The following is a 461373-nucleotide window of genomic DNA, read 5'->3' on the forward strand; positions in this document are numbered from 1 at the left end:
GCCATTTTATTTTTCTGGGGAGGATACACATGATACGTAACTTAACACAAAAAGATGCCGCAGCGTATCATCAATTACGGCTGCAGGCTTTGCAGGAAGCACCGGAGGCTTTTGCGGCAACTTATCAGCAGGAAAAAGATTATACGGAAGAACAAATTCAAAAGCGACTCGCCGACAAAAATCAGAAAATGTTGCTGGGCTTTTTCCATAATCAAACTTTAGTTGGCATGGTGGGCTGCTATCAAGAAAAGGGTTTGAAGTTAGCTCATAAAGGTGTAATTTTCGGCATGTATCTGCTGCCAGAATTTCATAAAAAAGGCTTTAGCCAACAATTATTGCAGCAATTGCTTACTGAAATCCCGCAAGCTTTTCCAATGATTGAACAAGTGAGTCTTTGTGTGAATGCTGAAAATTTTGTGGCCGTTCACCTGTATCAAAAACTAGGTTTCAAAGAATACGGCCATGAAGAAAACGCATTAAAGTGGGACAATCGTTATTACGATGAAATATTAATGTCAAAGCTGATTGGAGGGGAAAAAGATGGTTAAAAAAATTGCACTGCTCGCTGATGTCCACGGAAATTTGACCGCCTTTAAAGCCGTGCTAGCAGACTGTCAAGAAAAAGCGGTGGAGGACTATTGGTTTCTTGGGGATTTATTGTTGCCAGGTCCAACTGGCCAGCAGATTTTTGCGGAGCTAAAAAAATTAAATTTGTCGATAACAGTCAGAGGCAACTGGGATGATTGTCTGCTAGAGGTACTGGATAAAAAGATTGATTTAGCTGACCCAACCGACGTTTACATTGGCATGCTGACGAAATTTGTTTACCAAGGCTTGTCTTTGGAAAATATTGACTGGCTGCGAAATTTACCCTTACATCAGTCGACGACAGTGGAAGGAATTAATTTTGGAATCAGTCATAATCTACCGGCAGAAAACTGGGGCAGTAGCTTGTCGACAGTTGGCAAACAAGCTGAGTATGACCGACTTTTTGAAGGGGATTTAGAAGAGTTAGATGTTGCTATTTATGCCCACGTGCACCACCAAACATTGCGCTACAGTAGCCAAGACCAATTGATTTTAAACCCCGGCTCTATCGGGCAAGCCTTTAGTTCTTGGTCCAAATTTCGTTCTGATGGCCAAGCCTATTACACAATTTTGCAAGTGGAACAAGAGAAAATTGTTGACATTGATTTTAAAAGAGTTGCCTATGATGTTTCAAAGGAAATTGCTTTAGGGAAGCAATTGCAAATGCCATTTTATCCACAATATAAAGAATTAATCAGCAAACGAATCAATCATACCCATGATAAAGAACTACTGGAAAAAATTATTCAAGAAAATAATTACCGACAAGAACTACAAGATTTTTTAAATGAATTGTAATTCTTGCGGGGATGTAACATCTTGCTGATTACCAGTTGCGATGAAAATTTTTAGTGGTTGAAGATAAAAATTTAGTTTGTAGGAAGGATGTAGCAGATTTCAGGATGCTTTTTTCTCTTTAGCAGCTTGTAATTTCTGCTGTTCCCGTAAAAGTTTTGCTAAGGCGTCACGATCCCATAAATGAACGTTTAATTTGGCTGCTAATTCGCTAGCAGATTTCGTAAAATAATTATTGGTGATAACAATCCCTTGGTCTAAGCCGTAATAACCTAAGCCGGCATGGACCTCTTGGACGGCTTTATTGCCAACTTTTTTCTTCCAGCGTTTACACTGAAATCCATAAGAAACACCATCCTTTTGAGCTAGCAGGTCGATGCCTTGATCGCCGCCCCTGCTGGTTTCTTTGATTTTTAGGTAACCAACTTTAGTCAATAAAAATTTTGTGTATTGTTCAAATTCAATCCCCGACAGTTCATCAATAGTCGCCAGCTCCGCTCGAGCAAAACGGTGCTTTTGACTGAAGACCGGATATAAATTCAACAATAACCACAACAAAAGACAAAACAGCAACCCATACAAATAACGCTGATCTTTTTGTAGGAAAAAAATCAGGCCACAATAAACCGCTATTGCCCCAAAAAAATTGCCTAATTTTTTCATGACAAGCCCTCCAGTTCACTTTTAAGTACATTTCTACTACTATGTTATAATTTAACTAGATTTCTTTTTATAAAATACGCAAAAATACTGCTGAAATCATTGAAAATACGAAGGGAGGAAGGCAAGTGTTTACCTATATTTTTTTAAGTCTGGTGATTTTCGGTTTTTTAATTCTGGCAATTCAACTGTTTCGTGGTAAATGGCTGCGCTTAATTGCTGGCAATACCTTTGGCGACTTGCCGAAAGAAGCCGCCATTAGAGCTGGGCGAGTAGTTGGGTGGCTGTTAGTTGGGCTGATTATTTTATTTGGTTTAATCATAGCGGACACATTTTTTCATATCTTTGGAGCATTGATTAAACTTATTTTGCTTGTTATCACAATTACGTCCTTCTATCTGATTTTTAAATATTTGCGCCATTGGGTTAAGACGGGAAAATAAATGTTGGCAAACAAGTTAGCATCAGTGCTTTTCGAAAGTGGGCTAAGGTGCTTATCTAGTTGTTTGTTACTTTCAGCAAACATTTTTGAAAAACAATTTTATTTCTAAAAACTAATTTTAGAAGTTCGAAGGAAAACTTGATTATAGATTTCAATCTATAAATGGACTCTAAGAACATTTTTAAAGAGAGGTAACCTGAAATGAAAAAGCTTATCTTGATTGGTGGCCCAATGGGGATTGGGAAAAGTACCGTAACTGCTGCATTAAACGAAGAGTTAGAAAACTCAGTGATGTTAGATGGTGACTGGTGCTGGCAAATGCATCCGTGGCAATTTACAGAAGAGAATAAAAAAATGGTTTTGAAAAACATTCAATTTTTGCTGCAATCCTTTATTGATAATTCAAACTTCGAATTTATTATTTTTTGCTGGGTGATGGATCACCAAGAAATAATTGAGGATGTTTTAGCGGGATTGAAGCTATCCGATACGGAAGTATTTTCTATCTCACTTGTTGCGAGCCCGCAAAAGTGGCAGTCTTATGAGGTAATTAAGGAAGGCTGGTCAGATGATGTCAAAATTTCTGCCGCAATCAGCAACAAGCGTTATTTATATCGCATGTTTTCCAATGATTTATTTGCTGAAAAGTTAGCAGAGTTTCATTTTGTTGAAATTGTTTACCAAATTGGTATTCCATGTTCTCAGCCAATTTCGTGCCTGCAGATTAAAGGTTCTGAATGGGCTTACATGAAATTATCCTATCTAGAAGGGGAGACTTTATCAGAAGTTCTCTCAGATTTGCCGGTATTAGAGCAATATCAATTAGGCCAAACTGCAGGGAAATTTCTTAAAAGGCTTCATGAACAACCTCTTGAAGAAAAAATTTTAGCAGAGGATTGTCTAAAGCAAGTTATTGCAAAAAAACGCCGCCAGTTGGACCGCTATTTGCAGGCTGATTATCATTTAGATAATCAAGATGCGATGATTAATTTCATACATGAAAATCTTGATTCTATAATGCAGCAACCAATAACTTATCAACATGGCGATTATCATCCTAGTAATTTAGTTTTGCAGCCGGACAATACTTTAGCGGTGATTGATTTTAATCGCTGGGATATCGGTGATCCTTTTGAGGAATTTGTCAGAGTTGAAGCTTTTACCGTCGAAGATTCAACAGCTTTTGCGTGGGGCCAAATTTCTGGTTATTTTAATGGCAATGTTCCGGAAAGCTTTTGGCTATTGTTCAAAGTTTATGCTTATCATACGGCGTTATTTAGTATCATTTGGTCAGAATCTTTTGGTAAAACTGCTGTTAATGATGCCATCCAACGTTATCACCGAATTGCTGATGACTACGCAAATCAAAATCATAATCAACCTAGATGGCTTGCCGAAATCAAACAACAGCTTAGTATGTTAGAAAGTGAATAGATTTAAGTTTTGCATCCTAAATAGTAAAAAGAACAGAAAAAATATTAGGTTATGTATAGATAGTGGATTCGTAAAAGAACTAGTAGGTGGGTTGAAATGTATCGGATTTCAATCTGCTTTTTTGTATTTAAAACAAAGTCAACTTTGTATAATATATATTATGTAAACTAAAATATAAATTTTTAAACTGTTCGACATATATCCACATAAATCTACTCGTTTTAACCTCTCCTCCGCCTGCAAAATCAAAGTATAAAATGCAGATTCCGTAAATCTGTTGTTCTATTGTTAAAATATTAAAACGAATCAAAATTACGAAGAAAAGTAATTGAAAGTTTTTTTATCAGTTTTGGTTTACGTTTCACCAGTCTAGCGCTAGCGCCGTGAATTACATCAATATTACTTGCTTTGAAATAATTGATATCCAAAATTTGGTCATAACTATTAAACTTTATTTTCATTTACCTAGTCAGCTTAAAATCACAAAAGGAAAATCTCCATCACTTAACTACCACTTAACCACAATGATTATAGCTTTAGATTTTTTATTAGCATTACTGACATTATTAAAAAAAACTTCCTCACTTAAACTCCTAACCAGCATTCTTTTTCTTAACTCTGGTACACTGTTACTACCATTATTTTAGGAGGTTTTCTTTTGGATTTATTTGAAACCATGATTCAACATACATCAGTTCGAGATTTTACTCAGCAGGATATCCCGCAGCCATTAAAGGAGCAATTGGCTGCTGCTGCTCAGAGTGTCTCTTCCTCAAATTTTTTACAGGCCTATTCTATTATTGAAATTCGTAATCCTGAAAAATTGCGTGCTATAGAGAGTTATAGTCGTAACCCGGGATTTATTTCACAGGCTGGGATCTTTTATGTATTTGTTGCAGATTTGCAGCGGCATGCCAGAATTTTGCAGGCGCAGCAGAAAGATATCACCCATTTAAAAACGATGGAACCACTGCTTGTGTCCATAATTGATACGACTTTGGCAGCTCAAGGCATGGCGACCTTTGCTGAAAGTCAAGGTCTGGGCATTTGTTTTATCGGCGGTGTTCGCAATCAGATTTTTGAGGTAGCGAATCTTTTACAGCTACCACCGCTGACTGTCCCCTTATTTGGTTTGGTAATTGGTTATCCAAAAAATAAAAATCAAGTGAAGCGACGACTGCCAAAAACACTTGCTGCACCAATTGACCGCTATCATTTTGATATGAAGGAAATTACAGACTATGATTTAGCCATGGAAAACTATTACACTCAGCGAAGTAGCAATCAGCAGCAAACTAGCTGGAGCCAAAAAGTCACTGATTATTTTTCCACTGCCAAACGACCACAGTTGAAGGATTTTTTAAAACATCAAGGTTTTTCCGAAATAAAATAGAAGCAGTAACACTAGATTAAACAGAGAAAATTTTTCCGAACAATAGCCGACATGCACCCAAAATATTGAGAATTTGCGATGAGGAACTCCTGGGCCGCAGTCGTAAACGCACTTTCTGTCTCGATAACCCACTGGACCACAGAGACAAATACAATATTATTTGGAAATTTATCTGTTCACATGACTACTGTCACATTCATTTCTATATTTTGTCTATCATAAAGATAGATTTGACTTGAAAATCATACTCTCTGCTCAACAAAATAATCGATAATTCTTCGATAACCGCTAAGCTGGCCAGCAGTAAAAATGCCAGCAATAAAAAGTTGCTGCTGGTTTCGATTTTTAAATAGTGCTCCAGATAACCGTCCAGATAATCGTAGAATGGAACAAAAAAGAGACAAATCCATGCCCAGCGATTTAAAAACGTGGGCATCACGAGAATAAATCGTTGAAATTTATCATAGGCAATAACGATTGCCACCACTTTAAAAAACAAAATACCTGCTAACCAAACAAGTTCCCATGAAAGCAATGTTTGCTGAGGTCCCAATCTGATTAACGCAATAAATAAAAAGGCTAAGTCGCCGATTAAATCAGCATGAAAACCAGCTTCATCTGCAATCCCTGCTGATTTGGCGATACGGCCGTCGAGAATATCACTGAGACCACAGTACAAATAAATTGCCAAGAATTCCCAAGATTCTGTCCCAAAGAAAATTAAGAAGGGTGCTGCTATAATTCGCGAAAAACTAAATAAATTGGCTAAGACCCTCATCCTATCACCCTCCCCTTACACGCCTTTATCATAACATAAATTTTTTAGAAAGTTGATAGCTTGAAAGGGTTTCTCTCTCTGTTAATTTATGTCATAATAAAAAAGAAAGCGGATAAAATAACGTATCAAGCTGAAATCAAGGAGATGATTATATGAAAGTAAAACTATTGGGTGTCACCCTTTTAAGCGGATTAATATTAGCTGGCTGTGGCGGTAGTGATTCTACTAGCAGCACAGCTAGCTCTACTACAACGACAATTGAAAGCAGCTCAGTGACGGAGGATAGCAGTATGACTAGCATGGTTGACACAACTGAACATTTAGAAAGTGTGATTGTTTCCAATGAAAATAATGTTTTAGTCGTTGCACGAGTCGGTCAAGGCACCGATATGTATCGACTTGAAGTTGATTTGGACAAGGTGAAAATGGAAAATGGTAATGAACCAGCGACGAGCGAATTGATTGCCGGTTTAGTGGTTAACATCACTTATAGCGGAATCATCGGCTTTAGCTACCCAGCCTTTATTCCAAATTACAGCGAAATTTTAGTCACAGAAGAAACTGACCAAGCGACTTTGGATGCCGCTTTAGAGGCGCAAAGAAGTCTGATGGCGACTGACTCCAGTATTACAGAAGAATAGTAAAAAAATTAGGAGAAACCTGTAGCAATAGCCAGAGGTTTCTCCTGATTTTTTATAGTTTGAATGTTTCAGCTAAATCATTTTCCTGCTTGCTTAAAAGATATTTCTCAGGAATTTTCGGTAATTCCTGTAAAAAATCTTCAGACAAGTGAAATTCATTTTTAAGCAGCTGGGAAAATGTCATTGTCAATGCCATTAATTGCAGCAGTGAAGTATAAATCGCTTCAGAGCCATCAGAATAATAGGTTGCCAGTAGTGCTGCCCGCTCGTTTTCATCGAGTAAAGGCAAAATTTGTGTTTGCTGTTTGCCATAACTGCGTTCAAATCCATAAGTCAAGGCCGTTTGCCAGGTCATCAGTCGAATCACTTCATCCCGGGTGATTCGTAAATAAAATTGAGCCAGCAGCAATTCTCCCCGCAAAGTTGCCTTCAAGACACTGAGGGATTGCCACCAAAATTCCTTAATAGAAGCTATCACGGCTTTTTGAGTGGGATAGGTCAGCCAATAATCTTGATCTGTTGAGACAATTTGCTCAGTCAGCCCCTCTTTATCGGCAATAATTTGAGTCAAGGAATCTTCCTTTAAATACTCCGGCAACAGTTTCAAGGAACGAAACTGAAAATCAATTCGGACCCCATTGGTATATTGAACTAAAAAAATATAGCCTTGGTCTTTTGGAAACCAAGGCGGCGATAAATCGTCATCCTCAGGTTCTGTCATAATTAAAACCTCACCAAAGATTTGTAAAAAATCTTGCTGAAGTCGATATTTTTTAACTTGATCGGTAAAGAACACCACATCGTAGTCTTTAAATTTATCATCAGCGATTTGCGGGTTTACCCGCGAGCCATTCATGGCAATGACTCGCAAATCTGTATTTTCCACAAAAAATTTTTTTAATAAACGCATCGTTTGATCCATCGAAGACTCCTTTTTAATAGCAACACTGTTGACAAAGACTCTTTTTAAAATAGCAAACCAGCTGCCTCATTGGAACATAGTAAATGCGGTGAGGTATCTACTTCTTTTCCTCAATCGCTTGAAACATTTTTAATTATTTTCGGTTCCTGTTAAATCCATTAACATAAAATATTTTGTAGTGCCGGCGAATGGCATATCGGCGACTTCGGCGATAATTGCAAAACCATAATCCAAATAAAAATCCCTAGCCTGAAAATCCTGCGTATTAATTGTGATAAAGCGGCAGTCATTTGTTAAGGCAAAGTCTTTGGCTTGATTTAATAGCTGAGTCCCTAAACCTTGCTGGCGCACTGATGGTTTAGTCGCCAATAAGCTGATATGCAGAGTGTTTAGCCATTTGTGACCGCTGATTCCACCAAGATAGCTGCCTTCAGAAAATGCAGCAAAAGAAAATTCAACAGCTTTACCGATAGGCCCATCACTATTTTCTAGTTGATGTTCGTTCAAAAGTGCCGTCAGTTCTTGATTATTTTTTGGCAGTGAGTAATCAATTATCTCCATCTAGTTACTCCTTTGTCTGATTTTTTAATGCTTCAAACTGGTGATGCACTTCAGGAAAACTTTTCTTTAAACTGATGAGCCGGCCAGTTTCCTTGGATAAAAAGCAATGCTGACTGGCGCCCGTCGTATAAAGTTTGCCACTGGCATCTTTGATTTCATAAGTAATTGTCAGGCGGGTTCCCGTATAAGCTTCTACGGTTGAATAAATCAAGACTTGGTCATCAAAATGAACCATCTCTTTATACTGGCAATCTACGGCAAGCACTGGGATGATAATTCCCAGCTCTTCGATTTTTTGATAAGAGATTTGATTTTTTGCGAGAAAATCTAAACGAGTTTCTTCAAACCAGCGAATATAATTGGAGTGATGGATAATTCCCATCTGATCGGTTTCATAATATTGAGCTCTTCTTAGATATGGGCTGTTGTCTGTCATGGTCTCCCCTTTTCTTTAATGTAAAATGCCAAAATCAGTCAGCGGGCGGTAACGGAAATGGACCACGCCGATAATTTCCTCTGCTGAAATCAGGCCAAAGGTCCGGCTGTCCTCAGAATTATTGCGATTATCCCCTAAGACGAGATACATCTCATCAGGAATTGTTGCAGGCATGGCTTCACCGGCTAAACTCGGGGTAATTTCCAAAATATCCTGCAGGTCAAAATTCCAAAAAGGACTACTGTAATTGTCCTCAGGCTCCAGATGGTCCTCTGGAGTGACCTCTCCATTAATATACAACACCCCGTCATCAAAAGCCACATCATCTCCGGGCACTCCAATCACCCGTTTGACGTATTCCTCAGCCGGCTGTCCCGGCGGATTAAAGGCGACAATATCAAAGCGATCGACCTTTTCATAATTAAAAATTAAAACCCGATCGCCATCAGTCAACGTCGGGTTCATGGAATCACCATCAACAACTCCTTGGGAAACGAAAAAGCCGAAAAAAATAACTAGAAAAAACAAAACAGCCGCTAGAATAATTAGCAAAATTGACCGCTTTGTTAAAGGGACTTTTTTATTCAGCTGTTCCACCAATTCCTGACTTTTCATCTTTTCACCACCATCAAAACTTTTCTTGTAACACCGTAGCACGCTAAAAATTCTTTGTCAAAAAACCTTTTAATTAAACAAATTGGTAAAGAAGTCTTTAACTGAGGTCCATAAATTTTGGAAAAAGCCTTCGTTAGCCTTCAAGGCATCTGTTAATCCGCCAAACTGGTCGCCTAATTGGCTGAGGGTGTCTTTAAAGCTGTCGGAAATTTTTTGCAGCTGATCTAAAGATTCCTGTGATAAGACGCCATCAGTATCCAAATACTTTTGCGCCAAGGCAATTAATTGATTGATGCTGTCTTGAGAAATATATTGCGATAAATCATTGTCCTTTAATGCTTGGTTGACGACATTTTCAACATCTTCAGCGGTGACATTGTCCCCTTGCGCTTCTTTGAGGGCGGCCAATTCTGTTTTAATATCAACTAAAGCTTGGTTCAATTGTGTTTGATAAGCTTCATCGGCGGCTGATTGTTCTTCAGAAGATAACGTGCTGTCTTGAGATGCCTCGCTAGTAATTTCATCTGCAATATCTGTGGTTGTCGTTAATTCTTCTTGCGCCAGTTGCGCGCGGTCAGGATCAATCGTCACGCCATGGGCTTCAAAGGCTTTATAAACACCCGTTAAGGCACTTTCGCCGGTGACTTGCACAACGCTAGCCACTTCAATTGAGGTATCGGTGATGCCAGCAGTCACCAATGGATTCATATATTGCTCGGCCGTAATTAACGTAATATTAGCAGGCGTGACAATATCCACTTGAATACCGCTGCCGCTTGCTTCTTTGGTTACAACAACGGAACTTAACATAGCGGAATCATCACCAGAGCCGGAGCCAAGATAATTAATTAAATCTTGAGCGGTTGCTACCTCCGTATCGACATCTGTTGCAGTAATATTTAATAAACTCATGGTTTCATTTAATTGCGCGGCCGTTAATCCGGCGCCGGCGACAAACATCGGTTTATCCCAGGTTGTTTCTTCACTAGTAGTTGAACTGCTAGTGGCTAAAGCAGCTGTGGGAATTGTTAAAAGACTGCTGAATAGTAAAGCAGTGCTTGTAAGTAAGCCAATTTTTGAAATTTTCATGGTAGACTCCTTTCGTTTCTTTAATTCTAGCCTATTCGTAAAGGCAATCAGTCAAAAAAATGTTATCTTAAGCCATTATTTAAAATGCTTGATTTTTCTTAAAGTTCTAAGCAACAAAAAAAGCTCTAGGATAAAGTGTAACAGATTTTATCCCAGAACTCCCTTTACATGTCTTTAGTTAAAAAGTGAATGGCGCCTTGATCATCCCTTGAGAGAATTGTTTTCTCCTTTAAATAAGTAAAAGTTAATTCAGGGATGCTAACATCTTGGAGCATTTTTTCGTAGCCTTCAAAAATATTGCGAATATAGGCTTTATAAGCCACTTTTTTCTTTAATCTTTTTTTCATGGGACACCTTCCTCATGTCATATCTTACCAATTTATCAAAGGCTCCTCAAGAGTCAAATTAGAAAAAATTAAAGAGGCTGAAGAAAAGTAAAAAGACGGCTAACAGGCAGAAATTTAACAGAGAAAAATTTCGCAAAAGCTGCCCCTTCTCCCCTGATGCATAAAGGGAGAACACTTTAAAGCCGATTAAATTAGCTAAGGAAGCGACTAAAGTCCCAAGCCCACCGATGTTGACCCCTAAGAGTAATGCTTGACTTTGTTCAGTGAAGGGAGCTAACAGCAAAGCTGCCGGCACATTGCTAATCAGCTGACTAATTAAGCTGGAGCCCACCAGCACTGACAAGAAATTCCCCATGATGTTTTGGATAAAACTAACAAAGGTTGGAATTTCCGCTAGATTGCCGACGATTAAAAAAAAGAACACAAATGTCGCCAAGAGCCGATAATCGACTTCTTTTAGGGCTCTTAGATCAGCTAAGACAACTAATAAAATGCTGACAACAACTGCTATTGTCAGCGGCACAATATGCAGAATTGCTAAAATCATTAGCAGTAGGCCAATGAGTGCCAAAGATAATTGCTTGGTCGAAAATTTTTTCAGCTGCGGACTGTTGACCTCTAAAGGATTTTTATTGATAAAACGTGTGATAACTAGGAGGCTGACGGCTGACAATAGGAAAAATGGCAGCATCCAGATTTCGAATTGGCCAAAAGGCACCTCGTAATATCCGTATAAATATAAATTTTGCGGATTGCCAAAGGGCAGACTGCTGCTCCCTAAATTTGCGGCAATAATAATCAGTGTCGTTCCAAGAATTTTACTTTTAAAGGCTTTATTGTGGCCGATAATTTTTAAAAACACCGGCAATAAAGTTAAAATCGCAATATCATTGGTGAGAATCATTGATGAAAAAAAAGCTAAAAAAGTCAGATTGGTGACTAAGGATCGTTCGTCCTTGGATAATTGAATCAGCTTGGCGGCAAAAAAATCCAGCACTCCAAGTCTTTCAAGGACCTTGATAACTGCCATCAGACCAAGTAAAGTCAAAATCACATCGCCATCAACGAATGACAAAGCAAAGCGCCCTGCCCCGCAGGCGATAATTGCTAAAATAAATGAAAGGCTAAACAGCAAATCACTTCTAAAAAAATTGATAAAAGTTTTCATTTTTCCACTCCCAAGATGATTATAGCATTGTCTAGGCTTTTTTCAGTCTAAAAAGTGGCTGGATTTGCCAACTTTTGTGTATACTGAGAATAATCTAGAACTTGAGAAGGCGGAGCGTATGAAAAATCTTTGTTATATCTTTGTGGGCCCCAGTGGTTCCGGTAAAACAAGCTTAGCTGAAGCGGTGTTTAGTCAGCAGCAAAAAGTGATTTCCCACACCACCAGAGCGCCTCGCCCCGGGGAAATTTCTGGGCGGGATTATTTCTTTGTGACGCCGAGAATTTTTGAACAAATGATTGCTGAGGAAGCCTTTGCAGAATTTGACCGCTATAATGGCAATTATTACGGGGTTTCCTTAAAAGCGATTCAAGAAAAATTGCTGCAGGATGACTGTTTTGATGTGCTGACTTTGCCGGGATTTATCAACCTTTATCAGCGCTTTGGCCAGCAGATTATTCCTGTGCGTCTAAATATTTCAAAGGAAGAAACGGAAAAACGGATGTTACAACGGGGGGAAGACGAACAAAGTATCACTAAGCGCTTGGCCCTCTTTCAAACAGAGGTCAAAGCTAATCAAAGCTTAGATCGCTATCCTCTCTTGATTGAAATTGATGCCAATCAAAGTTTAACAGCGATGACCCGTGAATTTAGGCAAAAGAGAAAAGCATAACTAAAAAGCCCACTAACTTTTTAAGAAGATGAGCTGTCTGGAAATGTTAAAATTTCTAAGGACAGCTTTTAACTTCAGTGTTAGTGGGCTTTTTTTATTGTGTAAGTAGCTTAATAAGCTCTAGCAATCCAGACTGTGTGTTTAGCTGGTTTGCCACTGATTAAGTCAACAGTTTTTTCAACAGGTGGATTAAAGGGAATATTTCTGGTCGTAAAACCAGTTTCCTCTTTAATTTTTGCTTCGGTTTCCTCGCTACCATCCCAACCGACTAAAACAAAGCCCGGTACTTTGTCTTCGGCTTGTGATTTTTCGATATGGGCCTTTAAATCTGCTAAGGTTTCGATTTCCAAATGTTCATTTTCTTTATTGCGCAATTGAGCCTTTTCTAATAGACGAGGCGTCATCAATTCCAGTTGCGCTTCAACGTAGCCCTCTAAGTCCGCAAAGTCAACAGCTTCCTTATCAGCTAAATCCCGCACCTTAACCATCGCATGATTATTTTCTAAATCCCTTGGTCCGCATTCAATCCGCACACAAGCGCCTTTTAATTCCCATTCATTAAATTTATAGCCAGGAGAATTGTCTGTGTCGTCTAGGCGAACACGATAGCCTTTATTTTTAAGGCTGGCAAAAATTTCCGACAATTTATCTAAAATCGCTGGATTTTTCTTCCACGGGCCGACTGGCATTAATACAATTTGTGTTGGCGCCACAGTTGGTGGGAAGACTAGGCCGTTTTCATCTCCATGGGTCATAATTAAGGAGCCAATCAAGCGAGTGGAAGCTCCCCAAGAAGTTGTGTGAACATGGGTGTGTTGATTTTCCTTTGTCAAATACGTGATATCAAAGGCGTTAGCGAATTTTGTCCCTAAATAATGGCTAGTTCCCGCCTGCACAGCTTTGCCGTCTTGCATCATCGCTTCAATTGAATAGGTATCGACTGCGCCAGCAAAACGTTCGGAAGGAGTTTTTTGTCCTTTGTAGACCGGAATGGCCAAGAATTCTTCGCATAGGCGAGCATATTCTTCTAAGACACTCATGGTTCTGATGCGGGCATCTTCTTCATTGGCATGGGCAGTGTGGCCCTCCTGCCATAAAAATTCTGAAGTTCTCAAAAATGGTAAAGTTTTCTTTTCCCAGCGGAAGACATTCGCCCATTGATTAATTTCATAGGGCAGATCCCGATAAGAATTAATCCAATCGGAAAAGGCTGAACCAATCATTGTTTCAGATGTTGGTCTCAAGGCCAAGGGTTCTTCTAATTTTTCATTGCCGACTTCTGTGACCCACGGCAATTCTGGGGCGAAGCCTTCAATGTGATCCGCCTCCTTCATAAAGAAGCTTTGGGGAATGAGCATTGGAAAATAAGCATTGCGAATCCCTTCTGAACGTAAAAATTTGTTGAACTCCTCTTGAATGTGTTCCCACAATTCATAGCCATCTGGCCGGAAAATCATCGAGCCTTTGACCGGCGAATAAGACATTAATTCCGCCTTTAAAATCGTCTGGATGTACCATTCTGTAAAATCATTTGTCTGTTTTGCCATGTTGTTCCTCCTGATAAAATTGTAAGTTAGTTGCGCTTGCGGCCGGCTACAAATTTCAGCAAATAAAAAAAGCATCTCATCCCTTATGAAAAAGGACGAAATGCTTGGATTTCGCGGTACCACCTTTATTGACTGTCTGACAGTCCAGCTCGCTGAAGGATAAGGTCTTCACACCGATTGTTGGCAATCAATTTTCTGGCAGGTTCATAAAAAAAGCGGTTATCTGACTTGCAGCCGAGGTCAGACTCTCTAAGAACATTTTTTTATTACTATTCCAATTTCTTTTCTATGGTAGTCAAAATCCGCAAAAAAAGCAAGTCTTTCTTTGTCTTTAATCTAAAATAATTTGATAAGCCCGCCGTTCACCATTAGGCATGGGGAATTCAATTTCCCCTTGGTAGGTGAAGCCAGCTCCTAAAATCACTTTTTGCATAATCTGATTCATCTCATGGGTATCAATCCGCAAATCACGACAGCCAATGGTGGCAGCCACCGTCACTAATAATTGCATAAACAATTTAGCATAGCCCTGCCCTCTTAGCTCTTGGTTGAAGGCCACTCTGTGCACCGACAAATAATTTTCGGCAGAATTTTCCTGCCAGCTGCCGGCTGAAATTGCTGTGTAAACTGGATCAACCCCTGAAACTAAAGCCGCCACTCCCGCAATGACGCCTTCGACTAACATAACATAGCTTTCTTTTTTTTCAATATCCGCTTGAATTTTCTCCCGTGTTGGACCATAGCCGTTTTGCCATTGAGGCGACCCCTGAGCCTGTAAATAACGTTTGCCATCTTCAATGATTTTTTCGATTTGGTCCAAATCCAAAATCGTTGCTTTTCTGACGTATACCTTCATATAATTCCCACCTTCTGTCAACAGTTTACCAAAAATCTTTTTTCCCGCCTACTCTTTCTGGTGATTTCTGTTTTGAATTTCAAAAATCGATAAAAGCGCCACTGGCAAATATAAAAAGAAAAGATTAAGCCGTTGCCAAACGCCTTCATAGGTCACAGGAATTTGATTAATCAATGGTAGATCTTTAGAACCAGATACGATTGAAAGAATCATTGATAAGAAAAAGACTATCAATAAATTGCGGGAGCGCTTCGGATGACTCCTGCGAAAATAAATACTCAACAGCAACGGCACCACCATAAAGCCAACAATCCCGGCTCCAGAAGCAAGGTTGTGCACGAGCATTTCTAAGGTTAACGGCCCCGTCTCAGCCGAATAAGTAAAGACACCGGTAAATATACAATCGCCAATTGCAAAAAAAGCAATCGCTAACGATAACAGCAGGGCTAAAAGTGGTGTTTTTCTACGATACCGCTGCCAGACTGCCGGAATACCTAAGAGCATTAAGCAACCAGAAATAATCGACCAAAGATTAAAGGCTAACCGGACTGGACTATCATCACTGCCCAAAGCACTGACATACATAGTCAGCGGATTAAAGCCTTGATAAAATAAATTTAAAACATAGGGCGTTAAAAAATCACTTATAACGCCAAGCAATAAGATAAAAAAACCATTTTTCTGCAACCAATTCATCTGACGACACCTCTTTTATTTCGAAAATTATTATAGCACGAAACAATTTTCCAATATAATAAAGTGAATTTCAAAAAAAGCTAATTGACAACCATTCTCAATTGACCGTATACTAATCTGAAAGAAAGGTGGATTTCAATGATTATTAAGACGGTTACTTTTGAAGTGGTGCCTGAAGGCAAGGCCCATTTTCAAGAAAAAATAAAAAAAGATTTGGCTTCATTAAAAACAGCAGCAGGCTGCCTATCAAGTGAAGCGTGGTTGCAGGAAAATAAGAAAAGCGTTGTCTTTCAACTGGTTTCAAAATGGCAGAACAAAAAGGATTTTCAAAACTGGCTGAAGCGCCCTGAACATTTGGCTGAGCATCGGGAGGCCCATCTTGCTAAAGAACAAGCACCTAAAATAGTTTTGCAAAAGACAATGTCAGAATTTGTCACGCTTGCTGATTAGTTTACTAAGTTTAAGGCAGTCTCCCCTTAGTGTCGCTGATTCAAAATGTTGAGGTCAGTAGCTGAGGTTAAAAAAGAGATTATCCTTCCAGTGAGAATTTTTTCTTGACGCAGGTCGAATGTTCCGCTAAGATTAAAAAAGCAAAAAAATCGTACAGATAACATGGGCTCGCCCATGTCGAGAGAGAGGCGGTTTCTATGAAAATAGAAACCCCTCTCTTTTTTTGTGAGAAGAAATATGAGGTGTAGTAATGCAACAGAAAAAAATCCACTTAGTTTTAGCCGTCTTGGCAACCGGAATCATGTCTTTTTCCGGTGTGTTAATCGAAACTGCTATGAATGTCACCTTTCCAACTTTGATTATGGAATTTCAAGTGACTACGGCGATGGTCCAATGGGTGACGACAATTTATTTATTAATCATTTCGATTATGGTACCCTTAGCCAATTATCTCTTGAAAAAATTTACGTTAAGACAGCTCTTTTTAGCTGCTAATTTATTTTTCTTAGTCGGTCTTTTAACGGACTTTTTGGCACCAAATTTTTCCATTTTACTGGTGGGACGTGTCCTCCAAGGGATTAGCACCGGTATCGCCTTGCCATTGATGTTCAATATTATTTTAACCTATACACCGCTAAAAAATCGCGGAGCCATGATGGGCTTAGGGACCATGACGACCTCAATTGCCCCAGCGATTGGCCCAACCTATGGCGGAATTTTAACCTCCGCTTTGTCGTGGCATTATATCTTTCTTTTTCTGATTCCTTTGATGCTAATTTCTTTAGCCTTGGGTCTTTACGCCATTCCGAAAATGGCGGTCCACAGCTCTGCAAAATTGGACTGGCAAAGTCTATTAGCCTTAGGAATCTTTTTTAGTGGAGCTTTAATCTTTTTAAGCTACCTCAGCAGTTGGTTAGGTTGGATTGCTTTAGCCATTGCGGTAGTCGGACTAATTGTGTATCTACAGCGAGCAAAAAATGTGGCGGAACCGTTAGTCAATTTGGCAGTCTTAAAAAAAGCCAGCTTCAGCACCTTTCTTTTTGGCTTTTTAGTTTGCCAATTTTTACTATTGGGAATTTCTTTCATCTTGCCGAATTTTTTACAAGTTGTTTTAGGCCAAGATGCCTTTATCGCCGGCTTAGTGATGCTACCGGGGGCAACTGTCGGAGCTTTGTTGGCGCCATTTTCTGGACGCCTATTAGATAATATCGGTGCCAAAAAACCGATTATCATTGGCTTCAGTCTTTCTGCTATTGGGTGGTTAGCCTTAGCACTTTTATTGAAAAATCCAATTTTGTGGGGCTTTGTCGCCGCCCATGTCACTTATATGATTGGTAGCGGTCTTTGCTATAGTAATCTGATGACCACAGGTATGAATAGTCTTTCAGAAAAAGACTATGGCGATGGCAATACTTTATTTAATACACTGCAGCAATTTTCTGGCGCAGTCTCCACGGCAATTGTCGCAAGTATTATTGATTTAGCTCAAGCAAGCCAAACTGATTACCAACAAGGAACAATCCTTGGTTCGCAAATTGCGATTTACTTTTTATTAGCATTATTACTCGTTGCTTTACTTTTCTGTGTCCGCTACTTTTACGGAAAAAAAGCTAGATCCGCCCAATAATTTCAGAAGAAAAAAACCACTTAAACGGTTTAGACGGCTTTTATCAAAGTTTCTAATCAGAATCTTGATAAAGGTCTTCGCTGTTTAAGTGTTTTTATTTTACCTATTGAGGAGACGACATAAGTTGCAAAAGAATATCGGCCTTTGCTAAATTTTCTTTGATTAAATTTTGGTGGAAAATCTGCGGATTTCCCTGAAACAATTTTTCAAGATTAGCCAAGAAAAGTGCGGTAAAATCAAGATAATAAATCCCCGCTTTTGAATAATAAGGTCTTGCTGACATTAATTCAGCCAAAGACTTTTGTAATTCAGGCGGGAGCTGCAATAATTGAAGCAAAGTTTTCTCAGCGTATTTACACCGCAGCAGCTCCTCAAACAATAGTTCTTCGGTAAAGTGTTCTCTAATATACGTTATTTCTGAAAAATCCAGAGCTTCTTCAAAGCGGCTCTTCGGTAAAAACTCCGCGTGATAAACTTCTTTAAGATTTAGCAATTGGCTAAATAGATTACTATTCCCAAGCGAAACCTCCGTTAAGCGAAACAGCTCTTTTTTGATAGCTGCTTCTAATAGCTGGGATGCCGGTGTCTCAATAACAACCCTACAGATAAACTGATTCTTCGAATCCCGTATCAAATAATCCAATAAACTAGTTATGAAAGTGTCAGCTAATTGCCCAATTGACTTTTCTGGTTGGTCAAAAATTTTGCGAAAGCGCCACTCTTCATCGTATCCAATTGATTTTTTCAAGTCCTCTGGAAAGTTTTCCTGAATTGTGATGCTGTCTTCTGTGGCAGTTGCCTGAACAGTCGGCATTAGTACTTCAGGAATCAATAAAATATGATAAATAAAAAAATCATTTTTTTGCAGTAAAACAGTGAACTCTGTCGTTTTATTCTCCATATTTTGCCTCCTAAGTAGTTTGGTATCAACCAACCACCTGAAAGTTTTGGCAGACTAGCAATAATTCTGGGGTAAACTCAAGGTCAAACTCCCGTAGCGCTTGTCGGAAAAAAGCTTCGTGGGCATCATACCAATAACGATAGCTTAAATCTCCTTCCCCTTCTGAGCGGGCAAATTCTTCAGAGACTTGATTCATCGGCAAAATTTCCACTTTGGTGGTCTGGATAATAGCTAATGGTAAATTACGGCCATCAAGAATAATCTCATATTGGCCGACTTGAGGAATTTCCTCCCCTTCAAGCTTATATAAAGGAAAAGCTGAGCAGGTTCCAGACTTTATTCCCTTAACCACCAGATGGCCTAATTCATCAGCCATTTCTGGACTGCCATCGCCAAACATCCAGGCCTCTGGCAATTCAGTGGCTAAATCATGTTTTGCAGCAAAATGCTGCCAGTAGGTTTCAATTTTTGTCATAGTATGTTTCCTCTCTTGCACGTTTCTATTCTTCTTATTAGGATAGCAGAAGTTTGCAGGGCTGTCAGAGAATAATTCAAAGGATTCTCCGATTATTCCTTATAAATTAATCGGATGTGATTTTATCAAAGAAGTGGCATCGTAACTCAAAAAAACTCCTGATACAGTTTTTGTATCAGAAGTTGATTTTTTCTAATTTTTAACGAATCCCTAAAGCAATCCGAGCATAGCGACTCATTTTATCCGTTGTCCAAGCAGGATACCAAACGAGTTTGACTTCAACATTGGCCACCTCTGGCACTTCCTTCATCGCTTCATGAATTTGTTCCGTTAGAATATCCGCCAAAGGACAGCCCATGGTGGTCAAAGTCATTTTAATGACTGTTTCGCCATCTGGTTCAAATTCAATTTCATATACTAAACCAAGGTTGACAATATCAATGCCTAACTCGGGATCGATTACGGTTTCCAAAGCGGTTAAAATCCGCTCTTTAATGGCTTCGATTTCTGTTGGGGACCATTCTTGATTTTGTTCAGTCACTGGAACCACTCCTTTAATTATTTTGTTTGGCGTAATCACGCTGCCTTACAAATTATTTCTTTTATTTTACTCTTTTTTTTAGTAAGTGTAAACGAGTTGTTATTATTTGATAGGGACATCCAGCGCAATTAAATCTTCATAGGTCTCCCGGCGAACAACTAAAGTCGCTGCACCATTCTCAACAAAGACCACAGCTGGTTTAAGATTGCGGTTATAATTACTCGCCATCGAGTAACCATAGGCACCGGTGCTAGTTAAGGCAACTAAATCTCCCGGAATTAATCGCGGCATTTCAATATTGCGGATGAGGATGTCACCGGATTCGCAATATTTGCCGACCAAACGGATTTTTTCAGGATTGTCCCCCGCTCTGTTTGCTAGATGAGCATCATATTCAGCTTCATACAAGGCCGGGCGGATGTTATCCCCCATCCCGCCATCAACAGACACATAATTGCGAATGCCGGGAATTTCTTTTTGCGAGCCCACAGTATATAACGTGGTCCCGGCTTCTGCGACAATGCTCCGTCCGGGTTCAATTTGAATTTCTGGCAATGGATAACTGATTTTTTTCCAGTGTTCTTGAATTTTTGCAGCAATAATTTTGACAAATTCCGCCGGTGGTAATGGATCATCTGATGATGTATAGCGAATGCCAAAACCGCCGCCGACATTTAAAATTTTGGCTTCAAATTGATAAGCTTTCGCCCAAGCAGCCAGAAGCTCAATCATTTTATCGGCCGCTAAACTAAAGCCCGTCGTATCAAAAATTTGCGAACCAATATGGCAATGAACACCAGCAACCTCAAAGGCATCATCATTTAACAACATTTGTAATGCCTGTTCCGCCTGACCGCTGGCAACATCAAAGCCAAATTTTGAATCCTCTTGGCCAGTTAAAATATATTCATGGGTTTCAGCTTCAATCCCCGGAGATACTCGGAAAAGCACTTTTTGTTTTTTCCCAGTTTCATGTAAAATACTGCTGAGTAATTCAATTTCATAAAAATTGTCGATAATGATAGTACCAATTCCTGCTGCAACAGCTTCTCTCAGCTCGACAGCTGTTTTATTATTGCCGTGAAATTCAATTTCACTCGCCGGAAAGCCTCCCTTTAAAGCGGTGAATAATTCGCCGCCGGAAACCACATCGCAGGACAAGGACTCTTCTTTTAATAGATCATAAATTGCCAAGCAGCTGAAGGCTTTACTGGCATAAATCACTTTATTTTTTAACTTCATCTCTTCGAAGGTTTGCTTAAAGCCTCGGGCCATTTGCCGAATATGAGCCACATCATAGACAAAGAGCGGGCTGCCATATTCTTTGACCAGCTCAGTTGTATCCACCCCGCCGATTTCTAAATGATTGTCTTGATTAAATTTTGCTGTCCCGAATAACATACACATACCTCCAAAGAATTCATATGTAGCATGATAGCATAATCAGTAGAAAAATCACGCTTTTTTTGCTTTTTTCAGAAAATAATCGAAAAAAACTCTGTCGCAACTATTTTGAGACAGAGTTTACTACTATTATTAGCGTTTGCTATTGTGTTTTTTTAAATTAGGAAAATTGCCTGTTGTCTGAAAATATTTTTGCTCATCTTCATTGGCAAACTGGCCTAACACCGCTTGTGTCGGCATGACGTTGACAAAAGCTCCTTCGTCAACGGCCGTTAAAATTTGCTCCAGTTGGTACAATTCATAGCGGGTAATCACCATCATAATCGTGGTGCTGTCGGTTTTTGAAAAGCCGCCCTTCGATGGAAAAAGCGTCATCCCGCGGAATAATTGCCGGCTAATTTCGTCAGCAACCTCATCAGCCTTCTGTGTAACAATCATAACTGTCAATTTTTGATGACTAGTGTGAATCACGTCAACAACTTGGCTCATACAAAAAATTGAAATAATCGTATACAGAGCACTCTCCCAGTCAAAAATTAGCCCTGCCATCAAAACAATCACGCCATTTAACAAAAACATATATTTGCCGACGGTTTTGCCCGTCGTTTTTGATAAGACTAACGAAAGAATATCCATCCCGCCACTGGTAAAACCCATTTTCAGGGAATAACCAGCGCCAATCCCTAAAAGCACCCCGCCGACAATCCCGTTCATCATAATATTATCGGTAATTTCCCCTAGCGGAGTAATCATTGTAAACAGAGAGACCGAAATCACATTGGCAAAGCTATAAATTACATTTTCTTTCCCTAATTTTACAAATCCTAAAATAAATAAAGGCACATTCAAAAGGAAAATAAACAGTCCAGTGCTGACATGGATTTGAAAGTTTTGCCACAGCACGCTGGTGATAATTTGGGCAACCCCGTTCATCCCGGCCGATAAAATATGACCCGGAATTAAAAAGAAATTTAAGGCCAAACCACCGGTCAGCCCGCAGAGGATAATTACTAAAATCTTTTTTATAAACTCCCGTTGTTGAATTTTCACACAACTGCCCTCATTTCTTAAGCTATTTCAAAATCGCTAGTGCTAGAATAGCTAGAAATTAGTCTAAAAGCAAGATATGCCGTGATTTAATGAGAACAATTTTATTTTTGAAAATTTGTCTGATTCAGGAAACTTTGATACCATAGATAAAAAGCAATTGGAGGGATTTTCATGGCAAAAGATGCAAGCTTTGATGTAGTTAGCGAAGTAAATTTGGAAGAAGTGAAAAATGCGATTCAAATCGCTTTAAAAGAAATCACCAACCGTTTTGATTTCAAAGGGGCCAAAGTTGAGATCAAATTGGAGGGGGAAAAAGTTGTCGTTGTCGCCGATGATGATTTTAAAATGGAGCAAATCAAAGATGTTTTATTCAGTAAACTTATCAAACGAGAAGTACCGGTAAAAAATATCCATTTTTCTGATAGTGAACACGCCTTAGGTGGAACCGTTCGCCAATCAGCGGATCTTATCACCGGCATTGATAAAGACAATGCCAAGAAAATCAACACGGCCATCAAAAATAGCAAAATCAAAGTAAAATCACAAATTCAAGACGATCAGATTCGCGTCACCGGCAAAAGTCGCGATGATTTACAAAAAATCATTACCCTATTAAGAGATTTGGACCTGCCGATTGAATTACAATTTACCAATTTTCGTTAACAAACAGTAGACGAGGCTGTGACATTAGTTAAGACAGAACTGATTTTTCCGAACAATATCTGCCAAGCACCATCAAGTATTGAGGATTTGCGACGAGGACCTACTTTACCAAAGTCGCAAATACAATATAATTCGGGATTCCATCTGTTAACAAGACTAATGTCACGGCCTCGTCTTTTTACTAAAGTTAGCAGCTGTCCCTAGCGTAATCCAAGAAAAATATCTATAATGAAACAAGAAGAACCAAAGGAGGCTATTTCGTGGAAATTTTACAAATAAAAACCGGTATCGCAGAAGAAAATTGTTATCTGGTATCAAACGAAGAAAACTTATTAATCATCGATCCAGGTGAAGATGCGCTAGTCATCTCAGAAGAAATAAAAAAATTGCAACGCAAACCCATAGCGATTTTATTGACCCACACCCATTATGATCACATTGGTGCCGTGGAGGACCTGCGGGCACTTTATCACATCCCAGTCTATGTCAGCCCATTAGAGCAGGCTTGGCTCAGTGATCCCCTCTTGAATTTATCTGGCTTGGGCCGCCACGATGATATGGATAATATTATCGTTCAGCCAGCAGAATATGAATTTGATTTAAAGGAATACATTCTTAGCGGCATGCGCTTTGAAGTTGTGGCGACACCGGGGCATTCGATCGGCAGCGTCAGCTTTATCTTCGATGACTTTGCGGTTGTCGGCGACGCTTTATTCCGTGGCAGTATCGGCCGTACCGATTTACCCACTGGCAATTTGGAGCAATTATTAAATAGTATCAAAACCCAATTGTTCACCCTGCCCGGCGAAATGCCTGCCTTCCCCGGACACGGCGAAGCGACCACAATCGAGCGGGAACGCAAAACCAATCCTTTTTTTAATAACTAATTGAAGTTGAGCTAGGATGCTAGTCCCACTTTTCTCGAGTTGTTAAACGTAAATCAACAAAACAAATAGCTCCCACTTATCAAGTCAAAAGAACCTAGTGGGATGGTATACGGAATGAGAATCAACCTAAATTTTTTTAAAAAAATTTAGTACCTTAATACGAATGAGGAGACTTTACCATGACAAAAACAGTTTTATATGTTGTGCGCCACGGAAAAACAATGTTCAATGCTTTAACCCGTGTTCAAGGCTGGTGTGATACGCCTTTGACTAAAGAAGGCCAGCAAGGAATTCACTTTGCGGCTCTGGGTTTAAGAGAAGTTCCCTTTGCAGAAGCTTATTCTTCTGATAGCGGCCGGGCAATTGAGACATCCAGAATTCTTTTAGGCGAGCATCTTGATGGCCGCCAAATCCCCTACACTACTGATCCGCGGATTCGTGAATGGTGCTTTGGTTCCCTTGAAGGTGCTTATGATGCAGAAATGTGGGGCATTATTCCCCGCGTTTTAAATATCAATCCCGATACGCCTATGAATCAAATGGACTTTAAAGAAGTTGCCGATGCAGTTTTCCAAGCGGACACAGCAAACTGGGCTGAAACTTACGAACAGTTACGCCATCGGGTTTGGACTGGCTTTGAAGACATCGCTTATAAGCGGGAAAAGGCTGGTGGTGGCAACGTCTTGATAGTCTCCCACGGTTTGACGATTGCCTTTTTATTGAGTCTGATTGATAATCAACAACCAATGGGCGCCGGCATTGAGAATGGCTCGGTCACCAAACTCAGCTACGAAAATGGTAAATTTTCGATTGAGGGGATTAATGATATCAGCCATATTGAAGCGGGCAAAAAGATTTCCCATGAGTTATTACAATAATAATGGTTATAAACTGCTGCAGACCTTCGTAAATGAGCTGTGAAAACTGTCTCATTAAGAAAACCTGCTAGCAGTTTTTTTATTTTTTCTAATAGCATTGGTTTTTTTCAAGATTATCGGTATACTAGAAAAGGTATTTCAGTTATTTGATTCGCTTAATTATAATTACCCTGATGAAAGGAATGAAAAAATGGTTTTATTTGTAAATATTATTAAAGCAGTCTTCTTTGGGATTGTTGAAGGCATCACCGAATGGCTGCCGATAAGTAGTACCGGTCATTTAATTTTGCTGGACGAATTTATAAAAATGGATTTGTCGGCTGAATTTATGAACATGTTTAATGTGGTTATTCAGCTGGGAGCGATTATGGCCGTCGTTGTCCTTTATTTCGATAAGTTAAATCCTTTTTCCCAAACTAAAACAGAAATTGAAAAAAAAGATACGTGGAGCTTGTGGAGTAAAGTCGTCATTGCTTTTATCCCCTCTGGTATTATCGGACTGCTGATTAATGATTTTTTAGAAGCTCATCTCCAAAACTTTGTTAGTGTGGCTATCGTCCTGATTATTTATGGGATTGCCTTTATTATTGTCGAAAGAATTAATAAAACTAAACAGCCGAAATGTACGGATTTGAATCGCTTCACCTATAAAGCAGCTTTAATTGTCGGATTTTTCCAAGTCCTGTCACTTGTTCCCGGAACTTCTCGTTCTGGCGCTACCATTTTAGGTGGTATTATGATTGGGGCTTCCCGCTTTGTGGCAACGGAATTCTCCTTCTTCCTAGGAATTCCGACAATGTTCGCTGCCAGCGGCTACAAAATTTTGAAATTTATTACAGCCGGCAATAGTTTCTCCATCGGCGAAATTGTCGTCTTGTTAGTCGGTACAGCTGTTTCTTATTTCGTTTCTATTATCGCCATTCGCTTCTTGATGAACTACATCAAACGCAATGACTTCACAGTGTTTGGCTGGTATCGAATCGTGCTCGGAATTATCGTACTCGGTTATTGGTTATTTACAAGTGTTCTATAAACAAATCACCTTGCCTCTTCTTTTTAGAAGAGGTTTTTTTGTGCCTTAAATGATAATAATTATCGTTATGATTTTTCGAAAAAACAGTTAATAAAAGATTTAATCTTTAAGTGATAATTACTTTCATTCTCAATTACTATATTTTATTATCAATTAGACTTTTTATATGATATGCTTTATGTGTAAAGAGGAAATTGAAAAATTTATTGCATAAGGAGGAAAATCATCATGGGAAAAGCAGAAAAGCAAGCCGTGTTCTCAACAATCAGCTGCTTAGTTTTTATGGTGTTGGGATTTATTTTAGAAAAGTTACAAATCGGCAGTTATCCATTGTTTTTTGCTGTGGCGATTTTTTCTGGAGGTTGGAAACAAACCACTGAAGGCATTAGTGAAATCATTCATGAGAGAACCTTGAATGTTGATTTATTAATGGCGCTAGCTGCAATCGGAGCCTGCATCATCGGCAATTGGTTTGAAGGTGCGATGCTGACCTTTATCTTTTGTCTTAGCGCCGCTTTAGAGGAGTATACAACCAATAAAAGCAAAAAAGAAATTACGGCCTTAATGCAATTGAAACCAACGAAGGCTTTAAAATTGTTGGCAAACGGCCGCACTCAAGAAGTGGAAGTCTCAGAGTTAAATTTGTCTGATCAAGTGGTAGTACCTAAGGGCGCAGCTATTCCAATTGACGGTGACATTATTCAAGGTCGAACAACGATTGACGAAGCAGCCATTAGTGGTGAGTCTGTTCCGGTTGAAAAGAGTATTGGAGCAGAGGTTTTTGGCGGCACCACCAACACCGGAAACGCCTTTACCATGAGCGTTTCAAAAACTAGCGAAGATACTTTGTTTGCAAAAATTATTCGGTTAGTCGAGGATGCCCAAAATACACCAACGCAAACCGCTTCCTTCATTGAAAAAATTGAAAATATTTATGTTAAAGCTGTGTTAGTTCTGGTTCCCCTATCAATTATCTTAAGTCATTTTTTATTAGGCTGGAGCTTCCAAGAAAGTTTTTATCGAGGAATGGTACTGCTAGTCGTCGCCTCCCCTTGTGCTTTGGTTGCGGCGGCAACACCAGCAACTCTGGCGGCCATTTCTAATGGCGCCAGAAACGGTGTGCTCTTTAAAGGCGGCACCTATCTAGAAAATCTAGCCCAATTAAAAGCAATTGCCTTCGATAAAACAGGAACCTTAACCAGGGGGAAGCCAACCGTTACTGACAGCCTGTTTTTAGGGGATAAAAAAACTGCCATTGATGTGCTAGTTGCCTTGGAATCTAAAACAACCCACCCACTGGCCGAAGCAATTGTTGACCACTTTATCATTGACCTGCCTGAAGAGTTAAAACAAGTTGATGTGACAGAGATTGCTGGCTTTGGTGTTCAAGCTGAAATCGAAGGCCAGTTATGGAAAATCGGTAAGCATGCCTTTGATCCAAAAAGCACGCAAGTCTCAGCAGAAGTATTAGATAAGATTACTTATTTTCAAGATTCCGGAAAAACAGTTATTTACTTAGCCAAAGAAGATCAACTACAAGCTGTCATCGCCCTCTTTGATGTGGCTAAAGCCGAAGCTCGTCAAGTCGTTCAGTATTTTAATCAACAAGGTGTTCACACCACGATGATGACAGGTGATCATCAAGGTACTGCCAAGGTTATCGCTAAGGAAATCGGGATTCAAAAGTATTACGCAGATTGTCTGCCGGAAGATAAAACCAATTTAATAGCTGCTGAAAAAGAAAACTATCAAGTCAACGCCATGGTCGGCGATGGCATTAATGATGCCCCTGCGCTTGCAACCGCCTCGATCGGAATTGCTATGGGAGAAGGAACCGATATTGCGATGGATGTGGCCGATGTTGTCTTAATCAAAAATGATTTAAGTAAATTACAAATGAGCCACCAGCTGTCAAAAAAATTGCAGCGAATCGTAAAACAAAATATTGTGTTCTCTTTAATAGTCATTTTGTTGTTGGTTCTGTCAAACTTTTTCCAAATTATTAGTCTACCCCTTGGTGTCGTCGGTCATGAAGGCAGCACAATTTTAGTTATTCTAAACGGACTGCGCCTGTTACGGACGATTAAAACACCCGACTATCAGGACAATCAACCTAAAAATATGCAAGATTGTCAAAATTGTGAGCTCTATAAACTAGAAAAATGTGCAAATTTCCACTGTTAAGGAAAAAAACTTGTCACATGTATTGCAAAGACATCAGCCTTTAGGTATAATGATTACTGTTGATTATGCCACGTGCATAAGATCCTACTTATCGGAGGTGAAAAAATGCCAAACATTGAATCTGCAATCAAACGTGTTCGTACAAGCGAAATCGCTGGTGCGAAAAATTCATCTCAAAAAAGCGCAATGCGCACTGCAATCAAGAAATTTGAAGATGCAGTTGCTGCTGGAGCTGACAACGTAGATGCACTATATAAAGATGCTGTTACAGCAATCGACAAGGCTGAGACTAAAGGATTAATCCATAAGAACAAAGCTGGTCGTGACAAATCTCGTTTAAGCAAACAATTAGCTAAATAAGGTTTAAAAAAAAGCAATCAATTAAAATTGATTGCTTTTTTGCTACCCTCAGCTATTCAAAAATGATTAACGTTACTTAAAAAAATCTGAATTATTTTTTTTCGGGCAACAATCATTATCCACTCTCCATAGCTAAATCATTTTTCTATTAGTTTTCAATTTTTTTCTTTCATTATCAGCCGCAAGCACAAGCTCCTTTAAAACTTCTGTGAAGGTCCAAGATTCATTAAAGGGATGCAGATATTCAAATAGTTCGCCACCATTCGCTAGAAAATATTGGCGATTCTCTTCTTCAATTTCCTCTAAGGTTTCCAAGCAGTCCGCCACAAATCCCGGGGTCACCACCAGCACTCTTTTAATCCCTTTTTTCGGCAGTGCCATCAATGTTTCGCTAGTTGCTGGTGTCAGCCATTTGGCAGGACCAAATTTTGATTGATAGGTTAATTGGTAGGGAATGTTTTTTACCAATTCCATGACTGCCTCAGTCGTCTTTTGGCATTGCCGTGCATACGGGTCGCCTTTTTGGATGACGGAAACTGGCACGCCGTGATAGGAAAATAACAGCAGGTCGTAGTCAGTCCGACTTAATTCACCTTGAATATTCGCTGCTAATAAAGAAATATATAAGGGGTTGTCATGGAAGTCTTTAATTTTATTTAATTGATTAACATCCAATCCCTCAATCGTCGCCAATTGATCATAAATTGGCGCTACCGTTGTATTAGAATACTGCGGGTACAGTGGCAAGATAGTAATATCAGAACAATTGTTCTGCAGCTCGACAATTTCTTGGGTAATTGACGGCTGGCCATAGGTCATTGCGTAGCTCACCTGATAATCCGGCAAAAGCTGCTGTAAATTGTCAGCCTGAGCTTTGGTGTAAATTGCCAAAGGAGAGCCTTCTGGTCGCCAAATTTTTTGATAGAGCTTTGCTGACTTTTCTGGGCGAACCTTTAGAATAATGCCATGTAAAATTGGCAGCCAAATAAATCTTGGATAGTCTATCACCCGCTTGTCGCTTAAAAACTGCGCCAGATATTGTTTAACCGCTGGCGCCTCCGGTACTTCTGGTGTTCCTAAATTTACCAACAACACACCTTTTTTCATCTTTTGTCCCTTCACTCCTAAAAAATCGTTTGGATAGTCGCTTCTTTAAGTTCAATCAAAAATCATTTTTTATAGCAACTAAACTTCAATTTACATGGTATCTAACTGACTTTTTTCGCAGTATTTAAGACGAATAATTGAAACAGGATTTCCTTGTCCCCCTGCCCTGTTTTAAATCGGTAGTCATTTTCCACCAATTGATCAAAGATAGTTTCCAAAGTCTCTAATTGAAACCTTCGCACTTCCTGCATGGCCAATTTCACTCGATAAGGATGAATCGCCAATGTGCTGGCAATATTTCCCTGCTGATAGCCGATGCCGACTAAAATTTTGGTTTGCAGATACAAACGAACCTGACTAATCAAAATGCTATTAATCTTGATTGTTTCTTCTCCCTGCAGCAATAAATCATCGTAAAGTCGCAGTGCCGCCTCTGCTTTTCCCTGCAAAACAAAATTGGTCATATCAAAGATATTATGCTCCAAAGTTTTAGGAATTAAATCTTGGATAATTTCTCGAGTGATTTCACCATTGGCACCAACATTAGTAACTAATTTTTGAAATTCCCCCATGATTTTAGATAAACTTAAATCAGTTAGACGCAATATCAGCTCCAAATTTTCTGAACTGATTGAAATCTGTTCTGTGGCGAACAGCTCCTGCAGCTGTTTTTTCAATTCCCCTTCAGTCGGCGGTTTAGTCTCAATTAAAGTGGCTGCTTTTTTTAATGTCTTAGTGACTTTTTTGCGTTCATCAAGCTTTTCATAAGGAGCAAATATCACCAGCACCGTTGATTCCACCGGTTGTTGTAAATAAGCAATAAACTCGGCCAAGTTTTCCTGTTCTTTTTGATTTTTGGCCCCTGTTAAAAAATCAGGATTCTCAACAAAAACTAAGCGGTTATCGCCAAAAAAAGGCATGCTCTCTACTTCATTCATGACCTCAGCCAGCGTGTCTTCCCTTAAATCAAAGGCTGCAAAGTTTAAATCTGCTTCATCTGCCACTTGGGTCTTCGTTAAAAACGCCTGCCGCACTTCATCCTGCAAATATTTTTCAGTTCCTAAAATTAGATAAACCTGCTCCAGCTTTTCATTTATGGCCTTGATACCTTGTTGTGCATTCACATTAGTTCACTTCCTCATGTGTTATCCTATCATGACGACACAGGTTTGACTAGCTGTTAAATACCTTGACTTTATTCCTGTTGCACAACTGTTTGAATATCCTCCATTTTAAAGTTTCTCCCTGAAAAATAAATCATGCCATCGAGGTCGGTACGTAAGACCTGACTGTCTGTAAGAGTTGTTAAAACCTCGGGATGTGGATGCCCAAATCGATTATCTTTACCACAGCAAATAATTGCTAATGTTGGCTCTAGCTGATCAATAAATTCTGAAGTGGTTGAGGTGCGACTACCATGATGACCGACTTTTAAAATATCAGTAGACAAATTTGGATAATTTTTCAAAAGCTCCTGCTCTCCCTCAGCCTCAAGGTCACCTGTTAAAAGTAGCGAATGCTCCTGCAACTTCGTCCATAAAACTAATGAATCATTGTTTTCTCCTAAGACATTTTTTAAGGGATCCAGTATCTGAAATTTGAAATAATCGCCAATAGCGTCGCCAGCTTTAACCAACTTCAATTTCCCGTTTTGTTCTTTGAAGCTTTTTAAAAAATCATGAAGTTTTTCATTATTTTGAACACCATCCGCTAAATAAAGTTCATCTACAGAGAATTTTTTTAAAAGATTTGTCGTTTCGCCCATGTGATCTTCATCAGCGTGGGTAATAATCAATTTATCGATGGTTTTCACACCTCGTGATTGGAGAAACGGGATTAAATTGTATTCTGAGGGGCTTTGGTTATGGCGCTCTTGCCAGCTTTCACGAGAAAAATCCAGCCGCCCTCCCGTATCAATTAGAATCGTCTCCTGCAGAAAAGGTGCTTCAAAGTAAATGGCATCTCCCTGACCGACATCAACAAACGCAAAAAAATAATCGGTTCTGAAATAATGTTTGTAAGTGGGTAAAAGTAATACTAGCAAAATTGGAATAACAATTTGCCAATTAGCTTTTTTAATTGCAATTATGAAAAACAGACTGCATATCAACAAGAATAAAAGTGTTAGCGAGCTGATGTTACTCAAACTTAGCGAAAAACCAGAGAATGTTTTTAAAAAACTTTCTATAATGAAGAGTAAAAACTCCAAAAGTCCCTGAAAAAGCTCAAAAACTAAAAAATCTTTTAAAAGACTAAATGGCAAACAGAATAAAAACACTGGAAACAAGATAGTTTTAAATAGCGGAAAGAAAAGAATACTAAAAAAGGCTCCTAAAATCGGAATTTGATAGAAGCTTGCTGCAAAAATTGGGATTAGACAGGCTTGCAGAATCAAGTTTCTCTTTAACGGAGCATAGGCTTTGAATTCAATTTGGTTAAGCTCCAATAATAGAAAACTCAACGCAAATGAAATAATTCCGGATAGTGAAAGAAAGGCTAACGGACGTAGAATTAAAACAAGAAAAAGTGTGATACTAAATGAATCCATTTTTGACAATTGCCAATTAAACAACTGTTTCAATCTTTGCAGTAAGAAGGCGATCCCACCTCTCAAAACAGGAATACCGGCACTACAAAGGATTATAACTGTAAAGCCTACGATACATAAAGGAAAAATCGAGGCTTCTAAGGTCAAGTGGCAACGGCGCATAACCCAATAAAAAAGATTTAAGATTATGACAATATGGATACCCGACATACTGATTAATTGCGCCAAACCAACACCAGAATAAACCTCCCTCAATTCCTGAAAGCTTTGCTGCCGATAACCTAAAATCAATGGTTCTAGATAGCTCCGGATTTTTTCTGAGAAGGTTTCTTGAACATATATTATCAATTGCCGTCGTATTTTACTTAAACTAACAGAATTATTTTCTCCCTTGATTTGGTAGGCCTCTATCGTTAAAATACCCGCCTGCCCCATCGTCTTTAAATAATCTTGGTAATTAAAGCCACCTAAATTGCGCTGACCATCAGCCTTACTGAGTTCTCCTTCAACAGTTAAAACACTACTTTGAGCGTGTTGTTGCCATTGTTCTTTTTCAGCTTCACTTTTAACCAACAGCCTTGTCAGATACTTTTTCTTAGTTGAGAGATCCTGACTAGTAAAAGTTATTAAATCCCCATTTACTTTGATGCTATCTGGTTGAATTTGGACTACAAAATAATTTGTTGCTAACTCTTTTTTTGACAAATGAGTTTTACTCAAAGCGTTAGTTGTCAAACTGCACAAAAAAAAGCTGCAAACAATCGCAAGAAGCCATAACTTCCTGCTGCGTTTACAGCATAAATGTATCAATAAATAACTAGTGACTACAGCTAGCCAAAGACTTGGCGCAATTAGAAGACCAGCTAAAGCAGCCGAAAAAATCACAGGAAACAGCCAATAATTTGTCAGCTTATTCCCCAAAGAAATCCTCCTCAACCCCTAAACGGATTTTTGAAAAGTATTTCTTGTCCAGTTGAACTTGATTGACCTCTGCTCCAACTTGTCGAATAAGTTCCAGAGCATAGGGATCATTGTGATAATCATGGTGATAATGAATTTTCTTAATGCCAGCCTGTAAAATGGCCTTTGTGCAAGGCAAGCAAGGAAAATGTGTGACATAAATTTCAGCACCCTCAGTGGCAATGCCGAATTTGGCACATTGTAAAAGAGCATTCATCTCAGCGTGAATCGTTCTCAAGCAGTGCCCTTCCACCATATAACAACCTTCATCAATGCAATGGACATCTCCTGAAACCGAGCCATTATAACCTCCGGCAATAATCCGTTTATCACGAACTAATGTTGCGCCGACTTCAAGGCGCTTACAGGTACTGCGCAAAGCTAACAGAATTGCCTGGGCCATAAAATATTGGTCCCAGGGTATTCTCTGTTCCTGTGATTTATTTACAGATTCATTTTCTTGTGTCATAAAATTCCTCTTTTCAAGTAGTAATTGAATAACAATTTATTACCATTATCCTATCAAATTTTCAATTGTTTGAACATCCCTTTTACAAATTCATCTTAGGAAGTTTCTCCGTTGTTTAGTTTTCAAGGAACAGACTGTTAAGGGCTACTGAAGTTGGCTGGCTATTTATAAATACGCAATTTTGTTAGAATTTCAAAAAAAGAGGCTGTGACATTAGTCTTTTTAACAGATGAAATCCCGAACTATATTATATTTGCTCCTGCGGTCCAGTAGGTCCTCGTCGCAAATCAGCAATATTCAGTGTCTTTACTAAATATTGTTCGTAAAGTTCGGCTCTGTTTTAACTAATGTCACAGCCTCTTGCAGATTTATTTTTCAAAGTGAATGTCGAGCTTTTAGAAGTCTCGTAATCAAAGTTCCCACTATCACAAAGAAACCCAAAAGGACAACTGCTATGAATCCAACAATCAACACTGGAAATGCCCAAGAGCTTTGAAAAAAGTTCTCTAGAGGGTCGATTAGAAATGTTTTTGCAAAGGTTGGGATAGCTTCAAACTGAAGGCTTTGCAAAGCTTGACGAATCTCAGGTAAACCGAAATTAGGGCCTAATTCATAGGACCACGGACCAGCGCTCTGATTTCCTAAAGCAAAAAAGCCCATCGCAAAATTACCTAAACTAAAATAACCAATAGCTAAATTACCAAAAGCTAGAAGTGCCAAAGCAAAGTTACCAAAAGAAACTATACCAGCTGCGAAATTACCTAAAGCAAAGAGTCCGACAGCTGCGACTCCACCTGCGACAATTCCAATTGAGGCAATCCCGAAAGAAAAAATACCGCAGCTTAAAAGACCAACTGAAAAAATCCCTTTTGAAATTAGACCAGCGCTAAAAATGCCTTTTGCAGTAGGAAGATACTGGCTGCGCTTCTTAAAGTCCAACTGGCGATTAACAAACAGCAAACGATATCGCAACAATTCCCCTAGATTGGGAATCACCAGATGTAATAGAGGCAACCCCCAAAGTAAAATGGAACTGCGGTATTCGTAGTAAAAATTTGGTTCCCGCTCTTCTAATAAATCATCGACTGATAAATTTAGTAAGTCAGCCACGCTTTTCAACGTATCAATATCTGGCTTGCCTGCTCCCCTTTCCCACTTGGAAATAGTTTTATCCGATACAAATAATCTATCGGCTAATTGCTTTTGGGTTAGTTGTTGCTCCAGTCGATAGCTGCGTAATTTTTCACCTAAGAAATTTTCCATATTTTCCGCCTCATACACCGTCATTTTTTTATTTCAAGCATAGCATTTTTTTAGGAAATAGAAAGAAAATTTAGCGGTTTTGTTCTCTACTCTGAGTAGAATACCGATGTAGCGGGCTTTATCTAAAAAGTAGAAGCAGCTATATCAGACAGTAATAAAGTCCTTGAGCTTTTCTAAAGTTTTTTCACCGATACCAGAAACCTTCGTCAAGTCGGCAATCTCGGCAAAGCTACCGTTAGCTTGCCGATAATTAATAATATCCTGAGCCTTTTTTTCGCCAATCCCTGAGAGAGTTTGCAATTCAGCTAAATCGGCTGTATTGATGTTTACCTTGTCAGCTTCACCAGATTGCCCATTCTTATTATCAAGTGATTGAAATGTGTGAATAGTCTCTTCGCCGACCTTAGGAACATAGATTACCTGCTGATCCGTCAGTTTAAGAGCAAAGTTCAGCTGGCTCTGGTCGGCCTCTGCCGTAAAGCCTCCCGCAAGCTCAATCGCTTCAATCAGTCGACTTTCTGGAGCAATTTGATAGAGTCCCGGAGTAAGAACTGCCCCTTTCACATCAATATAAATGGGGCTGCTAGAGGACTCTGCGGTACTACTCTCTTTTTCAATAAGCTGAGAAAAATCGGTCTCGTAGCTAAGCTCTTCCCGTTGATTTCGAAAAATCAAAAAGCCGCCAATCGCTGCCAAGCTTAAAAACAAAAAAATATACAGTCTAAACTCTTTGATTTTCTCCCAAATTGCTGCCATTTTTTTCCTCTGCTTTCTTTTCAAAATTTTAGCAACACTAAAAAATTATTTTCCTATATCGTTGCTCTTTAACAATAAATACGCAAAATTTTAAAATCCTGACAGAATTTCAACAACTGCAACGTATAATAAAGTGAATAAGCTAAAAAGGAGGTGAGCTGTATGTCAGATGAAGAAATTATCAATGGTTTATTGCGAGAAGATTTTACTGCTCTCGACCAATTAATTGATCGCTATGGCCGGCTCATTCTTTGGAGCATCCATAACATTTTGAATCAGCCAGAAGAGTTTTTCTATCAAAAGGAAGCTGAAAATGAGACCTTTTTCAAGATTTGGCAAAATATTGCGGCTTACAATCCAGGAAAATCACAGTTTTCAACCTGGTTAGTTCAGATAAGTAAAAATGTTGCATTGGACATCAAAAGAAAATTGGTGCGCCTAAGAAAAGTTGAACCGATTTTGTCCGTGGAAGACTTAACTTTACTTTACGATGAAGGAGCGCCTTTACTAAAGGAAAATTTTCTCGATCTAATTGCTTGTTTGACTGCTGAAGACCAATTGATTTTTCTGCAGCGCTATTTTTATCAAGAGGCGCCGGCTGACATTGCAGCAAGCCTAGATTTGAGTATTGAGACTATTTACAATCGTCTTTCACGGGGACGCAAACGATTAAAGGAGGTCCTACACAATGAAACTAACCTATCGTAAACTGATGCAGGATGTAGGTGCGAACCAACTAAATGAAACAGCTAGTAGCTCTCTAGAGGGATTAAAAAAACGAACAAAACAGTACATCTTTTTGCAAAAAGTTCTCAGTCTTGTGGAGGAACTTTTAGCGCCAGATGAAACGATTCAGGCTTATTTGCCGCTAGGAAATGATCGAAACTCTGTGGTTGCTAGTAGCGGTTGGGCTGGTCTCGCATATGCCAGAAAAGATATCAGTAAAGAATATGTTGCCATATTTCATGATACCCGTGGCAATCGCTTGTTAATTTTCACAAATCAGCGGCTGATTTTTTTAACGATTATTGATTTTTTAGAAGAAGATAGTTATTTTAGCCATCCCTATGCCGACATCAAACAAATAAAATTAGCACCTTATGAGCTGCGTTATTTTGATTGGCAGAAGAAACCAAAGCGGCAAAAAATGATGTATTATATTTTGGACTTTCAAGCTGGCCAGCAAATTTTCCAAGAAATATTAAGCGAAGAAGATGCTCAAGTTTTTCAAGACAATCTGCAAAAAATTCCTTTATTAAACTTAGTTACTGTCTCCAAAAAAGTTCAGTGGGAAACCCTTTTCGACTATTTTTTTAGTAATACTAGTTTGGCCTACAAAATAGTATTCGCGGTCTTTACCATTGGTCCCTTCTTTCTATTGGTTCTCCTCATCATCCTTTTATTACAGGGGGCACTTGGTGATTCAGGTCCATATGCTGAATTTTTTAGAAATTTACATCCCTAAGTGCTGAATACTTTTATTATGTAAACTAATATATTTAAATAAAAAAATTCTAAAAAAAGCTGCTACTCAGCCTCTTGCTCGCACAAGGTGTTGAGTAGCAGTTTAGTTTAATCTGTTAGTCCATTTAAATAATCCAGAGCATCTTGGACAGTTGTTACTGGTACGATTTTCATATCGGTACCAATTTTTTCAGCAGCGGCTACGGCATCTTCATAATCCTCGCCATCTGTTGGGGCAAAGAAAACAGCGGCACCACTTTGGCTCGCACTGACAACTTTTTTATCAATACCACCAATTTGACCTACATTGCCTTCACTGTCAATCGTGCCAGTACCAGCAATTTGTTGGCCGTGGCGTAAATCCCCTTCTGTCAATTGATCATAGATTTCTAAAGTAAACATCAGGCCGGCTGAAGGTCCGCCGATTGAGCCTGTGTCAATTTCAACAGTCGTATCTGATTCTAATTCAGTATCTTCAACAAGCGTGATGCCGATGCCGGCAGTCTCTGTACCATCTTCTGCTGACAAAGTAATCAATTTCTCGGTGGCAGTCCGCTCCTCGCCATCGTGGTAATAAGTGATGGTTAAATCGTCTCCGATATTTTTGGCCTTTACATAGGCCATAAAATCCTCTTGACTTGTAAAAGTCTGACCATCAGCTTGGGTAATCGTGTCGCCAACTGCCAAGTCTCCATAAAAATTCGAGCTATCCTGCACGCTCATCACATAAATTCCTTTATAGGCAAACATGTAGTCGACTCCCGCTAAATTGAAAGCTTCTTGGATGGCGCTATTTTTTGCCGCCGTCATTAAGTATTGCTGCATTTGATTGTATTCTTCTGAGCTGGCATCCCCGCGCATTTCTTGAACCGATTCCACGTCTGCAAACTCATTAAATTGAGCCCACAGCAAGAGAACCGGTGTCGCACGCCGATAAGCGACGGAGGTTAATGAAAATGAGCCCTCTTCCGTGTCTTCTTCGCCATTTATGGTAATCATTGATTTCAAATCAATGGTTGAACCCGGTGACTGAACATAATATGGCAGCGGCAAGCCCACAAAAGCTAAAGCTAATAAAAATAAAAGGACGAATGAGCCAATTTTGACTTGCTTTTTTTTAAAAAAATTCTTTAATGCGTTGTTCTTTTCTTTCATGCTTCTTCATTTCGCTTTCTTTGAATTGCTTGATTGATGACTGGCGGCAAGTATTTTTCAACATTTCCACCAAATTGGAGCACTTCTTTTAACATACTGGAACTGATATGGGCATATTCTTCTGATGACAGTAAAATAACTGTCTCTAATTCAGCAGAGAGATGTTTATTAATTGCGGCAATGTCCCGCTCATATTCATAATCTTTGACGCTGCGGATACCCCGCAACAAGAAATTTGCCCCTAATTCTTTAGCTGAATCAACCGTTAGTTGACGACTTTGAGCGATTACGCGGACATTTTGAAAGTCCGCTAAGGCTGCACTAGTTAACAGAAGCTTTTCTTCAGGGGTAAAAAAACTTTTTTTAGTCGTATTGACAAAAACTCCGACAATCACTTCATCAAAAATCAAGGCACCTCGGCGGATGGTATCCACATGACCATTTGTTAGAGGGTCAAAACTACCGGGAAACAATGCAATTTTTTTCATTCTTCAACCTCTTTTCTAAAAATAGTCACTGCGGTAATCCCATAGGTTTGGCGGCGATGTTCCCTAAGGCTGGCAACTGGTTCTAAATCAACTGTTTTATCTGTCTCGCAGACAATCAGACCATCTGTCGCTAGTAAATTATTTTCAACTATGTAGGTCATCTGCTGGGCAATTTTTTGCTTAGCATAAGGTGGATCTAGTAAAATTAAATCAAAAACCAAATTATCGGCTTTAAATTCAGCTAAGGCTTGATCAGCATCCCGCTTGATAACTTGAAATTTTTGCGGTTCTTTGGTGATGGCGATATTTTCGCGAATAATCTTAAGGGCTTGAAAATTTTTATCAACTAAATAAGCTATGTCCATGCCTCGAGAAATGGCCTCAATCCCCAATCCGCCACTGCCGGCATACAGATCCAAAACTTGACCACCATCAAAATAAGGCCCAATCATATTGAAAATGGATTCCTTAACTTTATCTGTTGTGGGGCGAGTGTTGTCGCCGCTTAAAGCCTTTAAGCGCCGCCCCCGATACTCTCCTGCTACTACCCGCATCTTAACCTCCTGCAAACTTACTTCAATATCTTAACATGAAAAAGGATGAAAAACACCTGAGATACTCAAGTCCTTTCATCCCCGTTTTATACGCCTTCTGCCAGGCGTATTTCTGTACTTAACTCTTCCACTTCAAAGCCTTCATCATCATCCATTTGATAGGCGGCTCTAGTACCAATTTTTTCAGCAAAATTCATTTCCACATCCGGCCGATAAGATGGCTCGACACTGCGGACGAAATGCAATTTTTCAATGCGTTCTTTGATATCTGCTACATCTTCTTCGTTGACATAAAGTAAGACATATTTCATTCTTCTCGATAGATAATGAACTAAGCCAAAACGTTTGAGATTTTTTAATTGTTTAAAGCTGTAAACCCAGACAATTAAGCCCCGCCGTTTTTGAACTTCAAATTTCGGTTCAACTATTTCGCTTGTTTCATGTGTCTCATGTTCAACTGGCATGACAATTCCCCCCACAACCTGCGTGACTGCCACCTTCAAAGAAGGGATTACCGGCATCCACTTTAATATTTTTTGAAATATGACTGGCCACCGCCAAACAAATCTCGTCTAAAGCTCCTTGAAAAGCAGTTTCGGCTTCTCGAAAATCTGCGACCTCTGGATTTAAATCTAGAGCCCGCTTGCTCTTTCTAAGCGCGCGATTTTTTTCGCGATAATCGGGCGCATATATTCCATAATCGGCAATTTTATCAAAAGCATTTTTCTTCTGCTGAAAATCCAGCAATAACGCTTGAGTGTCTTGATTGGCCAACTGCTTTTTGTTTTGTAGAAAAGTATCATATAGGGGACTCTCTAAAAGTTCAGCGACAAGCTTGTCGCATTGATCTTCTAAAGCGAATAATTCTTCATTAATAATCACTGCTATCACTAACCTTCGTCTCGATTTGTTGCTGTAATAAGACTACCATATCTTCTTGATTAAATGCAATCGCTAATGATTCATCTTCACCGATAAAATGATTGTGAAGATAAGGATCACTATACCAATTGAGGATGCTAAAGGTTACATCCGGAACTGGCTTCGCTGCCAATAACCACTGTTCGGAAGTAATGCTAGTTTCTAAAAAGTCGTTTTGATTCAGTAGCTGTTGTTGCAGATAGGGAACTCCTGGCTGTAATTCCTGCCATTCCCGCAATGCAGTATCCTCTAATAAAGTTTCGGGCTGCAGTTTTAGCTGTGCTGCCAATTGGCTCGTCTGGTCATATAGCAAGCCGTCTGTTTGATAGCTGCTCAATTTTTCTAAATTTCGTAGATAATTTACTAGACTAATTCCCCGGCCACTGTTGGCGGTATCGATTGCCGCCCATTGCTCATCAGCGAGTTCAGCCGTTTGATAGCCGGTAAGTGGTTCGCTATTCCATTGGTAAGGCATAACTTGCAAAAACATTTCTTGATTGAGATAAGCCATCCCGTACAGTTGACCGTTTTGCTGACCAAAAAATAAAATGGCGAAGGTATCATTATCAAAGGCTACTAGCGGCCGATAATTCATATCTTCTTCTGAAAGCTCTACGGACACTGGTTGTTCATTGTAATCAAAATCAAAATTTGAAAATAAAGTCGTTACTGAGGTTAAATCAGTTAAATCCATCCCAAAATGAAAAGGCGCAATCCGGTCGCTGGAATCTCCGGCAACTTTAATGGCCATCACCGTTTCGTTTTTAATATTGGCTTCTATGAAAATATTTCTTATTGGGTCTTCATATGTAGCAATGCTATAACCAAAACCTGTGTCCTGCGTGGCAATCGGTGCTCCAAATTCTTCATTTAAACGGCTAATCCCTTGATTGACATAAATAGCAAATCCCTCAGTTGGAATCGTTTCATAACTAAGGGATTGGTTGTAGGTTAAAGTATCGGCTGCTTCGTCTGTTGGACTAGCTAAGTCAGGTGGGAAAAAGACGGGTTCCAGATAAAAAGCAATCAAGACTACGACAAAAATTGCTAGAAATCCTAAAAACTTTTTCATCCTTTTCCCCCTTCATTTTAACTATTTTTCTGTTATTTCAATCAATAAATCACCGGAAGCAATCGCTTCACCATTTGCTACATAAATATGTTTGACTTCGCCGTCAAAGCGGGCTTCAATGGCCGTTTCCATCTTCATGGCCTCTGTAACCATCAAAGTATCACCCTTTTGAACGTGGTCCCCTTTTTTAACGAGGACCTCCAAGACAGAGCCCGACATAGTGGCACCGATTTGTTCTTTGTTAGTCGGTTCAGCTTTGCGCTTCGTTTGAACAGAGCTGACGATTGAACGGTCTTTGATGACAATTTCCCGGCGCTGCCCGTTTAAATTAAAGAAGAGCGTCCGATTGCCTTCGATGTCTGGTTCGCCGATTTCATCTAGACGAATAATCAAGGTCTTCCCTTGCTCGATAGTGACCGGTACGGATTCTCCTAAACGCATGCCGTGGAAGAAGGTTGGCGTATCTAAAAGCGTTACATCGCCAAAATTACTATAAGAAGTTTGATAATCCAAAAAGACTTGCGGATACATCAAGTAACTTAAAATCTCTTCTTGATTCGGTTCAAAACCGATTTTTTCCTGTAATTCCTTTTTCACCTGCTCAAAGGAAACAGGTTCAGCTAATTCTCCTGGACGTTGGGTGAAGGCTGGTCGGCCTTTCAAAATAATCCGTTGTAGCTTTTCAGGGAACCCACCAGTTGGCTGACCTAAAGCCCCTTGGAAAAAGGTGACCACAGAATCTGGGAAGCTAAGCTCTTCCCCTTTTTCATAAATATCGGCTTCACTCAACTGATTTTGGACCATGAATAATGCCATATCGCCGACGACTTTTGAAGAAGGCGTCACTTTGACAATATCGCCAAACATCAAGTTTACTGTATGATACATTTCCTTGATTTCATCCCACTTAGCACCAAGGCCAACTGCTTTAGCCTGTTGCTGTAGATTGGAATATTGTCCACCAGGCATTTCATGGAGATAAACCTCTGTTTGTGGAGCATTTAAACCATTTTCAAATGGTGCATAATACTGGCGCACATCCTCCCAATAATGATTTAATTTTTGGGTGTTTTGAATGTTGATTTCTGGTGCACGCTCACCGTAAGCTAAAGCGTAATAAAGACTGCTCATGCTCGGCTGACTCGTAGCCCCGCTCATGGAGCTCATAGCCACGTCAACAATATCTACTCCAGCATTAACGGCTTCAGCATAAGTCATAATGCCGTTTCCGCTTGTGTCATGAGTATGAAGATGGATTGGCACATCAACAGTTGCTTTCAGCTCGCTAATTAAGCGATAAGCGGCTTGTGGTTTTAATAAGCCTGCCATATCCTTAATCGCAATCATATGCGCTCCCATACCTTGTAAATTCTTAGCCATTTCTTTATAGTATGCAACATTGTATTTTGCTCTTTGAGGGTCTAATAAATCGCCTGTATAGCAAATGGCGGCCTCGGCAATTTTACCGGTGTCCCGAACGGCTTGAATACTTTTTTCCATTTGCGGCAGCCAGTTTAAGCTGTCAAAAATCCGGAAAACATCAATTCCCTGTTTGGCTGCTTCGTTGATAAATTCGACCAGCACATTATCTGGATAATTTGAGTAGCCAACAGCATTTGAACCTCTAAAGAGCATTTGCAGCAAAGTATTCGGCATTAATTTACGGATAATCCGTAGCCGCTCCCATGGATTTTCATTTAAGAAACGATAAGCGACATCAAAGGTTGCTCCGCCCCACATTTCACTTGAAAATAATTCTGGCAAAGCCTGTTCAGTCAGGTTGCTGATTTCTTTAAAGTCCTGCGTTCTGACCCGAGTTGCCAATAAGCTTTGATGGGCATCTCTAAAGGTGGTGTCCGTCAATAATAAATTTGGCTGCTCCTTGACCCAAGCAACAACTGCTTCGGCCCCTTGCTGATCTAAAATATTTTTGGCGGTTTGATAGTCTTCTTTTAAGACTAAATCCGTTGGAATCCGCGGTTGATCAAAATATTTTTTAGTAGTTTTTTCAATTCCTGGAAACCCATTGATGGTAATTTCACCAATATACTTCATAGTCTTATTGCCCCGGTCTCTCAATCGAGGAAACTGGAATAATTCCGGCGAATTGTCAATAAAAGTTGTTTTTGCATCACCGCTTCTAAAAGTTGGATGCATAATCACTTTTTGCAAGAAAGGAATATTGGTTTTGACACCACGAATGCGAAACTCAACTAAACAGCGGCGCATTTTTTGAATGGCGTCTTCTAAAGAATGCCCGTGGGTACAAACTTTTACCAATAAAGAATCAAAGAAAGGTGTCACAATAGCGCCAGAATAAGCATTGCCGACATCTAAACGCACGCCAAAGCCACCTGGTGAACGATAGGTATCAATTTTTCCAGTATCCGGCATAAAGTTATTCAAGGGATCTTCTGTGGTAATCCGGCACTGAATCGCTGCCCCTTTAATTTTTATCTCGTCTTGTTGCGGTAACCCAATTTCAGTATGCAAATCTTTGCCTTGAGCAATTTGCAGTTGACTGGTGACAATATCAATATCCGTAATCATCTCGGTAATGGTATGTTCTACTTGGACCCGTGGATTGACTTCAATAAAATAGAAGTGATCACCTTCAACTAAAAATTCCACGGTACCGGCATTGACATAGCCGACATGTTTCATTAACTGAACGGCGGCATCACAAATCGCTGTTCTTTGAGTTGGCCTTAAAGATACACAGGGAGCTACCTCGACAACTTTTTGATGGCGACGTTGAACAGAACAATCCCGTTCAAATAAGTGCAGCACATTCCCGTGTGTGTCCCCTAAAATTTGAACTTCAATATGTTTGGGATTGCCGATATACTTTTCGACATAAACTTCATCGCTGCCAAAAGCCGCCTTTGCTTCACTTTTCGCCCGCTCGTAGCCTTCTTTGGCGCCCTTTTCGTCAAGGGCCACCCGCATACCACGACCGCCGCCGCCTAATGCAGCTTTAATCATAATTGGATAACCGTGGGTGTTGGCAAAGTCCAGCACTTCAGAAATATCAGCCACCGGACCATCCGTTCCTGGAATGGATGCAATTCCGGCTGCAATCGCTGCTTCTTTGGCTTTAATTTTATCGCCAAAAATATCCAACTGATGCAGCGTCGGGCCGACAAATGTTAGCCCTTCTTCTTGACAACGTCTGGCGAAGTCAATATTTTCCGATAACAATCCATATCCCGGATGGATGGCATCTGCCCCACTCATTTTAGCAATGCGAATAATATCTTCAATATCCAAGTAGGCATCAATCGGTTTGCGGCCAACGCCCACCAAATAGGCTTCATCGGCTTTAAAACGATGAACCGAGTATTCATCCTCTGCTGCGTAGATTCCCACCGTTTGAATTTGTAATTCCGTACAGGCCCGAAAAACACGAATCGCAATTTCACCACGGTTTGCAACAAGAACTTTTTTCATCAGATCACTCCTTCAAAATTATAACAATCTTCATTTTATTTCACAGCAATTGCTTGCTGCTGGATGTCTTCCATAAAGCGTTGGCGTTTTTCATCTGCACTAATATTTAAGGCGATGCCAACACAAATTGACAGACATAATAAACTCGATCCCCCTTGACTAATAAAAGGGAAAGTAATCCCTGTCAGTGGAATGATACCACTGATACCGCCAAGGTTAATAAAAATTTGAATGATAAACAAGCTGGCAATTCCGATACACATCAAGGAGTTAAAGGAACTGCGGGCACGAATCCCTACTAATAAAATCCGAGCAATCATAAAAATAAGCAATCCCAAGACTAATAGAGCAACGATTAAACCTAATTCCTCCATTAAAATGGCAAAGATATAGTCAGTTTGGGCCGCACTTAAGAAGCCTCTTTTTTGAATACTATTTCCTAAACCTAAACCAAAAAGTCCACCATTAAACATCGCATAGTAGCCATTGGTTAATTGATGGCCATTATTTAACTCATCGACAAAGGGATTTGTAAAAATCGCAAAACGATCATAGACATATTGGAAACGCTGAGGAATAATGTTTTCCCCGAAATGCAAAATAAATTGGATAACCCCCACACTAGCAAGAATGCCACCGAGGCCGATAATAATCGAATACCAATAATTTATTCCGCTGGCTAAAACCATAATCATCATCAGTAATACGATGATGGCGGTATTTCCTAAGTCTGGTTGAATAACAATCAGCAAAGTTAAAGCACCCAGCATTAAAAGTGGTCGGTTAATCGATTGCTTGAAGTCTTTTTGAATCATCTCTTGTCTTCTGGACAAGACAAAAGCTAAATACCAAATGACAACTACTTTAAAATACTCCGCCGGTTGAATCGTTCCCAAACCACCAGGGATGGTAATCCAACCACGGGCGCCGTTTACCGGATCCATAAACAATACTAAAACTAATAGAAAAACCATCACGGCAATCGCCAAAATAATCATCCGCTGATTTTTCAAGACATCAATTTTTAAGCGATAAATAAAGAAAATCGCAATTAAACTGAGAATCCAAAAAGCCAACTGTTTAAGAGCTTCTGAAGCACTTGCGGCACTTTCTGCCGAAGTCGAAATTGAAGTGGTACTGTAAACCATTAATAATCCTAAAACACATAGAATAATATAAGGAATCAAGATACCATAATCTAAAAAATGGCGCTTTTTAATCTTAGACAAGTATTAACCCTCCTTACCTAAGTCAACCTTGTCTTGGGTTTCCTCATACACTTCATTATATAATTGATTCAATTCGCGTTCTAAATCGCTCATTAGCTGATTGCCCCGCTCCCGGTTCACAATTCCTAAACGAATCGCATACGTCACTTGCCGGGAAAAGCCGTACATCTGGGTATCAACGACTTCCTCGAAGGCTTTGCACTGGGCAATACATAAACTATTTTTCTGATTGCGAATTAACATTTTAATCCGTTCGGCATCTTCTAATAACAGCTCAACAGCGTAATCTGAAGAAATATTTTCCATCAGCTTCGACCTCCTATCTTAATAACACATTATAGCACAACAACTGTGAAAATAATTGTATCTTTTCTATGGTTTTGTTGAGAAAAACCTATAGAGACAGTCTTTCAACGTTTCGTTAAATTTTTAAAAAGAAATTTATTTCGTGAAACATCGGCATTTTGTGAAACTTATTGCGGCTCATTTTCCAGAACAAAAAAACTAAATAGTGTTATAGCAATCTTTTGGAAATCTTTTTTTCCACAGTTCGCCTTTGAAGCGTTTGCATTTTTGCGCAAAAAAAGACTGTGATACAAGTCTTTTACAGATAACTCTCCGAATAGTGTAAGTTTGCATCTGTGGTCCAATAGACCTCATCACAAACTTACCTTACATCATGGCACTTGCCACGTTTATTCGGAATCATTATTCTGTACGAACTTACATCACAATCTCATTAGGCTAAACTATTGAGCAACTTTTTTCTTTTTAGAAGCTTTTTCCCGTTCATTTTTGTTTAAGATATGTTTTCTTAAACGGATGCTTTCAGGTGTCACTTCACAATATTCATCATCATTTAGAAATTCTAATGATTCTTCTAGGGTTAAAATTTTCGGACGTTTAATGACAGAAGTTTGGTCTTTGTTGGCAGAACGCACGTTAGTCATTTGTTTTGCTTTAGTGATGTTAACTGTTAAGTCATTGTCACGGGCATTTTCGCCGACAATCATGCCTTCATAAACTTCAGTACCTGGTTCAACAAAAACGGTTCCCCGTTCTTCAATACTCATAATTGAGTAAGTTGTCGCCTTACCTTGGTCAATTGAAACCAACGCACCTTGATGACGGCCGCCGATTTGCGCTTGAATCATCGGTAAATACTGGTCAAAGGTGTGGTGCATAATACCATAACCACGAGTCATTGATAAAAATTCAGTTGTGAAACCAAGTAAGCCACGAGCTGGTGCCAAGAAAATAATTCTAACTTGACCATTGCCAGTGTGAATCATATCTTGCATTTCGCCCTTACGCAGGCCAAGGGATTCAATCACAGAACCCATGTATTCTTCAGGTGTATCAATTTGGACCCGTTCAAATGGTTCACATTTGACACCGTCAATTTCTCTTTCAATAACTTGCGGACGAGAAACTTGTAATTCATAGCCTTCACGACGCATATTTTCAATTAAGATAGACAGATGCAATTCACCACGGCCGGAAACGATCCATTGATCTGGGCCAGTTGGTTCTACTCTTAGAGAAACGTCGGTTTGCAATTGGGCCATCAAACGTTCTTCAATTTTACGAGCAGTTACGAACTTACCTTCGCGACCGGCAAATGGTGAGTTGTTCACCAAGAAAGTCATTTGCAAAGTTGGTTCGTCGATGTGTAAAATCGGTAGGCCATCTTGATGGTCAATCGGTGTTACTGTTTCACCAACGAAGATGTCTTCCATCCCAGAAATTGCAATCAAGTCGCCGGCCTTGGCTTCTTGAATTTCTAAACGCTGTAAACCGAAGAAACCAAATAATTTAGTTACCCGGAATTTTTTGACTGTGCCGTCTAATTTAAGTAAAGCAACTTGGTCGCCAACTTTAATTTGACCACGGAAGACGCGGCCAATACCGATACGGCCAACGTAGTCGTTGTAATCCAATAGAGAAACTTGGAATTGCAATGGTTCATCGCTATTGTCAACTGGCGCAGGAATATGTTCGATAATCGTATCAAAGACTGGTGCCATGCTGGCTTCTTGGTCTTCTGGATTATCTGACAAGCTAGAAGTACCGTTGATTGCTGAAGCGTAAATCACTGGGAAATCCAATTGATCGTCGTCAGCGCCTAATTCGATGAATAGTTCTAATACTTCATCGACAACGTGTTCTGGTCGTGCAGAAGGTTTGTCAATTTTATTTACAACAACAATCGGTGTTAAATGCTGTTCCAAAGCTTTTTTCAAAACAAAGCGGGTTTGTGGCATTGTTCCTTCATAAGCATCAACAACTAATAACACACCGTCAACCATTTTCATGATCCGTTCCACTTCACCACCGAAATCGGCGTGTCCAGGAGTGTCCATGATATTGATACGGGTACCGTTGTAATCAACAGCTGTATTTTTGGCAAGAATGGTAATTCCCCGCTCTTTTTCTAAAGCGTTGGAATCCATTGCACGTTCTTGTAATTGGGTATGGGAATCTAACGTTTGGGATTGTTTCAATAGTTCGTCAACCAATGTCGTTTTACCATGGTCAACGTGGGCAATAATCGCAACATTGCGGATATCATTTCTTAAATTCAATTTTTTTGTCCCCTTTTAATTATAAAACTTGACTCGACTGCTTATTATACCAGAAAGAAACTATGAAATATAGTAGAAAGTTTCCGAAAACTTCCATAAAATCATTTTTACAGATTTTTTAAGCTTTTTTCTCTGCCATCAAATTAAAAATATCGTCATAACAAGCCGGCGTCGCAATAATAAACGGTTCCCGCTGAGAAAATTTGACAGGATTTCCATTGGCGTTAGAATATTTAAAGCCAAAGACTGAGAGCAATACAATCCCGGCAGCATAATCCCACGGAGAGAGATTGGATACATAGGAATGGTGGGTGCCCTTTAGCATGGCAATCATTTCCATTCCGGCACAGCCGCTGACTCTGACTCCCATGCTAGCCTCGCCGATGTCATAAGCATTAAAGCGATTATGAGCGTACATATAGGCGTTCATTCCGACTAAACCTTCCGACAGTTTCAAATCAGTTACTTTTTCTATTTGACGTTCATTGCAATAGACACCGACTGACGGGCCGCCCCAGTACAATTCACCCCTCATGACGTCATAAATAAAACCTAATTGACCGACGCCTTCTTCAAAAATGGCTAACATAATGCAAAAATTTTCTTTTTCCAAGACAAAATTTAAGGTGCCATCAATCGGATCAATCACATAGACGCGCCCTGTGGCAATTGATTGGTCAGAATAACCTTCTTCTTCGGCTAAAAAAGTCGCTGAAGAATCTACAGCCGCTATTTTATCAATTAAAAAGCGTTGCGTCGCCTTGTCCATATTGGTCACTAAATCTTTGCGATCACTTTTTTCTTCAATTGTTAATTCAGCGGTCAAAGAAGCCTTAATCGTAGCGCCAGCCTCTTTTATCCAGGCAGAGATTTCTTTTACAGATGGTATCATTTAACGAGTTCCCTTCATTCTTAAAATTTTTTGCGGATTTTGTTTGGCGGCTTGAACCGTTCGATATAGGGAATAGCCAGACTCACCTTCAAATTCGCGGCCTAATTTTTTTTCTTCACCGATGCTGGGAACAACCTGCTTAAATTTTTGATACTTCATTAAAAAGAGTTTATTTTCAATGCCTTTTTCATACGCCAATTCAACAGCCTGCCATAACTCAATCACTGTGACCATTTCCGCAGTCTGCCAATCTAAATCTAGAGGGTATTGATAGTCCTCCATAGAGCACCTCGTTTCGTAAAATTCTTTTTGTAAAATAAAATGTGGAGAAAATGAGCAAATTCATTGACCTCTCATAATGCCTGCGCTATACTCAGAAAATAGAATTTTCAGAAAATTCTCAAAGTCGTTTTTAATTAAGGAGTAGGAATTATGGAGACAGAAACAAAACTAACAATAAAAGATTATGTGTACAAGGTTTCATTAGGAATTTCTAATGCTGTGTTGGTTGCTTTAGGGATTGGTTTATTATTTGATACAATCGGCGATTTTACAGGAATTGTCGCCTTTAATAATATTGGTACGATTGCACAACTATTATTAGCACCAGCCTTTGGTGCGGGCATTGCTTTTCAATTGGGCACCAATACATTAGTTGTCTTTAGTTCAATGATTGCCGCAACTGTCGGCAGCAATGCGGTTTTATTTTCTCAAGCAAGTACAGATGCTGTTGCTGTGACCGGGCAAGTTGCCACACAGGCGGCTGGTTTTGGAATTTTTACAACCGGTCAGCCCATCAGTGCAGTGCTAGCTGGACTAATTGCCGCCCTTGTCGGAAAATGGTTAACTGGCAAAACGCCTTTAGATATGGTTCTTGTGCCCTTCGGTAGTCTTTTTGTCGGCGGCTTAGCTGGTGTTGGTTTGGCTTACGTCACCACACCGTTAATGTTAGCGTTGAGTCAGTTTATGGCCAACTCCATCACTATTTCACCGATTATTGGTTCCATCGTCATTTCAGTGGCTTGGAGCGCTCTTTTGATGACACCGGCTTCTTCGGCTGCTTTAGCGATTGCCCTACAGTTGGATCCGACCTCATCAGCTGCGGCCTTAATCGGTTGTACGGCTCAATTTGTTGGCTTTACCGTCATGTCCTTTAGAGAAAATAAAGTTGGCGCCAACATTGCGCAAGGCTTGATTACTCCGAAAGTTCAATTTGCGAATTTGACGAAAAATCCGCAGCTGGTGATTCCGCCATTTATTTCAGCAGCGATTTGTGCGCCAATCGCCACAGTTGTTTTGAATCTGCGGGTTGGCTATCAATTGGCTGGCTTAGGCTTGAATTCATTGATTGCACCATTGAATCTTTTGGCTAATGACACAACTGGTTTTATCGTTTATATCGCAGTCGGTGTCTTTCTATCCGGTGCTATCACCTATGTCGTTTATCGCTTGATGAAAGCAGCTGGTAAAGTTCAGACCGGTGCTTTAACGATTGAAATGCAATAATTCAAACTTAGATATATAGTCGCTTCTTAGCTACCCTCAGCTGAGCAGCGGTTTTTTTTAATTACTATTATTTGAGTTACTGTGATTATTTTCTTCAGATTTTACGTAATCTAAAGCTACTACAAAGCAGATAATCAATTCTTCTAACTCTTCTTTAAGAATGGTCACTTCATAGGAGTCGCCCCAACTGACCCATTTTTTATTGACCGTTGCCACTTCGGTCCCTTCTTGCATCATACTGAAGTTCATATTCCAAAGATCCCCTTGGATGGTTAAATTTTCGCCAGTAATGTCATACTTGGCCTTTAAAAAACTTAGTTTCTTTTCAATCACGACTTCTTTTGAGCCAACAGTGACAAAAAACTTCGGCAGCAGACTCACGACTTTTTTAGTAATGACGCCGATTTCTTTTCCTTGAGTGTCGGTGATGCGAAACTCTTTGGGAATTTTCATAAAGCTACCTTTGACAAAGTAGCGATCATTAGCAGCTTCATCTTTAACAGTAAACTGTTCGCCAAGGCTGAAAAATTTTTGTTTGATGTATAATTTTTTCATAGAGTCTCCTCATTTCGCTTTTTCTGGAACCTTCTCTTCTATATTAATAGAAGAGATTTCTTTCAACAAGAAAAAAGCTGTGGTTTTGACAGAAAATAAAGGTTTCATGGTACACTCTTTTTATAGGGGGGATTTACATGAAAGTAAATAAAAATCGTAAAGTGTTAATAGGCTCGATAATTATTTTAGTGGCGATTGCAGCACTGATTTTATTTTTAGTATTTGGGACCGCTGGCGGTAAGCGTTGGCAGAAAAATCTCGAATCGAGTCTTAATGACGGGTTAAACCGAGAAATCTTAGTCTATAACGCTGACGGCTCAGTGATTTATTCTGAGACGGGTAAATTTGATATTAGCTATGGTGACGGTCGTTTAGAATATATCGATGCAGATACGGGATTGAAAACTAATATTTATATCGGCTACAATGCAACTGTGATTGTCAATGAATTAGAATAAGTGCAAAATAAAAAACCGGGTATGGCGACCCGGTTTTTTTGTGTGACAAAATGCTATTAAATATGAATTGGTAAACCTAATGCCAACTCAGAAGCATCCATAGTAATTTCACCCAATGATGGATGAGGATGGATTGTAAGAGCGATATCTTCAGCGTTCATCCCTGATTCAACGGCTAACGCCAATTCAGAAATCATATCGCTGGCACCAACGCCGGCAATTTGCGCGCCGATGACAACATTGCCATCAACAGTTGTGACAAGACGCAGGAAACCTTCCATTTTGTTTAATGAAATGGCCCGACCGTTTCCAGCAAATGGGAATTTAAAGCCTTTTGCTTCGATACCAGCCGCTTTTGCATCAGCAACAGTCATTCCGACTGAAGCTAATTCTGGATCGGTAAAGGCAACTGCTGGCATTGCTTTATAATCAACAGCCACTTTTTTACCAGAAATTGCTTCAGCAGCAATTTTTGCTTCATATGAAGCTTTATGAGCCAATGCAGCACCAGGTACGATATCGCCAATGGCAAAGATATTCGAAATGTTGGTGCGACCTTGGTTATCAACTTTGATTAAGCCGCGTTCGCCGACTTCAACGCCAGCTTGTTCCAAACCTAAATCGTCAGTGTTTGGACGACGACCAACTGTAACCATGACATAGTCAGCAGTTACGGATTCTTCTTTGCCGTCAACTTCATATTTAACTGTAACGCTGTCGCCATTGTCAACGGCTTCTTTAGCCATTGCAGAAGTAACAACTGTAACGCCTTTTTTCTTAAAGTCGTCAGTCACAAGTTTAACCATATCTTTTTCATAGGTTGGTAAAATTGAAGGAGTTCCTTCAATAATCGTTACTTCAGCTCCAAGGTTTGCATAAGCACCACCAAGTTCAGCACCGATAACGCCGCCACCGATAATCACGAATTTTTTAGGAACTTCAGGCAAGTTTAAACCGCCTGTTGAATCTAAGACGCGACCGCCAAATTTAAAGCCAGGAATTTCAATTGGACGAGAGCCTGTTGCGACAATCGCATTGTTAAATTCATAAGTTTGAGCTGAATCTGGGTGAATTACCCGTAAAGTATGATCATCAACGAAGAAGGCTTCCCCCATCAAAATTTCAACTTTATGTTTCTTTAATAACATACCAACACCAGAAGTTAATGTGTTGACAACTTTATTCTGTTTCCAGTCTTGTGTTTGTGCAAAGTCTAGCTTAACGCCTTCTGCAGAAACACCGAAAATATTTGAGTCTAAAGAATCTTGGTAATGGTGACCAGCGGCAATCAAGGCTTTTGAAGGAATACAGCCGACGTTTAAACAAACGCCGCCGATAAATTCTCTCTCCACAATTGCAACTTTTTGTCCCATTTCAGCAGCCCGGATAGCGGCAACATATCCGCCAGGGCCTGATCCGATGACAACTGTATCTAATTCAATGGCAAAATCTCCTACTACCATTTTTTAATCATCCTTCCATCAATAATAGTTCTGGGTCAGCTAATAAACGTAAGATATTGTTCAAGGCTTTTTGAGCAGTCGCACCATCAACGATTCGGTGGTCAAAACTCAATGATAATTTCATCATGCGGCCTACAACAATTTCGCCATCTGCATTGACAACTGGAGTTTGCGCAATCGTACCGACTCCTAAGATAGCTACTTCTGGGTAATTGATAACTGGTGTAAACCAGCCGCCACCAACAGAACCAACGTTACTAATTGTAATTGAACCATCACGCATGTCAGGTCCAGTTAACTTGCCATCATGAGCTAGTTGAGCTTTTTCGCTGATTTCATCTGCAATTTGGAACATGCTCTTATTGTCAGCATTTTTAATATTTGGCACATATAAGCCATTATCTGTATCAGTTGCGATACCGATATTGTAGTAATGTTTGTAAACAATTTCTTGTTTTGCGTCATCAATTGATGCATTCAAGATTGGGAATTTTTTAGCTGTTGCAACTAAAGCTTTGACAACATATGGCAAGAAGGTTAATTTTGTGCCGTTTTCTAAAGCAACATCTTTAAATTTCTTACGGTGATCCCACAATTTAGATACTTCAATTTCACCAAACATTGTAACGTGAGGTGCAGTGTGTTTAGAAGTTACCATTGCTTTAGCAATTGCTTTACGAGTTGGTGTTAAGCCAACACGTTCTTCTAAATCACCTTGAGTTGAAGTGAAGGCTTGTGGTTTCGCTGCTGGAGCACTAGCAGTTGTTGCTTCTGCTTGAGCAGGAGCTTCAGTAGCTGCTGGAGCTTGCGCTTGACCGCCACCAGAAATAAATGCTTGCACGTCTTCTTTTGTAATGCGACCGCCTTTACCACTTGCAGAAACTAATGAAATATCGACATTGTTTTCTCTTGCAAATTGACGAACAGATGGCATTGCCAAAATTTGTTTGTTTGGATCAGAAACTGCCACTACGCCATTGCTGCTTGGCGCAGCCGTTTGAGCTGTTTCAGCTTTGGCAGCCGGTGCCGCTGGTGTACTTGGAGCAGCAGATGGTGCAGAATTATGTCCCGGTGCATCGATTTCAACTAAGACGTCACCAACATTGGCTACAGTACCTTCTGGAACAACAATATTTTTAACCGTTCCAGTTACAGGAGAAGGAATTTCTTCGACTGATTTATCATTTTGAACTTCTAATAAAGTATCGTCTTCATTAATTGTGTCACCAGCTTTGACGAACCATTTAACGATTTCGCCTTCCGCAATTCCTTCACCAATATCTGGTAATTTGAATTGGTAAACGCCGCCGTCAGCAGCCGGTGCTGCTGCAACAGGTTCTGCAGCAGGGCTAGCAGGTGTTTGCGATTCAGCCGCAACGCCACTGTCGCCTTCATTGCCTTCAAAGCCAGGTGCGTTGATTTCGACTAAAACGTCACCGACATTGGCTACCGTGCCTTCAGGAACGATAATATTTTTAACTGTTCCGGTTACAGGAGAAGGAATTTCTTCTACTGATTTATCATTTTGTACTTCTAATAAAGTATCATCTTCATTGATTGTATCGCCGGGTTTAACGAACCATTTGACGATTTCGCCTTCAGCAATCCCTTCACCAATGTCAGGTAATTTAAATTGAAAAGCCATTTTTTATTTCTTCCCTTCTGTCTGATTAAAAGTTTGCGATTTCTTTGACTTTATCTTCGATATCTTTTGCGTTTGGCAACCAGATATTTTCAGCTTGACCGAATGGGAAGATAGTATCAGGAGCAGATACCCGACCAATTGGTGCTTCCAATGAAAGAATCGCTCTTTCAGAAATTTCAGAAACAACTTGAGCAGCTACACCAGCTTGTTTTTGCGCTTCTTGAACGACAACCACCCGATTTGTTTTTTCAACTGATTTGATGATTGTTTCAACGTCTAGCGGTGCGACTGTTCTTAAATCAATAATTTCAACGCTGATATTTTCTTTTGCCAAGTTATCCGCTGCTTTGACTGCTTCACGAACCATTGCTCCATAAGTGACAACTGTGATATCAGTTCCTTCACGGGTAACGGCTGCTTTGTCTAAAGGCACTTCGTAAGCTTCATCCGGCACTTCCTCACGGAAAGAACGATACAGTTTCATGTGTTCCAAATAAACAACTGGATCATTGCTGCGGATGGCAGAGATTAATAATCCTTTGGCATCATAAGGATTTGATGGAATAACTACCCGGATACCAGGAGATTGTGCAATCAAACCTTCTAAGTTATCTGAGTGCAATTCAGGTGTATGCACTCCACCACCAAATGGCGCACGGATTGTTATTGGTAATTGACGAGTACCGCCCATACGATAACGGGTGCGGGCCATTTGACCAACAATTTCATCCATTACTTCAAATACGAAACCGAAGAATTGAATTTCAGGAACTGGACGGTAACCTGTTAGCGCTAAACCAAAAGCTAAACCACCGATACCAGATTCAGCTAGTGGTGTATCGAAAACTTTATCTTCACCAAATTTAGCTTGTAAACCTTCTGTTGCCCGGAAAACACCGCCGTTTTTACCAACGTCTTCACCGAAGACTAAAACTTCTGAATCATTTTCCAGTTCAGCAGCTAGGGCATCTGTAATAGCTTGAATCATTGTTTTTTGTGCCATGATTATTTCGACTCCTTCGCTTCGTAAATTGCAATTTGTTCTTTAATGCTTTGTGGTTGAACTTCAAACATATTTTTTAAGAAATCAGAAACTTTTTGCTTCGGTGCTTTATCAGCTTCAGCAATCGCATCTTTAATTTCTTCTTTTGTTTTTTCAATAATTTCTTCTTCTTTGGCTTCGCTCCACAAACCTTTTTCAGTTAAGTAGTTACGGAAACGAATCAAAGGATCTTTTTGTTGCCATTCATCATCCATTTCTTTAGAACGGTAACGGGTTGGATCATCACCTGATAAAGTGTGTGGACCATAACGATAAGTTAAGGTTTCAATTAAGACAGGACCATTTCCAGCTGAAGCCCATTCACGAGCGGCTTTAGTTACAGCATATACTGCCAATGGATCCATACCGTCAACTTGAATACCAGGAATCCCAGCAGCAGCAGCTTTTTGTGCTAATGTTTCAGCTGCAGTTTGCACTTCCCGTGGTGTTGAGATTGCAAAACCATTATTTTGAATAAAGAAGACAGCGTTACCGTGGAAACTTCCGGCAAAGTTAATGCCTTCGTAGAAATCACCTTGAGAAGAACCACCATCACCTGTATAAGTGAAGACAACATTTTTACTACCGCGTTTTTTCAAGCCTAAAGCTACGCCGGCTGCTTGTACATATTGTGCACCAATAATGATTTGTGGTGGCATTGCTGTCAATGTTTCAGGATATAAGTTACCAGCTACATGGCCCCGAGACCATAAGAAAGCTTGGCTTAAAGGTAAACCGTGTTGAATTAATTGAGGGACATCACGATAGCCTGGGAATAAATAATCTTCTCTTTCCATTGCAAAATTACTTGCAAGTTGGCTGGCTTCTTGACCAGCTGTTGGAGCGTAGAAACCTAGGCGACCTTGACGGTTTAATGCGGTTGAACGTTGGTCTAGAACCCGCGCCCACACCATTTGACTCATCAACTCCACTAATTCATCATCAGATAAATCTGGAACTGCTGCTTCGTTGACGATTTTCCCTTCTTTATCCAAAATTTGGAAAGTTGGAAAATCTGCATTGACTTCTTTGAGCAATTTTTTAAAATCAATAGCTGTTTGCTTCTTTGCCATTTTGTCACACATTCCTCTCTGTAATAAAAAATCCTAAACCGCGAATGAAACAGCACAAGAATCTGTACTATTTATTTTCGCTTTCGATATAAAACTACCATCTTTAGAAAATAAACACAAGCAATAAGCTTCTTTTTTGCGATTTTTTTCACTTTTAAAAAGCCTTTTAAATTAAGACTTAAAAGTGAATTATTTCACATTGTAACCCTTTTCGTCTTTTGGCAGGCGCCTTTCCTTAAAAAAATTAAACACTGTGTGGTACAAAAATAATACAGTTTCAATCGGTGTATTCTTTTTAAAGTTGTCAAATCAAGGAAAAGCTTCTGTATTACTTTTATTTGATAACAGTTTGTAAGTGTTCTCTTATCATTAAAAGAAATAATTTTCTCCGCAAAAAAAAGCTGTGACACAAGTAAACTCAGAAATAATTTTACCAAAAGAATATTTAATAGAAACTACAAGATATTCTTCGGTCATTATTTCAAAAACTTGTCTCACAGCGTTAAATTTTTAAAGCCACTCTTTGGTCAAGCGGATGTAAATTCTTTTGGCAAACTCAACGGTAATCAGATAGGCAATAATAATGCCGATAAACCAAGGCCAGTAGCTGGCTGGTAATGGGCTAAATTCGAAAATTTCGCGAATCGGTGCGATTAAAATAATACCTAAGCCAATTAAAATACCGATAGCACTGCTGATTAGAACTTGCGGTGCCGCCATGCTTTGAATAAACGGCACTTTTTTTGTACGGACCATTTGTACAACTAAGGTTTGGCTGACTAAGCCCACCATAAACCAACCGGCTTGGAAGATACCTTGTGTCGCCAAGGAATTAGCGCCAAAGACATTCCACATAATCAAGAAGGTCAAAATATCAAAAATCGAGCTGACCGGACCGATACAGACGGTGAATTTTAGCAAACCATCAATTTGCCAACGAACGGGTTTTGCCAATTCTTCTTCATCAACATTATCCCAAGGTATGGTCAATTGGGTCATATCGTAAATTAAATTTTGAACTAATAATTGAATGGAGAGCATTGGTAGAAATGGTAGAAAGGCACTGGCAACTAAAATTGAAAAGACGTTTCCAAAGTTTGAGCTAATAGTAATTTTAATGTATTTCATCATATTGCTGAATACTTTGCGGCCTTCAATCACGCCGGCCTCCAGCACATTCAAACTTTTTTCTAACAGAATAATTGAACTGGCATCTTTCGTTATATCGGCGGCGGTATCCACTGAGATACCGACATCGGCTTTTCTTAAAGCCGGTGCATCGTTGATGCCATCCCCCATAAAGCCAACAGTGTGACCATTGCTTTGCAGATTTTCAATGATGCGAGATTTTTGCATTGGGTTTAATTTAGCAAATAAGTTCGCAGATTCAACGATTGTTTTCATTTCTTCATCACTGGCTTCATCAATTTGTGAGCCGAGGACCACAGTGCCGACTTCGATGCCAACATCCCGGCAGACTTTTTTTGCAACAATGTCATTGTCACCAGTTAAAACTTTAACGTTGACGCCGTGTTCATGTAAAGACTTGATCGCAGTAATTGCTGATTCTTTAGCGGGATCTAAAAAGCCCATGAACCCAATCAAGGTCATGTCGGCTTCGTCGCCGACGTTATAAATGGCATCAGTATGGGCATCTCGTCGAATAGCAACGGTAATTACCCGCATGCCTTGTTCATTCATTTCACGATTTAATTGGCGCATCGTCGCTTTACGTTCTTCAGTTAAAGGTAGTCTTTCACCATCAATTTCGACAAAGCTGCAAATGCCCTCCATCTCTTCAACGGCCCCTTTAGTAATCATAATTTGATGATCATCAGCCTTTACGACAACTGTTAAACGGCGCCGGGAAAAATCAAAGGGAATTTCATCAATTTTTACGACATCGTGATAAGGCAATTGGCGTTTGCCGTCTTCAAAATAATTAATCACGGCAATGTCCATTAAGTTTTTCCAACCTGTTTGATAATGGGAATTTAAAAAGGCTAAGTTTAAGACTTGATCATTTGGCTGGCCGGTCGGGTCTAAATGTTGGACCAAGACTACCCGATCTTCGGTAATTGTGCCAGTCTTATCAGTACACAGCACATCCATGCTGCCGAGATTTTGCATTGAAGCCAGCTCTTTAACAATCACTTGATGTTTGGACAAGCTTAAAGCACCTTTGGCTAAGTTGCTGGTGACAATCATCGGCAGCATTTCAGGTGTCAGTCCAACGGCCACAGCAATCGCAAAGAAGAAGGCATCGCCCCAGTTGCCTTTGGTCAACCCGTTAATCAAAAAGACAATTGGGAATAAAATCATGACCATTCGTAACAGTAATTTCGAAATTTTGGTTAGGCCGACATCAAAACTAGTTTTGCCCCGTTGGGAAGTCGCACTTTTGGCAATATCACCGAAGAAAGTATTTTGGCCAGTTTTTAAAATAATGGCTTTACCTTGACCACTGAGGACATCGGTTCCCATGAAGACTAAGTCTTGCATATCCAACGCTGAAAGCTCATCGGTTTCTGTGAGCTTGGCATCGACAAATTTTTCCACCGGCATGGATTCTCCGGTTAGAGACGATTGATTGACAAATAAATCTTTAGTCCAAATTAAGACTGCATCGGCGGGAATCATATCGCCGGTGGCTAAAGTAATTAAATCCCCTGGCACTATTTCATCCATTGGAATTTCTCTGGTGCTGCTGTCTCTAGTAACGGCTGAAGTATTTTCAATTAATTCTTTTAACTCTTGGCTGGCTTTTTGAGAACGATATTCCTGAATAAAGGTAATAATGACACTGGCTAAAATCATAATCCCCATCACCACTGCTGCTTCAATATCGCCAGTGGCTAAAGAGACAATTGCTAATAAGACTAACACGAAAACAAAGGGATCATTAAAAGCTTTTAAAAATAAAAGCACAGCTGGTACTGGTTTTTGCGCAGAAACGACATTGGCGCCGTATTCTTCTAATCTTTCTTTGGCATCTGCTTCAGTCAAGCCGTTGATGGACGTTCTTAATTCCATCATTAGTTCCCGTTCTGAAAGCAGGGCTAATTTTTTTAGTTCTTGGTCCTTGGTTTGTTTTAAATTACTTTTTCTAATCATGTTCTTTCCTCCTATTGCACTGGAGGAAAGTCCTCCAAATGCAGAATATTGTACGGCCTCTGTCCTTCAGGGTGATCCATAACGCCTCAATCCTTTCTGTCATTTTTTAATTAAATTAATTTATAGGAGGTTTTTTAGACAAAAAGAAACCCACACTCAACGAGAGCATGGGAAAAATTTGATTTCATGACCATCGTTGAGCTTTAGCACTATAGGGCGTAATTAATCAAGATTGATTACAGCTACTTTAGACTCGCCTTCACGACGAAGTCTTGTTTTACCAACTAAGAGTCTCTCGATTCTTTCGCGGCAGCAGCATATGTCCATATAGGAGCCTCACCTAACAATTATTTAATTTTGTTTACATGTTGATTTTATGCCGTAAAAATAAGAAAGTCAACCCAAAAAGCCGTTAATCATTTAATAAGCGATGTTTTTTAAAATACTCATCGACCTTTTGATTTGCGGCCGCTTCGTAATAATCTTTAAATTTGACTGTCCACAGTTTGGTTTCTCTGGCTTCGGCAAATTTTTCCATCGTCTGGTCATACTCTGCTAAAACCGGATAGTCATAATCTTTAAAGCTATCGTAAAAAACGACGGCCTCTTCTGGTAGTCTTGGCTTGACCTTCATGGCAACGTTCGGTTTGCCAATACTTAAGCCGCATAGAGGAAACATCTGCTCTGGCAAATGCAGCAACTCGGCTAGCTCTTCAATATTTTTGCGGACGGAACCCACTGGAACACAGCCTAAGCCTAGTGCTTCGGTGGCGACAATTGCACTTTGGAGCGCCATCGCCGCATCAGTCGTTGCCACTAAGATGTGATCTAAGCTTTCACCAACGGTCGAAGCCGTATGATAATGTTCGCTAATCATTTTAGCCCGATGCAAATCGCCGACAAATAATAAAAAGACTGAACTATTTAGCATATGGGGATTTCCCGGGTTCCATTCAACTAATTGCTCACGAATTTTTTTATCTTGGATAACTAAAATGCTGTAGGCTTGACCATTCATCCAGTTCGCACTTTGACGAGCGGCCGTTAAAATCGTCTGTAAATCCTCTTGGGGCAATTGATAATCGGCATCGAAATCCCGATAAGTCCGATGGTTTAATAAAATATCAAGGGTGTCACTCATAATATCATCTCCATTCTTAATAAGTTTAGCACAAGTTTTAGCTTTTTTTCAGCGTATCGGTGATTTCAGAAAAAATCAAAAAAAATTTGCGGTAATCCTTTTCTTCTAACCGACTAAAATTAATGCGTAGAGCATTTTTTTCATTGGAGAAAAGAAAACTCGGAGCAATTAGCAGCCCTTTATCTAAAAAAAGCTGCCAATTTTTTTTAGCTATATCCCCTCTTTGCCAGGTCAGCCAGACGTAAAACCCACCTTTAATCTCACTAATTCGCCAGTCTTTTTCAAAGGGGGCTACTAGCTTCAGAAAAGTTGCGGCTCGTTTAGCTAAGGCATCTACTAATAGCTGTCGCTGATTTAAAAAAGTCTGATCACTTAAAGCAGCTGTGGCAAGGACTTGCGGAAAAATACTGACGGTAGAATCCATCACCTGCCTAGCTTCAATTAAGGGCGCCATAAGGGAATGGGGAGCTAAAAGCCAACCGATTTTAGTTGAGGCGCCTAATATTTTTGAAAGTGAACCCAGATAGATGACTTGCTGCGGGGCAAGTGATTTTAATAAAGGAATTTTCTTGGTGAAATTAATCTCACCAAAGACATTGTCTTCCACAACAGGAATTTGATATCTGCCACAAAGCTCTAAAACTTCTTGACGACGCTTCAAAGACATCACAATACCAGTAGGATTTTGGTAGGTCGGATTTAAAATCAGCATTTTAATTTTTTTTGTGACAATTAATTGCTTTAACTCGTTTAGTTTAATGCCCTCTCGGTCCAAGCCAACGCCAAAAAGCGAAATTCCGGCAGCCTGAAAAATTGGCAGGCCATAAAGAAATGAAGGATTTTCAATTGCCACGCTATCTCCGGGTGCCAATAACACTTGCAGCAATAAAAACAACCCTTGTTGAGCCCCAGAAGTAATTAATATATCCTCAAGGGAAACCTCTAATTGATGGTCTTTTTGCAATTCTTCTTGAATAGCTTTTTGCAACGGCAAATACCCCGCTGCTGATAGTTGAGTCTCTTCAGCTAAAAAATCCTCCCAACGAAAACTCGGCAGCTGGAAATTCGGAATCAGTTGATGAGGCAGTTCCCCGGTAAATAAATCTAGTACCTCCGAGTCTGCTAATCGCTTTTTTAAATTCAGCAAAAAAGGATGCTGGCGATTATAAGCCGTTTGTTGTAAAATTCCCTGCCAATTTGTGCGGGGCAAGGCTTGGCGTCCCCAATTTCCTTCATTTACCCTCGTGCCGCTACCCTGTTTACGTATCAGCCAGCCTAAACTGGCCAATTCATCCAGCGCATGGACGACTGTCGTGCGATTGACAGCAAATAATTTTGCCAGCTCCCGTTCAGTCGGAATTTTTTCGCCGGCTTCCAGTTCGCCCTTTTGAATGCTTTCAATAATTAAATCCATAATTTGTAGATAAATCGGTCCCGTTGATTTTTGTAAGCGCCATTCCATAGCTTTACCTTCTTTTTTGTAATTGGATGACCTCAAAATAAACCAATTGGCTGTTTCTGTCAAATCAGCCTTCCCTTATACTAAGTTACATTAAAAGAAAATTTGAATGGAGGAGGAAATTGATTAAAAAAGTGTTGACCGTGGCCGGCTCTGATTCGACTGGCGGAGCAGGCATTCAAGCGGATTTAAAAACATTTCAAGAATACGGCACTTTTGGTTTTTCAGCGATTACAAGTGTGATGACAATGGACCCAGATCAAAATTGGTCCCATGAAGTCACCAGCTTTTCACCAGAGCTAGTGGCTAAACAGCTAAAAAGTATTTTTACCGGCGGACAGCTAGCAGCCATGAAAACTGGTTTATTGGGAGATGTCGGGACAATTGAGGTTGTCAAAGATTATCTTGAAAAATATCAGATGCCAAATGTTGTGATTGACCCTGTCATTGCTAGTAAAGGCACGCAGGATTTATTTCAAAGTGAAAATGTGGTGGCGATTAAAAAAAACCTCTTACCTTTAGCAACAATTACCACGCCGAATTTAGTGGAGGCGGCCATCTTGGCAGAAATGCCGCCGTTAGAAAATTTAGCTGAAATGAAAATTGCGGCAGAAAAAATTTATCAGCTGGGTCCTAAGAATGTCATCGTTAAAGGTGGCCATCGTCTCGGCGGAGAAAAATCGCTGGATGTGTTCTTTGACGGCCGTAATTTTGAAATTTTGGAAAATCCTCTGTTTAAAACAGATTTCAATCATGGCGCTGGCTGTACTTTTGCTGCCGCAATTACGGCGGGCTTAGCCAAGGAGCTTTCTGTCTTTGAAGCTGTCGTCTTAGCCAAAGACTTTGTGGCGGCCGCTATTCAAGAAGGCTTAGAAATTAATCAGTATTTAGGTCATGTCTGGCATGGTGCCTATAATCAAGCCCAAAACCGGGTGACTTCTAAAAATAATCAACCATCAATTAAATAAAGGAGTAAATTATGATAAAAAATTCACGTTTAAGAAGTATTATTTTAGTGGCGCTGTTTGCTGCGTTGACCGTTATCGGCACTAATATTCGGATTCCGATGCCGACAGGCGCCTTTGTCCATCTGGGTAATGCCGTTTTATTATTGGCAGTGCTTTTAATCGGCTATAAAAGAGGTGCGTTAGCTGGTGGTTTAGGTTTTTTCATTTTTGATATTCTCAGTGGCTATGCAACTGAGGCGCCTTATTTTCTTTTGGAAAGTTTTATCGTCGGTGGAGCAGCAGCCTTAGCAATTCTATTTTTCAAAAAGAATTTGACGAATGTCTGGCAAGTAATGGGTGTGGGTGTCGTCACCGGGATTGCCAAGCTAATCATGACGCAGCTGAAAAATACTGTTACCTTTTTAATTGCCGGATCTTCTTTGCCGGTTGCCTTCACCAGTGCTGCCACCAAACTCCCAGCCTCACTAATCAATGTGATTATGACAATTGTGATTGTTTCGTTAGTTTATTTTCCCTTGAAAAAAATTATGGGGACAGTCTTAGGGTCATCTGATCGACCTGCCCATGATTCTAAATAAAAAAATTACTGGATAGTTGTAAAAGCCCTGTCAACATTAGATTTTTAGTCTAATGTTGACAGGGCTCTTTATTATCTAAAAGTAAATTGCAAATTTTAACCGTGGCGGCGATTGCGGCCGGACATCCACACCTCTTTTGTGAGGTAGCGGACCCGTTCCATAATCCGTTTGGCTTTAATTGGTTCCTCGTCGCCTTTTTGCGAGACGCTGAGGTGTTCTTCAAACTCCGTTAAGTTAAAGTTGGAGGAAAAGAAAGTTGGCAATTGCTCCTGCATCCGATGCTGCAAAATGACACCAAAAACTTCATCACGAATCCAAGGGCTCATCGAATCGGCTCCCACATCATCCAGCATTAAAATCGGCGCTCTTTTTACAGCGTCTAATTTTGGCCCAACAGAATCATTGCCGATTGCCTGTTTCATCTCTACTGTAAAGGTCGGAAAGTGAACTAGCGTTGTTTCAAATCCTCTGACGGCTAACTCATGAGCTATTGCACCTAATAAATAGGTTTTGCCAACACCAAAGTCGCCCACCAGATACAAGCCTTTATGAAAATCTTTAGGTGTAGCGACAAACTCATTGATAAAGGTCATCGCTTCAATTAGTGCAGCACTTCTTTCGGTGTCACGATCAAAGTTGGCGATGGAGGCATCTTGAATATCTTTTGGCATATCCACTGCCCGCACGCGACTGCGGATTTCTTCCTCCCGCTTACGGGCCATCAAGGCTTCCGTTGGCACATAAGTCACATCGATAAAATGAAAATTCATCGCCAGCTGCGGCTCGTAGCCTGGGGCAATCATTGTGGGATCATTTAATTGGTATTTGCGTTTTTCTTGAACAAATTCATAGAGTTTTGCGTAACTTTTTTCGATATCAGCATCGGTCAGCTGATCACGATGCTCTGCGATAAAGGCTGCGACATCTGGATCTTGTAAAACTTTTTGAACCATTTCCGCTAATTTGTCCTGGTAATTTCCTTTGCGAATAATCTGTGACAATTCTTTTCCCATATCCTCCATGGCTAGTCACCTTCCTTCAAAAAGTCTTTCAGCATTTCATCTAATTCCGCTTGGCGCTCTGGGGCAATTTGCGCCTCAGGTAAGGTTTTTTGATTCATCCACTCTGGCACTTTTTCCCTGCGCACTTTGCGATTAGTATTGCGATAATTTTTAGTTTGTTTTGGCTTATTATTCAAATCCCGGGCATGTTTTAAAGCCGCTTCCGGCGTTTTAATGCCGCTTTGGGCCCATTCATTGGCAATCGAATTGACATAGGTGCCGTTTAAAACCGGCGCATTTTTGGCGACCAATACGTAATGAATTAAAATATTGACGACAGCGGCCGGTAAACCGGAGCGATCCACTAAATTTTTAACAATCCAAACCTCAGGATCGCCGATAAAACCGCCTTTGGCTTCCTTCAAAGCTTGAAAATAGGTCATCGGCGGATAGAGTTCTGCCTCTTTGATTAATTCGATATCTTGTGGTGAAAAGCCCTCTGCTTTGAGAGTATTTTCCCGGCGAATTTTCTGGTCTGCCTCACTTAGCTTGGTTTGCGGCTCAGTTGATGGAGTATCATCAGTAGTTTTTTTTGTGACAGGCATTGTTTGGGCTGCTTGACGGACAGCCTTATGAAAATCTTTTAAGGAAATTTTTTGTTCCGTTAAGTTAGAAGTTCTGGCTAACAGTTCACTAAGCTCGATTTCTTCATAGCCATACATCACATGATGGACAAAAATATCTTGTCTTTCTTCAGCCGTTAAAGAAGTGGTCACACCCAAACGGGCTAAGTTGGCTTCGATTAACTGCCAATCCAAATCCTCACCCTGATCAATTCCCGGTGGATTCTCCAGTGAAAAATCAGCGGCGCTTTCTTCAAGCCTGCCAAAGTTTTCTGCGAAACGGCCTTCATTGAAGGAAAAAATTTGTTTGAATTTTTTAGTGACTTCCTGAAAACCTGAGATATCCAAAGTTTTTGGCTTGAAGCGCTGCAGGAGGCGCTCGTATTTTGTCTCACTGACATATTCCTTTAACAGAAAATGCAAGAGACTATCTTGTAGAAAAGCTTCTGGTGCTAAAGGTTCCTGCAACTCATAAAGATACTTGCGACCCAATTGAGCATCTTCTTGGTAATAGCTTTTTAATAAGCCAATCGCTTCTAATTTTTGGCGGTCTTCAAAAAATAATTGTAAACCAACATTTAAATCAGTCAGTAAATCGGCATGGATGGCAATCTCACTTAGACCATACTGCCATTTGATTTCCCCTAAAAAGGAGAAGTACAAAGCTAAGGCTGAGGCACCGATAATCGGTTGATACAATTGCACAAGGGTTTCCTGACTGCGATCGCCTAGGGGCAATTGTTTGCCAACTTGAAATAAATATTTTGGTAAGACTTCATCCCAAGCATTTTCCACGGCAACCCCTCCTTACTCTTCACCATTTTTGGCTTTGTCGACGATTTCTTGTAATTCCTTCAAAAATACCGACATATCTTTAAACTGCCGATAGACACTGGCAAAACGGATATAGGCGATTTCATCTAGATTGACTAAATTTTCCATCACATATTCGCCGATTAAATTGGTCGAGACTTCATTTTCACCAAGCGAACGAACCCGATTTTCAACATCATCGACAACCTGTTCCATCTGTTCCATCGCAACTGGGCGCTTTTCGGCAGAGCGAATCAAGCCCCGCAAGATTTTATCACGATTAAATTCTTCTCGAGAACCGTTTTTCTTCACCACTAGTAAAGGTGTTGCTTCAATCCGTTCAAAGGTAGTAAAACGAAAGCCACAGTTTTCACATTCACGGCGCCGGCGAATCGTGCGGCCATCATCTGTTTGACGGCTGTCTATAACCCGTGAATTATTATGTTGGCATTTTGGACAACGCATCCGATTTCCTCCTCAAATTGAGTTTGAAAAATGCTCAAGCAAACTAGCTCTGCAAAAAATTCAATCAGATTTTTTTTGCATCAAAATTTGCTTTTGCTGATTTCAATCCCTCAATAATATAACAATCATTTCTTTCTTGTCTATTATTATAACATGATTGAATCAGCGGATAAAGTCGTTGTTTTTTAGCCAATCGATAACTTGTTTTTCCGTTTCAGCGGGTGTACCTTGATTATCAAAAATAATATCCGCTCGCTCTTTTTTTTCGGCAATTGACATCTGGGCATGGATTCTAGTTTCGGCGGTTGCCAAATCAAAACCGTCTCTGAGCATTAGTCGCTGCACTTGGAGTTCTTCTGGTAAATAAACTACCGCCACCGCATCCATATAATGTTCGTAATTGCCTTCGTATAATAACGGCACATCGACAATCACCAATGGGCTGCTTAGCTTTCCAGCAGCAATTTCCGCTAAAATTTGTTTGCGGATAAAGGGATTTAAAATTTCGTTTAACCGCCGGCGCCGCTGGTCATCGGCAAAGACAATTCTACCTAAGGCTTTGCGATTAAGGCTGTGGTCGGCATTTAAAATTTCTGTACCAAATTCTGCAACAACTTCCTGAAGCCCTTCGGTTTGCGGCTCCACGACTTTTCTAGCGACTACATCCCCATCAACAATCGGAAAATCAAACCGGCGAAAAATATTGACCACCGTACTTTTTCCGGTAGCGATGCCGCCCGTGATTCCTAAAACAAAGCTCATTTTCTGCCCCTCACTTTCAAAACTTGGCAATGGGGGCAAAAGTGCGTGCCCCTTTGAGCGACTTTAATTTTGACAATCGGCGTTTGACAACGAGGACAAGGCTGACCAGTTTGCCCGTAAACATTTAATGACAATTGAAATTTTCCGGCTTCTCCTAATGCATTGAGATAAGAACGAATCGTAGTGCCGCCAGCTGCCACCGCTCGACCTAAAACATCAATGATGGCTAAGCGCAAAATTTCAATTTCTTTTTTCTTCAAGGTGTTGGCCGGCTGCTCTGGATGAATCTGTGCTTCCCAAAGCGCTTCGTCCACGTAAATATTGCCTAAGCCAGTAACCAATTTTTGATCCAGCAGCAGCGGTTTGATTGCTTTGCTGGATTTTTTTAACCCGGTTGTAAAATCAGCTAAGGTAAATAAATCCGGTAAAGGCTCTGGCCCCAACTGCATAATACCTTTATAAGTATTACTTTGATCCTTGGCTACTAGGGTCATACGACCAAACTTACGAACATCATGATAGTGCAGCTGGCTGCCGTCTGTAAAATGAAAAACAACATGGGTGTGTTTTGTCAGCGGTGCTTCAGCTGGGGAAAATTCGTACTTGCCTTCCATTCTTAAATGGGAAATCAAATCCCAATGGTCCAATTTGAAAATTAAAAATTTACCTCGTCGCTGCACGTCGTGGATTGTCTCATTGGCTAATTCAGCTGCAAAAATCGGCACCTCGGGATTTTCAATAATCCGTGGCCAAAAAATTTCGACCCGCTGAATGGTCTTGTCCTTGACTAACTGAACCAAACCTTTTCTGACGGTTTCAACCTCTGGTAATTCCGGCATCCTCTGCACCTTCTCCATTTAAAATAAAAACTATTTTGCTTCGTACCAAGTCTTGCCCCAGTTGCTATCGGCTAAAAGTGGTACTGACAATTCGACTGCGTTTTCCATCACGTTGCGGACCAATTTATCTAATTTGTCCAATTCCTCTTCAGGAACTTCAAAGACCAATTCATCATGCACTTGTAAAAGCATGGTCGCCTTTAAGTCTGCCTGTTGCAATTCTTTTGCCAGCTGGACCATCGCAATTTTTAAAATATCGGCAGCACTACCTTGAATCGGCGTGTTGATGGCAGTCCGCTCGGCAAAGGAGCGCAAATTATAATTGCGGGAATTAATGTCTGCCAAATAACGGCGGCGATGATATAAAGTTTCGACATAGCCCTTGTCTTTGGCTTCTCTGACAATTTCTTCCATGTATTTTTTAACTCCTGGGTAACGGTCAAAATACGTATCAATATATTGTTGGGCTTCTTTACGGGAAATTCCTAGATTTTGCGATAAACCATAATCGGAAATGCCATAAACAATGCCAAAGTTGACCGCCTTGGCTTGGCGACGCATGTTAGCTGTCACCTCTTCTGGTTTTTCAATCCCAAAGACCCGCATCGCGGTACTCGTATGAATATCTTGCCCCTCCACAAAAGCCGCCTTCAAATGCTCGTCGTTTGAAATATGGGCCAAGACCCGCAGCTCAATTTGCGAATAATCGGAAGAATAAATTAGCCAATTTTTTTCACTCGGAACAAAGGCTTGACGAATCTTGCGGCCTTCTTCTAGACGAATCGGGATATTTTGCAAATTCGGATCCACTGAACTCAAACGACCGGTTTGGGTCAAGGTTTGAATGTAGCGGGTGTGCACTTTGCCGTCAGTAGCGATTACTTTTAGCAGGCCTTCCACATAAGTCGATTGAATCTTGGCAATCTGACGATAGGTCAAAATATCATCAACGATGGGCGCTTGTTCCCGCAACTGTTCTAAAACATCGACCGCCGTGGAATAGCCGGTTTTGGTTTTCTTAATGACCGGCAAGCCCATTTTTTCAAAGAGAATCACACCTAATTGCTTCGGCGAATTCAAATTAAATTCTTCGCCGGCTTCCGCAAAGATTTTTTCTTCGATTTCTTTTAAACGTTGACTAAATTCGACCCGCATTTCCTGCAGGCGGCTAGCATCAACAGTGATGCCGGTCATTTCCATTTCGGCTAAAATTTTTGATAAGGGCAATTCCATTTCCGTAAAGAGCTGCCACTGATTTTTTTCTGTTAGCTCCTCTGTCAGCTTAGGCGTTAAAAAGTGAATGGCACCAATCTTGCGGGCCAGATGAGCGAAAAAGACTTCATCATCTGCTGGCAGTCCTTTTTTAGCGCCTTTGCCATAAACGGCGTCGTCTGATTCAATTTCTGTGTAGCCATAGTGATGGGCGACACCCTCAATATCATTGCTGTTGTCATTTGTATCTAACAAGTAGGCCGCTAGTAACACATCAAAATCCAAGCCTTGAGCTCGAGCAGCCATGCGGGTCAGTGAGACATAGGTCCGTTTGGCGTCATAAACAAATTTCAACTGATTTTCATCTGTTAACCACTTTAAAAAATGCTCATTTTCATAAAGTGCTGGATTGTTAGTCACATAAACTTTCTTCTTGGTGCCCCAAGCAACACCGACAATGTCAGCGGTGTGATAATTATCCGTCAGCATTTCAACGTATAAGGCCTGTTCTGAGGTAAACATCTCAGCAGAAAATTCATCGACCACTTCAAATAGAACATCTTCTAAATCCTTCGCCTCTTCAGGAACATCTAGCTTGGTCAAAAATTGTTTGAAGTCCATTTCCTTAAAGAAGGGCACTAATTTTTCTAAGTCTTTGCCTTGATAGACTGTTTCATCAAGGGTAACCGTCACTGGTGCATCGACATCAATCGTCGCCAGTTTTTTTGAAAGCAGGGCCTGTTCTTTATCATGAATGAGATTTTCTTTCATTTTACTCGGCTTTAGTTCATCGATGTGCTGATAAATGCCTTCGACTGTTCCAAATTGATTCAGCAATTTGATTGCGGTCTTCTCGCCAACTTTAGTCACACCAGGAATATTGTCTGAGGCATCGCCGGCTAATCCCTTCATGTCAATAATCTGCTGAGGCGTCAATCCATCATATTTTTCAGCGATATGTTCTGGCGTGTAGGATTCGATTTCACTGACACCTTTGACTGTCACCTCCACACGAATATCATCGGTGGCTAGTTGTGTTAAATCTCGGTCACCGGAAACAATGACCACTTCAAATTCCTCCTTCGGCGCTTGAGTTGCCAAAGTGCCGATAATATCATCCGCTTCATAATTAGGCAGTTCATAATATTTAGCACCAAGACCAGTCAGCATTTCTCGAATATAAGGCAGCTGCTCTTTAAATTCACCTGGCGTTTTGGCCCGCCCCGCTTTGTACTCGCCATACATTTCTGTTCTAAAGGTGGTCTTGCCTGCATCAAAGGCGACTAAAACATGGGTCGGTTGTTCTTTGGTCATAATATTGTCAAACATATTATGGAAGGCATAGATGGCATTTGTATGTAAGCCGTTTTTATTTACGAAACGATCAAGTGAATTATGCAGAGCAAAAAAAGCGCGAAATGCGACACTGTTGCCATCCACTAATAATAATTTTTTCTTTGTCATTTGGTGAACTCCGTTTCTGATAAGTTATTTCAAGCTTGACTGAAAGTGCTAGCCATATTCTTCACTATTTTAACAAAGATTCTCAGGCAATGGGAATAAATTGACTGGAAATAGCCATTTTTAAAAGAAAAGCTGGGCTTCATTTTTTTCTTGACGTAAAAAGAGCCTAAGAAAGTTTCGTTTTAACAAAACTTTCCCAGACTCTTACTGCTAGTTTATTTTTGGTTTTCCATCATTTTGAAGTTAGACCAAGGTTTTAAGAAGTCTAATAAGAATAATTCATCCTCGGCAATCCGACCGACAACATTGACGCGGCCATCATTTTTCATGGCTTTTAAGGCAATTTGGGTTTCCCCTTTGTATTGACCATAGCCGACATTGTCGATTAAGACATCGCCTTTTTCCATATCACGGGTATTGTGAGCCGGAAATTCTTTGTCTTTGTAATACACCCGCGTCATCGTTGAACGCAAAATATATGCTGAGCGATCACCACGATAGCTGTGAAGATTATCAAACAAGCAAATCCGTTCGTTTTCAGTGATATCGTCATAGACATCCACTTTAATCGTTGGGTAAGGTGCAAAGAAAGCTTCATTCATCGCCTTTAATTCTGCTTCTGAGGCATAAGCATTTCCGACTAAAATATCATCGATTAAACCAGTTAAAACTAAATGTTTCACCTGTGTCGCAATTTCCAATTCACGATGGTCTTCTAAAGAGCACAGGCCGTCTTGGGTTGGCCAAGGTCCAAATGTTGCAGCATGGGAATTAACAAAAGCCATTGTATTTAAATTGTACTTGCGGAATTTTTCAGAGCAATATACAAAATGTTCATAGCTCAATCCTGAATAGCGATGCGGATAAAAATTATGGGAGCCTAATAAATTATCGGTATTAGGTGAATAACTCATAATATTGTCAACGTAATTTGTACCAGAACTCATATTGATTTCAATTTTAATTCCATAAGGATTTCTTGTCATGCGAGCTTCTTCGGCACCGGTAAACCCGACATCCAGACGAACGCCGTATGCCCCCATTTTATGGAAGAAAGATAAGTCATCGTAAGAAATGCCTAATTGTTCAAATAAACTTGGGTTGATGTCCACCATCACTTCCATACCCAAAGAATTTGCATAAGTGACCACTTCAGTAAAATCAGCCAAAACTTTTTCTTGGTCATCATTGATTTGTAAGAGACTTGTAAAAACCCGTTTAAAGCCATATTTATGCGCTAAATCTAAATACGCTTTATCCTTTTCAAATGTTGAACGCTCTGGATAAATTGAAATACCTAATTTTCCCATTCCTGTTGCCTCCTAGTAAAAGATACTTTATTATAGCATTGGAAATTTAATTGGTCTACACCTTTGGTAAGGCTTTAAAAATTTTTCTGGAAAAAAATTAGATGTTTGTTATCATATTACTTGTAGAAAGAAAGGATTGAAAGAATGAAAAAGCAAACAGTAATGAAATTTGGGTTAGTCGCAGCCCTGACTCTATTTTTAGGCGCCTGCGGTTCAACAAATGAAAGCAGCAGTAGCTCCAGCACGTCAGAGACCACTGCCAGCTCCTCTGCCACAACCAGTAGCTCAAGCAGCACAGCCGCTAGCAGCAGTCAAGCTGTTGACTTGGACTCTTTGGAGTTGCCGCAATTGACAACTGAAATTGCTGCCAATGAAGATGTTGTGGACATGGTGACCTCCATGGGAACAATCAAAATGAAACTTTTTCCTGATTTAGCACCGAAGGCCGTGGAAAACTTTATGACTCTGGCAAAAGATGGATATTATGATGGCATTATTTTCCATCGAGTTATCAATGATTTCATGATTCAAGCTGGTGACCCAACCGGCACTGGTTCCGGCGGTGAAAGTATTTGGGGCGAAGGCTTTGGCGTTGAAAAATCAAATCAACTTTATAATATTCGCGGAGCTTTGGCGATGGCCAATACCGGCGCTGCTAACAGTAACGGCAGCCAATTCTTTATTGTCCAAAATAGTGATGATGTCACGAAAGGGTTATCTTCTTCCTCTAAGCCAGCGGCAATTTTTGAAGCCTATAAAAACGGTGGCTATCCGTATGGAGATGGTAAATATACTGTTTTTGGTCAAGTAATTGAAGGCATGGATGTTGTCGATGCCATCGCGGCTTTAGATGACGGTTCTGATAATGGCACGAAAACGGATGTGACGATTGAGCGAATTGATATTATTCAAGAAGCAGAATAAACAAAAAAGATTACTTTTCAAAATTTCGAAAAGTAATCTTTTTTTCTTGGTAAAAATTTAAGGAATTATTTTTGCTGGGCTTCTTGACCAACGATAAAGGTAAATTGGCACTCCGCAACTTTTTTGCCATCCACATAGGCATTAGCATCGGCGGTTCCGACTTGCCCTTTGACTTTCGTGATAATAAATTCTAATTTTAAAACATTTCCTGGAACTACTTTCTGGCGGAATTTGGCCTTATCAATGCCACCGATATAAGCCGTTTTACCGATAAATTCCTCGGTTTTTAAAATTAAAACAGAGCCAGCTTGTGCCAAGGCTTCTAAAATTAAAACGCCTGGCATTACCGGATTTCCCGGGAAATGACCATTAAAAAATTCTTCGTTAATCGTAACATTTTTAGTAGCTAAAATGCGTTTGCCGGGTTCAAGTTCGTCAACGTAATCAATATAGTAAATGGGATAGCGATTGGGAATAATTTCCATCACTTCTACAGCAGTTAATACAGGTGTCAAAATTATCGACCTCTTTCTGAATTTCATTGTGGTATTTAGTTTTATTAAATACTTTGATATTCAAAGTATCATAGAATAGTTGATTTCGCAATAATTTTTTAAATTTCAAAAAAATAGTTTGACAATCAAAACATTTTATCTAATAATAGTTATTCGTAGAGGAAACCTATTTTGAACTTATTCTTTTTTTATTTCTACAATTATCTATTATTTTTCTTGGTTGAAAAAGCCAAAAGTTTTCTAAATGAAATGAAGGAGCGCAATTAAAATGACATTTTTAAAAGGAAAAAAAATCTTGGTGATGGGAGTTGCCAACAAAAGAAGTATCGCATGGGGTGCGGCTAGTGCGATGATTGCCCAAGGTGCTGAAATTATTTATACGTATCAAAATGAACGCATGAAAAAGCCTTTGGAACGCTTAGTCGGTGAAGAGCCTTTATTAGTGGAATGTGATGTGGCCAGCGATGAGAGCATTGATCAAGCCTTTACGGAAATTGAAAACAAAGTCGGCAAAATTGACGGAATTTTACACGCAATTGCCTTTGCCAAAAAAGAAGAACTTTCTGGAGATGTCACTGATATCAGTCGTGACGGCTACGCACTAGCTCAAGACATCAGCAGCTTTTCTCTAATTGCCGTGACGAAACGGGCACTGCCTTTATTAAATGAAAACAGCGGGATTGTCAGCTTGTCTTATTTAGGGGCTGTTCGGGCGATTCCTAATTACAATATGATGGGCATCGCTAAAGCGGCTTTAGAAGCTGGTATTCGCTATTTAGCGGCCGAGTTAGCACCAAAAGGCGTACGGGTTAACGGCGTTTCCGCCGGGGCCATTAAAACTTTAGCTGTGACTGGCGTTAAAGATTATCAAAAATTGATTCAGTTATCTGAAGATCGCACTCCTGATAAAGTTGGTGTGACGATTGAAGAAGTCGGCAATGCCTGTGCCTTTTTAATCAGCCCCTTAGCTTCTGGTTGTATTGGCGACATTGTTTATGTTGATAAAGGTGTTCATTTAACGTAAAACATTAAATCCCTCATTTTTGAGGGATTTTTTTATATCGTTTTTCTGAACTTAGATAGGCGAATGTTTGATTCTTACCCGAATTAAAACTAGTTCGTAATAAAAAAACTGTGCCCTTACCTTTTAATTGAAGGAATACTATCAAAGGCAAAAAATTTTCAATCAAGTTTAGCCTTTTACATTTATTGATTCAAATAATTAAAACTATCCTACATCACGGGAATTTTTGTAAATTTTTCAACTCTACTTATTATCTCCCCACTTCCTCAGCCTTTAATTTAAAATCAGACCAAAAAGTAACCTCAGCAGCTTTGCTTTTCCCCTTCTGAGAAGGCTCTTTTGAACTTGTGAAGTGTAGTTCAAGAAAATCAATAAAATTTTCTTCGATGCTAATTTCACCACCTGCTACTTGAATGACTGGCAGATTTTCTTCTGAACTCTCTGGTAAATAAAAAGTGCTGTAAAAAGGCAAGAGTTTTGGCGCTTTTTCCAACTCTTGATAAAGGATTTGCTGTTGTTCTAATAAAGTTTCAGGCTGACTCCCCCACGCTCGCTGATTCCAAATAATTTCATCTGGATAATTGGCAATGAGTCTTCTAGTGAGTAGTTCTGGGCGGGCAATCAGTTCCTCGACAATTTCACGATTCTCCCGACTAGTATCCTGCCACTGAATAAATCCCGCTTGTCTTGGCACTCCCAGCTGATAAAAGTCCTTTAAAACCTCCGGAAAGCTGATGTGATATGTTTTTTCTAATTCTGCTAAGATTAAATCAGATAGCCCATCAGAGAAAACGATTTCATTGTTTCGCATACCTTTAACAATTTTTTTCATATCTGCTCCTTAAGATGGCTCAATTAATCCTTGTTCCTGAGAATAATTTAAGTAATGCTTTACTTTGGCCATTTTATTTTGTTTGATAGCGGTGATTTCCGACTCATTTAGTTGCGGCAAAACTGCCAAATCCTGTAATTTCTCAACCATTGCGGCCAATTGATAAAATTCTGTTAGGATTTCACTGGCATTTGTTTGTGAGCCTCGAGCTGGATGCGTATCCTGATAACCAAAGCGTAGCGCTTTTGCCAAAGCCTGTTGGACCTCAGCTGCCTCCTCCATGGCGACAACAGCGTAATATTCTTTTTCTTTCATACAATTTCTCCTTATGGCTACTCAAATCTTTTGTATAACAGCAATTTAAACTCCTGCTAGCATTTTTTTAACAATACCTAATTCAATGATACTTTAATGATCTGAAATTACAATAGTCGTTAGCTAAACCTTTGCCGTAAATTGAAAAATCCTTAAAAGTCAGCGTGTTGAGCCTGACTTTAAGGATTCTTTTTCATAAAAAATTTTTTAGATTATACTTCGACGGTATAAATCCAACCTTCAGGCGCTTTGACTTCGCCAAATTGAATACCGGTTAACTCTTCGTATAATTTTTTAGTCACTGGTCCGACTTCGCTTTCACTATAAAACACGTGGAAGTCCTCACCATTTTGAATTCCGCCGATGGGTGAAATCACGGCGGCTGTTCCACAGGCACCGGCTTCAGCAAATTCTTGTAAATTATCAACAAAAACGTCCCGCTCTTCGGCCTTCAATCCTAAATGATTTTCAGCTAAATACAACAGTGAATATTTTGTGATACTTGGTAAAATTGAAGGAGAAACTGGTGTCACAAAGGTGTTGTCTTTGGTAATTCCAAAGAAGTTTGCCGAACCAACCTCTTCAACTTTAGTATGAGTAGCTGGATCTAAATAAATACAATCGGAGAATTTCTTCGCATGGGCTTCTTCTCCAGGCATTAAACTAGAGGCGTAATTTCCGCCGACCTTAGCAGCGCCAGTGCCGTGGGGAGCCGCTCGATCGTAATCTGAAACATAAAAGTTTGTCGGAGTCAGTCCGCCTTTAAAATACGGACCAACCGGCATGCAAAAGACGGTAAAAATATATTCAGGAGCAGGTTTTACACCGATGGTATCACCGACACCAATTAATAAAGGCCGTAGATATAAGGTTCCGCCACTTTCAAAAGGTGGCACGTATTCGGCATTGGCTTTAACGACATCTTTGACAGCATTAATAAATTTGTCTACGGGAATTTCCGGCATCAATAAGCGGCGAGCACTTCTTTGAATTCGTTTAGCATTTTCGTCCGGACGAAATAAATTAATTCCGCCATCTTTTCGGCGATAGGCTTTCAAGCCTTCAAAACATTGTTGACCGTAATGCAAAGCTGTCGATGACTCACTAATATGCAGCGTATTGTCTTCTGTTAAATGGCCTTCGTCCCAGCTGCCGTCTTTCCATGTTGAAATATAGCGAAAAGGCGTCTTAATATAATCAAAGCCTAAGTTGTTCCAATCGATGTTTACCATACACATAACCTCTTTTTCTAAAAACTGTATTATCATATTAACATTCGAGGAAAACTTTGTCATCATATTTTCATTTTTCTTTTTTTATTTGTGAGACTATTTACATATCCGGCCTTTTTGAGTATGCTTACAATGGAAAAAAACGCGGAGGTGAACCAATGTCGTTTCAAGAAATGCTCTTTACCTTTTTAGGTGGTTTAGGAATTTTTCTTTTTGGAATTAAATATATGGGAGATGGTCTGCAAAAGGCCGCCGGTGACCGGTTAAAGGAAGTGTTAAATCGTTTCACCTCGACGCCATTGCGGGCTGTCTTAGCGGGAATTATTGTAACCGGTTTAATTCAAAGCAGCTCCGGAACTACTGTTTTAACTGTCGGGCTAGTTAGCGCCGGCTTTATGAGTTTAAAACAAGCGATTGGTGTCATTATGGGAGCCAATGTCGGCACAACGGTGACCGCTTTTATCATCGGCTTCAACTTGAGCGCCTATTCGCTGCCAATCATTGGGATTGGCGCCTTGCTTTTATTCTTTACCAAGCGCGAAGTGTTACATAATGCTGGTCAAATTTTATTTGGCTTCGGCTGTTTATTTTTTGGCTTGACATTGATGGGGGATGCGATGGAACCCTTGAAGGATTTGCCACAATTTGAAGAATTAATGATTAATGTTTCTCACCATCCAATCTTAGGCGTCGGCATTGGAACACTGCTGACCATGATTTTGCAAAGCTCCAGTGCGACAATTGGAATTTTGCAACAACTATATACGCAAAACAGTTTGAGTTTACAGGCAGCCTTGCCAATTTTATTTGGCGATAATATCGGCACGACTATCACGGCAATCTTAGCAGCGATTGGAACCAGCATCGCTGCAAAACGAACAGCAGCTTCTCACGTAATTTTCAATTTAGTTGGGGCAATTATTTTTACTTTATTGCTGGGACCTTTTACTAGTATCTTGATTAGAATTACAGATATTTTTGGTCTAAACCCTGCCATGCAGATTGCTGTTGCCCATGGGATGTTTAATCTGGCCAATCTATGTTTGCAAATTTGGTTTATTAATCAAATTGCCACCCTTGTCCAAAAAATTATCCCCGGCAAAGAAAAAAATCTCGATATTCACCCGATTCAATTAGCAGAAAATTTAATTTATACGGCACCGAGCCTTGCCATTGAGCAGGCTCGCATTGAATTACAAAATATGGGGGACTATGTCTTAGCCGCCTTTCAAGCTGCTGAGACCTACTACCAACAGCAAAATCCTGAACAGCAACAGGATTTACTTCAATATGAGGATGCCATCAACCATTTAGATACTGAGCTGACTCTCTATTTGGCAAAGCTAGCCACAGTTGAATTGACAATTAAAGAAAGTCACGATCAGACGATGCTCTTAGAAATTGCTAAGGACATGGAACGGGTTGGCGATCACAGCAAAAATATTATTGAGCTGCTGGAAGATGCGGCAACGATTGAGAAGAAGCAGCGAAATAAAGATAAACGTCAGAAAAAAACTGACCTGCGCAATGATTTAATTTTACAAGACCAAGATATCTTCACCCTCTTTGCAACTGTCAAAAAAAATCTATCCTCTGCACTGAGTCTTTTACACGAAGACGACGAGCAGCTGGCCCATGAAATGATGGACCGGGAAGAACAAGTTAACTTGATGGTGGAAGAATTACGGGCTAAATACATTCAATTGATGACCACCGGCCAAGGCCGACCGTCTGACGGCGTCTTATTTATCGACATCAGTTCTAATTTAGAACGCTGCAGTGATTTGTCCGTTCATATTGCAAAATATGCCTTAGACAAGCGTTATTAAGTTAATAAAGGGTAAAGGAAAAGAAAACTTGCAGAAAACAAGTTTTCTTTTTGACTTTTTACTGCTAAACTTGGGTTTGTCGAATAAAAAAGGAGGTCCTTATGACTTGGAACAACTTGTGCTAGCTACTGCAACAACAGAATCTTCCTCCGTTGATATTGCCCAAGAGGCCACGCAAAAATTAAATGCGCTGCAACGCTTTTGGAATTCCATCGATTGGGATCAGATTACGTTAACGATTATTGAGAAAACCTTGTATATTCTTTTTATTATCGTCTTATTTTTACTTTTGGCAAAAATTGGTCGGGCAGTGATTAATCATTTGTATAAAGGTTACGCTAAAAAAGCGAGCCTCAGCGAAAGCCGCTTAAAAACCATCCATACGCTGTTAGGAAATACGTATTCATATATTTTAGTCTTTTTCTTCCTCTATTCCCTGCTGTCGACAATTGGCATTCCTGTGGGCTCCCTTTTGGCTGGTGCCGGGATTGCCGGTGTGGCGATTGGACTGGGTGCTCAGGGCTTTATGAATGATATTATCACCGGCTTTTTTATTATTTTAGAAAAGCAGATGGATGTTGGCAATTATATTAAATTGACGAATTTGAGTATCGAAGGCACCGTCACGAATATCGGAATTCGCAGTATTCAGGTCAAATCAATTGACGGCACGCTGCATTTTATTCCTAACCGAAACATTACCACCATCAGCAACCTTTCCCGCTCCAACATGCTGGTTCAAGTCGATGTGCGGATTAAACAAGATGAAGATTTAGACCAAATCAATTTGATTATTGAAAAAGTTAATCAAGAGCTGGCTAATAAATATCATGATGATATTCAAAATGGCCCCTCTATTTTTGGTTTAGTTGATTTAGGCAATGGCAATTTTGCGATTCGAACCACCATGTATGTGTTGAATGGCTTACAGGCCATTATCAAAGAAGATTTTTTAACAACCTATGTCAAAGAATTAACCGATGCTGGTTTTACAATTCCCAGCACCCCTATCGTAACAGTTTAAACCACAAAAAAAGCTGTGAATGTTTTAAACAAAGCCTGCTGAGTAAATTTTTTTAGCAAGCTTTTGTTTTTAAACATCACAGCTTTTTTATTTATCCAATGATTTCAAAAAGCGACTGACCCGGTCAACAGCAAAGCTTAAGGCTGACTCCTGCGGTTGAAATTTTGGATGATGTAAACCAAATTCAGAATCCACTCCTAGCCAAAACATCGTGCCAGGAATTTTATCTAACAGATAACCAAAATCTTCTCCCGTCATCGCTGGTTGCATAATTTTCAACTCAACATCGGCTTGAGCTTCCATAAACTCAATAAAATGTTCCGTTTCCTTTTGATGATTCACAACCGGCAAATAGCCTTTTTGATCCAAAATGACTTCGACTTCACACTGGAAGGAGGCGGCAATGCCGACGCCGATTTCCTGCATTCGCCGTTGCGTTAATTCATTCATTTCTTGGGTTAACGTGCGAATTGTACCGGCCGCTTGTGCTTGACCGGCAATCACATTGCGGGCGGTACCAGCATAAAAGGTACCAAAGGTAACAACAGCGCCTTGAATTGGATCTACGCTGCGACTGACCACAGTCTGAGCCTGTTGAATATACTCCATGCCGGCAATTATCATATCGTTGGCTTGATGAGGAAAAGCAGCGTGCCCGCCCTTACCTGTTAAATTGACTTCGACTTCACAGGTGCCGGCAAACAATGTCCCCACACGAGTGCCGATGGTTCCCACCGGCAGTTCTGGCGAAACATGGAGGGCATAAATTTCATCTGGCATAAAGCCATCATCAAAAGCGCCACCCTCATACATAATCATACCGCCAGCTTCGTTTTCTTCTGCTGGTTGAAACAACAACAGATAATTATTTTTCGGTTGTGTCTCGCTTAAGGCCCGCAAAAGACCTAAAGCGATTGTCATGTGAAAATCATGGCCACAGGCGTGCATTTGTCCGGGATGAGTTGATTGAAAGTCTGAGAGAACTTCTTCGGTAATCGGCAGACCATCAATGTCAGTTCGCCAGCCGATTGTTTTGGTCGGCGCAGTTCCGTTAATTTTAACGAGAATTCCCGTCTGCCATTCCTTGACTTCGATAAAATCTTTCATATTTGCCTGAATCATCTGCATTAAAAATTCGTGGGTTTTAACTTCCTCTAAGCCAATTTCTGGAATTTGGTGGAGGCTGCGGCGTAAAGCAATCAATTCATCTTGGGTATAAGTTGCTGCCATGTTTTATCCTTCTTTCAAAAAAATCTGAAAGGCCTTTAGTCGTCGGCCATTTCAGATTTATCTTTGTTAAATAAATTATAGTTTGCGTAATTCTTCCATCATGTTTGTCTTGCCTTTAGTTTTCTCATCAATGTCTTTAATTTTGCGGGCTGGAATTCCAGCGACAACTGTGTTTGGTGCAACATCGTCAACCACAATAGCGCCAGCGGCTACAACAGCTCCTGCACCGACTCGAATGCCTTCTAAAATAACGGCATTAGCACCAACTAAAACATTGTCTTCAATTACAACTGGATCAGCTGAAGGTGGTTCAATGACCCCAGCTAAGACAGCTCCCGCTCCGATGTGGCAATTTTTGCCGACAGTTGCGCGACCGCCAAGAATCGCTCCCATATCAATCATTGTTCCTGCACCGATGACAGCACCGATATTAATAACAGCCCCCATCATGATCACCGCATTGTCGCCGATTTCCACTTGATCGCGAATAAAGGCACCTGGTTCAATCCGAGCATTAATTTCTTTTAAATCCAATAAAGGAATGGCTGAATTGCGGGCATCATTTTCCACAACAAAGTCATCAATGGCATCTGCATGTTCATCTAAAAACGGTTTAATATCTGACCATTCACCAAATAATGTTCCCATTTTACAGCTGGCAAAAGCTTGAATCGTTTCGGGAAATTCCAGCTCCTTCAAACGGCCTTTCAAGGTAACTTTTACTGGTGTTTTTTTCTTCGCATCACCAATATATTTTATAATTTCATAAGCGTCCAACTAAACATCCTCCTCTTGATTGATACTGTTCTAGCATATCAAACTCGCCGCTAAAAGCCAATTTATTTCGTAGCTGCGCCTTAAATTACTTTGGTCGCAGTTTCTTCTGTCCGAGGAACCAAAACATTGCGTTTTTCCATCAAATGCAGCGTCCGATTGACGGCTTTTAAAATTTCTTTTCGGGTGATAATCCCCTTGAAAATTCGTTCTTCATCCACCACCGGTAAAAAAGAGGCGTCTACTAATAAATGCAGCACATCCTCTAAATCCCAATTTTCTTGGACGACGGGAACGCCAACCTCCATCACATCCGCCACCGTGCATTGCTCAAGTGTTTCCACGTTGATGGCATTTAGGTCTAACATTTTTTCAACAATGTCAGATAAGCTGACTAAGCCGACAAAGCGATCACCTTTGCCCAAAACCGGAATTTTGCTGTATTTCACCTGTGAGAGGACTAATAAAGCGTGGGTTAAGGGGTTCATATACATCACATTTGCGACATTCTCGGCTGGAATCATAAAATCCTCTTGACCCTCTAGCATTAAATCTTTTACAGTTGCTCCAATCATTTTGCTGCTCCCTTCAAATCTATCACGTTGACTTTACCGTAAAAATATGAATTAAACGTTAATAATCTGCAATTATTTTTTAAAAACAAAGTGTAAATCCGGTACCATTTGATGATTGCGGCGATAATATTGGACTTCATCTTGAGTCGGCGTGCTTTTAATAATCGCATAGGACTGAATTTGAATCGGTCCTCGGGGTTGTGAGATACTACCAGGATTTAAAAATAAAATGCCTTGATGTTTCTCACAGCCAATTTGATGGGTGTGACCAAACAGAGCAATCGTCGCCTGATTTTCTTGAGCTTCATAGGTTAAATGATTCAAGCCAAAGCGGACATTGCTTAAATGTCCGTGGGTCATGTAGACACGGTCAGCGCCGGTATCGACTAACCGGCGGTCCGGAAATTCCGGATCAAAGTCACAATTTCCCTTGACTACATAGAAAGTTTGCCATAATTCATCATTCGGGGCTAACTCGGAGTCGCCGCAATGAAAAAAATAGTCGACTTTACCTGCATATTGATTTTTTAAATCTACTAAAACATCACGATCGCCGTGGTTGTCGCTGACTACTAAATATTTCATAACCTCTCCTTGTCACACATTAATAATTATTCCGTTTCCTCTAACCAATTTTGCCAGATTTTTGCCAATTTGGCTACCGCTTGTCCCCGATGACTGACTTGATTTTTTTGTTCATCAGATAATTCTGCTGCCGTTTTATCGTATTCCGGCAGATAAAATAAAGGATCGTAACCAAAGCCGTTTTCTCCTCGAGGAATTCGTCCGATTACCCCGGGCCACTCTGCTTCAACGACTAAACTTTTTTTATAGGGCGCTGCGAAAACCAGCGTACAATGAAATTGAGCCGTCCGTTTTTCATCTGGAACTTCGGTTAATTCATGCAATAATTTGGCGTTGTTTCCTGCATCGGTTGCCTGCAGTCCAGAAAAACGAGCCGAATAAATGCCGGGCATTCCATCAAGAGCATCCACCTTTAAGCCGGAATCATCGGCTAACACGGGTTGTTGCAAAATCTGGGCAATCGTTTCCGCCTTTAAGCGGGCATTTTCTTCAAAAGTTTGCCCGGTTTCAGCGACATCTGGCAGCTCAGGATAATCCAATAAAGTTTTGATTTGATAGCCAGCTTGACTAAATAAATTTGCAAATTCCTTGGCCTTGCCGGAATTCCTGGTAGCAATCACAATCGTTTTATCAACTGCGGCTCCTTGATGGTCAGTAAAGAGAGCTTCCTTTTGCAAAGTAATTAATTCTTGAATCGCTTGCTTTCCGTAAAAAAGCATGGTATTCAAATCCTCACCGGAAAAAGTTGCTTCTTCACCGGTCCCTTGAATCTCAACAAATTCACCGGCTTCGGTCATCACCAGATTCATATCGACTTTAGCAGCAGAGTCCTCTATGTAATCTAAATCGGTCACACAGCTGCCGTCTGGCAAAATACCGACACTGACAGCTGCCAGATGTTCCTTGATGGGATTTTCTTTTAACTCACCTCTAACAATTAATTTTGTAATTGCCAAAGACAAAGCAATGAAAGCCCCAGTGATGCTGGCTGTCCGAGTTCCCCCGTCAGCTTGCACCACATCACAGTCAACAACAATGCTGCGCTCACCAAGCTTTTCTAAATCGACCACCGCCCGTAAAGAACGAGCAATCAAACGTTGGATTTCCATCGTTCGTCCGCTGAGTTTGCCTTTATTGGCTTCCCGCCGATTTCTTGTGTTGGTGGCTCTCGGTAACATTGAGTATTCAGCAGTTACCCAACCGCTGCCCGCCCCTTTTAAAAAGGGTGGCACCTTTTCTTCCACAGTAGCTGAGCAAATCACTTCGGTATCGCCAAAGGAAATAACTACTGAACCTTCTGGATGTTTGTAGACATTGGTTTTAATTTGTACTGGGCGCAGTTGATTCACTGCTCTACCGTCATGGCGCATGAGGTTCCTCCTAAAAATTATTTGCTATTTAATTTTGCATGTTGCGCTTTTTCCTGATAATTTGTCAACCAGCCTTGAGCAATTGCATCAAATAATTGCGGAGAACTAGTCGTATAAAATTCTTTTGTCGGCTGGGGGTTTTCTGGTCCGTTGGCGATGTCAAAATAATCTAATAGCATGCTGACCTCCCCGACAGTTTCCGCACCTGAGTCTATCAGATGCACGCCGCTGCCCATAACATTTTGAATAACTGGCCGCAACAACGGATAGTGAGTACAGCCTAAAATTAAGGTGTCTAGCCTTTTTTTTTGAAGCGGCATGAGGGTTTCTGAGACAATTTTTTTGGCAACGGAAGAGGCATATTCATTACTCTCCACAATTGGCACAAACTTGGGGCAAGCCAAACTTTCTACAAAAACCTGTGGGGATTTATTTTTTAATGCCCGCTTATAAGAATCACTTTTGATTGTGCCCTGCGTGCCGATAATTCCGATTCGTTGACTGCTGGTGGATTTTAGCGCTGCCCTTGTTCCCGGCAAAATTACCCCCACCACAGGAATTGAAAGCTGGGCCTTGATTTCTTCTAAGGCAACGGCAGTCGCAGTATTGCAGGCAATCACCAGCATTTTGATATCCTTCTGCAATAAAAAATTGGTCATCTCCCAAGTAAACTGAATAACTTGTTCTGCGGGTCTCGGACCATAAGGACAGCGGGCCGTGTCCCCTAAATAAATAATATTTTCATAAGGCAATTGCTTCATGGCCTCTTTAGCGACCGTCAAGCCGCCAACACCAGAGTCAATGAAGCCGATTGGTTTTGGATTTAACAAAAGAATCCATCCCTTTACTAGTTAAAATTAAAACAATACAATATATTCTCGCTTTTTTAGACAACTTTTTCAAGTTTTTTTCCTCTCCCTTAGGAAAGTTTAATAAGCCTTCTATGCATTCCCTTTTTCTAGCAAACAAATTTCTTCTATAATAAACAGAGTACAAATTTTTTTAAAAAATATTTTCCGCAAAAAAGCAGCCTGTCAAATGACAAGCTGCTGAAAACTTTTTTTAATAACTGTATTTGCGTCGTTCTAAATAATTTGACAATAAAGAAAGGGCGTAACAGATAATAAAGTATAAAACCGTTAAGGCTACATACATCGGCAAAACATAGCTGGAATCCTGCCCGTAAATAATTCGAGCATTGTGGGTTACTTCCGGCAGTGAAATAATGATTGCCAAGGAAGTATCTTTAATTAAAGAAATCAGCTGACTAACGATTGCTGGCACCATTGATTTAATCGCCTGAGGCAAAATAATCTGCCACATCGTCTGCGGATAAGTTAAGCCAGTAGAAAGACCGGCTTCCATTTGCCCTTTTGGTACCGCATTTAAACCAGCCCGGAAAATCTCTGAGAGCATTGCAGATTCAAAAATAGTCAATGCCGCAACCGCTGACCAAAAAATATCAAATTGAATGCCGATTTGCGGTAAAGCAAAATACGTAAAGAAGATAATTAATAGCAACGGTAAATTCCGAATCACATCGATGATGACCCCTAATATTTTAGATAGAAAGGGAATCTCAGCAAAACGTAAAATGCCGGTGATACCGCCAATCAGCAAGCTCAGTACCATAGAAATCAGAGAGACTTCGACTGTAACTAATAGGCCGTCCAATAAAAAGCGAATATTAATCCATGAAAATGCTTCAAAAAATGCCATGTGGTCTCCCCCTTTCTAGCCGGTCACTGCCCAGCGTCTTTCTAAATATTTCATCAAATAAGATAGCGGCAAGGTAATTACCAAGTAAAAAATACCAACGATGATATAAGTGTTAAAGGTATCAAAGGTCGCACTGGCTACTAAGTCCCCTTGATACATGATATCTAAGCCAGCTACCATTGCTAAAATAGATGAATTTTTTACTAGATTGATAAACTGATTGCCTAATGGTGGGACAACAATTTTAAAGGCTTGCGGCATGACGATATAGCGCATCGTCTGCACGTAAGTCAAACCAGATGACAAGCCCGCCTCCATTTGTCCGGTTGGTACAGTTTGAATCCCTGAACGAATAGTTTCGGCGATAAAAGCCGAGGTATAAAGAGTCAGCCCGATTGTACCGGCTGTAAATCCATCTACTGTGAACCAATATAACGGCACCACCACGTAAAAGAACATGGCAATAATTAACAAGGGAATATTTCTAAAAAATTCCACGTAGGCTTTGGCTAAGCCTTTGACTAAACGGTTGTTGGAAAGTTGTAAAATCGCCATCAACGTTCCGATAATTAAGCTGAAAATCAAGGCAAGAATACTGGATAATAAGGTGTATTTAAACCCTTCAAAAAAGCTTGAACTATATGTTTGAAAAAGCTCTAACATATTTTACCTCCTCTACAGATTGCTGAATTTTAAAACTCGCTGGCCAACTGATTAACTAGCGACACTACCATCCTCATTATCAGGGAACCATTTTGAATAAATTTCTTCATAAGTTCCATCGGCGACCATATCAGCTAAAGCATCATCAACGGCATTTAGAAAATCCTCTTGCCCTTTGTTGATGGCAATCCCATAAGGCTCATCGGTAAAAGTTCCACCAACTAGTTGATAATCAGGATTTTCTTGAGCCAAGCCGAGTAAAATTGCATTATCAGTGGTCATGGCATCCCCTTGACCAGCCTGCAGCGCTGTAAAACATTCTGAATAATTTTCCAGCTCTAAAACATTGGCTTCAGGAGCAGCTTCCCGAATGTTGTCAGCGGAAGTTGAACCTTTTACTACTAGAACCGTCGTATCAGAATTGAGATCGGCGATACTTGAGATGCTGCTGCCATTTTTGACTAATAAAGATTGACCAGCGCTAAAATACACATCAGAAAAATCAACCTGCTGCCGGCGTTCTTCAGTAATGGTCATCGTGGCAATAATCGCATCGATATTCCCGTTTTTTAATAATGGAATCCGCGTTTTGGAGGTTACTTCGACAAAAGTTGCTTGCCCATCATCGCCGAGAATTTCTTTGGTCAAGGCTTTTGCGATATCAATATCAAAGCCTTCCACCTGATTGTCAGCAATATTATAAAGTCCAAATAAATTGGTATCGTATTTGACACCCCAAACAATTTCATTGTCACTTTCAGCAGCCGATAAGATATTCTGGTTGGCCACAGAGCTTGCGCCACAGCCACTTAAAAATAAGGCTAAGCCAGCAAGCAGACCTAAAGGCAGCCATTTTTTTATTTTTTTCATACAATACCTCCTAATGATTGATTACTTTACTGATGAACTGTTTTGCCCGTTCGTCTTTAGGATTTGCAAAGAAATCTTCCACATCGCGACTTTCTTCTAAAACTTGTCCGTCCGCCATAAAAATAACCCGGTCCGCCACTTCTTTGGCGAAGCCCATTTCATGGGTGACGACAATCATCGACATCCCTTCGCCGTCTTTAGCTAATTTTTTCATAACGTTCAAAACGTCACCAATCATTTCCGGATCTAATGCTGAGGTTGGTTCATCAAACAAAAGCATTTCTGGGTTCATCGCTAAACCACGGGCAATAGCTACCCGCTGCTGTTGACCACCAGAAAGCATGGAAGGATAAGAATCTTTTTTATCCAGCATATCTACCCGCTTCAAGAATTTTTCAGCTGTTTTTTCAGCTGTCGCCTGATCTTGTTTTAAAACCTTCATCGGTGCCAAAGTGATGTTTTCCAAAACCGTCTTGTTTGGATACAAATTGAAATGCTGAAAGACCATTCCAATATTTTTACGAATTTCGGTTAGCTTGACGGACTTGTCATGAAGATTGACATCGTTAATTAAAAGCTCGCCTTCTGAAATCATTTCCAAGCCATTGATACAACGCAACATGGTACTTTTACCAGAGCCGGATGGTCCAATGACAACCACAACTTCACCTTTTTCAAAACTTAAATTAATATTTTTCAACGCGTGAAACTTCCCATAATATTTCTCAACGTTCTTAAATTCAATCATGGCCATGCGATTCGCTCCTTTGTTTAGTTTGTTGTTAAAAAATCTAACATGAAAATATGTGCAGGTTTTATTATAAACTAATGAGAAAGGAATTGTAAAGTACTTAAAACATGAAAAATTGAATTTTTTTTCAAAAATCGCCACATTTTCAGAAAAAAATTCGATATTATTTCATACTTTTTACCCCAGTGACTTGATAATCTTGTAGTTTAGCAAAAAAAAAGGTACTATAAAGGGGAAACTTTTTAACGAATTAAATGAGGTGCACGATGACAAACATTATTTTAACCGGCGACCGCCCCACTGGTCGTTTACATTTAGGCCATTATGTTGGTTCTTTAAAAACCCGAGTTGAGATGCAGGCTGATCCGATGAATAAATTATTCATTATGGTGGCGGATATGCAGGCCTTGACGGATAATGCCAAAAATCCAGAGAAAATTCGGACCAATTTAACCGAGGTCGCCTTGGATTATTTAGCAGTTGGCTTAGATCCAAGCAAAACAACTATTTTTGTCCAATCACAAATTCCTGAACTTTCGGAATTAACCATGTATTATTTAAATTTGGTGAGCGTTGGCCGTGTGCGGCGCAACCCGACTGTTAAAGCGGAAATTGAACAAAAAAAATTCGGCGAAAGTGTTCCGGCAGGCTTCTTTATTTATCCGGTATCACAGGCAGCGGATATCACAGCTTTTAAAGCAAATCTAGTGCCTGTTGGTGAAGATCAAAAACCGATGCTGGAACAAACGCAAGAGATTGTTCACAGCTTTAACAATACTTATGGTGAAGTCCTAGTTGAACCTAAAGCTGTGCTGCCGCCAAAAAATATGGGCCGCCTACCGGGCATTGACGGCAACGGCAAGATGAGCAAATCTTTAGGCAATGGGATTTACTTAGCCGATACAGCAGATGTTGTCCAAAAGAAAGTGATGAGCATGTATACTGACCCTAACCATATTCATGTGGAAGATCCTGGACAAGTAGAAGGCAACATGGTCTTTACCTACTTAGATGTTTTTGGTCAAGACAAAGAAAAAATTGCAGAATTGAAAGAACATTACCGTCGTGGCGGTTTAGGAGATGTCAAAATCAAACGCTATTTGATCGACGTTTTAGAAGCAGAGCTAGCGCCGATTCGCACTCGCCGAGAAGAATATGCAAAAGACTTAGGTGAGGTTTTAAATATTTTACAGGCGGGCAGCCAGTCTGCTGAAAAAGTTGCCGCAGCGACCTTATCTGAAGTGAAAAAAGCGATGGGCATTGCCTATTTCTAAAAAAATATTTTGAGGTGCCAGTATTTAATCAAACGTTAAATACTGGCACCTCGATTTTTTTTTTTTTCCAAATGTTCACCGGTGTTGCGATAGAAATCAAAAATGCTTTTACCATAGATATAAGGAATAAAGGCGCCACTTTCTAAGAGTGTCAGATACTCGGCTTCATCAACCCAACGGGCAGCTATGACTTCAGATTCTTGTAAAACAAGTGCTTCAAGGGGGATATCTTTAGTAATAAAATAAATCTCATCCCAACCTTCGTGAAAGGCAAACGTCATTCGGCTAGCTACATTTTTAAGCTGGACAGTAATTCCCAGCTCTTCAAATAATTCCCGTTCAGCCGCTTGATAAATTTCTTCGCCAAAGTCAACTGCCCCGCTAGCTGTGAAATCCCAATAATTTGGCCAAGCAAATTTATTTTCTTCACGCTTTTGAATTAGCAATTGTCCCGCCGAATTAAAAACCAAGACTGTCACCACAAAACGATATTCCTCTTTCGCCATCGGGGTATCCCGTAGATGGTATTTTTCCATTGTTTGCTTTTGGGCATTGTAAACAGACATTTTTTCCGGCATACTAAAACTCCCTTACTTAAAATTTTTACTACAAGAAAGGATACCGAAAAAATGACGGACTATCAACTAACTGATTATCAAGCGGCCAAAAAATCGCTAACCTCGACCCTTCATAAAATTGAGCAAGCGGTGCTTTCTTTAGAGGAAAAGCAACGAGCTGGAAAAAATCTTAAAGCGCAGATTACGTTGTCAAAAGAGCGCATAAAAGCTTTAAAGCTAGCCCTTTTCTTGATTGAAAAAGAATTAGCCGAGAGCCAAAAAAATCTGTGAGTGTCAGAATTTCTAACACTCACAGATTTCTTTTTAGCGAATTTCGACTGCAAATTGGTCGATTAAGTTTTTAGTGATTTTTTCCATAGCTGCATTAATTTCTTCGTCGGTTAACGTCGCTTCGTGATTGACAAAGGTCAAGCTGTAGGCCAACGACTTCTTGCCGGCTTCAATATTCGCTCCTTGGTAGACATCGAATAGGTCAACATTTTTTAAGAAGCGACCGCCAAATTCACCAATCGTTGCGACAATATCGCCACTAGCAACTGTCTCGGGAACCAACAGTGCAATATCGCGACTAACGGAAGGATATTTTGAGACTTCTTGATAAACTAATGGTGCCTTTTCAACAGCCAATAGAGCCTGCAAATCAAGTTCTGCAACATAAGTTTCTTTAATATCATAAGCCTTAGCGATTGCTGGATGGACTTGGCCGATAAACCCGACAACTTGATTATCCAAGACAATCTCGGCTGTTCTGCCGGGATGCATTTCCTTAATGGCAGTCGTTTGGACAAAAGAAATTTGTTCAGCTAAACCTAGCTCCTCTAAAAGCGTTTCAACAATCCCCTTCAACAGATAAAAATCAACTTTTTGGCCCGCAGTTTGCCAGTCTTTATCCGTCCAATTTCCGCTGATTGCCAGACCCAGATGTTTTACTTCTTGAGGTAAATCTTTTAATGGATCATGTTCTTGGAAGAAGACACGGCCAATTTCATACAGCGCAACATTACTATTTTTGCGGGCGCTGTTATACGCCACATCATCCAGTAAGCCGCTAATTAAATTTTGCCGCAGAACTGAGCGCTCTTCACTCATCGGCCAGTCTAAACGGGTTAATTTCGTTGGCTGAACCGTAAATTCAACTGATTTTTCTGCCGTTGTTAAAGCGTAACTGATGGCTTCACTCAGACCACTGCCTTCTAAAATGCCACGAATTTGGCGAGTCACCCGCTGTTCAGCAGTCAGACTGCCGGCAACTGTTTCTCCACTCGGCAAGGTGGATGGTAAGTTGTCGTAGCCATAAATTCTGGCAACTTCTTCAATGATATCCGCTTCAATGGTAATGTCCCAGCGTCTTGGCGGAATGGTAATTGAGTAATCCCCTTCAACTACTTCATAGCCAAAACCTAAAGCTGTTAAAATTTCATTGACCTGCTCTTCGGTTAAATCGGTTCCTAAAGACCGATTGATTTTAGCTAAAGTAATACCGACTAAAGCATCCTCTGGAATAATTTCGGAACCTTCTACGGCACCAGCTAAAACTTGACCGCCGGCTAATTTAGCAATCATTGCGGCTGCCACATCACAGGCCTCTGCAATCGTTGCTTGATTAATCCCTTTTTCAAAACGAGTGGAAGATTCGCTGCGCAAATTAAATTGCTGAGACGTTTTGCGAATGGAGACACTATCAAACATGGCAGCTTCTAGAGCAACCGTCGTAGTCGCTTGATCAATTTCTGAATCTAAGCCCCCCATTACGCCAGCTAAGGCAACAGGTTTTGAGCCATTGGTAATGACAATATTTTCTGGTGTTAAACTTCTTTCAACGTCGTCTAAAGTAGTTAATTTTTCTGCTGGTTCTGCTCGACGCACTAAAATTTCTTGGCTGCCCAATTTATTGTAGTCAAAGGCATGGAGCGGTTGGCCAAATAATAAAAGAATATAATTGGTGATATCCACGACATTATTAATTGGTCGAATCCCTTCGTTCATCAAACGATTTTGTAACCATTGAGGACTTGGGGCAATTTTGACATTTTCAATTACGCGAATCTGATACGCAGGTGCATCTGCTGTATCTGCCACGGTAACTTTAATTTTATCGCTGGCTTTTTCGGCCACTTCGACTAAAACTTCATCATTAAAGACTGGCGTTTGACGATAGATGGCGCCAACTTCATAGGCAACACCACGAATGCTTAGAGCATCTGCTCGGTTAGGTGTAATCGATAAATCAATGATTGCATCATCCATCTCTAAGTAAGAAAAGACTTCAGTACCTACAACAGCATCTTGCGGTAAATAATAAATGCCATCAGCGAATTCTTTAGGAATGACGCTGTCTGAATAGCCCAGCTCCTGTAAAGAACAAATCATGCCGTTAGAAACTTGGCCCCGCATCTTGCCCTTTTTAATTTTGACATTGCCGGCAATCCGAGAGTTTGGTAAAGCCACGATGACTTTGATGCCGACTTTAACATTCGGTGCCCCACAGACAATCTGCGATAATTCTGCTTCACCAATATCGACTTGGCAGATTGAAAGATGATCTGAATCAGGATGTGGAATACATTCTTTAACCTCACCGACGACAATTTTCTTCAAGCCCTCAGCCGGCAGTTCCACACCTTCTACTTCAATGCCGGTTAATGACATTTGCGTTTCTAAATCCTTTGCGGAAATATTGCTTAAATCCAAATATTCCCCTAACCATTTATATGAAACTAACATTTAGTCTATTCCCCCTTGAATTGTTCTAAGAAACGTAAGTCGTTTTGATAAAAATAGCGAATATCGTTGACGCCATAGCGCAGCATCGCAACCCGATCTGGTCCTAAGCCGAAGGCAAAACCAGAATAAACTTCTGGGTCAATGCCGGACATTTGCAGTACATCGGGATGGACCATGCCGGCCCCTAAAATTTCAATCCAGCCGGTATATTTGCAGACATTACAGCCAGCCCCGCCACATTTGAAACAAGAAACATCTGTTTCAACAGAAGGTTCGGTAAAGGGAAAATAACTTGGTCGCAGGCGAATTTTGCGATCGGCACCGAACATTTTTTTCATCACCACTTCAAGGGTGCCTTTTAAGTCCCCCATCGTAATGTTTTTGTCGACAACCAAGCCTTCAATTTGGTGGAATTGATGACTGTGGGTGGCATCATCGGTATCACGGCGAAAAACTTTTCCCGGCGAAATCATCCGCAGAGCGCCTTTTGAAAAATCATGTTTTTCCATCGTTCGTGCTTGGACAGGCGAAGTGTGGGTCCGAATTAAAATTTCATCAGAAATATAAAAAGTATCCTGCATGTCCCGAGCGGGATGATTTTTCGGTAGATTCATCCGCTCAAAATTATAATGGTCGCTCTCCACTTCAAAGCCTTCTACCACTTGATAGCCCATGCCGACGAAAATATCTTCAATCTCTTCCATCGTTTGCGTCAAGATATGTCGAGTACCTTGTTTGACTTGCGCTCCTGGCAAGGTGACATCCAAAGTTTCCTTTGCCAACGCTTCATTTAAAGCATCAGCTTCTAAAGCAGTTTTGCGAGCTTCAATTGCTGCGGTAATTTCATCTCGAATAACGTTGGCAAAACTACCAATTTTCGGACGATCTTCAGCGGATAAGTCCTTCATCCCTCTTAAGACCTCAGTAATCGGGCCTTTTTTTCCTAAGATTTCTACCCGAATCTGGTTTAAACTGTTTAAATCAGTTACGGCTGCAACCTTCGCCAATGTTTCATTCCGCAACGTTTCTAAAGTTGCTTGGGTTTTTGCTAATGACATGTTTCTCCTCCTATTTTTAAGTGGCAAAAATAAAAAACACGAGAATCCATTCCAACTAAGGAACGAGCTCTCGTGTTACCATCCTAATTCACAAAAAAATCTTTGCGCACTCAATTTTTTTAACGGTCTGACCGGTCTAAAAGACAAACTCCGGAAGTGAACTTCATTTTTCGACAACTCAACCTGCTTACAGTCAGTGACAGGTTTTCCCTTTTCAGCGTCAGCCAAACTACTCTTTTCCATCAACGTTTTTATTTATTCAATTGACAACAGTGTACTAAACTTAATCGAGAAAATCAACTGCATTCTGCATCAGTCAGCCATTTATCCCCCCATTGGTGGATTTGTGTCATGGCCAAACGCAAGTCTGCGCCTTTTTTCGTCAATAAATACTCGCTGCGATTATTTTCTTTACAGGAAACTTCTCGGGTAACGATGCCTTCACGTTCCAGCTCTTTCAAGCGTTCAACTAAAAGACGATCGCTGACTTGAGGAATTTTGCCGGCAATGTCAACAAATCTTTGCGGCCCATTATCTAATAAGACTTCGATAATTAAACCGTTCCACTTTTTGCCAAGAATTGAAAAAGTTTTTTCAAACTTGGGACAGATTGCGTAATTAGAAATTTGTACTTGCTCCATTCTTATCACCTCGTTAAGTGATTATAGCACATTACTTACATTTTGTAAGTGAGAATGCCTAGCCCTTTGCTTCGATGTCAATCACTTTACCAGATTCTAACAAAATAAGAAAGATTTTACTCACCGGCAGCTTCTCCGCTTGACTTAAAGCCTGTTGATACAAGCGCAATTGTCCTTGGTGTCGTTGGACAACTTTTTGAAGTTCTACAGCATCGTCAGGATTTTTTAAATGATCCGTTTTGAAATCATAAAGATAAATTTCATTTTCCAAAGTGATGTAGCCATCAATAATACCATGAATCAAGACTTGATCAGCTTCCGTCGGATAATCTGCAAAAATATCATCGGCTTTTTTCAACATTGAAAAAGGTTGCTCTCTTTTGACTTTATCAGAATGGGCCAATAAAAATTGGCCAAAGTCTTGCTCGAAAAAGTCCAGAATCGCTGGAACTTTAATTTTTTTCGCATCGGCTGCTTCAAAATTATTGGCTGCTACCAAGCGCTCAATCAAAGCTTCAACGGTTTCGACTGTTGGCTTTTGGTCAAGGGGTAACAGCTGCAATACGCGGTGAGTCGCTGTTCCAATAACTGCGGCCGTCGGTTCTGCCTCAGTTGCTAAAAAATTCGGTACAGCCAAATCATCCGCAACGTAGCGATGACGCTTCATCGCCTTTTCCTGACTACTCTCCCACAAAAGTTTTTCAGAACCGGTGTTGTCAGGATCGTCAAAGACTCGTTTTATTTCAGAAACAGATTGGTAGCTGGTAGTTTCAGTAGCTTCTTTAAAAGGATAGCTGAAATTTAAAATTTTCTCTGCTCGATCAACAAATTCCTGTGTCGCAGGCTGTTGACTGACAGAAATCTCGATATCAGCCGCTTGTTTTTCTAACTGCTGATAGCTGTGTTGTAAATCATTTTCTGTGTACCAATGAATGCTAAAGCGACTAGGATGCTTCGCTAATGCGGGTAAAATCGCTTCTTGCTGGGTGAAATTTTTAATATCTGGATGGCGAATTAAAGACCAACCTAACCAGTCCATAAAACTGCGGGAGGTTTGCATCCTTAAAGTTGTGGGTAAAACCAAGCCGTCATCGGCTGATTTTTCCGCCATCTGCCACGTCTTCAGCAATTCTTCTTGATTTTTGTAAGAGGCAACTAAAAAAAGTTTCTGCTCCGCGCGAGTTAAGGCAACATATAGTTTGCGCAATTCTTCTGAGAGTAACTTGCGAGTTTTCAATTGGCGAATGCCATTATAAGGCAGCGTTTGTTTACGCACACGGGAAATCTTGTCGAGATATTTGATGCCAATGCCGGATTTTTCATCAAAGATATAATTGGCTTGCGTGTCCGCCATATTAAAGCGTTTTGACATATCCATCAAAAATACAATTGGAAATTCTAAGCCTTTACTCGCATGAATGGTCATGACTCGTACAGCATTGCCGCTACCTTTGGCAATCGGTTCTGCTAAATCTTTATCCTTCTCCTGCATCTTTTCTATAAAGCGAATAAATTGATACAGACCACGATAACTGCTGTTTTCATAATCCTTTGCCCGCTCTGCTAAAGCTAATAAATTAGCATAGCGTTGATCACCAGCTGGCAAGCCTAAAACATATTCTGGATAGGCTGTCTCTTGGTAAACCTGCCAAATCAGTTGGGCAATATTGCGGCGGCGCACTAGATTGCGCCAGCGATTCAGCTGGTCGAGAAATTCTGTCACCTTTTGTAATAAGGGACCTGTTGTGCTATATGACAAAACTGCTTCGTAAAAGCTGCCATTTTTATTAGCAATCCGAATTTCCGCTAGCTCCCGCTCGTTTAAACCGACCATCGGCGAACGAAGAATTGCCGCTAATGGAATATCTTGATAAGGATTGTCGATAATTTGCAGCAGCGAAATCATCGTGCGGACCTCTGTCGCTTGGAAATAATTTTCCGCATCGTTGACTTCAACAGGAATGCCCAAGCGTTTGAAAGTATCCATAATCGCAATATTATTTTTCTTTGTTGGTGTTAACAAGACAATGTCGCGATATTCTGCTGGTCGTTCTGCTTTAGCATCTTTGTCGTAAAGTAAAAATTGATTGTCAATCAGCTCACGAATTTTTAAGCCCGTCATTAACAGCTCGCCATCAGTCTTATCCTCCAACAGCAGTTCATTGATTGCACTGCTGTCGCCAATCAACTGGTCAATAACTTCTGCTTCGTCACTATTTTCCTTCACTTTTTCATACAGTAGCAGCTCCGGTTGAAAAACATCTTTTTGCGGGAACTGCCCAAAGCCGGCGACCAATTTAGCTGCTTCATCATAAGCAATCTGCCCCACCTGTTTGTCCATCAGCTGTTCAAAAATTAAATTGGTAAAATCGATGACTTCCTTGCGGGAGCGAAAATTATCCGGTAGCACAATTAGGCGACCATCAGAGTTTTCGGCTTCTTTAAACTGTTCAAATTTACCAATAAATAAAGTCGGATCAGCCAAGCGGAAAGAATAAATCGATTGTTTGACGTCTCCCACCATAAATAAATTTCCCGGCTGATTTTTGGGATTGGTCAAGCGGCGAATAATCGCTTCCTGTAGGCCGTTAGTATCTTGATATTCGTCCACTAAAACCTCTGAAAATTTGTGGCGATAATATTCTTGGGCCTCTTTGATGCCTTTAGTATTTTCAGTTTGCAAAATTTGCAGGGTCAAATGTTCTAAATCATTGAAATCTAAGACACCCTTTTGTCGTTTTGCCAGAGCATAACTCTCCATAAATGCTTGTCCGACACCAATTAATTCTTGGATTAAAGGACGGGCTAAACCAATTAAGCGATTAATTTCAGCCGGTAAATAAGGGAGAAAATCTTCTCTAATTGCCGCTAATCTTTTCTTGGCAGCATTACGGGCTTCTCTAATCTCTGTGACCGTTGCTTTTAATTCTGCGTCTCTGATTGATGGAAAGCGCAAAGCTAAATCAGGATGGTCAAATAAGGCATAGGCAGCTTCAAAATCTTGCGCTTTTAAAGCTGTCAAAATTGCTTGGCAAATTGCTTGGCTGCCAAGCATCACAGGAATGATATTTGCCAATCCTTCTGTGGCTTCAGCGGCTAGCTTCAATTGCTCAAAAAGCTCTGCCTCCGCTGCAACCATTTCCATCATCAAGGGCAGCATTTCCTCGGAGAATAATTTAGATTTTTTTAAGCCCTCTTCTTCCGGATAATTATCTAAAAGTTTTGACAGCCAAGCCTCCGGGTCGGGATTGGCTCTGGCAAATTCATATAACCGATAAACTAAATCAGTCAGACCATCATCACTGCGGTCATTGGAAAAATTAGCGGTCAGCTCATAAAAAGCAGCCGGTACCCCCTCAGTATCGTCATAAAATTTTTCCCGTAGTGCTTCCCAGACATCTTCTTTTAACAACAGCGTTTCAGTCTGATCTGTCAACATTCGAAAGACTGGATCTAAATCAATCAAATAATAAAAACGACGAATCACCGTCAAACAAAAGGCGTGTAAAGTCGAGATATTAGCGGCTGGTAATTTGACTAATTGTTCTGTCAACATTTGTCGTTCTGTCACCGAAATTTCCGGTAGATTTATTGTTTTCCGCAACTCTTTTTGAATCCGTTCCTTCATCTCACGAGCAGCAGCCTCGGTAAAGGTCACAATCAACAATTCATCAATCTTGACGCCTGTTTTCAGCTTTTCAATCACCCGTTCAACTAAAATGCGGGTTTTACCAGAACCCGCTGAGGCTGAGACTAGAATATTGGTGCCACTGTCGTAAATGGCATCCCATTGCGGCTGGGTGAACATCACGTCGGTTGGTTTTTCTGGAATATTACTCATGCTCTTCACCCCCAATGCGTTTTAAAACTTCTTCTTTTGATAATTTTTCTAAACGATGGTAATCGTTCCCCTTCATTAGCACGTCGAAATTGCAAACACTTCTAAACGGACAAAAATTACAGGCCAAAGGATTTTTATTAATGTAGGCTGGATTTAAGGCAATTTCTCCTGATAAAATCCGATTGCCGGCGGTTTTCATATTGTCTTCGTTGTGCTTGCGTAATAAATTCAGCTCGTCTTCGGTGTAAAATTTATTTTGTGAACGGCCAGGGCTATATAAATCTTTGGCATTTTTACTCACTGGAAAGACGTTAGAAGTTTCCGATCTTTCTAAATCTGGAGCCATCTGCTCTAACACTTCAGGATCGTTAACAAACAGGCCATCATACTTAAAGGCTGTCATCGTTTCTTTGGCAATATCCTGATCGTTTTTCAATTCAGGATTTCTGACGTGGAGATAATAAGCTCCCGCCGGTTTAACATCTTCCTTACCAACTAGTTTTACTGCATTCATCAAAGCTACATCTAGATAAGTCAATAATTGCATCGTTAATCCGTAATAGGCTTTCCAAATTTCAAAGCTGTGCTTACTGGATTTATAATCAATCACACTGAGAAATGTTTGCTGACTTTCTGGAGAAGTCGCTACATCAATCCGGTCAATAATCCCGCGGACTGCTAGTTTGCCCTGATGATTTAGTTGGACTTCTTTACCGGCAATGCCTTCTTTTCCGAGATTGCTGCCAAAAAGTAATTCCGTTTGCATCGGCGATAATCCGGTGGCTTGACTCTGCCGCTTCAAAGCCCAGCTGACCTTATGAATTGTTTGTTTCAATTGGTAGCGAATATATTTCATCCGGTTGCTTTCATTTAAAATGGTAAAGCGGGCTTCCCCTAACACCTTGATTAAGACTTGCTCCGTTAAATTTTGTACCTCTTCGTCGCTGATAGTCGCAAGGCTAACTTGCATTTGAATGACTTCTTGTAAGAAACGGTCCAATGCATCGTGGAAAAAATCGCCGGTGGCTGCCGGAGACAAACCGTAAATGTCCCGCTCTTTTAATGCCAAACCATAGGTAGCAAAATATTTATATTCGCAGTTGAAAAAGTTTTCTAAACGGGACACGGAAACTTTTAACTGATTGCCATAAATGGCTTCGACTAACTCAGCAGACAAAGGTACGACCTGATTTGCATAGTCCAAACTTTTAAAAGTTTTTTCAGTGGTGGCGGCTAATGCTGAGCGCTGCAGTAAATTTTTCAGCACCTGCCATTTTTGTGGCAGGAGAGCCTTTTTATCTTCTGTAAAGTTTGCATCGATCGACAAGCGTTGCAAATAAGTTAAATCCCCCAGCAAACTGCGATACGTTCCCAGATGTTTATCAGCCGCTGCCTCCAAAGAAATGCCCTGTGCCAGCTCAAAATCCAAGCCGAAATAATTAGCAATATTTCCCACATAGGGCGAAACCTGCAAATTTTTGTCGGTATCTTGGTTACCAGCATAGCTTAAATACAATTCCTCTGTTGCTGAAAGAAAAACTAAGTAAGCAGCAAAAGGCTCCCGATTCATTCCCTGAGTGGTCGCATCAAATAAATATTTTTGTTGGGCATCCTCAGCAAATAAATGATTAATAAACACTTTATCCTCTGAGCTTAACAGGCCGGTCATTTCAATTTTTTGCGGAAACACTTGATTGTTCAACCCAACTGCAAAGGTGATTTTTGCCTGATTAGGTCGAGCCAATTCTAAATTATTGATGCGCACTTGATCTAGGGCGCTGGGGATCATACCGTAATTCGCATTTTCCATGCCAGCTTCTAAAATCTCTTGAAAGACTTCCCATTCAAAGACCTCAGTCCCATAAATCGAGACATATTCTTCTAAGAGATGAACCAGTGTATTCCAGGTCTGCTCATGATTTCTGGCAGCCTCTAAATTCCCTTGATTAATTTCTTCGCTGCGCCAATCTAAAAGGCGCTGCTTAACACCGCTTGTTGCCAAAAAATTAAACAGTTGAGCGGCTGCTTCTTGGCCGGTCTGGCTATTTTCTAAATTAGCAAAAAATTCAAGGAGCTGTTGGCGAAGAAAATTGCGGACAAAATTGGCTTTTTGTTCCTCTGGTTTAATGTCTTCTTCTTGGCCTTCCTCAAAATCATAGGCGTACAGGTGCCAATCCTGTTCATTTTTCCAGCTATAGCCTTGAAAATTATAGGCCAGCGCAATATTTTCTGTTATATCTACCAGATCACGAAAACGATTGGCATGACTAAAATTGCCGTTGCCAAAAGGAATTTCTTCTGGGACTAATAATTCAGTTCGTAAAAGTCGCATGATGTCATTCAAACGGAAATCATAAGTTTTGATCGCAAACAGCGCTGATAAAAATTCGACTAAAGGATGCTGCTCCATTTTGACGGACTCGTCCAAATAAACTGGCAGCGATAATTCTTTAAAGACTTCGGCAATTAAATTGCCATAGCGGTCTTGATCACGGACTAAAACTTGAATATCTTGGTAGCGATAGCCCTCTTCTACCACTTTTTGGCGAATTTTGCGGCCAATCCAGCTAATCTCTTCCTTTAAATTTTCTCCCCGCATTAAATGCAATGCTGAAACTGATTGAGGAGCTGGCGGAATTACTTGATTACTTTGGCTAGTTTCCCAAAATTTTTGCAGTGCCACTAAATCAGGATGAACCTGACTTTCGGCTGCAAAGAGATCATTGCTAATCGGCACAGCTTTTTTTCTAGCGAGTTGATAAAGCTGAAAATAAAGTTCGCTAGTATCATAAAACAAATCAATCTTATCCACTGGCTGATCGTAGCTCTTTTTATCTAACAATAAGCTTACAGTCACCGATGCTTTTTCCATCAATAAAGTAATCAGCTTGATTTCCTTCGCTGAAAAGTGCGAAAAGCCGGTAATCAGAAAATGGACTTGACTCAAATCGACTTCCTGCAAATACTCAACCAATTGATCTAACAAGTCACCTTTAACTAATTGCGTCTGCCAAATGGTTTCTTCAAAGGCCGCCATTATTAGACTTAAATCCTGCAATTTTAACTGCTGATCGGCGGTCTGGTCATCTGATTGAGCAGCTTTTTTTAAATCTGCAGAGGTTAAATTTCCCTGCAGTAATTCTCGATATAAGGTATAAAGCTGACTGATAAACCCAGTTTTATTGATTTCACCACGAAAAACCGTTAACTCCTGTTCATAGGTTGCTAAAATTTTTCGGAAAATCATGCCGCTGCTGGACTCGCTCAGATAACTTTGAACAAAATCCGGTGACTGCTGTAGGTAATACCAAGCCAAACGCTGTAGACTAAAGACTTGTAAATTTATAGCTGAAAAATCCTGTTCTTGATCGGCAAATTTTTGTAAAATTTCCCGCTCTTGTTCGAATTTATTAAAGTTAGGCACCAGAAAAAAAACTTGCTGTTGGGCAGTTAGTAATTCTTTGGCTTCTGAAATCAAAGTTTCCCGATGATTTCGACTGCCGGTCCCTAAGATAAATTTTAGACTCATAACATCCTCCTTCAAACTGTTATTACCACATAAAAGGTTGTTGATTCACTGTATAGTATAACAAAAAAATTCAGCAGGTGGGCTATTCTAATGCCCTCACGCTGCTGAATTTATCTTTATTTTAAATGCTGCCAAAGCGGTCAAAGGGCCAAAAAACATATTTGACATTGCCGATAATTTGATCTTCATCAATAAAGCCAATAATCCGGCTATCCTTTGATATGCGACGATTATCTCCAAGAACAAATAGTTTTCCTTCTGGAACTGTCGTGACACCAGTAAACTGTGAAACTGGTGGATTGCCATGATAGCCTTGAGCCAAAGTTTCAAAAGTGAAATCCCAAGTGAGAACTTCTCCTTCAGATAGTTCTGATTTATACTCATCCAAATAAGGTTCATCAATGGCTTCGCCGTTAATATGAAGCACATCACCGGACATCGAAACCGTATCACCGGGTAGACCAATCACCCGTTTAATATAATTAGTATCCGCTTCAGTCGGTGCTGGAAACGTCACGATATCAAAACGTTGAATTTCACCAAATTTCAGGGCAATCACGCGTTCGTTATTTTCTAACGTTGGATCCATCGAATCCCCTTTAACAATCACTGGTGAAAAAACGTAGGTGCGTACAATCACGAGCACCACCACTAAAACAATTAGATACAAAATAAACTTTAAAAACTCAATCAACTTCACAGAAATTTACCGCCCTTCATCCACTTTATTTTAGCATACAATTTCAACTGGAACACTTATTTGCCTTTTCCATTGCTAAATCTAGCAATTTCTTAAATTGTTTTTAGCGGCACTATAGTCTGCTAATTATTTTCAAGGGCTTGTAATGCTTTGACCGGCAGCTCTTCAGCAGTCACTTCTTCATAAGTTTCCACGTAAGCCCCTTTATTGGAAATTTTTAAATAACGTTCTTGAATTAGTTCATGGTCTGCGGTAAATTCAATTTGTCGCTCTTTGCCGTTTTCATCAACAGCAGACTGACGATAGCTAGCTGTGCCGTAGCCGTTCACACTATCAGCGGCTTTGGTTTTGACATAGACAGCCCCTTCTTGAACTAATGGATTAAAGCGGTCAATGACAGCGGCAACTTCGCCTGAAGAATTGGCGGTAAAAAAGAATAGGCCTCCTAAGCCAATGATTATGATTACTGCAAAGCCCATCAAAATTTTTATGATTTTCAAAATTACACGTCCTTTCTAGAGAAATAGTAACAAAGTTTCTCAAGAAATCCGTCCGCCTGTGAAAGGAGATTTTTTTCAGCCTTTAGCAGTAGACCACTTCGGCTAAATCTTAGATTTTTCTTTTATTCAAAGTTTTTTCTTTCTATTTTAATAAGTTATCCTTATAATCAAGATAAAGGAAAAATAAGAGTAGGTTGATGGACTATGCAAAAAATTTCACGATTACCTGATAATATCAATGAAATTCCTGTGGTATTTTTGAAAAATCCATCGGGAAAAGTTTTAGAAAAAATTTCAATCAATGAGTTAAAAGAACGGGTCTCCCCCCTTGTCAGTGAAGACTACCGAATCAAACTCTATCGGAATGCCTTAGAACATTATGCGGACCAAAATTTTGAGAATGCTGAATTACTGCTCCTGCATTTAATTGAAACTTCTGAAGGCTTTCACTATGAGTATTATGAACGACTAGCTTCTGTATATGAAGCTCAAGAAGCCACTGAATTACAGATAGAAGTCCTGACCTTCGCCCAAGAAAAAATTACGGAGTTTAACGGGCAAGAAGCCCTGCTGCGGCGAGTTACTAGACGCTTAGTCAAAGCGCAAAAGCATCAAGAAAAGAAATTAAAACGGCAATCACAAAATTAAAATTAAACACAAGCTATCTTGATAAATACTAAACGTGCCAACTGCTGGAAAAGCTTTCAGCAGTTGGCACGTTTTACGTTTGTTAGATTGGTAGGCGTTTTTTTATTCTGTAAATTGAGACAGAAGTTTATAAAAATAAATAACTTGACTAGTTTAAGTTAATCCAAGACCGCTTTTAAATCAGAAGCTAAATCTTGGCTGCCTTCAATGCCGATTGATAATCGCAATAAATCAGCAGTTAAACCATAGGCCTCCCTCAGTTCTCTAGGAACATCGGCATGGGTTTGCGTTGTCGGATAGGTAATCAAACTTTCGACTCCCCCTAAGCTTTCTGCAAAGGTGAAGAGTTGCAAATTTGCCAAAATCTCAGGAACTAATGCGGCCTCAGTAACGCGAATCGAAATCATGCTTCCAACTCCAGGATAGATGACTTCTTTGATTTTACTAAATTGCGGCAATAGCTTCACCAGCCCTTTAGCAGTTTCCTCCTGCTTTTCAAAGCGCAACGCTAAAGTTTTCAAACTTCTGACAAATAGCCAGCTATCAAATGGTGATAACGTTGGCCCTGTTGTATTGGCGAGCCAAGCCAGTTTCTCGCCAATTTTTTGATCTTTAGCAACGACCACGCCAGCCAATAAATCATTATGCCCGGATAAAAATTTCGTGCCAGAGTGAATCACAATATCTGCTCCCAAGTCTAAAGGTTTTTGTCGCAATGGTGTTAAAAAAGTGTTGTCGACAATTAAAAGGGCTTGATTAGCTTTGGCGATGCCAGCAATCTTTTTGATATCTAAGACTTGCATTAAAGGATTAGTCGGCGTCTCGATAAAAATTCCAGCAATGTCAGCAGAAACTAGCGCAGCAAGCTCCTCTTCATTATTAAAATACTCAAAGCTAGCAATCCCTTGTTGCGTTAGCATCTCAAAAAAGCGGAAGCTACCACCGTATAAATCACGACAGACGAGAAAACGGCTGCCTTGTGGAAAATATTGAAAGGCTAATTGCAAAGCACTCATCCCAGAACTAGTAGCGACTGCGACACTGCCATTTTCTAATTTTGCTAAAGCTTCTTCTAAAACCCAACGTGTTGGATTTTTAGTGCGAGTATAATCATAACCGGTACTTTGTCCTAATTTTGGATGCTCATACGTTGTTGATAGATGAATGGGCAAACTGATGGCGCCGGTGCTTTGATCTTGATGATTGCCGATTTGAGCTAAAAAAGTATTGATATCTGTCATAGAATTGCCTCCAGTAATTTTATCATTAGTTTAATATTAGATTAAAATGAAATAATGATTAAATTATAGACAGGCACAATTTTTCTGTCAACTTAAAAAAGGTTGGAATTTATCTTTGTGGGAATAAATTTTTGGGTTAGTCTAAGAGAATCTGTCGTCGGTGTTGTCGACCGGTGATATTTTCAATTTCATCTTTTTTGTCTCTTTAGGTTAATTAGTTTTTGAGACAGATTGCATGTGAGCGTCTTTAGTCGAGTAACTCTTCATCGTGAGCATAAGATTTTCAATGATTCTCAAAAAAAATATTCATAGAATTCAAATCTGTATTAACTCATCTCGGGGCCTTTTCTAGTTGCTTTTGCTCTTTTTTTTGTGATACCTTTAATAAAAGGAGCGAATTACCGTGAAGGGACACTTAAAACAATTATTACATTTTAATAAACCACAGGGCAATCGGGCTCGCCTATTTGGTGCCTGCCTAGCGATGCTGACGATTTTATTAATCAGTTATCTGTTCGCTACACCGACGATTGCCAGCTTTGGCTCATTGGGCATTTTTACTTTTCTTTATTATGATAATTTAAAATTAACGGATTTAATTAAAAGGCTCTTACTGGTGGGTGCTTACCTACTGCTTTGCTTACTGGCTGGAATACTGGGAACCCATGCTGTTTGGACAACGCCGATGTTGATGGCCGCTATTGCCTTTGTCGGCCGCTTTTGTTTTCGCTTATATGGTTTTGCTAAACCCGGTGTGTTTTTCGGTGTGATGGTGGCCGGCACCGGCAGCAGTACCCGCATTGCTGTTGAAAATTTACCGACTGTGATTGCTTATTTTTGTTGCGGCATTTTTATCTCATTGATTTTTGCTTTGATAGTTCATAGGATGGAAAAAATTCCGGCGATTGCCTTACCCAAAAAAAGCTTGCGCAAACGCTTGGATGCAGACCCGACAGCCATGATTGATGCATTATTTTATACTGGCATTATTTTCTTTGCGGCTTATCTCAGTCAAGGACTAAATCTGCACAATCCTTACTGGATGGTCGTCTCTGCTGCGGCCATTTTACAGGCCAATGATTTAGCCAATATGATGCAACGAAATTTGCAGCGGATTTTAGGGACAGTAATCGGTTTGGGAATTGCGGCCATATTATTAAATATTCACTTTTCTTATCTGGAAATGGTGATTGTCATCACGCTGCTCTTTTTTGCGGTGGAATATTTTATTCCCCGCAATTACGGAGTTGCTAATTTTTTCACCACACCCCTTTCTCTTCTCTTGGCAAAATTAGCGACGGACCAATATGTGATTTCCATTTTGCAATATCGTTTTATTGGAATTTTCTTAGGTAGTATTTTAGGAGTAGTGGCTGCTTGGGTCATGCATACCGGCTTGAAATTTTATCAACGCACATTACATTTTTAAAAAAATGTTTTCCGTTAGTGAAGCAGTTTTTAAATTTGTAAAATATGATTTTGCCTAATAGATTCTGCTCTTTTCTAGTCATGCTATTTTTGTTTAAAATTTTCTATCACAATGTGGCAGTCCAATTTTTTTCATGGCCTGCATTTCGACAATTTTTTTAAACAAACGAAATGACCATAGTCCGAAAACTTTTTGTGAACAACCAAATCCTTCATTTAGTTATTCATTCACGCGTTTTTGGTTATGATAATTTTGTGAAATGTAGTACATGTGTGTCATAAAATCAAGAAATAAATTCTCTTTTTTTTCGTTGCCGTTTAACTTTTTTGAAAATCCCCAACATTGATAGTCCGGCTCTTTCGTACTAAATTAAAGGTGGGGTGAAGACCATGAAATCAGTAAAAGAATTTCGAACAGACAATGAACTTGTGCTTTTTTTGGAGAACCAGAACACGATTATTTTTGTTACCGATAAGGATTATAAAACTTATACTTATTTATTATATGCTGATGCGGAACATTTTTTCTTGAAACTAAAACGTGCCCTTTGTAAACCACAATTGCTTGCCTGAAGGAAAAGCCTGAGAATCCAGTTTTCAACTTAGTTCATACTAAGCTGCTAAACTTGGAAACCTCAGGCTTTTTTCTATAATTTATTTGATATCTTCTACTTTTTTTCTCACTGCTAAAACCTTTTCAATCCACTACACTTTTCGTTCAACTAAGCGGTAATAGACTTTTGAAGTCTGCCAATAAACGAATAAGTAGCAAATCGCAAAAACGATGACCGACAAAATTGTTACAATGGTGATCAGCTGACCGTTAGTTAAGCCAAAGAGGATTAGTAATTTACGAATAATAGGCAGAGCAAAAGCTAAGTGAATGACCGCTAATGAAAGGGGCAGTAAAAAGACCATCAACACTTGGCTAGAAATCGTTTGTCTGACCTCTTTGCGGCTCATACCGACTTTTTGCATAATTTCAAACCGGCTAGTATCCTCATAGCCTTCAGAAATTTGCTTATAATAGATAATCAGAGCTGTCGCCAACGTGAAACTCAATCCGAAAATAATACCGATAAATAAAAAGCCACCGGTAAAGCCATTGGTCTCTTCACGATCGACCTCGATTGAAGTTGCCGAAGCATAATTCATGGAAGGATTCGGCAGCAAATCTTGATTGGCTGCTTGATTGAGTTGCTCTTGATAAGCAAAGACAGCAGTGGCAAAATTTTTCAAATTTGCCTGACTCCCTTCAAGGTTCATCATGACTTCGCTGTCATAAGTAAGCGGCTGATAGCTACTATGAGTGCCTAAATTCAAATCTGCATAAATTTTTTTAACAACACTCTGGTCTTTTACAAAAAAGAAAAAGGTGTCAACAAAACTGGGATTTTTAGGAAACATCGGTAAATCTTCCAGTCGCTCTTGAATGTCATAAGATTGTTCCCCAAAGTAAATGGACTGGCCCTCATAATCGCCAGAAATTGGATAAAAGACTAATTGGTTGTCTTTTAAGTTAATCGTCTTTCCAGTAAGCTGTTGATAATCAGCCGCTGTTAAAAATTCAACCCCAATCACACCATCAAACTCCTGCATATCATCTACCGGCACAAAATTATTTCCCTCTTCCTTCAAAAAAGAAATATTAGGACTATCCAGTTCCACCATCTCAGTAACCGTCACTTGATTTTCTGCAGCCAAGGCGTTTAAGTTTGCTGCTAAGTCGTGATTAACTGTCTGCGTTGTCAGACTAATATCACTAGGATTACGAGTTTCTAGGACATTTTCTTTGCCAAAAAAAAGTCCCGCAGTCGAAGACACCGTCACTAAGACCATCGTCGATAAAATACAAATACTCGCCAAGCCAGCGCCATTTTGCTTCATGCGATAAATCATCCCAGAAATATTAATAAAAGGCTTTGGTTGATAATAGAGCTGGGGCCGTTTTCGCAAAGCTTTTAAGACGGTAATACTGCCGGTCATCATCACCAGATAAGTGCCGATAATCACTAAGACAATCGCGACGAAAAAATAAGGCAAGGCGGCAACCGGTGATTCAATCAAAACGGAAATCAGATAACCAGCGGCAATCGCAGCAAAGCCAATGATCGTCAATAGCCAATGAGCTTTCGGTTCTTTTTCACCCGTATCGCTACCGTGAAGCAATTCAATCGGCTTGGTCCGCCATAATTGAAAATAATTATGCAGCAACAACAGTAAAAAAATACCGGCAAAAACAGCAATCACAAATAGTAGCGTCTGAAGGCTTAGCTGAAAAACAAAATCCTCGCCAAATCCGGTCATTTTCTTCATGACTAAAAATAAAAATTTTGCCAAAATACTACCTAAGCCAATGCCAACAACTAAAGAAATCACTAAACTAAGGAGACTTTCAATCAACAGCATCCAGCCTAATGATTTTTTGTCCATTCCTAAAATATTATATAAACCAAGTTCTTTTTGGCGCCGCTTAATTAAAAAACTGTTGGTATAAAAAGAAAAAATGACAGAAAAAACTAGAATAACGATAACTCCGAAGCTAAACATAGAGTGAACTGTCATTGCTTGCGGTAGATTTTGCATGCCTGGATTGTTCACCATCACCTGCATCAACAGATTTAAAAAAACTAAAAACATCATTGAGCCTAAAAAGGGCAGATAGGTCGTCCGATTTTTTTTCAAATTAGACCAGGCTAGTTTTAAGTAAAACATGATTAGACCCCCTTTGTTAAAAGAACGGTGGTCGTATCCGAAATTTCACTTAAAAACTCTTCCTGTGTTTTTGCACCCCGATACAGCTGATGAAAAATTTCACCGTCTTTAATAAATAAAACCCGTTTGGCGTGGCTAGCGGCAATCCCACTATGGGTCACCATCAAAATCGTTTGGCCTTGCCCGTTAATCTGGTTAAATAGTTGTAGCAATGCATCTGCCGAACGAGAATCTAATGCCCCAGTCGGTTCATCTGCCAACACCAAATCGGGACGGGTAATCAAAGCTCTGGCAACGGCAACCCGTTGCTTTTGACCGCCGGAAATTTCATAGGGATATTTTGTTAATAAATCAGAAATCCCCAAGGCATCGGTCAAAGCTGGCAAACGCTTTTCCATTTCCTTAACCGAGACACGAGATAAAACCAGTGGCAGAAAAATATTGTCTTTGATATTAAAGGTGTCTAGTAAATTAAAATCTTGAAAGACAAAGCCCAGATGCTCTCGCCTAAACTTGGCCAGTTGCCCCTCAGGAATCTCCCCCAAATTTTTACTTTCTAATAGCACTTCTCCGCTGGTTGCTTTATCTAAAGTCGCTAAAATATTCAAAAGCGTGCTCTTGCCGGAACCGGATTCCCCCATGATTGCGATATACTCTCCAGCATCAACACCAAAACTAACATTTTTCAAGGCTTCCACTTGGTAGTTGCTGAGGCGGCTGCGGTAAACTTTTTTTAGATTTTTGACCTGTAATAGTTCCATTTTTTTCTCCACCTTTGCTTTTTTACACGCTGAGTTTAACTAAATTATAAGTACCCAAATTCGTTTTGCAGCAACTTGCTAGTAGCTGCCCTCTAAGTTTTTAACTCAGCTGTTGATACCTTTAGTTTAAGAGAAAAAAAGTAGAAAAAACAGTTACAGTCCTGACCAGTAAGGCTACAATTTTGTCACATTAGTCGGCCGTTCAGTAATTTTTTTGTTGAGATAAGTCAATGGTGACGGTTGTCCCTTCACCGATTTTTGAAGTCACGGATAACTCAATCCCTAGATAACGGGCAATTTCTTGGCTCATAAAAAGCCCTAGTCCGCTAGCTTTTTGCGTTTGCCGTCCATTAAAGCCTGTATACCCCCGCTCGAAAATCCGCGGCAAATCTTCTGCTCGCATACCTCTACCGGTGTCGCTGACACGTAATACTTGAAGGTTATCAGCTGTTGCTTCAATTGTAATACTGCCGCTAGTAGTATATTTTATCCCGTTAAAAATAATTTGCTCTAGAATAAAGGTCAGCCACTTTTTGTCAGAGATAACTTTGCCTTCCAGATTGATTAAATGTACCTCTAAATCTTTATGAATGAAAAAAGGAGCATATTTTTTTACAATTTGATTGATTAAAGGCTTAATGGTGATTTCTTCAAATAAAAAATCATTTTGGATATTTTGCAGACGAAGATACTGCAACATCATATCCAGATATTGCTGAATTTTAAAAATTTCTTCCTTCATATCTTTTTTCAAAGGCTGTTCTAAAGTTTGTACCATTAAATCTAAGGCTGCTAAAGGTGTTTTTATTTGATGAGTCCACAGACCATAATAATCATGAAGCTCAGTTTGCTGTTGCAGCTGTTGTTGTTGCAGTTGCTGAATTTCTTTGGTCAAGTTTAAAATGATTTTTTCATAATCTTCCTCGATTAAACTATTTTTTTGCTGCAACTCATCAAGCTTAGCCATACCTCCGCTTTGCAACAGGTTTTGCAAATGTTGATGCTTATAGGACAGCTTCACCCCACGGACAATCAAAAAAACAACTAATAAAGGCAAGGTAAACAGTAACGCATCCTGATAAACTACTGTGGGAATATCATATAGAAAAAACGTCACAGCAAATAAGAGTGCTATGGCAATATATAAAACTATAATGCCACTGTTTTCTTTTAAAAAAGCCTTGAGAAACTGCCATTTTTTCTGAAACTTATTCATCTGACTTCACCAAAGTATAACCAACCCCTTTAACAGTATGGATTAGATGGGGAAAACCAGCCGTCTGAATTTTTTTCCGTAGTCGAGTGATGTTGACTGTCAATGTGTTTTGACTGATAAACTCTTCACTTTCCCAGAGCTTTTCCATAATGATTTCTCTGGTCACGGTTTTTTCCGGTGTCGCAAATAGCAAAGCCAAAATTTTGGTCTCTGTTGGCGTCAGCTTGACCAGTTGTTTTTGAAACGTCAGCTCCCCTTCTAATAAATTCAGCTGCACCTCATCATAAGCTAGCAACTGGCTTGGCTGATCATTAAAAGTGTAAGCCCGTCTTAAAATAGCATGAATTTTAGCCACTAATACATCCAAATCCACCGGCTTGGCGATAAAATCATCGCCTCCCATGTTCATAGCCATCAAAATATTCATTTTGTCATTGGCAGAGGAAAGAAAAATAACGGGAACATTGGATTGCTTGCGGATTTCTTGGCACCAATGATAGCCACTAAAATAGGGCAAGGAAATGTCGAGTAGAACTAAATCCGGCTGGAATGTGGAAAATTCCTGTAGGACTTGTTGAAAATCATTGACGCCAGCCGTCTGAAACTGCCACTTGGCTAATTCTGATTGGATAATGCTGCTGATTTTTTCATCATCTTCGACAATAAAAATTTTATTATGTTCCATAAAAAGTCACCTGTTTTTTCTTTTTATTATCACAGAAGTCCTGCCAAAGTGCAAAACGGCCTTTAGTCAAATCAAATTTTTTAAAGCTCAATTATTTTGTCGGCGACTGCTTCGACAAATCGGCTATCGTGTTCGATTAAAATCATCGTCGGTTGAATCGATTTTAACAGGCCTAAAATCTGATCTTGATTAAAGACATCGAGGTAATTCAATGGCTCGTCCCAGATAAATAAGTTGGCGGTTTGCGATAAAGATTTCGCTAGCTCGACTTTTTTCCGTTGGCCCATACTCATCTCCTGAATGTCATTGTCAAAAACATTGCGCTCCATTCCGAGTTTCCGCAAATTATTTAAAAATTGCGGATAATCTAACCCTTCTGCTGCTGCAAAATCAATCAGCTTGCCTTGGTTATTTTCGTAGTTTTGCCGTACTCGACTGATGAGCAACCCTTGAGGTAGAAAAATTTCACCCCGTTGCTCACCAGTAAACTCAGCTAAAATGGCTGCCAACAGTGAGCTCTTGCCGCTGCCGTTTGCGCCGGTCACCGCCAAGCATTCACCCCTTAATAATTCCACATTTAATGGTTGAAACAATGGCTGACCTTGATAACTTAAGACTAAATTTTCCAGCTGTAAAATGCGCCGATGATAGCTGGGCAGATAACTCATTTTCAAGCCATCGATGGTTTCAATATTTTTTAAGAGCTGGGATTTTTCGCTAATCTGACTTTCTACCCGTTGTAAAATGGCTTTCGAGCGCTTCATCATCCTTGCTGCATCGGCACCAATTGCCCCGGGAGACTTGCGGCGATATTCTGTATCGATAAAGCCCTTTGATTTATTCAGTTTATCTTTTTCGCGGTTGCGGGACCATTCGGCTTTTTCAATGGCCGTTTGCTGCAGCCGACCGATTTCTTTTTTTAATTTGATATTTTGCGCCCGTTCATAGGCATCTTGGCGGGCTTTTTGGTCTTCGTACACACTAAAATTCCCCTGATAAAGCACCAATTGATTTTTTTCAATTGCTAAAATATGATTGACCGTCTCATCTAAAAAATCTCGGTCGTGACTGACCAAAATATAGCCTTGCTTTTTCTTTTGTAAATATTGCGCTACCTGTTGTCGGCCGACAATGTCCAAGTGATTCGTCGGCTCATCAATCAAAGGAAAATACCCTTCTTCAATAAACATCAAGGCTAACAAGACCTTCGTTTGTTCACCTCCGGATAACGTTTCAAAAGGTCGCCACAGGACTTCTGGATCGCAGGCTAATAAATTTAATTCCCGTTCCAGCTGCCACAGTTCAAAATTCTTTAAATTACTTAAAGCGTAAAAAGTTAGCTCTGACCAATCCAAAACTTTTTTAGGAAAATAGTCAAAGGCCAGACTGTGACTAATTTTTCCTTGAAAGGGCAACTGTCCCTGCAAAAGTTTTAGCAACGTCGTCTTCCCCCGACCATTGCGACCTACCAAGCCTAATTTCCATTGAGCATCAATCACCAATTGCGCCTGATCGAATAAAAGTGTGCCTAAGCGGTCATAGCCAAAGCTTAAATTTTCAATCCTAATGGTTGTCATTTTGTGTCACATCCTTACTTCACGAAAAACGTGCTGGCAGGATTTTTTCACCGTTTTTTTACGACAAAAAACCCGGTCATTTTCAAAAACCGGGTTTAAAATCAAATTATTGGAAAATGCAAATAAGCTGCTAAATAGATTAGGAGTATTGTGAATTTTCTCAATTGATTTCTTTCACCAGTTTTCGAAAATCTGCACACTGCTCCCTCGGAAAAATCCTTGGTACAGTCTGAATGCAGCTTCTACTTATTTGGCGAAATTAATCATCAAGATTCCTCACTTTCCTTTAACTACTTTAAAAATAGCATGGTCTAAAAAACAAGTCAAGCCTTCGTTGCGTTTCCAAAAAACCGCTTACTCTTATTTAAAATTCTAGCTGACTTTCTAGTTTAACTGGAACTTGGATTTCTGTTAACCATTCTTCAGTAGAATTTTTATTCCAAATGCCGTCAATATAGTTTTCTCGCGGTAGACCATCAATTTCTAAGCCGTGAGTATCAATGTAATGAAAAATAGCAGCGTAGGCTTGAGGTAAATTTTCGTAAGGTCCGTGATGCATAGTGCAAATAGCTCGGGGAACTTCTGCTACCCGTTTAAATTTTAATTCACCGAAGTCCTCTTTCATCTCGGTGACAGCTTCGCAAATTTCGTAATCAATATCGGTGTCTCGATATTCCTGATCGTGATACAAATTAAAGCAATACTCGGGAATCCGGCACTCACAACCGGCTGCCTCCATCATCTGCCCCATTTCTGGCACCACCGTCATCAGTTGATCGTAGTTGGCGACAATTCGGCGTATAGAAGCTACAATAACTTCCGGTAAAACTTTTTCCACCATGTGATAGGTTTGCCGATAGTCCTGCTGCATATAAGTTTCAATTAAAGAAAGCATCTTGGTTTTTTCAGCGATGTCCTGCAAAAGCTGCGCCTTTTTTCGTTGCAAAAGCGTCTCTTGGGTAGTTCCTTTTCCTAAAGATTGAATATCTTCAATCGAGAAACCGATTTTTCGCAGAGCCAGTAATTGATGAAGCTCCCCCACCTGCCCGCTGCTGTAATAGCGATAGCCATTGTCAGGGTCAATAAAACGAGGTTTCAATAAGCCGACATCGTCATAATAGCGCAGCGCCTTAATTGTCACTTGATTCATTTTAGAAAACATCCCGATGCGATAAAGTTTTTCTTCCTCTAATAATTCACATTTTTTTTCCATGCGGTTCACTCCCAGCGAAATATTTTTAAGGAAATCAATGCTGCTGCTATTCCCAAGATTAGCAAGTAACCGATGATTAGTGGCTGATTAACGAGCGCCTGATTTAAGGTAATACTTTTTAAAAGTTGAATGCCTTGGGTTAAGGGCAAAATTGCGGCTACCTTTTGAATAGCGTTGGGAAATAGTTCAAAAGGAATCACGGCACCAGATAAAAAGAGCATTGGAAAATAAACAAAGGTGCAGACGACATTGGCAATTTTTAAATTCTTGCAGATACTAGCAATTAAAAAACCGAGACTATACATGCTGAACATTACTAAAAAGTAACCACCAATTAAAGCTCCCCAGCTGCCGGCCATCTGATAGCCGAGAAAAAGATAAGCGACAAGGGTCACCAGAACTGCTGAGATAATTGCCGTGACTGCCGCTACAATAAATTGAGCCAAAATAAAAACTAATGGGGATACCGGTGTGACAAAAAAATGTTTTAAAATTTTTTTATCTCGATAGTCACAGATGGTCAACGGAATGCCCATAAAAGCCGTAGCGCAAATCCCCACTGCTAATAAAGAAGCAAAACTGCTGTCTAAAAAAGTATAATCCGCCCCATTCGCTGATGTATTGCCAGCAATGACTGCAATTAATAATAGCACACAAATCGGCATCCCAATGCCAAAAATTATGCCATCTAAGGTTCTGGTTGCTAATTTTCCTTGAATTTTTGTTAGCGTCAATAAACTCGTCATGTTACTTTCCCCCCATAAAATAAAGATAAGCTTCTTCTAGATGATCACAGCCAGCCTGTTGTAAAATATCAGCGACTGTTCCGCTAATTACAGGGCGACCGTTTTTTATCATGAGTAAGTGGTCGCACAACAACTCAGCTTCCTCCATGTAATGCGTCGTCAAAATAATTGTCAGTCCCTGCTCCTTTAAACTAAGCAGCGTTTTCCAGACTTCTCGGCGGGCCTCGGTATCTAAGCCCGTAGTTAATTCGTCGAGAAAAATTACCTCAGGATTAGGGATTAGTGCTAAGAGAATCGACAATTTTTGTCGCTGACCACCGGATAAATCAGCGACCTTTTGACGGGAAAAATCTTGGAGACCAAAAAGTTTCAGCAGCTCATGATAGTCCTTTGGCTGTTGATACAAGGCCGTCATTTCCTGACACAATTCCTCCACCCGAATCATATCTTGGTAATTTGAAGATTGCAGCTGGACGCCAATCTTTTGAAAAACCTTTTTGCGATGCTGTCGTGGCTCAACTCCAAAGACAGTCCCTTGACCACTGTCAACTGGACGAATTCCCAGCAGACATTCAATTGTCGTTGATTTTCCGGCTCCATTTGGTCCAAGTAAGCCAAAGATTTCTCCCCGATTAACAGTAAAACTCAAATTGTCTACAACTTTTTTCCCTTGATAACTCTTAGTGATACTTGTTGCCTTTACAAGTTCCTTCATTTACAAATCGCCCCTCTCACTATTGAGAATAAATCCTCCTCTAAGTGGAGAGTCAACTGTAAAAAGTAATTTTCATAAATTTTAAAGTCCCTAGGATTTCTGTTTTGGGCTTGCTATACTAGCATTAAGATAATTAATAAATTCTATCTAGGAGATACAGATGAATATCCAAGAAATTAAATTGCAGCAGCTGTCGACACTATTGTACGGACGCCCTGCTGATAAAGTCGTTTTATACCTGCACGGACAAGCTGGAAATAAAGAAGAAGCAGCAATAGCAGCCGAAATTTTTGCAGCAAAGGGCTGGCAGACCTTTGCTATTGATTTACCAAAACATGGTCAACGTAAAGATGAGGCTACTGAACTCCTGCCTTGGGAGGTTGTGCCAGAGTTAAATATGGTTGCTGATTATCTATCAGAAAAGTGGCAGCAAGTAGCCTTATATGCCAACAGTATTAGCGCTTGGTTTAGTCTGATGGCCTTTAGTGAGAAAATTTTTACTCAAGCTTTTTTCGTGTCGCCAGTGCTTGATATGAAACAGTTAATTTATCAGATGATGACTTGGGCGCAAGTGACGGCAGATGAACTGCAGGAGAAAAAAGAAATTCAGACTGATTTTGGACAAACCCTTTCTTGGCAATATCTTCAATATGCTAAAGAACAGCCTGTCAGCAACTGGCCAACTCCAACAAAAATTTTATACGGGGAAAAGGACCATCTGACACCTCTAGCAACTGTGCAAACTTTCGTTGAACATAATAACAGCCAGCTAACAATCATGCCGGCAGCGGAACATTGGTTTCACACACCGGACCAGATGGCTTTTTTAAAAGATTGGCTAAGTAAGAGTATTGAAAATTAAAAAAAAGTCCAGAGCTTGATGCACTGCTCTGGACCTTATTTACATTTTTTCAATTGGATAACGCAAAATAGTTTTTCTTTTTTCTGGAGGAGTTTTACGGGCATCATTTAAATAAATTTCCCGATGAACATGGCCTTTTCGCTGATAACCGGCTTCTTTAAGATATTCAGTCATCACTGCAAAAGTCTCAGCTTCTTTTTCAAAGGCTCCCAGATGCAACATCTGCACCGCCTCTTGGTCAGCTATTTCGATAAACCTCACAGCTCTTAGTAAAGGCAGTTTTTTCTTTTGGCTGACCGCTGCCAAAACTTCTTTGTAAAAAGCTTGTGTGATAGCTGCCGGCTGCTGGATCATAATCGTATAAATAAAGCTATCCTTGTCTAAAAAATCAGTTTCATTGCTTGAATCCCATAAACCCTCTAGGGGAAAGACTGTAAAATCTGTCAGTTGTTCAGTCAATTGATTTTCTGAATTGACTTGAAACCTTTTTTTATAGGTCATTTTTATTCCATAGGCAAGTGCGTATAAAGCAGCCACTCGTTCGGCAAAGTCAGCTTGATTTGGATCACCAACGCCGTCAATTGCAATAAATCTTTGTGGGGGTACTGTTAAAATTTGCGGCTTTTGCTTGGCTCCATAAAATGCTTTTTCAGCTTTACGCCATTCATATTTCATCTTGTTTGCCTCCCTTTCTCTTATTACATCTAGTTTAACAAACAAAACCTGTCAGCTGATGTCAGGTTTGATATAAATTTTGCATAGCTGTTATTCTTTGTTGCAGCTCTTTACAAATATCATCAGGAGCTAACACTTTAACTGAGGCGCCAAAGGATAAGATAAAACGATAAAAATCTTCGGTAATAGGAAAGGCTTCTTCAACCAACAAACCCTCAGCATTTTCTGCGAATTTTTCAAAATTTTCAGTGACCCGCTGTTGCAATTTTTTGTCAAATTGCAAGGTCACAACTCTTTTAGGCAATTGAAAATCAGCATTGTCCTGCAAGACTTTTTCGGGAGTCTTTCTGTCAAAGTGCTCAGCTAAGCTTTGCAAATTTTTTATTCTTAACAGTTTGAAAAGCCGTTCCCCTTGGCTTTGCCGACAAAAACCATAGAGATACCAGTCATGGTGTTTAAAAATTAATTTTAAAGGCTCGACTAAACGTTCTGCTGCCGGCTTTTCAATGCCGGCATAAAGAAAACTCACTCGTTGCTGATTAATAATCGCCTGCTGCAACGTTTCAAAGCTCTGCTGGTTTCTTTTCGACCAATCGGAAAAATCAATTTCCAGCCAGTTCAGCTGTTTTTTTTTAAACAGCCCCGCCAACTTTGTCAGTAAGGGCTGTTGGTCAACACTGCCTAACACGGTCAACCCTTCTAAAGCGGCTAACAGTTGTTGCTGTTCCTCATTTGAAAGGAGAGTTTTTTCTAGGGTGAAATTTTTATCGAGGAAAATACCATCGCCTTGTCCCTGTTGAGTATAAACGGGAATCCCAGCACTACTCAAGTGGTCGATGTTTCGATAAATGGTTCTTAAGGAGACTTCAAATTTTTCAGCCAGCTCAGGGGCTGTTACCTGTCCTTTGGCAATCAATTCATAGACTATTTCAAATAGACGTTGTTCCATAATGCCTCCCTATTTCACCCTTTGACAGGGGAATTTTTTTATCATACACTGTAATTACCAAATACAAGTAGGTGAAGTTATCCGGCAAACTGGCAATCAGGTTTTCATTGGTTGAAGTTTGACTGGAAGGGGTAAATAAAATCAAATTTGAACAGGTTTTTCTTTTAGCTGAGCGCCAGCTTTTTTGAGATGCCTGAATTTGATTTTATTTTACTCAAAAACTGCCAAAGACCCAAGCAGGCTGCAGAGTAAAATCTGCAGCCTTTTTGCGTTTTAAACACCTACAAAAAGGAGCTTGATACAAATGAATTTACCACAAAACTTATTTGAACGACCCGCCGTTTATCAAAAAACGGCGGCAGCTTTTTGGGAGGATGAGTACATCTCGTCTCAGATGTTGCAAAATCACCTGAATCCTGAGACTGAAGGGGCCAGCCGTAAATTAACTTTTATTGAAGAGTCGGTTGCCTTTATTTGTCAGACACTGCCCCCTGCTGATTATCCCAAGCTTTTGGACTTGGGTTGCGGTCCAGGAATTTACAGCGAGCTCTTGGCAAAGGCCGGCTATCAAGTAACTGGTGTTGATTTTTCTAAACGCTCAATTGCATATGCCAAACAAGCGGCAATCAAGCAGCAGCTTGCGATTGATTATCAGCAGCAAAATTATTTATCTTTAAATTTGCCAGAGAAATATGATTTAATTATTATGATTTATTGTGACTTTGGCGCCCTTTCCACAATGGACCGCAAGCGAGTCTTACAAAAAATGCTGGACCATTTAAAACTTGGAGGCAAAACTTTATTCGACGTCTTCTCCTTAAATAAGTTTCAACAAATTCGTGAAGCTAAAGACTGGCATTACGTTTTAGAAAATGGCTTTTGGTCCGCTGAGCCTTATCTTGAGCTTCAGCAAACGTTAATTTATCCGCAAAATATCACCTTGGAACAAAGCTTTATTCTGCAGGAGAATCAGCTAACGCCTTATAACATTTGGACTACTTTTTTTGATCAGCATTCTCTAGCCAATGAATGGGCCCAATATCCTGTTAAAATCTGTGACTGGTTCAGCGACGTTGCTGGTCACCGAGATTTCGATCAGCAGGACACCTTAGCAGTTTTGCTGGAAAAAACAGCGGACTAAACTTAATCCGTTGATGCTAAACTAGATTTTGTAATTCGATTTTAAAAGTAATTGAATCCTTTGTTCTATTTAAGCTTCAGACTTTCACCATTACTTTAGGTTGAACCCGCAGATGAATCAATTGCAACACATCAGTGAAACTAGCTTGCTGATCAATTTTTAACATTAACCATTTTTGACCGTTGCCTAGCTTGGCAGCAGCAAAAACTTTTTGCGTTTCTTCCGACAGCAGCGGCAGTGAAGTTTCCGCTGCTGTCATTTCTTTTTGACCAATCACCACTAAAGCAATGAAATATCCTGGCATGGGGTATAAGGTACAAAGTGATTTACCACTTTTTTTGTATTATACATTCCAGCCTGCTTGCAGGCAACAAGCGCTATACGCAAATTTGGGTTTTACCTGATAGCTTGCTGATAAGTAGTTAGTAAATTTCAGACACAAGCGATTGTCGATAAACCTGCAAATTTCTTGAAACGTCGGCGGCTGCCCTTTCGGGTATTCCTCTTGCCAATTTGTCATCAAACTACTTCCTATTTATTTCTGACAGCCACTACAATAATAAATGGTTCCCCCTAGATAACTTTCTTTACTGACTTGATGGCCGCAGCGGGGACAGGGACTCTTCCAAGTTTTACTAGATAAAATTGTCTGATAGCCACCCTTTTGGCCATAAAAATCTTTTTCTGTATCCCGGCCTCCCCCAGCCACAATCCCTTTTAAAACAGTTTTCATTCCTGTAAATAAATCAGTGAACTCTGCATCATTCAAAGTCGCCAGTTTTCTTTTCGGCAAAAGCTGTGCCGAAAAAAAGATATCATGGAGGCTGCCGTTGCCTAAGCCGGGAATACGTTGCTCAGTCCCCATAAAAGCCTTTAAACTGAGGGTCGGCTTGGCCGACTTTCGCAGCTCTTCAAAATATTCTTCATTAAATTCAGTTGCAAGAGGATTGGGCTTTTCTTGCGCCACCTGAAAATATTCGTTGCCAACTAGCTCAGCTGTTTGGAGCATCATCGCACCATACATGCTGACAGAACAAGCCAAAACCCAATCATCTGAAAAGGTTAAAGCAAATTGATATTTTTTCGGCAATTTTTGTGTCGGCGCCAACCAGTAAAAATTCAACCCCTCACTAAAACTCAAAGCACATTTGTGTAATGCGAGTACCACAAAATTTCCGTAGACATTGACCTCTTGAATCGTTTGATTTAGTAGCCACTCCTCGTAAACTTCCTCCGTTGCCGAAAAAAAGGCAAAACGATGGGGTGAATTACCGAAAGAAACCTGCGCAATTTTTTTGCCAATTAACTCTTTGGCCATCTGTTTTCCTAAAACCTGAGCTTCACCAATATCAATCATCTTATCTCTCCTTTTGTTTTCGCTAATCACGTCAGAAAATCAACTGGTAATCTTCTGGAAAAGCGCCTTCATTTTAATAATGGAAAATTTCAAAACGAATACCATCTGGCGATTCAAAAAATAGCGCATAATAGCCACGGGCAATTCGCTCATTGTATTCCTTAGGTCGACCATGTAATATCTTGACCTCCAAGGACTGAATCGTTTCAAAAAATTCATCGACAGCCCTTCTTGATTCCGCTTCAAAGGCCAGGTGCTGCACTGCTCCTGGCTTGCGGGAGTTAACTGAGTCAGCTGCAAATTCTGCTTTAGGCGAGCAAATGCCAAAGTCCAACGCATCATCTAAATATTCCACCACTAACATGTCACTGTGCTCGAGATAACCCTTATATTTTTTGCTGACATCAAAGCCCAAAAGGGAAAATAATTGATCCTAAAAGGATTCAACCTTTTCCACATCTGGCACCGTGATTTGCAAATGATCAAAGCGAAATTTCATTTGCCCGCTCCTTTCTTTTCTTGAAATCTTTGTTGGACACCGAGGAAAAACGTATCATAAGCATAAATTAAGCTGCTTTCGACAGAAGAGGGATGCACAAAACTCTGATGGCTATCTAAGTCAGCATACCCTTGAGCAAGGCTGCGGACAGTCCGAATAATATGGGAGGCCTCTAGCTCACTGGCTCCCAACTCCTGACAAATTTGATAAATTTTGTTGATGGCCTCTTGAAAAACAGGTTGTCCTTGGGTATCTGCCATCAAAGCCGACCATTCGATGGCTTGATACAGTTTCGGCTGTTCTTTAGCAAAATGAACATAGGTTAAAGCCATCGCCTTTAATAGGTCAACGCCATCAAAATTTTCGGCTGAGGTCAACAGTTGATTCTTAATAATTTTTTGAATCTCCAGTTTGACGGCATTTTTTAAGCTCTCCAAATTTTCGAGATGCTTGTAAATTGCCGGTGTACTCACCTTTAACCGTTGGGCCACTTCTTTTAAGGTCAGATTGTCCAATCCGACTTCGGCGGTTAAAGCCAGTCCTGTTTGAACAATTAAATCTCGATTAATCAAATGCTTCGGCATGCCAGTCACCCCTTTTTTTGAAATATATTTATAGCCAGTCAGCTTTTTTAAGTAAAAGGCGTTCCTCGTGGAATTCTTGGTCAGCAATGAAATAGCTGAAGGTTTCTTTTTCTTTAAAGCCCGCCTGCAAGTACAGCTTTTTAGCGATGGGATTGTCTACTTCAACGCTAGTGTAAATTTGAGCTGCATCAACTTCTGTAAAAAAGTAATTTAAAAAAGTGTCAGGGCTTTTTTTCCATAGCCCTGAGCTTGAAATTGTTCGCCAATCATTAAGCGGCTCATCGACCAGTCATTCAGTTCCAAATCAAAATCATAGAGGACGAAGCCTACCATCTCCTGCTGATTATAAATGGCTAGTGGATACATTTTCGGTTCGTAGGCGGCTTGAGCTAACGAGACGCTATTAGCTGCTACAAAACCAGTTTGTGATTGAGCGACTTTTAAATTTAGACATTCTTGGTAATTTTCTCGAGTAATTTTGGCTAATCTTAATGTCATTTGCTGCTCCTTTTGTAAGTTTCGTATTGATAATTGCTTGCTTATTGTTTTGATAATTTGCGGTATTCTTCTTCTAATAATCCATAAACAAAAGTATCCTGCCAAAGTGGTAGGCCAGCTGCATCTTTAAAAAAGGCGACATTTTTTCGCAGTAGACCTTCTCTGTAGAAGTGACAACGCTCTAGAAGTTGCCATGAACGTTCATTTTTGGGATTACAATGGGCGACCACTCGATGGGCACTCTTTTCATAAAATGCCCAATCTAAAATCTTTTTAACTGCCTCAGTCGCCAGGCCTTGTTTTTGGTACGTTCGATTGAAGACATAGCCGAGTGTAAAAATCTGCGCTTCAGTCTCTGCCAAATAAAGATTGCCAATCATTTTCTGATTCGCCTTGAGGCAGACTGCCCAAAAGTTTTCATCGAGACTTCTTTGTGCTGCCGTTTCTTGAGCGGCTTGATAGCTAAAGGGCAGATATGGTTCAAACTCCACCACCTGTGGGCCAGCTAAATATTCATATAAATCATCTGCATCACTTGTTCTAAATTTCCTTATCATTAATCGCTTAGTTTGCATTTTTTCCTCCGTTAAATTGCTAACCATTGAATAAAAGCCGTTTTATCTTCTAAATTATAGCCGGCTTTTTGGTAAAACCTCAAAGTGGCTTCCTCTTTTGCACCAGTCATTAACATTATTTTGTAGCAACGTTGTTCTTGAGCTAAATTTTTGGCAGCAGTTAAAAGCTGACTGCCATATCCCTGTGAGCGAAAGGCTTTTTTTGTCACAACATTTTCAATTAACGCATACGGCCTTTGCTGGCGTGTCAAATTGGGAATGACACTCACAACACAAGAGGCAATCATTTTTTCGGCAATAGTTCCCACCAACACATGTTGATTTGCATCAGCCAACATCTGTTGCCAAACTCCTTCAACCGCTGTAATTTCCGGTAGACTTTCTTCGTGCAAGTCTAAATATAATTCCAAAAGTTCGGCTAAATCAGCCGAAACTGCTTCTCTGATTATCATAGATGCTGCTCCATTTCCCGAAACTGTCAACTAAAAATGCATGACTGCTTCATAATTTTGTCGTCGTTCTTCTTTAATGGCTGTGATTTTTTCGACAATCTCAGCATCTCCTGAATGATAGCGACGGTGAATTTCTGCTGAAACAGTCAATAAATTTTTTTGATGGTCTGTCCCCTTTTCTGAGACAAAAAATAAATGATGGACGGCCAAATTACCATTACTGGCAGGGATTCTCTGCTGATGACGATTGTATTGGGCCAAATCTTCATGGCTGACTTGGCAAAAAAAATTATCGCGACAAGCAATTTGATAAGGTAAGCTAGCCATACTTCGTTGACTGAAAGTCGCCTTAGAATAATTTCTCGAACAGCTATCTTTGCAAAACGACTTGCGGCCTTTGGGTAAAGGTCCGCCACACCATTTACACAGTGTCTGGTCTATTCGTAAATCACAAGGCGTAAATTTGAGACTCTCACCAAATTGTCTTTCATACTCAGCTAAACTGAGCCAACGTCGCTGATAACCTTCTTCTAGCTGCCGCAACTGGCTGCCCTGACCCAAAAAATTGGCCTTTTTGGGAAATGCTTGCGGTAAATTTTTTAACGCCGCTCTTTCCGCTGCTTTCGCCTGTTGAGCTTGCGTTAAAACTGTCAGCATTTCGTTTTGATACTCGTAAACTTTTCGGCATGAAAAACACAGACAAAAACTGACAGCAGCTGAATCAGCATATAAAATTTCTAACTTTCGATTGCAGCGGGGACAGTTGACTCCCGGCATTTTTAGGCGTTTATAGGTCATGAAAACTCCTTATCTAGATGTAAAAGCTGGCTTTACATAAAATTTTTTTCAAGCTATCCTTAAAGGAGACCTTAAGGAGGCTTTGCCATGAAAATTGATTTGACAGCTGAAGAACGCCAGCTATTGTGGCAGCAGCTGACCCCGATACAACAACAGACTCTTACCGATTTCAAAAAATATCAGCTGCAGTCTTTATTTCTAACCAAAAATTTTTTAGCTGATCAAGAATGGCAATTCTTTGATTTCAAAGAAAATCCCAGCTATCCCTTCGGCGAGTCCAATCGCCTTTACTGTCGCTGTGGTCGGGAATTAAAATATCAATTCATTTTAAAGTCTCAGACAAGCGGCGAATTACTGAATTTAGGAGCGACTCATTTTGCCCAGCACCTTAGTGTTGAACCACAGATTGCCCGCCAAATTCAACAGGGTCTGCTGCAATTAGATCGTGGTGTCGATATTATTTTGCAAAGTAAAGCACAAGGCCTGCGGTTTCCTAAACGCCATTATAATTTATTTAAAAATCATGGCTTGATTAAACAAGCTCCGGCACAATTTGCCCTTCGACTGGCGGCTTTTAAGACCGCCGACCTGCCCTTATACGATGAAGATATTCAAGAATTAATTGGCTATTTGAAAAAAGCTGGCTTGGCCTTACCAAAATTGGTAAACAATCAAGCAACCCTCGTCAGTTCTGGCAAAAATCATTTTAGAGAATTGATTTTTCTCCTGCAAAAACTTGAGATTGGTGAAGCGATTGAGACTCACTTATTGCTTGAGACATTGCCGATTACTCAGCAAGAATTAGTGCGTTGGTTAGGCTTTTTGACTGGCGGTACCTTCCCTGTTCAATTAAAGCAAGTTGCAGACACATGGTACCGGATTGCTTAATTAAAATTCTCCGTAACTTTTACGATGGGAATCAACATCTGTGTTAAATAATTTTCTGGCGGCTGTTTTTCATCATTTAAATAATGATAATAAATTCCTCCATTCGCTTGATAGCCATTTTTAGGAATCCATTCACTCAAAGCCATCATCGTCGGATCCTGCTTTTCGTATTCTCCTAAATCAATGGTCGTTGCCACTAAACCTGCTGGTAAAACGGTACAGTTTAGTGGTTTTTTAGTCGCAATCCGACGAGGAATCACCATGCCAACCTCGACATCTAATTGAGCTAAATCAATGTTATGAAAGCAGGTTACTAAGCCACTGCTAGGAGCTAAATTTTCTTTTTCTAAGGCTTCGTCAATTTTTGGTAATGTTTCCCCAATCAACCCACTGTATTCAGCAAAAAAATCAATTGTCTGCCGGTGGCTCAAAAAAATTAATTCTGGCAATTCCTTGACATAAATTTTTGAAATTTGATTCATTTGACCACACTCCTGATAGAAAATTATATTTTAAAATAGTTTGCTAAAGTAAAAGTGGCTCATTGCATTTTGCTGAAAAAGACTTTATCCTTGAATTGAGGTAACTAAAATGATGTCAAGGAGGTCATTTCAATGGCGAATGAAGATAAAAAGGACTTTAATGCCATGCTCCACAAAGAAAACGATATGCCAAAAATCCAAATTGTCACCGATCCAAAAGTGATTGCCCGTTATGGCGGCGAAAAAATGTTTTTTGCACCAGCCCCCACCTATGATGCGATTATGAAAAAAATTCCTGAAGGTAAGCTGACAACAGTCAGTGAGATACGGACTTATTTGGCAGAAAAAAATCAAGCAGATTTTACGGAACCAATGACAGCCGGGATTTTTGTTTCCATTTTTCCTGGGCGAGCGAGCAGCGGACCACCGATAAAACACCCTATTGGCGTACTCTTAAAACTAATGGCGAATTGAATCCGAAGTACCCCGGTGGCATTGAGGAACAGAAAAAATTATTAACGGCAGAAGGCCATCGAATTATCCAAAAAGGTCGGAAAAATTTCCGCTATTATGTTGAAAATTATCAAACTGCCTTGATTGAGTTATCTGAGCTGCTCTAATTTTTTAAAATAAAAGCGATTTATTTCACTTGTTTTATAGTATAATTTTAGTTAATCGAATTAACTTTGTCAATTGAAGTTCGCTGAAGGAGCATTTCAAATGTTTATTTTTGTTGGTTGTGCAGGCGGCGGCAGCTCTAGTTTATTCTGCCAAAAAATTGCCCAACATGTGAATGAAGAAGATCAAAACTTAACGGCAGTCGCCCTCGACGCTTTTACTGCCCTGGCAAAATACAAAGCATACGGGGATAAATATGATTTAATTTTTGTTTATGGAGGAATCAATGCCCTCAGTGCTTCTAGCGCCTTTGAGTTTGGTCAACTTTTTGATGTAGTATTTGTGGCGCCACAAGTCCGTTATCTGACCAAAGAAAAAATACGGTTACTAGCTGATTACCCAACTGTGGTGCAAGATATTCCCCCAAAAATTTTTGGTATGATGGATGGGCAACAAGCTTACGCTGATTTATTAGATCAATTAATTGAACTTGATTATCAGCGGGGCTATCAATCGGCTATCCACAGTGCTTCAAAGGCTGCCGATAAAAACATGGAGATTTTAGTGATTAACGGCAATGCTGACGGCAGACTTTTCACTCAGTTCTTTGAATATTTAGGCGAATTGGGGATTCGACCGATTGCCGAAAAATTCAGTCTTGAAGGCTTGTTCGATTTTCAACCACAGACTGATTTTGATATTCGCTTTTTATTTGGTAATAGCGAGACTCTGAATAAAGCGGATATGCCGAAGATTTCCCGGCGCATAGACAGCGTCATCCTGCCCCGCTCCCTGCAATTTCCCTTCACGGAAGAAAAGGCTTGGTTAAAGGATTATCAGATTCCTTACCTGTTAGTCAGCCAACAAGATTTTTATCGAAATGAATTTACCCAAATCAATCAGCTTTTCTTAACGATGCTGATCCAAGCTGCCTTTAAGACAGAATTTACGAGTGAGCTGCGGGTTGATTATTTAGAAACGGAAAAATTAAAAAAGCGCAAAACATTTTTAGGCATTTTTTCTTGGGAATAAAAATGAAATAAAAAAACAAAGCGACCGCTGGGAAATTTAATCTCAGCGGCTGCTTTGTTTTAATTAGGTATTTTTGATTTATTCATTTGATTTTAAAGCGCCAATCATATCAATTTTTTTCAGACGCTGATGGGTAATCAGCATCACTACCGCAGAGAAGAAAATTGTGAGTCCTGCAGAAAAAAGATAACCAATCGCTGGCACCAGCAAAGGAAAGCTAATACTTGGTGAAGCTGCCATGGTAATAATAAACCAAGTGAGGACATTTCCCACCACAAAGCCCAGCAAAATTCCCAAGCCAGTAAAAATGATCGACTCTCGAACGATATACATTGTCACCTCTTGATCATAAAAGCCTAATACTTTAATGGTGGCCAATTCCCTTTCCCGTTCAGAAACATTAATATTCGTCAGATTAAATAAAACAACTAAAGCCAGTGTTCCAGAAAGCACAATAAAAATAATCACCACAGGTTGCAGATTGGTACTAGAATAGGCCTGCTTTTCTAATTGCTGACTCATAAAAGTGGTGGTCAATACTTGGTCAGTCCCTTTTAATTCTGCCGCCAAATCATCTTGGCTAGACTTTGACATTTCTGTAGTCTGAATTAAAAAGGAATTAGCCTGATGACTCTGGTCAGTTAGTTGCTCTAAATAATTCTGTAATAACAAGACATTGTTCCCTAAATAGTTCTCAACGATGCAGCTAATTTTAAGAGTCATCTGATTGCCGTTTGCATCTTGAAAAACTAAGTCATCGCCAGCTTTCACTTCATAGGCTTTGGCTAAGCCTTCTGAAATAATAGCGCCATCTCCCACTAATTCAGTGGAAGAATCACTGCTTGTTGACTGTAAAGTAAAATTGGCACGCGCTTTAGCAGATGTTTCAAAAGCATAAAGAGAGGCGCTTTGATCAGCTACTCCGTCTGCCTTAAATGTTACTTGACTTGCATAAACCGGCGTTTCTTTAGTAACCGCCGCAGTCGAGTCTAAAACATCTAACGTTTGACTGGCTTCATCTGCCGATATCCCACTATCAAGAGTCACAATGCCTTGAAAATGATTTAGTTGATTAAATTGCACAGTGCCGACATTTTCAATCGAGTCTCTTAAGCCAAAGCCCGCCAGCATTAAACCACAGCAGCCAGCAATCCCCGCAATTGTTAAAATCATGCGGGCCTTATATCTAAACAAATTCCGATAAGTAACTTTTTGATTGAAGCTTAACCGGCGCCAAACTGGTTTAATATATTCTAATAAAATTCGCTTACCGGGTTTCGGTGCTTTAGGCATAAGTAATGCTGTTGGTTTTTCCCGTAAATCCTTCATTAAAATATAAATCGTTGCTAGGACCGTTGCTATAAAACTTCCGCCAATTGCAATTAAAATGGGCACCAGCCAAAAAGTTATCGTGTAATCGGTAAAAACATAAGACGCTCCGAGCATATTAAAAACAAGCGCCGGCAGAGAAAATGTCCCGACAAAAATCCCCAGCACAGTGCCCACGACAGCCGTCAACAGGGCGTACAAAATATATTTCATAGAAATTTCTATATTGGTATAACCAACGGCTTTCAAGGTCCCAATAATTTTTCGATCTTCTTCCACCATACGCGTGATGGTCGTAAAGGTAATCAAGGCGCCGATTAAAAAGAAAAATACCGGAAAAACATTGCCAATGGCATCAATTCGATCAGATAAGCTGGTCACCTCTTCAAAGCCGGGATTAGAGGTTCGTTCGTTAATCAAATAATTGGGCGTCGACAGATTTTCTAAATCTGTTTTCGCTTGATCAATTTCGGCTTGAGCCTCGTCAATGGTTTGCTGATTTTCCGTCAGCGTCGTTTGTTGAGTGCTTAATTCAGTTTCTGCAGTAGTAATTTGTGCTAAAGCTGCTTCGTAACTACTCTGGCTTTGTAAACTGGCAGTCGCTATCAACTGACTCTTTTGATTTTCCAATTGTTGCTTCGCCTCATCCAGTTGCGTTTGACCGGCAGTCAGCTCGCTTTGGCTTTGATCAAGACTTGCTTGGTTTGCGGCAATTTCATCATTGCCGCTTGCAATAAGTTCCCCTCGTCTTTCACTTTTTCGGCTAGCAAATTTTGTTTCCAGCTGATTTAATTTGGTTGTTAGCTGCTCTTGATAGTCGTCAGAAAAAATATCCAATTCCGCCAATGAATCAAAACGCAAATACATGATGGAATAGGTATCACCAGCAGAAAAGGCGTCTTGACTAAGATAGGCATACCCATCAAGAGTGCCGTCGCCCACATTTGATGAACCAAATTCATTTTCGCTGACATAAATTGGCGATTCGACAAAGCCAACAACTTTAAACTCCGTATCCTCTAATTGATTGTTTTGAATCATCAATGTCGAACCCAGAGGATAAATCTCAGCTAAACTTTCATTGAGAACAAGCTCATTAGGTGCTTTAGGTAGCTGGCCTTCGACTAAGGACAAGTTATTTTGACTGCTATTCTCATCATAGGAAAAGACTTGTAAATCAATATTCTCATCTTCATCATCATAGGCAAAACTATAACCAAGTTCGGCGGTTGCACCGGTTTCTTCGGCGATAGCTTGATCCTCTTCAGTTAAGCCAGCTGTTCCGATGATTTGTACATCAGAAATATTTTTTTGACTGACAAATTCATCAACTGTCTGCTCCAAATCAGGTCCAACTGATTTAATGCCGACAAAGAGTAATACCGCCATAAAGATGATTAAAATAATTGCAACAAAGCGGCCAATGGTATCACGAATATCTCTAAAGAGACTGCGCAAATATAATTTATTCTTCAAACAAGGCACCTACCATTCAATTTTTGCGATCGAAGTTGGAGCTGAATTATGCTCAACTGAGCGAACCTTCGCATCATTAATTCGAATCACCCGATCGGCAATCGGGGCGATCGCACTATTATGGGTAATTAAAACAACTGTTCTCCCTTGTATTCGACTGACATCCTGCAGTAACTGCAAAACCTGCTTGCCAGTTTCAAAATCCAAGGCCCCAGTCGGCTCGTCACAAAGTAAAATTTTGGGATTTTTAGCTAACGCTCGGGCAATCGCCACCCTTTGTTGTTCACCGCCAGATAGCTGAGCTGGAAAATTATTCATTCTTTCCCCTAACCCTACTTGTCGCAAAGTCTCTTCAACATCGAGGGCATTCGGCGAAATTTCTGACGCCAATTCAACATTTTCTTTAGCCGTCAAATTAGGTACTAAATTATAAAATTGAAACACAAAGCCGACTTCAGTCCGACGATAGGCTGTCAATTTTCGATTGGAAAAATTGGCGATGTCGACCCCCGCTATTTTGATTTCACCTTTTGTCGGCGTGTCCATACCGCCTAAAATATTTAAGACGGTTGATTTTCCAGCCCCGCTAGGACCCAGAATCACCGCTAGTTCCCCTTCTTCAACTGAAAAGCTAAGATCATTATTGGCGACGATGGTTGTATCTCCCATCTGATATTCTTTAAACTCGTGATTCACTTCAATGAAACTCATTTCTTCACCTCGTCATTTTTCAAACACAGTGTTGCTTTCATTACACTTTGTAAGTATAATTGTTTAAACATTGAGGTCAATAGGCAATTTGAAAGCACTTGTCATTAAATAGACACTTTTTAGAAAAATGTTGAAGGGAATGAGCTACTTGGCAGGCACTAAAAATAATCGCCGGACACTTTATACTAAAAAAGTCATTCGGGAAGCTTTTCTAGAACTCCTAAGCCAACAGGAATTATCAAAGATTACCGTCACTGAAATTACGGAAAAAGCAGAAATTAATCGGGGCACTTTTTACAAGTATTACCAAGACCCGTTAGATTTATTCCGAACAATCGAGGAAGAGCTGACCGCTGAAATTTTACCCTTAATTCAATTACGCTCCTCAGATGATTTAGCCATCTGGTTAGAACGCTTTATCAGCGTCTTAAATCAAAATAAAGTTTTATCCCTGGCTCTCTTAAAAAGCAGCAATACTACTTTTTTTGTCACAACTATTTTCTCAGAAGTTCATGATTTAGCAATTTCACAGTTCAGCCAAATGTTCGATGAAACAAATCCTGAAATTTTGGAGCTCTTCTTTACCTATTTTGCCAAAGGCACAATCGGCATGATTGTGGAATGGATGCAATTGGAATCTGATATTTCCGTTGAAGAAATCAGTATCGCTCTATCGAAAGTGTTAATTTCTCAAACGAGAAGTTGACGTAGCTATAAAAACCGCCCAGCATTTTAAATTGGACGGTTTTTATTTTTTTGAAGTCTCTGCGCTTCAAAAATTTTTAAAGGCGCCATTTAAAGTTCTATTTCTTCGGATTATCATCCTCAGCAATTTTCTTTGAAACCAAACTCGGTTAATACTGATAATCTCAGTATCCTCCGAAAAAAAGATAAAACAGCAAAAAATTAATACTATTTCTATCAACTATCAAAGCGGGAAAACTCACCTGCCAATTGATGATTCGTTTCTGGCTATAGAAATCCATCCAGAAAATTTTTTAGCCTTTTGAATTAGAAAAAACTTTACATTAAGATTATCACTATCGTATAATGACTATATAATACAAATTTAGTCATTATGGTTTGGAGAAGAACATGCCACGAAGTTTAACTGATCAAGAAAAAAAAATACAACGAAATTTATTGCTAAAACACGGAAAGGATTTAATCACTCGCTATGGACTTAGTCGCGTGAGCGTTGATGATATTGTAAAAGATGCCGGCGTTGCTAAAGGCAGCTTTTATAATTATTTTTCTTCAAAGGATGATTTCATCTATAGTCTAATTTTCCAGCTTCACGAAGAAGGATTTGCTCAAATTAAAGATGTCCTCAAAAAAATTGCCCACCTGCCCTCCAGTGAAAAGCGCCAACAAATTAAAGTGTTTTTTTTGAAACTTCTAAAAAATCCTCAACAGCGTTTTTTCATTGAAGAACACAATGAAGTTCAGCAATTTTTATTGCGCTATTCAAAGGCAGATTTAGCTGCGTTGGAAAAATTGGAACAAGAAAATTATCAACAAATTTTTGATAGCCTGAATTTACAAGGAAAACAAATCGAAATTTTGCAAAATGCGATTCATATCCTCTTCTTCGGTGTCAGTCATGAAGAAATCTTGATCGACGGATACATTGACTCGACTGTTGAAATTTTGCTAGATGGCCTATTATCCTATCTGGAGGTGTAACGAATGAGTTTATTTTCACTGAAAAATGTCACCAAAGTTTACGGCGAGGGGGACGCCGCTGTAGTGGCGCTAAATAATATTTCTTTAGAAATACCTCAAAACAAATTTGTTGTAATTCTTGGAGAAAGCGGCTCTGGAAAATCGACTTTATTGAATATGATCGGCTGCATGGATCAGCCAACAACTGGAGAAATTATTTGTCAGGAAAAAAAACTCACTGATTTGACTAAAGGTCAAATGACCGATTTTCGCAAGGATAAAATTGGCTTTGTGTTTCAAAGCTATAATCTATTGCCTGATTTAAATGCCTTAGAAAACGTTGAATTTTCAACAGAAATTGTCCATTTGAAAACTGAATATGCCAAAGAAGCAATTGCTTCGGTTGGCTTAGCTACACGAGCCACACATTTTCCAGCGCAATTATCCGGCGGTGAACAGCAGCGCATCTCCATTGCGCGAGCCTTATCAAAAAAACCGGAAATATTGCTCTGCGATGAGCCTACTGGAGCACTTGATTTTGAAACCGGCATCAAAATTTTGGAGGTTCTCAAAAATATCCAAGCAGAAAATAATAGCTCAATCATTTTGATAACTCACAGTAAAGAAATTGCCAAAATTGCAGACATCGTCATCCGTATGCGCAGCGGACAAATAATTGAGTATTTAGAAAACCCCTACCCATTAATGCCAAGCGAGGTGGAATGGTAATGAAAACTTCGAATCGTTTTATTTTTCGAAAAATGAAAAATAATCGCGGCCAAATGCTGGGAATGGGCTTACTGATTTTTGTCGCTGTGCTCTTTTTTTTAACTATTCTCTCCTTCAAAAATTCATTTCAGCTCTCCGCAGAAAATTATTTTAGCCAAAATCATTATGCTCCGATCACTGTGACCGGTTCATTTACTGAAGATGATGTCACTCGGCTGAGTAGCACAGCAGAAATTTCCAAAGTCGAGCCCCGGAGCATCTACGAAATCAAAGAAGCTGACTTTACCTATCGTTTCATCAAAATCACTTCTGCGCTTAATCAATTGACAGTAGTAGCTGGCAAGTTACCCAATGATAGTCAGGAAATCATTGTTTTAAGTCAATTTGCCCGAGCAAACCAACTGACTGTCGGGGAAAAATTAAAAATCAATGATCAAGAATTTACCATTTCCGGTATTGCCAGTTCGCCGGAGTATGTTTATTATGTACAAAATGCCCGCACAATGTTTGCCGATGCCACCCAGTTTGGCGTGATTTTTATCAATCAGCTCCCCATTTCCTACAATCAATTGCTAATTGAGCCAACGGGAAAAATAACCGAAAAAAATCTCGCAGAAATACTTAGCTTCGATTCATATACAACAGCTGAAAATCAGATTAATTACCAGATGTACGAGGGTGATTTGGGGCAGTTTGAAACGTTTGCGGTTATTTTTCCTTTAATTTTTTGGTTGATATCCTTCAGTATTATTTTTATCCTTTTGAGGCGTACCATCCTCAAAGAGCATAAACAAATTAGCATTATGAAAGCCTTGGGCCACAGTAATACCACGATTTTGAAAATCTATTTGTTTCAATTTGGCCTATTGGGGTTTTTCGCAGCTTTCCTTGGCTGCTTAGGCTCAATCCCTCTATCCCAGTGGCTGCTTTCCATGATAAAAATTATGATGGAGCTCCCTAATCTGACATTACACAGTTATCCTTCTTTGTGGCTATTTGCCTGTGCTGTTTCAATTGTTGGTTGTTTACTCGCCGGCTTGTTGGCAATTTTCTCAGTCCTCAAGGAATTGCCGGCAGCATCCATGCGGCCGCGGCTGCCAAAAATGACGAAACATAGTCTGTTTGAGCGAACTGCCTTTTTTTGGCAAAAATTGTCCTTTAACTCACGTTATGCATTTAAAAGTAGTATTCGCAATAAAGGCCGTTTTTTAGTTATGGTGATCGGCATCAGCGCTTCGACTGCCTTACTTGTTTTTTCGCTGGGATTTAATGATTCGCTTCATCAAGTGACGCGTCAATATTTTTCTGATTTCGCCTCCTATGATTTAGTCGTGGAAAGTGAAATAACACCACTACAGCAAAATCTTTTGAGTCAGTACCCAACTATTTCTGCCGAGACGCGGGCGTTGCAATTGCCGGTCAAAGTCAAAGGTGAAGATTATTCATTGACAATCACGGAAATTGATTCCCAGTTGCTTAATTTAAACTCCACTGCCTTAGAACACGGTATTATCCTCCCAGAATACTACGCTGAAAAATGGCACGTTGCTGTAGGAGATTTGATTAGCATCGATGATGAAAAAGTCAAAGTATCAGAAATTATTCCCCTTGGCATGGGGCTTAGCATCTTTACGTCTTATAATTATGCTCAAAAGGTTTTTCCTGATTTACCACGGGCTTACAATCTAACCTATGTTAAAACAGATCAGTTAGCTCAATTAAAAGTTGCTTTACTCCGTGATAACCTAATGTTTTCGACGGCGGAGGACGATATTACTTCCTTTGATAATCTCTTGGAAAATTTACAAATTCTTATTTGGCTGCTTATCGCTTGTGGAGTCATTTTAGGGATTACAGTCGTTGCCTGTATGAATTTGATGAATCTTACTATCCGTGAATTTGAATATATGTTTATGAATATCATGGGCTATTCAAAAAGAAAAATTCTGATAGCGATTTTTAAAGAAGGCTTTGTGCAGCTTGCTTTAGCAATCCCCCTTGGTTTTGCTGCAGGCTATTTTTTACTAGTAGCGATTAAAGGTGAGTTTTCCCAAAACACCTTTGCGTTATATCCATTCATTACGCCAACCAGCTTTATTATTAGCGGCGTAGTTATTTTTCTGGTCAGTAATTTGCGGTTAATTATGGCCAATCGGTTTATCAAGCGCTTAGACATTGTTGAAGGGCTAAAAATTCAAGATGATTAAACCTAAATCAAACAGCAGCTGAACGAAAAATACTTCGCTCAGCTGCCTTTTTATTGTTCCCATCTTTTTATGTTCTTATTTCTTTATGAAATATTGTAACTACTTTTTTTTGCCGTTAAACCCTGAGTTAGCAAAGTGAAAAAATCAAAAATAACCTTTTGCTCGCTTTTCTTTTTACAAATACTACATTAACTGGATGCGGGACACACTGCGAATTTTTAAATAAAGATAACAAGCTGTACCTAATAAAAGTAGTAAATAACAGGCACTCAATAACAGGCTACTGTGAAACAAATAGATGATGCCAATCACTGGAATAAAAAAGACTAAGCCTAGAAAAGTGGCAAAATATAATCCTTTGCGGGGAGTTTTAGCAGCTAGACTTAATATTGCCATCGCAAAAATCATCACCAAACTAGTTGCTAAGCCAACACCAGATAATAAAATCAGTTGAGTTATGCTGTAGAAAATAAAGCCCTGCCCTAAACTCCAAGCAATCAGATTTGCACAAAGAATTGTTATTACAGCAGAAATAAGTAACATAATCCCCGAAATAAGCAAAGGTAAAAGAGCTTTGCCGAATAGTAAAGCTGTCGTTGAAAGCGGTGTGGCTAAAATAGCCTCCCCTGTCTTATAGACCTTTTCCCCACCCACCGCATAGGCAATTAGATTTGTTGGAATTCGTGGAATCATTGCGATTGTTAGTAAAATTGAATAATTTAAATCCAATTGTCCTAACAAAAGCCAAGCAGTCAGATAGATTCCCGCAGGGCATAATGAAAGAATAGTAAAATTAAAAGTCAAGCGTTTCAAAGTTTTGAAGTAGTGATATTCGTGGGCAAAGACCGTCATGTAGGCTGATTTTTTTTGTTCTGAATGATCACGGTTTGTTTGAGCTTTATCATGGACATCAATCTCAATTAGCTTCATACGACTCATATGAAATATTTTTCTTAACGTGACAAAGAGAATAAGCCCAGTCAAAATAAAATAAGCCGCAATAATAACAACTAATCCTACAAGAGGAAGTGTTTCTAACATTAGTGTACTTAAAACAATCACTACCAGTAGTGAGCAAAAATAAGTAATGATGGCTGGTTTTTTCCCAGCCTCACTAACTGTTGCCGAGGTTCCTGAACAAAGAACGCCATAAAAGGCTGTGATCCAAATGACCATAATCGCTGATAGTAAATAAATCAGCCAATCTGTAGCTGAAAATTCTTGCGGTGTCTGAGTAACTAGTCTGGTGAAAAAAATTGCCAAAATAAGGAAACCACTATAAACAAGTCCACAACCTAGATTAAATAGGCTTTTACCTACTATTAAATGGGTCGTTTCCAATGGTGTACTCAGTAAGGACTCCAGAGTTTTATTTTCTCTTTCACCTGCGATACTCTCAGCGGTCCACTGTTTCTGTAGTGTCGTGGTCATAAACGTGACGAGGGTCAATTGTGCAGTAATACTTTTTATAAAAAGCGGCAATACAATACCTAAACCTAAAATTGTAACCCCATAAAAAACCAACATTCCCTTATCTTGGAAAAACAATTTTCGTTGGGTTCTGACCACATTTTTAATGGCACTCATTTTATGCCACCGCCTTCTAAGGTTAAGTAAAGTTTCTCTAGGCTAAATTGGCCGTTTTCTTGATAGAGCTTTTCTTGGGCTAAAGAATCAATATCACTAGAGAAAACATTTTTACCGTGACGGAAAATAATTATTTGGTCGCACATTTTTTGAACTTCATCTAAATTATGCGTGGTCATCACAATCGTAGCACCACTCTCTTTTGCCAAAATCATCAGCATTTCCCGCAATTCCTGAGTCATTACAGGGTCTAACCCGTTCGTAGGTTCATCCAAAAGCAAGAGTCGCGGTTGGTGCAGCATAGCCCGAATCAGTGCAACTTTCTTTTTCATTCCTCGAGAAAAGCCTTTCACTTGAGAATCCATCACTTGGTACAGGTCAAATTTTTTCAATAGCTCTTCAATTCTTTGTTCTGCAACTGCTCTAGGTAATCCATAAATATCTGCAAAATAAATTAAGTTATCATAGACACTCAGCGGTTCATATAAACCGTCATCTTCTGATAACACACCGCAAATTTTACGAACTGCTTGACCATTTTGAATTGGATCTAATCCAAAAACAGAAATAGCTCCTTGGTCTGCCGCCAACAACCCAATTAATAAGCGCAGAGTCGTTGTCTTACCAGCACCATTATGTCCCAGAAAAGCAACAATTTTTCCCTCTTCAATCGAAAAATCCAAGCCATTGACTGCATGGACTTCTCCAAAAGATTTATACACATTTTCTACCCGAATCAACTTTTCTTTTTCCATTTAATCTCCCCGTTCTATAACATTGGATGATGCCATTTCCATACTCGCGTGAGTATGAAGATAAAAAAATCGTTATCAACCAAAGCAAATTGGTAGTGATAGGAATGTAATAGCCTGTTTGAGTCCATAAAATTCGTCGTTAGTTGCTTCGAATAATTAAATATATCTGTTTTTCCAAAGTAGATTGGTAATTTTTTTTAGAAATTTTACTAATTGCCACAAAATATGTAGTTAACTTTGAAAAACTTCATTCCTTGAGTCAATACTCGACACATCAATTTCATTTGAATTTATTAAATCAAACGGAAATAATACCCCTTTCATCCCTATAATTTCTGATAAATAGTCTGCCATAAATGCAGCAAAATAAGCTGTCATTTCATAATCAGAATGGAGCTTCATCACAATTTCATGGGAATAGTTGTAAGATTTCCCTTCCACTGTCCCTCTCACTTTCAGATAGATTGTTTCATCTGAACTTTGATTATCCAAATTCAAGTTGAATTTTCTAAAGATTTTAATCAATGACTCTGTAAGATTATTCTTAATCACAAAATTTATTGCTAAATTGAAAAACGAATTATTCCAAGATGTATAGTAGGAAAGCTTGTTAATAGAAAGTTTTTTTTGGAGTAATTGTGCTTCGTCATGATTAATTTCTCTTAATTTATAATTTTTACCATCAAAATTCTCTTGAGATATATTTGTAAATCCTCTTTCTCCACTAGATAATGGTCTGGAAATAATTTTTAGCATATCATGAATACCCGTTAATCCAACATTAGCATTCTTATTTTGAAGCAAGAATAGTTCAATCTTATTAATTTCCGCATATTCTTCTATTAAAGATTTAACTAAAATACCACTTAATCCTGGATAAAATCCCGCCATACAAACAAGAGCAGTATTAGGTTCTGGAATATCGTTTTTTAACTTTTCGGAAAAGTTTTTGAAAGCTGTAACGTCGACACAGGGAACATTTTGGTTATTACAAATCTGCTGAATTAACGTACCTTGTTGGATAACTGCTACTACGACACTATCTAAATCGGGAGTAATTTCATCAGTAATACTATCTTTATCTTCTATATTAATTATCTTGATATTTTTTTTGTCAATTCCAAGTCTATCGGCAGTTTTGGTTGCCCTATCCGTTTTATAATCACTAATATGTAGCTCAATGGAATCCTGAAAAAATTTTTGAATTGCTTCACAAATTTTGTATCCTAAACTTCCTGAAGCACCGATAACTAAAACTCTTTTTTTTTTGATTTTTGTATCCTCCTCTTTTCTATTTTTTAAAAATAATTTCGTCGGTGTTTATTCGTATGCCATCCTCTACATAGCCACGTATCCAAATTTCTTTTTTTATTAAGTAATCATATTGATAATCAAAAGAGCTATTTGAAACATTAAAAAAAATTGTAACTCCGTCCGACTGACTATTGTAATCCCTCAAGCTTTTAGTAATAACAACTTTTTCTCTGGGTACACCCATTTTTTCAATCATTGGATAAAATTTTTGTACAGCAATATATTTTTTAAATGGAAACTGGTAAAGATAAAAACTAAATGCAATCATTATTATTCCTAAAATAGCGATAATAAAAGTCTTTTGTCTGATTTTGATGACAGCCACCTCCTAGGAAAAAGTTTAATTACTTTTTATGATAAAGTAGTGTCTCTGTAAAGTCTACTAAACCCTGAGTTAATCTACTCACGACTTAGACTTTCTTTAGCAGTTTCGGGATAATTAAATTACACCAAAGAATCTAGCGTAAATTTTATTTCACTAAATATTGTTATCTAGAAAACAAGTTATGTCAGCTATTTGCTATTTAGACCAATGAATCAAGCGTCTTTTTCACAAGCAAACACCCGCCAAACGTTGGTCTGGCGGGCTGCTTGGTCTAATGGTCCTTATGTGAACTAAAGGTTAAATAACTATCTGATATTCCTTACCTCAGGAAAATTATACTCTTCTCCAGGAGTAACTTCTTTTAATTCGTAATCATGTCTCGGTATGATACCATGTCCTTTGGTATTTTCTGATAGCTCTTCAGAAGAGCTTGGTTTTCCTGAAAGTGAACTGTTGGTTACTTGTGGTTGATTTGAGCATCCTGATAAAAAGAAATTATTCCCAATAATACCCCAAAGCTAAATTTTATTTTCATGGTTATTGCTCCCTTTTTATTGAATTATACCATTCATAAAATTAATTGTTTCCTTTTTTAACCCTGTTTTCTATTTATTTTAAAAATTTACTTGGTATGAGGAGATTTAAGTAAATTACTATTATTGCTATATAAGGTAATTAAGTCCAAGAAGAAAATTACTAGATAAGAATGCATGGGCTTAATAGTCAAATTATCCTTTTTGACTAAAGTTGTTATAGATATATCAAGCATTAAAATAGAGCTCATGGTAAGTTTAATTTGTAAATAAGAGCAGCAATGAATAAATTTAAGGAGTTAACCAAATGAACCAGTTAAATCAGATTGTAGAATACTTGGAAGAGCATCTAACAGAAAATATATCCGTTAAGCAAGTTGCCCATGAAATTGGTGTAAATGAGTATCATCTAAAACGTATTTTTAGTTTTTTCTTTGGAATTACTTAATTGAGTATCATAAATTACGGAGATTAACGTTGGCAAATCAAGATTTACTTCAAGGTAAATCAGTTACAGAAACTGCTTTTAAGTATGGTTATCAAAGCTTGGAAGGATTTTCCAGGGCCTTCAAGGAATATACATCTATTACACCTTCGGAAATTTATTCAACACAGCTCCAAAAAACTTTTTTACCCTTTAGGACAGAAGTTACAATTCAAGGAGGACTTTTTATGGAATTTAAAATTATCGAAAAACCATCTTTTTATTTAGCAGGGGTGACAAAGCGCGTCCCTATTCAGTTTGAGGGAGAAAACAACTCAATTATTGAGTTAGTTCAGTCAATTACAGAAAAGCAAAAAGAACATATGAATCAATTGAAAGATTTTTATCCAAATCAAGTAATTAATGCATCTTTTCAGTTTGATGACGGGAGATTGGAAGAAAAGGGAGAATTAACCCACTTAATTGGTGTGGTTACCTCTAAGGAAAAATCCTTTTCTGATTTGCAGTACTTACAGGTTCCAAGTCACGTATGGGCAATCTTTCCTAGCTGTGGGCCATTCCCAGAAACGCTTCAAAATACTTGGGGAAAGATTTACTCTGACTGGTTACCACAATCTGGTTATCAATTGACAAAAGCACCTGAAATCTCTTTTATTGATTACTCTACACCAGCCAATAATCGCTATAGTGAAATTTGGATAGCAGTAAGTAAGCAAAAAGGAAAGTAGCCAATAGTTATTTCCTAGCAAAATGTCCATTTGAACTTTTTAAGGGACATTTTTTTACTTGATATAACACGATTTATGTGAACCTAAAAAAATCCATCTCATAAACTATCGTTTTTGATACATCCGGATAATCAAAAATCTACTAAGAATTTTCTTAATGGACAATAATTTTTCTGAGTAGACTAAATCTGTCGTTAGTGGAAACAAATAATTTCCTTTAGGTTCGACGAATTACACAATAAAGAATTTGTGATTTCTTTTTGATTTAGGCAATGTATATCTCGCTTATGTTTGATAAGTTGATATCTTTTAACTATTCCTAAAACCTAGTTGAACCAGACGAGGCAACACGAGTAGAGTAATTAGTATGATTAATTGAAGTACCACTGACATTTTCACAAACATCATTAATACTCCCGAACAAAAATAAAGAACCGCTGATGTTCTAGTTACTGATATGGATAGCTTTTTTTTACTTTTTATCCACTGGTTTGGAAACATAAAATTTCTTTTCGAAATTAAAATAGACAAACTCATGGCTATTAAAAATATCCCAATTATTCTTGTAGATCCGAAAGTAAATAATTTACTCCTCAATGATAAGTTGAGAATGTTTAGCATGACTAAATTGGTAAGAATGGGCATTGTTAGAAGATGTACTAAATGGAAAAACAAGTTAGATTCGCTAGCATTTTTATACTTAGTTTCATAGTCTAATATCTGAACCACCATGCAAAATACAATAATTCCGAAAGTTGCTAGATACTTGTTCAAATATATATCTGGGGTGCCATTGGTCACATGAACAGCCATTTGGTCAGGCAAATCGAAAAAAAAGTAAACAATTGGGATTAATGGTAGACCACACAATATCAATGAAAAGACTAATCTATTTTTCATTCTGCATACTCCTCACTTAGCTCCTTAGTTATATTAGGATTGGATATGTTACTTTGATCCGGCCAACTTACTAGCATCTGTCCTCAAACTAAATTTCGATTTGGAATTTACTTCAAGAGCCCCACTTTTCTTTGACATGGTTTTCCAAAAATCCTTGTACTATTATTCAAAACCTTAAATTTGCACCAATTCAACGTGACTAAGGTTATTTGCTATATCAGCCACTACCTTTCTTAACATTCGCAAGATGTTTAGGTAATTTAATTATACTATATAACATAGTTATACATTTTGAAAAAGTGGTTCTTAAAAATAAAATATAGTGAGAAAATATAGATATAATTTTTTACTCGGAATAATGTGAGATAGATTGGCTATGAATCCACCAAATCGTAAGTTAATTCACTCACGAAATCGATTGAACTTGGCAATTTCGTTTAATAAAAATACACTAAAACAACAAATGTAAAATTTATTTCACAATGAAGCTATCTATCGTATAACTTCACTATTTTCAGCCAGTCCCCTCTAAACAACTCACCCTAATTGCCTTTACACTCCATTATTCCCTTTCCATTTTACAAAAAGGCAAGGAGATTTCTACTGACCGCTCCCAGCTTTACTCGAAATAAAAAAAGCAAGCTCGTTTGATAAGCTTGCTCCCGTTGACTACAGAAAACTAATCTTTATTTATCAAATTTTTTTGATCCAAAATAAATTACTTTCCAAATTCTCTGAATAAAAATAATGTGCCTACCACAGCCAATCTTAACGTCGGCAAACGGTAGGCAAATCTTATGCAAACTAATTAAATTCAATTTGTATGTTCAAACAAATACCTATTTCTTCGGATTATCATCCTCATCCATTTTCAGTACAGCCATGAAGGCTTCCTGTGGGACTTCGACAGAGCCAATTTGTTTCATCCGCTTTTTACCTTCTTTTTGTTTCTCTAAAAGCTTGCGTTTACGGGAAACGTCCCCGCCGTAACATTTGGCTAAGACATTTTTCCGCAGGGCTTTGATATCAGACCGAGCGACAATTTTTTGGCCGATGGCCGCTTGAATTGGTACCTCAAATTGCTGACGCGGAATCAGTTTCTTTAATTTTTCGACAATTGCTTTGCCCCGTTCATAGGCAAATTCTCGATGGACGATAAAGCTTAACGCATCAACTTTTTCTGTATTTAATAAAATATCCATCTTGACTAGTTTGCTAGGACGATAGCCAGCCATTTCGTAATCTAATGAGGCATAGCCTTTGGTGCTGGATTTTAATTTATCAAAGAAATCAAAGACAATTTCTGAGAGTGGAATTTCGTAGACAACATTTACGCGATAATCGTCTAAGTAGTCCATCGTCACAAACTCCCCCCGTTTTCTTTGGGACAATTCCATCACCGCACCGACATAATCATTCGGGACCATGATTTGGGCTTTGACATAAGGTTCTTCCACGCTGTCGATGGTCACCGGTTCTGGAAATTCTGCGGGATTATCAACAACGACTGTTGAGCCATCAGTCTTTTTCACATGATAAATTACGGATGGTGCCGTCGTAATTAATTCTAAATTAAATTCCCGCTCCAATCTTTCTTGTACAACATCCATATGAAGCAAGCCTAAAAATCCACAGCGGAAGCCAAAGCCGAGCGCTTGAGAGGTTTCTGGTTCAAATTGTAGAGCTGCATCATTTAGTTGTAATTTTTCGAGGGCTTCCCGTAAATCATTGTAGCGGGAAGTGTCAATTGGATAAAGACCACAATAAACCATCGGATTCATTTTACGATAGCCAGGCAAGGCTTCTTTGGCCGGGTTGCTGGCCAAAGTCACGGTATCCCCCACACGAGTATCCTGAACGGTTTTAATGCTAGCGGTGATGTAACCTACATCTCCCACCATTAGAAAATCTCGATTAACAGCTTTTGGTGAGAACACGCCAACTTCAGTCACTTCAAAAGTTTTGCCGTTACTCATCAATTGGATTCTATCACCGGGTTTGACCACTCCATCTGTAATGCGGACGTTTAAGACAACGCCGCGATAGGCATCATAAACCGAATCAAAAATTAAAGCCTTTAAAGGCGCTTCCAAATCACCAGCAGGTTCTGGCACTAATTGGACGACTTGTTCTAAAATTTCTTCAATACCGATGCCGGCTTTAGCGCTGGCTAAAACGGCTTCGCTGGCATCGATGCCAATCACATCTTCAATTTCTTTGCGTACCCGTTCTGGATCGGCTGCCGGTAAATCAATTTTATTGATGACTGGTAAAATTTCTAAATCATTATCCAAGGCTAGATACACATTGGCTAATGTTTGAGCTTCAATCCCTTGAGCTGCGTCAACTACTAAGACGGCGCCTTCGCAGGCTGCTAAGCTGCGGGAAACTTCATAAGTAAAATCGACATGTCCGGGAGTGTCGATTAAATGAAAAATATAGGTTTCGCCGTCTTCTGCTGTGTAATTTAATTCGACGGCATTTAATTTAATCGTGATGCCCCGCTCTCTTTCCAAATCCATGGAATCCAATAGCTGGTCTTGCATTTCCCGAGAAGATACGGTGTGGGTTTTTTCTAAGATTCGATCCGCTAACGTTGATTTCCCGTGATCGATATGGGCAATAATCGAAAAATTGCGGATTTTTTTCTGCCGTTCTTTCATTTCATTTATATTCATGTGTTTTCCTACTTTCCTAACAATCAGCACTTACGATTATAACAACGGAAGTCCTACTTGAAAAGAGTTTTTAACATTTCTTGGGGAATAATCGCTATAAAATCCCCATAAAAAAACTGACACTAGTCAAATTAGTGTCAGTAGATAGATTAAGCTTCGGTAATCGCAATCGCCTGTGAACCAAATTGTTCCCATGAAGCAACAAAGTCAGTCAAGCTGGTTTGATAGTTTTCATTGCCGTAAGGGTCATTCAAATAAACATATTCTTCATCATAACCAATTAGAACCACACAATGCTCACTCATAGAAATTTCAACGGGGCCATTGACGGTTTCCCATGTTTCCAAATCATTAGTAGCGGCATAATTCGTCGTGGTGATGGCCCAGACTGGGCTGCCCGTCGACAAAAAGTATTGAACTTTAGAAAAATCACTACCTGTAAAATCAATAGCGGTTAAATCTTCCGTCAAATAATTTTGGGCCAGATTGAAAATTGGCTCGTGATAAACAAAATAGCCCGCTCCGATATCGCCGGTAATATCGCCGACAAAGCCTTCATTAGGATCACCATAATAACCCTCTTCATCTTGATAGGCAACTGACGGCAGCGCATCAGCTAGTTCATTTTTAGATACCTCAATATTATAATAATTCAACATCATTGCTAACGAGGTGACCTCGCAACCATTTCGCAGACGGGGCGAATCCAGTTGATTTATCAATGGGACATTTTCGATAGCGGCGCTAGTCAAAATTTCTGCCGTTTGCGTCTCGGTTAATTCTGCTGTCCCAGAAGTAATTTCAATTATTTCCTCTGTCGATGATGTTGTAGATGTTGTGGTGGTATCTGCCATTGCCTCTTCTTCAAGGGGATCAGTGGCGGTTAGATTGGCTACAATGATAACCACAGCGATAAATCCAATAACAGCTGCGAATCCCAATAAATATTTTTTATTCACTCAACTACCCCATTCTTTTTATTATGTATAAGTATAAATTATTTTCCTTAAAACAAACTTAATATTCATAAAATGTAAAAAAAATGTAATAAACGACATTTAAAACACATCATCGCCAAAAAAGACAAGGCTGTAAAGTTTTGCTATACTTAATCCATTAGAAATGGAGTTGAAAATATGGCGGAACAAGATTTTCGCGAAAATTTAGTTTTGAAGCCGGTTGGTGAAGAGCATGTTGCTCAATTCAATGAGTTATTGAGTTATGTCTTTCAATTTACGGAATCTGATTTAGAAGAGAGCGGTTTTTCCAATAAACGGGAGCTGATTAAATCAAAACAGCCGATTTTAGAATTATCAGAGGTGTTTGGCTGGTTTTATCAAGATAAATTAATTTCACAAATTGCAATTTATCCCTGTGAAGTAAATATTCATGGAACCTTATATCAAATGGGTGGAGTAACAGGTGTCGGCACATACCCTGAATATGCCAATCATGGCTTGATGCAAGATTTAATCCGCATTGCACTAGGAAACATGCGCAAAGAAAAACAATGGATTTCCTATTTATATCCCTATAGCATTCCTTATTATCGCCGCAAGGGCTGGGAAATTATGTCGGACAAATTAAGTTTTAAAATTAAAGATGTCCAGCTACCAAAAGCTGTTGAGGTTCCCGGTATGGTGGAGCGCAAAGAGGTTTATGACCCAGATGTTTTCACTGTCTATGCCCGCTTTGCCAGACAAAATCATGGCGCCTTGATTCGCAGTGAGTTTCACTGGGAAGAATACTGGCGTTTTGAAAATGAAGAGGAACGAACGGCCGCCGTTTATTATGGCGCCAATCAAGAACCTCTAGGTGTTTTATTTTATTGGATTGCCGAAGATGTTTTTCATATTAAAGAAATGTTTTATTTGAACTTAGAAGCCCGCAACGGCCTCTGGAATTTTATCAGCGCCCATTTTTCGATGGTCGACTGGGTCTTGGGGGATATTTATAAAAATGAACCACTGGCTTTTCTTCTGGATGACAGTCAAATTAAAGAAACGATTGAACCTTATTTCATGGCCCGCATTGTCGATGTGAAGGAATTTTTACAGATGTATCCCTTTGATAGTACCGGCAAACCGTTTCATTTTGTTGTGAGCGATCCTGTGGCGGATTGGAATACAGGCATTTTTGGTCTGATTTGGGATGAAAATGATCAGGTGACTGTGACCGACGAAGCGATTGGCAAGCCAGTTGTTCTTGACATCCAAACCTTGACTTGCCTGATGATGAATTATCGCCGGGCCAGTTATCTTTCTCGAATTGAACGACTTAGCACAGATAAAGAAACCCTGCACACCTTAGAACGGATTTTACCAGATACGGAAGCTTACTTCAGCGACTATTTTTAAACATACTGGGTTCTGTGACTACTTTTAGATGGAGGAATTATTAATGAAGATTTACTTTGCAGCCCCATTATTTGCTCAAAGTGATTTACTTTATAATCAAAAACTTGTTGAAAAAATTCGGCAGCAACAACCGGATGCCACTATTTATCTGCCGCAGGAAAATACGGCAATTAATGATAAATCGGCTTATGCCGACAGCAAAATGATTGCTTTAGCTGATACTGAAAAAGTTTTAGAAAGTGATTTGATGATTGCGCTATTAGATGGTATCACGATCGATGCCGGAGTTGCTTCAGAAATCGGTGTCGCCTATGGAAAAAATATTCCGATTTTAGGCTTATATACCGATACCCGTCAGCAAGGCAGCGACAACCAGCAAAAAATTCAAGCGCTGCAGACTGTCGCTGAAAATCAGTTTCACTATACAAATCTCTACACAATTGGTTTAATAAAATTAAATGGTCAAGTGGTTAATTCTGAAGCAGCGCTTTTACAAGCTCTGCAAGAATACTGCTAGAAAGGTTGTCCCATGTCAAAAAAAATGAAACAAGCACAATTGGCGTTAACTGTTTTTGGATTGTTTGTCGTCGCTTATAATATCTTTGAGTTGATTACTAATAAGTATTCTACGAGTCAAGGCATCATCTTTGTCATTGAATCACTTGCGGGCATTGTCTTAATTTATCTGCCGAATATCGCCCGTAAATTATTAAAAATCGAAATTCCAGCGGCTATCGTCCTGTTTTACTGGTTTTTCTTAACCATTTCCGTTTTTATCGGCACTGGCTTACACGTTATTTCTTTAATTTTCTTCTGGGATAAGGTGCTCCATGCCGTCAGTCCTATGCTTTTAACAGTATTGGGGTATGGCTTAATCGCAGCCTTTTTAAAAGATGCGGATATTTCTAAAACCAGTCCCTGGCTCTTTATTATTATGGGCTTTGCCTTTGCTGGACTCTGTGGCGTTTTCTGGGAATTTTGGGAATTTCTCTGCGATCAATTTTTCAATATGAACCTGCAGCGTTATAATGCCTCCAGTGGTACACCATTTATCGGGCGGGAAGCCTTGATGGATACAATGGGCGATTTGTTTACCAATACTTTGGGCGCTTTGGCGTTAACCATTTTTGCCGGAGTAAAAAGTCACAATCATCCAGAATATTTTGAGCAATTTAAAATTAAAAAATTGCCTTAACTGTAAATCTAGAATGAACTTACTGCCAATCAGTTGATACTCTTCCCTCTGCGCTATACTAGAAATAACTTTAAAAGATATCAGGTCGTTTTTAAATAGAGGTGATTCATATGAAAAGACTTTTATCCGGCTTTGCTACTTTTCTATTTTATCTACTAATTGTTGTCGTTATTTTAGGTCTCGCATTTTTTATTTTTAGACCTAAGCTTTAAGCTTAATGTGAAACCGCCGCTAGTAATCAAGCGGCGGTTTTTTATGTTACCGTGACATACTATTTTCTCCCTTGCAAATCAAGAATCCATCGGTGACAATAGACTAGAAATAATTGGCTTTTCAGACACACCAAAAAATTTTAAGGAGTTTTTTTATGAAACTAGAAATTTTACGGACGCCCCTTTCAGTTATTCAAGTAGCTGATTTTAATGGACTTGATCTTAGTATCAGCCCACTTTTTATTGCAAATACTGAAGACGAGCGTTCTATCGTGTTACCGACTAAAAAAGTTCCAGCTATCACAGTGAATCGAGAAGATGGTTGGCGGGCGTTAAAAATCGTCGGTGTTTTAGATTTTAGTTTAGTGGGTATCTTGGCAAAAATCGCTAGCCTTTTGGCAGAGCAGAAAATCAGCATCTTTGCCGTTTCTACTTACAATACCGACTATATTCTCATTAAAGAAGACAAGTTAGCCAAGACTATCTCGATATTAGGTGATGCCGGTTATACAATTAGTGAATAGCAATTAATTTTTTTATGGCTGACGACTTTACCGCTAAAGCTAAATTTTCACAATTTAGCTTACTTTTGCAAAAATATCTGAAATTTCTCCTCTTCAAAGATTTTTTTATGGAAAACTTCATGTTATGATGAAGTCAGTTTGGTAATTTTATTAGAGGAGGAAATCATTTGCAGAAATTTTTTCAAAAACAATTGGTCCAAGACACATTATTTGTCACAGTGGGGGCCTTCGTCTTAGCCTTGTCGATTAATTCTATTTTACTGCCTAATCGGATTGTCGCTGGTGGCGCTAATGGAATTAGTGTGGTTTTAAATCATCTTTTCAACTGGAATCCCGCAATTATTTTATATGCTATTAATATTCCCCTTTTATTTTTATGCTTTATCCTATTAGGTAAAGAAACGGGATTGAAGACGATTTATGGCAGCTTACTCTATCCTTTTTTTGTTGGCATCACTAGTAATGTCCCCGTTTTGACCACCAATATTTTTTTAGCAGCCCTTTTTGGTGGCATTATCACGGGTATTGGTCTAGGCTTAGTCTTCCGCGGTAACGCTTCGACTGGTGGAACGGCAATTATCTCGCAGATTGTGCATAAATATTTAAAAGTCTCGCTGGGAATTGCGATTCTTTTTGTAGATGGCTTGGTGATTTTATCCGCATTTTTAGCATTTAGTACTGATGTCGTTTTATTCTCGTTGATTGCCCTTTTTATTATCGGCCGGGTTGTCGATGGCATCCAAATTGGCTTGGTTCGCTCAAAAAATATTTTGATTATTTCCCAAAAACATCAAGAAATTCGCAGAGTTATTACAAATGAATTAGATTTAGGGGTTACCTTAATACCAATTGAAGGCGGCTATAGCCAGCAACCGGGAAAATTACTGATGACTGTTATTCGTGAAAAGGATTTTCCAAAAGTCAAAGAACGCATCCTTTCAATTGATGACCACTCATTCTTTATCACCTTAAGTGCCAGTGAAGTCCACGGACGCGGCTTTAGTTTGAAAAAAGTGGCCGAGGATTATGGCGTTGAAGTGAATCAGTTGTAGGCAAATTGCATAAGTACTATCAGACAAGTCGGGAAATTTTTTCCGACTTTTTTTCAATACATTCTTTAGTAGTATGGAAACCCACTTTACAAATTATAGTACTATAAAAAGTTCTCAAGTTTATTTTAAATTCCCGCAACTACTATTAAGTAGGATTTTAATCTGTAATCGTCTTTGATAAACTAATTTTATCTTCACTAAAAAGTAATCACTTAAATAAGGATGCAGATTATGAATAAAAAAATGATTCAAGGTACATTTTGGCTATCAGCTGCTAATATAATCACTAAAGTTTTAGGTATCGTCTATTTGATTCCTTGGCTAGCTTTCATGGGTAGTATCCAAGAACAGCAGACAGCTCAGGCTTTGTATAATGTGGCCTATCTACCTTATGCATTATTTTTAACTTTAGGAACTGCTGGTTTTCCAAGCGGTATTGCCAAAAAGATTGCTGAACTAAATCAGCAAGCATCCAGCCTTAAAGTCCGTGATTTATTTCGTAATTCTCTAGCAGTTATGGAAATGATTGGGATTTTTTCGGCAGTTTTAATGTTCATTTTCGCACCAGTCTTGAGTTTCATCAGTCCTGTAGCGAATCAGGCTGCAGGAACTGACGCTATCAGAAGCTTATGCTTATCATTAATCTTAATACCTATGCTGAGTGCTTTACGGGGATATTTTCAAGGAATGAATTTAATCTTTGAGTTTGGTGTCTCACAGGTGATTGAACAATTTGTACGAGTAGTTGTAATTATTTGTGGAACGTATTTTTTACGAGTTGTTTTAGGACAAAGCGTTTTAGCTGCAGTTATTATCAGCACCCTCGCTTCAGCTGTAGGAGGCATTTTCGCGATTTTGTATCTTTTATTTGTTGGCAGAAGGAAAGAATTGTTTATTCTCCGAGATTTTTTTGTTTCTCCGTTAAACGCTTTAAAAAATCAGCGGGGAATTTCCCTAGAAATAATTAAGGGCGCACTCCCCTTCGTTTATGTCGGCTCTTTCATTTCAATTTTGCAATTAATTGATCAAGTTTCCCTGAAGCCAATCCTTAGATTACTTGAACCGGCCCTTTCTGTTGAAGCTGTTCAAACTCTTTTTACAATTAGTTCAGCAAATCCGAATAAGTTGACCCCAATTTTATTATCGCTAGTTTCCTCAATAACCGTGACTAGCCTTCCACTCTTGAGTATCTTACAAGAAAAGGCAGCCGTTCAAAAAGAAATGTCCAATACACTTAAAATGGGCGTAACTATTTTTCTTCCAGCAGCATGTGGAATGATGTTATTAGCGCCTCAGCTAAATACTTTGTTTTTTGGTTACAGTGAAGCAGGTAGTTCATACCTCTTTTGGTCAGTCGTCGCAACTTTTTTATTGTGCCTCTTTTCTATTTTGCTTGCTACCTTGCAAGCACTTAATTTCCATCGTCAAGCAATGAAGTATGTTAGCCTTGCGATACTTTTAAAATGTTTGCTACAATTACCAACCATTTATTTGTTTGCTGGATATGGTTTAGCTTTTTCAACAATTTTTAGTGTTCTAATCCTGTTTGTATTTGTTTACCGTTACATCGCTAAACAATTTGAAATAAGACTCTTCTCATATGAGGTGGTTTATTATCGTAAAGTTTTACGAGCAACAATCTTAATGACAATAAGTTGTTTAGTATCGCTTTATCTGCTGAATCAAATATTTACTAAAGACAATATGCTGGAATCATTCATAATCATCGGCATAATAGGTCTGGTTGGCGGAATTATATATTTACTCTTAGTCTTTAGAAAACGAATTACTTTAACTTTTAGAAATAAATTGAACAGATAATAGGTTTTATCAGAATAACACTCGCTATTCTGAAAAAAAAAGCTGATCCCAACAGATCAGCTTTTTTTAGATTCCTCTTTTAACCGAAATAAACTTTCGACTGGCACTTCAAAAATTTTAGCAATTTCCAAAGCCAGTTCTAAAGATGGATTGTACTTATTTTTCTCTAAATGGACGATAGTTTCTCTTCTAACTCCGACTTGTTCAGCCAAATCTTTTTGAGTCAGCCCCCGCTCTTCACGATATTCCTTTAATTTCGTTTCAATTTTTCCCATTGGATAAGCCTACATTTTCAAAAGTGAGAAAGGACAATGCATGGAAAGCTAACATAGCAGCTACAACAAACGACATAATACCAGCCGTTAATTGAATATGAAGAGAAAGTGCTAATAGGCTCACACCTAATAAGACGAAAAATGAAATTGCTGTAATAATAGTCAGATTACTGGCTTTTGATAGATTGTAGCGGGCTCGTTCATCCATTTTCTCGGAATTCATCAGAGATATCCAAAGAATAATTGCTGAAATTATGACTAGCATCACTCCCATAACAAGATATTTTAAATAAATTGGATTGGTGTTTGGTGTGCTTAATGAGACACCAATGCTATAAAACAACATTGCTGCTAAAAACTCGATTGAATAAATTTTACTAGTTAAACGTATTTTCTTTTTCATTTATTAGTCCAACTTCCATGTGATATATTTGTAACATGTTATAAATATATCACTTGAAATTTTTCTTGTCAAACTCTAAAAATTCTAGCTTGGATATAATTTTAAACTATCTAAGAATGCTCCACTATCTTTTTTTTCTGACAATAAAAAAACTGCTATCAAATTTAACCAACTTGATAACAGTTTTAATAGTTTATAAAATAATTTTTTTCACTTGAGGATTCATGACCGCTGTTCCAGTTATTTCAATAAAAGTTTTGCCTGCTTCTTTTGTCGCTGTTGCCAATAATTGGCCGGGCCGCTTCAAATAACGTCCCTGCTGAATTGAAATTGTCAACGAATTTTTTTCTGGATAGAGATATCTTTGACTATAGGCTGCCATCACCCCTGAGGCCGTACCAGTCACCGGATCTTCAATGGTTTTAGAATACGGCGAAGAAAAATGCCGAGCGCTAAATAATCCCTGTTCCTGATTTAAAATAGTAAATGGATGAATCGAGCTGCGGGGAATTTCCTTTAAAACTTCTGGAAAACGTAACGTTTGCGGCACCATTTTTGCTAAGACGGCCTCACTTTTCACAGGAACTAGCAAAGTCCAAGAACCAGTATTGCCATATTCAATCGGCAAATCCTCTAGCAAATCTTCTTCTTTAATGTTTAAGATGTTGCACAATTCTTTTTTTGATGAGAGAAAAGGTGTTTGCTTCGGTTGGCTTTGGGCCATCGTCAAAGCATCAGCATCTATTTTGATTTCGATTGGACCGACTTCAGTTTTAAGGAGCGCCTGCTCTTGAATCAAACCAGCATCTAAAAGGTATCTCACACCGCCAATTGTAGCATGACCGCATAAAGGCGTCTCATGCCCTGGTGTAAAATAGCGAAACTCAGCGGTACATTCTTCACTGGGCAAAATAAAAACCGTCTCATTAAAGCCCATTTCGGCTGCGATTTTTTGCATCTGATCCGTTATTAGATTGTCTGCCACAGGAACAATTCCGGCTGGGTTTCCCTGATTCACTTTTGTGGTAAAGACATCCGCTTGATACACTGAAATTTCCATTTGATTAAGCCACCTATTTTTATTTTCAGACAAACAAAAGCTGCAACTAAAGTGTCCCATAAAATAAGTAACAGCCTGCCAGCAGTTTAATAAATCGCTGGCATTCCTTTGCTCATTTTGGTTTTACTTTTTGTCACAGACTCTGTTCACACTGTCTATTTAATTTAATTCTTCTACTAACTCATAGTCTTCGGGATTTTTAAGGGCGTGAAAATCTTCCTTAAAAAAGAGGACATATTGGTTATTGCGCTTGTCTTTAGCAATGACCAGTGGTTCTTTATCACGACCACTATCTTTTTCAATTTGAGCAGCGATATACAAGGCTTTTAAATCCACATCAGAGGTTAGCGCATTACCTTGGTTAAAGAAAATTCTTTCTTCCATTTGAAATCCCTCCTTTTATATATTTATTTTAGCATTAAAAGAAGGCGACTTCCAATAAAGGCCGTTGAATCTTTTGTGATTTTTACGGGACTTTTTTGTCCGCCATATACTCTTCTAACTTTTCCATGGCTGTTGCGACTTTTTCTGCTGTGATCGTCCCTTTCATCATATGAATCGTCTCGTCAGGCAAAACCGCCCGCTCAGCCACTGCTGTTATTTCTTCAGTAGTTAAGGTCATTTCCATAGCGGCTAAAGATTTCGGCAAATGCAGTTCCGTATAAAAAGGAAGCAATTCTTCAAGCTCCTGCCATTTGTCTTCCATTACCAGCTGCACTAGAACGCCATAAGCCACTTTATTGCCGTGAAGTTGTTGGTGGCTTTGAGGTAAGATGGTCAGGGCGTCATGAATTGAATGAGCCCCGGCCGTGCGACCATATTCATCGCCAAAGCCCCCCACCATGCCGGCTAATAAAATATTCGTTTCGACAACATTTAAGAAGGCCTGATTTAGTTCATTTTTTTCCATCGCCGCTAAGGCCGCTTGACTGTCTCTTAGTAAAACAACTTGGCATTGCTTAGCGGCAAATTCTGCTACGATTATTTCAATCGGTTTATCTTCAATCTGTTCAATGATGGAAATGCCCTCATACCACTTAGCTAAGGTGTCACCAATTCCCGCCACCATCAATTCAATTGGTGATTCTAAAATTACCCGGGGTTCAATTAAAACTAAGGCGTTACTAACGGGAAAAATATCATAACGATCCATTGAGCCGTCTTCATTATAGACCACACTTAAAGCTGCATAGGCGGCACAGGTTGCGGCTAAGGTCGGCAGACAAAAAACGGGAACCTGTGCTCTAATGGAGGCCAGTTTGCCAGTGTCTAAAACTTTGCCACCGCCGATTGCCACCACCACTTCAAAATGTTCCTTTTTGATCATGTCCACAAATACTTGGGCAAGGGCGTCCGTACACTCACCGCCATAATATTCATAATGAACTGAAAAATCAGTCAGGTCGGGCAAAAAATTTTGAACAGCCTGCCAAGATTTTTTACCGTGAAGGACTAAAACTTTTTTTAACTGGCGCCGTTCTAAATGCGCCGAAAGCTGCTGCCACGCTCCTTCATGACATTCATATTCCTGTGGAGCGCCTCTGACAATAAGTGGTTGATTCATATTCTTCTCCTTGTTTACTGAAATAAAATAAATCTTTATTAGTTTTGAACGAAACAAAAAAAGCGCCTTTAAAAAGGTTTTTCCAAAAAAAATTTCTGAAAAGTCCTTTTTGCCCTTTGACTTTAACAGATTTTATGATATTATAATTCACAGAAAAACACAAATGAATTTTTATGCAATTATTATTCATTTTATTTTGTAAAAGGGAGCGATTATTGAATGAAAAAATGGAAAAATTGGCTGTTTTCACTGATTGCCTTGCTAGCAGTTGCCGGTTCATTTTTACCAGCAGCAGTCCAGGCAACTTCAACTTCTGGATCAGATACCTCAGTTGCCACAACTGCTGATACGGATGCAGCATATGAAAAGGTGATTTCTAGCGGCAAATTAATTGTCGGCTTGTCAGCTGACTATGCGCCTTATGAATTTCACGCAACTGTCGATGGTAAAGATACCATCGTGGGCTTTGATATTTCAATTGCTCAGCATATTGCGGATAGTTTAGGTGTTGAGCTAGAAATTCAAGAGCTAGGTTTTGATGCTCTTTTAGGAGCACTAACGACAAATAAGATTGACATGATTATCTCCGGCATGTCTCCAACACCGGAACGGGAAGAACAAGTTGATTTTTCTGATCCTTATATGACGGTGACTCAAAAAGTGGTTGTGAGAGCTGCTGACAAAGATAACTATACTTCCACTGCCGACTTTGATGGCGTTCCGGTTGGCGTGCAAAAGCAAACGACGCAAGAAGAATTGGCACAAACGGAATTGACTGGCTCTGTTTTAACTTCATTACAAAAAGTGCCAGATTTAATCACCAACTTAACCACTGGTAAAGTTGATGCGGTTGTTTTAGAAGGACCAGTTGCTGATGCTTACGTGCAACAAAATACAACATTGACAATCGCCGATGATGTAACCTTCGTTAACGGTACCAAACAAACCGCTGTAGCTGTCAATAAAAATTCACCACAATTTTTAGCGGCTATCAATGACTCTATTAGTGAAATTACTAACTCTGATTTATTAGCTGAATATCAAGAAGAAGCCAATGAATTGATGTTTCAAGATGACACCAGCTTCTTTGAAAAATACATGCCTTACTTTATTTCCGGGACTGGTTATACTTTACTATTAGCCTTTGTTGGTGTGTTATTCGGGGCTGTCTTAGGTAGCGTCTTTGCTTTGATGAAACTTTCGAAATATAAAATTTTGCGGGCTTTAGCGATTATCTACATTGAATATGTTAGAGGGACACCGCTATTGGTGCAAATTTTTATCGTTTATTTCGGAACCACGATGTTAAATCTCAATGTTTCCAATCTAGTGGCTGGCTGTATCGCCCTATCATTAAATAGTGCCGCTTATGTTGCAGAAATTATTCGGGCTGGGATTGGCGCTGTCAACAAAGGCCAAATGGAAGCCGCTCGTTCACTAGGAATGAATCAAACACAGGCGATGCGCTACATCGTCTTCCCGCAGGCAATTAAAAATATCTTGCCGGCATTGGGAAATGAATTTGTCACTGTTATTAAAGAATCTTCTGTCGTATCGGTAATTGGTGTGGCGGAATTAATGTTCCAAACTGGCGTGGTTCAAGGAGCCAGCTTCCGGGCCTTCATGCCTTACGTGATTGTTTCCTTAATTTACTTCGTCTTAACCTTCGCCTTGTCTCGTTTATTAGGTGTTGCTGAAAGGAGAATGAAAACTAGTGATTAATATAACTGACTTACACAAAACCTTTGGTGACAATGAAGTCTTAAAGGGCATTGATTTAAATGTTGAAGCTGGTGAAGTGGTCGTGATTATTGGCCCTTCCGGTAGCGGAAAATCCACCTTCCTGCGGTGCATGAATTTATTAGAAATGCCAACCAAAGGTAAGATTGAATTTGAAGGTCAAAATATCTTAGAAAAAGGCGTCAACATTGATGCCCTTCGCCAAAAAATGGGGATGGTCTTTCAAAGCTTTAACCTCTTTCCCCATAAAACTGTTTTAGAGAATTTGACGATTAGTCCAATTAAAGTTAAAAAAGAAGATGCTGAAGCGGCTAAGAAAACGGCGCTGGCTTTACTTGAACGGGTTGGCTTAAGTGATAAAGCTGAAGTCTATCCCTCTAGCTTATCCGGTGGACAACAACAACGGGTGGCCATCGCCCGTGCTTTAGCGATGAATCCAGATGTGATGCTTTTTGATGAGCCGACTTCGGCCCTTGATCCAGAAATGGTCGGTGAAGTATTATCCGTTATGCAAAGTCTGGCTAATGACGGTATGACCATGGTGGTCGTTACTCATGAAATGGGCTTTGCCCGCCAAGTAGCTGACCGGGTAATCTTTATGGATGCCGGCATTATTCAAGAGGAAGGCACCCCAGAAGAAGTCTTTGGCAATCCGCAAAATCCCCGGACCCAAGATTTTCTGGCAAAAGTCCTCTAAGTCATTTTAGCTAAACTAAAAGTGTCCGTGACACAAGTTACTACAGAATTAATTCCGAACAATATTGAAAGAGACAGTAAATATTGTGTAATTGTCATAAGGATTCAGTAGGTGGCTGGCTAAAGTGCAGAAACATTCTGTTAGCTAGTCCACTGAATTCCAAAAACAATTTGATTCGGATGAAACTTTTGTTAAAGGCTTGTGTCACAGCCACTTTTATTTTTTATCGTGAAGGGAAATTGAAAATGAAAACATCAAAAATCGCCAAAAGATTTCATGCTCCAAAGGAAAATATTTTAATGGAGATTGGTGCTCTAGCCAGTCATACAGACAACTTAATTAATCTTTCCATCGGTGATCCCGATTTAATCACTGATGAGAAAATTATTGATGCAGCCATGACTGCCGCTAAAGCGGGTCACACAAAATACACGGCCTCAGAAGGCAGCCAAGAATTATTGGCTGCTATTCAAAAATTTTACCAGACGCAATATGGCTTAGCTTTTGAGTTGAATCAGATTTGGGCAACAGTGGGCGCTCTTCATGGCATCTATCTAGCTTTTCAAGCTATCCTTGATCCCGGTGATGAAGTAATCATCCATGAACCCTACTTCTCTCCTTACAAAGATCAAGTCATCTTTGCTGGTGGTGTCCCAGTTTTTGTACCAACCTATGAAAAAGATGACTTCCAATTAGATGTTAGCTTGTTAGAGGCTGCTATCACACCAAAAACCAAAGCGATTTTATTGAACTCGCCGAATAATCCAACTGGGGCAGTTTTTTCAAAGGAAGCTTTTCAGGCGATAGCCGACCTAGCCATTAAACATGATCTTTTGATTTTATCCGATGAAGTCTATGAAGCCTTCACCTATTACGAAGATTTTATGCCGATGGCCAGCTTTGCCCCGGAAAACACAATTACTTTTGGCAGTTTTTCTAAAGCTTTTGCCATGACGGGTTGGCGTTTGGGTTATATGATTGGCCCCGCTGATATTAATGAAGTTGCCAAAATGATTAACGAAAGCGTAGCCTACTCTGCCCCGACTCTTTCTCAACGGGCAGGCATTTACGGATTAGAGCATTACGCTGAATTAGTTCCGCAAGTTACCAATGTTTTTCAAGAACGCTTAGAATATATTGAAAAACGCGTTGCTGAAAATCCTTTTTTATCTCTGCGACCGATTAAAGGCTCCATCTATGCTTATATCAATATCGCAAAAACTGGTTTGGATTCTGTCGCCTTCACGGAAAAACTTTTAAAAGAAACCAAAGTTTTAGTCATTCCCGGTAAGGCCTTCGGGGAAACTACCGGCGATCAACACGTTCGCCTAGCCGCTACGCAAAATTTAGAAGTTTTGCGGGAGGCCTTTGACCGAATCGATCAGTTAACCTTTTAAAAAAACTCAAGTTCATTTTTCCTTTCAAAAGTTGCTGCTACAAAAAGCTTCCTGAAAAGAAAAGTGACTTGAGTTTTTTTATTTAGTCTTTGAGTAAATATTGTTTGAAGAATAGTTCTGCATAAGGTTGCGCCTCTGTTAAGTAGCCTTTAGCATGAGCCGAGCCGATAATGAATTTAGTCATGACAGGCACGCCAACTTCTGCTAAGACGGCTTCTAAGAGCCAGACGCCTTCATTTGGTACCAATTCATTCAATGAGTTGGCAATAAACATTGGACCAGCTGTTGCAGAAACACGATTAAGCGGCGACATATCTTTAATTTTTTCCGCTTGATTACCGGCATAATTTAAAACAAACCATTTATAAAAACGATCATCGCCACCGTCTTGGTCGATTAAGTTACTAGCAAGATTGGGATTGTTAACTTGCGCCGCTTTTGGTTGTGGTGTCACGTCTTGATGAGCAGCTAGCCAATCTTCTATTTGGATAATCCCTGATAAAGAAACAGCCGGCAAACCAAATGCCAAGGATAATTCAATTGCCAAATTACCACCAGCGGAAGAACCATACACGCCAATCTTATCCTTTTCTAAATAATCACTTTTCTTTAACCAATGATAAACATTTTTCACATCATCTAAGGCCGTGGGATATAAAAATTCCGGAGCAAGCCGATAATTCGGCACTAACACGAGATACCCTTTGGCCGCCCAAATTTGCGCCCAATCTTGATCCTTCGCTTTATCTCCTTGGAACCAGCCCCCACCGTGAATATCAATCAGCGCGGCTCCATTGCTTTTATCTGGTTGGTAAATATCCATCTTCAATTGATTTTTTTCATCATAAATAACGTCTGTCAAAATTTTCATGTCCTTCACCTCTCTTAAAATTATACTCCCAATCAAAAAAAGACCGTAGCAATCCGTTTCAAAGCGGAAGAAAAAAGTGAAAACAGGTATAATAAAAGAAAAATCAGAAATTGGAGGAATGATTATGCCAATGCTTTATGGAAAAGACGATCGTGAAGAGGCGGATTTTTTAGAGCCGATTTTTGCAGAAGCCGCAGAAAATCATGATTTGCCTAAATATAAATTAGCCGACACGGGTTTGGATTCTCAGGCGGCCTATCGTTTAGTCAAAGATGAATTATTAGACGAGGGTAATTCCCGCTTAAATTTGGCGACTTTTTGTCAAACTTATATGGAAACAGAAGCGGTTGCTTTGATGAGTGAAACGCTAGATAAAAACTTAATTGATAAATCAGAATATCCCCGCACTGCTGAATTGGAAAATCGCTGTGTCAATATGATTGCCGAACTTTGGCAGGTCAATCAAAGTGAAAAATTTATCGGGACCTCTACGATTGGTTCATCAGAAGCTTGTATGTTAGCGGGCATGGCATTAAAATTTCGCTGGCGCAAAGAAGCCGCCGAAAACGGCTTGGATATTTATCAAAAACGGCCGAATCTAGTGATTTCTGCTGGCTATCAAGTCTGCTGGGAAAAATTTTGTGTCTATTGGGACATTGAGCTGCGGGCGGTACCGATTGATTCGCAACATTTGTCCTTGAATATGGAGACTGTGATGAATTATGTCGATGATTACACCATCGGCATTGTCGGCATCATGGGTATAACCTACACCGGTCAATATGATGACTTAAAGACTTTAGACAATCTCGTTGAAACATACAATCAAGAACATCACAGAACACTTTCCATCCATGTCGATGCTGCCTCTGGCGGATTTTATGCCCCATTTGTTGAAAAAGATTTGGTTTGGGATTTCCGTTTAAAAAATGTCGTTTCCATCAACGCTTCTGGTCACAAATATGGGTTAGTTTATCCAGGTGTTGGCTGGGTCCTATGGCGGGATCAACAATATCTGCCGGAGGAATTAATTTTTAAAGTCAGCTATCTCGGTGGCGAAATTCCCACGATGTCGATTAATTTTTCCCATAGCGCATCGCAGGTTATCGGACAATATTATAATTTTGTCCGCTTAGGTTTTGCTGGCTACCAAGAAATTCAACAACACACCCATGACGTCGCCATCTTTTTAAGTAAAGAAATCAGCCAATTAGCCGATTTTAAAATTATCAACGATGGCAGCCAATTACCATTAGTTTGTTATAACTTGAAATCAGATGATGCCCGAGAATGGACGCTTTACGATTTATCCGATCGCCTATTAATGAAGGGCTGGCAGGTGCCGACCTATCCTCTGCCAAAAGGGCTAGATCAAACAGTGATTCAACGAATTGTCGTGCGGGCCGATTTTGGCATGAATATGGCCCATGAATTTATGCAGGACTTTAAAGATGCCATCGCTGATTTGAAAAAGGCTCATTTAGTTTTTCACGAAAAAACTGAAATTAAAAAACAAGGCTTCACCCATTAAACAAAAAACGCATCCGAGAAGGCAGTTAATCACTGCCTCTTCAGATGCGTTTTCGTTTTTGTGATTATCAATTTTATTAAGCTGCTATTTTAATTAAGCTTAAGCTTCCACAACTTCTTCTACCACTGCTTCGTTTTCAAAAACCAGTTGATCGGCTAGTAAGCTAATCGTCACTTTAGTTTTTGGTAGGACACGACCGGCAATAATTTCTTTTGCCAAAGGTGTTTCCACTTCTTTTGTAATAAAGCGGCGTAAAGGTCGCGCACCAAAAGCCGGCTCATAGGCGTTGTCAGCAATCCAAGTTTTAGCTTCATCAGAAATGGTTAAGTAAATTTCTTGATGTTCTAAGCGGCGGGCCAATTGTTCAACAATTTTCACAACAATCCCCTTCACATTATCTAAACTTAGTGGTGTGAATAAAATAGTGTCGTCAATCCGATTTAAAAATTCGGGTTTGAAGTGTCCCTTCAGCATGGTCATCACCGCATCCTCGACAGTTTCTGGAATGCTGCCGTCTTCGGTCACACCTTCTAATAACAGCTGCGAACCGATATTACTGGTCATAATCATCACTGTATTTTTAAAATCGACTACGCGGCCTTTTGAATCGGTTAAGCGGCCGTCGTCTAAGACTTGCAGTAAAATATTAAAGACATCTGGATGAGCTTTTTCAATTTCATCTAGAAGGACAATCGTATAAGGATTCCGGCGCACAGCTTCTGTCAGCTGGCCGCCTTCTTCAAAACCGATATAACCTGGAGGCGCTCCAACAAGTCGTGAAACGGAATGTTTTTCCATGTATTCACTCATATCAATGCGCACCATATGATCTTCTGAATCAAATAAATTTTCGGCCAAAGCTTTAGCTAATTCGGTTTTCCCGACACCCGTTGGTCCTAAGAATAAAAATGATCCTAAAGGCCGATTCGGATCCTGCAAGCCGGCCCGTGACCGTAAAACAGCATCACTGACAGCTGTGACAGCTTCGTCTTGTCCAATGACTCTTTGATGGAGCGTATCATTGAGCTTCATCAATTTTTCCCGTTCGCCTTCGACTAATTTTGTCACCGGAATGCCGGTCAAACGGCCAACCACTTCGGCGATTTCATTTTCAGTGACAGACTCTTGAACCATCCGTAAATTGCTGGCTTCATTTTTAGCTTCCAAAGCCTTCAGCTCTTTTTCCAATTCAGGAATAGTGCCATGGCGCAAGACAGCCGCTCGTTCTAAATCATAATTATTTTCGGCATCTTCCAGTTCATGGCGGGCTTTATCAATTTCAGCCCGTTTATTTGACACTGAATTAACTTCTTCTTTTTCAGTTTCCCACTGCAATTTCATGGCATTGGCTTCTTCTCTTAAATCAGCCAATTCCTCTTGCAGATTACCTAACCGTTTTTTAGACGCATCATCGGATTCTTTCTTCAATGCAGCTTCTTCAATTTCCAATTGCATTAAACGTCTGGTCACTTGGTCCAATTCCGTTGGCATGGAATTCATTTCAACTCGAATGGTGGCACTGGCTTCATCGACTAAGTCAATCGCTTTATCTGGTAAAAAACGATCTGTGATGTAGCGATCGGATAAAGTTGCTGCTGCGACTAATGCATTATCATGGATGTTGACGCCATGATGGATTTCAAAGCGTTCCTTTAAGCCCCGCAAAATACTAATGGTATCTTCAACAGTCGGTTCTTTGACTAAAACCTTTTGGAAACGGCGTTCGAGGGCTTTATCTTTTTCCATGTATTGACGATATTCATCTAAAGTCGTTGCCCCAATCGTGTGAAGTTCTCCACGAGCTAGCATCGGTTTTAATAAATTACCGGCATCCATACTGCCTTCTGCTTTGCCAGCGCCGACAATATTGTGAATTTCATCGATAAAAAGAATGATGCGGCCATCGCTTTTTTTGACTTCAGCGAGAACAGATTTTAATCGTTCTTCAAATTCACCACGGAACTTAGCGCCGGCAATCAAAGAGCCCATATCTAAAGAAAAAATTGTCTTGTCCTTTAAATTTTCTGGGACATCTTTGCGGACAATCCGTTGGGCTAAGCCTTCAATGATCGCTGTTTTACCGACACCGGGTTCGCCGATTAAAACTGGATTATTTTTGGTTTTACGAGTTAAAATCCGAATGACATCGCGAATTTCTTCATCTCTCCCGATAATCGGGTCCATCTTGCCGCTTTTGACTTGTTGGACCAAGTCAACACCATATTTTTCCAGTGCTTGATATTGTTCCTCTTGATTTTTTGAGGTAACTTTGTCGCCACCCCGCATATCTTCAATGTTCTTACGCAGTTCTTTTTCAGTAATGCCTTGTTTTTTCAAATAAACTGTTAAGCGATAATTTTTCAACTTCATTAAAGCTAAAATCACAATTTCCGTGGACAGAAATTCATCGCCAAAACTATTTTTTAATTGGTCCGCTTCATTTAATAAGCTGAACAAATTTTGGCTCATATTTTGACCGTACTGAACATTACCGCCAGCAACTGTCGGATATTCATCCAAAGCTCGGTCAACTTCTCTTTCAAAAGCATCGACATCTAAGCCGGCATCCGTATAAAAGTTACGCCCAAAGTGACTGGGTTGCAAAAAGATTTTCCATAGATGGGCAATGTCAATTTCTTGATGACGGCGGGTAACAGCCACTTGTTGTGCTTCAGCAATCGCCTCTTGTAACGTGCTGGTCATTTTTTCTGGATTCATATAAGTACCTCCCGTTTAACTAATTTTTTCTTTTACTAGTTAACGATCTTTTCTTGTTTAGTGAGAAAGCAAATTCTTTTTCATTTCTCTGACAATAATTATACACATTTGGTCAGTAAAGGTCAAAAAATAACCCTTAAAAATACAAAAAAATCAAAAAATAATTTCCCGCAGGAACTATTTTTTGATTTTGATTTAGCTATTATTTTTTTCTTTGCGAACTTCCCGCAATTCGCTGGAAATTTGCCGTCTCTTTTTCAATAGCACATAGACTAGCCCGATTAAAAATGGCAAGACATAGGTTGAAAAACGATACAACAGCAGCGAAGAAAGTGTGTCCACCTCACCGACTAACGGTCTAAAAAGTAGTAAGTAGATGAATTCAAATGAACCTACGCCGGCTGGTGTCGGAATTACCCCAGCCGTCACCACCACCATCGAGATAAAAGATAGCGAGGTTAAAAAGTTCAGATTTGGATGCAATTGAAATAAAATTGCATAAGGAATTAAATACCAGAAAAATAATTTGAATAAGCTCCAATAATAAATTCGCAAAATTTTGGTTCTATCTTGGACAATCGTTTGAAAGGTTTCCCGCAAAGAAAAAATTTGCAGGTTTAAATTATCAATCCAATCGCGAATTTTTCGACTCTTAAAGACCTTGTTACAAAAAAGCATCACGCCGACTTGTAAATTGATGCTAGAGGCAAGCAATGCCAGCGCAATGACAATAATGGCTGTGACGACAATCCCAAAAAGCACTAATGCAATATACTGCGGGCGTTCATGCCATAGCCTACTAAACTGTAACACTAGACCAAAAACGGCATAGGTTAAAACAGCTAGTTTATACATCATCATGTGAAGTACAGTTACGCCAATCCCCTGAGACATTTTCATGCCTTTTTCCCGATAGTATTGGATTTCAGATACAAGAGTGCCAGCGCCTAGGGTAATCACTCGATAAAAAGCCACCGATCCAGATAAAAAGAAGCCATCTTTTTGTGAAAATTCATTACAGAAGGGATCAGCGATGAGCTGAACCACTTTGCCTTCTAAGAGCTGATATAAAAATCCCAGTAACACTACAATGAACAACGTCAATAAACTAGTGGAAGCTAATTGTTGAAAGATGTCTTTAAAGGAATTTTCCCCGACAATGATAATGAGCACGAAAATTACCACCAAAAAGGCAATATTCATGATCAAACGATTTTTAGAATTTTTTTGCATGTTAAACTCCCAACGATTTATCAAACATATAAATAAGAACAAGTGCCACAATCACACCAATCAAAAATGCAGCATAGAATTTGGGCTTGCGGGTTTTATGATGAAACACCTGTTGACCAATCAATCCACCAAAGCCGGCCCCGATAATTCCTAAAGCCAATAAAGTTTTTTCCGGAACCCGCCATTGATGCTTTCGAGCCTTCTGTTTATCGAAGCCCATCAATAAAAACAACAGCACATTGACACTCACCAAATAACCATATACAACCAACTAGTCACCTACTCTGGAACAAATATTTGTAATTTTTTCGTTTCGACTTTCATATTTAACGGTAAATAATCAGCCGGGTCGCCATCAATCCGAGCCTGAGCTTTTTTCATTCCTGACAATTTTAAAGTGCTGGTATGAAAATACTGGACATCCGGTAGCTGATAAATGCGGCCGCTAAGAATTTTCGGTAGATAAAAAAGATAACGCCAAATATGCAGCCGTGGCAAAATCGTCACATGAAAGAGACCATCATCGACCCGTGCAGTGCTGTCGAAATGGGTAAAGCCGCCAATTGAGTTGGTCATCGTGACCGCTAAAAGCTGACAAGATTCCTGCCAAGTTTTTTCATCTGTCTCAATTTCAAAACGATAGCGTTTCTTTTTTAACACCATTTTGATAAAATTTCTGACAAAAATAAGTTTACCATACTTTTGCTTATCTTTTTGAGAAATTGAAGCCGCGGTATCTGCTAAAATCCCGACTGTCATACTGGAAACCATCACATCTTGATTGACCACACCGTAATCGCAAAGGCGCTGATGCCCTTCAAAAATAATTGGAAAAGCTGCCTCAGCATTGACTGGCAACTCCAACGAACGGGCAAAGTTATTGACCGTTCCACCGGGAATAATCCCGATATTATATTTGTCAATTGAGCGTGAAAAATCCTGCACCATATGACGAATTGTGCCATCGCCGCCGATAAAAACTAAGGTATCAACTTCTTTAGCCTCAGCTTTTTTGGGGTAATCTGCCGGCTTTAAGTCCTTCGAGATTTCCTGTAAAAAAACCTCCTGCTGGGGATGGTGCTCTTTTGTGTAATGGGCGAACTTCTCCGCAATTTTCAACGCTTGATCACTGCCAGAACTCTGATTATAAAAAACCATAATCCGCATTATTTTCACCCTCTTTAAAAAAAGTAAAGTCTGGGGCACAAGCTGTCAGCAGAATCTCTTTTGCTAGTTTATCGTGCAAAACTGTCTTTAGAAATTTTGACTGTAAAAAAACTTATGCCACAGGCCAGTTAAAAATTATTTTGCGTTATTTTCTGCGATTTTAACAATGACATCAACAGCTTTTTCCATCGCCTGTAAAGAGACAAATTCAAATCGGCCGTGCATATTTTCACCACCGGCAAAAATATTGGGCGTTGGAATTCCCATATAAGAAATTTTAGAACCGTCTGTTCCACCCCGCACTGGTTCGATAATCGGCTCAATCGCCAATTCAAGCATAGCGTTTTTAGCCAGCTCCACAATGCTCATATCTTTTTCAATGATTTCCTTCATGTTGTAATACTGATCGTACATGTCCACAATGACCCGCTCTTCATTAAAGCGGCTATTTAATTTATTTTGGATGTCGGTAATCATTTGTTTGCGGGCTAAAAATTTATCGTGGTCATGGTCACGAATGATATAGCTCATCTTCGCTTCTTCGACATTGCCGTTTAGAGCCATCAAATGGAAAAAGCCTTGATAGCCGTCAGTTTTTTCCGGTACTTCGTCTTGAGGCAAGCTATTTTGAAAATCAATCGCCAATTGCAAAGCACTAATCATGGTATTTTTAGCCGTGCCAGGATGGACATTTTTTCCATGAATTGTGATATTGGCTTGAGCTGCTGAAAAAGTTTCATACTCCAATTCACCAACTGGGCCGCCATCCATCGTATAGGCAAAATCAACCGCAAATTGCTCTACATCAAATTTGTCCGCACCGACACCGATTTCTTCATCAGGACCAAAGGCAACTTTAATTAAGCCGTGTTTGATGTCAGGATTGTTAAGCAAAATTTCCATCGCTGTCATAATTTCAGCAATCCCCGATTTGTCATCGGCGCCTAATAAAGTCGAGCCGTCTGTCGTAATCAATGTTTGACCGGCATAATTTTTTAAATTGGGAAAGTCTTCAATATTTAAGGTGTAGCGGCCGGCCTTATCTAAATTAATGACTGACTGACCATCGTAATTTTCGATAATTTGTGGATTGACATTTTCAGCATTGAAATCAGCGGTGTCCATATGGGCAATAAAACCGATAGAACGCACCTCTTTCTCGGTATTGCTAGGCAAGGTTGCCATCACAAAACCATTTTTTTCATTATAAAAGACATCAGACATGCCTAAGTCAATTAATTCTTGTTTTAAAGTTTGAGCAAAGGCTACCTGCGTTTGCGTTGAAGGAGTCGTAGTGCTCTCAGGATTCGAGCGGGTTTCAGTTTTGACATAACGTAAAAATCTTGGTAATAAATTTTCGTACATTTTCATAATCTCCATTCTGTTTAGCGATAAGTAAAAGGATTTGTACTGACAGCTGAAGGAAAAACTTCCAGCTCCCAGTTATTTTCTATTTGCCAGCTCTTTAATAAAGCGGCAATTTTTTCTTTGCATAAAGTTTCAATATAATGGCCGGGATCTAAGACCGTTAGCCCGGCTGTTTGCATGTCGTGGGCTGTATGATAATAAACATCCCCGGTGATATAGACGTCCGCTCCTAACCGTAAGGCATCTTTATAAAAATTGCCACCGCTGCCACCGCAAATCGCGATTTTTTTGACCAGTTGTTTCGTCTCAGCCGGAAACACCACTTTGATTTCGGCCAATCCAAAAGCTTTTTTACTGCGCTCAATAAAGTCATCGATTGAAATTGCGTTTGGCAATTCGCCAATCCGCCCGATGCCAAAAGTTTGTGGGGCATTTTTTAATTCATAAATATCATATACTACCTCTTCATAAGGATGGGCAGCTAATAGCGCCGTCACAATTTTTTCCTTCAGCGGTTCAGGAAAACTCACTTCAATTTTAGTTTCCTGCACTGTCGTGGCTTCGTCAATTTTGCCGATTGCCGGTTGGGCGCCTTTCACGGGAGTAAAACGGCCGGTACCAGTTGTTGAAAAGCTAACCTGCTGATAATTCCCTTGAACGCCTGCCCCCGCTTTGCCTAAAACCTCCCGCAAAGCTTTGGCTCCATCTGTCGGAACAAAAACCGCCAGTTTCATCATCGGAAAACGGTGGGTTTCAGAAAGATAACCCGTCACAGGTACAGCTAAAGCTTCCATAAACCAATCATTTAAGCCCCCATCAACAATATCCATATTTGTATGGGCGACATAGACGGCAATATCATGGCGGATTAAATCCATCGTCATTTTTGTCTGCACATCTTGATCGGTGATCATCTGAACCGGTCGAAACAGTGGCGCATGTTTGGTGATAATCAAGTCAACTTCTTTTTCAATCGCCTCAGCCACCACTTGGGGGCGAATATCTAAGGTCACCATCACATTTTTTATTTCCTTGTCCAGACTCCCCACCTGCAGACCAGAGATATCGCCCTCCATTGAGAGCCATTGCGGACAAAATTCTTCAAAGCGTTGAATAACGGTTTGTGCTTTTACCATGGTTAACTCCTTTACTTAGATAATTTGTGGAGCAGCTTACCTGAAATTTCATAAGGTTTGCGGGTAGTTGCGCTTATTGATTTGCTAATGCAGTTTCAATTAGTTCAATTTCTGCTTGGAACTGGGCAATTTTTTCTGGTGTGGCGCTAGTAGCTGAATTTAATTGATTGAGAATGCGTTGTCGATTGCTTAACTCCCGCTGCCATTTCTTTATAAAAACGGGATTTTTTTCTTGGCTCAAAAAAGGACCAAGTAAAATTTCCGCTGGTGAATACGCAACTGCTGTCGCTGCTTTTTCGGCGACAATTATTTCATAAGTTTTATGATTTTCCTCTAAAATTGTTTCTGCGACAATTTGATACTCTTGCTCTTTTAGCCAACTGCGTAAAATATTTTCACCAATATTCGGTTGCAAAATGAGCCGTTCACTGCCGTTTAACTTTTCCTGCTGCACACCCGCTGCCAAGATATCTCGAATCAGACTGCCCCCCATGCCACAAATTGTCACAGCGGTAATCTGGTCGGTCTTTTCAACGGCCGCTAGACCATCTGCTAAGCGGACTTGAATATTTTTTTGCAAGCCATTTTTTGCGACTTGCTTTTGCGCCGATTCAAAGGGGCCTTTAACGACTTCACCGGCAATTGCAAAATTTATTTTCCCCTGCAGCACTAAAGCGACTGGCAGATAGGCATGGTCAGAACCGATGTCGGCTAGTCGGGCATTTTCTAAAACATATTCACCGACGCTAGCTAAACGTTTGGATAACACTTGCTGATTCATAATTCCTCCAAAACTTGTACTTTTCACAAGAAACATTATAGCATTTTTATAGGGGATTAGCTGAGAAAATCACTTTTGTTGGCAATAGTTTACAAGGAGACCTCTGACTCGTTGCATTTTTTCCTTTTACAAATAAAAAACTGATTTGCGCTTTTCAATTCAAGAAATTGTCCTAGCTGTTTCCTAGACAAATTTCTCAAATAAAAGTGGCAAATCAGTTTTATAAGTGAATCGTTAAAGAACGCTTACCTTTCAACAGCGGCTTGAATGCTGCCATAAAGGACACCGGCGATTGGAAAAACAATCCAAGAAATACTCCAGGCGTGGAAGATAAAGCCGCCGATTAAGAAGATAGCGACCACAATTGGCCAGTAAATTCCATTTAAAAAGACGATAAAGGGAGGCAGATTTTTCGCTTGACGGGCTCTAGGTCCCGGTTGATCTTCATCTGCTACAAAAATCCGTTCACTGGTTAATTTCTCAAAACTCCCTTGCACCATGCCGCCATAGACGAGCAGGGTTACCCCAAAGCCAACACCAAAGAACATCATACTAACTCCTAGACCGTCGCCACCTAGCATTTCACCGATAAAAAGTAAGCCCACCGAAAAAATAATAATCAGTACGCCAATTGTAATACTGGCTGCAAAAGAACGCCGGAAATCATTTTTAATCTTTGAGACTTCTTGGGCGACATTTCTAGGGATTGGCCGATCGTCTAAAGATTTGGAGACATTTGTGATGGCCATTCCTGCGACAATAAACAAGGCCACACCACAACCTATCAAAATGAAAAATAGAAAAAGACCAACATATTCGGCGTACATCTCACTAAGGAAAATCAGCTGACTGACACTCAACAGAATTAGTAAAACACCCAAGCCAATTTTAAAAGCAGAACGGCGATATATTTCTAAAAAGGCAAAGGCTTCCTCTCGAGAAATTGCATCGTGCCAATTGTCATCTGCTGGTTCCTCTTGTTGATGCCCATCTTTTAAAATTTCTAAATCAGCTAGCAACTCATCAATTGACCCAAATTCAGTAATGGTGATGCCAATTGCTTCATGCTCACCTTTGCCTTCACTAATTAATTCCTCGTAGCGGTCTTCCATGTTTGCCATTAAATCGGCTTTTAATTGGTCTTTTTCCAGACTTTCAGGCACTCCTAAAAATAGGCTCTCCAAGTAATCCCGAATAGTTTTCATTTTCCTGTCCTCCTAAATAAATAAATCAACAACTGCTTTTGTCAGCTGCCACTCTGCTTCTTTTTCAGTTAAAAAAGTTTTGCCTAAATCGGTAATTCGATAGTAGGTGCGCTTTTTTCCGTGGGTGATTGCTCCGGGAAACGATTCGATATAGCCGTTTTTTTCCAAACGGTTAAAGGCCGAATACAAAGTCGTCTCTTTGATAATATATTTTCCTTCTGTTACTTCCCGAATGGCTTTTGAAATACCATAACCGTAGGATTCGCCGGCTTTTAAAATGGATAAGATAATCACATCGTTATAGCCTCTGATCCCGTCGCTTGAGATCATCTGCTCCCCTCCTAACAATTACTACGTCTGTCGTTGTAAATAGTATAGCAAAATTACTACGACAGGTAAAGTAAAATTGTATAAAAAAAACTGTGACACAAAATTTAATTAATGATATTTTTTTCCGAAAAATAATTAGTGAAAGCTACTAACTATTGTGAGCTTGTGCATCAAATCAGCCAGATTGTATAAGCAGCTAGATTTTCCATCCAATCTTCTTCTTAGACTAGAAAGACAAACTCAATAAGTTTCGGGAATAATATCTAAAAAAATTGTGTAACAGCTTTTGAATATTTTTATGTTAATGTACTTCAAAAATCTTTAACGGACTTTAGTCAATAACATTTCTGCCGAAACCTCAGTGATGCCTGTGTTGCCATTTTTATATTGCCCCATCTTGGCAAAAGGCGTGTCGTGTAAAAAACTTTCCAGCGTCATAATCACCGCACTGTGGGTGACAAGTGCAACATCTTGAGAATTTTCGCCAATAATTGTCACCAAAGTTGGTAGTAACCGATCCAGCAAGTCCTGATAAGACTCCCCTGCTGGTGGTCGGGTCCTCCGACGATTTTCGTACCATTGCCGATATTCCAGCGGATATTTTTCCGCAACTTCGGGCCAAGTGAAGCCTTCCCAAACGCCCAGATTAATTTCCTTTAAGCCTTCTGCAACAATTAATCCTAGCTTTAGCTGTTGACTAAGAATATCGGCTGTTGCGACGGCCCTTTTTAAAGGGCTGCTATAAATTTTGCTAAATTTCAGAGGATTTGCTGCCAGTTTCTCAGCCAATTGCTCAGCTTGAGCCTGTCCATTTGCATTTAATGGAATATCTGATTTGCCTTGAATTTTACTGGCGACATTCCAATCAGTTTCTCCGTGACGAATTAAATAAAGTTTCATACCTGCTCCTTTACTATTTTGCTATCTTTAGTGTATCAGGTAAAACACAAAAAAGCTTGCTGAATAGGTTAACCCAAAATTCGCCTAATCAGTCTCAATAATTTTTGGACTGACTGCTTTCTATCAAAACTGATAGGCTTTTTGGTAAAACTATTAAACAAGCTTCATAAAATTTAGATGGTATCACCGTTAAAAATTGAATTTTTAACAATCACATAGTCCACTTTGCGAATCGCTTCAAGGTCACGGCCACCGGCATAAGAAATAGAAGATTGCAAATCTTGTTCCATTTCAATTAAGGTGTCAGCTAAACTACCCTTGTGTTGAATCCAGATTTTTTTGCCTTCGACATTTTTCTTCTCGCCCTTTTGAAATTCTGAGGCACTTCCGAAATATTCTTTGTAGACAACGCCGTTTTCAACTTTAGTTTCCCCAGGTGATTCTTCATGACCGGCAAATAACGAACCGATCATCACCATAGTAGCACCAAAGCGAATCGATTTGGCAATGTCGCCGTGGGTCCGAATACCGCCATCGGCAATAATCGGCTTGCGGGCAGCCTTCGCACACCAGCGCAAGGCTGCTAATTGCCAGCCGCCTGTGCCAAAACCGGTTTTAATTTTGGTGATACAAACTTTTCCTGGTCCAATCCCAACCTTGGTTGCATCCGCACCAGCATTTTCTAATTCTCTAACAGCTTCTGGTGTCCCAACATTGCCGGCAATCACAAAACTGTCAGGCAAATGCTTTTTAATATGACCAATCATGTTAATCACGGCATTGGAATGGCCGTGGGCAATATCAATTGTAATATAATCAGGCACCAAATTTTCTTTGGCCAATTGTTCAACAAAAGCATACTCGTTTTCTTTGACACCGACAGAAATTGAGCTGATTAAGCCTTTTGACTGCATTCTTTGAATAAAAGAAATGCGGTCATCTTCATCAAAACGGTGCATAATATAGAAATAATTATTTTCAGCTAAGAATGTCGCAATTGTTTCGTCCACAATCGTTTGCATATTTGCAGGCACGACTGGCAAACGGAAATTATGCTTGCCTAAAGTGACTGTTGTATCACATTCTGAACGGCTGTTCACAATACATTTATTCGGTACTAACTGGATATCTTCGTAATCAAATACTTTCATAGTAAATGACCTCCCATTATTCTGGCAAAACACGAACATTAATTTATTGTTCCGCTGATTTATTTCGCCATAAGTAAATTACACGAAATCAATAAAAAAAGCAAGCCCTTCTCTGATAAAAAATAACTTTTTTGCAAACAAATCAAAAAAATGTTCGGCTTTCCTCTCGTCAAACAAGGAAAAACCGAACATTTTTTATTTATCCTTGTACCAGAGGGGATAACGGTCTAAAAAAGTAGCGAACTCATCAGCTACTGTCTCTTCAACCAGCTGATGAACCTCGGGATTGCGCAACTTCAACTTAGTAATTCCAAAATATTTCGCACTAGGTAACTTAACAGCCACGGCCAAATCAAAACGGGTCAATAATTTTTCTTCGTCAAAGACGGCGATATTGTTCTGCTTTTTGAAATAGTCATTTAAAGCCAACAGCGCTCCGTCAATCAAGCCCTCCAAATGGGTTCCACCTTGATAGGTTTGTAAATTGTTGGCAAAACTGGCGGCAATTCGCCCCTGATCATTGCGGGATAATGCAACTTTTAGCTGAACATGCTGAACTTGTTTTTCAAAGTAAAAAGGTTTGCGGCGGCGGGAGGAAAATTCATCCTGCTCATACAAATACTCCACCAGTCCTTGGCGAAACAAAAAATAATTTTTTTGCGTTTGATTTTCCTTCAGCTCAACAATCAGCCCATCGTTTAAAAAAGCCAGCTGATGACAAAAATTATAAAACACACCATAAGCTAAAGGCTGGCTGTCAAAGCCTTTAAAATCTGGAATAAAGCGCAGACTGACTTTTTTGAAATTACCTTCAAATAAAGCCTGTTGTTTATCTTTTAGAAGTCCATCATGATAAGTTTGACTGATAAACTGCTGCTGATTTTGAACTTCAATTGTAAAATAAGAGGAAAGATTTTTTAAAACCAACAACTCACTAAAATCGATGATATTTTGGCTGTTTAACCAAGGCTCTAACGGCTGTTCCTCTGGCAAACGCAGGGTCGCCGTCAGCTCGTGATTATTAATTGCTAAAAGCAGATGGCATTGCCGCAGATCAGTAGCAATCGAAACCAGACAGTCTAAGGCCCCAAGAATCATTTTCTGCAGAGCGGTTTGCCCATCATGGCCGACAAAATTTTCGGGATTTTGGCGAATTTTCACCCGCAGATTTTGATCTTCAAGATTTTTCCATAGTAGTTGCATTTGTCTCACCACCTACTTTGTCTTTTCCTATATTTTTCCCTAAAAAATCAAAAAAAGCAATTCTTTGATTGCTTTTTTGAAAAATAAAAAAAGAGCCTGCACCATTAGTTTAATCAATAGACAAATCCCAATTCTGATTGGCTTTGCTCCTTTGACCTAGTTGGTCCTCATCGCAAATGCACAACACTTCGTAGTAATTTTTTAAGTATCCTGTCGCGCATATCAGAATTGTTAAGAATTTTCAGTTCTATGATAACTAATGTCACAGACTCACAATTTAATGGCTTATGGCAAAATATTTCCAGCAGCTAAATACACATCATACCAGTCATCTTTTGACATTTTAATCTCTGAAGCAGCCGCAATTTCTTTAATGCGGCCAAGATTCATTGTGCCGGCAATCACTTGCATATTTGGCACACGTAAAATCCAGCTGGAGGCAATTCCTGTTGGTGTTGTATTGTATTTTTCAGCCATCTCTTCAAGCTTTTTGTTCAACTCAGGGAATTTTTCATTGCCGATAAAGACACCTTCAAAGAAACCATATTGATATGGCGACCACGCTTGGATTGTCATATCATGCAGGCGGGAATAATGATAAATGCCCCCGTCATGATCAACGCTGCCCTCATCAGTCATATTGACATGAATGCCTGAATCAATCATGCCAGTGTGCATAATGCCAAATTGTAATTGGTTGGCAACTAATGGCTGCTTAACTGTTTTTTTCAATAAATCAATTTGGCTTGGATTTTGGTTGCTGACGCCAAAGTGTTTGACCTTACCGCTAGCTGCTAGCTCATCAAAAGCCGCTGCAATTTCTTCTGGCTCCATTAAAGCATCTGGACGGTGTAACAACAAAGCATCTAAATGATCCATTTGCAGGCGTTTTAAACTGCCTTCTACAGATTCAATAATATGTTCCTTTGAAAAATCAAATAATTTTCCTGGAACAATGCCGCATTTACTTTGAATAAATAAATCTTCCCGTTTAATTGAGGTTTTCTTGAGGGCTTCACCGAAAATTGTTTCGCAGTTGCCTGCTCCATAAATATCAGCGTGGTCAAAAAAAGTAATGCCTGCATCAACGGCTGTTTCAATCACTGCCTGAGGATTTTCCGCATTATTAATCCGCATTGCTCCTAAAATCACTGCATCAACTTTTTGATCGGTTGGTCCAAATTTCATTGTCCGCATTTTGATGATTCCTCCCTATTCTTGAAAAACGATAAAAAGATTTTTTGGTTCCATCTTAAAGTGTACCACAATTTCTTTAAAAGGGGTTTCATTATTTCAAATGAAATAACAGAATCAAATAAACTGACAAAACTTTACTGTCAGCATAAAAAATTAAATATTTTTAAGACTTTCTAGTTTTTTTGTGGTTCAGATTATACTTTTAAAGCTAGCTGTGCTATGATTTTACGAGTGAAGGAGCCGGTTTAAAAGACCGTCTGACCTTTATTTCAAAAACAAATGATTTTAAGCAAGTTTACCTTTTTGGAAAATGGAAATAGATATGGGAGGCAATAACATGTGTGGATTCGTTGGCTGTGTTCACTACAATGAAGCAGAGGATTTTCGTCCGCAAGTAAAGAAGATGACAGAAAGAATTATTCACCGTGGTCCAGATGATGAGGGATATTATCAGGATGACGCTGTGACATTAGGCTTTCGTCGTTTGAGTATTATTGATATCAAACATGGTGGGCAACCTTTGTCCTATGATAATCAACGCTATTGGATTACCTTCAATGGCGAAATTTATAATTATGTGGAATTAAGAGAAGAACTAATCGCTGAAGGCTATTCTTTTGCGACCCATAGTGATACCGAAGTAATCTTGGGCATGTATAAAAAACATGGTAAAGATGTGGTCAATTACCTGCGAGGTATGTTTGGCTTTGTTATTTGGGATACCCAAGAAAAAACCTTATTCGGTGCCAGAGATCATTTTGGAATCAAACCTTTTCATTATACAGAAGTCGGCGACCGCTTGTATTTTGCCTCTGAGTCAAAATCTTTGCGGGGGATTTTAACTGAACAGACCTTTAGCAATGAAGCGTTACAACAATATATGACCTATCAGTTTGTACCTGACCCAATGACAATGACTCATGAAATTAAACGCTTGGTGCCTGGTCATTACATCTTTAAAGAAGCTGGCAAGCCGTTAGAAATTAAACGCTACTTTACGCCGGCCTTCCATCCGGTTCATACGGAGGAAAAAGTTTTAGTTGAAGAAATCCGCAATGTTTTATACGACAGTGTTGAAAAACACATGCGCTCTGATGTGACCGTTGGCTCCTTTTTATCCGGCGGCATTGATTCTTCGATTATTGTTGCCTTGGCCCGGGAATTTAATAATGATTTAAATACCATTTCTGTTGGTTTTGAACGGGAAGGCTATAGCGAGATTGACTTGGCTAAACAAACTGCCGATGAGCTTGGTGTCAAAAACCACAGCAGTCTGATTACCCCTGAAGCTTTTGCGGAGAGCTTCCCAGAATTTGTCTGGGATATGGATGAGCCCCTTGCAGATCCGGCGGCTGTACCCCAATACTTTTTAGCCAGAGAAGCCCGGAAAATTTGTAAAGTCGCTTTAAGCGGTGAAGGTGCCGATGAATTATTCGGCGGCTATACGATTTATAATGAACCAAATTCTTTAGCGATGTTCGATAAATTCCCCCGGAGCTTAAATTCAGCTTTGCGGCAGATGTCAAAAATAATTCCTGAAGGCGTTAAAGGTAAGAGCTTTTTAGTCCGGGGAACGACCCCGATTGAAGAACGCTATGTGGGAAATGCCAAAATCTTCAACGAAGAAGAAAAGCGGCAATTTATGAAGCAATACCGCAATGATGTGAATTATATGCAGGTAACAGCACCTTTTTATAATGATTCAAAAAATATTGATCCAATCACCCGCATGCAATACATTGACATGAACACTTGGTTGATTGGCGATTTACTGACAAATGCTGATCGGACGACAATGGCCTCTTCTTTGGAATTGCGAACACCATTTGTTGATAAAGAAGTCTTTAAAGTGGCCAGCAAAATCCCCTCTGATATGCGGATTGCCCACAATACTACAAAATATATTTTACGGAAAGCAGCGGAAAGTTTTGTGCCAGAATCTGTGATTTACCGTAAAAAATTAGGCTTCCCTGTGCCAATCCGCTTTTGGTTAAAAAATGAATTGTATGACTGGGCTAAAAGTATTATTCAAACGTCTGATGTCGATCAATGGATTGATAAAAAGTATGCCCTCTCCCTGTTGGAATTACACGCCAGTGGCAAGCAAGATGTCTCTAGAAAATTGTGGACCTTATTAACCTTTATGGTTTGGGTGCAAATGCAGCAAGAACGCAATCCCCAAGCTTTAACTTCTGAAAAAAAGATTGAGACTGCTTAATTGATGTGGAAATAAATTTTAAAATTAAAAACCCTTCATCCGTTACTCTAAGTGAGTAATAGATGAAGGGTTTATTTTATTCTTGAATCGCTTTTGCACCAATATCATGGCGATAAAAGGTCCCGGTTGTATCAGCCTCATCTAACATCTGATAGACCTTAGTTTGCGCCTCTTTTAAAGTTGCACCAGAAGCTTCAACTAGATAAACTCTGCCGCCGTTAGTTACTAAGCGACCGTCTTCTTCGGCAACACCTGCATAATAGACATTGCCTTCTGTGAACTCAGGAATGACTTGCCCTTTTTGATACTCCCCAGGATAGCCATCTGCAGCCACGACCACTCCCAAAGAATAACCAGTTTTTTGCCAAGAGATTTCAGGGGTTTTACCATTTAATAAATCTGAAATAATTTTCGCTAGATCACTTTCTAAACGCTGCAGGACCACTTGGGTTTCTGGATCGCCAAAGCGAGCATTAAATTCGATAACCTTAGGGCCCGCTTCTGTTGCGATTAAACCCGCATATAAAATCCCTGTAAAATCGCGGCCCTCAGCTAATAAGCCAGCAGCGGCAGGCTTCAAAATCTTTTCGATGGCTTCTGTTACCATCGCTTCTGGAATTTGTGGCACCGGTGCATAAGCGCCCATTCCGCCAGTATTTGGACCTAAGTCATTGTCATAGGCCCGTTTATGATCTTGGGCAATCACCATTGGATAAACCTCTTGATTGCGAACAAAAGCCAATAGTGAAAATTCTTCCCCGGCTAAAAATTCTTCGACAACTACCTTGGCTCCGGATGCCCCGAATTTATTATCCTCCAGCATATCTTTTAAAGCAGCCGTCGCTTCTTCTATGGTCAATGCCACGACAACTCCCTTGCCTGCAGCTAATCCATCCGCTTTAATTACAATGGGAGCACCCATTTTTTCAACATATTCTTTAGCTTTTTCAAACTCATAAAAGGTTTGGTAGGCACCTGTTGGAATTTGATATTTGGTCATAATTTCTTTCGCAAAATCCTTTGAACCTTCAATCATCGCCGCAGCCTTTTTCGGACCAAAGGCTTTCAGACCAGCCGCTGCGAAATCATCGACAATTCCATTTAATAAAGGAACCTCTGGACCGATAAAACTCCAGTCGATTTGCTGATCTTTGGCAAAAGCAATTAACGTCGCATGGTCATCTTCAGCAATATCGACAATTTGAATACCGTTTTTGATCATGCCAGCATTTCCCTTTGCACAAAATACTTGGTCAACAAGAGGACTTTGTAAAAATTTCTGACAGATGACATGTTCCCGACCACCTGAGCCGATTACTAAAATATTTAATCCCATGATTTCCTCCAATTTTAAAAAGGTCTGCAGCAGCGGTCACTTAAGCCTTTGCTACAGACCTTAATTTTAAATTTAGGAGAGCGCAGCAAAATCTAGCGCTCTCTATAAGATTTTAATGTCTAAAATGTCTGATGTCGGTGAAGACCATCGCAATGCCATATTTGTTGGCCATATCAATTGACTCTTGGTCCCGAATGCTGCCACCAGGTTGAACGATGGCTTTGATGCCATGTTCTGCTGCATATTCGACACTGTCACCCATTGGGAAATAAGCATCTGAGGCCAAAACAGCTTCTGAAATGCGGTCGCCTGCTTGTTCGATGGCGATTTTCACTGAGCCCACTCGATTCATTTGACCTGCACCGATGCCCAAAGTCTGATGATTATTTGCCACGACAATCGCATTGGATTTCACATGCTTAACAGCTCTCCAAGAAAATTCTAAGGCTTTTAATTCCTCTGCTGAAGGTTGGCGCTCGGTCACAACTTGCCATTCACTAGCGACTTCTTTGACCGTATCTTGGTCTTGCACTAATAGTCCGCCTAAAACAGAAACAGTCTCAACACCAGCAGCTTTAGCTTTTTCAGAAAAATCTAGAGTCATTAAACGGAGATTTTTCTTCTTGGCTAAAATATCATAGGCATCATCAGTAAAGCTTGGCGCAATGATAATTTCTAAAAATAATTCATGCATTTTACTAGCTGTCTCTAAATCGACTTCTCCATTCAAAACAATGATACCACCGAAAATTGAAACAGGATCAGCCTCATAAGCATAATCGTAGGCTTCTAAAATAGTTGCCCCTGTACCAATACCGCAAGGATTCATATGTTTGACCGCCACCACAGTTGGCTCTTCAAATTCTCTAGCAATCCGAATCGCTGCATCAGCATCTCGAATATTATTATAAGACAATTCTTTTCCGTGAAGCTGTTTTGCTTGGGCTATTGAAAAAGCAACCGGTAGGCCGCTTTGATAAAAGGCAGCCTCTTGGTGGCTATTTTCCCCATAGCGGAGCGTTTGTTTCAAATCATAAGTCAGCGTCAAGCTCTCCGGTGTTTCCTCTGCAACTAAGTCTGTAAGGTAACCGGCAATTAGCGCATCATAAGCTGCTGTATGGCGGAAAACTTTAGCCGCCAAGCGTTGCCGTGTTGAAAGAGTTGTCGCATTTAATTCTTGCAGCTCATCTAAAACGACTTGATAATCTAAAGGATCTACAACGACTGTCACTGCTGCATGATTTTTAGCAGCGGACCGAAGCATGCTTGGTCCACCAATATCAATATTTTCAATGGCTTCAGCTTCGGTAACATCGGCTTTCAAAATCGTTTCTTTAAAAGGATATAGATTCACCACGACTAAATCAATTGGCTGAATGTCGTGATCAGCCATCGCCTGCATGTGACTCTCTACATCACGACGGCCCAATAAGCCACCATGAATTTTGGGATGCAAGGTTTTAACCCGGCCATCCATCATTTCTGGAAAACCAGTCACATCATCGATGGCGATTGTTGCTAATCCAGCGTCCTCCAAAGCTTTTTTTGTGCCTCCGGTTGAAATAATTTCAATCCCTAAGGCCGTTAAACCTTTGGCAAACTCGACGATACCGTTTTTATCAGATACACTGATTAATGCTCTCATGAACTATTTGCTCCTTACCTTTATCTATGATAAATTCGTTTATTTAAAGTTTTCTGCTATGACTTTAGCAACCACCTGCGGATAAAGCTGGTGTTCTAGGGCATGAATTTTTTCCTCTAAAGACTCGAGGGTATCATCCTCACTGACAGTAACTTTCCCTTGGGCAATAATTGGTCCGGTATCAACACCATCATCAATAAAATGAATGGTCACACCAGTCTCCGTGACGCCAGCTTCAAAGGCGTCTTGAATCCCATGCAATCCGGGAAAATCCGGCAGCAATGAAGGATGGATATTGATAATCCGATTGGGATATGCCTTTAAAAGCGTGTCACCAATAATTCGCATATAACCCGCCAGTAAAACTAAATCAATTTCTTTATCCATTAGCAGTTGCAAAAGAGTTACTTCATAGGCTTTTTTTGAAGCAAAATTCTTCGGTGAAAAGCTTCTTGCCTCAATCCCTAGCTGTTGGCTCCGCTCCAAAACATAAGCTTTTGGTTGATCACTAAAAAGTAAGAGTAACTCACCAGCAATGTTCCCTTTTTGGAAGGCTTCCGCTAAAACTTGAAAATTGCTACCATTACCCGAAGCTAAGACTGCAACTTTGGGCCTAGTCATTTTTTAATACCACAGCTTCATTGGTTTTATCAACCACTTGCCCGATTTCAAAATAAACCTCATGGGCGTCAGTTAATGCTTGCTTAGTTGCAGCGGCTTTATCCGGTGCGACAGCCAAGACCATACCAATACCCATATTGAAAATTTCATACATTTCTAAAGCAGGAATTTTACCGTATTTTTCTAAAGCTGTAAAAATTGGTAACACCGGCCATGAACCTAGTTTGATTTCTGCTGCTAAGTTTGCTGGCAGCATGCGGGGAATATTTTCAACAAAACCGCCGCCGGTGATATGAGCGATACCATTGACCAATTGCTTTTTGACTAAAGGCAACAAGGCATTGACATAAATTTTGGTCGGCGTTAACAGTTCAGCCCCTAGCGTTTTACCATCTAATTCAGGTAGCTCGGCTTGTCCGTCAAATTTATTTTCCTCAAAGAACACCTTGCGAACCAAAGAATAACCATTGGAATGGATGCCAGTTGAAGGCAGGCCCAATAAGATGTCGCCTGCTGCAATTTTTTCACCAGTCACGAGGTTGCTCTTTTCCGCAACGCCAACTGCAAAGCCCGCTAAATCATAATCGTTTTCATCGTACATGCCGGGCATTTCAGCAGTCTCGCCACCGATTAAAGCAGCACCGGCCTGCAAGCAGCCTTCTGCGACACCAGCCACAACTTGTTCCAAACGAGCAGGAATATTTTTTCCTGTAGCAATATAATCTAAAAAGTATAACGGCTCGGCTCCTTGAGCAACGATGTCATTGACACACATCGCGACACAGTCAATCCCAATTGTATCGTGCTTGTCCTCTTGGATAGCTACCATTAATTTGGTGCCCACACCATCTGTTCCCGAAATTAAAACTGGTTCCTTCACATCCACCTGAGATAAATCAAAACAACCGCCGAAACCGCCTAGAGCTCCCATCACTCCTAGACGCTCGGTTTTTTTGACATGTTTTTTTATTCGTTCGACTACTTCATAACCAGCTTCGACATCAACGCCGGCTTTTGCATAGGCATTCGCCATTAGACTTCCTCTTCTCTTTAATAGAATGAAACATGTTCCTTCAATGACGCCAAATAACGATCTTCATAATCATATAATGGCGTTGGATAATCGCCGTTAAAATAGGCCATACACAACCCAGAATAAGGCGCATCAAAATTTAGGCCAATCGCATCAATTAATCCCTGTTCACTTAAATAACTCAAGCTATCAGCAGTAATCACATCACGAATTTCATCAACTGTATGATTTGCGGCAATCAATTCTTTACGGGTTTGAATATCAATCCCATAAAAACAAGGATAACGCAATGGCGGCGAAGCAATTCTGACATGGACTTCTTTTGCGCCGGCTTCTTTTAATAATTGCACAATGCGCTTACTGGTCGTGCCCCGCACAATCGAATCATCCACCATGATGACCCGCTTGCCTTCAACAACGCCTCGAACCGCTGAAAGTTTCATCCGCACGCCCTGCTCTCGTAGCTCTTGTGTCGGCTGAATAAAAGTTCTGGCAATGTATTGGTTTTTCACCAGCCCCATTTCATAGGGAATCCCACTGGCTTCAGCGTAGCCACTGGCAGCCGATAAAGAAGAATTCGGTACGCCGACAACCATATCAGCTTCGACTGGTGCTTCTTCGGCCAAAATGCGGCCCATATTTTTTCGTGCAGTATGGACATTGACACCGGCAATATTTGAATCAGGACGGGCAAAATAAATATATTCCATCGAACAAATGGAATGCTGAGTATCCTCGGTGTATTTGTCATAATGAATCCCCTCATCATCAACAATTACAATTTCTCCCGGATTGACATCACGAATAAATTCAGCACCGATTACTTCTAAGGCACATGTTTCTGAGGCAATCACATAGGCGCCGTTTTTCATTTGGCCAATCGATAATGGCCGAAATCCATTAGGGTCAAGGGCGGCAATCATGCAGTCTTCCTGCATTAAAAGATAAGCAAAGCCCCCTTTGACTTGGTTCAACGCTTCTTTTAACTGATCCAAAAATTCCCGTTTAGGACTGGTGCGAATCAGATGCATCAAAATTTCCGTATCGGAATTAGAATGAAAAATGGCGCCGAGTTTTTCTAAATTGGTTCTTAGCGTTTTGGCATTAGTCAAATTGCCATTATGAGCTAAGCCAACTGAACCGTCGTAAAATTTAAATAAAAACGGCTGAATATTATCGACACTGCCATTGCCGGCAGTCGCATAGCGGACATGCCCGATTGCGGCATTGCCTTGCAGGCGGTCTAAAATTCGTTCGTCTTTAAAAACTTCTGACAACAATCCTAAGTCACGGTAGCCGTCTAGTTTGCCTTGATGATTGGCAACGATACCGGCGCCTTCTTGCCCTCTGTGTTGCAGGCTATGGAGACCAAAATAGGTGACGCGGGCGGCATCCGGGTGACCCCAGACGCCAAACACGCCACATTCTTCGTTTAGACTTTTTACTTCATAAGACATGGAATAGCTTCCTCCCAAAGTTGGTTCGCTTCCTTCGTCGCAACATCAATTAAGCCGTCTTCGGCGGTAAGTTTAATTTGTGGCATTTGAGTAACTTTACCAATTAAAGTCATCGGTACTTTTTCAGACTTCAACAAGTCTTCAAAAGCAGTTTGATTTTCTGGCGCCACTGAAATTACAAAGCGAGATTGGGTTTCTGAAAAAAGATTCGCTTGAGGTATAGAAATGCTGGCCTCGACCCCTAAATTATTTTTGAAGCTGGCTTCGGCGATAGCAACAGCCAAACCACCCTCAGCACAATCGTGAGCACTGGCAACTAAACCGGCTTGAATCGCTTTTAAGACCGCTGCTTGATTGGCTTTTTCGACAGCCAAATCAAAGTCCATCAAACGCCCTTCAATTTTGCCTAATTGCATTTTTTGCAATTCAGAACCGTTAAAATCAGCTTTAGTGTCACCAATTACATAAACTAAGTCATCAGCTTTTTTAAATTCCTGTGTGGTGATGTCTTCTAAGTTTTTAATTAAACCAACCATGCCAATCATCGGCGTTGGGTAAATCGCTTTGCCGTTTGTTTCATTGTACAAAGAAACATTACCGGAAATAACCGGCGTATCCAACATACTACAAGCGGCAGAAATTCCGTCAGCAGAAGTCCATAATTCCCAGAAGCCCTCTGGTTTGTCTGGTGAGCCGTAGTTTAAACAGTCGGTAATTGCTAAAGGCTGGCCGCCACTAGCGACAATATTTCTGGCAGCTTCTGCTACGGCAATTTGTCCGCCAATTTCTGGGTTTAAATACAAATAGCGTGCGTTACAATCAGTGGTCATCGCCAAAGCTTTATTCGTGCCGCGAACACGTAAAACGGCCGCATCACTACCTGGGCGCACTACGGTATTTGTGCGAACCTGTGAATCATATGTTTCATAAATCATTCTCTTAGAAGCAATCGTTGGCTGTTGCAATAAAGCCATCAAAGTTTGTGAGGCATCAAAAATTGCTGGTTGAAAATCATTCATCTCAGCAAATTCTTGAATGCGGGCAGGCTCTTTGCGTTCTTTATTGTAAACCGGCGCATCTTCTGCTAAAGCGTCAACTGGTAGATTCGCTACTTCAACGCCTTTGTGGAATAAGCGATACAAACCATCATCGGTTACTTCACCGATGGTCACCGCATCTAAGTCATACTTTTCAAATAATTCAACCACTTCAGCCTCATGCCCTTGCTCGACACAAATCAGCATTCTTTCCTGAGATTCAGACAACATCATTTCATAAGGCGTCATATTAGTTTCCCGTTGCGGTACATCGTCTAAATACAATTTCAAACCAGAACCGGCCTTTGAAGCCATCTCTGAACTTGAAGAAACTAAACCAGCGGCTCCCATGTCTTGGATGCCGACTAAAATATCAGCGTGATCTAAAATTAATTCTAAGCAGGCTTCTAATAAAAGTTTTTCCATAAAAGGGTCGCCGACTTGGACGGCTGAACGTTGTTGTTCTTCCCCTTCAACGAATTCTTCCGAGGCGAAGGTCGCACCGTGAATGCCATCCCGACCAGTTTTAGCACCGACATACATAATCGAATTGCCAACACCTTTGGCTTGACCCTTTTGAATATCTTTATGGTCAATTAAACCAACACACATTGCATTGACTAAAGGGTTTCCTTCATAACAAGGATCAAAAGCCACTTCACCACCAACTGTCGGAATGCCGATACAATTTCCGTAGCCGCTGATACCGTGAACCACTTCTTCTAATAAATATTTGGTGCGGGCATTGTCCAATTCACCAAAACGCAATGAATCTAAAACAGCAATTGGTCGAGCTCCCATGCTAAAAATGTCGCGAATGATACCACCCACACCAGTGGCCGCACCTTCATAAGGTTCGACTGCCGATGGATGGTTGTGGCTTTCCGCTTTAAAGACAACCGCCTGATTGTCGCCGATATCCACAATACCCGCGCCTTCTCCTGGACCCTGCAGAACTTGCGGGCCGCTTGTCGGAAATTTTCTAAGAACGGGTTTGGAATTTTTATAAGAACAATGTTCGCTCCACATTACCGAGAATAAACCCGTCTCTGTGTAATTAGGTAAACGGCCGAGGATATCTTCTGAAATCATCCGGTATTCTTCATCGGTTAAGCCCCATTGTGCATAAATCTTTTGATCTTTAATCTCTTGGCCAGTTGGTTCTGTGATTGTTTTCATTTAAGCTGTGACCCTCCCGAAATTTTTCAACATTGACGCAAAGAATTTTCTGCCGTCCTCTGAACCCAACAGACTTTCCATCGCTCGTTCTGGATGGGGCATCATGCCCATCACATTACCGGCTTTATTGGTGATGCCGGCAATTGCTTCGACACTCCCGTTAATATTTTCACCTTCATAGGTAAAGACAATCTGATTGTTAGCTTTTAATTCCGCTAAAGTCGCCTCGTCACAGTAATAATTGCCATCGTTATGAGCAACGGGAATCTGAATCACTTCACCGGCTTCGTATTCTGAAGTGAAGTTTGTCTGATTATTTTCAACTTTTAAAGGAACTGTTTTGCAGATAAAATGTAGCGAATCATTTCTTCTTAAAGCCCCCGGCAATAAACCAGCTTCTGTTAAGACTTGGAAACCATTGCAAGTACCAAAGACTGGTTTGCCTTCTTCAGCAAAGCGCACCACTTCTGACATGATGGCAGAAAAGCGAGCAATCGCACCACAGCGTAGGTAGTCACCATAGGAAAAACCTCCTGGTAATAAGACGCCGTCAAAACCAGCTAGGCTCTTTGCATCATGGCGCACGTATTCAGCATCGGCTCCCATGATATCTTTGATTGCCCATAACATATCCATATCGCAGTTTGAACCAGGAAAAACGATCACTGCAAATTTCATGTTAAACTTCCTCCAATTCAGCAATTTCGTAACGGTAGCTTTCCATATTGACGTTGGCCAATAATTTATCACAAACTTCTTCAATCATCGCTTCAACTGGACGGTCGCTTTTCGCAACTTTCATTTCAAAGTATTTCCCAATCCGAATCTCTTCAATTTCTTCGTAGCCCATCCGATGGACTGCACCTTTCACGGCTTCTCCTTGAGGGTCTAAAACTGAATCCTTGTATGTAACATAAACTTTAACGAAATACATGAGTTTGCTCCTTTTATTGTGTAGTTGATTTATTGTGAAATTTTTTCTAAACGATCTAAGACTTCTTGATAGATGGGAACTAAATCCCCTAAGTCGCGGCGGTAAATATCTTTATCCAAATGTTCACCAGAATCTATATCCCACAAACGACAAGTATCGGGAGAAATTTCATCTGCTAATAAAATTCCGTCTGCTGTGCGGCCGACTTCAATTTTAAAATCGATTAATTGAATGCCGATGTTTTTAAATAAATTAAGCAACGCTTTATTGACAGCAAAAGCAATCGTTTTGATTTGATCGATTTCTTCTTGCGTGGCGATGTCTAGCACTAAGACATGGTCATCATTAATCATTGGATCATCTAAGGCATCTTCTTTGAAATAAAATTCGAGGATTGGAAAGTTTAAAGGTGTTCCTTCAGGGATTGCTAGGCGTTTTGAAAAACTGCCGGCAGCTACATTGCGGACGACAACTTCAAGGGGAATAATGTCGACCTTTTTTATTAATTGTTCGGTTTCTGAGAGGATTTCTTGGAAATGATTGGGAATATTGTTTTTGTTTAGCTCATCAAAAATACGGCTGGTAATCTGATTGTTCAGTTGGCCCTTTCCTTGAATCGCATCTTTCTTGGCACCGTTTAAAGCTGTTGCTTGATTCAGGTATTCAACCCATAAGATATCAGGATTGTCCGTACGATAAAGTTTTTTGGCTTTGCCTTCATATAGCAGTTCCAATTTTTCCACGGGTGGTTTGCTCCTTTTTCATCAATTATTTCTAAAAACACGAAATATTTTCTGCCTATATTGTAACAACGGAAAAAATCTTGGTCAACGATTTTCTTGACGTTTTAATAATTCTATTAGAAAAACGTTCGTGTTTTCAGCAAAGATAAAAGCAGGCTTATTATGGTAACGTTTACTATGCTTTCTGGATATGATATAGTACCAATAGAATTGCATTTGCGGATGGAGGATTTGGATGAATAATTCGTGGCAAACGGCTCAGGATTTTTTACAAAGCTTAGCGGATGAGGAAAAAAATCGCTTATACAATGATCTTTTGGCGATTTCCCGCGTCCATGAAAAAAACCAAGATGTCAAACACTACTCTTTACGGAAAATCCGTCGCGCTAGTCGCCGGCTTTTTAACGACAAGAAAAAACATTTTGAGTATAAAAATGACAATCATTGCTTAGTGATTGAACAAATTCAAGAACAGCATTGGTTGAAGACCTGTTACAATCTGACGGTCTCTTTTGATGATCAGGATTTGAACATGACCTTTGTGGAGTCTTTAGAAAAAGAACTCCGGAAAAACATGCTGGAAAACAATTTACAACCTGCATAATACTAATCAATTCGCCAAGCCTGTCAGCTCATGTTGCAGACTTGGCTTTTTTGTTAGTCAAAAAAATTGCACCTTAGTAAAGAGTCCGCTAAAATTTTCTTAAAGGTGGTGTAAAAATGGAACGTGTCAAAGAATTTCTAACCATTAAACGCATTATTGGGATTGTGGTGAGTCTTTTTGTAATTGTTTTTGCCTTTCAAAACTGGACGCCAGTGACCATTGATTTTATTTTCTTTTCTGTCCGCTGTCCCCTCTTAGTTCTGATTTTAATCCTGTTTATCTTAGGGATTGCAATTGGCTGGTTGATGAAGCGCAAGGATGTTAAAACAGCGGCTAAAGCCCGTAAATAAAAAATTGCGCCCTCAGCTAGCTGAAGGCGCAATTTTTTTATGCTCCTAAACCGACCCGATCAAAAATCACGTCGACATTTTTTAAATGATGATGATAATCAAAGGCGTCATCTAAATCTGCCTTGGTTAAAACATCCATAATTTTGGCATCTTCTTCTAATAACGGTCTAAAGTCAGTTTGGTTATCCCAAGCTAAGGCTGTCTTCGGCTGAACCAAATCATAAGCCTCTTCTCTAGTCATGCCGCTGTCAATTAATTTTAGCATCACCCGTTGGCTGTAAATCAGGCCAAAAGTAGCCTGCATATTGCGTTGCATATTTTCTGGGAAGACTGTCAAGTTTTTGACAATATTACCAAAACGATTCAACATATAATCCAATAAAATTGTAGTATCCGGAATGATAATCCGCTCCGCTGACGAATGGGAAATATCTCTTTCATGCCAAAGGGAAACATTTTCATAAGCAGTCACCATATGTCCGCGAATCACACGCGCTAAGCCTGCCATATTTTCTGACCCAATTGGGTTGCGTTTATGGGGCATTGCAGAAGAGCCCTTTTGTCCTTTGGCAAAAAATTCTTCGACTTCGCGGGTTTCTGATTTTTGCAGGCCGCGGATTTCTGTGGCAAATTTTTCAATACTTGTCGCAATTAAGGCCATAGCGGCAAAATATTCTGCGTGCAAGTCTCTTGGTAAGACTTGCGTTGAAATATCCTGCGGACGAATGCCTAACTGGGTACAAACATAGTCTTCGACGAAGGGTGGAATATTTGCAAAAGTTCCGACGGCACCAGAAATCTTGCCGGCTTCAACTCCTTTGGCTGCATGTTCAAACCGTTCAATATTACGTTTCATTTCAGAATACCACAGCGCTAATTTCAAGCCAAAAGTCGTTGGCTCTGCATGGACGCCATGAGTCCGGCCCATCATCACCGTGTATTTATGTTCTTTAGCTTTTTTTCCGATAATTTCTGTGAAGTTTTTCAAATCTTGTCGCAAAATGTCATTGGCTTGTTTCATCAAATAGCCATAAGCTGTATCAACCACATCGGTACTAGTTAAGCCATAGTGAACCCATTTACTTTCTTCCCCAAGACTTTCAGAAACTGCCCGGGTAAAGGCCACCACATCATGGCGAGTAGTTTCTTCAATCTCTAAAATGCGGTCAATATCAAAAGTCGCTTTTTCACGAATTTTTTTGACATCCTCAACGGGAATTTCACCTAGTTCAGCCCACGCCTCATCTGCTAAAATTTCCACCTCAAGCCACGCTTGATAACGATTTTGATCTGTCCAAATTGCTCCCATTTCTGGGCGAGTATAACGCTCTAACATCTTGTCTGCTCCTTTATCATAAATAAAATATTAATCCCAAATTTTTGTTTGGTAAACTTCTTCCAATGTTTCTTCGACATTGTCCGTTAAAATGGTGATATGCCCCATCTTGCGGCCTTTTTTAGCTTCGGCTTTCCCGTAATAATGAAATTGCCAAGCCGGTTTTTGCGAAATTAAATTGTAGGTTTCTAATAAAGCTTCCCCTAAGACATTGACCATAACGGCACTCTCTAGCAATTGGACTTCAGGCAAAGGCCAATTGCAGATGCCGCGAATATGCATATCAAATTGACTGACGTTGCAGGCTTCAATTGTATAATGACCGGAATTATGCGGCCGAGGTGCTAACTCATTGACATAGATGCCACCATTTTTTGTTAAAAACATTTCCACTGCTAGAACTCCCGATAAATCTAAGGCTTCGGCGATTACTTTGGCAATCCGTTGAGCTTCTTCAGTGATTTCATCATTGATGCGAGCTGGTGCAATAGTTTCATGTAAAATATTATTCCGATGAATATTTTCGACGACTGGAAAAACTTGATAGTCTTCACCGTTACCGGCAACCATCACTGAAATTTCTTTTTCAAAGGGAATCCATGCTTCTAAAACACAAGTTCCTTTACGGAGTAAATTCATGCCTGAAGCTAAGTCGCTAGAGCTATAGATGACATGTTGCCCTTTGCCGTCATACCCGCCCCTTGTCGTTTTTAAAACACAAGGGTAACCGATACTGTCAATTTCATCTAGAATATCTGACGGATTGATAATCGTCGCATGGGGGGCAATAATAATATCATTTTCCTCTAAAAAAGTTTTTTCTAAAATGCGGTCTTGGGTGATTGCTAATAAATCTGTTCCTTGAGGCAGGGGAACAAGTTCTTCGACGGCTACCAGGGCAGCCACATCGACATTTTCAAATTCATAAGTCACGACATCTGAGCGTTTGGCTAATTTTTCAAGGGCTGTAATGTCGCTGTATTCGGCTTTAATTTGCCAATCAGCAACTTGCGCTGCCGGACAATTTTCCACCGGATCTAATACTCCGACCCGAAAGCCCATTTCTTTGGCGCTAATCGCCATCATTCTGCCTAATTGGCCGCCACCGACAATTCCGATAACGGCGCCGGGCAATAATGCTTTATCCAAGTTGATCACTACTTTCCAGCACTGCTGCTGTCATTTTTTTGCGTTTGTCTGAAATTCTTTCGGCAATATCTAAATCATACATGGAAAGCATTTGGGCTGCAAGCAAGCCAGCGTTCGTGGCACCGGCTTTTCCGATGGCAGTGGTCGCTACCGGTACACCGCCGGGCATTTGAACAATTGACAATAAAGAATCCAAGCCGTTTAATGTTCGGGATTGCACCGGCACGCCGATGACTGGCAAGGTTGTTTTCGCCGCGACCATTCCCGGTAAATGAGCTGCTCCACCAGCGCCGGCGATAATCACTTTAATCCCCCGCTGACGAGCATTTTCTGCAAAGGAAAACATTAAATCCGGAGTTCGATGGGCTGAAACTACTTTTTTTTCATAGGGTATTGCTAATTCTTCGAGACTTTCACAGGCGTGCTTCATGGTTTCCCAATCTGAAGTACTACCCATAATAACTGCAACTTGTGGCGTCATGTTTTTCGCTCCCTTTACTTATTCATCCATATTCTAGCAACAATCTATTTAGCTTGTCAAAATAATATCGAATGTTTTATAAATAAAAATAAAAATTGTTCGTAAATTTTTCGATAGATTTTTGTGGAAAATTTTTTTAGAAAAAAATCACCCTCTGAACTGTCAGAAGGTGAAACAAATTTAAAATTAAACGTGACTGGTTTCACTGAAATCCGGCGCTTCATCTTGCACGCCATTAAATATCAAATTTAAAATGATGGCAGCAAAACTTGACATCACAATACCGTTACCAGCAAACATTTGGACTGTTTCCGGCAATTGGACAAAAATTTGCGGCATCACATTGAAGCCCAAGCCAAAGCCAAGAGACACAGCGATAATCAAGAGATTTTTATCGTTGGCAAAATTAATTTTTGATAGCATGCGCATGCCTTGGACAGCAACCATCCCAAACATCACCAGCATACCACCGCCTAAAACTGGATCAGGAATGATCTGGGCCAAGGCACCGATTTTCGGAAACAGGCCGAGAATAATTAAAAAGATAGCTGAAAAATAAATTGGCTTTTTGGTTTTAATACCCGACAGCTGAACTAAACCAACGTTTTGAGAAAATCCCGTATAAGGAAAAGTATTGAAGATACCACCGAGGATTACGGCCAATCCCTCTGCCCGATAACCTTTTTTCAGTTCAGTTTCACCGATTTTTTTGCCGGTGATATCCCCTAAGGCAAAATAAACCCCAGTGGATTCCACCATGCTGACAATCGAAATGATAATCATCAATAAAATAGACCAAATATCAAAGGTCGGCATCCCAAAATAAAAGGGCTGCGGCAAATGGAAAACCGGCGCTTCACCTATGGCGCTGAAATCCACCAAGCCCATGAGAATCGCAATTACCGTGCCGCCAACTAAACCAACTAAAACGGCAATCGAACGTAAAAAGCCTTTTGCAAAAATCTGCAACAAAATAATCAATAAAATTGTAATAAATGCTAAAGCTAAAAAGCTCGGGTCGCCGAAATTTGCTGCTGTTGCACTGCCGCCGCCCATTTTTTCAATGGCAACGGGAATTAAAGTCAACCCAATTGTTGTAATGACTGTCCCGGTCACAATCGGTGGAAATAGTTTTTTCACCTTAGAAAAGACACCAGCAATCAACACTACAAAAATACCCGCAACAATTATCGCCCCATACATCGCACCGATGCCCTTTTGGCTGCCGATAATAATCAATGGCGCGACTGCTTGAATGGCACAGCCTAAAACCACCGGCAGGCCAATCCCGAAAAACTTAGTGACTGTTAATTGCAATAAGGTCGCCACGCCACACATAAAAATATCAATTGAAATTAAATAAGTCATCTGCTCTTGATTAAAACCTAAGCCTTGACCGATTAATAAAGGAACTGCAACAGCTCCGGCATACATCGCCAATAAATGCTGCAACCCTAAAACAGCCGCTTTTCCATTTTGTCTTTCCATCAATTAAGCATCTCCTTCTAAGAATTCTACTGCGCCATCTTTAAAGCCGCTGATTCTCGCTAAACTGACTACGGGTAAGCCCATATCTTCAATCAGCTGGCGGCCTCCTTGGAAGGATTTTTCAATCACGATACCGATGCCGACAACCTCTGCTCCGGCTTGCTGGCACAATTCAATCAAGCCTTTAGCTGCTTGACCATTGGCTAAAAAGTCATCAATGATTAAGACCTTATCTGTTTCATTTAAAAACTTTTTCGAAATCGAAACTGTGCTGGTGACCTGCTTAGTGAAGGAATAGACTTCAGCAGTCAACAATTCTTCATTCATCGTTAGGCTTTTCGCTTTGCGGGCATAAATCATTGGCACCTGCAATTTTTGCGCGGTAAAAATAGCTGGGGTAATCCCAGAAGCCTCGATGGTTACCACTTTGGTAATCTGCTGACCTTTAAAGGCGTCAGCAAAAACGCCGCCAATCGCCGCCATCAAATCGGGATCGACTTGGTGGGTTAAAAAGCTATCCACCTTCAACACATCTTGATTTAAAACTAAGCCGTCTTTTTTGATTCTAGATACTAGCTCTTCCACTTTTTTCCTCCTTGGGAATTTTCCCGTTAAAAATATTACTAAATCAGCACAACTACAAAAAAGGTCCCGCTCTGCTACTTCTTAAAGTAAGCAAAAAAAGCGTGGACCTTCCTTTTTTTGCTTATAGTCCGGTGTTTACGGCACCGGGTAGAGACTGTCAACCAGATTTTGACGATATACAAGCAGTGATTTAGTTTTGAATAAAAGCTATTATGAAATTATATAACAAAAAAAGCAAGAAATTTTCTTGCCTTTTTAGCATTTTTTCATTTTAAATTTTCTTTCTCCTGTTTGCGGTACTTTTCCATCTTGTAGCTGAAGAGGTCGCCGCTTGATGGTGGCGTATAAGTAATCGCATTGGCACCAGCGCGAATGGTCTCCAAAATATTTTCATCACTAGGGCCGCCGGTTGCAATAATCGGCAGCTCAGGATATTTTTTTCGGAAGTGGGCGACCGTTTCTGCCGTCTCTTTACCGGCACTAATATTGATGATCGTGACGCCGGCCTTCAATTTTTCTTCAATTTCGGTATAAATTGACGTCACCGTCGCAATCACGGGGATATCGACCACTTTACAGACTTCGATAACGGTATCTAAAGGCGTCGGGCCATTTAAAACCACGCCCAATGACCCCTGCGCTTCAGCAAACATACTCATGTACATACTGCGGGCACCTTGTGTCGTCCCTCCGCCAACGCCAGAGAAAACGGGAATATCGGCGGCCTCAATAATACTTTTGGTAATCGCCGGATGAGGCGTAAAAGGATAGACAGCAATGACTGCATTGGCATCTGTGTTGCGGATAATAGCAATGTCTGTGGTAAAAATAATCGATTTAATTTTTTTACCGAAAAATGAAATGCCGCTAGCTTCGCGAATCACTTGCGGAACCCGCACTAAATCTTGTTTTAGCTCCGTCATAATTTCAGGAATTTTTTTCTTTTCCATGCTGCCACTTCCTTTCAATTTTAAGTTTGATCATATAGATTTAATTGATTTTCTTCGATGACTGCAATAATTTTTGCAGCATAATCGGGATCTGTTGCATACCCTGCCGTCTGTAAGGCCGCAGCGGCTTCTTGATAGGTTTGAGCCGCTAAAACTTCTGTATACAAACTTGGATTCCAAGAAACACCATTCACGAATAATTGTGTGTGATCATCAAGGGATTCATTCCAATCGTTGTAAACGCGAAAGTCCCCTTGAATAGTAATCCACTCTTCATTGACAAATTCCATTGTTTCTAAGGTGACCGAGGATTCGCCCTCTGAAGCTTTGATGCCAAAAAGATTATGATACTCACTGGCTAAAGAGCTTTGACCCCAATCGGATTCTAAAATCGCCTGCCCTAAGATAATGCTGGGTAAAATACCATATTGATTTTGCAGCTCTTGGGCATGGGGCACTAAAGTCGTAATAAACTCAGTATGACTCAGTTCAACCGGATCTTCACTAACCGTTTCTGGTGCACTAGTCGCTAACGAAAAAATCGAATACAAAAAAGCAGCCCCGACCACGGACAGTAAAAAAATAGTCATAATGATTTTTTCTAGCGTCAGATTTTGTCCCGACCTGCGGACTTTTCTTGCCATAAATTCTCCGTTCTTAACTAAATAAAGCTAAATATTCTTCCAAAGTTAAATTGTGATTGGTGATATATTCGGCTGAAGCCACTCCAACATAGCGCAGATGCCATGGCTCATAAGTGATGCCAGTAATATCCTCCCGACCTTCAGGATAGCGGATAATAAAACCGTATTGCGCACAGTTAGCGGCTAGCCATTGAGCAGCCGGTTGCTGACCAAACAGCGGGTCTAACATATCGCTAGCATAATTAGAATAATTATTATACCAATCACTGTCAACTACATCGATTGCCAGTCCCGTATGATGTTCACTATAGCCTGGTTGTGTCACCTGAACATTCGTTTCTTCAACCGCCTGCTCATAAGAAATATTTTCCTCACTCATTCGCCGATTTACCGAAGCGTCGTACACCTGTTGCTGATCGGCAACAGAACGAAAGGCGGACACAACAACTAACGGATAACCGGCAGCCTCGGCCGCACTCGCCAATTGATTATAGGCATCGACAATCCGACCGTCTACCTCTTCAGAACCAGAGATTGCAGTCAGCTGATCGGCAGCTACTTCTTCAGCTATTTGATTATTAGGACCAACTAAAACTAAATCCCAATCCGTCGGTGATACCGCCGGTAAATCACTAGCAGTTGGCGTCTCACTGGTGGAAGTGGTTGTCGACTCACTGGTGGCTGTTCGCTGCTGATTAGCAACAATCGTCGTGCCCTGGGTCCAGACAAAAATTTGCGCCCCTAGAAAAAGGGCGCCGATAAACGCTCCTAAAAAAATAAATCCAAAAACAAAACGTTTCTTACTCAGTTTCTTCAACTAACTGCCTCATCATCTTTCGTATAGGTTTCCACTAGATTTTCATTGACCCAATCCAGTAAGGGTACTTCGGCTTTTTCAATTTGTTGTTGAATCATCGAAGGTAAACGGAAACTTAAAATATCATCATAGCCCCATTCGCCGTATTTCACCGTAACCCGGATATTAATAAAAGGATTTACCTTCGGGCTTTCCTTAGCAGGCGCAATTAATTCCACCTCAGCTAAATCCCCCGCAAGCCATTTTTTAGCAATCGCCGTTTTGATATGGCGATACTCTTGAACAGCGGTATTGCGTTTTTCAGGAAATAAAATTGTTTGCCGCAGGACCTTTTGTAAAACGAGCCACTCATAATCAGTGAATAAATTTTTAATCTTCTGCAGGTTTTCAGCCGATAAATTCACCTGACCTTCCTTCCAGTCCAACCAATTTTTTTCTGTGATTGCTAATTGTTCAGTATAAAATTGAACCTCTGACTCAAACTCCTCTAAAATTGTACTTAAGACAATTCTGACATAAACTTGATGCATAGCTTTTCCCTCCAAACGAAATGAAATTCTTTTTCCCTAGTGGGTCTCATTATCATTATAGCGATTTTTAACGAAAAAACATAATATTGCCAAAAAATCCTGTAGGCTTATTGTTTTTTTAACTCTTAAAAATTGCTATACTGGAGTTTGAAAGATAAACAAAATATTTTATCTGAATCTATCAAAAAAGAGAGAATCTGAGGTGGCGTATCGTGAAAACTTATCAATGGGGCATTGTTGGCTTAGGAGGCATTGCCCGAGATTTTGCAACAGACTTTCAACAGGAAAATAGTCAGCTTGTCGCAGTTGCATCCCGCTCTTTAGAAAAAGCGCAGGCCTTTGCAGCTGAATTTGGGATTGAACAGGCCTATGGCAGCTATCAAGATATGTTGAGCAATCCAGATATTGACATTATTTATGTGGCGGTGCCCAACAAACAACACAGCGACCATATCTTACAAGGTTTAGCAGCCGGCAAACACATTTTATGTGAAAAGGCGATTACCATGAACAGTCGTGAATTGACCGAAGCTATGGCTTTAGCGGAGGAAAAACAATTAGTTTTGGCTGAGGCGATGACAATTTTCAATATGCCGCTATTTGAACGCTTAAAAAGCATTATCGATGCTGGTCGCCTTGGCAAAGTCAAAATGATTCAAGCGCCCTTTGGCAGTTATAAAGAACCAGACCCGACCAATCGCTTTTTTAATCCTGATTTAGCCGGTGGTGCTCTTTTAGATATCGGCACCTACGCTGTTTCTTTTGCCCGTTATTTCCTTTCAGCACAACCAAAAGTTATTGCATCTTCAATGGTTCCTTTTAGCAGTGGTGTCGATGAGCAATCGGTAACGATTTTACGCAATCAGCTGGATGAGATGGCCAGCATTACCTTGACTTTCCAAGCAAAGATGCCCAAAATCGGCATTATCGCTGGGGAGAATGGCTATATTACGGTGGCGGATTATCCCCGTGCAGATCAAGCGGAAATTTTCTTTAATGATGGCGGCAAAGAATTTATTGAAGCCGGCAGTTCCCAGATGGCTATGAATTATGAAATCAGCAACATGGTCGACTTTATTGAAGGCAACAAGCCGAATCGCTCGCTCTTTCTCACACGAGACGTGATTGACATCTTAGACCAGATGCAAACGGCCTGGTCGCAAAACTAAAAAAAAGTTAAAAAAACAGCCGCACGACCTCAGCTTCTGGAAAAATTTCCAAAGCGGAGCTTGTACGACTGTTTTTTTTAATGTTTCAATAAGACTTTAACCTTCAAGCTTGCCGGCAAATTCTGCTTTGACTTCAATAAAACTCTTAAAGGACTGCAGAAATTGAAAAAGTTCTGCTCTTTTTTCAAATTCATCCCGGGTTTGCGGTAGTGCCATCATTCGATAATCATCTAAAACTTCAGCAATCATCGCTAAAATCGTTTGCCCGTCATTATTTTGCGCAAAGGTTTTGGCAGTATAGTTTAATAAAAACTGCATGTTCTCGCCATGCTGTGGCGCCACTTGGATTTTTTTCAGACAGTCAATCATCTCTGCTAAAATCTTCCCCTGCGCCCGCCGCATCGAAAAATAATCGCTGTAATAAAAATTTGGGGTGAACCATTGATTTTCTTGGAAATTTTGGGCCTGCTCTTCGGCTTTACGGATAAAGCGAGCCAACTCGTGATACTTTTCATCAATCCCCGTCAAACTTCCTTGCTGGGAAATCCCCTTAGCCATCTCCCGTAAAATTTCCCGAAAGCCCGCTTCGATTTCCTCTTGATTCATCTTTAATTTTTTTTCGACATTTGGCATGTATAAATTCATCAATAGAGCCAAACCAACTCCGATAATCATCAGGGCAAACTCATTGGCAATCCAAGGCCAGCTGAGACTCTCTTCTATCAGATAATGGGTGACCAGCACCGAACAGACTACAATCCCGTCAGCTAAGCCAAAACGGACAGTCAAAGGAATGTATAGCAATAAATAAATGCCAAATGCCCAAGTCGTATAGCCAAACAATGTGAAACAAACGCCTGCCACAATCGTCGCCAATGTCAATGCCATTAAACGGCTTATGCCGGTAAATAATGAACTGCGTTTTGTATTAGTTAAGCTGAGGACTGCAATAATTCCTGCCGCAGTTGTGTATTGCAAGCCTAAGCCGGCAGCTAAAAAAATCGCCAGCGTCGCTGAAACGGCGGTCTTAATCGTTCGTAAACCAATTCTCACAGCGTCACCTCCTGCAAAAATTATACTAAAAGCTTTCTTTAAAAACTAGCAATTCTCAAGACTTTTCGATAGTATAAAGAGACAGGTAGCTTTTTACCGCAAATTTGAAGGGTGATTTTATGCATATTGGCAAATTTCGTTTAGGCCTAAGAACGATTAAAAGTGCTGTGGCTGTCATGATTTGTATTTTGGTTTTTCATTTCGTCGATGGCGGTCAGCCATTGATTGCGGCTTTAGCAGCGGTATTTTCGCTGCGGCAAGATTTATCGACGAGTCTCTCCTTTGGCAAGTCCCGTATCCTCGGCAACAGTCTGGGGGGCCTGCTAGCCATTTTCTATTTTGTCATTAAATCTTATTTTGATTATGATTTTTTAGTGGAACTATTTTTACTGCCGGTCCTAGTCGCCCTGTGTATCGTCATTTCTGATGGGATTAATAATAATTCAGGCATTATCGCTTCCATCGCCACGCTGCTGTTAATTTCTTTGAGCATTCCCCAAGGCGAATCGGCGTTTTACGCGCTTTCCAGAGTAATCGAAACCTTTATCGGCACCTTTATTGCAATTGCGATTAACTTTTTTGGTCAGCCAAAAGTTGTCGAACAAAAGGCCGAATTAGAAGAAGATTTAGCCCAGTTGAAACTAAAAGAAGCTGCTTTAAGTCAGCAGCTAGAGGAAGTTAGAGGCAAGATTAATCAACAAGACCACGAAGAAAAATAAACTAAAACGGCTAATGGATTTCTTTTCCTAAGAAATCCATTAGCCGTTAGTTTATCTTCAGAAATTAATTATCCCCCAAAGAAAGCCAGCAGGACACCAGCAGCAATCGCAGAGCCAATGACACCGGCCACATTTGGTCCAACTGCATGCATTAATAAATAATTACTTGGGTCGGCCTTCAAGCCCTCTTGATGAACGACTCTAGCGGCCATTGGGACAGCCGACACACCGGCAGCGCCAATCATCGGATTAATCTTACCCTTGGTGATTTTACATAGTAGTTTACCGAATAAAACGCCGGCAGCTGTGCCAATCGCAAAGGCAAACAGGCCGAGGAAAATGACCTTCAACGTCGTTGCGGATAAAAATAAACTGGCTTCGGCCTTCGCTCCGACTGTCAAACCTAAGATAATCGTCACAATATACATCAAGGTATTTTGAAGCACCTCGGCAATTCGCGGAACCACACCGGATTCTTTTACTAAATTCCCTAGCATCAACGAACCAATCAGCGTTGCGGCTGTCGGTACAACTAATGCAACAAAGATTGTTGTGAAAATAGGAAAGACAATTTTCTCAGTGCGACTGACCTTCCGCTGTTGTGACATTTTTATTTTTCGTTCTTTTTCTGTGGTCAACGCTCGAATAATCGGCGGCTGGATGATTGGTACCAGCGCCATGTAAGAATAAGCGGCTAGGGCAATTACTGAAAGTAGATGTGGCGCCAATTTAGTCGTTAGAAAAATGGCAGTCGGTCCGTCAGCGCCGCCAATAATCCCCACTGAGGCCGCCTCCATACCGGTCATTCCCAGCATCAAAGCACCAAAGAAGGCCGCAAAAATCCCAAATTGAGCCGCCCCGCCTAACAGTAAAACAACCGGATTGGCAATCAACGGTCCAAAGTCAATCGTCGCACCCAAACAAAGAAAAATCAGTGGCGGATAAATCCCCAGCTCAGTCCCTTTGTATAAATAATATAAAAGTCCACCGGGATTGTCCCCTAATGGCCCGGACATTAAGCCGGCCAGCGGCAAATTTACCAAAAGAATACCAAAGGCAATTGGTAAAAGTAGATAGGGTTCATATTCTTTTTTGATGGCCAAATACAAAAAGACACAGGCCAAACAAATCATAAATAAGTGCTTCCAAGTTAAATTGGCAAATCCAGATGTTTGAATTAATTCATTAAAAACCGCCCCCATATGCTAATCCTCCCCAATCAATTTATGCATTAAATAAATGCCACCCCATAGTGCTGCTAAAATGCCAAAAACTACCAACATTGAAACCAGTGTAATCTCTAAGCCATGCAATAAATTCATTTTCATCCCTCCTACATCTAATTAAATAAACATTTTGATTTTTACCAATCAAATTATGTAATAAATGACTAAACTGCTTAACTTGTGAAAACCTTTACTTAAAGTATAACAATAAGTTCAAAAAAATAGTAGTTGTGATAGGAGTCTTTTTTACAGGGATTCATGGCAAGTAACTTGGATTTGCTTTTGATTCCGCTTAGGTTTCAAAAGCAAATCCGCGGCTCACTCCCACTACTTTTCAGCAATGTAGTTACTTCGCTTTTCTGTATTGACTTCTATCACAACCACCAGCTGATTTTATTCAGCGCCATCGGTTGAGTCAGTTGGCTCATTTAAATTAAAATTGGTGCCGCCCCGTTTGGAGAAGTTTTCGATTAATTCACGAACATCCAAACCAGTTGTTTCTTTCAGAGTTTCCTGCGTGCCAGCTAATAAATTAGTCGCATAATTGGTAATTTTATTAGCGCCACTGTTAGGTCCTTCAGAACCGCCTGTGTCGACAACCGTGATCTTATCGATGTTCCCCAATGGCTGAGCTGCTTCTTTCATTAATTCAGGCAAGATTTCTAAAATCATGCTCAAGACAGCTGCTTCGCCATATTGCTTGAAGGCATCGGCAATTTTTTGTTTGGCTTCGGCTTCAGCTTTCCCTCTTAACAAGGTCGCTTCTGATTCAGCTTGCCCAGCTAAGCGGGTTTTGTTCGCTTCGGCTTCGGCTAGCGCTTCAATTCTAAAACGCTCGGCTTCGGCTTCGGCAACATCTTGAGCTTTTTTCGCTTGGGCTTCTTGTTCCATCGCATAACGATCCGCATCGGCCTTTTTCTTAACCTCAGAATCGTATTGTTTTTCTCGCCGGGTAATTTCTTTTTCTTCCAGCTCGATTTGTTTTTGCCGCTCGATGACTTTGACTTCCATCTCTTGTTCGATAACTTCTTGTTGAGCCCGAGCACTTTCCAAGTTATAGGCTTGGTCGGCTTTGGCTTTGGCAACATCTTGGGCTTCTTTGTAGGTCGCTAATTTTAATTCTTTTTCTTTAGCGGCTTCGGCAATTTCAGTCTGCCGTTGCAATTCAGCCTGTTGCGATTCTTTTTCAGCTTCCGCTTTTTTAATTCTAGTTTCTTTTAGAGCTTCGGCTTCAGCGATATCGGCATCCCGTTTGACTTGGGCAATCCGTGGTTTACCTAGAGAATCTAAGTAGCCATTTTTATCCCGAACTTCTTTAATCGTAAAGGATACGATAATCAGACCCATCTTAGCTAAATCCACAGAAGCCACTTCCTGTACGCTTTGGCTAAATTTGTCGCGGTTTTGGTAAATTTCTTCCACCGTCATTGAGCCTAAAATCGAACGCAGGTGACCTTCCAAAACTTCGCGAGCTTCATTTTCCAATTCTTCTCGGGTTTTGCCTAGAAATTGTTCCGCTGCCGTTGCAATTTCTTCAACTGAAGAACCGATTTTAATGATTGACGTACCGTCACACATGACCGGAACCCCTTGCTCGGTGTAAACCTCAGGCGTAGAAACATCCAGTTTGCTGGAAAGCAAGCTGATTCGATTTGACCGTTGGAATACCGGCAAAACAAATGCACCGCCGCCTCTGACGATCTTGATTTTATTGCCCCGTTCATCAGCGTGGACATTTTTTGTTCCTAAATAACTCCCGCTGATAATCAGCGCTTCATCTGGTTTTGCTGTTTGGTATTTGGAAACAAATACGACTAACAAAATCAACAAAATAAAAACAACGATGGCAATTGGTATAATAATTCCTGCCATTTTTTCTCCCCCCATCTTTTTTATTCTATATAGGCAAACTTCCTTGATAAGGAACTACATAGCATACTCTTTCTTTGACCTCAATAATCAGCACCTGCGACCCTTGAAGCGCCTCTGTCTCCTGTGGCTCAAAAAAGGCCGCTGGTCGACTCAAAGAACCGGTCACACTTTTAAATTGAATTTCTCCCATTCCTTTAATGGGAATTGGCGTAACGACTGTGGCAACATTGCCCTCCATGTCTTTTTCAGAAATCGAAATAGTCGATTCAGCCCGCCGCATTGGTAAAATAAAATAAAAATTCAGCAGGAAGACCAAAATGGAGGCTAAGATACCTGCGCCAATTAAAATAACGAAGCTGTTTAGGGCCGTTAATTTTTCCCCCAGGTAACCAAACAAACCTAAAAAGGCAAACCAAGGAATCACTAAAATCGGGTCAATCGGGCCATCAAATTCAAATATGTCCCCAAAAATCAGCATCACCATCGCCAACACAGCACAGATAATCAATAGATAAAAATAAATGCTTTCAAAAGAAATTCCAGCAATCATCCTGCCACCTCCTTAGTTCTCTTATAAATAATAATACCAATAAAAAACTGAAAAGCCTAGAAAAATCGTGAATTACACGTGATTTTCCGAGGCTTTTCAAAACTATTCATTTGATTTTAAGGCTTCAATCATGTCAACTTTTTTCAGCTTCTGATGCATAAACAAGCCAACAATTAAAGTGAACAATAAAGTAATTAAACTAGCGTAAAGATAACTGAGCAGATGAATGTCAGGACTAAACATAATCATATCGACCTCCACCGTTTTTAACACATAGGCGTGTTCAATATTTCCTAAGAATAATCCAAAGAAAATCCCGATAAAGGTTAAAATAATATTCTCCCGATAGACATACATAGTGACTTCTTTATCGTAAAAGCCCAAGACTTTAATCGTCGATAGTTCACGAATTCGTTCTGAGACATTGATATTTGTTAAGTTGTACAAGACAATAAAGGCCAACAAGCCAGCAGAGATTATCAAGACCCACACAACGATATTCAAACTATTTATCGTGTCTCCCAGCGCGTCCCGTGATTGAGAAATAAAACTGATATTCACTACTTGAGAATCCGCCATAATTTGATTGGCAGCTTGATTTTCTTCCTCAGTGCTTAAATCTTTAGAAAATAAAAGTAAATCACTATTATAATCCGGTGTCTGATTGAAAACTTCTTGATAATAAGCCGGGGTTAGATAAGCAAAATGACCTGTATAATTTTCCGCAATATGGGCGATTTTCACTTGGTACTCCCCGCCATCGCTATCGGTCAGTGGAAAGCTGTCTCCCACTTGTAAATCATACATCTCGGCTAGTTTTTCATTGATGATGGCGCCGCTGTCATCCAAGGTATATTCTTCGCCAGTCTTTCGGTCATTGAATAAGACAAAATCTGACATTCTTTCGGGATTTTCTGGAACATAGACTGTTACATCGCGGGTGGTTTCACCACTTTTTTCCAGCTGCAGCGTTTGATTACTGAAAAACATATCGCCGGAAAAATCAGCGACATCAGCTAAAATCGCTTCATAATCTGTGGTTTGCTCCTCGTCAGGCTCTTCATTGAAGGTCACAACAGCACTGTAATGCCAAATTTTATCAAATTGGATGGTCACGATATCTGAAATTGAATCCCGCAAACCAAAACCGGTGATAATCATCGACATACAGCCCGCAATTCCCAAAATTGTCATCAGCATCCGCTGCTTATAGCGGAATAGATTACGCATTGTCACTTTTTGAATAAAACTCAGGCGCTTCCAAATCGGTGTCAAACGCTCTAAGAAAATCCGTTTGCCGGCCTTTGGTGCTTTGGGCCGCATTAAACTGGCAGGGGTTGCCAATAAATCTATGCGCAAAACTAATAAGGCGGTACCGACTGTACATAAAATCGCCACGATAATCGCAATCACTGCGTAATTCAAATGCCACGGTGAAACAAAGTTGCCGATATTATACAGCTGACCATAGGCGGTAAAAATAATCACTGGAAATAGATAAAAGCCTAACGCAAGGCCAGCAAAGGCACCAGTAATTCCCGCTAAACTTGCGTAGATAATAAATTTCATCGAGATGGCTGAATTGCCATAGCCTAATGCCTTAAAGGTTCCGATTTCTGAACGTTTTTCCTCCACCATGCGAGTCATCGTCGTTAAGCTGACCAAGGCGGCAATCAGAAAGAAAATAATTGGAAAAACGGTAGCTAAAGAAGAAATTCGATTGGCATTGTCCTCAAACTCACTATATCCAGGATTATCATTTCTAGTTGAATACGTATAATCACTGGCTGTCAGCTGATCTAATTCACTCTGCTGTTCTGCAATTTTATTTTTGGCATCGGCTAATTCAGGTTCTTTTTCCGCTAACTGGCTTTGGTATTCAGCCAAACCTTCATCATAGGCAGCCTGTGCTTGATCCAACTCCTGTTGAGAAGCATCAATTTGCCCTTGGCCTTCTGCTGTCGCTGTTGCCAATTGATCTTTAGCAGCCTGAAGTTGCTGACGGCCGCTGTCAATTTGACTTTGGCCATTCGCCAGTTGTGTCTCGGCTGATTGAATCTGCGCTAAACCATCATTGTACTGCTGCACCTGACTGTTAATTTCTGCAATGCCAGCGTCAATCTGATTGAGCCCATTTTGAATTTCTTGGGCTTGAGCAGTCAATTGATTTTGGTATTCGCTAAGAGCGCCGATACTGATTTGCAAATTTTCACGACTGGGATCAGCAACAAAGTTTTGCAAAACGCCGGCTACTTCAGCTGGCAGCTGCCCTAGACTAGCCGCAACACCTTGAGCTAATTGCGGGGCCAAGATGGCATATTCTTCGTCACTCGTTTGTGAAGCGAGGGAAAGCTGATTGAACAAGCTTTCCAAACTCTGCTGTGCTGTGGTAATTTGGTCGAGACCTGCTTGCGCCTGACTTCTTTGCTGCTCTAAATCCGTTAATGAATTTTTCGCAGCTTCAACTTGGCCGGCATTTGCGGTCAACTCATTTTTGCGACTGGCTAAAGTTTGCCGATTATTATCCAGCTCGGTTTGCGAAGCATTCAATTGGGCTTCACTTTGATCAATTTCGGCTTGCGCTGAAGCTGTTTGAGTGGCTAATTCCTGCCGGGCAGCCTCTAACTGGCTCTGACCATCAGCTAACTGAGCTGCCGAATCTTCCAGGGTGGTCTGCGCATCCGCTAAAGCTTGTTCCCCGTCAGCGACTTCTTGACTAGCCTCATCAATTTGTTCTTGGGCCTCTGTTTTTAATTCGGATAGCCGTTCAGCTGGCCGCTCAGCTAATTCCTGCTCCAACTGTGTTTGATTAGTCGCTAAAGCATCCTCGTAAGCTGTTGAATAGGCCGGCAAGTCAGCTAAATTTTGATAGGTGACATAAATTGTTGAATAGACGTCTGCCGTTAGATTTTCTTCAAATACCACCGCAAAATAATCCACCGAACCAGTACCGACATTTGTATAACCACGAGAAACATTTTCAACATAGGTCGGTGAGTTCACAAAGCCGACAACTGTATAAGCGTAATTCGCTAGTAGCCCGTCCACGTCATCATCTTCAGAAACTTCGTAACTGTCGCCAATTTGGTAATTGCCACTTAAAGCTTCTCGATTGTCTAAAGCAATTTCATCAGCTTTTTCAGGTAATCGACCGCTTGCAACATTGTATTGATTAATTTTTTGCTCTGGTGTATAGCCATAAAAGCGCACCACTGCCGTTTGCGAGGTTAAATTTATATCTGCAAATTTAAACGCCTCAGCGCTTGCAACATTCTCGTCAGCCTGTACAATCTTTAAATCATCCTCTGTCAATCCTAGACTAGAGATGATTTGATTGTCAGCCAAATTTTGTTGTTGATAATAATTGGTTGCAGTTTGGAGCATATCAGGACCGGTTGCCCCAATCCCTACAAAAAAAGCAACCCCCAAAAAAATAATTCCAAAGATCGAAAGAAAACGGGTTTTGGTCTGCCAAATTTCCCGCAGACTGGTCTTAAGCATCATTGACTTTTTCATTTACTGCCTCCTACCACTCAATTTCAGTAATCGGCAGTGGATTTTCATTAAGTTTAATACTTCTGACTTTCGCATCGTTAATGCGAATCACCCGGTCGGCCATCGGCGCAATTTGCGAATTATGGGTAATAATTAAAACCGTTGTGCCGGTTTCCTTTGCAGTATCCTGCAGAATTTTTAAAATTTGCTTTCCGGTTTCATAATCCAAGGCTCCAGTAGGTTCATCACATAATAATAATTTCGGGCGCTTGGCAATCGCCCGAGCAATCGTCACCCGTTGCTGCTCACCACCGGACAATTGAGCAGGAAAATTATTCATCCGTTCTCCAAGGCCGACAGATTTTAAAACAGATTCAGCATCCAAAGCGTCTTTGACAATCTGAGCGGCCAGTTCAACATTTTCTTTGGCAGTTAAATTAGGGACCAAATTATAAAATTGAAAGACAAAGCCGACATCATCACGGCGATAGGTAGTCAACTGTTTTTCATTAAAATTGGCAATATCGGTGCCATCGATAATAATCTGGCCCTCATCGCAGCTATCCATGCCTCCTAAAATATTTAAGACGGTGGACTTACCTGCACCACTTGGTCCTAAAATAACGCAGACCTCGCCCTTTTCAACATCAAAGGTAATGCCATCATTGGCAACAATCGTTGTGTCCCCCATCTGATAGCGTTTATATTCGTTAATAACCTCAAGATAACTCACATTCATCACTCCTCCCATAGATTTTAACATAACTAAGGTTTAAGAACTTCTAAAAAGCTGTTCATCAACCGAGATTTTTCCACAAAAAAAATCAGACCAACGAGCAGCCTGATTTTCCCATTTATTTATGAACTGGACATGACTTATTCAGCGTGGAAACGTTCAACACCGTCTAGATAAGTTGCAACTAATTCCATGTCTTTATCTAACACGATAAAATCAGCTGCTCGGCCGTTGGCAATTGAGCCACATTGGTCAGCAATTTTACAACTAACAGCTGGCACATAGGTGGCCATCATAATTGCTTCTTCCGGTGTTGCGATATTCCAATCCACCACATTTTTAATTGCTTCTTTTAATTTTAAAATACTGCCGGCCAAACTGCCAGAGTCTTTTAAGCGAGCCGTTCCCTCAGCAACGACGACAGGAAATTCCCCTAACATGTAATCGCCATCCGGCATACCACCTGCCATCATGCAATCGGTAATTAACGCCACATGATCATGACCGACTTTTTCCATTAGGATATCAGCCGCATTGGGATGCACATGATGCCCATCACAAATTAATTCAGAAAAGACATGCTGTAAAGACATCAAGGCGCCAACCATTCCTGGTTCCCGATGGTTTAATGCCCGCATACCATTATAAGCATGAACAAAAACACTAGCACCAGCCTCAACAGCCTCAGTCGCTTCAGCTAAAGTAGCATTGCTATGACCTAAAGAAACTACTACACCTTGATCTGTCACTGCTTTGACAAATTCTTTGACCCCTTCACGTTCAGGCGCCAAGGCAATTTTTTTAATTAATCCGCCGGAAGCTTCTTGCCATTCGTTAAATGTCTCTAAATCAGGGTCGCTGAAATAACTTGGATTTTGAGCGCCCTTATGTTCTGGGGTAAAAAATGGGCCTTCAAAATAAATTCCTTGCACCTTGGCACCGGGAACTTCTTGATGCACCTCGCCAATGGTTTTAGCAACCGCCAATAGTCGTTCCTTAGTTGAAGTTAAAGTTGTTGGTAAGAAGGAAGTCACGCCACAAGAAAGCAGGCCTTCTGACATTACCTTCAAGCCTTCAGCATCATTGTCCATCACATCATGGTTTAAAAAGCCATGAATGTGGGTATCGACTAAGCCGGGGGCAATCCATTGTCCTGTGTAATCAATGACTTCAACTTCACCTGTTGGTACTGCTTGATAAAAATCACCAAAAAAGCCATCGGTAATTTCTAAATAACCCGGTCCTTTAACATCACTTGGATAAAAAAATTTGTCTGCATAGATAAACCGTTTCACGCTTCATCATCCCTTCAATTCCATTGATATGTACCCCTATAAATTACTCCTAAAAGTAAAAATAGTCAACAAAAGGTCTACACCATTTACGTCGCGGTGACAATTTTTTTTAGCTGCAAGGACAACTTATGGTATTTATCAGCCTTACCAGTATTTCCTTGGAAAGAATAATAATCCCGCTTCAATTCAAATAACTGATCGACAAAATAATAACTATTTTTTTTATGGGCCAAATCTAAGCCCTTATCAATCATTTCCATCGAGGTCTCATAATAGCCTTGTTTTTGCAAAAAACTCGCGTAATTAAAGAAGATTTTAATGGATTCCGCCGCTGCTCGCTCGCTGGGGATATCAGCGAACAATTCGACACTTCTACTCATATAATATTCGGCTTTATCGCTCTTGCCCATTTCAGCATAAACTTTCCCTGTGCAGCTAATCAGCTGCACATCTTCGTCTTTTGCACTCAAGTGACTTACATTTCCAATGTAATTTAAGCCAGTTTTCAAATATTTGAGGGATTTTTCTAAATTGCGATGTAAATAATATTCGCAACTTCCCATATAATAGTAAAAAAGTAAGAATTCTTTTTCACTAAATAAAGAATCGATGATGTTTGATGAGGAAATTTTAATAGATAATTCTTGAAAGCGATTGTGACGATACAAGTCAGCAAATTGTTCAAAAAGAATCACATTGTCGGTTTTCTCAAAGACATTGTGATTGACAACTTGATCGATAGAAACCCCTAAGCGGTCACACAATTGCTGAACTACGAGGACATTCGGCAGTTCAATATCCCCTTCAATCCGACTGAGGACACTTTGGGAACAAATATTTTCACAAAGCATTTTTTGGGTCATATTGCGTTCTTTTCTAATTTTTTTCAGGACTTGCCCTAAAGATTTTTCCACAAAATTTCCCCCTTTTAAAAATTATGCGAATTCGCATTTTGTTATCATAATACTTTATATCATAATAATGTCAAGGTAAATGAATAGTCATATTATTTTTTTAAGGTTGAGGTGGTTAAGATGTCTGAAACATACGGTCAAAAAGTAACATTTAACTTGGAGAAAGCAAAACATTGCGGCTACATTGAAAAGGAGTATGAAAATTCTTATTTAGTCCATGTAAACGATCCATCCGCAGATATGGTAGAGAAGTATACCAATCGCATGATTGTTTCAAAAAAGAATTGCGAGCTAATTGCGGATAAAGCCGTGTAGCTTTTAACATTTTCAAAATCCAAAAAGGCCATAACACTTGTCGAGCTGAAGGAGTCCCTCTGGTTGTCTGTGATGCATCATAACAGACAACCTCAAGGGAAATTCTGACAGCCGACTCGCTGTTATGGTCTTTTCTTTACTTAACGATGTTTTTGTTTGTAGCTACTTAAAAATTCCGCCATCTTATCCATCGTCAATTTTAAATCCTCCATGCGAGGTAGATATACAATTCTAAAATGATCTGGTGTCTGCCAATTAAAGCCACCCCCGTGGACCATCAAAATATGGTGTTTATGCAAAAAGTCCAAAATAAATTGTTCGTCATCGACAATGTTAAAGCGGGCTGTATCAATTTTAGGAAAAATATAAAAGGCTGCCTTGGGTTTGACTGCAGAAAGACCGGGAATGCTTTGAATCGCATTATACACGTATTCCCGCTGCTCATAAATCCGGCCACCCGGCAACAATAGCTCATCGGCACTCTGATAGCCCCCGAGAGCCGTTTGAATAATTTGTTGAGATAAGACATTCGAACAGAGCCGCATTGACGACAGCATGTTTAGCCCCTCAATATAGCCCTGCACATTTTTTTTGTTGCCACTCAAGACCATCCAGCCCACTCTAAAGCCGGCTACCCGATGAGACTTAGATAAACCGCTAAAGGTCACCACAAATAAATCAGGCGCCAGAGTTGCAATCGGAATGTGTTTAAAGCCGTCCATAATCATCCGGTCATAAATTTCATCAGAATAAATGATTAATTCGTTTTCCCGGGCAATTTCAACAATGCCCTCTAAAATTTCTTTTGGATAAACAGCTCCGGTTGGATTATTAGGATTGATAATCACGATGGCTTTCGTATTGCTGGAAACTTTTTTGCGAATATCGGCTAAATCAGGAAACCACTCTGCCTCTTCATCACAAATATAATGAACCGGTGTGCCTCCTGCTAAAGAAACAGACGCCGTCCACAAAGGATAATCCGGCATCGGCACCAATACTTCATCGCCAGTGTCTAATAAGCCCTGCATCGACATTGTAATTAATTCGCTGACACCATTACCAGTGTAAATATCATTAATCGTAACATTGGGAAATTTTAGTAATTGATAATATTGTTCAATCGCTTTTCGCGCAGAAAAGATCCCTTTTGAATCAGAATAACCTTCTGACTCTCTAACATTCAAAATAAGGTCCCGCACAATTTCATTTGGCGCATCAAAGCCAAAGGGTGCTGGATTCCCAGTATTTAATTTTAAAACGCTGATGCCTTCTTCCTTCATTCGATCGGCTTCGTCTAAAACCGGTCCCCGCACATCATAGCTGACATGCTCTAGTTTTTGTGATTTATCAAAATTACGCATAAGGCATCCCTCTCTGAATCTTTTATTTTTACAGTTTTAAAATTTTCTTTAATAAGATTAAATTACCTCGAACACAAAAATTTTGCAATTAAAATTCTAAAAAACAAACTTATTTTAAAAAAAGACCCTCATCAATAGCTGATTGAGGGTCTAAGCCTGACACATTTTCAAACAAGCTTTGATGAGAGTAAGCTTTTATTCAAATGGCGATTTCTTTTCAGCGGAATCAGAATCCGCTGCTTTAGTTTCTTCTGTTGCAGAATCTTCAGCTGTAGTTGCCTCTGTCAAATCAGTGGCGGCTGTTGTCGCTTGCTCTGCAGTTTCTGATTGACTTTGAACTTCCTCTGTATCAGAAACTTCTTTTGTCTCAATAGTATCTGAGTTTTGCGTTGTTTCCTCAGTCAACTCTTTCTTTTCAGCAGCTGACTGGCTAAAGGAATAAGAAGGTCTTTCAAAAATTCCTGTTGGCTCAGATTCTTCTTGGGTTTCGACAACCGTTTCTTCAATAACATGTGCCTTTGGAGCTTCTGGGGTTTTTGAAACTTCTGTGACTACTGAATCGTTTGATTGGTTTACTGATTCATTTGAGTTGCTATCAGTCTTAGGAACTGGCTGATAAACTGGCTTTGCAGCTAGCTCACTATTAGTATACCTTCTTTTTTCGAAATAAATTTCATCGAAGAAAGCTGCTTCAGACGTGTAGTAATAAGGCATTACATAAAAACTTGCAAAGCCTAAGCTGTAGGCTTGCGCTAAAAACCACCAGAAGAAGGATAGATTGAAAATTAAATATTCAATCTTATAGCCCCGCATTAATTCTTCACTAAGAGCAATTGCCTTAGAGGAATTTAAATCCGGTTCCCGTTTCAAAAGATAGTTAGTCATACTGTAGCTGGCCGTTTTAACCAGCCCAGGAATAACAAACAAAAAGCTCCATAAGGTAGTAAAGATGGCAATTTTAACATTTGACCAAAGAACAACTCCAAATTGTTTGCGGATTTTCTTGAGGCTATCTTTAAAATTAAAGTTTTCTCCATCAATGGTATCGATCCCCGTCCAGCGTAATAGCGGAACATAGACACAGTTATAGACGAGTGCTACAGCAATGATAAAAGCAATAAAGATGAAGCTGATGAGAAATGATAAAAATGGGTTGCTGCGGCGTGGCATTTCCGTATAGCCGGATTCTGGGAAATACGGTTCAAAACCATTATTCATCGGCGACACTTGATTCAAGGCCGGTGCTGAATTTGGCAATTGATAGCTATTGCCCTCTAGTGAATAACCTAGATAATCTTCCCACGCTTCATCATAGCTATAATAATAGGCATCTAAAGTACCTTCATTGAAATCATCCGAACCTAAATATTGCACAGGTCGACCTTCGATATTGGCCAAAATTGCTTGGTCAGAAGATAAGGTGCCCCAATACTCGGTGCCATCTTCTTGGTCCTGCCAGCCCTGCAAATAACCGGCTTGATAACCTAAGGCATAGCCGTAATTATATGCCGGTGTATAAGAAGATTCTTCATAGGTGTAATAATCATCATCCCAATAGTCATCCCAAAAATCGCTGTCGTAATCTTCTTCGTAATAACTATCCTCATAGCCGCTGGAATAATCATCTGTATAACTTAAGATACTAGCGATTCCCAAAAATATAAAGGAAAAAAAGAAAGTGATTGCCATAATTGCAAAGGGAATGATAATAAAAACACTCCATTTACCATATTTTCCCTTTAAGGAACGTTGTGCTAGTTCCTTCAGCTCTTTTCTTAACATTCAAGCGCCCTCCTGCTGCGTGATTTCAAAAAAACATTCTTTTATAAAGATAATTATACCTCATTTTGAATGTAAGTAGTTAGTCGGACCATCGCATCTGTTAAATTTTCCATTGATGCAGCGTAACTGATTCTGACATAGCCTTCTGCCTCTGGACCGAAAGCGATGCCCGGGATAATTGCCAATCCAACTTTTTCCGCTAAATCCAAACAAAATTTCATAGAATCTTGAATTTGGCCCGCAGGTATTTTGGCAAAAATGTAAAAAGCACCGTTGGGATGGGCAATCTCAAAACCTAATGGCCTCATTTGGCTAATTAAAAAATCCCGCCGTTTGATATATTCAGTTTTCATTTCCTGAGCATCATTGATTCCCTCAATCAAGGCTTGCACGGCAGCCTTTTGCGAAATTGTCGAAGCCGCTGTCACTAAATATTGATGGACTTTCATCAATTCAGCGGTCAGCTCCTGCGGGGCAAAGATAAAACCAATGCGCCAACCGGTCATTGCATGGGATTTTGACAAGCCATTGATTAGAATGGTTTGTTCCCTTAAATATTCAGCAATTGACACATGCTGCCCTTCATAGGTCAGTTCGCTGTAAATTTCGTCACTGATAACAAAGATATCATATTTTTTCAAGGTTTCAGCTAGCGCTTGAACCTTTTCACGATTGTATGTCACGCCAGTCGGATTACTAGGATAATTTAAAATAATCGCCTTTACCTGCTCACCATGAACCGCCATCGCTTGATCAATCATCGCCGGAGATAAAATAAAATCATTTTCCGTCGTATCAATATAAATCGGTTCCGCATTCGCCAGTGTAATCACTGGCTCATAGCCGGGATATATCGGTGCCGGCAATAACACTTTATCGCCGGGTTCCAAAATTGCCAGCAGGCTAGCAGAAATCGCTTCAGTTGCACCGACCGTCACGAGGACTTCATTTTGTGGATTGTAGTCTACAGCATATTTCCCCTTTAAAAAGGCTGCTGCCGCTGTTCTGACATCAATCAAACCAGACATACCGGTATAGTGGGAAAAGTTATCAGAAATAGCCTGTGCGCCGGCCTCTTTGACATGCTCTGGCGTATTAAAATCCGGTTCCCCCAAGGTTAATTTTAAAATATTCGGGATATCCGTAACTTGCTCGTCAAAACGGCGAATCAAAGACACTTGGATTTTATCGACCTGCGGATTAAAACGCTGTGTTAAGTTGTTCATCATTTAGCCTACCTTTTTGCTGCTTAAATTTTCAGTTTATTGTACCACATTTCCAGCAATATGAAATTTCAATTGGGGAAATTTCTACTTTTCTTTTCAAACACTCATTTTATTCTTGCGAAAAGTCCCGCTTATGGGTCATAATAGACAAAAACATGGAGGTCTCCTTATGCGCGGTATTCGAAAAACTGAGCCTTACACAGCTGGCGAACAGCCTAATTTCACGGATATGATTAAACTCAACACCAATGAAAATCCCTACCCACCATCGCCAAAGGTCAAAAAAGCTTTACAAGATTTTGATTATGATCAATTAAAACGTTACTCTTCACTGGACCAACGACCACTAAAGCAGGCCTTAGCCGAAAAATTTCAGCTTGCTCCAGAAAATTTTATTATCGGAAACGGTTCTGATGAAGTTCTAGCCTTTTGCTTTTTGGCTTTTTTTAATAGCGAGTATCCGATACTCTTTCCGGACATCACCTACGGCTTTTATCCTGTCTGGGGGGACCTTTTCAAAGTCCCGATTCAGTTAATTCCATTACAAGACAATTTTAAAATCAATTTAGCCGACTATGCAACAGACAATGGTGGAGTCATTTTGACAAATCCTAATGCCCCAACGGGTGACTATCTTACTGTAGCTGAAATCGAAAAATTTTTACAAGCGAATACCGAGTCAGTTGTCGTAGTCGACGAGGCTTATATTGATTTTGGCGGCACTTCCGTAATGCCGCTGATTGACAACTATCCTAATCTAGTTGTCGTGCACACTTTATCTAAAGGATTCTCTTTGGCAGGTCTCCGTATCGGCTATGCCGTGGCCCAACGGGCTTTAATTCAGGTCTTGGAAGGAGTCAAATCATCCTTTAACCCGTATTCTGTCGATAGCTTGGCAGAGACTTTGGCGACAGCTGCCATTGAGGATGGTGAGTATTATCAAAAACTACAAAAGGAAATTAGCTTAACCCGGGAAGCTTTTTCAAAAGACCTTTTAGCGTTAGGTTTCGAAGTGCTCCCCTCTTTGGCAAATTTTGTCTTTGCCAAGCCAACTAAAATTTCTGCAGAAAAACTTTTTAATGAACTCAAGGCTCAACATGTTTTTGTTCGCTATTTCAAACAGGAACGTTTAAAAGATTATTTACGCATCTCAATTGGGACTCCTTCAGAAATGAACCGTGTCATTCAAATTATTCAACAATTACTTTCGTCAAATAGTTAATTGAAATTTTGTTTCACCATAGAATCTATAAAAAAACTCTTATGCCGCTTCTGTTAGATAGCTGCATAAGAGTTTAATTTTTTTTGAGGTGGAACTTGATTAAAGCATACTGACTTTATTCCACGCCGAGAAAATACAATTTCTTGATAATAATCTTTTCAATTTGTTGCGCATCAGGATCGAGCTCGCCAACAATTTCTAATGTTAGATTGGGCCATTTCCAAGAACGATAAATAATTTTACCGGTCTCTGAAAGCTCTTGAATCATTTCCGTTAAACTTTGGTCAACATCTCGACGGCTAATAAAACCATAGCCTACTAAAATATTGTCCATATTTTCAAAGCCGATTTTAGTTTCCTTTACTAAAGAATCCTTGACCGCTTCCTGCAATTCTTCTAATAATTGCTGCTTGCTAATAGTTGTCTTTTCGGCCTTCAAAGCCTCCAACTCTTCGACTAATTTTTCATACTGGTCTTTGGTGACCATTACGCCAGCAACTTTTTCCCGGTTAAATATATACACCCCTGTACCTTCTTTACGGGCTTGCTCAAAAACCTCCATCGGTGACCGTTTCACTTCAGTGATGGAAGATGTGGGAACTTCTAATTTCTTTAACTCCATAAAACCCACGAACCCCTCTCAAAATTATCTTAGCCAATTATAGCATAAGAATCCGTGACTGGCAGAGTTTTTTGACTTAAAAAAACTTTTTAAAGTCTTTTTTCTCAAAACAAAAGAAAGCTAGCTGATTGTTAAACAAATTGACTATCTGCTTAAAGGCTTAGTCATTTTACGGATAACTATTACTTCTATCTCAAAAGATATTTTTGAAAAAATCTTTGATAGTAATTTTATCGTAAACTATTTGTTTCGCCACAAAGAGCTAACTTTCATTTTTTTTATAATTTGCTGCGATTTAAACTCAAGGAATTTAACAAGACACTGACTGAACTAAAGGCCATTGCGCCCCCCGCAATAATCGGATTCAAAATTCCAAAAGCGGCAAAGGGAATGCCAATCGTATTATAAATAAAAGCCCAAAATAGATTTTGTTTTATCTTCCGCAGGGTTAATTGCGATAATTTCACCATCTTACTGAGGGATTTCAAATCACCATTCATAATGGTAACATCAGCCGTCTCCATGGCGATATCTGAGCCTGTTCCCATGGCGACTCCAATATCAGCTAAGGCCAGCGCAGGCGCATCGTTAATGCCGTCACCAACCATTCCAACTAAATCACCATTTTTTTGCAACTCGCCGACATAACTGGCTTTATCTTCTGGCAGCACTTCAGCAAAAATTTGTTCTGCTGATAATCCAACTTGTTGTCCGATATATTGAGCAGCAGCCCGATTGTCGCCGGTCATCATGTAAACTTTAATTCCTCGATTTTGCAATGAGGCAATAGCTTCTTTAGAGGAGGCTTTGACTTGATCGGCAACCGCAATCATTGCCAACACCTCTGTTTGATTGGCGAGAAACATCACCGTTTTACCCATGCTTTCTAGTTCTTGATATTGATTAAATGCTTGAGTTAATTGAATGCCTAAAGAATCTAATAGGCGGACAGTTCCAGCAAAATACGTTTCCCCGTTGATTGTTCCGCTGATGCCTTGTCCAGGTAAACTGGTAAAGTTTTCCACGGAAAAATCTTGCGAAAAGTTTTTTTCGTCAGCAAAATTAACAATCGCTTTTGCCAATGGATGTTCTGATTGTTTCTCCATTGCTGCAAAGATTTCTAACTCCACTTGGCCGCCAACAGTATCAGTAACAACCGGTTTGCCTTCTGTAATCGTTCCCGTTTTATCTAAAACAATACTGGACAAATGAGCAGCGCCTTCCAATGCTTGACCGCCCTTAATCAAAATTCCTTGCTTAGCCCCTAAACCAGTTCCCACCATAATAGCAGTTGGCGTCGCCAGTCCTAAAGCACACGGACAAGCAATGACTAAAACAGAGACCGCATGAATTAAGGCTGTCTGCCAATCAACTACAAAGCCGGTAACTAAAAGTGTCAGTAACGCAATTCCTAAAACAACTGGAACGAAAATGCTAGATATGCGGTCGGCAATTTTTTGAATGGGTGCTTTACTCCCCTGCGCTTCCTCTACCATTCGAATAATTTGCGAAAGAACTGAGCCTTCGCCGACTTTTGTCGCTTTTACCGTCAAGCTACCATTAGTGTTGACAGTCCCGCCAAAAACATTGTCAGAAACTTGCTTTTCAACCGGCAGGCTCTCGCCAGTTAGCATGCTTTCGTCAATAGCAGATTGTCCTGCCACCAAAATGCCGTCAACTGGAATTTGTTCGCCGGGTTTTACTAAAACTAAATCAGCGGTTTTGACTTGTTCAATCGGTAGTTTGACCTGCTGTCCATTTATTAAAACAGTCGCTTCTCTAGCTTGTAACGCCATCAATTGCTTGATTGCATTGCCGGTTTTATTTTTAGCCGCTTGTTCTAAATATTTACCTAAAAGAATCAAGGTGATAATCATTGCACTGCTTTCAAAATACAGCTCCGTGTGATTATCGCTGAAAAAACCATTATAAATACTTAGCAGATAGGCTGCAGTCGTCCCCATCGCCACCAACACGTCCATATTTGGTGCGAGCGTCTTTATAGCGTGATAGGCCCCTTTATAAAAGCGGGCCCCTATCCAAAATTGAGCGGGGGTTGCCAAGACCAGCTGAACAATTGGTCGATGGAAAAACATAACGATTCCGCTGTGATTGCCTAAAATCATCAAAATCATCGAAATCATTAAAGGAGCAGTCAAGATAGCACTGACAATTAAATCCCGTTTCATTTTTGCGACATAAGCTTTTTTCTCAGCCGCAATTTGCTGCTTGTGGGCATCGTCGTATAAAATTGCCCCATAGCCGATATTTTCGACTGTCCCAATAATCTGCTCGGTACTTAATTCCTCCGCGAATTGGACCGTCGCTTTTTCAGTTGCTAAATTAACTGTCGCTGTTGTGACCCCCGGCGTACTATTTAATTCCTTTTCAACTCTTGCCGAACAATTGGCACAGGTCATCCCTGTGATGACAAAAGTTTCTGTCTGGCTGCTCATTATAAGACCTCAGTTGCATACCCGACTTCTGTCACTTTATCGGCAATGGCTTGCGGGCTCACTTGACTTTCGTCAAACTTAACAACCCCGTTTTCTTTTTTCAGATTAATTTTGACTTTTTCAATTCCCGGCAGGCTATTGATTCCTTCTTCCACACGAGCTACACAATGCTTGCAGGTCATTCCTTTAATTGCAAATTCTTTTTTCATAATAATTCCTCCATTTTTTGTTTTTAAGCTGAATGATGGGAGCATTCACATTGTCCCGGAATACAATTGCAGGCAATCGTCTCCTTGGCAACTTTTTGTTCCAATAATTCTTTTAGTTGATCGATATCTGCTTGGGTTAACTCCGCTTGATCGACTAACTCGGATAAGGTTTGGCCAATTCGTTTGGCGCAAATATGGGAAAACAGATTTTCGGTTGCACTTCTGACAGTCGCTGATTCGCTGACAGCTGGATGGTAAATAAATTTCTTGCCAACCTGCTCTGTCCAGACGACTTCTTTTTTAACTAATCGCCCCAAAAGGGTTTTGATTGTTGCCGGCTTCCAGTCCTTAGAATCCCCTAGTACACCGATAATTTCTTGAGCATTGGCTTGGCCTAATGTCCAAATAACCCGCATGACTTCCCATTCAGAGTCACTGATTTTTATTTGTTGATTGACTTGATCTAAAACGGGCATCTCGCACCTCCTCTGTTTACAATAGTAATCTTAAGATATTTTTAGTTTACAACTGTAATCAATAAAAGTCAATAAAAAAAATCAGGTTTCCCAGACTTTTTTATTGAAATAGATTATTCGGCTAATTCTTTATTTTTACCACGACGGGCAATAAATGGTAGCAGCATACCTAACGCGATTAAAACTAGTGGTGTGACAATGTTGGTTCCCAATTGGAAAATCCATCCTTGCGGGTCGACAGCATAATCGATTTTAGGAATCATCCCTAAAATACAGGCGAAGGCTGTAAAAGCAAAACACCAAGCGCCAAAGATAAAACCAACTTTAGGATTTTTAACAAATTTATATTCCGAATTAAATTCTTTGTAGGCTTTGTTTAACAACATATAGGCTAAGAAGACCCACATATAACGCATCGGCATGACAACCGAATTCAAATTAGTTAGCCAAGACACGATATGATTAAAATCACCAATACCAATCATTGGCAGCATGATAATGACGCTGACTAAAATACCTGTTAGCAAGTAACCATTTTTTAATGTACCTTTTTTTGTTCGTTGTCTTAACCAAGCCGGAACAAATTTTGGATCCGCATCGTTTAATAAAATTTTCAATGGTGCATCAATTGAAAAAGCCAGCGCGGCAATTTGGCCGATCCCGTTAGTTAAGGCATAGATAAACATCAAGGCGTTCCCTAGATGATAATGATCGCCTAAAATTTGAAAGGCTGCATAGGCACCATTGGCCATCAAATCTTCAGGAATTGCTGAGCTAGTGAAGAGCATTCCCATTGCCACAGAGCCTAATACCGCACAGATTCCGACCATTGCTGCTAAAAGAATCATGCCTTTTGGAAACTCTTTGGCAGGATTTTTAGTTTGGTTAACATATGGAGAAATTTTTTCGGCTCCGCCAACAGCAAAGACTAACATGGAAACTGTTGTGAAGTAACCTAAATCAAAAGTTGGAATATACGTTTTGACATTGGTCATCTCAGGTGTTGCCACTGTAAAATCACCGATAAATGGAGCGGTGGCGGCTAATAAAATAAATAATAATGACATGACGAACATTGCTGTCCCAGCAATTCCACCGATAAATTTTAAAACCGATAAGCCTTTAGTCGACAAATATAAAAACGCCAAGAAAATTACTAGTGAAGCTAAGGAAATCATCCCCACCGACATACCGGCTAGCATCGTGCCATCGCCTTTAATCGCCCAGCCGAGGGCAATCATAATCGCTTGTGGTTTTTGTGCCAAATATGGGATGTGCACCACCCAATAGGTCCAGGCAGCGTAATAGGCTAACCGTTTTGAGTGAGATGTTTTTTCCACCCAAGAGCTGACCCCGCCATCACTGTCTTTAAAAGCTGAGCCTAGTTGGCCAACAATTAAAGCATATGGAACAAAATACAATACCAGAATCAATATCCATGATGTGACTACTGATATTCCTTGTTGTGCATAGTTATTGACAACATTTCCCATGCCCCAAACCATGTTAAAGGCAATAAATGCTACCGAAAACCAGCGCAGCTGTTTATCATTCATGTATCTCTCCCCTTAAAAATGCAAATAAGTACAGAACAATTTTACAGCAGTATAGACCACTTAAACAGCTTCTCAATAAGTATCTGGCAATAAATTTAGTTTCCCTTCATTTTCATTTGAAGTAATCTTGCAAAGTAACCATTTAATTTTAATTTTATCGTCACTTTTTAGCCATAAAAAATAAAAAACGCTGACTTATCCTTGATAAGCCAGCGTTTAATTATGAGCAAGTTTTCTGCTTGTAAATTAAGAAAACTTCCATTTGAAGGTTATTTTCTAATTTTTTGTTCTTAAAGCCCGCATTGCATTTAAAACAGCTATCAGAGTAACGCCGACATCGGCAAAGACGGCAGCTCCCATTGAAGCAAAACCAACAGCTCCTAAAGCTAAGACTAACACTTTGATACCAATTGAAAAAATAATATTTTGTTTAACAATCCGCAATGTTTTTTTAGAAATCGCAATCGCTTTTGGTATTAGTGAAGGTGCATCATTCATAATCACGACATCAGCGGCTTCAATCGCCGCATCACTGCCTAAACCACCCATCGCAATGCCTAGATCAGCACGAGCCAACACTGGTGCATCATTCATGCCATCGCCGACAAAGGCAATCTTTTGATTGGTTGCCATCAGTTCTTCTAATTTTTCAACTTTTCCTTCAGGTAACAAATCCCCATAGACTTGATCGATGCCTAATTTTTCAGCAATCGCAGTCCCGACCTTTTGATTATCCCCGGTCAACATGACTGTTTGCTTGATGCCGGCTTGATGTAATTGTTGAATGCTTGTTTGGGCATCCGCTTTTACTTCATCAGCAATAATCAAATAACCTAAATATTCATTATCTTCAGCAAGATAAATAATCGTTCCAACTGTGGCAACTTTTGGAACTGAGATACCTAACTCCACCATCAACCGTAGATTACCGGCAGCGATTCTATTTTGATTGATAGTAGCCAACACACCTGCTCCAGAAATTTCTTGGATATCTTCAGCCGGTAACAACTCACCATCATAAGCCTTTAAAATCGAAAGGGCGATGGGATGATTAGAATTTGCTTCGACACTCGCTGCTAATCTTAGAAAATCTTTTTCAGGTAGACTAGTCGCAACCTCTTGGACTTCAAAAACACCTTTGGTTAACGTGCCCGTTTTATCAAAAACGACTGTTTCGACTTGTGAAAGCAGTTCTAAATAATTACTGCCTTTGACTAAGACGCCGGCTTTACTGGCCCCACCGATTCCACCAAAAAACGTCAACGGTACAGAGACCACTAATGCACAGGGACAAGAAATTACCAAGAAGGTCAATCCACGGTAAATCCATTCAGACCAAGCTTGTTGAAACAATAGCGGCGGCACTACCGCTAACAAAAGCGCTAAGATAACCACAACGGGTGTGTAGATGCGGGAAAACTTCGTAATAAAATTTTCAGCCGGCGCTTTTTTACTGCTGGCATTTTCAACTAAATCTAAAATTCTGCTGACGGTTGAATCCGCTGCATTTTTTTCAACTGTAATCTGAATGACACCCGTTTGATTCACAAAGCCGCTTAGAATTTGATCACCGACTACTAATTTTCGTGGCACGGCTTCTCCCGTCAAAGCCGAGGTATCCACCATTGTTTCACCATTGGAAATGACACCATCCAAAGGAACTCTTTCTCCTGGTTTAACAATAATTTCTGCACCGACTGCAACTTCTTGCGGCGCGACCTGCTGTTCACCAGTCGCCGTCATAAGATTGGCATAATCCGGACGAATTGCCAACAAGCCCTTAATCGATTTGCGGGATTTTCCGACGGCTACACTTTGAAACAACTCGCCAACTTGATAAAAAAGCATTACCGCAACAGCTTCTGGATATTCACCAATTAGCATTGCGCCAATCGTTGCAACCGCCATTAAGAAATGTTCATCAAACACTTGCCCCTTGATAATATTGCGGGCAGCCGTCAACACAACATCGCCACCAATGAATCCATATAAAAGTAAGAAACCAATCAATCTTGGCAGATCATTTAAATTAGCGAGACTTAAAATAATTAATGCAACAAACGAAAGAGCTACCCGCCAGATATCCTTTTTCAAATGACTATCGTCATGTTGATGCCCTTCAGACTGCTGACTTAAATCAATCATCTCTACATCTGGTTCTAGTTCATGAATAATCGTTTGCGCTTGTTTTTCAACCTTGGCAAAATCTTCGGCTGGACAAGTAATTGCCATCTTCGTTTGTACAAAATTAACCGTTGCCGCTTGAACGCCATCAATTTTTTTGACCGCTGTTTCAATTTTTGCAGCGCAATTGCCACAGTCTAAATTTTTCAACTCATATGTTTTTTCCATCTGACTAACCTCCTTAAACCCTTTACATGAATTTATCTTCATGTATATAATAAATGAATCGCTATTCATATGTCAAGCCTTTTTGGGCTTTTTTTCAAAAATAGTTTGACAGATGAGCTGCAAAAATTTACTATATAAAAAGTGATGAATTTATTTTAAATTGATTGCCAGTAAATTCGCAGAAGTGGTGGAACGGCAGACACGCTATCTTGAGGGGGTAGTGAGCACACGCTCGTGCGGGTTCAAATCCCGTCTTCTGCATTTGTAAAGTTGTTGGCAATTGTCAGCAGCTTTTTTCTTTTATTTAGGGGAGCTAGAAAATGAAAGAGCAACCGGAAGAACCTCAAGAAGATAAACAAGATGGCTTTTATAGTTTATTAGGAATGCTAACTGGTTTGCTGATTGCCCTAGCCACCAGTAATTTCCCCTTAGGACTTATGTTGGGTGTGATTATCAGCATTGCAATGGAATGGGTCCACAACCTCTATGCTCTCTACTTAAAAAATAAAGATGACCAGTAGATTTTAAAAAGATTACTGATTTTTTTGGTTCAACAACCAATTATCCTGTTAAGAATTTTTTGAAAATAACCACATAAAAAAACTTTCCCAATGATTGAGAAAGTTTTTTATGTGCTTCAATTTAAATTGTTGCTTAAATTCAATTACTTTTTAAGACGAAATACACTTATTATCAGAGAATTTCTTTATCTATCAATTTTCCGGGAAATAGCTATGATGATCAGCTTCCTTTGTATCGTCTTCAATCAGGCCGCTTAATGAACGTTCCAAGATTGACTTGCTTTTATTTTTTTCACCATTATTGCGCTTTTTGCCAATTTTTTTATATTCGCTGCGGGTCATGGCGGTGGGCTCTTCGCTGTTGCCAAAACGACGTACAGTGGGTTCTTCTTCCGTATCTTTAACTTGATAGGCAGCTGGTTCATTGTCAAAAACTAAAAACGATTGGCTATCTTTTTTCATGGCCTTCAAAAGCTCATCATTCGTAAATTCATTTTCGACTTTATCAGGAATAACCGAAGCTGGTACATAGGTCGGCTCAAAAGTTGGTTCACTCGACTTAAAATTGTAATCCTTGTGCATTTGCACTGAGGCATCATAAGGATCGCTATGGGTTCTGCGAACTACATAGCTAGCCCGACCAGGTCCCCGATTGCCAAATATATTGGTTTTACCAGTCCGCGTTTTTTCTGGATACTGGGGTTTTGAATAGTCCGGCAAGTTTGCCCGATGCTTTTCAATTTCCTTTTGCTGTTCAATGGACAACCCTGCCCGCTCGCTAATCCCTTTAGTATGCCGGCGATAGGTCCGTTCTTCACTGGATTTAACCGGTTCATCAAAACGAACAGTCGACTCGGTGCGCAGTGGCGGAACCACATCAGCCCTAACTTGATTTTCATAGCGGCGATTTTCATGGGGAGGCGCCGTAATCAGTGACTCTCCTCCACCAAAAATATCACGTTTTTCTCGATATATTTTTACCCCAGTCTCATCATCATAGGCGGGGAATCTAGCGTGTCTGCGTTTGACTTCGATTTTTTCTTCCATAGTTATAACCACCATTTTTTCTTATGTCCTTTTAATTTTAACATAACAATTGCGATTATTCTAGCGCTATTCCTTTCAATTAACGGCTTCAAGATTTTTTAAAATGATTTTTATTCGGAAAGAGAAAAATAAAAAAGACTAGTTTGAATTGCCCTTAAAAAGTTAGATTTTCCCTCTAACTTTTAAGAGTCGCTTCATCATTCTAGTCTTTTTTATATCCATTAATTGTCACAATAAAATCTGTTAATTTGTCAGATAGCTACCTTTTCCAGCACTTGTTTTTGCAAGTAGCAACTTAAAATGGAATGTTGTTTTTGAGTCGCTAACACAGTCAAACTATCCAAAAACAGCGGGATAACCCATGTTTTATTCTGCAGCTAACGTTACAACAGCCGTTTCAGTGTCGCCTTTTGCCGCATTTGCTAAAGCGGCGTCTGCTAAAACTTTGAAGTCTCCAGAAGAATGAGTGGCTCCAGTTACTGCATCAACACTTGCTGTCGATTGTGTTTTAACCAATTCGTCTTCTAAAGTTTTCATATATTCTTCAGGGTAAGTCCCATTAGAAGCTTCCATTTTTTCTTTATAAGATTCATCGGCAGTTTTCAAATTACCGCTTTCGTCCTTAGCGTCAAAATCAACCATTGTAATTTTACCATCAGCAATTGTGACTGTTACATATTCTTTGTAGCCATTGCTATATTCACTTGCTTCAGCAGTGTATTCGCCATCCTGCCAAGCTTCGGTAGTTGCATTAGTCGAGCTTTCCGTTGTACTTGCTGCCATTGAAGAAGATTCCGTAGAACTAGAACTGCTAGAAGCTGTTGAATTATCGCTACCACAAGCCCCTAATAGTAATAATGTTGCAAGTGTTGCCATACCTAAACCAAGCTGTTTTTTCATATAAATCAGTTCCCCTCAAATAAATATTGTTATTTTACAAAGACCAGATTAGCACTTTGTGTCAAAATCTTCAAATAAGATTTTTTGTGAAAAAGTAAGTTGGCTACTCGTGAATTCAAATATAAAAGCTATTTATTTATAGCTTATCTCTCAATTTTAACAAGTGAAAAAAATATACTTTTTAAAAAATTCACAAATTAGCCTAGTCGCTATCATTATCTTTTAATAAAACTATTTTGAAGGGTTTTCTTTGATTAACCTTGATAAAATTTTAATGATTTTATTGATAAATTCTCCATAAAAAAATCTAGCAGCAGTAGCTTCTCATAATTTTCTTGGGAAGATGATGAAAAAGTTGAGACTTTGTTCAAATTTTTACGAAGTTGTTCATCTAATTCAGGTAAGTTGATAAGTTTGATGGCGCTGAAATCTGTCGTCACCCATTCGCTTAGACTCACTGCCTGTAAGAAAATACTAGGACGCAGTTTAGCTCCCTTCCCCTTAGCAACTTTTTCAAAGATGTGCTCAACTTGATTGAAGAAATATTCTGGATTCACATCACCAAGGAGCGTTTCAAAGGGTTTTAAAACCTTCGGAACAGTTTGACCACTACCACTGAAACTGAAATAATCCACCAAATCAGGCTCATAATCATTACGCTTAATCAGATGAAAATAAAGCAAGCTACCATCGTTTCCCGCCTGTCTCAATTCAAAAAAATTTTGTTTAGTCTCGCTTAAAAATAAATAATCCTCAGTCAGCTGCTCTTGATAGAAATAATAAAGGAAGGCTGCTTGCTCTTCAATGGATTGTTTTTTTAATTCTTCAACAGCAGATATGAGCTCTGGTGTTGCTTCCAATTTTTCAGTTGTTTTGACAACTGGAACTAATAAGCGATAACGCCGGTCCTTTCTTTCAATCCAACCGGCCTTCACCGATGCCTCTAGCATTTTTTCAAAGCGACCTTCAGAAAACTGCTGCTTTAGCTGTCTTAAAATAATCTCATCTGTACGATTTTCCCAAAGGTAATCAAAGAGTTGTGTTAATAATGGATCCGCTGCTAATTTTTGCAGGTCTTTATTTTGTGTTTGAATCTGAATTTCCATCTCATCACCTCAAAAAAAATGTGCCTAGCTGCTTATCTCAAATATTTCTCCACAAACTTTAAGCTTTAAAACAGCGCATCTGCACAAGTTTTGTAATTACTTGGCAGCAAGCAAAGTCATCAGCCTAAAGGAGAAATATTAAAAGGTCACAGCTATTGGCACAGTCCAAATTTCCTTAATTAAATTGTTCAGTTAATTGCGGCACGATTTGTTTCTTACGGGAAACAACGCCCTTTAAGAAGGCGCGATTGTCGACTAATTTGATGTTAAAGGCTTGTTCGACCTTGTCCAAGTAATCGCCAATCACTAAAATTTCTGAATCACTGTCTAAGATATTGGTGATGATTAAGATAAACAAGTCATAGCTGTTTTTAGCAATTTCAACTGCCATCGCTGCCTCTAGCTCACCTTGACGGTTAATCATCTCTTGTAAGTCGACGGTATTCACTTGGGCAATACGGATAGTCTGGTCTCCCATTGGAAAACTCTTAGCATCCAAATCCAAAAGTGTTTCAGCTGACTTATCCGCTAAATTCGTACCAGCCTTTAACATAGCTAAGCCATATGTGTCTAAATCAACATCGGCAATGTCGGCTAATTCTTTGGCAGCTGTCACATCTTCATCAGTACATGTTGGTGATTTAAACAATAAAGTATCTGAAACAATCGCTGAAAGCATCATGCCAGCTACTTCTTTTGTGACAACAGCATTGTTTTCTTTAAACATTTTATAGACAATTGTACTCGTGCAGCCAACTGGTTCTGCCCGATAATACAAAGGATTAGCTGTTTCAAAATTAGCAATCCGGTGATGGTCAACAACAGAAAGAATTTCAACTTCGGCAATATCGGCAACACTTTGTTGGAATTCGTTATGGTCGACTAACATAACATTTTTAGTTTCATTGGCAACTGTCGCCACAACCCGGGGGGCTGCTACATTAAAATAGTCCAAAGCAAATTGAGTTTCTTCGTTTGGTGTATCTAAAGCGACCGCTTCGGTATCTTTACCTAAAGCATTTTGTAGGCTGCTAAAGGCAATCGCTGCGCCAATCGCATCTGTATCTGGATTTTGGTGACCGAAAACTAAAATTTTTGACATGGAAAACGCTCCTTTGATTTTGATAAATAAACTTAAACTTTTAAAATTAATCCTTCATTATCATAACAAAAAAAAAGACTAGCGACAATCATGGAATGAAGTTAGAAAGCCAGTTTTTACTGTTTTCAAAACTTCACTTGATATCAGAAGCTAGTCTTTACAAGTTTAACGGGATTGATACTTGGTGTAGTCAGTAACGTGTAAGAGTTCGCGGGCGTTCGTTACCCGATCATCCGTCGGCGGTTCAATGCCCTCCAAAGGATATTTCAACTCTAATTCGTCCCATTTATATTTACCCATCGTGTGATAAGGCAACACTTCTACCTTGTCCACATTAGTTAAGGTTTTGATAAAAGCGTCCAGACGAATTAAAAATTCGTCGTAGTCGGTTCTCGTTGGCACTAATACGTGGCGAATCCAAACCGGTTTATCAATTTCTGATAAATATTTCGCCATGTCCAAGATATTGTCGTTGCTTTGGTGAGTCAAACGTTTATGACCTGCATTGTCGATGTGTTTAATATCAAACAATAATAAATCAGTGTAATTCATCAGCTCATTGAATTTGCCGATAAAAGGTTCGTCTCGTGTAAAGGGTTTGCCACAGGTGTCAATCGTTGTATGGATGCCTTCCGCTTTAGCTTTTTTAAATAGGTCGATTAAAAAGTCCAGCTGCAATAAAGGTTCTCCTCCGCTAACAGTGATGCCCCCTTTAGCACCCCAATAGGAACGATATTTTAAGGCCTCTGATAATACTTCATCGGCTGTCACCTCACGACCACCTTCACCAATTTTCCAAGTGTCTGGATTGTGGCAAAATTCGCAGCGCATCTTGCAGCCTTGCGCGAACACAATAAAGCGGACGCCGGGGCCATCGACAGTACCAAAGTTTTCCGTTGAATGAATTCGGCCTACTATTTTTTCAGTCATATCTCATCGCATCCCATCTATGATCAATCAGAATTGCTTCTGAAGAAAGTCGTCATTTTTTTCTTTATGTAACAATAATTGAAGGATAACACGAATGAAACCTGCAATCAAAAAAACTGCCTCTTCAGCGAAAGCTATTCAACTGAAGAGGCAGCACTATTTAGACTAATAAATCTTAAAGTCTGTCGTGGGAAGTTCTAGCAATCACGTCAGCTTGTTGTTCAGGAGTTAAGTCACGGAATTTAACAGCGTAACCTGATACCCGGATTGTTAAGTTAGGGTATTTTTCAGGATGAGCTTGCGCATCCAATAACAATTCGTTCGTAAATACGTTCACGTTCAAGTGGTAGCCACCTTTGTCAAAGTAACCATCCATTACGTTGCGTAGGTTGTTGATGCGAGTTTCTTCATCTTTACCTAAGCCGTTTGGATTGATTGTTTGGGTATTTGAAATACCATCTTGAGCGTTAGTATATTCTAAGCGAGCTGTTGAATTCAATGAAGCCAATAAGCCGTTCTTTTCACCTAAGAATTTGCCGTCTTGATAACTTGGGTTGGCACCTGGTGCTAATGGTTTGCCAGCACGACGTCCATCAGGAGTGTTACCAGTTGCTTTTCCGTAAACCACGTTTGAAGTGATGGTTAACAATGACAATGTAGGCATTGAGTTACGGTAAGTGTGTTGACGGTTGATTTGGTCCATGAAGTATTTCACGATCCAGTTTGCCATTGCATCCGCTTCTTCATTATCGTTTCCGTAAGTTGGGAACTCGTTTTGCGGGATGTAATCAATTGCCATGCCGTCTTCATCACGAACAACTTGAACATTGCCGTGTTTGATTGCCATGATTGAATCAGTTGCGTGAGAGATACCAGCGATACCAGTTGCAAAGGTGCGTTTCAAATCGCTGTCCATCAATGCTAATTGTGGAGCTTCATAAGCATATTTGTCATGCATGTAATGAATAACATTTAAAGTATTCACATAAAGTTCAGCTAACCAGTCTAAGATATCTTTGTAGCGATCCATGAAAGCTTCGAAATCAATTGTATCACCAGTCATTGGACGATATTTAGGAGCAACTTGAGCTTTAGTTTTTTCATCAACGCCGCCGTTAATTGCATATAAAACAGCTTTTGCTAAGTTCGCACGAGCGCCAAAGAATTGCATGTCTTTACCCATAACTGTTGCAGATACACAACAAGCAATGGCAGTGTCATCAGAACCCCAGTGAGTACGTAATAAGTCATCATTTTCAAATTGGATAGATGAACTTTCTTTCGCAATTTTAGCAGAGTAAGTTCTGAAGCCTTCTGGTAAATGAGAAGAATACAAAACAGTCAAGTTTGGTTCTGGAGAAGGTCCCATGTTTGTCAATGTGTGTAAGATCCGGAAGTCGTTTTTAGTAACTAATGAACGGCCGTCAAGACCCATACCAGCGATTGATAAAGTAGCCCAGATTGGGTAACCAGAGAATAATTGGTTGTATTCAGGAGTCCGAGCAAATTTAACCATTCTTAATTTCATGATTAAATGATCGATTAATTCTTGTGCTTCAAATTCAGTAATTGCGCCATTATCTAAGTCACGTTGGATATAGATATCTAAGAAAGCAGAAATCCGTCCAATTGACATTGCCGCACCATTTTGAGATTTGATAGCGCCAAGGTAACCGAAGTATAACCATTGGATAGCTTCTTGAGCGTTAGCTGCTGGGCGAGAAATATCAAAGCCGTATGAAGCAGCCATTTTCTTCAAGTCGTTTAAGGCACGGTATTGTTCCATGATTTCTTCACGAAGACGAATCACGTCATCGGTCATTACTTTATTACCAGTATTGTCATGGTCTTTTTTCTTTTCAGCCATTAAGTAATCAATTCCGTATAAAGCAATCCGACGGTAGTCGCCGATGATCCGGCCGCGGCCGTAAGCATCTGGTAAACCTGTGATAATTTTATTTTTACGAGCAGCTCTCATATCAGCTGTGTAAACATCAAACACACCTTGGTTATGTGTTTTACGGTAGTCTGTGAAAATGTGAGTCATTTCTTCATCTACTTCGTAACCGTTAGATTTTAAAGAGTTGTTAGCCATGTTGATGCCGCCAAAAGGCATGAATGCTTGTTTCAAAGGTACATCCGTTTGCAAGCCAACAATTTTTTCTTCTTCTTTGATTAAGTAGCCAGGACCATGAGAAGTAATTGTCGCAGGATTTGTCGTATCCATGTCATACACACCGTTTTGTTCGTGTTGAACTTCAAACAGTTCTTGCAATTTAGTCCATAATTTATCAGTGCTTGGTGCGATTGGTTCTAAGAAGCTATCGTCACCGCGATATTCAGTATAGTTCTTTTGGATAAAGTCACGAGTGTTAACTGAATGTTCCCATTCGCCGCCTTTAAATCCTTGCCATTGTTCTGCTTTTTTAGTATCGATATTAGTTGTTGTTGCCATTTGTGAAGACCCCCTCAATGTCTTTTAAAACCATAACAGCTTTACAACGATAGTATAACACGTTCGAATCATTTTGCAAGCCTTTGCTTGTAGATTTTTTAACATCTTAGAAACATTTGTTTTTTAAATCAAGATAAACTTTGATTTAAAGCCATTTCCGCTCTTGTGAACGTTTTAATAAAACTTAATATTTATTAAAAAGCAAACTAAACAGGAACAAAAAAAGACCCTTTCTGTACTAAAACAGAAAGGGTATCTGTTACAGAAAGTGTAACAGTGTTAGTCGTTTTCAAGAATTTTTGGTGATTTTTTAATGTAGACTTCAGCGATTCCGCCGGTTTGTTTTTCATCCATAGCAAAAGAACCATTTGAAGTTCGATCATTAATTGGGATATCAGCTGGAATTAATTCTTTTTGTTCACCATTATTTCCCAGTAAAATTAAAGAATCGCCGTTTGACGCTCCCATATAAAAGACCCGATGCGGATTATTTTTCAATTCCCGCAGCACCATCAGCCCCCGCTTAGCCCGACCTAATTGAGTCAGCTCTTGGGCTAGCATTCGTTTAACTGCTCCCCGCTGCGTCACCATAATAATTGGGTTATCGCCTTCGCTGTAAACTAAAAGGCCATTGACAACGTAGTCGCCGTCCTTTAAGTTCATTGATTTAACACCAGCTGCCTTCGCTCCCACCACTGGAACTTCCTTCAGTGGATAGCGCAGACCAAAGCCACGGTAACTAACTAAGAAAACATCCAAATCGGCAACAGCATCAGTCAAGTAGCTGGCAACCAACGCATCGTCATCGGTTTTAAATTTCATACAGCTGGCAGGGCGACTCTTATAGGTCCGCCATGGTTCAAATTCCTTCATGGCCGTTTGCTTAATCAAACCATTTTTACTAATAAAGACGAAATTTTTCGTCTCAGAAATGTCACTGTAAGGAAAGACACCAATAATGGCTTCATCAATTGCCAAATTGAGAATCGTTTGAGAAATATGCTCGCCTAGGTCTTTCCATTTTAAATCCGGCAGTTCATGCACCGGCCGATAAATTACATTGGCCTTGTTGGTAACCAAGAGTAAATGATCCAACGTATTCAGCTGACCGCTATATAAAATGTGGTCGCCATCCTTCATACCGATTTCTTCTGGCTTAGAAGCACTGTAGGAACGTAAGCTGCTGCGTTTGATGTAGCCTTCTCTGGTTACCGTAACCGCAACATCTTCTTGGGCAATCAAGACCTTGGTATCAATTGTAATTTCTTGGATTTCATCTTCAATTTTTGTCAGGCGTTTGTTGGCGTACTTTTTCTTAACGTCTCTTAACTCTGACTTGAGAACTTTTAGCAGTTCGCCTTCGTCTTCGATAATTTTTTTCAGCTCAGCAATTGTTGCTTGTAAATCTTGTTGTTCCTGTTGCAGCTGCGTGATATCTGTATTGGTTAAACGATATAGCTGCAAAGTCACAATCGCTTCTGCCTGCTCTTCTGTAAAATCAAAGCGGGCAACTAAATTATTTTTAGAATCTTTTTTATCTTTACTGCCACGGATTACCGCAATCACTTCGTCAAGAATGGACAAGGCCTTAATTAAACCGTCAACGATATGAGCGCGTTTTTCCGCTTTGTTCAATTCATATTGACTGCGTTTAATAATCACCCCTTTACGATGGGTGATATAGCTTTCTAAAATGCGTTTCAAGCCAACTTGATGGGGTGTCATATTATCAATGGCGACCATGTTGAAATTATAATTAATCTGCAGCTCAGTATTTTTAAATAAATAGTTTAAAACCCCTTGAGCATTGACATCTTTTTTTAATTCCACCACAATCTGCAGGCCAGTCCGATCACTTTCATCCCGCACCTCAGCAATTCCGTCAATTCTCTTTGTCAAACGAATCTCGTCCATCTTTTTGACAAGATTGGCTTTATTGACTTCATAAGGGATTTCATTGATAACAATTTGCTGTTTGCCGCCTTTAATATCTTCAATTCGCGTCAATGACCGCAAAATAACTTTTCCCCGGCCGGTTTCATAGGCTTTGCGAATTTCTTCTTTCCCCTGCAAAATGCCGCCAGTTGGAAAATCCGGTCCAGGAATTAAGGTCATTAATTTTTCCAAAGTTGCATTTGGATGGTCGACTAAATGAATTGTGCCGTCAATGACCTCCCCTAAATTATGGGTCGGAATTTCTGTGGCGTAACCAGCGGAAATCCCAGTGGAGCCGTTGACTAATAAATTGGGAAATTTTGCCGGTAAAACGGTCGGTTCTTTTTCGGTATCATCGAAATTCCAAACAAAGTCAACCGTCTCTTTTTCAATATCCCGCAACAATTCGCCGCTCAATTCAGAAAGGCGGGCTTCTGTATAACGCATCGCTGCCGGCGGGTCACCGTCCATGCTACCGTTATTGCCGTGCATTTCAATTAAAACTTCCCGCAGCTTCCAATCTTGGCTCATCCGCACCATCGCTTCATAGATACTGCTGTCACCATGGGGATGGTAATTCCCCATGATATTCCCGACGGATTTTGCCGATTTCCTAAAGCCCTTGTCAAAGGTGTTGCCGTCTTTGTCCATCGAAAATAAAATTCGCCGCTGAACCGGCTTTAGACCATCACGAATATCTGGCAAAGCCCGTTCCTGGATAATATATTTTGAATAGCGACCAAAACGATCCCCCATGACATTTTCAAGGGTTAGTTCTTGAATCTCTTGTCGTTTTTCCACAAGTTTGTTCCTTTCTCATAGCGCTTTTCTTAAAGACAGATATTACTCGTCTTCAAATAAACTAATATTTTCCACTTCAGAAATTTCATTTTCTGATAAAGTAGCGGTCTCTAAAGCTGCCGTTGCGACTGCACCTTCATCTTGCCGATCTAAGATACTGCTATCTTCCTCCAAGGTAAATTGGACATGGCTTTCAATCCATTTCCGGCGGGGTTCAACTTTATCCCCCATCAAGGTGGTTACTCGGCGTTCTGCCAACGCACCGTCATCAATTCGAACCCGAATCAAGGTTCTTGTATCTGGATTCATCGTTGTTTCCCAAAGCTGATCGGCATTCATTTCCCCAAGACCTTTGTAACGCTGCAGCATGTAGCCTTTGCCCACTTTTTTAGTGACATCTTGCAATTCTTCATCCGTCCAAGCGTATTCGACAACTTGCTTTTTGCCGGCGCCTTTAGATACTTTGTATAAAGGCGGCAAAGCGATATACACTTTGCCTGCTTCAATTAAAGGCTTCATGTAGCGATAAAAGAAGGTTAGCAACAAGACTTGAATATGAGCACCATCGGTATCGGCATCGGTCATGATAATGACTTTATCGTAATTACAATCCTCAATTGAAAATTCCGGACCAACGCCTGCACCAATCGTATAAATCATCGTATTGATTTCTTCGTTTTTCAAAATATCCTGCATCTTAGCTTTTTCGGTGTTAATAACCTTGCCTCGTAAAGGCAAAATTGCTTGAAACTTCCGATCACGGCCTTGCTTAGCAGAACCTCCGGCCGAATCACCTTCGACTAAATACAGTTCATTGCGTTTCGCATTTCTCGATTGGGCTGGCGTTAATTTGCCAGACAAAAGAGATTCGCCTTTTTTACGTTTTTTACCGTTACGGCTTTCTTCTCTGGCTTTGCGGGCAGCTTCTCGAGCTTCTCTGGCTTTAATCGCCTTACGAATCAGCATCTGACTCATTTCACTATTTTCCTGTAGATAAAAGCCCATCTGTTCGCCGACGACATTGTCGACGACATTTCTAGCAGCTGGTGTCCCTAACTTTTCTTTCGTTTGCCCTTCAAACTGCAATAAGTTTTCTGGCACCCGAATCGAGAGCACTGCCGCCAAACCTTCACGAAAATCGCTGCCTTCAAGATTTTTGTCTTTTTCTTTTAGCAGACCGACTTTACGAGCATATTCATTATAGGCTTTGGTCATGGAAGTCTTCATACCGACTTCGTGGGTCCCGCCATCTTTAGTCCGAACGTTATTGACAAAGGACAAAACATTTTCAGAATAGCCATCATTGTATTGATAAGCTAACTCGACTTCAATGCCTTCTTTTTCACCGGAAAAATAAACAACCGGAGTCAATGTATCTTTTTCTTCGTTTAGATAATCAACAAATTCCTTGATACCTTCTTCAAAAAAGAAAACTTCTTCGACGGCTTCCTCTCCTCTTAAGTCTGTCAACGTAATTTTGACGCCTCGTAAAAGAAAAGCTGATTCTCTCAAACGCTCAGACAGCGTTTCGTAAGAAAATTTAGTCGCTGAAAAAATCGTATCATCTGGCAGAAAATGAACTAACGTGCCATTTTTCTTTTTAGTTTTGCCGATTTTTTTCAGGGTGCCCACCGGCTGACCGCCGTTTTTAAATTTCATTTCATATTCGACACCATCCCGCACAATGATGACATCTAGCCAACTAGAAAGAGCGTTCACCACGCTGGCCCCAACACCATGCAGACCACCGGAAGTTTTATAGCCGCCTTGGCCGAATTTCCCACCGGCATGCAAGACGGTAAAAATAACTTGGACAGTGGGCTTGCCAGAAGCGTGCATCCCCACAGGCATTCCGCGACCGTAGTCTGCTACACTGATACTATTATCCGGATGAATCGTTACATCGATTTCATTCCCGAAACCAGAGAGCGCTTCATCGACAGCATTATCGACGATTTCATAAACTAGATGGTGCAACCCGCGGCTATCGGTGGAACCAATGTACATTCCCGGCCGTTTGCGGACTGCCTCAAGACCCTCCAATACCTGAATCGAGGCGTCATTGTATTCATTACTTTTTGCTTTAGGCATCTAAAAAACCCCTTCATACTCACTACTTTTAACTTATTTCAAAAATACTGCAACTATCTTATCATAAACTATTACGAAATGTGGATAAAAATTTTTAAGAAACTTTTTTAAAAAATTTAATCTCCTAGCATTTCTTGACTCGAGTCAAACAATTTATTATGTCATATAATTTACCAAAAATAAAATACCTGACCACTTTTAAGTCCCCTTCAGAGTTTTTCTGAGGCTGACTGTCGCTGTCTTAAAGCGAAGCAGACGGCACATCAGCAGAAAGAACGGATGCTTTGTTACTATACATCCTCTTGAAGGTTTCGTCAAAAATAGTTCAGGTATCTGGCAGATTTTTTTCAAAAATTAACGGATATCCATTTTGGCAAGCTCAATTTTAATGCAGCGGTTCATCACGACATCTTTTTTGCCTGCAGCTCGTAAAATTTCGGCTGCCTCGTCGTTCTCTAAGCCAAGCTGAGCCCAAAACACACCGTCATTTCGTTGAACAAACTCAGCAGCGACCTCTGGTAAAAATTCGCTGCGACGGAAAATATCGACAATATCCATTTGCTCTTCAAGGTCTAAAAGACTTGCGACTACCGGTTCTCCTAAAATAGTTTGTCCAGCTAAAACCGGATTGACAGGGAAAATTTGATAGCCCTGCTCCTGTAAAAGCTCCCCAATCTGATAGCTAGTACGTTCCTCTTTATTACTTAAGCCGACAATGGCAATTTTTTTAGCTTTGGTTAAATAATCAAAAATTACTTCTTGACTTGGATTGTTAAAACTCATGATAATCCCTCCGTTTATTATTGAGCTTACCTGACAAACATGTTAAACTTTACAAAGAAATTCTGAAGAAGAAGGTCAAAAATGAATATACTATTTTTTCTACTTATTGCCTATTTATTAGGCTCAATTCCCTCTGGTGTTTGGATTGGAAAAATCTTTTTCCATAAGGATATCCGCCAATTTGGCAGTGGCAATAGCGGAACTACCAATACCTTTCGCGTATTGGGAAAAACCGCTGGCACCATCGTCTTATTTATGGATATTTTGAAAGGCACATTGGCCACTAGCCTGCCGCTGATTTTCCATTTGACAAATGTCAATCCGCTTTGGTTTGGTGTCTGCGCCATCTTAGGCCACACGTTCCCAGTTTTCGCCAAATTTAAAGGGGGTAAAGCCGTTGCAACAAGCGCCGGTATGCTACTAGCTTATTCGCCACCATTTTTCATTTACAGCTGTTGCATTTTTATCATCTGTTTAGCACTCACCAGCATGGTTAGTTTGTCCAGCATGATTGCCGCTGTTTTGATTACTATTTCAACTTTTGTGATTCCCTACATTGCTCCATGGATTTTGGCACAGCAGGATTGGTTATTGCACATCATCGCCATCGGGGTCTCCGCCTTCATTTTTTATCGTCACAAGGAAAATATTCAACGAATAAAGAATGGTACTGAAAGTCGGATTCCCTTTGGCTTAAATAGTAGCAAGAAAAACGTTTGAGCACTCAAACGTTTTTTATTTTACCGTAATCGCATATTTGGTAGTAAATTTTCCTTGAGAAGCCAAGTGCTTAATGCCGAATTTTTCGCTTAATTCACCGGTTGTTCCCAAAGTATCCGCCACGCCGCACCAAGGCTCGATACAAACAAAAGGCGCTTTTTTGGGATAAGGCGACCAGATGCCGACAAAATTCATATCCGAATAGCTCAAGGTGACGCTGTGTTCTGATTTTTCACTGGCAATGGTGTAACTGTTTAAGCCTCTTGTTTCAAACACTAAAGCATCCTCTTTGAAGAGCGCATGGCTGAGACTAATGGCGGTATTGGTTTGTGCTAGAGTTCTTTGATCTAAATCGATATAGGGTCCTGCTAACGGTAACTTAGTGCGGGATTTTTTTGGTGAAAAATCTAAAAAGTAATCTTCAAAATTTAGACCAGCTTCTAAAGGTACATTAAATGCCGGATGTCCACCAATTGAAAAATACATCTCGTCAGCACCCGTGTTAACTACCTCATATACCACCATCAACCCATCGCCGCCAACTGAATAACGAATGTTCAACTGAAAATCGAAGGGATAATTGGTCTTTGTCTTTTCATCGCTAACTAAAGTGAAAGTAATGTCAGTTGGACTTTGCTGCGTAATAGTAAATTCCATATCCCGGGCAAAACCGTGTTGACCCATCTGATAAGTTTTGCCCTTAAATTGATACTGATTGTCCTTCAAACGCCCCACAAAAGGAAAGAGCACAGGCGCATGGCGATTCCAAAATTCAGGATTACCATTCCAAATGTATTCAATATTTGTCTTTTTCCCCTTAAGGCTAATCAATTCTGCTCCTAATGTGCTAAAGGTTGCCTGTAATTGTTGATTTTCAATTGTAATCATACGCTGCTCCTCCTTTTTTATTTTAGTAGTCGTGCTTGGCTAATTCTTCTTTGAAACGAGAATTTAAGACCTTCAAATACGTTCCCTTCATCCCTAAAGAACGGGATTCAATAATGCCCGCCGACTCTAATTTGCGGAGCGCGTTGACAATCACCGAGCGGGTAATCCCGATTTCATCTGCAATGTTTGAAGCGGTTAAGCGGCCCTCGTCGCCATCTAGTGCTTTAAAAATGGCCTGCACAGCTTTTAATTCGCTGTAAGACAAAGTATTAACGGCCATTTGCACGGCGGTTGCACTGCGGACTTCATCTTCAATGCTGCGGGATTTTTGATACAAGACCTGCATCCCAACAACTGTGGCGCTATATTCTGCTAACACCAAATCATCATCATCAAAGTTTTTCTTCATGCGGGACAAGATAATCGTTCCTAAACGTTCTCCTGCTCCAAAGATGGGGACAACCGTCGTTAGACCATTGGGGAAATCACTGCGTAATTCCACAGGAAAGGCAGTCATTGCACTGTCGATTGGAATGTTGGCTTCTGTTTTGTCTAACAAATCGACGCGATCTGTATAATTTTTGGGAAACTGTTTTTCAATGAACATGGATTTCACTCGATCGTTATTCACGTCATGCCGTTCATTGTAGCCCAGCAAAGCTCCCTCTTTACTGATGATATAAGCATTGCTATCCAAGACATCCCCCAGAATTAAGGCCATTTTATCGTAGGGCAGTTCCGTGTTTAGATCAAAAGAATTTTTTTGTTGCAGTAATTGATTAATCTCCCGAGTTTTCTCCAATAAGTTCATTGTGTTTCCTCCCATTTTTTAAATTATAAGATAAAGCGGCTTAGGTCTTCATTGGTGGCAATGCTGTCCAATTTTTCGTTGACATAAGCCTCTGTAATTGTAATTTCTCCCATTTGCATATCTGGTGCTTCAAAAAGTAAATCCTCTAATAATTTTTCTAAAATCGTGTGTAAGCGGCGAGCGCCGATATTGTCAGTATCCCGATTGACATCAAAGGCGATTTGCGCAATCCGTTCAATAGCTTCTTTGGTAAAGGTAACTGTTACATTTTCAGTAGCAATTAACGCGATATATTGTTTCACCAAAGCATTATTTGGCTCCGTCAAAATTTTAACAAAATCCTCTGCTGATAAATCATCCAGCTCAACGCGGATTGGAAAACGTCCTTGCAATTCTGGAATCAAATCGCTTGGTTTGGATAGATGGAAGGCTCCTGAAGCGATAAATAGAATGTGATCCGTTTGAATCGCTCCGTATTTGGTATTGACTTGAGAACCTTCGACAATCGGTAGAATGTCTCGTTGCACGCCTTCTCTAGAAACTTCACCGGATTGTTGCGATTTAGAGGTAATTTTATCCATTTCATCAATGAAAATAATTCCGTTTGACTCAGCGAGCTTAATTGCGGCACTGTGAATGTCCGCATCATTGACAATTTTGGAGGATTCTTCTTTGACGAGTAATTCTTGGGCCTCTTTAACTGTGACTGTCCGCTCGATTTTTTTCTTCGGCGATAACGCCCCTAAAGTTTCGTTTAAATCAATGCCCATCTGTTCAAGTCCGTTATTCATCATTGGAGCAGACTTTTTAACTTCATCGACTTCAATGGTGACTTCCCGCTCATCCAGCTGTCCTCTTTCTAATTGCTCTAAGACAGTTTTGCGATTTACGCGGATTTCATCAGTAACTTCTTCTTGTTCTTCTGGCTTTTGCGCGGCGTTAAACATCTGCATCATCTGATCAAATTGGTTATTGCTTTGCTTTTGCTCTTTTTTTAAGCCGGGTACTAATACTTTGACCAAGCGATCATTAGCTCTTTTTAGCGCTTGGCTATAGACACCGGAATACTGTTGCTTTTCAACAATTTGAATAGCATTTTCTACTAAATCCCGGACCATCGATTCAACGTCACGGCCGACATAGCCGACCTCGGTAAATTTAGTCGCTTCCACTTTGATAAACGGCGCATCAACAATCGTGGCTAAACGACGGGCAATTTCGGTTTTACCAACACCGGTTGGCCCAATCATCAACATATTTTTCGGCGTGATGTCCTCTTGCATCTGTTCATCTAATTGTAACCGGCGATAACGATTGCGCAAGGCAACTGCAACTGCTTTTTTGGCCTCATGTTGGCCGACAATATATTCATCTAGTTCTGTGACAATCTGTCTTGGCGTTTTATTTAATTCAGTCATGATTTAACCTCACTTAATTTCTTCGACGATAATATTATGGTTGGTGAAAATACAAATATCTGCAGCGATTTCCAGCGCATTTTTGGCAATTTCAGCGGCCGTCATTTCTTGCTTGGTATAGCGTTTCATCGCTCTAGCAGCGGACAAAGCAAAATTGCCGCCAGAACCAATTGCCAAAATGCCATCGTCCGGGGTAATCACTTCACCAGTTCCAGAAACCAATAACATTTCTTCTTTGTTCATAACAATCAGCATCGCTTCAAGCTTTTGCATCGATTGTTGAGTGCGCCATTCCTGTGCTAATTCAACGGCCGCCCGTTGCAAATTGCCGTTGTATTCGTTTAACTTCGCTTCAAATTTTTCTTCTAAAGTAAAGGCATCGGCGACACTGCCGGCAAAGCCGACTACCACTTCGCCATTATAAATCCGCCGAACCTTGCGGGCGGTGCCCTTCATAACAACGGATTCCCCCATTGTTACTTGGCCGTCACCCGCCATGGCAAACTTGCCGTTTAATTCAACGGCACAAATTGTTGTTGAGTGAAATTGTGATTCTGTCATAGTTACGTCTCCTTTATCGCATTTAGCTAAATTTCAAAAGATTGGTAAAATTTAGATTCCTTTTAAAATAAGTCCAGCAGATGAACTCAGAATGAAGTAACAGGAACTTAAATCTTAGAGTAGTTAGTATAAAGTGCGTGTTCAAAAAATTCATCAGGCTCGAGGATGAAAGTTGCGATAATTTTTCTGCAGACTCTCCTTAGTTACATGGGCGTAAATCTGTGTCGTCGACAAATTGGCGTGCCCCAATAATTCCTGCACGGTCCGCATATCTGCTCCGTTGTTTAATAAATGAGTGGCAAAGGTATGCCGCAGCATATGGGGATGGATGTCACTGTTTAAACTACTTTTTTTGATGACTTGGTTTAAAACATATTCAATCCCAGTCGGGGTAATCGCCTCACCTCGATGATTAATAAAAACTTTACTGTGCTCTTGGCCATATTTTTTCATCAAAGTCTCACGGCCATTAGTAAAATAATCTTGTAGGGCATCTGCCGCGAAGGAACCCAGCGGAACATAACGCTCTTTATTGCCTTTTCCGTGAATTAACATGACTTCATTATCAAAATCTAAAGCTGTCATTTCTAAGTCGGCGGCTTCGCTTAACCGCAGACCAGAACCATATAGCACCTCTAAAAGCGCTCGGTTTCGTAAATCCAGCGGCTTCTCCCCTTGAACACTTTCAAAAAGCGCCGCCATTTCATCTTCGTAGAAAAAGCGGGGCAACCGAATACTGCCGCGTTTGAGATGCACATAGGAAAAAGGATTTTCTTCTATGACCTGCTGCTTCAATAAAAATTGATAAAAAGAACGCAGACTGGCAATCTTACGGCTGAGGGAATTTCGACTGTAGGCTTTTTCGGCTAATAAGGCCAAGTAAGCCCTGACATCTAGATGGTCAATTTTTAGATACTCTTCATCACCGGACAAACGCAAGAATTCTAAAAAATCTTCTAAGTCTTCTTGATATGCCTGCTGTGTTTTCTCAGAATACCCCCGTTCAAAAAGCAAATAACGATAAAATTCTGAAGGCCAATTTTTTTCAGTCATTGCAATCCTTCCCTTCGTTAAATTAAACTCTACCACAAGCTATATTAGAAAACAATTTAATTGTCAGAATTAAACTCTCATATAAAACAATTCTAAATATTTTTACGATTTATGCAAATTATTTTAAAAAAAAGAAAGAGTCTTCCCGTTACCAAACAGGAAAACTCTTGCAAAAATTATTTAGTCGTTTATTTTTTTACGCCATTTTCAATCCATAAAAGTCGCTGGCGAAATTGCGCCTTAGTTTTTTTTGACGGTTGATGCATAATCAGATGCTGTTTGATCAGCTGGTGCATAATATCCATAATAAAATTGACCAGCTCTTGGTATTCACGACCATTCGTCAGCTTTAAATCCCGCGTATTAATCAAGGTGAAAAATTGCTTTTGAATGCCGACTTCTTGGGTTTCCCCATTCGGCGGCGTTGCCAAGACCTGCTGATCTAGTTCAACTTCGCCATTGAGCATCATAACTTTGAAATAGCCTTGGTAATGGGAGCTGTCGACACTTTTTAAAAAATCTAAGAAAAACATTTCCAGCGCCAAAAATAAATCGCCTTTGGTGTTTTCAAGCGCCGTGAAAATTAAGTTATGGGCATCGACTTTAATCTGCTGATAGGTCCACTGAAATAAGTCATCGACGTTTTCGAAATATTTGTAAAAAGCCCCCCGGGAAATATCAGCCTGTTTAATAATTTCAGAAACCTTTGCTTCCCGTAACGGCGTATTTGAAAATACGCCGACTGCCGCTTTAAAAATCCGCTCTTGTTTTTCCTTCGATAAATTAAAAAAAGTTGTCTTTGGCATACAATCCCTCTGCTTTTCTTAAATTCTTTTTACAAACTCACTTATTCAGCTGTTGTCGTCATATCTGCGACTGCATTTAAAGCCCGCTCAGCTAAAGCCGCATAGCGTTCTTTTTTATCGCGAATTCTTTCCGGCAATTCAGGGAACAAACCAAAGTTGGCATTCATCGGTTGGAAATGTTTGCCAGCTGCGTGGGTAATGTAATAGGCCATGGAACCGATAGCGGATTCCTGCGGCATTTCAATCGGTGCCAAACCTTTTGCTAAACGAGCGGCGTTAGTCCCAGCCAATAAACCACTAGCAGCACTTTCCACATAACCCTCGACACCTGTCATTTGTCCAGCAAAAAATAAATCATCCCGCTTAACTGATTGATAAGTTGGCTTTAATAGTTCTGGTGAATTCATAAAGCTATTGCGGTGCATCACGCCATAGCGGACAAATTCGGCATTTTCTAAACCAGGAATCATTTGAAAAACGCGTTTTTGTTCGCCCCATTTCAAATGGGTTTGAAAACCAACAATATTGTATAAAGAAGCAGCCGCATTATCTTGGCGCAATTGAATGACAGCGTATGGTCGTTTGCCGGTCTTGGGGTCTTCTAAGCCGACTGGTTTCATCGGACCAAAGAGCATCGTTTTAAAGCCCCGCTCTGCCATCACTTCAATTGGCATACAGCCTTCAAAATATTTTTCTTTTTCAAATTCTCGCAATGGCACAACTTCAGCTGCCACCAAAGCTTCATGGAAGGCTTTAAATTCTTCTTCAGTCATTGGACAATTTAGATAGGCAGCTTCCCCTTTATCATAGCGGGATTTCAGATAAACCTTGTCCATATCAATCGTATTTTTATCAATGATTGGCGCAGCGGCATCGTAAAAATAAAAGCCATCTGAGCCGTTAAAGTCTTTGATTGCTTGGCTCAATCCTTCAGAAGTCAATGGGCCTGTCGCAATAACAGTAATCCCTTCTGGAATCTCAGTTATTTCTTCATTGACCACCGTGACAAGTGGATGATTTTTCACCCGATTGGTAATCATTTCAGAAAAAGTATCTCGATCGACTGCTAACGCACCACCAGCGGGAACCGCTGTTGCATCAGCCGAAGTGATGACCACTGAATTTAAACGGCGCATTTCTTCTTTTAAGACGCCGACCGCATTGGCCAAGCTATTGCCCCGCAAAGAGTTTGAGCAGACTAATTCTGCGAAATTTTCCGTTTGGTGTGCCGGTGTTTGTTTGACCGGACGCATTTCAATTAAACGGACGGGTACGCCGCTTTCGGCAATTTGCCAAGCAGCTTCACTGCCGGCCAGACCCGCTCCGATGACATTTACAGTTGGATACATCTTTTTCCCTCGCTTTAAAAAAATAAAATTGGTACATGTTCACTGATTGTATCATATCGAAACAATTTGTGAAATGCACCAATTTTAACTTATATTTTATTTTTGTACGTCTTCTTCGTAGTCCCCGTTGATACAGACGACTTGTTTGCCGCCCTTAACTTTTTTCTCAACAAGATATTTGCCACATTTTGGACAATCCCGACCGACTGGTTTATCCCAAGAGGTGAAATCACAATCAGGATAACGGGTACAGCCGTAGAACAAACGATTTTTTTTCGACTTGCGTTCGACAACCTGGCCTTCATGACAGACAGGACAGGTCACGCCGATTTCTTTAATAATCGGCTTGGTGTTGCGGCAATCAGGAAAATTGCTGCAGGCGTAAAACTTGCCATAACGCCCCAATTTAATCACCATTGGATGACCACAAACATCACAGTCAAAACCAGCTGGCTCATCTTTAATTTGAATTTTTTCAATTTTTTCTTCCGCTGTTGTCAGCTCTTTTTCAAAAGGTCCGTAGAAGCGGTCAATGACTTTGACCCATTCCTCCTTACCTTCTTCGACGCTATCCAAATCAGATTCCATCGAAGCCGTGAAGTGAACATCGACAATATTTGGGAAAAATTCGACAATTAATGAATTGACAATTTCCCCTAGCTCAGAAGGTTCAAAGCGTTTTTGCGTGAGCTTCACATAATAGCGGCGTTGAATGGTATCTAAAGTTGGGGCATAAGTTGACGGACGACCGACACCATTTTCCTCTAGCGTTCTGATGAGCGTCGCTTCACTAAAGCGAGCAGGCGGCTGGGTGAAATGTTGTTTAGGTTCGATGTCCACTGACTGAACAATATCTCCTTCGACTAAATCCGGTAAGATATTATCTTTTTCTTCCTTACCATCATCGCGACCTTCAACATAGACCTTCATAAAGCCTTGGAATTTCACCTTAGACCCATTAGCGATAAAAATGACATCATTTTGGTTAAGGGTCACCTTCATCGTGTCTAAAATTGCCGGTGTCATTTGACTAGCGACAAAGCGAGACCAAATCAAAGAATATAATTTCATCTGGTCTTTGTCTAAATATTTTTCCATTTCCTGCGGTGTCCGCAGCGTGCTTGAAGGACGAATCGCTTCATGGGCATCTTGGGCCCCTTGGGCATTTTTAGTTTTCCGTTGACCATGGGCTGAAAATTCTTTGCCGTAAGTCGTTTCGATAAACTCTGCGGCTTCTTCCTTCGCACTATCGGCAATCCGTGTTGAGTCCGTCCGCATATAAGTGATTAATCCGACAGAAGTCCGACCAATTTTAATTCCCTCATACAGCTGCTGAGCAACCATCATAGTCTTACGGGTTCTAAAGTTTAGCTTGCGGGCCGCTTCTTGTTGCAGACTACTCGTGGTAAAAGGCAACGCTGGATTGCGTTTGCGCTCTTTCTTTTCAACTTTGGTAACATCAAAGTCTTTACCGGTAATCCGTTGGGTCACTTCTTTAACACTCTCAGCATTCGGCAATTTTTTCTTTTTACCGTCCATGCCCCAAAAGTTTGCCTTAAATTTTTTCTTTAATTTTTGGAAATTACCGTCAACACTCCAATATTCTTCTGGAATGAAATCACGAATTTCCTGTTCCCGGTCAATAATCATCTTTAAGGCAATTGATTGCACCCGGCCAGCACTTAAACCTTTTTTAACTTTGCGCCATAAAATTGGACTAATCGAATAGCCAACAATCCGGTCTAAAACCCGGCGAGCTTGTTGGGCATCCACTAAATCTAAGTCAATCGCCCGTGGTTCTTTAAAGGCTGCTTTAACGGCATCTTTAGTAATTTCGTTAAAGACTACCCGATTTTTATCTTTTAAATCAAGACCTAACAGAAACGCCAAATGCCAAGCAATGGCTTCCCCTTCTCTATCCGGGTCACTTGCGAGATAAACTTTTTCAGCTTTTTTAGCTGCAGACTTCAAGCCTTTGATGACATCGCCTTTACCACGAATCGAAATATAATGGGGTTCAAAATTATTTTCAAAATCGACTCCCATTTTACTTTTTGGTAAATCTCGGACGTGTCCGACACTGGCCACAACCTTATAATTTTTCCCCAAATATTTTTCAATTGTTTTTGCCTTAGCTGGTGATTCCACGATAACTAAGTATTTATAAGCCATATATTGGGCTACCTCTTTTCTTTTTCTTCTATTATATAGAGCACTTGGAAGACATGTTACAAATCGTAGCCTATGATAGCGATTGAAAAAACATTTGTCAAGGAGAGAAAATTTGCTGAAGAAAAATACAGCTTCTTTTTTTAACTATTTTTGAGATTTTTTTTACAAGTATGGCGTTAGCTCATCCAAAATATCTTGAGTCGAAATCACACATTTTGCCCCTTCCTGAATTAGCTGCAGACAGCCGGTGGCCCGAGGATTATCACAGGCTCCCGGAAATGCGAAGACTTCCCGACCAAAGTCTAACGCCATTTGTGCTGTAATCAGTGAACCGCTGCGTTGTCTTGCTTCGACAACGCAGGTCCCCACAGTCAATCCGGCGATAATTCGATTACGCATTGGAAAATGATAGCGTAGCGGCTGAGTGCCATCAGGGTATTCAGATAAAATCAGATGTTCCTCTGCTAATTTCTTTTGCAAATAATAATTTTCCTTGGGATAGGTTCGATCCAAGCCGCAGCCGACGACCGCAATCGTTCGCCCCTGTTTTGTTACCGTTAGTTTATGAGCTAGACTATCGACACCTTTAGCTAAGCCGCTGACAATTGTAAAATTATGTTCAATCAATTCCGGCAATACCTGCTGAACAACTTTGCCAGCCTGTTCAGAAGCATCCCGCGTACCGACTATTGCAAGAGCTGATGTTTTCAAAAAATCCAAATTACCCTGATAAAAAAGCAAGCTCGGCGGATTATAAATTTCCTGCAAAAATAAAGGATACTTTTCATCCAAAATTGTAAAAAAAGGTCGCTGATTCTTTTCCGCCATAATTTGTGCTTTGGGCCAAGAATCATAAAAATCCAAACGATACTTCTCAATCCGAGCAATCCGCTGAATCTCATACAAACTCAACTGAGTCGTCTCATTCGCTAGACAAAAACGCAGGACTTTAAGCCGACCAAGATTACCAATTCCTCTGCAATAAACCAATCGTAACACTAATTTTTTTAATTCATTTAACATAAAAAAACCTCTTTTCTGAAATACTTTCAATAGTATTCGCAGAAAAAAGATTCTTTCATCTTACATATCCTTAATAGGCGCAAAACTGCGGCGATGGATTGCTGTGATACCGAATTTTTCTAAACCAGCCAAGTGTTCTTTCGTGCCGTAGCCGGCATTTTTTTCAAAGCCGTAGCCGGGGTAAACTTCCGCAAACTCCTGCATCATTTGATCCCGTGTTTCCTTGGCAACAATACTTGCCGCTGCAATCGAAATCGAGCGGGCATCCCCTTTAATCAAATTTTCTTGGGGAAGATTATTGGCAAGTTTCATGGCATCGATTAGTAAAAAATCAGGCTGCGGTTCTAACTGATCAATTGCCGCCTGCATCGCCAGCTTCGTCGCTTCATAAATATTGACCTGATCAATTACCTCCGCTTCAATGATACCGACACCGATTGCGACAGCTTGTTTTTTTATTTCTAATAAAAGTGCTGCTCTCTTTTGCTGGGAAAGCTGTTTGGAATCATTAATGCCAATTAAATTGGCATCTGGTTTTAAAATGACTGCCGCACTCACCACCGGGCCAGCTAAAGGACCACGACCGACCTCATCAATCCCAGCAATATACTGGTAGCCCTTGAGGTAAGCCTGCTTTTCAAACTCCTGCATTTTTTGATAATTTTCAATAAGCTGCGCTTCTTTTGCCAAGCGATTTTGCCATTGGTTAAGGGCTGTTTGGACGCCTTTGCGGGAATCATTTTGCCACAGCTGGATACGATTGTCATTTACATCAGAAATCTCGCCTAATTGTTTTTTTATTTCTGCAATTGAGGTTGGCTTCTCAGTCATTTGCTTCACCAAATTCTTCGTAACGATCTAACGTGTAGCCGCCTAATTTGCCCCCGCGAATCTCATGGACAATCATCTCACTACCCCGTTCAAAATCATCACGAAAGCCTCTTTTTTTGGTAATCAGCATGAGCTGTTCAACTGGTGCCAAAAAGATTTCTTCTTCTGAAAAATTATAACGTTCCTGCAAACGTTCCGGATAAAATCGGCTAAAAAATTCTAAGCCATAAAGGGCCATATCATCCAGATGAATCAATTGGTCTTTGATGGCTCCTGTTAAGGCCAATTTTTTGCCAATCTCAGCATCTTCAAACTTCGGCCATAAAATTCCCGGTGTATCTAATAATTCTAAATCAGTACCCATCCGCAACCATTGCTGACCCTTCGTGACCCCAGGCTTATTCCCTGTCACAGCGATTTTTTTACCAACTAAACGATTCATCAGAGTGGACTTGCCAACATTTGGAATACCGATGACCATCGCTCGAATCGCCCGCGGCTTTAGTCCCCGTGCTTTATCTCTAGCAATTTTTTCAGCCAAGGCTTCTTTAGCAGTCGGAATAATTTTTTTCGTCCCTTGATTATCCTGAGCATTAATTGCTAAAGCTTTAGCCCCTTGATTTTTAAAATACTGAACCCACAGCTGAGTCTGTTTAGGGTCAGCTAAATCCGCTTTATTTAACAAGACTAACCGAGGTTTTTGCTGAATAATTTGATCCAACATCGGATTTCTTGAAGACAAAGGTAGCCGAGCATCCACCAGCTCAAAGACAATATCTACATATTTTAATTTTTCAGAGACTTCCCGCCGCGCTTTGGCCATGTGGCCGGGAAACCATTGTATTGTTACTTCATTACTCATTATTGATTTTTCTCCTTGTTTTATAAGCTTTTATATGTTATAAAAGCTTCCATCCATTTCGCCATGCAGCATTATTTTGCAATGAAGATTTCTCGAAAAAGCTGCCTTCATGCTTTCTACAATTTCAATTGCTTACTATTTTTAATCCACTCATTATTTTAAGCGAAAATTCATTTCATTTCCACTTTCATTTCCTTTAATACGCCCCATTGTAGCACAATAAATAGCATTATCGAGCTGCTATTTTTTAATATTTTCCAAAATCTTATGTGAATTGTATTGATAAAATTCTTGGTTTTTTGCCCCATTCTATTTGTCACCTATTAATGATTCGCTACCCTGAAGAGCTGCCCAAGCAAAAAACACCTATCAAAATTAATTTTGACAGGTATTTTTGATAATCGCTTATTTTGCGTTTATATTTAAAAAGAAAGTCACAATTTGACTTTAATTATCCATCACCAACAAAGATTTTATCGCAATTCGTTCATCCATCGCAGCATAAGCAGCTTGCACATCGTCTAAAACAAATTGTTTGTTGAATACTTTACCGGGATTAATTTCACCTTGTGAAACGGCCTCCAATAAAATAGCTCTATCATGAGTTGTTACTGCCGCAACACCGCCTCGCAAGCCAATATTACGCCAGAAGAGTGCGTTTGTATCTAACTCATCAATATGAGGCACCCCTACCCGGCCTACAACTGCTCCAGGACGACCAACTTTCACGGCAGTTTCGATGGATTCTTTCGTGCCAACACATTCTAGGACAGCATCGGCACCAGCTTCAGTTAATTCCATGATTTTGTTGACCGCATCTTCACCACGTTCAGCGACAATATCAGTTGCTCCAAATTCGACAGCTAATTGTTGACGATCTTCATGCCGGCTCATGGCGATAATTCTTTTGGCGCCTAATAATTTTGCTCCAATAACACCACAGAGACCAACAGCACCATCACCCATCACCACCACGGTGTCGCCTTCCTTGACTTCCGCAGTTTTGGCTGCATGGAAACCAGTCGCCATTACATCTGCTAAAGTTTGGAAAGATTTTAACATGTCATCGGAATAATCCTCAGGTTGACCAGGGATTTTTACTAGTGCCCAGTTAGCACTGACATAGCGAATATATTCGGCTTGGAAACTGCTTGAGCCAGCTGAATGAGTCAGGCAATCACCATCAAAACCTGCAAGACAAGCCGCACAATGACCGCATCCATGTGTAAATGGTACAATTACAAAATCGCCAACTTTAACGTTTGTAACATCTTCACTGACTTCTTCGACAACACCGATGGCTTCATGTCCTGCTGTACTCCCTTTTTCTTTATCAGAGATCCCGCGGTACCACCATAAATCAGAGCCACAAACACTGGCTCTCACGACACGAATGATTGCTTGGTCTGGCCCATTAATTTCTGGTTTTTCAATATCTTGAATTTCCATTTTTCCTGGTTCTACAAAAATTGTTGCTTTCATAATTGGTTCTCTCCATTCATTTTTAGTATAAAATCTGTTATTCAAGTTTTATTTTAGTGTAATAGGCTTTATTCCACTCATTTTATTTTTAATAAAATGATGGTTTAGGAAAATCTGTATCAGGTTCACTGACTCCTAAACTAGTATTTTTATACGTGTCTAAATCTTCTAGAATATCCATTACTAATTGCGTCACCGCTTCTCTAGAGACTTCCGCTCCAATGAAAGGCTCACCCTTTTGACTAATGGCGTACTGCACATTTCCAGGTTCGTTATATAACCAGGTTAAACGCAACAGAGAATAATTCAAACCAGAATTTTCGATAATTTCTGCCGCTTCTTTATGCCGACGTGTACCTTCTGCTCCAACCATGCGGGCATTCCATTTGCCAAATTCACCAATTACTTCATCATAAATCCCTAGAATTGTGGCGCCAATTATCCAAGGTACATTTTGCTTTTTCATAGCTGCGACAATTGTTCCCGTTGCTTTCGGTGAATTCATATCATTCAGATAAACAACATCTACCCCGTTCATAGCGGCTTCCAGTTGTTCTTGATTGTTAAAATCCCCTGAAACAATTGTTACTCTACTTGGATCAACATTCTTAATGCACCTTTCTGCCTGACGCGCATATAAGACTAAATCATCAGTTGTCTCTTGAAGTAATCTTGTAGTAAAGATTTTAGAAATTTGACCTGCTGCACCTAAAATTAATAGTTTCATAGACGTTAGCCTCCATTTTCCTTTGATAATTTAAATTTTTTCAATGAAATCTTTTTAATACGAAATGTTTTCTAACCAATCGTTGACCCGATTGCTCGCTTCATCCTGTTCCTCCTGAGCCATTTGACCACGAATAGTAAAACCCTCTAAAACAGTCGCATCCGGTTGTGCTGTTTGAATGCTGGAAATGGTACTGGCCAAGTTACTACCTTCATTGGTAGAAAATGGAATGATCGTTTTTCCAGAAAAATCATAGGTTTCTAAAAAGGTATACATGGCCATCGGCATATCCGCCCACCAAATGGGATACCCCAGATAAATTACATCATACTGTTCAGGATTTTCAATGGTTGTCGCAAGTTTAGGGCGTGCGTTAGCAGTCCGCTCCTCTTGGGCAATCTCCGTCATCGAATCGTAACTTTCGGGATAGGTTTCCACCGTTTCAATCTGAAATAAGTCTCCACCAACTTGATCATGAATCATTTCAGCCAATAGTTCGGTATTACCTCTCTCAACATACCCGACGTTATAATTTTCACCAGCTCGGGAAAAGAAGGCTACGAGAATCGTTTCATCTGTGGCTGGAGTCGGCTGATTCCTGCTAGAAGCTTCAGTACTTTGCTGGCTACTATTTTGCGACTCAGCCACTTGTGTGTTACTTGAGTTAGACATTGTACCTCTGGAAGCCCCACCATCTGAAGAGCATCCACTTAGAGTGCCTAACAAAAAAACACCACCCATTAGTCCAAAAATTTTTCTCATCTGATTCTCGATTCTCCTCTAGTCTAATTATTAAATTTGCTAGTTATCACACCAAATCTGCTTAATTTTTTTGAAACAAGCTCGAATTTTGTAATATCTTTTTAACGATTATTTTTACTCGACAATATCTGTTGACCCGGCTAAATCTATTTGAGTTTTAAAATCTGCTAAACGTTTTTCAAGTGTATCAATTGTGGCGGTTAACGCAATGCTCCCTAAAACCATTCGTAGTGGTGCTGGTTCAATCTCAACACTTGCGATAATTTTTTCTGCCATTTTTTTGGGATCTCCAGGAGCTAAGCCATTCGCTGGATCTAACATTGATAAAAAGGCATGGGTGGGATTACCATTATATTCTGGCATTAATTTGGCAACTTGAGCAGAACCGTAGCGGAATTCTGTGCGAGCCCCGCCAGGTTCAACAATTGTCATGCCAATATTAAACGGCGCAACTTCTTGAGCAACCGATTCGACAAATCCTTCAATGCCCCATTTCGTTGCGTGATACATGGAATTTCCAGCAAAAGCCACTTGACCACCATAAGTCGACATTTGAATAATCCGACCGTGACCTTGTTTTCTCATATGGGGTAAGACTGCACGAATCATTTGAATGGAGCCCGTTAAATTCGTCGCAATAATATGATTGACTTCTTCATCACTCAATTCTTCTGCGGCACCAAATAATCCGTAACCAGCATTGTTAATCAGGACATCTATTTGTATGTCATGGGCATAAATTTTTTCAATTAATTCTTGAATCGCCCTTTGATCGGTCACATCCAAATATTTTCTAAAAAAAGTATCCGGATATTCTTTGATTAAATGATGGACATTTTTATCATTGCGGACAGTGCCTATGACTGTTTCCCCTTTAGCTAATAATTGTTTGGTCATTTCATACCCAAAACCACTGCTGACACCGGTAATTAAATAAGTTTTTGACATGTGTTTTTCCTCCATTTTTTAAGCATAAACTGCTTCAGTTTCGCCTTCTAATGCTTCAATATTTGCCATTCGAAAAGCAATAGCTGTCATCGACGCTTGCATTTCGTTAATTTTTTCTTGTAAACTTGCCTGTTGTTCCGCCAAGATTGCTTTTCGTTCATTGAGAGTTGCATCGCCACCATCATCATACAACTTGATATAACGAGTACTGGCATCAATCGATAGCCCGCTGTCTCGCATTTCTTTGGCAAAGCGCAACCAACATAAATCATCAGGAGTGAAGTTGCGAACACCATTTTCGTTGCGGGAGAGGGGTGGCACCAAACCAATTTTTTCATAATAACGGATAGTGTCAGGTGTTAACTGTAGTGTTAAGCTGGCTTCTTTAATATTCATTGAAATCGCTCCTTTAAGGATGTTGGTTGTAGTAAGAATTGTTTAAACTCAAATTTATTTTGCATTGGCATTGACACAAGCCAATGCATTTAAACTTCTGGGATACCCGATAAATGGTAGAACCTGTGAAATGATCTTAATTAGAAATTTCTTGTCATTGCCAATTCGCATATTGGTTTTTGAATGGAAAGTCAGTTGTGGTTCACAACCACCCTGAGCTAAAAGAAAACAAAAGGTAATCATTTCTCGCTCTTGATGGGTCAATCCATTTCTGGTGTAGTAATCACCAAAACAATTATCCGTCAACCATTTATTGATATGTCGCGATTCCTCTGGGCCGCTGGTCGCAAAACTTTCCATTTGCGGGCCAACGATAGCCACCAATGTTTCGCCACCTTTGACTAAGCGATTTTCGGTTGTGGTAGTTGCTTGTCCTTCAAGGGGTAGCGGAATACCAAGTGATTCAATAATTTCATTGGTAGCTTTTAGGAATGGAAACACTCGGCCAATTCCTAAATAAGCGACGCTTTGATAGACAATTTCTTTAATTTCAATTGGCGTGACACCAAAGTTCAGAGCAGCAGGCACCATTGCTTTAAACTCATCAATACTTTGGGAACCCAATAATGTCGCCAAAATTGCTATAAATCGTGTTTTATCTTCTAAATCCACTTCTTCAATAACCTCATCAAAAGCGAAATTATCAAAGCGTTCAATAAATTCCGGATCGGTTCTTAGAAAGTCCGAGACATAGCCAGGAAACATTTTTTCGTGAAATTCTTGAGCATTTGGGGTTAAATTCATTTTATTTTCCTCATTTCATTTGTTGTTCTCTACATGGATTAGTATAGATGCCAAACAATAATGGAACAATTTGTCTTTCTTATCTCATGGATAAGTTTTACTTATGCAAAAAAACCTGCGAGTTTTTCCCCACAGGCCGTAATTTATATTCAAAATGCAATTTACTTTTCTAATTCAAACAACTTGTGCAACAAGCTGGCAAATTCTTCCATATAATAATTTGTCCGTTCTTTTTTCCAAAAGGCACAATAATTTCGGACTAACGCTTTCCCATTTTTAACTAGTGGCAAGCGATTCACTGAAATTGCCGGACTTGGTAGTGTTCCAGCAGCTTCAACAGGTAAAAATCCGCGATTGCCAATCACCATCATTCTAGCTTCCTCTAAACTTTCCGCGAAAAGAAAGGTACCATTAAAACCTAATGTGTTTCGATAAAAATCTTCTTCAAAGGCTTGTTGATCTTTACTAGCAATCAAAATGCAAGGTGTGGTGTTCAATTCTTCAATATCAATTTCACTTTTTTTACTAAGTGAGTTTCTAGCAGAAATTTCAATATATACTTCTGGTTTAATTAGTTCATAATTGACATAGTCTTCTGAAAAAGCTCGTCTTTGGTCGCTTAAAACTACGTCCACTGTATTCTGACGCAGCTCTTGATATAATTCTTCATGGGTACCATTGACAATATTAATGGACACCTCTGGATAGGTTTCCGAAAATTCAGCAATCGCTTGATGCAGCTCTTGACCACTGTAAACCCGTAAATACCCCAAATTCAATTGCGCTTCATCATTTTCGCCGATTCTTTTGGTCTCGGAAACTACTTGATCAATATCTGCCAACACTCGTTTGGCTTCCCGATAGAAATAATCTCCGGCAGGCGTCACTGTAAATTTCCGATGTTGTCGCTGCAACAACTCAACCCCTAACTCCTCTTCTAAAGCTTGTATTTGTTGTGAAATCGCCGACTGCGAGACAAACAACTCTTCTGCAGCTTCTGTGAAACTATTTTTTTCGACAACAGTTACAAAATAGTTCATCTGTTTAAAAAGCATTTCCTCACCACTTCTATTTTCGATAAATTAAGTAAAGCAGAAATTCCGTTAATAGGCAAGGAAAGCTAAAAAAGCTCAAACACGTTAACTTTCTGAACCTTAGATTATTTTATACTATTAATTTTCTCTTCTGATGCCAATCATCAGGTTAGCAAAACCTAGCATCTCTATTTTTTTAATAAATAAAAGCACCTTTTGATTCGATTGCTCGTGACGAATAGATAATTAGCGGTAAAGAGTCAACATCCCAAACTAGCTTAAACGTATTAATAATTTTGCCACGAGCGAGCCCCTTCATTCTATTGAGAAAATTGACAAAGCTACGGTACTCTTTATTTTAATTTAGCCATATATAAGCTTTCAATATACCCGCCAGTGTTTTAGCATCCTGTCGATTCACTATAAACTCGGTTTAAAAAAATCCGTTAGAAACACCCTCCCTGCTAAGTAATCAACGAATTATTTATTTATAGTTTCCTCTTGACTTGGAGCGCACTCCAACTGATACGCTAAGTTCAATTCAAGAAAGAAAGAAGGAATAAAGAATGAAAAAGTATTAATTATCGGTGCAACTGGTTCAATTGGTCGAGTAACAAGGCAAACTTTTTTAGATGAAACAGATGATCAGTTAACATTGTTTTCTAGAAATGCCCACCGTATCAGTGGAATTAATTCTGAAAGAGAAAAAGTAGTTTCAGGTAGCGTGCTGACTAACAAAGATTTAGATGCTGCTATGGAAAATCAAGATGTCGTTTTCGCTAGCCTCAGTGGCAATCTGAAAAAAATGGCCGAAGCAATTGTCGCCTCTATGAAACGTGTTGGAGTAAAAAAAATTATTTTTATCTCTTCTATGGGAATTTATAATGAAATCCCTGCTTCAGTCGGTGCCTCTGGCAATTTGAGTAGCAATCCAACTTTAAGAACCTATCGTGATGCAGCAGATGTGATTGAAAATTCAGGATTGGATTATACAGTTGTTCGTCCTGGTTGGTTTGACAGCTCCAATGACACAAATTATCAAGTAACACTTAAAGGAGAACCTTTTGGTGGACATGATGTGTCTCGTAAAAGTATTGCGGATTTAGTTGTGAAGATTGCTGATAGTGACACTCTTTATGTAAAAGAAAGCGTGGGCATTAATCGACCTGAATAATATTAAAAACTTTATCTAAAAAAAACCAGTCATCTAAAATTCAGATAACTGGATTTTTGCTTTACCTTTATTTCTGCCTAAATATCAATACATACTAGCAACAGCTTGTAGAATAATCCATCGATCATTGATTTTCTCAAGAGACATCTTTAATTGCAAAGGCCAAGTTCCATGACTTCCGTGGATGATGGCTTCTACTCGATTACGACCAATTAGCTCAGCCTTATCTCCCTGAATTTTTATCTCAGCATCATCTTCATGGCTAGCTATGTAATTCATACCTCCACTTGCAATTTCTTTTAACCAGACTGTCTTTTCCTGTTTTAAACCTGACATATGGCGTAGGAAAAAGTTTGGTGCTAAACTCTGGTTTAACTTTTCAATATCGGCAGCAACCATCCATCTGTGATGGTTTCGGTAAGCCTCTAAAATAACTACCTCTTCTGAATTTTTCATGGTATTCCTCTCCTAAAAAAATTTTCATCATGTAGACTCTTTTCTATTTTTTACACTAGCGTTTTGGTTATTGTGAAAGAAGGGCGTGAATAAAAGTTAAAGAATTGAATTAATAAAAAACAGAAGCAATTGATTTTGCTTCTGCTTGATACCTTTTATATTCGTTACAGCTTCTGGCTGAAGGCATCAATTAATCAAATCATTAACCCAAGACTCTTAAACCTTTTCACTGGGCGCTAATTAGAAAAAAGATTGAATTTTCAATTTATCCTTCATTATTTTTCAGGTGCCAAGTCACCATACCAATAAGAAGCCGTCACGCCTGCATCCATTAGAAAATCACTTCCAGAAATGAATGAACCTTTATCAGACATTAATAATTCGGCAACATTCGCCACTTCATCAGCCGTACCCGCTCTGCCAACGGGTGAGCCATCAATCATGCGGCGGTAACCTTCTCCACGTGGACCGTTCAATTCATCGTTTGCAAGGGGGGTGATAATAATTCCGGGGCTAACTGAATTAACTCGTGCTCCACGTTTGCCCCATTTTACAGCTTCAGACATTACCCGCAAAACGTTACAACGTTTAGACAATTGATAAGCATGCAAGGTATCTTTCACATTTTCAGGTTGTAACATTTCTAGATTCAATAATTCTTCTGTTGTAGTTGTCGCCAATAATTGACTTTCGTCTTCAGATAAAGTTCCTAAACGGTGACCAGATTGTGATGAAATCACCACCCCACTGCCGCCTTCAGCGATGACTTTGCCAAATTCTTCTAATAATACTGCCGTTCCATATAAGTCAACTTTCAAAATAGCTTCAATCGGTGCTTGTGATGGTGAAACGCCGGCACCATTAATAAAGCCAGTAATCTTTCCATAACTTTGTGCTGTTTTGACAAGGGCTTGAATCGATTCTCTTGATGAAATATTTACTTGCACCGCACTTGTTTCAAAGCCAGCATTAAATAAATCGGTTGCTACACGTTGGGCATTTTCCAATGATAAATCCGCCACAACTAAATGTTTACCATTACTTATCCGACGTGCAATCGCAACGCCAATTAAACCCGCTCCAGTTAATACAACAACGTCTTTTGTTTTACTCATTTCAAATTCCTCCAAAGTTTTTTTATGTTCTTTCTGATACTTATTTTAGACTTTTTAAAATTTGAAACAATTTCAATTACTAATCTCATGAATAAGTTTTACTAATGCAAAACTTATTCGACATTTGCTGCCATTAGAACTAATCCCTTAGCACAGGAAAAACTAAACTTTTTAGCATTGATAAAAACAGATTTTCTATTTGTTTAACTTTTATGTTGTTTTTTTAGAGAACTAACAAAAGCTTCAAAAATAAAAATCGTGGTTTTTATCCAATTCTCAAATTTTCTATATAGTTTCAAAAACTATATTGTATAGTTGCGATAATTTTGTTATCATGTTTTAGAAATTATGGAGGAGTTCTAATGGAAGATAAATTAAAAATTTGGGGAGAAGAACTGGCTGAGGTTCATCTGCCCCGTTGGGATGAGCTGCCTGACCTAGATTTATATATGGATCAAGTGCTACACCTTGTAGATAATTATTTCAAAAAATTTATCTCGAAGGATAAACCGCCTTTATTAACCAAGGCGATGGTCAATAATTATGTCAAGTTGCAGTTGATTCCTGCACCTGAAAAAAAACGATACAGTCGACGTCATCTGGCATTTTTAATTGCAATTACCTTATTGAAGCAAGTCTTAACGATTCCAGAAATTCGCGCAGGGATTTTGTTTCAAGGTCAGCATGATGGCATTCGCAATGCTTATAATATTTTCTGCGAAGAGCAGGAAAAGGCTTTGCAGATTGTTGCGCTGCAGGCTCAGGGAAAAGCCAGCGAAGGGATTTTTAGCGAGGTCAACTCCCCTTATTATTTGGCGGTTAAATCAGCGGCCTTTGCTTTTGCGGCAAAATTGTTAGCAGAAGAAGCAATTCGCTTAGAAGATGAACGTATGAAAGTTGAGGAAAATAGTGATGAACAAACATAAAACAGCCATTTTAGTCGATTCTGGCACCGATGTCCCTACCGAAATTAGCCAACAGGAGCATTTTTTTACCATCCCGTTAAAAATTATTTACCAAGATGGTGAGTACACCGACAAAGTGGATATCTCCGCTGAAGAAATTTATCAGCGGCTGCCAATTGAAATACCTAAAACCTCTTTACCAGATGGTGAAACCATCCAAGCAATTTTTGATGAGATAAAAGCACAGGGCTATAAAAAAGTTCTAGCGATTACTATTTCCAGCGGCTTGAGCGGCACCTACAATGCCGTTAGATTATTAGGTGAACAATATGAAGGTCTTGATATAACGATGATTGATACAAAAAATATCGGGATTGGCGCTGGCTTTTTAGCGATTTTAGCTGATCAATGGCTCAATGAAGACTATTCATGGAGCACTCTTTTAGAAAAAATTGATCAGCAAATTGAAAAAGATAAAGTCTTCTTTAATGTTGCCACGCTGGAATATTTGCAAAAGGGTGGTCGTATTGGCTTAGTCGCTTCCATTTTAGGCAATGCTTTAAAATTGGCGCCAATTATTTCTTGTAATGAAAATGGCGTTTACCACACCGTGGCCAAAACCCGTGGCCGCAAAAAAAGTCTGGAAAAAACTGTTGAGCTGGTTAAAAAATTTATCGGCAATCATCAGCGATTTAACTTGGCTGTGGCCCATGGCGATGCCCTTGAAGATGCCGAAATGATGCAACAACAGCTGCAGCAGGTTTTTCCAACTGCCAATAAAATTTATTTTGGGCAGATTTCACCGGCCCTAGTGGTTCACACTGGCCCTGGCTTGCTAGGCGTTGGCGTTCAACTGTTGGATTAATGACAGTTAGCTAGCTTAAAATAGAGCTGGTGAAAGCATCCGCTTTTATTTTAAAAATTTGGATAACAAAAAACTTGTGCCCTCTCTGAGACAATTACCAAAAATTAACATTTGGAAATTGCCTCATTCATGATGATGGCACAAGTTTTTATTTTGTTTCAACAATTGAAAATTGAGATTCTCGATATTACATTAGCCTTTGGTGTCGTTACCGGTACCAAAATCTTTCTGCAGAGCCTGCATGGCCGCCTTAAATTTTAAAATCTGCTCCTTGCGTCTAGGAATATTAAAGTTATCGCCAACCTCCTGGCGTGTATATTCCCCGCAGATAACAGTCGGATCAACTCCAAAAGCCTGAAAAGCTTCCTCCACAACCTCTGCCCCAGTTTGAAAACCAGGCGTACCCGGGGCAACCTCTGCAAAGTTTTGACCAATCGTATTTCCCGGTAAAATCGCCAGCACATCGATTCCAAAATCTGACAGCTCACCCCATAATGCTTCTGCCAGCGTGAAGGCATAGGCTTTAGTTGCCGAATAGGTTTGGATATAAGGACTGCCGACCACGCCGCCGCTAGAAGAAAGTAAAATAATCCCGCCTTTGCCCCGCTTTTTCATTTGTTTTGAAAAATGTAGGCTCAAAGTCAGCATACTTTTGGTATTTGCATTCAAGCGGTACAATTCAAAGTCGATATCCCGCTCAGTAAAAAGTGCCATACTAGCTAGGCCAACATTGTAAACGAGAAAGCCGATTTCTAAATCATCGGTCGCCGCTTTAACCTGTGATAAAATTTCATCATCGCCAAAATCAATTGTTAGTCCCCTTGTGGCAACACCAAAATCTGCTTCCAATTTTTTTTGTTTATTCGCAATTTTTTCTGCGTGTCTGCCGGTCACCACAACATTCATACCCTCTTTAGCCAAACGATCGCAAAATGCTCCTCCCATACCTTCAGAGCCGCCAGCAACAAAAGCCCAAGTACCGTATTTTTCTTTGAAGCTCATTTACCTCACCCTTTCTTAGAGCGCTTTCTTATCTAATCCTAACCTGTTTAATTGGTGCTGACAAGAGGTAACTTTGGAAAATTTCACAAAGTCAGCGGATATATGATCAGTAGCAAGGCAAATTTTTTTCTACTTAAAAATTATTGACAGCTTAGACAAAAATAGCATTTGTGAATCGGTATTGTTTCAAAATTTTATTTATTTTCTGAGACTCAGCAAATGCTGTGCGTTTTAAAAACCCGGCAAAACTTGCTCTAATCAGCTTTAAGATAAATTTTTTAAAAATCCACCCCACCTGTACTAGCTTGATTTACCTGTTGATTCGTTAATAACAATAGAGAAATGAGAAGCGGTAAAGCGAATTTTTTATTCACACCCATTAATTACTGGAAGTGAGCAAATGGAATCATCTTTTCAACAAGCTTTATCTTTAGATTGCTTGTTGAATTTTAATTTCAAGAAAACTATTCTTCTGAATACTGTATAATGTTAGTGATAGCACCTATCAACTTTTGCGAATTTCATAAGTGTTAAGTAACCCAATATTGTCTCATGAAATTATTGACAGACTGTAAAAATTAATTAACAAAAAATAAATTTATCAACGAGGAGTGACAAGATGTCCCTATTAATCCGTGAAACGACAGAAAAAGATTTTCAAACAATTTACGATGTAGAATATCGAGCTTTTAATGAACCGGCTGAAGCTGACCTCACAGAAAAACTGTTAAAGGAACCCACAACAGAAGCATTATCCCTTTTAGCCTATCAAGATGATTTGCCGGTGGGACATATTGTATTCACCAAAGCCCGCATTCAAAGTTTTGAAGATAAAATTTCAGCGATGGTCTTAGCCCCCTTAGCCGTTATTCCTAGTCATCAGCGTCAAGGAATTGGCGGCGAACTGATTCGATCTGGCTTGAAGATTTTACAGGAGAAAGCTGTCGATATTGTTTTTGTTTTAGGTCATATTGAGTACTATCCTCGTCATGGCTTTCAGCCGGCCATGGCCTATGGGTTGCAACCGCCGTTTCCAATCCAAGCTGGTTTAGAGGATGCCTGGATGGTGCAAGCTTTAAAGCCGCTTGATTTGAAAAAATTTGCCGGACAAGTCGCCACAAATAAAATCTTGGATCAACCAGAATATTGGTAAAAAAATAAGTTAAGCTCTATTAATGAAGCGAGCTCTCAAAATTAGATTTTAGTCTATCCTTGAGAGCCCGCTTCATTTAGTAGCTTAACTTTTTTTATCATTAGTTTTTGTAAAACCTCAAAGCAAAACTACCTGCGAAAATTTTTTGCAATAGAATTTAGCTTACTTCAAAGATGGTACCAACAACTTGATAGCCCTGTTTTTGGTAATAGCCATCGGCATCGCTGGTGATGTACAGCGGCTCGCTTGGATGCAGTTGTTGGACTTGCTCAATCAGCTGACGACCAATTTGACGCCCACGAAAGCGTTGATCCACCAATAAATCTAAAACATAAATTCCAAAGCCATCGTCATTTTTACAGCGGATATAGCCATTGATTTGGTCTTCGATTTCCGCCACAAAAGCAATTGAGCGGCTCATGCAAAGTTCGTATTTTTCTGCTAAAGCTTCAGAATTATAAGTCCATTCTTCCCCTTCTCTAGTCATCAAAGCAAAAAGCTCTTGGATATCCGTTTCCTGATACCTTCTAATTTTCATGTTGCCCTCCTAATAAATGAAACAGCTAATTTTTATTAAAAAGAAAGCTGTAACTCCATCTCTTTCAATTATTATACCGAAAAGAATTGTAAATCAGAGCATTTTTTGTCCTGTATCAAACAATAAAAAAAAATCTCGCCATCTGCAAAATATTATCAAGTAAAAGTTTAGGTAAAAACAAAAACATGGAGAGCTTTAAACATCCACAAAGCTCTCCACATTTTTAGCGGGTAAAGGTCCAATAATGAATTGCTTGGCCAGCAATTTCTTCCGCTGAATAGCGTTTTTCAAGATGATTTTTACTTGGATCGTCATTAGGATCGTTGACGGCAATACCCTCTGTCTGCCAATCTCTTAAAACTAAAATGTGCCCACCTTGAGTGAACTCACCTGCCGTTACAGATGCAACAACTGGTATTCCTTGTTCTAAATAAGTTTGTGCAGCATAGATATCATCACCTAAATCGACATATTGTAGCTGATAGGCAGCCGCAAAGTCAGCGAAAATTTGCCATGAGGTGCCGGCGTCCGCCACATAATAATTATTTTGGGCCCAGTTTAAAATCTCTAAAGGAGAAATCTCTTGATTCTGCCAATAGGACAAGACCATTGCCAACGAAGCAATCCCACAACCATTCGTGGCCAACGTATTTTCACTGAGAGGGTCATCGCTGAACCCATATTCAGTTTCAGCCCACTGCTCATCAGTTTGCAAAATTAACGGGGCAACCTGCTGCTCATTTTCGGCTTGGAGCTTTTGGTTAGCTTCTTTGGCAAAAGCTGTTTGACTGATGGAGGCTTGAAAAATAGTTAGATTCTCAAAAGGGGCCTTCGTTAAAAACCAAGTAAAGCCTAATAATAATAACAATCCGGCTAACAGCAACTGCGCTGATTTATTTTTGCGTCGAGGATTTCTCCGTTTACTCATTTTATCTCCTTTTCAGACTACCAGCTTTGCTGGGTATTTTTTATAGTCTTAAGCCAAGTGGATTAAAAAATCCTTAAAAAGTATTCTAGCCTAGCGAAATTGATTCTCGCTTGGGTAAGACTGTTAAATATCATCCTTAGTCTCAGCTTAAACTATCTAAGGAAAAACTGAATTCGTTTTTCGTCTCTTCTTTCTGCCTAAAATCCCTTTTATTTCTGACAATTTTATGGCAGGAATTATCTAGTGTTCATAGTTATTTTACATGATAACGATTTTTAAGCTTTATTACCACCGGCTAAAGTCTGACTTTACGTTTCTTTAGATAGCAGTCAAGATTTGATAAAAAGAACAGATTAATGAATTGAAAAGACTGTCGTGGATTGAAAAAGCTTTTTTGTTGCTGAAAAAAGCTCAAAGACAACGAAACAGATAAAAAGATGCAAAATCAGCAAGCTTGTTTAAGTTATTCTGAGCATTCAGCGCTTTCCATTTAAAGAACTTCCTACAAAAACAGCGTTTTTTACATCACATTTCTGAATTTTATTTTGATTAAGTAGTTGAAAAACAAGCTATTGTTTTACCGGTAAAGGGGCCTATGCTATCATTAAAATGACAAGTTTTTTGTTGTCTTTAAAAACTCTAAGGGGGAAAACTATGAAACGGACTGCATCTGGAAAGTTTACCGGTGGGATTATCTTCAGCCCTTCCACCAAGGCCTTAAAGGAAAGATGGAATGTTCAGCAGGAAAAGTCAATTTATTTCCAGCCTGATCGCGTGTATATTCCTTTGCAACAGCAAATCGGTGCACCAAGTGAAGCAGTCGTCGAAAAAGGGGACGTAGTCAAACAAGGGGATGTTATTGGGCAGGCCGGCGGATTTGTCGGTGCAACTATCCATGCTAGTATTTCGGGAACCGTCAAAAAAATTGTTGACTGGCCGGATGCTTCAGGCAATCAAGTGCCAACTGTCGTGATACAAAGGGATAAAAATGCCCCTGAAGTTAGCTTCAATAAAAAAGATAATTATCAGGCCTTAACAAAAGAGGAATTAATTCAACGAGTTTCTGATGCTGGAATTGTTGGCATGGGAGGCGCAACCTTCCCCACCCACGTCAAATTAACGGTGGATGATGATATCACAGTCAAAAGTATTGTTTTAAACGGAGCTGAGTGTGAACCATTTTTAGAAGCAGACGCTCTGCTGATGGAACAAGAAAGTCAAAAAATCATCACCGGTGCAAAAATTGCTCAAAAAATTTTTGCAGCAGAGGAAATTTTAATCGCCATTGAAACTGATAAGCCAAAAGCGATTGCAACGATGCAAAAAAGCGCAGCAGGATTTGCTGATGTACAAATTGTTCCTGTGCCTACCAATTATCCTCAAGGTGGAGAAAAACAATTATTGGAAAGCTTGTTGCAAATCGAAGTGGCAATCGACGGCGGGCTACCGGTAGAAGCTGGCGCTTATTTAATGAATGTTTCAACTTCAGCGGCTGTTGCTTCCGCAGTTGAAAACAAACAGCCATTAATCAGCCGCTACTGTACAATTTCTGGAGATGTGCGACAAAAGCAAACGGTCATTTTTCCGATTGGCACTTTAGCCGGTGATATCATTGATTTTTGTGGTGGCTTTGACGGCCTGCCGGAAAAAATTCTGATGGGCGGCCCGATGATGGGGAAAGCTCTAGCTACTTTGGATGTTCCTTTAACAAAGTCTAGCAATGGCCTAATTATTATCGGGAAAAAGAGCAACGAAGCCTTTGAAGAAAGTCCTTGCATCCGCTGCAATTTATGCTCGGAGGTATGTCCGATGCGCTTAGAGCCGCAAAATATTGATTTATTTTACCGCCAAGGAAATTCTAAACGCTGTCAGGATTTAAAGGCCGATGCCTGTATTAATTGTGGGGCTTGTTCTTATGTGTGCCCTGCTCGCCGGGATTTGGCTCGTAATATTACGGCTGCCGCTGGTGACATTAAAAAATTAATTGAGGAGGCGAAGGAAAGTGCCTAATCAAGAGTCAACAAAAGAGTATGAATATATTCCCAGTAAAAGTGCTCAAGAATTTGCCCAGGTACAAGACACAGTTGTCGAAGCCTCCCCTCATCTGCGGGGGGACCAGACAACTAGAAAAATTATGCTCTGGGTCATTATCGCTCTTGTTCCAAGTTTTATTGGTGCTGGTTATTATTTTGGTTTCCGGGTCTGGGGTTTATTTTTCCTTGCCATTGCAACAGGTCAGCTTTGCGAAATTCTTTGGTTCAAGCTGCGCAATCGGACATTGACATGGGATTTAAGCGTTGTCGTCACGGCTATGTTGCTGACGATGAATCTACCACCATCAGCCCCGTGGTATTTTCCGGTAATCGGTACAGCGTTTGCGGTAATAATTGTCAAAGAATTTTTTGGCGGCATCGGTTTTAATTTTATTAATCCGGCTTTAGGGGGCCGAGCTTTACTCGTCGCCTTGTTTTTCACGGAAATGTTTAAAATCAGCTGGCCTAATCCGCCCTTTGATCGAATTTCACCAGATATTGTCACCTCGGCCACTCCCTTAGCCATTTTAAAAGAAGGCGGCCTTTTGAGTAATCAGCAATTATTAGATGCCTTTGTAGGAAATATTGGCGGACGTTTAGGAGAAACCAGTAGTATTTTAATTTTAATTGGTGCCGCAATTTTACTGTGGCAAAAAATTATCCATCTGCGGATTCCATTAACGATGTTAGGCACCATTGGGCTATTGGCGTTTATCTTTGGTGGAAATAGTCTTTTTTCAGCAGACTATTCGGTGGTGATTGGTCATGTGATTGGTGGCGGTGCGATGTTCGGCGCCGTTTTTATGGCGACTGATTATTCCTCCACCCCTTCGACAAGAGCAGGAGAATGTCTTTTTGCTGCCGCCTGTGGGATGCTCGTGATGATTTTCCGTTTTTATGGTTTAACCAACGAAGGAGTCAGCTACAGTATTTTAATTATGAACTGTCTGACGCCGCTAATTGATTACCTATTACGAAATCGTGTGCTAGGTGAGCCGGGAAATAAATTCTTGAATATCAAACTCAATAAATAAGGAGGTCCTGAGATGGCTTTAGGAAGTCGATTAGTATTTTTTCTTTGTATTCTATTGACCTGCTACACTGCAGAAAAATACCAGCAAACCACTGTCCCCGCAAAAGGACCCAGTCCGATTGCCCGGGTCTTCTATTCTGCTTTTTTAAATTATTTAGCTTTTGTCGTAGCTGGCATCAGTTTTATTTGGATGTACCAAAACATCCGAATTCCCGGAACTGAAGAAGTCATTCCAAGAGTTCTGGCAGGCATTTTAGCTCTAATTTTTAGTGGTATAACTCTTTTTGCTCCTAAAAATAAAAAATTGCTGACCAGCAGCTTGAAAAAAATGATGCTTAGTGTCGTCTTTTTACTAAGTCTAGCAGTTTTCCCTGCAAATGCAGCTGGTTCTTTTAACGAGTTTCTTTTGCAGGTGGTTGTCTATGGCGGGATGTATTTTATTTTCAGCATCGCATACAGCGGTGCTTTAGACCGGATGGCGATGGCCGACATCCCAGCATTTATTAAAGGACTGCCACTAGCAATTACTACGCTTTTTCTATTCTATTTGAGCTTTTCTTTCTTCAATGGCATCTTTTTCGGTTATTTATTTTAAAGCTAAAAAAATTGCGTCGCTGCTTTAGACAACGGCGCAATTTTTTATTATTTATTCAACGCCCACTCGACAGCTTTTTGTGAATGTATTTTTGTGGTATCAAAAACCTTTACCGCCACATCTTTAGCTTGAATTAATAAACCAATTTCTGTACAGCCTAAAATAACCCCAGTCGCCCCTTTTTCTGCAGCCACTTGAATCAGCTTTTGGAAATAATCTTTTGAATCGGCGCGAATTTCCCCATGACAGAGTTCAGCAAAAATAATTCGATTCACCTGCTCGACCTCTGAGGCTTCAGGAATAATCACCTCAATTCCTTCGGCAATAATCCGTTCCTTATAAAAATCTTGGGTCATCGTGTACTTTGTGCCAAGTAATAAAACTTTTTTTACCGCTTGCTTTTTAAGTTCCGCAATTGTCGCATCGGCAATGTGCAACAGCGGCAGTTGGCTCACCGCTTCAATTTGCGGAGCAACTTTATGCATTGTATTGGTACAAATGACTAAAAAGTCAGCGCCTGCTGCTTTCAATTCGTGAGATTTTTGACCCAGCACTGCTCCTGCCTTTTGCCAATCATTCGTTGCTTGCAGCTTTTCGATTTCTGCAAAATCAACGCTGGCCAGTAAAATTTTAGCTGAATGCAGTCCTCCTAAGTGCTGATTGATGAGCTGATTGATTTCTGTATAATACGTTACTGTACTTTCCCAACTCATGCCACCTAATAAACCGATTGTTTTCATAAGCGCCTCCTAAAACTACCTTAGTTCTTTAAGCTTACCTGCTTTTTGCAGTTTGGCAAGTAAAAACTGATTTAAGGAAATAAACTAATATTTTTCTCATTGCTATTTATGCTATACTCAAAAAGAGAGCGTTATCATTTTTTTGAGAGAGGGAATCGCTATGAGCCAAAAATTTAAGGATTACTATGATTATTCATATTGTGAGGAACTGGCTGAGAAATTTACGAGGGTCTACCCAGATTTTGACACTAAAAAATTTATTGAACAGCTAACTGATTTGGAAAATTTGGCCTTCAATGACCGGCAAGTTCTCATCGCTGAAGCTTTAAAGGCCAGCCTGCCTCTTTCCTATGAAGAGACAATTGCCGTTTTCACTAAAATTTTAGGCCCTGAGCTTAAAGGCAGTCTGGGAATGTTTACTGAAGGTTATTGGCTGTGGCCGTTAGGAAAATATGTGGAACTCTATGGAACAGTCAATTTTGCTGTCAGCACTGAATTTGCAAAAGAATTAACCAAGCGCTTTACTGGCGAATTTGCCATGCGCCCATTGATTCAAGCACAGCCAAAAAAGGCCATGGACTTATTGATTACTTGGAGTACAGATGACAATCAGCGGGTGCGTCGTCTAGCCAGTGAGTGTATTCGCATTCGTCTGCCTTGGGCCAAAAAAATGACCATCGCTTTGGATTATTTTCCAGAATACACAGAAATCTTAACAAACTTAAAGGATGACCCAGACAAATCCATTCAAAAAAGTGTCGCCAATAATTTAAATGATCTCTATAAAGAGGACCCGGAAAAATTTTCTGAAATTATTTCCGCCTGGTCTACTACAGATTTAAGCAAAGCGACCGCATGGATTATCCACCACGCTTCCCGCACAAAACGAAAAGCTGAACAAGCTAAAAGCTAAAAGAAAACGACCACAGAAGATTAGGTGAAGCTCTAATCTTTTGTGGTCGTTTTACGTGGGATTCCTTTAAAAAATTGTTTCAAGGAAACCCGATAATTCTCTAGTCTTTGACTGCCTAAAACAGCAGTCAACAGAAAACTTCCTGCTAACAACAAGAGAAAACCGAAAAAATTAATTTTAAAATCGCCAAAATTAAGTGTCCGCAAGCCCCTGATTAAAAAGCCATGAAGCAGATAAACGGTCAATGTATGACGACCCCAATTCGTAAAGAACTTTTTTTTCGTTGGGATTAGGCTTAAAAAGCTGAAGATGCCCACTACACCTAAGCTCAAAACAATCCCCCGTACGATTGCCCCCAATTCGGGAATTGACAGAAAATCATCATAAGGCTTTGAACCAAAAAGCTAGTATTTATTTAGCGATTCATTGACTTGAATGAAAATATAAATACCGATTAGAAGCACCAACCCCTTGACACGAGCGGCATTATTTTGAATTTTTTTAAACACCTGCGGCGATAAATAAAAGCCTAATACAAAAAACGGCAGAAAAACTAATGTCCGCTGCAAGGTTAGTTCACGATTGATAAAAGGCAGATAGCCTGCAGTAATGGCAATCAAGAAGGCTAAGATAAACCCGAGTAATGGTGGAATTTTTCCAAAGATAAAAAGCAGCAGATTCCAAAAAAACATCGACAAGAGAAACCATAAGGACCAATGGGGAATCGAAAGATCAATTTGAAAACCCTGCGAACCTCCAACAGCCCAATCATACAAAGAATAAATAATTTGAAAAATAAAATAGGTAGGAACAAAGGTCTTAAAGCAGTTCAGTAAATACCTTGGCCTTTGATATTTTTTAGAAAAGAAACCGGCAATCAAAATGAAGGCTGGCATATGAAAGGTAAAAATCGTGTAGTAAATATCCCGATAAAAATCGCCATCTTCAATAAATGGCTGCAAAAGATGACCAAAGACCACCAGCACCATCAAAAAAAACTTGGCATTATCAAAATAGCTATCCCGCTCCTTCATACTTCCCCTCCTCAGCCTTTAATTATCACATACTTCCATTATAATTTCCTGTGAAGAGGGCACAAAAAATAAGAATTAACCGTTGCTAATTAAAATCAACCATATTGCCCCGAAAGCGCAATGGGAGATGGCTCATCTGGGCTCTGGGGTTGATGCGTTCTTTGATAGTCACCGCTTCAAGAAAAGTCCGCCATTGTTCCTGCTTTTCCCGTTCGATGGTATTTTCGGGAATATTGGGAGCCTGGACACCTTCCATTAAGGTGGTTTGCCCTTTTTCAATCACTGCTAATAATTGTCGGGTCTCATCATAAATCATCAAAGTTTCCAATGGATAACGTTCAGCAAAGTGCGGGCAAATATACGGCAAAGAAAAATGTTTGGGATTGATTTTGCCAAATAAAATGTTACCGACATATTCAAAACGCAGGAAGCCTGTCAGTAAATGTGCTTCACCATACAAGGCTTTAATGGCTTTTTGCAAATTTAAAATCGCCGGCTGGCCGATAAAGTTTTCTAACGAATCTTTAGTTTGTAAGGCGATTTCGATTGCCTCTAACAGGCAGACCTCTTTATTAGCTGCAGAAGAATAAAAACCATCTTGAATAAACTTTAAATTGCTGGCAGTCAACCTTTTTTGTAGGCGGGAAAAAATTCTTTGCGCTAGCTCGGCTTGTGTTTCAATCATTTCTTTGACAAATAAGGTAATCGTTGTATCTTCGGTTGGGTAAATTTCTCCAGGAAACTGGCGCCGATTAAAGGCCGTTAAGACAACGGTCATAAAGCCGGCAAAGCTGCCATCATATTCCCAAACTTCAGCTGTCTTTTCCATCTGCAAGCTCCTCTCACTCTAATTTGCCAAAAGCAAACGCTGTTCTTTGGCTTTTTGATATTCAAATTTTTCAACATCAAAGAGGCTTAACTGTTCACCCGCACTTTGAGTGTTCAAGCTTTTTAAAACTTGATATTGCTTGGAGGAAATCAACGAACCAATAATCCATTCTGGGTCGTGAATTAAGCCGGCAACAGTCTGATTGCCGCACTTAATAAAATACTGAGCCCGTTTCATGACGATGCCGATTTTTTTTAAATCGGCGACATGCAGCGTGTAATATTTGCGGGCCTTCAAAATATTTTTAGCCCCTTTAGGACCAATCCCGGGAATCCGCAGCAATAAATCATAGCTGGCTGTCTGAACATCCACTGGAAATAGCTGGTAATTTTGAATCGCCCAATTGGCCTTGGGGTCCAAATATAAATTGAAATTTGGCTTATCTACTGTCAAAATTTCATCCGCTGAAAATTTATAAAAGCGCATCAAAAAATCGGCTTGATATAAACGATGCTCCCTTAATAAAGGCGGCTCACTATCAACCGCCGGCAGTAAATTATCTTGATTAACTGGAATATAAGCAGAATAATAAACCCGTTTAAGCTGATATTTTTGATATAAATTTTCGGCAATTTTTACAATTTGCCGATCATTTTCTGGCGATGCGCCGATAATCATCTGAGTCGACTGTCCAGCCGGCACAAAATTTTGCCGGCGGCGTATCGCTGGCACTAACGAATTTTCATTTTTGGTCTGGGTTATTTGTTTCATCGGCTTATAAAGTGCGTAAGGATCCTTGTCCGGGGCCAGCAATGACAAGCTTTCCCGTGAAGGCAGCTCAACATTGACACTCATCCGGTCAGCGAGATAGCCTAACGTGTCGATAAGTTTTTCATCCGTCCCCGGTATCACCTTCACATGAATGTAACCACGAAACCCTTTTTCATTCCGTAAAATTTCCAAGGTTTTAATAATTAACTCAGTGGTATAATCTGGATTTTTAATAATTGCTGAGCTGAGAAACAGACCTTCTATGTAATTGCGCATATAAAAATCCATCGTCAAATCGGCGACCTCTTGCGGTGTGAAGGTCGCCCGCGGGATGCTGTTCGATTTGCGATTAATGCAATAGTGGCAATCAAAAATACACGCATTGGTAAATAATAATTTTAATAAGGAGACACAGCGGCCATCCGCCGTAAAGGAATGGCAAATGCCGGCCGCTGCCGTGCTCCCAACTGTTCCTTGTCGTTGATTATTTTCAACACCGCTGCTGGAACAAGACACGTCATATTTTGCGGATTCTGCTAAAATTTCAATTTTTCTGGCTAGCTCCATATCTATCCTCTTTTCCAAAAAAACGAACAAATGTTCCCTTTTTGTTTATTGTAATGGATATTGAGCAAACTGTCAAAAAGAAAAAGGCTGTGCCATTAGTTAAAACAGAACCAAACTTTATTAACAATATCTAGTAAACGCTCTTAGATATTGTCAAGTTGCGACGAGGACCTATTGGACCACAGAAGCACACACTCTCTCTGTCTTGTGGACCCACTGGACCACAGAGAAAAAATATAGTTTGGGAGCTCATCTGTTAATTGACTAATGCCACAGTCTCTGAAAATTATCCTAAAAATTCAAAATTAATATCATCGTTTGAAGTATACACTTCAATCGTTTTATCACCGCTACCGCCATTGCCTAAAGTATTGCTACCATTTGAGGTATCTGAGGTCACCGTATAATCACTGCGTTTGCCCCGTAGGTAACCGTCAACCATTCCGTTACTTGTCTTAGCGACGAGGGACTCTGTTAAAATTAAATCATCTAAATAAATTTCATCATTGCTTGTCGTTAAATAGGCTGAACCGATGCGAGAAGAATCTAAACTAATTTGCCCATTACTGGTAGTTGCCATCAAGGATTCCGCAACTTTATCGTCAGAAAAAGTAATTTCGCTGTTACTAGTTTCTAAATTGGCATTCTGACTGACTACATTGACAATTGAAATATCGCTGTTACTGGTTTTGATGTTTAAATCCTCCAGCGCCGCTTGCGAAATTTCCACATAGACGGAATTATCCCCCAACTGGAAATTATTTAAAAAAGAGGTTAAGAAAGCAGACCAATTTTTATGTTTGACTAACACTAACTCGCCGCCATTTTGCTCTATCTCGTAACGGTACTTATTATTTTCCATGTAACTGATGGAAACATAAGGCTCATCCCCATCAATCGCTTCTAAATAAACTTCTGAATTTTGATCTTCAATTGTCAATGAGCTAAGTTCCTCATAGGATTCATAAACTTTTTTGTCTTGACTAACACTTTGATTCAACTGAAAACCTGCCAATAACACAGCTCCAACTAATAACAATCCCACCACTATCTTTTTCATTTTCTCGCCCCCGCTTCATTTTGATACCCTACTATTAGTATACCTGAGCACGGTAGCCAGCAGATTGGACCTAAGACTGATTTTCTCTTACGCAATCAGACTGAGTGATCAATTTATTTTGAAGTAAACATTTGTTAGCATTTTCATACTCGATAAAAAAATTTAGGTAAACTATCTAAGAGATCTCAAAAATTTTTAGGAGGCAGTATTCATGTTTAAAGAATATGGAAAACTCAGCAGTTTGATGTACGAACTGACAAAACCCGTTGGCAGTTCACTAAATGGTGATTTGGAGTATTATTTAGAAAAATTGCAAGCCATCAAGGGCCCCATTCTGGAGGCCGGCGTGGGAACTGGTCGCTTGTTCATTCCCTTTTTGCAAAAGGGACTTAAAATGGAGGGGCTGGACTTATCGCATGAAATGTTAGCCCAATGTCAAAAAAATCTGAAACAGGCTGGCCTCACAGCTTCAATTTGGCAGGCTGATTTAACCAATTGGTCCGCAGAAAAGCAATACGCGGCAATTATTATGCCGACTGGCAGTTTTTGCCTACTGCCTAATAAAAAAGTCGAGGCAGTCTTAGCCAACTTTTATCGACAGTTACAGCCAGCTGGCAAACTGATAATTGATTTAGAATTACCGGTGTGGTATGACAAAAACCAGCTAGACCTTCGGGAAATTCCGATTGATGACACATCAGGAATTCTCTTTACGGGAACGCCGCAACAAATTGACTGGCAACAGCAAAAAACCAGCTACCTGCACCGTTATGAACTAGTCAAAAACGGCACGGTGCTGGAAACTGAGCTTTCGCATTTTGAACTTGCATGGTACGGCTTGCGGGAATTCAGCCTGCTTTTAGAAAAAGTGAATTTTAAAAATATTCATTATGAGCTTAATTATAATAAACAAGCAGCAGGTTCATTGGTTACTTTTCTTGCAGAAAAATAAGAGAACCAGACTGAGTTTTTCGATAGAAATTTGATTGAGACTTCAAGGTATTCCGATTGATTTGCGAAATGTCTTAACAATTCGTGATGCAACAAAGTAATAGCTGTTTTTTAATTTTATCCTGTACCTCAAATTTTTATAAAAAAGTAAGTTTACAGCTACTCCCAAAAGTTAAACCAAAAATCTATTTTTTGAGGCCACTTCAGTTTGTCTCATATCAGCAAGTCTCTTTTTGAAATTGTCTTTTTTCTTCCATTAAATCAGCTAAGTAACTATCTTTTTCAAGCGTGGCTAAAGCGGCTTCCCCTTTGGTAATTAACGTCTCATCTTTATCAAAAATCCCTTTTCGCACCATGGTGAAATAATAAAAATGATACAATTCTAACTTTTTTGCTAAAGTCAGGGCTCGTTGATTCAATTTTTCAGCCTGCAGATAATCCTTATTACGAATAAAAAGGCTAGTGAGGTTCAGATACACCGTTAGAAAATAACTCTGCAACGGTGCAAAATCTTCATAACGGGATAGTTCCCTAAGAATCCTCTGGCCAATAGCTGACGCTGTTTCACTAGGAAAGTAAACGACAATCGTGCTGGCCATTTTTAATTCTGATAAGGTCCATCCATTCATTTGGTTCAACCGCTGCCAAAGTTGCGCCAACTTTTGTTTTTCAGGTTCCTTTAGGTCATCAGCGGCAAGATTGGGCGCAGCTAGCATAACCTCTGCAATCAGTTTAATTTCCCTGATTTGAAAATCAGCTTGTTGTTTTAGGTAGTCTTCTGCCAGCTGAATCACGCTGTTCAATTCTTCTACATAGCTATCGTCAGGTATTTGGGAAAATTTTGCTAAAATTTTTTTCTTAGAATTGTCTCTTTGCAGCAAAAAAGCCAACTCATCAAAACTGACATCTAATCCATCTAAAATATGGACTAGCGAATGATAACTAGGGCTGTTTACATTATTCTCGATTTTTGATAAGGTCATCCGCGCCATATAATCGCCACAAATTTGCTTTTGCGACAATCCTTTTGCAGTTCGGATTTCTTTTAGAACGGTGCCGATTGGCTTTTTAGTCATGGCAAACTCCTAAGATAATTTTTTTCATTATAGCAAAAAAACTGAAATAAAGTCATAACCACAAAATTATTTCAGCAATAAAATATTTCAATTTTTCTGTAAGATAAACTCGGATTATCCCCAAAATTATCATTGGGAATTTTTAATATAGGATGAGTACCATTCTGTTAACAAAGCTAAAATTATTAGCTTTCTTTCTTGTTTTTGGTTCTCCTTCGTTTTTTTCCTCCCTGAGGATTCTCGAAACTCGCTTTGTGATTTTTTTTCTTTGCTGCTTGTTTTCGCTGCATCATTTTTTTTTGATGCTTCTTTAACTGAACTTTTCTAAAAATTACGATTGACAGAGCAACTAGAATTAATCCTGAAAGAACACCAATAGCAATATAGAGTAAAGTATTATCCGAAGTGGTTGTAAATACTTCGTTGTTGACCTGTTGAGCCTGTTTTGCCGTGATTGTAAAAGGTTCATTTATCGTCCACTTATGTTCTTGATCATCAGCCAAAGTCATTTCCAATCGATATTCGCCCGCTTCTAATGGCTTAGTGGTTCCTGTATCACCGTTAAAGAAAAATAAATCAAAAACTGATTCCGGTGCAATACTACCTTTGGAAATCTCTCGTGAAATCAAAGGGGTATCTGAACCATCCTGATAAATATGTCCACTCATCGTAACATTTTTAATAGTTGTTTTGGTTGGGTTTTCTAGTCGAACAGCAATTCCAGCATTATTGGTAATATTTTCTGGATTAATGCTGTCAAAAACTACTTCAGGTATAACTGGGTTATCATTCTCTGATAAAACCAATCCTAAAACATAATCATACTGACTTGTAATTTGATTATCATTAGATGACTCATCAGAAAAATCTTTTTTTATATGTATGCCGCCCAACATCACACCATCAAAAGCATCTGTTGGAACGTTGATTTCAAAACTAATAACCCCTGCTTTTTGAGGAGGAATCTCAATTTCTTTTGGATAATTGATAAACTCTGAAATCGGTGTTTGATTGTTTGAAGTCTCTGGAATTTCAGAACTACCGTAATCAATTAATAGATTGCCATTCGTTTGTGCCGTGTTAACTTCTACAAAATACTTCTGTGTTTCATCGGAATAGTTATTCACTTGAACCTCAATCGTTTGTGTTGTATTGGGTTCAACGCGCAAATCAAAGTAAGACAAGTCTTGATTTTTCTGATTGTCTGGCAAGATTGCTTTGATACTATAATCAACCGCCGTACCCTCAGTAGCATTGACTTGATGAATTGGTAGTATGAAAAGCAAAATTACTAAAAAAGTATGTAAAAATTTGTTTTTTTTCAAAATATATCCTCCAAATAATAAAGAACAAGAGACTGTGACCTACGTCTCTTGTGCAGAATTTTTTTGAACTAATTGGTAATCAAGTCTTGAGATGTGACATAAGTCTTTTCGCAGATAGACTTTTAATCCTTATAAATGTCTCGGTTTAATCAGCGAATCAAAAAAAGACAATAGCTTTTCTAAACTTTTAATAGGAATATTTATTTACTAAGTTTTTTATTACGGTTTAGATGCTTTTTTCTGTATCAACTTATGTCACCTTCTCAACTCGTTTTATTCAACCTAATCTTCAAAAAATTCTATTTGACTAAAGTCACAGTTTCTTGAAATCATTTTAGATGGCATTGATTGCTGTATAAGTAATCGTACCATTATAGGTTTTTGCTTCAATATTGTTTGTTGCCAAAGTCAATTCTGGTGTGTCTAAAGTGTAAGCTTTTGTTCCGACTGGAAGTGTAGCAGTTTCTTCGATTACTCTGCCGGTAGCAGTTAAAACTTCGGTTTGACCGATTTTCAATGAACTTCCAATACTATCAAGTGTTGTTGCTTTCGCTTCTACTCTCCAAGGAGAAGCTGCAACGGCTGCATCCCAAGCAGCAGTGGCTGCATCGATTTCAGCTTGTGTTGCAGTCTTATCTGGATCAGCTACAACTTCTGCAATTTTGTCTTTAGCAGCGATGATGCTTGCCGCACTTGGACGAGAATCTTTGATTGTCATATCTTGATCATAAGTTCCGCTGAAAGTTGGATTTACACCGGCTAAACTATCTAACGTGTGGGAGCCAAAATCAATGTTAGAAACATTTACTAAAGAAAATGCACCTGGGTCTAAAGGTAAATCTGTATCAGGATCAATAGCAAAGTCAGTGATAGTTAATTGCGTTGTACCATCCTTTGTACTTACTGTTGTTTCAGCAGCATATGCTGGTGTCGTTACCGCCAATAATCCTAATCCTGCAATAAGTGTAATACCAAATTTCTTTTTCATATTCTTTGTTCCTCCGTTTATAATAAATATTTTTATCAAATAATTGATAACGATTTAAGTTTCGGCGTTTATCATACGCCAATAAGCTGTTGCCTGATATTTCCCGATGGTGGCACCTTCGCCAAAAGAGATAGTTATATTTTCTTTCGGTATATGGTATTCTAGCCAGCCTCGATTATGATTTGATACAGAACTTAAAATAGTCTGATAGTCGTCACTGATAGTAGAAGAATAAGAGCCCGCAGTTAAACCGTTAATGTCCTCACCAATCGGCTCTCCTTTTCCAACTGTAAAATTACTCTTCGGTAGTGTGGCAATCTGCTGATTTTCAAAATCGCCAACTTTTACTTGTAAGCTCCATGATTTTGAAATAACTCGTTGATCGAAAATTTTTATTGATAAATCTTCTGCCGCCGGGAAATTTACATCTGTGGTTGTTTGTTGATGGGAACCAAAGTCTAAATTATTAACCTCATAAATTCGAGGATTTTCCTCATTCAAAGGTATAATCGTCAGTGAACTCTTTCCTTGTGATGCTAATGCTCTGATTGGTACACAACCTAAAAATATTAATAAAACTGCAACAAATTTTTTTCCTTTTTTCATCCATCACCACCTCGCCGTTTATTTTTTTTGAATAAGTACAACCCAATGACTAAGCTAATTGTGCCCAAAAAGGCGAGTGAAAAGCCGGCAATCTCATTGGTTTGGGGGAGTTTTCCTGTTGTTGGTAAGTTCGTTCCATCCCCAGAAACCAATTCGATGGTTAACTGACTTTCAACGCTATTATTAGGATTTTCTGCTGCAAACACAGGTAGCTGAAAGCAAAAACTCATGAGGAAAGCCAAACAGCTAACAATTACTATTTTTTTTATCATTTCTATATACACCCCTCCTTGTTCCTTATGGAGCATCCATAATCGTCCATGTGATGGTCCCTTTATAACTGCCCACACTATCTTGATCACTTAAATTTAATAAAAGTCCCTCACTTGCAGCAAAGTCATATTCCTGATTCATTTCAAGAGAGACGGCATTCAGATTCAAAATTACATCGTTTTCTTTAAAAACAAAATTCGTTGCGGGTAGACTACTTTTGTCTGATGCAATTTGTGATGCAGAGACAGTAACCCTACTTGTAGAGATAGGGGCGGTTGTATCCCGGGCTTTGATTATCATGGATTGCTGGCGATTTTGCGGTTCAGGCTTTGTTGGTAGTTCTGTCAGGCTATATTGCCAGCTATAATCATCCGTTATTGCTTCAAAGCCTTTATATCCTTCAATTTCAAATTTCATCTCTCTGCTACCAATTGCTCCATGGGCATCAGTTAATGTAACTTCCAGGGTATTCTCACCCCGAAGAAAATAATTGTCTTCTGCTAAGAGATCAATTGCTGTTGTTTGAGTCCATGGGACATCTTGCCCTTTTGCATCTACTAATGTAGCGGTTTGGATAGTCTGTCCATTAATCGCTAAACTCATTTGTAGTTCGTTTTCTGTCGCATCATCATCGTGATATGCCCACCTAAAAGAGAGTGTGTCGATGTAGTCGCTATAGCTACTCTTATCAAAAATAATCTCATCCACTATCGGCGCATTATTTCCTTTTTTAATCCAAAAATAACTAATATCGCTTTGAATGGCAGTATCGGCAGTGTCTGTTCCATATCGTCCAGAGATTGAACTATAAAAACCGGTTTTTTGAGTTGTTAGCCCTGTTGCTGTCGGCAAAGTCAATTTAACGCTTAAGCTACCTCCAGTCTTAGGTACATAAAGATTAATCCCGTTTAAAGAAATATTTCCTTGACTGTCAATCGTCGCTGTTGCTGGCATTTCTGTACCACCATTGATTGCATAAGTGACTGCCAATTGGCCAGTAGTTGGAATAACAAAAATGCCTGGATTGATTTTTCCCTGCCAACTTGAAATTGTATAGTCTCTTTCAGAGCTAACTAAATCAAAGGTAGAATTAATGGTTAGTGTCTCTCCACTAGTGAGGTACTTATCAGTCATTTCAGTGTTTCTATCTACAGAAATTTCCGATTTTGATGGATTGTAGAGCTGATTTTTTACAGTCGCATCATTTTCTACTGGCGTCTCTGTGAAAACAAAGCGGGTTGTTCCTTTTAATTTCCCATTAGCTGAAGTAAAGCCCCAATATGCCGTATTATTATTTGCGCTTAGGTTGAGATAAGCTTGTAATTCTGCTTCACTGATTAGGATTGGTGATGTTTGTGTTCCGTTTGCTGGATTACTAAGGTAATAAGACAAACCATATCCAACCTGATATTCAAAGCGAAATTCATACCAAGTATTACTTTGAACACTTGACAGAGACTGGCTACCTTCAACTCCGATGCTGGTATAGTGTTTTTGCGTCGCTACTCTCGGCTGACCGAGCAGAGTTGTCCAAGAACTACCATCATACGGAATGTAAGTGTTGGTATTCCCCGGAAAAGAATAAGCCATATGGCTAGGATTGGTTGAAGATAAACCTAATCGATTGTCGAAAGCGTTGGAGTCAACTCGGTTATTATTATTCATATCAAATTCCACAGCTATAGAATTTTGAATAGCTTTCTCAGCAGGATTACGATAAGACTGCAAGATGTTATCTCGAACTCCTTGATTAGCACCATACACGCCTAAGTTTTGTCCGTCTTGGCTAGTCACTGCAGAGGTTATTGAACGTGTCTTCCTTGAATCATTGTGGATGACAAAAGCTAGACCATCAGTATTAGCTTTATCAAAGTTAATATAGACCCTTCCACTGAAATTAGTTGAAAAATTTAATTTTTGATATTCTGTTGAAAAAATCGATAACCAATTATTCGATCCACTCAAACGGATTTCATCGTAGGGGCGGTTATCATTGGTTCCATCGGTTGGATATTGTGGAACAATTACATTTTGTGTAGTTCCAGAACCCGAGCCAGCAACATTGACTGTGTCAAATACGCCAGCTAAAGCTTTAGCTCCATATGGAATAGTTGTTAATCCAGCACCGGTCAAGCTGTTATCTCTAGCACTCATATCCACTTGACCAGTTGTGACAGACGCCGTAGGAACGACTATTTGAGGTGCTGATGAAACTGAATTTGTTATTGCTTCATCAACATCTGTTGCCGTTTTTGAAACTGATTCGCTAGCTTGAACCAATCCAGCATTACTGATAAAGACTAATACTGAACTAGCCAACAAACTGACAACCAATCCCTTCTTTTTTTGATTTTTCATTTTAACCTTCCTTCTAGTGCTTCATTAATTAAGTCTAATGATTTTGAATGAATTGCTCTTCTTCAAAGGGGGCAAATTTTTCACACAGTATTTTCGAAAGAGCGTAACCTTTCCGCCAGCTTGTAGTCAGTGAATCTTCGTCAGCTGTCACTTTCATCAGCTTCATTTTAAGTTTTGAAATAATTTGTGAAAGCTGAGCCAAATTAGATTGTGTGACACTACCGCCCCATAAAGCACTCGCTAAATCTTTTCGTTTTATTGTTTGCCCCTTAGCCCTATATAACAGAACAAAAGTCTGTCGTTCTTTCTTCGACAAATTGCTTAAAAAATTTTGCAATCGGTTTGTCTCATTCTCTTCTGGTTTTCCATAAAAGAACGTCGGAGCTAACAAAGGTAGCGTCTGCTCCTGTCTGCTAGCCGACTTAGCTAGTTCCTCACGTAATTCTGCTAAAGAAATCTCAGGAGATAACCAAGTAATTTCCGAATTACTATTCTGAAAGCAAGTTTTTGTTTCATCAATTGAAGATTCTTCTACCCGAAAAAGTTGTAAGTCCTTTGGGGAAAATCTTTCGATTAACAAACCAACAACCTGATTGGTTAAACTTTCAGAAAAAATGATTACATCGAAAAAAGAAAGCCAATTTTTTTCTTCTTGTTTCACTACTAATTCTATCGCTGAACTAGAGCAGAGAACCTCATGTCCTAACTTCTCCAAATTCCTTTGTAATTCGCCTTCTGCTGAAACGCATTTTGTCAAAATTAAAATTTTCGTCATCATTTCACTTCTTTCAAGCTTCTTGTATCAATCAATCCGCAAAGAGAAATGAAACTACCAAAAACATCTTTTCATTTTCTATGCACATTTTTTGAGTCAAAAATGTTTATCAAATTCTAATACCCCCGACAAAACAAAACACTAGACCTTCAATAAATTCTCATTTTTAATAAAACTTGAATAGCGAAGGGTAAAAAAAACAATCAACTCCTTTGTTTAACAAAATATTACTACAAGGTTTTTTTTTAAACGTTTAATTGAAACCGTTTTCTTTTCAACTTGAGGCATTTTTATATTTTTTTTTTTGACATGTGCTAGTATAAACTATCAAAAGTAGAAGGTTGAAAAGAATGAATGTATTTATTATTGATGATCAGTTTACAATTCGAAATAAAATAAAAGATACGGTTGAAGAATTAGCTTCTCCGACTATCTTAATCACAGAGATAGCCATTGTACAGGAGTTTTATAACGGATTGCCTAACATGATTATTGAAGACGACGACTTTTTCTTTTTGGATATTGACTTGAAAACTTACTTTACCGGAATCGATTTAGCCGAACAAATTCGTTTGAAAAATCAGCAATGTTTTATTGTTTTTATAACCGATTTTGAATCAAAAGGGCTGGAGGTTTTAAACAAGCAAATTTTCCCCCTTGGTTTTCTACTAAAAAGTCAGGAGCGTAGTCTATTTAAAGCTACAGTGAAAAATATTTTGCAAAAAGCTGGCATGATAAGTCAAAAAAGACAAAAAAAAAGACACATCCTTGTCTTTAATAATTTTGAATCAGACATTTTATTACCAGAGAGCAATATTTTTTATATCGCTACTGTCCCTGGTTTTAAACAAATGCTAATTGTGAAACACCTACAAGGTGAGTGTATGGTCCAAGAGAAACTGAACTCTGTCAAAGGTAAAATCCATAGTGAATACTATTTCAAAGAGTTAAAGTCTTTTATCATTAATCTAAATCTAGTTCAACGGATTAGTATTAGTGAGGGGAGTGTTCAATTTGTTGATGGTAGTTATCTAGAAATCGGTAAAGCAGGAGCGCGTAAAACAAAGAATTATTTGAAAGGACTTGGCATTGGTGAATTTTGATTTGATGATTGCCTCGTATGCGGTAAATTATCTAGTGATTGTCTGGAGTATATTTTATCGGAAACTCCTTTCTAGCAAACAATCATGGATTTTATCATTATTTTTGCTCCTGACCACTTTCATTGGTGTTTACACAAATGATCGTTACTTATTTTTGAATATCCTATTTTTTTTCTTTTTACAATATTTGATGATGCAACGTTACATCAAAAACTGGCTACTGCCAGCAGTTGCATTAATTCTTGAATATAGTTTAGTTGCCATTGTGTGGTTTTTTACTTTCCACTTTCCTAGAAGGGTTTTCGCATTGTTCAATATGACTATCGAATATAAAATGCTAGTGCTGACTATTTTACAAGTTTTTCTAATCCTCCTGCTAACCTATTTTTTAAATAAATTGGATATCAAATACGACGCTTGGAATTCCCTCAATGACATCCATAAAAAATATACTAAACTAGGTATCGGTACTTTCCTTTTATTTCAGGTTCTAATGTTGTTGCATCTTTATATCGCATTGCGTGGAAAATTTACTACTCTAGTTTTAATACTAGTCCTGATTTTTGTGATTGCGGCCCTTTTGATATCTGTCTTAACTTTGATTAATAAAAACTATCAACAGAAGAAATTTGTTGAAAATCTAACTCTCTCCATCGATGAAGAAAAAGAAAATTTTCAATTAGCTAGAGAATATCGCCATGATTTCAAAGGGATTTTAACTGCAATGGATGAATATTTGAGTAATGAAGATATTGCTGGAGCGCAGCTTTATCTTCAGGAAATTTTGAAAAACTCTCAGCAATACTTAAAGAGTTATCATTACAATCAAGTCATTATGATTCAAAATACAGCAATCCGCGGCTTGGTAACGGAATTTATTCGCCGTTGTGAAGAAGATGCTATTACTTTAAGCTTAAAGATTGACCCTTTGAGCAGCTTGCCAGCAATGTCGCTAATTGATTTTATTCGAGTACTGTCTATCATCATGAACAATGCATTGGAAGCAGTGGCAACTGAGCCCGTCAAAGAAATCGCCGCCTCTTTTGAACACAAAAATGGCGGCCTTGTCATCAAAATATCAAATCCCGCTTGCAAAAAATTAGATCTCACTACTATCTTCAAAAAAGGCCATAGTACTAAAACAGACCATTCTGGATTGGGGCTTTGGAATCTAAAGAAAATCCTTGGCAGCTATCACAATTGTTTTTTCTTCTTAAGTCAGGAAAACAATTTTTTCACAGCCAAACTAATCCTGAACGATTAAAAGCCGCAGTCTATCATTCAGCAATTTCCTTGCTGAGAATAGACTGCGGCTTCTGATTTATTTTTACTATATTTAACATGCTAGCCAGAGCTATCTGCTTTAGTCAGAATGTTTTGCAATTAACACAAAAATTCCTCTATAAAAAATTTTCGGGCTATTACTGGCTTAATTACTCAATGAAAAAAATTTATTTTCAAAGACCTATTTTAGTTGTCAGAAAGTTCAATTTCTGCTGCCAATTTCGCATTAATCTGCTTAATTTTTTTCCGTGTATGGTCCACGTAAAAAACCGCAATATTTGCCACCTCTGGCACGGCTTTTTGATAAGCAATTAGCCGCTCTAGCTTCAAAACGAGCTCTTGTTTGTTTCCCTGAACTGCGGCCGCCAAAATCTGCAGATGGAGATAGCGAATCAAATGGACTGTGTACCAATTTAAGCGGGGATTGTTTTCCATCAGTTCTCGAATAGCCACCAGCTCCTCTGGTAAGTCTTGAAAATCTTGTCTATGGGATGTGTTCATGGAATAATTCACGAGGTTTAGCATATAGTGGTCGGCCCAGTCAGAAAAATAATCTTGATAACGCAAAAAATTACTTTTAAAGCGAGGAAGTAAGAGGCGACGAGTCTCCCGATCAAAGCAGCCACTGAGAAAGCCAAAATTTTCCAACTCCCTAAGTCCCCAGCTCTCAATTTGCAGGAGATAATTTTGCATAAATTGATATTCATGGTTAAATTCTGGCGGCAAACTTAACTCCTGTTGCCAACTAGTTAAGATATTGTAATGGACTAAATAAGCGTAAAAGCGCTCTTCCTTTTTAGAGCTGTCTTTGTATTGCTGATAAAATGCCATGGTGGCCCCATTTGATTTCGAAAAGACATCAGCTGAATCCTCCTGCATTAATTTTGAAACATAGAGATCGAGATTTTGCGGCGGCAGCTGATTGCGTTGATTATGCAAAAATAAAAATTCATCGACCGAAAAGATACCGATATTGTATAATAGCTGCGTTAGATTTTCGATACTGATTTGATTTTCACCTGACTCGAAACGATAAGCTGTCGTACGGCTGATTATTCCACCATACACTTCCATGACTTGAAAGCCCCGCTGAATTCGCAGATCTCTAAAAGTTTCCCCATAAGTTGCCATTGAATCACCTCTCTTTGTTTCAAAAATGAAACAATGATTTTCTTCAGTTTACGCTAGCCACCCCACAAAAACAATCCAAAATTTTTTTATTTTGAAAAGATGGACGTTTAGAGAATTCGGGAGTTTGAGAAAAATATCTAAACAATCAATTCCTCCTGATTGCTGAAAAATTAGTTAAACTTTTTAGTGTTAGTAAGTTTTCTATGACTGGCTATTTCCCCGCAAAAGCCGGCTGCTGATAATTATTTTGGCAAAAAAATTCCAATGCTCTCCTGAATTCAAGTAGGGTTATATACAAAAAAACCAAGACACCGATTGCTTCAGTATCTTGGTTCATCATTATTGAGTAGTTTAATTACCGCTGGCCGTGGTATCCTCAGGAATATTTAATTCTCCAAAGCGATCAAAGGGCCACATCGCAAATTTCGCATTTGCGGTGATCGATGATTCTGGAATTGGACCAAAGTAGCGACTGTCCTTGGAATTTTGGCGGTTATCCCCCATCACAAAGTAATAGCCCTCAGGTACGGTGATTTCTGCAAAATCCTCCGTTAATTGTTCTCCATAAGCTAACTCGCTTTTGTATTCATCTAGATAAGGCTCATCAACTGCCTCACCATTTACATATAAAATATCAGCTTGATAGGTGATGGTATCACCTGGCAGACCAATTACGCGTTTAATATATTCTTCCCCTTCATGACCTTCATCGGGAGCATCTAAAGCCACAATATTAAAGCGATTGACACCGCCAACTTTTAAACTAAAGAGCCATTCGCCATCCTGTAGCGTAGGATTCATCGATTCGCCGATAACAATCACCGGTGTGAATAAAAAAGCTCGAGCGGCGAAAACCACTATCACTACAATTACTAACCAGAGAATATCGCGAATATTATTTTTTATCCAATTCATTTGTCACCCTACATTTCTTCTTTTATCTAAATAATTATAGCACTCTTGTTAAAATCAGCAAACCAAATTTCTAGAATTTGACAGATAATTAATCCGCAAAACCTAAGTAGCATAATTTTCAAACTTAATGAGAGTGCCCGCTTCAATCCTCAGCTCTTTTTGGCAGATTTTTTTCAAGAAAAAGCGGTCATGGGAAACTAATAGCAAGGTACCGGAATAATTTAAAAGAATTTCTTCGATTTCTTCTCTAGTGGCAATATCCAAATGGTTGGTGGGCTCATCCATAATTAAAAAATTGATTTCTTTTTGCAGGATTTCTAAAAGTGCCAAGCGCAGTTGCTCACCACCGGATAAATTTTTAACTCGTTTAAATACATCGGTCGCATAAAAACCAAATTGAGCTAGTTTCCGACGCGTTTTTTCTTCCTCGCCAATAAATTCTTGGGTGTAGGAAAGGAGTGTTTCAGGGCTGTCTTTAGTAGGCAGGATTTGTGGCAAATAGCCGACTTTGACAGAAGCAGCGAGTTTAACGGAGCCTTCGTCAGCAGCAATATCATTTAAAATAGCTTTAATCAAGGTACTTTTGCCACTACCATTTGCTCCTTTTAAAGCCACTCGTTCACCGCGGAAAATCGTGAAATTCGCATCTGAAAATAATAGTTCTTCCCCGCCGAACAGAGCCAAATCCTGTACAGTCAGGATTTCTTTGCTGACTTTTTTGGTTGTTTTGACATCGGCCAATTTATTTTTATGTTCTGTCGGCGCTTTGATTATTTCAATCTTAGCTAATCGGCGCTCTAGCTCTTTGGCTTTACGGAAGAAATCTTCGTTATCCCCTTCGTGGCCCCACTGGCGGAATTGGCGAATTTGTTTTTTCAGCCGTAAGATTTCTTTTTGCTGCAGCTCAAAGTTTTTCTGAATTTCGGCAATGCGGGCTTTTTTCAGCTCGATAAAGCGTTCATAATTACCGGGATAGTCAATCAGCTTGCCTTCTTCAATCTCAAAAATTTGATTGACTGTACGATTTAAAAATTCCCGGTCATGACTAATCAAAACATAGCTTTGCTTAGTATTTTTTAAATAATTTTCTAACCATTCAATTCCAGCTAAATCCAGATGGTTGGTGGGCTCATCTAAAAATAAACAGTCGGCTTCGGTCAATAAAACCTTCGCAAGTTCTAAGCGCAACCGCTGACCACCGCTTAATTGATTGACACACACGTCAGCTTTATCCCCTAATCCAAGACCTTTTAAAGTAGTCGTGATTCGATCACTTAACGTATAGCCGCCCAATTCTTCATAGGTTTGTTGCAGGCGACCGTATTTTTCCAGTAGCGAATCAAAATCAGCCTGAGGATTTGCCAGTTCTCTTTCAAAGTGCCGCATTCGCTGAGCAACATTTTCAATCTCAGTAAAGTTTTTTAATAAATAGGCCTCCACTGTTAAATTAGAATCCATTTGAATCTGAACTAATTGGCTGATACGAATTCCTTTTTGGCGGCTAACTGTTCCGCCATCGACACCCTCTTCACCAGCTAAAATTTTCAGCAGGGTTGATTTACCACTGCCATTTGCACCGACTAAGCCAATTTTGGCACCTTGGTTAATCGTGATGGAAAGTTCGTTGAAAAGCGGATCTCCGCCGAAATTTTTGTTTAATTTATTGCCTTGAATAATCATTTGTCTGCTCCCTTGTCAGACCATCAAAAAAAGTCATGGAAAAATCCATGACCTGTTATCTTTTTTATCGTAGTATATGTACGAGAATACTTTTAATGGTCATTGATTTACTTGTTTTATGCTATTTTTAGACACACTTCTCCCTAAAACAGTCCAAGTGAAACCAATTGCATGGCTAAAACTGACATGATATCTTTGATAATTATCAATGTTTGTTATTTTTAACCAGCGTCCCATCTCTGTATCCTCCTCTCTGAAAGTTTAAGTTAATTTTAGTATAGCAAATTTCATAAAAAGTGCAAGCTGTTCAACACCTCAATGCAGCCATTTAAAATGCTGAATTGGATAATACACCAAACGGACAATGCCTAAAATATTGTCACCGCTCACAGCTCCAAAAGAACGGCTGTCCTTGGAAGCCCGCCGATTATCCCCTAACACGAAGTATTGATCCGTACCTAAAGTCGTCGAACCAGTCAGCTCCTCTAATGTAAAATTGGTTGTATAAGGAGCGTTACTGGCGGTATCCCCCTGCTGATTATTCGTTAAAAAATCTTCGGAAACTATTTCGCCATCAATTAAAAGCTGATCATTTTGGTAGCTGACACTTTCACCGGGTAAGCCAATGACTCGTTTGATATAAATCCGACCATCTGGTTCTTGAAAAACGATAATGTCAAAGCGATCAACACTGCTGATGCGCTCCATCGTCACCATATCGCCTTGACTCAAGGTGTTTTCCATCGAATTGCCAACCACAGGTACTGGAATCAATAAAAAGCCACGAATCACAAAGGCCAGCGCAATTGCGACCACGGTCAGTTTAACAATTAGCCAAAAACGCCCCCATACTTTATTTAATTTGGCCCGCTTTTCTGGCGGCAGTTCCTTTTTAGGAAAACGTGATCGCCAATTTTGGCGAACTGTTGTCCACCAGGATTTAAATTTATTGATCACGCAGCCTGCCTCCTTTTTTAGCGATTGTTTTCGGTATATTTTTCCCAAAGGGCATCAAAGTCATCCATATTCTCAACATAATGGCCTTCAATTTCCAAATAGCTGGAGATTTCATGATAATCGCTGGATTGTTTGGGAAATTGAATATCATTACCAATCTCATTGGCTAACTTGGTTTCAGTAATTTTAGTATTAGGACCTCTTAACGTCATTACATAATGATAAAAACTGCGCTTCATCCGTTTCTTCCCTTCGTTAAATTTTACCAGTTTGCTTTGAGGAACTGCTCTCTTCTGGCATGATTTCGCTGAAAGTTCTCAGGATTTTTTTTATAATAATCCTGATGATAATCCTCTGCTAGAAAAAATTTTTGCGCTGGTTCAATGGCTGTGACAATCGGCTCTTTAAAGCGACTACTAGCTGCTAGTTCGGCTTTGCTGTTTTCAGCCGCCACCCGTTGTTCTTCATTGAAATAAAAAATCACTGGCCGGTAATTGTCGCCACGATCTTCAAATTGGCCCAAAGCATCTGTCGGGTCCGTTTGCTGCCAATAGATGTCGATTAAATCAGAAAAACTGATTTTCTCCGGGTCAAAAATAATTTCAACCGCTTCAGTATGACCTGTCTCATGGGATTTAACTTGTTCATAGGTTGGATTTTCAACGTGTCCACCGGTGTAACCGGAAAAAATCGATTGAATGCCCGGCAGCGAATCAAAAGGCTGAATCATACACCAGAAACATCCGCCGGCAAAAATTGCTCGTTCCATCACTATCTCCTCCATCACTCTTCGCTATCTGTCGTTGAGTCTGTTGAGCCGACTGTTTCCCCCGGCAAATAAATACTCAAACGCAGCTCATCATCAATTAAATTAATTCTCTCAGCCCGCAGCCGCAAGCCGCCCACATCAAATTCATCAAGATGCAAGATGACCGTCTGATCGTCAGCATTAAATTCTACCCAGTCGGGAAAATCAAAATTGCGTCGCACCATATTTAACATATCTGTAATCGGCATATTTAAAGCGCCAATTGACAAACTGGTGGCCCGCAATTGAACATTGCCGTTTTCTAAAACATATGGATCAAAGTAAAAATAAAAGGTAATCGGAAAACCGAATAGTGTGAATTGACCGGTCAAGAGTGCTTCATTGTCTAAATAAAAAGAATATGTTACCTCTTGCCCTTGTTGAAAATCTTCTAAGTAATGATCAATCAAGGCATTCACATGTGCTTTATCCGTATTAACTGACAAGAGGGCATCTCCCGTTGGAATGTCGGTCTCGACAAGATTCGTCGCATCTTCTCTGGGCTCAAGCACCCGCATGACGACAAAAATCCCGCTGCCGACAACAATCGCCAGCAAAGCAAAAAAAGCAAGTTGCCAAGGATTGAGCTTTATTTTTTTTGGATTTTTGGGTCCGCCATTTTTTTTGATTTTCCCTAATGATTTCTGGGGATTTTCTTCAACCGGTTGCTCTTGCTCATGATTATTGACTTGTTTCACTTGGCACTCCCCCTTCAGGCATCCACAATGCTTCTGTATCGATTAATTCATTGCGTACAGCATTGGCGATTAGCTGATAGCCTAAATTGTTTGGATGAAAATTATCGCCGTCATATAATGCATTGTTGCTGGTACTTCTGTTGCTAGAATCAATTGTAGAGGACTCTGCTGTGCTGGATTCAACCGTTGACGAAGAGGTCGTTTCAGCCGTATCTAAAGTAGCGGCCGAATCCATTTCCTCATCAGAAACATCTTCTCCAACGCCAACATTCCCGTTGACTCCTTGATACAATAAATCATTTACCGGAATAAAGAAAGCATTCGCCTCTGCTTCGACAATTTCTTCTGTGCTGACATTCCAATTATCAAAAATTGTCTGGATTTCCGTGATTTCCGAAAAAGTTAGGTAATACGGATTGTAAATGCCAACAACATAAATCGGCGCCGTGCCATTTTGCTGGCGAATCAGGTCAAACATTTCCTCAAGGCGCCCTTGGTATTCCTCCATTGGCTCGGTAAAAGTCTCCACGCTTAGATTATTAAAAAAATTTTGCTGAAAAACCCGCAGCAAATCATTGCCACCGACGGTCACTGTGATAAAGTCAGCGGTCTGCAAACTCTCCTGTAGGTCGCTATCATTGGTTAAGCGTTTATTAATTTGATCGCTGCGCTCTCCCGCAACGCCAAAATTACTATCATTAACCGTTCTAAAGCCATAATAATCTTCTAAATTATTGGCCAGCAGATGAACAAAGCCCCCTTGATTGGTGACATCGCCAACGCCTTCTGTTAAAGAATCCCCGACCGCTGTATAATTTAGCTCTGTTCCCGCATTGGCTTCCCTGACTTCTTCAGAGGCGACATTCCAACGGGGCTGGGCCTTTGGTACCAATTGATTTAAAATGATAATCGTCAAACCTAAGACCACTAAAAAAGCCATGATAATTATCAATATTTTTTTATGAATTGTTTTCATTTTTCGCCACTCAACTTCTTTGAAATCGATAGAAAAAAAGGAATTGGCAGTTAGTTTCACAGGATACTTCCTGAAAAACTAACCAATCCAATACCTGCTTTCAATCGTTAATCAGTATAATACATGATCGCAAAAGCACCCGGTCCAGTATGGGTTGCAATAACTGGATTGGTGTGCAGTACAGTAATATCTTTATCCGGGAAAAGATCCTTTAACCCGCGATAGAAATCTTCTGCCAATTCTGCGGCATTGGCATGGGAAATGCCAATCTTACGAACAGTTGTCAATTTTGACAACTCGGTTTTTAATTCATCAAACCATTTCATAAAAGTTTTAGTTCCCCGGCCTTTTGCAACGGGCACTAATTCTGCATGTTCAAAATTCATCACAACTTTAATATTTAAAAAGCTGGATAACATACCGGTCACCCGACTAATACGGCCACCTTTGACTAAGTTATCTAAGCCGGCAATGCCGATAAATAATTTGCCATTGTTTTTAACAAGCTCAATTTCTGCTAAAATTTCTTCACGGCTGGCGCCTTCTTCGGCTAGTTGAGCCGCTTGAATCACTTGAAAAGCTAAAGACTGATCAGTAAAGTCACTGTCAATTACCGTGACCTTCGTGTTGGTCAGATGACTAGCTTGGCGAGCGGCTTCCACGGTACCGCTTAAATTTTTTGTCATGTGAATGGAAATTACTTCACTGCCATCAGCGCCTAATTGGTCATACAACTCGACAAACTCACCGATTGGTGGCTGTGAGGTTTTTGGTAAAGCCTTCGCTTGGGCCATCATTTTCATGAAATCTTCACCGCTTAAGTTATCATCGTCTCGGTAGACAACACCGTCAATCATAACAGACAAAGGCATCATGTGTATGTTTAAATTATCCCGCAGCGATTGCTCCATTGTACACGAAGAATCCGTCACGATCTTAATTTTTTTCATTGATTGATCACTCTCTCTTTAAAAATATGGACATTACGTGGTAAAATAATCCTAGAATTTATTCTTTCATAGTATAACAGACAAAAGTTTTTTTTTCATTAAATTAAGAAAAGGAAGTCGATTTCATGGAAAACAGCAAATTCACCAGGAACTACTGGATTTTAAATGAAGTCCTAAACGCCGTGACCCACGGAATTGGGTTTGGCTTAAGTGTAGCCGGATTAGTCTTATTAATCATCAAAGGAGTGGGCTTGGACTCACCAATTCGAGTGGTCTCTTATACTATTTATGGCTCGATGATGATTCTTTTATTCTTGGCCTCAACACTTTTTCACAGCCTAATTTTCACTAAGGCGAAAAAAGTTTTCCAAGTCTTCGATCACAGCTCAATTTTTTTACTGATTGCCGGCAGTTATACACCTTATTGCCTAGTTAGTATTCAAGGTTGGCTGGGCTGGACACTCTTTGGTTTAATTTGGACCTTTGCAATTATCGGCGTGGTCTTTAAGGCAGTCACTTTGCACCGAACTAAAAGTGTTTCCAAGGCCTCGACAATTATTTATATTATCATGGGCTGGCTCTGTTTAATTGCGGCGAAACCTTTATATGATTCCTTAGGCGTGGCTGGCATTAGCCTGTTAGTCGCTGGCGGTCTTTCCTACACAATCGGCGCAGCCTTTTATAGTTTAAAAAATGTTCGCTTTATGCATGTTGTCTGGCATTTGTTTGTTATGTTAGGCGCGGGCTTCATGTATTTTTCAGTTTTATTTTACACCTGATAAAAAATGATGTCATAAAAAATAGTTTTAGCCAAAAAAATCCCTCGATGAAAAATAAATCATCGGAGGATTTTTTTCGTTTTAATTTAAAGTTCTTTTTGAAAATTATGTAAAAATAAAATTAGCACTAGCCTCTTTGATACGTTTCATATGACTGGCTATAGCGGTTTTTCTCATCGATTTCCCCTTCACTAACACTTACCAGATGCCATTCATCCCAATCCAAATTCGGAAAATAAGTATCCCCTTCAAAAACATGTCCAATCACGGTCCGGTATAAAATCGTGCAATAGGGTAAAAATTCTTTGAAGACGACTGAGCCCCCAGTGATAAAGGTAATCCCTTCGTTCTCTTCAGCGTAGTTTAAAACAGCTTCAATATCATGAAAGACCCTAACGCCCTCCGCCTGATAATTCTCATCACTCGTCAAAACGATGGTTTTGCGATTAGGCAATGCCCGCTTGCCCATCCCCTCAAAGGTTTTGCGTCCCATCACAACCGTATTATTTTCAGTCATATGTTTAAAAAACTTTAAGTCGTTGGGAATGTGCCACGGCAATGTTTCATCCTTACCGATTAATCCCTTTTCATCTTGCGCCCAAATAGCTGCTAACATTTTTGTTCTCCTTGTTCATTAATAAGGTAATAATTTTTTTTGCAAAAAATTAGGTTGATTTCACTCCGTATACCATTCTGTTAAACTGGTTGTGTTGTTGGGGTGTCTGGAAATCTTATTAAGTGCTACCCAATCTTTGATACTGCGAAAATCGGAACTGGCATCCTCGTTCGTATTAAGGTAATAATTTTTTTTGCAAAAAATTAGGTTGATTTTCACGCCGTTTACCATTCCGTTAAACTGGTTTTCGTAAATCCATTAACTAGCAAACTATACAGCAATTGGTGCTTTAATTGTTGGATGAGGATTGTAGTTTTCAACGGTGATGTCTTCCATTTCAAAATCAAAAACTGATTGTTTGTCGGGATTTAAGACCAAGGTCGGAAACTCTCTAACATCTCTGTTCAGTTGTTCTTTCATTTGCTCAATGTGGTTGCTGTAAAGATGCGCATCTCCTAAAGTATGGATAAAATTGCCTACTGCTAAACCTGTTTCATGGGCAATTAAATGTGTCAGCAAGGCGTAGCTGGCAATGTTAAAAGGGACCCCCAAAAAGACATCAGCACTGCGCTGATAGAGCTGGCAGCTTAATTTGCCATCATTGACATAAAATTGGAACATCGTGTGACAAGGCGGCAAAGCCATCGTTGGCACATCTTCTGGATTCCAGGCTGAAACAATTAGACGGCGGGAATCAGGATTGGTTTTAATCATTTCAATGACATCTTTAATCTGATCGATAAAACTACCATCTGCAGTCTCCCAATGACGCCATTGATAGCCATAAACTTTCCCTAAATCGCCATGCTTTTTAGCAAAGGCTTCATCGGCGACAATCTTTTCACAAAAATCTGCCAATTCTTTTTGATACGCTTGATTAAAGGTTTCATCGACTAAACTGCGACGGCCAAAATCCGTCATATCAGGTCCGGTATAATCGTCACTTTGAATATAACGTTCAAAGGCCCACTCGTCCCAAATATGGTTTTTATTTTGTAGCAGGTAGCGAATATTGGTGTCACCTTTCAAAAACCAAAGCAGCTCGCTTTTAATTAAACCAAAAGGCACTCGTTTAGTTGTTAATAACGGAAAGCCTTTTGTTAAATCAAAACGCATTTGATAGCCAAATAAACTATACGTACCGGTACCTGTGCGGTCGCCTTTATGATTTCCTTCTGCAATTAATTTACGGCCTAATTCTAAGTAGGCTTGTTCCACAAAAATCCCTCCGTTTAACTGAACTCGCTGAGATATTCCCAACGTTCTAACTTTTCATCCAAACTTAATTGGGTTGTCTCAACTTCTTGTTGCAACGCCTGTAGTTTAGGAAAATCAGAACCGGTATGATTCATCTCTTCTTCAAGTTCAGTAATTTTTTCTTCTAATAGGGCAATCTCATCTTCAATTGTTGCCCATTCTTTTTGTTCCATATAGGATAATTTCGTTTTTTCTTTAACCGGGCTATCGGATTCCCCACTGGTTGTAGTTGTTCTGACTGGTGTAGCTTCTTTAGGTTTAGTAAATGTTTCAGCGGCTGTTAAATACTCACTCATATTCCCAAAATAACTGATAATCTTCGCTGCACCTTGGAAAACAAGTAGCTTTCGGGCAACTTTGTCTAAAAAGTACCGGTCATGGGACACGCAGATAACAGCGCCAGGAAAACTTTGCAGATAATCCTCTAAGACCGTCAACGTAGCGATATCTAAATCGTTCGTCGGTTCATCTAATAATAAAACATTTGGTTGTTGAATCAACAATTTTAACAGAAATAATCGGCGTTTTTCACCACCGGATAATTTGCCGATCTTCGTTCCATGCATAAAGCGGGGAAATAAAAAGCGTTCTAATAATTCAGCGACGCCAATTTGACTGCCATCACTTTGCTTGGCCGTTTCTGCAGCCTCTTGTAAATACGCAATCATTCGTTTTTCGGGATCCATCTCTTCATTTTGCTGGGTGTAATAAGCTAAGTGAACAGTTTCGCCGATTATATAGGTTCCTGAATCCAATGGCAAGCGTCCAGCTAAAATATTTAAAAGAGTTGACTTACCGGCACCATTTTGACCGGTAATCCCTAAGCGTTCACGGGCTTGAATCAATAAATTGAACTCTCTGAGAATCGGCTGCTGTGCAATCGTGTAGTCACCATTTTGGATTTCTAAAACTTGTTTGCCTAAGCGCTGTGTCGAAATATTGATTTCCACATCGTCATTATTTTTTACCTGATAAAGATTATCCTGCAAATCTTCAAAACGATTAATCCGCGCCTGCTGTTTCGTTCCCCGTCCTTGAACGCCAGCCCGCATCCAGGCCAATTCTTGTTTATACAGCTGCTTGCGTTTGCCTTCTTGTTCTTGAGAAATTCGTTCCCGCTCAGCTTTTTCAATAATATAAGCTTCATAATTGCCTTTGTATTCATACAACTTGCCAAAGCTCAACTCAAAAATCCGATTAGTAACCCGATCTAAAAAGTAGCGGTCATGGGTGACCATCAAAAGAGCACCACGATATTGATTCAAATAGCCCTCTAGCCATTGAATTGCCTCGTAGTCCAGATGGTTGGTCGGTTCATCCAACAATAATAAATCCGGTTCGTCAATCAAAACCTGCGCCAAGCCCACTCGTTTTTTTTGACCGCCGGAAAGCTCTTTAATTTTTTTTCCAAGGGTTGAGATGCCTAATTTTTGTAAAATAATCTTGGCATTGGTATCTGTCAGCCAAGCGTCTTCTTTGTTCATCGCTTCTTCGGCTTGAGCATATTGTCTTTGAACACTTGCTTCGCCGCCTTGTTCATCTAAGGCCAACAGCGCTGCTTCATAATTGCGAACCGTGCGAATCAGTTGATTGTCCCCTTGAAAAACCGCCTCTAAGACGGTGAGCTCTTCATCAATCGCCATGTCCTGTGAGAGATAGCCAATCCGATAATCATTAGGATATTGAACGGCAGCGACATCGCCGTCACCACTGTCACGCCCCGCTAAGATATTTAATAAACTTGTTTTGCCGGTGCCGTTCACGCCGATCAAACCAATGCGGTCTTTTTCATGAATCAAAAAAGACATTTGGTCAAACAACGTCTTCTCACCATAAGTTTTGGTTAATTTGCTAACTGTTAATTCTTTCATGTCAGCCTTCTTTCCCTATTAAACGGCTGAATTTTTTAAAACAGAACCGTCTTATTTTTCTGATTTTACCACAAAAAAAGTGAGAATTACATTGCTAATTCTCACCATCTTCATTTTGCGACACTTGGGATACATTTTTTTTGGTACCGCCTTTGCGCCGAATTAATAGACTCAAAGGTTCCCGCTCATTAAGATTATTAATCGAATAAGATTCCAACAAATTGACTTCTTGACGGAAGGAATTAGCCTCTAGTGTCGAAATCTTTTCAGAGACTTCATAGCTATCAATAATCTTCCGCTCTAAATAATAGCCGCGGATCATTTCCTTTTCGTAGACAGGTTCTTGTTGAATGGTCATGGCCGTAATTAAAGTGCCTTGATTGATACGGCTTAAAAGAATTTTCCGTTTATTCGTAAAATATTGTAACAAACTCTCATCGTAAACCCCTTCTAAGTTTTCAAAACTGTCGAAGATTAATTGGGAATTATGCTCCAATAACTCACGAATTGCCGTCACGTCTTTTTCATTTAACAAACGATTTCTCGGGGTGCGATTGCGTTCCCACCATAATCTTGGATGAGTGAATATGACAACAATCTGGCGGACAAAGATGAGCCAAAAGCCTAAGAATGATAAAATTTGCCGGGTCACAGAGTTTTCAAAATCAGCGATAAAACGGGAATAAAAGCGATAACCATTGGCACTGATTTTGCCCTCCCGATAACTGCGGTCCAAGCTGTCTTTTTCAATCGAAATAATTAAGGCTTGTAACTCTTGCACTTCCTGCTTTTCTGAATTGGTCATATGCTGGCCATGGAGTTCACTGATACGGTCCTGATAATTATCAATCACCGTTTCAGCGGCAATATTTTGAATGGCCTCAGTTTTTGTCGGCAGCTCTTGATTCAATTCATCCATCACTTCCCGCAAAATATCGATATTTAAACGGTCAGTTTCTGAGACTTCTTCTGGTTCATCACCGGCTAGTAACGGCAAGACTAAAATTCCCACCAAAAGCGTCATCAAGATGACACAGGCGGTGATGAAAAGTAAAAGTGAACGATATTCAAAGGTCATATCGTTAATGGTTAGCGGCAAAATAAAGATAGTCGCTAAGCTGACAGTCCCTTTTACTCCACCAAAAGTTAAGACTAAAATATCATGAAACTGGCTGCGCAATTTTTTAAAGCCGTCTTTAAAGCCCCAAAAGACTGTGATAAAGACAAACCGTAAAACAAAAAGCATAATCGTTATCACAACGACGACAAAAAATAAATGCCAGTTGGAATAAACACTACTTTGCCAAATTGGCGAAAAGACTTGGGATAATTCCACACCAAGAAAAATAAAGACTAAAGCATTAAGCATAAAGGCCATCGTTGACCAGGTCGTATCCGAAACATTTGAAAGTTTCGCATCAAAAATGCTGACTTTTTGAAATTCAGAAGCCTGCAAAACACCAGAAACGACAACTGCGATAATCCCTGAGACATGAAATTCTTCAGCGATTAAATAGGCTAAAAATGGCAGCAGTAATTCAATCAGCAAATAGCCGGCCACATCTTTGGCCGCCGCTTTTTCTATTAATTGAACGACTTGTCGTTTCAGCCAGACTAAAATGACTCCCACCAAAATCCCGCCGATTGTTGAAAAGAGCAGTGTTTCAGAGGCATTTAGTAAAGAGAAACTACCGGTGGTTAAAGCGGCGATGGCAAACTGAAAGGCGGTAACGCCGGATGCGTCATTTAACAGGCCTTCCCCTTCAAGAATTTGTAGGGAGCGCTCTGGCAAAGAAAGACGACCAGACAAAGATTTCACCGCAACGGCATCCGTTGGGCCCAGTGCTGCACCAAAGGCAAAGCAGGCCGCCAAAGGAACCGTCGGCAGCAAATAATAAAGTGTAACCCCCACACCCAAAAGCGTGAGGATTACACCACCGAAAGCCAAAAATATGATTGTTCCGAGATTATTTAACAAAGCGCGAACATTGATTGTTTCACCCTCACGAAATAATAACGGCGCAATAATCATTACCAAAAATAATTCAGGGACAAAGGTAATATCACTGCCAATCTCCGTCATCCCGATTAAAACTCCAAAAAATATTTGAATCAAGGGTAAGGGGATGTTCGGTAAAATTCGGTTTACCACATTTGAAATGGTTACGGCAAATGCAAAGACGATAATTATCTCAACTAATGTCATAACATCCCTCCCGTTCTATTTAAAATTTTTAGGCTTTCTTCCCACAAAGGGTTTCCAACCAATTTTTCTTTTTCTCTAAAATCTTGTCTTCAACTTCTGTCAATTGGGTATTATTGCCATCAATTTGCATTTGCGTTCTTTTAGCTTCCAAACGCAATAATTCATGTTTCGCCCGTTGACAACGATAATAAAGAAGCGGATTACCATGCTTTAGCTCGTTTTTCTTATTCTTAAGCTCCTCAGGTGTTAACTGTTTATATTGTTCCTTTAAGGCGCTTAAGCGAGCTTCAAAATCCTTAGTCATGATCAAATGATCCTCCTTTTTAACTGCGGTAATTATAGCAGAGAAAGAATAAAAAAACGACTATTTTTTGCTACAAAAAGAAACTGGCTAAAATTCTATCAGCAATTCTTAATAATTCAGTTTTCCTGTTGGCGGTGGCAGCTTTTATCACTTCAAAAAACTTTCACAGCTAGCTTTATTGCCGAAAAACAGTGAAATCAAAAAGACGCAAAAAAAGTTTGAAGAAATCCTCTTCAAACTAATTTTACCACGATTTAGTTTATTTGTTTAAAAATCTGTCCAATCCGCTATTTTTTGATCATCTTGTCTGTCTTGATGGCGACAGCCCTTTTGAAATTCACCATGATGATGAGGATGATGGTGGTGATGGTGATGACCTGGTCCGTGGTGTGGGTGGCCGCCACCGTGAGGACCCTTAGGGCCAAAGTGATCCATGAAATCTTTGCGGCTGTCAAAATCATCGCCAACTCTTTCGCTGATTGCTTCGTTCAGCTTTTCAATCAATGCTGAAAATTGCATTTTTTCTTCTTCGGAAAAGACATCAAATAAATCTATGGCAAAGCTTGGTTCTTCGGCAATTCTTTTGGCCTCAGCTTGACCTTCATCAGTCAGGGAAACCAGCATTACCCGCTTGTCTTCATCAGAAGGCGTCCGCACGATGAGCTGATTTTTTTCTAATTTTCCTAACAGCTCACCAACTGATTGTGGGCGCAAACCTAAAATAAAAGCCAAATCTTTTTGGGAAATATTATCCCGCATCGAAAGTAGCGTTAACACGCGGCCTTGTCCCCGATGAGGTGAACCAGTTTTTCCTTGTTTGTGCATTTCCATTGCAAAATAGCGCCGTAGACGACCATCAAATTCTAAAAATTGTTTAGTTAAATCTTTTTCTTCTGTCATCATTCATTCTCCTTTTTTGAGATACATTTTCGTTTTAAAAAATTAATAAGGTACCTTATGTCTATATAATACAGGTACCTTATTAATTTGTCAACTGCATATCGATTACTTCTTAAGAATTGTTTAACGACAGTGAAATTTTTTCATTTAAACAGCAGTTTAAAATTTTTTTGCTGCAAAAAAACCCGCTTGATTGCAACAATCAAGCGGGTTTAATAGCATTATGTTTAAAAGAATTCAGCGTAGACTTCATCAACGGTTTGTGTTGGGTCAATCACAATGTACAAGCTCTTATTCTTTTCAGAAACTTTAGTGGATTGATAAACGTTATCCAAGCCTTCAGTATCTTTGTCTTTGTAAGGGAAATAAACCAAGTCAGGAGTTCCCGCACGATAGATGATTTCCATTCTTTCGATATCTTCATATTTCAACGCTCTAGCAAACATTCCTAATTCTAGACCACCTAAATTGATATCAGTTGTGGTTACATGATCGCCTTCTGGGAAGATTTCGATTTTAAAGCCTTCACTTGGATGAATTTCAACGAATTCACTGCCGTTAATCCGACCAAAACTAGTTGAAATACGTTTAATCCAAAGGTCACCAATATAGCGACGTTCAACAGTCCATGTTTCACCATTGCGGAAATAGAATTTTAATGCTGTCATTTCTTTTGCCATGATAAATTCTCCTCACTTCTTTTTACTAACGATTTAATTTTATCATATTTCCAGTAATTAAAGCCATCAATCTGATTGCAGACTGAGAAATTAGCCTTTCTCAGCTGCCATCGTCAATAAAGCCTTTGAATCATTGGCAACTTCACCATTTAAAACCGCTAACTCCAGCTCGTGCAAAAGCTCGCTGACCCATTTGCCAGGAGGCTGGTCTGAACTTGCTAAAATTTCTTTGCCGCCGATTGCCAGTTCTTGTAGATGATGAATCGGCAGTTTTTGATATTTTTTTTCTGCTAACAGACTTTGGTCTTCTTGAGAAAAAAAAGGCCGCAGCTCTTCCACTAAAACGACATCTGCTCCAATTTCATAAAGCATCGTCGCTGTCCATTCCTGTTCCAAGCGAAAATTTAAACCCTTTAATAAATTCTGGACTTGTTTAATCATCTGATTCGATGTTTTCCAAGCCTTTAAAAAAGGTCCGACTGCTTCAGGCGACAAATCCAAGCATTTTAACAATAATGTCCACGCTTGAGCTTCTGTTTTGATAGTATCCTCGGGTAAATCCGCAAAGCGCAGTAAGGCTGCCCCCTGATTTTTTAAACCGGGACAGTATTCAAAGCATTCCGTCTCCACAAAATATTTCAAGCCTAAGGAACGGTATTCTCCTAAGAGGAATTTCACAAATTCGACGTTGATGCGTTCCACGGAAATTTTTGCTAAAAGTGCATGATTTTCTTCAATTGCCGCTGCGGTCTCTGACTCTAAAGAAAATCCCAACTGGCTGACAAAACGCAGGCCCCGCATCATCCGCAGAGCATCTTCACGAAAGCGTTCATGGGGATTGCGCACAGCCCGGATAATTTTTGCCGCCAAATCCTCCAGTCCATCAAATAAATCGATAATTTCGCCATCTTCTTCTAAAGCAAAAGCATTAATCGTAAAATCCCGACGCTTTAAATCCTCCGCTAGATTACGAACAAATTCAACTTGATCGGGACGACGAAAATCTTGATAGGTCGACTCCGTGCGAAAGGTGGTAATTTCATAGGTCTCTTGATTGTCGGCTAAGACCATCACCGTGCCGTGTTGAATGCCGACATCAATTGTCCGGGGAAAAAGAGATTTAATCTCTTCTGGAAAACCGCTGGTGGCAATGTCCACATCGTGAATCGGTTTATCCAATAAAACATCGCGCACGCTGCCACCAACAAAATAAGCCTCGTATCCGGCTGCTTTTATTTTGCTTAAAACTGGCAAAGCTTTTTTAAACTCTTCAGGAATTGTTTTTAATCTCATAATAGCTGATCAAGTCCATAAACTAATTCCTGCAGACTAACAACTTTTTCACAGCCAATAGCCACACCGGTCATAAAGGAAGAACGGTCATAAGAATCATGACGGATGGTCAAACCTTCGCCAACACCGCCAAACTGCACTTGTTGATGGGCAATTAAGCCCGGTAAGCGAACACTGTGAATCCGCATGCCTTCAAATTCGGCCCCACGAGCGCCGACTAAAGTTTCTTCTTCATCCGGATTGCCTTGAATTTTCGGCTGGCGGACTTGACTAATCATCTCAGCGGTTTTAATCGCTGTGCCGCTAGGAGCATCCAATTTTTTATCATGATGCAGCTCAATAATTTCCACATCGGGAAAATACTTAGCCGCTTTTTGTGCGAATTCCATCATCAAGACCGCACCGACTGCAAAATTGGGAGCAATCAAGCCACCGGTCTGCATTTCTTTTGAAAAAGCAATTAATTCGGCCACCGTTTCCTCAGTAAAGCCAGTCGTGCCGACAACTGGAGCAATTTTATTGGCTAAAGCAAAGCGGGTGTGCTCAATGGCATAGGCTGGAATTGTAAAGTCAATCCAAACCTCTGGAGCAACAGCGAGGATCGCTTCTTTTTCATTGAACACCGGCACATCAACGGCACCGTATTCTGAGATTTCATTTAAATTTTTTTCTTTGGCAATCGGGTCCAACACCCCCACCAATTCAAAACCTTCGTGTTCCAAAACCATTTTAGCAGCTGTGCTGCCCATGCGGCCTTTAAAGCCGGCGACAACGATTTTAATCATGGGTCAAGCCATCCTTTCTTTCAAAGCGAAATTTATCCCGCCGATTAAATTTTTCCATATTTTTTTCAAAGGCTTCCGTTAAGTCAATGTCTAAAGAATTCGCCAGCATCAATGTGACAACTAAAACATCAGCCAATTCCTCACTAACGGGTTTTAAACCTTCAGAAGCTTTTTTTTGCTTCTCCCCGTAATAATGATTGATTTCTCTGGCCAACTCGCCAACTTCCTCCGTCATGCGGGCCATCTGGGCCAACGGCGAAAAATAGCCGACTTTAAATTGGGAAATATAATCATCAATTTCTTTTTGCAGCGAACTCAAAGAGCGTTCTGTCATTATTTTCACCTCAAATTCTCCTCTATCTTATCAAATCCACGAAAAAATTCCTAGCTGAAATCCCTTTTTACAGGCTTCACTAAAAATTGAGAAAAAAGACAAAACGTGCTAAATTGGACAATAGAGTAGGAGGATGGCTGTGAAAAGAGTTCGTGATGTGTCATTGATTATTATTGGAGCAGGGATTTATGCCTTTGGCTTAGTCTATTTAAATATCGCCAATCAATTGGCTGAAGGTGGCATTTCTGGAATTACCTTAATTCTGCGGGCCCTCTTCCAAATTGATCCCGCCTATTCCACACTGGTCATCAACATCCCTTTAATTTTAATCGGCCGGCGGGTTTTAGGAAATCAATCTTTTATTTACACAATTATCGGGACCTTGAGTCTTTCTGGTTTTTTATGGATTTGGCAGCGAATTCCCATCGTGATTAACTTGCAGCACGATTTACTGATTGCCGCTTTATTAGCCGGTTTAATCGGCGGTGTCGGCAGCGGCTTAGTTTACCGTGTTGGCGGGACAACTGGTGGGACCGATATCATGGCACGGATTTTGGAGAAAAATTTCGGTGTCTCGATGGGGAAAACGATGTTTGGCTTTGATGTGATTGTTCTGTTGCTTTCATTGAGTTATATCGATTTGAAATTGATGATGTACACCTTGATTGTTTCCTATGTTTTCAGTCGCGTCATCGATTCGATTTTAGACGGCGGGTATTCAGCCAAAGGTTTGATTATAATTTCCAATCAGAGCCAAGATATCGCACCAGTTTTAATGAAGGAGTTAGAACGAGGCCTGACCTTTTTAGAAGGCGCTGGCGGCTATTCTGAACACGAAAAACGGGTAATTTATATGGTAGTCAGCCCTCGAGAGTTGCGTCAGGTGAAAGAAATTGTGATTGGCGTGGACCCGAAAGCCTTTTTCTCCGTAATCAATGTCCACGAAGTTGAAGGAGAAGGCTTCACCTATTTAAAACCACAGGTGAAATTATTTAAACCAAAAGCAAAATAAAGTTAAAAATCGAGCCTGTGACATTGGTCTTTTTAACAGATGAAATCCCGAACTATATTCTATTTGCTCCTGCGGTCCAGTAGGTCCGAAACGCAAATGAACAATATCTAGTGGCTTTTACTAGATATTGTTCATAGAGTTCGGCTCTGTTCTAACTAATGTCACAGTCTCGATTTTTTTAATCAATGTAATTTTTCAGCATCTGGCTCCCGCAGTTTTAACTTCAACTGATTAATTTCAGTTGATAATTCCAAGAAGCCATTTTGGTCGCCTTTTTCGATGGCCAAATCAACTTGATGATACAATAAGTCAATTTTTTGCCGCAATTCCTCCTGTTGAAAGAAGCGTTCAATTTCTTCGGTGACCTCTGAGCTGATTTGTTCATTCCAAGGAGCTGCAGGATTGTCCTCCAAAATAGAAAGATACAAACTATTTTTCCAAGCATCTCTAAAAAAACATTCTAAATACAAGGGATTTTTCCAGTTTAAGCGAATCTCATGAAAAATTTGATCGCTGTCAAAAAAAGCTTTATCTTTGATAAACAGCGTCATGGCTGAACCGACAAAGGATTCATCGCGAATTTGCAAGCCGCGGGTCGTTTTTTCCGCTTGTTCGACAAAATGAACATTGGCTAAAATCGCCTCATGATTGGCTAAATAATTTAATATCCAAATCGTTTCCCGCTGTTTAAAGCTGACGTTTGCTACTAACCAGTTGAGAAAATTTTGTTTTTCCTTTACTTCAATAAGCATCCTGATCACCCTCCAAATCCTCTAAAATTGACGCAACCTCCAAATCACCCGGCTCATGATGGAGATAGTGCTGCAATAAAGCCTTCGCCTGCGTTAAATTGCCTTCATCCCTTAGGAAAATTCCGTAATCTTTTAAAAATTCTGCTTCGTGTTCTAATTCGTGGGCGGCTTGCTCGTAATGGACCCGCGCCACATCAAAATCCTCCAATTGTTCATAGGCCTTCGCCAAATTCCATTCGGCGTATGGATTGTCACTTTCTTCCATGCGATTAATCGTGTCGACAACCTCTTGATAGCGCTCCTCGCTCAAGTAAAGATTACTTAAGGTCAACAAGGTTTCCTCTTGCTTTTCCCCAAGCTCCAAGGCCTGCAGCAATAATTCTTCTGAGCGTTTTACATCATGCAAACGAAAGGCATTTTCCGAAGCGAAGTGATAGAGATCCACTTGAAAAGGATTTTCCCTGAGGCCTTCTTCAATTACATCCTGTGCTTCTTCCAACAATTCCTCCTCCTGTAAAGCCTCCGCTAAAAATAAATACAGGGATTGATACTGGGGATTAGTTTCTCTTAATTGTTGTAAATAATGAATCGCCTTTTGATTTTCTTTAATCTGCAAATAAGTAAATGCCAATTGAAATAGTCGGTCATCGGTGGCTTCCACCGCCACCGCAGCTTCTAGATAAGGAATCGCTTCTTCAAATTCGCCGGCCATCCCTAAGGCCGTCCCAATCCGTTCATCCATTAAAACACCACTGATTTCTGAAACTCCTTGATGAACTAATTTTTGATAGCGGGCAATTGCTTCACCAAATTGGTCGTTAGAAAAATACAATTCACCTAAAGCAAAATCAATTAGGGGTTCCTCTGGCAAATAAGTTTGCACTTCTAAGAGCTTCGCTTCGCTCACCTCAGGAATTCCTAACATTTGATACAAATCGGCGGTCACCAATAAACTTTGCGGATATGCTTCATCATCAGTGGTCACTTTTTCTAAATACTCAAAGGCTTCCTCCACTTGATTATTGTCAATCGCAATCTCTGCCAAAGGAATATAAAAGGCTCCGGTCTCAGGAGAATTCTCCACCAATTGTGTGAAAATTTGCTGAGCTTCTTCTAAAAAGCCACGAGTCAACAGTTCATCTCCTAAGGCCGCCAATAAATCGGCCTCATCGTGTTTTAAAGCCGCCTGCAAATGCTCTTGGGCTAAGACTAAATCCTCATTTTCAATGGCTTGAATTACTTTTTCGCTGTCTGTCATAATATGCTCCTACTCTTGTAAATAGCCTTGGTAATCTTCTAACATCGTAATTAACTCCTGGCTACTGGGAATTTCTCTTCCTTCTATTGTACCGATTTTTGCTAAAGTTAACAGTGATTCGCTTTTTTCTAACACTTTTAAAACAGCCGCCGCATAATCACCAATGAAAAAATTAGCCGGCAATTCTAATGGATAGTCCAATCTTTTTAGCCATTGCAGGAAATTCAGATAATTAAAATTCAGCTGCTTTTGATTGATATTCCATAATAAATGAAATAAAATTCCCAAAAATTCCTTCATGCTGTCCGATAATAGCTGACCGGCTTCGACCATATAAAAAGCTCGTTTAAAAACTTGACCATACTCGTCTAAGGCAGCGCCATTTTTTTCGTAATAAGCAACTAGATTCACCAGCATCCCAGACAATGGCTTGCTTAAGACACTTTTTTCCTGAGGATAATTAAAAAATAATTCCTTTAAAAAAAACCGATCGATAAGAAGTCCGCACTTGATAAAAACTAATAAGTCCAAAAGCTTACCGGCAGTTTGTTCCTGAGTTAATGTCTGATCGAAAAAAATCAATTCCGGCAGATTTTGACTTTGTAAAATCGGTTGCTGTTTGGAATCAAGAATTTGCCCGCTGCCTAAAAGTCCTTTTGCCAACGAACGTAATGAAATCGGCAAGAGCCAAAACTGGCTATCTAATAAGGTATTTTTTTGCAGATAATTAGTCAACTCGACAACGCCTTCATTTCCAAAAGCGATAAATAAAAAGTCTTGGCGCTTAAAACGCCCGACAAATTCTAATAAACTGGTTAATTCTTTTAACGAATTGCAGTTGCGATGGTTGGGACAAATGTACCAATCAATGTCATCAGCCGCTGCTAATAATTGCGTCATTTTCATCGAAAATAAATCGTAATAGCGCTGGTTGGTGATAATCAATACGTGCTTGTTGGCATAATCTAAATCAGCTAAACTGGCCGCTAAAGTTTCACCGTAAATTAACTGACTTTCCTTGCCAGCTTTTTTGAAACTTAATTCCATTGATTCCACCTCCCGCTTACTTATATTTTATCATAGCTGATGCTGTGAACCTATTAATATTGAAGAAATAAACAAATGATTTTCTTGTCAAACTGTTATTTCTATTAAGGTAAACGGACCTTGTGTAGCCACAATTTCAAAAACTAAAAAAATGCGCAAATCAGTCTAAGGGCCTATGAAAAAAATCGCCTTCGAGTGTACTATTATAAGTAGTACACTAAATTTTAAGGAGTAGAACTATGAAAAAAAATAAAGCTGCTGGAATTCTTTTAATTTGCTATTTAGTAGTGGTCATTTGGATTATCTTATTTAAGGTCGCCACCTCTGTCAATACAGTGCAATTTTTTTTAGAGCACCCAAATCGCAGTCTCAATCTAATTCCTTTTGGCGAATCCGTCATCGTGAACGGCAAAATTTATCTGCAGGAAATTATTTATAATACCCTGATTTTTGTGCCCTTCGGCGGCCTATTGAGTCTTTATGACAAGCGGAGTTCGCTAATAAAAAAATTGCTTTTTATCTTTAGTTTCAGTTTACTTTTAGAAACAGCGCAATATGTATTGGGAATTGGCGCAAGTGATATTACAGATGTACTGGTCAACACTTTAGGCGGCTTAATCGGTTTATTGATTTACCAGCTATTAAAACTTTTTGTCCCCGAAGAAAAATTGGACCGGCTACTTCTGCGTTTGGGCAGCATTATTTTTTTAGCGGGACTGTTGTTTATCTGCTTTATGTTGTTAGTAAATTAATGAATTTTTTGAAACTAAAAAAATTAAAAAAAACTTTTCAATCAACTTTACAGTTCTTTTATTTGAGTGTCTGAGAAAGAAATTCCAGCCAACAAAAAAACCCTTGATAAACAAGGGTTCAAAGTGTCAGTCTTATTTAACTGCATCTTTAAGTGCTTTACCTGGTTTGAATGCAGGTACTTTGCTAGCTGGAATTTCGATTTCTTCACCAGTTTGAGGGTTACGTCCTTTACGTGCAGCACGTTCGCGCACTTCGAAGTTACCAAAACCGATCAATTGAACTTTTTCACCGTTAGCTAAAGCATCTTGAATAGTTGCGAAGACTGCATCTACTGCTGCAGTTGCGTCTTTTTTTGTTAATTCAGTAGCTGCTGCAACTTTTTCGATTAATTCTGCTTTGTTTGCCATGGATAGTTTCACCTCCTCGACAATAAAATTTGATGTTAAACATCTTTAGTTCGTTTTTTTGAGTGGTCCAAAAAAGTGAACTACAAATATTGATTTGGTTCAATATTCTTTCTAAACGATATCATAAGAACCCTTTTATAGCAAGGGTTTAGACAGATTTTTCATCGTTTTTAGACAGCTTTTTGTCCAAATAAATAAAATCGCCGAAAATCGCTATTATTCTTTTACAAAAATAACCAACTGTGTTAAAATGCCTATTTTCTGCGGCGAGGGATGATTTTAATCGGTGTCCCCTCAAAGGCGAAGGCCTTGCGGATTTGATTTTCTAAAAAGCGGGAATAAGAAAAATGCATCAATTCTTCTTCATTAACAAAAATTACAAAAGTTGGTGGTTTGACAGCTACTTGTGTCGCATAAAAAATCTTCAAGCGTTTGCCCTTGTCAGTCGGTGTCGGATTGATGGCAACAGCATCCATAATGATGTCATTTAAGACAGCTGATGGCACCCGCAGATTTTGATTGTAGCTGACTTCTTCAATTAAAGCCGGCAATTGATTTAGCCGCTGCTTAGTCACAGCAGATACAAAAATAATCGGCGCATAATCCAGATAAGCAAATTCTTCGCGGATTTCTTTTTCAAAATCTCGTAAAGTGTTGGTTTCTTTTTCAACGAGGTCCCACTTATTAACAACAATTACCATGCCGCGACCCGCTTCATGGGCATAACCTGCCACCCGTTTATCCTGTTCGCGGATTCCTTCGTGGGCATTTAGCACCATCAAGACAATATCTGAACGATCAATCGCCCGCATCGCCCGCATAACGCTGTATTTTTCAGTATTTTCATACACTTTGCCCCGTTTGCGCATACCAGCTGTATCAATCATTAAAAATTTCTGGCCGGTTTCTGAAACAAAACGGGTATCGATGGCATCTCTAGTGGTCCCTTCAATTTCTGAAACAATTACCCGATCTTCACCGAGAATTGCATTGATCAAAGAAGATTTTCCAACGTTTGGGCGGCCAATCAAACTAAATTTAATGACATCGTCTTCTTCAACCTCAGCTTCTGTTGAAAAATGTTTGACAGCTTCATCTAACAAGTCCCCAATTCCGAGACCGTGGCTACCTGAAATCGGTAATGGCTCGCCTAATCCTAAAGAATAAAACTCATAGACTTCACTGCGCATTTCAGGATTATCCACTTTATTGACGCCAAGAATCACCGGTTTATGGCTGCGATATAAAATTTTCGCGACAGATTCGTCGGCATCGGTAATGCCTTCACGCCCACTGACAACGAAAATAATCACATCGGCTTCATCAATCGCAATTTCTGCTTGATGCTTAATCTGATCCATGAAGGGTTCATCCCCCAGATCGATTCCTCCAGTATCAATAATGCTGAACTCACGGCCCAGCCATTCTCCCGTCGCATAAATTCGGTCTCTGGTTACCCCTGGTGTATCTTCAACGATTGAAATTCGTTCTCCGGCAATCCGGTTAAAAATAGTAGATTTTCCGACATTCGGCCGCCCTACGATGGCGATAGTTGGATTTGACATATATACTCTCCTCTAAGATGTTGTAACTTTTTAAAAAAATTTCCGCTGATCTTACTTGGCTTTGATGAATAAATTTTCTTTAACAACCAGTAAACCTCGAAAAAAAACTTTCATAAGCTTTTCAGCGGAGCGACTTTTTTTACTTAGGTCACAACCTCCGTCATTTCACAATTGCTTTACAATCTCAACTAGTTTAACGAATCTTTTGTTAAGTTGCAAGAATAATTCCGTTTGATTGCCCTTAATCAGCTCTAGCAATCATTTTTTTCCAATAAAAAACCAGACAGCTTGTGAAAGCCATCTGGTCTGCAATCATTTTAATCTTCAGAATCTTGATTTTTTAAAGCTTCCCCTAAAATATCCCCCATGGTAAAGCCAGTATTTTCCTCTGGCAATTCATAGCTTTCAACTTCTGGGTCTTCCACCTTTGAATCCTCTGGTTTTTCTTCCAAAGCCTTAATGCTTAAAGCAATCCGATGTTCGTTTGGATTCACTTCTAAGACCTTCACTTGGATTTCGTCCCCTTCATGCAACACTTCATGAGGTGTCGCAATATGTTTATGGGAAATTTGTGAAATATGCACTAAGCCTTCCACACCAGGGAACACTTCCACAAAGGCGCCAAAACTTGTCAGACGTTTTACCACACCGTCTAGCACGCTACCGGCTGCAGCTTTTTCTTCAATATCTGACCAAGGTCCAGGCAAGGTGTCTTTAATAGAAAGAGAAACTCTTTCTTCATCAGGATTAATCGCCAAAATTTTCACATTGACTTTATCACCGACAGATAAGACATCACTTGGTTTGTCTACGTGATTATGGGCAATTTCGGATACGTGAACTAGTCCATCAATGCCGCCTAAATCAACGAAGGCTCCAAAGTCAGTTAAACGAGCGACTGTTCCTTCAACAGTTGCGCCAACTTCAAGATTTGCTAATACTTCGTGTTTTTTCTCTTCTTTTTCGGCTTCGACAACTGCCCGATGGGAGAGAATCAAACGATTTTCTGAAGGTTCGATTTCGACAATCTTCAAAGTCAACGTTTGTCCTTTGTAATCTGAGAAATCTTCGATGAAATGATCTTCAACCATTGATGCAGGCACGAAACCACGTACACCGACATCAACCACTAGACCACCTTTAACAATATTGGTAACAGGTGCTTCTAGAATCTTACCTGCTTTGAAATCTTCTTCAATTTGTTCCCAAACTTTTTTCGCATCAATGCGACGTTTAGACAACAAATAGTTTCCGTTCTCTTTGTCTTTACCAATTGGGGCAATTACCACCAATTCCATAACATCGCCAACTTTTGCAAGTTCATTGATGTCATCCACAGGTAATGTCGATAGTTCTTTTGCTGGGACCACGCCTTCTACCCCGGCACCTTCTATCCCAACGATAATTTGTTTGTCTTCGATTGCTAAAACTTCACCCTTAACAATATCGCCGACCTTTACTTCGTGGAAACTACTTAAAGCATCCTCCATCGTTTCATTGCCTAAATCTTGCTTTTCATCAAATTCTGTCATGACATTGATCCTCCTAACCAACAGATGTCCAAAATAACACTCTATTACTAGTTTAATTGATATTTGTCAAAAAATAAAGCGATTTCTGAAAATTTCTTAACTTTGTAATTTTTGCGGCTTCTTTTTGCTATTAAAAGCCCTTATCTATAACTATTTCCTCAATTTTTTCTACCACTTGAGGAATCGTCAAGCCTGTTGTGTCCAACAATACCGCATCTTCTGCTTGTTTTAATGGCGAAACTTCTCTAGTAGAATCTAAAAAATCGCGTTTTTCAATTTCGGTTTTTAAGATATCAAATGGTGTCACAATCCCATTTTCAATATTTTCTTTGTAGCGTCTTTCAGCCCGCTCTGTCACGCTGGCAACCAGAAAAATTTTGACCTCTGCTCGTGGCAAGACTTGCGTGCCGATATCGCGTCCATCCATCACAACCCCGCCATCTTCAGCCATTTCCTGTTGCTGAAAAACTAATTTTTCCCGAACCAAGGCTTGGGCAGAAACTTCTGAGACAGCATTGGTGACCTCCGGCTGGCGGATTGCCAAGGTACAGTCCTGCTCTTCAATGAAAACCAGTTGACCATGCTCTCCTTGTTTAAAACGAATCGGGTACTTTTCAATTAATTTCACTAAACCCTCTTGGTTATTTAAAGCGACTTGATGCTTTAAAGCTAAATACGTAACACTGCGATACATGGCCCCTGTATCAATATAAATGAAGCCTAATTTTTTAGCCAAAATTTTTGCGACAGTACTTTTGCCAGATGACGCAGGGCCATCGATTGCGATATTGAATTTTTTCATGATTCGACTCCTCTTTTAAACTAAAACAAAAAAGATGAGCCTGTGACATTAGTCTTTTTAACAGATGAAATCCCGAACTATATTTTATTTGCTCCTACGGTCCAGTAGGTCCGAATTGCAAATTAACAATATTTAGTGGTTTTCACTAGATACCGTTCATAAAGTTCGGCTCTGTCCTAACTAATGTCAAAGCCTCCTCTTCAAATGATTGATTGTGCACTTAACCTCTTAGGAAATCCGCAATTCTTCACCAGGCATGATTACGGAATTTGCATTTAAGTTATTTAACTCATAAACAGTCTCTAAAGAAACACCATTCCGTTGAGCGAAAGTATATAGCCCATCACCCGCTTGAACTGTGGCATAAACAGCGTCACTGTCGGTGGCATTATTATCAGTGGTATCACTTTCAGAATCAGTCGTCGTTGTAGTGTCTTCACTAGATTCAGTTGCCGCTGTCTCTTCTGATGAAGTAGTAGTATCACTTGTCACTTGAGAACTGCTGGTTGAAGTTTCTGAGGTAGCAGGTGTCGCTGAGTTGCTGCTATCGTAGCGCAGAAATAACAGCCAGCCGATAATAATCACGGCCATCAACGCCAACATAGTCAATAATAATTTTACAAAAAGCACGTTACCGGTTTTCTTTTTACGATGCTGGCTACGGGAGCCGGTCACTTCATAATCGGTATCATAGATGGGTTGTTCCCATGGTTTTTTTTCAGAATTTTCACTTTTGCCTTTGCCGCCTTGTTTGTCTTTCTTGCTCAAGTTTCTTTTACCTCCCAGTTATCGTTAAGGATTTCTCTCTATATTAAATGAATTTTTATTTTTAAAAAATCACAATTGCTAAAATTGCCTACAGCAGACTCTTAATTTTTAGCGAGCCCTCATACTGTCGTTCGTTATTATAGCATATCCCGCAAATCTCTGTCCTTTAGATTTTCAGATTAATTTATTCTTTAAATAATTTTAGCAAAACCTCCTGCCAGCTAGGCAAAGTTTTTTCAACTGTAGAAAATTCCGTTGACTTTTCCAGTAGCTGAGCTTGATGAAAATCACAACAATTTCTGGGGATTTCCTTCATGCTTTCAGCGAAATAGTCCAGCATTTTTGCTCTGCGACAACCGCTTGCTTGAATGTAGTCCAGCATGTGATTGAGCTGCGAAAATTTATCAGATTCATGCTGGGTCAAGCGCTGGATAATCGCCTCTGATTGTTCCATCTGACTTTCAGCATACCACTTGCGTTGCAGTTCAGAAAAATTATTTTCGTCAACATTTGGTTGCTGGATTAAAAATTGGAAGACTCGTCGTTCCTCTTGCCGCTGTTTTTGAAAATAATAATGCAGACTTTCATCACCAGTTTGATACAGCAAAATCGCTTGGCTGGCCTGACCATCACGCCCAGCGCGCCCAATCTCTTGGACATAGTTTTCCAGACTGTCGGACAAATCATAGTGAATGATGCTGCGGATATCGGCTTTGTTAATACCCATTCCAAAAGCATTAGTGGCTACTAGCCAATCCAGCTGCCCTTCGGTGAATTGCTGTTGCAGTTGCCTGCGCTCATTACTAGCCAGGCCTCCATGATAATAGCCGATTCTCAAATTTAGCTTAAACTCTTGATAAATTTCCTCCACCATTTTACGGGTCCCGCAATAAATAATGCCGGGAGCGGCTGCTTTATGTACAAGTTTTTTTAAGGCAGCAGCCTTATCTTCCGTTTTTTCTACAAACAAGGCAATATTATCCCGCTCGACTGACCCTTGATAAAAATAAAAATCATCGAAAAATAAATTCTGAATATCGGTGATAACCTTGGGTGTCGCCGTGGCCGTCAAACCCAATAGTAAAGGATTGTCTAATTGCTGCAGGACCTTCGCCAATTGACGATACTCTGGCCGAAAATCATTGCCCCACAATGAGACACAGTGAATTTCATCAATCACCAGTTGAGCAATAGTCAATTGCTGCACCTTTTGCAAAACCTGGGGCTGCAAAAACATTTCTGGACTCATAAAAATAAAACGAAATTTCTCTAAGTGTTCTAAAAGCCACTTTTTTTCAGCAAAGCTGTTGGAGCTGTTTAAGGCGACAACCGCCTTTTCCCCTTGCTTTTGCAGCTGTAACACTTGGTCTTCCATCAAAGAAATTAATGGAGAAATAATAATGGTAGTTCCAGCTAACAGATAGCCGCTAAATTGATAGCATAAAGACTTGCCGCTACCAGTTGGCAAAATTCCTAGAGCATCTTTGCCATTTAATAGGGCTGTGATCAGTTCCTTTTGACCCGGGCGAAACTGCTGTAGCTGAAATTTTTCCTGTAAAATATTTTCAAGTGATTGCCCCACTGTCCTACCCCTTCTTTTTGAAAAAATCAATTTGACACAGGCGAAAAGCTAAATAATCCAACTGACCACTGCCAGCAAGTTCTTTATAATTCCATGTGTCAGGCGGCAAAGAAAGCTTCGCTAATTCCGCCTTTACAGAGGCTGGCACAAAGTCAGCCGTCGGGAAATGCTGATCTTGAATAGCCCATTCAATCAAATGATCATTAATCGTACCGATTTTTAAGCGGCGCTTGGCAGCAATTTCAGCAGGTGTCTGCCCCTGTTGTGCTAGAACTTTGGTCTGCTGCATGCTTTGATTGAGATTTTGTAAACTATAAGGCGCCAGTAAATCACTTAAAAGTGGCGGCTGAATTTTTTCAATCAAGTCAAAAAAATAATGAAGCTGACTGCGGGCGCTTAAAGCAGCCACTGGGTCATTCGCTTGCCCTGATAATTGAAAAGTGAGCGAGCCTAACAGCTGATACCCGCTAAATTGGCGAGCTAAAAAATCAGCCATTTCTTGGGGCATCTGCGCAAAAATTTCTGTTAATTCTTGTGGCAGCTGTTTGATTAAGGTTTCTTTGGAAACTTTTTTTAACCACTTTTTCTGCTGGTTGATTAACAGAGGATTATTTTCAATCGGAACATATTGATTGTTGCGGAAGCTCAGCTGAGAAACTACCTGCACCGCTAGCTTAACACTGCGCCACATTTCCTCCTCCGACCGGCCATAACGATAACTATTAAAGTGTTCCAGCGGGTACTGGGCCAAAAGCTCCGCTAAAACGGCTTTTCCTAATGCCGTTAACTCCAAATATTCGCCACTACGGATGAGATATTTTTTTTCAAGCAGCTGTGAAAGCTGCTGCTGATATTCCTCTTGGGAAAGTTTTGGATAGAGGCCTAAGAAGTTGAGATTGTGTTGAAAAAAACCAAAGAGCAGGACTGAAGTCGAGCCTTTCCCTTTTAACAAATGAAACAATGTCGTTTCCTTAAGCTTGTTCCCAGCTTGAAACAAGAGTAAAATAGTTTTAGCCATAATACACCCCTTGAAAGGTTGGAAAATCTGTGAAGTGTCTGATTGTACCTGAAAAATGTATCGCCTGCGGACTTTGTCAAATCGTCGCACCGGAAATTTTTGATTATGATGATGATGGCATTGTGCTTTTTAAACAAGAGCCCGAGGCCCAGCAGCAATTCATCGTTGAGGCAGCTAGACCGGCCCTTCTAGAAGCCTACCGAAAATGTCCGGTGCGGGCAATCCTCATCGAAAAATAAATGCACCTTCCATTATACTAAAATCAGATAAAGAGAACCAGCCTGTTTTTTTAGGCTGGTTCTCTTTGAAATATGTCGAAATTTTTTATTCTAACAGAGTTGAACTTCAACTTAAAAACTTGACGAATCCTTCGTCTTTAAAAAGGCAACAACTATTAAACAGTTTTTTTCTTTTTGACTTTGCCTTCCCAGCCATCATAGCCTTCTTTTAATAAGAATAAGTTTTTAAAGCCAGCTTTTCTTAATTGATTGGCCATGCGGATGCTCAGAGCTTTTCGCTGATCGTAAATATAGATTGGCTGATCTTTTCTTAAAGAATCGATGTATTGTTGGCGATAGCTTTTATCCTTAATCATTGTATAAGGTAAATTACGAGCGCCTAAAATGTGACCTGCATCAAACGTATCTTTTTGTCTGACATCAATCACTTGGGCCTTTCGCAAGCCCTCACGAAATTCATCTTGATTTAACCAGGTGGCTGACCGTTTAGCCATTATACGCAAATAGCCCTCATATGCTCCCCAAATAACTAAAAGTCCTAAGAGGAAAAAATTCAAATACCATAAATTCATTTTAAAACGCTCCTTCTAATCCTGATCAAAATCTAAAGCTAATGAAGCGGCACCGATAACGCCTGCATCATTACCCAATTGGGCTAATTTAATTTGAGTGCTCTCTCTGACTTGCGGGAAAGTAAATTCCTTAAAGTAGTTTTCCACCCGAATTCGTAAAAATTCACCGGCTGCTGAGACGCCGCCACCTAAAACAATACTCGCTGGGTTCAATGTATTTCCTAAATTGCCGCAGGCTAAGCCTAAAAAGAAACAAACCCGATCGACTACCATCAAGGCAAAGGGATCATCACCTTGAGCCGCTTCAAAAACATCTTTACTAGTAACGGCTTGGCCATCATCTAAATTCGCCTTTAGCTGAGAATCTCCAGCATATTCTTCGGCTAGTTGGCGGGCAACCCGCACAACGCCCGTTGCACTGGAGACTGTTTCCAAGCAGCCTCTCTTGCCGCAAGTACATTCAAAGCCGTTCGGGTCAACTGTTACATGACCAATTTCGCCGGCACAGCCAGCGACACCGTGTAATAATTTCCCTTCGGCGATAATGCCGCCGCCAACCCCAGTCCCTAAGGTAATGAAGATGACATCAGGATTATTCTCACCAGCGCCCTTCCAGCGTTCGCCTAAAGCTGCCACGTTGGCATCATTATCAATCGCAAAACGAATGCCGGTTCCCACTTCGATTTGTTGGCGTACATTTTGCAAGGTTGTCCAGTTTAAATTATAAGCGCCAATCACAGTCCCCGCCTGTCGGTCAACACTGCCGGGAGTTCCCATGCCAATGCCAACAAAATCCTGCGGCTGCATGTCATATAAACCGAGATGATGATTGATGGATTCGACAATATCTGGCACAATATGGCTGCCATCGTCTAAAATATTTGTGTCGATACTCCATTTTTGCTGGATATCGCCGGCCGCATTTAAAATAGCAAATTTTACTGTCGTGCCGCCTAAATCAATCCCAATGATTTTTTTCGTCATTACAAATTCTCCTCTTGTCTAGATTCTTCAATACGGTGCTCTCTTTTTAAAATGCGCCAAGCCGTCAGATAAACCTCCCGCTCAATCAAGCGGCCCTCATACAAATTTTGCAATTCAATTTGCATCAATTCAATATCATAAATTCGCTTGCCGACATAGACATAAATACCAAATTGTTTAAATAACTGCTGCACATCATATAAAGTTTTCATAAGAAGCCACGTCCTTAGCTATTATACAAGTAAACCGGAACTTTTTAAAGCTACCAAAACACAGATTATGCATAAAAAGATAAAAATGACACCACTGATAATTCTGAGATGCACCGAAAAATTGCCACGATTTTTCGGCAGGGCGATAATTGCCGCAGTTAACGCACCTCCAAGCAAGCCTCCTAAGTGACCATAAAAATCCACATTGATAAACAAGCCGGAAATTAAATTGAGAAAAACCAATAAAATAAAGTTGCGCATCATAACACTCACTGCCGGATTATTACGAAAATGGTAACCAAAGACTAAAAATGCGCCAAAAAGTCCCATATTGGCGGTGGAGACTCCGGCTGAAAGAACATTCGGATTGTTAAAGGCAAAGGAAAAAACATTACCTAACAGACCACTGAAGAAAAAGATAGCTAAAAAGCGGCCATGGCCAAATAGCATTTCAATTTGTCGGCCTAAAAAATACAGCACAATCATATTGAAGACAATATGTTCTAAATTAAAATGTAAAAACATCGGCGTCACAAACCGCCAATATTGATGGAATTCGATAATTGCGTAACGGCTCATTCCGCCGCTGTATACTAAATTCAAACTCGGTAGCAGCCAGCCAATCACAAAGACTAACACTTCAATCGCCACTAAAGCATATGTTATAAATGGTTTATTCAGCCAGCGCTTCAGCTGCATTTGTTGTTGATAATTCAAACCCATTCCTTCTTTCTATTCATCCGTAATCAGCAAGTCAACCGGCAAGTCAAATGCCTCAACCTGCCAATCATCAAACAGCTGTTCAGTAAAAACCAAGCTGATTGTCCGCCCTTTATAATTCATTAGAAAACGATCATAAAAACCGCCGCCAAAGCCAATTCGATAGCCTGATGGTTTAAAGACGACACCTGGGACAATCAATAGGTCCGGCTCATCCAAAAAAATATCCGTATGTAATGGTTCTTTAATCCCAAACTTGCTTAGCTTGTATTCCGTTTTTTCAGAAATCTCGATAAAATGCAGCTGCCGTTTCGGATAAGTCTTCGGTAATGCGACCTTCTTACCCGCTTTCATGGCCGCTTCAATAATCGGCAGAGTATTCAGCTCGGCTGTTGTCGAAAAGGTGATACCAATTGATTTTGCTCCACGCCATTGGCCACTGTCAAACAATTTTTGATAAATTCTCGCTTCTTTGGCTTGTTTGTTGTGGGGCTGGTGCGCCAGCTTGTCCAGACGCTGGATGCCAAATTTTCTAATTGTCGTTTTATCCATTCCCTCACCTCTCTCAAGAATAGTACCTAAAAACAAGGATTTCCGCAAACCTTCTATTAAAAAAAATAAAAAAACTGAAAAACAATTAGTCACCTTACCGTGAAATTACAGCATAACCTTGTTTTGTGAACTCAAAATCAACTCAAAGTTTCATTCATTTCCACAAAAAATTATACTCCAGATAGGCCTAACTATTTTTCAGAAATTTAATAACTCTTGCGCATTAATAAAAAGACAAAATACGGCGCCCCGATTAAGGCAACTAAAATGCCAGCGGGAATTTCTCCGGAGGCTAAAATATTTTTCCCCAGAGTATCACCGGCCAATACAAATAGTGCGCCGATTAAGCCACTAGTGAGATAGGTGCTGATTTTAGCAGAACCCAGCAAGCGTTTGGCTGCGTGGGGCGCTAATAAACCAACAAAGGAAATGCTGCCGGCCATTGAAACACAGCAACCGGCAATTAAAACGGCCAATAATAAACTGATTTGCCGTAAATTTTTTATTTTGACGCCTAAACTAATCGCCGCTTCATCGCCAAAACCTAAAACTTCTAAAGCTTTGATTTGAGTTAACGTAATTGGTAGTAAAATAATCAAAGCAATTGTCAAAATCAAGACATACTGCCAAGAGACACCCCAGATACTGCCAGCGAGCCAAGAGGTCACAAAATTATAGGTTTGCTCTGACATATTAACTGTCAAAAACAAGGTCAACGCTGAAATACCGGCATTGACTGCAATCCCTGCTAACAAAAGCCTGTTAACAGTGATGCCTCCGTGTCTGCGATGGGCTGTCAGATAAACAACACTGCCAGCCAATAAACTGCCCAAGCTAGCAAATAAAGGTAAGAGCCACGGCCGGCTGCCATCGCTAAAAAAGCCGAGATACAATAAAACGAATAAGCCAGCGCCACTATTAATGCCTAAAATACTTGAATCCGCTAAATCATTGCGGGTGACTCCCTGCAATAAAAAACCGGCAAAGGCTAAGCCGGCACCAGCTAAAATGGCCACCAGTGTGCGGGGTAAACGAAAATTAATTAACAGCAGGCGTTGGGCCGCCGTACCGCCGCCCTGAATAATTTGCCAGAAAGTTTCTAATGACAATTGATTGCTACCGCTCAGTAAAGAAATAATAAATACCAGTAAAATCAAACAGCTTAAACTGCTGATTGCAAAAACTTTTTTTGACATCAACTTGCCCTCCAAACTAAATAAAGTAAGAAAGGTACGCCGATTAAAGCTACCAAAATCCCAAACGGCGTTTCAAAGGGTGGATTGACCATCCGGGCGCAAACATCGGCAATGGTTACTAAAAGACCGCCAAAAATAGCAGAAAAAGGAATCACTAGACGGTAATCATAGCCAACAAGATTGCGGACAAAATGCGGCACGATTAAGCCGATAAAACTGACTGAGCCTACTAGAGAAACGGCAATGCCTGCTAAAAATAAAACCACAACCATCGTCAGCCCGCGAATACGGCTGGGATTTTTTCCTAAGCTAATTGCTGTCTCATCCCCCATGCTCAATAGCGTGATGCTCGGCGCAATGAAAAAACTAGCAATTAGGGCAACGAAAAAAATGGGACCGACAATTTTCAACTGCGCCCAAGTCACATTGGCCGCTCCGCCGACAAACCAAAACGCCAAATCCTGCGATAAATTAAACGATAAGGAAATCGCTTGGCTTAATGAAGTCAGTAGTGAGTTGATTGCCGTCCCTGCAAGAATCAAACGCAGCGGCGACATGCCACCTTTGGCATAGCGGGTCACTAAGTAAACTAACCCAGTCGCCAACGCCGCTCCTAAAAAAGCCGCCAGACTGATTGCTAAATAATTACTGCGGGAGAAAAAAGCAAACACCAAGGCCATACTTAACGCCGCTCCAGCATTGATTCCTAACAAACCCGAATCAGCCAATAAATTGCGGGTAGTGCCTTGCATCATGGCGCCGGCAACTGCTAAGCAAGTGCCTACTAAAAAAGCAGCTAAGGTACGGGGCAAGCGAATATCACGGATAATTAATTCTTGTTGATTGCCGCCGTCAAAATTCAAAAAACTTTTTACAATTGTCGTGGTGTTGACTTGTGAGGCGCCAAATCTCAAAGAAATAAGAAAAACTACAACCATTAACATAAGTGAAAAAAATAATAACAGGCGCCAATTCATTCGTCTACTCATCTTGATCACGCCCTTTAAGCAAGTCGTAGGCTAAAACGATTGGCTTATTCGTTTTTTGATTTAGAATAATCTCGGCTTGAATTTCAAAAACCTCCGACAAGTTGTCCTCTGTAATCACCTGCTGAGGTGTACCTGTGTGCAGTAGTGTGCCGCTTTTTAAAGCTAACACTTGGTCAGAAAATCGCGAAGCTAAATTTAAATCGTGAATCGACATGATAATCGTTTTACCGTGTTCTTGATTAATTTCCTGCAACAACAATAAAATTTCTAGCTGATGAGCAGGATCTAAAAAAGTTGTCGGCTCATCTAAAATTAAAAATTCAGTATCCTGCGCCAAGGCCATCGCAATCCAAACTCTTTGCCGCTGACCTCCTGATAAGGTCTGCATACTCCGGTCAGCCAATTTTGAAAGATTGGTGACTGCTAAAGCCCATTGGATTTTTTCTATATCCTTTTGACTAAAACTGCTAAAGCCTTTTTGATAAGGATAGCGACCAAAGGAAACGACTTCTTGCACTGTTAAGCCTGTGTCAGACTCACTGCTTTGAGCCAACAAGGCAATTTTTTTTGCGACTTCCTTTGTGCTCATTTGAAAAATTGAATTATTTTCTAAAAGAACATCCCCTTGCTTTGGCTGCAAGACGCGGGCCAACGCTTTTAATAAAGTTGATTTACCGCTACCGTTTGGTCCGATTAAACTGGTGATTTTCCCTTTTGGAAAAGATAGGGATAATTCTTGAATAATTAATTTATTTTGATAGCCCACGGAGAGACTATTTGCCGTTAAAGTTGTCATGAGAGCCCTCTTCTATTGAAAATCATTCTCAATTATCCATCGAAAAAAGCAAGCAGTCAATAGTTTTACCATAAAAAAAGTTATTGACTTTCAAAAAGAAAAATTTGATAATAGCAAATGAGAATAGTTCTCAATTATTTTAAAGGAGTTTACAAATGATTACAAAAAAGAAATTTACAGGTGTTTTAGCTGCGGGAGTTACTTTGCTCAGCTTAGCAGCTTGTTCAACGTCTACAGATTCAACAGCATCCTCTACTGGGACTTCGACTGACGCTTCAACCAAAGAAGTCACGGATTATTTAGATCACACTTTAACTGTGCCAACAAATCCAAAACGAGTGATTGGAACTTATCTCGAAGATTATTTAGTTTCTTTAGATGTGACACCAGCTGCACAATGGACGGTCGGCTCGGGCAGTGTCTTAAGTTATTTACAGGATTATTTAACCGACATCCCCACTTTAAATTATGACATGCCTTATGAGGATGTCTTGAGTTTTGAACCAGATTTATTATTTGTCAGCTCTTCTGATTTAGTCGAAGGCGATAAATATGAGCAATACAGCCAAATTGCCCCAACTTATGTCGTCGAAAATGGCGACGGCGTTACTTGGGAGGATACTTATCTGGATATTGCCGGCGTCTTAGGTAAAGAAGAACAAGCCGAAACGACAATCGCCCAATATCAAACAGATGCAGAAGAATTAAAAAATGAATTGACAGATTCAATTGGCGAAAAATCAATTGCTGTCTTATGGGTCACTAACAATAGTGCCTTTGTGGTAGCAGAAAATCGGGCGAGCGGTACACTTTTATATGAAGATTTGGGCTTCCAAGTTCCCAATGTTGTCGCTGATATTTCCGCCAGCGCCACAGCCGATTGGTCCGCTATCTCCACGGAAGCTTTAGCAGAACTGGACGCTGATTATTTAATCTTAGTTGATAGCGATGAAGAAGCGGCCCTTTATGATGAAAGTGCTTGGCAAAATATTCCTGCTGTGGCTAACAATCAAGTCTTCTCCTTTAATTCTGATCACAGCTGGCAGTATACTGGTCCCATTGCAACACAAATGATGCTTAGTGATGTGCGGGAAGCCATCTTAGGAGCAGAATAGAAAAAATTTTACAGCAAACAAAAATTTATTTAATTTTATAAAAAGGCCGCTTACTTGATGTGAATCAAGTAAGCGGCCTTTTGACTTGCTATTTAATTTTTTTAATTCGGGAATAATTGATTACTGTTTTATTGTTTAGCTGCTCGTATTCATTTGAGCCGCTTTTATCAAGACTGACAATCGCTGAGTTGGTTAACAGGCGGACAATTACCACAGCTTCGCTCTTGTGATCTTGCTCAATCATCACAGTTTCCCCCACCGCAAATTTTTGTCCCAATGCGGAAGGAATCGGTTCTTGATTACCATAAGTCTTTGCCATTCAATACTCCTCCATTTCAAATTAAAAAAAGAAGACCATCGCTGATCTTCTTAAAGAATTAACAAATTAACCTTTAACGATGTTAGTCGCTTGAGGGCCACGTTGACCATCTTCGATATCGAAAGTAACAGCTTGACCTTCATCTAAAGTTTTGAATCCGTCACCTTGGATAGCTGAGAAGTGAGCAAATACATCTGTTCCGTCTTCTGCAGTGATAAAACCAAAGCCTTTGTCTGGGTTGAACCATTTTACTGTACCGTTATTCATAATAAGTACCTCCAAATACACATCAATTGTGCTTATTTGCAATATAATCATGAAGTGTAAGAAGAAGCATCAAAAATTATTCGTTAATGATAAACCAATTTCACAATCAAATTCTATTACATCAGTAACCTTACCACGATAAAGTTTATATTACAAATTATTTGTGAATAAAATCGAAATCTTATCACCAAAAATTAAGGTAAGCGTTTTCTTTTTAAGTTTTCAAAATTAACTTGACAAATAAAAAAGCCGCAACTCTGTTACAACAGAAATTCTTCTGTCATAATTCGTTGCAGGCATTCTTTTATTCTGGTGTTCCGATTAAAGCGATATAACTATCTATGTTAACGATGCGCATATGTTTGACATTAAACTGACCACGCTCATTATATTTCCCTTTCACTTCGATTGTATACTTGTGCATCGGCAGCGACAAAACATAATTTGCGAAAATTTTATTTTTAATCACGCAATTGATACATTCGTCGTTTTCCCAAATTAACATTCCAGTGATAGCATAGGGCTTCTCTCTGAACACTTTGATATGCGTAAGTAATCCAGTATGAGTTTCCATGCATTTAGGATACACAGATATGCCTTTGAAGTCAAAACATTTATCAGCAAAATGTTTTGTGCTGCGAACAAACTAGTTAATCTAGAGAATCATAATCAACCGTTGTTTTCTTGATTGTCTTTGTCAAAGCTAAAATGGCTAAGATATTAGGAATAATCATCAAACCGTTAAATAAATCTGCCATACTCCAGACAAATTCAACCCTCAAAGAGCTCCCCACTGCTATAAAAATCGCCACTAAAACAGCATAGATTGGCACAGCTTTTTTTCCAAATAAATATTTTATATTGGCCTCCCCAAAAAAGTACCAGCCAATTAACGTTGCATAAGCAAACAGTGTCACACAAATTGCAATGAAGGGATAACCAAAAATCCCCAACGTTTGTGAATAGGCATATTGAGTTAACTCAATCCCGTCAAGAAAAGCGCCATTTTCCATAACCCCAAGTGAATTGGTTGTCAAAATGACAAAAACAGTCATCGGCAGCAGAATAATCGTATCAATAAAGACCCCCATCATCGCCACTAGACCCTGCTTTGACGGATGGGAAACTTTGGCAAGGGCGTGGGCATGGGGCGTTGACCCCATCCCCGCTTCATGGGTGAACAAGCCGCGGGCAATCCCAAAACGAATGCTCTCTCTGACACCGACACCAAGAACACCACCCAGAACCGCTTCTGGTTTGAAAGCTCCCACAAAAACATCTTTGAGCGCCTCAGGAATACTTCTAAAATTAATGATTACCACAATAATGGAAACTACGGCAAAAAAGACTGCCATCAAAGGCACGATTTTTTCGGTGACAGCTGCCACGCGCTCTGTTCCGCCAATAAACACATAAAGACTAGCTAATCCCAATAAAGTTCCCGTTAAAAGCGGTGGAACTCCAAAGGCCGCCTCCATGGCTTGACCAACTGAATTTGCCTGCACCATATTGCCCATAAAACCCAGCGCCAAAATCAATAAAATCGCAAAGACAACTGCCAATACTTTTCCCAGCTGTCCTTTAAAGGCAGCTTTAATATAATACACCGGGCCACCTACTACTTCATTGCCCCGCTTCGTTCGAAAAATTTGCGAAAGAGTTGCCTCCGAATAAATAATCGCCATCCCTAATATTGCGCTAATCCACATCCAAAAAACCGAACCCGGTCCACCCATAACCATCGCTGTTGCCACGCCTGCCAAATTCCCGGTACCAATTTGCGCTGCAATTGACGTCATCAACGATTGAAAAGAGGTCATTCCCTCTTCACCAGCTTTGTCTCCTCGAAAGGAAATATTGCCAAAGGTTAATTTGAAACTCTCCTTCAATTTTCTAAATTGAATAAAGCGGGTTTGAAATGAAAAATAAATTCCCGAAAAACACAAAAGGGCAATAATAATATAGTCCCACAAAAAATCTCGAATCCCGTTAATAATAGCCATTTTCTCCAACCTTTACTTTTTTTATGAATAAAATTGTAACATAATCAACAGAGTTAGAAAACACATTTAAAAATTTAATCAAATTTTCATAATCGAACTGCTCTCGCTTTTATGATGAACAGGTTTTTTAAACTAATTTTTCCGAAAAATTTTTGCTTTAGCTGTGAGAATTTTTATTCGAACTGAAAAGTTTTTATTTCCTCGCGAGAAAAAGCCTTATTGAAGCGACTGAATATGCTAAAATTATTTTAAAGAGCAGGATTAGAAATGGGGGAAATATGATGAAAAAGAGGAATTGGGTTATTTTAAGTATTGCTGGGTTAATTCTTTTGCTGCTTGGTGGTGGAACATTTTACTGGTATAACAATATTCAATTACCCCACCAAGAGGCCATTTCAGAGTTTGATGCAGTCAAAGCCGACAGAGAAGCAGACAATGCCCAGCTGACAGCAGCCATTGATGCTGCCCAAACTGTTTTAGATTCTGGCGATCAGCCCTATGATTCTGAAACTTTTAGCGCCTTGGAGCTTTCAATCGAAAACGCTACATCAGCGCAAAACAAGATTCCAGAGTTACCAGACAGCACCGTTGAAATTATCACACTTTCTGAACAATTAGCAACTCCCTATGACTATTCAGAGTTTCTCAATGATTTAAAAATTAAAACCACTGCTGCAAATGTCAGCATTATTCAGCTCAAACAAGTCACAGCACCAACTGAGCAATTTATTGTTGAAAAAATTGCACCTTTATTAGCAACCTCCATGACCAGCTACCAACCCGTCACTGAAACCGACGACCCTAACGGAAATCTCAATAAACCTGGTGGATATACTGCTACCATTTATTTTAGCTCTCCATTAATTAATCAAGATGAGGTCTATGGTAATACGCTGATTGAAAAAGGTACCGAAGCCGGTGGCGCTATTGAGGTCTACGCCAACGTTGAGGACGCAACGAAAAGAAATGACTATCTTGCCAACTTCGATGGCGGCCCGATTAATTCAGGGTCGCATAATCTTTACGGCACAATTGTCATCCGCACCTCAGATAAATTAACCGCCACTCAACAACAAGAACTGGAAGCAGAAATTGCTGAAACACTGCTGGCGGTGTGAGAATGAAAAAGCTGAAGCTCACTTTTTTAGTGGGTATCAGCTTTTTTTGTGTGTTTGAGAAAGTTTTGGATGCTGTGGTGGTTGGGATTTAGGAGAAAAAAACTAGAGATAACCTGAGAAATTTTTGTTCTTTTGATAACAAGACTCCGACTTGTCTTGATATAAATCAATCTCTAAAAAACAGTTTTATGCAGCCAAGCAAATATACAAAATCAATTTATTTTTTTCCAACTCCGATGATAAATTTTATCCTGAAATAATTTTTGCCCTGCCGAAAAGAAATAAAAAGTTACAACCAATATTTTTTTTCACTCACCTGTTGATTTTTTCGCCGCTGAAGTTGTGTATATAGTGAGGACTCGATTTTGTATAAAAAGGAGCGCACATCATGCGAAAATTACATTTACAATTTAAAAATGCGGACGGCAGCCGCAAAACAATTATCATTAAACTTTGCCATCAAAATTTATCACCGGAAATCGTGCGTCAAGCAATGGAGGACTTAATCGCTTTAAAGCTTTTTGAGCGTAATGGCGTCCAGCTTTATACCGAGATTGTTGGGGCGAAGTATGTGGAAACTCGTGTTACTAAAATCTTTGATCGCTTTACTCCAAAGAATACTTCACCTGCCAACTTACAAAAAATCACTCCCAAAGAGATTTCTCTTAAAGAAGAACCACAGATTACCTCTATACCTGAAAAACGAGAAGAACATCAGGAAAATACTGAACAGGATAAGCTACTGAGAATCGAATATAGACAAAGGCTCAATCTATTTTTATCTGGACAATGGCAGCAAATCTATCAATTTTTCTTGATAAAAAGGCTGCTGTGGCTTTATCTTGCCAAAAATTGCCAAGACAGAGCTTTTATTTCACTTTCGATGGTTAGGATTCAGTAAGTAATTTAGGAAACAAAAAAGCTGAAACCCTTGTAGCAGAAGGGTTTCAGCAGATTACTAAATAGCTTATTTAGTTTCGCGGTGTTTTTTTAAAGCGTCTTTTTCTATGGTTTTCTAACGGTATATAGAAGAAAACCTTAAAGTCAATATTTTTACACGTAAAATTATTTTCCTGTTGTATTCTAAACGGGGGCAAAAACAAGGTCAAATTAATCGGCGTTGCGAGATTACCCCCCACTCAACCGATTGACGGATTTTTTATTTAAAAACGTATTCTAATTTAGTCTTGTCTGCATAGCTTTAACCATTTCAGAGGCTTGCTGATAATCCCGTCTTGAATCCGGCGAGTTGTCGCGGCACCCCAATAGACGTCAACAGCGATTTGCTCATTTGAACTGACTCCTGAGCTTTTACCCACCTTATACGAAGTATTACATACAGCTAGTACTAATAGGTTTAAAAAGCTATGAAAACAAACCATAATCTGTCTTTGTCCATATGAAAAATTGTACAAGTTTAAACTAAACCGAAAATTTCACCCCTTTTCTGCCCTTTTTTGATATAATTTAGAAAATACACTTTGGAGGGATTAAATGAAAAAAGTATTGTTAGGGTTAGTTTTATTCTCAGGATTGGTTTTAAGCGGGTGCGGGAGTAATGAGGGTGGTGGTTCTAGTTCAAACACTTCGTCTTCAAGTACTTCTACAACTGAAGCATCATCATCAGAAACAAATGATAGTTCAACTGAAAGCTCTAGCGAACTGGTAACAATCAAATCTGGGGACCTGGAATTCTCGTTTGAAACTGTGTATGATAAGAGCCAAATAGGTTATGACTGGGACTATTATCCAGCAAAATTGGAGGCTATGCAGGAACAAGCACCTGACGAATATGCAGACTTTCAATTTATAATCACTAGTTTAGAATCGTTCTATCCAGAAAGTATTTTTTATTTAAATGATTCAGAAGCTACTGAAGAAGAAAAAAATGAAGAAAGGGTTGATATAGAAGCAAACATTATTAAAGCGAATTCTATTAAGGAGAAACTATCTCAAATAGATAGAACTAACAATAATGCCGATGAATATATTTTACTCGAATCAAGAATTGATGAAGCTTTAGCAAATGAGGCTTACTTGAATTAATTAAATACATCACCACATAGTTTGTGATGATATTCAATGTGGTAAGTATAATGTTACTTATATCATCATAATACCCCTCACTAAAAAAGTGAGGGATTTTTTGTCTAAAACTTATTCTGATTTAATCTTGCCTGCATAGCTTTAACCATTACAGAAGGCTTGCTGATAATCCCAACTTGAACTGTTCCGAAGTACTTTTTCATGGCCCGAATGGTTTTCGGTCCTTCGATTCCATCGGCTAGTGTTCCAACCTTTGCTTGAATAGCTCTGATTGTGTTTGGACCTTTAATCCCGTCAACTGCAATGCCCAATACTTGTTGAATCCGACGCTGAATTAAAAGATATTCAAGAGCGTCTTGGTCATTCAGAAATATCCATGACTGCTGACATATTTACTTAATTGTCTCAGGAACATGAAAAGCAAACCCTTAGCAAGTTTATAACCTATGTTGGAAACCAGTAAGAACTAAACGGGGTCAAAAACGGGGTCAAAAAAATTCCAGAAAACAAAAAAAGCTGTATCCCTTGTGTGATAAGGGATACAGCAAACAGTAAAATGAATTACTTAGTTTCGCAGTGTTCATATCGGGCTATATAATAGGAAAGAATTATTGTAAGAATCCCTATTCCTAAGCCTTTTCATATTGTTTATAATTAGCCAATAATAGTTAAACGTAATCAAAATACGTAATCAATTTTCAATGATCTGGGGCAAGAGCCGCTCATTTTATGGGCGGTTTTTTATTCACCTTTTTTTGCACGATTCCATTCCACTTTAAAATAAATTCTCATTATTTCATTGAAAAAATCCAAGTCATTAACATAATTGTTCGCTATCAATCCTAGATGTTCGATTTTCCTATTCAATCTATCTTCCGTTTCTTGAAGTTTATCATTCAGAATAACGTCACTAACTACAGTAATATACTGGCCTTCTTCCTCATCAAATACTTCTTCATATTCAAAATCTCCATGTCTATATAAAAGTTCGCGATTATACTCAAGTTCCTTAATTTTTTTCATTTTAGCATTTCTTATTGGGTTTTTGTAAAACTGAAAAAGAACATCGATGTATTTTACAATATAATTGTTCTTTTTAGAATTCGTAAAACTATTCAGCATTATTCTCTTGGCTTCTTGAGTAACAACTATTTGGTCTTTATCTACAAAAATATCTGTATTTAGATTATCTATAGCAGGACCAGAATCTGGTCCGAAGTATAGTGTAAATAGATTTTTGTCATTTTCTATTTTTGGCCAACTTCCGTTGTCTGATTCAATATGCCCATTTAAATTTGTAACAAACTTAGATGTTAACTTTCTTACTTCTTGGATCCAATCAATTCTTGCACTTGCTTTTAAGTCAGCATCAATTTGTAGTTTTTGCATCCTTTCTTCAAACTCTTTCCGTTCATGTTCCAACCTCTTTTGTTCACTAGAATGTTCTAAAGACAATTCTTTCTGAAATCTCTCATTTCGTGAAGACATTCTCCAGTTGAGGAGATAAGTTAGTCCCACTGAAAATATGACTCCGCTTAAAGATAGGATGGCTGTTATAAAGTTAGAATTCCACCAATCTGTTTTTGTTAAATCTGTAAATTCTACAAAAAAATCTATAGTTAGCTTCCCTTCAAGAATCAAAAAATTATAAACTAGTAATTCTGTTAATAACAATAACCTACTGATAGAAGGTAGGTTATTATCAAAATATTTTCAGCTATATTATTTATTTCCTATATGAAAAAACTTGATCTTTTAATGTTTCAAATTCATTAATTAGCATATTGACGTCATTTGTTTTTGGTATACTACCAGTTTCATGACAAAATTCATTCATATTTATTATAAAACGTTCAGGTATATCTATTTCTGTTCCAATTCTTTTTAATTTTTTCTTTAGTTTCCCCATTTGTTCATATGGATATTTATCTAGTAACTCTTGGTAAGCCTTACGGGCACTTTCCAAATTATACTCATGGTCCGAAGAATCAAAAGTGTTAAATTTAATTAATATAGTCAAAAAATATTTAAAGATTTTTTCTGAATACAGTCGTATCTCAAAGCACATTTTCATGAGTAATTCTTCATCAACGAAATCTTTATAATTAACTAATTCTTTTTTCCAAAGAGAAATTTTATCTTCAAATATTTTTCTATTTAAAATTTCCATAACTGTTTCAGAATTTTCAATTGGTTTAACCTTGTCTTGTATTAATAAATTGAAGTTAGGTAGCTGTATATATTGGCAAGAATGATTTCTAGCCTGTGAATCTTGGAAAACAAACTCTTGATATGTGGAAAATTCAAATAGATTTTTTTTTATGCTATTTTTGCCTACTTGAAAACTAGCATTTAATTCTTTTAATATATCTTTTTCACTTATATATATCGAATTGATTGCTACTACTGGATGATTTTTATCTATTTCGAATATATGCAAATCTTTAATAGCTAACAATTGATAAACAAAACAATTTCCACCCCACAAAAATATATCCATTTTCTCGTTCTCATCTACTTTGTTTCCATTTTCTATCAAGTCAAATATTTTTGAAAAATCTTTCCAATATAAAAAGAAAAAAGGTGGTTTATGTTCTACTTTTATCAATTGATCGGCATAACCATTATCAATAAAGTCTACATTAAGGTGTCCATTAGTATCGTTAATAAGATGGGTCAGAAATAAATATATTTCATTAGGATTATTAATCACTGATTTATAGCAAAATTTTCTCCAAGTTTCTTTTATAGTATTCATTTTATTAACCTAACCCTTTCAAAAATAAGATTTGAGACTTTACATCTCATCAATTTTGCAAAAGCTATGCAAAATATCTTGCGGCTAAATTTTTAATTAGCGTTTAAAGTAACTATGGAAGTTTAATTGCTGCCAAAATAGCAAATCACCTAACGGAATAATTTAAGAATTCATGATTTAATACGGCAAAGTATTCAGGTTTCTTTTTAAAATAGCCATCAAGTCAGGATTATCATTATCAACTCTATAAATAAAAACATCGTCTACTTTATCTTCCAGTTTTGAAGTATCAATACTATGATCGCTTGTCGTAACGAAAATTATTTTTTTTGTTCTTAGTTGATTAACTCTATCAATCATTTTATCAAATCTTTCAGCAGAACTTAAAGCTATCTGAACGGGGTAAACAACTCCAAAATAATCTTCATTTCCATAATATTCATTCTTATTAGGTCTATAGTAAGAATTGAAACCTAGAGTCATTTTTGCCAGTCTATAGTTTTTAGTGGTTGAAACAGGTTTTTTAAAAAATTCCTTTCCAAAAGCTCTATTTATCAAATCTCCAACAGTCTGCAAACTACTACACAATATAATCCCTTTTTTATAGTATTCATTCAGAACTGCTAAAACTGTTCCTATTTTTTCGTCATCATCGTAGCCTTTTATTAAGAAAGTATGTTTTGAATCATCGTTTATAAAGTTTTTGATATAATCTATAGCCACGTCTCTATCTGTCATAATATCCACCTCATTAAAAGTATACCAAAATTGATAAAAATTTGGCAAATCTAGAAAAATGTTTGATAGTATAACGTTTTGGCAATGACTCTTTTAAATGAAGTATCAAATAGTAACCTAGCTAGAAAAACTATTAACATTTTTATTTTATAACGGCAAACTGTTAACATTCGCATACCTTTGTTATTACCCTGATCGCCTATAAGATACTCAATATAAATAATTTGATGTCCCAAAAATAGTCCGATAGTAATTTGTAACGGTTGGAATTTCCTACTTTTTATCAATCACTAACCTTTTTTACAACTATCATGCAATAATCAACTTTATTTCACAACCATGTTTACACGACCTAACCCAGCACTTTGTTTAACTCCAAAATATCAAGATGGTTCCCCTTCATTACATAGTATAAATACCTCTGGTACAGCTTCTCATAAGTCTTTGTGTGCATGTTTAACGGTCTTTTAGGGAACAACAGTCTTGTCCTAGTCAGCATGTAATCAAAGCCGTCTGCTTCATAGTTTGGATTAAGTTTCTTGGCAATCTTTTCGGCTTTATTGTACCAAGTCCAGAAGTCGGTTTTGGTTTCTTGCTGGCTCCTGTATACCAGGTTACCGCACGTTCTACACTGCCACCCCATTGCTGCATTGACAAAGAACAAGCATGAACATCTTGCGCTACAGCATGGGCAATTAAATCAATAACGATGGCTTCCATAATTGCATGGTTTTTTTCGACTGCTATTTTCCAGCCCGCCATGACAATCTGATTACTTTTACTGTCTATAATGACATTGACTTACTGTTGATTGATTAATTGCTTTGTCTGGCCAATCGTACGAGTAGTTGAAAATGTATAGGTTGTTTTATTTTAGTTCCATGTTTCAACCATTTCTTAAACTGTGATATGGATATAGTGGTGTATCTACAAAGAAGCTCAATCACTCAGACTATGGACACTTATACTCACTTAGGTAAAAAAGCACAAGAAAGAACCGTTGAAAAAGTCACTCAGTTTGCTAATTTTTAAAACTGATTGTAATCAATTTTGTAATCAGTCGCATTTTTGAAGAAATAAAAAAAGCTGTATCCCTTCTCACACAAGGGATACAGCAAATAGTAAAATGAATTACTTAGTTTCGCGGTGTAAAGTAACTTTTCTTTCGCGTGGGCAATATTTTTTCTTTTCCAAGCGATCAGGGTTGTTACGTTTATTTTTGCTTGTTAGGTAGTTACGTTCTTTACAAGAAGTACATTCTAATGTAATGTTTACGCGCATGATTTTCCCTCCCCTTGTTTTCTAGAGTCAACTAAGATTGCTCTCAGACTTTAATATATTATCATGAACAAGGGAAGAATACCAGTGTTTTAATGAAATTTGTTAAGTAGTTTTACTTGACGAAGAAATGAATGCTTTTAAAGCAGTTTTTCAATATCTGCTTTGATTTCTTCTGGTTTTACAGTTGGTGCATAGCGGGCAACGACTTCACCGTCTTTATTGACTAGGAATTTGGTAAAATTCCATTTGATGGCTTTGCCGGCCAGACCACCCTGTTCCTTTTTCAAAAATTGATATAATGGTGCTTCGTTTTTACCGTTGACATCGATTTTTGCGAAAGTTTCAAAAGTAGTCGCGTAATTGAGTTGACAAAATTCGACAATTTCTTCATTGGAGCCTGGTGCTTGGTGACCGAATTGATTACAGGGAAAATCTAGAATTTCAAAATTTTGGTCTTTAAATTCTTTATATAAGTTTTCCAATCCTTCATACTGCGGTGTGAAACCACAGCCGGTTGCTGTATTGACAATCAGCAAAACTTTTCCCTTATAATCGGCCATAGCTTTTTCAGTGCCAGAGACTTCTTTTATCTGATATTCATAAATACTCATGTGAATTCCTCATTTCCTAAAATTTACTATATTTTCTTCCATCTTCTTCATAAATGCAATTAATCAAACTGCACTCCACAAAGTTTAGCTAAAAATAAAAAAAAACAGGTTGGCACACTAAGTACCCAACAAAAGAAATTTTTGTTTTGAGATACTTAGCTGCCAACCTGTAAAACTTTAGCTTTCTGAATTGTAATAAGCGTTTAAAATTTGTAAGGCAATGCTGGTGTTTTCCCCACCGGCAGTCGTTAACTGCGGCAAGATAACCGAGATTGCGATGTCGTTGCCATCGTCAGTTCGTGTGTAAACGACCAGATTACTATTGTCTGTATTGACAGTCGTTCCGTTTGCAGTAATATATTCCGTTTCAGCAGTACCGGATTTTGCGTAAGCTGTAACTGGTGATGCCTGCAAAGCTCGCACAGTCGTTAAACTGCTGGAACCGTGAACCGCATTGTACATACCTGTATCAATAATATCCCATTCAGCTTGGCTCAAATCACTGATTTGGCTAAGACTATTGCCGCCAAGATCTTGAATCAAATTATTGGTGTCAATATTTCCTGAAGCGTCATTACCATACACCCCATCGACTACATGGGCCTGGACCCGATTTCCATAATTGTGAACTGTCGAAACATATTGAGCTAATTGCATCGCCGTATAGGTATCAAACTGACCAAAGGATAAATCGAGAATATTACCGGCATCGATATCTTCAAAGTTCGTCGGCACGTAACCCGTATTTTCATTTGGTAAATCTAAACCAGTTGACACGCCCATCCCAAAAGCAGCGTAAGTCGCCCGCAATTTTGCATAAGCATTTTCCTGCGTATCAGAATTTGCATACGGCAGACTCATGCCAGAGGTATATTCTAAGCCCATCATTTTTAAAGCTAGCTGCATCATGTAGGAGTTGGAAGAATATTCTAAGGCTTGCTCAGTCGTAATGTTCATCGTACTAGATTTATTAAACCAAGAAGATTTTGAAGCTGTTCCTGCTAAACGAATCGGCTGATCGACTAACGTTTGGTTACCAGAAATTAAATCATTTTCATAGGCTGAGGCAACTGTCGCAGGTTTGACTGTTGAACCCGGTACAAACTGGTTCAAATAAGTTCCTGTGATATCAGCCGACGTTGTCGTAGTTTCTTCTTCATGGGAAACGCCCGCCATTGCCAGAACAGAGCCATCATCAGGGTCCATCACAACAACATAGGCGCCTGGTGAATAAAGTCCCGTTGAGCCGGCAATACTGTTGAAAGTTGTTTCAACAATACTTTGCACTTGATTTTGAAAATCGCTGTCAATGGTCAACATCAAGTTATTGCCCTTTGAACCAGCTTCCGTCTGGGTCCGGGATTCAATTGAACCATCAGAGTTTAAATTGACGGTGTATTTTGATTTGGTTCCTTGCAAAACATTTTCATACTGTAATTCAAGATTGCTGTTACCGACCCGATCTGTCAGTAGATAACCTTCTGATAAATACTGTTCAGCAGTATCAGCTAAAAGTCCATCCTGCAGATTTCCTAAAAGTCCGCGAATATTTGCATTGTCCGTGTATTGACGAGCCCAGTCGGTACCGGTTGATACGCCATCTAATTCTGCTTCGTTTTCAGCAATGATGGCCACTTCAGCATCAGAAACATCGGCATTTTTAATAAAAATTGTGTTTAAAGCAGAAGCTTCATTCATTTTAGTAAAAATTGTCGCAATTTCTAATTCTTCATCAGAAAAAACAATTTGCTCAGCCGAAACTTTTGCCACCACAGCGGCATACATTTCACTGGTGCCTAATTCGTCGCCATTTTCATCTTGTTTTTCAGCATCGGTCATGGAGGCAACTACGGCATCATAGTTGTCCGAATTGGCCAAGAAGTAATCCTTTAAATCCCGTTCGGTTAAATCTGCATCGACGGGTACGTAAATCAAATTTGCCACTCGTTGTGCGATTGTCAAAACAGAAGCGGTGGAAACATTATTCCCACGAGTATAAGTGATGGCCTTGTTCGCTACATTTGCAGCCAAAACATTGCCGTTCGCGTCATAAATCATGCCCCGCGGTGAGCTTTGAGTAATTTCAACAGTGTCTGAGGTATCGACTTGCGCTTCAATGCTAGAAGCTTCAATAATTTGGACGTAGCCCAAGCGAGCAATCAACGCTACAAACAATCCAAAAATAACTAGAAATAATAAATTTAAGCGGAAAGGAATATGTGATCGTTTGCCGGGTTTTTGCTGCGGCTCCTCGCCCCCCGAAATCAGTTTGCCCACGAAGGCCTTCGTGTCAAACTTATCATTTTTTTTCATTGTATCCACCTTTCCAAAATTTCTACAAATACCTGTCTTATTGTAGCGAATTTTCCCCTAAGAAAAAAGCCTTAAAGGAGGAATAAATAAATATTTAAAAATTTTGTCCGTTAACGGATGTTTCACAGTTACACGGCAACAAGTTTTCATTTTCAAAAAAAGCTTGCTAAATCAATTTTTAAAGCTGTCAAGCGTTTGTGAAACAAAATAAAAATTTTGTTGATGTGGATAACTAAAAAAAGCGTAGCTGTGCCATTAGTCTTTTTTACAGATGAAATCCCGAACTATCTTGTATTTGTCTCTGTAATTCACTAGGGCCGCAAAACAAAAATACATTTGTTCTTGCGACCCAGTAAATCCTCGAAGCAAATCAACAACCTTGATTGATCTTTTTAGATATTATTCGTGCATTTCTCTTCTGTTTTGACTAATGTCACCGCTACACTTGCTAAAAAATCTTAGACTCTGCTGTAGTTTTTCACATCTGCTGCCATTGATTCAACAAAAACATTTAAATCTTCAACAGCTGTTTCTTTGCTGCCATAGCGACGAATATTGACAGTCACTTCTTCCAGCTCTTTATCACCGACAACAATTTGATAAGGAATTTTTTGCGTTTGCGAAGCCCGAATTTTATAGCCCATTTTTTCATTGCGATCATCGACTTCAACCCGCAGACCTTGCTCTTGCAACCGTCTTTTCACTTTATAAGCATAATCACTATGGGCTTCAACTGAAACCGGAATAATTGTTGCCTGAATTGGTGCCAACCAAGTTGGAAAAGCGCCTTTATAAACTTCTGTCAAATAAGCGACAAAACGTTCCATTGTAGAAACGATCCCTCTGTGAATGACCACAGGCCGATGGGTATTTTCGCCGTCTTCACCGACATAAGTTAATTCAAACCGTTCTGGCAATAGGAAATCTAATTGGATGGTGGATAAAGTTTCTTCATTGCCTAAAGCTGTTTTAACTTGGACGTCTAATTTTGGACCATAGAAGGCCGCTTCTCCTTCGGCTTCAAAATAATCAAGCTCTAAATCATCCATCGCTTCCTTCAGCATCTTTTGGGCATTTTCCCACATGGCGTCATCATCAAAATATTTATCCGTATTATTAGGATCACGATAACTCAAACGGAAACGATAATCAGTCACGTTGAAATCAGCGTACACATTAATCATCAAATCTAAGGTCCGTTTAAATTCATCTTTAATTTGATCTGGACGCACAAACGTATGCCCATCATTTAACGTCATTTCCCGCACCCGTTGCAAGCCAGATAAGGCACCGGATTTTTCATAACGGTGCATCATACCTAATTCAGCAATCCGAATTGGCAATTCTCGATAAGAATGGATATCGTTTTTATAAACCATCATATGATGAGGACAGTTCATTGGGCGTAAAACCAACATTTCTCCGTCTCCCATATCCATCGGTGGAAACATATCTTCATGGTAATGATCCCAGTGACCAGAAGTTTTATACAACTCGACATCCGCCATGATTGGTGTATAAACATGTTGGTAACCCAGACTAATTTCTTTATCTGTAATATAGCGTTCAATAGTTCTGCGAATCGTTGCCCCTTTTGGCAACCAGAAAGGCAAACCAGAGCCGACTTCTTGAGACACCATGAATAAATCAAGTTCTTTACCTAATTTACGATGGTCTCTTTCTTTGGCTTCTTCCCGCATTTTGATAAATTCCTTCAAAGCTTTTTTATCAAAAAAGGCTGTGCCATAAATCCGTTGCATCATGTGATTATTGGAATCACCCCGCCAGTAAGCTCCGGCCACTGAGAGCAATTGGAAAATCTGCATGCGACCTGTTGACGGTACATGAGGTCCCCGACATAAATCAATAAAGTCTTTTTGTTCATAGGCAGTGATAATTTCATCAGCTGGCATTTCATTGATTAATTCAACTTTATAAGGATCACTTGCAAAAATTTCTAACGCTTCTTCTTTTGTCAGCACTTTGCGGACAATCGGGTTATTTTCTTTTACGATTTTCATCATTTCCGCTTCAATCGCTGGCAAATCTTCAACTGTTACTGGATTTTCACCGTTATCGGTATCGTAATAAAAACCTGAATCAATCGCCGGGCCCACACCAAAATGAATGTGAGGGAACAAACGGCGTAACGCATTGGCCATTAAATGCGCCGTTGAATGCCGCAAAATACCTAAAGCATCTTCATGGTCAGGGGTTACAATTTCAATTGTACCGTCCTCTTCAATTGCGCGATCTAAATCAATCAGCTCGCCGTTAAATTTGCCGGCTAGCGCTTTTTTAGCTAAACTTTTTGAAATTCCTTCTGCAACATCAAAGGTTGTCACACCTGCCTCGTATTCACGAATGGCGCCATCAGGAAAAGTAATTTGAATTGACATGGAAATCCTCCTTTATTTTGATTGATTGAAGGACCGGACAAATAAAAAAGCCCTAGTATCTGTCTAGATACTAGGACGAATCATCGTGGTTCCACCTAATGTTTGAACATATTGTTCCTTAAACGTGATAACGGAACGACCGCCTCTGGATTTAGTAGAGGTTAAAAAAAGTGGTCAGCACTTGCGGATTTAGAAAACTTACAGCCGGGGTTTTCCTCTCTAAAAAATCTTTAACAAGCTCTGTTGTCTTTTTCTTCAATCAATTATAGAAATTATTTAAACACTTATTCACTGAAAATGCAAGTAAAATCTAGCGCCACTCGCCGCCTTGCGCATAAGTCCCTTTTTTCATCTCATTAATAATCACATGGATGTTTTCCTTCGGTGCACCAGAATTTTTGGAAACAACCTCCGTGACCTCCTTGACCATTTTTGTCAGCTGCTCTTGAGTGCGACCTTCTAAAAGTTCAATGTGGATAAATGGCATGATAAATTTCCTCCTATAATATAAAATTTTTATTACCAATTAGTTTAGCAAAACTTGATAAAATTTGCTAAGAATCCGTGGCATAAACGCAACTTTTTCTATCTTACTTTTATTTCTCTTCATTCCAATTAACCAAAACCGCAGTCCCGTGCAATTTACTTATGCCCCGCAAAGATTCCCGTTCTTCTCGGCTCGTTTCTACAAAACCATTTTTTGCTAGGACACGACTGCTGGCACCATTTTCTATCAAATAATGGCCAATTAATTCGGTAAGCCCCATCTCAGCGAATGCTAGGCGGATGATTTCTGCGACTGCTTCTGTTGCAAAACCTTGATTCCAAAAATTTTTATTTAAGGTATAACCTAATTCTGCTGACTTTTGGTCCTCAGATAATCGCAGCGTAATATGACCAATCATTTTGTAATTTTCCTTCAAAATGATGGCATAGCGACCTAATGGTTGAGCCAAATTCCACAAAACCAGCGACTCTTTACTTTCAGCCAGTGATGTTGTTGGAAAGAATTCATAGGTCAGTGTCTCTTCATCTGAAATGTATTCATGGTAATCTAAAAGATAAGCAAGTTTCAAAGGTTCCAGCAAGAGGCGCTCGGTTTTTAAATACTGCTTTTCCGCTAATACAACCAATTTGTTTTCTTCCATATAAGTCTCCTTTAAAATAAATTTCAAATCTTCGAAAATTTATTATGCAAAATTTCCTGTTTAACTGACGTAAAAATTAGGTTTTCAGGAAACTATTCAACCTTACTCAAACAAGCATATCTCCAACGCTTGAAAACAGCATCAAAGCATTCAATTAACATGCTATCAGAAAAACTTTATCAAGAAATGTTTTGATAAAAAGCATCTAACTGTCTTTGATTCTTAATTAGAACAACCTTTTGCGGATAGGCTTGTTGAATATCAGTAAACATTTGGCGGCGTTCTTTGGTGCGACCTTGATAAAGGACCCACCAGATAAATTCCCAATCCAGCTTTTCAAGATTGCCTTCTGCCATCGAGGGCCGGGTTTTGCCGCGATAAGTCAGATATCTTTTGAAGACCCGCCATAAAGCAGCCAATCTAGAAAAGGTCATGATAATAATTTGATCAGCTGCGGCAATTCGTTCCTCGAAAAAAAGTGTTTGATAATTGCCGTCAATAATCCAAGCTGATTGCTGCATAAAGCTTTGCACTAGTGCTTCTTTTTCTTCGAAATCTCGCTCCTGCCAGTTTTGGGTAAACTGAACCGAGTCTAAAAAAAGCAGCGGTAATTTTTTCCTTTCCGCTAAATAGCTGGCGAGTGTCGATTTGCCGCTGCCGGAATAGCCGACAATTTGAATTTTCATAAGACCTCCATAAAGGTGTTTATAAATCGATAGCGAGGCGAACCATATCCTTTAACACTAAATTATTTTCAATAATCGGTTCTGGATAGTGTTTAACAAAAAAATCTTGCTCAATCGCCACCATGCGAAAGCCGCATTTTTGATAGAGATACAGTTGCTCAAAACCGGTCGAGCCAGTACCGATTTCCACTCTGTGGTATTTGGCGTTACTTGCATAATGCAAAGCAAATTGAATTAATTTGGTAGCAATGCCCTGTCCGCGATAATCGGCATCAGTAGCAATATTGACAATTTCTAACGTGTCTGGTCTGGTTGGCAATAACACCATGATGCCGACAACTTTGCCCGCTTCCTCCATGCCAAACACACGACTGCGATTTACATACGCTGCCACCAACTCTTTAGCGGGGTCGGCGTCTAATAAAAGCGCCCATTCCACCTCAGTTATTTCTGTAATTTCGGAAATCTCCATTAGTAAACCTCGTTTTTCTCTTATTATAACAAAGTTTATCTTCAAAATTTATTTAAAATCCTTTTTTACCCTCGAAAAAAGCTAAGAAGACTGCTAGACTGTTCAAGGAGAAATGGAGGCTTCACAGCGTGAAGAAAAAAATTTATAAAACACTGATTGCCAGTGTTGCGCTTATTTTCATCTTGTTCACTGGGATTGGCCTGCTAATTTTTTTGCTGATTTTTTTAAAACGCAAAGCTCGGCCAAAAAAGCCAGCTGAAACCATGCTGATTTTGGGCGCTCAAGTAAAAACTAGCCACGGCAACGCCTTTCCTAGTCAAACTCTAAAGGAGCGGCTGGATACCGGCTTTACTTACCTGCAACAACATCCTTCAATGATTGTGATTGTTTCTGGTGGCCAGGGAGCCGACGAATCAGCTAGTGAAGCTGCGGTGATGAGTCGCTATCTACAGCAGCGTGGTCTTGCCAAAGAAAGAATAATTGAAGAAAATCAGGCAACAACCACCAAAGAAAATCTGCAATTTTCTAATCAACTTCGTCCGCTAACAGATGCCGTTTTAGTCACTAGCGATTTTCATATGTACCGCAGTTTGCTGATTGCCAACCATCAAGGGCTGCATCTGCAGGGCTTAAGTGCAGCCACTGAAAATTCCTCGAAATATTATAGTTATCTGCGAGAAACTTTGGCGCTGGCCTTCACATTGCTGAAAATTTATCTCTGATAAACAGCCTTTTGTCTTTTTGGCGCTGGCTGTGCTATAATTTTTACTCGCAAATATAAAAATTTCACGAATAATTTACCGACTGAAGCGTTTAGGCTGAAGCTAAAGGAGCTCTTTTGATTTGAAAACTCAACGTCAATTAGAACAAGGACATGTGGCAGAAACCATCGCCATTATTGATAACGAAACACAATTATTAAAAAAACAACAACAGGTTGCCCAATCGATTATGAAGGAAGCCAGCAGTCAAACCGGCGAGCAGCAAATTCGCTTTGGCTCCGATGAAGCTTTCTATGAATCGGCGATGGATTATCGCCTGCATGAGCAGGAATTATTAATCCGCTATAAAACCTTGGAGGCCCAAGAAAAACGCTTAAAAGCGCTGGACATTATGGAGGGCAATCCTTATTTTGCCCGGATTGATTTCACGGAAGAAGCTGAGCAGGAAAAACTTTATATCGGCATCGCCTCTTTAAGAGACACTAAGGAAAATCCGGTGGTCATTGACTGGCGGGCACCGATTGCCAATCTGTATTATGAAAGCGAGCTTGGGGCGACTTCCTATGAAGCCGTCGATGGCTGGCACGATGTCAGTCTTGATTTAAAGCGTCAATTTAAAATTCGTGATGGCGAAATCCAGTCAATGGTGGATACCTCCGACACTTTGACGGATGATTTTCTGTTGGATATTTTGGATGAGACCTCCTCTGATAAAATGAAAAACATTGTTTCGACCATCCAGAAATCGCAAAATGCTATCATTCGTGACAAACACAAACATCTGATGGTCCAAGGGATTGCCGGCAGCGGCAAAACTTCGGCGTTATTGCAGCGGGTCGCTTATATTATTTACAGCAATCGTAAATGGCTGGATCCGGAACAAGTGTTGTTATTTTCTCCCAATCATTTATTTAGCGATTATATTTCTACTGTCTTGCCTTCATTAGGCGAAAGCGGCATCCCGACGGAAACCTTTCAGATTTTCTTGAGACGTCTGTTGCCACAATATACGATTATCAATGAAATGCAACAGGAGGAGAATTTTTTAACCGGCAAGGAAAATAAAAGCAATCGCTTAAAATCTGGGATCAGTCTGCCGGCCTTTTTAGATAAATATGCGGCTTCTATCACTGAGTTAGGACCTTTGTTTAGCGATTTGAAAATTACTGGCGAAACCATTATTCCTAAAGAAAAGATTCGTTTTTGGTATCAAGAAACCAATGATCAGCTGCCGATGTATCAAAGAATGCAGCTCTTACAAACGAAGCTTTTGAAAAAAATCGGCGGACTCCAAAAGGACGAAGCTAAAAAAGATTGGGTCAAAGCCGCCGTTGAAGCGGTGATTGATGAAGTAGTTGCCAACGATCCAAATTTTGAAGACACGGAGCAAAATGAGCGCAAACTACGACGAAAATTAGCTCAAAAAATTGTGGCCGACCGCTTTAAACCGCTAGTGAGAAAAATTCATCGCTACCGCTTTATTAATTATGGCAAGCAGTATTTACATTTTCTGCAATCAGTCCCGCAAAGTATTTTGCTGGCCCGCAATGTCAGCCCAGCCGAATGGGCACAAAATATTGTTGAAGTTAAACAGCGTTTGCGCCAAAAGGAACTTTTACAAGAAGATGGCGTCCTCTTTTTCCTTTTAATGAGCAAGATTTATCCTGTGGATGTCTATCAGAAGGCTCGTTTCATTTTCATCGATGAAATGCAGGACTTCTCTCCTTCTCAGGTTTGGCTTTTAAGAAATTTATATCCACGAGCTGGCTTTAACTTCTGTGGAGATTTGAATCAAAAGGTGTTTGATAATGAAACGATTGTCACCTTGATTGACCAGCTGTTTCCTGATCAAGAGGTGCATCAGTTTGAACTGACCACCAGCTATCGCTCTACCAAACAAATCACTGATTTTTCCAGTTTTCTTTTGGCTGAAGAAAGTCCGATTGAAGCTACGGCTAGAGATGGGAAACTGCCAGTCCTACTGGAAACTGACAATCAAACAGCAGGAGTCTTAGAACTCACTGCAAAACTCACAGAATTTTTGCAAAGAAATTCCTATTGGCGCACAGCCATCATCGCTAAATCTTTAGCAGATTGCCAGGCATTATATGGCTCCTTATCGGAAGACTTGCAAGCTGAGCTTCAATTTATTGAAACAGAAGATGATTTCATGAAAAAACAAATCATTTTGATTCCCGCTTATTTAGCAAAAGGCTTAGAATTTGACCAAGTCTTTCTTTGGGATGCCAATGAAACGAGCTTCAATTCGCCTCAGGATCAATTAATTCTTTACACGATGACTACTCGTGCCATGCATGAATTAACAATTTTTACCAATGGTCCAACTAGCCACTTTTTACAAGCTGTTCCAGAAACGGCCTATTTAAAAGAAGTTTAAAAATAAAATCTTTGACAGAAAAACAAACGCCCAATCAACTCTTTTGAACAAGTTGATTGAGCGTTTTTTGTGTAAGGTGTTTGTGAAACTGATGTAAAAAAACAATACTTGGTTTCAAAACTTATAAAGATTATCAAGATTAATTTTCAGCAAAAATAAAAAGACGTTTAAAATGTTTATTCAAATTTATCGAAAAATATCAAAAGCTAATTTTATCGCCGCTAAAACATAACCGAAAGAAAATGATAACCTTTCATAAACCTCTTTTAAATACTCTATCCCAGCCGTTAGATTTTTGTTATCATAAAAAGAAAGTGATTATTTTCGGAGGCATTATTGTGAAAAAAATATTGGGAATCCCATTAGTATTAACTACCGCTTTACTTATGACTGCTTGTTCAACTGATGACACGCAAACTGATTCATCCTCTAGCAGTGAAATCAGCAGCAGTACCACGACAACTGATTCAAGCAGTGTGAACAGCTCAAGCACATTGGAAACGGAAACCTCCACAGCTGATTCTGAAGGCTCAACACCTGCGATTGAATTAGGCACCAAAGAAAATCCAGCACCATTAGGTCAGCCGCTGAATTTTCAGTTTAATTTTACTGATCAAAATGAGGCGCTTCAATCCGCCATGCTCTCAATCAACTTGACAAATATTGCTGCTGGTGAAGAAGCCTATTATCAAATGCATGATTTGGACCCTTCCAATCCAAATGTACCTGAAGGGCAAGAATGGCTTTTGTTTGAAGTGACCATTATGATGAACGCAGAAGACGCCGCTGCGCAAGTGACCCTTGAAAATACTTTTAGCATTGAGAATGCTGAAGGGCAGCTGATTGAACAAACTTTAAGTCCTAACATGGCAGAACAGGCCCTGCAAACCTCTATATTAAGTAACGGCGCAATGGTTAGCGGTAAATTTGCCTTAATGCATCCGGTCGGCGATGCATCAACTATTGTCTTTATCGCCCCTGATGGCACAACACAAGCTTATTGGCATTTATAAAAAAAGACTGTGACGTTAGTTAAAACAGAACTGATTTTTCCGAATTATCTTGTATTTAGCAAGCACTACCAAATACAAGATAATTCGGAATTTCGTCTGTTAAAAACTAATGCACAGTCTCTCTTTTTTTATTCTTCAGCGTCCGCTACGTTATGGTAAACATTTTGAACGTCATCTAAATCTTCCAAGACATCAATCATTTTTTCAAATTTTTCTAAGTCTTCCCCAGTCAACGTCACTTCATTTTGCGGAATCATTTGCATTTCTGCAATTGAAAAATCTTCAATGCCTTTTTCCTTCAAAGCCTCTTGAATAACGTGGAAATCATTTGGTTCGCCGTGAACAATGATTTGGCCATCTTCTTCAACGACATCTTTGACATCAATATCTTTTTCCATCAAATATTCTAAAATATCATCGGCATCATCACCTTTAAAACCAAACAAAGCAGTGTTGTCAAACATATAGGCAACTGCACCAGAGACACCCATATTCCCACCGTTTTTACCAAAGGCGGCCCGTACGTCAGCGGCTGTGCGATTGACGTTATTAGTCAATGTGTCCACGATGACCATTGAGCCATTTGGTCCAAAGCCTTCATAGCGCAACTCTTGGAATTGTTCATCGCCAGAGCCTTTTGCTTTTTCAATCGCTCGGTCAATAATATGTTTTGGTACGTTATAAGTTTTTGCCCGTTCAATAACGAAACGCAATTTTTGATTGGCATGGGGATCAGGATCACCTGATTTTGCTGCTGCATAAATTTCGATTCCGAATTTTGCATATACTTTACTGTTGTTTGCGTCCTTGGCGGTTTTTTTCGCCACGATATTCGCCCATTTACGACCCATTTGTCTCACTTCGCTTTCTGCAGTTTATTTCTTTAAAAAGAAATTCATCCTTTAATATTATACTCGCCCACGGCTTTTCTGTGAAGTATTTTCTTTGATTAACGATTTTAAACTCTAATCGGCGGTCGCCCAAAATTTTCCTCGTTGATTTTAGCATCTGCTAGTTGATAGACCCGATCCATTTTAACCGTCAAGTTCCACGCTACGCCACTTTCTTTACTGAAGCGACTCAGCCACGGCAAGTGCCGGTTTTCACTGATAAACCGCTGACCACCTGCAGTAAAGCCTAAAATTCGTAATTGCGAATTTGTTTGCGCTAGTAGAACTTCCTCTTCTGTCACTTTTCCTAAAACATAAAGACAGAGCCGCTGCAATCTAACCCACGTATACCGTTTGCTTTTTAAAGCTTCAATAAAAGATGCAAAATTTTCAGCTGTCACTACCGCTTCTTTAAATAGATATTCTAGCCCTTCATTCATCTGATAAATCTTTCTTAAGTCTTCTAAACTGCTGGTCAGAATTTGATATTTTAAATAAGGCCACAGCTTTTCCCAGTCAATCAACGGTGAGTCTCTTAATGCCGTCGCCATTTCTTGCGGCATAAAATCATCAACAACTGCGTTTTCCTTCAGTAAATTGCGAATCGCTGTCGCGCTGGCAATATCGCCACTGCCGGCCTTTTGATCATGATAGCCGGCCTGCTCCCGCTGAATCGGCAACAGTTTCATCGGCTGAGGATACTTTGCATTTTCTTTGGCATAACTCAGGCCTAAAATATGATTTGGTGTAGCAAAATCCAATTGATTCTTAGGATAAATTTTGCGAAAGACGGCGGTCATTTTTTGGGGATAATTCAAGTCGCTATCCACTAAACTTTGAAATGTTTCGTCAATTAGAGGCTGCTGTTGGCTAACAAACTCGCCAAATTTTTGGTAATCAAAATGATTTTGACTGTCTGTCCCGAAGCAAAGAGCCTGGCAATTCATTTCCTGCAGTATTTTGACAGCTCCTTTTGCAAAATAATCCGCAGATTGGACCGACCATTGAACAGGCAGTTCCAAAACTAGGTCGGCACCGTTTAATAGGGCAGCATTGGCCCGCTGCCATTTGTCGACAATTGCCGGCTCGCCTCTTTGTAAAAAATTACCGCTCATCACAGCAATGACGACCTCCGCCTGACTTTCTTGCCGGGCTTTTTGCAGATGGTAACGATGCCCGTTATGAAAGGGATTGTATTCAACAATCACACCACAAGTCTTCACAGTTTTCCTCCTCATTTAACATAGCTGCCATAATCATAGCTTAAAAACTTGGGAATTTCCAAACAAAACCTTACAGTTTTCATAAATTATTCACAGTTTACTTTTATAATTGATTGATAAAGAGGTGACTAAAATGCAAGAGTTGCGCTATGCGCTGTCGGGGGCCCAATATTATAAAAAGCAATCGATTTTAACCGGTATTGTGTTAGGGCTTTTTATTTTTACTATCAGCTTGTTATTCAACTTACGTTCCAGTGCGCAATTGCTCTACATGCAAATCTTGCAAAAAATCAGTTACTTCAGCACGGACACCAGCACCCCTTTTTCAGCAAATCGGTTAGCATCTGTTGAAGAGGTTTACGAGATTGCCATTCTCGTAACGATTGGTATTTTCGTTGTTCTGATGTTTGCGATTTTATTTTTCTTTTTAAAAAATAAATTGGCTGAACTGCTGAACTGGAAGCTTCTTGGTTTTAACTTTTGGCAGATTTGGGGCATCTCCCTTTTAGAACTACTGATTCCCCTTTTATTTGTTTGTTTAATTATTGTGACTTTATTGTCGGTTTTTGATAGTTATTATGAAACACTTTTGCAACAAATAAATTTCGGCGTACTTCAGCATTTGACAAGTGAAAATCTAGCAAATCAATCTTTAGCAGTTGCTACCAACGATACTTTTTCTGTGACCTTCTCTGATTTAAGCAACTCGCTGTTTTATATAAATTTTGAAGAAGGCTTTAACCTACTGATGATCTTACAAAACTTTGCCAAAAGTTTAGGCTTAGTGATTGGTCTTTTGAGCCTGATGCTTGGGCTTTGGCAGTTCATCGGATTACGTTTTTTAACCAAAAAATTGAGGTGAGGATATGATTGCAACATCCGGAGCATTAGACAACCAAAAATCAGGACTCTTCATTCATCTAGATTCCTCTGAAAATACCGGCCAACAATTAAACCAAAAACTGGCCCAACAACTGGTCAAACCAGATAAAAATTTAGCGATTATCAGCAGCAATCAAGAAGGTCAAATACTTGGTATTCCCTATCTAACCGTTAATGATACTCTTTATCTTGGCAGCAAAAAAAATAGCATTAATGAAGCCGAATTACAGGCTTTAGCAGCTGAATTAGCGATTCCCACGGCTAATTTTCAAAAAAAGTTTTCAGAAGTTACTTTGCTAAACGCAATTAAGCTACAACTGTTGTTGGCCTTGATTCAAAATAAAAAAAATATCTATTTAAATGATTTTTTTGACAAGTTAGATACCAAAGAAATTCAGCACCTGCTGATGCTTTTGCACCAAATAGCCCACAATGAACATTTGGAAATATACTGCTATACAAATAATATCGCCATTGCCAACAGCAATTATGTGGACGCTACATTTTAAAATAAGTTTCATCTCAAGCTGTGAGTTTGATTTTACAACCAATGTAAAATTTAAACTTGCAGTTTTTTTTGTGTTGTTTATTCCTCTTAACTAAGGAACTTCATCAATTAAGCGGTTCTAAACAAGTTGATGCCACATTAAAATACCGCCACTAACTGTCAGCATTTTCGGCTGTAGTTAGCGGCGGTTCTTTATTCTTTACTTACTTCTTTCTTCAGGTAGCTGCGGCTTTTCTTCACCATCAGCCAATTCAATATCAGGGAAGGAAATTCTAAAGGTTGTCCCCTTACCGGCTTCACTTTCCACTTCAATTGAACCTTTGTGCAATTTGACTAACTGTTGCACAATCGATAAACCTAAACCAGACTCACCATATTTCGTGCTGGTTCTCGAAGGATCGGCCTTGTAATACCTCTCCCAAATATTTTTCCGTTGGGCTTCGTCCATGCCGATACCCGTGTCTGTAATTGATACAATGGTTTCCAGATAACCTTTGTCAACGGCAACGGAAATGGTGCCGTCATTGGTAAACTGAATCGCATTTTGTAAAATATTAACCATAATCTGAGTAAATCGGTCATAATCTGCAAAGACATCAACCTTATCTGTGGTCAACAATTCCAATTTATCATTGGAGGCTTGAGCTTTACTTTCCAGCTGATTTAAAATTTTCGCCATTGTTTCCGTGGCGTCAAATTTCTTGATAACAATGCTCAGCTGATTGGTCCGAATTTTTTCATAATCGAGGTTTTCTGTAACTAAGCGAATCAAACGCTCAGTTTCTGTCTGCATCAAATGAATCGCATTTTCCTTTTGATTCTCAGGAATCGCATTGTATTCTAAGCCCTCTAACAAGCCTTTAATCGTCGTCAACGGCGTCCGCATTTCATGGGAAGCATCCGCCATAAACTGCTTGCGGCGTTCCTCTTGTCGTTCTATTTCTTCATTTGACTCTTTTAACGAGCCCGCCATTTTATTGAAATCTTGCGCTAATTCATCAAATTCATCTTTGTTGTGATTGGGAATTTCCACATCAAAATTCCCTTCAGAAATTTGCTTGGTGGCCTGCTTCAAACGATTGATTTTTTTGACTTGGAAACGAGCAAAATAATAACTCATGATTAGGGCGATAAATAAGGATACGATAAAACCTTTGATTAAGTTTGAATTAATCGCTTGGATACTTTGTTGCAGATTGCGGGCGGGTTGGCTGGTAACTAAAACGCCTAAAAATTCGCCAGTAGCTTTATTATACATCGAGCGAAACACATAGGAGGTTGTATCTTCCTGGCCGAAGAGGTCCGTGTTTAAAGTCTTAGTGACAGTTTGGGTATTCCCTGCCTCACTTAATTGAGACCACTCGCTGCTAGTAATTAAAACCGAACTATCTTCAACAGAAGAATCGGTATTTTCTTCAGTACTTGAAATATAACTTAAAGTGCCATCTGGCTCAAAAATTGCAAAGGTGACCCCTTGTGGACTAAATAATATTGAAGCGGAATCTAAAACATCTGTAAAGGTTTGCTGAGCTTGGGGGTTCTGTAAATTAAAAGCCGAATTCGAATAACTATACAGCTGCTGATAATTATTCTGCTCCATAGTGTTTCTGGTCAATTGGGTGAAAGAAAAGCCAATGATCAGCATCACAATAATGATGACTGACCAAAAGGCTAAAAGTTGTTGATAGAGGTATCTCATTGTTCAGCACCGGAGTCGTCGAATTTATAACCGACTCCCCAGACGGTCTGAATAACTTGTGGACCGACCTTTTCAATTTTTTGCCGCAATTTTTTGATATGGGCATCAACCGTCCGCTCATCACCAAAATATTGATAATCCCAGACTAATTCCAGCAGCTGTTCTCTGGAAAATACTTGCCGCGGTTTGTTGGCTAAAGTATGAAGCAAATCAAATTCTTTCGGCGTCAAACCTTCAATCAATTTACCATTGAGATAAGCTTCACGGGTTTTAGTATTCATTTTGAAATAATCTGTTTGCACGTCAAAACTATTATCACTGCCGCCTTCACTCGGTCCAGTAGTTTCGGCAATTTCTGAACGACGATGTAAGGCTTTGATTCGGGCAATCAAGGTCAGCGGGCTGAAGGGTTTTGTCACGTAATCATCCGCACCCATTTCTAAACCGATAACTTGATCACTTTCTGAGTCGCGGGCCGTCAGCATAATAATCGGCACCGTGGTGGAAACTTTACGGATTTCCCGACCGATAACCATACCATCCATCGTTGGTAGATTTAAGTCTAAGGTCACCATATCCCATTTGTCGGGTTCAGCTAAAAAGGCATCAAGGCCCTCTTTGCCGTCATATTTAAAGGTTGCGTCCCAACCTTCGTTCAAAAAGAACATCTGCATCATCTCAGAGACAGATTCATTGTCTTCAATCATTAAAATATTCATTCATTTTCGCTCCTTTAACAATTTCATGATATAAAATTTCTATTTCAAAAAAATCCTGCACTAAGCAAACCACTTTTTTTCTAAAAATTGAAATATCCTCTGTTTTAGTATACAAGAAAATCCTTAAAAGACCAATGTTGACGGTCATTTTTCAAGAAAGTTTCCGTTTTTCTTCACAATCTGCTAAAATGAGAGAAAATTGTTAAAGGAGTTTTCCATGAACGAGCTAAAAGCGGTGGCATTTTTTGATTTAGATGGCACTTTATTAAATGAAAACAGTCAAATTACTCCAGAAATAACCGAAGCAATGAAACAACTAAAAGAAAATCACGTGCTGCCGGTGATTGCTACTGGCCGGACAGAAGTTGAAATAGATAAAATTATGCAGGCAGCTGGTATTGATTCCTGCATCGTGATGAACGGTCAATTTATTCGAGTCAATGGCGAAACGGTCTATCAAGATATTTTCCCGCCAGAACTCTATCAGCGTTTTTATCAATTTGCCAAAAATCTAGGCCATGAAGTCAGCTTTTACAATGCGCGTCGAATTTGGGCCTTTGACACAAATGATTCTATGGAAAAAGCCTATAGTTTCATCCATGCCAACATGCCGGAAATTGTTTCCGAATTTCCAGATGAAACAGTGAATATGCTATTGGTTCTTGGCAGCGACCATGATGAACAATATTTAGCAGCATTTCCTGAGCTGACTTTTTATCGCAACTCGCCCTTTTCAATTGATACGGTAAAAAAAGGCACCAACAAAGGGACTGGTGTAAAAAATTTATTACACAACTTGAACTTAACAGGTGTGCCGACTTTCGGCTTTGGCGACGGCTTAAATGATTTAGCTTTACTAGAAGCCTGTGACACGGCAATTGCGATGGATAATGCTCGCCCTGAAGTGAAAGAAGCAGCTGATTATATCACGCCTAAAAATACTGAAGGCGGCATTGTGCAGGCGCTAAAATATTTTCAATTGATTTAAATTTGCATCTAGTGGATTTGAATTAATTTCTCTGTCAAAGTAAATTACTAACTTTTCAAACTGCGAGCTTTGCTTTTTTTCGCTGGCGTGTTATACTGTTTGAGCACAAATCCCGTGCACCCTTTATTTTTCGGGGGCGTTACGGATTCGACAGGCATAGTTTGAGCTTGAATTGCGCTTCGTAGGTTACGGCTACGTTAAAACGTTACAGTTAAATATAACTGCTAAAAACGAAAACAACTCTTACGCTTTAGCAGCCTAAAAACTGCTTGCGTAGATCCTCCCGGCATCGCCCATGTGCTCGGGTAAGGGTCTCAAAACTAAGTGGGATACGCTAAATTTTTCCGTCTGTAAAATTTAGAAGAGTTCATCAGACTAGCGAAGTTCGTCGCCTGTCATTCGGCAGCGGGCCAAGTGAAACTTAATTGAATTGACTATGAGCGTAGAAGTTGAAGTGGCAATGTGTTTGGACGCGGGTTCGACTCCCGCCGTCTCCATCGGTAGTTTTCGCTACATTTCGCTAAGAGCCAAAGCCTTGATTTTACAAGGTCTTGGCTCTTTTCTGTTTTCGGAAATTATCGCTAAATCAAACAACATGGCATTTAATATGGCATTCAAGAATATTTTATGTCCCACTCTTTTATTCTAAATAATTTGTTTACTAAAAAAAAGAACATTCATTCTTGTAACATTGCCGAGATGATTAGCGTTGAAGAATATGATAGAAAAAATCTTGGTGAAGATATGCGGAACTATATAGAAATTGAACTGACCAACAGCAAGATCAAATCAATATTGAATTTATTGGTTTACTGAAAGACAACGATATCCTCGATTACACAAAAGAAGTGATTTAAACTACCTAAGGAAAAAAGATCAGATGTATTTTGGAAATAGAATTAAAAGAAGGATTGACTTTTACATATTAAACAACAGAGATAGAATTAATAATGATTTGTACAAATATTTTTTAGAAAGTTTATCGCCTGAGAAAATCATTTCAATGGTCTTCCTAACTCTGAATCTAAAGAAAAAGTAGATAAGTTCATTGTTTCTCTCAGTCATCTTACAAAAAAGCAGAGGAACACTTGAAAAGAACTGCATATCTTAGAGATTAATAGAAAAATATAGAGCCTGAGACATTAATCTTTTTAACAGATGAAATCCCGAACTATATTATATTTACTCCCGCGGTCCATTAGGTCCTTGTCACAAATCAACAATATTTAGTGGTTTTCACTAGATACCGTTCGTAACATTCTGCTCTGTTCTAACTAATGTCACAGCCTCAACTTCCTATGATCAGTCAAGGAGACATGCTTATTTTTTATAGTCTGTTAAATCGAAAGTTTACCTACTCAATAAATTGATTATTTTTGACACATAAGGAAAATCAAATAGTCCACCAAGAAATACTTGGTAGACTATTATTTTTATGAGTAGGTCAAATCCGTCGTTAGTCACTAAACATTGAATTAATTCGCTCATGCTTTTGTACAACAGTGAAATGCCATGACAAAAGAGAAAAATCGGGTTATCATGTTTTTGTAGGATTTCTCTCCTAAAACACATACTATAAACAGAAATTCATATCCTTCCCCATTGCTGTTTAGCTCACAGGGAGGGGTGAATCAAAATGGAGGGTTTAAATGCTAAAATTTCAACAGTTTTTATTAACAAGATATTTTCATCGTACGACTTGGAATGGAAAAAATGTCGAACATATAATATTTGATTGTCGTGGTGACATATTGCTGATATTTTTTCCATTCCTAATATTTATAATGCCACTTAAAGCTTATCGAGTTCCTAAAGGATTTAATAATGATATAAAATCTATATATATTACTCAAGGAATTCCATTTTTTCTTGCTATTGTAGTTACTATAATTGTCATTCCAAAACAACTTATAAGGCATGAAGATATATACTATCGCATCTATAGTGACGACAAAATACTAGCTCAGATTTGCTTGGGTTTTATTGTACTATTTGCAATGGTAATGGTTACTAATTTGATTAATTTTCTGCTACTCAAGTCCACTTTAAAAAAAATAACTGTTTTCATGAGAAAGTTGTAATAAAGTTTATTCATGATGAAAAAGAAAAGAAAGCAAACCTCAAAGGCTTTTTTTCGATTGTCTTCATCTCTATATTCATTTTTTATATTGGAATATACAATGCTATTAGTATAGGAAGTCATGGCTCGATAGTTTCAATATATTCTGGTTTAGCAGCACTTATGTTTGCTCCAGGCTTATTTTGTTTAGGCATAATAAATGACAAAAGTTCGTTAATAAAAATTGTATCAAAGAAAAAGAATAGGAGATAGCTAGAATAATGCAATGTGGAGTTTTTTATTAAGATACTTAGTATTTTTTCTGCACATATTATATGTGTAAAATAAAATTTATGAAATATATACCAAAATTGCTTGAATAGTATCTCCATGTAAAAAAACTTCAATCTTATTTAACTCTTTATTTTTCATAGTTATTCTCCCCAACATTTAATTTTTACTTTACTAGCTGTAGGAAGTTTCCATTAGCGGAATACTGAATCCTTAAACTAATTTTATTTTCACTTCATTAATATTTATGATCGATTCAAGTTTTAATTTTTTTGTTTTGCACTCTTTATTTTTTTATTCCGAAATATCTCTTATTAAGTCAATTTTGATTTTTACATTTATTATTCGAATCAACTACAAAATAATTACCATTAAGCACTGTGTTATAGGTGGTGCCTGATTCTACTAAACCCTGAGTTAACAGAAAAAGTCGCCACTTAATAAACAGTTAAGGTTTTTGATTTAGAATGTGTTTTGATTTAGTTTAGTTTGCATTGCTTGACCATTAGGGAAAGTTCGCTAATAATCCCATCTTGAACTGTTCCAAGATGGCGCTGCATTGCCCGAACGATGTTCACCCCGCCGTCTCCATTTCTATTAATTCAGTGGAAATGAGCAAAACTCTGAAACCTGAGCATCAAGGGTTTCGGAGTTTTTATTTCCTGAACTTTCAACGACAGAAAATATTTTTGCATCATTTTTTGCATTATCACATGCATCCGCCAAACTAATTACTTCTTATTTATCTCCCCCACCTGTCCACATCAAAAAGAATTAAACTATTTTCTTTCAACTAACATCATTTCACAAATCCCCTCTTGACTTCCAGTGGCCTTTAAGTTGTACACTTAAGAAAAACTTTGGAGGCCACAATGAAATATTTATACCTAATGCGCCATGGTGAAACTTTATTTAATCAGCTGCACAAAATTCAAGGCTGGTGTGATTCTCCGTTAACGGAAGCTGGTAAAACACAAGCCTTGCAAGCTAAACTTTATTTAACTCAGCATAATATCACTTTTGACCATTATTTTTCTTCAACGCAGGAACGAGCCTGTGATACACTTGAAATAATCACGGATGAGTCTTATAGCCGCCGGAAAAATCTCAAAGAAATGAATTTCGGTAGCTTTGAAGGGGAAAGTACGCGACTGCAACCAGTGGGACCGGAAAATTATGAGCATTTTTATGAACAGTTTGGTGGAGAATCAGCGGAGGAAGTGCGTCAGAGAATGCGTAAAGAATTGACTTCTATTATGGAAGAGACTCAAGAAAAGGCTTTAGTCGTCTCCCACAATGGTGCTATTTTTTATTTTTTACAACAATTTTATCCTTTGGGTCAGCAACCTTTGCAGCTGGCAAATTGCGGCTATATAAAATTTGCCTACCACGAAGAAGGCTTCACTTATATTGAAACCATTAATCCATCAACAGAAAGGAATTTAAAATAGATGAAAAATCAAAAGGGCCAAGCCATTCCAAATAAGACACAGCCGATTCCAACAAAGGCTTTTAACAAGCAAGAGGGAACCACTTTGTACTGGTTGGGAAATTCTGGTTTATTGATAAACGGCAGAGGGACGACCATTCTAGTAGACCCAGTGCTTGAGGGCTTTGACATTCCGCTTTTAATTGATATGCCTTTGAATGCCGCAGAAATTCCTCAACTGGATGCAGTGCTCTTAACTCATTCTGATAACGATCATTTTAGTGTGCCCACGTTAACAAAATTAAAAAGATTAAAGCCGGCTGTCCATGGACCAAAATATGTCGCCGAATTATTTACAGAAAAAATTGGCGGGCCAGCTAGCGGTCACGATCTTCATGACCATTTTAAGGTCAACAATATTGAAGTCGAAGTCACACCGGCTGATCATGCATGGCAAAATGACACGACAAAATTCGATCGGGTCTTTCAGTTTGAAGATTTTTGTGGTTTTTATCTAAAAACTATTGATGGTTCACTTTTTATTCCCGGAGATTCAAGATTGCTGCCAGAGCAATTGACTCTACCTGAACCGGATGCAATTCTTTTTGATTTTTCAGATAACAGCTGGCATATTGGTTTTGAGAACGCTGTGAAACTAGCCAACACTTATTCCCATGCTGATTTACTCTTAAGCCATTGGGGTACTGTTGACGCCTTTGATAAAGATGTCTTTAACGGTAACCCTGATGATTTATTTCCAGTCGTCACAAATCCCGAACGAATTCGGGTGTTGGCGGCTGGAGAAGCTTTTTCATTAGTCTCTCATCAGTAAAAAATAAAATCCTCATCCTCTGCTAGATTTAAAAAAACTAGCGAAGATGGGGATTTTTTCGTGACTCAACTATTAAATTTGTAGAATTACTTGCCTGTTCGTTCTTTTTCACTTTGGGGATAGCGGTCTCCGACAATTGTAATCGCAGCGAGTGCTTGATTCAGCTTGCTCAATTCTTCTGCTGTAAAAGAAATTGTTGCAGCCTGGGCATTTTCTTGGACACGCTCGTTATTTGTGGTGCCAGGAATCGGAATAATCCACGGTTTTTGAGCTAAAATCCAAGCAATCACAATCTGGGCCAAGCTGGCAGCTTTTTCCTGAGCAATTATTGTCAAGAGGTCTAATAATTTTTGATTAGCTTCTAACGCTTCTTCAGTGAAGCGGGGTAGCTCTTTGCGATTATCATTTTTCGCAGCAATCGATGCAGCCGTGACTTTACCAGAAAGGTAACCTCTGCCTAATGGACTATAGGCTACTAAACCAATCGACAGCTCCTCTAAGATTGGAAAAATTTCTTTTTCCAAATCACGCCACCAAATTGAGTATTCGCTTTGAATGGCTGTCAAGGGCTCAATTTTATGGGCGCGTCGAATTGTTTCCCCGTTGGCCTCAGAAAGTCCCCAATGTTTGATTTTCCCTTCTTTTTTAAATTGCTGCATGGTAAAAGCAACTTCCTCGATTGGAACATGAGGATCAACTCGGTGAATGTAATACAAATCAATGGTCTCAGTTTGCAATCTTCTTAAGGAACCCTCAAGCGATTTTCTCAAGGATTCAGGGCGGCTGTCTGGCCAATTTTTCAAGCCATCAATTTGAAAGCCGCCTTTTGTGGCAATTTGTAGCTGATTGCGTTTGTCCTTTAAAGCTTGTCCCACAAGTTCCTCATTTGTATACGGCCCATATACTTCCGCAGTATCAAACATCGTATAGCCAGCATCAAGGGCTTGATCTAAAATTGCTTTGACTTCTTTTGCTGATTTAACAACGCCACGATGGTGGTTCAATCCCATGCAGCCAAACCCAATGGCTGATGAAAGAAAATGATCATTACCTAACATTCTTGTTTGCGAATTTCTCCCTCCTTCAAGTTGGCTTTCCATAAATAATTTTTTTGATAGTTAAAATTAATTTTAGCTCTTGACTGAACTTGGTGCTGCCATTTCAATTGTTGCCAAATTTTCTCCGTTGGTTTCAATGACTTGCTTGTACCAATAAAAAGATTTTTTTCGGCTTCTGGCAAAGCTGCCATTGCCTTGATTGTCGCAATCGACATAAATAAAGCCATAGCGTTTGCTCATCTGCCCGGTTGAAGCGGCAATTAAATCGATACAGCCCCAAGTTGTGTAACCGATTAGTTCAATGCCATCGATTGTGACCGCATCGGTGAAGGCTTGGATATGCTGTCTTAAATAATCGATGCGGTAATCATCTTCAACAAAACCGTCAGCATTGGGGGTGTCAACGGCCCCCAAGCCATTTTCAACAATAAAGAGTGGCTTTTGATAGCGATCGTAGAGCTGGTTTAAAGAATTACGCAGACCTAGTGGATCAATTTGCCAGCCCCATTCAGTATTTGTTAAATGAGGATTTTTAATCGTGCCGTAAATATTGCCGGTGGTTTGTTCATAATCCTCTTCGTGGGCACTGACGGTTCGGGAAGAATAATAAGAAAACGACACAAAATCAACTGGTGCGCTGGCTAAAATTTTCGAATCTTCTGGGGCCATCTCAATTTTTAAGCCCAAGCGTTCAAAACGCTTTAAGGCATAATTGGGGTATTTGCCTCGTGCTTGCACATCAATAAAGAAATACCCTTCACGGTCGCGATTGATGGCTTCTTGATAATCTTCTGGACGGCACGTATAAGGATAATTATTGCCCCCTGCTAACATGCAGCCTACCAAATTTTCTGAATCAATTTCGTGGGCCTTTTTAGTCACTAAGGCACTCGCAACTAACTGATGATGGGCAGCTTGGTATTTAATTTCTTCTTGGTTCTCCCCTGTTTCAAAAACTAAACCGCCGCCGACAAAGGGTTGGTGCAATAAGATGTTAATTTCATTGATGGTCAGCCAATATTTTACCAGACCTTTATAGCGAGTCAGAACAGTTTGGGCATAGTTCACATAAGCCTCGATCATCTGACGGTCTCGCCAAGCGCCGTATTTTTTAATCAAAGCCAACGGCACATCAAAATGGGCAATTGTTACTAATGGTTCAATCTGGTGCTTTCTTAGTTCCTTGAAAATATTTTCGTAAAACAGCAGGCCGGCTTCGTTGGGCTCGGCATCGTCACCATTAGGAAAAATTCTAGTCCAAGATAGCGACATCCGATAAACTTTGAAACCCATTTCCGCAAATAATTGAATATCATCTAGATAGCGCTGATACATGTCAATCGCCTTTTGAGCGGGATAATAATGCTCATCATCCCACGCTAACATTTTTAATTCCCCCAAACCGACCGCTTTACGGTCAGCACCAAGGGGCAGCATGTCAATATTTGACAAGCCGCGATTGTCTTCAAGGACGCTCCCCTCGGCTTGATTAGCAGCCGTTGCGCCGCCCCATAAAAAATTCTTAGGTAAAGACATTGAAAATTCCTCCAGTATTATTCTTAGACTTTAATTGCCAAAACATCTTCGTTACAAGTGGTCGGACCGGCTACTAACGGTTCAATGGTTGAATATTGCGGTGTGTTGGTGATTACAACCGGCACTTGAGTGCTGTAACCAGCGGCTGTAATTTTTTCAATGTCAAAAGTCGACAACAGCTGCCCCTTTGTAACTCGTTGACCATCTTCAACAAAGGTTTCAAAAAATTGACCGTTTAACTCCACCGTATCTAAGCCAACGTGAATTAAAACTTCGACGCCAGTATCAGATTCCAAACCGATTGCATGTTTTGTTGGGAAAATTGTCACGACTTTGCCATCAAAGGGCGCTAAAACTTCCCCCACACTTGCCTCAACAGCGAAGCCTTTACCTAAGGCTTCTGAAGCGAAAACTTGATCTTTTACTTCACTTAAAGGAATAATCTTTCCTTTAAGCGGGCTAACCATGGAAATATCTTCTAAAATAATCTCTTTGACCTCTGGAATCGTCGTGTCTTCAAATTTAAAACTTAAAACATAAGTTAACACCGCCGTCACCGCAGCTGAAATAATTAAGGCGATAATAATATTCCAGAAAAAAGTCATCGTGTTGTCACCAATATAAAGTAAAACGGCGGGTAAACCAGACGAACCGGTAGCAAAACGATGGGTGTTGGTTAAGCCGGCATACAAGCCGCCCAATCCGCCACCAATCATTGCCGCTACTAACGGATATTTTTTCGGTAAATTAACGCCATACAAGGTCGGCTCGGTAATGCCCATATAGGCAGTGATTGAACCGGAAGTGGCAATCTGCCGCAATTTTTTATCTTTTGTTCTAAAGGCCACCACGGCTGAAGCTGTTGCTTGAGCTATATTGGAACAAACACAACCGGGACCAAAAATACTATCGTAGCCTAATTCTGCCATTTGCATCATGCCTAGAGGCGCAACCCCATTATGCAGACCAAACATCACCATGATTGGTAAAAAGCCACCGATTAATACTGCTGGTACCCAGCTGGCGTTGACGCTTAAGAAAGTAAAGAAGCTGGCTAAGTAGCCACCCAAGACACTGCCGATAGGACCTAAAACTGAAAAAGCTAGCGTTCCCATAATTAAAAAGGTTAACAGCGGCACAAAAACCAATTCGACTGATTTTGGTATCACACGATTCAAAGCTTTTTCAACATAGGATTGTCCAAATACAATAATTAAAATTGGAATAACCGTGCTGGAATAAGTTGCTAAAGAAAAAGGAATAATATTAAAAAGTTGCACGGGCTCCCCCGCGGCGACTAAACTGGCCCAATTGGGATGCATCATCATCGCTGCCACCGCCACTGCTAAAATCGGATTTGATTTTAATTTCTGCGCTTCGGTAAAGGCTAGCAGCATTGGCAAGAAATAAAAGACGCCATCAGCAAAAAGATTTAATAAATAATAGGTTTGTGAATCCGTAGTAGTGAGATTAAAAACAACTAGCAAGGCCAAAACCGCTTTAACCATCCCCGCACCGGATAAAGCTGGAATAACCGGCTGAAACGTACCGGAAACAAATTCGATGATTGTATTTAAGATACCTTTTTTCTCGCCATTTTCAACAGGACCACTGACATCGATATCTTTTTCGACTTCTTCAAAGACCTCTTTCACATGGGTGCCAATCACCACTTGATGGACCCCACCGCTGACAAGATATTTTGCCACTCCATCCAAATTTTCAAGGGCTTTTGTCTGCACTTGGTTTTCGTCTTTGATTTTAAACCGCAATCGGGTTTGGCAATGATAGGCGTCACTAATATTTTCTTTGCCGCCTAAATCCTGGATAATTTCTTTGGCTAATGCTTGGTATTTTTTACTCATAAAGAGGCTCCTTTCAAGTCCCGCAAAAACTTTTCAACGTTTGAACTAGTTCTATAGCAGAAGATTAACACGGAAAGTTAACGCTTCCAATAGTTTCCAGCAACAACGAAACGGGTTTCGAGAAAGTTCTCAAAACCCGTTTTTTTATGAAATTTATTCCATCTTTTGAGGCGGTTTAAAAATCCTCCTGCATCGCTTTAAAATTACTCGCCCGTTCTGATTCCAAATCTTTGGCATTATTAATTTTGATTGCAAGATTTTTTTGGTAATCCAAAGCAAAAACTTTTCCGTATAACACATCTAGGACTAGCATAATTGATTCTTCCGTCGCAAAGTTGGTAATTTTAGAATAGAGCTTTTCCCGACTAGAAATATTTAATACCACTGTCGCATAATCCCGCAAATAATTTTGACCGCCGCTAGTTAAGCCGATAATCGGCACCCCGTTGCGCTTTAAAATTTTGACACTGCTGATGGGATCTTTTTCTGGGCTATTGCCAGAATAAGAAATGATTAAGCCGCAATCAGCAGGAGTCAGTGAGTGGGAAATCAGCCCCATTTCACTGGGGCGGGCCATAAAGGCTTTTTTTTGGATGGAAAGTAGTTTTCGGCGAAACAATTCGCCGTAATAAGAATTGGGACTCGCCCCATAAATCACTAAATTTTCGGCTTGGTTAATTAAAGCCGCCGCCGTATTTAAATCCTCTTCTTCAAAAAGGGCTACTGTTTCTTGCAGGCTTTGCATTTTTAAATTGGCAATGTTTTCAATGATTTCCAAGGTCTCAGAATTTTCGTTAAAGGGTAGATTAGGATCGACACTGTCACTGGCGCTTAATTCTAAACTGGCAACTTCATGGGTGAAGGCGTAAATAAATTCCCGCCAGCCGGAATAGCCAAAATATTTGGCAAAGCGCACCAAGGTCGGCTTAGAGGAAAAAGTTCGCTGGGCGATTTCCTGCATTGTCAGATTCGCCAGCTGGTCTTTATTTTCCAAAAGAAATTCGCCAATCGAACGGCGGGCATCGTTTTCTTTAAAGGCCGCATCTTCTATTTTTTGAAATAAATACATTTTCTCACTCCTTAAAAAAAGACTGGAGACCTAAGTTTCAGCAGCAGTAACTTTTCTCTATTGTCCATAGCCGACAAATTTTGAGACGGTAGACAAGACTTTAGTTACTGCTGTGATAAAACTTATACTCTCACAGTCCTTTTGCAGACATGCTATTAGTTAAAGCCGACGATTGAATGAGGCAGATAAGGTTCTTCTAGATAAGCGATGTCGGCTGGTGTTAATTTCATATCGACAGCCTTCACTGCGGTTTCAACATGGGATGATTTGGTAGCACCAATTACTGGGGCTGCTAAAGTTGGTTTACTAAAGAGCCAACTTAAAGAAATTTCGACACGGCTAACACCATAGCGCTCTGCTAATTCTCCAACGCGATCAATAATCAGCTGGTCTTGTTCAGCAGTTTTATCATATTTAGAACGCGCCGTATCATCTGTTTCTAAACGTTTAGAAGTCTCGTTATTATTGCGGGCCAATCTGCCGGAAGCCAGCGGACTATAAGGTGTCAGTGCAATTCCTTTTGATTCACAATAAGGAATCATCTCCCGCTCTTCTTCCCGGTAAATTAAATTCAAATGGTTTTGCATTGAAACAAATTGCGTCCAGCCATTTTTTTCAGCAACATTATTGGCAGCTTGAAATTGAAAAGCGTGCATAGCCGACGCGCCGATATAACGGGCTTTACCGGCTTTGACTACATCATGCAAGGCCTCCATTGTTTCTTCAATAGGTGTTGTATAATCCCAGCGGTGAATGATATACAAATCGACATAATCTGTTTGCAGGCGTTTTAAGCTTTGGTCAATTTGCGACATAATATGCTTGCGGGACAGCCCGCCGCCGTTTGGCCCATCAAACATTTTTTGATGAACCTTGGTGGCCAAAACAATTTTATCCCGGTCAGCGTAATCCTTTAGGGCGGCACCTAAGATTTCTTCGCTGCGGCCAATTGAATACACATTGGCCGTGTCAAAAAAGTTAATGCCTAAATCCAACGCGCCTTTGATAATCGGCCGGCTGGCATCTTCTTCCAGCACCCATTTGTGAAACCAATTGACTGGATCGCCAAAACTCATTGCTCCCAAACATATTTTTGAGACATCTAAACCAGTATTTCCTAATTTTGTATACTCCATAAGACCGCTCCTTTAAAATTATTTACCCATTAAGTTTACTGCTGGGCCTTTTTTTCGTCCAATACTTCTCTAGCAAACTTCACTATGCTTAAAAGGCATTTGACGTTTTTTGGTTCAATAGACTGCCGCATTAAAACCTGTGCATCTTCTTATTTTTTAGACCACTGTTGGCCAAAACTTGCCTGTTGCGATTCAACATGGCCCCGATGACCATGAACAGTGATTTTATCAAGAGCTGCTTCTAAAGCGCTAAATTCTTCTTCAGTTAGTGTTACATTCCAAGCCGCTAGATTTTCTAAAATGCGCTCTTGATTTTTTGAACCGGGAATCGGCACGACATTCGGATATTTGTGGAGCATCCAAGCTAATGAGATTTGCGCATTCGTCGCTTTTTTTTCTGTTGCAAAGCGCTTTAAAATTTCCAAGACCGGTTGATTGGCAGCAATATTTTCTTTAGAAAGCTGGGGCACAAATTTGCGCACATCGTCGCCTTCAAACCTGGTTTCACTGGTCACTTTTCCCGACAAAAAACCACTGGCAATCGGTGAAAATGGTACCACTGTGATCCCATTTGCTAAGCAGTAGGGAAAAATATCTATCTCAGCATCCCGCTCCAGCATTGAATACAAATTTTGAACAGCGGCCACCGGTGTGACTGCATGAGCTTTGGCTAAAGTTTCCGCTGAAACCTGTGACAGCCCCCATTCTTTGATTAAACCTTCGGCAATTAATTCCCCCATCACCACTGCGACATCCTCTAAAGCAATCGCTTCATTGATGCGGTGGAGATAGTATAAGTCGACATAGTCTGTCTGTAAATTTTTTAACGATTGTTGCAGGTGTTCCCGAATGACTTGGGATAAATTTTTTTCAGCCGTCAGCTCATTTTCGTCAATATGCAATTTAGTAGCCAGGACGACCTCGTTACGAAAATCTTTAACTGCTTTGCCTAAGAGCTGCTCATTATGACCCGCAAAAAACATTTCTTTTCCGTAAGCTTCTGCTGTGTCAAAAAAATCACAGCCAAATTCATAGGCTTTTTGAATAGCCGCAATTGCGTAATCTTCATCAGGTACTGCACCGTAGCCGTGGGAAAAGCCCATACAGCCCATGCCAATTGGCGCTACTGTTAAACTGCCGATTTTTCTTTTTTCCATTAAATAAGTCGCCTCCTAAATTTTACACTCTATTTAAGAGTACAAGTTATAAAAATATTTGTCTAATACTCTTTAAAATGTCACCTATGCTTTTCAGGCATGTAAGTAAATAGTGAGATGACGCTCAGCATTACGAATTTTTTTCTTCACATAAAGTTGAATTTATTCAGTCAAATGCTGTCAAAAAGTTCGCATACTATTTTTTTTTAAAATCAAATAAGCTTACCCTTAAAAGAATCCATGCTATCCTTAGAGTAAATCATTTAAGGAGGTCATCACATGACTAAAGTTTTATTAATTGTCAATCCAAGTTCAGGCGGTGAAAAAGCCGCAGAGTACAAAAAAATGGCGCAAGAAAGTTTGCAAAAAATGTTTACAGAGGTCGTAACTAAAGAAACGACTGGCGATGGTGATGCGACAAAATTTGCGAAAACCGCCGTCGATGAAAACGTGGATGCTGTTTTCGTTATGGGGGGCGACGGCAGTGTCAACGAAACAATCAGCGGCTTGGCGGGCGCTGAGCAGCCACCAAAATTTGGTTTTTTTCCTTTGGGCACCGTCAATGACTTAGCGCGAGCCTTAGGGATTTCGCTAGAACCGGAACAAGCGATTCAAGAGGTCGTCGATTATCAACCACGGCCATTAGATGTCGGAAAAATCAATGACAGCTATTTTATGAATTCCGTTGCATTGGGCGATATTTCTGAGGCGGTGAACAATGTCAGCGTTGAGGAAAAAACTAAATTGGGCAGCCTGGCTTATTTCGTTGCTGGTGCTAAAAGTTTTATTAAAAATGAGCCCCATGAATTCCAGATGGTCATTGACGGTCAGCAGGAAATTTTTGTCGGGAGTACCGTGATGATTGGTTTGACCAATTCGATGGGGGGCTTCGAAAATTTATTTCCTGATGCGAAAGTTGATGACGGAAAATTTCATATGATTTACTTAGAAGATCAAAATAAATTAGACATGATTCGTTCTGCTCCGCAACTGCTGATGGGCGTCACAGAAGATGGTGCCAAATTAAGTTATCGCACCTTTACCGAGGCTGAAATTTCTTTAACCGATCACCAGCAGCTACCCGTCAATGTTGATGGTGATGGTGGTTTGAAGCTGCCAATTCATTTAAAACTCCTACCGGCACACTTAGAAGTTTATTGTCCAGTAAATGATTTGTCCTAATCAGTTAACCCACTCTTTTCGCCAACTTCTGCTAGACTAAAGAAAAACAAGGAGGCGTTAACATGAACAAGAAAAGATGGCTGATTTTACTGGCAGCCGTTGTTGGGACAGAATTAGTTGGTAGCTTATCAGGACTTTTAGCCGGAGACATCCGCGGCATGTATGAATCCTTTAATCAAATTCCCCTTTCACCGCCAGGCTCACTTTTTGGCATCGTCTGGCCGATTTTATATTTTTTAATGGGGCTTTCACTATTTTTGATTATCATCACTCCGGCAAAACGCTCGACTAAGACGTTTGCCTATGGAATTTATGGCCTACAACTTTTATTAAATTTCACATGGAGCTTGGTTTTCTTCGGCGGCGATCAAATGTTTTTGGCGATTTTTAATATTCTAGCCTTGGACTTACTCGTCTTATGCCAAATTATTTATTATCGGCGGATTTCCAAGTGGGCGGCTTATTTATTAGTCCCTTATCTGGTGTGGATTTTATTTGCCACATATTTAAATATCGGCTTTGCCTTAGTCAACTAACAGATTTGTTTTTAAATTCTTTGCTAAATACTAAAAACCTATTTAAAGCCCGGTGAAAAGCCGGAACTTTAAATAGGTTTTTGGGTTAATTGACAATCACTGTTCCACTAGCACCGGCAATCGCTTCTGTCGCTTTTTCCAAAGAAGCGATAATCGCTTTGCGGCCCTTTTTTGATTCGGCAAAATTAATGGCAGCTTCCACCTTAGGCAGCATGCTACCAGGGGCAAATTGGTTTTCCGCAATATAGTGTTGTATCGTTGAGACAGGTTCCTCAATTAATGCTTTTTGATTTTCTTGGCCAAAGTTGACAAAGACATGGTCGACAGCAGTTAAGATAATGAAAATATCGGCGTCAATCAGAGCCGCCATTTTCGCTGCGGCAAAATCTTTGTCAATTACCGCCTCAACACCTTGATAGCGAGTTCCTTTATATTCAACTGGAATACCCCCACCGCCACAGGCAATCACAACTTGTCCGGCCTCTACTAAAGTTTTTAAACTAACTTTTTCATAGATATCAACCGGTTTTGGCGATGCAACGACCCGGCGCCAGCCACGACCGGCATCTTCTTTATAAACATCTTGACTTTCAGCCATTATTTTTTTGGCTTCCGCTTCTGAATAATAGCCGCCAATCGGCTTTGTAGGATTTGAAAAAGCCGGGTCATTGGGATCGACTACAACTTGTGTCAACATGGAGATGACTGGAATGTTTTGGAAGCCGCGGCTGACCAACTCCTCATCAATCGCTTGTTGCAAATGATAGCCGATGTAACCTTGGCTCATTGCTGTACATTCTGGAAAAGGCATTATTTTTTCCGGTTCAGCTGCATCGAATTTTTCAGAGCCAAACGAATTTGTCCCACCTGTGGACCATTGCCATGGGCGATGACTACCTGATGGCCGGCACTAATTAAATCGGCGATGGATTTAGCCGCCAATTCAGCCTTAGTCAATTGCTCGTTCGCTGAATTCCCTAATGCATTGCCGCCTAAAGCAATTACTACTTTTGCCATATTATTCTCTCCCTCTACCGTTTTGGTTGTTGCTGGGTAATGCAGTGAATATTACCGCCGCCATAGACCACTTCAACCGTATTGACGCCAACCACTTTTTTATCGGGGAACATTTTTTGGATTTGTTCTAAAGCCAAAGCATCATTAATATCCCCATATTGAGGAACAATCACGCCACCATTGGTAATTAAAAAATTCATATAGGAGGCAATACAAATGTCGCCATCTTCTCTCGGCATTGTCCCTTCAACATAATCGATTTTAAATTCCCCTTTAATCGTGACATTTTCAACGGGGCAAGTCAGCTTGTGGACCTTCAACTGGCGTCCTTTGGCATCGGTCATTTTACTTAAACGTTCATAGGCATCTTTAGCGGCGGCATAAAAAGGGCTGCTTTGATCTTCGGTGTAAATGCAAGCAACTTCACCGGGAGCAACAAAGCAAGCAACATCGTCGACATGTCCATTGGTTTCCTCTGGATCAATGCCGTCTTTCAACCACAAAACTTTTTCACAATTTAAATACTCACAGAGCATTTCTTCAATTTCTGCTTGAGTCATCTGGGGATTACGGCCTTCACTAAGCAGACACATCTCAGTTGTCAAAACTGTCCCCTCTCCATCAACATGGAAGGAGCCCCCTTCTAACACAAAATCTTCTGTTCGATAGGAATCCGTTTTTTCAATTTCGCAAATTTTTTGCGCTACTAAATCGTCTTGATCCCATGGAAAATACAAACCGTCAACTAAGCCGCCCCATGCGTTGAATTTCCAATCGGCAGCCCGCAGCTCACCTTGGTCATTAATTAAAAAGGTCGGTCCACAGTCTCTAATCCAAGCGTCGTTATTCGACATTTCATAAACTGTAATTTCCGGTGGCAGCTGGCGGCGGCAATTTTGAAATTGCTGCTGCGAGACCAATACATTCATCGGCGTAAACTCACTAATTGCTTTAGCCACAGCGGTAAAGGCCGCCTGGACTGGTTTACCTCCGTCCCGCCAATTATCTGGACGCTCTGGCCAAATCATCCAAACTTTTTCCTGAGCTGCAAATTCAGCCGGCATTCTAAAGCCGTCCTGTTTCGGTGTTGATGTCACAATTCTCTTTGCCATCTTGATTTTCTCCTATCTTCGTTTTCTTTATTTTTTTTACCCAAATAATTCCTTCGCCAAATAAGATAAAGACGATTGCCCCGATTGTAATCGGCAGCTGCTCATTTAATGAAGCTGCATCGAATTGTAAAGGCAGTGCTGTGAAAATAAGTGAGATAATAATCATCACCATTGGTAAAACGACTAGTAAACCTAAAAAGAATTTCCCGCCGCCAACCTTAAAAGGTCTTGGCGTATCTGGATCAATTTTTCTCAGTTTATAAAATGCTGGAAAAACTGGCACATAAGACAATAGGAACATCACCAAATTTAAAGAGAAAAATGCCCAGAATAAATCTTGATTTGGTAAAATCGGCGCAATCACCACCACGACAGAAGCGACAATACCATTCATTAAGGCTGTACCAGTTGGCATGCCATTTTTTGGACTGCGTTTTGTGAAAAATTTTGGCATATCGCCATTTTCAGCGGCATAGCAGGCTGTGTTATTGACCCCTAACGACCAAGAAATCATATTTCCAAACAACGTCAGTAAAAATAAAAAGGCCATCGCAATAATAAACCAGCCGGTAGTTGAACCGGTTAATAATTTGAAGCTATCCATCAAGCCACTGCTGGTACTAATTTGATCAGTCGGAATTGCCACACCGATCCCAAAAGCAGAAAAAATATAGATAGCAGCAATCACTAAACCAGCGGCAATAATCGATTGAGGAATTTGTTTTTTGGGATTTTCCATGTCATCGGCAAAAGTACAAATGACCTCAAAGCCCAATAAATTAAAAATAATCACAGAAATAAAGGATAAGCTGTTTAAATCAAAGCTTGGTAAAAGTGAGCTTAAAGTAAATTCATTGGCCATGCCTTTTGTCAAAGCCACGTAGACACCTAAGCCGCCGATTAAAACCGCTAGCAGCATTTTAATTACTGCTGCGCCATTTAAAATCCAGATGCTATCGCTAACCGGATAAAAACTAATCCAGACAATCACCCAGATAAAAATTAGCTCGATGATGACTGCACCGATTGTCGGAAATTCGATACCGGTAATAGTTGTCACCAACTCCGGACACATCACTGCTAAAGAAGCCAGCCACAAAGGATAATTAATCCAATAATACCAAGAAACCCGTGAACCCCAACGATGGCCAAAAGCTTTGGTAACCCAATCATAAATACCACCATCGCCAAGGTAGGTCGTGCCTAATTCAGAAGAAATCAAACCATAGGGGAGTAAGAAAGTTATCAGTAAAAAAATCCACCAGAAAAATTGCGAATTGCCGATGGCTGCTACCGGAGCTGCCGCTTCTGCTACAAAAACGACGCAGATAACCGACAAGATAGCACTCATCAAGCTAAATTTTTTCTTTTTTTCCATGCTGTTCATCCTTTCTAGCGCTGCAATTGTGGAAGCAAATTTTTTCATCTGCTTCCACAATTGCCACGAACTTTTACAGTGGTTTACCTAAGAAAATTTCTAAATCAGCTTTGGCTTCGGCTTGTTTAGCAATGTCAATCGGATGGTTAGCTGCATAATTGTCCATTAAGTACACCAGCAATCCCCGAATTGATGTCAAACGATTTTCTGCTTCATCAAAACAGATGGAATTTTTGCCATCAATGACGTCATCGGTCACCTCTTCGCCACGAGTAGCCGGCAAGCAGTGCATAAATTTCGCATTTTTTCCTGCTTTGTCCATTAATTCTTGGTTGACTTGATATTTCGGATAGAAGACATTCATCCGTTCTTCTTCTGATAACTCCGCTTCGTATAAGCCATACCAAACGTCTGTGTATACAAAATCAGCGCCGACAATTGCCTCCAAGTCACCGGTCACGACAAACGTTCCACCGGAGATTTCACAATTTTTTTGCAGCTTCGCTTGATGGTCGGCATTTAATTGGAAACCCTTTGGTCCAAATTGCACAAAATCCATGCCCATTTTGGTTGCAATCAATCCTAAAGAGAAACAAACTTGCGTCGCATCTCCAATAAAAGCGACTTTGCAGTCTTCAATTTTCTTACCTGCTGGTAAATGTTCAAACATGGTACATAGATCGCCAATTTCTTGCGTTGGATGATTGTAATCAGACATGCCGTTAATTACAGGAATCGTCGCATGAGTTGCCAAATCGTTGACACTGTGATGGCGTTCTACTCGAGCCATTAAAATATCCACTAAACGTGATAGTACTCGACTTGTATCTTCAATTGTTTCGTGCCCGCCTAATTGAATTTGTCCAGGAGCTAAATATTCGGCATGACCTCCTAATTGGGTCATGGCTGTTTCAAATGAAACCCGGGTTCTAGTAGAAGATTGTTGAAAAATCATGCCTAAAGATTTGTTTTTCAGCAGCTGCGGATAAAAACCATTTTTGATAGCCGCTTTAATCTTTAATGAAAGATGGACGATTTTCAAAATTTCCTCCTTACTGTAATCCTCTGTTGTAATAAAATCTTTTGTACTCATTTGTGTTTCCTCCTCAGATTTATCTTTCTTGCATCCTCAAGTTAGCAATTTTTTTGCAGGTTTACGATAAACTGACAGATGTAAACGCTATCAATTTCAAAAACCTAGCAAAATTACGGGTTTAAATTGAGGTATAAACCTAAGTTTTATCAAGGGTTTAGAAAAGTTTAGTTGGAAGTTTAGCTGAGATAGCAAAATAACTGAGGGGAAAAATGTTATACTGAACGTGTCAAAGAAAAAGCAGAATAAATTTTTTTGTCACTGCTAATTGAAAGGGTTTTTATGATGATGGTCGCTATTTTTATTTATAATATTTTACTCCTTCTACTCTACACTTTTAGTTTTTCGATGGTCTTTGTCAATTACCTGAAAGAGAAAAAACCGCTTCTTGTAGCTATGCTATGTTTATTGAGTTTCTTTATCCTCGATAATGTCATTATATATATGACAGAATTTTTAGCCGGTTTTGCGACCAGCTACAACTCTTTATTTATGCTCGTACCCATTATTAAAGCCCTCATTCTATTGATGAACAGCTTTTGTTGTATTTGGATTATCAATTTGATTTTGGGAGAAAAAATCAAAACCACTCAACTGGCCATTTTAATCATCATGGCAATCTGGATGCTCTCAGTGCCGATGTTAGCTGATTCAGCTTTAAAAGTCTGGCTCTTCTACCTACCAAACCAGCTCCTACTATTTTATTTAGGCGGTTATTGTCTGCTTCATTTGAAAAGCAAGCAGCTCAGTCAAACAGCAACTTTTTATTTGAAGGCGATTGCCATCTTGGCCTTAATCAGCGGCATCTGTATTTTAAGTGAAGATACGTTTGTTATCTTTAATCTTGACCAATACAGCTCCTTAACCTTAAAAATTTTCAATCGTAATTTTAGCGAAGATTTATTTTCAATCGCCAGCTGTCTTTTAATTTTACATTATAACTTGAAGGACTTTCCTTTAACGCAAACCAGCTCTCAGGCTTCTCCTGACAAACCTGATTTAGCTGATCAAAAAATTTGTCAGGCCTTTGAAAGCCATTATCAACTGACACAACGGGAAGCCGAAATCTTTCAGCGGCTATTGCAACAAGAATCAAACCAAGAGATTGCCGATAGCCTGTATCTATCCATCGGCACAGTCAAAACCCATGTCCATAATATTTTTATTAAGTTGGAGATTAATAAACGCAATCAAATAATTTCTGTCTATCAGAAGTTTATCTCTGACTTTAATGTTAAAGGAGAGTCCCAATGACCGCTTATAAAATTGCTTTTTTTGATATTGACGGCACTTTAGCTGATAATCAGCTGCCCAAAAATTTAAGTATCTATGACAGAATTCCCACTTCGGCTAAAAAAGCGTTGCTGCAATTACAAGAACAACAGATTGAAACGGTAATTGCCACTGGGCGCAGCTATTCTTTTATCAAAGAGTTAGCAGCTCGCTTAAAAATTGGCAGCATCGTCGCTTCTAATGGATCCCAAGTTACTCACCACGGACAAACTATTCAGCAGCATGCATTAACCCCGCAATTAGCTCAGCAAATTATTGAGGAATTGGAAAAGCACCAGATAGGCTATTTAATTGAAACAACCGAGGCCATTTTTTATCCGCCAGAAGCTGACTTTCGTGGCGATAGTCAGCTGAATCCACAGCCTTTGATAAGTAAGACTCATTTACCGCCAAATATTTTACAATTTATTTGTCAGCTAACTGACAATCAGCCGCTTTCCCTAACAAATCCAGCAGTAGCCGTGGAAAAAGTAGCCCCGACAATTGCTAATATCCACGCCATAAACGTTAGCAAAGCGTCCGGAATTTCAGCGCTACTTAATCAGTTAAAACTCACACCTGCCGCAGCAATAGCCTTTGGTGATGAAGAGAATGATGTAAAAATGTTTGAAGCCGTTGGTTTTCCAATCGCCATGGGCAATGCTACTGCCCAGCTTAAAGAAAAAGCCCGCTTAGTCACTGCAGATGTTGGCGATGATGGTATTTGGAAAGCTTGTCTCCAGTTAGGATTGATTCAAGAGTAACGATGAAATTTCCGTCCGAGGTTATCTTTCAATTGTTAGATTTTTCTATTTTTTTCAGCTATCATGATACATTTTTTTGAAAGCAAATTTTTGAGAAGAGATAATTACAAAGCAAATGACAAGAAATCACAGCAGGCTGCTTGATTTCTTGTCATTTTTTTGTCATAAAAGGCTGGATTTTGAAGTGCAGGAAACACTTTTAATTTGTATCGTTATACTTGAGGTGAGGAAATGAAAAAGTATAAGTTAACAAAAGTAATGACTGCTCTAGTCTTAATTGCTCCTTCAATGTTTGCTTTCGCCCTACCTGTGAAAGCCGAAGAAAATCAAGAGGAACTGTTAAAACAACCAGAAGCTGAGAGTCAAAATTTAAATTATCAATTAAATAATTATTATGATGCAAGCGGCGTTAACGGGATTGTCTTTAGTAAAAACAGCAACTTACTTTTAGGGGAAACAATCTCATTTTCCGCAACAGTCGCCGTTGACTATCAGCTAGTCAGTTTGATGATTGGAAACGTTGAAAATTATTATTATGATGCCCAAAGCAAAACTGGATCGTTTACTTTGACTGCTCAGCAACCAAACGTAACCGTTAATTTTGAAAAACTTGAAGTAACTGCGAATGAAGAGGCAACTGACATACCAGAGGAAGTTCCTGCAGAAGAAAATACGGTTGAACCAGAAACGCCAAATGAAGTACCGGCTGAAACACCTGAATCAACTATTCCTCCTGAATCAGAAGCAGCAACTGAAACACCAACAGTAGAAGAACCAGCAAAATCAGACGATGCAACAATTGGATCAAAAGAAGAGACAACAACTCCTGATGTCACTGCAGAAACCAAGCCAGCAGAAGTTCAAGCCTCTACTGAAACAAAAACAACAACAACTACTGTCAAACAAGAAGCAGCTCCCCTCTTAGATTTTGTTTCGCCAACTCAATCGCAGGCTGGGCAGCAAGCGATTATTGCAGAGGCCTTAAAGCATATTGGCGTTGCTTATGTCTGGGGTGGAAAAACTCCTCAAGGCTTTGACTGCTCGGGTTTTACCCAATATGTTTTTAATCAAGCATTATGTCTAAACATCGGCGGCTGGACTGGTGAACAACAAAATATTGGTCTGCATAAACCTGTTGCTCAAGCCCAACCGGGGGATTTACTTTTTTGGCAGGATAGTGACTCAAATTATTCCCATCACGTTGCGATTTATTTAGGAAATAATCAATACATTGCGGCCCCAACTTTTGGCCAAACTGTCAAAATTTCAACCTTCTCCGCCGGCTTTATGCCAAATTATGCAATCAGTGTTCTTGGTGGAGTTGCGGGCAATTCAGTTGATACCACTTGGTCGAGTGAGTTTACCGTGACAAAAAATCAAACTACCAGTGAATTTATTGCTGAAATTGCAGAGGACGCCCGCGAGATTGCGCAAGAAAATGATTTGTATGCCTCCGTGATGATTGCCCAAGCCATTTTAGAGAGCGGCTCAGGTAACAGTACCCTCAGTGCAGAACCGAATTTCAATTTATTTGGCATTAAAGGTCAGTATCAAGGGGCAGCTGTTGCGATGAAAACCCTCGAACAATCACTGGAAGGCCAAATCTATCAAATCACTGCCGACTTTAGACAATATCCTTCTTACAAAGAAAGTTTGCTAGACTATGCTGAGCTTTTGAAAAATGGTTTGGAAAGTGACGCTGATTTTTACCAGTCTACTTGGAAAACTACAACAAATTCCTATACCGATGCGACTGCCTTTTTACAAGGGCGGTATGCAACAGATCAAAATTACGCTTTGAAATTAAATGCGATTATTGAAGCCTACCAATTAACGGATTATGATCAGCCATTGGAAACCGAAATTGTCGAAGAAGTTGTGACACCGCAAAAAATACAACGGCAAAAAGTCAGCTTCAAAAAACTATTTAGTCAGTTTCTTGCTACTTCAAAGAAACTTATCCGCGGTCAAGAAGACCCCCAAACAATCAAACTTTCCACTAAAATTGTTCAGCTAGCTAACAATGAAACAGAAGTACACTATCAATTACCTAACGAAAACTAACAAAATACCTCGATTAAACTCTCAGCCACTCAATTAATTGCTAAATTAATTGATGCTTGGCCTGTCTGTTTAATCGAGGGTTTTATTTATGGCTTTAAAGTTTTTCCAGTCACATGTAATTGTTTTTGTGTGATTGCCAAAGTCGTTGGACGATGGGAAATCAATAAAACAGTTTTTCCGTGAATTTTCTTGGTCAAGGTGCTCAGGATACTCCGCTCATTTAGATAATCTAAATTGCTAGTCGGCTCATCTAATAAAAGTAGCGGCGCATCATAGGCCAGCATTCTGGCAATGCCGATTCTTTGCCGCTCGCCGTCAGATAAACTGCGGGCCTGTCCACCTACCACCGTCTGCAGGCCATTTGGTAGACTGTTTATCCATTCCGCAATTTCGGCCTCCTCAGCAGCTTTTAAGACAGCCGCATGTGAAATAGCGGCATTGCCTAAACGAATATTTTCCAACAAAGTCGTCTCAAAAATAAATGTCTGCTGTTCCATCAAGCCTTCTAATTGATGGAGAGCTTCTTCCGAAAGCTCGCTGAGATTATTTTGATTGATATTAATCTGGCCGCTTTCAGGATTCCAATAGCGCATCAATAACTTCACCAAGGTGCTTTTGCCGCTGCCACTTTCACCACCGATGCCCAACCATTCTCCAGCTTCTAGAGTAAAATTAATTTTTTCTAAAATCGGTTTGCCTTGCTCATAGCTAAAGGCAACATCCTGCAAACTCACTTTATCTAAAGCAAAAGTTTCATTTGTTTTTCCAAAAGTCACGGCCGGTATTTCTTGCATTAAAGCATAGATGCGGCGGCCACTGGCAAAGGTCATCAATAAATCATTTCCCAAGCCATTTAAAGCTAACACTGAACCAAAGCCGCTTAAACTCAAAATTGGTGCCACAATGATTGTTTCCATTGGCAGCTGCCAAAAAGCAGCTAAGACTAAAATAATGACAGAAGTGGCAATCAAGGTCACTTCTCCAGCTATCCGCAAGACACTCCCCTGTTGCAAACGCAGGCGGTATTGCTGATTTAAATTGGTTCCTTTTTGGTGCAATTCGAATAATTTTTCTGTCTGGAGATTGTATTGGTCAATGTCCTGTAGACTGGCAATATCCTCCATCACGGCTTGATTCAAAGCTACAAAATCCTTTTGATAATTATCGCCAATCTGTTGATGTTTTCGGTAACTGAAAAATGGCAATAGAACACCAACAATTAATTGCCCCGCCAATAAAATCAGCGCCAAACCCAAATGATAGCGAGCCAAAAAGCCAACTGTCAAAATGGTCGTGCCGCAAGCAATTAAAACGGGGGAAACAGTATGAGCAAAAAATACCTCTAGCGCTTCAACGTCCGTGGTAATGGCTGTGATTAAATCGCCACTTTTTTTACCGCCCAAGCGGGCTGGTCCTAAAAGGCGCAATTGAGCAAAAATTTTCTCCCGTATAATTGCCAGCAAGCGAAAGGCAATATTATGATTTAAATATTGTTCACAATAGCGAGCTACACCACGAATGACCCCGCAGCAAATTAGGACAATCATAATCGCTGTTAAATTGACCGTCATGCCGCTAAAAATTTGAAAGGCGGTCACCGCCGCTAATACCGGAATGATAATCACCACAATATTACTAATGATGCCTAAAGTGACTGCCCCAGCCATCAGCCAGCGGAGTGGTTTGACAAAAGCTAAAAGCCAGCGAATTAAGCTTACATTCGTCATTCTGTCACGACTCCTTCCAGCTGACGTTTTTCCTCAGCAAAATAATCTCGATAAAAAGCTGACTTCTCGGCTAATTCTTCAGCCGAACCTTGAGCAGCTAGTTCGCCATTTTCAAAAACCAAAATTTGGTCGGCATGGGCAATGTTGTATAACCGATGGGAAATAAAAATCACGATATGATCTTCGGCTAATTCTGTCAGCACCTGCAAAATAATTTCCTCACTGGCTAAGTCAATCCCCGAAGTAATTTCATCAAAAATAAACAACTCGGCTTCACTTAATAAAGCTCTAGCCAGCAATAAACGCTGACGCTGGCCACCGGATAAATTACCGCCATTTTCAGTTAGAACTTCTGCCAATTGCTGCGGCAATTGTTCTACAAAATTTCGCAACTGAACTTTTTCTAAGACCCTCCATAACTCAGCCTCCGTGGCAGTCGGCTTAGCCAGCAATAAATTTTCTTTTAAGCTGATGGGATAGAGATAGCCGTGATTATTAACCAGTTTGCCCCGCTGATTAATTTCAGCCCGTGATAAATCATTTAAAGACTGCTGATTCCATAAAATCTCCCCTTGATAATCCACCAGTTGATGGGTCAGCAACTGGACAAAGGTGCTCTTACCGGAACCTGATTTACCGACAATACCGGTGAACTGACCTTTCTTAAAGGTCACCTGCAGATTTTTCAAAACGCTCCCTTGATTTTGATAACCAAAGCTAAGATTTTTCACAGTAATACTGGTTAACTCTTCTGCTAATTGTTCACTACCGTAAGCTATTTCCAGTCGCTCTAAATAATCGAATAAATTTTTGCAGGCACTGATGCCATTCATCGCCACATGAAAGAGTGAACCTAGCTGCCGCATTGGTAAAAAGAATTCCGCACTCAATAAAATAAACATCAGTAAACCTACCAATGTGAGTTGTTCGCCTTGATAAGCGATTAGCGCTAACCCGATTCCCAAAGCAGCTCCACTGTATGAAACAATATCCATAATCGTAATTGAATTTAATTGCATCGACAAAAGACTCATGGTCACTCTGCGGAATTTTTCAGCATCGGCTGCCATCTCTTGCTGTTTAGCTTGGTCACGATTAAACGCCTTCAAAACACTTAGCCCCTGCAGATTTTCGTGGAATTTAACTCCTAGATTGGTATAATTTTGCCAATAGCCCGCTAAAATTCTTTTTGCCAGCTTCATCACCGCCATAATAACAATCGGAATAATTGGCAAACAAATTAATAAAATCAAAGCCGGCTGCCAAGCAAATTGCGCCAGCACAATAAAAATAACTAAAGAAGCGGCCAAACAATAAAAGAGCTGCGGCAAAAAGCGCGCATAATAAATTTCTAACTGTTCGATACCATCAACTGAGTATTGACTCAAGCGGGTAGCTGAAATTTGCGCTTGGCTGTTGCCTAAACGAAAAGCTTTGGCCATCACCTGTTCTCTTAATTGCAGGCGCAAATTAGCGGAGGCCGCATAAGTCGCATGATCAGTCAGCTGACTCAAGCAAATTTTACCAAATAAAACCACCAGTCCGCCGCCCAAAAGCACAGCTGGATTGATGGTACCTTTTTTAATATAAGCATCAATTGTTTCTGCGATTAAAAACCACAGCAAAATCGAGAATAAAAGGTTGATTAGTTTATAAAATACTAATAAAAGCAGCGGCTTTTTCGCCGTCAACTGAAACAGTCGTTTATCGATCATAAGGCTTTTGCACCTCAGCAACTTTCCTATTTTTAGTTTTGCGTCCCTTGATATACCAAGACAAAGCAATCACATGGACGACATAAACAATCGCCATTGTGACCCGCATCACGAGATTATCGACTAAAATCGCCGGAATCAAAAAGACCAGCCCAATCACAAAAAACATGCGAATTAAACTTTTTGTTGAAATGTTTTTTTTGACAAGCGTCTCTACCACATAATTTTGATATGCATCTGAAGAGACAAGTTTGCCATATAATTTATCTGAACTTCTCACCCAGAAAAAGGCGGTCAGCAGATAAAAAACGGCCGTTGGTAAAAATGGTAAAAAAATACCTAACGTGCCTAAACCAAACATCAAGCCACCTAAAATAATAAACAGGATTTTTTTCAACAACCACACCTCACTCGCTTTATTCGTTAAGTATATCACAACCAAAGAGAGTTGAGAATGGTTATCAGTTAATAAAAAAGTTCAGCCCAAAAATAAATTCTGGACTGAACTTTTTTACATTTGTGGAATTAATTGGCCGTCTTCCATTTTTAAAACGCGATCAGACCATTCCACCATTCTTTGATCATGGGTCACCATCACCGTTGCTTTTTCCTTGGCATGGGCTTCTTTGACTAAAAGCTTAACCACATCATAAGCGTGTTCTGTGTCGAGGCTGGCAGTCGGTTCATCTGCTAAAATTAAATCTGGGTCATTGAAAAGCGCTCGGCCGATAGCCACCCGTTGTCTTTCACCACCGGATAAATCTTTCGGATATTTATCTTTTAAGTCGTAGATATCGAGAGACTCTAATAAATCTTTGGCAAAGTCAGCCTTTGCTTGGTGTTCAATCTTTTCAACAAATTGAAATTGTTCTGCCACCGTTAAAAAAGGAATTAAATTAGCTGATTGTAAAATAAAGCCGATTTCTTTAAAGCGCAGGGCTGCCCTTTTTTTCTCCTTTAAATGCGTAAAGTCATTGCCGGAAATTTTAATCGTGCCTGAGGTTGGATTTTGCAAGCCACCGGCGATGGTCAAAAAGGTACTTTTACCTGAACCTGAAGGGCCGATAATACTGACAAACTCCCCTTTTTCAACTTTAAAATCAATTCCTTTGAGGGCTTCGACCGCTGTGTGGCCGCTACCGAAGGATTTTTTGATATTTTCCATTTCTAAAATTGCCATGATTATTCTCCTCCAATCGCTGTAATCGGGTCAACCTTGGTGACGGTTCTAATTGAAAAGACGCCGCCCAAGACTGCTACGACAATTAAAATTCCGCCAAAGCCTAACCATTTGATTAAATCAACGGCAAATGGCATCGCTGCTGGTAAGATGAAGCTCGTACCATAGGACAACGCAAAGGCAATAATAACGCCGAACAAGCCGACAAAGAAGGCTTGCGCGATAATTGAGCGCACAATATATTTTGTTGCCACTCCTTGGGCCTTCATTACTCCAAAGAGACTAGTTTTTTGCAACGTCATCACATACATGAAGATGCCGACAATTGCTGCAACCACTACAAACAAGAAAGCAATCATGGAATTCAAGGTTAAACTTTCAGCGCTGTAACCGGGAATATTTTCAATGAAAGTCGCTTCATCAATTGCTTCGATTTTAGTATCGCCATCAGCATTTGTCACCGCAACATTGTTGTCATTTTGCACCACAATCAAGTTGACGGGAATATTTTCAGCACCGCCGAAATCTTGATCGCCGTATTTGATTTTGGCTTCGGTTGCTATGGAAGTGTAAATGATTGGTGCAACATTATAAGAAGAACTTGGAATGATGCCGACAATTGTCAACCTATCGTCATTGCCGATACTGACAGTGTCACCCACTTGATAGCCTTCTTGATCGGCTAAGTTTTGGGAAATCACAATTTCATCATCAGCTGTATACGTTGTGCCACTGGTTACCTCAGGGACAACAAAACTCGTATGAGCTGCGCCAAAAACGGTGATATTGGTTTTATCATCGGAGTCGGCATTTTCACTGATGGAACCAGAAAAAATGCTGACAGCCGCTTTATTGGCATCACTTGTGCTGACCCGGTCAATGTCGCCGGCAGTCAGTTGGGAAGCCGTAGCAACTTTATTGGCATCCTCTGATAAAACAATTTCTGATGCCTGCCAATCTGTCACAACTTTTGTATGGCCGCTGGCAAGTCCATCGGCTAAGCCAGAGAGCATGAAAACCACATAGCCGACTAAGACCATGATGCCGATAATTAAACTGTAGCGGAGTTTTGCATATTTCATTTCTTTTATTGCTAAGAACATCTCAATCACCTCTTAATTTATTTCGTAGGTTAGCATACCACCGCTAAACTAGTTTTGATATTTTTTGAAACCGGAATGAACACTTTTCTGAAAAGTGTTTTCTTGCTGATAAAATCAAGGGTTTTTTCTTTATTATTTGAAAATTGTTTTTCCTTATAGAAAAATGAAAGGCTTTTTTTGTAGCGTATCCAAAAAATATTTTTAAAAAAATTTTGGCTAAAGCTTCGTTTTAGGTTATGATGAAAAAAACTTCCAAGGAGCAGGCAATGAAGCTACGAGAAATTCAACCAGCAGATAATTTACACATTAAAAACTTGATTCAACATTCATTAAAACAGCGGCAGATGGACTTGCCGGGAACCGCTTATTTCGATCCTTATTTGGCTCAACTTTATGAATTTTATCAACAAGAAGCCTTTGGTACTTACTGGGTGATTCCTTATCAAAAAGAAATTATCGCCGGTGTCGGTATCGGCAGTTTTCCTTATCCAAATACTTGTGAGTTACAAAAACTTTATGTTCGAGATGATTTTCAAGGTCAAGGCCTAGCTAAATTATTAATGAACACCGCTTTGACTTTTGCCCGCCAGCATTATACTGAGTGCTATTTAGAGACCCATTCAAAGCTGACTGAGGCTTGTCAATTATATGAAGCATTTGGCTTTAAAAGGTTATCTGCGCCATTGATTGAAACCGAGCACACTAGGATGAATCGCTGGTACTTGAAGAAACTTGGCTAAAAATTAAGAGATTTTAAATTTGCCAGCTCGATTATTACCCCTTCGTGGGAACTTATGCTATAATAACAATTGGAATTTCGTTATCAATACATCGTTGCCTTTCCTAAGACAATTGAAAGGAGAATGACTATGACATTCGATAACAAAAATTTTCAATACCGAGTAACTTTGGATACTAAATTAAATTTGTTTGTTGTCTTCAACAAAGTAAATCCTAATCAAGTAGCCACCGGTACGACGATTGAAAAAGCTGTACAAGAATTGAAAAAATCTATCTAAGGAGTGTCCACTCACGTGAAGAACTATTCTTCGTACCATTTATAAAAGCATCTGCCAATCCTCATGGTGGATGCTTTTTTTGTTGGCTTCTTTCGATTTTGTGGGAACTGCTTTTAAGTCCGTCTCTCAGACTTGAGACGGATATTTATTAAGTTCCCTTAAGATTTCGACGGCTTGACCTCAAGATATGCTATAGTTTTATTACACTAAAATATTTTTATGCGACAATTTAATTTATTTTGAAGAAATTTATTCTCACTGGCGTAGCTTGAGAGCTGCAAGGATGACATAGAGGTAGGGATGTCATTGTTTAAATGAGAAATAGTTAACTGATAGTAATAGTTTTACCTGTAAGCTTTAAATTATGAATATTCTTTAGTTAGATAGCCACCTCAAACTTGAGGTGGCTATCGTTCATTTTAGAGAAATACAGTGATGATGCTGCCGCCGACAATCAAAGCTAAGCCGGCTAAAGTCAGACACAATTCTTTAGGCGTTTTCTTTTCCTTTAGAAAAACAATACTTCCCAAAGTTGCGACAATAACATTTAACTGCGTGATAATATAAGAAGTAGCGACGCCATTTTCTTCTGCAGAAAAAATGTAGGCTAAAGCACCGATACTAAAAATCATCCCGACAATACTAGTTTGCCAACTTTTTTTCTCGGTAAAGGCTTTTGGTTCTTTAATCAGCGTATAAACAACAGCGCCGGCAAAAATTCCTAACATTTGCGGAAAGAAAATGGACAAGCCAGAAGCATCAATTGCTTTGGGAATGACACTATAAATCCAATAACCAAAGCTGGTCAAAGCCAAAATACTAATCCCCTGTTTTAACTGATTGTTGCCGCCTTTACTTTCACTAAAGGAGGTCATGCTGGCACCGATAATTAGTAAAACAATCGCAACCGCTCCAAAAATTTTATTGGTAACTCCTGGCCATTCACCAAAGGCCAGTACGCTAATTATCGAAGTCCCGACCAATTGCAAGCCCGTGGTAATCGGCATCGTTTTGCTGACGCCCATAATTTCTAACGAGCGGTATTGCCCCGATTGTCCTAAAATCCAAAAGGCGCCTGAGGCCATGCTGACTAAAAAAATCGGCCAAGAAATCGCTGCCGGTGAAAAAAATAATTTAATTAACAGACCAACGATTAATGCGCCAATTCCTGTTCCTAAAACTTCATTACTAGTTTTCCCGCCTAATTTTCCTAAGATTAACGGCTGTAAGCCCCAACCTAAAGCGGGAATTAATGCAATTAAAATTCCCATGAGTTCTCATCCTTTTTTTGTTTTAGCCTCGTCCGCCTTGAAATGAAGGATATAAAGTCATCCCGCCATCCACAAACAAGGTAATGCCCGTCACATAGCTAGACTCATCTGATGCCAGCCAAGCGACCGCTGCCGCCACCTCTTCCGGTTTCCCAATCCGGGCCATCGGAATCATACTGGTGGTCGTTGCTAATTTTTCGGGATCCGCGAACTTTTCAGCATTAATTGGTGTGTTAATAGCTCCCGGTCCAATGCTGTTAACGCGAATTTTTTTAGCAGCATATTCCATTGCAATCGTTTCGGTGAACAATTTGACACCGCCTTTAGATGCAGCATAATGAGCGAAGGTCGGCCAAGGAATTTGTTCGTGCACTGAAGACGTATTGATGATATTGCCTTTTTTATCTTGACTCAAAAAATAATTAAGAGCTGTCTTAGCGCCGAGAAAAACGCCAGTCAGATTTGTGCTGACAACTTTTTCCCATTCAGGTAAAGGTAGTTCATGGGTATTGTATTGATTTTCCAGACCAGCATTATTAACCCAAATATCCAAATCCCCAAAGGCCTTTAGTGTTTCAGCTAATAATTTTTGATTACCCTCTTCTGTGGCAACATCTGCTTGTATGGCAATGCCTTGTCCGCCAGCTTTTTCAATGATTGCGACGGCTTCTTTTGCCCCCGCTTCATCAGAATGATAATTGACGGCCACTTTCATTTTTTCTTTACCAAATCGTTCGGCAATGGCGGTGCCGATTCCCTTTGACCCGCCGGTGATAATCGCAACTTTATTAACTAATTCTGAATACATCTAACCACTTCTTTCCATTTTTAAAAATAATGACTTCTTTATAAAACAGCCATATAAGCTGTATTAAATTATTCTATGTCCTTCAAAAAAATGCAAAAAAACAGCTTAAACAAAGTTGCTTAAGCTGTTAATGCTTGCGTTTATTTTTTATTTACTAAAAGAAATTCTCTGGTGCCTTCCTCAAAGCGCTCCAAGCCGTCTTGTAAACGGCTGACAGGACAAGCATAATTCCAGCGGACAAATTGCTGACCGTTGCCGCCAAAAATATCCCCTTCCGATAAGATTAAACCGGTTGTCCTTCTTAAAAACTGACAAAAATCAGCCGTATCCTTCGTCAATGCGGAACAATCCAACCAAGCCAGATAAGTCGCTTGGCTTTCAATCAGGCGAATTTCAGGAAAACGCTTTTTAAAAAACGCCGTCAAAATCTTTCGATTCTGACTTAAATATGAATTTAGCGCCTCTAACCAAGGACGACCGTCAGTAAAAGCTGCGATTGCCGCTTGAATGGCAAAGGTATTCGGTTCCGCCACTTCATCTGTATTAATCCCCCGATTTACTTTTTCAAAAAGCGCTGGATTTTCCACGTAAATTGCCGAAGTTTGCAGTCCGGCTAAATTGAAGGCTTTCGTCGGTGCCAAACAAACTATCAGTTGTTGCGAAATCGCCGGAGAAATATCAATAAAAGAACGGTATTGATACCCTTCATGGGTCAAATCACAATGAATTTCATCACTTAGCAATAGCACCTGATGTTTCACGCAGAGGGCGCCGATTTTTTCCAAATCGGCCTGCGACCAAACTTTGCCAATCGGATTATGGGGATTACAAAAAATAAAAAGCGTGGTCTCCTTTAAAGCCAGTTTTCTTTCTAGGTCTTCAAAGTCAATCTGATAATTTCCTTCGTGATAACTCATCGGTGAAGCTAAGACCTGCCGTTGATTATTTAAAATCGAATTGAAAAAAATATTATAGACGGGCGTCAAAATAACGACATTATCATGAACCTTGGTCACCTTCCGGACAATCGAGGAAATCGCCGGCACGACGCCCGTACAAAACATCAGACCTGATTTTTGGATACTCACCTGATGATAGTCTTGCCACCAATTGATAAAGCTTGCGAAAAATTCTTCGGGGACTGTATTATAGCCAAAAGCATTTTCCTCAAGACGTGATCTTAGGGCCTCAGTAATGGCTGGAGCGGTCGCAAAATCCATATCCGCCACCCACATCGGCAGCTCATTTTCCTTTATATCCCACTTGTAAGAATTATTTTGGCGGCGATCTATGAGCTGATCAAAATCATAGCTCATAGGGCCACCTGATTTTCATTACCTAATGATAATTCCGTTTGACTAAAGTCGATGGCATTATCATCAAAAATAATTTCTTCAATGGCTGTGGCCTGAATTTTTCCGGCAAGCGGATTTTTAATACTTTCAATCACTGAATCCGTCGAAACTTGAACTGTTGAATATTCAAAGGCTAAATCGGTGTTGACAATTTTGCAGTCAATCATTTCCAGATTTTCCATGTAACACATCCCTTGATTGCTCTCCACCAAACAGTTAATTAATTTAATATTTTGGGAGTTCCAGCCGAGGTATTCACCGATGATGACCGAATCTCTTACCACGACATTTTCGCAATTCCAAAATGCATCTTTACTGAGGATGCGGGCATTGCTGATTTCGATATTTTTAGCACCATCAAAAGCGTAGTTACCAGAAATAGTAAACTGATTCGCTTTAATATCTTGGCTATTCATAGCAAAATAGTCGCCAGTTGCTTGAACATTATTTAAGGTAATCTGCTGACAATTCCAAAATGTTTCCTCCGCATTTGGCAACTGGACATCCTCCAAATGAATATTGGAGGCTCTGCGGAAAGTTTTAGGCGCTTGAATCAGACTATGTTTGATTTCAAGATGATGACTGTACCAGATACCAGAGCGAGCCGTCTCAGTTAAAGTGATATTTTCCGCTTCTAGAAAGTTGCTATACCATAGAGGATACTTCCAGCGAAAAATATCATTGACCAATTCCAAATTGCTGCTTTCTTTTAATGGTGATTCGCCATCTAGAAAAACTGAATCTTCAATTCTCAAATTTTGTGCTTTAAATAAAGCTCGTTCGCCGCTTAAGACGGCTTGTTTAATTGTTTTCATATTTAATCCCTCTTTTATAAATTTCTATAGCTTAAGCCTACTCCTTAAAGCTGACTTTAAGTCAAGGGGAATTTTTAAAAAAAATCAATTATGTTTTAAGCTATTCGAAAAAGCAGATATATCTTGAAGAATTTCCTCAATTAAACTAAGTGGTTAATTAAACTAAGTAGCTAAATTTAAACATTATGAAGAAAGCTTCTTTGTGATTGCCACTTTCCTGATTGCCACTTTCACAACTGCTTAATAAACTTTACATCCCAATAGACGATGGCTTCTTCATACGTTGCCAAAGTCTGCAGCTTTAAAAGGCTGCCTTTAATGCGGCCGATTTTGATGCGGGGCACACCTAACGTCAGCTCCTCATCTGCCAGTGCAATGCCAATGCATTGGCTATTGGGAAAATAACTAACATCCCCCACAGAAGAATATTCTTTGACAGCTCCAGTTAAATTCATGCAGACTGGATCGGAGAAATAATAGTTTTCCAGCTTATTTTTTTCAAAATAGATTGGTGTCTGCAAACTGCAGCCCTTGACCTTCAAAAGAATCTCTGACTCGATTGCGATTTCAGATAGCGTATCTCCCATCTGAATCATCAGCTTGGATTCTTTAACTTGCCATTTATAAATCATCTTGCTTCCCTCATTTAATTGAACCTTTGCGTATTATTTCCCTCAGTGTAAGGCCTGAAGTGGACTTTAAGTCAAGCAGAAGTTCTTTTCCATGGCAAATTTTTTTGAGATTAACTAATAAACCTCAAGATTCAATTATTTTTTGAATTTGAGCGATTTTCAGTTTAAATCCGCCAATATTTCTGACCGTCTTTTGTTCGACCTAAAAAGCCGTACTGAATCAGGTAACGGCGGACACTGACAAAGTCCGCAAACATCTGTTGGATAATTTGATTGACTTGGGCCTCGGTATACGTTTTTTCTTCGTTAAACTCGCCAATTAGTTTTTGCAAAAGAATAATCTTACTTTTTTCTTTACTGGGAATAGTTTCCGCCCACCCCTTTTCATCTAAAAAGTTTTGCAAGACCTTCTGCCGCTCTTTTTCAGAAATATTGAACCGATCATCATAATTGGCAATACTGATTTCTTCTGCCTGCATTTTTTTGTTGCTCCTTTCTAATTGCGCCATAACCGCCAAAAAGTATTGGGCCTGACGTTTTTTCTCCTTTAGTTTGAAACGATGATTGCGAATAGTTGAGGTACTGACCGCTAATTGCTGGGCAATTTCCTCATCCGTTAAGTCGACAGCAAACAAACTTAAAATATTTTTTTGGGTCGCTGAAATTCCCGTGGCCTCTTGGGGCAGATTTAAAACAGCCTTGAGGACTCCTCCATGAACCTTTGAAATGTGCTGTTGCATTTGGTAGCGGCTCGTGAAAAAACGACCATCCTCAGCAAAAATTTCTTCTTTTAAATAGCTCGCACCGCAAAATAAACACACCAACTCGGCCGCTTCTTCAAAATAGCCGGCCTCAATAATTTCCGAAGTCAATTGTTGCATACAAAAACCTCCTTTGTTGGTAATTATACAATCAAACTGAAATTTTATCTACAAATAAATAAACAAAAGCAAAACAAAAAGACTGCCGCAGCAATCTTTTATTTTCCTTGGACAACTTTATGAACTTGATAAACTGCGCCAATCAAGCCAGCATTGTTTTTTAATTTGGCCGGCAGGACCTCAGCAAAGGTTTTATCCATCAGAAATTTAATACTTTGATGATTGGTTTCTAGGTCAGTTAAAGAACTCCTCAGATTTTCCATAAATTGTTGGTTCTCACTGATACCGCCACCAATTAAAACTACTTCAGGGTCAAAACAAGAAATTAAATTAAGCAGACCAACACCTAGATTATGATAAAAATTAGCCATCACTTTGACCGCATTGGCATCCTTTGCTTCCGCCAGCTCCATAATTTTTTCTGAGCTGAAAATCGGTTCAGCATCCGGTTGCAATTTATTATATTGATTACAAATACCACCGATAACGGAAGCTGTTTGATTCAGGGAAGCCGCCTCAACATCATTGGCATCTACTACATCTTTAGTAACCATAAAACCAAACTCGCCAGCCATACCATGGGCGCCCCGATAAATTTGATCATTGATAATAATGCCGCCTCCCATGCCAGTGCCTATCACAACGCAAAGGTAATTCATTTTGCCCTGGGCATTGCCTACCCATTGCTCGGCAATTGCCGCTGCATTGGCATCATTCTCAACAAAAATCGGCAGCTGAACTCTTTTTTCAATCAATTCCTTTAAATTCACGCCATACAATTCACGAATCGCTCCGCCGGTAGTCATAAAGCCATCACTTTGAATAATTCCTGGAGCGCTAATTCCAACGCCTTCAACTTGCTCTTCCTTTTGAAACTCTGTAATGATGGCAGTCAAATCATTTAATAGTCCTTCAAGAGAGTGATCTGTCTTAATTTTTCCGCTTTGACTCACCTGACCCGCTACATTGACTAAACCATATTTAATACTTGTGCCGCCAATATCAATTCCTACATACATTTACCCATCTCCATTTCAATTTTATCGGTAACCTGTACCTTTTTGTATTTTCAGAGAAAAATATAAATGTCCATCTTTAACTAGCTTTTGATTACAAAAAATTTCTGATAATTTATTTCTTTGTGTGAAACTAGTCGAATAGTTCTATACTGAATCAAACTCTCTGAAAAACTAAATAGAATAACCAAAGCTTTTCTCTGATAGTCTCTTAAAAGGAGCAGTCCTTTTTTCTAAAAATTTTAATTGCTCATTTCATTATAATATAACTTAAAGGGTTTACAGCATTTTTCTTTAAAGGACACAAAATTTTTTTTGCTCTATTTCCCCCAAAGATTCCTCGCACTTTCTCAGACAAGTTGCAAAATAATTCCCATCGAATTGCCAATCGCTTATACTATAAAAAAAGACTTGGAGGTTATTATGGCTACTCCCAAAATTTATCAGATGAGCTTTGCTAGCGTCTATCCTTTATATGTTAAAAAAGTTGAAAGAAAAGAGCGGACGGTTGCTGAACTGCAGGAAATTCTCCAGTGGTTGACTGGTTACACCCCTGAGCAACTACAAGAGCAGATTCAACGGGAAACAACCTTTACTGAATTTTTCGCTGAAGCACCAGAACTCAACCCAGATCGTCGTTTAATCAAAGGCGTGATTTGCGGTGTGCGGGTGGAGGACATTCAAGAACCACTAATGCAGGAAATCCGCTATTTGGACAAACTGGTTGATGAATTAGCCAAGGGTAAAAAAATGGAAAAAATTCTCCGCTAGGCCAAGCAAAACTCCCTAATCAATCTCATTATTCTGAGATTGACTAGGGAGTTTTTTTAGATAAAATCTTTACACTTGCTCTAAGTCTAGATAATCCAGCGGCTGACCAAATAGAAAGCCCTGTTGATAAACAATTCCATTTTCCAGTAAAAAGTCGAAGGTCTGGCGATTGTCAATGCCTTCGACAATCAGGCGCAACTGATGCTTGACGGCAATTTTTTGCCACGTTTGGGTGATCCAAAAAATTTCAGCAAAGCTCAATTCTTTAAAGGAGAGCAAAGATAACTTGATTGTATCAATGTCCCCTAAGCATTGTGAGACTAGCTCAAAATCATTTAAGCCGCTGCTGACATCATCAAAGGCAATTTGAAAGCCTAAGCCCTTAATCTTTTTGACCGTCTGCACGAGTTTTTTTATTTCTAGCTCCATGTCCGCCACATTTTGATAATAATGCTCCGTCACTTCAACTGTCACGTTAGCCACTGAAAACTTGCCAGCCAGTTTCTCCAACATTTCTAAAGTCTCAGGATAACGTAGCTGCTGCGGGTCGAGATTGAACCCGAAGGCAAAGGTTTTTTCCTCTAAAACCTGACTGATTTTGCTAAAATACCAGTCCATCAGCTGACGGTTATGCTCTTGCGTGGCAATCATCGCTTGAAAAACTTGGAAGGGAAATCCGGGATGGCTTTTACTGCGGAGCAAGAGTTCATATTTTAATACCTGCGGCTGACCTTCTTTATTCACTTGAAAAATCGGCTGAAACACAAAATAAAAATCAGCGAGTTCCTCTTCTAAATGCAATGCCATTTGCTTTCCCCCTATTTCTAAATATCTTTTGCTGCGTTTAACTAGCGCTCGTTTGACCAAATGTTTCTTCAATATTGTAAACCCCCGGCTCTAATGTGAAGCCGTACAGTTTTTCGGTCATGCGTCAAAGGTATAGTGATCTTCTAAAATTACCAATTGATCATATTGGTTTAATAAATCGATAAAGGCTTGATCATCCAGCACAAAATTTTCTTGTCCGGTGACGTTAGCGGAAAATAAATAATAAGAGCCGACATAGCCGACTAGATAGCTATCCACATCTGTTTGATCGGTGGAAACGACTAGATATTTTTGCTGATTCAACGTCATTTGATTGCCGGTTACTTCTTGATATTGCGCTGGGATTGAATCTTCAAAGGTGGCATTGTTGTACATCATGCCATTATTTTCCGATAAAATCATTAAGGTCGCAAAGAATAACAAACCCAAAGTAAAATACTGGTACCATTTTTTCGTTTTCAAAGATTTGAAACTTCTAAAGCTGCGAACAGCAATATTTTGCTCGAAAAATGAATAATCAATTTCTCTGGCTAAAACAAACATCACCAAGCCTAACGCAAAAATAACAATACTGGAAGCATAACGCTCAAAGCCTGCCAAGGTCAGGGCTTCGTCTGTGGGCATTGAAAAAAGAAACATGGCGTAAATTCCAAGATAATAGCTGACAACAATCACATTCATAATCCCCCAATAACGCAGCAGACTATTTTTACGATGCAAACGAAAACGAATTACTAAAAAAGCTCCGAGAATCAATAAGTTTGCCAACAAAATCCCCTGCGTAGAAGGTGTACTTAAACTTGCAATAGTTTTCAAAAAGACCGAACCAATTTGGCTGATGGTCTGGCTGCCCTTTTCGCTAAAAATTTCTTGATACGAACTTAAGCTAACCTCGTGTTTAGATTCAGTAAAGGTCGCCGCTACATGACGGCTCCACACTAAGTAAGGTGCAATTGCCGCAAGCATCGTCAGCAGACTGACACCAACCAGCTGAAATTTATTTTTTCTAAATTTCCACAGTAAGACGACTCGTGAAAGATAATAAATCAACAGAATCGCTACAAAAAATAGCGCACTATTTTTTACGATACTCAAGGCTCCGACGATTAAAATCGTGTAGCTGGTCATCTGCATCAGCTGCCGCTGCATTTTATAAATGCCGGCAATCCCGGCTAAAGTCAGTAACGGCAAGAGAAAATCCACCAATAAATTATTCATGCGAATCGCAATATTGAAATAATTAAAAACAGCGATAAAACTGAACATCATGGTGATAATCAACGTCCGGCTTTCATCTCTAACAATGGCAAAAAAGGCATAAAAGCAGCTGAAGATTAAAATAAATTGCGTCAGTAGCATGACATTATCACCAAAGCCGGCAATCAGTGTGCCAAAATAAACAAACAGAGAACTGCCCATCGGATAAGAAGTAAAGCTGATAATCGTGTCCGCCGCTGTCGGCAGGCGGCCTTCCGCATATAAAAATTTGACGATTGTCGCCCAATGGGAAAAATTATCATAGTGAACCAGATGGCTTTGCAATAAGGTATAAGCAAATAATAAAAAGTAAAAAACTAACCAAATTCTTAAAGTATCTAAAGGTGGTAGATGCAAACTTTTCTTGCGCCAGCCTTGAAAAAGATAAACGGCGGCCCGCAAAATTCCAGCGGCAAATAACAGATAGCCGGCAATTGCTAACAGACTCAGATAAGCAGCCAAATATAAGACCCAAATAATTGCCGCAATCCCAGCTAGCCAGCTAACTTTGGCGTTAAATTTTAAGTCTTCTCGAAAAAAGACCGCCCAGCCATAAAGGGCAACTATTAATAGACTAATACGCAAAACTGTTAGTATCACTTTCGTCACCCTTTTCTACCCACTTGTGGATTAATTTTTTAAACGACGCTGTTTGAATGATGTCATTGAGATTAGCCACTCGATAGCGGTAATCCCCTTTGTCTGTCTGCCCTAAAAATTCTAAATCAAAGGACACTTCATCAATCTGCAATTGAATGTTTTGCAGTTCCTTCAAATTTTCAGCCGCCGCAAAACTGACTGTCTGGTAATCAAAATCCCGTAAAAGCACATCAAAATTGGTCAGCTGTATCACTTGATTTAAAGGAATCGTCGGCTGGGCACTAGCAGCTGGTCTTTTTTTGCCAAAGTGTTGCAGCCGTTCTTTTAGGTTGGCGAAAAACAAATCAAAGGGCGTTACCCAAGGATCACGAAATTGCGGCAAGCTGCGATTAAATCCATCATAAATAATTTGCAGATAGACCAGATAAACAGCCTCTGTCATCTCTGACAAAGCGACACCATAAACCCAATCCTCTTCTTCTCGGTAGACCCGAACTATTTTTCCAGTCAGCTCCGTTTGATAATCGCCTTTTTTTATCGAAAAATTAAGCAGTGCATCTTCTGGAAAATAAAGAGGTATCGTGCTGACAAAGGACAAACCATCCTCAGAAATATTTTTAGTCTTCAAGTCATAGGACTGATCTTGGCAGCTGACAGTCACCTGATTTTCAGCTAGGAAGCGTTCATTTTTGCGATAAATCGGCCGTCCTAAATAAAACAAAACTGAAAATGTTAAGTTAAACAAATGAGTCAGCAGCCAAAACGTAATCACAGCTCCGTAGAAAATTTCAGAACCGTATTTGCCATAGTTAAAACTGACCAATCCCACTACTGTCAGCACCCACAAAATTAAATGAGGCAACACATAAAGATAATCTCGCTTTGATTGCTTGGCATTTTTATTAGTCACTTTAAATTTTGTTTCCTTGATGCCGATGGTTTGTAAAAAAATCGGCAAAATCAGAAAGGGCGCAAAAATCGTTTCCTGAACTTCCCCCCAACGTTGGGTGCGGATGTCGCTGGATAAATCCTGCATCGCCAAATGTAAAAAGTAATAGCTAGGCAGCCAAAAAAGCAAGAGATTCCAAAAGTTTGTGTCCACTACCATCACACCGAAAACGGTAAAGAGAATCGGCGCTAAAATATAGAGTAAGCGGCGGAAAAAAGACCACCAGTACAAGAAGCCATTTAGATAAACTAATTTTTGCTGCAGCGTCAAATTTTTATTAGTTAAAATATGCAGATTGCGCACACTTTGGACGACGCCGCGGCCCCAACGAATTCGCTGTTTTAAAACGCTAGGAATATCCGTCGGTGTCAAGCCGCTAGCCATCGGTTCCAAGGTAGAAATATTTTTATAGCCCTTTGTATTAATCAATGCGCCCAATTCAAAATCCTCGGTAATCGTATCAGTTGGAAAGCCCCCCACCGCTTCAATCGCTTCTCTGGCAATCACCGTGTTTGAGCCAGTGTAAATCGCCGCATCATGAGCATTATTTAAGATGTTGACTTCTCTAGAAAAGAAATCCTGCTCATTAGGAATCGAAGCCTCGGAAAATAAATTAAACTGAAATAAATCAGCGTTGTAAAAACTTTGCGGCGTCTGGACGAGCCCGATTGGTTTGATTCGGTCGTCTTCGGCCCGCTCTTTGGCATTTCCAACAAAGTAAGGCACTGTCTCCATTAAAAAATCTGAATAGGGAATCATATCTGCGTCGAAGGTGGCGACTAAAGGCGATGTTGTATGGGCCAAAGCATTGTTGAGATTACCGGATTTAGCATGTTGGTTATTTTCTAAACCTAAATAGCCAACAGCAAATTTTTCCGCCAACTCCTTGACCTCAGGGCGATTGGTATCGTCTGAAAAATAAATATGGACTTTACTTTTATCCGGATAATGCATGTTGACTGCGGCATTGACCGTTTTTAAAAGTAACGGTACCTCTTCATTATGAGTGGCAATCAAAACATCGACATGGGGATACTCTGTAGCCGCAATCTCCGGCTTTTCAATTTGCTTGGCTTTATTTTTGCTCCAAATCAAAATCACAGCGGTGAAATTGGAAATAATTTCACTAAACCAGAGCAAGATTCCAAAAATAAGGGCAAATAAAGAACCACCAAAGGGTAACGTGTAAACGCCCCGCCAAACCAAATAAATAATAGAAAAGAAAAAGGCAAGAATGTAAATCAGCTTTCTAGGAACTTTGTATTTTGACATGGGGTCACCCTCTAAAAATATATTTTTTTTGAATCTGATAGCTGAGGAAAAAGAGTAGGCTGTCCACGACAATTTTTAAAATAACTGTGCTATTGACTCCTAATAATAGATGCAGTAGGTAAACAATCAAAGCTGAGGTCACAATTTGAATAACCACTAAGCTAAAATATTTCACCAGGCTATAAGAGCTGTCTTAATTGAAAACCAATTCCCGATTGACAAAATAATTGAAAATCGCCGAAATAATCCGAGCGCCAATCGACGCTAATAAAATAGCTGATAGTGTTAGATTCGTTAATAAATGAATTAAAATGGCATAGGCAACCACATCAACTAAAAATGAAGCGACTGAGGAGAGCAGGTATTTGAAAAAAATTCCGTATATGGCGACTGAGTCGGCAATCACGCGAAAATGCGAAGAAGCATTTTCCTCTAAATAGATCGTCGAAATCGGCTGGGTTAAAAGCGGCCACTGATTTTTCTTAGTTTCAATCAGCATATTGGTTTCATACTCAAAACGATCACCCGCTACCTGCTCAAAGTCCGCCATCATACTCACTGGAATCACTCGTAGGCCTGTCTGCGTGTCTTCTATATTAATGCCTGTCGTCAAGCGCAAAATATTGCGGGTTAAAATATTACCGAATTTACTTCTAAAGGGGACCTCTTTTCCAAAGCTGCGGGTACCTAATACCAAGGCATCCGGATTTTCCACCGCAAACGCAACACACTTCATCATATCTTCATAGCTGTGCTGACCATCTGAATCAATTGTCACCATCTGCTTTGAATTGGGATAATCGGCTTGAATAACCGCCATCGCCTTTTTTAAAGCGGCCCCCTTCCCTTGATTTTCTGAAAAATTAATCAAGTTCGCTTGATAATCCGTTACCGCCTCTTGAAAAATCGGTTGATAGGCCGGTCCGCTGCCATCATTAATAATTAAGATGGGCAGTTGGCGATTATGTTGACGAATATTTTTCAAAAGCTGAATTAGCTTGCCGTCCGGTTCCAATGACGGGATCACAACAACTGTCTCTGCTGGATTCATTTGTCTCACTCCTTTTGATTCACTACATACTTATTAATAGATAACTTGCAAAAGTATTTTGTCTAAGCAATAACGATTTGATTTCGACCTGAATTTTTCGCAGTATACAAAGCGCCATCGGCCCGTGCTAGCGTCCGATTGATTTCCTCAAGGACTCCCTGATGGGCGACCCCCATTGACGCAGTTACTTTTAGCTTTTCAGTCATTCCGTAATCAATTTCTAAAAGCGCTAGCTGCTGATAAATTTTATTGGCAAATTCAAAAGCACCAAAATCACGATTATCGGCAATTAAAACAACAAATTCCTCCCCGCCAACCCGATAAAAACTCGCATGGGGATTGGCTAAATCAAGAAAAATTTGCGAGACTTCCTTTAAGACAATATCTCCAACATGATGGCCATAGGTATCATTAAAGTATTTGAAATGATCAATATCCAACATAATCATCGAACAACGTTTTCCCTGATTTTCAAATTGACTGCTGTCCTTTTGAAACTTGCGGACGTTTCCCAATCGAGTTAACTCATCAATATTGACTAGGCTGAAAACTTTTTCCACATCCTCATAAACGAAGTAAAGAAAAATAGTCAGACCAGATCCCAAAGCCAGCATGATGGCATTTATCGCCAGCATTTCCAGCAGCTCGTCTAGTAAAATTCCAGTGGGAACTAACACAACTAAAATTGTATACGTCTGCAGCCACAACAACTGGCCCAAATTACTAAAGTGCTTCATCAAAAAGTTAAATACCAACGGCATCGTCACAATCAAAAAGAAAGCCACGCCGATATTAACCCAAGCCGCGCTACTCATGTCGAATAAAAAACGGGCCAAGGCAACTAAGAAAATCGTCGGTAGGGAGATTTTCCAGCCGAGATATTTTAACGCCAAGGCAAATAATAGAAAGCGAAAATCAACCCGCACATTAATCAGTACATTGGAAAATTGCATCAGTAAAACGCCCACCAATGTTTCAAGTAAAATAAAAAAGACTATTTTCTTTAATGATGAATATCCCCGTGCTTCAAATTCACTATTTAAGCGAAAAATCAAATAAATATTTAAAATAATAATGCCTATATTCGCAAAAATATTGAGTAACACCAGCATCTTCTCCTTTTTTACTACTGATTTTGGCAAATTCGCTCATAATCAGCCGAATTATCATTTAACTATTGAATAAAATTCAATAATATAACTAACTTAATTTTTAAATGCGTTTTTTTCTCAAAAGTAATTAATTTTTTTGTTAAAATTAACTCTAGGTAAGATTACCATGATAACTATTTCCCAGCAATTTTAAGAACTCAGAATCTCATTCATTTTTTTATGATTTGCATATTTTTTGAAAGATTAAAATAACACTTATTATTGAAAACGATTTCTGCAGGTGGGAATCTTATTTCTATAGTAATGATAGCTACTTGCCTTCCAGTCAGTTGCAAGCCACAAGCCTCTTGCTAGTCATTCATAGGTTTAAAAATCTCAAGTAACTTTACGTTTAAAGACGCAGCTTTTCATTCTTTTGTTTATCACGCTCTGCAAAATGATTTTCAAAAATCTAACAGAATGCAGATCAGATTTTTTATCACCTTCTTTTAGAGAACTTCTCAACATTAGCTAAACAAGCCAACTGCTGAACACAAAAAAAGCCCTATACTGCAAAGGCTCTTTAAAAGTTGGCTCTTACAACTTTTAAAACAATGCCTGCAGTCTTAGGACTTTTTAGTAGTAAATAAATTAAACTAATTTAACGCTACGTCTCTTTTTTTAAAGAAGAAAATTGTCAACAGATAAAATATTAAGCCATAAACCAACAGGCCGGCCGCCATTTGCCAGTAATTCAAATATAAATTTAAATTTGCTGGTAGCGAACTGGTCCCGGAAAATTCTGACAGTTTATCTTTGATGTTTAACATATTAAACATGTTCCATTTTAACCATGAGTGATTTTGCATCGGAAAAGCTAACAGCAGATTAACCACTGAGCTGCCAAAAAGGGCGCCGATACCAATCGCCACAGCTAAACTCTGTGAGCGCATCACCGCAGAAATAAAAATTGTAATTGCCAAATACAAAACAATCAATAATAAATTGGTTGCGGCATAAGCCAAAGCCACCGCCAAGCTACTCCACCCCGGCATCCAAACAGATTCCACCAAGGGAGACTGCGTTGTCAAAAATAGATTGCTACTCAATAAGCTAACTAAAAATAAAACGGCAGTGCCAAAAAGACCAAACAGCAAACAAGCCAAGTATTTTGCAGCCACAATTTGACTGCGGCTAAAGGGACGAATCAATAAAAACTTGATGGTCCCACGACTAAATTCTTCAGCTAAAGAGGAAGCCGCCACGATTACTACAACTAAATTTAGCACAGAAGTCATCTGACTCAGCGTCTCAAAGACATCATTGGCAGCATAGTCAGAGCTCCCCAGTGAAACTAAATACGCCATGGCAAAGGTTAGTGCCACTAAAATTCCTAACATTATCCATGTGGAATTTTTTTTATTTAACTTAATCAATTCATTTTTAATTAAAACGGTCATCTTTACAAGCCTCCTTCAGCGGTCCATTTTAAGAACGTTGCTTCTAAACTAGTTACTTGCGGCCGCAATTCTTTTATGCCGATGCCAGCTTGAACCAAAATTTTAGCAACCTCTTCAGGAATGCTATTTTTTAATTGAACAAGTAGTTGTTGATTTTCTTGCAAGACTTCGCCACAAACAAAATCTTGCAAGACAGCAGCGGCTTTCAGATTATTATCTGTATCTATTATTAATCGTTTTTCACCAAACTGCAGCTCACTCATCGCCAGTTGATGTGTGACCTGACCTTTTTGTAAAACAACTAAGTGATCAGCCATCTGTTCAATATCACTCAACTGATGACTAGAGATTAACACGCTAATACCACGATTTTTCAACTCAGCAATCATTTTGCGAAACTCCTGCAACCCCTTTGGGTCTAAACCATTCATCGGCTCATCCAACACTAGTAAATCCGGTTGATGTAAAAGAGCTTGCGCAATTCCTAAGCGTTGGCGCATCCCTAGAGAATAAGTTTTGACTTTTTGTAAAATATATTTTTCCAAGTGTACATCTCGAATTAAAGCCGTCAGCTGAGATTTAGTCAGCGGATTTTTCGCCATCCGCAAATATTGCAATAAATTATCATAGCCACTTAAGTAATTATAAAATTCTGGATTTTCAACAATCGCCCCGACACGGGCAATCGCTTCTTTATATTGCCGATTCATTTCTAGACCGGCCACAGTAATGTTTCCCTGCTGATATTCCATCAAGCCAACAATTAGTCGAATCAATGTCGTTTTCCCCGCTCCATTCGGCCCTAAAAGTCCCACAACCTGACCAGCTTTTACCTCAAAGCTGGCCTGTTGGATAATTTTCCTTCGAGCAATTGTTTTAGAGAGCTTCTCGATTTTTAAAACACTTGTCATGCTTGCTGGCCCCCTTCGTAAAATTTCTCCAAGCAAAAGTATGATACTATTGCCATCAAAATGACTTGGACTGCATCATAGATAAAAATCAAGCCATCTTTAGTATTTAAAGTAGAGATGCCAATATCAAAACCAAATTCTGTTGTTCCTCCGTATAAATTCGGCATTCCCGGTAGGAAACTGGTTAAGATAACTATTAGTGAAAATAAAAGCACAATCAACAAAAATCTGATAGCCTTTTTGCCGCGGCGAGGCCAAAAATCCGTGATGCTTTTAGAAACTAAGCCAATTGATTGAATCATCATCGTGACTCCTAAAAAAAGATCCACCGCCATAATAAATACATAAGTCATCGCCCCAACACTCGGCAAACTAATAACTCCGCTGATACTGCCCACCCCGTACCATACAAGATACGTGACTGCACTCCAGCCTAAAAAACCGAACAGACCAAGCAAAACATTACCAAGCAAAAACTTCAAATTGCTGATAGGCAAAAGCCGCAAACGAGCTTTGCTCCATGCTTTAAAAATTTCTTCATTCTCGTAAGCCAGAAAATAAACAACTGGCATTAATAAATAAATGGGATATGTTGCGACATCAAAACCGTACTCGAGGGGATCAAATTCATTTTTTTGAAATTGAAACCACGCAAAGCCAGCAACCAACACCAACACAATTCCTGTCAAAATATATCTTTTCTTTCTCTCAAGCAAAAGCTGCTGCCAAAGTGTAATCATCGCATTTCCCCCTCAATATAATGGCCAATTAAATAGACAGAACCGACCAAAGAAATAACCAAAAATAATAGATAAACTAGTAGCAAGCCAATCGCCGAAAGCTCTGGTAAAACTATATTGCCTAAAAAGCCTAATAAGACCCAAATTACGATGCCCAAAAGCAACAGTTTGACCAATGAGCCAAGCTTGCTACTTCCCTGCCAGATTGAATTAACTAATAAAAATAGAAATAACATCATTAAATAAAATCCAAAAACAATCAACCAAATTTTTGGTCCCGCTATCTCCAAATTGGGAATCAGGAAAGTCTGATAGACAATTAAATGGCTAAACCCCATTAAGAAAACTAATAATCCAACCAAAAGGAAAAGATTAATCACCGTTAAAGCCACATTGATGACATATAATTTGACGGCAGAAGCAGCTAATAACCGAACTTTGCGGTCAGAGAAAAATTGAAAGAAGCGCCGACCATCATAATATAAAAATTGTGACATCATCAACACAATTAAAACGACTGAAGTAGCAGTTAAAAACTGCCCATTAGAATGATAATATCCCCACAAATTTGCAATAAAATAAACAATAGTAGCAAAGACGCCAGTGCCATAAAGGCTGGCTATTTGCTTATTGAGCAAAAAACTTAACCACTTCATCAGCCCAGCACCTCCCGATACAGACTTTCTAAACCAAGCCCCCGCTCTTCCCGCAATTTTTCAATGCTTTGGTGTAAAACAATTTCCTGATCCTTTAAAATCATCACTTCATCGACAATATTTTCAATTTCTGCCATTTGATGGGTGGTAATTAACAGCAAGCTGTCCTCTTCAAACCAGCGCAGTAAAGATTGAATAATTTTCTCACGAGTTAATAAATCAATTCCGCTCAAAGGTTCGTCCAATAAATAAATGGCCGCCTTGCGGGCTAAGGTGGCAACTAGGGCGACTTTTTCCTGTTGTCCCTTTGATAGTGTTTTGATTTTAGCGTTAACATCCAGCTCCATAAAAACTATTAAATCCTGAGCTCTCTCTTCTGAATAATCCGCATAAAAACGGTGATAAAAGTCCAAAACCTGTTTAACGGTAAATTCTTTAGAAAAATCTTTTAAATCAACTAAAAAAGCGACGTGATTTTTGGTTTTATAAGAAAGCTCCGCATTGTCAACGTTAATCTTTCCCCTCCAATTAAGGGCTAAGCCGGAAAGCAAACGCATAATCGTCGTTTTCCCTGAACCGTTTTCCCCCAATAAGGCAATGATCCGGCCTTTTTCTAAATTGAAATTCAAATTTTTAAAGATTTCTTTGCCACCTTTGCGATAGCTGACCTGTTGCACCTCAACAAAACTCATTTGCTTTCCTCCTCAATAAACCTCTGCATTTTTTCCAGCGCCTCCGCTGCGGTAAAACCTAATTGCTCCATTTGTGACAAATAATCGGTAATCACTTGGGTAATTTTTTGTTGATTTAAATTTGTTAATACCCATTGATCTTCAGTGACAAAACGTCCTTTGCCCCGCTCAGAAAATAAAATCCCCATCCGCTCTAATTCTTGTAACGAACGTTGCACCGTATTGGGATTAGTCGACATTTCAACGGCCATTTCCCGCACCGCCATAACTTTTTCCCCCGGCTGCAATTTACCGGTAATAATTTGTTGAATAATTTCATCCATGATTTGTAAATAAATCGGACGGTCCTCGACAAAATTCACACCTTCGCCTCCTAATAAACTAGTGTACTAACACAATAATACACCATGATAATTTTTTGTCAATCAATTTTAAATAATAAATAATTTGAATTATACAAAGGCAGACAAAAAAAGCCGTTAAAATTATTCCGTGGAATAATTTTAACGGCTTTAATTTCGGTTTTATTGAACAGCTTCGCTAACACTTTTCGCGACAACTTTAGCGACATTTTCATTAAAGGCATCTGGGATGATATAAGTTGTAGTCAACTCTTCTGGTTTGACTAAACTAGCAATCCCCTTCGCTGCGGCAACTTTCATCTCCATAGTAATTTTAGTAGCTCGGGCATCCATCGCTCCACGGAAAATTCCTGGAAAAGCCAGCACGTTATTAATCTGATTTGGAAAATCACTGCGGCCAGTTCCGACAACATAAGCACCAGCAGCTAATGCTTCATCAGGGAAAATTTCCGGTGTCGGATTAGCCATCGCAAAGATAATTGGTTGAGCTGCCATTTCAGAAATCCACTCTGCTTTTAAAGCACCCGGCGCTGAAACCCCAACAAAAACATATGCATCTTTTAAAGCCACAGATAAATCACCAGACAAGTGTTCCCGATTAGTCACTTTCGCAATCTCTTGATGATAAGGATTGTATTCAGCATCTTCATTTTCGTTTAAAATGCCGAAGCGGTCCACCACGACAATATGTTTAACACCGGCTGCCATAAAGGTGCGGGTAATTGACAAGCCCGCCGAACCGCCGCCGTTCACTACCACTTTGATTTCATCAATTTTCTTGTCTACCAACTTTAAAGCATTGTATAACGCGGCTAAGACGACAATTCCAGTGCCATGCTGATCATCATGAAAAACCGGAATATCCAATTCTTCAATCAAACGCTGCTCAATTTCAAAACAGCGGGGAGCACTGATGTCTTCTAAATTAATTCCGCCAAAGGTTGGCGCAATTAATTTAACGGTCTGAATAATTTCTTCCACATCTTTAGTATCTAAAACGATTGGAATCGAGTCCACATCGGCAAATCGTTTGAACAACGCTGCCTTGCCTTCCATGACGGGCATCGCTGCTTCTGGACCGATATCGCCTAGTCCCAAAACAGCCGTACCGTCGCTAACCACCGCTACGGTATTTTTTTTCGTTGTCAGCTCGTAGGCCAGCTCACGATTTTCAGCAATCGCTGAAGAAACAGCGGCCACTCCCGGTGTATAAGCAATACTTAAATCTTCTTTATTGTTGATAGCAACTTTAGGAACAACTTCTAACTTACCGCCATTTTTTTTAGCCTGTTCTAGGGCCATTTCCTTCACATCTTTTTTTGTTGTTTGTGTCATTTCAATTTCCTCCAAAATGGTTATTTTTTCAAAATTTTTAATTAGCCGCTTAAAAAATCATCCGTAAAATTGCGGTCATGGAAATAACGGTGATGGCACCACCTAAACGAGTAGCAACTTGCGCAAAAGGCATTAAGTTCATCCGATCAGCTGTACTTAAAATCGCAACATCCCCAGTTCCTCCCATACCGCTTTGACAGGCTGAAATAATTGCCGCTTCGACAGGATTCATATTCATAAAACGGGAAACAAAAAAACCAGTGACAATTACCGTGAAAACAACGCTGATGACAATGATAAAATACTGCCAAGTCAAGGCGCCGACCACATCCTTCAAAGGAATATACAACAATCCTAAACCAGCCATCAAAGGAAAGGTGAAATTACCTGAAATAAACTTATACAACATCTTCGAACCTTTTTGGGTATCTACAGGTACTATATTAACATATTTTAACAAAGCTGCTGCGACAATCATCAAAACCGGTCCCGGAAAACCAGTTAAATGTTCTAATAGACCACCGAGAATAAATAACGTACAGGCAGTCAGGACACCGGCCCCCATTTTTTTAATATCAATCGGATCATCCGTTTCATCCAAAGCGTCACTTAAATCATCTTTGTTCTTTTTATTAAAGCGTAACAGCTGACCTTGACCAGAAAGCTCAGGTCTTTTTTCTCCTAAGCGACTTAAGAGAGCCGTACACATGATAGCAAAAAAGTTACCAATAATTGTCGCCGGAATTAATTGGGCCACCAGCTGTTCACTCGCAATGCCCGTGATTGCGCTATACCCAAGAGACAGCGGCAAAATCCCTTCACCGATACCGCCAGCTAAAACCGGAGTGACGATGAAAAACAATGTGTGCTGCCAGTCCATCCCTAAAAGAACGCCGACCAAAGTGCCAACACCCATCGCTGCTATCATGCCAATTAGCATCGGGATAATCATGCGCATTAATCCCTGCACCAAAATTTTGCGATTCATGCCTAGAATACTGCCGCAAACGAGACAAGCGATGTAAAAATATAAGAAATTAGCTTCCCGCATTAAAATATTGGCGCTGTCTAATACGTTTTGATTTACAAAATTGAAAAAAACTAAAATCGAAGGAACAAGTAAAGAAAAAATTGCTGGACCGCCAAAGTTTTTAATAATTGGGATATTACCGCCAATTGTGCCCAGTAACCACCCTAAAGTTAAAATTACGGCAAAACCGCCGAGCATATTAACAGGTAATTGTTGCAGTAAAGCCGTTGCGAATATGACTGCCGATAAAGCGCAGTAGACTGGCAGTGAGACAGAACCAACTTGAATCTTCTGCCACCATTTTTTCTCAACAAGCGGCTTTTGGCTGATACTGGTTTGTTGTAATTTTGTTTCCATTTTCTTTCCTCCTAATTTGCTTTTGCTGAATCGGTTTGGCTTAACTGATAGATTATCCACTTTTGATTGCTAGAATTTGATTAACTTTTCAACTCTGCCTCCAAAAATGTAAGCTCTTTCTGATAGCCCTATCATAATCGGCAGAGCTCGAAAAAAACACTTTATTTAATTAACTTAACTAAATGAAACTTATTTAATTGATATGGTATAATTTCCCGGAGAGCTACTCATTCTGCAAATATTAAAAATGTAGACTGCACTTTTATTGTGTTCCCCCTTTACGCCGGCTAAGATACAACCTATTCAAAAATAATTTTTAAAAGTTTTTTTACAATCAAATCAAAAACGCTAGCAATTATTGTGGGTTTAAAATTTGATTTCATCAGACTTACCAAAAAATAGGTCTTGTGAGTCTCACGGGTTTACTGAGCCACGACACTCACAAAGTAGGTTTAGATATTATCTTTGCAAAAATTAGGCGAAACGTGCCTAAATCAAAAAGCTACTTTTAACTAATAACTAACAAAAAAATACCCAGCAACAGCTGACAGAAAGGAGTCAAGATGAAAAAGGGAATTCGCTTATGGACTTTATTAGCTACAATCTTTATTGCAACTTTACTGTGCACCCTGACACTTTTTTATCTGCTGACCCTTTTGCAACAAAATCGTGAAGTGCAACAAAACGAAGAAAATCTTTTGTTGGCAACTGGGCGAATGCTGGCCAAAGAACCGCAAGTCATTGAAGCTTTGCAAGCTGACACCTCTTCTACTGAATTACAGGAATTAACATTACGAATCAGTCAATCCTATGAACTGGATTTTGCGGTGATTATGGATATGCAGGGAATCCGCTTGACCCATCCAGATGAAACGCAGATTGGGCAGCCCTTTATCGGCGGCGATGAATCCCCTGCTCTAGCGGGAAATGAACATCTATCAACTAGTGAAGGCAGCTTAGGCGAAAGCCTACGGGGATTTGTTCCCGTATTTGCCGAAGATGGTCAGCAAATTGGGGTAGTTGCTTTGGGGATTACCTTAACCAATTTATCGACCTTAATTGAAAATTCTCAGCAAAATTATACGACAGCTCTAGTCGCCAGTGTTGCCGTGGGGCTGTTAATCTCATTTATCGTGGCCTATTACTTAAAAAATCAGCTCCATAATCTGGAACCAAAAGAAATTTCTCGTTTATTAGAAGAACGAAATGCCATGCTGAATGAAACGGAAAATGTCGTACTGGTCATCGACATGCAAAAAAATATTTTACTGGCGAATAATCAAGCCCAACAGATGTATCAACTTCAGAAAAAAACTGAGACAGCTTTAGTCGGCCAGCCGCTTTCTGTTATCATTTATCATCTGGACAAGCTTAATTTCCAGCAAAAAACTAAACAATTCTATCAACAAGAAGGGGAAGATTTCTTCTTTTCAGTGGCGCCGATTATAGTCAGGCGCCAAGTAGGTTATATTGTCTTTTTAGAAAACACAACGGAAACTTTATTTTTAGCCGACCAATTATCTAACACTAGTCGTTATGCTTTGGCTTTGCAAAGCCAATCCCACGAATTTATGAATAAGCTGCATGTGATTTATGGGCTTGCTGATTTGGGCGCTCATCAGGAATTAAATGATTATCTAACGGATATTATTCAACCGGAGCGGGAGCTGACTCATCGTTTGGCCCTCTTGGTGCAAAATCCAATTTTTGCAGCCTTCCTCTTAGGAGAGCGCCAAGCTTTTTCAGAAAAAAATTGTCAACTGTGGATTGAGGTCACACCGGAAATCCCCAGTAATTCCCACACCTTTGAAACCGACACAATTTTGAATATTTACCGCTATCTGCATCATTTCTTTTCTGAACAGCAGATGCCAGATGAGCTGCTGCTTCAATTAACTTATCAGCAGCAAACTTTGACTAGCGAATATGCTTTAGTGGCGGATGAAACATTTGTCAAAGCGTTGGAAAATGCTTTGCAGGCCCCCTTCTTTGTCCGTTTATTGAAGGATGGTCATGGAGAGATTCAGTGGGACTATCAGCAGCAATGGTTGCAGCTAAAAATTATAACTTTATATCGAGGTGAGATGGATGACCAGCATTTTAATTTTAGAAGATGATCCGATGGTGCAATTTATTCATAAAAGCTATTTAGAAAAAATTGATGCCTCAGCTGAAGTCATTGTCAGCTTGAATGCAACAGCCGCTGAAAACATTCTCGCTGAAAAAGAAATCGACTTATTGCTCTTGGATATTCATTTGGGCCAGGAAAATGGCTTAACCGTGTTAAGAGAATTGCGCCAGCAAAATTTTGCCGGTGAAGTAATTTTAATCAGTGCGGCTACCGAAGTTCACTACATCAAAGAAGCCAGCCATCTGGGAATTTTAGACTATCTGATTAAGCCCTTTACCTTCGAGCGTTTTCAAGAGAGCTATCTGCGTTTTTTAGAAAAACAACAGCTGCTAACTACAGACACACTGCCACAAGCAAAAGTCGATGCCTTGTTTCAAGCAGCAGCTACAAAACCTCAAGTGGCGGCAACACATGAATCCTTTGAATTAGAAAAAGGCTTAACGGAAGCAACTTTAGGACTGATTTTTGCAGCTATACGCCAATTCGATGGCGCCTTTACTATCTTAGAGCTCTCTGAAAAAATCGGGCTTTCCCATGTTTCCGTAAGAAAGTATGTCCAGTTTTTAGAAAGCCAGCAAATAGTCAAATCAGAAACCATTTATCGTAAAATTGGCCGGCCTTATCAAGTCTTTCAGCTCGTTGAAGTAACTAGCCCCTTCATGACTTATTTAGAAGGCTTGACAAAGGATTAGTGAGGACATTTTTTTCTTTGACTTTTAAACTAACTTTTTCAAAATGAATTCAATGGGAGTTTTAGTTTTAGCGCTTTCTTGCTACAATGGAACAAAAGAGATTTTTGAGGAGGAGCTCGATGATTAAACAAGTCGTTTTTGATTTAGGAAATGTTTTAGTGAAATTTCAACCCACAGAATTCATTAAAAGTTATACCCAAGATGCTGAGGTTGAAAAATTCCTTTTGCAAAATATTTTTCAAGCACCGGAGTGGATCGCCTTTGACCGGGGCACGATGACTAAAGCTGAGATTCAGCGGAAACTAATTGCTAAACGTCCGGATTTAAAAGAAATTATTACCGAAGTTTTGGCTAACTGGTACCATGAAATCAAACCTTTTTCAGAAATGGCGACAGTTGTTTCTGCTTTGCAGGAGCAGGGCTATCCAACTTACCTTTTGTCGAATGCACCCACAGACATCTACGAGATACTTAAAACGATTCCTGCTTTAGAAAATATGTCCGGCCTGTTCATTTCCGCCGACTGGAAAACAATTAAGCCGGAAAAAGAAATTTATCGTTGTTTTTGCAGTCATTTTCGCTTAGTTCCTAGAGAATGTCTTTTTATCGATGACTTAGCCCCCAATGTTGAGGCCGCTCAGCAATCTGGCATGGAAAGCATTGTCTTTCGGCAAGATGTTCAGCAGTTAAAAACTGAATTGGCGACCTTTGGCATCATTATTTAACAAAAAAAAGACTTTAGCCTGAAGCTTGTCACTACTGACCAAACTTCTAGCTAAAGTCTTTTTTATTCATCTGTTTTATCCTTCAGCTGACTAAAATACTGGCGGATTTTTTTCGGCAGCGGAATCACGCTGCCGATATTTTCCAACAATGACAAACCCTCATTGGCAAGGTAAAACATGATTGTCATCTCACGAAAAGGCAATGTCTGACCCAAAAGCTGCTCCAATTCAACTGAAATCATAATCATCAACAGAGTTAAACTTTTCTTCACTAAGCCTTGAAAGCCAATTTTGCTGTTGAGGGCTTTGTGATAGCCCGCCTGAAAGATGCCTGATATATAATCGGCAATCATAAAGAAAAATAAGCTTTGCAACAGCTGGTCCACTCCGCCTAATAAATCTGCCAAGCTGCCTCCCACAAATGTCAGCCACCAAATTACCCCAGAAAAATATCGTTTCATCTTGACCACTCCTTGCGTTTATTTGACAAAATCTGTCTATAATAAACACAACTTGAGCCGCTAAAAAATCAACACTTCAAAAAAATAAACTGCTATCTCTTATGCCAAAGGCTGAGGCCTTCTTTTGATATCCATTCCTAGATACTGATAAGTCCGCAATTTTTGATTTTCCTCAACCTCTTTGATTTTAAAATAAAAAATATGTTCCTGACTATCAACTGTCATATAGGCTGGAATGCGAAATTGCGTAATCCCTCGATGATTCATCAAATACAGCAATTCCTCCTGCAGGGCGAAAAAAGGAATATCGGTAACAACAAAATTCAGAAAATCCTTGATTAATCGCTCGGAATTTTTTGTATGGTACTCAAACTGAGCATCCTCCACATTCAAAGTCATGAAACATCACTCCACTTTAAATTGCTGATTAAGCTAGCATGATAAATTGCGTCATGTTGGATGAACTGAACCTCCCCCTCTAAGGAGCTTAAAAAAATTGTGGTTTCATCCATCCCTGCAATTGTTCCAGTTAAATCAGGGAATGCTTGGCCTTGTTCATCTAAAGTGCTTAATTGCAGTGTGACTGTCTGATGATTAAAAAAGGCGCTTTCTAAAACGTCAGAAATCTCCAAGTCAGTCATTTGCTGCTGATGCTGCCAGGTTGTCTCTCGCGTTTGCTTTTCCTTGCCCATTTCAGCTGTATGCTCACTTAAATAAAAGCCCAACCATTTTGCCATGCCTCGATCTTGATACTCTCTAATCCAAGGATCTTGATGATAACTCATAAACGCTTCTCCCATTCTAACCACCTCCAAAATAGAAAATTAGCAATCCATTGGCAATAAAAAATAATCGCAAATATCTTCAAAATCATCATCAATCTTATTCAATAAGTTTTAATAGAATCGTAATTAGTTTCATTATGTAAACTGAATGTTGCCATCTACGATTTAGCCGCTTTGATTTAAAAACCATTCAAAATAACTGACGCAGCAGAAAATTTTGCTGGCCTTCTTACAATCCATCTAAACCACCAGCACCACCACCGCCATCGTGTCCCCCTACCAAGTGGCTGCGGGGCAAGCTGCGGCCATGCTCCAAGGTTGAGCTGGCTCGCACAATCGAAACAAAGCCGTATTTTTCTCTAATCCGATCCATCACCAAATCGATTTTTTCATCTTTAATCTGCTCTTCCGGATCCTCAAATAAGTTCAACTGACTACCACTATCATAGTGTAAATCAGAATAAGTTACTCCTAAATGCCGCACCAAGTCGCCATTGTAAAATTTATGAAACAGATACAACAAATGCTTGGTTAATTCATCGGTATTGTCAGTGGGCGTGATTTTAACTTGGCGGCTAAAGCCTTTATCTGTCTCCGCTTTAGAGTAGCCAACGTATAACGAAACAACGCCCGCCTTAGCGTGATGGCGGCGCAAACGAATCGCCACCTGTTCAGCCATTTCCCGCACCAATAACGGCATCTCTTCCCCAAAATAATCCCGGGGCAACACTTGACTATTGCCGAGATTTTTCGACTTCGGCTGATAGACATTTTGTAATTTGCTGCGGTCAATTCCATTAGCATGATGGTAGAGCTGCAGGCCCATAATGCCAAATTTTTCTTTTAGTTTATACGGACTGGCGTGGGCTAGTTCTTTTATACTAGTAATGCCCAGCTCCATCAAATTGCGCTTCATCCGACTACCAATGCCCCAAAAATCACTCATGTCGCCAATCTTCCAAACCTTTTCGGCAACATTTTGATAATTCCACAAAGCCCGCATCTGCGGCTGCTTCTTGGCCTCATTATCCAATGCCAATTTAGCCAATAGCGGATTACTGTTGGACATGCCAATAGTTGAAAAAATTCCGGTCGCACGAATGATATCCTCTTGAATTTTTTGACTGACATGGTCGAGTTTTTCCCCTCGTGACTGATTGCCGGGAACAAAATAGTTCAGGCTGCGGGAAAGATCAACAATTCCCTCATCAATGGAATACCACATGATGTCCTCATCTGCGGCATATTGGCGAACAACATTTTGAATTTTTAAATTCTCCGCAATATAATAACGCATCCGCGGCGGTGCGATAATCAAACGCTCCATTGCAGGATTTTCCTCAACCGTTGGCAATTCGAAAATCCGCGTCACATTTGTAATCCCTAGTAGCTCTTTGGCCTTGGGGCTACTGGCCAAAACTAATCCTGAGGTATTATCCGCATGGCTCATCACAATCAATAAATCCTTTAATGGATGGCGGCCTCTAGCAACTATTTCGCAACTAGCATAAAAAGATTTCATATCAATAAAAGCATAATCACCTGTTGGTTCCAATTCATATCGAAAATTCATCCTACTTCACCTCAAGTAAAAAACAAACGTATGTTCGCTTTTATTTTACTCCGCTATTTGTGAAGGTGTCAAGGAAATAAAAAATTACCTTTGCGCTGTGCTACTGTATAATTTTTTTAATAAATCAGTGAAGTTGCCCTACTTACATTCTTTTTATTCCTTTAGTTAATTATTCAATTATTTTATGCAATAAAAAACTGCGACAACTACAAATGAAGCTTCATTTGTAGTTGTCGCAGTTTAATTAATAAATATATTACCCCACTAGCTCAGTAATCTGCATTTTTTCAACTAGTAGTGCAACATATTTTTCTAAAAATTCGCGATCGATTTCATCGTAGCTGTCTGTTATGCTGCTATCAATATCGAGTACACCTAACAAGTGACCGTCTTTGACCATGGGCACAACAATTTCGGACATGGCTGCTGAGTCACAAGCAATATAATTTTTATGCAAGCGGACATCTGGAACAATCAAAGTTGTTTTGGTTGCTGCCGCTTCTCCGCAGACTCCTTTGCCCATAGTAATTCGTGTGCAGGAAACGTGACCTTGGAAAGGGCCTAAAATTAATTCCTCACCATTATATAGGTAATAACCGGCGAAAACAGTGTCTGGTAAAGTTTGATTCAAAATTGCTGAAGAGTTAGCTAAACTCGCTAAATAATTGGTTTCGCCCTCTAGCAATCCTGCCTGTTGTAATAGTAATAAATCATAAGCAGCTTTTTTTTCTTTTGCATCTACCCAAGCCATTTGCTTAGCCTCCATTTGAAAAAAATATTCTTAGATTTGCATCATACTAAAAATACCATGAACAAGCAAGCCAAAGCTTAGTAGCGCCAAAGCAAAAGGAATAACTTTGCTGATGACGAAGCCCATCAGGACCGTAAATTTTTTATAGAAGCGATCTAAATGGTCACTGAAGTATAAGGAACAAGCAAAAATAACAATTAGCGGCATAGAATAAATCACATTATAAATCGCTAAAATTGCCACGACTCCGATAAAAGGCAATTCATATTGTAAAAGAATGGCTAAGAAGGCAAAGTAAGGTAAGGCACTGGTCAACTCTAGGCCGCAGGAAATGATGCCTAAGCCAAACAAGGTTTTAAAATCCAAAGTCTTGGTTGGTTTTTTGATTTCCGTTTCTTCATTTGTCACAACTGCTTTGCGACGGACCCAACGATGAACCAAATAGCCCACTAGGACAAGACCGATAATTATTTCTCCTATTGGAATGATTTGCGGATAAGCAGTAAGGATGCCCGTCAAATATCGCTGAACTAAAGCGGCGAGACCGTAGTAAACTAAAACGCCGGCAGCAAAGTTGGTCAGCCCGATTCCTAAAATAAAGCCGATAATATCATTTTTTTTACGGCTGACGGATTGAAAAACCAATTGTTGGGCAATCGCAATCGGATTTAGACTATCGGCAGCACTAGTGACTAACGTCATGGATAATAAAGTAAACATATAAAACACTCCTGAAATTAAATTTGCCTAAAAAGAAAAGATGTCTCCTTCACACCATCTTGGCCTAGGCGTGAAGAACACATCTGTTAAGTGTCCGGCGACACAAAATTATCCGTATTTCCATTTAGAATAGCACGCTTTTTTTTGGTGGTCAAGCCGGTTGCTCAGCTACTTTAGAATTATTCTCAAAAAGCTCAATTAAATTGCAGAATATCAGGTAATATTACAGCCATATTACTTTCATGAAAAAATACTACAAACGTCATAAATTCACAAAATCTTCACATTTGATTTATAAACTGATTGAGGATATTAAAAAAAGACATGCGGGGAAACTCTTATATGAATAAATGGACAAAATTATCAACGATTACCTTGGCAGCTAGTCTCCTTTTGGCGCCGATTGCTGTTAATGCAGCTGAAATTGACGACCGGATTGCAGCTCAAGAAGAAAAAATTGCTGCTTTAGAAAATCAAGGAGCCTCAGCCCAAGCGCAATTGGCGGCGATTCAGGCAGATGTTACTGCGATTGAAAATGAAGTGACGGCTGTTTTAGCAGAAAAAACAACAGCTGAGGAACGGTTAACAGAAATCAATAGTCAAATTAGCGAATTGGAAATAACAATTGCTCAACGGACAGAGCAAATTGAAAAGCAAGCCCGTGACACACAAACCAATCAAAATGCGACTTCTTACATTGATATTGTATTAAGTGCTGAATCTTTAAGTGATGCGGTGACTAAAACAATGGCTTTAACAACCTTAGTTAGTGCCAACAACGAGATTATTCAAGCACAGAAAACTGACAAAGAACAATTGTCTGCTTTGCAAGTTGAAGCAGAAGAACATTTAGTATTAATTACAGAAAAAACAAGTGAACTGCAGGATAAACAAGATGAGTTATTAGAAGCTCGTCTTAATCAAGAAGTTGAAATTACTGCTTTGAGTGCTCAACTGGCAACTGAAGAAGATCAAAAAGCCGCTTTAGAAACTGAAAAAGCGGAAGCAGAAGCTCGTCGCCAAGCTGAATTGGCAGCCCTTGAAGAAAAACGCCTACAAGAAGAAGCCACAGCAGCCGCTCTTGCAGCCGAAGCAAAAGCCAATGAAGAAGAACCGACTGTTTCTAATTTAAGCAGCAATGGCCAAACAACTGTTGAAACGAATTCAGGTGGCTCAACAAGCAACACGACTCCGCCTGCTACTAACAGCAGCGGCTGGTCAGCTCCTCTTTCTTCATTAAATGTAACCAGTCCGTTTGGTATGCGGAGTGATCCATTTGGCGGCGGCGGTTCTAGCATGCACAATGGTATTGATTTTACCGGCTATTCAGGTATGCCGGTGATGGCTGCTAAAGCCGGTGAGGTGGTCTTTGCCTCTTACGAAAGCGGCGGCGGCAATGTTGTCATTCTTAAACACAGCGATGGCTACTATTCTTACTACATGCACTTAAGCAGCTTTGCCACTTCCACTGGCTCACAAGTCAGTGCCGGACAAGTGATTGGCGGCATGGGCACGACTGGTGCTTCCACTGGCGTTCACTTACACTTCGGAATTTCCACCGGATTTTGGTCTGGCTATGTTAATCCTTCTTCATTTTTAGGAGTATAACCTCAGCAGTCTTCTCTTTTTAGCCCCTCGCTGATCAGAGAAGGCTGTTTTTTGATATAATTTTAAACTTTGCTGAAATCGTATTTAAAAAACAGAATTTTTTTTATATAATAGAAGTAACAGAAACTTTAAAGGGGGCGCAAAAATTTTGAAAAAATTAATTTTGGGCAGCTTGCTGCTAGGACTATTGGCAGCACCGGCAACTGTTTTTGCGACCGATGATTTATTTGGCCGCCCAATTGAAGAAGGCAGCAATGCCCAATTAGAAGCTCAACAATCTGAGGCTGAAGAACGTTTAGTCACAGTTCAAACCGAGATTACCGCTCTCAAAGAACAAATTGATACGTTGACTGAGGAAAAAACAGCTGTCGAAGAAAGATTAGCCAGCTTAAACGAACAGATGACTGAGTTGCAAACAGCGATTGACAAAAAGACCAGTGAAAAAAGTACAACAGCCTCTTTTCTTCAAACTGTTTCCAATACGATTACACTGACGAATTTAACCAGTAAAAATGAAGAATTGGGTTCAGCGGGCTCGACAGAAGTTGCGGAAATGGACACCTTGAATCAGCAATTATTAGAATTGCAGCAAAATTTTGACCAGCTGGCTGCAGAACGCATGTCATTAGTGGAAGTCTTTACGGGCACAGCAGCTCAGCTTTCTGCTGAAGAAACAATGCGCTATACCGCAGCGCAAAATTCCGGCTTCTTTATTAATAATCCAGATGGCTGGGTGGCACCTCTCACCTCGCTGAATATTACCTCGCCTTTTGGCAGTCGTTCGAATCCTTTTGGCGGCGGCAGCAGTGAGTTTCACAATGGTATTGATTTTTCCGGCTATTTAAATATGCCGGTGATGGCTACCCGTGAAGGTCAAGTCGTCGTGGCTGAAAATAATAGTTCTGCCGGCAATGTCGTCATTATTTTACATGCAGATGGTCTCTATTCTTATTACATGCATTTAAATAGTTTTGCGGTTAAAGTCGGCGATACCGTTTCTGCCGGACAAACAATTGGCGGCATGGGAACAACTGGCCGCTCAACTGGTGTGCATTTGCACTTGGGGGTTTCGACAGCGCTTTGGTCTGGCTACATTGATCCAACCACCGTTTTCTACAATCCTTAATATATCAAAACAGCGGACTTGCTGAGGGGTATTTCTCAACAAGTCCGCTGTTTTTATTTTTTTAAAAATCTAAAGTGACTCCAGTCAGCTCTTTGTATAAATCCGTCAGCAAAGTCCGGTCAATTTTAGTTTTGTCTTGGTCTTGATTGCTGGCGATAATCACAGCCGTTTGACCGTCTGGTGACAAAGCGACATAGGTTTCATAGGTCAGTTCTTGGCCATGACTGGCGTAATAAGTTTTTTCATTGTAGAGGCCGCTGGCGTAAGGCGCGCCGCTGGCTTCCTCTGGTGTTTGCAGGGTTTTAACGTCAGCTGCAGAAATTAGTTGTCCCGACAGCAATAATGAATAATAGCGGTACAATTGGCCGGTACTCATAAAGACATTGCCGGTACCAAGCTCTTTAATGTAGTCATTTGCACTCTCAGTGGCAACAGTGCCATAAGGCGTTGTGCCGTCATTGTTTGAATATGGGACAGCCACATTCGGGTTATTGGCAATATTTTGGTAAAAACTATAATTCGTAATGCCCGCTTTTGTACCATAATAATTATCAAAAATGGTGTAATAATTTTGCTGATACACTTTTTCTAAAATACCGGCGAGTAAATTAAAATTAATAGGCTGGTAGTCAAATTTTCCGACAGTATTTTTGATGGCAGCATTGGCCGTGAAAAATGGCAAGGCATCACTATCCTTCGCCAAATTTTTAGGCGAATTCGTCAGCTGCAAGCCAGAAGCCATATCCAACATCATTTTCAGCGTCACTTGATCGCTACCGGCAATTTGCGGGTAATATTTTGACAGCTTGTCGCTTAATGCTAGTTTTCCCTCCTCTGCCGCCCGCATAATCAAGGTGCCGGTCATCCCTTTTTGAGTGGAACCGATATTATAAAGAGTGGTTGGCGAATTGGCAATTTGTTTAGCATTATCGGCATTGCCGTAGCCTTTGCTTAATTTTATTTGACCATTATGCACAACCAAAACGGATCCGTAAAAGCCGCTTTTTTGAACGATTTGATCATAATCGGTCCCCTCATTACCATCGACTACAGTTTGGCCATTAGTTAAGTTGGCATAGACTGTTGCATCAGTAGTCGAGCTTGTCGTAGAAGATGAACTGGCCACTGTGCTAGTTGTACTGCTAGTAGTTGTACCACTAGGAGCTGTCGTTTCATTTACTGACGCATTCGATGGTGTCTCTTTAACAAATTGGCTGGCTCCCCACACAACACCCAACATTAAAAATAAAACAAACCAACCGAGAATAATCCGGTGATGTCTTTTATGTTTCACGGGAAGCCCTCCTTGAATTAATTTCCTGGTAGTCCATCTGGATTTTGATTTTGCCAGTCTGTGCTTAGAAAGTCATTGTTGATTTGATAATTTAATTTGCTTGTGCTGTTTTTGTCTAAAAATGGTTCAATCGCTTGATCAGCAGCCAACCAGCCGCGCCATCCTAGATGAATGGTATCTTCCATAAAATAATCTTCATTGCCATCACCGCTTAAATCAGCAATATTCGTGAAGCCTTGACTGGTTAATTGATACCGAACTTTTTTAGCAAAGCCAGCGAGCATCTCGTTGGACAATCCTGTGTAGTCCATCCATTTTTGGTTGATAGGCGGAATGATGAATAGGACATCTACATTATTTTTAGCAAACTCGTTTAGAACCAATTGAAAATCGCTGTATTCAGGACTGTAGCGATAATCCCAATCCTTTTGCGAACCTGCTAACTTTTTGATATCTTTTTTCAAACGAGAGCTGTAAAAAGAATTTTTAATGCCTAAATCATTGTTGCTAGTATCATTTTTACCCTCTGTTGTTGCCACTTGATCAATGGCACTTTCGTCATATTGATCTGGCAAAGCTTTCGCTGCTTGATTGATATCTTTTTGTAGGTTGCGGTTGAGCCCGATGCCACTGAAGAGCTCATCTTCTCTAGAAAGCAGATTGCTTTGCAGCTGGAAATAGTCCAGTTCACTTTGCTTCGGCAGTTCACCGGCAGCAATTTTTTCCAAGGCCGCTACTAAGGTACTATTACTTTTAACAATCTCAAAATCCTGTAAACGTTTTGCATAATACTGGTCATAGGCTGAAATATTTTTTAAAGACAGCAGCCATTGATAGGTTTGTTCTTCTGAAAACCAATTCTTAAAGTAATCTTTATCCACGCCCTTTGGTGTAAACCATTGGGGGGAAACAATGAAGACAGCTTTTTTACCACTCAACTCTTTGGCTAGCGAATGAATCATGGAAAACTGCGACAAAGACTGAGTACCCGCTGCGCCTAATAAAAATGGCGTATAATTCCGATCGTATTTTTGGGCTAATACAGAGGGATGTGTGGAACTCACACGATTTAATTCTGATGAACCGAAAAACGGTACATATTTTCCCGAGGACAAAGCTTCTGAGGTAATCTCAGTGCCCCGCAGTACACTGTTTGCCATTGAAGTTGAGGCCTTCGCTATCACCTTTGAGTCGCTCACATCAAACTTCCAGGGGCTATAGAAAAAGCCCCCCAGAAGGACCGCAGCTAAAATTAGCGGCCCAAAGATAGCTAGAAGTTGTTTTTTCATTAGGCGGCTTTCAAGGCGTCAACTTGAGCAATAATTTGAGCGGGAGTACTCCAGTCAGCACGGTCAAATTCTGAAACTGGGACTTGTACGCCTAGTTGGCCTTCTAATTCTACGAGTAATTGGACAGTGGCTAAAGAATCCATCAAGCCTTCATCGAATAAATTCACATTCAAATCTTCTCTAACTTCATCGGTACCGGTAATCATTTCTAAAATATCTAACACTGCATCTTGTGTGTTCATTTAAATCGTCTCCTTAAAATTTTTTAATGGTGGAAAAATAATTGATCTAAAACGCCTGAAAAAATCAGGAAGCTGAAACAAACTGCTTGAAAGGTTAAGAAAATTGCCAGAGCCTTCGTAAATTTATTGGAGGGCAATTGTTTTTTATGTTTCTTTTTAAATCTGAGCCAAGCATCCGTCAGGCAAATCAAGCTAGCATGATAAAAGCCATATAGCAGATAATACCAAGTGAGACCGTGCCAGACCCCCATAATCATAAAGAGGGCAAAGTAACCGACATTTGAGGCGACAATCCGACTTTTAAAGACCTTCTTTTTAATCAAAGTGAACATCAGGCGCATGTAGATAAAATCTCTAAACCAAAAAGACAAAGTCATGTGCCAACGATTCCAAAACTCTTTGATATTGTCAGATATAAAGGGCTTATTAAAGTTTTTCGGTGTGTCATAGCCCATCAGGTTACTGACACCGACTGCGAATAAACTGTAGCCGGCAAAGTCAAAAAACAGATACATGCTGTAACAATACATGTATAAAATCAAGCTCCAAGAGAAGAATCCTTGATGCATCAGGCTTTTATTTAACAGCGGTAGCCAAACCTGACCGAAATAATAGCCGAGAATAAATTTATAGAAAAAGCCTAAGAAAATGCTCCAGATGCCGCGGTTTAATAACCCGGCATACATCTCTCTGGTGGGTGGCTCCAACAAATCTTTTTCAAAGCGGCGATACCGGTCAATCGGACCAGATGAAATCGTCGGGAAAAAGAGTAAAAACTGAATGTATCGCAATGGATGGTATTCTTTAATCGTGCCATCCCGCATTTCCATAATCATTTGAACTGATTTAAAGGTTAAATAGGAAATACCTAAAAAGCCAAAAATCGCTGCTGCTCCGCCATCGACAAAGGGAATTACTTTGACTAAGGTCAGCGGCAGGATTGCCAAAGCAACCGCTAAATAAAAAATTCCTGAGGCATTTTTTTGCTGCCGATAATGATGATAACACCAGACTAGCAGGGTTTGAAAAACCACATAGCCAATTAAAGCGAGGCCCTGCTGCCAGTATTTGCCGCCAAAACTAATGTAAAGAAAAATTAAAGTAATTAAACTTTGATACCAACCCCAGCGCTTGCCCTTGATTAGTAAAATGAAAATCATTGGCAACAGCGCAACGGCTAACCAAAGAAAGTATATGGGATTCGCATAAGGAATCACATGAGGCCAACTCATCAGCTGTTTACCTCAGCAATCAAGCCTTTACGATCGACCTTGCCATTGGCGGTCAATGGCAATTCCTCCACGTAAATAAATTTTTGTGGAACCATATAGTCCATCACTAAACTAGCTAATTCCTCTTTAATCGCTTTGGTCAATTTGAATTCTTTTTCAAACTCATTTGCCTCGGGTACGACATAGGCGATTAATTGTTCCACTTTATTTTCAACATATTTGGGTACGACGGCGGCTTGTTTGACTAAGCTGACATCATCTAGATGATGATCAATATCTTCTAGCTCAATCCGGTAGCCGTGAAATTTCACTTGAAAATCGATGCGGCCTTCATAAATTAACAGGCCCTCTTTGGTCATCGAGCCACTGTCACCGGTATGATAAGCCGGTTCTCCGCCATATTCAAAAAAGGCGGCAGCTGTTTTTTCAGGATTATTTAAATAACCCTTTGAGACACTCGGACCGACAATGACAATCTCGCCAATGGCGCCATTTTCCAACACCCTGCCCTCTTCCATAAATAAAATTTGCGTGTCCTCTTTGACATAACCAATCGGAACTCGATCATAATTTTCTAAAAGCTCACTGGTGATTTCAACTCCTGAAACAGCCACGGTTGCTTCAGTCGGTCCATAGGTATTAAAAATTTTCGCTTGAGGAAAACGAATCAATAATTCCAAAGCTGTTGATTTCGGCAACTCTTCTCCACAAAATAGAAAAGTCTGCAAACTAGGAACATGCTGGCCATCAAAGGTCGGCTCCATCAAACAAATTTTGATAAAGGACGGCGTTGAAATCCAAACATTGATATCAAGTTTTGGCAATGTGCTAAACAAACGACGAAAATCATTGATGGTTTCCTTTTTCATCGGTACCAATGACCCTCCTGAAGTCAAAGCTGGATAAATTCCCATCACGGATAAATCAAAGGAGTAAGGTGCTTGTGACAAAAAACTAGCGCCCTCTGGCAAGTCAAAGTCAGTCAGTTCCCAATTGACAAAGCTCAATAAGTTTTTGTGGGATATCTGTACGCCTTTTGGCACACCTGTAGTTCCTGAGGTGAAAATAATATAATACGTGTCATCTGGCTTAACGATTGAAAAATCTTTTACCTCAGCCTTATTTTCAAAAATGGCTTGTAATTCTAAAGGTGAAATAATTGGAATTGCATTGATTGTGGGACCCGCCCAGTCCGCTACTGCCAAAATGGCCGCGGGTTTGGCAACTTGTAAAATCAGCTCTACTCGTTCTTGAGGGGTATTGCTTTCAATCGGGATATAAGCCCGCCCGGTTTTTGAAGTCCCCAGAAAGGCGGCCAGCATTTCAAATTCTAATTCACCATAGACGACGATTGGGCCGGCTGCCTTTATTTTGCTCGTTAAAAAAGCAGCAACTTGATCTGAATATTTTTTTAATTGTCCATAGGTAAACTGGCTGGTTTCATCGCGATAAGCAATCCGCTGTGAATCAGTTACGCCATAGCTATCAATGGTTGTTACAATATTGGTCAGCATCTTGCCACCTCCTAAAATTCATTGTAAATAAATGTGCCACCTTGAATATTTTTGTAATGGTATAAATAGACGAGCATCACGACGACTGCGAAAAAAAATATAGTTTTTCCGACAAATTTCAGCCAATAATTAACGGCTTCATTGGACCACCAATTTTTAATTAATTTCATATGCGCCCTCCTGTAAAAAACTCTTGATCTGAGTACATTGTTAGTATAAAAGCTAAAGTTAAATACCCAACCGCCAAAAGATAAACAATTGTTAAACTACTGATTAATTATCATGAAATTTTCTCGTCGTTTACAATTCAACCTGCTTAAATCGTCTTAAAGCTAGCCGATAAACCACGATTGAAGCCAAAATTGTTAGCCCAAAAATCAAAAAAAACTGGCCGATTGTAAAAATATGTCCGGAATAAAACGTACTGGGAGCTAAAATCCGCAATTCCTTTTCCTTAAAAACTGTCAGCTCAATTTTTTCTAAAACAAGCAAGCTATAATACACAATTATGTTAATCAAAAAAGCAACGCCAGCCTGTTTAACAAGCAACACGACTAGAAAAGCTAATGGAATGATTGGTAAAAATCCTAAAAAACTACTGGCATAGACAAACAGCACTTTAATAACTGAAACAGCTGTCAAGCCACTAAAGCTTAAGGTCACTATTAAGCTCACAATGAAACTCACTCCGTAAACTAATGAAATAATCCCTAAGGTAGCCAGCATTTTCCCTAAAAAAATACTGCTTTTAGAGGCGGATTGTAAAAACCACAGGCGAATTTCCTGATTTTTCAAGGCTTTACCTATCAATTGATTGCTGCAAAAAAAGATAATCAAAGGAATTATCACAAGCTCCAGACAATGCAAAACAAAAAAAGGATAGGCACCACCATGACTTTGCAGTCGAGGAGAAAAAATTCTGACAATAAAAAAACCACTGATAATTGCCAAACAGATGATTAGCAAGGTTCGTTTGAACCAACTTGAGCTTCGAAAACGATTAAAATCCAGCTCAAAAGGAATCAAAAAACTCATCGCATAACCTCCCCTCCCGTGTAAAAATCATAAAATTCAGCTAATGTGCTGAAGGTTTTATGGATGTCTGCTTGGCTACTGGTGACTGTCAAATGGCCCTGATGGATAACGGCAATCTCCGAGGCTGCCTCTAAAGGCGGAACCAACTTTTCAGCAAGCATAAAAATCGTTTTCTGCTGAGTAGCTTCTGCTGAAAATAACGCTATCAATTGTTGTATCTCGTTGTCATTTAAACCTTCGAAAGGCTCTTCGACAATTAAAATTTCCGGATTGTGTAACAAAGCAATAGCCAAAGCTAACTTTTGTCGTTGAAAGCTGGTTACAGCATCAGCTCGCTGCTTTCTGACTTCTGCTAGAGCTAATTTTTTTAATAAATACTCCTGCCGTACCTTTGAATAATTTTTTTGAAACCGGCCAATAGCAGCGATATTTTCTTGAACGGTCAATCTTTCTTGTAAAATATCTTGACTCATAACACCGATTTTTTGAAACGCCTGGCTGCGCTGTACTTCTTGGCTAATATCAAAATGATCAAGGAAAATCTGACCAGTTGCAGGTATTTTTAACCCTAGCAATAGCTGGACCATTTTTTTTTCAGTGGCACTGGTTAATCCAGTCAACACAAAAAAAGCGCCTTGGGCAACTGACAAATTGAAATCACTAAAAGACTCATCTGGTTGTTCCGTAATCAACGAGACGTCTTTAAATTCGATTGCTGCCACTTGATCACCTCCGCTCATTTTATTGAAGCCAGTTTAGCAAAGGAAAATAAACAAGACGTCATGAAGTGTTAAACAAAAGATAAACTTTTTTGGAAATCAAAAAGGTTACTGAGGACTGGCCGTCTTTGAACCCGCCCTCCCTGATATCCAAAAAGCCAAGAGATCCATTGGTGCAACAAATGTTTACGGCGGAATAGGCTCATGGAATGACCAGTTAAGAGAAGACTAAAAGCCCCCTCGAATTAAAGCTTTTTACGAAATATACTCATAGAATGATTTCACCAGATAAACTTCTCCGCAGAAAGCCTTATCTGCCAAATATCGAAAAATTTCAGATGCTTTTTATCAACAGCGAGAAGGGTTCGCCAAGATATTGAGCCAAATAAAATAGCCTCAAAAATTATTTTTCATAGCACCGCGGCCAAAATAATTTTTGAAGCTATTTTTTAGTAGATACTTTTTCTTATCGATGTAGAAAATTTTTCTAGTTTCGTTATGAAACCAGCTGGAATTTTCAGGGAGCAAAGCGATAGCCGGCACCCCAGACAGTTTGCAAGTGCTGCGGATTACTGGGATCTTTTTCGATTTTTTCCCGCAAACGATTGATGTGAACCGCCACCGTTCGCAAATCACCGATGGCATCAAAGCCCCAGATTTTTTCATAAAGTTCTTCTTTACTAAAGACCATCTCGGCATTTTCCATCAAGAATAATAGCAGCTCATATTCTCGATGCTTTAAACTAACCTCTTGTTCGTTTACAAAAACGCGATGGGTTTTAGGATTGATTGTGATGGGACCTTTTTTAATGGTATCTTGACTTTCATTGACAGCTGGACCTTCAACATGGGCCTTGATTCGGTCGTATTGGGCCAAGTTGGCTTTGACTCGAGCAACTAATTCTGTTGGCGAAAAAGGTTTGGCAATATAGTCATCTGCTCCTAAGCCTAAGCCCCTGAGCTTGTCAATTTCTTCAGTCTTGGCGGTTACCATAATAATCGGGACGTCCACCTTATCGCGGATTTGTTTGCAGATTTCAAAACCGCTCATTCCCGGCAGCATTAAATCCAGTAAAATTAATTGAAATTGATTGCTTAAAGCGGCTTGATACCCTTCCAGGCCGTCTGCCAAAGCGGTTACCTGATAGCCTTCGATTTCTAAAAAATCAACTTCAATGCTAGCAATGTCTGCATCATCTTCTACTACCAAAATTTTCTTGCTCATCTTTTGTCCTCCTTAAACAACGGCACTTTAATCACAACACCAAAGCCGCCTTCTTCCGGCAGGAAGGCGCTAATCTCTCCGCCGAAGCCTTCGATTGTCTTGCGGGCAATTGCTAAGCCTAAGCCGCTGCCATCACTGGGATTGCTGCGGGCTTGGTCACTGCGATAAAAAAGTTGAAAGAGCTGCGGTAAATTATCTGCAGCAACGCCTGGGCCATTATCTAACAGCTGAATTTCTAAATAATCCGCTTTTTTCTGATAGCTGATATGACTAATCGTCAGCTGTTTATCAGAATATTTTAAAGTATTTTCCAATAAATTCGTTAAGACACTGCGCAATTGAGCCACATCAATTTTAATTGGCAAACGTTCAGCAAATGGCCCAGTTAAATTAACCTGCAAGCCGCGGTTGTGATATTCCTGCTGCACCACTTGTAAATAATCCTGTAAAAAATCGCTGGCATTGATCACTTCAAAATTAAAGGGAAACTCGCCAGTATCCAGTTTTGAAAAAAGAAAGAGCTGATTAATGATATGCTCCATATCTTTGGTTTTCCGCTTGATGGTTGCAAAATATTTATCCCGCATCGCCGGTGTGGCCGCCACACCTTTTTCTAAACCTTCAAGATAGGCTTCAATCGAGGTGAGAGGCGTCCGCAGGTCATGGGAAATACCAGCGACTAATTCCCGCCGACTATTTTCATTTTGATCTCGTTCATTAATAACCAATTCCAACCGCTGAGCCATCTGATTGAAGTCAGTCATGATAGGAGCAAACTCGTCATCTTTTTGATAGTCAATTTGATAATGTAAATCCCCCGCTTTAATCTGCTGAAAGCCAAAAGCCAGCTCCTCCAGCGGCTGAGTGATACTGTTAGTCAAGCGCTTCGTTAAAAAGCGATTCATCAGATAAATCACCAGCAATACGGCAATTAAAATCAAAATTAAAATATTCGACATGGCAACGTCGTAATCTTTATCCCAAATTGGATTTTCATAATACAAATCATTGGTGTAATTTGTATTAAATAAAATCACATCGTATTGAGCCGTTTCAAAACTGGCGACAAAAAGCTGATCGACAATATAGGTGTGGTCGCCGTCTTCATTTAAAGCGACCGCCAGTAAATTACTATCCGGCACCTCCCCTATTGAATCGATTAACTCACCGTTTTGATAAACTAAAAGAGCGATGCTAGTGGAAAAATAATCTTGATAAAAATCCTCGACATCTTCAATGATTTGCTGAGTGTCGGTGTCTGCTCCCTCCCAAAAATTAACCAGCTTTTCCACTTGGGCATACTGCTCACGAAACTGATAATTTTCATCTGAAGCATTTTGATAGCCGCCCCAAAAATATTCGTAAACAAAAACTAAGGCACCAGTCAGCACTAATAAACTCAATAATACTGGCACGACAATCATAATAATATGGGAGATAAATAACTTGCGCTTAATGGTCATAGGCTTTCCTCTTACAAAAAAATTAAAATCTGAATATCATTGAACTGCTAAAATGTCGTGGCTGTATTATTAAATGGCTGTCAAAGAATAAATATCCTCCGCCAGTGTCGCAACGTCGCTTAAGCCAACTTGATTTTCCAATAAAATCACAATATTTTGAAATTGCCAGTCGGTGTAGATGATGGAGGTATAAGCACCTAAAACACCGGCGCTTTCCAACTGCTCTCCCTGCCAGTAGCCAGCACTATAGCCGCTGTCAGTTTCTAAAAGTTCGGAAAAAGCTTGGCTGCTAATTAGCGTTTGCTCCCGCAACGCCTCTTGGACTTTTAATAAATCTTCTGCAGTCATCAATAGGTTGCCGGCACCTAAAAGGCTGGAGAATAACGGCCGGTCACGAACTAGTTCTGGACCGTAATCAAGATATTCCGTGTTCGTTTCCAAATCGTAATAATAAGGATTGGGAACTGTCAGATTTTCCGGAAGAGTATCCCAAAAATAAGTTCCTTGAAGATTCAAAGGCTGAATTATTTTTTCCGTTAAATACGTTTCATAGTCAACGCCACTAATCTGAGAAATAATTCCCGCCAATAAAGTATAGTTGGCATTGGTATAATAAAAATCAAAATCACCGGTTGAACTTAAACTTTCTAAGACATAATCCAGCTGCTCCGCTTGCGTTGTCAAAACCTCGGCCGGAGCAATCTCGTCCATTTGAATGCCCGAGGTCTGGTTCAAGAGCATGCGCACGGTAATGGCAGAACTATTTTCAATCTGCGGATAAAAATCAGCGAGGCTGTGGTCATAGGATAGCTCACCAGCCGTAACTAGTTGGGCAATTAAAATGCCCGTCAAAGTTTTTTGAATGGAGGCCACAGGAAAAGCGGTCGCTGCTTCGTTTATCTGAGCGTTTGCTGCATCCGCATAACCATAGCCTTGGATGCTAAACAATTGCCCATTTTGAACAATTAAAGCGACACCAGCGAAGCGGTCCTCCGATAAAATTTGATTAATTTTTTCCTTCGTTGCGGCTGAACCATCTAAATCATTGGCTTGGGTTGGTTCGTCTAACATGACTTCACTAGCGGTTGTTGTTTCCGTTGTGGTTTCCGTTGTGGTTTTCGTCGCTATTTGACCGCTGACACTTGGAGTTGCGCTTAGCAAACGCCAACTGACCAAACAAATTAAACCAATTATCAGTAAAGTGCTGCTTAAAATCCACCATTTTTTTCTCAACTAGCTCACCTTCGTCATTTGTTCAATCAAAATAAAAAGTATCTTGTCTGTTTCAACTCGTAATCTGCTTTCACTAAATCCTTTAAAAGCTACACTAAGTTAAATATGCCATATTTTTTCAGAATATGATAATAATTGCACTTTCCACAAAAATAGACTTTGCAAATATTCTTTCTATTTAAGAGTTTACTTGGCTAGCTGCAACTTACTTACCTTCATTTTTTTAACTTTTCACGTAACTATCAACTGCTAAAAGGCAATCGGCTACATCAGCCGCTTCAACTTTAAAAGGCATCCGGCTCATCGTTTCCTGAGGAATTGTCGCCTGTCGCCCCACCTCCAACAGTTGTGAATAATTCGTTTCTAAATGTAACTCAGCTAGGGTCGTCGGCAAGTTTAAATCTTGATAAAAATCAATAAAACAATCTAGCTCCGCTTTAGGACGATTTTCTAAAAAGAGTTGTGTCAGTGTTCCGTAAGCCACTTTTTCTCCGTGGGTCAGCTGCTGAATCTCTCCTGTTAATTTCGAAAAGCCATTGTGGATAGCATGAGCTGCCGCCAAACCGCCGCTCTCAAAACCGATACCACTCAATAACGTATTGGCTTCGACGACTTGCTCAAAGGCTTCTGTCACAACTTTTGCTTGATTTGCCGCTAGTGCTTGCTTGCCAAATTCAAACAAGACAGCTTGGCATTTTTCAGCAATCGCCTGCGCCGCTAAAGTTACGTCGCCGCCTAATAAATTTTTGCCACGACTTTGCAGCACAGCCCGCACCTCGACCCAAGTTGCCAAAGCATCGGCAATTCCTGAGGCCAATAAACGAACTGGCCCTTGGACGATGATTTCGGTGTCAACTAAGACGAGCTCCGGACTTTTTTGATAGTGCTGATATTTTTCAAAAACGCCGTCTTCTGAATACATTACCGAAATCGCCGATGTCGGTGCATCAGTGGAGGCTGTTGTTGGTAAAATAACCACCGGTAAAGATAAGCAATCAGCAATTCCTTTGGCGCTGTCGATTGTCTTTCCGCCTCCCAAACCTAAAACAACATCCACATCCGCACCTCTAGCTTTTGTCAAAATTGCTTGAATAGTTTTTTCAGAAGACTCACCATCAAACGACAGGTGTAAAACGGTGAGTCCCTCTGTTTTTAAATTCTCAGCAAATGCTTCACCGCAAAGTTGCCAGACAAAATCATCGCAAAGTAATAACGATTTTTTGCCAATTTTTTTAATATGAGAAATACCACTTTTCAAAACGCCCTTGCCCTGAACATAACGGACCGGACTAATAAAAATTTTTTCCATATACACACTCCTTTGTGTTTTTTATCACAAGTCTAAATATATGCTAACAAAAAAGCCAGACTGATTCCACAGTGATTATTTAAATCCCTCAGTTGGCTTTATTCTTTATTAAGTTAGTGTTACGCTTTGGCGGCAAAAAATTTATCTTTCAAGTTTTCTAAGGCCAATGTTAATTCTGCTGCTGTTTCTGGTGAATAATCAATCAGTTGAACAGGCGTTGTCACAACATCCATCAAAGAAATCGGCACAATCTGTCCGGCTTCAACCGCAAAACGGATGCGGGGATGATACTCACTGGTGCCGCAATTGCCCGGCACAGCAAACATGATTTCATATTCCTCCGCTGCTAATTGTTTGAAACGATAATAACCATCAGTGAGATAAACTTTTTCCTCAGAAAAATTTTCCTGCAGGAATTTTAGTTCCTCAATTGTCATCTTCACAACTCCTTTTTCAGATTAGTTTAAATTTTTTAAAGCATCCCACATGATTAAAGCCTGCCTCATGCCGGCAACATTGTGGACCCGCACCATTTCAACTCCCTGCTCAAGGGCAAAAAGCGAAGCTGTAACTGAAGCATAGTCTCTTTCAAGGGGATTCGTTTCTCCCGTCACCGTGCCAATCGTGCGCTTGCGGGAGACACCATACAACAGCGGCAGTTTCTCAAAGCGAAAATTTTGTGGCTGAGCCATAATCGCTAAGTTTTCTGCAACAGATTTATGAAAGCCAACACCTGGGTCAAAGGCGATTCGCTCTAATGAGATGCCGTGTTGTTGACATTGCGCTACTTTTTCTTGATAGAATTCCTGCAGGTCGGTTATCAATGAAACTTCTCGGCGTTTACGGGAATGCATAATGACCATCGCAACTTCAGGATTAGCCGCCAACAGCTCCGCCATTCCCGGTTGATCGAGACCTTTTATATCATTGATAATTTCCACACCAGCGCTAATCACTGCTTGGGCAACTTCAGGAAAATAAGTATCCACCGATAGCGGCACAGAAATTCTTTGTTTGACTGCCTCCACCACTGGTAAAATTCTGGCTAATTCTTCGGCTGGTGTTATCTCTTGATAGCCTGGTCGTGTCGATTGGCCGCCGATATCAATCACATCGGCGCCGGCTAGCGCCAAAGCTTCGGCTTGCTCGACAGCCGCTTCGATATCAGTGTAATGTCCACCGTCAGAAAAAGAGTCCGGAGTGACATTTAAAATTCCCATGATTTGCTGTTTTTTTGTAAAATCAAACATTGGCCTGCCTCCTTTTTGTCAGTCTAGTCTTTAAAAGTAAATTTTCCTTGGCTTTTTTCTTAATGAACGCTTAAGCTGGCTAAAATTTGCGGCAAAATTATTTTTAGCGCCTGTATTCTAGGGCTTAAAGCGTTACGCTGGGCTAACGGCAGCTCAGCCAAAGTTTTCTGGTAAGCGGGCAACCATAAAATAGAATCAAATCCGTAGCCCAGCTGACCTCGGGGAGCAACAATCTCACCAGTCAGCGTTTTTTCCACCTGAAATTCTACTTTTCCCCAATAAACCAAAGCTGCATGGAGCACAAACGCGCGATTTTGCTGCGGATTTTTTTGATATAAATTTAAAATTTCTTGATTTTGTTCTGGGGCAGTCTCAGTCTGAAAAAACTGATGAGTCTGCACCCCTAACAGCTGCGGAAAAGCGGCTAATTCTAATCCGCCGTCATCGGCTAAAACCGGCTGCTTCAGTGCTTCTGCATAATACTTGGCTTTCAGCCGGGCATTTTCCAGATAACTTGTGCCGTTTTCAACAGGACTTTTCAGGTCGGGTGCTAATTCATGGAGACCAATTAAATTAATTTGGTCGCCAAAGGATTTTTGCATCTCCTGCAATTTCCCTAAATTTTTTGTTGCAACAATCAAGCTAGTCATGATTAATCGCCGCTAAAAAATCGCGCTTCCACTCCTGATCCTCTTTGAAGGCACCGAGATAAAAGAAGGTTTTCGTTTTACTATCGGGAGAGCGCACTCCCCGCATTTCCATGCATAAATGCTTAGCCTCAATTGAAACCGCCACGCCAGAAACTGGAACATGCTCGGCAATCATTTCAGCAATTTGCCGCGTTAAGTTTTCCTGAACGCTAGGTCGCTTTGCACAGTATTCAACAAGTCGAGGCAACTTGCTTAGTCCTAAGACTTTATTTTCAGAGGGAATATAGGCGATGTGGACCTTGCCGAAAAATGGCAACAAATGGTGTTCACACATCGAATAAAAATGAATATCTTTGACGACCACCATTTCACCGGCACTACCGGCATCAAATAATTTAAAATCATCAAAGTCTGTCGTTAAGCCGCTAAATATTTCTTGATACATGCGGGCAACCCGTTGCGGCGTTTCGACTAAGCCGGCCCGTTGCGGGTCTTCGCCGACTGCCGTCAAAATCTGGGTCACGGCAGCTTCAATTTGAGCAATCTGTTCTGGATTCATTTACCATACCTCTTTTGCTAATCTTACTTCTTGCTGATTTCCACTGGCTTCAATCCAAGCCGCTAAACTTTTTTTGAAAAGCTCTCCATGATAGACATCCTTTAAAGGAATTAAGACAAAGGAGCGCTTTGTTATTTCTTTATGGGGAATAATTAATTCCTCAGTGGTGATGTTCAAATCACCCATCAATAAAATATCAATGTCAATGGTGCGTGGTCCCCAATGAACCAAGCGTTTACGATCCAAGGCCGCTTCTATTTGGTGAATTTTTTTTAATAAATCTGCCGGTTGATAACTCGTGTCGATTTTGATGACAGCATTTAAAAAATCTTCCTGTTGCGTATAACCGTATGGATCAGTTTCATATAATTTTGAGGAGGACAAGACTTCTATTTGAGGATCAGCCGCCAATTTTTCTCTGGCGGCCTTCAATAATTTTAAACGCTCTCCCATGTTACTGCCTAAGGCTAGATAAGTTATCATTTGAAGGCTCTTTCCATTTCGATTTCAATATTGTCAAACAGTCCGGGCATCGGTACGCTGTATTTACGAATTCGCAGCAGTACACTGGTTAAACGGCTGTCAAAGTCCTTTTGAATATCATCTAAAATTGCCGCAGCCAAGCCTTCCATTAAGTTATACGAACTGGTTGTTACTCGTTTGGCAATCAAATCATTAATTTCTGCATAGCTAACGGTATCTGCCACATCATCACTCTTGCCCGCAGCAGTTAAATCTAGTCTTAGTTCCACATCAATTTCGATTTGCTGGCCAAGCACGCGTTCTTCCTTCAAGACACCATTTTTTGTAAAATATTTTAAATTATTTATGCGAATTTTTCCCATGCATTTTTTCCTACCTTCAAAAAAATTTGCTAAAACTTCTTCATTAAATATACAGTTTCAAAAGACAATTGTCATCTTAATAAATCTCTGTTGCCAGTATAAAATTTGAAAAATCCTGTTGACCTGTCACTTGTTGAGACAAGTTTTTTGTATTATAATATATAATACAAACAATACAAAAAAAAGAAAGCAGGTGACACAGTGCTTTTTGAAATCTCCACAACATCAGATATTCCTATTTATAAACAAGTGCGGGACCAAATTATTATCGGCATTGCCAAAGGCCAGTTAAAACCAGATGAGCAACTGCCCTCTGTTCGTCAGCTAGCAGATGAAATTGGCGTGAACAATATGACAATTTCTAAAGCTTACAATCAACTGAAGGATGAGGGATTTTTAATTACCGACCGAAGACTGGGAACCAAAGTCGCCCCATTTAAACCGCAGCCTGGTCCCCTGCCGCCGGATTTATTTTTCCAACTGACCTTGATTTTAGCAGAAATCCGTTTGCACGCCGTCAACACCGAGCAAATAGAAAAAAGTGTCCAACAAATACTAACAGATTTTTTTGAGGAGTGATTCAAATGTCTTTTATGATTCTGATTGAAATTGCACTATTTATTTTAATGGGCTTGATGGGCATCATTCCCAGCCGGCCCCACGCTAATATTATTTTAGAAAACACGTTACCAAAGGATAAGTTAAACGCTCCTGTCGTGAAAGCTTTAATCAAAGACTACCGCAAAGGACTTTTAATTATCACAATAATCTTTAGTTTAACAACAATTCCACTGATTTTTTTGCCTTATGACTCTATTTTATTTACTGGCTTTATGCTAGGGATCTTTGGTTTTCTAGGTACGATGTATCTCTACCAAGTCCATTACATTCATAAACTTCACGACCTGCAAGCTAAAATGGGCTGGCTGTTACAAGCACAGCCGATTTTGATTGATACCCAAGCGATTCAATTAAAAAATCGCAAAATGCTGTCATTCAAATGGTTGCTAGGCAGTCTGCTGCTGACGATTGTCGCAGCAGCCATCTCAATCCTTCAATTGAAGAGTTTCACAATGAACCTCGTGATGATTGTGACGGCAGGAATTTTATGGCTGCTTTGTCTGGCGATGTATTATTACATCCGCCGCTTTCCAGTGAAGGCTTGGTCACAAAAGACTGAGCTCAACCAGCAATACAATGATTTAACGAAATTTTACTGGTCACTGATTACCGTTATCTTGAGCTATCTGTTTGTTCCATTGATTTTACTGCCTTATAGTCTGTTGACTTTTAATCCAACAATTGTGACGATCATTTCGGTAGCCTACTTCTTAGTGCTCTTTATCGGCTGCAGTGCTACGATTGCTCTTTTATTTAAACTGCGGAAAAAACAAGATCAATTAATGGCGCAAACCGGTGAACAACGCTACAGCGGTGACGACCAATATTGGCGCTATGGTATTTATTACAATCCCAATGATAAACGTCTGATGCTACCGGATCGTGTTGGTATGAATATTACCATGAACATGGCAAAACCTGCCGCGAAAATCGGTGGCGGAATTCTCGTCATCTTTTTAGTGGGTATCTTAACTTTTGTGATGGTGCCGCTATTCCAATATGATTTTCAAACGAATTCGATTCGCATGGAAATCACCCAAGAAGATGTCGTAATGACAGCCCCGCTTGTCGGCAAATCCAGTGTGCCCTTTCACGATATTGAGTCTGTTGAACTGCTAACTGACTTGCCAAAAGGCTTAATCCACGTGAACGGCATGGGTACCGAAAACTATGCAACTGGTTCTTTTGCTGGAAATGGTCGCTCGGCAACGCTCTACGTCCGCCTCGATCAAAAGGAGATTATTTATTTGAAAACAGCGGACCGGGATTATTATTTTACCGCCAGCGATGCAGAGGAAACAAAAAAAGAATACCAAGAAATTTTGAAAAATGTCTCTTAATTTATGAGGAGGAGTAAACATGAGTACCGATCTTTTACCAATTCTGATTCCCTTAATTATTTTGGAATTCGCCTTAGCAGCAGCCACGATTATCCATGTGCTACGGCATCCCCATTACCGTTTTGGTAATAAATGGCTCTGGCTTTTGCTATCTTTTGTCACGATTATCGGGCCTGTCCTTTACTTTTCTATCGGGCGAGGTGATGCTTGATGGCCGCCATTGAAGTGAATCATTTGCATCAAAATTTTGGCAAACAGCAAATTTTAAAGGATGTTTCCTTTGAAGTCCCAGAAAAAGCTATTTTCGGTTTTCTCGGGAAAAATGGTGCCGGCAAAACCACCACCATGAAAATTATGCTGGGTTTATTGAAGCCCACTTCGGGAACTGTCAAAATTTTTGACGAGTCTGTCGCCTTTGGCCAAACGAAAACCAACCGCTTTGTCGGCTATCTACCGGATGTTCCAGAATTTTATGATTTTATGAAACCGCAAGAGTATTTGAAACTCTGCGGAGAGATTACCCATATGCCCGCAGCCAAAATCAAAGAACGAAGTGCTGAATTGTTGGAGCTTGTTGGTCTTGAAAAAGAACAGAAAAAAATCGGCGGCTTTTCACGGGGAATGAAGCAGCGCTTGGGCATTGCCCAAGCCTTATTAAATGAACCACGGCTGCTGATTTGTGACGAGCCAACTTCTGCTTTGGATCCTTTAGGCCGCAAAGAAATTTTAGAAATTCTGCTGCGGATTAAAAATAAGACCACTGTCTTGTTCTCAACCCACATTCTAGCGGATGTCGATAAAATCTGTGACCATGTGGCCATCTTAGATCAAGGGGAAATTGTTTTAAACGGCGCCATCCAAACCTTAAAAAATCAACAGCAACAAGAGACGATTCTCTTAGAATTTAAAGATGACGGCAGCCTCAAAAAATTTACAGACAGTGCTGCTCAATCTTTTACAATTGAGCAACAAAATTCTGAACAGTTGAAAATTAGTACCCTCCATGCTGATCAAACTATTTTTGCTCTAATGCAGCTTTTGAACCAGCAGCAACTTGTGCCGGTAAAATTGGAAATCCAAGAACCGACACTGGAGGATTTATTCTTGGAGGTGGTGAAATGAGCGCTTACCTAGCCTTTACCAAAAAAGAAGGTTTGGCGGTATTACGAAACGGCAAATTATTGCTATTAACGGTCATCTTTTTATTACTGGGCTTAATGAATCCTTTGATTGCAAAATTTACTCCGGATTTAATTTCAAGCTTATCATTGGAAGGCATCACCTTGACCGTTCCAACACCAACCGCCTTTGATTCATGGACGCAATACTATAAAAATCTGCCACAATTTGGCTTGATTATTTTAGTGATTGTTTTCAGCAGTAGTCTGACTAGTGAACTGACCAAAGGAACTCTAGTGAACATGCTGACTAAAGGACTCCCTCGGACAACCGTCATTTTTTCAAAGCTGACGGTCAGTAGTCTGTTGTGGACCTTGGGAAACCTGTTAGCTTTTGTTGTTACCTATGCTTATACGGCCTTTTACTGGCCAACTGATCAGCAAAATCATTTGTTCCTAGCAGCAAGCTTTCTATGGCTTTTTGGAATATTTCTTTTGACCAGTATTTACCTCGGTAGTGTTCTTTTCTTTGAAACCAGTGGCACTTTACTTTTTTGCGGCGGACTTGTGGCCTGTCTATTTTTGGCAAATATTTTTCCGAAAGTCAGTGAATATAACCCACTCTACCTAGTTTCACAGAATCTGCAGCTGATTAATGGCAGCCTACAGCTATCAGATTTTTATCCAGCTATCCTAGTCACACTTATTTGGATTATTTTCAGTTTAATTGCTAGCTGTCTAATCTTTAATAAAAAAGCCCTATAAAAAAGAATCGGCTGAAATAATTTCTACAAGCTAGCTTCACTTGTAGAATATTTCAGTCGATTCTTTTCATTTTTATAAAGTGTCTTCTAAATAATAAGCATAATGATAATCATCAACCCAATGATTATTAATCCAAAATTCATTTTTGTAATGGGCTTCTCGAACAAAGCCCAACGCTTCATAAAATTTTCTGGCCCGTGGATTACTGTCCATCACTCTTAAGGAAAGCTTGCCGATATTTTGCTGGCGGGCTTTTTCAATGACCGCTGCAATTAATTTTTTACCAATCCCCTGCCCTTGGGCCTCCTTAGCAACACCAATTCCCAGCTCCCATTGCCGACTGTGGCTGCTCATCGCTGTCGGATTTTGATAGCTGATAAAGCCCAATAAATTATCATCATTTACCGCAACTAAAATTTCCCGATCCTTTTGACTTTTTTCATAGGCATCAAAGCTTAGTTGCTGATTGGCATTGGGGGTATTATCGTTGGTCCACATGTTTTCTTCCAATTTCCATAAAATAGGAATATCACTGTCTTTAATTGCCCGAATCGTTACTGTCATGGCCCACACTCTTTTCTGATCAATTTTCTAAATTATAGCAAACTCCTTGCCCCACAACAAAAATTTGCACCAGTCAAGAAAATTATCTTTACAGTCAAAATGGTCTATGGTAATATTATTTGGTGAGTGTAAACACTCATCTATTACGATATTCCGCTGGGGCAGCTGTCCTATGAATGTTTGGAATAAGGAGAAGGAATAAATGAATCCATTAATTCAAGAATTAACTCAAGAACAACTACGTACGGATATTCCAGCGTTTCGCCCTGGTGACACTGTTCGCGTTCATGCGAAAGTAGTCGAAGGAACCCGCGAACGTATCCAGCTTTTCGAAGGCGTAGTCATCAAACGTCGTGGTGCTGGCATCAGCGAAACTTACACTGTTCGTAAAATTTCAAACGGTGTTGGTGTGGAACGGACTTTCCCAGTTCACACTCCTCGTGTCGCACAAATCGAAGTTGTTCGCTACGGTAAAGTTCGTCGTGCAAAATTGTACTACTTACGCGCTTTACACGGAAAAGCAGCTCGTATCAAAGAAATCCGTCGTTAATATTTGTTTTACAAATCAACGTCAAGCCCTTGAGAAATCAAGGGCTTTTTCTTTTGGTTTGAAACTTTTAGTGTTGCATTTGAATATGAAATACTCGTCCAAACTTAACAAAAAGGATCCTCATTGGCAGGGACCGATGGGCTAGGATGCTAGTTCAACTTTCTTCACGCTTAAACAATTCGTTGCCTATCCCTTAGTTGAACTGTATGCGGCCGGTGCTCTTCAGGAAAAAATTTTCCTGAAGACAAAAAGGGAGCCCATCGGCGGGGACCGATAGGCTAGGATGCTAGTTCAACTACTATCGATTTAACTAATCTCCACCCTCTCCCTTAGTTGAACTGTATGCGGCCCGGTGCTCTTCAGGAAAAAATTTTTCGCTGAAGACAAAAAGGGAGCCCATCGGCGGGGACCGACGGGCTAGGAGTAAAAAATGAAAAAGTGTTTTATTGGGTTTGTTTTAATGGGATGAGTTAATCATAACTTGTAAGTGTGAATTTTTTGTGTACTGAGTATTGTAAAAGTTTGAAAAGTTTATTATGAGTGTATGAAATCTGTTTTTACGTTTTTCTGACCATTAAAAAGTATAGTAAATCAATTAGTTAAAAAGGAGAATTAGTATGAACTTAATTTCAATTTTTATTGGCCTAATAGTAATGGGCATTTCTGTGATAGTAAAGCAAGAGTATTTTTCATTAAATGAGAATCTCAAAAAATACTCAAACTTAGGCGTTATCATTGGATTTATGATAACCATTTTTGGTATTTTAAATTTCTTTTGAGTTTAGCACAGAATTTGATAGGTCAGAATTCCCGTAAATATTAGCTCTTTCTAAGTCTGTTAAGCCCTTTGTTTGTCTCCTTAAATCTTAGATAGATTTTAATTGTTTCACCAAATTCAGTTTTAAAATAAACATTTTTATAAACAAAAAAATATGTTATCCCATTTACTAAAAAAGTTTGATAGAAAAAATTTAAAAGAAATTGCTGGAACTAGATAAATTCTATTGTTTTCATATTGTAATTTAACAAGGAAAACACCGTTAGACTCAAAAGGTAACAGGAAATTGCGAAAATTGTCTAATAGAACACAATTAGATTATGTTCATTCAACGAAACGCTATTTTTTGTGAATCGAAATATCAACACATTACGTTACCATATACCTTAACATATAGTATAGTAAAAGAGTGACAGTATATTGGCAGCAAAATTAAGATTACACGAAAGTTCAGCAGTTAGAATTTTACCAAGTGATAACGGAGCGAAACTAGAAGCCAATCAAGAATATGGCGTCATGGATTTCGAGGATAAAGCGATTTTAATAATTTCAAAAATCAATAAGCGATTCTATCAACTTACCAAGAAAAAAAATCGTATCAATTAATATCGCTTCATCGACCAGTACTGGAATTCATTCAAATTTGAAAGCTGTAGGGAGAGACTATGGAATTAGGGCATAAAATCATTACTTTTAGGATGGTAAATCATCTTTCACAATTTGAACTTTCTCAGAAAATCGGTGTAGGCGAAAAAGAAATATCCGATTGGGAATTAGGAAACATGTATCCAACTGTCCATCAAATAAAAAAATTGAGTGTTGCATTTGGGATTCCATTATTTGAGTTATTGATTGATGATTTGGGAGATATTGAGTTCATTGTCTATCGAACTCCTTTAAAACAATGTTATTGGATTGCGTTTTTTTCTGGAATTGTATCTATCTTTAGCACAGCTATTTTGTATCACCGAATCGGAATTTGGGCATTATACCTGTCAGTTGGCTGTTTAATCATCCAATTATTTTCTATATTCAAACTAATGACGCATAGGGGTTCGAAATTGCTTCAAACCTATGGAGCGATTCTCAGCTATGTTAATAAGAACGGAATATCTGTTGAAGAAAATCCCTTTCTCAAAAGAAGTGAAAAAATAAATTCCGCCGATCTAATCCTACTTCTCATCACAGCAATTAGTATGGGCTTAGTCACCGGAATATTATACTCGATGTTTACTTACTCTTTGTAAAAACAGACTCTTGGTATATCAAGCTTAACAATGATAATTCAGCGTATAAATTGGGGAGTCAGCTTCCATTTTTTTGACTCAATCCCCCCTCTTTTTACACAACGAACTTTTTTAATCCTTATAGTAGTAAAAAATCCACCAAGAACAAAATCTTGGTGGATTAAAACTTTTTAGCAGATAAAATCTGTCGTTAGTGGATTAACCCTAATCGATTTAAACATTGATTCTGTTAAATCGTAAAGTTATCGAATCCCCAAGAAAAATATTGTACAATTGTTCACTGGTAGAAAAAGGTGAAATTTATTACACAACCAAGTAGCCCGCCAACCATTGGTTTGACGAACTACTTGGACTAATCGATATTTTCATAAATGATAGTTATTTTCTTGGAATTTTAGCCGACGTAAGGTGTAAAAACAAGCAATTAATAATGGTAGTGCTGCTAATAACCAGGCAAGGGGGTTGGCTAATACCAGTCCAAAAAAGCCAAACTGTTTCGATAAAACAAAAGCGGCAAGGAATCGACTAAGTAATTCCATTACTCCAGAGACAGTAGGAATGAAGCTTTTTCCAAGCCCTTGCAAAGTAAAACGACAAATAAAAAGAATTGCCAGCAACCAATAACTTAATCCGTTAACCTGTAAGACTTGTGCACCAAGTTTAATAACTTCTAGTTCAGATTGGTTAACAAAAATTCTCATTAAATTACAAGCCGCAAACCAGTTTATAGCACCCATCAACACAGCTATTCTAAGTGAAATCAGAAAAACGCGCTTAAAGGCGTATAGAATACGGTTGACTTTCTTTGCTCCTAAATTTTGACCAGCAAAAGTAGCAAGTGCTGTTCCTAAAGCTTGAACTGGCATAGAAGAGAAAAATTCAATTTTTCCGGCCGCAGTAAAAGCAGCCACCTCTGCGGTTCCTAATAAATTTAAAAAATACTGGATTGCGACTTGTCCCAAACCAATAATTGAGTATTGAAAACCCATTGGAATTCCTAAAGCTAATTGCTTTTTGACTTCATGTTTATTAATTTTGAAATGTTCCTTGGAAAGTTGAAGTAAAGTAAATCGGAATTTGATATAGATCATACACCCAATTGAGGCCACAGCTTGTGCCATAACAGTTGCAATCGCAACTCCTTTTACACCTAAAGGTATTATTTGAACAAAAAACCAATCAAGAAAAATATTTAATATGCAAGCTATAATCAAAAAATAAAGAGGCGTTCGACTATCTCCAAGCCCCCTCAGTACGTTACTAAATAAATTGAAAGCAAAAGAAGCAATTGTCCCTAAATAAATAATTGACAGGTACTGATAGGACAAATCAAAGATTTCACTTGGCGTACGCATAAATACTAATAGTGGACGAATTGCTGCAAAACTGACAACTGTTAAAATAAGCACGATTAAAGCACTTATTACAAGACTAGTACCGAAGCCCTGTTTTACCTTCTCTTGATCTTTACTTCCGAAATGCTGCGATATAATGATGGAAAACCCAGCACCATAGCCTTGGCTAAAACCAAGCACGATAAACATTAGACTTCCTGTTGCCCCAACAGCTGCGAGTTCGTTAACTCCCAAAAATTTCCCAACGATTATTGTATCTGCAATATTATAGAATTGTTGAAATAGATTTCCAATAAGGATCGGAATTGTAAACTAAAAAACTTTTTTTATTGGATTACCATAAGTCAAATCTGTCTCCATAACAATCACCCTTAAACAATTATATCATCATTCATCGTGCATATTTAGTTGATGGTGACAATGTAACCCATGAAATGTGAATAGAATTTTTATCACTTACTATTTTCAAAAAAATCACTAAATCCTTAGTTTATCTACTGCTCTTTTTATTTATAGCGAATAAAAATTGCTACACGCTGAAGTAAATTGGTAGTGAGGTTTGAAGTCAATGAAATCTGTCGTTAATGGACTCATAAAAAGTTTTGTTGTTTATGAAAAGTATTTTCCAGGAGTAACACAGGTATGAACGGAATAATTCAAATTTATTCTTGATTAGTACCTTTTTTTAATGAGATTGGCACCAATAAATCAAGTTGCAGATGCTCTCTATTTGTACTTTCTATGTGGTTGATGGCATTGAGCGTTTCTTCTAGTGCAGGGTCGGCCTCTTTAGAAAGAGGTATAACTCTTGAGCTATAATCAAATTCATATTCCCCATTGGTGAGCACCCATTGCCATAAATTTTCCCACTCATGAAAATCACCAAACTTAATCATTTTAGCCCCATATAATCCACCTTGAAACTGCTTTTTTACATACGGCACATTCACCGCCATTTCCTTTGGTATTGATACCCACATTTCATAACCTTTGGATATGTTCTCATCACCAGCTGGATTATTAAAGCCAAATAAACGAAAATCTGGTTTATTTTCTTTCAACTGGTTTTCTGTGATGAATTTCTGAATTTCTAGTCCTACAGCTTCTTCTCTATTTTGACCCTCTAGGTGAAAAGCTGCAACTGTCATCGGTGGAACATAAATAATCCGTAAATCTTTAATACTCTCAATCGTTTTATTTGCTTCGTCAATAGTCACCAATGGCAAGCTCTCCTTTCTTTTCAATGTTTGAGTGGAGATTTCCTCAATTAGATTTATCACTTGAGTATCATCAAAGTTATTTATTTCGGTATGTTCAAAAGAAAGGTTTTTTAATTCTTCCACAACTATCCTTAAGGCGTGCCGGATAGTTTTTAGTGCAATCATCTCGCTATCAATACCATCTATCGCCTGCTCCAAAATACTAAAAATCTTCTCGCTACTTTTAGATTCTAGAATAATCCGAATCTCCTTTAAAGGAATGCGCAACTTACGAAAAATCACTATTTGCTGTAGGATAATTAAATTCTCAGTATCATACATACGATAAGCATAATCTGGGATTTTTTGACTTTGAATCAATCCCAGCTCTTCATAATATCTCAGTGTTCTTGTAGAAATTTCATACTCCTTTGACACTTGTGTGATTGTCTTTAACTCCATGATGTTCTCCTTTCTATCTCCATGATAAACTGCGACACGACGTTAAAGTCAAGTCTTTCTATAGGGATAGCATGGTTACTTTTTGTCTGCTAAAGTTGAATGATTTATTGAGTTAGAAAATTCTGAGTTTATCCACTACTCTTTTCATTTATTGAACATAAAAAACCACTGCCAGTTGATTCAAGTTGGCAGTGAAAATTTGATTACTATCTGAGTAGCTGAAATGATTCGTTTGTCAACTATATCCTAAGTAGCTACTCATGAATTCTCAAGGAAACAATTTGTTTAACATCTTTGACTGTGCTTTCACTTTGAATTTTTAACGGCAATGACTTTCCATTATGGCCAACCTTAGCATTTTTATAGATTTCTTGAGTCTCATTGGAAAGTGTCGGTAAAAGCGTCTCTGCCTCTGCTAACTCCTTATGATTTAAAGGTAGCAAGGCTAAAACATATCCATCTTGAGGATACAGGGTACAAATAGAACGACCCTTTTTCTGATATTTAATATTCCAGCCTTTCCAAATCCCCTGATCCATAGAACAACCACTGTAAGCTTTTTTCGCTTTTATTTTATAAGTATCTTGTAAATAGTGGTCTAATTCTTCAAACAGCGGATTATTGATAAAATCCTTAACTTGCAGCGGCGTTGGTTCAATATCTCTGGTATATTTTTCACTCCATAACATTTATATCTATCCTCTCTTTGCGTAAACTGCTCAACAGCATCGCACGTTCGACTAAGTTTCTCTAAACACTGTTTTATCAGATTTTTATTATGGTGGTTAGTTGTCAACATTTTTGCAGAAAGTTTGGCGTCGGTTGCGTCTCATATCCTTATCTAAGGGCTGACTTCCCCACAGCACAAACTCATTTTACAAATAACAAAAACTACCAGTTAATTATGCCCTAATTTTGTTAATATCATCTGTAATAATCCAGTCGTCCATATTTTTTTCACGGTTGTAGGTAAAAGGTTCGATTGCTTCAAGCTGTGCAATTTTGTATACTGCGAGATATTTTTTGCCAGCCCAGCGTTCGTATTGTTTTTTTGATAGATTGAGTTGGTCCTGATATTTTTCAATAAATTGAATCGATTCTTCCTTAGACATTTTTGCCGACTCGACAACTTCTGCAATGACTCCCCGATATTCAATCGTCAAATCCCCGCCGGTTTCTACAAAATAAACTGCATCCCCAACTTTCGCTCTGCCGCCTAATGGAGATTTTTTTCCTGCTGATCCACGAATAATCAGCGTCTTAGTTCCATTCAACAGTTTTTCTAACTCTTTCCCCTCTTTATTCAAATAGACTAAGTGTTCTGCTTTCCCTTCTTTTCCTTCATACCATTCAGCTTTGGTCATCAATATTTCTCCTTATAGAATATTATTATGTGATTACAACTAAGTCTCTTTAATTTTATCAGAAGCAGAGGCATAATTCTCCATTTAAAGTATTATATTGGGTAAAACTTGGGTTCTTGATTTAAAAAGGCTTTTTTACTTGTAAACTGCCCCTTTTTACAAGCAAAAACGGCAAGCAGTTTTTTAAACTTGCTCACCGTTACATGTCTAGTTATTTATTCTAATAAATCACAAAGCTGTTTTAGAAACTTTTCTTGCGTTTTTTACTTAGCAACACAACTATCACTACTAGCTGAAGCAAGATAATTCCCCCGATTAAAAACAGCCACCAAGGAATCTGAGTCTCTTCAATCATCACATCACTATTATTCAATTGCTTGGCAGTCTCCCGATTGACAGTAAAAGTCGGGCTGGCTTCCCAGCTATTTTCATTAGCTGTTGCAATTAGGTGGACTGTGTAATCCCCATTTTTAAATTCGACACCCTCCAAGGGGAGACTGTAATTAAACTGAGAATACGGGGCCACACTCATGCCCTGTTTGCTACCTGTCAAAAACTGCTCAGTATTAACGACGACTTCATGATCAATTTGCAGATTATGGAGATAGGTTCCGCTAGTATTTTCCAGGGTCAACTCAATTTGATTGCGGCCATTTTCCGTCTTGGGCTTAGCTGCTAAAATTTCTAAGTTGGGTACGACAGTTTCTTGATTATTTCTTAGTAAAAGAGCCGTTTCCCTCGAAAAAATATTTTGAATCCCGGTCGTCGCCTGACCATCCGGTATTTGTTCGAAATAAAATCCGCCGGCTAAAACACCGCTAAAATTTTCTTCAGGCATGATAATTTCAGCCGTTATGGTCCGAGCCTCATTGGGAGCCATTTGAATTTCACCTCCATCAAAGCGCACCAAATCTTCGATATCGGTTCCTAAGGCCTCAAGAGTATCCGTATGTTTCCCAGAATATTCCACGACACCTTGGCTATTGGTGATAGCTCGATTAAAAGATGAACGGAGCTTTAAGGGCTGCTCCGTTGTATTTTTAAGATCAATTGTGATCACTTCATTTGCTGATGGCGCCAGCTCTAAATTTAGATACGTTTGCTGAGGATCAATCTGACTTGTCGGCTGATTGACCGTCACTTCAAACACATTTAATGAAGCAGCCTTCACTTCGCCTTTAACCAAAAATAACGAAAGTACCATAACCAACATTGCCAACCCTTTTTTCACTACAACATCCTCTTTTCCTTTATTTATTCTACTGTGCTAGGGGAATCCGAAAAAATCCAATTTAAGGTGGTCCCATACTGAGTTGCACTTTTTTAATATTAGCAGGAACAGCTAAATCAAATCCTGCTAAAGCTAAACTTGTTTCACCTTTTCCTTCTCCAGCTGCGGCCTCTAAAATAATTAAATCTTCATTGATTGTAAGAGCATGGTTCTGATTTTCTTGTTCTGCTCCGCTCAGTTGCTGACCAATATTATTGTAAATTGAGCCCGTGCGAATTGTTAAAGCAGCATTTTCTAGAGACTGACTGTCAGCATTTTGAAATTGTGCAAGTTGATTAACTTTGACATGCCAGCCAGTTGGCGTTTCCCGATTATCACTAACAGCTACACCGCCTGTTGTGGTAGAACCTTCTTGATTTGTCGCTGTTAAGTTTTCAGCCTGTGCGGTTTGCAATGTTTGGCTACCAAAGTCAATATTTGTCGGCAATTGTGTTGTTCCGCTCTCAGGATCAGCCGGATCAAAGTTGATTCCGCCGTCTGTATAGCGGACCACTGCTTCCGTGTCAGTATCCGCATAAGCTACAGCAGGCAAAGCCACGCTGACTGCTCCGATGAGACTTAATAAAAACCACTTATTTACTTTCATTTCTTTCGCTCCTAAAATTTATTTTTAATTTATTGTGATCACTTGTTTTATGAGGTTGGTGTTTCTGATAATGTCCAGACAAGTGTTGTTTCATAACTAGTGGCATTTCTTGGTGTGTCTTTAGGAATAAAAAGTTCGGCTCGGACCAAAGGAATTGTGACTGTTCCTGCAGAATTGATTTCTTTAACAGAAAAAAGAGTCTGTTGCTCGTTAGGTTGGATTGTCAGCCCATTTTCAAAATGATGAATAATGTTGCCGTCAGAAAAATCCGTTATGACCGGACCACCGTACAGTGTCATCCTAGTATTTCTGAGTTGATTTTCCGACGTATCACTCCAATTATTTATCTGACTGACTTTCATACTCCAGTCTTTTGTGATAGTTCGCGTATCCTCCACCTGAAAGGCTCCCAAGCCTTCAGTAATATGAAAAGTCTCGTCGGCGATTGTTTGAATAGGGTGGGAACCAAAATCAAATCGTGTCGGCAACAATTCTTGTGCAAGTTCAAACCTTTCTCCTAAATAATAAATAGATGAAATTCCTGAGCTGTTTTTCAAAATGTCGATATCCAACACTTGCGATTTCACAACCGTTCCGAAAAATTCAGCATCCAAATCTGCTGCTGCATTTGGCAGGGCCTCAATTTCTGTACCCATTGTCACCGTCGTATCTCCCAGCAAAGAAGCATCGGCCAATACCCCAACTAACGAACCGCCGAGTTCTAATAATGGTAGTACCGCAGCAATGGCTCCCGTTAAAGCTAATTTGACTGGTGCCAATGCTGTGTTGATTAAAAGAGCAACAGTATTTGACACCAAGCCGCTGCCTTCAGCAGATAAAGCACCGACAGCACTGGAAAGATTTTGTAATATCCCCTTTAAATTGTCCGCTAAAATTTTGCCAATGCCATTATCCAAATTGACACTCATTACTTGATTATTTTGACTGAGGTTCAATTGCTCAGTGAAGCTTTGATTTGGTAAACTTTCCAGACTATCTAAAAGCCCCAGCTGTTGATAAACCTCATCGAGATTTAAATTGACCCCGACCAATGTACCAAAAACACCGTTGACAATATCTACTAAAACTTTTAATAAATTATCAATTGCCGAAAAAAGATTTGTCAGTAAACTAATATTCCGTAAGTCCACTGTTAAATTTGTTTCAATCACAGCATTCCCCAATGGACTTACTTCCCCTGCTAAATTAGCGGGGATTACCAAAACAGCCGTCTTAGGTCCAGTCAAAAGTGTTGAAATATTTCCAAGGCCGCCACCCCGAATTTGAAAGGTCACCTCCCTTGTTGATGTTGTCGGCCATCGATTGTCACTAGTTGTCTGACTGCTATTATCAGTGTTAACGTTTGCAAGAATTTCAATATCCGCAATCGCGGCTTCGGCCCGCTCTACGAAAAACAGTTGAGCAAAGATGGCCCCCAAAATGCTGAAAATCATTAAGCTGATTGCATAGAGCCTTTTTCTTTTGGAGGAAAAAATTTTTTCAAATCGCCGTTGAGTTTCCATGAGCGCCACCTTTGCATAACTGTTGTTTTTTTACACATCAAATTTAAAACATTTTGCTTTTATGAACAAAATTAATGCCTTTCTTTTATTAATTTTCTTTTTAAGATATTATTTCAAAGGACTGAGAGGAGCCGAAACCTCCGCTTTATACACTATTTTTTTACGATAGTAAAATAATTCTTCAATTTTTTTTATTTTTTAAACAAAAATGAGCTGAGTTATTTTTATAATAAGTTCGTTGATGTGGAGAACATTTTTTACTAGAATGAGAGCAGTTTATTCATTGCTTGTCATAGATTTCGATAGATAGTGAAGTTTACCGAGGAAAAATCTAAATTTCCTCTCATCTATTAGTCTTAATTCAAGATTTAGTTAGCAAAAAAAAGCCCACCTATTTGGCGAGCTTAAAATGAAAAAATTATTTTAATAAGATAATCGTGAAGGCTATTAATAGTGGGCTAAAAAAGTAATTGGTTTTGTAAATCCTTTTGTTTGAGCAAAGGCAAAGGACTAAAAACTAAACAACTTGAAAATCAAATTGTGAGTAAGACTACTTTTACTGAAGGCATATTATTTTGAAGGCTGCCGTATTTTTCTAATTCCATTATTGTCTACTGAATCATCAATCCAATAATAATTCAAAGCTTTTCATCATTTTCCTTGGGCTAAAAACTCCTCTGCATTCAATACTACCCTTTGCCCTAACCTTGCTTTTGCTTGGAAAGTCATACCGGCATGTTTTTTCCAGTAAAAACATTTGGAAAGTCACTAACTTCTTTACCTAAACCCTCTATCGTATCGCTCAGTCCGTAATTATTAGGATTTTTCAACCAATCCTTTAAAGCAGACATCTCATGGACAGGTGAACCAGAAACATTCATAAATAATTTACCAGAGCCAAACAACTCGAATTCTTTTTTGCCAATTAGACAGACATTTTTATTGAGACAAGTGATTAACACATCAACCTCCTGTAACAGCTCAGCTAATGGTAAATAAGTGCAACTTAGCTCTTTTTCAATCTCTGGTTTGCGGCTACGACTGTAATAGAAGAGTTCTGCTTGAAAAAAATGCAACGTATTAGTAATTAGACTGCCTAGTGTCCCCATACCGACAATTCCAATCTTTAAGCCGGTTAATTCTAAAACTTCGGTTTTCCACTGAGGGCGGTCACGTCCTTGTAAAAATTTAATCAATTCACTCATCACGTATTCTCTGACGCCTTCATCGCCATAATCTCTAACCCCTTTGACGATAATGCCACGTTTTTCAGCAGTTAAGATGTCAACATTGGCACTTTCTGGCGCATAAAGACTGCAACACATGCCTATATATTGGATATTGGGACAATGTTCAATAACATTGCCTGAAATTTCCGTTGAAAAACTGACGAAAACACCATCTGCATTGCCAATTCGCGAAATAATTTCATTATCATTTTCAGGTTGGTTATCATAAAAGATACTATCAACGGCTAGTTCTTTTAATCGACTCTCATCTTCGGGTAAAAGTCGCGTGGGTTCAATCGCAACAAGCTTCTGAAATTTCTTGTTCATCTTTTTCCTCCTAAGTCATTTATCAAGCAACGACAACAGATCTACTTTAACTAGCAATCCATATGACCAGACTCGCCATATTTTTAATAAGACTTGGATACAAACTCAGCCCTTTTAGCCACAATCAATATAAACCGACACACCTCTTGACCTTATTTTAAACAATATGAGCTTAGAATTTTCTATTTCGCTCTTACCTAGAATCTTTGTATTTTTCCCTACTTGGTAGAAGGATGCTTTCACTGATTCAGCAAACTGCTATAATTAGAAAACTATCTAGCTTCTTTAGGAACTTTAATCAATAGTGAAAAACAGCCAATGATTGCGTAGAAATAAAAGGCCCAGTCATACGAAAACGCCTCGATAAATATCCCGCTGCAAAAAACACCGACTGCTTGCCCAATCCCCAAAGCAAAAAAAGAAAAACTCACGCCGACATCTGGATTCTTTGAAAAAATTTTCGTTCCCCAAACAATAAAAAATCCAGTCAAAAGGACATAAATTCCACCAAAAAGAACTGCCGAAGTAAACAACAACAAAGAGTTTGCTAAGCTAAGCATAGAAATTGCAAGGCTCATAAGGAGAAAACTCAGGTGAAAAGACTTCTTAAGGCCAAATTCGTTGGCTATTTTCCCTGAAAATCCACCCAAAAATCCGCTGATAGCCATCACTAACCAAAAAATTAAACTCTCAGTTTCCCCGAGCAAGTTTGTTTCAGCAACATAAACTCTTGAAAAGGTCCAGTAGATTGCTGAAACAAATCCAAATAGAAATGAAGCGCTTAATAATACTAAGGCATCTTGTTTGATAAATCTAGTAAAATTTAGCTGGAATTTTTTTGGTTTGCTAACGTTTGGGATAACTAAGAAATTACTGATTAAAATCAGACTACCAAAAAAGGCCATCATAAAGTAGCTGAGGCGCCACTGATTTCTAAAAAACAGAACTAGCGGGGTAATTAAAACAAAGCCTAAGCTGGCCCCACTATTAATCCAAGTGTTCATCTGATTCTGATTTTTTTGGAGGAGCGTTTCTTTCACAATCTGTGTCCATGCAGCAGAGGCAATGCCGCCACCAAGTCCAGCAACAAACACGGCTACAAGTAACGTCTTGAATGAACTTGACAAGCCAATTGCTAACAATCCGCTTGTCGCAAAAAAACCGGCAAGTAAAGTGGCTTTTTTACTCGCAAAAAAGTCAATTAGTGGAACTGCAGCGAGCAACGAAAAAGCATAGGAAAGATAACCCGACGATCCGATTAAACCAATTTCTAAATCAGTCAGTGCTAAAGACTGAGCGATACTCGGCATAAACAAACCAGCACTCATTCGCGCTAAGGCATAGGTCAAAGCAATCATCAAACCCCCGACTGATAAGAGTTTAGCCATTTTTTAGAAACTCCCTTCGGTAAAATTCATCTAGTTGTCAGAATATTTTATTAAATTGGTATCTCCCTGTCTAAACCGATTTTCGCCATTCATAAAACTTTTTTGGTCTATTCGTTGAAAACTTCAAAGTCTCAGAGTTTCGACACTTAATAATACTTGTAATAAAGACCACCAGCTTTATGGTCCAATCTGAAAAAAAGGACATCAATTATTAATTTTTTGAAAACGCATACATTTTATAGCCTTCGATTTTTACATTCCTTTGCGGCCATGCCATAATACTTTGAGACAGAAAATTTTCCAAGATGGAGGATGCAAAATGGAAGTGAAATTTTCAGATTTACCTATCGAGTTGCAAAAGATTGCCATTTTTCCTGATGATTCTCGCTATGACGAAGTAAGGAGCAATGATTATCGAATTGGTCACCCTCAGCTGGTTTTGTTAGCTGCAACAGAAGCTGATGTGATGGCTGCAGTTCAATTTGTCGCTAAAATTAATCGTAATGTTTCTCAGAACATTCCTTTTTCTGTTAGAAGCGGTGGTCACGGTTTAACCACAACATCTGTCAATGATGATGGAATTGTTTTAGATCTCTCAAATCTCAATCACGTACATATTATGGATGAAACAAAAGGTTTGGTAAAAATTGAAGCTGGTGCCATCTGTGGTGAGGTTGCTCAGACACTCAATCCGCATCACCTAGTCATCTCCAGTGGCGACCATGGTGATACAGGCGTTGGCGGCTTAGCAGTCTCTGGCGGTTTGGGGATTGTCCTGCGTTCCTTTGGATTAACCATTGACAAAGTTATTGGTGCAACGATTGTAACTGCTGATGGTAAAAAACGCTGGCTAGATCAAGAAAATCATGCTGATTTATTTTGGGCCATCCGCGGTGGCGGCGGTCAATTTGGTGTTGTAGTCGATTTTTTATTCCAAGCAGATGTCATTGACAATCGACAATCTGATTTTGATGTTCCGATAATTGTACAAAAAATCAACTATTCTATTCAAGACCTAAAAGATTTCATTCCGGCTTGGCAGCAATGGGTCGCTGATTCATCTAGAAAATTGACTAGTATTATCTTGTTCAACCGAGGAGCTGATAACACTGTCAGCGGTCAAGTTAAAAATTTCTGGTATGGGGCTGATTCGCCTACTGCCCAAACGGTTTTCAAAAAAACCAAGGACTTAGCAAGTGTGGCCGAAGAATCTTTACAGGTGATGGAGTATGCTGATTTTGTTAAACCTGAACATGTTCCACTGGCAGGTAAAAATACTGCTTATGGCAAAAATATTTTAATCAAGGAGCTTTCAAGTGAAACCATTGATTTAATCACTCAATTACTTGATTATCCTTTTGTCTATGGTGTGGAGCTTAGAGCTTTAGGTGGTGCAGTCAATGATGTCAGCAGTGATTTCAACGCTTGGTCTAATCGTAACGCAGAGCTGTTAATCACCTTTTGGTTTAATCACGAATTCGCTGATGAGGCTCTGCCGTTGTTTGCGCCATTTGAAAAAATTGCAGAAGGCGTATATGGTGCCTATTCCAGAGATATTAGTGCTGCTGAAACTAAACGAGTTTGGTCTGAGGAAACCGCGAATAGATTACGTATGGTTAAGGCTAAATATGACCCTGATAACATGTTTACGGAAAACCGCATGGCCTAAAATATCGCTTTACCTGACGACACTAGTGAGTAAAAAAATTAAAAATTTCAAAGTATGCTTCAAAATAAAGCCAGTAACGTGACGATTTTCGTCTAGGTTACTGGCTTTTTTTGAAATTCCGAAGCATAAACTCCAACCTTTATTCTTAGCGAATTAAAAATTTTTGTGAAGTAAAACCTGATTTAACAGACTGTAGGTGTCAACAATATAAGTCTAAAATACTAGCTCTCACTCAATAGTATGGTAAGAACTAGTTACTTATTTTGAGTAGATGAAATCTGTCGTTAGTGGACTGAAATGTATCACTCAATTTAGGTTAGAGTTTATAAAGTGTGAGCCTCTTTATCTTTGATTAGTTTCAATTCTTCACTTTATATCGTAACCACAACGTTCCATCAGTTTGCTTTTCCACTTGCTTTAACGAAAAACCTATAGCATCATTCCCACTTAAATTGCCATTCTCAAAGACAGAAGGACTATCAGATGCCCCATCGGCAACAGGAGCCACCACTAAACTAACCTCATCACAAACGCCAGCTTCGATAAAGGACCAATTTAATAAGCCACCGCCACCTAACATGATGGAATCTAAGCTAAAATATTGTTGTAATTTTTCCACAGTCAGCAATGGGTCAATTTGTTCCTTACCACAAATTAGATAAGGAATTTCCAAATTCCGTAAAAAGGCTTTGTACGCATCACTGACTTTTTCTGTTAACACTTCAATAACCGTAGCGGTTGTATCCTGATACTGAAGGGTATTTTGCTGCCACCCTAATTTTCCTGAAGGGTCAATTGAAATATAGTAGATAGCCTCTTTGGTATTTACCAAATAATCCCCTTCTGGGACGGAAGAGAAAGTTTCCGGTAGCTCTGGCTCTTTATAAAAAGTAAAATTATCATCTGTTGTTTTACGACCAGACAGCCAGCCCTGATTTTTGTAAAAAGCTTGTTTGCCAAAAGCTAGTTGATAAAAATATTCACCAGCAGCTTCTCCTTCTGGCGTGCTCATATACTTTCCTGTAATCTTGCCATCAAGTGATATCAACATGTGGCAAAAAATAAATGGTTTTGTCATCGGTTTTCCTCCTATTTAAAACATTGGTCGATCGCCATCCGTATTTGGTTTTGAAATACCTAGGCTAGAAAATTGGTATAATTGAGGATGTTCAATAATCGTTACAATCAAATCCGCAATACTAGCTCTTGAAATAATTGTGCCTTTGTAAGGCTCACCCTTTTCAGTTAACTCATAGTCAATCTCAAGGTCATTATCCATATAAGCTGCCCGTAAAATTGTATAATCAATCGTGGAGTTCTCAATAATTTCCGCCGCCCGTCGAGTGTCCTCCATGACTGGTGTCCCAATCGTATCTTCTACCCATCTACCGAACTCACCAGGAACTTCATGGTATAAACCGAGCCCTGTGACATAAATTAAACGTTTGATTTGATTTTCTTCCATGGCTTTGACAATATTTTTCGCCATTGGCTCAAATTTACCCCCTAGATTTGCATAAACAATGTCTTGATTTTTCATTACTTGATTTAGCTGTTCAAAATCATTGACATCTCCTTCAATGATTGACACTCTTTTGGAAGCTAACTCACTCAAGCGTTCGCTTCTCCTCAGATATAAGGTTAAATGATCATCGGTTTCAGCTAACAATCGTTCAATAACTATTCGGGCAATTTGACCATTTGCACCAAGAATTAACACCTGTTTCATTTGGATTCCTCTTTTCTTAAATGCTCTTGTTCCTCTGTTTTAAAAAGTTCAAACAAATTACTGTCTGCTTCCTCAGCGTAAACCGCAATTTTTTCATTAATAATTGCTAAGTTTTTTTGATAACTCTCAATTTTTTCTATGACTTCAGCCCGATGTTTCACTAAAATTTCTAATAATACTTCAGGATTATAATCTGTTTGTTTGCGCAACTGAGTGTATGTTTTCATATCAACAATTGACATTCCAGTCTCTTTCAGATGAATCAGAAATTCTAACCATAAACGATCTTCCTCAGAATAGTAGCGGATATTGCGATTGCCTTTTCTGGGAATAATTAACTCTTCCTTTTCGTAATAACGCAACGTATGGACACTTAATCCTAATAATTTAGACAACTCACCAATTTGATATTCTCTCTCTGCCATCAGCTTTCCTCCAGTTGGCAGTGAATTAGCTGCCAAGTAATTTATTTCGTTAAATTCTCTTTGAAAAACTCTGTCAATTTATTAAATGGAATCAAGTCTAGTTTATCATAGAGATCTACATGGCCTGCATTCGGAACAATATACAATTCCTTTGGATCATTGGCTTGTGCATAGACATCCTCACTAAAAAATCTTGAATGGGCATTTTCCCCCATCACTAATAAGATGGGTCTTGGCGAGATTGCTTGCAAATTCGAAAGAATCGGAAAATACATCATCGACATAGTACTTGTTACTGTAAATTGTGTGATTGAATTCGGATGGTAACCTCTTGGTGTCGAATAAAATTCGCCAAACTCTCGTCCGATTGGATCTGTCGTATCATCAAAGCCAATTGCTGCACCTCGTGGTCCCAGTTTTGGTTGATTAGTTTCAAAATCAATGTAGCGTTGAGCTGCCAATTCTGCCAGTTGTTGATTTCGTTCTTCTAATGACAGTCCTTCGCCTTGTTGCGCTCTGGAAATATCATACATGCTGATTGTTGCAACAGCTTTAATTCGGACATCTACTTGAGCGGCACTTAAAGCGAAACCACCACTACCACAAATGCCAATCACACCGATTTGGTCACGATTTACAAACGCTCTTGTTCCAATAAAATCAACTGCCGCACTAAAGTCCTCAACAAAAATATCTGCCGAAGAAACATGACGGGGTTCGCCGCCACTGTAGCCGTTAAAAGACGGATCAAAGGTCAGCACAATAAATCCTTGTTGAGCTAATTGATTGGCATATACTCCTGGACCTTGTTCTTTGACTCCTCCATATGGGGCTCCAATAATAATTGCCGGATTTTTTTCATTTAAGTCAGTATCAGCTCCGTAGTATACATCTCCAGCAATTTCAATTCCATAGCGATTTTTATACTTCACATTTGTTCTTTCGACATTTTTTGCTAGCTCAAAAATATAATTTCCATATTCAGCCATGTTTCATTCCCCTTTTAATAGTTATTTTGTCGCTTGTTAAAGTTACTTTACCTAATAGAGTTAACTCTATGTCAATAGCTAAAAAAATTTTATTAAAAAAGTGAACAAACCATTTGATTTGTTCACTTCGTTGATTATCAAGCTACTGTAACTGATTCAGGAACCGCTAATTTGTCACTTGAGAGATTTTCACCATTACTCTCAATCACTTGTTTGTACCAATAAAAGGATTTTTTCTTGGTCCGAGCCAAAGTTCCATTCCCCTCATCATCACGATCAACGTGAATAAAGCCATAGCGTTTGCTCATTTGTCCGGTGGAAGCGGCAATTAAATCAATACACCCCCAAGTTGTGTAGCCCAATAATTCAACGCCATCAATGTCAACTGCATCGGTGAAAGCCTTGATGTGTTTGCGGATATAATCAATTCGATATTCATCATCGATAAAACCATTTTCATCAGGCGTATCAATTGCACCTAAGCCATTTTCCACAATAAACAACGGCTTTTGATAGCGGTCATACATTTGATTCAGAGAATTTCTTAGTCCTAAGGGATCAATCTGCCAGCCCCATTCGCTAGATTCCAAGTTAGGATTTTTGATGGTACCAAAAATATTTCCAGTGGTGTGTTCATAATCTTCTGCGTGGGCAGAAACTGTTCGAGAAGAATAGTAAGAAAACGAAACGAAATCTACCGGCGCTGAAGCTAAAATGCCAGCATCCTCCTCTTCCATTACAATGGTCAACCCTTCACGTTCAAATTTTTTCAAGGCATAGTTGGGATATTTACCGCGAGCTTGCACGTCAATAAAGAAATAGCCTTCACGATCACGATTAATTGCTTCTTGATAATCTTCTGGACGGCAAGTATAAGGATAATTATTGCCACCCGCTAACATACAGCCCACCATATTATTTGGATCAACTTCATGGGCGATTTTTGTCGCCATGGCACTGGCGACCAATTGATGATGTGCCGCTTGATACTTGACCTCTTCTTTATTATCATCTTCAGAGAAGACAATACCTGCCCCAACAAAAGGCTGATGCAACAAAATATTAATCTCATTGATTGTGAGCCAGTACTTGACCAAGTTACTATAGCGTGTCAATACAGTTTTCGCGTATTTCACGTAAAACTCAATCATTTTACGATTACGCCACGAACCATATTCCTTAATTAAATTTAGAGGTACATCAAAATGGGCAATCGTAACTAAAGGTTCAATCTGATATTTCTTGAGTTCTTTAAAAATATTTTCATAAAACCGTAACCCTTCTTCATTCGGTTCAGCATCATCTCCGTTGGGAAAAATTCGTGACCAAGATAAAGACATGCGGTACACTTTAAAGCCCATTTCCGCAAATAGCTTGATATCCTCCATATATCGGTCATACATATCAATTGCTACCTTTGCTGGGTAAAAATAATTGTCTTGCCATTCCAGCATTGGCAGAGTCCCGTCTGCAACTTTTTTCCGATCTGGTCCACACGGCATCATATCAATATTGGCTAATCCACGGCCACCTAATAAAGCACCGCCTTCAGCTTGATTGGCGGCTGTTGCACCGCCCCATAAAAAATCTTTTGGTAAAGTCATCAGATAGTCTCCTTTAGTTTTTCTTTGTTAAACTTCGATGGTCAACATGATTTGGTTCAAATCTTTATTACCACAATCCTCGTGGGCCACTGTTTTGAACTCATTGGTGTTCGTCACCACAACTGGAATTTGGGTAACATAGCCTGCTTCCCGTAATTTTTCTAAGTCAAACGTCAACAAAGTTTGACCACGAACAACTTTGTCACCTTGACTGACCTGTGCTTCAAAATATTTTCCGTTTAACTCAACAGTATTTAACCCAACATGAATCAGCAGCTCTACCCCTGTCTCACTCCGTAGACCAATCGCATGTTTTGTTGGAAACAAAGAGACGACTTCGCCATCAAAGGGTGCCACAACTTTTCCTTCGGTTGGTTCAAAGGCAACACCATTTCCTAACATACCGGTAGAAAAGGCTTCATCTTTTACTTCCGCCAATGGCATCATTTCACCATTAATGGGACTGTAGATAGTAATTTCTGACATTTCAATAACAGAATCTGTCGTTTTTTCAGAGTCGTCATTTGCTTTTTTCTCAAAATATTTTCCTAAAACAAAGGTTAAAACTGCGGTAGCAACCGCTGTAATCAAAATCGCAATCAAAATATTCACTACATTAGAAATATCTTCACCAATGTATAATGGAATTGCGGGTAAACCAGAAGAGCCTGTCGCAAACCTTGAAGCACCACTTAAGCCGGCATACAGACCACCAAGCCCACCACCAATCATGGAAGCAATCAACGGATATCTTTTTGGCAAAGAGACACCATATAAAGCTGGTTCAGTAATACCCATCAACGCAGTGATTCCTGAAGACAAAGCAACTTGTTTTTCTCCTTGAACTTTTGTCCGCATACTAACAACAAGAGTTGCCACACCTGTTGCAATGTTTGACACCATTGCTCCAGGTCCAAAAATATTTGCATACCCAACAGAAGTTAATTGAATAACATCTAATGGGCCAATACTTGTATGAATACCAAACATTACCATAACTGGTAACAATGTTCCGACAATTACAGCAGGTGCCCAAGGAGCCACTGCTCGAATTGCATTGAAGGCGACAGCGATTAATTCTCCAACATAAGATCCTAGAGGCCCAACAGCAACTAAAGCAATAATTCCTGTTACGAAAATAGTCAACATAGGTACAAAAACGATTTTAACTGCATTGGGAATAATTTTATTTAAAAATTTCTCAATATAGGATTGGACAATGACAATCAATAAAATCGGAATAACGCTAGCGCCATAACCAACTAGACGGACAGGCATTGAGAACAATTCAACTGCATCACCATTAGCAATCAACGCCGCAAAATTTGGGTGAAGTAAAATACCAGCTAGAGCCATTGCCAGATAAGGATTACATTTTAATTTTCTGGCTGCTGTACTGGCTAAGAAAAATGGCAGGAAATAAAAAACTGCATCCGCCATAAAATTAACGATATAGTACGTTTGACTTTCATTAGAAACTAAATTGAATAAAACCAATAAGGCCAACAATGCTTTAATCATCCCAGCACCAGCCATTGCTGGAATAATTGGACTAAACGAAGTCGAGATAAATTCAACTGCTGTTGAGAAAATATTTTTCTTTTTAGCAGATGGAGTATCATTCGTTTCAACGACATCCCCGAGCAACTGACTGACTTCTTCATAGACCTCGCTGACATGGGGACCAATTACTACTTGAAATTGACCACCGCTGTTAATAACTCCAGCTACTCCGGATAGTTTTTCCAACTCACTTTTGTTCGCTTGATTATCATCTTTTAAATCAAAGCGTAATCGTGTTTGACAATGGATTAGATTGCTCACATTTTCTTTGCCGCCAACATTTTTCATTATTTCCTCAGCTAATTGATGATATTTTTCAGCCATGGGATTCACTCCTCGTGTGTTTGATGAGTTAAGTATAGATAGACTGGTATCCGCTTACAATCAATTGAAAGCTTTCTGGTTCATAGTTTCATAAAAAACTGCATTCACCCTGTTCAAGTGAAACAAACTGAAACGCTCTCTTATGGTAAAATAGAAACAAATTTTATTTGGAGTGATAATCCATGGCTTTATTACAAAGAATTGAAGAATATACTTTACAGCAAAGAGACTCAAAACAGCTCATTGCAGAAATGATTTTAGAAAATAAAAAAGAAATTCAACACTTGTCGATGGAGGAAATTGCAAAACGCTCCTTCACCTCAAAATCGGCTTTAGTCCGCTTTGGTAAGTCCTTAGGCTTTGAGGGATGGAAAGATTTTTATAAAGAGCTGATTGCCGAAATCCATTACGAACAAGTCCATTTTTCTGATGTCGATCCTAATATTCCCTTTGATAAATCAGATACCTATTTGGAAACTGCCCAAAAGATTGCGACCATTCAGATGGAGAGCATCCAGGACACAGTTGATAAGTTAGATGAGTCCACTTTAGAAGCCGCCGTCACTATTTTGCGAAATGCGACAAGAATTGTGGTTTTTGGTATAAGTCCCAATAACTTATTAGGAGATATTTTCCGAAGAAAGATGGCAAGTATTGGGAAATCTATTGAAATTGCCCAAAGCGGTGAATTTGGAATGGTTTCTCGATCACTAACAAAAAAAGATGCCGCCATCTTTATCTCATATTCTGGGAATGATTCATCCCGAGAACCATTAAAGTTCGTTGGCAGTCTAAAAGCCAATAATGTCCCACTAATTGGCATCACAAGTGATGGTGGCCAGTATCTTATTAGAGAAATAGAAACCGTACTATTTATCTCAACTAGAGAACGGCTCTACAAAAAAATCAGCAACTTCTCTTCAGAAGAATCTATTTTATTTATTCTAAATATATTGTTTGCCAGCTATTTTTCAAGAGATTATCTTAGAAATTATAATTATAAAGTGGAAAATTCACGGAATCTTGAAGGAACACGCAAGGTTGGTCAAAAAGAATTAAAAGATTGAGTTGTCATCAGTTCATTTTGAAAAACTATCAGGTTTATACTTTATCCTATAAATACTCAATGAAACCTTAATAAAAAAAACACTACCAGCTAAAGCAAGTTGGTAATGTTAATAATTTGAGTAGATGAAATCCGTCGTTAGTGAACTTTAAAGTGAACCAATTTCCTCTGATAATTTTGTTATACTAGACAAAAGGGGCTGAAATAAATGAACTTAGAAGTTTCATTAGGATTAGGATTACTTGCTTCTCTAATTATGTTTTCCGGCGATATGTTGTTTTATTTTGTTACTACTCCCTATAAATCTGATGGAAGTTTAAATCCTGTGATAGATATCATGACAAAAATTCCTGAGTGGCGCTTAAAGCTGGGAAGCATCCTAGGTCCTGTAGCTGCGTTTATCTATTGCTTTGGTTTTTATCATCTGTTCTTGATTGTTGAATCAGTAAACGGTAATCTTATGTTTATAATTTATGCCACTTATTGCCTAGGGATTATAATCGGTGGGGCTTATCATTCTCATTTTATTTATCTTGGGTTAATTAGAAAACAAGACGCTTCTTTTCAAATGAAAAAAATAGTCTCAACAATCACGCTGATGGGCTCCATTTCAGTTATTTTTATAGGAATCAGCTATTTGGGTCTATTCCTCTTGTTTATGTTTGATAAAACAATTTATCCCAGATTTTTTAGTCTCATTTCACCTGGAATTTTGTATCTCTTAAAACCCCTGTGGAAATATCTTCCACAACCATTTTTAGTCATATTCTATGGCGGATGGGGGAACCTCATATCCACTATTTACTATGCGACATTGCTAATCTATGGTTAGTTTCAAAATTTTTAATACCATTAGACATAATACATGAAACCCTGAGTTAATCCACTTACAACTTTGAGTGATTTGATTTTGTTGTATCAGCAATTAAACTGCAATGTAGAAATAAAAGGAAAAAAAGTTCACAATGGATCTGAAATCCAACTTTATTTTTCTCAGCCAGTGCATAACTAGACTACTCTAAATTTACAAAGAAAAGCCCGTAAGACATTTGTCTGACTGACTCCTCTTTGTTTAAGCTTTCCTGTTAGACATTTTTTTAATTCTTAAAATCAAGAAGCTTAAGTACCTCGCAAACTAAAACAACTATAGAAAATCTTGAGTTTTTGTATCCAATAATCTTTAAATTTTTTCATGCACTCAATCGTTTATAAACTTATTCCAAGAAATAAAACAAATCATGCAAGTAATCTAAAAATTAATTCACCTTATAACTGTAATATTAAGTTACTATTCTCAATCGTTTAATATTCAAACTATCTATTTAGGTTTTTACTTCCAAATAAATACCCACCAAACTCTACTCTGGTGGGCTTTTTACAAATTACTGCTTGTAACATTCATTGAGTGAAAAAGGCTCTAGATGATTAACTTCTCAACCCTTTGCCAGTACGAATCAAATAATAGCAGACAGTGTAAAGAACCAGAACGAATAAAACTAATATCAAAATCGAAATTGTTATCGGCACGTCCTCTGTACCTAAAAAGCCGTACCTAAAACCAGAGATCATATAAACAATTGGATTGATTTTTGAAATAGTTTGCCAAATTGGTGGCAGCATTGAGATAGCATAGAACACGCCACCTAAGTAAGTCAAAGGCTGCAAGATAAAGGTTGGGACAATGGATACATCATCAAAGGATTGTGCGAAAATACCATTGAGTAATCCCGTCAATGAAAATAGAATTGCTGTCATTAATAATGTCAACACAACAATAACCCATGAATGAACATTGAGGGGCACGAACAATAGGGAAACTATCGTAACAAATGTGCCGACCAGCAAACTTCTCCCCACGCCGCCAAGAACAAAACCCCAGATGATAACATGTGGTGGCACTGGCGCCACCAATAATTCTTCGATATTCTTTTGTAATTTTTGTGAGAAAAATGAAGAAGAAACATTTGCATAAGAACTAGTAATAGCTGACATCATAATCAAACCCGGTACAATAAATTCCATGTAGGAAAAACCGCCCATATCGCCAATTCTGCCACCTATCATTTTCCCGAAAATGATAAAATATAATGAGGTGGTAATCACTGGTGGGACTAAAGTTTGCACCCAAATGCGCATATAGCGGTTCGTCTCTTTGACTGCGAGACTTTTTAAAGCTGTAAAATATAGACTAAGCATCATTTTCCTCCTGCAGATTTTTCTCTTCTGTAATTTTTAGAAATAGTTCTTCTAGACGATTCGACTTATTGCGCATGGATAAGACCTTCAACCCTTGATTGCTGAGTTGGCTGAAAATGTCATTTACTCCTTGATTTCGTTCCACTTCAACCGCTAAGGTCAGCTCATCTTCTAAAAGATAGTTGTATCCAACTATTTCAGGCGTTTTTTCAGATGGAGCTAAGTCAAAAATAAATGTTTCAAACTGTAATTTTGATAAAAGATTTTTCATACTAGTATTTTCAATCAGCTTCCCCGATTGAATGATGCCAATATTTCGACAGAGCATTTCTGCCTCTTCTAAATAATGGGTTGTTAAAATAATCGTGGTGCCATTTTGATTTAGCTTTTTTAAAAACACCCACATTTCCCGTCGAAGTTCAATATCCACTCCTGCAGTTGGTTCATCTAGAATCAATAGGTGCGGCTCATGCATCAATGCTCGAGCAATCATTAGCCGGCGTTTCATCCCCCCAGAGAGCATGCGAGCACGTTCATTGCGTTTTTCCCATAAATTGGATTGTTTTAAATATTTTTCACTACGTTTTAGTGCTTCCTTTCGTGGGACACCATAATAACCAGCTTGATTCACCACAATTTGTTGCACAGTCTCAAAAGGATTAAAATTAAATTCTTGTGGCACTAAACCAATCTGCTGTTTTGCCCTTTCTAAATCGGTATCAATATCATATCCATAAACGTTGACTTTCCCCGATGTTTTATTTACTAGTGAAGTGATAATGCCAATTGTCGTTGATTTACCGGCCCCATTTG

At 39.5% G+C, this 461373-nt stretch carries 444 protein-coding genes, 1 tRNA gene, 1 other RNA gene, 5 pseudogenes and 2 riboswitches (2 of these 453 only partly in view); of the genes and pseudogenes, 115 read left to right on the forward strand and 336 right to left on the reverse strand.

The window, feature by feature from the left end:
- The 3 genes in view from AC1Z3S_RS05695 to AC1Z3S_RS05705 are tightly spaced (each overlapping or abutting the next) and all read left to right on the forward strand, a layout consistent with a single transcriptional unit that may run on beyond the window.
- Window positions 1-40, forward strand: the 3' end of a protein-coding gene (locus AC1Z3S_RS05695; protein ID WP_461739551.1) for a YbaK/EbsC family protein. The gene continues 479 nt to the left of window position 1, outside the view; only the last 40 of its 519 coding nucleotides appear in the window; the start codon falls outside the window, past its left edge; the stop codon is at window positions 38-40.
- Window positions 30-548: a GNAT family N-acetyltransferase gene (locus tag AC1Z3S_RS05700; protein ID WP_461739552.1), complete on the forward strand. Its 519-nt coding sequence runs from the start codon at window positions 30-32 to the stop codon at window positions 546-548. Before AC1Z3S_RS05695 ends, AC1Z3S_RS05700 begins: the two co-directional genes overlap by 11 nt.
- The gene (locus AC1Z3S_RS05705; RefSeq protein WP_461739553.1) at window positions 541-1386 is read left to right on the forward strand and encodes a metallophosphoesterase family protein; all 846 of its coding nucleotides are present in this window, start codon (window positions 541-543) and stop codon (window positions 1384-1386) included. The genes AC1Z3S_RS05700 and AC1Z3S_RS05705 overlap by 8 nt, the downstream gene beginning before the upstream one ends.
- Window positions 1387-1485: 99 nt before the next feature.
- On the opposite strand, the gene AC1Z3S_RS05710 is transcribed toward AC1Z3S_RS05705, so the two are convergent.
- Window positions 1486-2046, reverse strand: a complete 561-nt coding sequence (locus AC1Z3S_RS05710; RefSeq protein WP_461739554.1) for a restriction endonuclease — start codon at window positions 2044-2046, stop codon at window positions 1486-1488.
- A 125-nt stretch (window positions 2047-2171) separates the two neighbouring features.
- Between AC1Z3S_RS05710 and AC1Z3S_RS05715 the strand changes: the two genes are divergently transcribed.
- The 3 genes from AC1Z3S_RS05715 to AC1Z3S_RS05725 all read left to right on the forward strand — a co-directional run bounded on the left by AC1Z3S_RS05715 (window position 2172) and on the right by AC1Z3S_RS05725 (window position 5312).
- Window positions 2172-2486: a hypothetical protein gene (locus tag AC1Z3S_RS05715; protein ID WP_461739555.1), complete on the forward strand. Its 315-nt coding sequence runs from the start codon at window positions 2172-2174 to the stop codon at window positions 2484-2486.
- A 200-nt stretch (window positions 2487-2686) separates the two neighbouring features.
- The gene (locus tag AC1Z3S_RS05720) at window positions 2687-3919 is read left to right on the forward strand and encodes a phosphotransferase (protein ID WP_461739556.1); all 1233 of its coding nucleotides are present in this window, start codon (window positions 2687-2689) and stop codon (window positions 3917-3919) included.
- A 658-nt stretch (window positions 3920-4577) separates the two neighbouring features.
- The gene (locus AC1Z3S_RS05725; RefSeq protein ID WP_461739557.1) at window positions 4578-5312 is read left to right on the forward strand and encodes a nitroreductase family protein; all 735 of its coding nucleotides are present in this window, start codon (window positions 4578-4580) and stop codon (window positions 5310-5312) included.
- A 202-nt stretch (window positions 5313-5514) separates the two neighbouring features.
- On the opposite strand, the gene AC1Z3S_RS05730 is transcribed toward AC1Z3S_RS05725, so the two are convergent.
- Complete coding sequence (locus AC1Z3S_RS05730; RefSeq protein WP_461739558.1) at window positions 5515-6090, reverse strand: CDP-alcohol phosphatidyltransferase family protein; 576 nt, start codon at window positions 6088-6090, stop codon at window positions 5515-5517.
- A gap of 152 nt (window positions 6091-6242) precedes the next feature.
- Between AC1Z3S_RS05730 and AC1Z3S_RS05735 the strand changes: the two genes are divergently transcribed.
- Window positions 6243-6731, forward strand: coding sequence for a hypothetical protein (locus tag AC1Z3S_RS05735; protein WP_461739559.1), 489 nt, complete (start codon window positions 6243-6245; stop codon window positions 6729-6731).
- A 52-nt stretch (window positions 6732-6783) separates the two neighbouring features.
- On the opposite strand, the gene AC1Z3S_RS05740 is transcribed toward AC1Z3S_RS05735, so the two are convergent.
- From AC1Z3S_RS05740 to AC1Z3S_RS05770, 7 genes are all read right to left on the reverse strand, one after another.
- On the reverse strand, window positions 6784-7653 hold the full coding sequence (locus tag AC1Z3S_RS05740) for an aminoglycoside 6-adenylyltransferase (protein WP_461739560.1): 870 nt from the start codon (window positions 7651-7653) through the stop codon (window positions 6784-6786).
- Window positions 7654-7782: 129 nt separating this feature from the next.
- On the reverse strand, window positions 7783-8214 hold the full coding sequence (locus AC1Z3S_RS05745) for a GNAT family N-acetyltransferase (protein ID WP_461739561.1): 432 nt from the start codon (window positions 8212-8214) through the stop codon (window positions 7783-7785).
- A gap of 4 nt (window positions 8215-8218) precedes the next feature.
- On the reverse strand, window positions 8219-8650 hold the full coding sequence (locus tag AC1Z3S_RS05750) for an acyl-CoA thioesterase (RefSeq protein ID WP_461739562.1): 432 nt from the start codon (window positions 8648-8650) through the stop codon (window positions 8219-8221).
- Window positions 8651-8665: 15 nt separating this feature from the next.
- Window positions 8666-9265, reverse strand: a complete 600-nt coding sequence (gene lepB, locus AC1Z3S_RS05755; protein WP_461739563.1) for a signal peptidase I — start codon at window positions 9263-9265, stop codon at window positions 8666-8668.
- Window positions 9266-9334: 69 nt separating this feature from the next.
- Window positions 9335-10354 carry a DUF1002 domain-containing protein gene (locus AC1Z3S_RS05760; RefSeq protein ID WP_461739564.1) on the reverse strand — a complete coding sequence of 340 codons (1020 nt, stop codon included), beginning with the start codon at window positions 10352-10354 and terminating at the stop codon, window positions 9335-9337.
- Window positions 10355-10518: 164 nt separating this feature from the next.
- Window positions 10519-10701 (reverse strand): hypothetical protein, encoded by a 183-nt coding sequence (locus AC1Z3S_RS05765; protein ID WP_461739565.1) that lies wholly within the window; start codon window positions 10699-10701, stop codon window positions 10519-10521.
- A 58-nt stretch (window positions 10702-10759) separates the two neighbouring features.
- Window positions 10760-11869 carry an SLC13 family permease gene (locus AC1Z3S_RS05770; protein ID WP_461739566.1) on the reverse strand — a complete coding sequence of 370 codons (1110 nt, stop codon included), beginning with the start codon at window positions 11867-11869 and terminating at the stop codon, window positions 10760-10762.
- Window positions 11870-11987: 118 nt separating this feature from the next.
- On the opposite strand from AC1Z3S_RS05770, the gene AC1Z3S_RS05775 reads away from it, so the two are divergent.
- The gene (locus AC1Z3S_RS05775; protein WP_461739567.1) at window positions 11988-12539 is read left to right on the forward strand and encodes a guanylate kinase; all 552 of its coding nucleotides are present in this window, start codon (window positions 11988-11990) and stop codon (window positions 12537-12539) included.
- A gap of 110 nt (window positions 12540-12649) precedes the next feature.
- Here AC1Z3S_RS05775 and proS read toward each other — a convergent pair whose 3' ends face one another.
- From proS to AC1Z3S_RS05790, 3 genes are all read right to left on the reverse strand, one after another.
- Window positions 12650-14086, reverse strand: a complete 1437-nt coding sequence (gene proS, locus AC1Z3S_RS05780; RefSeq protein ID WP_461739568.1) for a proline--tRNA ligase — start codon at window positions 14084-14086, stop codon at window positions 12650-12652.
- A 331-nt stretch (window positions 14087-14417) separates the two neighbouring features.
- On the reverse strand, window positions 14418-14942 hold the full coding sequence (locus AC1Z3S_RS05785; protein ID WP_461736564.1) for a GNAT family N-acetyltransferase: 525 nt from the start codon (window positions 14940-14942) through the stop codon (window positions 14418-14420).
- A 48-nt stretch (window positions 14943-14990) separates the two neighbouring features.
- Window positions 14991-15638: a DUF998 domain-containing protein gene (locus tag AC1Z3S_RS05790; protein ID WP_461739569.1), complete on the reverse strand. Its 648-nt coding sequence runs from the start codon at window positions 15636-15638 to the stop codon at window positions 14991-14993.
- 138 nt (window positions 15639-15776) lie between these two features.
- Between AC1Z3S_RS05790 and AC1Z3S_RS05795 the strand changes: the two genes are divergently transcribed.
- Both AC1Z3S_RS05795 and AC1Z3S_RS05800 read left to right on the forward strand, forming a co-directional pair.
- Window positions 15777-16088, forward strand: coding sequence for an antibiotic biosynthesis monooxygenase family protein (locus AC1Z3S_RS05795; protein ID WP_461739570.1), 312 nt, complete (start codon window positions 15777-15779; stop codon window positions 16086-16088).
- Window positions 16089-16338: 250 nt separating this feature from the next.
- Window positions 16339-17715: an MFS transporter gene (locus tag AC1Z3S_RS05800; RefSeq protein ID WP_461739571.1), complete on the forward strand. Its 1377-nt coding sequence runs from the start codon at window positions 16339-16341 to the stop codon at window positions 17713-17715.
- 103 nt (window positions 17716-17818) lie between these two features.
- Here AC1Z3S_RS05800 and AC1Z3S_RS05805 read toward each other — a convergent pair whose 3' ends face one another.
- The 5 genes from AC1Z3S_RS05805 to AC1Z3S_RS05825 form a co-directional block, all read right to left on the reverse strand.
- A complete protein-coding gene (locus AC1Z3S_RS05805; protein ID WP_461739572.1) occupies window positions 17819-18616 on the reverse strand; it encodes a hypothetical protein in 798 nt (265 codons plus the stop codon).
- 25 nt (window positions 18617-18641) lie between these two features.
- A complete protein-coding gene (locus AC1Z3S_RS05810) occupies window positions 18642-19091 on the reverse strand; it encodes an ASCH domain-containing protein (protein ID WP_461739573.1) in 450 nt (149 codons plus the stop codon).
- Between the two features lie 199 nt (window positions 19092-19290).
- Window positions 19291-19632: a metal-sulfur cluster assembly factor gene (locus AC1Z3S_RS05815; RefSeq protein WP_461736558.1), complete on the reverse strand. Its 342-nt coding sequence runs from the start codon at window positions 19630-19632 to the stop codon at window positions 19291-19293.
- Window positions 19633-19734: 102 nt separating this feature from the next.
- Window positions 19735-21039, reverse strand: a complete 1305-nt coding sequence (gene lysA / locus AC1Z3S_RS05820) for a diaminopimelate decarboxylase (protein ID WP_461739574.1) — start codon at window positions 21037-21039, stop codon at window positions 19735-19737.
- 129 nt (window positions 21040-21168) lie between these two features.
- Window positions 21169-22086, reverse strand: coding sequence for a YitT family protein (locus AC1Z3S_RS05825; protein WP_461739575.1), 918 nt, complete (start codon window positions 22084-22086; stop codon window positions 21169-21171).
- A 171-nt stretch (window positions 22087-22257) separates the two neighbouring features.
- Between AC1Z3S_RS05825 and AC1Z3S_RS05830 the strand changes: the two genes are divergently transcribed.
- The 6 genes from AC1Z3S_RS05830 (at window position 22258) to rpsT (ending at window position 28091) form a co-directional block, all read left to right on the forward strand.
- On the forward strand, window positions 22258-22749 hold the full coding sequence (locus AC1Z3S_RS05830) for a YajQ family cyclic di-GMP-binding protein (protein WP_461739576.1): 492 nt from the start codon (window positions 22258-22260) through the stop codon (window positions 22747-22749).
- Between the two features lie 260 nt (window positions 22750-23009).
- Window positions 23010-23636, forward strand: a complete 627-nt coding sequence (locus tag AC1Z3S_RS05835; protein WP_461739577.1) for an MBL fold metallo-hydrolase — start codon at window positions 23010-23012, stop codon at window positions 23634-23636.
- A 179-nt stretch (window positions 23637-23815) separates the two neighbouring features.
- The gene (locus tag AC1Z3S_RS05840) at window positions 23816-24514 is read left to right on the forward strand and encodes a histidine phosphatase family protein (RefSeq protein ID WP_461739578.1); all 699 of its coding nucleotides are present in this window, start codon (window positions 23816-23818) and stop codon (window positions 24512-24514) included.
- Window positions 24515-24704: 190 nt separating this feature from the next.
- A complete protein-coding gene (locus tag AC1Z3S_RS05845; protein ID WP_461739579.1) occupies window positions 24705-25547 on the forward strand; it encodes an undecaprenyl-diphosphate phosphatase in 843 nt (280 codons plus the stop codon).
- 228 nt (window positions 25548-25775) lie between these two features.
- The gene (locus AC1Z3S_RS05850) at window positions 25776-27731 is read left to right on the forward strand and encodes a heavy metal translocating P-type ATPase (protein ID WP_461739580.1); all 1956 of its coding nucleotides are present in this window, start codon (window positions 25776-25778) and stop codon (window positions 27729-27731) included.
- Between the two features lie 105 nt (window positions 27732-27836).
- On the forward strand, window positions 27837-28091 hold the full coding sequence (gene rpsT / locus AC1Z3S_RS05855) for a 30S ribosomal protein S20 (protein WP_265457433.1): 255 nt from the start codon (window positions 27837-27839) through the stop codon (window positions 28089-28091).
- 132 nt (window positions 28092-28223) lie between these two features.
- Here the strand turns inward: rpsT and hemH are convergent, their stop codons facing one another.
- The 6 genes from hemH to AC1Z3S_RS05885 all read right to left on the reverse strand — a co-directional run bounded on the left by hemH (window position 28224) and on the right by AC1Z3S_RS05885 (window position 35194).
- Window positions 28224-29198, reverse strand: coding sequence for a ferrochelatase (hemH, locus tag AC1Z3S_RS05860; RefSeq protein WP_461739581.1), 975 nt, complete (start codon window positions 29196-29198; stop codon window positions 28224-28226).
- 101 nt (window positions 29199-29299) lie between these two features.
- Window positions 29300-30322 carry a DNA polymerase III subunit delta gene (holA, locus tag AC1Z3S_RS05865; RefSeq protein WP_461739582.1) on the reverse strand — a complete coding sequence of 341 codons (1023 nt, stop codon included), beginning with the start codon at window positions 30320-30322 and terminating at the stop codon, window positions 29300-29302.
- A 71-nt stretch (window positions 30323-30393) separates the two neighbouring features.
- Window positions 30394-32667 carry a DNA internalization-related competence protein ComEC/Rec2 gene (locus tag AC1Z3S_RS05870; RefSeq protein WP_461739583.1) on the reverse strand — a complete coding sequence of 758 codons (2274 nt, stop codon included), beginning with the start codon at window positions 32665-32667 and terminating at the stop codon, window positions 30394-30396.
- Window positions 32657-33175: a ComE operon protein 2 gene (locus tag AC1Z3S_RS05875; RefSeq protein WP_461739584.1), complete on the reverse strand. Its 519-nt coding sequence runs from the start codon at window positions 33173-33175 to the stop codon at window positions 32657-32659. The genes AC1Z3S_RS05870 and AC1Z3S_RS05875 overlap by 11 nt, the downstream gene beginning before the upstream one ends.
- Before the next feature lie 375 nt (window positions 33176-33550).
- Window positions 33551-34438, reverse strand: a complete 888-nt coding sequence (locus AC1Z3S_RS05880; protein ID WP_461739585.1) for a helix-turn-helix domain-containing protein — start codon at window positions 34436-34438, stop codon at window positions 33551-33553.
- A gap of 144 nt (window positions 34439-34582) precedes the next feature.
- Window positions 34583-35194: a helix-hairpin-helix domain-containing protein gene (locus tag AC1Z3S_RS05885; RefSeq protein ID WP_461739586.1), complete on the reverse strand. Its 612-nt coding sequence runs from the start codon at window positions 35192-35194 to the stop codon at window positions 34583-34585.
- A 162-nt stretch (window positions 35195-35356) separates the two neighbouring features.
- On the opposite strand from AC1Z3S_RS05885, the gene AC1Z3S_RS05890 reads away from it, so the two are divergent.
- Window positions 35357-35902: a sigma-70 family RNA polymerase sigma factor gene (locus tag AC1Z3S_RS05890; RefSeq protein WP_461739587.1), complete on the forward strand. Its 546-nt coding sequence runs from the start codon at window positions 35357-35359 to the stop codon at window positions 35900-35902.
- The gene (locus AC1Z3S_RS05895) at window positions 35883-36659 is read left to right on the forward strand and encodes a hypothetical protein (protein ID WP_461739588.1); all 777 of its coding nucleotides are present in this window, start codon (window positions 35883-35885) and stop codon (window positions 36657-36659) included. The genes AC1Z3S_RS05890 and AC1Z3S_RS05895 overlap by 20 nt, the downstream gene beginning before the upstream one ends.
- A 107-nt stretch (window positions 36660-36766) precedes the next feature.
- Here AC1Z3S_RS05895 and AC1Z3S_RS05900 read toward each other — a convergent pair whose 3' ends face one another.
- The 12 genes from AC1Z3S_RS05900 to AC1Z3S_RS05955 form a co-directional block, all read right to left on the reverse strand.
- A complete protein-coding gene (locus tag AC1Z3S_RS05900; protein WP_461739589.1) occupies window positions 36767-37813 on the reverse strand; it encodes a SepM family pheromone-processing serine protease in 1047 nt (348 codons plus the stop codon).
- Entirely contained in the window at window positions 37810-38301 is a 492-nt protein-coding gene (gene coaD, locus AC1Z3S_RS05905; protein ID WP_461739590.1) for a pantetheine-phosphate adenylyltransferase, read from the reverse strand. The genes AC1Z3S_RS05900 and coaD overlap by 4 nt, the downstream gene beginning before the upstream one ends.
- Complete coding sequence (gene rsmD, locus AC1Z3S_RS05910; RefSeq protein WP_461739591.1) at window positions 38298-38855, reverse strand: 16S rRNA (guanine(966)-N(2))-methyltransferase RsmD; 558 nt, start codon at window positions 38853-38855, stop codon at window positions 38298-38300. Before rsmD ends, coaD begins: the two co-directional genes overlap by 4 nt.
- A gap of 86 nt (window positions 38856-38941) precedes the next feature.
- A complete protein-coding gene (locus tag AC1Z3S_RS05915; RefSeq protein ID WP_461737719.1) occupies window positions 38942-39319 on the reverse strand; it encodes a YlbG family protein in 378 nt (125 codons plus the stop codon).
- A complete protein-coding gene (locus tag AC1Z3S_RS05920) occupies window positions 39309-39737 on the reverse strand; it encodes a YlbF/YmcA family competence regulator (RefSeq protein ID WP_461739971.1) in 429 nt (142 codons plus the stop codon). Before AC1Z3S_RS05920 ends, AC1Z3S_RS05915 begins: the two co-directional genes overlap by 11 nt.
- Window positions 39727-40848 carry a CAP-associated domain-containing protein gene (locus AC1Z3S_RS05925; protein WP_461739592.1) on the reverse strand — a complete coding sequence of 374 codons (1122 nt, stop codon included), beginning with the start codon at window positions 40846-40848 and terminating at the stop codon, window positions 39727-39729. The genes AC1Z3S_RS05920 and AC1Z3S_RS05925 overlap by 11 nt, the downstream gene beginning before the upstream one ends.
- A gap of 21 nt (window positions 40849-40869) precedes the next feature.
- A complete protein-coding gene (locus AC1Z3S_RS05930) occupies window positions 40870-44298 on the reverse strand; it encodes a pyruvate carboxylase (RefSeq protein WP_461739593.1) in 3429 nt (1142 codons plus the stop codon).
- Window positions 44299-44333: 35 nt separating this feature from the next.
- Entirely contained in the window at window positions 44334-45527 is a 1194-nt protein-coding gene (locus AC1Z3S_RS05935; protein ID WP_461739594.1) for an FtsW/RodA/SpoVE family cell cycle protein, read from the reverse strand.
- 3 nt (window positions 45528-45530) lie between these two features.
- Window positions 45531-45833 carry an Fpa/YlaN family protein gene (locus AC1Z3S_RS05940; protein ID WP_461739595.1) on the reverse strand — a complete coding sequence of 101 codons (303 nt, stop codon included), beginning with the start codon at window positions 45831-45833 and terminating at the stop codon, window positions 45531-45533.
- A 443-nt stretch (window positions 45834-46276) separates the two neighbouring features.
- A complete protein-coding gene (typA, locus tag AC1Z3S_RS05945; protein WP_461737714.1) occupies window positions 46277-48112 on the reverse strand; it encodes a translational GTPase TypA in 1836 nt (611 codons plus the stop codon).
- Between the two features lie 118 nt (window positions 48113-48230).
- A complete protein-coding gene (locus tag AC1Z3S_RS05950; RefSeq protein WP_461739596.1) occupies window positions 48231-49004 on the reverse strand; it encodes an inositol monophosphatase family protein in 774 nt (257 codons plus the stop codon).
- The gene (locus tag AC1Z3S_RS05955) at window positions 49005-49286 is read right to left on the reverse strand and encodes a UPF0223 family protein (protein WP_461739597.1); all 282 of its coding nucleotides are present in this window, start codon (window positions 49284-49286) and stop codon (window positions 49005-49007) included.
- Window positions 49287-49436: 150 nt separating this feature from the next.
- Here AC1Z3S_RS05955 and AC1Z3S_RS05960 point away from each other — a divergent pair, with 150 nt between their 5' ends.
- The gene (locus AC1Z3S_RS05960) at window positions 49437-50510 is read left to right on the forward strand and encodes a PTS sugar transporter subunit IIC (protein WP_461737711.1); all 1074 of its coding nucleotides are present in this window, start codon (window positions 49437-49439) and stop codon (window positions 50508-50510) included.
- A gap of 57 nt (window positions 50511-50567) precedes the next feature.
- Here AC1Z3S_RS05960 and AC1Z3S_RS05965 read toward each other — a convergent pair whose 3' ends face one another.
- A complete protein-coding gene (locus AC1Z3S_RS05965; RefSeq protein ID WP_461739598.1) occupies window positions 50568-51065 on the reverse strand; it encodes an LURP-one-related/scramblase family protein in 498 nt (165 codons plus the stop codon).
- 137 nt (window positions 51066-51202) lie between these two features.
- Here AC1Z3S_RS05965 and AC1Z3S_RS05970 point away from each other — a divergent pair, with 137 nt between their 5' ends.
- Window positions 51203-51523 carry a hypothetical protein gene (locus AC1Z3S_RS05970; RefSeq protein WP_461737709.1) on the forward strand — a complete coding sequence of 107 codons (321 nt, stop codon included), beginning with the start codon at window positions 51203-51205 and terminating at the stop codon, window positions 51521-51523.
- Between the two features lie 56 nt (window positions 51524-51579).
- On the opposite strand, the gene lpdA is transcribed toward AC1Z3S_RS05970, so the two are convergent.
- The 7 genes from lpdA to AC1Z3S_RS06005 form a co-directional block, all read right to left on the reverse strand.
- Window positions 51580-52986, reverse strand: a complete 1407-nt coding sequence (gene lpdA / locus AC1Z3S_RS05975) for a dihydrolipoyl dehydrogenase (RefSeq protein ID WP_461737708.1) — start codon at window positions 52984-52986, stop codon at window positions 51580-51582.
- 7 nt (window positions 52987-52993) lie between these two features.
- The gene (locus AC1Z3S_RS05980; protein ID WP_461739599.1) at window positions 52994-54631 is read right to left on the reverse strand and encodes a dihydrolipoyllysine-residue acetyltransferase; all 1638 of its coding nucleotides are present in this window, start codon (window positions 54629-54631) and stop codon (window positions 52994-52996) included.
- 25 nt (window positions 54632-54656) lie between these two features.
- Window positions 54657-55634 (reverse strand): alpha-ketoacid dehydrogenase subunit beta, encoded by a 978-nt coding sequence (locus AC1Z3S_RS05985; protein ID WP_265457388.1) that lies wholly within the window; start codon window positions 55632-55634, stop codon window positions 54657-54659.
- A gap of 2 nt (window positions 55635-55636) precedes the next feature.
- Window positions 55637-56746: a pyruvate dehydrogenase (acetyl-transferring) E1 component subunit alpha gene (pdhA, locus tag AC1Z3S_RS05990; RefSeq protein WP_461739600.1), complete on the reverse strand. Its 1110-nt coding sequence runs from the start codon at window positions 56744-56746 to the stop codon at window positions 55637-55639.
- Window positions 56747-57256: 510 nt separating this feature from the next.
- Window positions 57257-59860, reverse strand: a complete 2604-nt coding sequence (mgtA, locus tag AC1Z3S_RS05995; RefSeq protein ID WP_461737706.1) for a magnesium-translocating P-type ATPase — start codon at window positions 59858-59860, stop codon at window positions 57257-57259.
- Window positions 59861-60042: 182 nt separating this feature from the next.
- Window positions 60043-60215: riboswitch (M-box (ykoK) riboswitch) on the reverse strand.
- 57 nt (window positions 60216-60272) lie between these two features.
- Window positions 60273-61001 carry a nitroreductase family protein gene (locus tag AC1Z3S_RS06000; protein ID WP_461737705.1) on the reverse strand — a complete coding sequence of 243 codons (729 nt, stop codon included), beginning with the start codon at window positions 60999-61001 and terminating at the stop codon, window positions 60273-60275.
- 37 nt (window positions 61002-61038) lie between these two features.
- Entirely contained in the window at window positions 61039-62463 is a 1425-nt protein-coding gene (locus AC1Z3S_RS06005) for an aminotransferase-like domain-containing protein (RefSeq protein WP_461739601.1), read from the reverse strand.
- Between the two features lie 119 nt (window positions 62464-62582).
- On the opposite strand from AC1Z3S_RS06005, the gene thiD reads away from it, so the two are divergent.
- Both thiD and AC1Z3S_RS06015 read left to right on the forward strand, forming a co-directional pair.
- Window positions 62583-63428, forward strand: a complete 846-nt coding sequence (gene thiD / locus AC1Z3S_RS06010) for a bifunctional hydroxymethylpyrimidine kinase/phosphomethylpyrimidine kinase (RefSeq protein ID WP_461737703.1) — start codon at window positions 62583-62585, stop codon at window positions 63426-63428.
- Window positions 63429-63439: 11 nt separating this feature from the next.
- Window positions 63440-64006, forward strand: a complete 567-nt coding sequence (locus AC1Z3S_RS06015) for an ECF transporter S component (RefSeq protein WP_265457378.1) — start codon at window positions 63440-63442, stop codon at window positions 64004-64006.
- Window positions 64007-64101: 95 nt separating this feature from the next.
- Here AC1Z3S_RS06015 and dnaI read toward each other — a convergent pair whose 3' ends face one another.
- The 7 genes from dnaI to AC1Z3S_RS06050 all read right to left on the reverse strand — a co-directional run bounded on the left by dnaI (window position 64102) and on the right by AC1Z3S_RS06050 (window position 72495).
- Complete coding sequence (dnaI, locus tag AC1Z3S_RS06020; protein ID WP_265457376.1) at window positions 64102-65028, reverse strand: primosomal protein DnaI; 927 nt, start codon at window positions 65026-65028, stop codon at window positions 64102-64104.
- A gap of 2 nt (window positions 65029-65030) precedes the next feature.
- Complete coding sequence (locus AC1Z3S_RS06025) at window positions 65031-66425, reverse strand: replication initiation and membrane attachment family protein (RefSeq protein WP_461739602.1); 1395 nt, start codon at window positions 66423-66425, stop codon at window positions 65031-65033.
- A 12-nt stretch (window positions 66426-66437) separates the two neighbouring features.
- Window positions 66438-66908, reverse strand: coding sequence for a transcriptional regulator NrdR (gene nrdR, locus AC1Z3S_RS06030; protein ID WP_461737700.1), 471 nt, complete (start codon window positions 66906-66908; stop codon window positions 66438-66440).
- Between the two features lie 162 nt (window positions 66909-67070).
- Complete coding sequence (gene coaE / locus AC1Z3S_RS06035; RefSeq protein WP_461737699.1) at window positions 67071-67670, reverse strand: dephospho-CoA kinase; 600 nt, start codon at window positions 67668-67670, stop codon at window positions 67071-67073.
- Window positions 67667-68509, reverse strand: coding sequence for a DNA-formamidopyrimidine glycosylase (mutM, locus tag AC1Z3S_RS06040; protein ID WP_461739603.1), 843 nt, complete (start codon window positions 68507-68509; stop codon window positions 67667-67669). Before mutM ends, coaE begins: the two co-directional genes overlap by 4 nt.
- Window positions 68510-68539: 30 nt before the next feature.
- On the reverse strand, window positions 68540-71185 hold the full coding sequence (polA, locus tag AC1Z3S_RS06045; RefSeq protein ID WP_461739604.1) for a DNA polymerase I: 2646 nt from the start codon (window positions 71183-71185) through the stop codon (window positions 68540-68542).
- A 215-nt stretch (window positions 71186-71400) separates the two neighbouring features.
- Window positions 71401-72495, reverse strand: coding sequence for a DUF871 domain-containing protein (locus tag AC1Z3S_RS06050; RefSeq protein ID WP_461739605.1), 1095 nt, complete (start codon window positions 72493-72495; stop codon window positions 71401-71403).
- A 144-nt stretch (window positions 72496-72639) separates the two neighbouring features.
- Between AC1Z3S_RS06050 and AC1Z3S_RS06055 the strand changes: the two genes are divergently transcribed.
- The gene (locus AC1Z3S_RS06055) at window positions 72640-73419 is read left to right on the forward strand and encodes a peptidylprolyl isomerase (protein ID WP_461737695.1); all 780 of its coding nucleotides are present in this window, start codon (window positions 72640-72642) and stop codon (window positions 73417-73419) included.
- Window positions 73420-73484: 65 nt separating this feature from the next.
- Here the strand turns inward: AC1Z3S_RS06055 and fabZ are convergent, their stop codons facing one another.
- Complete coding sequence (fabZ, locus tag AC1Z3S_RS06060) at window positions 73485-73934, reverse strand: 3-hydroxyacyl-ACP dehydratase FabZ (RefSeq protein WP_461739606.1); 450 nt, start codon at window positions 73932-73934, stop codon at window positions 73485-73487.
- Between the two features lie 268 nt (window positions 73935-74202).
- On the opposite strand from fabZ, the gene fabI reads away from it, so the two are divergent.
- Window positions 74203-74958, forward strand: coding sequence for an enoyl-ACP reductase FabI (fabI, locus tag AC1Z3S_RS06065; RefSeq protein WP_461737693.1), 756 nt, complete (start codon window positions 74203-74205; stop codon window positions 74956-74958).
- 250 nt (window positions 74959-75208) lie between these two features.
- Here the strand turns inward: fabI and AC1Z3S_RS06070 are convergent, their stop codons facing one another.
- The 3 genes from AC1Z3S_RS06070 to AC1Z3S_RS06080 form a co-directional block, all read right to left on the reverse strand.
- Complete coding sequence (locus AC1Z3S_RS06070; RefSeq protein ID WP_461737692.1) at window positions 75209-75790, reverse strand: hypothetical protein; 582 nt, start codon at window positions 75788-75790, stop codon at window positions 75209-75211.
- A gap of 9 nt (window positions 75791-75799) precedes the next feature.
- Entirely contained in the window at window positions 75800-76105 is a 306-nt protein-coding gene (locus AC1Z3S_RS06075; RefSeq protein ID WP_461737691.1) for a hypothetical protein, read from the reverse strand.
- A gap of 212 nt (window positions 76106-76317) precedes the next feature.
- On the reverse strand, window positions 76318-77337 hold the full coding sequence (locus tag AC1Z3S_RS06080) for a branched-chain amino acid aminotransferase (protein ID WP_461737690.1): 1020 nt from the start codon (window positions 77335-77337) through the stop codon (window positions 76318-76320).
- Window positions 77338-77495: 158 nt separating this feature from the next.
- Between AC1Z3S_RS06080 and AC1Z3S_RS06085 the strand changes: the two genes are divergently transcribed.
- Together AC1Z3S_RS06085 and AC1Z3S_RS06090 are read left to right on the forward strand one after the other, a co-directional pair.
- Window positions 77496-79166: a Na/Pi cotransporter family protein gene (locus AC1Z3S_RS06085; RefSeq protein ID WP_461739607.1), complete on the forward strand. Its 1671-nt coding sequence runs from the start codon at window positions 77496-77498 to the stop codon at window positions 79164-79166.
- Between the two features lie 106 nt (window positions 79167-79272).
- Window positions 79273-80190, forward strand: a complete 918-nt coding sequence (locus AC1Z3S_RS06090) for a mechanosensitive ion channel family protein (protein ID WP_461737689.1) — start codon at window positions 79273-79275, stop codon at window positions 80188-80190.
- A gap of 87 nt (window positions 80191-80277) precedes the next feature.
- On the opposite strand, the gene AC1Z3S_RS06095 is transcribed toward AC1Z3S_RS06090, so the two are convergent.
- From AC1Z3S_RS06095 to AC1Z3S_RS06140, 10 genes are all read right to left on the reverse strand, one after another.
- Window positions 80278-81420, reverse strand: a complete 1143-nt coding sequence (locus tag AC1Z3S_RS06095) for an N-acetyldiaminopimelate deacetylase (protein WP_461737688.1) — start codon at window positions 81418-81420, stop codon at window positions 80278-80280.
- A gap of 75 nt (window positions 81421-81495) precedes the next feature.
- Window positions 81496-82197 carry a 2,3,4,5-tetrahydropyridine-2,6-dicarboxylate N-acetyltransferase gene (gene dapD, locus AC1Z3S_RS06100; protein ID WP_461737687.1) on the reverse strand — a complete coding sequence of 234 codons (702 nt, stop codon included), beginning with the start codon at window positions 82195-82197 and terminating at the stop codon, window positions 81496-81498.
- A gap of 80 nt (window positions 82198-82277) precedes the next feature.
- On the reverse strand, window positions 82278-82769 hold the full coding sequence (gene cbpB, locus AC1Z3S_RS06105; protein ID WP_461737686.1) for a cyclic-di-AMP-binding protein CbpB: 492 nt from the start codon (window positions 82767-82769) through the stop codon (window positions 82278-82280).
- Between the two features lie 72 nt (window positions 82770-82841).
- On the reverse strand, window positions 82842-83354 hold the full coding sequence (locus AC1Z3S_RS06110; RefSeq protein ID WP_461739608.1) for a metallophosphoesterase: 513 nt from the start codon (window positions 83352-83354) through the stop codon (window positions 82842-82844).
- Window positions 83355-83380: 26 nt separating this feature from the next.
- The gene (gene rph, locus AC1Z3S_RS06115) at window positions 83381-84724 is read right to left on the reverse strand and encodes a ribonuclease PH (protein ID WP_461739609.1); all 1344 of its coding nucleotides are present in this window, start codon (window positions 84722-84724) and stop codon (window positions 83381-83383) included.
- A 17-nt stretch (window positions 84725-84741) separates the two neighbouring features.
- Window positions 84742-85554 carry a glutamate racemase gene (gene racE, locus AC1Z3S_RS06120; protein ID WP_461739610.1) on the reverse strand — a complete coding sequence of 271 codons (813 nt, stop codon included), beginning with the start codon at window positions 85552-85554 and terminating at the stop codon, window positions 84742-84744.
- A 232-nt stretch (window positions 85555-85786) separates the two neighbouring features.
- Window positions 85787-86443 carry an amino acid ABC transporter permease gene (locus AC1Z3S_RS06125; RefSeq protein WP_461737682.1) on the reverse strand — a complete coding sequence of 219 codons (657 nt, stop codon included), beginning with the start codon at window positions 86441-86443 and terminating at the stop codon, window positions 85787-85789.
- Between the two features lie 15 nt (window positions 86444-86458).
- The gene (locus AC1Z3S_RS06130) at window positions 86459-87106 is read right to left on the reverse strand and encodes an amino acid ABC transporter permease (protein ID WP_265457334.1); all 648 of its coding nucleotides are present in this window, start codon (window positions 87104-87106) and stop codon (window positions 86459-86461) included.
- A gap of 51 nt (window positions 87107-87157) precedes the next feature.
- Entirely contained in the window at window positions 87158-87976 is an 819-nt protein-coding gene (locus AC1Z3S_RS06135; RefSeq protein ID WP_461739611.1) for a transporter substrate-binding domain-containing protein, read from the reverse strand.
- Between the two features lie 10 nt (window positions 87977-87986).
- Window positions 87987-88730: an amino acid ABC transporter ATP-binding protein gene (locus AC1Z3S_RS06140; protein WP_461739612.1), complete on the reverse strand. Its 744-nt coding sequence runs from the start codon at window positions 88728-88730 to the stop codon at window positions 87987-87989.
- A gap of 263 nt (window positions 88731-88993) precedes the next feature.
- Between AC1Z3S_RS06140 and trpS the strand changes: the two genes are divergently transcribed.
- The gene (trpS, locus tag AC1Z3S_RS06145) at window positions 88994-90001 is read left to right on the forward strand and encodes a tryptophan--tRNA ligase (RefSeq protein WP_461737679.1); all 1008 of its coding nucleotides are present in this window, start codon (window positions 88994-88996) and stop codon (window positions 89999-90001) included.
- 35 nt (window positions 90002-90036) lie between these two features.
- Here the strand turns inward: trpS and AC1Z3S_RS06150 are convergent, their stop codons facing one another.
- Complete coding sequence (locus tag AC1Z3S_RS06150; protein WP_461739613.1) at window positions 90037-90579, reverse strand: NUDIX hydrolase; 543 nt, start codon at window positions 90577-90579, stop codon at window positions 90037-90039.
- A 51-nt stretch (window positions 90580-90630) separates the two neighbouring features.
- Between AC1Z3S_RS06150 and AC1Z3S_RS06155 the strand changes: the two genes are divergently transcribed.
- Window positions 90631-90849, forward strand: coding sequence for a hypothetical protein (locus AC1Z3S_RS06155; RefSeq protein ID WP_461739614.1), 219 nt, complete (start codon window positions 90631-90633; stop codon window positions 90847-90849).
- 33 nt (window positions 90850-90882) lie between these two features.
- On the opposite strand, the gene pheT is transcribed toward AC1Z3S_RS06155, so the two are convergent.
- The 7 genes from pheT to AC1Z3S_RS06190 form a co-directional block, all read right to left on the reverse strand.
- The gene (gene pheT, locus AC1Z3S_RS06160) at window positions 90883-93303 is read right to left on the reverse strand and encodes a phenylalanine--tRNA ligase subunit beta (protein ID WP_461739615.1); all 2421 of its coding nucleotides are present in this window, start codon (window positions 93301-93303) and stop codon (window positions 90883-90885) included.
- A 5-nt stretch (window positions 93304-93308) separates the two neighbouring features.
- Complete coding sequence (gene pheS / locus AC1Z3S_RS06165; protein ID WP_461739616.1) at window positions 93309-94361, reverse strand: phenylalanine--tRNA ligase subunit alpha; 1053 nt, start codon at window positions 94359-94361, stop codon at window positions 93309-93311.
- A 296-nt stretch (window positions 94362-94657) separates the two neighbouring features.
- On the reverse strand, window positions 94658-95002 hold the full coding sequence (locus AC1Z3S_RS06170) for a winged helix-turn-helix transcriptional regulator (RefSeq protein WP_265457322.1): 345 nt from the start codon (window positions 95000-95002) through the stop codon (window positions 94658-94660).
- Window positions 95003-95060: 58 nt separating this feature from the next.
- Entirely contained in the window at window positions 95061-98843 is a 3783-nt protein-coding gene (addA, locus tag AC1Z3S_RS06175) for a helicase-exonuclease AddAB subunit AddA (RefSeq protein ID WP_461739617.1), read from the reverse strand.
- Window positions 98836-102372 (reverse strand): PD-(D/E)XK nuclease family protein, encoded by a 3537-nt coding sequence (locus AC1Z3S_RS06180; RefSeq protein WP_461739618.1) that lies wholly within the window; start codon window positions 102370-102372, stop codon window positions 98836-98838. The genes addA and AC1Z3S_RS06180 overlap by 8 nt, the downstream gene beginning before the upstream one ends.
- A 121-nt stretch (window positions 102373-102493) precedes the next feature.
- Window positions 102494-103072, reverse strand: a complete 579-nt coding sequence (lepB, locus tag AC1Z3S_RS06185) for a signal peptidase I (RefSeq protein ID WP_461739619.1) — start codon at window positions 103070-103072, stop codon at window positions 102494-102496.
- Window positions 103073-103194: 122 nt separating this feature from the next.
- The gene (locus AC1Z3S_RS06190) at window positions 103195-103572 is read right to left on the reverse strand and encodes a YxeA family protein (protein ID WP_461739620.1); all 378 of its coding nucleotides are present in this window, start codon (window positions 103570-103572) and stop codon (window positions 103195-103197) included.
- 204 nt (window positions 103573-103776) lie between these two features.
- On the opposite strand from AC1Z3S_RS06190, the gene AC1Z3S_RS06195 reads away from it, so the two are divergent.
- On the forward strand, window positions 103777-104220 hold the full coding sequence (locus AC1Z3S_RS06195) for a hypothetical protein (RefSeq protein ID WP_461739621.1): 444 nt from the start codon (window positions 103777-103779) through the stop codon (window positions 104218-104220).
- Window positions 104221-104378: 158 nt separating this feature from the next.
- Here AC1Z3S_RS06195 and AC1Z3S_RS06200 read toward each other — a convergent pair whose 3' ends face one another.
- A complete protein-coding gene (locus AC1Z3S_RS06200) occupies window positions 104379-105461 on the reverse strand; it encodes an aminotransferase class I/II-fold pyridoxal phosphate-dependent enzyme (protein WP_461739622.1) in 1083 nt (360 codons plus the stop codon).
- Window positions 105462-105864: 403 nt separating this feature from the next.
- On the opposite strand from AC1Z3S_RS06200, the gene AC1Z3S_RS06205 reads away from it, so the two are divergent.
- On the forward strand, window positions 105865-106890 hold the full coding sequence (locus tag AC1Z3S_RS06205; protein WP_461739623.1) for an FUSC family protein: 1026 nt from the start codon (window positions 105865-105867) through the stop codon (window positions 106888-106890).
- Window positions 106891-107279: 389 nt separating this feature from the next.
- Window positions 107280-107462, forward strand: a complete 183-nt coding sequence (locus AC1Z3S_RS06210) for a hypothetical protein (RefSeq protein WP_461739624.1) — start codon at window positions 107280-107282, stop codon at window positions 107460-107462.
- 132 nt (window positions 107463-107594) lie between these two features.
- On the opposite strand, the gene AC1Z3S_RS06215 is transcribed toward AC1Z3S_RS06210, so the two are convergent.
- The 8 genes from AC1Z3S_RS06215 to AC1Z3S_RS06250 all read right to left on the reverse strand — a co-directional run bounded on the left by AC1Z3S_RS06215 (window position 107595) and on the right by AC1Z3S_RS06250 (window position 116517).
- Complete coding sequence (locus tag AC1Z3S_RS06215; RefSeq protein ID WP_461739625.1) at window positions 107595-109604, reverse strand: ABC transporter permease; 2010 nt, start codon at window positions 109602-109604, stop codon at window positions 107595-107597.
- A gap of 2 nt (window positions 109605-109606) precedes the next feature.
- Window positions 109607-110365, reverse strand: coding sequence for an ABC transporter ATP-binding protein (locus AC1Z3S_RS06220; protein WP_461739626.1), 759 nt, complete (start codon window positions 110363-110365; stop codon window positions 109607-109609).
- A 202-nt stretch (window positions 110366-110567) separates the two neighbouring features.
- A complete protein-coding gene (locus tag AC1Z3S_RS06225; RefSeq protein ID WP_461739627.1) occupies window positions 110568-111581 on the reverse strand; it encodes a sensor histidine kinase in 1014 nt (337 codons plus the stop codon).
- Window positions 111574-112266: a response regulator transcription factor gene (locus AC1Z3S_RS06230; protein ID WP_461739628.1), complete on the reverse strand. Its 693-nt coding sequence runs from the start codon at window positions 112264-112266 to the stop codon at window positions 111574-111576. The genes AC1Z3S_RS06225 and AC1Z3S_RS06230 overlap by 8 nt, the downstream gene beginning before the upstream one ends.
- A gap of 80 nt (window positions 112267-112346) precedes the next feature.
- Entirely contained in the window at window positions 112347-113843 is a 1497-nt protein-coding gene (gene abc-f / locus AC1Z3S_RS06235) for a ribosomal protection-like ABC-F family protein (protein ID WP_461739629.1), read from the reverse strand.
- 364 nt (window positions 113844-114207) lie between these two features.
- On the reverse strand, window positions 114208-115056 hold the full coding sequence (locus AC1Z3S_RS06240; protein ID WP_461739630.1) for a MerR family transcriptional regulator: 849 nt from the start codon (window positions 115054-115056) through the stop codon (window positions 114208-114210).
- 5 nt (window positions 115057-115061) lie between these two features.
- Window positions 115062-115802 (reverse strand): ABC transporter permease, encoded by a 741-nt coding sequence (locus AC1Z3S_RS06245; protein ID WP_461739631.1) that lies wholly within the window; start codon window positions 115800-115802, stop codon window positions 115062-115064.
- Window position 115803: 1 nt separating this feature from the next.
- Window positions 115804-116517, reverse strand: coding sequence for an ABC transporter ATP-binding protein (locus AC1Z3S_RS06250; RefSeq protein WP_461739632.1), 714 nt, complete (start codon window positions 116515-116517; stop codon window positions 115804-115806).
- Between the two features lie 160 nt (window positions 116518-116677).
- On the opposite strand from AC1Z3S_RS06250, the gene AC1Z3S_RS06255 reads away from it, so the two are divergent.
- Window positions 116678-117379, forward strand: coding sequence for an alpha/beta hydrolase (locus tag AC1Z3S_RS06255; RefSeq protein ID WP_461739633.1), 702 nt, complete (start codon window positions 116678-116680; stop codon window positions 117377-117379).
- 39 nt (window positions 117380-117418) lie between these two features.
- Here the strand turns inward: AC1Z3S_RS06255 and AC1Z3S_RS06260 are convergent, their stop codons facing one another.
- Both AC1Z3S_RS06260 and AC1Z3S_RS06265 read right to left on the reverse strand, forming a co-directional pair.
- Window positions 117419-118054, reverse strand: coding sequence for a GyrI-like domain-containing protein (locus AC1Z3S_RS06260; RefSeq protein ID WP_461739634.1), 636 nt, complete (start codon window positions 118052-118054; stop codon window positions 117419-117421).
- Window positions 118055-118115: 61 nt separating this feature from the next.
- Entirely contained in the window at window positions 118116-119003 is an 888-nt protein-coding gene (locus AC1Z3S_RS06265) for a helix-turn-helix transcriptional regulator (RefSeq protein WP_461739635.1), read from the reverse strand.
- Window positions 119004-119307: 304 nt separating this feature from the next.
- Between AC1Z3S_RS06265 and AC1Z3S_RS06270 the strand changes: the two genes are divergently transcribed.
- The gene (locus AC1Z3S_RS06270) at window positions 119308-120144 is read left to right on the forward strand and encodes a class I SAM-dependent methyltransferase (protein ID WP_461739636.1); all 837 of its coding nucleotides are present in this window, start codon (window positions 119308-119310) and stop codon (window positions 120142-120144) included.
- A 76-nt stretch (window positions 120145-120220) separates the two neighbouring features.
- Here AC1Z3S_RS06270 and AC1Z3S_RS06275 read toward each other — a convergent pair.
- The 8 genes and pseudogenes from AC1Z3S_RS06275 to AC1Z3S_RS06310 form a co-directional block, all read right to left on the reverse strand.
- Window positions 120221-120664, reverse strand: a pseudogene (locus AC1Z3S_RS06275) (DUF3788 domain-containing protein).
- 15 nt (window positions 120665-120679) lie between these two features.
- Window positions 120680-121501: a hypothetical protein gene (locus tag AC1Z3S_RS06280; RefSeq protein ID WP_461739637.1), complete on the reverse strand. Its 822-nt coding sequence runs from the start codon at window positions 121499-121501 to the stop codon at window positions 120680-120682.
- Between the two features lie 73 nt (window positions 121502-121574).
- Window positions 121575-121916, reverse strand: coding sequence for a VOC family protein (locus tag AC1Z3S_RS06285; RefSeq protein WP_461739638.1), 342 nt, complete (start codon window positions 121914-121916; stop codon window positions 121575-121577).
- An 80-nt stretch (window positions 121917-121996) separates the two neighbouring features.
- Window positions 121997-122584, reverse strand: coding sequence for a TetR/AcrR family transcriptional regulator (locus tag AC1Z3S_RS06290; RefSeq protein ID WP_461739639.1), 588 nt, complete (start codon window positions 122582-122584; stop codon window positions 121997-121999).
- Between the two features lie 210 nt (window positions 122585-122794).
- The gene (locus AC1Z3S_RS06295) at window positions 122795-123082 is read right to left on the reverse strand and encodes a hypothetical protein (RefSeq protein WP_461739640.1); all 288 of its coding nucleotides are present in this window, start codon (window positions 123080-123082) and stop codon (window positions 122795-122797) included.
- A gap of 41 nt (window positions 123083-123123) precedes the next feature.
- Complete coding sequence (locus AC1Z3S_RS06300) at window positions 123124-123657, reverse strand: GNAT family N-acetyltransferase (RefSeq protein ID WP_461739641.1); 534 nt, start codon at window positions 123655-123657, stop codon at window positions 123124-123126.
- An 11-nt stretch (window positions 123658-123668) separates the two neighbouring features.
- Complete coding sequence (locus AC1Z3S_RS06305; protein WP_461739642.1) at window positions 123669-124109, reverse strand: GNAT family N-acetyltransferase; 441 nt, start codon at window positions 124107-124109, stop codon at window positions 123669-123671.
- Window positions 124110-124139: 30 nt separating this feature from the next.
- Window positions 124140-124907, reverse strand: a complete 768-nt coding sequence (locus AC1Z3S_RS06310; protein ID WP_461739643.1) for a hypothetical protein — start codon at window positions 124905-124907, stop codon at window positions 124140-124142.
- 87 nt (window positions 124908-124994) lie between these two features.
- Here AC1Z3S_RS06310 and AC1Z3S_RS06315 point away from each other — a divergent pair, with 87 nt between their 5' ends.
- Window positions 124995-125795, forward strand: coding sequence for a hypothetical protein (locus tag AC1Z3S_RS06315; RefSeq protein ID WP_461739644.1), 801 nt, complete (start codon window positions 124995-124997; stop codon window positions 125793-125795).
- Here AC1Z3S_RS06315 and AC1Z3S_RS06320 read toward each other — a convergent pair.
- Complete coding sequence (locus AC1Z3S_RS06320; RefSeq protein WP_461739645.1) at window positions 125792-126277, reverse strand: GyrI-like domain-containing protein; 486 nt, start codon at window positions 126275-126277, stop codon at window positions 125792-125794. The genes AC1Z3S_RS06315 and AC1Z3S_RS06320 overlap by 4 nt on opposite strands.
- A gap of 132 nt (window positions 126278-126409) precedes the next feature.
- Between AC1Z3S_RS06320 and AC1Z3S_RS06325 the strand changes: the two are divergent.
- Window positions 126410-126897 (forward strand): annotated as a pseudogene (locus AC1Z3S_RS06325) (MGMT family protein).
- A 100-nt stretch (window positions 126898-126997) separates the two neighbouring features.
- Entirely contained in the window at window positions 126998-127927 is a 930-nt protein-coding gene (locus AC1Z3S_RS06330; protein WP_461739646.1) for a PTS sugar transporter subunit IIB, read from the forward strand.
- Between the two features lie 78 nt (window positions 127928-128005).
- Here AC1Z3S_RS06330 and AC1Z3S_RS06335 read toward each other — a convergent pair whose 3' ends face one another.
- Both AC1Z3S_RS06335 and AC1Z3S_RS06340 read right to left on the reverse strand, forming a co-directional pair.
- The gene (locus tag AC1Z3S_RS06335; RefSeq protein ID WP_461739647.1) at window positions 128006-130732 is read right to left on the reverse strand and encodes an FtsX-like permease family protein; all 2727 of its coding nucleotides are present in this window, start codon (window positions 130730-130732) and stop codon (window positions 128006-128008) included.
- A 9-nt stretch (window positions 130733-130741) separates the two neighbouring features.
- Window positions 130742-131443: an ABC transporter ATP-binding protein gene (locus AC1Z3S_RS06340; protein ID WP_461739648.1), complete on the reverse strand. Its 702-nt coding sequence runs from the start codon at window positions 131441-131443 to the stop codon at window positions 130742-130744.
- Window positions 131444-131582: 139 nt separating this feature from the next.
- Between AC1Z3S_RS06340 and AC1Z3S_RS06345 the strand changes: the two genes are divergently transcribed.
- From AC1Z3S_RS06345 to AC1Z3S_RS06360, 4 genes are all read left to right on the forward strand, one after another.
- Window positions 131583-132149: a TetR/AcrR family transcriptional regulator gene (locus tag AC1Z3S_RS06345; protein ID WP_461739649.1), complete on the forward strand. Its 567-nt coding sequence runs from the start codon at window positions 131583-131585 to the stop codon at window positions 132147-132149.
- A 389-nt stretch (window positions 132150-132538) separates the two neighbouring features.
- Window positions 132539-133129, forward strand: a complete 591-nt coding sequence (locus AC1Z3S_RS06350) for a TetR/AcrR family transcriptional regulator (protein WP_461739650.1) — start codon at window positions 132539-132541, stop codon at window positions 133127-133129.
- A gap of 3 nt (window positions 133130-133132) precedes the next feature.
- On the forward strand, window positions 133133-133837 hold the full coding sequence (locus AC1Z3S_RS06355; RefSeq protein WP_461739651.1) for an ABC transporter ATP-binding protein: 705 nt from the start codon (window positions 133133-133135) through the stop codon (window positions 133835-133837).
- Complete coding sequence (locus AC1Z3S_RS06360) at window positions 133837-136044, forward strand: ABC transporter permease (protein ID WP_461739652.1); 2208 nt, start codon at window positions 133837-133839, stop codon at window positions 136042-136044. The genes AC1Z3S_RS06355 and AC1Z3S_RS06360 overlap by 1 nt, the downstream gene beginning before the upstream one ends.
- A gap of 183 nt (window positions 136045-136227) precedes the next feature.
- Here the strand turns inward: AC1Z3S_RS06360 and AC1Z3S_RS06365 are convergent, their stop codons facing one another.
- The 4 genes from AC1Z3S_RS06365 to AC1Z3S_RS06380 form a co-directional block, all read right to left on the reverse strand.
- Window positions 136228-137631 (reverse strand): hypothetical protein, encoded by a 1404-nt coding sequence (locus tag AC1Z3S_RS06365; protein ID WP_461739653.1) that lies wholly within the window; start codon window positions 137629-137631, stop codon window positions 136228-136230.
- Window positions 137628-138386, reverse strand: a complete 759-nt coding sequence (locus AC1Z3S_RS06370) for an ABC transporter ATP-binding protein (RefSeq protein WP_461739654.1) — start codon at window positions 138384-138386, stop codon at window positions 137628-137630. The genes AC1Z3S_RS06365 and AC1Z3S_RS06370 overlap by 4 nt, the downstream gene beginning before the upstream one ends.
- A gap of 231 nt (window positions 138387-138617) precedes the next feature.
- Window positions 138618-139277 (reverse strand): hypothetical protein, encoded by a 660-nt coding sequence (locus AC1Z3S_RS06375; protein WP_461739655.1) that lies wholly within the window; start codon window positions 139275-139277, stop codon window positions 138618-138620.
- A 400-nt stretch (window positions 139278-139677) separates the two neighbouring features.
- On the reverse strand, window positions 139678-139968 hold the full coding sequence (locus AC1Z3S_RS06380) for a hypothetical protein (RefSeq protein ID WP_461739656.1): 291 nt from the start codon (window positions 139966-139968) through the stop codon (window positions 139678-139680).
- 897 nt (window positions 139969-140865) lie between these two features.
- Between AC1Z3S_RS06380 and AC1Z3S_RS06385 the strand changes: the two are divergent.
- Window positions 140866-141731 (forward strand): annotated as a pseudogene (locus AC1Z3S_RS06385) (AraC family transcriptional regulator).
- Between the two features lie 309 nt (window positions 141732-142040).
- Here the strand turns inward: AC1Z3S_RS06385 and AC1Z3S_RS06390 are convergent.
- The 3 genes from AC1Z3S_RS06390 to AC1Z3S_RS06400 all read right to left on the reverse strand — a co-directional run bounded on the left by AC1Z3S_RS06390 (window position 142041) and on the right by AC1Z3S_RS06400 (window position 146268).
- Window positions 142041-142631 (reverse strand): DUF1648 domain-containing protein, encoded by a 591-nt coding sequence (locus tag AC1Z3S_RS06390; RefSeq protein ID WP_461739657.1) that lies wholly within the window; start codon window positions 142629-142631, stop codon window positions 142041-142043.
- Window positions 142632-143470: 839 nt separating this feature from the next.
- Window positions 143471-145309 carry a translation elongation factor 4 gene (lepA, locus tag AC1Z3S_RS06395; protein WP_461739658.1) on the reverse strand — a complete coding sequence of 613 codons (1839 nt, stop codon included), beginning with the start codon at window positions 145307-145309 and terminating at the stop codon, window positions 143471-143473.
- A 149-nt stretch (window positions 145310-145458) separates the two neighbouring features.
- Window positions 145459-146268 carry a C39 family peptidase gene (locus AC1Z3S_RS06400; RefSeq protein ID WP_461739659.1) on the reverse strand — a complete coding sequence of 270 codons (810 nt, stop codon included), beginning with the start codon at window positions 146266-146268 and terminating at the stop codon, window positions 145459-145461.
- 177 nt (window positions 146269-146445) lie between these two features.
- Here AC1Z3S_RS06400 and AC1Z3S_RS06405 point away from each other — a divergent pair, with 177 nt between their 5' ends.
- From AC1Z3S_RS06405 to AC1Z3S_RS06430, 6 genes are all read left to right on the forward strand, one after another.
- Window positions 146446-147666 (forward strand): GNAT family N-acetyltransferase, encoded by a 1221-nt coding sequence (locus tag AC1Z3S_RS06405; RefSeq protein WP_461739660.1) that lies wholly within the window; start codon window positions 146446-146448, stop codon window positions 147664-147666.
- A gap of 43 nt (window positions 147667-147709) precedes the next feature.
- On the forward strand, window positions 147710-148183 hold the full coding sequence (locus AC1Z3S_RS06410) for a nucleoside 2-deoxyribosyltransferase (protein ID WP_461739661.1): 474 nt from the start codon (window positions 147710-147712) through the stop codon (window positions 148181-148183).
- 12 nt (window positions 148184-148195) lie between these two features.
- Window positions 148196-148861, forward strand: a complete 666-nt coding sequence (locus tag AC1Z3S_RS06415) for a DUF2238 domain-containing protein (RefSeq protein WP_461739662.1) — start codon at window positions 148196-148198, stop codon at window positions 148859-148861.
- 367 nt (window positions 148862-149228) lie between these two features.
- Window positions 149229-149597 carry an ACT domain-containing protein gene (locus AC1Z3S_RS06420; RefSeq protein WP_461739663.1) on the forward strand — a complete coding sequence of 123 codons (369 nt, stop codon included), beginning with the start codon at window positions 149229-149231 and terminating at the stop codon, window positions 149595-149597.
- A gap of 167 nt (window positions 149598-149764) precedes the next feature.
- The gene (locus AC1Z3S_RS06425) at window positions 149765-150649 is read left to right on the forward strand and encodes a YitT family protein (RefSeq protein ID WP_461739664.1); all 885 of its coding nucleotides are present in this window, start codon (window positions 149765-149767) and stop codon (window positions 150647-150649) included.
- Between the two features lie 231 nt (window positions 150650-150880).
- On the forward strand, window positions 150881-152470 hold the full coding sequence (locus AC1Z3S_RS06430; protein WP_461739665.1) for an oligosaccharide flippase family protein: 1590 nt from the start codon (window positions 150881-150883) through the stop codon (window positions 152468-152470).
- Window positions 152471-152526: 56 nt separating this feature from the next.
- Here AC1Z3S_RS06430 and AC1Z3S_RS06435 read toward each other — a convergent pair whose 3' ends face one another.
- From AC1Z3S_RS06435 to AC1Z3S_RS06455, 5 genes are all read right to left on the reverse strand, one after another.
- On the reverse strand, window positions 152527-152745 hold the full coding sequence (locus tag AC1Z3S_RS06435) for a helix-turn-helix transcriptional regulator (RefSeq protein WP_461739666.1): 219 nt from the start codon (window positions 152743-152745) through the stop codon (window positions 152527-152529).
- Window positions 152732-153148: a DUF2178 domain-containing protein gene (locus tag AC1Z3S_RS06440; protein WP_461739667.1), complete on the reverse strand. Its 417-nt coding sequence runs from the start codon at window positions 153146-153148 to the stop codon at window positions 152732-152734. The genes AC1Z3S_RS06435 and AC1Z3S_RS06440 overlap by 14 nt, the downstream gene beginning before the upstream one ends.
- Window positions 153149-153341: 193 nt before the next feature.
- Complete coding sequence (locus AC1Z3S_RS06445) at window positions 153342-154208, reverse strand: PhzF family phenazine biosynthesis protein (RefSeq protein ID WP_461739668.1); 867 nt, start codon at window positions 154206-154208, stop codon at window positions 153342-153344.
- 159 nt (window positions 154209-154367) lie between these two features.
- Complete coding sequence (locus AC1Z3S_RS06450; RefSeq protein WP_461739669.1) at window positions 154368-154592, reverse strand: hypothetical protein; 225 nt, start codon at window positions 154590-154592, stop codon at window positions 154368-154370.
- 82 nt (window positions 154593-154674) lie between these two features.
- On the reverse strand, window positions 154675-155772 hold the full coding sequence (locus AC1Z3S_RS06455; RefSeq protein WP_461739670.1) for an iron-containing alcohol dehydrogenase family protein: 1098 nt from the start codon (window positions 155770-155772) through the stop codon (window positions 154675-154677).
- 219 nt (window positions 155773-155991) lie between these two features.
- Here AC1Z3S_RS06455 and AC1Z3S_RS06460 point away from each other — a divergent pair, with 219 nt between their 5' ends.
- The 3 genes from AC1Z3S_RS06460 (at window position 155992) to AC1Z3S_RS06470 (ending at window position 159606) form a co-directional block, all read left to right on the forward strand.
- Window positions 155992-157494, forward strand: a complete 1503-nt coding sequence (locus AC1Z3S_RS06460) for an ABC transporter substrate-binding protein/permease (RefSeq protein WP_461739671.1) — start codon at window positions 155992-155994, stop codon at window positions 157492-157494.
- Window positions 157487-158209, forward strand: a complete 723-nt coding sequence (locus tag AC1Z3S_RS06465; protein WP_461737621.1) for an amino acid ABC transporter ATP-binding protein — start codon at window positions 157487-157489, stop codon at window positions 158207-158209. Before AC1Z3S_RS06460 ends, AC1Z3S_RS06465 begins: the two co-directional genes overlap by 8 nt.
- A gap of 245 nt (window positions 158210-158454) precedes the next feature.
- Entirely contained in the window at window positions 158455-159606 is a 1152-nt protein-coding gene (locus AC1Z3S_RS06470) for a pyridoxal phosphate-dependent aminotransferase (RefSeq protein WP_461739672.1), read from the forward strand.
- Window positions 159607-159688: 82 nt separating this feature from the next.
- Here the strand turns inward: AC1Z3S_RS06470 and AC1Z3S_RS06475 are convergent, their stop codons facing one another.
- Entirely contained in the window at window positions 159689-160477 is a 789-nt protein-coding gene (locus AC1Z3S_RS06475) for an alpha/beta hydrolase (RefSeq protein WP_461739673.1), read from the reverse strand.
- A 130-nt stretch (window positions 160478-160607) separates the two neighbouring features.
- On the opposite strand from AC1Z3S_RS06475, the gene gad reads away from it, so the two are divergent.
- A complete protein-coding gene (gene gad, locus AC1Z3S_RS06480; RefSeq protein WP_461739972.1) occupies window positions 160608-162008 on the forward strand; it encodes a glutamate decarboxylase in 1401 nt (466 codons plus the stop codon).
- A 99-nt stretch (window positions 162009-162107) separates the two neighbouring features.
- Here gad and clpB read toward each other — a convergent pair whose 3' ends face one another.
- The 13 genes from clpB to AC1Z3S_RS06545 form a co-directional block, all read right to left on the reverse strand.
- Window positions 162108-164726 carry an ATP-dependent chaperone ClpB gene (clpB, locus tag AC1Z3S_RS06485; RefSeq protein WP_461739674.1) on the reverse strand — a complete coding sequence of 873 codons (2619 nt, stop codon included), beginning with the start codon at window positions 164724-164726 and terminating at the stop codon, window positions 162108-162110.
- A gap of 195 nt (window positions 164727-164921) precedes the next feature.
- The gene (locus tag AC1Z3S_RS06490; RefSeq protein ID WP_461739675.1) at window positions 164922-165959 is read right to left on the reverse strand and encodes a lysylphosphatidylglycerol synthase transmembrane domain-containing protein; all 1038 of its coding nucleotides are present in this window, start codon (window positions 165957-165959) and stop codon (window positions 164922-164924) included.
- 1 nt (window position 165960) lies between these two features.
- Window positions 165961-166230, reverse strand: a complete 270-nt coding sequence (locus AC1Z3S_RS06495) for a DUF1294 domain-containing protein (RefSeq protein WP_461739676.1) — start codon at window positions 166228-166230, stop codon at window positions 165961-165963.
- Window positions 166231-166238: 8 nt separating this feature from the next.
- The gene (locus tag AC1Z3S_RS06500) at window positions 166239-167126 is read right to left on the reverse strand and encodes a diacylglycerol/lipid kinase family protein (RefSeq protein ID WP_461739677.1); all 888 of its coding nucleotides are present in this window, start codon (window positions 167124-167126) and stop codon (window positions 166239-166241) included.
- 135 nt (window positions 167127-167261) lie between these two features.
- A complete protein-coding gene (gene pepT, locus AC1Z3S_RS06505; protein ID WP_461739678.1) occupies window positions 167262-168491 on the reverse strand; it encodes a peptidase T in 1230 nt (409 codons plus the stop codon).
- Between the two features lie 20 nt (window positions 168492-168511).
- Window positions 168512-169630 carry a Nif3-like dinuclear metal center hexameric protein gene (locus AC1Z3S_RS06510; RefSeq protein ID WP_461739679.1) on the reverse strand — a complete coding sequence of 373 codons (1119 nt, stop codon included), beginning with the start codon at window positions 169628-169630 and terminating at the stop codon, window positions 168512-168514.
- A 73-nt stretch (window positions 169631-169703) separates the two neighbouring features.
- Window positions 169704-170411, reverse strand: a complete 708-nt coding sequence (locus AC1Z3S_RS06515; protein WP_461737612.1) for a tRNA (adenine(22)-N(1))-methyltransferase — start codon at window positions 170409-170411, stop codon at window positions 169704-169706.
- A gap of 245 nt (window positions 170412-170656) precedes the next feature.
- On the reverse strand, window positions 170657-171616 hold the full coding sequence (locus AC1Z3S_RS06520; RefSeq protein ID WP_461739680.1) for a permease prefix domain 1-containing protein: 960 nt from the start codon (window positions 171614-171616) through the stop codon (window positions 170657-170659).
- 12 nt (window positions 171617-171628) lie between these two features.
- Window positions 171629-171946: a PadR family transcriptional regulator gene (locus AC1Z3S_RS06525; RefSeq protein ID WP_461739681.1), complete on the reverse strand. Its 318-nt coding sequence runs from the start codon at window positions 171944-171946 to the stop codon at window positions 171629-171631.
- Window positions 171947-172267: 321 nt separating this feature from the next.
- Complete coding sequence (locus AC1Z3S_RS06530) at window positions 172268-172846, reverse strand: histidine phosphatase family protein (protein ID WP_461739682.1); 579 nt, start codon at window positions 172844-172846, stop codon at window positions 172268-172270.
- A gap of 173 nt (window positions 172847-173019) precedes the next feature.
- Window positions 173020-173997 carry a GMP reductase gene (gene guaC / locus AC1Z3S_RS06535; RefSeq protein ID WP_461737608.1) on the reverse strand — a complete coding sequence of 326 codons (978 nt, stop codon included), beginning with the start codon at window positions 173995-173997 and terminating at the stop codon, window positions 173020-173022.
- A 195-nt stretch (window positions 173998-174192) separates the two neighbouring features.
- Window positions 174193-175200: a DNA topoisomerase subunit B gene (locus AC1Z3S_RS06540; protein WP_461739683.1), complete on the reverse strand. Its 1008-nt coding sequence runs from the start codon at window positions 175198-175200 to the stop codon at window positions 174193-174195.
- A 285-nt stretch (window positions 175201-175485) separates the two neighbouring features.
- Window positions 175486-176397: an aldo/keto reductase gene (locus AC1Z3S_RS06545; RefSeq protein WP_461739684.1), complete on the reverse strand. Its 912-nt coding sequence runs from the start codon at window positions 176395-176397 to the stop codon at window positions 175486-175488.
- A 337-nt stretch (window positions 176398-176734) separates the two neighbouring features.
- Between AC1Z3S_RS06545 and asnB the strand changes: the two genes are divergently transcribed.
- Complete coding sequence (gene asnB / locus AC1Z3S_RS06550; protein WP_461739685.1) at window positions 176735-178615, forward strand: asparagine synthase (glutamine-hydrolyzing); 1881 nt, start codon at window positions 176735-176737, stop codon at window positions 178613-178615.
- A gap of 76 nt (window positions 178616-178691) precedes the next feature.
- Here asnB and purD read toward each other — a convergent pair whose 3' ends face one another.
- From purD to purC, 9 genes are all read right to left on the reverse strand, one after another.
- Complete coding sequence (gene purD, locus AC1Z3S_RS06555) at window positions 178692-179951, reverse strand: phosphoribosylamine--glycine ligase (protein ID WP_461739686.1); 1260 nt, start codon at window positions 179949-179951, stop codon at window positions 178692-178694.
- A 112-nt stretch (window positions 179952-180063) separates the two neighbouring features.
- Complete coding sequence (purH, locus tag AC1Z3S_RS06560; protein WP_461739687.1) at window positions 180064-181596, reverse strand: bifunctional phosphoribosylaminoimidazolecarboxamide formyltransferase/IMP cyclohydrolase; 1533 nt, start codon at window positions 181594-181596, stop codon at window positions 180064-180066.
- Window positions 181597-181635: 39 nt separating this feature from the next.
- On the reverse strand, window positions 181636-182217 hold the full coding sequence (gene purN, locus AC1Z3S_RS06565; protein WP_461739688.1) for a phosphoribosylglycinamide formyltransferase: 582 nt from the start codon (window positions 182215-182217) through the stop codon (window positions 181636-181638).
- Window positions 182210-183250 (reverse strand): phosphoribosylformylglycinamidine cyclo-ligase, encoded by a 1041-nt coding sequence (gene purM / locus AC1Z3S_RS06570; RefSeq protein WP_461739689.1) that lies wholly within the window; start codon window positions 183248-183250, stop codon window positions 182210-182212. Before purM ends, purN begins: the two co-directional genes overlap by 8 nt.
- A gap of 17 nt (window positions 183251-183267) precedes the next feature.
- Window positions 183268-184707 (reverse strand): amidophosphoribosyltransferase, encoded by a 1440-nt coding sequence (gene purF, locus AC1Z3S_RS06575; protein WP_461739690.1) that lies wholly within the window; start codon window positions 184705-184707, stop codon window positions 183268-183270.
- Complete coding sequence (purL, locus tag AC1Z3S_RS06580; protein WP_461739691.1) at window positions 184692-186923, reverse strand: phosphoribosylformylglycinamidine synthase subunit PurL; 2232 nt, start codon at window positions 186921-186923, stop codon at window positions 184692-184694. Before purL ends, purF begins: the two co-directional genes overlap by 16 nt.
- Window positions 186924-187601 carry a phosphoribosylformylglycinamidine synthase subunit PurQ gene (gene purQ / locus AC1Z3S_RS06585; RefSeq protein WP_461739692.1) on the reverse strand — a complete coding sequence of 226 codons (678 nt, stop codon included), beginning with the start codon at window positions 187599-187601 and terminating at the stop codon, window positions 186924-186926.
- A 1-nt stretch (window position 187602) separates the two neighbouring features.
- Window positions 187603-187857: a phosphoribosylformylglycinamidine synthase subunit PurS gene (purS, locus tag AC1Z3S_RS06590; RefSeq protein WP_265457147.1), complete on the reverse strand. Its 255-nt coding sequence runs from the start codon at window positions 187855-187857 to the stop codon at window positions 187603-187605.
- Between the two features lie 29 nt (window positions 187858-187886).
- The gene (gene purC / locus AC1Z3S_RS06595; protein WP_461739693.1) at window positions 187887-188600 is read right to left on the reverse strand and encodes a phosphoribosylaminoimidazolesuccinocarboxamide synthase; all 714 of its coding nucleotides are present in this window, start codon (window positions 188598-188600) and stop codon (window positions 187887-187889) included.
- Window positions 188601-188835: 235 nt separating this feature from the next.
- On the opposite strand from purC, the gene AC1Z3S_RS06600 reads away from it, so the two are divergent.
- Both AC1Z3S_RS06600 and AC1Z3S_RS06605 read left to right on the forward strand, forming a co-directional pair.
- Window positions 188836-189204, forward strand: coding sequence for a hypothetical protein (locus AC1Z3S_RS06600; RefSeq protein WP_461739694.1), 369 nt, complete (start codon window positions 188836-188838; stop codon window positions 189202-189204).
- A gap of 116 nt (window positions 189205-189320) precedes the next feature.
- Window positions 189321-189554 carry a lipopolysaccharide assembly protein LapA domain-containing protein gene (locus AC1Z3S_RS06605; protein ID WP_461737594.1) on the forward strand — a complete coding sequence of 78 codons (234 nt, stop codon included), beginning with the start codon at window positions 189321-189323 and terminating at the stop codon, window positions 189552-189554.
- Between the two features lie 37 nt (window positions 189555-189591).
- Here AC1Z3S_RS06605 and purB read toward each other — a convergent pair whose 3' ends face one another.
- The 9 genes from purB to AC1Z3S_RS06650 all read right to left on the reverse strand — a co-directional run bounded on the left by purB (window position 189592) and on the right by AC1Z3S_RS06650 (window position 197534).
- Complete coding sequence (gene purB, locus AC1Z3S_RS06610) at window positions 189592-190890, reverse strand: adenylosuccinate lyase (RefSeq protein ID WP_461739695.1); 1299 nt, start codon at window positions 190888-190890, stop codon at window positions 189592-189594.
- A 30-nt stretch (window positions 190891-190920) separates the two neighbouring features.
- Complete coding sequence (gene purK / locus AC1Z3S_RS06615) at window positions 190921-192048, reverse strand: 5-(carboxyamino)imidazole ribonucleotide synthase (protein WP_461737592.1); 1128 nt, start codon at window positions 192046-192048, stop codon at window positions 190921-190923.
- Window positions 192032-192520: a 5-(carboxyamino)imidazole ribonucleotide mutase gene (gene purE / locus AC1Z3S_RS06620; protein WP_265457134.1), complete on the reverse strand. Its 489-nt coding sequence runs from the start codon at window positions 192518-192520 to the stop codon at window positions 192032-192034. The genes purK and purE overlap by 17 nt, the downstream gene beginning before the upstream one ends.
- A 186-nt stretch (window positions 192521-192706) precedes the next feature.
- Entirely contained in the window at window positions 192707-194008 is a 1302-nt protein-coding gene (locus AC1Z3S_RS06625; protein ID WP_265457769.1) for a nucleobase:cation symporter-2 family protein, read from the reverse strand.
- A 3-nt stretch (window positions 194009-194011) separates the two neighbouring features.
- Entirely contained in the window at window positions 194012-194593 is a 582-nt protein-coding gene (locus AC1Z3S_RS06630; RefSeq protein ID WP_461739696.1) for a xanthine phosphoribosyltransferase, read from the reverse strand.
- Between the two features lie 104 nt (window positions 194594-194697).
- Window positions 194698-194795, reverse strand: a riboswitch (purine riboswitch).
- A 64-nt stretch (window positions 194796-194859) separates the two neighbouring features.
- Window positions 194860-195543, reverse strand: coding sequence for a beta/alpha barrel domain-containing protein (locus AC1Z3S_RS06635; RefSeq protein ID WP_461737590.1), 684 nt, complete (start codon window positions 195541-195543; stop codon window positions 194860-194862).
- A 20-nt stretch (window positions 195544-195563) separates the two neighbouring features.
- On the reverse strand, window positions 195564-196187 hold the full coding sequence (locus tag AC1Z3S_RS06640; RefSeq protein ID WP_461739697.1) for a glycoside hydrolase family 73 protein: 624 nt from the start codon (window positions 196185-196187) through the stop codon (window positions 195564-195566).
- Between the two features lie 13 nt (window positions 196188-196200).
- Window positions 196201-197004, reverse strand: a complete 804-nt coding sequence (locus AC1Z3S_RS06645) for a M15 family metallopeptidase (protein ID WP_461739698.1) — start codon at window positions 197002-197004, stop codon at window positions 196201-196203.
- Window positions 197001-197534, reverse strand: a complete 534-nt coding sequence (locus tag AC1Z3S_RS06650) for a hypothetical protein (RefSeq protein WP_265457127.1) — start codon at window positions 197532-197534, stop codon at window positions 197001-197003. Before AC1Z3S_RS06650 ends, AC1Z3S_RS06645 begins: the two co-directional genes overlap by 4 nt.
- 212 nt (window positions 197535-197746) lie before the next feature.
- Here AC1Z3S_RS06650 and AC1Z3S_RS06655 point away from each other — a divergent pair, with 212 nt between their 5' ends.
- The gene (locus AC1Z3S_RS06655; protein WP_461739699.1) at window positions 197747-198703 is read left to right on the forward strand and encodes a Gfo/Idh/MocA family protein; all 957 of its coding nucleotides are present in this window, start codon (window positions 197747-197749) and stop codon (window positions 198701-198703) included.
- 96 nt (window positions 198704-198799) lie between these two features.
- Here AC1Z3S_RS06655 and AC1Z3S_RS06660 read toward each other — a convergent pair whose 3' ends face one another.
- Entirely contained in the window at window positions 198800-199756 is a 957-nt protein-coding gene (locus tag AC1Z3S_RS06660) for an aromatic acid exporter family protein (protein ID WP_461739700.1), read from the reverse strand.
- A gap of 119 nt (window positions 199757-199875) precedes the next feature.
- Between AC1Z3S_RS06660 and AC1Z3S_RS06665 the strand changes: the two genes are divergently transcribed.
- Window positions 199876-200475: an FUSC family protein gene (locus AC1Z3S_RS06665; RefSeq protein WP_461737585.1), complete on the forward strand. Its 600-nt coding sequence runs from the start codon at window positions 199876-199878 to the stop codon at window positions 200473-200475.
- A gap of 68 nt (window positions 200476-200543) precedes the next feature.
- Here the strand turns inward: AC1Z3S_RS06665 and AC1Z3S_RS06670 are convergent, their stop codons facing one another.
- The 8 genes from AC1Z3S_RS06670 to AC1Z3S_RS06705 form a co-directional block, all read right to left on the reverse strand.
- Complete coding sequence (locus tag AC1Z3S_RS06670) at window positions 200544-201677, reverse strand: sodium ion-translocating decarboxylase subunit beta (RefSeq protein ID WP_461739701.1); 1134 nt, start codon at window positions 201675-201677, stop codon at window positions 200544-200546.
- A 3-nt stretch (window positions 201678-201680) separates the two neighbouring features.
- Complete coding sequence (locus AC1Z3S_RS06675; protein ID WP_461739702.1) at window positions 201681-201797, reverse strand: OadG family protein; 117 nt, start codon at window positions 201795-201797, stop codon at window positions 201681-201683.
- Between the two features lie 297 nt (window positions 201798-202094).
- On the reverse strand, window positions 202095-203573 hold the full coding sequence (locus AC1Z3S_RS06680) for a flotillin family protein (protein WP_265457117.1): 1479 nt from the start codon (window positions 203571-203573) through the stop codon (window positions 202095-202097).
- A gap of 25 nt (window positions 203574-203598) precedes the next feature.
- Window positions 203599-204123 carry an NfeD family membrane protein gene (locus AC1Z3S_RS06685; RefSeq protein ID WP_461739703.1) on the reverse strand — a complete coding sequence of 175 codons (525 nt, stop codon included), beginning with the start codon at window positions 204121-204123 and terminating at the stop codon, window positions 203599-203601.
- Window positions 204124-204225: 102 nt separating this feature from the next.
- Window positions 204226-207639, reverse strand: a complete 3414-nt coding sequence (locus AC1Z3S_RS06690; RefSeq protein ID WP_461739704.1) for an FtsX-like permease family protein — start codon at window positions 207637-207639, stop codon at window positions 204226-204228.
- A gap of 10 nt (window positions 207640-207649) precedes the next feature.
- Complete coding sequence (locus AC1Z3S_RS06695; RefSeq protein ID WP_265457111.1) at window positions 207650-208351, reverse strand: ABC transporter ATP-binding protein; 702 nt, start codon at window positions 208349-208351, stop codon at window positions 207650-207652.
- 143 nt (window positions 208352-208494) lie between these two features.
- Window positions 208495-209649, reverse strand: a complete 1155-nt coding sequence (gene nagA / locus AC1Z3S_RS06700; RefSeq protein WP_461739705.1) for an N-acetylglucosamine-6-phosphate deacetylase — start codon at window positions 209647-209649, stop codon at window positions 208495-208497.
- An 86-nt stretch (window positions 209650-209735) separates the two neighbouring features.
- The gene (locus tag AC1Z3S_RS06705) at window positions 209736-210563 is read right to left on the reverse strand and encodes a helix-turn-helix domain-containing protein (RefSeq protein WP_461739706.1); all 828 of its coding nucleotides are present in this window, start codon (window positions 210561-210563) and stop codon (window positions 209736-209738) included.
- A 120-nt stretch (window positions 210564-210683) separates the two neighbouring features.
- Here AC1Z3S_RS06705 and AC1Z3S_RS06710 point away from each other — a divergent pair, with 120 nt between their 5' ends.
- Window positions 210684-210878, forward strand: coding sequence for a hypothetical protein (locus AC1Z3S_RS06710; protein ID WP_265457107.1), 195 nt, complete (start codon window positions 210684-210686; stop codon window positions 210876-210878).
- A 140-nt stretch (window positions 210879-211018) separates the two neighbouring features.
- Here AC1Z3S_RS06710 and AC1Z3S_RS06715 read toward each other — a convergent pair whose 3' ends face one another.
- From AC1Z3S_RS06715 to AC1Z3S_RS06725, 3 genes are all read right to left on the reverse strand, one after another.
- Window positions 211019-212242: a pyridoxal phosphate-dependent aminotransferase gene (locus AC1Z3S_RS06715; protein WP_461737578.1), complete on the reverse strand. Its 1224-nt coding sequence runs from the start codon at window positions 212240-212242 to the stop codon at window positions 211019-211021.
- A gap of 195 nt (window positions 212243-212437) precedes the next feature.
- Window positions 212438-214024 carry a DUF975 family protein gene (locus AC1Z3S_RS06720; protein ID WP_461739707.1) on the reverse strand — a complete coding sequence of 529 codons (1587 nt, stop codon included), beginning with the start codon at window positions 214022-214024 and terminating at the stop codon, window positions 212438-212440.
- A gap of 53 nt (window positions 214025-214077) precedes the next feature.
- Window positions 214078-215250: a pyridoxal phosphate-dependent aminotransferase gene (locus AC1Z3S_RS06725; RefSeq protein WP_461739708.1), complete on the reverse strand. Its 1173-nt coding sequence runs from the start codon at window positions 215248-215250 to the stop codon at window positions 214078-214080.
- A gap of 169 nt (window positions 215251-215419) precedes the next feature.
- On the opposite strand from AC1Z3S_RS06725, the gene hisC reads away from it, so the two are divergent.
- Window positions 215420-216472 (forward strand): histidinol-phosphate transaminase, encoded by a 1053-nt coding sequence (hisC, locus tag AC1Z3S_RS06730; protein WP_461739709.1) that lies wholly within the window; start codon window positions 215420-215422, stop codon window positions 216470-216472.
- A 115-nt stretch (window positions 216473-216587) separates the two neighbouring features.
- Here the strand turns inward: hisC and AC1Z3S_RS06735 are convergent, their stop codons facing one another.
- From AC1Z3S_RS06735 to AC1Z3S_RS06760, 6 genes are all read right to left on the reverse strand, one after another.
- Window positions 216588-217094, reverse strand: coding sequence for a type II toxin-antitoxin system Phd/YefM family antitoxin (locus AC1Z3S_RS06735; RefSeq protein ID WP_461737574.1), 507 nt, complete (start codon window positions 217092-217094; stop codon window positions 216588-216590).
- A 278-nt stretch (window positions 217095-217372) separates the two neighbouring features.
- A complete protein-coding gene (locus AC1Z3S_RS06740; protein WP_461739710.1) occupies window positions 217373-219550 on the reverse strand; it encodes a heavy metal translocating P-type ATPase in 2178 nt (725 codons plus the stop codon).
- Window positions 219550-219759 carry a copper chaperone CopZ gene (gene copZ / locus AC1Z3S_RS06745; RefSeq protein ID WP_265457095.1) on the reverse strand — a complete coding sequence of 70 codons (210 nt, stop codon included), beginning with the start codon at window positions 219757-219759 and terminating at the stop codon, window positions 219550-219552. The genes AC1Z3S_RS06740 and copZ overlap by 1 nt, the downstream gene beginning before the upstream one ends.
- A 23-nt stretch (window positions 219760-219782) precedes the next feature.
- The gene (locus AC1Z3S_RS06750) at window positions 219783-220235 is read right to left on the reverse strand and encodes a CopY/TcrY family copper transport repressor (RefSeq protein WP_461739711.1); all 453 of its coding nucleotides are present in this window, start codon (window positions 220233-220235) and stop codon (window positions 219783-219785) included.
- Window positions 220236-220348: 113 nt separating this feature from the next.
- Window positions 220349-221791 carry an APC family permease gene (locus AC1Z3S_RS06755; protein ID WP_461739712.1) on the reverse strand — a complete coding sequence of 481 codons (1443 nt, stop codon included), beginning with the start codon at window positions 221789-221791 and terminating at the stop codon, window positions 220349-220351.
- 276 nt (window positions 221792-222067) lie between these two features.
- The gene (locus AC1Z3S_RS06760) at window positions 222068-224143 is read right to left on the reverse strand and encodes a heavy metal translocating P-type ATPase (RefSeq protein ID WP_461739713.1); all 2076 of its coding nucleotides are present in this window, start codon (window positions 224141-224143) and stop codon (window positions 222068-222070) included.
- A 178-nt stretch (window positions 224144-224321) separates the two neighbouring features.
- On the opposite strand from AC1Z3S_RS06760, the gene AC1Z3S_RS06765 reads away from it, so the two are divergent.
- Both AC1Z3S_RS06765 and AC1Z3S_RS06770 read left to right on the forward strand, forming a co-directional pair.
- A tRNA-Leu gene (locus AC1Z3S_RS06765) sits at window positions 224322-224404 on the forward strand.
- 59 nt (window positions 224405-224463) lie between these two features.
- Window positions 224464-224664 (forward strand): hypothetical protein, encoded by a 201-nt coding sequence (locus AC1Z3S_RS06770; protein WP_461739714.1) that lies wholly within the window; start codon window positions 224464-224466, stop codon window positions 224662-224664.
- Window positions 224665-224856: 192 nt separating this feature from the next.
- Here AC1Z3S_RS06770 and AC1Z3S_RS06775 read toward each other — a convergent pair whose 3' ends face one another.
- The 9 genes from AC1Z3S_RS06775 to AC1Z3S_RS06815 form a co-directional block, all read right to left on the reverse strand.
- Window positions 224857-225711, reverse strand: coding sequence for a CTH1 family zinc finger protein (locus AC1Z3S_RS06775; protein ID WP_461739715.1), 855 nt, complete (start codon window positions 225709-225711; stop codon window positions 224857-224859).
- Between the two features lie 366 nt (window positions 225712-226077).
- Window positions 226078-226611, reverse strand: coding sequence for an FMN-binding protein (locus AC1Z3S_RS06780; protein WP_461739716.1), 534 nt, complete (start codon window positions 226609-226611; stop codon window positions 226078-226080).
- 254 nt (window positions 226612-226865) lie between these two features.
- Window positions 226866-227717: a DUF1803 domain-containing protein gene (locus AC1Z3S_RS06785; RefSeq protein ID WP_461739717.1), complete on the reverse strand. Its 852-nt coding sequence runs from the start codon at window positions 227715-227717 to the stop codon at window positions 226866-226868.
- Window positions 227718-227892: 175 nt separating this feature from the next.
- On the reverse strand, window positions 227893-228819 hold the full coding sequence (locus AC1Z3S_RS06790; RefSeq protein ID WP_461739718.1) for a manganese-dependent inorganic pyrophosphatase: 927 nt from the start codon (window positions 228817-228819) through the stop codon (window positions 227893-227895).
- A gap of 165 nt (window positions 228820-228984) precedes the next feature.
- On the reverse strand, window positions 228985-229749 hold the full coding sequence (gene pflA / locus AC1Z3S_RS06795; RefSeq protein ID WP_461739719.1) for a pyruvate formate-lyase-activating protein: 765 nt from the start codon (window positions 229747-229749) through the stop codon (window positions 228985-228987).
- A 175-nt stretch (window positions 229750-229924) separates the two neighbouring features.
- On the reverse strand, window positions 229925-232204 hold the full coding sequence (gene pflB / locus AC1Z3S_RS06800; RefSeq protein WP_265457077.1) for a formate C-acetyltransferase: 2280 nt from the start codon (window positions 232202-232204) through the stop codon (window positions 229925-229927).
- A 279-nt stretch (window positions 232205-232483) separates the two neighbouring features.
- The gene (gene parC / locus AC1Z3S_RS06805) at window positions 232484-234940 is read right to left on the reverse strand and encodes a DNA topoisomerase IV subunit A (RefSeq protein ID WP_461739720.1); all 2457 of its coding nucleotides are present in this window, start codon (window positions 234938-234940) and stop codon (window positions 232484-232486) included.
- Between the two features lie 42 nt (window positions 234941-234982).
- Complete coding sequence (gene parE / locus AC1Z3S_RS06810) at window positions 234983-237031, reverse strand: DNA topoisomerase IV subunit B (protein WP_461739721.1); 2049 nt, start codon at window positions 237029-237031, stop codon at window positions 234983-234985.
- 354 nt (window positions 237032-237385) lie between these two features.
- Window positions 237386-237814, reverse strand: a complete 429-nt coding sequence (locus tag AC1Z3S_RS06815) for a CoA-binding protein (protein WP_461739722.1) — start codon at window positions 237812-237814, stop codon at window positions 237386-237388.
- A gap of 81 nt (window positions 237815-237895) precedes the next feature.
- On the opposite strand from AC1Z3S_RS06815, the gene plsY reads away from it, so the two are divergent.
- Complete coding sequence (gene plsY / locus AC1Z3S_RS06820; RefSeq protein ID WP_461739723.1) at window positions 237896-238534, forward strand: glycerol-3-phosphate 1-O-acyltransferase PlsY; 639 nt, start codon at window positions 237896-237898, stop codon at window positions 238532-238534.
- A 15-nt stretch (window positions 238535-238549) separates the two neighbouring features.
- On the opposite strand, the gene AC1Z3S_RS06825 is transcribed toward plsY, so the two are convergent.
- The 18 genes from AC1Z3S_RS06825 to AC1Z3S_RS06910 form a co-directional block, all read right to left on the reverse strand.
- Window positions 238550-239422 (reverse strand): aldose 1-epimerase family protein, encoded by an 873-nt coding sequence (locus tag AC1Z3S_RS06825; RefSeq protein WP_461739724.1) that lies wholly within the window; start codon window positions 239420-239422, stop codon window positions 238550-238552.
- Window positions 239423-239444: 22 nt separating this feature from the next.
- Window positions 239445-240233, reverse strand: coding sequence for a GTP-sensing pleiotropic transcriptional regulator CodY (gene codY / locus AC1Z3S_RS06830; protein ID WP_461739725.1), 789 nt, complete (start codon window positions 240231-240233; stop codon window positions 239445-239447).
- A gap of 23 nt (window positions 240234-240256) precedes the next feature.
- Complete coding sequence (gene hslU / locus AC1Z3S_RS06835) at window positions 240257-241651, reverse strand: ATP-dependent protease ATPase subunit HslU (RefSeq protein WP_461739726.1); 1395 nt, start codon at window positions 241649-241651, stop codon at window positions 240257-240259.
- A gap of 9 nt (window positions 241652-241660) precedes the next feature.
- Window positions 241661-242212 (reverse strand): ATP-dependent protease subunit HslV, encoded by a 552-nt coding sequence (hslV, locus tag AC1Z3S_RS06840; protein ID WP_265457063.1) that lies wholly within the window; start codon window positions 242210-242212, stop codon window positions 241661-241663.
- 153 nt (window positions 242213-242365) lie between these two features.
- On the reverse strand, window positions 242366-243265 hold the full coding sequence (gene xerC, locus AC1Z3S_RS06845; RefSeq protein ID WP_461739727.1) for a tyrosine recombinase XerC: 900 nt from the start codon (window positions 243263-243265) through the stop codon (window positions 242366-242368).
- A gap of 188 nt (window positions 243266-243453) precedes the next feature.
- A complete protein-coding gene (locus AC1Z3S_RS06850) occupies window positions 243454-244071 on the reverse strand; it encodes a TetR/AcrR family transcriptional regulator (RefSeq protein ID WP_461739728.1) in 618 nt (205 codons plus the stop codon).
- Window positions 244072-244112: 41 nt separating this feature from the next.
- Entirely contained in the window at window positions 244113-245420 is a 1308-nt protein-coding gene (gene trmFO, locus AC1Z3S_RS06855) for an FADH(2)-oxidizing methylenetetrahydrofolate--tRNA-(uracil(54)-C(5))-methyltransferase TrmFO (RefSeq protein ID WP_461737555.1), read from the reverse strand.
- A gap of 96 nt (window positions 245421-245516) precedes the next feature.
- Entirely contained in the window at window positions 245517-247592 is a 2076-nt protein-coding gene (topA, locus tag AC1Z3S_RS06860) for a type I DNA topoisomerase (protein ID WP_461737554.1), read from the reverse strand.
- A 162-nt stretch (window positions 247593-247754) separates the two neighbouring features.
- Window positions 247755-248615, reverse strand: a complete 861-nt coding sequence (gene dprA / locus AC1Z3S_RS06865; RefSeq protein ID WP_461739729.1) for a DNA-processing protein DprA — start codon at window positions 248613-248615, stop codon at window positions 247755-247757.
- Between the two features lie 60 nt (window positions 248616-248675).
- The gene (locus AC1Z3S_RS06870; RefSeq protein ID WP_461739730.1) at window positions 248676-249446 is read right to left on the reverse strand and encodes a ribonuclease HII; all 771 of its coding nucleotides are present in this window, start codon (window positions 249444-249446) and stop codon (window positions 248676-248678) included.
- Window positions 249439-250308 carry a ribosome biogenesis GTPase YlqF gene (ylqF, locus tag AC1Z3S_RS06875; protein WP_461739731.1) on the reverse strand — a complete coding sequence of 290 codons (870 nt, stop codon included), beginning with the start codon at window positions 250306-250308 and terminating at the stop codon, window positions 249439-249441. Before ylqF ends, AC1Z3S_RS06870 begins: the two co-directional genes overlap by 8 nt.
- A gap of 447 nt (window positions 250309-250755) precedes the next feature.
- Window positions 250756-251790, reverse strand: a complete 1035-nt coding sequence (locus AC1Z3S_RS06880) for a zinc-binding dehydrogenase (RefSeq protein WP_461739732.1) — start codon at window positions 251788-251790, stop codon at window positions 250756-250758.
- A gap of 88 nt (window positions 251791-251878) precedes the next feature.
- Entirely contained in the window at window positions 251879-252517 is a 639-nt protein-coding gene (locus AC1Z3S_RS06885; RefSeq protein ID WP_461739733.1) for an NAD(P)H-binding protein, read from the reverse strand.
- A 54-nt stretch (window positions 252518-252571) separates the two neighbouring features.
- Window positions 252572-253279, reverse strand: coding sequence for a flavodoxin (locus tag AC1Z3S_RS06890; RefSeq protein ID WP_461739734.1), 708 nt, complete (start codon window positions 253277-253279; stop codon window positions 252572-252574).
- A gap of 114 nt (window positions 253280-253393) precedes the next feature.
- Window positions 253394-254227, reverse strand: a complete 834-nt coding sequence (locus tag AC1Z3S_RS06895; protein ID WP_461739735.1) for an SDR family oxidoreductase — start codon at window positions 254225-254227, stop codon at window positions 253394-253396.
- Window positions 254228-254245: 18 nt separating this feature from the next.
- Window positions 254246-254623: a MerR family transcriptional regulator gene (locus AC1Z3S_RS06900; protein ID WP_461739736.1), complete on the reverse strand. Its 378-nt coding sequence runs from the start codon at window positions 254621-254623 to the stop codon at window positions 254246-254248.
- A gap of 54 nt (window positions 254624-254677) precedes the next feature.
- Window positions 254678-255427 carry a carboxymuconolactone decarboxylase family protein gene (locus tag AC1Z3S_RS06905; RefSeq protein WP_461739737.1) on the reverse strand — a complete coding sequence of 250 codons (750 nt, stop codon included), beginning with the start codon at window positions 255425-255427 and terminating at the stop codon, window positions 254678-254680.
- A 161-nt stretch (window positions 255428-255588) separates the two neighbouring features.
- Window positions 255589-256482, reverse strand: a complete 894-nt coding sequence (locus tag AC1Z3S_RS06910) for a LysR family transcriptional regulator (protein ID WP_461739738.1) — start codon at window positions 256480-256482, stop codon at window positions 255589-255591.
- A gap of 535 nt (window positions 256483-257017) precedes the next feature.
- On the opposite strand from AC1Z3S_RS06910, the pseudogene AC1Z3S_RS06915 reads away from it, so the two are divergent.
- Window positions 257018-257635, forward strand: a pseudogene (locus AC1Z3S_RS06915) (NAD(P)H-binding protein); the annotation flags it as partial.
- 84 nt (window positions 257636-257719) lie between these two features.
- Here AC1Z3S_RS06915 and AC1Z3S_RS06920 read toward each other — a convergent pair.
- Window positions 257720-258091, reverse strand: a complete 372-nt coding sequence (locus AC1Z3S_RS06920; protein ID WP_461739739.1) for a nuclear transport factor 2 family protein — start codon at window positions 258089-258091, stop codon at window positions 257720-257722.
- Between the two features lie 275 nt (window positions 258092-258366).
- Entirely contained in the window at window positions 258367-259206 is an 840-nt protein-coding gene (locus AC1Z3S_RS06925; RefSeq protein ID WP_461739740.1) for an SDR family oxidoreductase, read from the reverse strand.
- Window positions 259207-259568: 362 nt separating this feature from the next.
- On the opposite strand from AC1Z3S_RS06925, the gene AC1Z3S_RS06930 reads away from it, so the two are divergent.
- Complete coding sequence (locus AC1Z3S_RS06930) at window positions 259569-260132, forward strand: DUF1836 domain-containing protein (protein ID WP_461737540.1); 564 nt, start codon at window positions 259569-259571, stop codon at window positions 260130-260132.
- Window positions 260119-260976: a DegV family protein gene (locus tag AC1Z3S_RS06935; protein WP_461739741.1), complete on the forward strand. Its 858-nt coding sequence runs from the start codon at window positions 260119-260121 to the stop codon at window positions 260974-260976. Before AC1Z3S_RS06930 ends, AC1Z3S_RS06935 begins: the two co-directional genes overlap by 14 nt.
- A 192-nt stretch (window positions 260977-261168) precedes the next feature.
- Here the strand turns inward: AC1Z3S_RS06935 and AC1Z3S_RS06940 are convergent, their stop codons facing one another.
- Window positions 261169-261978, reverse strand: a complete 810-nt coding sequence (locus AC1Z3S_RS06940; RefSeq protein ID WP_461739742.1) for an SDR family NAD(P)-dependent oxidoreductase — start codon at window positions 261976-261978, stop codon at window positions 261169-261171.
- 619 nt (window positions 261979-262597) lie between these two features.
- Here AC1Z3S_RS06940 and AC1Z3S_RS06945 point away from each other — a divergent pair.
- Complete coding sequence (locus AC1Z3S_RS06945) at window positions 262598-263131, forward strand: GNAT family N-acetyltransferase (RefSeq protein ID WP_461739743.1); 534 nt, start codon at window positions 262598-262600, stop codon at window positions 263129-263131.
- Window positions 263132-263288: 157 nt separating this feature from the next.
- Here the strand turns inward: AC1Z3S_RS06945 and AC1Z3S_RS06950 are convergent, their stop codons facing one another.
- Together AC1Z3S_RS06950 and AC1Z3S_RS06955 are read right to left on the reverse strand one after the other, a co-directional pair.
- Entirely contained in the window at window positions 263289-263669 is a 381-nt protein-coding gene (locus AC1Z3S_RS06950) for a GNAT family N-acetyltransferase (RefSeq protein WP_461739744.1), read from the reverse strand.
- Between the two features lie 223 nt (window positions 263670-263892).
- Complete coding sequence (locus AC1Z3S_RS06955; RefSeq protein WP_461739745.1) at window positions 263893-264597, reverse strand: C39 family peptidase; 705 nt, start codon at window positions 264595-264597, stop codon at window positions 263893-263895.
- A gap of 654 nt (window positions 264598-265251) precedes the next feature.
- On the opposite strand from AC1Z3S_RS06955, the gene rsxC reads away from it, so the two are divergent.
- The 3 genes from rsxC to AC1Z3S_RS06970 are packed head-to-tail and all read left to right on the forward strand — an operon-like array spanning window position 265252 to window position 268258.
- Window positions 265252-266607 carry an electron transport complex subunit RsxC gene (gene rsxC, locus AC1Z3S_RS06960; RefSeq protein WP_461739746.1) on the forward strand — a complete coding sequence of 452 codons (1356 nt, stop codon included), beginning with the start codon at window positions 265252-265254 and terminating at the stop codon, window positions 266605-266607.
- A complete protein-coding gene (locus tag AC1Z3S_RS06965) occupies window positions 266600-267664 on the forward strand; it encodes an RnfABCDGE type electron transport complex subunit D (protein WP_461739747.1) in 1065 nt (354 codons plus the stop codon). The genes rsxC and AC1Z3S_RS06965 overlap by 8 nt, the downstream gene beginning before the upstream one ends.
- Window positions 267665-267676: 12 nt before the next feature.
- Window positions 267677-268258, forward strand: a complete 582-nt coding sequence (locus tag AC1Z3S_RS06970) for a hypothetical protein (RefSeq protein WP_461739748.1) — start codon at window positions 267677-267679, stop codon at window positions 268256-268258.
- A 47-nt stretch (window positions 268259-268305) separates the two neighbouring features.
- Here AC1Z3S_RS06970 and AC1Z3S_RS06975 read toward each other — a convergent pair whose 3' ends face one another.
- Window positions 268306-268998, reverse strand: a complete 693-nt coding sequence (locus AC1Z3S_RS06975; protein WP_461739749.1) for an aspartate/glutamate racemase family protein — start codon at window positions 268996-268998, stop codon at window positions 268306-268308.
- A 160-nt stretch (window positions 268999-269158) separates the two neighbouring features.
- Here AC1Z3S_RS06975 and AC1Z3S_RS06980 point away from each other — a divergent pair, with 160 nt between their 5' ends.
- Window positions 269159-269911: a DNA alkylation repair protein gene (locus AC1Z3S_RS06980; RefSeq protein WP_461739750.1), complete on the forward strand. Its 753-nt coding sequence runs from the start codon at window positions 269159-269161 to the stop codon at window positions 269909-269911.
- A 32-nt stretch (window positions 269912-269943) separates the two neighbouring features.
- On the opposite strand, the gene AC1Z3S_RS06985 is transcribed toward AC1Z3S_RS06980, so the two are convergent.
- From AC1Z3S_RS06985 to AC1Z3S_RS07005, 5 genes are all read right to left on the reverse strand, one after another.
- On the reverse strand, window positions 269944-270243 hold the full coding sequence (locus AC1Z3S_RS06985; protein WP_461739751.1) for a hypothetical protein: 300 nt from the start codon (window positions 270241-270243) through the stop codon (window positions 269944-269946).
- Window positions 270244-270315: 72 nt separating this feature from the next.
- Window positions 270316-270945: an acyltransferase family protein gene (locus AC1Z3S_RS06990; protein ID WP_461739752.1), complete on the reverse strand. Its 630-nt coding sequence runs from the start codon at window positions 270943-270945 to the stop codon at window positions 270316-270318.
- Window positions 270946-271030: 85 nt separating this feature from the next.
- The gene (locus AC1Z3S_RS06995) at window positions 271031-271774 is read right to left on the reverse strand and encodes a TIGR03915 family putative DNA repair protein (RefSeq protein WP_461739753.1); all 744 of its coding nucleotides are present in this window, start codon (window positions 271772-271774) and stop codon (window positions 271031-271033) included.
- 18 nt (window positions 271775-271792) lie between these two features.
- Entirely contained in the window at window positions 271793-273112 is a 1320-nt protein-coding gene (locus AC1Z3S_RS07000; RefSeq protein ID WP_461739754.1) for a putative DNA modification/repair radical SAM protein, read from the reverse strand.
- Between the two features lie 286 nt (window positions 273113-273398).
- Entirely contained in the window at window positions 273399-274172 is a 774-nt protein-coding gene (locus AC1Z3S_RS07005) for a DUF4097 family beta strand repeat-containing protein (RefSeq protein ID WP_461739755.1), read from the reverse strand.
- Between the two features lie 211 nt (window positions 274173-274383).
- On the opposite strand from AC1Z3S_RS07005, the gene AC1Z3S_RS07010 reads away from it, so the two are divergent.
- Complete coding sequence (locus AC1Z3S_RS07010) at window positions 274384-275124, forward strand: class I SAM-dependent methyltransferase (protein ID WP_461739756.1); 741 nt, start codon at window positions 274384-274386, stop codon at window positions 275122-275124.
- Between the two features lie 217 nt (window positions 275125-275341).
- On the opposite strand, the gene AC1Z3S_RS07015 is transcribed toward AC1Z3S_RS07010, so the two are convergent.
- The 7 genes from AC1Z3S_RS07015 to AC1Z3S_RS07045 all read right to left on the reverse strand — a co-directional run bounded on the left by AC1Z3S_RS07015 (window position 275342) and on the right by AC1Z3S_RS07045 (window position 282410).
- The gene (locus tag AC1Z3S_RS07015) at window positions 275342-276199 is read right to left on the reverse strand and encodes a helix-turn-helix domain-containing protein (RefSeq protein ID WP_461739757.1); all 858 of its coding nucleotides are present in this window, start codon (window positions 276197-276199) and stop codon (window positions 275342-275344) included.
- Between the two features lie 185 nt (window positions 276200-276384).
- Entirely contained in the window at window positions 276385-277524 is a 1140-nt protein-coding gene (locus tag AC1Z3S_RS07020) for a WxLIP family cell surface protein (protein WP_461739758.1), read from the reverse strand.
- A 334-nt stretch (window positions 277525-277858) separates the two neighbouring features.
- Window positions 277859-278512, reverse strand: coding sequence for a hypothetical protein (locus AC1Z3S_RS07025; RefSeq protein WP_461739759.1), 654 nt, complete (start codon window positions 278510-278512; stop codon window positions 277859-277861).
- Window positions 278513-278566: 54 nt separating this feature from the next.
- Entirely contained in the window at window positions 278567-279118 is a 552-nt protein-coding gene (locus AC1Z3S_RS07030) for a WxL domain-containing protein (RefSeq protein WP_461739760.1), read from the reverse strand.
- A complete protein-coding gene (locus tag AC1Z3S_RS07035; RefSeq protein ID WP_461739761.1) occupies window positions 279115-279390 on the reverse strand; it encodes an LPXTG cell wall anchor domain-containing protein in 276 nt (91 codons plus the stop codon). Before AC1Z3S_RS07035 ends, AC1Z3S_RS07030 begins: the two co-directional genes overlap by 4 nt.
- Before the next feature lie 25 nt (window positions 279391-279415).
- Window positions 279416-281710 carry a hypothetical protein gene (locus AC1Z3S_RS07040; RefSeq protein WP_461739762.1) on the reverse strand — a complete coding sequence of 765 codons (2295 nt, stop codon included), beginning with the start codon at window positions 281708-281710 and terminating at the stop codon, window positions 279416-279418.
- A gap of 73 nt (window positions 281711-281783) precedes the next feature.
- Entirely contained in the window at window positions 281784-282410 is a 627-nt protein-coding gene (locus tag AC1Z3S_RS07045) for a helix-turn-helix domain-containing protein (RefSeq protein WP_461739763.1), read from the reverse strand.
- A 464-nt stretch (window positions 282411-282874) separates the two neighbouring features.
- Between AC1Z3S_RS07045 and AC1Z3S_RS07050 the strand changes: the two genes are divergently transcribed.
- Together AC1Z3S_RS07050 and AC1Z3S_RS07055 are read left to right on the forward strand one after the other, a co-directional pair.
- On the forward strand, window positions 282875-283627 hold the full coding sequence (locus tag AC1Z3S_RS07050) for a LytTR family transcriptional regulator DNA-binding domain-containing protein (protein WP_461739764.1): 753 nt from the start codon (window positions 282875-282877) through the stop codon (window positions 283625-283627).
- Complete coding sequence (locus tag AC1Z3S_RS07055; RefSeq protein WP_461739765.1) at window positions 283617-284891, forward strand: sensor histidine kinase; 1275 nt, start codon at window positions 283617-283619, stop codon at window positions 284889-284891. The genes AC1Z3S_RS07050 and AC1Z3S_RS07055 overlap by 11 nt, the downstream gene beginning before the upstream one ends.
- Window positions 284892-285097: 206 nt before the next feature.
- Here the strand turns inward: AC1Z3S_RS07055 and AC1Z3S_RS07060 are convergent, their stop codons facing one another.
- The 10 genes from AC1Z3S_RS07060 to AC1Z3S_RS07105 form a co-directional block, all read right to left on the reverse strand.
- Window positions 285098-286042, reverse strand: coding sequence for a hypothetical protein (locus tag AC1Z3S_RS07060; RefSeq protein ID WP_461739766.1), 945 nt, complete (start codon window positions 286040-286042; stop codon window positions 285098-285100).
- A 351-nt stretch (window positions 286043-286393) separates the two neighbouring features.
- Window positions 286394-286957, reverse strand: a complete 564-nt coding sequence (lepB, locus tag AC1Z3S_RS07065; protein WP_461739767.1) for a signal peptidase I — start codon at window positions 286955-286957, stop codon at window positions 286394-286396.
- A 102-nt stretch (window positions 286958-287059) separates the two neighbouring features.
- Complete coding sequence (gene abc-f / locus AC1Z3S_RS07070; RefSeq protein WP_461739768.1) at window positions 287060-288637, reverse strand: ribosomal protection-like ABC-F family protein; 1578 nt, start codon at window positions 288635-288637, stop codon at window positions 287060-287062.
- Window positions 288638-288736: 99 nt separating this feature from the next.
- Window positions 288737-288874, reverse strand: coding sequence for a hypothetical protein (locus AC1Z3S_RS07075; protein ID WP_461737520.1), 138 nt, complete (start codon window positions 288872-288874; stop codon window positions 288737-288739).
- Between the two features lie 78 nt (window positions 288875-288952).
- Window positions 288953-289522 carry a signal peptidase I gene (lepB, locus tag AC1Z3S_RS07080; RefSeq protein WP_461739973.1) on the reverse strand — a complete coding sequence of 190 codons (570 nt, stop codon included), beginning with the start codon at window positions 289520-289522 and terminating at the stop codon, window positions 288953-288955.
- 89 nt (window positions 289523-289611) lie between these two features.
- On the reverse strand, window positions 289612-289833 hold the full coding sequence (locus AC1Z3S_RS07085) for a YozE family protein (RefSeq protein WP_461739769.1): 222 nt from the start codon (window positions 289831-289833) through the stop codon (window positions 289612-289614).
- 23 nt (window positions 289834-289856) lie between these two features.
- On the reverse strand, window positions 289857-290363 hold the full coding sequence (gene msrA, locus AC1Z3S_RS07090) for a peptide-methionine (S)-S-oxide reductase MsrA (protein WP_461739770.1): 507 nt from the start codon (window positions 290361-290363) through the stop codon (window positions 289857-289859).
- A 14-nt stretch (window positions 290364-290377) separates the two neighbouring features.
- Window positions 290378-291100: a YpmS family protein gene (locus AC1Z3S_RS07095; RefSeq protein WP_461739771.1), complete on the reverse strand. Its 723-nt coding sequence runs from the start codon at window positions 291098-291100 to the stop codon at window positions 290378-290380.
- Window positions 291084-292076 (reverse strand): SGNH/GDSL hydrolase family protein, encoded by a 993-nt coding sequence (locus AC1Z3S_RS07100; protein WP_461739772.1) that lies wholly within the window; start codon window positions 292074-292076, stop codon window positions 291084-291086. The genes AC1Z3S_RS07095 and AC1Z3S_RS07100 overlap by 17 nt, the downstream gene beginning before the upstream one ends.
- A 107-nt stretch (window positions 292077-292183) precedes the next feature.
- Window positions 292184-293026: a DegV family protein gene (locus tag AC1Z3S_RS07105; RefSeq protein WP_461737515.1), complete on the reverse strand. Its 843-nt coding sequence runs from the start codon at window positions 293024-293026 to the stop codon at window positions 292184-292186.
- 125 nt (window positions 293027-293151) lie between these two features.
- On the opposite strand from AC1Z3S_RS07105, the gene trhA reads away from it, so the two are divergent.
- A complete protein-coding gene (trhA, locus tag AC1Z3S_RS07110) occupies window positions 293152-293805 on the forward strand; it encodes a PAQR family membrane homeostasis protein TrhA (protein ID WP_461739773.1) in 654 nt (217 codons plus the stop codon).
- Between the two features lie 127 nt (window positions 293806-293932).
- Here the strand turns inward: trhA and AC1Z3S_RS07115 are convergent, their stop codons facing one another.
- The 10 genes from AC1Z3S_RS07115 to AC1Z3S_RS07160 form a co-directional block, all read right to left on the reverse strand.
- Window positions 293933-294421, reverse strand: a complete 489-nt coding sequence (locus tag AC1Z3S_RS07115; RefSeq protein ID WP_461739774.1) for a dihydrofolate reductase — start codon at window positions 294419-294421, stop codon at window positions 293933-293935.
- Between the two features lie 270 nt (window positions 294422-294691).
- Window positions 294692-295639, reverse strand: a complete 948-nt coding sequence (locus AC1Z3S_RS07120; protein WP_461739775.1) for a thymidylate synthase — start codon at window positions 295637-295639, stop codon at window positions 294692-294694.
- A 14-nt stretch (window positions 295640-295653) separates the two neighbouring features.
- Window positions 295654-297549, reverse strand: a complete 1896-nt coding sequence (locus tag AC1Z3S_RS07125; protein ID WP_461739776.1) for an ABC-F family ATP-binding cassette domain-containing protein — start codon at window positions 297547-297549, stop codon at window positions 295654-295656.
- A 94-nt stretch (window positions 297550-297643) separates the two neighbouring features.
- Entirely contained in the window at window positions 297644-299755 is a 2112-nt protein-coding gene (locus tag AC1Z3S_RS07130; protein ID WP_461739777.1) for a cation:proton antiporter, read from the reverse strand.
- 28 nt (window positions 299756-299783) lie between these two features.
- Window positions 299784-300059 carry a hypothetical protein gene (locus AC1Z3S_RS07135; protein ID WP_461737510.1) on the reverse strand — a complete coding sequence of 92 codons (276 nt, stop codon included), beginning with the start codon at window positions 300057-300059 and terminating at the stop codon, window positions 299784-299786.
- A 267-nt stretch (window positions 300060-300326) separates the two neighbouring features.
- Window positions 300327-300959, reverse strand: coding sequence for a MarR family winged helix-turn-helix transcriptional regulator (locus AC1Z3S_RS07140; protein WP_461739778.1), 633 nt, complete (start codon window positions 300957-300959; stop codon window positions 300327-300329).
- A gap of 227 nt (window positions 300960-301186) precedes the next feature.
- Window positions 301187-301639, reverse strand: a complete 453-nt coding sequence (locus AC1Z3S_RS07145; protein ID WP_461737508.1) for a hypothetical protein — start codon at window positions 301637-301639, stop codon at window positions 301187-301189.
- A gap of 90 nt (window positions 301640-301729) precedes the next feature.
- Entirely contained in the window at window positions 301730-302932 is a 1203-nt protein-coding gene (locus AC1Z3S_RS07150; protein WP_461739779.1) for a CCA tRNA nucleotidyltransferase, read from the reverse strand.
- On the reverse strand, window positions 302929-303717 hold the full coding sequence (gene dapB / locus AC1Z3S_RS07155; protein WP_461739780.1) for a 4-hydroxy-tetrahydrodipicolinate reductase: 789 nt from the start codon (window positions 303715-303717) through the stop codon (window positions 302929-302931). Before dapB ends, AC1Z3S_RS07150 begins: the two co-directional genes overlap by 4 nt.
- On the reverse strand, window positions 303710-304051 hold the full coding sequence (locus tag AC1Z3S_RS07160) for a nucleotide pyrophosphohydrolase (RefSeq protein WP_265456918.1): 342 nt from the start codon (window positions 304049-304051) through the stop codon (window positions 303710-303712). The genes dapB and AC1Z3S_RS07160 overlap by 8 nt, the downstream gene beginning before the upstream one ends.
- A 133-nt stretch (window positions 304052-304184) precedes the next feature.
- On the opposite strand from AC1Z3S_RS07160, the gene AC1Z3S_RS07165 reads away from it, so the two are divergent.
- Window positions 304185-305063 (forward strand): YitT family protein, encoded by an 879-nt coding sequence (locus AC1Z3S_RS07165; protein ID WP_461739781.1) that lies wholly within the window; start codon window positions 304185-304187, stop codon window positions 305061-305063.
- 182 nt (window positions 305064-305245) lie between these two features.
- Here AC1Z3S_RS07165 and AC1Z3S_RS07170 read toward each other — a convergent pair whose 3' ends face one another.
- The 3 genes from AC1Z3S_RS07170 to AC1Z3S_RS07180 are packed head-to-tail and all read right to left on the reverse strand — an operon-like array spanning window position 305246 to window position 308120.
- Entirely contained in the window at window positions 305246-305815 is a 570-nt protein-coding gene (locus AC1Z3S_RS07170) for a YpiB family protein (RefSeq protein ID WP_265456915.1), read from the reverse strand.
- Window positions 305805-307073: a tetratricopeptide repeat protein gene (locus AC1Z3S_RS07175; protein WP_461739782.1), complete on the reverse strand. Its 1269-nt coding sequence runs from the start codon at window positions 307071-307073 to the stop codon at window positions 305805-305807. Before AC1Z3S_RS07175 ends, AC1Z3S_RS07170 begins: the two co-directional genes overlap by 11 nt.
- A 9-nt stretch (window positions 307074-307082) precedes the next feature.
- Complete coding sequence (locus AC1Z3S_RS07180; protein ID WP_461739783.1) at window positions 307083-308120, reverse strand: hypothetical protein; 1038 nt, start codon at window positions 308118-308120, stop codon at window positions 307083-307085.
- Between the two features lie 239 nt (window positions 308121-308359).
- Here AC1Z3S_RS07180 and AC1Z3S_RS07185 point away from each other — a divergent pair, with 239 nt between their 5' ends.
- Window positions 308360-308872, forward strand: coding sequence for a VanZ family protein (locus tag AC1Z3S_RS07185; RefSeq protein WP_461739784.1), 513 nt, complete (start codon window positions 308360-308362; stop codon window positions 308870-308872).
- A gap of 132 nt (window positions 308873-309004) precedes the next feature.
- Here the strand turns inward: AC1Z3S_RS07185 and AC1Z3S_RS07190 are convergent, their stop codons facing one another.
- The 7 genes from AC1Z3S_RS07190 to AC1Z3S_RS07220 all read right to left on the reverse strand — a co-directional run bounded on the left by AC1Z3S_RS07190 (window position 309005) and on the right by AC1Z3S_RS07220 (window position 316547).
- A complete protein-coding gene (locus AC1Z3S_RS07190) occupies window positions 309005-309280 on the reverse strand; it encodes an HU family DNA-binding protein (protein ID WP_265456908.1) in 276 nt (91 codons plus the stop codon).
- A gap of 254 nt (window positions 309281-309534) precedes the next feature.
- Window positions 309535-310845 carry a ribosome biogenesis GTPase Der gene (gene der / locus AC1Z3S_RS07195; RefSeq protein WP_265456906.1) on the reverse strand — a complete coding sequence of 437 codons (1311 nt, stop codon included), beginning with the start codon at window positions 310843-310845 and terminating at the stop codon, window positions 309535-309537.
- A 317-nt stretch (window positions 310846-311162) separates the two neighbouring features.
- The gene (gene rpsA / locus AC1Z3S_RS07200; RefSeq protein WP_461737500.1) at window positions 311163-312377 is read right to left on the reverse strand and encodes a 30S ribosomal protein S1; all 1215 of its coding nucleotides are present in this window, start codon (window positions 312375-312377) and stop codon (window positions 311163-311165) included.
- Window positions 312378-312507: 130 nt separating this feature from the next.
- Window positions 312508-313179 carry a (d)CMP kinase gene (gene cmk, locus AC1Z3S_RS07205; RefSeq protein WP_461739785.1) on the reverse strand — a complete coding sequence of 224 codons (672 nt, stop codon included), beginning with the start codon at window positions 313177-313179 and terminating at the stop codon, window positions 312508-312510.
- A gap of 228 nt (window positions 313180-313407) precedes the next feature.
- Complete coding sequence (locus AC1Z3S_RS07210; RefSeq protein ID WP_461739786.1) at window positions 313408-313947, reverse strand: SAG1386/EF1546 family surface-associated protein; 540 nt, start codon at window positions 313945-313947, stop codon at window positions 313408-313410.
- A 184-nt stretch (window positions 313948-314131) separates the two neighbouring features.
- Window positions 314132-315529, reverse strand: coding sequence for a RecQ family ATP-dependent DNA helicase (locus AC1Z3S_RS07215; protein ID WP_461739787.1), 1398 nt, complete (start codon window positions 315527-315529; stop codon window positions 314132-314134).
- Between the two features lie 4 nt (window positions 315530-315533).
- The gene (locus AC1Z3S_RS07220; RefSeq protein WP_461739788.1) at window positions 315534-316547 is read right to left on the reverse strand and encodes a helix-turn-helix domain-containing protein; all 1014 of its coding nucleotides are present in this window, start codon (window positions 316545-316547) and stop codon (window positions 315534-315536) included.
- A 29-nt stretch (window positions 316548-316576) separates the two neighbouring features.
- On the opposite strand from AC1Z3S_RS07220, the gene AC1Z3S_RS07225 reads away from it, so the two are divergent.
- Window positions 316577-316786 (forward strand): ferredoxin, encoded by a 210-nt coding sequence (locus tag AC1Z3S_RS07225; RefSeq protein WP_461739789.1) that lies wholly within the window; start codon window positions 316577-316579, stop codon window positions 316784-316786.
- 155 nt (window positions 316787-316941) lie between these two features.
- Here AC1Z3S_RS07225 and AC1Z3S_RS07230 read toward each other — a convergent pair whose 3' ends face one another.
- From AC1Z3S_RS07230 to AC1Z3S_RS07265, 8 genes are all read right to left on the reverse strand, one after another.
- On the reverse strand, window positions 316942-317358 hold the full coding sequence (locus AC1Z3S_RS07230; protein WP_265456896.1) for a rhodanese-like domain-containing protein: 417 nt from the start codon (window positions 317356-317358) through the stop codon (window positions 316942-316944).
- A gap of 15 nt (window positions 317359-317373) precedes the next feature.
- Complete coding sequence (locus tag AC1Z3S_RS07235; RefSeq protein ID WP_461739790.1) at window positions 317374-318342, reverse strand: ROK family glucokinase; 969 nt, start codon at window positions 318340-318342, stop codon at window positions 317374-317376.
- The gene (locus tag AC1Z3S_RS07240; protein WP_265456894.1) at window positions 318342-318554 is read right to left on the reverse strand and encodes a YqgQ family protein; all 213 of its coding nucleotides are present in this window, start codon (window positions 318552-318554) and stop codon (window positions 318342-318344) included. The genes AC1Z3S_RS07235 and AC1Z3S_RS07240 overlap by 1 nt, the downstream gene beginning before the upstream one ends.
- A gap of 21 nt (window positions 318555-318575) precedes the next feature.
- Entirely contained in the window at window positions 318576-319271 is a 696-nt protein-coding gene (locus AC1Z3S_RS07245) for a rhomboid family intramembrane serine protease (protein ID WP_461739791.1), read from the reverse strand.
- Between the two features lie 15 nt (window positions 319272-319286).
- A complete protein-coding gene (locus tag AC1Z3S_RS07250; protein ID WP_461739792.1) occupies window positions 319287-319826 on the reverse strand; it encodes a 5-formyltetrahydrofolate cyclo-ligase in 540 nt (179 codons plus the stop codon).
- 206 nt (window positions 319827-320032) lie between these two features.
- Window positions 320033-321022: a FecCD family ABC transporter permease gene (locus tag AC1Z3S_RS07255; RefSeq protein WP_461739793.1), complete on the reverse strand. Its 990-nt coding sequence runs from the start codon at window positions 321020-321022 to the stop codon at window positions 320033-320035.
- The gene (locus tag AC1Z3S_RS07260; protein WP_461739794.1) at window positions 321022-322011 is read right to left on the reverse strand and encodes a FecCD family ABC transporter permease; all 990 of its coding nucleotides are present in this window, start codon (window positions 322009-322011) and stop codon (window positions 321022-321024) included. Before AC1Z3S_RS07260 ends, AC1Z3S_RS07255 begins: the two co-directional genes overlap by 1 nt.
- On the reverse strand, window positions 322004-322807 hold the full coding sequence (locus tag AC1Z3S_RS07265; RefSeq protein WP_461739795.1) for an ABC transporter ATP-binding protein: 804 nt from the start codon (window positions 322805-322807) through the stop codon (window positions 322004-322006). Before AC1Z3S_RS07265 ends, AC1Z3S_RS07260 begins: the two co-directional genes overlap by 8 nt.
- A 155-nt stretch (window positions 322808-322962) precedes the next feature.
- Between AC1Z3S_RS07265 and AC1Z3S_RS07270 the strand changes: the two genes are divergently transcribed.
- The gene (locus AC1Z3S_RS07270; RefSeq protein ID WP_461739796.1) at window positions 322963-323922 is read left to right on the forward strand and encodes an ABC transporter substrate-binding protein; all 960 of its coding nucleotides are present in this window, start codon (window positions 322963-322965) and stop codon (window positions 323920-323922) included.
- Between the two features lie 88 nt (window positions 323923-324010).
- Here AC1Z3S_RS07270 and AC1Z3S_RS07275 read toward each other — a convergent pair whose 3' ends face one another.
- From AC1Z3S_RS07275 to AC1Z3S_RS07285, 3 genes are all read right to left on the reverse strand, one after another.
- On the reverse strand, window positions 324011-324241 hold the full coding sequence (locus AC1Z3S_RS07275; RefSeq protein ID WP_265456885.1) for a hypothetical protein: 231 nt from the start codon (window positions 324239-324241) through the stop codon (window positions 324011-324013).
- A gap of 66 nt (window positions 324242-324307) precedes the next feature.
- On the reverse strand, window positions 324308-324508 hold the full coding sequence (locus tag AC1Z3S_RS07280; protein ID WP_461737481.1) for a cold-shock protein: 201 nt from the start codon (window positions 324506-324508) through the stop codon (window positions 324308-324310).
- A gap of 650 nt (window positions 324509-325158) precedes the next feature.
- Window positions 325159-326511, reverse strand: a complete 1353-nt coding sequence (locus AC1Z3S_RS07285) for an alanine/glycine:cation symporter family protein (protein WP_461737480.1) — start codon at window positions 326509-326511, stop codon at window positions 325159-325161.
- Window positions 326512-326792: 281 nt separating this feature from the next.
- On the opposite strand from AC1Z3S_RS07285, the gene AC1Z3S_RS07290 reads away from it, so the two are divergent.
- The 3 genes from AC1Z3S_RS07290 (at window position 326793) to AC1Z3S_RS07300 (ending at window position 329675) form a co-directional block, all read left to right on the forward strand.
- The gene (locus AC1Z3S_RS07290; protein ID WP_461739797.1) at window positions 326793-327629 is read left to right on the forward strand and encodes a hypothetical protein; all 837 of its coding nucleotides are present in this window, start codon (window positions 326793-326795) and stop codon (window positions 327627-327629) included.
- Between the two features lie 388 nt (window positions 327630-328017).
- Complete coding sequence (locus AC1Z3S_RS07295; protein ID WP_461739798.1) at window positions 328018-328530, forward strand: DUF2922 domain-containing protein; 513 nt, start codon at window positions 328018-328020, stop codon at window positions 328528-328530.
- Window positions 328531-329123: 593 nt separating this feature from the next.
- A complete protein-coding gene (locus AC1Z3S_RS07300; RefSeq protein WP_461739799.1) occupies window positions 329124-329675 on the forward strand; it encodes a hypothetical protein in 552 nt (183 codons plus the stop codon).
- A gap of 741 nt (window positions 329676-330416) precedes the next feature.
- Here the strand turns inward: AC1Z3S_RS07300 and AC1Z3S_RS07305 are convergent.
- The 12 genes from AC1Z3S_RS07305 to AC1Z3S_RS07360 form a co-directional block, all read right to left on the reverse strand.
- Complete coding sequence (locus AC1Z3S_RS07305; protein ID WP_461739800.1) at window positions 330417-331349, reverse strand: hypothetical protein; 933 nt, start codon at window positions 331347-331349, stop codon at window positions 330417-330419.
- 52 nt (window positions 331350-331401) lie between these two features.
- Window positions 331402-332433 carry a hypothetical protein gene (locus tag AC1Z3S_RS07310; protein ID WP_461739801.1) on the reverse strand — a complete coding sequence of 344 codons (1032 nt, stop codon included), beginning with the start codon at window positions 332431-332433 and terminating at the stop codon, window positions 331402-331404.
- 177 nt (window positions 332434-332610) lie between these two features.
- Entirely contained in the window at window positions 332611-333171 is a 561-nt protein-coding gene (locus AC1Z3S_RS07315; RefSeq protein WP_461739802.1) for a hypothetical protein, read from the reverse strand.
- A gap of 492 nt (window positions 333172-333663) precedes the next feature.
- Window positions 333664-333933, reverse strand: a complete 270-nt coding sequence (locus tag AC1Z3S_RS07320) for a hypothetical protein (RefSeq protein WP_461739803.1) — start codon at window positions 333931-333933, stop codon at window positions 333664-333666.
- A 369-nt stretch (window positions 333934-334302) separates the two neighbouring features.
- The gene (gene rpmG, locus AC1Z3S_RS07325; RefSeq protein ID WP_010753318.1) at window positions 334303-334452 is read right to left on the reverse strand and encodes a 50S ribosomal protein L33; all 150 of its coding nucleotides are present in this window, start codon (window positions 334450-334452) and stop codon (window positions 334303-334305) included.
- A gap of 137 nt (window positions 334453-334589) precedes the next feature.
- On the reverse strand, window positions 334590-335063 hold the full coding sequence (locus AC1Z3S_RS07330) for a glutathione peroxidase (RefSeq protein WP_461739804.1): 474 nt from the start codon (window positions 335061-335063) through the stop codon (window positions 334590-334592).
- 177 nt (window positions 335064-335240) lie between these two features.
- A complete protein-coding gene (locus AC1Z3S_RS07335) occupies window positions 335241-337376 on the reverse strand; it encodes a penicillin-binding transpeptidase domain-containing protein (RefSeq protein ID WP_461739805.1) in 2136 nt (711 codons plus the stop codon).
- 458 nt (window positions 337377-337834) lie between these two features.
- Window positions 337835-339775, reverse strand: a complete 1941-nt coding sequence (gene thrS / locus AC1Z3S_RS07340) for a threonine--tRNA ligase (RefSeq protein ID WP_461739806.1) — start codon at window positions 339773-339775, stop codon at window positions 337835-337837.
- A 310-nt stretch (window positions 339776-340085) separates the two neighbouring features.
- Complete coding sequence (locus AC1Z3S_RS07345; protein ID WP_461737456.1) at window positions 340086-340262, reverse strand: 2-hydroxymuconate tautomerase; 177 nt, start codon at window positions 340260-340262, stop codon at window positions 340086-340088.
- Window positions 340263-340371: 109 nt separating this feature from the next.
- Window positions 340372-340923, reverse strand: coding sequence for a GNAT family N-acetyltransferase (locus tag AC1Z3S_RS07350; RefSeq protein WP_461739807.1), 552 nt, complete (start codon window positions 340921-340923; stop codon window positions 340372-340374).
- 179 nt (window positions 340924-341102) lie between these two features.
- A complete protein-coding gene (locus tag AC1Z3S_RS07355; protein ID WP_461739808.1) occupies window positions 341103-341609 on the reverse strand; it encodes a P-loop NTPase family protein in 507 nt (168 codons plus the stop codon).
- A gap of 19 nt (window positions 341610-341628) precedes the next feature.
- Window positions 341629-342081: a GNAT family N-acetyltransferase gene (locus AC1Z3S_RS07360; protein WP_461739809.1), complete on the reverse strand. Its 453-nt coding sequence runs from the start codon at window positions 342079-342081 to the stop codon at window positions 341629-341631.
- A 128-nt stretch (window positions 342082-342209) separates the two neighbouring features.
- On the opposite strand from AC1Z3S_RS07360, the gene AC1Z3S_RS07365 reads away from it, so the two are divergent.
- The 3 genes from AC1Z3S_RS07365 to AC1Z3S_RS07375 all read left to right on the forward strand — a co-directional run bounded on the left by AC1Z3S_RS07365 (window position 342210) and on the right by AC1Z3S_RS07375 (window position 346214).
- Window positions 342210-342803 carry a YdcF family protein gene (locus AC1Z3S_RS07365; RefSeq protein WP_461739810.1) on the forward strand — a complete coding sequence of 198 codons (594 nt, stop codon included), beginning with the start codon at window positions 342210-342212 and terminating at the stop codon, window positions 342801-342803.
- A 121-nt stretch (window positions 342804-342924) separates the two neighbouring features.
- Window positions 342925-345201, forward strand: a complete 2277-nt coding sequence (helD, locus tag AC1Z3S_RS07370; RefSeq protein WP_461739811.1) for an RNA polymerase recycling motor HelD — start codon at window positions 342925-342927, stop codon at window positions 345199-345201.
- A gap of 338 nt (window positions 345202-345539) precedes the next feature.
- Window positions 345540-346214 (forward strand): hypothetical protein, encoded by a 675-nt coding sequence (locus tag AC1Z3S_RS07375; protein WP_461739812.1) that lies wholly within the window; start codon window positions 345540-345542, stop codon window positions 346212-346214.
- 128 nt (window positions 346215-346342) lie between these two features.
- Here the strand turns inward: AC1Z3S_RS07375 and AC1Z3S_RS07380 are convergent, their stop codons facing one another.
- The gene (locus AC1Z3S_RS07380; RefSeq protein WP_265456858.1) at window positions 346343-347065 is read right to left on the reverse strand and encodes a YebC/PmpR family DNA-binding transcriptional regulator; all 723 of its coding nucleotides are present in this window, start codon (window positions 347063-347065) and stop codon (window positions 346343-346345) included.
- Window positions 347066-347172: 107 nt separating this feature from the next.
- Window positions 347173-348327: a nucleotidyltransferase gene (locus AC1Z3S_RS07385; protein ID WP_461739813.1), complete on the reverse strand. Its 1155-nt coding sequence runs from the start codon at window positions 348325-348327 to the stop codon at window positions 347173-347175.
- A gap of 133 nt (window positions 348328-348460) precedes the next feature.
- Between AC1Z3S_RS07385 and AC1Z3S_RS07390 the strand changes: the two genes are divergently transcribed.
- Complete coding sequence (locus tag AC1Z3S_RS07390; protein WP_461739814.1) at window positions 348461-349189, forward strand: hypothetical protein; 729 nt, start codon at window positions 348461-348463, stop codon at window positions 349187-349189.
- 4 nt (window positions 349190-349193) lie between these two features.
- Window positions 349194-349718 (forward strand): hypothetical protein, encoded by a 525-nt coding sequence (locus tag AC1Z3S_RS07395; protein ID WP_461739815.1) that lies wholly within the window; start codon window positions 349194-349196, stop codon window positions 349716-349718.
- Between the two features lie 198 nt (window positions 349719-349916).
- Here the strand turns inward: AC1Z3S_RS07395 and AC1Z3S_RS07400 are convergent, their stop codons facing one another.
- Complete coding sequence (locus AC1Z3S_RS07400; RefSeq protein WP_461739816.1) at window positions 349917-351416, reverse strand: ATP-binding protein; 1500 nt, start codon at window positions 351414-351416, stop codon at window positions 349917-349919.
- A complete protein-coding gene (locus AC1Z3S_RS07405; RefSeq protein ID WP_461739817.1) occupies window positions 351413-352135 on the reverse strand; it encodes a winged helix-turn-helix domain-containing protein in 723 nt (240 codons plus the stop codon). The genes AC1Z3S_RS07400 and AC1Z3S_RS07405 overlap by 4 nt, the downstream gene beginning before the upstream one ends.
- Before the next feature lie 217 nt (window positions 352136-352352).
- On the opposite strand from AC1Z3S_RS07405, the gene AC1Z3S_RS07410 reads away from it, so the two are divergent.
- From AC1Z3S_RS07410 to AC1Z3S_RS07420, 3 genes are all read left to right on the forward strand, one after another.
- On the forward strand, window positions 352353-353123 hold the full coding sequence (locus tag AC1Z3S_RS07410) for a Cof-type HAD-IIB family hydrolase (protein WP_461739818.1): 771 nt from the start codon (window positions 352353-352355) through the stop codon (window positions 353121-353123).
- A 132-nt stretch (window positions 353124-353255) separates the two neighbouring features.
- Window positions 353256-353623, forward strand: a transfer-messenger RNA (tmRNA) gene (ssrA, locus tag AC1Z3S_RS07415).
- 1149 nt (window positions 353624-354772) lie between these two features.
- Complete coding sequence (locus AC1Z3S_RS07420) at window positions 354773-355204, forward strand: hypothetical protein (RefSeq protein WP_461739819.1); 432 nt, start codon at window positions 354773-354775, stop codon at window positions 355202-355204.
- A gap of 866 nt (window positions 355205-356070) precedes the next feature.
- On the opposite strand, the gene AC1Z3S_RS07425 is transcribed toward AC1Z3S_RS07420, so the two are convergent.
- Entirely contained in the window at window positions 356071-356199 is a 129-nt protein-coding gene (locus AC1Z3S_RS07425) for a hypothetical protein (protein WP_461739820.1), read from the reverse strand.
- A gap of 146 nt (window positions 356200-356345) precedes the next feature.
- Between AC1Z3S_RS07425 and AC1Z3S_RS07430 the strand changes: the two genes are divergently transcribed.
- On the forward strand, window positions 356346-356924 hold the full coding sequence (locus AC1Z3S_RS07430) for a histidine phosphatase family protein (protein WP_461739821.1): 579 nt from the start codon (window positions 356346-356348) through the stop codon (window positions 356922-356924).
- A complete protein-coding gene (locus tag AC1Z3S_RS07435) occupies window positions 356925-357734 on the forward strand; it encodes an MBL fold metallo-hydrolase (protein WP_461739822.1) in 810 nt (269 codons plus the stop codon).
- 86 nt (window positions 357735-357820) lie between these two features.
- Here the strand turns inward: AC1Z3S_RS07435 and AC1Z3S_RS07440 are convergent, their stop codons facing one another.
- From AC1Z3S_RS07440 to AC1Z3S_RS07465, 6 genes are all read right to left on the reverse strand, one after another.
- Window positions 357821-358834 (reverse strand): aldo/keto reductase, encoded by a 1014-nt coding sequence (locus tag AC1Z3S_RS07440; RefSeq protein WP_461739823.1) that lies wholly within the window; start codon window positions 358832-358834, stop codon window positions 357821-357823.
- A 30-nt stretch (window positions 358835-358864) separates the two neighbouring features.
- Window positions 358865-360328: a 6-phospho-beta-glucosidase gene (locus AC1Z3S_RS07445; protein WP_461739824.1), complete on the reverse strand. Its 1464-nt coding sequence runs from the start codon at window positions 360326-360328 to the stop codon at window positions 358865-358867.
- Between the two features lie 23 nt (window positions 360329-360351).
- Window positions 360352-362193 (reverse strand): beta-glucoside-specific PTS transporter subunit IIABC, encoded by a 1842-nt coding sequence (locus tag AC1Z3S_RS07450; RefSeq protein ID WP_461739825.1) that lies wholly within the window; start codon window positions 362191-362193, stop codon window positions 360352-360354.
- Window positions 362194-362368: 175 nt separating this feature from the next.
- Window positions 362369-363262, reverse strand: coding sequence for a MurR/RpiR family transcriptional regulator (locus tag AC1Z3S_RS07455; RefSeq protein ID WP_461739826.1), 894 nt, complete (start codon window positions 363260-363262; stop codon window positions 362369-362371).
- Between the two features lie 155 nt (window positions 363263-363417).
- Window positions 363418-364398, reverse strand: a complete 981-nt coding sequence (locus AC1Z3S_RS07460) for an aldo/keto reductase (RefSeq protein WP_461739827.1) — start codon at window positions 364396-364398, stop codon at window positions 363418-363420.
- 149 nt (window positions 364399-364547) lie between these two features.
- Complete coding sequence (locus AC1Z3S_RS07465; protein WP_461739828.1) at window positions 364548-365555, reverse strand: aldo/keto reductase; 1008 nt, start codon at window positions 365553-365555, stop codon at window positions 364548-364550.
- 279 nt (window positions 365556-365834) lie between these two features.
- Between AC1Z3S_RS07465 and AC1Z3S_RS07470 the strand changes: the two genes are divergently transcribed.
- Both AC1Z3S_RS07470 and AC1Z3S_RS07475 read left to right on the forward strand, forming a co-directional pair.
- A complete protein-coding gene (locus AC1Z3S_RS07470) occupies window positions 365835-366737 on the forward strand; it encodes a diacylglycerol/lipid kinase family protein (protein WP_461739829.1) in 903 nt (300 codons plus the stop codon).
- Between the two features lie 62 nt (window positions 366738-366799).
- A complete protein-coding gene (locus AC1Z3S_RS07475) occupies window positions 366800-367273 on the forward strand; it encodes a TspO/MBR family protein (RefSeq protein WP_461737429.1) in 474 nt (157 codons plus the stop codon).
- Between the two features lie 85 nt (window positions 367274-367358).
- Here AC1Z3S_RS07475 and arcC read toward each other — a convergent pair.
- From arcC to ptcA, 4 genes and pseudogenes are all read right to left on the reverse strand, one after another.
- Window positions 367359-368290, reverse strand: a pseudogene (gene arcC, locus AC1Z3S_RS07480) (carbamate kinase).
- 14 nt (window positions 368291-368304) lie between these two features.
- Window positions 368305-369402, reverse strand: coding sequence for an agmatine deiminase (gene aguA / locus AC1Z3S_RS07485; protein WP_461739830.1), 1098 nt, complete (start codon window positions 369400-369402; stop codon window positions 368305-368307).
- Window positions 369356-370780, reverse strand: a complete 1425-nt coding sequence (locus AC1Z3S_RS07490) for an APC family permease (RefSeq protein ID WP_461739831.1) — start codon at window positions 370778-370780, stop codon at window positions 369356-369358. The genes aguA and AC1Z3S_RS07490 overlap by 47 nt, the downstream gene beginning before the upstream one ends.
- A 73-nt stretch (window positions 370781-370853) precedes the next feature.
- Window positions 370854-371873, reverse strand: coding sequence for a putrescine carbamoyltransferase (ptcA, locus tag AC1Z3S_RS07495; RefSeq protein WP_461739832.1), 1020 nt, complete (start codon window positions 371871-371873; stop codon window positions 370854-370856).
- A 285-nt stretch (window positions 371874-372158) separates the two neighbouring features.
- On the opposite strand from ptcA, the gene AC1Z3S_RS07500 reads away from it, so the two are divergent.
- The 3 genes from AC1Z3S_RS07500 (at window position 372159) to AC1Z3S_RS07510 (ending at window position 375973) form a co-directional block, all read left to right on the forward strand.
- Window positions 372159-373127 (forward strand): response regulator transcription factor, encoded by a 969-nt coding sequence (locus AC1Z3S_RS07500; RefSeq protein WP_461739833.1) that lies wholly within the window; start codon window positions 372159-372161, stop codon window positions 373125-373127.
- Window positions 373124-373909 carry a Cof-type HAD-IIB family hydrolase gene (locus tag AC1Z3S_RS07505; RefSeq protein WP_461739834.1) on the forward strand — a complete coding sequence of 262 codons (786 nt, stop codon included), beginning with the start codon at window positions 373124-373126 and terminating at the stop codon, window positions 373907-373909. The genes AC1Z3S_RS07500 and AC1Z3S_RS07505 overlap by 4 nt, the downstream gene beginning before the upstream one ends.
- 231 nt (window positions 373910-374140) lie before the next feature.
- Window positions 374141-375973, forward strand: a complete 1833-nt coding sequence (locus tag AC1Z3S_RS07510) for a C40 family peptidase (protein WP_461739835.1) — start codon at window positions 374141-374143, stop codon at window positions 375971-375973.
- An 86-nt stretch (window positions 375974-376059) separates the two neighbouring features.
- Here AC1Z3S_RS07510 and AC1Z3S_RS07515 read toward each other — a convergent pair whose 3' ends face one another.
- The 5 genes from AC1Z3S_RS07515 to AC1Z3S_RS07535 all read right to left on the reverse strand — a co-directional run bounded on the left by AC1Z3S_RS07515 (window position 376060) and on the right by AC1Z3S_RS07535 (window position 381698).
- Window positions 376060-377700 (reverse strand): amino acid ABC transporter ATP-binding/permease protein, encoded by a 1641-nt coding sequence (locus AC1Z3S_RS07515; protein WP_461739836.1) that lies wholly within the window; start codon window positions 377698-377700, stop codon window positions 376060-376062.
- Window positions 377697-379415: an ABC transporter ATP-binding protein/permease gene (locus tag AC1Z3S_RS07520; protein WP_461739837.1), complete on the reverse strand. Its 1719-nt coding sequence runs from the start codon at window positions 379413-379415 to the stop codon at window positions 377697-377699. The genes AC1Z3S_RS07515 and AC1Z3S_RS07520 overlap by 4 nt, the downstream gene beginning before the upstream one ends.
- Entirely contained in the window at window positions 379405-379812 is a 408-nt protein-coding gene (locus AC1Z3S_RS07525) for a YbaN family protein (RefSeq protein WP_461739838.1), read from the reverse strand. Before AC1Z3S_RS07525 ends, AC1Z3S_RS07520 begins: the two co-directional genes overlap by 11 nt.
- Window positions 379813-379926: 114 nt before the next feature.
- Complete coding sequence (locus AC1Z3S_RS07530) at window positions 379927-380598, reverse strand: ABC transporter ATP-binding protein (RefSeq protein WP_461737491.1); 672 nt, start codon at window positions 380596-380598, stop codon at window positions 379927-379929.
- Window positions 380598-381698, reverse strand: a complete 1101-nt coding sequence (locus AC1Z3S_RS07535) for an ABC transporter permease (RefSeq protein ID WP_461739839.1) — start codon at window positions 381696-381698, stop codon at window positions 380598-380600. The genes AC1Z3S_RS07530 and AC1Z3S_RS07535 overlap by 1 nt, the downstream gene beginning before the upstream one ends.
- Window positions 381699-381964: 266 nt before the next feature.
- Between AC1Z3S_RS07535 and AC1Z3S_RS07540 the strand changes: the two genes are divergently transcribed.
- Together AC1Z3S_RS07540 and AC1Z3S_RS07545 are read left to right on the forward strand one after the other, a co-directional pair.
- A complete protein-coding gene (locus AC1Z3S_RS07540; protein ID WP_461739840.1) occupies window positions 381965-382438 on the forward strand; it encodes a GNAT family N-acetyltransferase in 474 nt (157 codons plus the stop codon).
- 129 nt (window positions 382439-382567) lie between these two features.
- Window positions 382568-382717, forward strand: a complete 150-nt coding sequence (locus AC1Z3S_RS07545; protein ID WP_265456806.1) for a hypothetical protein — start codon at window positions 382568-382570, stop codon at window positions 382715-382717.
- Between the two features lie 419 nt (window positions 382718-383136).
- Here the strand turns inward: AC1Z3S_RS07545 and AC1Z3S_RS07550 are convergent, their stop codons facing one another.
- The 7 genes from AC1Z3S_RS07550 to AC1Z3S_RS07580 all read right to left on the reverse strand — a co-directional run bounded on the left by AC1Z3S_RS07550 (window position 383137) and on the right by AC1Z3S_RS07580 (window position 389498).
- Window positions 383137-383988, reverse strand: coding sequence for a GRP family sugar transporter (locus tag AC1Z3S_RS07550; protein ID WP_461739841.1), 852 nt, complete (start codon window positions 383986-383988; stop codon window positions 383137-383139).
- 22 nt (window positions 383989-384010) lie between these two features.
- Window positions 384011-384796 (reverse strand): glucose-1-dehydrogenase, encoded by a 786-nt coding sequence (locus AC1Z3S_RS07555; RefSeq protein WP_461739842.1) that lies wholly within the window; start codon window positions 384794-384796, stop codon window positions 384011-384013.
- A 140-nt stretch (window positions 384797-384936) separates the two neighbouring features.
- Window positions 384937-386112, reverse strand: coding sequence for a MalY/PatB family protein (locus AC1Z3S_RS07560; protein WP_461739843.1), 1176 nt, complete (start codon window positions 386110-386112; stop codon window positions 384937-384939).
- Window positions 386109-386966, reverse strand: coding sequence for a DUF3737 family protein (locus AC1Z3S_RS07565; RefSeq protein WP_461739844.1), 858 nt, complete (start codon window positions 386964-386966; stop codon window positions 386109-386111). Before AC1Z3S_RS07565 ends, AC1Z3S_RS07560 begins: the two co-directional genes overlap by 4 nt.
- A 230-nt stretch (window positions 386967-387196) precedes the next feature.
- Window positions 387197-387598: a hypothetical protein gene (locus AC1Z3S_RS07570; protein WP_461739845.1), complete on the reverse strand. Its 402-nt coding sequence runs from the start codon at window positions 387596-387598 to the stop codon at window positions 387197-387199.
- 164 nt (window positions 387599-387762) lie between these two features.
- Window positions 387763-388479 carry a DUF2087 domain-containing protein gene (locus AC1Z3S_RS07575; protein ID WP_461739846.1) on the reverse strand — a complete coding sequence of 239 codons (717 nt, stop codon included), beginning with the start codon at window positions 388477-388479 and terminating at the stop codon, window positions 387763-387765.
- 98 nt (window positions 388480-388577) lie between these two features.
- Window positions 388578-389498, reverse strand: coding sequence for an ROK family protein (locus AC1Z3S_RS07580; protein WP_461739847.1), 921 nt, complete (start codon window positions 389496-389498; stop codon window positions 388578-388580).
- A 420-nt stretch (window positions 389499-389918) separates the two neighbouring features.
- Between AC1Z3S_RS07580 and AC1Z3S_RS07585 the strand changes: the two genes are divergently transcribed.
- The gene (locus tag AC1Z3S_RS07585; RefSeq protein WP_461739848.1) at window positions 389919-390266 is read left to right on the forward strand and encodes a DUF2200 domain-containing protein; all 348 of its coding nucleotides are present in this window, start codon (window positions 389919-389921) and stop codon (window positions 390264-390266) included.
- A gap of 69 nt (window positions 390267-390335) precedes the next feature.
- On the opposite strand, the gene AC1Z3S_RS07590 is transcribed toward AC1Z3S_RS07585, so the two are convergent.
- From AC1Z3S_RS07590 to AC1Z3S_RS07650, 13 genes are all read right to left on the reverse strand, one after another.
- Window positions 390336-391073 (reverse strand): EAL domain-containing protein, encoded by a 738-nt coding sequence (locus AC1Z3S_RS07590; RefSeq protein ID WP_461739849.1) that lies wholly within the window; start codon window positions 391071-391073, stop codon window positions 390336-390338.
- A 117-nt stretch (window positions 391074-391190) separates the two neighbouring features.
- The gene (locus AC1Z3S_RS07595) at window positions 391191-392951 is read right to left on the reverse strand and encodes a lantibiotic ABC transporter permease (RefSeq protein WP_461739850.1); all 1761 of its coding nucleotides are present in this window, start codon (window positions 392949-392951) and stop codon (window positions 391191-391193) included.
- Window positions 392926-395172 (reverse strand): glycosyltransferase family 2 protein, encoded by a 2247-nt coding sequence (locus AC1Z3S_RS07600; protein WP_461739851.1) that lies wholly within the window; start codon window positions 395170-395172, stop codon window positions 392926-392928. The genes AC1Z3S_RS07595 and AC1Z3S_RS07600 overlap by 26 nt, the downstream gene beginning before the upstream one ends.
- 193 nt (window positions 395173-395365) lie before the next feature.
- The gene (locus tag AC1Z3S_RS07605) at window positions 395366-396223 is read right to left on the reverse strand and encodes a glycosyltransferase (protein WP_461739852.1); all 858 of its coding nucleotides are present in this window, start codon (window positions 396221-396223) and stop codon (window positions 395366-395368) included.
- Window positions 396224-396285: 62 nt separating this feature from the next.
- Complete coding sequence (locus tag AC1Z3S_RS07610; RefSeq protein ID WP_461739853.1) at window positions 396286-397329, reverse strand: GGDEF domain-containing protein; 1044 nt, start codon at window positions 397327-397329, stop codon at window positions 396286-396288.
- Between the two features lie 641 nt (window positions 397330-397970).
- Window positions 397971-398774 (reverse strand): ABC transporter permease, encoded by an 804-nt coding sequence (locus tag AC1Z3S_RS07615; protein WP_461739854.1) that lies wholly within the window; start codon window positions 398772-398774, stop codon window positions 397971-397973.
- Window positions 398775-398776: 2 nt separating this feature from the next.
- The gene (locus AC1Z3S_RS07620) at window positions 398777-399685 is read right to left on the reverse strand and encodes an ABC transporter ATP-binding protein (RefSeq protein WP_461739855.1); all 909 of its coding nucleotides are present in this window, start codon (window positions 399683-399685) and stop codon (window positions 398777-398779) included.
- The gene (locus AC1Z3S_RS07625) at window positions 399682-400425 is read right to left on the reverse strand and encodes a hypothetical protein (RefSeq protein WP_461739856.1); all 744 of its coding nucleotides are present in this window, start codon (window positions 400423-400425) and stop codon (window positions 399682-399684) included. Before AC1Z3S_RS07625 ends, AC1Z3S_RS07620 begins: the two co-directional genes overlap by 4 nt.
- Entirely contained in the window at window positions 400422-401081 is a 660-nt protein-coding gene (locus tag AC1Z3S_RS07630) for a hypothetical protein (protein WP_461739857.1), read from the reverse strand. Before AC1Z3S_RS07630 ends, AC1Z3S_RS07625 begins: the two co-directional genes overlap by 4 nt.
- A complete protein-coding gene (locus AC1Z3S_RS07635) occupies window positions 401081-401773 on the reverse strand; it encodes an ABC transporter ATP-binding protein (protein ID WP_461739858.1) in 693 nt (230 codons plus the stop codon). Before AC1Z3S_RS07635 ends, AC1Z3S_RS07630 begins: the two co-directional genes overlap by 1 nt.
- Window positions 401770-402135 (reverse strand): GntR family transcriptional regulator, encoded by a 366-nt coding sequence (locus tag AC1Z3S_RS07640; protein ID WP_461739859.1) that lies wholly within the window; start codon window positions 402133-402135, stop codon window positions 401770-401772. Before AC1Z3S_RS07640 ends, AC1Z3S_RS07635 begins: the two co-directional genes overlap by 4 nt.
- A gap of 162 nt (window positions 402136-402297) precedes the next feature.
- Complete coding sequence (locus tag AC1Z3S_RS07645; RefSeq protein ID WP_461739860.1) at window positions 402298-403470, reverse strand: NAD(P)-dependent malic enzyme; 1173 nt, start codon at window positions 403468-403470, stop codon at window positions 402298-402300.
- 49 nt (window positions 403471-403519) lie between these two features.
- Window positions 403520-404857 (reverse strand): 2-hydroxycarboxylate transporter family protein, encoded by a 1338-nt coding sequence (locus AC1Z3S_RS07650; RefSeq protein WP_461739861.1) that lies wholly within the window; start codon window positions 404855-404857, stop codon window positions 403520-403522.
- Window positions 404858-405420: 563 nt separating this feature from the next.
- Here AC1Z3S_RS07650 and AC1Z3S_RS07655 point away from each other — a divergent pair.
- The 3 genes from AC1Z3S_RS07655 to AC1Z3S_RS07665 all read left to right on the forward strand — a co-directional run bounded on the left by AC1Z3S_RS07655 (window position 405421) and on the right by AC1Z3S_RS07665 (window position 408405).
- A complete protein-coding gene (locus AC1Z3S_RS07655; RefSeq protein ID WP_461739862.1) occupies window positions 405421-406974 on the forward strand; it encodes a Spo0B domain-containing protein in 1554 nt (517 codons plus the stop codon).
- Window positions 406946-407680: a response regulator gene (locus AC1Z3S_RS07660; protein ID WP_461739863.1), complete on the forward strand. Its 735-nt coding sequence runs from the start codon at window positions 406946-406948 to the stop codon at window positions 407678-407680. Before AC1Z3S_RS07655 ends, AC1Z3S_RS07660 begins: the two co-directional genes overlap by 29 nt.
- Window positions 407681-407799: 119 nt before the next feature.
- On the forward strand, window positions 407800-408405 hold the full coding sequence (locus tag AC1Z3S_RS07665) for an HAD family hydrolase (protein ID WP_461739864.1): 606 nt from the start codon (window positions 407800-407802) through the stop codon (window positions 408403-408405).
- Window positions 408406-408467: 62 nt separating this feature from the next.
- Here the strand turns inward: AC1Z3S_RS07665 and AC1Z3S_RS07670 are convergent, their stop codons facing one another.
- The 6 genes from AC1Z3S_RS07670 to AC1Z3S_RS07695 form a co-directional block, all read right to left on the reverse strand.
- Window positions 408468-408866, reverse strand: a complete 399-nt coding sequence (locus tag AC1Z3S_RS07670) for a phage holin family protein (RefSeq protein ID WP_461739865.1) — start codon at window positions 408864-408866, stop codon at window positions 408468-408470.
- 99 nt (window positions 408867-408965) lie between these two features.
- The gene (locus tag AC1Z3S_RS07675) at window positions 408966-409265 is read right to left on the reverse strand and encodes a DUF5960 family protein (RefSeq protein ID WP_461737388.1); all 300 of its coding nucleotides are present in this window, start codon (window positions 409263-409265) and stop codon (window positions 408966-408968) included.
- Window positions 409262-409666 (reverse strand): hypothetical protein, encoded by a 405-nt coding sequence (locus AC1Z3S_RS07680; protein ID WP_461737387.1) that lies wholly within the window; start codon window positions 409664-409666, stop codon window positions 409262-409264. The genes AC1Z3S_RS07675 and AC1Z3S_RS07680 overlap by 4 nt, the downstream gene beginning before the upstream one ends.
- A 214-nt stretch (window positions 409667-409880) precedes the next feature.
- Window positions 409881-411224 carry a Y-family DNA polymerase gene (locus AC1Z3S_RS07685; RefSeq protein WP_461739866.1) on the reverse strand — a complete coding sequence of 448 codons (1344 nt, stop codon included), beginning with the start codon at window positions 411222-411224 and terminating at the stop codon, window positions 409881-409883.
- Between the two features lie 256 nt (window positions 411225-411480).
- Window positions 411481-411975 carry a GAF domain-containing protein gene (locus AC1Z3S_RS07690; protein ID WP_461739867.1) on the reverse strand — a complete coding sequence of 165 codons (495 nt, stop codon included), beginning with the start codon at window positions 411973-411975 and terminating at the stop codon, window positions 411481-411483.
- A gap of 30 nt (window positions 411976-412005) precedes the next feature.
- Window positions 412006-412695 carry a GAP family protein gene (locus tag AC1Z3S_RS07695; RefSeq protein WP_461737371.1) on the reverse strand — a complete coding sequence of 230 codons (690 nt, stop codon included), beginning with the start codon at window positions 412693-412695 and terminating at the stop codon, window positions 412006-412008.
- Window positions 412696-413037: 342 nt separating this feature from the next.
- Between AC1Z3S_RS07695 and AC1Z3S_RS07700 the strand changes: the two genes are divergently transcribed.
- Window positions 413038-414303 carry a murein hydrolase activator EnvC family protein gene (locus tag AC1Z3S_RS07700; protein WP_461739868.1) on the forward strand — a complete coding sequence of 422 codons (1266 nt, stop codon included), beginning with the start codon at window positions 413038-413040 and terminating at the stop codon, window positions 414301-414303.
- Between the two features lie 148 nt (window positions 414304-414451).
- Window positions 414452-415429, forward strand: a complete 978-nt coding sequence (locus AC1Z3S_RS07705; RefSeq protein ID WP_461739869.1) for a peptidoglycan DD-metalloendopeptidase family protein — start codon at window positions 414452-414454, stop codon at window positions 415427-415429.
- A gap of 61 nt (window positions 415430-415490) precedes the next feature.
- Here AC1Z3S_RS07705 and AC1Z3S_RS07710 read toward each other — a convergent pair whose 3' ends face one another.
- From AC1Z3S_RS07710 to folB, 18 genes are all read right to left on the reverse strand, one after another.
- Window positions 415491-416723 carry a serine hydrolase domain-containing protein gene (locus AC1Z3S_RS07710; protein ID WP_461739870.1) on the reverse strand — a complete coding sequence of 411 codons (1233 nt, stop codon included), beginning with the start codon at window positions 416721-416723 and terminating at the stop codon, window positions 415491-415493.
- A 17-nt stretch (window positions 416724-416740) separates the two neighbouring features.
- Complete coding sequence (gene dltD, locus AC1Z3S_RS07715) at window positions 416741-418012, reverse strand: D-alanyl-lipoteichoic acid biosynthesis protein DltD (RefSeq protein WP_461739871.1); 1272 nt, start codon at window positions 418010-418012, stop codon at window positions 416741-416743.
- Entirely contained in the window at window positions 418012-418254 is a 243-nt protein-coding gene (gene dltC, locus AC1Z3S_RS07720; RefSeq protein ID WP_265456733.1) for a D-alanine--poly(phosphoribitol) ligase subunit DltC, read from the reverse strand. The genes dltD and dltC overlap by 1 nt, the downstream gene beginning before the upstream one ends.
- A gap of 23 nt (window positions 418255-418277) precedes the next feature.
- Window positions 418278-419486, reverse strand: coding sequence for a D-alanyl-lipoteichoic acid biosynthesis protein DltB (gene dltB / locus AC1Z3S_RS07725; RefSeq protein ID WP_461739872.1), 1209 nt, complete (start codon window positions 419484-419486; stop codon window positions 418278-418280).
- A complete protein-coding gene (dltA, locus tag AC1Z3S_RS07730) occupies window positions 419486-421000 on the reverse strand; it encodes a D-alanine--poly(phosphoribitol) ligase subunit DltA (RefSeq protein WP_461739873.1) in 1515 nt (504 codons plus the stop codon). Before dltA ends, dltB begins: the two co-directional genes overlap by 1 nt.
- Before the next feature lie 11 nt (window positions 421001-421011).
- Window positions 421012-421161 carry a teichoic acid D-Ala incorporation-associated protein DltX gene (locus AC1Z3S_RS07735; protein ID WP_461737490.1) on the reverse strand — a complete coding sequence of 50 codons (150 nt, stop codon included), beginning with the start codon at window positions 421159-421161 and terminating at the stop codon, window positions 421012-421014.
- A 139-nt stretch (window positions 421162-421300) separates the two neighbouring features.
- Window positions 421301-422035 carry a hypothetical protein gene (locus AC1Z3S_RS07740; protein ID WP_461739874.1) on the reverse strand — a complete coding sequence of 245 codons (735 nt, stop codon included), beginning with the start codon at window positions 422033-422035 and terminating at the stop codon, window positions 421301-421303.
- Entirely contained in the window at window positions 422032-422757 is a 726-nt protein-coding gene (locus AC1Z3S_RS07745) for an ATP-binding cassette domain-containing protein (RefSeq protein ID WP_461739875.1), read from the reverse strand. The genes AC1Z3S_RS07740 and AC1Z3S_RS07745 overlap by 4 nt, the downstream gene beginning before the upstream one ends.
- A 514-nt stretch (window positions 422758-423271) precedes the next feature.
- Window positions 423272-423979, reverse strand: coding sequence for a response regulator transcription factor (locus tag AC1Z3S_RS07750; protein ID WP_461739876.1), 708 nt, complete (start codon window positions 423977-423979; stop codon window positions 423272-423274).
- Complete coding sequence (locus AC1Z3S_RS07755; RefSeq protein ID WP_461739877.1) at window positions 423976-425442, reverse strand: sensor histidine kinase; 1467 nt, start codon at window positions 425440-425442, stop codon at window positions 423976-423978. The genes AC1Z3S_RS07750 and AC1Z3S_RS07755 overlap by 4 nt, the downstream gene beginning before the upstream one ends.
- A 69-nt stretch (window positions 425443-425511) precedes the next feature.
- The gene (locus AC1Z3S_RS07760; RefSeq protein WP_461739878.1) at window positions 425512-426675 is read right to left on the reverse strand and encodes a serine hydrolase domain-containing protein; all 1164 of its coding nucleotides are present in this window, start codon (window positions 426673-426675) and stop codon (window positions 425512-425514) included.
- A 223-nt stretch (window positions 426676-426898) separates the two neighbouring features.
- Window positions 426899-427984 (reverse strand): glycerol dehydrogenase, encoded by a 1086-nt coding sequence (locus AC1Z3S_RS07765; RefSeq protein WP_461739879.1) that lies wholly within the window; start codon window positions 427982-427984, stop codon window positions 426899-426901.
- 119 nt (window positions 427985-428103) lie between these two features.
- Complete coding sequence (locus AC1Z3S_RS07770) at window positions 428104-428421, reverse strand: hypothetical protein (protein WP_461739880.1); 318 nt, start codon at window positions 428419-428421, stop codon at window positions 428104-428106.
- Window positions 428422-428442: 21 nt separating this feature from the next.
- Window positions 428443-429234, reverse strand: coding sequence for a dihydropteroate synthase (gene folP, locus AC1Z3S_RS07775; protein WP_461739881.1), 792 nt, complete (start codon window positions 429232-429234; stop codon window positions 428443-428445).
- Between the two features lie 59 nt (window positions 429235-429293).
- Entirely contained in the window at window positions 429294-429884 is a 591-nt protein-coding gene (locus tag AC1Z3S_RS07780) for a non-canonical purine NTP pyrophosphatase (protein WP_461739882.1), read from the reverse strand.
- Window positions 429877-430443, reverse strand: a complete 567-nt coding sequence (gene folE / locus AC1Z3S_RS07785; RefSeq protein WP_461737354.1) for a GTP cyclohydrolase I FolE — start codon at window positions 430441-430443, stop codon at window positions 429877-429879. The genes AC1Z3S_RS07780 and folE overlap by 8 nt, the downstream gene beginning before the upstream one ends.
- The gene (folK, locus tag AC1Z3S_RS07790) at window positions 430444-430926 is read right to left on the reverse strand and encodes a 2-amino-4-hydroxy-6-hydroxymethyldihydropteridine diphosphokinase (RefSeq protein WP_461739883.1); all 483 of its coding nucleotides are present in this window, start codon (window positions 430924-430926) and stop codon (window positions 430444-430446) included.
- Window positions 430923-431288, reverse strand: coding sequence for a dihydroneopterin aldolase (gene folB, locus AC1Z3S_RS07795; protein WP_461739884.1), 366 nt, complete (start codon window positions 431286-431288; stop codon window positions 430923-430925). Before folB ends, folK begins: the two co-directional genes overlap by 4 nt.
- A 201-nt stretch (window positions 431289-431489) precedes the next feature.
- On the opposite strand from folB, the gene AC1Z3S_RS07800 reads away from it, so the two are divergent.
- The 5 genes from AC1Z3S_RS07800 to AC1Z3S_RS07820 are packed head-to-tail and all read left to right on the forward strand — an operon-like array spanning window position 431490 to window position 435132.
- Window positions 431490-431867 carry a GntR family transcriptional regulator gene (locus tag AC1Z3S_RS07800; protein WP_461739885.1) on the forward strand — a complete coding sequence of 126 codons (378 nt, stop codon included), beginning with the start codon at window positions 431490-431492 and terminating at the stop codon, window positions 431865-431867.
- Window positions 431868-431872: 5 nt separating this feature from the next.
- Window positions 431873-433249 carry a PH domain-containing protein gene (locus AC1Z3S_RS07805; protein ID WP_461739886.1) on the forward strand — a complete coding sequence of 459 codons (1377 nt, stop codon included), beginning with the start codon at window positions 431873-431875 and terminating at the stop codon, window positions 433247-433249.
- A gap of 19 nt (window positions 433250-433268) precedes the next feature.
- Window positions 433269-433460: a PLD nuclease N-terminal domain-containing protein gene (locus AC1Z3S_RS07810; RefSeq protein ID WP_461739887.1), complete on the forward strand. Its 192-nt coding sequence runs from the start codon at window positions 433269-433271 to the stop codon at window positions 433458-433460.
- A complete protein-coding gene (locus tag AC1Z3S_RS07815; protein WP_461739888.1) occupies window positions 433460-434371 on the forward strand; it encodes an ABC transporter ATP-binding protein in 912 nt (303 codons plus the stop codon). Before AC1Z3S_RS07810 ends, AC1Z3S_RS07815 begins: the two co-directional genes overlap by 1 nt.
- Window positions 434368-435132: an ABC transporter permease gene (locus tag AC1Z3S_RS07820; protein ID WP_461739889.1), complete on the forward strand. Its 765-nt coding sequence runs from the start codon at window positions 434368-434370 to the stop codon at window positions 435130-435132. The genes AC1Z3S_RS07815 and AC1Z3S_RS07820 overlap by 4 nt, the downstream gene beginning before the upstream one ends.
- 72 nt (window positions 435133-435204) lie before the next feature.
- Here AC1Z3S_RS07820 and AC1Z3S_RS07825 read toward each other — a convergent pair whose 3' ends face one another.
- A complete protein-coding gene (locus AC1Z3S_RS07825; RefSeq protein ID WP_461737345.1) occupies window positions 435205-435696 on the reverse strand; it encodes a GNAT family N-acetyltransferase in 492 nt (163 codons plus the stop codon).
- Window positions 435697-435898: 202 nt separating this feature from the next.
- On the opposite strand from AC1Z3S_RS07825, the gene rplS reads away from it, so the two are divergent.
- The 4 genes from rplS (at window position 435899) to AC1Z3S_RS07845 (ending at window position 438271) form a co-directional block, all read left to right on the forward strand.
- A complete protein-coding gene (gene rplS, locus AC1Z3S_RS07830) occupies window positions 435899-436246 on the forward strand; it encodes a 50S ribosomal protein L19 (protein ID WP_265456693.1) in 348 nt (115 codons plus the stop codon).
- A 617-nt stretch (window positions 436247-436863) separates the two neighbouring features.
- Complete coding sequence (locus AC1Z3S_RS07835) at window positions 436864-437025, forward strand: hypothetical protein (protein WP_461739890.1); 162 nt, start codon at window positions 436864-436866, stop codon at window positions 437023-437025.
- A gap of 419 nt (window positions 437026-437444) precedes the next feature.
- A complete protein-coding gene (locus AC1Z3S_RS07840) occupies window positions 437445-437630 on the forward strand; it encodes a hypothetical protein (protein ID WP_461739891.1) in 186 nt (61 codons plus the stop codon).
- A gap of 59 nt (window positions 437631-437689) precedes the next feature.
- Window positions 437690-438271 (forward strand): helix-turn-helix transcriptional regulator, encoded by a 582-nt coding sequence (locus tag AC1Z3S_RS07845; protein ID WP_461739892.1) that lies wholly within the window; start codon window positions 437690-437692, stop codon window positions 438269-438271.
- 365 nt (window positions 438272-438636) lie between these two features.
- Here AC1Z3S_RS07845 and AC1Z3S_RS07850 read toward each other — a convergent pair whose 3' ends face one another.
- The 9 genes from AC1Z3S_RS07850 to AC1Z3S_RS07890 form a co-directional block, all read right to left on the reverse strand.
- Window positions 438637-439932, reverse strand: coding sequence for an MATE family efflux transporter (locus AC1Z3S_RS07850; RefSeq protein ID WP_461739974.1), 1296 nt, complete (start codon window positions 439930-439932; stop codon window positions 438637-438639).
- A 356-nt stretch (window positions 439933-440288) separates the two neighbouring features.
- Window positions 440289-441287 (reverse strand): effector binding domain-containing protein, encoded by a 999-nt coding sequence (locus AC1Z3S_RS07855; RefSeq protein WP_461739893.1) that lies wholly within the window; start codon window positions 441285-441287, stop codon window positions 440289-440291.
- A gap of 254 nt (window positions 441288-441541) precedes the next feature.
- Complete coding sequence (locus AC1Z3S_RS07860; RefSeq protein WP_461739894.1) at window positions 441542-441976, reverse strand: DUF3788 domain-containing protein; 435 nt, start codon at window positions 441974-441976, stop codon at window positions 441542-441544.
- Window positions 441977-442189: 213 nt separating this feature from the next.
- Complete coding sequence (locus tag AC1Z3S_RS07865; protein ID WP_461739895.1) at window positions 442190-442651, reverse strand: hypothetical protein; 462 nt, start codon at window positions 442649-442651, stop codon at window positions 442190-442192.
- Between the two features lie 241 nt (window positions 442652-442892).
- Complete coding sequence (locus tag AC1Z3S_RS07870; RefSeq protein ID WP_461739896.1) at window positions 442893-443882, reverse strand: WxLIP family cell surface protein; 990 nt, start codon at window positions 443880-443882, stop codon at window positions 442893-442895.
- 61 nt (window positions 443883-443943) lie between these two features.
- A complete protein-coding gene (locus AC1Z3S_RS07875) occupies window positions 443944-444528 on the reverse strand; it encodes a WxL domain-containing protein (protein WP_461739897.1) in 585 nt (194 codons plus the stop codon).
- 47 nt (window positions 444529-444575) lie between these two features.
- Window positions 444576-446051 (reverse strand): adhesive domain-containing protein, encoded by a 1476-nt coding sequence (locus AC1Z3S_RS07880; protein WP_461739898.1) that lies wholly within the window; start codon window positions 446049-446051, stop codon window positions 444576-444578.
- 725 nt (window positions 446052-446776) lie between these two features.
- Window positions 446777-447607 (reverse strand): NAD(P)-dependent oxidoreductase, encoded by an 831-nt coding sequence (locus tag AC1Z3S_RS07885; RefSeq protein ID WP_461739899.1) that lies wholly within the window; start codon window positions 447605-447607, stop codon window positions 446777-446779.
- Window positions 447608-447879: 272 nt separating this feature from the next.
- Complete coding sequence (locus tag AC1Z3S_RS07890; protein ID WP_461739900.1) at window positions 447880-448995, reverse strand: MFS transporter; 1116 nt, start codon at window positions 448993-448995, stop codon at window positions 447880-447882.
- Between the two features lie 319 nt (window positions 448996-449314).
- Here AC1Z3S_RS07890 and AC1Z3S_RS07895 point away from each other — a divergent pair, with 319 nt between their 5' ends.
- Window positions 449315-450664 carry an FAD-dependent oxidoreductase gene (locus tag AC1Z3S_RS07895; protein ID WP_461739901.1) on the forward strand — a complete coding sequence of 450 codons (1350 nt, stop codon included), beginning with the start codon at window positions 449315-449317 and terminating at the stop codon, window positions 450662-450664.
- A 358-nt stretch (window positions 450665-451022) separates the two neighbouring features.
- Here the strand turns inward: AC1Z3S_RS07895 and AC1Z3S_RS07900 are convergent, their stop codons facing one another.
- From AC1Z3S_RS07900 to AC1Z3S_RS07925, 6 genes are all read right to left on the reverse strand, one after another.
- On the reverse strand, window positions 451023-451742 hold the full coding sequence (locus AC1Z3S_RS07900; RefSeq protein WP_461739902.1) for a dihydrofolate reductase family protein: 720 nt from the start codon (window positions 451740-451742) through the stop codon (window positions 451023-451025).
- Window positions 451743-451757: 15 nt separating this feature from the next.
- Entirely contained in the window at window positions 451758-452393 is a 636-nt protein-coding gene (locus AC1Z3S_RS07905) for an NAD(P)H-binding protein (protein ID WP_461739903.1), read from the reverse strand.
- Window positions 452390-452818 carry a MerR family transcriptional regulator gene (locus tag AC1Z3S_RS07910; RefSeq protein ID WP_461739904.1) on the reverse strand — a complete coding sequence of 143 codons (429 nt, stop codon included), beginning with the start codon at window positions 452816-452818 and terminating at the stop codon, window positions 452390-452392. The genes AC1Z3S_RS07905 and AC1Z3S_RS07910 overlap by 4 nt, the downstream gene beginning before the upstream one ends.
- Before the next feature lie 41 nt (window positions 452819-452859).
- On the reverse strand, window positions 452860-453807 hold the full coding sequence (locus tag AC1Z3S_RS07915) for an alpha/beta hydrolase (protein ID WP_461739905.1): 948 nt from the start codon (window positions 453805-453807) through the stop codon (window positions 452860-452862).
- A gap of 137 nt (window positions 453808-453944) precedes the next feature.
- Window positions 453945-455411 carry a 6-phospho-beta-glucosidase gene (locus AC1Z3S_RS07920; RefSeq protein WP_461739906.1) on the reverse strand — a complete coding sequence of 489 codons (1467 nt, stop codon included), beginning with the start codon at window positions 455409-455411 and terminating at the stop codon, window positions 453945-453947.
- A 27-nt stretch (window positions 455412-455438) separates the two neighbouring features.
- The gene (locus AC1Z3S_RS07925; protein WP_461739907.1) at window positions 455439-457298 is read right to left on the reverse strand and encodes a beta-glucoside-specific PTS transporter subunit IIABC; all 1860 of its coding nucleotides are present in this window, start codon (window positions 457296-457298) and stop codon (window positions 455439-455441) included.
- 182 nt (window positions 457299-457480) lie between these two features.
- On the opposite strand from AC1Z3S_RS07925, the gene AC1Z3S_RS07930 reads away from it, so the two are divergent.
- On the forward strand, window positions 457481-458365 hold the full coding sequence (locus tag AC1Z3S_RS07930; protein ID WP_461739908.1) for a MurR/RpiR family transcriptional regulator: 885 nt from the start codon (window positions 457481-457483) through the stop codon (window positions 458363-458365).
- A gap of 207 nt (window positions 458366-458572) precedes the next feature.
- The gene (locus tag AC1Z3S_RS07935; RefSeq protein ID WP_461739909.1) at window positions 458573-459196 is read left to right on the forward strand and encodes a DUF6796 family protein; all 624 of its coding nucleotides are present in this window, start codon (window positions 458573-458575) and stop codon (window positions 459194-459196) included.
- Window positions 459197-459789: 593 nt separating this feature from the next.
- Here AC1Z3S_RS07935 and AC1Z3S_RS07940 read toward each other — a convergent pair.
- Together AC1Z3S_RS07940 and AC1Z3S_RS07945 are read right to left on the reverse strand one after the other, a co-directional pair.
- Entirely contained in the window at window positions 459790-460560 is a 771-nt protein-coding gene (locus AC1Z3S_RS07940; RefSeq protein WP_461739910.1) for an ABC transporter permease, read from the reverse strand.
- Window positions 460553-461373: the 3' portion of an ABC transporter ATP-binding protein gene (locus AC1Z3S_RS07945; RefSeq protein WP_461739911.1), read on the reverse strand. Its footprint extends 115 nt past the window's final position; the window shows 821 of its 936 coding nt (coding positions 116-936); the start codon falls outside the window, past its right edge; it ends in the stop codon at window positions 460553-460555. Before AC1Z3S_RS07945 ends, AC1Z3S_RS07940 begins: the two co-directional genes overlap by 8 nt.

The sequence above is a fragment of the Enterococcus sp. LJL90 genome (assembly GCF_056924355.1).

Coding starts and splice junctions, on each gene's coding strand:
- AC1Z3S_RS05700 (WP_461739552.1), top strand. CDS start 30: ATGATACGTAACTTAACACAAAAAGATGCCGCAGCGTATCATCAATTA.
- AC1Z3S_RS05705 (WP_461739553.1), top strand. CDS start 541: ATGGTTAAAAAAATTGCACTGCTCGCTGATGTCCACGGAAATTTGACC.
- AC1Z3S_RS05710 (WP_461739554.1), bottom strand. CDS start 2,046: ATGAAAAAATTAGGCAATTTTTTTGGGGCAATAGCGGTTTATTGTGGC.
- AC1Z3S_RS05720 (WP_461739556.1), top strand. CDS start 2,687: ATGAAAAAGCTTATCTTGATTGGTGGCCCAATGGGGATTGGGAAAAGT.
- AC1Z3S_RS05730 (WP_461739558.1), bottom strand. CDS start 6,090: ATGAGGGTCTTAGCCAATTTATTTAGTTTTTCGCGAATTATAGCAGCA.
- AC1Z3S_RS05735 (WP_461739559.1), top strand. CDS start 6,243: ATGAAAGTAAAACTATTGGGTGTCACCCTTTTAAGCGGATTAATATTA.
- AC1Z3S_RS05740 (WP_461739560.1), bottom strand. CDS start 7,653: ATGGATCAAACGATGCGTTTATTAAAAAAATTTTTTGTGGAAAATACA.
- AC1Z3S_RS05745 (WP_461739561.1), bottom strand. CDS start 8,214: ATGGAGATAATTGATTACTCACTGCCAAAAAATAATCAAGAACTGACG.
- AC1Z3S_RS05750 (WP_461739562.1), bottom strand. CDS start 8,650: ATGACAGACAACAGCCCATATCTAAGAAGAGCTCAATATTATGAAACC.
- lepB (WP_461739563.1), bottom strand. CDS start 9,265: ATGAAAAGTCAGGAATTGGTGGAACAGCTGAATAAAAAAGTCCCTTTA.
- AC1Z3S_RS05760 (WP_461739564.1), bottom strand. CDS start 10,354: ATGAAAATTTCAAAAATTGGCTTACTTACAAGCACTGCTTTACTATTC.
- AC1Z3S_RS05765 (WP_461739565.1), bottom strand. CDS start 10,701: ATGAAAAAAAGATTAAAGAAAAAAGTGGCTTATAAAGCCTATATTCGC.
- AC1Z3S_RS05770 (WP_461739566.1), bottom strand. CDS start 11,869: ATGAAAACTTTTATCAATTTTTTTAGAAGTGATTTGCTGTTTAGCCTT.
- AC1Z3S_RS05775 (WP_461739567.1), top strand. CDS start 11,988: ATGAAAAATCTTTGTTATATCTTTGTGGGCCCCAGTGGTTCCGGTAAA.
- proS (WP_461739568.1), bottom strand. CDS start 14,086: ATGGCAAAACAGACAAATGATTTTACAGAATGGTACATCCAGACGATT.
- AC1Z3S_RS05785 (WP_461736564.1), bottom strand. CDS start 14,942: ATGAAGGTATACGTCAGAAAAGCAACGATTTTGGATTTGGACCAAATC.
- AC1Z3S_RS05790 (WP_461739569.1), bottom strand. CDS start 15,638: ATGAATTGGTTGCAGAAAAATGGTTTTTTTATCTTATTGCTTGGCGTT.
- AC1Z3S_RS05795 (WP_461739570.1), top strand. CDS start 15,777: ATGATTATTAAGACGGTTACTTTTGAAGTGGTGCCTGAAGGCAAGGCC.
- AC1Z3S_RS05800 (WP_461739571.1), top strand. CDS start 16,339: ATGCAACAGAAAAAAATCCACTTAGTTTTAGCCGTCTTGGCAACCGGA.
- AC1Z3S_RS05805 (WP_461739572.1), bottom strand. CDS start 18,616: ATGGAGAATAAAACGACAGAGTTCACTGTTTTACTGCAAAAAAATGAT.
- AC1Z3S_RS05810 (WP_461739573.1), bottom strand. CDS start 19,091: ATGACAAAAATTGAAACCTACTGGCAGCATTTTGCTGCAAAACATGAT.
- lysA (WP_461739574.1), bottom strand. CDS start 21,039: ATGTGTATGTTATTCGGGACAGCAAAATTTAATCAAGACAATCATTTA.
- AC1Z3S_RS05830 (WP_461739576.1), top strand. CDS start 22,258: ATGGCAAAAGATGCAAGCTTTGATGTAGTTAGCGAAGTAAATTTGGAA.
- AC1Z3S_RS05840 (WP_461739578.1), top strand. CDS start 23,816: ATGACAAAAACAGTTTTATATGTTGTGCGCCACGGAAAAACAATGTTC.
- AC1Z3S_RS05845 (WP_461739579.1), top strand. CDS start 24,705: ATGGTTTTATTTGTAAATATTATTAAAGCAGTCTTCTTTGGGATTGTT.
- AC1Z3S_RS05850 (WP_461739580.1), top strand. CDS start 25,776: ATGGGAAAAGCAGAAAAGCAAGCCGTGTTCTCAACAATCAGCTGCTTA.
- rpsT (WP_265457433.1), top strand. CDS start 27,837: ATGCCAAACATTGAATCTGCAATCAAACGTGTTCGTACAAGCGAAATC.
- hemH (WP_461739581.1), bottom strand. CDS start 29,198: ATGAAAAAAGGTGTGTTGTTGGTAAATTTAGGAACACCAGAAGTACCG.
- AC1Z3S_RS05875 (WP_461739584.1), bottom strand. CDS start 33,175: ATGACACAAGAAAATGAATCTGTAAATAAATCACAGGAACAGAGAATA.
- AC1Z3S_RS05880 (WP_461739585.1), bottom strand. CDS start 34,438: ATGGAAAATTTCTTAGGTGAAAAATTACGCAGCTATCGACTGGAGCAA.
- AC1Z3S_RS05885 (WP_461739586.1), bottom strand. CDS start 35,194: ATGGCAGCAATTTGGGAGAAAATCAAAGAGTTTAGACTGTATATTTTT.
- AC1Z3S_RS05890 (WP_461739587.1), top strand. CDS start 35,357: ATGTCAGATGAAGAAATTATCAATGGTTTATTGCGAGAAGATTTTACT.
- AC1Z3S_RS05895 (WP_461739588.1), top strand. CDS start 35,883: ATGAAACTAACCTATCGTAAACTGATGCAGGATGTAGGTGCGAACCAA.
- AC1Z3S_RS05900 (WP_461739589.1), bottom strand. CDS start 37,813: ATGAAAGAAAAGAACAACGCATTAAAGAATTTTTTTAAAAAAAAGCAA.
- coaD (WP_461739590.1), bottom strand. CDS start 38,301: ATGAAAAAAATTGCATTGTTTCCCGGTAGTTTTGACCCTCTAACAAAT.
- rsmD (WP_461739591.1), bottom strand. CDS start 38,855: ATGCGGGTAGTAGCAGGAGAGTATCGGGGGCGGCGCTTAAAGGCTTTA.
- AC1Z3S_RS05915 (WP_461737719.1), bottom strand. CDS start 39,319: ATGCCAGTTGAACATGAGACACATGAAACAAGCGAAATAGTTGAACCG.
- AC1Z3S_RS05925 (WP_461739592.1), bottom strand. CDS start 40,848: ATGAAAAAGTTTTTAGGATTTCTAGCAATTTTTGTCGTAGTCTTGATT.
- AC1Z3S_RS05930 (WP_461739593.1), bottom strand. CDS start 44,298: ATGAAAAAAGTTCTTGTTGCAAACCGTGGTGAAATTGCGATTCGTGTT.
- AC1Z3S_RS05940 (WP_461739595.1), bottom strand. CDS start 45,833: ATGGAAAATATTTCTTCAGATTACGCTGTTGAGCTGTTATTAGAAGAT.
- AC1Z3S_RS05950 (WP_461739596.1), bottom strand. CDS start 49,004: ATGATACCATCTGTAAAAGAAATCTCTGCCTGGATAAAAGAGGCTGGC.
- AC1Z3S_RS05955 (WP_461739597.1), bottom strand. CDS start 49,286: ATGGAGGACTATCAATACCCTCTAGATTTAGATTGGCAGACTGCGGAA.
- AC1Z3S_RS05960 (WP_461737711.1), top strand. CDS start 49,437: ATGGAGACAGAAACAAAACTAACAATAAAAGATTATGTGTACAAGGTT.
- AC1Z3S_RS05965 (WP_461739598.1), bottom strand. CDS start 51,065: ATGAAAAAATTATACATCAAACAAAAATTTTTCAGCCTTGGCGAACAG.
- AC1Z3S_RS05970 (WP_461737709.1), top strand. CDS start 51,203: ATGAAAGTAAATAAAAATCGTAAAGTGTTAATAGGCTCGATAATTATT.
- lpdA (WP_461737708.1), bottom strand. CDS start 52,986: ATGGTAGTAGGAGATTTTGCCATTGAATTAGATACAGTTGTCATCGGA.
- AC1Z3S_RS05980 (WP_461739599.1), bottom strand. CDS start 54,631: ATGGCTTTTCAATTTAAATTACCTGACATTGGTGAAGGGATTGCTGAA.
- AC1Z3S_RS05985 (WP_265457388.1), bottom strand. CDS start 55,634: ATGGCACAAAAAACAATGATTCAAGCTATTACAGATGCCCTAGCTGCT.
- pdhA (WP_461739600.1), bottom strand. CDS start 56,746: ATGGCAAAGAAGCAAACAGCTATTGATTTTAAAAAATTGCTCAAAGAA.
- mgtA (WP_461737706.1), bottom strand. CDS start 59,860: ATGATTAGAAAAAGTAATTTAAAACAAACCAAGGACCAAGAACTAAAA.
- AC1Z3S_RS06000 (WP_461737705.1), bottom strand. CDS start 61,001: ATGAGTGACACCCTTGATATTTTATTAAACCATCGGACTTATCGGGAT.
- AC1Z3S_RS06005 (WP_461739601.1), bottom strand. CDS start 62,463: ATGGAATGGCGCTTACAAAAATCAACGGGACCGATTTATCTACAAATT.
- AC1Z3S_RS06015 (WP_265457378.1), top strand. CDS start 63,440: ATGATAAAAAATTCACGTTTAAGAAGTATTATTTTAGTGGCGCTGTTT.
- dnaI (WP_265457376.1), bottom strand. CDS start 65,028: ATGGAGGATATGGGAAAAGAATTGTCACAGATTATTCGCAAAGGAAAT.
- nrdR (WP_461737700.1), bottom strand. CDS start 66,908: ATGCGTTGTCCAAAATGCCAACATAATAATTCACGGGTTATAGACAGC.
- coaE (WP_461737699.1), bottom strand. CDS start 67,670: ATGAGCTTTGTTTTAGGAATCACGGGCGGCATCGCTACCGGAAAAAGT.
- mutM (WP_461739603.1), bottom strand. CDS start 68,509: ATGCCGGAATTACCAGAGGTTGAAACCGTCAGAAAAGGTTTGGTTCAG.
- polA (WP_461739604.1), bottom strand. CDS start 71,185: ATGACAAAGAAAAAATTATTATTAGTGGATGGCAACAGTGTCGCATTT.
- AC1Z3S_RS06050 (WP_461739605.1), bottom strand. CDS start 72,495: ATGGGAAAATTAGGTATTTCAATTTATCCAGAGCGTTCAACATTTGAA.
- AC1Z3S_RS06055 (WP_461737695.1), top strand. CDS start 72,640: ATGAAAAAGCAAACAGTAATGAAATTTGGGTTAGTCGCAGCCCTGACT.
- fabI (WP_461737693.1), top strand. CDS start 74,203: ATGACATTTTTAAAAGGAAAAAAAATCTTGGTGATGGGAGTTGCCAAC.
- AC1Z3S_RS06070 (WP_461737692.1), bottom strand. CDS start 75,790: ATGAAAAAAATTGTTAAAGGTATGCGAAACAATGAAATCGTTTTCTCT.
- AC1Z3S_RS06075 (WP_461737691.1), bottom strand. CDS start 76,105: ATGAAAGAAAAAGAATATTACGCTGTTGTCGCCATGGAGGAGGCAGCT.
- AC1Z3S_RS06080 (WP_461737690.1), bottom strand. CDS start 77,337: ATGGTAAACATCGATTGGAACAACTTAGGCTTTGATTATATTAAGACG.
- AC1Z3S_RS06085 (WP_461739607.1), top strand. CDS start 77,496: ATGTCGTTTCAAGAAATGCTCTTTACCTTTTTAGGTGGTTTAGGAATT.
- AC1Z3S_RS06095 (WP_461737688.1), bottom strand. CDS start 81,420: ATGGCAGCAACTTATACCCAAGATGAATTGATTGCTTTACGCCGCAGC.
- cbpB (WP_461737686.1), bottom strand. CDS start 82,769: ATGATTGGAGCAACTGTAAAAGATTTAATGCTAGAGGGTCAAGAGGAT.
- AC1Z3S_RS06110 (WP_461739608.1), bottom strand. CDS start 83,354: ATGAAATATTTAGTAGTCAGCGACAACCACGGCGATCGTGATGTTTTA.
- rph (WP_461739609.1), bottom strand. CDS start 84,724: ATGCGCCATGACGGTAGAGCAGTGAATCAACTGCGCCCAGTACAAATT.
- AC1Z3S_RS06125 (WP_461737682.1), bottom strand. CDS start 86,443: ATGGCATTTTTTGAAGCATTTTCATGGATTAATATTCGCTTTTTATTG.
- AC1Z3S_RS06130 (WP_265457334.1), bottom strand. CDS start 87,106: ATGTTAGAGCTTTTTCAAACATATAGTTCAAGCTTTTTTGAAGGGTTT.
- AC1Z3S_RS06135 (WP_461739611.1), bottom strand. CDS start 87,976: ATGAAAAAAATAAAAAAATGGCTGCCTTTAGGTCTGCTTGCTGGCTTA.
- AC1Z3S_RS06140 (WP_461739612.1), bottom strand. CDS start 88,730: ATGGCCATGATTGAATTTAAGAACGTTGAGAAATATTATGGGAAGTTT.
- trpS (WP_461737679.1), top strand. CDS start 88,994: ATGACAAACATTATTTTAACCGGCGACCGCCCCACTGGTCGTTTACAT.
- AC1Z3S_RS06150 (WP_461739613.1), bottom strand. CDS start 90,579: ATGCCGGAAAAAATGTCTGTTTACAATGCCCAAAAGCAAACAATGGAA.
- AC1Z3S_RS06155 (WP_461739614.1), top strand. CDS start 90,631: ATGACGGACTATCAACTAACTGATTATCAAGCGGCCAAAAAATCGCTA.
- pheT (WP_461739615.1), bottom strand. CDS start 93,303: ATGTTAGTTTCATATAAATGGTTAGGGGAATATTTGGATTTAAGCAAT.
- pheS (WP_461739616.1), bottom strand. CDS start 94,361: ATGTCATTAGCAAAAACCCAAGCAACTTTAGAAACGTTGCGGAATGAA.
- AC1Z3S_RS06170 (WP_265457322.1), bottom strand. CDS start 95,002: ATGGAGCAAGTACAAATTTCTAATTACGCAATCTGTCCCAAGTTTGAA.
- addA (WP_461739617.1), bottom strand. CDS start 98,843: ATGAGTAATATTCCAGAAAAACCAACCGACGTGATGTTCACCCAGCCG.
- AC1Z3S_RS06180 (WP_461739618.1), bottom strand. CDS start 102,372: ATGAGTCTAAAATTTATCTTAGGGACCGGCAGTCGAAATCATCGGGAA.
- AC1Z3S_RS06195 (WP_461739621.1), top strand. CDS start 103,777: ATGCAAAAAATTTCACGATTACCTGATAATATCAATGAAATTCCTGTG.
- AC1Z3S_RS06200 (WP_461739622.1), bottom strand. CDS start 105,461: ATGACAGATATCAATACTTTTTTAGCTCAAATCGGCAATCATCAAGAT.
- AC1Z3S_RS06210 (WP_461739624.1), top strand. CDS start 107,280: ATGAAATCAGTAAAAGAATTTCGAACAGACAATGAACTTGTGCTTTTT.
- AC1Z3S_RS06215 (WP_461739625.1), bottom strand. CDS start 109,604: ATGTTTTACTTAAAACTAGCCTGGTCTAATTTGAAAAAAAATCGGACG.
- AC1Z3S_RS06220 (WP_461739626.1), bottom strand. CDS start 110,365: ATGGAACTATTACAGGTCAAAAATCTAAAAAAAGTTTACCGCAGCCGC.
- AC1Z3S_RS06225 (WP_461739627.1), bottom strand. CDS start 111,581: ATGAATAAGTTTCAGAAAAAATGGCAGTTTCTCAAGGCTTTTTTAAAA.
- AC1Z3S_RS06230 (WP_461739628.1), bottom strand. CDS start 112,266: ATGGAACATAATAAAATTTTTATTGTCGAAGATGATGAAAAAATCAGC.
- abc-f (WP_461739629.1), bottom strand. CDS start 113,843: ATGACAACCATTAGGATTGAAAATTTAAGCTTTGGCTATGACCGCTTA.
- AC1Z3S_RS06240 (WP_461739630.1), bottom strand. CDS start 115,056: ATGGAAAAAAAATGTGAATTATTAGAGGAAGAAAAACTTTATCGCATC.
- AC1Z3S_RS06245 (WP_461739631.1), bottom strand. CDS start 115,802: ATGACGAGTTTATTGACGCTAACAAAAATTCAAGGAAAATTAGCAACC.
- AC1Z3S_RS06250 (WP_461739632.1), bottom strand. CDS start 116,517: ATGAAGGAACTTGTAAAGGCAACAAGTATCACTAAGAGTTATCAAGGG.
- AC1Z3S_RS06255 (WP_461739633.1), top strand. CDS start 116,678: ATGAATATCCAAGAAATTAAATTGCAGCAGCTGTCGACACTATTGTAC.
- AC1Z3S_RS06260 (WP_461739634.1), bottom strand. CDS start 118,054: ATGAAATATGAATGGCGTAAAGCTGAAAAAGCATTTTATGGAGCCAAG.
- AC1Z3S_RS06265 (WP_461739635.1), bottom strand. CDS start 119,003: ATGGAACAACGTCTATTTGAAATAGTCTATGAATTGATTGCCAAAGGA.
- AC1Z3S_RS06270 (WP_461739636.1), top strand. CDS start 119,308: ATGAATTTACCACAAAACTTATTTGAACGACCCGCCGTTTATCAAAAA.
- AC1Z3S_RS06280 (WP_461739637.1), bottom strand. CDS start 121,501: ATGATTGATATTGGTGAAGCTCAGGTTTTAGGAAAACAGATGGCCAAA.
- AC1Z3S_RS06290 (WP_461739639.1), bottom strand. CDS start 122,584: ATGCCGAAGCATTTGATTAATCGAGATTTAATTGTTCAAACAGGACTG.
- AC1Z3S_RS06295 (WP_461739640.1), bottom strand. CDS start 123,082: ATGACATTAAGATTAGCCAAAATTACTCGAGAAAATTACCAAGAATGT.
- AC1Z3S_RS06300 (WP_461739641.1), bottom strand. CDS start 123,657: ATGCAAACTAAGCGATTAATGATAAGGAAATTTAGAACAAGTGATGCA.
- AC1Z3S_RS06305 (WP_461739642.1), bottom strand. CDS start 124,109: ATGATAATCAGAGAAGCAGTTTCGGCTGATTTAGCCGAACTTTTGGAA.
- AC1Z3S_RS06310 (WP_461739643.1), bottom strand. CDS start 124,907: ATGACCTATAAACGCCTAAAAATGCCGGGAGTCAACTGTCCCCGCTGC.
- AC1Z3S_RS06315 (WP_461739644.1), top strand. CDS start 124,995: ATGAAAATTGATTTGACAGCTGAAGAACGCCAGCTATTGTGGCAGCAG.
- AC1Z3S_RS06320 (WP_461739645.1), bottom strand. CDS start 126,277: ATGAATCAAATTTCAAAAATTTATGTCAAGGAATTGCCAGAATTAATT.
- AC1Z3S_RS06330 (WP_461739646.1), top strand. CDS start 126,998: ATGTTTATTTTTGTTGGTTGTGCAGGCGGCGGCAGCTCTAGTTTATTC.
- AC1Z3S_RS06340 (WP_461739648.1), bottom strand. CDS start 131,443: ATGAGTTTCATTGAAGTGAATCACGAGTTTAAAGAATATCAGATGGGA.
- AC1Z3S_RS06345 (WP_461739649.1), top strand. CDS start 131,583: ATGAGCTACTTGGCAGGCACTAAAAATAATCGCCGGACACTTTATACT.
- AC1Z3S_RS06350 (WP_461739650.1), top strand. CDS start 132,539: ATGCCACGAAGTTTAACTGATCAAGAAAAAAAAATACAACGAAATTTA.
- AC1Z3S_RS06355 (WP_461739651.1), top strand. CDS start 133,133: ATGAGTTTATTTTCACTGAAAAATGTCACCAAAGTTTACGGCGAGGGG.
- AC1Z3S_RS06360 (WP_461739652.1), top strand. CDS start 133,837: ATGAAAACTTCGAATCGTTTTATTTTTCGAAAAATGAAAAATAATCGC.
- AC1Z3S_RS06365 (WP_461739653.1), bottom strand. CDS start 137,631: ATGAGTGCCATTAAAAATGTGGTCAGAACCCAACGAAAATTGTTTTTC.
- AC1Z3S_RS06370 (WP_461739654.1), bottom strand. CDS start 138,386: ATGGAAAAAGAAAAGTTGATTCGGGTAGAAAATGTGTATAAATCTTTT.
- AC1Z3S_RS06375 (WP_461739655.1), bottom strand. CDS start 139,277: ATGGCGGGATTTTATCCAGGATTAAGTGGTATTTTAGTTAAATCTTTA.
- AC1Z3S_RS06380 (WP_461739656.1), bottom strand. CDS start 139,968: ATGATTGCATTTAGTTTTTATCTTTACCAGTTTCCATTTAAAAAATAT.
- AC1Z3S_RS06390 (WP_461739657.1), bottom strand. CDS start 142,631: ATGAAAAATAGATTAGTCTTTTCATTGATATTGTGTGGTCTACCATTA.
- lepA (WP_461739658.1), bottom strand. CDS start 145,309: ATGAATATAAATGAAATGAAAGAACGGCAGAAAAAAATCCGCAATTTT.
- AC1Z3S_RS06405 (WP_461739660.1), top strand. CDS start 146,446: ATGGCGGAACAAGATTTTCGCGAAAATTTAGTTTTGAAGCCGGTTGGT.
- AC1Z3S_RS06410 (WP_461739661.1), top strand. CDS start 147,710: ATGAAGATTTACTTTGCAGCCCCATTATTTGCTCAAAGTGATTTACTT.
- AC1Z3S_RS06415 (WP_461739662.1), top strand. CDS start 148,196: ATGTCAAAAAAAATGAAACAAGCACAATTGGCGTTAACTGTTTTTGGA.
- AC1Z3S_RS06420 (WP_461739663.1), top strand. CDS start 149,229: ATGAAACTAGAAATTTTACGGACGCCCCTTTCAGTTATTCAAGTAGCT.
- AC1Z3S_RS06430 (WP_461739665.1), top strand. CDS start 150,881: ATGAATAAAAAAATGATTCAAGGTACATTTTGGCTATCAGCTGCTAAT.
- AC1Z3S_RS06435 (WP_461739666.1), bottom strand. CDS start 152,745: ATGGGAAAAATTGAAACGAAATTAAAGGAATATCGTGAAGAGCGGGGG.
- AC1Z3S_RS06440 (WP_461739667.1), bottom strand. CDS start 153,148: ATGAAAAAGAAAATACGTTTAACTAGTAAAATTTATTCAATCGAGTTT.
- AC1Z3S_RS06445 (WP_461739668.1), bottom strand. CDS start 154,208: ATGGAAATTTCAGTGTATCAAGCGGATGTCTTTACCACAAAAGTGAAT.
- AC1Z3S_RS06450 (WP_461739669.1), bottom strand. CDS start 154,592: ATGGAAGAAAGAATTTTCTTTAACCAAGGTAATGCGCTAACCTCTGAT.
- AC1Z3S_RS06455 (WP_461739670.1), bottom strand. CDS start 155,772: ATGAATCAACCACTTATTGTCAGAGGCGCTCCACAGGAATATGAATGT.
- AC1Z3S_RS06460 (WP_461739671.1), top strand. CDS start 155,992: ATGAAAAAATGGAAAAATTGGCTGTTTTCACTGATTGCCTTGCTAGCA.
- AC1Z3S_RS06470 (WP_461739672.1), top strand. CDS start 158,455: ATGAAAACATCAAAAATCGCCAAAAGATTTCATGCTCCAAAGGAAAAT.
- AC1Z3S_RS06475 (WP_461739673.1), bottom strand. CDS start 160,477: ATGAAAATTTTGACAGACGTTATTTATGATGAAAAAAATCAATTGAAG.
- gad (WP_461739972.1), top strand. CDS start 160,608: ATGCTTTATGGAAAAGACGATCGTGAAGAGGCGGATTTTTTAGAGCCG.
- clpB (WP_461739674.1), bottom strand. CDS start 164,726: ATGAATCCAGAAAAAATGACCAGCACGTTACAAGAGGCGATTGCTGAA.
- AC1Z3S_RS06490 (WP_461739675.1), bottom strand. CDS start 165,959: ATGCAAAAAAATTCTAAAAATCGTTTGATCATGAATATTGCCTTTTTG.
- AC1Z3S_RS06500 (WP_461739677.1), bottom strand. CDS start 167,126: ATGCGGATTATGGTTTTTTATAATCAGAGTTCTGGCAGTGATCAAGCG.
- pepT (WP_461739678.1), bottom strand. CDS start 168,491: ATGTACGAAAATTTATTACCAAGATTTTTACGTTATGTCAAAACTGAA.
- AC1Z3S_RS06510 (WP_461739679.1), bottom strand. CDS start 169,630: ATGGTAAAAGCACAAACCGTTATTCAACGCTTTGAAGAATTTTGTCCG.
- AC1Z3S_RS06515 (WP_461737612.1), bottom strand. CDS start 170,411: ATGAATCAGCAAGTGTTATCCAAACGTTTAGCTAGCGTCGGTGAATAT.
- AC1Z3S_RS06520 (WP_461739680.1), bottom strand. CDS start 171,616: ATGAAAACTATTCGGGATTACTTGGAGAGCCTATTTTTAGGAGTGCCT.
- AC1Z3S_RS06525 (WP_461739681.1), bottom strand. CDS start 171,946: ATGATCTCAAGCGACGGGATCAGAGGCTATAACGATGTGATTATCTTA.
- AC1Z3S_RS06530 (WP_461739682.1), bottom strand. CDS start 172,846: ATGAAACTTTATTTAATTCGTCACGGAGAAACTGATTGGAATGTCGCC.
- guaC (WP_461737608.1), bottom strand. CDS start 173,997: ATGAAAGTATTTGATTACGAAGATATCCAGTTAGTACCGAATAAATGT.
- AC1Z3S_RS06540 (WP_461739683.1), bottom strand. CDS start 175,200: ATGCAACTACTATGGAAAAATCTTGAAGATCAAAATCTGCGGGTGAAA.
- AC1Z3S_RS06545 (WP_461739684.1), bottom strand. CDS start 176,397: ATGCGGACAATGAAATTTGGACCAACCGATCAAAAAGTTGATGCAGTG.
- asnB (WP_461739685.1), top strand. CDS start 176,735: ATGTGTGGATTCGTTGGCTGTGTTCACTACAATGAAGCAGAGGATTTT.
- purD (WP_461739686.1), bottom strand. CDS start 179,951: ATGGGATTAAATATTTTAGTAATCGGCTCAGGTGGTCGGGAACATGTC.
- purH (WP_461739687.1), bottom strand. CDS start 181,596: ATGAGAGCATTAATCAGTGTATCTGATAAAAACGGTATCGTCGAGTTT.
- purN (WP_461739688.1), bottom strand. CDS start 182,217: ATGACTAGGCCCAAAGTTGCAGTCTTAGCTTCGGGTAATGGTAGCAAT.
- purM (WP_461739689.1), bottom strand. CDS start 183,250: ATGGCGAATGCCTATGCAAAAGCCGGCGTTGATGTCGAAGCTGGTTAT.
- purF (WP_461739690.1), bottom strand. CDS start 184,707: ATGTCTTATGAAGTAAAAAGTCTAAACGAAGAATGTGGCGTGTTTGGC.
- purL (WP_461739691.1), bottom strand. CDS start 186,923: ATGAAAACAATCACAGAACCAACTGGCCAAGAGATTAAAGATCAAAAG.
- purQ (WP_461739692.1), bottom strand. CDS start 187,601: ATGAAATTTGCAGTGATCGTTTTTCCTGGTTCAAACTGCGATATGGAT.
- purS (WP_265457147.1), bottom strand. CDS start 187,857: ATGTATTTCGTTAAAGTTTATGTTACATACAAGGATTCAGTTTTAGAC.
- AC1Z3S_RS06600 (WP_461739694.1), top strand. CDS start 188,836: ATGAATAATTCGTGGCAAACGGCTCAGGATTTTTTACAAAGCTTAGCG.
- AC1Z3S_RS06605 (WP_461737594.1), top strand. CDS start 189,321: ATGGAACGTGTCAAAGAATTTCTAACCATTAAACGCATTATTGGGATT.
- purB (WP_461739695.1), bottom strand. CDS start 190,890: ATGTTAGAGCGTTATACTCGCCCAGAAATGGGAGCAATTTGGACAGAT.
- purE (WP_265457134.1), bottom strand. CDS start 192,520: ATGACGCCACAAGTTGCAGTTATTATGGGTAGTACTTCAGATTGGGAA.
- AC1Z3S_RS06625 (WP_265457769.1), bottom strand. CDS start 194,008: ATGGAAAGACAAAATGGAAAAGCGGCTGTTTTAGGGTTGCAGCATTTA.
- AC1Z3S_RS06635 (WP_461737590.1), bottom strand. CDS start 195,543: ATGGAAAAGAAAAAAATTCCTGAAATTATGACGGAGCTAAAACAAGAT.
- AC1Z3S_RS06640 (WP_461739697.1), bottom strand. CDS start 196,187: ATGGCAAGAAAAGTCCGCAGGTCGGGACAAAATCTGACGCTAGAAAAA.
- AC1Z3S_RS06650 (WP_265457127.1), bottom strand. CDS start 197,534: ATGCATCAAGTTTATGTCAGAATTGTCTTAAGTACAATTTTAGAGGAG.
- AC1Z3S_RS06665 (WP_461737585.1), top strand. CDS start 199,876: ATGCATATTGGCAAATTTCGTTTAGGCCTAAGAACGATTAAAAGTGCT.
- AC1Z3S_RS06670 (WP_461739701.1), bottom strand. CDS start 201,677: ATGGGGGCGGTTTTTAATGAATTAATTCAAACATCTGGATTTGCCAAT.
- AC1Z3S_RS06675 (WP_461739702.1), bottom strand. CDS start 201,797: ATGAATTTATTGCATGGCTTAGAGATTACACTGGTTTCAATGTTGGTA.
- AC1Z3S_RS06680 (WP_265457117.1), bottom strand. CDS start 203,573: ATGGCAGGAATTATTATACCAATTGCCATCGTTGTTTTTATTTTGTTG.
- AC1Z3S_RS06685 (WP_461739703.1), bottom strand. CDS start 204,123: ATGATTGCTGGAATTTCTTTTGAAAGCATTTATTTTTATCTATTGATT.
- AC1Z3S_RS06690 (WP_461739704.1), bottom strand. CDS start 207,639: ATGAAAAAGTCAATGATGCTTAAGACCAGTCTGCGGGAAATTTGGCAG.
- AC1Z3S_RS06710 (WP_265457107.1), top strand. CDS start 210,684: ATGTCTGAAACATACGGTCAAAAAGTAACATTTAACTTGGAGAAAGCA.
- AC1Z3S_RS06715 (WP_461737578.1), bottom strand. CDS start 212,242: ATGCGTAATTTTGATAAATCACAAAAACTAGAGCATGTCAGCTATGAT.
- AC1Z3S_RS06720 (WP_461739707.1), bottom strand. CDS start 214,024: ATGTTAAGAAAAGAGCTGAAGGAACTAGCACAACGTTCCTTAAAGGGA.
- AC1Z3S_RS06725 (WP_461739708.1), bottom strand. CDS start 215,250: ATGAACAACTTAACACAGCGTTTTAATCCGCAGGTCGATAAAATCCAA.
- hisC (WP_461739709.1), top strand. CDS start 215,420: ATGCGCGGTATTCGAAAAACTGAGCCTTACACAGCTGGCGAACAGCCT.
- AC1Z3S_RS06735 (WP_461737574.1), bottom strand. CDS start 217,094: ATGGAGTTAAAGAAATTAGAAGTTCCCACATCTTCCATCACTGAAGTG.
- AC1Z3S_RS06740 (WP_461739710.1), bottom strand. CDS start 219,550: ATGAGCAGCCAGACAGAAACTTTTGTCATCACAGGGATGACCTGTGCC.
- copZ (WP_265457095.1), bottom strand. CDS start 219,759: ATGAAAAAAGAATTTGCAATTAAAGGAATGACCTGCAAGCATTGTGTA.
- AC1Z3S_RS06750 (WP_461739711.1), bottom strand. CDS start 220,235: ATGCCCGTTTTAGATCAAGTCAATCAACAAATAAAAATCAGTGACTCT.
- AC1Z3S_RS06755 (WP_461739712.1), bottom strand. CDS start 221,791: ATGAATGATAAACAGCTGCGCTGGTTTTCGGTAGCATTTATTGCCTTT.
- AC1Z3S_RS06760 (WP_461739713.1), bottom strand. CDS start 224,143: ATGGAAAAAACATATGAGTTGAAAAATTTAGACTGTGGCAATTGCGCT.
- AC1Z3S_RS06770 (WP_461739714.1), top strand. CDS start 224,464: ATGAAAGAGCAACCGGAAGAACCTCAAGAAGATAAACAAGATGGCTTT.
- AC1Z3S_RS06775 (WP_461739715.1), bottom strand. CDS start 225,711: ATGGAAGAAAAAATCGAAGTCAAACGCAGACACGCTAGATTCCCCGCC.
- AC1Z3S_RS06780 (WP_461739716.1), bottom strand. CDS start 226,611: ATGAAAAAACAGCTTGGTTTAGGTATGGCAACACTTGCAACATTATTA.
- AC1Z3S_RS06785 (WP_461739717.1), bottom strand. CDS start 227,717: ATGGAAATTCAGATTCAAACACAAAATAAAGACCTGCAAAAATTAGCA.
- AC1Z3S_RS06790 (WP_461739718.1), bottom strand. CDS start 228,819: ATGTCAAAAATTTTAGTTTTCGGTCACCAAAATCCAGATACAGATGCG.
- pflA (WP_461739719.1), bottom strand. CDS start 229,749: ATGACTGAAAAAATAGTAGGCCGAATTCATTCAACGGAAAACTTTGGT.
- pflB (WP_265457077.1), bottom strand. CDS start 232,204: ATGGCAACAACAACTAATATCGATACTAAAAAAGCAGAACAATGGCAA.
- parE (WP_461739721.1), bottom strand. CDS start 237,031: ATGCCTAAAGCAAAAAGTAATGAATACAATGACGCCTCGATTCAGGTA.
- AC1Z3S_RS06815 (WP_461739722.1), bottom strand. CDS start 237,814: ATGAGTTTTAACAATCCAAGTCAAGAAGTAATTTTTGATTATTTAACC.
- plsY (WP_461739723.1), top strand. CDS start 237,896: ATGAATATACTATTTTTTCTACTTATTGCCTATTTATTAGGCTCAATT.
- AC1Z3S_RS06825 (WP_461739724.1), bottom strand. CDS start 239,422: ATGATTACAATTGAAAATCAACAATTACAGGCAACCTTTAGCACATTA.
- codY (WP_461739725.1), bottom strand. CDS start 240,233: ATGAACTTATTGGAGAAAACTCGGGAGATTAATCAATTACTGCAACAA.
- hslU (WP_461739726.1), bottom strand. CDS start 241,651: ATGACTGAATTAAATAAAACGCCAAGACAGATTGTCACAGAACTAGAT.
- hslV (WP_265457063.1), bottom strand. CDS start 242,212: ATGACAGAATCACAATTTCACTCAACAACAATTTGTGCCGTTGAATTA.
- xerC (WP_461739727.1), bottom strand. CDS start 243,265: ATGACTGAAAAAAATTGGCCTTCAGAATTTTATCGTTATTTGCTTTTT.
- AC1Z3S_RS06850 (WP_461739728.1), bottom strand. CDS start 244,071: ATGCCAAAGACAACTTTTTTTAATTTATCGAAGGAAAAACAAGAGCGG.
- trmFO (WP_461737555.1), bottom strand. CDS start 245,420: ATGTATCCAACTGTAAATGTCATCGGAGCGGGTCTGGCCGGCAGTGAA.
- topA (WP_461737554.1), bottom strand. CDS start 247,592: ATGGCTTATAAATACTTAGTTATCGTGGAATCACCAGCTAAGGCAAAA.
- dprA (WP_461739729.1), bottom strand. CDS start 248,615: ATGTTAAATGAATTAAAAAAATTAGTGTTACGATTGGTTTATTGCAGA.
- AC1Z3S_RS06870 (WP_461739730.1), bottom strand. CDS start 249,446: ATGACTGAGAAGCCAACCTCAATTGCAGAAATAAAAAAACAATTAGGC.
- ylqF (WP_461739731.1), bottom strand. CDS start 250,308: ATGAGTAATGAAGTAACAATACAATGGTTTCCCGGCCACATGGCCAAA.
- AC1Z3S_RS06880 (WP_461739732.1), bottom strand. CDS start 251,790: ATGAAAGCAACAATTTTTGTAGAACCAGGAAAAATGGAAATTCAAGAT.
- AC1Z3S_RS06885 (WP_461739733.1), bottom strand. CDS start 252,517: ATGAAACTATTAATTTTAGGTGCAGCAGGTCAAATTTCTAAAATCTTT.
- AC1Z3S_RS06890 (WP_461739734.1), bottom strand. CDS start 253,279: ATGAGAAAAATTTTTGGACTAATGGGTGGTGTTTTTTTGTTAGGCACT.
- AC1Z3S_RS06895 (WP_461739735.1), bottom strand. CDS start 254,227: ATGTCAAAAACTTATTTAATTACCGGTGTCAGCAGTGGTTTTGGGTAT.
- AC1Z3S_RS06900 (WP_461739736.1), bottom strand. CDS start 254,623: ATGAATATTAAAGAAGCCAGCTTAACACTACAGTTAACACCTGACACT.
- AC1Z3S_RS06905 (WP_461739737.1), bottom strand. CDS start 255,427: ATGAATTTAACCCCAAATGCTCAAGAATTTCACGAAAAAATGTTTCCT.
- AC1Z3S_RS06910 (WP_461739738.1), bottom strand. CDS start 256,482: ATGCTTTTTAAACAGATGAACTATTTTGTAACTGTTGTCGAAAAAAAT.
- AC1Z3S_RS06920 (WP_461739739.1), bottom strand. CDS start 258,091: ATGAAAAATTCAGAAGAGGTAGTTATTTTAGAGGCTTACCGAAACCAT.
- AC1Z3S_RS06925 (WP_461739740.1), bottom strand. CDS start 259,206: ATGAGTAAAACAAAAGACGTTGTTGTATTAACTGGAGCGGGTTTAATT.
- AC1Z3S_RS06930 (WP_461737540.1), top strand. CDS start 259,569: ATGGAAGATAAATTAAAAATTTGGGGAGAAGAACTGGCTGAGGTTCAT.
- AC1Z3S_RS06935 (WP_461739741.1), top strand. CDS start 260,119: ATGAACAAACATAAAACAGCCATTTTAGTCGATTCTGGCACCGATGTC.
- AC1Z3S_RS06940 (WP_461739742.1), bottom strand. CDS start 261,978: ATGAGCTTCAAAGAAAAATACGGTACTTGGGCTTTTGTTGCTGGCGGC.
- AC1Z3S_RS06945 (WP_461739743.1), top strand. CDS start 262,598: ATGTCCCTATTAATCCGTGAAACGACAGAAAAAGATTTTCAAACAATT.
- AC1Z3S_RS06950 (WP_461739744.1), bottom strand. CDS start 263,669: ATGAAAATTAGAAGGTATCAGGAAACGGATATCCAAGAGCTTTTTGCT.
- AC1Z3S_RS06955 (WP_461739745.1), bottom strand. CDS start 264,597: ATGAGTAAACGGAGAAATCCTCGACGCAAAAATAAATCAGCGCAGTTG.
- rsxC (WP_461739746.1), top strand. CDS start 265,252: ATGAAACGGACTGCATCTGGAAAGTTTACCGGTGGGATTATCTTCAGC.
- AC1Z3S_RS06970 (WP_461739748.1), top strand. CDS start 267,677: ATGGCTTTAGGAAGTCGATTAGTATTTTTTCTTTGTATTCTATTGACC.
- AC1Z3S_RS06975 (WP_461739749.1), bottom strand. CDS start 268,998: ATGAAAACAATCGGTTTATTAGGTGGCATGAGTTGGGAAAGTACAGTA.
- AC1Z3S_RS06980 (WP_461739750.1), top strand. CDS start 269,159: ATGAGCCAAAAATTTAAGGATTACTATGATTATTCATATTGTGAGGAA.
- AC1Z3S_RS06990 (WP_461739752.1), bottom strand. CDS start 270,945: ATGAAGGAGCGGGATAGCTATTTTGATAATGCCAAGTTTTTTTTGATG.
- AC1Z3S_RS06995 (WP_461739753.1), bottom strand. CDS start 271,774: ATGGAAAAGACAGCTGAAGTTTGGGAATATGATGGCAGCTTTGCCGGC.
- AC1Z3S_RS07000 (WP_461739754.1), bottom strand. CDS start 273,112: ATGGAGCTAGCCAGAAAAATTGAAATTTTAGCAGAATCCGCAAAATAT.
- AC1Z3S_RS07005 (WP_461739755.1), bottom strand. CDS start 274,172: ATGAAAAAGATAGTGGTGGGATTGTTATTAGTTGGAGCTGTGTTATTG.
- AC1Z3S_RS07010 (WP_461739756.1), top strand. CDS start 274,384: ATGTTTAAAGAATATGGAAAACTCAGCAGTTTGATGTACGAACTGACA.
- AC1Z3S_RS07015 (WP_461739757.1), bottom strand. CDS start 276,199: ATGACTAAAAAGCCAATCGGCACCGTTCTAAAAGAAATCCGAACTGCA.
- AC1Z3S_RS07025 (WP_461739759.1), bottom strand. CDS start 278,512: ATGAAAAAGAAATTTGGTATTACACTTATTGCAGGATTAGGATTATTG.
- AC1Z3S_RS07030 (WP_461739760.1), bottom strand. CDS start 279,118: ATGAAAAAAGGAAAAAAATTTGTTGCAGTTTTATTAATATTTTTAGGT.
- AC1Z3S_RS07035 (WP_461739761.1), bottom strand. CDS start 279,390: ATGATAAAAAAAATAGTAATTGTTAGCTGTTTGGCTTTCCTCATGAGT.
- AC1Z3S_RS07050 (WP_461739764.1), top strand. CDS start 282,875: ATGAATGTATTTATTATTGATGATCAGTTTACAATTCGAAATAAAATA.
- AC1Z3S_RS07060 (WP_461739766.1), bottom strand. CDS start 286,042: ATGGCAACTTATGGGGAAACTTTTAGAGATCTGCGAATTCAGCGGGGC.
- lepB (WP_461739767.1), bottom strand. CDS start 286,957: ATGAATTGGATAAAAAATAATATTCGCGATATTCTCTGGTTAGTAATT.
- abc-f (WP_461739768.1), bottom strand. CDS start 288,637: ATGATTATTCAAGGCAATAAATTAAACAAAAATTTCGGCGGAGATCCG.
- AC1Z3S_RS07075 (WP_461737520.1), bottom strand. CDS start 288,874: ATGGGACGCTGGTTAAAAATAACAAACATTGATAATTATCAAAGATAT.
- AC1Z3S_RS07085 (WP_461739769.1), bottom strand. CDS start 289,833: ATGAAGCGCAGTTTTTATCATTATGTAATGACGTTAAGAGGTCCTAAT.
- msrA (WP_461739770.1), bottom strand. CDS start 290,363: ATGGAACGAGCAATTTTTGCCGGCGGATGTTTCTGGTGTATGATTCAG.
- AC1Z3S_RS07100 (WP_461739772.1), bottom strand. CDS start 292,076: ATGAAAACAATTCATAAAAAAATATTGATAATTATCATGGCTTTTTTA.
- AC1Z3S_RS07105 (WP_461737515.1), bottom strand. CDS start 293,026: ATGAAAAAAATTAAGATCGTGACGGATTCTTCGTGTACAATGGAGCAA.
- trhA (WP_461739773.1), top strand. CDS start 293,152: ATGGAAAACAGCAAATTCACCAGGAACTACTGGATTTTAAATGAAGTC.
- AC1Z3S_RS07115 (WP_461739774.1), bottom strand. CDS start 294,421: ATGTTAGCAGCTATTTGGGCGCAAGATGAAAAGGGATTAATCGGTAAG.
- AC1Z3S_RS07125 (WP_461739776.1), bottom strand. CDS start 297,549: ATGAAAGAATTAACAGTTAGCAAATTAACCAAAACTTATGGTGAGAAG.
- AC1Z3S_RS07130 (WP_461739777.1), bottom strand. CDS start 299,755: ATGACATTAGTTGAGATAATTATCGTCTTTGCATTTGCCGTAACCATT.
- AC1Z3S_RS07135 (WP_461737510.1), bottom strand. CDS start 300,059: ATGACTAAGGATTTTGAAGCTCGCTTAAGCGCCTTAAAGGAACAATAT.
- AC1Z3S_RS07140 (WP_461739778.1), bottom strand. CDS start 300,959: ATGACAGAAGAAAAAGATTTAACTAAACAATTTTTAGAATTTGATGGT.
- AC1Z3S_RS07145 (WP_461737508.1), bottom strand. CDS start 301,639: ATGGCAAAAGAAATGACAGCATTAAAATTCTATTTCCGCAATGGTGAA.
- AC1Z3S_RS07150 (WP_461739779.1), bottom strand. CDS start 302,932: ATGAGATTAAAAACAATTCCTGAAGAGTTTAAAAAAGCTTTGCCAGTT.
- dapB (WP_461739780.1), bottom strand. CDS start 303,717: ATGATTAAAATCGTTGTCGCCGGCTTTAAAGGCCGCATGGGCAGCACA.
- AC1Z3S_RS07160 (WP_265456918.1), bottom strand. CDS start 304,051: ATGACAGAACGCTCTTTGAGTTCGCTGCAAAAAGAAATTGATGATTAT.
- AC1Z3S_RS07165 (WP_461739781.1), top strand. CDS start 304,185: ATGGCTGTGAAAAGAGTTCGTGATGTGTCATTGATTATTATTGGAGCA.
- AC1Z3S_RS07170 (WP_265456915.1), bottom strand. CDS start 305,815: ATGCTTATTGAAGTAAAGGAAAAACAAAATTTTCTCAACTGGTTAGTA.
- AC1Z3S_RS07175 (WP_461739782.1), bottom strand. CDS start 307,073: ATGACAGACAGCGAAAAAGTAATTCAAGCCATTGAAAATGAGGATTTA.
- AC1Z3S_RS07180 (WP_461739783.1), bottom strand. CDS start 308,120: ATGGAATTAAGTTTCAAAAAAGCTGGCAAGGAAAGTCAGTTAATTTAC.
- AC1Z3S_RS07185 (WP_461739784.1), top strand. CDS start 308,360: ATGAAAAAAAATAAAGCTGCTGGAATTCTTTTAATTTGCTATTTAGTA.
- AC1Z3S_RS07190 (WP_265456908.1), bottom strand. CDS start 309,280: ATGGCAAACAAAGCAGAATTAATCGAAAAAGTTGCAGCAGCTACTGAA.
- der (WP_265456906.1), bottom strand. CDS start 310,845: ATGTCAAATCCAACTATCGCCATCGTAGGGCGGCCGAATGTCGGAAAA.
- rpsA (WP_461737500.1), bottom strand. CDS start 312,377: ATGACAGAATTTGATGAAAAGCAAGATTTAGGCAATGAAACGATGGAG.
- cmk (WP_461739785.1), bottom strand. CDS start 313,179: ATGAAAAAATTCAATATCGCAATCGATGGCCCTGCGTCATCTGGCAAA.
- AC1Z3S_RS07220 (WP_461739788.1), bottom strand. CDS start 316,547: ATGGCTAAAACTATTTTACTCTTGTTTCAAGCTGGGAACAAGCTTAAG.
- AC1Z3S_RS07230 (WP_265456896.1), bottom strand. CDS start 317,358: ATGAATTTATGGTATTTGAATTTTTTCCTCTTAGGACTTTTAGTTATT.
- AC1Z3S_RS07235 (WP_461739790.1), bottom strand. CDS start 318,342: ATGACGAAAAAAATCATTGGGATTGATTTAGGCGGCACGACAGTAAAA.
- AC1Z3S_RS07240 (WP_265456894.1), bottom strand. CDS start 318,554: ATGAAAACTTTATATGATGTGCAGCAGTTATTTAAACAATTTGGTATT.
- AC1Z3S_RS07250 (WP_461739792.1), bottom strand. CDS start 319,826: ATGGATAAAACGACAATTAGAAAATTTGGCATCCAGCGTCTGGACAAG.
- AC1Z3S_RS07255 (WP_461739793.1), bottom strand. CDS start 321,022: ATGTCAAAAAAAGTTTTTGCAATCAGCAGTTTAAGCTGTTTGATTTTA.
- AC1Z3S_RS07260 (WP_461739794.1), bottom strand. CDS start 322,011: ATGAGTAGACGAATGAATTGGCGCCTGTTATTATTTTTTTCACTTATG.
- AC1Z3S_RS07265 (WP_461739795.1), bottom strand. CDS start 322,807: ATGACAACTTTAACGGCAAATAGTCTCTCCGTGGGCTATCAAAATAAA.
- AC1Z3S_RS07270 (WP_461739796.1), top strand. CDS start 322,963: ATGATTACAAAAAAGAAATTTACAGGTGTTTTAGCTGCGGGAGTTACT.
- AC1Z3S_RS07275 (WP_265456885.1), bottom strand. CDS start 324,241: ATGGCAAAGACTTATGGTAATCAAGAACCGATTCCTTCCGCATTGGGA.
- AC1Z3S_RS07280 (WP_461737481.1), bottom strand. CDS start 324,508: ATGAATAACGGTACAGTAAAATGGTTCAACCCAGACAAAGGCTTTGGT.
- AC1Z3S_RS07285 (WP_461737480.1), bottom strand. CDS start 326,511: ATGGCTATTATTAACGGGATTCGAGATTTTTTGTGGGACTATATTATT.
- AC1Z3S_RS07290 (WP_461739797.1), top strand. CDS start 326,793: ATGAAAAAGAGGAATTGGGTTATTTTAAGTATTGCTGGGTTAATTCTT.
- AC1Z3S_RS07295 (WP_461739798.1), top strand. CDS start 328,018: ATGCGAAAATTACATTTACAATTTAAAAATGCGGACGGCAGCCGCAAA.
- AC1Z3S_RS07300 (WP_461739799.1), top strand. CDS start 329,124: ATGAAAAAAGTATTGTTAGGGTTAGTTTTATTCTCAGGATTGGTTTTA.
- AC1Z3S_RS07310 (WP_461739801.1), bottom strand. CDS start 332,433: ATGAATACTATAAAAGAAACTTGGAGAAAATTTTGCTATAAATCAGTG.
- AC1Z3S_RS07315 (WP_461739802.1), bottom strand. CDS start 333,171: ATGACAGATAGAGACGTGGCTATAGATTATATCAAAAACTTTATAAAC.
- AC1Z3S_RS07320 (WP_461739803.1), bottom strand. CDS start 333,933: ATGGCGGGCTGGAAAATAGCAGTCGAAAAAAACCATGCAATTATGGAA.
- rpmG (WP_010753318.1), bottom strand. CDS start 334,452: ATGCGCGTAAACATTACATTAGAATGTACTTCTTGTAAAGAACGTAAC.
- AC1Z3S_RS07330 (WP_461739804.1), bottom strand. CDS start 335,063: ATGAGTATTTATGAATATCAGATAAAAGAAGTCTCTGGCACTGAAAAA.
- AC1Z3S_RS07335 (WP_461739805.1), bottom strand. CDS start 337,376: ATGAAAAAAAATGATAAGTTTGACACGAAGGCCTTCGTGGGCAAACTG.
- thrS (WP_461739806.1), bottom strand. CDS start 339,775: ATGTCAATTCAAATTACTTTTCCTGATGGCGCCATTCGTGAATACGAG.
- AC1Z3S_RS07345 (WP_461737456.1), bottom strand. CDS start 340,262: ATGCCATTTATCCACATTGAACTTTTAGAAGGTCGCACTCAAGAGCAG.
- AC1Z3S_RS07350 (WP_461739807.1), bottom strand. CDS start 340,923: ATGGAAGAAAACAAATTGGTTGTATTAGCGGAAAAGCAGTATTTAAAA.
- AC1Z3S_RS07355 (WP_461739808.1), bottom strand. CDS start 341,609: ATGAAAATTCAAATTGTCGGCTATTCCGGCAGCGGCAAATCGACACTC.
- AC1Z3S_RS07360 (WP_461739809.1), bottom strand. CDS start 342,081: ATGGAGATTTCCGAAATTACAGAAATAACTGAGGTGGAATGGGCGCTT.
- AC1Z3S_RS07380 (WP_265456858.1), bottom strand. CDS start 347,065: ATGGGTCGTAAATGGGCGAATATCGTGGCGAAAAAAACCGCCAAGGAC.
- AC1Z3S_RS07390 (WP_461739814.1), top strand. CDS start 348,461: ATGCAAGAGTTGCGCTATGCGCTGTCGGGGGCCCAATATTATAAAAAG.
- AC1Z3S_RS07395 (WP_461739815.1), top strand. CDS start 349,194: ATGATTGCAACATCCGGAGCATTAGACAACCAAAAATCAGGACTCTTC.
- AC1Z3S_RS07400 (WP_461739816.1), bottom strand. CDS start 351,416: ATGAGATACCTCTATCAACAACTTTTAGCCTTTTGGTCAGTCATCATT.
- AC1Z3S_RS07405 (WP_461739817.1), bottom strand. CDS start 352,135: ATGAATATTTTAATGATTGAAGACAATGAATCTGTCTCTGAGATGATG.
- AC1Z3S_RS07410 (WP_461739818.1), top strand. CDS start 352,353: ATGAACGAGCTAAAAGCGGTGGCATTTTTTGATTTAGATGGCACTTTA.
- AC1Z3S_RS07420 (WP_461739819.1), top strand. CDS start 354,773: ATGCTAAAATTTCAACAGTTTTTATTAACAAGATATTTTCATCGTACG.
- AC1Z3S_RS07430 (WP_461739821.1), top strand. CDS start 356,346: ATGAAATATTTATACCTAATGCGCCATGGTGAAACTTTATTTAATCAG.
- AC1Z3S_RS07435 (WP_461739822.1), top strand. CDS start 356,925: ATGAAAAATCAAAAGGGCCAAGCCATTCCAAATAAGACACAGCCGATT.
- AC1Z3S_RS07440 (WP_461739823.1), bottom strand. CDS start 358,834: ATGGAAAGCCAACTTGAAGGAGGGAGAAATTCGCAAACAAGAATGTTA.
- AC1Z3S_RS07445 (WP_461739824.1), bottom strand. CDS start 360,328: ATGTCTTTACCTAAGAATTTTTTATGGGGCGGCGCAACGGCTGCTAAT.
- AC1Z3S_RS07450 (WP_461739825.1), bottom strand. CDS start 362,193: ATGAGTAAAAAATACCAAGCATTAGCCAAAGAAATTATCCAGGATTTA.
- AC1Z3S_RS07455 (WP_461739826.1), bottom strand. CDS start 363,262: ATGTATTTATTTCAAAAAATAGAAGATGCGGCCTTTAAAGAAAACGAT.
- AC1Z3S_RS07460 (WP_461739827.1), bottom strand. CDS start 364,398: ATGGAGTATACAAAATTAGGAAATACTGGTTTAGATGTCTCAAAAATA.
- AC1Z3S_RS07465 (WP_461739828.1), bottom strand. CDS start 365,555: ATGGAAAAAAGAAAAATCGGCAGTTTAACAGTAGCGCCAATTGGCATG.
- AC1Z3S_RS07470 (WP_461739829.1), top strand. CDS start 365,835: ATGACTAAAGTTTTATTAATTGTCAATCCAAGTTCAGGCGGTGAAAAA.
- AC1Z3S_RS07475 (WP_461737429.1), top strand. CDS start 366,800: ATGAACAAGAAAAGATGGCTGATTTTACTGGCAGCCGTTGTTGGGACA.
- aguA (WP_461739830.1), bottom strand. CDS start 369,402: ATGGCAAAGAGAATTGTGACATCAACACCGAAACAGGACGGCTTTAGA.
- AC1Z3S_RS07490 (WP_461739831.1), bottom strand. CDS start 370,780: ATGGAAAAAAAGAAAAAATTTAGCTTGATGAGTGCTATCTTGTCGGTT.
- ptcA (WP_461739832.1), bottom strand. CDS start 371,873: ATGAGTACAAAAGATTTTATTACAACAGAGGATTACAGTAAGGAGGAA.
- AC1Z3S_RS07500 (WP_461739833.1), top strand. CDS start 372,159: ATGATGGTCGCTATTTTTATTTATAATATTTTACTCCTTCTACTCTAC.
- AC1Z3S_RS07505 (WP_461739834.1), top strand. CDS start 373,124: ATGACCGCTTATAAAATTGCTTTTTTTGATATTGACGGCACTTTAGCT.
- AC1Z3S_RS07510 (WP_461739835.1), top strand. CDS start 374,141: ATGAAAAAGTATAAGTTAACAAAAGTAATGACTGCTCTAGTCTTAATT.
- AC1Z3S_RS07515 (WP_461739836.1), bottom strand. CDS start 377,700: ATGACGAATGTAAGCTTAATTCGCTGGCTTTTAGCTTTTGTCAAACCA.
- AC1Z3S_RS07520 (WP_461739837.1), bottom strand. CDS start 379,415: ATGATCGATAAACGACTGTTTCAGTTGACGGCGAAAAAGCCGCTGCTT.
- AC1Z3S_RS07535 (WP_461739839.1), bottom strand. CDS start 381,698: ATGTTCTTAGCAATAAAAGAAATGAAATATGCAAAACTCCGCTACAGT.
- AC1Z3S_RS07540 (WP_461739840.1), top strand. CDS start 381,965: ATGAAGCTACGAGAAATTCAACCAGCAGATAATTTACACATTAAAAAC.
- AC1Z3S_RS07545 (WP_265456806.1), top strand. CDS start 382,568: ATGACATTCGATAACAAAAATTTTCAATACCGAGTAACTTTGGATACT.
- AC1Z3S_RS07550 (WP_461739841.1), bottom strand. CDS start 383,988: ATGGGAATTTTAATTGCATTAATTCCCGCTTTAGGTTGGGGCTTACAG.
- AC1Z3S_RS07555 (WP_461739842.1), bottom strand. CDS start 384,796: ATGTATTCAGAATTAGTTAATAAAGTTGCGATTATCACCGGCGGGTCA.
- AC1Z3S_RS07560 (WP_461739843.1), bottom strand. CDS start 386,112: ATGAGCTATGATTTTGATCAGCTCATAGATCGCCGCCAAAATAATTCT.
- AC1Z3S_RS07565 (WP_461739844.1), bottom strand. CDS start 386,966: ATGAAAACAATTAAACAAGCCGTCTTAAGCGGCGAACGAGCTTTATTT.
- AC1Z3S_RS07570 (WP_461739845.1), bottom strand. CDS start 387,598: ATGATTTATAAATGGCAAGTTAAAGAATCCAAGCTGATGATTCAGATG.
- AC1Z3S_RS07575 (WP_461739846.1), bottom strand. CDS start 388,479: ATGCAACAATTGACTTCGGAAATTATTGAGGCCGGCTATTTTGAAGAA.
- AC1Z3S_RS07580 (WP_461739847.1), bottom strand. CDS start 389,498: ATGTATGTAGGAATTGATATTGGCGGCACAAGTATTAAATATGGTTTA.
- AC1Z3S_RS07585 (WP_461739848.1), top strand. CDS start 389,919: ATGGCTACTCCCAAAATTTATCAGATGAGCTTTGCTAGCGTCTATCCT.
- AC1Z3S_RS07590 (WP_461739849.1), bottom strand. CDS start 391,073: ATGGCATTGCATTTAGAAGAGGAACTCGCTGATTTTTATTTTGTGTTT.
- AC1Z3S_RS07600 (WP_461739851.1), bottom strand. CDS start 395,172: ATGTCAAAATACAAAGTTCCTAGAAAGCTGATTTACATTCTTGCCTTT.
- AC1Z3S_RS07605 (WP_461739852.1), bottom strand. CDS start 396,223: ATGAATCCAGCAGAGACAGTTGTTGTGATCCCGTCATTGGAACCGGAC.
- AC1Z3S_RS07615 (WP_461739854.1), bottom strand. CDS start 398,774: ATGACCGTTTTAATTAAAAATGAATTGATTAAGTTAAATAAAAAAAAT.
- AC1Z3S_RS07620 (WP_461739855.1), bottom strand. CDS start 399,685: ATGACAAGTGTTTTAAAAATCGAGAAGCTCTCTAAAACAATTGCTCGA.
- AC1Z3S_RS07625 (WP_461739856.1), bottom strand. CDS start 400,425: ATGATTACACTTTGGCAGCAGCTTTTGCTTGAGAGAAAGAAAAGATAT.
- AC1Z3S_RS07630 (WP_461739857.1), bottom strand. CDS start 401,081: ATGAAGTGGTTAAGTTTTTTGCTCAATAAGCAAATAGCCAGCCTTTAT.
- AC1Z3S_RS07635 (WP_461739858.1), bottom strand. CDS start 401,773: ATGAGTTTTGTTGAGGTGCAACAGGTCAGCTATCGCAAAGGTGGCAAA.
- AC1Z3S_RS07645 (WP_461739860.1), bottom strand. CDS start 403,470: ATGACACAAACAACAAAAAAAGATGTGAAGGAAATGGCCCTAGAACAG.
- AC1Z3S_RS07650 (WP_461739861.1), bottom strand. CDS start 404,857: ATGGAAACAAAATTACAACAAACCAGTATCAGCCAAAAGCCGCTTGTT.
- AC1Z3S_RS07655 (WP_461739862.1), top strand. CDS start 405,421: ATGAAAAAGGGAATTCGCTTATGGACTTTATTAGCTACAATCTTTATT.
- AC1Z3S_RS07660 (WP_461739863.1), top strand. CDS start 406,946: ATGACCAGCATTTTAATTTTAGAAGATGATCCGATGGTGCAATTTATT.
- AC1Z3S_RS07665 (WP_461739864.1), top strand. CDS start 407,800: ATGATTAAACAAGTCGTTTTTGATTTAGGAAATGTTTTAGTGAAATTT.
- AC1Z3S_RS07670 (WP_461739865.1), bottom strand. CDS start 408,866: ATGAAACGATATTTTTCTGGGGTAATTTGGTGGCTGACATTTGTGGGA.
- AC1Z3S_RS07675 (WP_461737388.1), bottom strand. CDS start 409,265: ATGACTTTGAATGTGGAGGATGCTCAGTTTGAGTACCATACAAAAAAT.
- AC1Z3S_RS07680 (WP_461737387.1), bottom strand. CDS start 409,666: ATGGGAGAAGCGTTTATGAGTTATCATCAAGATCCTTGGATTAGAGAG.
- AC1Z3S_RS07685 (WP_461739866.1), bottom strand. CDS start 411,224: ATGAATTTTCGATATGAATTGGAACCAACAGGTGATTATGCTTTTATT.
- AC1Z3S_RS07690 (WP_461739867.1), bottom strand. CDS start 411,975: ATGGCTTGGGTAGATGCAAAAGAAAAAAAAGCTGCTTATGATTTATTA.
- AC1Z3S_RS07695 (WP_461737371.1), bottom strand. CDS start 412,695: ATGTTTACTTTATTATCCATGACGTTAGTCACTAGTGCTGCCGATAGT.
- AC1Z3S_RS07700 (WP_461739868.1), top strand. CDS start 413,038: ATGAATAAATGGACAAAATTATCAACGATTACCTTGGCAGCTAGTCTC.
- dltD (WP_461739871.1), bottom strand. CDS start 418,012: ATGAAAAAACAACTTCTAGCTATCTTTGGGCCGCTAATTTTAGCTGCG.
- dltC (WP_265456733.1), bottom strand. CDS start 418,254: ATGAACACACAAGATGCAGTGTTAGATATTTTAGAAATGATTACCGGT.
- dltB (WP_461739872.1), bottom strand. CDS start 419,486: ATGAGTTGGCCTCATGTGATTCCTTATGCGAATCCCATATACTTTCTT.
- dltA (WP_461739873.1), bottom strand. CDS start 421,000: ATGCTGACCAATATTGTAACAACCATTGATAGCTATGGCGTAACTGAT.
- AC1Z3S_RS07740 (WP_461739874.1), bottom strand. CDS start 422,035: ATGAGTTTTTTGATTCCTTTTGAGCTGGATTTTAATCGTTTTCGAAGC.
- AC1Z3S_RS07750 (WP_461739876.1), bottom strand. CDS start 423,979: ATGAGCAAGAAAATTTTGGTAGTAGAAGATGATGCAGACATTGCTAGC.
- AC1Z3S_RS07755 (WP_461739877.1), bottom strand. CDS start 425,442: ATGACCATTAAGCGCAAGTTATTTATCTCCCATATTATTATGATTGTC.
- AC1Z3S_RS07765 (WP_461739879.1), bottom strand. CDS start 427,984: ATGGAAAAAATTTTTATTAGTCCGGTCCGTTATGTTCAGGGCAAGGGC.
- AC1Z3S_RS07770 (WP_461739880.1), bottom strand. CDS start 428,421: ATGACAATTGAGGAACTAAAATTCCTGCAGGAAAATTTTTCTGAGGAA.
- folP (WP_461739881.1), bottom strand. CDS start 429,234: ATGTTTGATTTTACAAAAAAACAGCAAATCATGGGAATTTTAAATGTC.
- AC1Z3S_RS07780 (WP_461739882.1), bottom strand. CDS start 429,884: ATGACTAGCTTGATTGTTGCAACAAAAAATTTAGGGAAATTGCAGGAG.
- folE (WP_461737354.1), bottom strand. CDS start 430,443: ATGAATCCAGAACAGATTGCTCAAATTGAAGCTGCCGTGACCCAGATT.
- folK (WP_461739883.1), bottom strand. CDS start 430,926: ATGATAACTTATCTAGCCTTAGGCAGTAACATGGGAGAGCGTTTAAAA.
- folB (WP_461739884.1), bottom strand. CDS start 431,288: ATGGGAAAAATTCGCATAAATAATTTAAAATATTTTACAAAAAATGGT.
- AC1Z3S_RS07805 (WP_461739886.1), top strand. CDS start 431,873: ATGTCTTTTATGATTCTGATTGAAATTGCACTATTTATTTTAATGGGC.
- AC1Z3S_RS07810 (WP_461739887.1), top strand. CDS start 433,269: ATGAGTACCGATCTTTTACCAATTCTGATTCCCTTAATTATTTTGGAA.
- AC1Z3S_RS07815 (WP_461739888.1), top strand. CDS start 433,460: ATGGCCGCCATTGAAGTGAATCATTTGCATCAAAATTTTGGCAAACAG.
- AC1Z3S_RS07820 (WP_461739889.1), top strand. CDS start 434,368: ATGAGCGCTTACCTAGCCTTTACCAAAAAAGAAGGTTTGGCGGTATTA.
- AC1Z3S_RS07825 (WP_461737345.1), bottom strand. CDS start 435,696: ATGACAGTAACGATTCGGGCAATTAAAGACAGTGATATTCCTATTTTA.
- rplS (WP_265456693.1), top strand. CDS start 435,899: ATGAATCCATTAATTCAAGAATTAACTCAAGAACAACTACGTACGGAT.
- AC1Z3S_RS07835 (WP_461739890.1), top strand. CDS start 436,864: ATGAACTTAATTTCAATTTTTATTGGCCTAATAGTAATGGGCATTTCT.
- AC1Z3S_RS07845 (WP_461739892.1), top strand. CDS start 437,690: ATGGAATTAGGGCATAAAATCATTACTTTTAGGATGGTAAATCATCTT.
- AC1Z3S_RS07855 (WP_461739893.1), bottom strand. CDS start 441,287: ATGGAGTTAAAGACAATCACACAAGTGTCAAAGGAGTATGAAATTTCT.
- AC1Z3S_RS07860 (WP_461739894.1), bottom strand. CDS start 441,976: ATGTTATGGAGTGAAAAATATACCAGAGATATTGAACCAACGCCGCTG.
- AC1Z3S_RS07865 (WP_461739895.1), bottom strand. CDS start 442,651: ATGACCAAAGCTGAATGGTATGAAGGAAAAGAAGGGAAAGCAGAACAC.
- AC1Z3S_RS07875 (WP_461739897.1), bottom strand. CDS start 444,528: ATGAAAGTAAATAAGTGGTTTTTATTAAGTCTCATCGGAGCAGTCAGC.
- AC1Z3S_RS07880 (WP_461739898.1), bottom strand. CDS start 446,051: ATGGAAACTCAACGGCGATTTGAAAAAATTTTTTCCTCCAAAAGAAAA.
- AC1Z3S_RS07885 (WP_461739899.1), bottom strand. CDS start 447,607: ATGAACAAGAAATTTCAGAAGCTTGTTGCGATTGAACCCACGCGACTT.
- AC1Z3S_RS07890 (WP_461739900.1), bottom strand. CDS start 448,995: ATGGCTAAACTCTTATCAGTCGGGGGTTTGATGATTGCTTTGACCTAT.
- AC1Z3S_RS07895 (WP_461739901.1), top strand. CDS start 449,315: ATGGAAGTGAAATTTTCAGATTTACCTATCGAGTTGCAAAAGATTGCC.
- AC1Z3S_RS07900 (WP_461739902.1), bottom strand. CDS start 451,742: ATGACAAAACCATTTATTTTTTGCCACATGTTGATATCACTTGATGGC.
- AC1Z3S_RS07905 (WP_461739903.1), bottom strand. CDS start 452,393: ATGAAACAGGTGTTAATTCTTGGTGCAAATGGTCAAATTGCCCGAATA.
- AC1Z3S_RS07910 (WP_461739904.1), bottom strand. CDS start 452,818: ATGGCAGAGAGAGAATATCAAATTGGTGAGTTGTCTAAATTATTAGGA.
- AC1Z3S_RS07915 (WP_461739905.1), bottom strand. CDS start 453,807: ATGGCTGAATATGGAAATTATATTTTTGAGCTAGCAAAAAATGTCGAA.
- AC1Z3S_RS07920 (WP_461739906.1), bottom strand. CDS start 455,411: ATGACTTTACCAAAAGATTTTTTATGGGGCGGTGCAACAGCCGCCAAT.
- AC1Z3S_RS07925 (WP_461739907.1), bottom strand. CDS start 457,298: ATGGCTGAAAAATATCATCAATTAGCTGAGGAAATAATGAAAAATGTT.
- AC1Z3S_RS07930 (WP_461739908.1), top strand. CDS start 457,481: ATGGCTTTATTACAAAGAATTGAAGAATATACTTTACAGCAAAGAGAC.
- AC1Z3S_RS07935 (WP_461739909.1), top strand. CDS start 458,573: ATGAACTTAGAAGTTTCATTAGGATTAGGATTACTTGCTTCTCTAATT.
- AC1Z3S_RS07940 (WP_461739910.1), bottom strand. CDS start 460,560: ATGCTTAGTCTATATTTTACAGCTTTAAAAAGTCTCGCAGTCAAAGAG.